Here is a 461,373-nt window from a genome sequence, read left to right on the forward strand (position 1 = left end):
AGACTCGAAATTTACAAAAAAAATTCCACTCTGATTGATTTGGAACTTCTTATTTAATTAAAATTATAGACAACAAAAAAACTCTCACGATGTGAGAGTTCGAATATCATTTACAAAAATGTATTAAGCAACAGCTACAGATTTATCTATAACAACTTGCCCTCTGTAGTACATTTTACCTTCATGCCAGTAAGCTCTGTGGTATAAGTGTGCTTCTCCAGTGATAGGACAAGTAGCGATTTGTGCTACAGTAGCTTTGTAATGTGTTCTTCTTTTATCTCTTCTTGTTTTGGAGATTTTTCTCTTAGGATGCGCCATTTTACTATATTATTTATCCGTTAATAGTTGCTTTAATTTGTCCCATCGCGGGTCAATATTTTCTTCTTCTTTATTTTCTTCTTTTATTTCTTTTACTGCAAGTTCATTCAGCTTAGTCAAAGCTTCCGTTTGTAAACTTCCGTCTTTTATGCCTGGATGAACACGTCTTAGAGGCACTGACAACACAATCATTTCATAAATATATTGTGCAATATCTATTTCAAATTCTCCGTGAGGTAAAATTAACAATTCCTCATTGTCATTATTAAATTCTTCACCAAAACGAACGATTAATTTCATCTTGCCTTTGATTGGCATATCAAAATCTTCGCTGGTAAGATCACAAGGTACATTTACAACGCCTTTATGCTTAAAACTCAACTCTAACAGCGTACTTTTCTTCTCTAAAACTACATTTACTTTGATATTTGAATTTTGATATTCATTATAATCAAAGATTTCAAAGAACGCATTACTGATTTGATACTCAAAATGATGTTTCCCTAGCTTTAATCCTATAAAAGGAATTAAATATTCTTTTGTGTTCTTCATTTCAACAACAATTTGCCCCTAAACTTCGGGAGTGCAAAGATATAAAATTATTGCAAAACTAATAATGTTATTCACTTTTTTTTGTTCACAACTGCTTTTCTTTTGTTTTCAATGGTTTCTCACTGATTTCGGCATATTGATTTCTTGAGTGATAAATGTCTAAAGCCAAATATACCGCCTCTTTAAAAGAGTTGAAATCCGCTATTCCCTTTCCTGCTATGTCGTAAGCAGTACCATGATCCGGCGAAGTTCTTATCTTATTTAAACCCGCAGTATAATTCACTCCTTTACCAAAAGACAATGTTTTAAAAGGAATCAGCCCTTGATCGTGATAAGTAGCTATAACAGCATCGTATTTCTCGTATTGGTTACTGCCAAAAAAACCATCCGCAGCAAAGGGCCCAAAAACCAAAGTTCCTTTGTCAAATATTTTTTTTAATGCAGGTTTCAGTATCAAGTCATCCTCACTACCAATAACTCCACCGTCACCACAATGTGGGTTCAATCCCAAAACTGCAATTTTAGGTTTATTTATGCTGAAATCTTGAATCAAAGACTGTTTTATGGTTTCAATTTTTTTCTTGATTAGCTCCTCCGTAAGATGAGATGCCACTTCACTTAAAGGAATATGATCCGTCAACAATCCTACTCTTAAATTATCCTGAACCATCAACATAACTGCATTCCCTTCTAATTCCTGATCTAAATAATCCGTATGCCCCGGAAACTTAAACTCCTCAGACTGGATATTATATTTATTTATAGGCGCCGTTACCAACACATCAACCAAGCCTTCTTTCAAAGCTTTAGTTGCAGCAACAAATGATTTTATCGCGTATTCTCCGGCTTTTGAATCATTTACACCCAGATTCAAATCCACACTTTCTCTCCAAAGATTCAAAACATTAATTTTCCCAGGGACAATTTGATCGAGTTTATCAATACCATGAAGCAAAGAAGTCGATTGAAAACTTTTTTTTACAAAAGACAACAACTTAACATTCGCAAAGATAACAGGAGTACACAACTCTAACATACGAGAATCCTCGAATGTTTTTAAAACAACCTCGCTTCCAATACCGTTTAAATCTCCAATAGAAATTCCTACGATTATATTTTCTGCTTTTTTCATCATGACATACCGTTATTTATTGCTAATTTTGAAGTGCAAATTTAGTAAAATAAAACAAGAAATGTTTACAGGAATCATAGAAACCCTTGGCACCATCCAAGAAATAAAAAAAGAGAACACTAACGTGCACATCACGATGAATTCATCGATTACCGGCGAACTTCAAATAGACCAAAGCGTTGCTCATAACGGAATATGCCTTACGGTTGTTGCCCTAAATGACACTTTTTACACAGTAACAGCGATAGACGAAACCATAAAAAAAACAAACCTATCCGACTGGAAAATTGGCGACAGCGTCAATCTGGAAAGAGCTATGAAACTAGGCGACCGACTTGACGGACACATCGTACAAGGACATGTGGACCAAATAGGCACCTGCATCACCGCCGAAGAAACTGACGGAAGCTGGCTTTACACTTTTGAATATGATGAAAACCTAAACAACATCACCATAGAAAAAGGATCCGTCACAGTAAATGGAGTTAGTTTGACAGTTGTAGACTCAAAAAAAAATCAGTTTAGTGTAGCTATTATCCCTTACACCCATGAACACACCAATTTCAACACTTTTGAAGTAGGCACAAGAATAAATCTGGAATTTGATGTCATAGGAAAATATGTTTCCCGATTGTACGCAAACAAATAAAAACTATATTCTCCGTTAAAAAATAAAAACCCCAATTAAATTGGGGTTTTTGTTTTTAATCCATTACTGTAAATGATATAAATTCCGAATAACAAAGCTATTATCATTACCATATATATATTTTCATCTAAAGACAAAGCAGGAGGAGGAGGAGGAGCAGGAGGAGGAGGAGGACCTCCCTTAGCAATTATGCTAAAAAAAAAGAGAATAAAACACAACGCATTTTTCTGAACTATTTTCATAATATCAAATATAAAAATCTATTTTTAAAAAACAAATCATCTTCAATCCTAATTCAACTAATGAGTGTCTCTTTTATAAAAGTACAATACAAACTAGTTCAAATAAAAATTTTATAAATAAAAAACCGCACTAAATTAGTGCGGTTTGTGGTCCCACCTGGGCTCGAACCAGGGACCACCTGATTATGAGTCAGGTGCTCTAACCAGCTGAGCTATAGGACCGGTTTAGAGTGTGCAATATTACCACTATTTTTCATTTGCTCCAAATATTTTTGACTTAGATTTGAATATAGTTCAATTATTAGCTTTATTAAAACAGAAACCAGCTGAATATTAGATTACTACCCATTTACCCATAATAAAATTATTTTATTTCCTGGCACAATTCAATCAAAACACCATTAGTGCTTTTTGGATGCAAAAATGCAACTAACTTATTATCAGCTCCTTTTTTTGGAGTTTCATTCAAGATTACAAATCCTTCGTTTTTCAAACGCGCTATTTCTGAAACAATATCTTCCACATCAAAAGCAATATGATGAATTCCCTCTCCCTTTTTTTCCAGAAACTTAGCAATTGGACTTTTTGGGTTAGTTGCCGCAAGAAGTTCAATCTTATTGGGTCCATTCAAAAAAAAAGAAGTTGTTACTCCTTCACTTTCTACCGCTTCAAATTTATATGCCGGAGCGCCAAAAAGTTTTTCGAAAACTAAATTCGATACTTCCAGGTCTTTAACAGCGATCCCTATGTGTTCTATTTTTCTCATTATATATGTTTTGAAAGCAACGCTACTTTGGTTTGAAAATTCAAATATCGCTACTAATTAATATTGTACTACTTACTGATGTAAAATTAAACATTAAAAATAAAAAAAGTAAGCAATTTAAAAAGTAAGGGGAATTAAATCACTCATAATAATTCATTAAAAAATTTCGATTGCATGAATTATAATTGTTATTTTGTAAATTCTAATTATGATTTGATATGTTGAAAAACAATTTAAAATATACCTTCTTTCTATTGCTTTTAATTACTGTTGGATGTGCAAAAAGAGGATCCATTACTGGCGGTTTGAAAGATACCATCGCCCCTGTTTTAAAGGCAAGTTTTCCGGAAAATTTTAGCAAAAACTTCAAAGGAAACGAAATCAAACTAGTTTTTGACGAGAACATTAAACTCAAAAATCTCAACAAACAGTTGATTATTTCACCCCCAATGAAAAACGAACCGTTGATTTTACCTACAACGGCAAGCAAAACGATTACAATAAAAATCAAAGACACGCTTCAACCCAACACAACCTACAGCTTTAATTTTGGCCAAAGCATCGCTGATAATAATGAAGGAAATCCATTCAATCAATTTAAATATGTGTTTTCTACGGGCAATTATATTGACTCTTTAAGCCTTGGAGGAACAGTAAAAAGCGCCTATGACAAAGAAGTTGAGTCATTCGTTTCAGTTATGCTTTATGACGTGAACGACACTTTTAAAGATTCAATAGTATATAATGAGAGCCCAAGATATGTAACAAACACATTAGATAGCTTGAAGACTTTTAGTTTTGAGAATTTAAAAGCCGGAAAATATCTACTTGTAGCCATGAAAGACTACAATAGCAATAACAAATACAATCCAAAAACAGACAAAATTGGGTTTAGCACAGACTTTATTACTATTCCGAATGATACGCTTTACGAGTTAGAATTATTCAAGGAGTCGCTTCCTTTCAAAACTTTTAAACCAAGCCAAGCATCTGGAAACAGACTGTTCGTGGGATACGAAGGCAATGTGAATTCAGCAGCTGCAAGTCCAAAAATAGTACTAAAAACCAACAATGACATCTTGTCTACGATTATTACTAAATTCCCAAAAAAGGATTCGTTACAAGTCTGGTACAAACCCATCAAAGTTGATTCGCTGAATTTGGCTGTAGCCAAAGACAAATACGAAGCGAACTTCAATTTTAAAATCAAAGACCAGAAAAAAGATACATTAAAGATTTCAGCAATCCAAACAGGCAACCTGAAATTCCGAGAGCGCTTTGCACTAGAAAGTTCGACTCCAATAATTCGCGTTGAAAATTCGAAAATAAGTGTGATCAACAATTCAAAAACCGCAGTGGTTTTTACATCAGAATACGATGAGTTTAATCAAAAATTGTATTTTGACTTCAAAAAGGAACCTTCGGAAAATTATACTTTTAAACTCTTACCCGGAGCGCTGACTGATTTTTTTGAACAAACAAATGACACTTTAACGTATAAATTAAGCACTAAGAGTACTGCTGAGTACGGGAATCTCACTGTGTCATTAGAAAACATCAAACAATTTCCTGTTATTGTTGAACTCACTAATACAAAAGGCGATGTTTTGACCACTGAATACACTGATAAAAACACCACCGTAGACTTTAATTTAATTGAACCTGCACTTTATACCTTGCGCGCTATTTATGACACCAACAAAAACAAGGAGTGGGATCCCGGAAATTATTTAGAAAAGCGTCAGGCAGAAGAAGTGATTTATTTTTCCAAAGAAATTGATGTTCGTGCTAATTGGGATGTAAATCAAATTTTTGATTTGAGCATTCCCTACACTCCAGAACCTAAAAAGACAACCGATACGAAAAATCAGAATTAGCTATTTTTTATTTCAAAACAATCTCTGTCGTTCAAAAAACCTAATTTTTGTCTGGTTTCCAGCATTTTTTCTTGGTCTAGCTGTACTGTAAAACAGCCTTCAGATTCTTCTGGTTTCAGAACATAATTCCCTAGAAAATCGACTGCTTGCGAGTGCCCAATGTACTCATAACCATTTGCATCAGCACCGATTCTGTTAACGCCAATGGCATAACTCATGTTTTCTATCGCTCGGGCTTTTAATAAAGCATCCCAAGCATTAGTTCTTATTTTTGGCCAACTTGCCACATAAATCAACAAGTCATAATCCTCACTATTTCTGGAAAAAGCAGGAAATCTCAAATCATAACAAATCAACGGACAAATTTTCCAACCCAAATAGTCTACAACTATTTTTTGATTCCCACTCGTATAAACTTTGTCCTCACCAGCCAAAGTGAATAAATGCCTTTTATCATAAAACTGAATTGCTCCGGAAGGAAACACAAATACTAATCTGTTGTAAAAATTTCCATTTTCTACAATAACTAAACTTCCTGTAATGGCGCATTTTCTAGCTTTCGCCAACACTTTAAGCCAAGTGATCGTTTTGCCTTCCACGGTTTCAGCCACGTGTTCGGGATTCATTGTAAAGCCGCTAGTAAACATTTCCGGTAAAACAATTAAATCAACATTTTCAGTAATTGAATTGATTCTTGCTTCAAAGTAATTGCGATTTGACTTTGGGTTTTCCCAAATTAAAGGAGCTTGGATCAGGGTGACTTGCATGATTTTATTTTTTATAAAAATAAGAAATATCACAATACCAGAAGTTCATTATATTAGCAAAAAACAATTTTATGAAAAAGATACTTCTTGTATGCGCACTGTTATGCTCTATTTTAATTTTTGGACAAGAGAAATCAGGAGCAAAACAATTTTGGGAAAACCTGCAAAAACAATGCGGAAAATCCTTTGAAGGAGAAGTCAAAGAAGGCGCTGCCAATGACACTTTTCGGGATAAAAAACTAGTAATGCACGTTCGCAACTGTGACGAAAATACGATTCGGATTCCATTTTTTGTAGGAGAGGACAAATCAAGAACTTGGGTATTAACATACAAAAATGACCGAATCCAATTGAAACACGATCACCGCCACGAAGACGGCTCCGAAGATAAGGTGACACAATACGGCGGAACAGCATCTAATTCTGGTTCAGCAACGCTTCAGTTTTTTCCAGCAGATCAACAAACCTGTAATTTACTTCCAAATGCTTCCGCAAATGTCTGGTGGATTACTTTAGACGAAACTTCTTTTACCTATAACTTAAGACGCATCGGTTCTGACCGACTGTTTACCGTAAAATTTGACTTGACAAAAACAGTAACAACACCTTCCGCACCTTGGGGCTGGAAAGATTAATTTAAGATTGATTATTTTGCACAAAAAAAACGCATTCAACTTTGACATTGAATGCGTTTTTTAATTATATACTTTGAATTTTTATCCTTTTAAACTTGCAGATAAATATTCTCTATTCATTCTGGCAATATTTTCAAGAGAAATTCCTTTTGGACATTCTACTTCACAAGCCCCAGTATTGGTACAGTTACCAAAACCTTCAGCATCCATTTGAGCAACCATGTTCAATACACGATCAGCAGCTTCTACTTTTCCTTGCGGTAATAAAGCGTATTGTGAGACCTTTGCAGACACAAAAAGCATTGCAGAAGAGTTTTTACAAGATGCTACACAAGCACCACAACCAATACAAGTTGCAGCATCAAAAGCTCTATCAGCATCATGTTTAGGAATAGGAATTGCGTTAGCATCAGTAGGTTTCCCTGAAGTATTGATGGATACAAATCCACCCGCGTGCTGGATTCTATCAAAAGCGCTTCTATCAACTACTAAATCCTTAATTACTGGAAAAGCCTTTGCTCTAAAAGGCTCAATGTAGATTGTATCACCATCTTTAAACATCCTCATGTGCAATTGACAAGTAGGAACCCCTCTATCTGGTCCATGTGCTTCTCCGTTGATGTACAAGGAACATGAACCACAAATTCCTTCGCGACAATCATGATCAAAAGACACAGGCAAATCTCCTTTATTTATTAAACCTTCGTTTAGAACGTCTAACATTTCAAGAAAAGACATATCCTCTTCAATTCCATCTAATGGATATTCAACGATTTCTCCTTTTGCTTTGGCGTTTTTCTGACGCCATATTTTTAATGTAAGTTTCATATTTTCTTTAGTTTGAAAGTCGCACTATAAAAAGTCGTTTCCATACGACTTTCGATACTGAACTAATTCCTATTTATAACTACGAGTTACTAGTTTAACATTGTCGTACACCAATGGTTCTTTATGAAGTACAGCCTCGCTTGGTTTACCCATGTATTCCCATGCTGCAACGTAAGCAAAGTTCTCATCATCACGTTGTGCTTCACCGTCCTCAGATTGGTATTCCTCACGGAAATGACCTCCACAAGATTCGTTTCGGTGCAAGGCATCTTTAGCAAACAATTCACCCAACTCCAAGAAGTCGGCCACACGACCCGCTTTGTCTAACTCTTGATTAAAACTGTTCGCATCACCAGGCACTTTTACATCTTTATAGAACTCTTCTCTTAACGCTGCAATTTCTACGATTGCTTCATTTAATCCTTTCGCGTTACGAGCCATACCAACTTTATTCCACATGATTTTTCCAAGTTTTTTGTGGAAATAATCAACAGAATGTGTTCCATTATTATTGATAAACTGATCAATACGAGCTTTTACATTTTTCTCTGCTTCAATAAATTCAGGTAAATCAGTAGAAATTTTTCCTGTCTTGATATCTGGAGCTAAATAATCTCCTATTGTGTAAGGCAATACAAAGTAACCATCAGCTAAACCTTGCATTAATGCAGAAGCTCCTAACCTATTTGCTCCATGATCAGAGAAATTTGATTCTCCAATAGAAAAACAACCAGGAATAGTCGTCTGTAAGTTATAATCTACCCAAGTTCCACCCATAGTATAGTGTACAGCAGGATAAATCATCATTGGTGTTGTGTACGGATTCTCATCAACGATTTTCTCGTACATTTGGAATAAATTTCCGTATTTATTAGCTACAAGTGCAGCACCTAATTTTGTTATTAATGCGGCATCATTAGCATCTAAACCTTTTACGTATGCTTGTTCTTTACCGTAACGTTCAATCGCTGCCGCAAAATCTAAGTACACTGCTTCACCAGTTTTGTTAACTCCAAAACCAGCATCACATCTCTCTTTAGCAGCTCGAGAAGCAATATCTCTAGGTACTAAGTTTCCAAAAGCTGGATAGCGACGCTCTAAATAATAATCTCTGTCTGCTTCAGCAATTTGTGTTGGTTTCAATTTTCCTTCACGAATAGATTTCGCATCCTCTAATTTTGCTGGAACCCAAATTCGTCCGTCATTACGCAAGGATTCGGACATCAATGTCAATTTAGATTGGTGATCTCCTGAAACTGGGATACAAGTAGGGTGAATTTGTGTATAACAAGGATTAGCAAAAAAAGCTCCTTTTTTATGTATTTTCCAAGCAGCAGTTGCGTTACTTCCCATAGCATAAGTTGATAGGAAAAATACATTTCCGTAACCTCCAGAGGCAATAACTACGGCATGCGCTGAGTGTCTTTCTATTTCTCCGGTCACTAAATCGCGAGCAATAATTCCTCTAGCTTTACCATCCACTACCACTAAATCTTGCATTTCGTGACGCGTGTACGATTTAATCTTTCCACGACCAATTTGACGGTTCATAGCAGAATAAGCACCTAGTAACAATTGTTGACCTGTTTGTCCTTTAGCGTAAAATGTTCTTGCGACTAAAGTTCCTCCAAATGACCTGTTGTCAAGAAGTCCACCATATTCACGTGCCAATGGAACACCTTGCATTACACACTGATCAATAATATTTACAGAAACTTCTGCAAGTCTATGTACGTTTGCTTCTCTAGAGCGGTAATCTCCCCCTTTTACAGTATCATAAAACAAACGGAAAGTTGAATCACCATCCCCTTGATAATTTTTCGCAGCATTAATCCCACCTTGTGCCGCAATTGAGTGAGCACGACGAGGAGAATCCTGAAAGCAAAATGTTTTTACGTTATATCCTAATTCAGCTAATGTTGCAGCAGCAGAACTACCTGCAAGACCCGTTCCAACAACGATAATATCAATATTACGTTTATTAGCTGGGTTTACTAAATTAATATGATCTTTATAATTTGTCCATTTGTCCGCTATTGGACCATTTGGAATTTTTGAATCTAATGCCATTTATAATTTAATATTAATGATTAAAATGATGAAATAATGCAATAAAAATGAAACCGAAAGGAACTACAATTGCAAAAGCATATCCTAATGTATGTAACGATCTTGAGTATTTATTATTGAACCCAACTGATTGAAAAGAAGAGTTGAAACCGTGCCATAAGTGCAAGGATAGCAATAAAAATGATACACAATAAATCCCTGTACGCACTGGACTAACAAATTTATGAGTCAACTCTGCAAAGTAACGAGTCTCGTTAAGCGGATTAACCTCTACATATTTATAAACCATTTCAGGAACCCAAAAATCATAAAAGTGTAGCAAAATGAAAGCCAGAACCACAGCCCCAGAAACAATCATATTACGTGATGCCCAAGATGAATTAGCCGCTCCATTGTTCTTAATGTAATTAATTGGTCTTGCACTTCTATTTTTAAAGTCCAAAACAAATCCCATTACGAAGTGAAAAATAACTCCCACAATAAGAATTGGCTGGATTACAAACTGAACCAATGGATTATTTCCCATAAAATGAGAAATAGAGTTAAAAGTATCAGGACTAAAAACCGAGGTACTGTTTATAAAAAAATGTTGTGCTAAAAATAAAATTAAGAAAAGTCCAGAAAGCGCCATAGCGACTTTTTTTGCTATCGATGACTTTAATAATGCAGATTTTGCCATAGTAATTTGTATGAATTAATTTAAAAATCATACAAAAATAGAGCAATTAGTAATGAACTACAACCTTTTCGTTATAATTTATAATGATTTTAAAGTGTTAAGACCTAAATCCCAATAATTTGCTATTAACCAGCACTTAAGACGCTAAAAGTCTGTTATTTAGTTAAACAAAAGCAAATAATCGCACAATTTTACCGCAGCTGCTATTTGCTATAATCCTCATAAATAGGGATTTAATTTATCATATCAATAATTTTGATTAGGTAATTTTTTTAAATTCCTAAAAGTTTAATAAACACTATTTTTAGAACCCTAAAAAAACTGTCATTAAACTCCTAAATTTTACTTTTATAAGAAAAAAAATTATAATGAAAACAGGAATTGACGCTATCTCTTTTGATGTTGCAAAAATACATTTACCCATAAATACTTTGGCAAAAGCCAGAAATATCGAACCCGAAAAACTAGAAAAAGGACTGGGCTTAATCAAAATGACATTGCCAGACATACATCAAGACACGGTAGTTTTTGGTGCCAATGCATTGACCAAATTAATTTCAGACCACAACATAAACCTCAATGAAATTACCCGAATTTATGTAGGAACCGAAAGCGCCATTGACAGCTCAAAGCCAATAAGTTCGTTCTTGATTGCATTGATGGAACAAAAATTTGGAGAAAACACGTTATCAGAATGTGATGTGGTTGATTTTACTTTTGCTTGTATTGGCGGAGTTGATGCCATGCAAAACTGTATTGATTTTATAACATTGAACCCAACAAAAAAAGCAATTGTTGTCACTACTGATTTTGCAAAATACGATTTAAACTCTACCGGAGAATACACACAAGGTGCTGGCGCTTTAGCAATGTTGATAACTTCAAATCCAAGAATTATTGCTTTCGAAAACAATTGGGCAACCAGTACAAAAGGAGTTTTTGACTTTTTTAAACCGTTTCGAACGATTTCGAAAACAGCAATTACAGGAAATACAACTAATGAACCGTGGTTTGAAAATTTAGAAAGTGAAGTTGAAATCCACAAAGACCAGCCGGTTTTTGACGGTCAATATTCGAATCAATGCTATATGGATCGAACGAGAGACGCTTATTTTTCATTCAAAAAATTAAAAAATACCACCGAAACCGTTTACGATTCCTGGAATAGTATTGTCATGCACTTACCTTATGCTTTTCAGGGACGCCGAATGTTATCTGAAATTTATGCTTTGGACGCATCCAATACAATTATTTCCGGTGATGAAGACACTTCGGAATACCAAAATAAACTGAAAGAAATCAGCAAATCAGAAGCCTATAAAGAATTTGTAAATGAAAAATTAATGCCTGCCGAAATCGCTTCTTCTTTAATTGGAAATCTATACACAGGTTCTATTTTCATGGGGTTACTTTCAACTTTGGCTCATTTTTACGATACCGAAAAAGAAATAAGCGGCAGTAAATTTGGCTTTCTGGCTTACGGAAGCGGCTCAAAATCAAAGGTTTTTGAAGGAACCATTCAACAAGACTGGAAATTAGCCATTGCTAACGTCAATCTTTTTGAAACAATAGAAAAAAGTTTCGAAATTGACTTTGAAACTTACAACAAACTGCACAAAAAGGAACAAAAAATCAGCGTTCGAACTCCAAAAACTGAATGGCTTTTGGATCGAATTGAAAATGAAATTCCTAATTTAATTGGTGCTCGTTATTACAAATGGGTGGATTAATTTTATACTTCTAAAAAAAGCACCGACAATTCATACTTGAACTTTCGGTGCTTTTTGATTTAATAGACAGCATTCCGTTAACTGAATTTTGCCATGTATTGCTGCACAATTAAATCCGTATTTTCGTTGCGCATTTTTTGCTCTAATTGTATTGGTGGCGAAGCGCGTTCCAAACAATTTTTAACGGCACAAGTTTCACAAGTAACCCCGACAATCTGTTTCTTAAGCGAATCATTCTCGATGAACTTAAATTTTTTCTTCATTCCCGGCGTAATCAAAATTCCTACCGATATACTGCGGATACAATCTACTTTAAACGGATCCGGTGTTGCGGATGAAAAAACAAGATATTCATTTTTGCTGTTTTCATAACTGGATATTTGCGCATCAAAAAAATGATTTTTATTCTGCTTCAATGATTGCTCGATTGTACGTATGGAAACCCATCTTCGGCAGTAATGCTCATTCATTTCATTAGCGTGCGGTTCCTGCTGGTTCGTGATATGCAATTCCTTTTTTATCTGATAGGTATCCGTTCCTATTTGATGCGACAATCTCAGAAAGAAAAGATTTTTCAATTGAAAATCTTTTGGTAAAATATTAGTCAACCTCTGATAAAACGATTCGGGCGAAACATTAAAACCGCTCATCAATGCAATCATTTCCTGTGGTTTTGGATCTGTTTTAGACAAAAATAAATTCAGTTCGTCTATCAATTTTTGTCTTGGAATAAGTAAGGCTCCTGCAAAATAAGAAGCATAAAAGTTATTTAGGACCTGGTCAAAATTATCAAACTTAATCCAACTGAACGTATACAATCTTTCGGAAATCTCAAGGTAATTATATGCAATTTCTTTAGCTAAGATAAACGCCTTTTGAGGTTCATCAATATCTAAGGAAAGAAGTAACGTCTTGCTTTTTGGAACAAAAATCGATCTCAAATCCCCTAATTGTTCTTGCTCCGAAAAAACGAGTTCTTTTATTGTATAACCATATTCTTCAATTAAAATCGCCGTGAGTTCTTCAATCGAAATTTTAGCTTCAATATTCACGTGAAACGCTTTGGAAAACTGCAACACTTTCTGCTCTAAATCTTCAAAATAGTTCGTGTGTGCTTCTTGGTACGAACGCAACGACGCCAAAAAGAAACTCTCTCTTGTCAAATTATAATGCTGTGCGATCTCAATAATCGTACTTATAAACGCATTGACTTTTGCAGGAGCATTGGCAATAATATCGATAAGATCGTTTTCCTGAATCCCAAAAATCTCCAGAGGTATCTCTTTTAGAATACCCGATTTTAGAATTTCTCCAATGGGCGCCAGATTATTATCCAGCTTCAAAGACACCATATTATCATAGGAAATATCGAGTTTTTCGGCTAACAGAATAATTTTATCCGTTTTTGGATACTTTTTCCCTTTTTCAATTTCGTTTAAATACGATTTTGAAAGGTCTGTGATTTTTGCCAAACCAAATAGTGACAGATTCTTATTGGTGCGAGCCTGCTTGAGTTTAAGCCCAAAAATTAACTTGATATAATCCTTTTCTATGTTCATATCTCAAAGATAAGCTAAAAAATATTTGCGCCAAAAAAAATATTTTTCATTTTTAGCGTACGTTCGCTTGTTTTGTAAAAAACTTTTCGTAACATTGTCATGTAAAACATATTAACCATGAAAGCAAATACCGAAACAACCGAAAAATCGTTGCAGTTTTCCAATGAAACGAAAGAGCATTATCCAGAAATTTTGACGGACAAGGCCATTAATTTTATTACCGAACTTCACGAGCGATTCAATGCCAAAAGACTTTTGTTATTAGACGAAAGAAAAAAACAACAGGATTTATTCGATCAAGGTGCCTTACCAACTTTTCCTGCTGAGACCAAAAGCATCAGAGAAAGTAATTGGAAAGCGGCGCAAACACCAGACGATTTATTAGATCGAAGAGTCGAAATAACCGGTCCAGTCGACAGAAAAATGGTCATTAATGCATTGAATTCGGGTGCAAAAACATTCATGGCTGATTTTGAAGACAGCACTTCTCCTACTTGGAGCAACTTAATGACGGGACAGCAAAACCTGAAAGATGCGATAAATAAAACCATTGCTCTTGAAGATATTATAAAGAATAAAAAATACAGTCTGAACGAAAAAACTGCAGTACTGCTTGTTCGTCCAAGAGGATTGCATTTGCCTGAAAAAAATATTTTGATTAACGGAGAACAAACTTCAGGATCACTAATTGACTTCGGATTATATGCTTTTCACAATCATAAGCAACTTATTGAAGATGGAACGGCACCGTATTTTTACATTCCAAAACTGGAACATTATCTGGAAGCCAGATGGTGGAATGAAGTTTTCGAATTTACGCAGGAATATTTAGGCGTAAAAAACGGAACATTCAAAGCCACGGTTTTAATCGAAACAATAACTGCCAGTTTTCAATTAGACGAAATCATTTTTGAACTGAAAGAGCATATTGTAGGCCTTAATTGCGGGCGATGGGATTACATTTTTTCTTATATAAAAAAATTAAGAAAAAACCCAGCTTTCATTGTTCCAAACAGAGATCAGGTGACGATGACTTCTCCATTTATGAGTGCGTATTCCCAATTAGTTATTCAACGATGCCACAAACGAAATATTCACGCAATTGGTGGAATGGCAGCGCAAATTCCGATAAAAAACAACGAAGAAGCTAATAAAATTGCTTTCGATAAAGTAATCGCCGACAAAGAACGGGAAGTAAAAAATGGTCATGACGGAACTTGGGTCGCACATCCGGATTTAGTTTCACTTGCCATGACAGTTTTTGATAAATACATGCCAACCAAAAATCAGATTCAGGTAAAAAGAGAGGACGTACACGTTACCGAAAGTGATTTGCTCGAAACTCCAAAAGGAACCATTACCGAGGAAGGTGTTCGAAAAAACATTAGTATTTCCGTTCTATACATCGCTTCATGGCTTAACGGACAAGGCGCCGCAGCGTTACACAATTTGATGGAAGATGCTGCTACTGCTGAGATTTCGAGATCGCAATTGTGGCAATGGTTACAAAACGAAGTCGTTTTGGACAATAAAAAAACATTAAATACAAATTATTATCATCGTATAGCGATGGAGGAATTTGAAAAAATCAGAAAGCTTGTTGGAGATGAAAATCATGAAAAACAAAAATACAGATTAGCGGAACAATTATTAGATATTCTAGTCGTGAACGACAATTTTATCGAATTTTTGACCATTCCTGGATACAAATACATTTAAACAATCAATTACAATCCCTATTAACAAACAACCAAAAAAAAAGAAAAATGAAAACTACAGAAACAAGAATTCAAGAATTAGTTACCGACTGGATTACAAACCCAAGATGGAATGGTATTGAGCGCCCCTATACTGCTGAAGAAGTTGTAAAATTGCAAGGTTCGTATCAAATAGAACATAGTGTTGCCAGAATTGGAGCGAATACTTTATGGAATAAACTAAATTCTCAAGATTTTGTAGCCGGACTTGGCGCGCTTACCGGAAACCAAGCCATTCAAGAAGTAGAGGCAGGATTAGATGCTATTTATTTGAGCGGTTGGCAAGTTGCCGCTGATGCAAATGTAGCCGGAGAAATGTATCCTGACCAATCTTTATATCCTGCTAACAGCGTTCCATTGGTAGTAAAACGAATCAATAATGCGCTTTTGAGAGCGGATCAAATACAAGTGGTTAACGGAACAGCTGACAAAAAAGAATACTTAGTTCCTATTGTGGCTGACGCCGAAGCTGGTTTTGGTGGAAACCTGAACGCTTTCGAATTAATGAAATCGATGATTGAAGCAGGAGCTGCCGGAGTTCACTTTGAAGACCAATTGAGTTCTGCTAAAAAATGTGGTCACTTAGGTGGAAAAGTTTTGGTTCCTACTCAAGAAGCCATCAACAAACTAATTGCGGCTCGTTTAGCAGCTGACGTAATGGGAACACCAACGTTGATTGTCGCTCGTACAGATGCAGATGCGGCCAACTTATTGACTAGCGATATTGACCCAAGAGATGCTAAATTCATCACTGGCGAAAAAACCGGAGAAGGTTTTTTCTATGTAAATTGTGGTGTGGAGCAAGGAATTGATAGAGGATTGAGTTACGCGCCTTATGCTGATTTAATCTGGATGGAAACCAGTAATCCGGATCTGGATTACGCAAGACAATTTGCTGAAGGAATTCACGCAAAATTCCCAGGAAAAATGTTGGCTTACAATTGTTCGCCTTCTTTCAACTGGGCTGCAAAATTATCCGTTGCTGAAATGGAAACGTTCAGAGAGGATCTTGCTGCAATGGGATACAAGTTCCAATTCATCACTTTAGCCGGATTCCACGCACTAAATACGAGTATGTTCGAATTGTCTAAAGCCTACAAAGAAAGAGGAATGGCAGGCTATTCTGAATTACAAGAAAGAGAATTTGCTTTGCAAAAACACGGTTTCAAAGCGGTAAAACACCAAGGTTTCGTAGGGACATCCTATTTTGATGCGGTACAAAATACCGTGACAATTGGAAAATCTTCTACAACTGCCATGAAAGATTCTACAGAAGTAGCTCAGTTTTAAACAAAATAGCAACCATAAAAAAATACGATTTCAGATGGAATCGTGTTTTTTGTTTTTAAAATAAAAAGACTTTCTATTTTGATTCTATAATTTCCAGATCAGTAACCACTTTCTCTTTTCCTTTTTGAATACTGATTTTATTGATTGAAATTGGAAGGTAATATTTCCCATTTTTGGCTTCTTCCAATTTTAGTTTTTTGTCTTTATTTTTCCAATTATCCGCTACCGTTTTAGTCATTGAAAGATCGTAAATGTGTTTATTCAATCCTTTTGACGCTTTCACTTTCTGAGAATAAACGACTTCTTTTAAACTGTTTTCAATTTGCAAAAGCACTTCTGAATCCCCATTCGAATAAAACCAAATCTCTGCTTTTGGTTCTGAAGCCTTAGCCCAAGAACTCCAACTGTTTCCCCATTCTCTTGATTTTTTTATCTTTATTAATTCGAAAACATGAAGACTTTTCGACACCACTTTATCGCTCAATTGTTGCACTTGCTCTAAATTGACTTTATAAATCGAGCGACCGTGAGTTCCCACCACTAAGTCTTTTACTTTCTTTTGAATCACTAAATCGTGAACGGCAACGTTCGGAATTCCGTTCGAAAAATCATCCCAAGTTGTTCCTTTATTTAACGAAACGTACAATCCGTTATCCGTTCCCAAATACAAAACATTCTCATTTATATTATCCTCCACAATCACATTCACAGGACTTGCAGGCAAATTACTGGCGATATTTTTCCAAGTTTGACCAAAATCATCCGACACATACAAATAGCTGGTGAAATCATCATTTCGATATCCGTTTAAAGTAGCATAGACTCTTTCTTTCTTATGTGCCGAAGCCACGACTCTGGAAACCCAGCGATTCTGAGGCAAATTTTCCGAAATTTTGTTCCAAGTCGCTCCGCCATCTTTCGAAACATGAATCAATCCATCATCACTTCCTGCGTAAAGTAATCCGAACTGTAAAGTACTTTCGCTGATCGTAGCGATGGTACCAAAAGCTACATTTCCTTCTTTCACTCCTTGCGTCAAATCAGGGGAAATTGCGGTCCAAGTTTGCCCTTGATTCATCGAACGGTGCAAGAAATTAGATCCCATGTATAAAATATCTTGGTTGTGCGAAGACAATAAAATAGGCGTCTGCCAATTGAATCGGAATGGTTTTTCGTCCTTTTTTGGCTTTGGTGAAACATACTCTCGCTTGTTAGTCGCACGATCAATTCTATAATAATTCCCAAATTGAAAACCCGTAAAAACAATGTTAGAATTTCTTTTGTCAATTTGAGTTTGCATTCCGTCGCCTCCCATCAAATTTTCGTACGGATATTTCCCGGTTTGGTACCATTCTGAGGAATATTTGTAAGTGCTTGGTCCAACCCAAACCCCATTATCCTGCATTCCGCCATAAATATTATACGGTTCTTGCTCATCTACATTCACTGCATAAAACTGACTTACAGAATGCGAATTACTTTTTACCCAATGCGCTCCATCATCATACGAAATGTTCAAACCACCGTCATTTCCATTAATTAAATGTCCGGATTTATTTGGATTCACCCAAACTACGTGATGATCTGCGTGAACATTCTCTTCGCTTATGGAGGTAAATGTTTTTCCGCCATCATTTGATTTGATAATCGGCACACCCGATAAATAAATTTTATTCACATCGTTTGGATCAACAGAGATGACACTGAAATAATAGCCATACGAATAAAAGAAATCATCAATAAAATCTTTGTGGGTCTTTGTCCAATTTTTTCCTCCATTACTTGATTTGTATACTTCAGCTCCAATAACTTCTGTTTCGGCTAAACTATTTATCGCATCCAAAACTACTTTTGCAGCTTCGTTAGGTTGCAAATAGCCGTTTTGAACCCAGTGTTTGATGTTTTCAGCTCTGTATTTTTCGGTCAATCCGTAATTCTTTAGAATAGAATTCAGACTTTTATTTGGTAATTTGAGGAATTCGTCTCCCGGCATAGAAAATGCAATTGGTAACGAATTGCTTTTTTTGGATTGCAACGGTCTTTTGAATTGGTTATCCAGAACAGCATATACATTATTATCATCATAAACCGCTAAACCAATTCTCCCAACGCCTTCGCCAATAGGAAATCCACTTTCAGCATCCGTAAAAAGTTTCCATGTCAATCCAGCATCTTCACTTTTATAAATTCCCGAGGCGGCGCCACTTCCAATAAAATCCCACGCTTTTCTGTCTTTGCTCCAAGAAGCCGCAAATTGAACCTTGAAATTTTTTGGAGAAACAGCCACATCTATAATCCCGGTTTCGTCATCGATATAAAGGGTTTTGCTCCACGTTTTCCCACCATCAGTCGTTTTATAAATCCCTCTTTCTTCATTTTTAGAATATAAATGACCCACTGCGCCCACAACAACTTCATCTGCATTGGATGGATTTATCAGGATTCTGCTGATGTGATGGCTGTCGTGCAATCCCATATTTTGCCAAGTCTTCCCTTTGTCTTCGGATTTCAAAATTCCAATTCCGGCGTAAGACGATCGGGACGAATTTACTTCGCCAGTTCCTACCCAAATCGTTCCTCGTTTCCAGTCTACCGCAATATCACCCACATTTTGCGTAGGTGCCGCATCCATAACCGGCGAAAAACTCATCCCATTATTATTCGTGTACCAAAGTCCGCCCGAAGCATATCCCACATAAAATTCGGTTGGATTTTGCGGATTTACATCCACATCCACCACTCTTCCGCTCATCACCGTTGGCCCCACATTTTCGAAAGCAACCTGCTGAAAAATCGATTGAATTTCCATTTGTTTTTTGGATTCCAATGATTGCTGAATTGCTTCGGCAGAAACTTGTCCCCAAGAGACACTTTGCACGATAAGGGCAGAAAAGAGTACTATTTTTTTCATGTAAAACTGATTTGAATTGGAAAATTAATCATAAAAATAGTTATCTGAAAATTTTATAGTGTAATTAACATCCGTTTCTTTCAAAGTTAGTATTTTTGAATATTCAATGTATAAAAACGAATTGTTATGAAATGAGCATAGAAAAAAATGGCATAAAAAACCAATTTTAGCTTTATGCGAATTCCATTTGACAAATAAAAAACAATAAAAATCAACAAATGAAATATCATCAAATTGACCGAGATTTATTTATAAAAAATAGAGAAAAATTCATGGCTCAGATGAAGCCGAAAAGCGTTGCCATCTTCAACTCTAATGATATTTATCCCGTTTCTGCCGATAGTACTTTGCCATTTGCACAACACCGCGATATCTTTTATCTAAGTGGAGTAGATCAGGAAGAAAGTATTTTATTGCTTTTCCCGGATGCGCCATACGAGCACCAAAGAGAAATGGTTTTCTTGAAAGAAACCAGCGAACATATTGCCATTTGGGAAGGTGAAAAACTGACTAAAGAGCGTGCTTTTGAAGTAACAGGAATCAGAACCGTGTATTGGTTACAGGAATTTGAGAAAGTATTATTCGAAATGATGACGCATGCTGAAACAATTTACATCAATACAAATGAGCATTACCGTGCCACTGTAGAAACTGAAACGCGTGAAGCCCGTTTTGTAAAATGGTGGAAAGAGAAATATCCGGCACATGCTGTTGCAAAAAGTAATCCGATATTGCAACGCCTTCGCTCCGTAAAAGAAACCGAAGAATTGGATTTAATCCAAAAAGCCTGTAATATTACGGAACTTGGTTTTAGAAGATTATTGTCTTTCGTGAAACCAAACGTTACCGAATACGAAATCGAAGCCGAGTTGATTCACGAATTCATTCGCAACCGTTCCAGAGGTTTTGCTTACACGCCAATTATCGCTTCCGGAAACAATGCCAATGTATTGCACTACATCGAAAACAATCAACAATGCAAAGCCGGTGATTTGATTTTACTGGATGTTGCGGCTGAATATGCGAATTATTCGAGTGACATGACGCGTACCATTCCAGTTTCAGGAAAATATACAAAAAGACAAAAAGAAGTATACAATGCCGTTTTACGTGTGAAAAATGAAGCGACAAAAATGCTGACTACAGGAACACTTTGGAAACAATATCATATCGAAGTGGGAAAATTAATGACTTCAGAACTGCTAGGTTTGGGTCTTATTGACAAAGCCGATGTACAAAATGAAAACCCGGAATGGCCCGCTTACAAAAAATATTTCATGCACGGAACTTCCCACCACATGGGATTGGACACGCACGATTACGGAATCTTGACCGAGCCAATGCAAGCCAATATGGTATTTACCGTAGAGCCTGGAATTTACATTCCTGCCGAAGGTTTCGGAATCCGTCTGGAGGACAACATCATCGTTCAAGAAAGCGGCGAACCGTTCAACATGATGCGCAACATCCCAATTGAAGTGGACGAAATCGAAGAGTTAATGAACAGTTAATTCCTTAAATACATACAACCAAATCGGTTTACAGCAATGTGAACCGATTTTTTTTTGGGCGCAACCCAGCTTCCGTAAACTCCAGCTGTGTCGGGCTATCCGCTATAAGTCCTCGTCTCTTCAAAAAAGACGAGACTGTGGGCTTTCCGCTACAAATGAAATTCACTGAACTCCTATAAAAATAAAAGTACGGTGAAGTAATCCCTTGCGCGCTTCAACGAGAAAATCTGTAATTCCAAAATTCATGGTAAAGCTGTAACTTTATAATCACCCTTCCGACATATTTAAAAAACTTAAAACACAGAAATCATGCAAGCACACGAAATAGACTACCACATTTACGGCGAGGAAATGCAATATGTGGAAATAGAACTGGACCCACAGGAAATTGTAATTGCCGAAGCGGGAAGTTTTATGATGATGGACAATAATATTCAAATGGAAACCATTTTTGGAGACGGTTCCGGACAGGAAAACGGATTGTTCGGTAAACTTTTAAGCGCCGGAAAAAGAGTTTTAACAGGCGAAAGCCTTTTTATGACAGCATTTATCAATCAAAACAATACCAAAAGCAAAGTTTCATTCGCATCGCCTTATCCCGGAAAAATTATCCCAATAGACTTGACACAATTTAACGGAAAATTCATTTGCCAGAAAGATGCTTTCCTCTGCGCTGCCAAAGGCGTTTCGGTGGGGATTGAATTCTCTAAAAAACTGGGCCGCGGACTGTTTGGTGGTGAAGGTTTCATCATGCAAAAAATAGAAGGCGATGGAATGGCGTTTGTACATACCGGCGGAACATTAGCCAAAAAAGAATTAGCAGCAGGCGAAATCCTAAAAGTCGATACGGGTTGTATTGTTGGTTTTACCAAAGACGTGGATTATGACATTGAATTTATTGGCGGCATCAAGAATTCTATTTTTGGTGGCGAAGGTTTATTTTACGCAACACTTCGCGGTCCGGGAACAGTTTATGTGCAGTCCTTGCCTTTTAGCAGACTGGCTGACAGAATCATCGCATCTGCACCAAGAGCTGGCGGAAACAGTCGTGACGAAGGAAGTTTATTAGGCGGATTAGGAAGTTTGCTCGATGGTGATAGAAGATTTTAAATTTCATAAACGGCTTTCAGAAATGGGAGCCGTTTTATTTAACCACATAAGTCATTTAAGCAAATGAAAGAATACTTACATGACCTTATATTTCTTAAATGGTTAAAAAAATAAAATGTTACTTTTGTAGACTAATTTTTCATTTTGAAACAAATTCTCTTTAAAAATACCAACATCTCCTATTCCGCTACCGGGAAAGGAACCGCTATTGTCTTACTTCATGGTTTCTTGGAAAACAAAGGCATGTGGGATTTTTATATTCCAGAATTTGCTAAAAAAAACCGCGTCATTACGATAGATTTATTAGGGCATGGCGAAACGGAATGTTTGAGTTACGTGCAAACGATGGAAGATAATGCCGATGCTGTTCACGCTGTTTTATCGGAATTGCGCATCCGAAAAGCCATTTTTGTCGGGCATTCTATGGGCGGTTATGTAGCTTTGGCTTTCGCCGAATTGTATCCCGACACGATAAAAGGATTGGTTTTACTAAACTCGACCTCAAGAGCCGACAGCGAGGAACGAAAAACAAATCGGGATCGAGCTATCAAAGCGGTAAAACAATCTTTTATGAACTTTGTTTCACTTTCTATTGCCAACTTATTCAGCGAATCCAACAGAGAACGACTTTCATCAGCAATTGAAAGCGTAAAAAAAGAAGCTTTAAAAACACCACTACAAGGAATTGTTGCGTCACTGGAAGGAATGAAAATACGACAAGATCGGGAAGTGTTGTTGCACCTTACGCCCTATCCAAAATTATTAATTCTGGGTGAAAAAGATCCTGTCCTGAATTACGAGGAAACCAAAGAACAAATTGAAAACACAACGGTAAAATTAGTCACTTTTCCGGACGGACACATGAGTCATATTGAAAACCAAGACAAGTTATTGATTGTATTGTTGGCTTTTTTCAAAAGCATCTAAATCATTCCTGATTTCAAATAGCCTTTTTCCACTAATTCGCTTTTGTCTTTCAAGTGGTGCATTTTCCCTTCTTTCATCAACGCTAGTTTTGTGGAGACTTTAATCACATTCTCATAGTTATGATCCGTGATAATAATGCCTTTTACACTGGACATTGTAGTGATTAATTCATTAATTTTTTCAATCATTATGGGTGACAAACCATTGTAAGGCTCGTCCAGTAAAACAAATTTTGACGCATTATTCAGGATTAATTTAATTTCTAAATACCGTAATTCTCCGCCGGATAAATGCTTTATTTTTTTATCTAACATCAATTGAATCATTTCATCAGTATAAAATTCCTGCAATTTATCTTTGGCTATAGACAATTGAATAGTCTTTTTTATCGAGAATGAATTTGGAATAAAATTATCTTGGCGCAAATAACTGATTTCATTTAGCAACTCGCTGGTCTTTGCTTTCACGACTCCATCGACCCGAACAAATTTAAAATCAGCAGCTACAATTCCAAAAATGATTTTCAATAAAGTAGATTTTCCGGAACCATTTCTTCCTAAAACGCCAATAATATCGGCGGTTTCGCATTTCAAATACACATCAGAAACTATGATTTTCCCATCATACTGTTTTTGAACACTGTCTACTTCTAAAACACTCTTTGTCATACGAATTTCAAAACTACATTAATGACTAAAATAAGCGCTAACGAAAAAACAAAATTCAGTAGAAAACCATACACAAACAATTGCATTTTTGAAATTCCATTATTGTAATAAAACAAATATTCATTTTTAGCATTCACTTCTTTTATCAAAAGGCTAATGAAGAAACCAAAAATAATAAGTACGTATTTGAAGGTTTCAAATCCTCCAAAAACCCATGCCAAAGCGCTTATTGACATGTTGATAGTCAAAGTGCTTTTGTAAAACTCAAAGATGTTGGCTAATTTTCTGATTGGGAGTTTTGTTTAAATTATTTTCTCTTCAAAAGGAATATTTTGATCTAAAATTTCGCTTAATAAAAGAACCATTTGCTCTAAATAGTTACTCAAAATTTCTTCATTTATAATCGAATTTACTTCTTTGTCTTCTTTAAAATTAAACGGAAGAAAACCTGCTTTTAAATTCTTGAAAGAGATAATTCCGGCTTCAATTGGCTTTCCTTTTGCTTCGTGTTCATACATGAAAGCATACGCCAAAACCTGAATGATTTTATCGCTTTTAATATCTTCGGTTAATCGGTTCCAGGATTTCAGAGAGACACTCGCTTTTTCAACTTTTCCGGTTTTGTAATCGATAATTCGAATGACTCCGTTGCGCTCTTCAATTCTGTCTACATTTCCTTTTATCAATACTGGAAACGGCAAATTCGGATGATTTAAAGTTCTTCCAAAAGTTTGTTCTAAAGCTATAATTTTTATCGCATCGCCGTTTTTAATACTTTCCAATTCCACTTTCAGAAAATTCGAAACATTACGTTTGGCCACTTCAAACGCCAATAAATTTCGACCTTTTTTTATTTCGCCTTCTTTATAAACTAATTTGAATTGTTTCAAAACCTCAGCGTCTATTTGTTTGAAACAATTTAGAATATCACTTTCTGAAATAAATTTACCAATGAATGGTTCGTATAAAACTTTTAGAGTTTCGTGGATAATAGTTCCCAAGGTATTCAAGGCAATATTTTCCTCGACTTCTTCGACTTCGCTGATTCGTAAAATCTTTTGGAAATAAAACTGAATCGGATTCCTAATATAACTCGTCAATGCCGATGGAGAAAACCCTTTTTCGGCAATTTCTTTTAATCGTACCATCACACTTTCCGATTTTGGAATTACCATCGGTTGATACGCTGTATCGGGTAAAACAGCATTATAAATTTCATGCGTAAGCGTATGATTTTTTTGCTTTTCGACCTCCAGTTGGGTTATAAAACGGCTTTTTTCACCCGCATCCAGACCTTCACTTTCGGTATTATACAGCAAGTAAATGTTTTTGGCGCGTTGCAACAAATGATAGAAATGATAGGTATAAATCGCATCTTTCTCTTTGAACGTCGGCAAACCCAGTTCGCGTTTCACATCATACGGAATAAAAGAATTTTGTGATTTTCCCGCCGGAAATTTCCCTTCATTCATCGAAGTGACAATAACGGTATCAAAATCCAAAACACGACTTTCTAAAACACCCATAATCTGCAATCCGTTCAACGGTTCACCTTCAAAAGAAACTTCAGCCAGATCAATTACTTGTTTGTAAATGGCATAAAGTGTTTCTATTTTATCGATATGCTCATGTTTCGAATAATAATTAATCAGTTTGTTAATGACTTTAAAAATAGCAAATACAAAAGACTTGGTGATTTTTTCTTCATCGCTATCGTTACTTAAATTTTCTTTTATGGTTTGTAATAATTTTGAAATGGTCTCTAATACGGGAATCGAACCCCTTTCCCATTTTTGGAATAATAAGACAAACAATTCACTCGGAATTAGATTCAATTCCATCAATTTATGATGCGTAATAAAAGTATAATTATTTTGATTGATGGTATGAACAAGCGCGCTGGTTTTTGCATACGGTTCCACCAAAGGATGCGTCAAAATATCCAATACATCTTTGTAATACAACACATAACTTTTGGCATTTCTGGATAATGCATTCGTATGCATTTTGAATAATTTGGCAATCAAAATCTGGGCTGGATTATTTTTGCTCGAATATCCCATTGTAATATTCAAAGCTCCAACGCTTGCGGGTAATGAATATAAAAGCGGGACTAAAAGATTTTCCTCACCTAGAACCACAGCAACTTTATCCAACTTGCCTTCAGTCCCGAGGCTTCGGGATTCATTGATGACATTCTCGATAATACTTCCGGCTATTTTGGCTTGACCAATAGTTTTTGGTGTTCCAATAACGTGAATGTTTTTAGACTCTGAAAAATCATTCACAATCCATTCAAACGGATGCTGCTTATAATGTTTCCAGCTTTCTTTGAAACGTCGCACAAACAGTCCTGCATCATGATATGGGTCATTTAGAAAGGTTTGGTCTACGTCCCAATAAATTTTGGCCTGATCAGAAGCGATAAGGTGCTGAATTATTTTTTCTTCGGCGGCATTTAACGCATTAAAACCAGCAAAGACAAATTGTTTGTCTTGCACCGAATTTGAAAAATGATTTAAGTTATTAACTGCTTCACGATAAATCAAGCCTTGATATCCAATTCCTTTGTTTAGCAAATGTGTATAAAGTGATTGATAATAATTGGGTAGTAATTTCCAAAAATCAATATATTTTTCTAATAATGCCGTTTTATTTTCAACCTCAATTCCCCATTTTTTGATGTCTTCAATATCTTTCAAATACGAAAGAACATGGGATGGCTCTAGTAAATATCTATCAATTTCATTAAAGTCCTGTAGCAGTGTTTTGGCCCAATTGGCAAATAATTCAAAAGATTGTTGGTGTGCTTTATCGGTAATAGACAAGTAGACTTCGTAGAATTCAAACAATAGTTCAATAGGATCTATAGTACGTATACCAGCTATGTTTTGAACAAAATCTTCAATACTTATAATTTCGGGAGAAAGTATGTTTGTTGTGACTTGATTTTTTAACGCTTCAATAAGGAATATTTTAGCTCGTTTGTTTGGTAAAACTACAATCGTATTGGAAAGATCGCTTAAATAATTTTCAATTAAAACTGTTGCTATTTTATCTAAAAAAGAAGTATTTGTCATTTTATAAAAATAAAAAAAACGCCCCGATAAATCGAGGCGTTTTCTAAAAATATTTTGGAAAAATTATTCTTTAATTAAAGAAACTTCAACTCTTCTGTTGTTAGCTTTTCCTTTAGCAGTTTTGTTAGAATCAATTGGTTTAGTTTCACCAAAACCAGTAGATCTCAATCTATCAGTAGTAATACCATTTTCAATTAAGTAATTTTTAACCGCTGCAGCTCTGTTTTCAGATAAAGTTTGGTTAAGTTCATTACTTCCATCGCTATCCGTGTGACCTTCAACCATGAATTTAGAATATGGGTATTCTTTCAAAATAGAAACCATTGATTGTAAAACTGGGAAAGTTTGTGGTTTAAAAGTAGATTTACCAGAGTTAAACAAGATAGTTTTACCATAATTGTTTAATTGTTTAATTGCTTCTTCAGTAATTTCTGGACAACCTTGGTTTGCAACAGTACCTTTAACTTCAGGACATTTGTCATCTTTGTCTAATACTCCGTCTCCGTCAGTATCTGGCCAAGGACAACCTGCATTTTCTTTAGGACCTGCAACAGAAGGACATTTGTCATCTTTATCTGCAACACCATCTCCGTCAGCATCTGGACAACCTTTCAATGCAGCTAAACCAGCAACTTCTGGACAAGCATCATCTTTATCAGCAATTCCATCTCCGTCAGTATCAGGACAACCATTCAATGCAGCTAAACCAGCAACCTCAGGACATGCATCAGCACTGTCTTGAATACCGTCACCGTCAGTGTCAGGACATCCGTTGAATTCTTTCAAACCAGCAACTTCTGGACAAGCATCATCTTTGTCATAAATTCCATCTCCATCTGTATCTTTTCCTCCAAATTTGAAGATAAGACCAGCTGAATGTTGAAAATGTGATGGAGCATCTGGAACACCAGCTGCATCTTCTCTATCACCAAAAGATTTCTTATATTTTGTAGCAAGTTCTAAACCAACATTTTCAGTGAACCAAAAAGTTAATCCAGCACCTGGATTTAAAGTTCCGTAGCTGCTATCACCAAAAAATGTATAACCTCCACCAACAGATAAAGACGGGTCAATCACTTTAGAATTAATCACGTTCATCAAACTATATTTGATAGTTGCATCAATACCATAGTACATTAAGTCTCCGGGATTAGAAACAACATATCCACGAGAATCATGACCAACAGCAGTTGGAGCAAATTTCACATATTTATCAATTTTGTTCACAGAACCAGAAAGTCCAAATGAGAAATTATCACCTACGTATTTCGATACACTAAGGTATGATACTGAAGGAAGGATATTCCAATTGTCTTTAACTGCAAATGGTTGAGAGAAATGACGATCAAGCCAATTATTTCCTCCACCTGCACTAGTTTTAGTGTCTACGGCATTAACTCCAAAAGAGATAGCCCAAGGATTATTACTGTCTTGTGCATGAGAGCTTAAGCCCATCACCATCATTACAGCAACAAAAAGTTTGTTAAGATGTTTCATACTTAATTTTTTTAATTACAATTTAGTTAATTATAAGCAAAAGTAGTACGTAAATTTTAAATTACAAAATAATATGTTAAAAAAAACCTACAAACATGATTAAAAGTGGGAATTATATAATATTCAGCGTTTTTCCAACTTCAGTAAAGGCTTTAATTGCCTTGTCTAAATGCTCTATAGAGTGGGCAGCAGACAGTTGTACTCTTATTCTTGCTTTATCTTTAGGTACCACTGGGAAAAAGAATCCAATAACATAAATTCCTCTCTTTAACAATTCATCAGCCATTGTTTGGGATAATTTTGCATCATAAAGCATAACAGGAACGATAGCTGAATCGCCATCTATGATATCAAAACCGGCTTTTTTCATCCCATCTTTGAAGTAATTAGTATTCCACTCCAATTTATCACGTAGAGTCGTATCCTTTTCTAATAATTCAAAAACTTTGATGGAAGCGCCAACGATTGCTGGAGCAAGAGAATTTGAGAATAAATACGGTCTGGAACGCTGACGTAATATTTCAATGATTTCTTTTTTGGCAGTGGTATAACCACCCATCGCACCTCCAAGTGCTTTCCCTAATGTTCCTGTTATAATATCGACTCTTCCCATCACGCCTTTTGCCTCGAGCGTTCCTTTTCCGGTTGCACCAATGAATCCGGCAGCATGGCATTCATCTACCATAACCATCGCGTCATATTTATCGGCTAAATCACAAATTTTATCCAAAGGAGCCACAACACCATCCATTGAGAAAACACCATCGGTAACAATTAATTTGAAACGAGTTCCAGCTTCAGTAGCTTTGATTAATTGTTGTTCCAAATCTTCCATATTGCTATTTTCATAACGATAACGAGCCGCCTTACACAAACGAACACCATCTATAATGGAAGCGTGATTCAAACTATCTGAAATTATCGCATCATTTTCTCCTAACAAGGGTTCGAAAACTCCACCATTAGCATCAAAAGCTGCCGCGTAAAGAATGGTATCTTCAGTACCATAAAATTCAGAAATTTTTCTTTCCAATGTTTTATGAATATCCTGAGTTCCGCATATAAAACGAACTGATGACATTCCGAAACCATGCGTATCCAAAGCATCTTTAGCAGCCTGAATCACTTCTGGGTGCGATGATAATCCAAGATAATTATTGGCACAAAAATTAAGAACAGTTTCTCCTGTAGAAATAGTGATTTCTGCTCCTTGAGGCGAAGTTATAATTCTTTCTTTTTTGAAAATTCCGTTATCTTCAATAGTTTGTAATTCTGCTTGAAGATATTCTTTTATTTTTCCGTACATTTCTTATGTTTTTAAAGTTCAATTTTGCGAATTATTCACTTTTTAGGCTACAAATTTACTACATCGATTTCTTTTCCGATGTAAATAAGTGCTTTTTTTGTCACTTTATAACCCATTAATTCAATTGCTGTTTGATAATTTTCTAATTGCTGTTGGTATTTCACATTATGTGTTCCTGTTTTATAATCTAGTAATAACACTTCTCTGTTTTTTGTCAAAACCATTCGGTCCGGCTTAATAGTTGTGCCCTCTTTCTGAATAATAGTTTGCTCATTCAAAACGTCATTTCCTTCAGCAAAACAAATTTCTAATTCACTGTGATTAACAATTTCCTGAATCGTTTTAAGAACTATTTCTTTTTGACCAAAAGTGATCAATCCGTTTTCAATAGACTTTGTAATTGCCAAATCAACATCATTTTTAGTTTTTACAAAAGATAAAATTTCATGAATAACATTCCCATATTCAATAGCTTCCTGCTGATGCGTTCCCCACATTAATGCTTCTCGTTGCGCAATTTTTATATTCTTTGGATTCAGAATTTCCGTTACCAAAGGAATCGTTTTTGAAGTATCGACGTGCTCTTTCCCAACAGATAATTTCATCGAATTACCAAATTCATATTCCAATTGATTTTCGTCAAACCCAACTTTGTTATCTAAATAATTAATAAAAAATGAACACATATTATTCTTTGGCAATTCCCCCTTACTGGATAAATTCATGTTCGAAATAACATATAATTGTTCTTCGGCACGCGTTAAAGCCACGTACAAAACATTGATGTTATCCAATAATTCTTCCTGTTTTTTTTGATTGTAAACCTCAGCAGCTTCCTCTCCAAAACCCTCTACCGCACTGCTATTATCAATTAAAACCTTTGGCAAACCAAAATCTTGTTCTGCAGCATTGAGCCATAGTTTATCTTTTGGCTTTCTGGTATAATCTTCTTCGGCAAAAGGAAAAATCACGACTGGAAATTCCAATCCTTTCGATTTATGAATCGTCATAATCCGAACAGCATTAGTTCCTTCCGGAGATGGAATACTAAATTTCTCCGCGTTTTTATCCCAGAAATTCAAGAAATCCGAAATCCCTGCCTGGTTGCGAATGTCGCGTTCTAAAACAATATCCAAAAAATATTGGACGTAGGCATTCCCCTCCCCAACCCTCCCCGAAGGGGAAGGAGCCGAAACTGGAGCAATAGAATCTAGAAAAATTTCTTGACTGACTAACTCCTTTTTTATCTCTTTTAAAACTTCTGGAATACTCTTTACTACTTGCTCATTGGTAAATCGAATGACTTTATAGCCTAATTTATTTAAAGTAATTGTTCTATAATTATCCAACTGAATTTGTTCTTCAGTAAAATGGTATTCACCATCCACTTCAACAACCAGTTTTTTGGACAGGCAAACAAAATCAACAATAAAATCATCTATCAAATGTTGTTGCCTAAATTTATAATCTTCTAGTGCTTTCGATTTAAGCTCCATCCAAAGAACTTTCTCAGCATGTGTGGGCTGCTTTCGCATTTCTTTTGCTTTTTCTATCAAAAGATGAGAATAATTACCGCCTGTCATGAACCCTAATTTATTTGATTCAATAAGACTATTTTTATCCCCACTACTAACTATTCCGTCACCCTTTCCTTTGGAGAGGGCTGGGGTGAGGAACTTTGCTATTATTGTCTCCACCGCTTCATACAATGATTTTTTTCGAATGTTTTGAAACGAAAGCGAAACATCAAAACTCATTAACCACTCTTCGAAATCAGCTTCTTGAAATAACGCCATTCCTTTAGCGATAAAATCATGAATCGGTAATTTATCCTGACTGTTTTGAGCTAAATATTGAAGAAAATTAGCTTTGGATTCCAAGTCGGAACTATTTTTCAAGTATTTCAGTAAATGAATAATTAATCGAACTTCGGTGGCGTTTTGAATCATCAAGGTTTCGGATGACAAAAGCGGAATTCCCTGCTCCGTTAAATAATTCGCAATCGCAATTCCTTGACTTCGTTTTCGAGTCAGAATCACAATGTCTTTGTATTGAAAGCCTTGTTTTAACGTTTTTTGAATCGTATTTAAGGTTGCCAAAACATACAAATCCGTTTTATCCAAAGTTTCTTCATCATCTTCCGAAGTTTCTACTCTTGGAATAAAAGAAATATTTACGTATCCACCGGTTTTGTCATTCGTTTTTTGATGACTATGATTTTCATACAGATCTTTATAATCCAAATGCTCAAATTCATTAGACAACAATTTAAAAAAATCATTATTGAATTCGATTATTTGCGAATAACTACGGTAATTTTTATCTAAATGCTCGAGTCTTTTGTCCGGATTATTGAATGGATTTTGGTCTTTACTTAATTCAATAAATTGTTCCGCTTTTCCGCCTCGCCATCTGTAAATAGATTGTTTTGGATCGCCCACAATCATCAAAGTTCCTTTTACACCAAAATCATCCTGACCCGAAAGCGCATTGTCAATCAGCGGAATCAGGTTCTGCCATTGCATTTCGGAAGTATCCTGAAATTCATCAATAAAAAAATGACGGTAGCGTTCGCCCAATCGTTCATATATAAAAGGAGCAGGTTGGTTTTGAATTTCCCGATGGATAATTGCATTAAATTCCGAGATGGAAAGTACATTTTGTTCTTCCTGAATTTTGGCTAATTCATTACTCACTGTATTCAGCAATGACAAAGGCGTAATATTTTTCAGGAACGCTTTATAGAAATTTATCTTTTCGAAAGTCGAATAAACTTTCGATAGAATTTGTAAAAATTCAGGAATAAGGTTTTCAATAATCGCACGATCTTTTGCCGTTTTATTAATTGCAATATCATCAAACTCATGAAACATTTTATTCTTAGGATTGAATTTCCCTTGCTGAATACTATTAATGTGATTTGGAAAAGTGCCTCTAGAAAAGGATTTGGTGTCAATCCCGTTTTTATCAATTAAGGTCAATGCTTCTTCAGCAAAAACAATAGTTTGCTTTTCTAAGTCTTTGCAGGCTTCGGAAAGTTTGGTTTTGATTTCGACAAACTCAGCGATAGATTTATCTTGAAAATGCGTGATTTCGTTTCTATTATTTTCGTTTAAAACCAAACGACCGGTTTCAAGAATTTCACGCGAAATATCCCAAGATTTATCATCATCGGTTTTTTCCATCGTGAAATCGATAAGCAGTTTTGTTAATGTTTCATCTTCACCTGCTTGCGCAATTATTGCATCGACGGCTTCAATCAATAAATTTTCGGTGTCTAATGTAACTTCAAAAGTCATAGGTAAATTCAAATCATGCGCGAAAGCCCGAATCACTTTGTGCGTGAATTTATCAATGGTCGAAATATCAAAAGCAGCATAATTATGAATAATATGCTTGATGATTTGCTGTGATTTAGTTTTGATTTGGATAATCGAAAGTCCTATTGGCTCTTCGCTCCATTCTTCAGGATTATTTTCTTTTCGTTTTCCGTTCACCAAATCCTGCATTAAATCCTGCGCTTTTGCACTTGGTTCATCCTTGGCAAATTCAGAAAGACTGCCTACGATTCGGCTTTTCATTTCGTGTACCGCCTTATTAGTAAACGTAATGGCGAGTATGTTGCGATAGGCATCATTTTTTGGCGCGACAAGGATGATTTTTAGGTATTCTTTGACAAGCGCATAGGTTTTTCCGGAGCCGGCCGATGCGTCGTATATGGAGAATGAAGGTCTTTGCATTACGTTTTTAGATTTCTGATTAACGATTTTAGATTTCTGATTTAGAATTAACGTTCTAATTTCCCAAATCCCTAGCCCTGATGGTAGCGGCATCCTTTCCTGCCGTCCCGAAGCTTCGGGATGGCGGGAAAGATATAGCGTACAGCAGGAAATAGCTTCTAAAAATACAAGTATTAATAGGTTACTTTTAAAATTTGCCCCGAAACTTCGGGATAAAACTTAAAAGTAGTATTTTTGCAGCATGGAAACAAATAGACAGAAAAAAATAGGTGGGGTTATCCAAAAAGATTTGGTTGATATTCTGCAAGGTGAAGTGAGAAAAAACGGATTGGCTAATTTAATCATTTCGGTATCCAAGGTTACTGTGACTACAGATTTATCAGTAGCTACAGTGCATTTAAGTGTTTTTCCTCAGGAAAAAGCAAAAGAGATTTTAGAGGCGGTTAAGTCCAATGCTAAAAATATTAAGCATGATTTATCACAACGTGTTCGTTTGCAATTAAGAAAAGTTCCAAATTTGGTTTTCTTTATTGACGACTCTTTAGATTACATTGAAAAAATTGACAATGCTTTAGCAAATAGAGATAATCCTATTGAAAACAGAGATCTTTTGGACAAACGCAGATTTCAATAAAATTTGAATTTCCCCCTTTACATAGCCAAACGCTACATTCTTAGCAACAGTAAAAACAATGCTATAAACATCATCAATCGTATTGCCAGTTTGGGAATTATTGTTGGCGCCATGGCTTTGTTTGTGGTTTTATCCGTTTTTAGCGGGTTGAAGGTTTTTAGTCTTTCATTTACTAATGACATTGATCCCGATTTAAAAATAAGCAGCACTTTAGGAAAATCCTTTTTGATTTCTCCAAGCAAGGAAAGCCAAATCAAGAAAATTGACGGCTTGGTTTCGTATACTAAAATTATTGAAGAGCGAGTTTTATTCACTTTTAACGGTAAACAGGAAGTTACGTACTTGAAAGGTGTAGATGTTAATTTTAGCAAAGTAAATGCTATCGAGAAAAAACTTTTCAACGGGCAGTGGCTGAAACCGGATACGTATCAAGTGGTGGTTGGTTATGGAATTTCTCAAAAATTCTCCATGGGATTATTGGATTTTAATAATCAGTTGGAAGTTTTGGTTCCAAAGCCAGGAAAAGGCGCTATCGAAAATCCGGAACAAGCTTTTAACAAAACCGATGTAATTCCTGTTGGGATTTACGCTATCAGCGACGACCTTGATTCGAAATATGTTTTTGCAGATCTAGGTTTAGCACAAGAATTATTGGAATACAAAACCAATCAGGTTTCCGGAATTGAAATCAAGACGAAAACTGATGCTGATGAAAGTGCCATTACAGATCAACTTCAAACCATTTTCAACAATAAAATCACCGTAAAAAACAGGGCTCAACTCAACGAATCGCTCTATAAAATGTTGAATACGGAGAATATTGCGGTATATTTAATCTTTACTTTAGTAATTGTTGTGGCGCTATTCAACTTGATTGGCGCACTGATAATGATGATTTTAGACAAAAAAGGGAACCTAAAAACCCTTTTTAATCTTGGAACTGAAATCAAGGATTTACGAAAAATATTCCTGCTTCAAGGCACTTTATTGAGTGTTTTTGGCGGAATTATTGGCTTGGCTCTAGGAATTATAATCGTATTGTTACAAGAATATTTTCAGTTGGTTATGATTACTCCTACACTGGCTTATCCTGTGATTTTCTCTCTCGAAAATGTTCTTATTGTTATGGGAACTATAGTCACGCTTGGCTTTGTTGCTTCCTTAATTGCGAGTAGTCGCGTGAGCAAGAAGTTGTTAGAGTAATTTTTTTAATTAAAAAGAATATTTACATTTACTTTTCTTAAAATCTAAATGCTATGATAGTTTCTGTCTAGTCCTTCTTTATTTCTAAAATAATTAGGACCACTTTATTTACTTTTAAGTTCAGCTAATAAGTCTGGACTGATTTCCTCATTAATCCTAATTAATCATGACAGAAACAACAGTAGAAAAAAACTTATTTTCTCGAATTTACACAACTTTAAAACAAGCCATCAAAGGAGATGAATCTTTTGATTATACCTCTGGAAGCATCAAAAAAGGGGTAATTCTTTTAGCCATTCCGATGGTATTGGAAATGCTCATGGAATCGGTTTTCGCTCTAGTCGATTTATATTTTGTTGGTCATTTAGAGCAAAGTAGCTATGCTATTCAAGCAGTTGGTTTAACCGAATCAGTAATCACGATTGTTTATTCTATTGCTATCGGAATTAGTATGGCCGCTACTGCGGTTGTTGCTCGTCGAATTGGCGAAAAAGATCCCGTCGCTGCTGCAAAAGCCGGAATGCAAGCCATCATTATTGCATTTGTTATCAATACAATAATCAGCATTTTGGGTTTCATTTACGCCAAAGATATTTTGTTATTTATGGGAGCCTCCGTTGATGCTGCTGAATATGGGCTAAACTTCACTCGAATTATGATGGGCGGAAGTTTATGTATCATGCTTTTATTTCTTATTAACGGAATATTCCGTGGCGCAGGAAACGCAGCCATTGCCATGAAAAGTCTTTGGTTGGCTAACATTTGTAATATTATTTTATGTCCCATATTAATTAATGGATTTGGACCCATTCCTGCTTTTGGATTAATGGGTGCCGCAATGGCAACAACTATAGGAAGAAGTATTGGTGTTTTCTACCAATTGTATCATTTATTTAATGGCAGAGGAGTTTTAAAAATCATACCTTCTTATTTTATTCCAAATTTGGAACAGATTAAAGCATTGGTAAAAATCGCTGCTCCTGGAGTATTGCAATTTGTTATTGCTTCCTGTAGTTGGATATTTTTGGCTCAATTGGTCGCCACAACCGGTGGAGATCACGGTTCGGCGGGATATCAAACGGCATTGCGCATCATGATGTTTTTTATTCTTCCTGCTTGGGGATTAAGCAATGCCGCAGCAACTTTAGTAGGTCAAAATTTAGGTGCTAAAAAAGTTGAACGTGCCGAAAAATCAGTTTTTACCACAGCAAAATACAATGTGATTTTTATGGCGACTATCACGGTTATTACCTTGGTTTTTTCAAGTTCCCTGATTTCATTTTTTACTAACGACCTGATTATTCAAAAGATTGCTGTTGAAGCATTACAAACCATGTGTTTGGGATATGTTTTTTACGGAATAGGGATGGTGTTAATTAATACATTCAATGGTGCCGGTGATACCTGGACTCCTACAATGATTAATTTTTTCGGATTCTGGTTGTTCCAAATTCCGTTGGCTTATTTATTATCCAAATATTATAAAATGGGACCAACTGGTGTTTTTATAGCGATTCCTATAGCCGAAACCGCAATTACTTTGGCAAGTATCGTTCTTTACAAAAGAGGAAAATGGAAACGTATTGAAGTATAATACAAAAGGCTTAACAAATTTGTTAAGCCTTTTGTGTTTTAAACAACCTCGTATCCCACGTACGCTTCTTCGATTTCATTTAGAGCGGCGAATAATTCTTCCGGTCGATCTAGTGTTACTAATTTTTGTTTGTGGGTTTTAAAGGAATGAATTCCTTTGAAATAATTCGTATAATGAGGACGCGTTTCCACAATTCCTAATCGTTCGCCTTTCCATTCCATGGCCCAAGTCAAGTGATTTCTGACAGCTTCTACTCTGTCTATAACCGTTGGTTTTGCTAAATGTTCTCCCGTTTTAAAGTAATGTTTGATTTCGTCAAAAATCCAAGGATAACCAATTGCAGCACGACCGATCATAATTCCGTCGATGCCGTATTCATTTTTATATTGTAATGCTTTTTCTGGAGAATCGATATCTCCATTACCGAAAATTGGCATTGTAATTCTTGGATTATTTTTTACTCGGGCAATATGTGACCAGTCGGAATGGCCCTTGTACATTTGAGCACGGGTTCTGGCGTGTATGCTCAAAGCGGCAACACCAATATCTTGTAAACGCTCTGCAACCTCATCAATATTAATGGAATTATCATCCCAACCCAAACGGGTTTTTACTGTTACAGGCAAATGCGTACTATCGATAACAGCCTGAGTCAAACGAATCATCAAATCAACATCTTTTAGAACTCCGGCTCCGGCTCCTTTGCAAACCACTTTTTTGACAGGACATCCAAAATTAATATCGATTATATCTGGGTTTACCGTGGAAACAATTTTTGAAGACAACGCCATAGCTTCTTCATCTCCGCCAAAAATCTGGATTCCTACGGGTCTCTCATAATCGAAAATATCTAATTTCATTCGGCTTTTGATAGCGTCACGAATTAAACCTTCGGATGAAATAAATTCAGAATACATCATATCGGCACCATGCATTTTGCACAATCTACGAAACGGCGGATCACTCACATCTTCCATGGGTGCAAGAAGTAAAGGGAAATCTGGTAATTCTATGTTGCCTATTTTTATCAAGGGAATTTTTTTTGCAAAAATACGTAAATGTTTGTAAGTCTAAAACATTTTCTTTTCGGTTAGGTATTTCCAATAGCGCTTGGGAACATGTTGAACGTGCAGCTTGGTATTTTTACGTTCTTTTATATTGGTATGATCAAAATATTCCCACCATAGTTTTTGATAATTGATTTCAGTATCTGAGAAAACTTGATTGTTTTTATCATCCAACGATTTGATGTCTAAATCCATCATCACAATTTCGGCATCATTCAAATCGTAATACACACCGTATTTGCGGCGTAAATCATAAATAATCCATTTTTGATCTTGGTAGCGATTTTTAAAATGTTTAATTATCAAAGTCAACACATCGAAATCAGGATCAATTTTAGCAAAATAAATACCGTCTTTCAATTGTTCAAACCGAATAAAAGCTTCCATTCTATGTTTTTCGCGACCAACATTTTTAGTAAGTTGAGAAATTTGCAAGACACTTTCATTCGAAAAATCCTTCATGATATTAATAGTAGGATTTTGAACCGCGTAATTAATTACATCGAAAATCACATCTTCGACAGCTGGTTTTTCGGAGAGAAAAGCCCAAATAATACAACGAACACCATCACTTCCAATTTGTGCATTGAGTTTTTTTATTACCCGATCTGATTTAGAAACATCAGTAGTGATCTCTATTTTTTCGGCGAATAAATTCTGCTGAAGATCGTCTTTTTTACTGATTTTAGGTTCTGGATATTTGTATTCATAAATTTCGAAAACTGCAGTCAATAAGCCTTCAAAAGTATTATCGTAAGAAAGTTGCGTCATTGAGTAATGATAATTGATTATCAAATGGTTTTTCAAACTTGGATTTCATGTCACCCAGAATAATTTCCTTTAAATTCAGGGCATTCAAGAATTTTAAATGGGTATTCTCATTGCTCACCGATATAAAATATTTGGCTCTGTTTACCGATACGCCAATTTTTTTTAGATGTTCCATTGTCAAGTTTTGGAATCGTCTTGCATATACAATTTTATGTGCCGATTTTACTCCGATTCCTGGAACACGCAAAATCATTTCTAGCGGAGCATTCTGGACAATTACCGGAAATTGCGTGATGTTTCGCAACGCCCAACCCATCTTAGGATCCACTTCTAAATCAAGAAACGGATTGTTTTTTTCCAGAATTTCATTGGCTTTAAAGCCGTAAAAACGCATGAGCCAATCGGCTTGATAGAGTCTGTTTTCGCGAACCAACGGCACCTGAGCGCCAATTGCCGGCAATCTAGCATCGTTAGAAACCGGAACATAACCGGAGTAATACACTCGTTTCAGATTAAAATTATTATAAAAATGATCCGCAACCTGAATGATTTGAAAATCGTTTTCCTGTGTTGCGCCTATAATTACTTGAGTACTTTGACCAGCTGGAGCAAATTTGGGTGTGCTTTTAAATTTTTTCTTTTCTTCCTTATATTGAATCAACTCATTTTTCACGAAACGCATCGGGTTTATCATGTCTTGATGGTTTTTATCTGGTGCCAATAGTTTTAGTCCAGATTCAGTAGGGATTTCAAGATTCATACTCAACCTATCCGCGCATAATCCGGCTTCGCGCATTAATTCATCACTCGCACCAGGAATACTTTTCAAGTGAATGTATCCGTTAAAATTGTGTTCTAACCGTAATTTTTTGGCCACACGTACCAAACGTTCCATGGTATAATCGGCATTTTTGAAAATTCCCGAACTTAAAAAAAGTCCTTCGATATAATTTCTTCGGTAAAAATTGATGGTCAAATCAACGACTTCGTCTACGGTAAAAGCAGCGCGCTGAATGTCATTACTTTTTCGAGTAACGCAATAGGCGCAATCGTAAATACAGAAATTTGTCAATAAAATTTTTAATAACGAAACACAACGCCCATCCTCTGTATACGTATGACAAATTCCCGAACTTGACGAATCACCAAGTCCTTTATTAGTGTTTTTTCGATTGCCGCCACTAGAAGAACATGACACATCATATTTTGCTGCGTCAGCGAGAATTTCTAATTTTTCTTTGATTTTATCGAAGTTCAAATTAAGTATATTTTAATTTTAAAGGAAGGCAAAGTTAGTTATAAAAACACTTGTTATAGTTTTATTTTGAGTTAATTAACACTCAAAAAAAAGTAATACTAAGTATAACAATCGATTATAAATTAATACTATTTTTACAAAAACACACAGATGCACTTTGACTTTGGATTTTATAGTTCCGTTTTACTTATTTCTTTTAGCCAAGGCATTATTTACAGTTGTCTATTACTTGCTAAAGCTATTAAAACCGAAAACAAATCGAATTATTGGCTGAGTCTTTTTATTTTTCTATGTAGTCTCTACATTGCACCTTGGCTTCTTGGTTTTGGTGGCTGGTATGACAATCAACCGTACCGGGATATTTTGTTTTACACACCGTTACAGCATCTCTTTTTTATTGGACCCGTAATCTTTTTTTACACGCAAAGTTTGTTGAATCCTTCTTTTAAATTTTCAAAAAAAGACATTGGTCATTTGCTTCCTGGATGTATCTATTTTATTTATATCATCTCTATTTTTATTTACGATAAGTTCATCTATGGTGATTACTACTTTTATAAAGACGGAATGGACAAGGATTTTGATACATTGTATCAAAAACTAGGTTTAGCCTCAATGATTATTTATTTTATTTTAAGTATTCGATACTATAATGTATACAAAAAACTAATGTTTCAGGTGGTAAGCTACGCTGATTCCATTTTGTTTAAATGGATAAAAACGTACTTGATTGCCTTTTTGGTAATGCTCGTTTTGCCAATTATTTTTGACATCATTGAATATATTTATCCAGAAATGAAATCTTACAAAGGTAGCTGGTGGTTTTATTTGTTCTTTTCGATTGTCATGTATTACGTTGCTGTCATGGGATATTCTAATCCTGTACTGTCGTCCATTCCGTATAAAATGTCATTATTTAATAAAAACCCTGTTCTTTTATTGGGTGAAAATCAACCCAACGAAACAGAAACGATTATTGATATTCAGCATGAAACTTTTAAAGAAACGATTTCGCCCGAAATCGAGCATTGGAAATCTAAAATTGAAACGCTGATTCAAGAACAAAAACTATATAAAAATCCTGAATTAACACTTACGGATTTAGCAAAAAAATTAGAAACCAACGCTTCAATAATTTCTAAAACCATCAATCAAGGTTTTCAAATGAACTTTAACGATTGCATCAACACTTACCGGATTGAAGCTGTAAAAAATAGTTTTGCAAATGGCGAACATAAAAAATCGACCTTACTAGGAATTGCTTTCGATTGTGGATTTAACTCCAAAGCAACTTTTAACCGCGCATTCAAAAAAAATACCGGAAAAACACCCAAAGAATATCTCTATTTTCTATAAAATACACCTATTTAACGATTTACACACTTTAAAAATGAGTATCAAATTATAATTTGAAGCGCTCATCAGTTTTTTATGCTCCAACTTTGCCCTGTTGTTAATTACTAACAGCATCAAAACCTAAAGCATAAATTATGAAAAAAATCTTCTTCGCAATCGTACTAATAATTACGTCGTTTGCAAATGCGCAACTAAAGGGTTCAGGAAAAATAGTTACAAAAACCTTCTATTACAAAAACTTTGACAAAGTCTATTTTGAAGATTTAGATGGAAAAATCGAAGTCGAAATTGGTAAACCTTGGAGTATTTTAATTACAATTGATGACAACCTGGAAAGTCTTTTACATCTATCGGAAAATGTTTCAGAGAATGAATTAAAAATTCAATTCAAAGGAAACAAAGACAATCAAATGTATGTTGAAAATACCAATTTGAAAATCAAAATTACAATGCCAGAAGCGAGTGTCATTAAAAATTCCGGAAACAGTAATTTGAGTGTTCAGAATATTTCAGGCCGTTACTTTAAACTGGAAAATACTGGAAACGGCGATAGCAATGTTAGCGGTACAATTGATGTTTTGGACATTATTAAAATTGGAAATGGCGATGTTGACGCTTCAAATCTTAACGTTAAAAAAGCTGAATTAAAAAGCACTGGAAACGGAGATTTAACTGTAAATGTTTCTGAAACGCTTTCAGCTAGATTAACCGGAAATGGCGATATCATAAATACAGGCAAAGCAAATTTTGATTCGGGCTCAAAAAAATCAGGCAATGGTGATTTAATTCTTAAACTCTAACAAATTCAAATCTAAAAAATATGAAACTACTCACTAGAATTACAAAACCTATACTATTACCAACTTGGTCACAAGATTTATTTTTAACAATTCCGCGAATTGTATGTGGATATTTACTCGCCTTCGATTTTGGAGCAGCAAAATTTGGAATGCCCTGGTCACCAATTGACAATAATTTAGGATTATTTGAAGTCGCTTTTTGGTTCCCTAATGATGTAGCGAGTTATGGAGGAATTTTTGCTATTGCTCCAGCGTTCTTTGCTTGGATGGGTGCCTTTGCAGAAGCAGTTGGCGGTATATTTTTACTACTGGGACTGCAAACAAGAGTAACATCATTCCTTATTATCTGCACGATGCTGGTTGCTATTTTCATGCAACAAATTAACAACGGATTATGGAATTGTCTTGCCGCAATGGGATTTCTTTGGGTAGCAATGTTCTATTTAATCCTTGGTTCAGGAAGATTTGGAATTGATTATTTATTATCTAAAAACAACACATAATATGAAAACTAAACTAGCAATAATAGCACTACTACTTTCTTTAATTTTGACCGGTTGCGTTCAAAAAACTTATCAAAAAACAGTTGTTTTTACATTGGATGCATCCGAAATAAAAAACATCAAAACTGCGGGTATAAAAGGGAATGACAAACCCTTATCATGGAGCAAAAACAGTGAAATGAAGGCCATTAAAAAAGACAGTCTATACCAGTTAACCATTACTTTTGAAACTGGTTATACGTTTACTGAAATAAAATTTATGGTAAATGACAGTTTAGAATTTGAAAACAAAGACAACCGAAGAGTTAATTTCTCCACAACAGACACTACTTTTTACAAAGCAAAATTCAATTATAAGCATACAAATCCTTAATTCTTAATTTTTCAAACACCACATAATTAAATCGAATTCAACTGTCAAACTTTTACCTTATATTTGCAAATTAAATGCGAGAGCATCAGTAAAATTGACAGATATAGAAAATGAAACACATAAGGAATTTTTGCATAATTGCACATATTGACCACGGAAAAAGTACGCTTGCTGACCGATTATTAGGCGCAACACAAACCGTTACTGCTCGTGAGGAAAAAGCGCAATTGCTAGACAATATGGACTTGGAGCGCGAACGTGGGATTACCATAAAAAGTCATGCGATTCAGATGGAATACACCTATAAAGGGCAAGAATATATTCTGAATTTGATTGATACTCCAGGACACGTCGATTTTTCGTATGAAGTTTCTCGTTCGATTGCAGCTTGCGAAGGTGCACTTTTGATTGTAGATGCTGCGCAAAGTATCCAAGCACAAACGATTTCGAATTTATATTTGGCTTTAGAAAATGATTTGGAAATAATTCCAGTTTTGAATAAAGTAGATTTACCAAGTGCCAATCCTGAGGAAGTAAGTGACGATATTATTGATTTACTTGGATGTAAATTAGAAGATATTATTCATGCTTCTGGTAAAACTGGTTTTGGTGTTGAAAATATATTGGCAGCAATTATCGAAAAAATTCCGCCTCCATCAGGAAATGTTGACGAGCCGTTACAAGCACTGATTTTTGACTCGCATTACAATCCGTTTCGAGGAATCGAAGTTATTTTTCGTGTGAAAAACGGGCAAATAAAAAAAGGTCAAAAGATTAAATTCATGGCTACCGGAAACGAATATTTTGCAGATGAAATTGGTACTTTGAAATTAAACCAGGTTCCAAAACAAGTCATTTCTGCAGGTGATGTTGGATATTTAATTTCTGGGATCAAAGAAGCAAAAGAAGTAAAAGTAGGTGATACGCTAACCGATGCTAAAAACCCTACCACCAATATAATTACTGGTTTTGAAGATGTGAAACCAATGGTTTTTGCAGGGATTTATCCTGTGGATACTGAAGATTATGAAGAGTTAAGAAACTCTATGGAAAAACTGCAGCTGAATGATGCTTCGCTGGTATTTTTGCCGGAAAGTTCAGCCGCTTTGGGATTTGGTTTCCGTTGTGGATTCTTAGGAATGTTGCACATGGAAATTATCCAAGAACGTTTGGAGAGAGAGTTCAACATGACTGTGATTACTACCGTTCCCAACGTTTCGTATTTGGCTTACACCAAAAAAGATCCCACAACACCGCTTATCGTAAATAATCCTTCGGACTTGCCAGAGCCATCTCGTTTAGACCATGTGGAAGAACCTTTTATAAAAGCAACAATCATTACCAAATCTGATTACGTTGGAAATGTAATGAGTTTGTGTATCGAAAAACGTGGATTGATTACCAATCAGACGTATTTGACTACCGAACGTGTTGAGTTGACTTTTGACATGCCTTTGGCAGAGATTGTATTTGACTTTTATGACCGTTTGAAAACCGTTTCTAAAGGATATGCTTCTTTTGATTACACGCCAATTGGGATGCGAACTTCTAATTTGGTTAAAGTAGATATCTTATTGAACGCTACCATTGTTGATGCTTTATCCTCTTTGATGCATGCCGATAATGCATATTCGATTGGTAAAAAAATGTGTGAGAAACTAAAAGAATTAATTCCACGTCAGCAATTTGACATTCCTGTTCAAGCTGCAATTGGTGTGAAAGTTATTTCGCGTGAAACGATAAAAGCATTACGTAAAGACGTTACCGCCAAATGTTATGGTGGAGATATTTCTCGTAAACGTAAATTATTGGAAAAACAGAAAAAAGGTAAAAAACGTATGAGACTGGTTGGAAATGTTGAAATTCCACAAGAAGCGTTTATGGCTGTTTTGAAGTTGAATGACTAGATTTTTTTAGAAGAAAGAATAAAGAGAATAGAATATAGAGAAAACCTGGCGATGTAAAAATTGTCAGGTTTTTTTGTTTCTATTTATTCTTCAACCATTCAAACAATCGTTTTGCATCTTCGAATTTAAACAATTGGGTTCCCTCATTCATGGTTGCTGCCGAACCGCAAGCGACTCCCCAACGAATTACTTCTTTCAGACTTTTATTTTGCGAAAGTGCCCAAACCATTCCGCCCACCATACTGTCTCCGGCACCTACTGTACTTTTTTTGGCGACATTGGGAGCGGGAACAAACTCATATGACTCTTTTGTAACCAACACCGCGCCTTGTGGACCGAGAGAAACAACTACGATTTCGGCGCCACCTTTAGCTATGATTTGTTTTGCGGCTTCATTTACTTCCTCCAGTTCCAATCGCTCTACGCCAATTAGTTTTGCAAGTTCACCAACATTTGGTTTGATCATATAAACACCCACTTCTAAGGCTTTTTTTAATGCTTCGCCTGAAGTATCCACAATTAATTTAGCATTTGACTTTTTTGCGATTTCTGCAATTTTTGAATAAAAATTATCAGATAAACCTTCATTCAAACTGCCACTGGCTACTAAGAATTTTGGTTTTAAAGCTACTATGGTTTCTAAAATTCTTTCACTTTCTTCTTCGGAAATTTTTCCACCGGTAAATCCAAAACGGTATTGAGAATTCGTATTGTCATCCACGGCAACAAAACTTTCTCTGGTCCAACTTTCAACGGCAATTCCTTCATAGGCAATTCCTTCTTTAGCAACCAATTCTTCCAGCATTTTACCTGTAGGCCCGCCAGATGTAAAAACTGCCAATGAAGTTCCGCCCAAACGGGAAATTGCCTTGGACACGTTGATTCCGCCTCCACCAGCATCAAACCTCGGTTCCTCACATCTAATTTTCTGTTCCGGAACCAAGCCTTTAAAATGGGTACTTTTATCCAAAGCCGAGTTAACTGTTATAGTAACGATATCAAATGATTCCATTGTTGATGATTTTAATTACTTAAAGATGCAAAAAAATGGCGAAAATTGATACAATTAGAGGCGAATATTTCTTTGTATATTTGCAATCTCAAAACAATAAAAAATAATGATCGAAGATAAAACCCCACAACGTACAAGTATTGCCCAATTAGGAGAATTTGGATTGATAGACCATTTAACAAAAAACTTTGAAATCAATCAACCTTCTACTCTAAAAGGGATTGGCGATGATGCTGCCGTTTTGGACTTCAAAGATAAAAAGGTCGTTATCTCTACGGATTTACTGATTGAAGGAGTACATTTTGATTTGGCTTACATGCCCTTAAAACATTTGGGCTATAAAGCAGTTGTAGTCAATGTTTCAGATATTTGTGCGATGAACGCCAAACCAACACAAATCACGGTTTCTGTTGCGGTTTCCAATCGGTTTCCACTGGAAGCGTTGGATGAATTATTTCAAGGAATTACGCATGCAGCCCGCGAATATAATGTCGATGTTATAGGTGGTGATACGACTTCTTCCCAAAAAGGATTAATTATCAGCATTACTGCCATTGGCGAAGCAGATGAAGAAGAAATTGTGTACAGAAACGGCGCCAAAGAAACTGATTTACTAGTGGTTACCGGTGATATTGGTGCTGCTTACATGGGATTACAAGTTTTGGAACGTGAAAAGCAAGTTTTTCAAGTTAATCCAAATTCACAACCGGATTTAGATGCATATACGTATTTAATCGAACGTCAATTGAAGCCGGAAGCACGTAAAGATGTTCGTACTTTATTACATGCTTTAGAAATAAAACCAACTTCAATGATTGATATATCGGATGGATTGTCATCTGAAATTATGCATTTGTGCAAACAGTCCAAAGTGGGTTGTAATTTATATGAGGATAAATTACCTATCGATCCAACATTTATTAATGTTTGTGAAGAATTCAATATCGACAGTACAACAGTTGCCATAAACGGAGGAGAAGATTACGAATTGCTTTTCACCATTGCCATGGAAGATTTTGAAAAAATCAAAGCAAATCCAAATTTCACAATTATTGGCCATATGACACAAGAAAGTGAAGGTATTCATTTGGTAACTCGTGCCAATACCAAAATTGCTTTAAAAGCACGTGGTTGGGATGCTCTAACTGAATAAAAATTCATTAAAAAACACAAAAAACGACACTTACTAGGTGTCGTTTTTTATTTAAGAAAATTTAGAAAAGCAATCCTTTATTTTTTGCCTCACGGACTAAGTCGATATCGCTACCGCCTTCTATCTTTAATAACTCTTTTAGGTTAAGTTTTCTTCTTTCAATTGCGACTAATGAAATCGGGATGTATTGCGTAATTTCGTTTAACTTAGTACCTTTTGATAAATGAAATAAAATTTGTTTATCAAATTGATCAATTTGTATCGTATTTTCTTCAGATTGATTCAGCATTTTCAAAACCGACTCACTGTAATATTTGTTGTTTTTTAAAACTTTATCGAATGCAAAAAGTAATTCATCAAACGTTAAATCATTTTTTATAACCAGCCCACTCGGATTTATAGTCTTTATAATGGTTTTTATATTTAATAGCTCCGTAAACATGGTTAACAAAATAATTTTGCAATTCGGCATATATTGCGATAATAATTTTGCTAAATCCTCCCCAGAATAAATGTTTTTTTCTGCATACGGCGGCATGCTAATATCCAAAAAAGCGATGTCAAATAGAGGCGTATCCGGATTAGTAATAATGTCATATGCGGATTGACAATCTTTAGCTTGATCAATACAAAAATGATATTGATCTGGATGGTACCGTGTTATTGCATTTTTATATCCTTCAATTATAAAAGGATGGTCATCAACAATCAATATGTTATTTTTGATTATGATGTCTGCAGTTGAATCAATTGTCATTTATTTGTAAGTGTTTATATTTATTCTAACGCAATTTTGACTGCAATAACTGTGCCTTCTCCCATTTTAGAATTTATTTCAACCGTACCGTTACATTCATGGGCTCTAGAACGGATGTTTTGTAAACCTATTCCTTTTTTTGATCTGTTCACATTAAAACCTATTCCATCATCGATAATTTCCAGAACAAGATTATTTTCGGCTTTCTTAAATTTTATGGTAATGGTATCTGCATTGGCATATTTATTAATATTTTGCAAACACTCCTGAATAATTCGATATAAATTAATTTTAGTCGAGTTACTCATTAAATCCCACTTAATAGCTGGATCAATACTTAGAATCAACTTAGATTCAAAGGTTTTCTTTTGGTCCTCAAATAAGTCGTTTAGAATGGCTACAAAGTTATTAATTAATTCTGATTTTTCCCTACTCAAATCATGGGAAATCTCACGTATGTCCTGTTCAATATTCTTTAATTCCAGCAGGTAATTATTTCTTTTTTCAACGGCGATGGTATCATCAAATTTATTTAGACTGTCCAGATTAATCCGCAAACCAAACATCCTACCTAAAACACCGTCATGCAATTCCTGGGCAACTCTTTTTTTCTCTTTAACTCTTCCGGTCTCAATAGTACTTTGCTGGGAAATCATTAAATTATAAATATCTTCATTGGCTTTTTGTTGCCTTTGTTTGTAAACAAGTACTTTATTCTTATTTTTTTGTGTCTTTACGATATACAGAAACAATCCAAACACTGTAAAAGAAAGTAAAGCATACAACAGATTCCTGTTTTTAGTCGTCAAATTGGAGTTTTTTTCCTTCACCTCTTCTGTTTCAAATTCGATACGGGAGAATTTATTCCCTATTTTTCGCTCTGATTTTTGAAGTTTTTCATTGACACTAATGTATTCTTTAGAATAAATCGCAGCATTTTGAGGCTCAATGATGGACAAATGCTTTAAAGATATTAAAATATTGCGATAATTATTTGTCTCTTGTGATAATGCCAATGCTTCTTTGGCATATTGACCTGCTTTTGGAATGTTTTTCACAGAAATAAAATACTCCGACAAGTTCAATTTACTTGCAATAATACCCGTTGTAAGTTGCAAATCATCTCTGATTTTTAATGATTTATAAAATAAATCAGGAAGACCCTCCATTTCATTAAGTTTAAACTCAGAGTAGGCTAAATTATCTACTAACATTGCATATAATGAAGGCTTATCCTTAAACACATTTTCCTGCTCTAATCCCTTTTGAAAATACTTTTTAGCCTGCTCGTAATTATCGTTTTTGAGATAAGCGTAACCAATATTATTATAAGAAGTCGCTTTCGGTTGATAAAAAGAAGCCGTCAACTCATCATCAATACTAGACAATGCTTTCTTATGATAGGTCATTGCATTATCAAAATCATCTAACTCATTGTATATCGCACCAAGAAGATTATAGGCATCGTATTGAATATTATTAGCCTTAATACTTTTTATTGCTGCCAAAGCTTTGAATACCATTATTTCACTTGCTAAAAAATCACTTTCTTTATACTGTAGATTGGCTTTATTTAAAATTATTCTCGCTTGATTAGTCTTGTCTTCTAATTCAAGATACATTTTCTCTGCTTTGTCATAATATAAAAAAGAACTATCCGATACTGCTTGAGAATCATAATAATCCGCTAAATAAGTATAGCCCTTTGCAAGACTAATAAAATCCTGTTTCTCTTCAGATTTTTTCAGCACCACAAACACTGTTTTTTTATACTCTTCAAATTTGTCTAAATTGTAATATCGATTAGCAATTTTAAATAAATTTACTCGATGCAACGAGTCATTTTCTTGACCTGCAACAATTTTTGATGCTTTTTTTATATATATCTCTCTCAACTGAGGAGACAAATCGAAATCATTTGCCAAAGAAAAATAAGAAGAGAGTGTGTCTTCTGAACCCTCATTAATAAAGGAAACTTTTTTCTTTTGGTTACAACCAAAAAAAAAGAGTACAACAACAAGTAATATAGATGAGATAAATTTCAATAGAGAGAATATAGTTCTTTCAAAAATAACAAAATAAAATTAGTCCCATAAAAAAAGGTTGCCAAATTTCTTTGGCAACCTTTTTAATATATTTAAAAAGTCTACTAATCCATTTTCTTGTTCCCACCTACAGATTGTGCCCCGTTAATCTCCAATTTTACATTTTCGATTTTAAAAACCTCTGCTTTATTGTCTTTTTTTGTTACTGAGGTGATTTCTTCATTTGAAGTAAAAGAAGTTAATACCATCACTAAAGAAAATAATCCGATTGTTACTATTGCTTTTTTCATAATTTGGGGATTTTATGTTTTTGTTGTTTTTACATTTGTTATGATGGTGATTATCACTGTATCATGATGTAAAACTACTTCGCATATCCCAAAAAACAACACCTAAAAAAGGGTTAGTGGTAGAACATATTCAATTGGTAGTGTACAGGTATCAAATTAGGGTAAACTGCATTATTTTAAATTTCTAGGTAATTTCCATTAGCAAAATCAGAAATAACTTGATCAACATTACCTTTGTACAATTTAGAAAAAGGCAATCTTGAATTGGTGTTTTTTATATAACAAACTGAGTTTCCATTGTGGATTCGAGAAATATAGTTTCGATTTACAATATAACTTTTATGAATCCTAATAAAAGGATAGGATAATACCGCTTCAAAATATTTTAGTGTTTTGAAAGCCGTTATCATTTCACCGTTATTCAAATGAATGTCTGTAGAATTATTATCTGCTTGGAAGAAACAAATGTCTTTAGCATCAATATACCTGTGATCTCCATAGGATTTGATACACAATCGTAAAGGATGTAATTCATTTGGCATTTTTTGTTCCGATGAAAATAGAGAATTACCAACATGTTTTGCTCGTTCGACAATCCCTATTTCTTCTTCCCTTTTTGATTTATTTAACCTCAACATCAATTTTATAATATCCGATTGAGTTACCGGCTTCAATAAGTACTCTTTCACTTCATATTGAAAAGAATCAAAAGCCAAATTCTTTTCTTGCGTAGTCACAATAATCTTGGGAAGTATCGTTAAATATTTGTGTAAAGTATCAATAAAACCAAGTGATAAATTAGAGTCCACATGTACTGGATCAATTTCAAGAAAAATTATTTCCGGTTTTTTTTCTAAAATAAGGTTTAAACCATCCACAGCATTTTGTACGGAGCCAATAAAGGAAAGTTCTGAAAAACCATCTGCAATTGCTTTAGTTTTCAAAATACTTTCTTGATCATCGTCAATAATAACGTACGAATAATTCATCTGGTTTTTTTCTGGAATAGATTATAGCCTACATTAAAATGAAATATACAATAGACTCAAATGTAATTAGTTTTCATTAAGGAAATTGTATCAACAAAAGTATGAAATAACAAGTAATAAAAATAGATTACTACTTTAAACCAAATTTTTAATCCTGTTATGAAAACTGTTAGCATTACAATTCCATAAATAAATAGTAAGAAGGAAATACAATCGAATGTTATGGAGCTCTATTATAACTAACTGTTTGCTAAAAGGCCTAAGGTTATCTTTTTTGCTACACATTAAAAATATTTGATTTGTTTTTTGACAAAAGGATTTATTAGTACTCTAAATTGTAGAACCCCTTTTAATAATTGGCTGAGTGATTGCTTTATTAGTCCTAACGAAATGTCAAATTATTATGCTAGCCACATTTCTAATAATCAATGAATACCTAAAATAATTGATGTACTAAGAATGCTTTTTTTACAAATTTATCTTACTTTTATCCAAAAAAAACAACCCTATGAAAAACCTTTTTGCCTTACTATGCTTAACTTCCTCTTTTTTGGGTTTTAGCCAAGAAAAAGAAACCACAAATTTCAAAAGAAATGAATTAAAAGGAAATGCTCTTTTTTTAGTACTAGGCGCAGTAGAAGTAACGTATGAACGTCTAATTAATGAGGATGCCGGAGTTGGAGTTTCTCTGTTCTTTGTGGCTGAAGATGAATTTGAAACTAATTTTAGCCTTACTCCATATTACAGAGCTTATTTTGGAAAAAAACCAGCAGCTGGATTTTTTGTAGAAGGCTTTGCGATGTTAAATTCATATGTAGATCACGGTTATACAACATACTATAACGATAATGGAACGACTGTAACTAATTTTGTAGCAGATGAAGTAGGAGCTGATTTTGCTCTTGGTTTTGGTCTTGGATCCAAATGGATTCATAGAAAAGGATTTGTCTTTGAAATCAATGCTGGAATAGGACGCAATTTATTTAGTGATAATAGCCCTGAGGTTGTTGGTCGAGGCGGAATAACTTTAGGTTACCGATTTTAAAAAAATAAAAAAGCTTCTCAATCGAGAAGCTTTTTTTTATATAAATCAAAAATAATTACATTTTCATCAACCAGTTTTTCATTGAAACCTCATTCTCGATAATGGATTTCAAGTCTGCAATAGCCACACGATCTTGTTTCATGGTGTCTCTATGACGAATTGTTACCGTTTGATCTTCTATTGTTTGATGATCAACAGTTATACAAAACGGAGTTCCTAATGCATCTTGTCTTCTATAACGTCTTCCTACCGCATCTTTTTCATCATACGCCACATTAAAATCCCAACGTAAATCGTCAATAATTTTATGTGCAATTTCCGGCAATCCATCTTTCTTTACCAATGGTAAAATGGCCGCTTTTGTTGGTGCTAGAACCGAAGGTAATTTTAGCACTGTTCTTGTGGAACCATCTTCTAATGTTTCTTCTTTTAATGAAGTCGCAAAAACTGCCAAAAACATTCTGTCTAATCCTACTGAAGTCTCCACAACATAAGGAACATAATTCTGGTTCAATTCAGCATCAAAATACTGTAATTTTCTACCCGAGAATTGTTCGTGCGCTTTCAAATCGAAATCAGTTCTCGAGTGAATTCCTTCTAATTCTTTGAATCCAAAAGGGAAATTAAACTCAATATCAGCCGCAGCATTCGCATAATGCGCTAATTTTTCGTGATCGTGGAAACGATAATTTTCTCTTCCTAAACCAAGAGATAAATGCCATTTCAAACGAGCTTCTTTCCAGAATTCATAATGCTTCATTTCTTCGCCTGGACGTACAAAAAATTGCATTTCCATTTGTTCAAACTCGCGCATGCGGAAAATAAATTGTCTCGCAACGATTTCATTTCTAAACGCTTTTCCGGTTTGGGCAATTCCAAAAGGAACTTTCATTCGTCCTGATTTTTGAACATTTAAGAAATTGACAAAAATACCTTGAGCGGTTTCTGGACGCAAATATAAATCCATTGCTGAATCAGCTGAAGCACCAAGTTTTGTTCCAAACATCAAGTTGAATTGACGCACTTCGGTCCAGTTTCTTGAACCTGATTCCGGACAAGCAATTTCTAGTTCTTCGATTAATGCTTTTACATCTTCCAAATCTTCGTTTCCAAGAGAACGAGCCATTCTTTCCAGAATTTCTCTTTCTTTAGATTTGTACTCCATTACACGAGCATTTGTTGTTACAAATTCCTGCTCATTGAAAGCATCACCAAAACGAGCACGTGCTTTTTCGATTTCTTTGATTGCTTTTTGATTTAGTTTTTCAGCATAATCTTCAATCAAAACATCAGCTCTATATCTTCTTTTTGAATCTTTGTTGTCTATCAATGGATCGTTAAAAGCGTCAACGTGGCCAGATGCTTTCCATGTGGTTGGGTGCATCAATATTGCCGCGTCAAGACCTACAATGTTATCGTTCATTTGAACCATTGCTTTCCACCAATATTCGCGTATGTTCTTCTTTAATTCTACTCCGTTTTGTGCATAATCATAGACTGCACTTAAACCATCGTATATTTCGCTTGACGGAAAAATAAATCCGTATTCTTTTGCGTGCGAAACTACATTCTTAAATAAATCTTCTTGTTTTGCCATAATAATGCAAAAATATAAAAAGTGAACTTAAAAAAAAGAAAATTGTTAAAGATTGAAGCATTGATTTGTCTATTTTTATAAATAAATCCTTGATTACATGTTTGAAAGCATTATAAATCTCTTTTTTCCAAAAGTCTGTTCCGGTTGCAGCTCTTTTTTATTGTCCAATGAAAATGTAATTTGCACGGTTTGCCGACACGAAATTCCGCTGACGAATCATCACTTGAATCCAGAAAATGATGCTTTCAAAAAGTTTTATGGACGAATTCCTGTAATGCATACTTCGGCCTTATTTTATTTTCATAAAAAGGGAATTGTACAGGAGCTCATTCATAATTTAAAATACAAAGGACATGAAGAAATAGGGGCAATTCTTGGCGAATGGTACGCTGAAGATTTAAAAACGATCGATTTATTACAATCTGTTGATGAAATTATTCCGGTTCCATTGCACCGAAGAAAACTAAAAGAAAGAGGATACAATCAAGTTACTGCTTTTGGAAAAGCACTTTCATCCGATTTAAATATCGATTATAATGGTTCTATTTTGGTTCGAAATGTGTACTCGAAAACACAATCTAAGAAAAATTTATTAGGCAGGACAGAAGGAATCGAAAGCACTTTTGATGTTTCCTTTACTGAAAAAGACCACAATAAACATTTCCTTTTAATAGATGACGTCATCACAACAGGATCAACACTGGAAGCTTGTTCCAGAGCATTACTGAAAATTCCTGGCGCAAAAATTAGCATTGTATGTATGGCAATGGCGCAATCATAATTTAGAAATTTTGGTTCTAAAACGGTTATTTAAAACAAAATGACCATTTAAAGCACAACCGTTTTTTAGCCCTGATTACTTCACCTAACTTTTATTCTCATAGGAGTTCAGTGAACTTCGTTTGAAGTGGAAATCCTTTTTATGAGCCTTTTAGACGAATAAAAAGATTACTTCACTATACTTTTATTTTAATTGGTGTTCAGTGAATTTCATTTGTAGCGGAAAGCAGGAAATAGCTCCTGAAAATAAGCCTGTTACAACTCCAAAGAGCACACTATCAATTAATTTAATGAAATTATAACGAAATAGAATTTCCGTTTCCAAAGTTTAATGTTTAAATTTGAATAAATATTTATAAATCATTAAACAATCATATTATGGCTTTTGAATTACCACAATTACCTTATGCGTATGACGCATTAGAACCTTATATTGATGCGCGCACGATGGAAATTCATCACACGAAACATCACAACGCTTACATTACCAACGTGAATGCTGCAATTGCAGGTACGGATATGGAAGGTAAGACCATCGAAAATATTTTGATTAATCTTGATATGAAAAACATGCCAGTTCGAAACAATGGCGGTGGTTTTTATAATCATAATTTGTTTTGGACGGTTATGACACCAGACGGTGGTGGACTTCCAACTGGAGATTTATTGGCTGCGATTGAAGCTTCTTTTGGAACTTTTGAAGAATTTAAAGCAAGTTTCAGCAAAGCTGGAGCAACACAATTTGGTTCTGGATGGGCTTGGCTCTGTGTTCATAAAGGTGGAAAATTGGAAGTTTGTGGTACTCCAAACCAAGACAATCCATTGATGCCTGGTGTAGGTTGTGGCGGAACTCCAATTTTAGCGATGGATGTTTGGGAACATGCTTACTATTTGCATTATCAAAACAGAAGACCCGATTATATTGAGGCTTTTTTCAATGTAATTAACTGGACTGAAGTTTCAAGAAGATTTGCTTTAGAGAAATAAAAACAGATTCAAGAGGAAAGAATAAAGACTTCAAAAATTACTGTTGTCTTTTTTCTTGTTTCTTTAATCTTAAAATAAAAGGCGCCGATTTCAAAATTTGAAATCGGCGCCTTTTATTTTATCATTTTCTTGACTTTATTCCAATAAAAAAGGTGGAATCTCTTCCACCCTTTTTGCCCCAAATCTACCATAAACTTAACCTACTAATATTATGGTGACTCAAAATTATAGTAGTTCTCCGTTGCTACCAAATAAATTAGATGAACAACTTAGAAAACCGATTAAAACCCCATCAGGCCAAATATTAATATGCTCTGGCGTCTTTTCCTTCATAAAAGTTCATGAATGCTCGGTTTACTACTCGGTTTCCTCCTGGCGTAGGATAGTCTCCAGTAAAATACCAATCTCCTAAATTCTTAGGACAAGCAATGTGTAAATCTTCTACAGTTTGGAAAATAATTTTCACTTCGGCTTTAATTTCTGGTGAACTCAACATTTCAGCAATTTTATCCGAAACCTCTTGTACTTCAAAAGGCGCATAAATTGCCGTAACATAATTTACCACTTCACTGTCCTTGAAATTTTCCTGCGCTTTACATTTCGCATACACTTCATCAACAATATGATACAAGTTTCTTTCTTTAAGTAATTCTAATGCTGCTTTGAAAGCCACTAAACCTTCCAGTTTAGCCATGTCAATTCCGTAACAATCCGGATAGCGTATTTGCGGTGCCGATGAAACGACAACAATTCGCTTTGGATTCAAACGATCCATCATTTTGATAATACTCATTTTTAAGGTTGTACCTCGAACAATACTGTCATCAATAATAACTAAATTATCCGTGGGTTTTATAACACCATATGTAACATCATATACGTGAGCAACTAAATCGTCACGACTACTATCTTCCGTAATAAAGGTTCTAAGTTTCGCATCTTTAATGGCTACTTTTTCCGTACGAATTTTTACTGCTAATAATTCTTGCAATGATTCCTTCGTTAATGTATTTCTGTTTTGCAGAATATAATTGTTCTTTCTTTGATTCAAGAAATCCTGTGCTGCTTCTACCAATCCGTAGAAAGAAGTTTCAGCCGTATTTGGAATATAAGAGAAAACTGTATTGTCTGTATCTTGATCAATTGATTTCAAAACAGCTGGAAGAATAAGTCTTCCCAATGTTTTTCTTTCTTGATATATTTCGGCATCGCTCCCTCTGGAGAAATAAATTCGTTCAAAAGAACAGGCTTTCTTAACCGTTGGCGGAAGAATTTCCTGCATAGAAACCGTTCCGTTTTTCTTGATGATTAATGCATTTCCTGGTTCAATTTCTTGAACTTTTTCAAAAGGAACATTGAAAACTGTTTGAATTACCGGTCTTTCTGAGGCCACTACCACTATTTCATCATCTTGATAAAAATAAGCGGGACGAATTCCTGCAGGATCTCTAAATACGAATGAATCACCATGTCCCAAAAGTCCTGCCATTGCATAACCGCCATCTAAATTTTTAGAAGCTCGGGTCAAAATTTTAGCTACATCCAATCGCTCTGCAATAACGGGTGAAGCCTCTCTCTTAGTCAATCCTTCATTTTTACACTCTTGGTACAAATCAGTTACTGCATCATCAAGAAAATGACCAATTTTTTCCATCACTGTTACCGTATCTGCCATTTCTTTTGGATGCTGACCCAGTTCCACTAAACTTTGAAAAAGCTCTTTAACATTCGTCATGTTAAAGTTTCCTGCCAAAATCAAGTTTCTGTGCATCCAGTTATTCTGACGTAAAAAAGGATGAACACTTTCGATGCTGTTTTTTCCAAAAGTTCCGTAACGAACGTGTCCCAAAAACAATTCACCTAAATAAGGAATTTTATGTTTTTGTAACGCCACATCATCTGCGTATTCCGGATGAGCGGCCATTTCCTCATTTATTCTGTCGTTTATTTGAGCAAAAACATCTTGGATTGGTTGCGCGTGATTGGAACGAACACGACTGATGTAGCGTTCTCCCGGTTCCACGTCTAATTTAATACTTGCAAAACCAGCACCATCTTGACCGCGATTGTGTTGCTTTTCCATTAAAAGATACATTTTTTGGATTCCGTAAAATGCCGTTCCGTATTTCTCTTTGTAAAATTCAAGCGGTTTAAGTAATCTAATTAAGGCTATACCACACTCGTGTTTTAAAGCATCGCTCATTGTAAGGTTGTTTGTGTTGTTGTGTTATTCTAAAATAATTTCAACTGAGTAAAAAATGATAAATCAGATGAATTTCCCTGCTAATTTTTGGTAACAAAAAAACCCCGTTTCCGAGGTTTCAATATATTATAATTCTATGTCAAATTGTGTCAGTGATTTGAATTGTTGTAATCTGGACACTACTTCTTTTTTCTCTAAATCAACCATTCTTTCGGTTCCAAATTTCTCCACACAAAAGGAAGCCAAATTCGATCCTTGAATAATTGCGTTCTTCATATTTTCGAATGAAATATTTTCGCTCTGCGTTAAATATCCTGCAAATCCTCCGGCAAAAGTATCTCCTGCTCCAGTTGGATCAAAAACTTCTTCAAGTGGTAAAGCTGGCGCAAAGAAAACTTCTTTATTATGAAAAATAAGTGCTCCGTGTTCCCCTTTTTTAATTACAACATATTTAGGTCCCATCGCTTGAATTTTTGCAGCCGCTTTCACTAAAGAATATTCTCCAGAAAGTTGTCTTGCTTCCTCATCATTGATGGTTATTACATCGACACGTTTTATTACATCCATCAATTCCGGCAACGCACAATCCATCCAAAAATTCATAGTATCTAATACTGTTAATTTAGGTTGAGTCTCCATTTGGTCCAAAACACTGCTTTGTACCAATGGATGTAAGTTTCCTAACATTACTATTTCGGCATTTTTATAGTCTTGAGGAACTTTTGGTTGAAAATCAGCCAAAACGTTTAATTGAGTATCCAGCGTATCTCTAGAATTCAAGTCATTGTGATAACGACCACTCCAAAAGAAAGTTTTCCCACCATTTACAACTTCAAGGCCAGAAATATCTATGTTTCTTGAGGTCAATAAATCTAAATATTCTTGTGGAAAATCGTCACCAACTACAGAAACTATAGCAGATTGTACATTAAAAAAAGAAGCGGATAGACCGATATAAGTTGCTGCACCACCTAAAATTTTGTCCGTTTTTCCAAATGGAGTTTCAATTGCGTCGAAAGCTACTGTTCCAACAATCAATAATTTATTCATTATATACGTTTCGAATTAAGGCGCAAAGATAGTTTATAAGTTGTAAAGTTGCAAAGGGTCTAAAGCGTAAAGTTTTGCCAATTTATTCCCTTGAATCACAACAACTTTGCTTCTTCTTTTTCATAGAAAGCATCGACAGAAAGTTTTTTTTGCATCGAAGCCATAACGGCTAATTCATCACACCTTTCGTTTTGAACATGATTATTATGCCCTTTGATCCATTTGAAATCTACTTTGTGTTTTCTGTAAACAATCAGAAAACGTTTCCACAAGTCGGAATTTTTCCTATCAATAAATCCTTTTTTTTCCCAACCTAAAACCCATTTTTTAACCACCGAATCAACTACATATTTAGAATCAGAAACCACTAAAACTCTAGTATTCGAATTTTTTAACTTTTCAAGGCCAACAATAACGGCCAGCAATTCCATTCTATTATTGGTAGTTCGGCGAAAACCTTCATAGAATTCTTTCTTATACGGTTTCCCTACCCATTCCATCACCACTCCGTAACCGCCATTTCCAGGATTCCCTTTGGCAGCACCATCAGTATATATATGTACGTCGTGTTCCATTTATGAATTAGGATTTTTGATTTAGGATTCCCTCAATTACTGTTGGGAAATATTTTTGTTCTAATTCATGTATTTTTGCAGCTACTTCTTCCGGTGTTTCATCACCCGCTAAAACAACATTTTGTTGAAAAATAATATTTCCTTCATCATAATTTTCATTTACAAAATGAATGGTAATTCCCGTTTCCTTTTCTCTATTGGCAACAATTGCATTGTGAATGTTCATCCCATACATTCCTTTTCCACCATACTTTGGCAACAATGCAGGATGAATATTTATGATCTTATCCGGATAGGCTGCAATGATATTTTCTGGAAATTTCAACAAAAAACCAGCTAAAACAATCAAATCAGGTTGAATTACGTTTATTTTTTGTAATACTTCACTTTCAAAAAGCTGTTCTTTTGAGAAAATCTGTGTTGGAACCCCATACTTTTTTGCTCTTTCAATTACTTTGGCATTTGGGTTGTTTGTGAATACCGCTACCACGGTTCCCAGTTTAGATTGTACAAAATACTTTATGATGTTCTCAGCATTAGTACCCGATCCAGAAGCAAAAAGCACAATTTTTTTCATAACCTAGCATGTTTTAATTGCACAAAAAAAGGAATAAAAATTGAAAATAAATAACATTGTCTCGGGTTTGTTAAAATAAATTTCATAAATTAGATGTCACATTTATTAACTAAATAGTTGTTTTAAAATAAAGTTTTTTATTTTTGCCAACAAATTAAATTCTAAAATTAAAGATTATGTCAGACATTGCATCAAGAGTAAAAGCGATTATCGTAGACAAATTAGGCGTTGACGAAAACGAAGTTGTAACAGAAGCAAGCTTCACTAATGATTTAGGAGCTGACTCATTAGACACTGTCGAGCTTATTATGGAATTCGAAAAAGAATTTGATATCCAAATTCCAGACGATCAAGCAGAAAACATCGCTACTGTAGGTCAAGCAATCTCTTACATCGAGGAAGCTAAAAAATAATAAAGTACACACCCGTTTGCATTTATGTAATCGGGTGTTATTATTTTTTTTAAAAATTAAATTCGAGATTGAATTTCAATCAAAAATATATTTATTGTAATACCCATGGCTCTTTTGTAATAGTAATACAGTAAAGAAAGCATGGGTTTTATTTGTTTAAAGATAACAAAAATAAAGAATTTATGGTATTAAGACGAGTTGTTGTAACAGGTTTAGGCGCTCTTACACCTATTGGAAATAACATTGAAGAATTTTGGAACGGACTTATAAACGGGGTTAGCGGTGCCGCTCCAATAACCTATTTTGATGCTTCAAAATTTAAGACGCAATTTGCCTGCGAATTGAAAAATTTTAATGCTGAAGATTTTTTAGACAGAAAAGAAGCCCGAAAAATGGACCGCTATGCGCAATATGCAATGGTTTCATCGGATGAAGCGGTGCTTGATGCTGGTTTTAATTTCGAAAAATTAGACAAAGACAGAGTTGGAGTTATTTGGGGGTCAGGAATTGGCGGATTAGAAACGTTTCAAATTGAAATGTTGAACTTTGCAGCCGGTGATGGCACACCAAAATTCAATCCTTTCTTTATACCAAAAATGATTTCGGATATTGCCGGTGGCCATATTTCTATAAAATACGGATTCAGAGGTCCGAACTTTACCACTGTTTCAGCTTGTGCCTCTTCCACAAATGCTATTATTGATGCTTTCAACTACATTCGATTAGGTCATGCGGATGCCATGGTCACTGGAGGATCTGAAGCAGCAGTAACAATAGCCGGAATGGGAGGTTTTAATGCTATGCACGCTTTATCTACCAGAAACGATGATCCTAAAACTGCTTCAAGACCAATGGATAAAGATCGCGATGGTTTTGTCTTAGGCGAAGGAGCCGGAGCATTAGTACTCGAAGAATACGAACATGCAATAGCACGTGGAGCAAAAATTTATTGTGAAGTAGGTGGTGGCGGAATGTCAGCTGATGCGTATCACATTACTGCACCACATCCTGAAGGATTAGGTGCTAAAAATGTAATGTTGAACTGTTTAAGAGATGCTGGTTTGCAAGCAACTGATGTTGATGGTGTAAATATGCACGGAACTTCAACACCATTGGGTGACATGGCGGAATCTAAGGCAATTTTACATGTTTTTGGCGAACATGCTTACACGATGAACTTAAATTCAACTAAATCCATGACGGGCCATTTACTTGGAGCAGCAGGAGCAGTCGAAACCATTTCTTCGATTCTTTCCCTGAAACATGGAATAGTACCTCCTACCATTAATCATTTTACAGATGATGAAAACATAGATTCTAAACTAAACTTTACATTTAATAAAGCTCAGAAAAGAGACATGAATGTTGTGATGAGTAATACTTTCGGTTTTGGAGGTCACAATGCTTGTGTATTGGTTAAAAAATTAGAAATCTAATTATATATGCGTATAATCAGAAAAATATTCTCAAAATCCCGTTCTACAGAAGACGGGATTTTTTTTGATTCTATTCAGAAAATCTTAGGATTTGCTCCCGTAAATCTTGATTTTTATAAAAAAGCATTTACCCATCGCTCCTCAAATCGCCTCGATATTTTAGGAAATCCAATCAATTACGAACGTTTAGAATTTTTGGGTGACGCTATGTTAAGCTCTGTTATTGCTGCTCATTTATTCAATAAAGCACCCGCAGGTGACGAAGGTTATTTGACTAAAATGCGCTCTAAAATTGTGAGCCGAGAACACTTGAACGAATTGGGAAAAGATCTAAATCTAGTCCAATACATTGAAAGCAAAGTGCCGCTGCAGCATTTTGGAGAAAACATTCATGGTAATATTTTTGAATCATTAGTCGGAGCAATTTACCTAGACCGAGGTTATGTGTATTGCGAAAAATTCATTCAAAAGAGAGTCATAGTTCCTTACGTAGACATTGCAAGACTGGAAGGAAAAGTAATCAGCTACAAAAGTCTGATTATAGAATGGTGTCAAAAAGAGAAAAAAATATTTCATTATGATATTTTTGAAGACAATGCCATTGACGGACAAAGGCTGTTTGGTGTAAAACTGAGCATCGATAATAAAGTAATTGCAAAAGCAAGAGCAACTTCTAAAAAGAAGGCAGAAGAAAAAGCATCCCAACGTGCTTATTTTGCATTTCAAGAAAAAATGGATAGGAAATAATCCCAATTTTAATAAAACTATATCGTTTTCGTTCATAAATTAACAAAAACAACACGTTTTGAGGGGCTTATACTTCACTAGAAATACTATATTTACATCTTATTTTTTCATGAAATGGCTATTCATAAACTGGATCTTGGCGAATTTGACGAAATAGATTACTATCTTATTGCAATTCATACTTCCTTAGAAGACTATCGATTGGCATTTTTTATTAATCAAAAGCTGCCTATAAACCTAAGTAAAAATGAGAATGAAATTCAAATAAATATAAAAGAAGGAGAGACTAATTTTTCCAGATTTTATTACAATGATATGGAAAGTGCCATTACCTGGAATTTAATTCAAAATAAAAACGAGGTTGTCCAATATAAAAAAGGAACTACTCAAAATCTATTTTTGGACGTAACAATGGAAGTGGCAACAAAAGTCTTTTTACTTCCTGAGTTTAAAAAAGTAGACTATTTTTTAAAAATAGAAAACAATGACGATGCTATGGATGTATCCAAAATTCAGCTCCTATTAAATACCATAGACAGCATATCAACTGTTTATATAGTAGATACAAATCAAATCAAATCTAAAAACAATTTAATTTTTTAATACAAATGCTTACAAACAAAAAAACTAAAATTGTAGCCACACTTGGGCCTGCATGTAGTACAAGAGAAATCATTAAAGACATGATTGACGCAGGCGTGAATGTGTTCCGAGTAAATTTTTCGCATGCTGATTACGAAGATGTAAAAGAAAAGATAAACATTATCCGAGGCTTAAACGAAGAGTTTGGCTACACCACAGCAATCCTTGGTGATTTACAAGGTCCTAAACTTCGTGTTGGAGTTATGGAAGAAGGTGTTGTAGTACAGGACGGTGACTTAATTACTTTCACAACTGCTGAAGACATCCTTGGAACTGCAAAGAAAGTATTCATGAAATATCAAAACTTTCCAAACGATGTAAATCCAGGAGAAAGAATTTTGCTTGATGATGGTAAACTAATTTTTGAAATCGTTGAGACGGATAAAAAATCAGAAGTTATAGCAAGAGTAATTCAAGGTGGTGAATTGAAATCTAAAAAAGGAGTTAATTTACCAAATACCAAAATATCTCTTCCAGCAATGACTGAGAAAGATATTGCAGATGCTATTTTTGCCATTGGACAAAATGTAGACTGGATTGCATTATCTTTTGTAAAAACACCAAGAGACTTGCAAGATTTACAGGAATTAATTGCAGAACATTCTGAATATAAAATTCCAATCATTGCCAAAATAGAAATGCCGGAAGCATTAGAAAATATCGACAAAATTGTTGCGTATTGTGATGCTTTAATGGTTGCTCGTGGAGATTTAGGAGTTGAACTTCCTGCTCATGAAGTACCTTTAGTTCAAAAAGAGTTGATTCGCAGAGCTAAAACAGCTCGTATTCCAGTAATTGTTGCTACGCAAATGATGGAAACAATGATTACTTCACTTACACCTACCCGTGCAGAAGTAAATGACGTTGCCAACTCCGTTATGGATGGTGCAGATGCAGTGATGCTTTCTGGAGAAACAGCTACCGGTAATTATCCGGTTCAGGTTATTCAAAAAATGACTCAAATCATTGAAGCTGTAGAAGATTCTCCGCTAATTCAAGTGCCACAAAACACACCTCAAATAAAAACAAAACGTTTTATCACCAAAACAATTTGTCATCACGCTGCGACAATGGCAAACGTTATCAAAGCGAAAGCAATTTGCACGTTGACAAATAGTGGTTACACTGCTTTCCAAATTTCAGCTTGGAGACCTAATGCACACATTTTAGTTTTTACATCTAACAAAAGAATCCTTACCCAACTTAATTTATTATGGGGCGTAAAATCTTTCATGTACACTAAAGATGTAAGTACAGATGATACTGTAACGGATATCAATGAAATTGTAAAAGAAAAAGGCTTTGTACAAAAAGGAGATTTCCTTATCAATTTAGCAGCTATGCCAATAAAAGATAAAGGAATGGTTAACACCTTGAGAGTATCTGAAATTGAATAGCAAATGCTATTGAAAATAATTTAAAAGTCTGTCTCGTTTGAAAAATGAGACAGATTTTTTGTTTTAAAGACATTTTAAGATTCATCAAAAAAATTAGGAATAATTACACGGTCTTCTATTAAATAAAATTTATATTTGGTAGAACAAAAAAATACAATAATTATGAGTTTTAATTCTAAAAATCCATTTTTAAATAACAAAACTTTTTCCACTGCAGTTTCAAAAAATGAGCAAGTGCATCAAGCTACGGTCATTGATTACAATCAAGAGATGACTTTATCAGGCACCATCAATAAAAGTTTAATCTTATTTTTGCTTCTTACCGCATCTGCAACTGTAATCTGGTGGTTGACTTTTAACGGAATTAATCCTTTGGTTCCTGCTATTGGCGGCGCTGTTGTTGGATTAGTTTTAGTGCTTATTGCTGCTTTTAAACCACAATATTCTCCCTATTTGGCACCCGGATATGCATTATTCGAAGGATTATTTATAGGTGGAATTTCAGCAATATTCGAAGCAATGTATCCTGGAATAGTAATTCAAGCTGTAGGTGCAACATTTGTGACTTTTATGGTTTGTCTGGGATTATATAAGTATAAAATTGTTAAAGTAACCGAACAATTCAAATCAGTGGTAGTCGCTGCAACTTTAGCTATTGCAACGTATTACCTTATCTCTTGGGTGTTTTCTATGTTTACGAGTTTTGTTCCCGTGCATTATGGAAACTCCTTGATGAGCATTGGAATTAGCATTTTTGTTATTGTGATTGCTGCCTTAAATCTGTTTTTAGATTTTGATCGAATAGAAAAAGGAGCTGAACAAAAAATGCCAAAATACATGGAATGGTATGGTGCTATGGGACTAATGATAACATTGGTTTGGTTGTATATAGAATTTTTAAGATTGCTTTCTAAATTAAATAGTAAAAGCTAATTCCATAAATTAGCATAAAAGAAAAAACCTTTCAGAACTTGAAAGGTTTTTTCTTTTATGCAGCTTTCTCAAAAGCGATGTAATGACTTAAATCACCTTTAGTATTAAAAACAGGATATCCTTTTATCAAACAAGCATATACTTCTCCGTTCTTTTTATAATTCATTACAACTTTCTCAAAAGGTTTATGATCTAATATGGCTAGTCGAATTTCGTTTGAAGTAATTTGATTTGTCGCTTCACCTTGAAACATTTTTGGACTTTTACCTAAAATCTCTGCTTCTACATACCCGTTCATTTTTACGATATTCTGGGATGCAAAAACAATCTTCAATTTAGCATCAGTAACAATTATCACTTCATCTTTGAGACTATTTTCTATATCCCAGTTATTCTGAGTCCATTTGTTTTGGGAAGCAATTGAATTTAGTTTCTTTAAATCCAGGAAAAAACTTTTTACAGCAGTCAAAAATTCATTGTGAAAATCCCAACAAAAAATTGGAGCTTTTCTTACACTCAAACCATTGTGATACACCGCAATAGCCTCTTCATATTGTCTAAAATTATTCATGATATTTCGATTTAAAAAACCAAATTTAATTTTATTTATAACGATAAAACAACAATTTTAAGACTTTAACCATTGTTGAACGGTCAAACAATTAATTAAAAGTCGAATTTTAACTGCACCACCACAAACTTTTTATCCTCAGTATTCAAATTATTCAATGAAATTCCGAGTAAACGCACAGAATCTTTCATGCGCTCCTGATACAACAACTCCTTTACAATTTCTAAAATTAGTACTTTATCAGAAATAAAATATGGCAATGTTTTACTCCTGGTTTGTTGTGAAAAATCACTATATTTTATTTTCAATGTCACTGTTTTACCAGCCACATTATACCTTTTTAATCTTTTCTCCAATGCAGTCGCAATAACTTCCAATTTCTCTATCATAAAAATTTCAGATGAAAGATTGATATCAAAAGTATGTTCTGCAGCAACTGATTTTGTGATTCGATCTGATTTCACTGCGCTATTATGAACGCCTCGCACCACATGATAATAAAAAACTCCTGACTTTCCAAAATGCTTCTCAAGAAACTCTACCGATTTACTTTTTAATTCCAGACCAGTAAAAATACCCAGTTGGTACATTTTTTCGGTGGTCACTTTTCCAACACCATGAAACTTCCGAATAGGCAATTCCTCCAAAAACGAGATTACTTCATCTGGATTTACCGTTTTTTGTCCATTAGGTTTGTTGTAATCGCTGGCAATTTTTGCCACAAACTTATTGACTGATATCCCTGCAGAAGCGGTCAAACCTACTTCGTCAAAAATGCGCTTCCTTATTTCTTGTGCCAATAACGTAGCACTTGGATTTCCTTTTTTATTAGTAGTAACATCTAAATAAGCTTCATCAAGCGATAAAGGCTCCACCAAATCCGTATACTCGTAAAATATCTTTTGAATTTTACTTGAAATTTCCTTGTAACGATCAAAACGTGGCTTGACGAAAATAAGTTCCGGACAATTTTTCTTAGCCATAACTCCACTTATAGCGCTTCTGACACCAAATTTCCTCGCCTCATAACTTGCCGCTGCCACCACACCGCGATTTTCCGATCCACCTACCGCAATAGGTTTCCCTCGCAACAATGGATTGTCCATTTGCTCTACCGATGCATAGAAAGCATCCATATCTACGTGTATAATTTTCCTATTTGGAATTAATTCCTGCATCTTAAACGAATTGGCACACCGTTCTTATTTCATATCTTCTACACACTAAGACTTTTTTGGTTCGTCCGATTGTAAATAATTTTCAACCACAACTGATTTACTTTTCTTTTCTGTGGGAAAAAAGAAACTAATGGGTCTTGATTTAAAATGATTCCAAATGGAAACCGTAACAAATCGCAATTCAAACAACGAAATAGCCCGCGAACGGAATGCAAGACCTAATGAAAGACTGAAACTTACCATAAAATTCACTAAACCTATGATTCCAATTCCAAAAATACCCCAGAATAACATGGAATCACTCACTTCATAATTTGCTCCATATAATGCTAGAGCCAAGTTTCCACTACCAAAAGTGATGTGTCGAATGTCGAGATTTAATCCCAGAAACAATCCCACTGAAGCTGTACTTCCCATAAATATTCCAAACCAAAAATTTGAAATAATACCTGCCCATCTTTTTTCATACAATTTAGCCAGTTTCACAGTTCTAGTTTTTCCAAAATTTCTTTTAAGGAAAGGATGTTCAGTAATCCTAAAATAAACCTGATTGTGCTTGTCTCTATTTGCAACGCTACCTGAAATAATTCCAGATAAAAATAGAAAAACTCCTGCAATAGCCGCATGAAAAATTGCTAATGAATGTATGGGACTCAAATCAATCAATAAAGATTCCCATTTAGTTGCAGCAATATTGTAATGTAAGAAATGATCAATCAACCAAATTCCGAGTAATGAAACAGGAAAAGCCATAATCACATTTCCAACAAACGCAATAAACTGTGAGCGAAAAACCCGAGCAAAAAGAATGGCAAAGGCTTTATATTTTTCAGCATCTTTCCCTTTTTTCAGAACTCCTTCCTCTAGCGCTTTAATCAATGCAGAAGCCGTCATCGCAGGTTGTTTTGTTGCCAAAGTAAATCCCAAAAGATAAATAGCTATAAAACCAATCGCGTAGTTCATACTATAAAGAAATGCATGTCCAAAAAAACTGGTGTCGGCCTTAGAGAGCAGAACCTTAATAATACATAATATCCCCACAATGAAACCACCACCTAATGCGGTTCTGAACATTTTAAAATACTCACTACGACTATCGGTGATATAATGTTCACCTGTTTTAGCTGTGTGTTGTGTAATTTCATAAGAAATCAATTGAGTGCTTTCACTAACAAATTTTCGAACATTATTTTTATAACAATTGAATTTTATCAACCGTAACGCCAATATAATTCCATTATATTTTTTGTCTTTTTCTTTGTCAACAATCAGCAACGAAATTAGAAATTTTAGCCGTTCTAATTGCTGTCTAATTTTAAGTAAATTCTGATTTACACGAAGTGAAATTCCGTATTTTGAACTGTTATGAAATGCTTTCTCGACAAAACCTTCGCACTGCTTATGCAAAACCAACAACTGCGCATACGATAAATCGTCCGATACAATATAATGTCTATCCGAACTTCTAATCCGTTCTTCAATTAGGAATAATTCCTTTTCAAAAGCTGAAAACGGACTCTCAAGATCATCAAATTCCGGTACCATTTTGATCACATCCGTCTCCATAGCACGCCCACTGATTCGTTGTGTGAGTAAATGCATAGCAGTTAATAATTCAGACAAAACAGAGGTAGGTTCCGTACTATCATAAATGGATTTAAACTTCAAAAGATCATATAATTCTTCCAACTGACTTAATGGAATTTTGTTAATCCAAATACCGTCATTCGCAAGATAAAAAACTTGATTGAGAATATATTCTAAAGTATCTTTTTGGGGTTGATACGGCAAAAATCTAGCGAAAATTCGTTTTTGGACTTCAAAAATAAAATCTACATCCTGAAGAATTGCAGCATCAGCAAGAATTTTATTAAACTTTCTATCCTTTAAAATATCTTTGAGATATATAGAAAACTGTTTGCGACACGAAAAATTCTCCTTCAAAAAAGTAATGATCTCTTCTAAATCTACCCTTTGTACATTTTTGATTTTCAAAGGTCGCACTAAACGAATTAATTCAACAAGAGGCTCTAGAGTATCATTTGTTTCGCGCCATGATTGTGCTTCACCAAAAAACTCAGTTAAAAGTCCAGCAATGGTTGGCTTTGGTGTTCCTTTGAAAAATGCCTTCATTAGTTACATTCAATTTTTGTAAAAATACAAATCGGAAAACAAACTACTGTAACTTATTGATAAAATTACGGCTTGTAAAACAGAATCAGTAATCAAAATCTAATAAAGTAAAAATTTTAATACCTTTGAATCTTAAGAGACTTCAAATTAAACCAGAAATCATAAACTGAAAACAATGTTTTATTTTAAAAGTAACACAAAAAGCTTCTTTTTTAAAACATAAAATTTCTATACCGGAATAAAAAAAAATCCCACAGCAGAATTGAAAAAAAAATTTCTGTACTTATTTATAAAAAATGATTGAAATAGAAAGAAAATTTTTGGTTAAAAACGATTCCTTTAAGAAAGAAGCTTTCGCAAGAAATCACATTGCGCAAGGGTATTTAAATTCTGCTCCAGAGCGCACTGTTCGGGTTCGTATAAAAGGTGAAAAAGGTTTTTTGACGATAAAAGGAGCCTCAAATGACAGCGGATTGTCCAGATTTGAATGGGAAACAGAAATCCCAGTCTCCGAAGCTGAATCACTATTGCTTTTATGCGAGAAAGGCGTTATCGATAAAACCCGCTTTGAAATAAAACAGGGCAATCATGTATTTGAAGTAGACGAGTTTTACAGCGATAATGAAGGTTTGATTATTGCAGAAATTGAACTAGATTCTGAAAACGACACCTTTGAAAAACCAGATTGGCTGGGAAAAGAAGTAACGGGTGACATCCGATATTACAATGCCTATTTAAGCAAAAACCCATTCAAAAATTGGTGATTTACTTGTCCATTACTTCAATGGTTACCAGCATTCCCCCACTTCCCTTATTTGAAGTAATATCCATAAAAGCCCGCTTGGTAAGATCAATTTCTCGGGATTTGACAAAAGGACCCCTATCCGTAATTTCTACAATTACCCATTTTCCATTTTTTTCATTAGTAACTCTTACTTTTGTTCCAAAAGGTAGTTTTTTGTGTGCTGCCGTATATTTATCATTATCAAATTTCCTACCGCTGGTAGTTTTTCTTCCATTAAATTTATCCGCATAATAGGATGCATGCGCCTCTTTCTTGAAAGGTTTGAAAACACCTAAAACGCTAACTAAAGAATCTAGTTTCTTTTCTTGGTTTAAAATAGAACTTTTATTTTTTTTAATGGAGTCTTTTTGGACAACCGCTTTTTGAACAACAGCTTTTTGAACCAAAGATCTCTGCTTATCAGAAGCTGCACTTTGACTGTTGACCGAATTGATAAAAATAATTAAAAGAAGTAAAGTAATTGATTTTTTCATATCTATTTTGTTTTAGTTAACTCTATTTTACAAAAACCATACCTAGAAAAAAAAAGCTCTATTTCTAGAGCTATTTTGGGTTTTACAACCACATATTCCAAGGGATTCTACTCAAAATAAGTACTAAACCTAAACCGTAAAAAATAGAAAAAGTTTTAAATTTTGATTCACTTGTTAATAATTTTTTATGCTTAGACCAACCAATTGTTATTAAAGCAATTGCAACAATATTGATCAACGGATGCTCTAAAGATGTTAACCGCAATGCTTTGTCAGCCATTTGTCCAAATGACGCGAATCCTAAAGGAGACACAAAGTATAAAATGATACCAACTAATAACTGGATGTGAATTGCAATTAAGGCGAACAATGCAATTTTTCGATCTTTTGAAGTGAAATCTTTTTTAGAAAACATTCCAATAAAGGAATTAACTACCGCAACCACTAATACTAAAAGTGCTAAATAAGCCCAACCAGAATGAAATTTTTGAATGAAATCGTACATAAATACTGTTTTTGTTTTAACAAATATAAGAAAAAAAGGTATAAAAAAAACCACGCATAAAAGCGTGGTTTTTTATTTTTATAATTTTAAAGTATTATTTACCAAAAATATATCTAAGTGTAAATTGTGCTTGCCAAACATCAAAAGTTGAAGCATTTTTCTGGAAAGTATCTTTTATTAAAACTCTACTTCCATCAGCCTCTACTTGAGTTGCTAATTGATAAAAAGGAACATTCCCTGTAGCTGTTCTGTAGTTCAAAACATTAGCATTTGTTACTCTTTGTGTAACACCCCAATCTTTATTGATGAAATTTGTAAAGTTCAAGATATCAGCTCTAAATTGGAAATTGTTCTTTTTACCAGCAATAGTAATATAAAAATCTTGAGTTGCTGATAAATCTAGTCTATGTAGCATAGGTAATACTCCACCATTTCTTTCAGCATATTGCCCTCTTCTTGTTGAAAGGTATTTATCCTGATTAATGTAAAGATCGTAAGCAGCTTGTTGTTGTGCTTCAGAATAAGTAGTTACTACATTAACATTGTTCACCCTATTTGTAACTGCCAATGGTTGAAAACGAATTTCGTTTCCACTGTTAGGAACATAAATTAAATCATTCCCATTAACTAAATCTCCATTCATATCACCACCGTAGGCATAAGAAAATGGCCCAGATTGTTCTCCAATATACCCTAAGTTGATAGAAGTCGCTGCTCCTACATTTTTACCGTATTCGATTTTGTATCCAATAATACCAACTAATCTATGAGGCGTGTTATTGTTAGACAATGCTAATGGTAAATTGTTATTACCATTTACAGATCTAGCACCTGTCCATGAACCAGAAGCGATAGAACCAGGAGATAATAAATCATTTGCACTTGAATGTGTATATGCGAAAGATCCCCAAAGACCTTTTTTGTATGGATACTCTAATTTAAAAGTTGTAGAGTAAAATGTTCCTCTGTCAGTATTTGTCAAAACAACTGCACTAGAAACATTATCATTTACACGAACACCTGCATCAGTACGAGCGTATCTTGGTCTGTTATCAGGACCACTAAAAGTTCCAACCGGTGCATCAAAATTAGCATTGTAATAATGTATTGCATTAATATTTCTTTGAAAGATTCCTTCTACAGTACCTACAAAACCAAATGGAAGTTTTTGATCAACTGCTATATTAGTTTTCCAAACTTGTGGGAATTTGAATTTTTTATCTGTAAATGCCAATTCAAATGTAGTAGGAAGCGTTGGAGTTTCAGGAATGAAATAATCATTAGGATTCGGAGTAAAACCATATCCACCTGCAGCTAATGGTGCTCCACTTACGTCTACAAAACCTGTAAGTACACCATTATTTCCAATAGCATTAGACAAATAAACTGAAGGTGCTCTACCTGTAAAAACACCACTACCTCCACGAAGTAATGTACTCGCATCACCTTTCAAGTCTAAGTTGAAACCAACTCTTGGTTCAAACAAATATTGAGTATCAGGCATGTCACCAGTATTAAATTTTTGTCCTTGTCCAAAAGTTAAAGCTGTAACTGCAGGATTTTCAAGAGCTGTATCAGCAAACCAAACTGCTGTTGCACGAAGTCCTACTGTTAATTTAAACCTGTCACTCAATTTCATTTCATCTTGAGTATACAAATCCAATTTATTTGACTTAAAGATCTGTAAAGGTTCTACAGCTCCCGGTAAAGCAGAATATCTAAATTGAAAACGTGCAGGAAGTGCCGTTGTTGATGGAATACCTCCTGTATTAGCAGATTGATTAGCCGCAGCATAAAAATCTGTCAATGAATTAAAGATATAAACACCGTTTGAGCCTGAGAAGAACAAGTTACTTGATTTAAAATACTCAAAGTTAGCTCCAAATAACAAAGAGTGTTTCCCAATAGTTTTAGTCAAATTATCTGTAAAGTGTAATGTAGAATACGAAAGTTTGTTTCCTTGAGTAAAAGGATCTAAACCTGCTGAAATATAAGTGTTTGCTCCATTCTTTATATCAATTGTTGGAAACAAACCACCACCTTGTAAGGCTCTATCTTCAATTTGTTTGTCGTAACCAGCGATAAAGTTGTTGTACCAAGAATTGCTTAATTTACTATTCAATTCTAAAACAGCTGATCTAGTATTATCTAAAATAACATAACCACTATTCTTGAAAGACATTGCAAGCGGACTTGTTCTTCTATTACCAAAACCTAATGAATTAGAGTTTGAAGTTAATTCATCCGAATTAGAGTCATGAAAAACGTAACGAGCTGTTAATTGATGATTGTCATTAATATTCCAGTCAAGTCTTGCAAGGAATTTTTTTGAAATTCTCTCCGCATCATAATTTTCCCAAGGACCAGTCGTATAATTGAACTTGTCTTGTAAAAAAGTAGAAAGCGTTTGCATTTCAGCAAAAGTAGGTGCAGAAACCTGAGCACTTGCTTGTGGAGAACCCGTAGATGTCCAAGTTGTAGCTGGGCTTATGTTCTCTAATGTTTCAAAATTTCCAAAGAAAAACAATTTATCTTTAATGATTGGCGCTCCTATTCTAGCTCCCCAAATTTTTTCTTCAAATTTTCCAGGAATAACTACTCTGTCTCCAGCTTTAGTTCCTATAAAATCTTTTTTATTGCTACGGAATGAATTATAAACCGATCCCTCAACTTCATTTGTTCCACTTTTAGTAACTGCATTTATTCCTGATCCTAAAAACCCTGACTGACGCACATCATAAGGAGCAATACTTACTTGTAATTGTTCGATAGCATCTAAAGAGATAGCTGTAGAACCAGTTCTTCCTCCTGCTTGTGAATCACTACCTAAACCAAAACCATTATTGAATACAGAACCATCAATAGTAAAGTTATTTAATCTTGAATCCTGTCCTCCAAAAGTACCATTACTACCTGCATTGGCATTGTACTTGGTGATTGAATTTATTGAACGTGCTCCAGTTACAGGAACAGCTGTGATTTCTCTGTTTGAAAACTGTTGAGAAGCTCCAGTTCTTCCTTTATTAAAATTCCCTTTCGATTTTGTAGAAACAATTACTTCATTCAAAGCATTTGATTCTTCTTCTACAACAATATTCACAGTCAAATTATTTCCTAAAGGAGCATTGATTTCTGTAATTTCTGTTGTTTTATAACCAACATAAGTTACTTTAACAGTGTAAGGACCACCTGGTCTAATTCCTTGAACAGCATACCCTCCATTATAATCTGTAGTTGAATAATATTTAGTCCCAGTTGGATTGTGTCGAACCTCAACTGAAGCACCTGGAAGGGTCTCTCCAGAATTTGATTTAACAGTACCAGACATAGCAGAACTAGTAACCTGCGAGTGTCCTACAGCTGATAAAAAAATAATCAAAATAAAAATAATTCTTTTCATTTTTGTTTCTTGTTTAGTTTAAAAATATTTGGCAAAAATATAACATTTTTACTTTAAAAAGTTAACACAACGTTAAGAATGGCGTTAATTATTAGCTCGACATTTCACTTAAAACATTTTTTGCCGTATTTTAAGTGAATAAAATAGTTTTCAATAGATATAAATGATTTTTATTGAATAATTCACATATAATTTTCAATAATCAACATTAAAAAAATTAATATATATTTAAAAAAACTATTATAACAGAGTCACTTACCCACAAAAAAACCCTGATTTAGGTTAAATCAAGGTTTTTGAGACTTTTAAACTACTAAAAAGAGGAGTAAAATCGAAATCTTATGAAAAATTCATAAAATTTTAAGTATTAATTTCAAAAATCAATACTACTTATTTAACAAAAAATGATTTAGCAAAAAAGTTGTGGAACTGTCATGACTATTAACCGTTTTTGTATTAATTTCATCCAAAATAGAGTTTGCTAATTGTTTTCCCAACTCAACTCCCCACTGATCAAAACTAAAAATATTCCAAATAACACCTTGCACAAAAATCTTATGCTCATACATAGCAATCAATGAACCTAACGTTTTTGGTGACAACTTTTGGATTAAAATAGTATTCGTTGGCTTATTCCCTGAGAAAACTTTAAATGGTAAAAGAAATTTAGCTTTTTCCTCTGAAACACCTTGTTTATCAAATTCGGCTTGAACTTGCTCTTCTGATTTTCCATGCATCAAAGCTTCTGTCTGAGCAAAAAAGTTAGACATCAATTTATCATGATGATCATTGTCTCCATATAAAGGAGTTATGAATCCAATAAAATCTGCAGGAATCAATTTTGTTCCCTGATGAATTAACTGAAAAAAAGCGTGTTGTGCATTCGTTCCTGGTTCTCCCCAAATAATAGTTCCCGTTTGATAATTTACTGGCTTCCCATCTCGTCCAACACTTTTACCATTACTTTCCATAGTTCCTTGTTGCAAGTAAGGCGCTAATTTTTGTAAATATTGTGTGTACGGAATCAAGGCTTCACTTTCAGCACCAAAAAAATTATTGTACCAGATACTCAATAATGCTAAGATAACGGGCATGTTTTTATCAAATTCTTCCGTCTTGAAATGCTCGTCCATTTCACTAGCTCCTTGTAGTAATTCATCAAAGTTGTCGTATCCAACAGCTAAACTTATCGTAAGTCCAACAGCACTCCACAAAGAGAATCTTCCGCCAACCCAATCCCACATTGGGAAAACATTGTCCGGGTTAATTCCAAACTCAGTTACTTTTTGAATATTAGTCGAAACTGCGACAAAATGTTTAGCAATATCTTCTTGTGTTGTGCCAAAGTCTTTTGACAAAAACCATTTTCTGATTGTTTCAGAATTAGTCAACGTTTCTTGTGTGGTGAATGTCTTGGAAACAATTACAAATAAAGTAGTTTCCGGATTTAGCTTTTTTATAATCTCATTAACATGATCACCGTCCACATTTGAAACAAAATGAACATTAAGATGATTTTTATAGAATTGCAACGCCTCAACTGCCATCGCGGGACCTAAATCAGAACCTCCAATACCAATATTAACTACATCCGTAAATGCTTTGCCGGTAAAACCTGTTCTTTCCCCAGAAGTAACCTCGTTCGTAAATGCTTTTATTTTATTTTTTACTTCATAAATTTCAGGAATCACATCAATTCCTTCCACTTTAACAACTGCAGACTGACTGGCACGTAATGCTGTATGAAGTACCGCTCTATTTTCTGTTTGATTAATTATTGCTCCTTCAAAATAATCAGCAATGGCGCTTTTAAGCCCAACTTCATCAGCCAATTCTAACAACAACTGAATCGTATCCGTATTGATAATGTTTTTAGAATAATCTATTAAAAAATCATTCCACTGTAAATTAAATGTGTTCGCTCTCGAAGGATCCAATTGAAATAATTCTTGCATCGAAGCTTTTTGCATTTCGTTGTAATGCAATTCAAGTTTCTTCCAAGCATTTGTTTCTGTTGGGTTTATAGTATTTAAAGCCATTATAAAGGATTTGTAGTATTGTTAAAATTGGGACAAAAATACTCAAATTTGTTTTAATGGAAAATGGGTTTTGATTTATATAACAATTTAGCCTTAAAACCATTGAATTGTGCTGTTGTGAAATACCATTAGGTAATTCCTTTTTATCAGCGTAACAATACTTTAAAAAATTGTCAGGTTACAAATTAGCAATACTATCTAACTCAAACTTCAAAGGCGTTATTTGTGCAAGAAAACGGCTTTTATTGCTTCCGGTCATAGGCTCGCCAGTAGGTAATTTTAGCCTTAGCGCATCCACTTGCTTTCCGTTTTTCCAGAAACGATAACATACATGCGGCCCTGTTGCGAGACCTGTACTTCCTACCAAACCAATAACTTGCCCTTGAGTAACACGCTGTCCGCGTCTCACTAAGATTTTTGACATGTGCAGGTATTGTGTAGAATAAGTTCCATTGTGTTTTACTTTTACAAAATTTCCGTTTCCGGCCGTAAAACCACTTTGCTCTACAACACCTCCAGCGGTTACAGTAATAGGAGTTCCGCGTGGCGCTGCATAATCCGTTCCTTTGTGCGCTTTCCATCGGTGTTGAACCGGATGAAAACGACTTGATGAAAACCGAGAAGATATTCTGCTGAATTTTATGGGCGATTTTAAAAAGAAATTTTTAAGTGTTTTTCCTTGCTCATCGTAGTATTCTATTTTATCTGAATTGGGATTTTGAGCAAAAGGAAATGCGTAAATAATTTTTCCTCGGTACTCAAAAAAAGAAGCTTCGAGTTCCTCCACTCCATCATAAACTGAGTCATTTATAAAGCGCTCTGTAAACGTTATTGCAAAACGATCGCCTTTTTTGAGTTTCATAAAATCAATAGAATAGGCGTAAATTTTAGCTATTTTACTAGCCAAAACACCTTCAATCTTGGCGTTGCCCAAAGTTTCGGATAATGATTCTTTTAAAACTCCACCAATAGTACGTCGCTTGATGGTAATGGGTTTTATCTTTTTATAAACAACAATTGCTGTATCTCGGAAATCAACTACGTAATAACTTAAATTATCCGGTTGATAAATAAAAACCTGTAATTCATGCTTCTTGTTTTTGGACCGAAGCATTGTAAAAGGCTTATTTATCCTGATACTTCTCACATTAAAGCTGTCTCTTACTTTTGCAATAATATCATATACTTGGCGATCTCCTATATTTTGTTCTTCTAATAAAGTTCCAAAAGTATCTCCCCTTTTTACAGTGTCATTAACTATATTAAAATCCGCAAGAACAAACCCAAATTCACTTTTTTTAGGAACAAGTTTTACTACTTTTTCGGGAACTATTTCCTCCGTTTTTTTACATGATACTAAAGAAAATAATGCTATTATGACTATAAATATTTTTTTCAAACTGTGTTTTTTAATTCAACTTACATTTCTACTCCCCAATTTTCTAATTCATGGCTACTCCACAATTCCGGGAAGAAAATTCTTCTTTGATATTTAGGATGCATGTATTTTTTCCAGTCACTTCCACCAGTAGCTTCGCCATCTCCTTTACCGCTTTGATCAATATATTTTTTTGCTGTATTCAAATGTTGCATTACCCAAGTAATATTCACCGTATGGTCATAATGACGCATCGCTTGAACTAATTCGGGATTTTTTTGATCTAATTCCGGCAGTTGCTTAAATTTTTGCCAAATATTTATGGTGTTGTATTCCTCCATGTGCGCTAGGAATTCCTTCTTGTATTTTTTTTCAAATTCCTCCAGTAAAAAAGATTTCTTTCCAGTATGATAATCTTTCCCCGCGGCTTGCCAATACAGATGTTCCAATGCAAATTCATACGGTGTATTTCTGTCTATTGTATCTCTATAACGGTGATCAATCAGGTTTATTAGATCAGTAGAAGAAAATTCTATTAGGCGGTATTGAGCGCTTTGAAAACCACTGGCAGGTGTCAGTGTATTTCTAAATTTCATATATTGGTCCACTTCCATTCCATCTCCCATAATACTGAAAGAGGTAGTCAACATATCAAAATAACGACTGATTCGCATTAATCGCTCCGTGAAAAAAACTGTATTAATGTTTTCACAATAGGAAATTTGTCTCATCTCCCAAAGTATCATTTTAAATATCAATTCGTTAACCTGATGATACATGATAAAAACCATTTCGTCAGGAAGCGTCGTTCTTTGAATTTGCAGATTCAACAAAGCATCTGTTTGAATATAATCCCAATATGTGATTGGTTTTGACCACAATAACCCTTCTAGCTGCGTCTCCGTTTTTTGATTTATTGCTTCATATTTAAGCTCAATTTCTTTTAAAATAGCTTCTGAATTGTCGTTATTGCTCATTATTTTTTTGTTTTAAAAGGATTTTTCAAACCTTTATACGCTTCTATATCTGCCTTTATTGATCCCACCGCCAAACTCGCTTTTATTCTAAGTGGTACTTTATTATCATCATCCGAAATCCAAACTGTAAGACTCTCCTGCTCTTTAAACACACGTCCTGATTGTACTAAAGGTCTAAAAATCATTGCTGGAACAACGCCAAATTTAGTGGTTATATTTTCTCTCCCCATAAACTTTAGCTTGAATTTAGTAGTTTCATCATCAAAAAACATGTCTATTGCCACTGATTCCCCAATTTTTAACTTATCAATATTAGGGTGATTCCTTAAATAATAAAATGTAGACAGAATATCCTGTGTGTTTTTTGGGACGTAAAGTGTTTTTTCAGTTTTATGTTTGTAATCCTTTACAACAACTTTATTAACAGACTGATTAAAAAAACCTTCTTGGTTTTTTGTATATCCGCCTTCGTCAATTTTTCGAACAAACTGGTATGGATTTCTAGTTTCCTTGTCAATATAACTTTCGTACAAGTCATCTACTTTGAAGAAAAAACGCGACATACCCGTGGTGTATCCTCTCCCAACGACGTGAAAAGTTTTTTTATTGTTGAACGTGGCATCTTTTACTTCTAATGTGGCATAACCTGCATTCACTATTCCGTAATGGATTCTGAATTTAAAATATTCTCCCACACCATAAGCGTCTTCCTGAGGAGAATTAAAGCTTACCGTTATAAGCAATACAAAGAATAAGATTAATTTTTTCATTACTTATTTTGTCAATTTATTGACTGTATTAGCAAAATTTGTTCCAAATATATCAAAACAAAAAAACTCAGTCAAATAATGACTGAGTTTTTATGCTATTAACTAACCAAAAAACTATAAACTATGAAATTTATATGAAATCAGGAAGGAAACCACCCCTTCCCTTTTTGCGAGTGCAAAGGTAGCTAACAAATTCAGTTATTCTTTCTAAAAATAAAGTTTAACACAACATTTGCAAAAAAATATGCTGTTCATCGGTTATTTTTTCATAATATGTAAAAATAACACGTTTCTATAGCGTTCCTCGCAATTGCTGTTCTCGCTCAATTGATTCAAATAGCGCTTTAAAGTTTCCCGCACCAAAGCCTTTAGCTCCCATTCTTTGAATAATTTCAAAAAACAAGGTTGGTCTGTCTTGTACTGGTTTAGTGAAAATTTGCAATAAATATCCTTCTTCATCGGCATCAACCATAATGGCGAGTTTCTCGATTTCGTTTAAATCTTCTTTCATCATTTTCATGTGATCGCCCAATCGCTCCGGAATTGCTTCATAATACGTATGCGGAGGAGCGGATAAGAATTCGATTCCTCTGGCTTTCAATTGCGATACCGTTTTGATAATATCTTCCGTTGCAATTGCGATATGCTGAATTCCAGGTCCGCCATAAAAGTCCAGATATTCCTCGATTTGTGATTTTTTCTTTCCTTCGGCAGGTTCGTTGATTGGAAATTTGATTCTTCCGTTTCCGTTTGACATTACTTTACTCATCAACGCCGAATATTCCGTATTGATTTGTTTGTCATCAAAAGAAAGGAAATTCACAAATCCCATTACTTCTTCATAGAACTTAACCCAAGTATTCATTTCGTTCCAACCCACATTTCCCACCATGTGGTCTATGTATTTTAATCCTGTTGGCTCCGGATTGTAATCCGATTTCCATTCTTTGTATCCTGGTAAGAAAACACCTTTGTAGTTTTTGCGTTCTACAAAAATATGAACGGTTTCTCCGTACGTGTAAATTCCGGAACGCACTACTTCTCCAAACTCATCTTTCTCTACGGTTGGCTCCATAAAAGAGCGCGCTCCACGTTTGATAGTTTCTTCGTAAGCACCAGTAGCATCTTCTACCCATAGAGCAGCTACTTTCACCCCGTCACCATGTTTTCTCAAATGTTCATGAATTGGAGAATCCTGTGTTAATGGCGTGGTCAATACAATGCGGATCTTATCTTGTTTCAGCACATACGATGTTCTGTCTCGTACTCCGGTTTCTAGTCCGGCATACGCCAAAGACTGGTAACCAAAAGCGGTTTTATAATAATGTGCAGATTGTTTTGCGTTTCCTACGTAGAATTCTACGTAATCGGTTCCTAGTAAAGGCAGGAAATCTTGTGCTCCTTCAAATATTTTTTCTAGCCCGTATTCTACTGATTTAAGTTCTTTTGACATGGTATTTATTTTTTGATTCGGTACTTCTAGTTTTAGAACACGGATGACGCGGATTAAACTGATGTACACGGATGTATTAATTTAAAATTATGTTGTTGTTTATTCTAAAGCCCTAGCCCTGATGGTCGAATTGCTCTCGCAATTACCTTTTCTGGTCTCGTTTTTTTAACGAGACCAGAAAAAGATAAAGCGTACAGCAGGAAATAGCTCCTTATTACTCTACCCAAGATTTATAGTACTGACCATCATCTAATCCCATCGCTTCTTCAGTTACCATTAAAGGGCGAAAGGTATCGACCATTACGGCTAATTCATGGGTTTCTGTATGACCTATACTGCGTTCCATGGCTCCCGGTGCGGGTCCGTGTGGAATGCCTTTTGGGTGTAATGTAATGTGACCTTGCTCGATATTATTACGGCTCATGAAATCGCCATCTACATAATACAAAACCTCATCACTATCAATATTACTGTGATTGTAAGGCGCTGGAATGGCTTTTGGGTGGTAATCGTACAGTCGCGGACAGAACGAACAAACGACGAATGTTGCCGTTTCGAAGGTTTGATGGACCGGTGGCGGCTGGTGTACGCGACCCGTTATAGGTTCAAAATTATGAATGCTGAATCCGTAAGGGAAATTATAACCGTCCCAACCCACAACATCAAAGGGATGCGTGGCGTAAACGACTTCATGCATCATTCCTTCTTTCTTGATTTTAATTAGAAAATCGCCTTTTTCATCGTGCGTTTCTAACTCGTTTGGCAAAATAAAATCACGCTCGCAAAACGGCGAATGTTCTAAATGTTGCCCTGATTCGTTTTTATAGCGTTTTGGTGTATAAAAAGGCGCAAATGATTCAACGTAAAACAATCTGTTTTCCGAAGTTTCAAAATCAATTTGGTAAATCATTCCGCGAGGAATAATTAAGTAATCGCCATATTCGAAAGGAATATTTCCCATCATGGTACGCAATTTTCCTTTTCCTTTATGGATGAAAATCATTTCATCGGCATCGGCATTTTTATAGAAATAGTTACGTAATGATTGCCTTGGCGCGGCTAATCCTATCGTACAATCTTTGTTGACCAACATAGCTTTGCGGCTGTCCAAAAAATCGTCTTCTGGTTTTAGCTCAAAGCCTTTCAGTAATAATGATTTGATGTTTTTTCCAATAGCAATTTTGGGCTCTACTGAATAGGATTTTAGAATTTCCTTGACTTGCGTAGGCCTGTGAACGTGATATAACAATGACGAATGACCGTGAAAACCTTCTGTTCCAAAGAGTTGTTCGTAATACAAACCACCCGTTGGTTTTTCGAATTGTGTGTGTCTTTTTTGAGGAAAACTCCCCAATTTATGGTATAAAGGCATGATTTTTTTGTTTAAAAGTGTAACAAATTAAAGTTGAGATTACTTTATAATGTGCTATGATAAATCAAAAAAAAGAATACTTACTCAGGATTTCTCTTGATAAGGAATTGAAGATACTCTAATAAACCTAGCCATTTTGTTTTCATTATAACAAATATCGGAATTATTATTGAAATAAATTATAATTAAAACAAAAACCCAATACTAAACCATGTAAATCCTTTGGGCTGTTCTGGAGACCAAGAATATTTTATTTCTATGGGTCCAATCACTGTTTCTAAACCATATCCAACGGCATAACCAGAATATTTCGGAATCGAAACCCAATCCACTGATTCAAAAATCCGATCTCCAATATTAGCAAAATTTGCTGAAAAATTGACGTGGTTTTTCTTCAAAAACTCATAATCTAGCGTTCCCGTTGATTTTATATAACTATTGGCTGCCACGCTCAAATAATCGTACCCGTATAAATATTTAAAATTATTCAACGGATTAAATCCATACCCTCCTAAAACAAAATTAAAAAAGGCAACACTTTCCTGACCAAAAGAAAATCCGGCATCGGTTTGAAATTTTACAGTGGCGTTTTTAAACAAAGTTGCTGCAACTCCAAAATCTCCTTTGGCAATGGAATACGGTTTGAAATCACCTGTATAATTGGACGACAATAAATACGATTGAACATCACCTGTGAAATACCATCCTTTTTTAGGGAAATATTTATTATCAAATGAATCGTATTTCATGTACCCAAAAAGACTAAAATAATTACTGTTGTCAATTATTGGGTCAACAGTAGCAAGTGTTTCTGATTTTATCTTTAAATATTTAAGTTCTACACCGCCGCCTATCAAGAATTTCTGAACAAATAAAGACTGGAAATACGCCTGATTTGTAATGTCCGTAAAGTCCACATTCAGAGAATTTATATCCGGATTATTGAGCGTTGTACTGCTTATTCCTTTGGCTACGTTTCTATTGAATTGGTTATAGTGTGATTTGAAACCAAAACTCAAATTGAATCCGTTTTCAATATAGTAATCAAGATTATACCTGATATTATCACCTAAAACAATATCAAATGAAGCTACATCATTTTTAAAAATTGCTTTTTTACGCGTCAAATTCACTAAAACACCACTTTTGAACAAATTATCATAGTGCAATCCAAATTTCAAATATGTTTTTGTCGGATTCTCTCTCAGATTAATATTCAAATCAACATCTTGCTTGTTTGCTTCCAATGAATACGAAATGGAGCTGAAATTTTTAGTTGCATTAATATTATTAATTCCCTTTAACAAATCATCATAACAGGTTTTTGCTCCAGGTTTAAATTTTAATTTCCCAACAACATACTCTTTAGTATAATTATCTAATTCGTTGCTGTTTATCGCTCTGATTTGCAGGCTGTCTGACCTTAACTCCATCTTTGGTTTGTGATATGGATCAGACATATCCACAATATTTTTCAATTGTTCATAAACAGCAAATGTTGCTTCTTCTCCTTTTCTTATAATTTCATCTCCCTTATCAAAAGAAACCACGCCGTATTGAGAAATGTCTGGTTTTATATAAATATCAGTGTTGGATATATTCTTCTTCATTCTTTCGATAGACTGAAGACTGGTTATTTGGACTAAAATTTTAGTTGCATCTTTAAGTTGTGTTCGATCCAATAATCCATCCTGAACATCAACACCTATTATGATATCAGCACCTAATTTCCGAACCTCTTCAATTGGGTAATTATTCACAACGCCACCATCTACCAAAATTTTCCCATCAATTTCCACAGGAGAAAACAAAGAAGGAAATGCTGAACTTGCAATCATGGCCTGCGCCAAATTCCCTTTATTCAACAGCACTTCTTCTCCGGTTTCAATATTAGTACCAATACATAAAAAAGGAATCGGAAGCTTATTGAAATCTTTGATATGCCTTACGTTTCTAGTAATCCTAGTCAATAAATTATAATTGTACATTCCTTTAGACAAGGCTTCGGGAATTCCAATTTTCATTTTATTAAATGGTAAAACCAGCGCATATAACTCGTCATTTCTTCTTTCGTAAAAATTTTTAGATGATCTGGGAATAAAATCGTTGATTAATTCACTGAAATTTGTCGATTGAAAAATAGAATCAATTTGAGTTGCATTATATCCAGAAGCGTAAAGGCCGCCAATAACCGCACCCATACTGGTTCCGCCAATGTAATCAATCTTGACACCAGCTTCCTCTAATACTTTCAAAACTCCAATATGAGCAAAACCTTTTGCACCACCACCACTTAAAACCAAACCTATTTTAGGTCTTTTTTGCTCTTGCGAAAACACGGTCAAACTGATAAAAACAATGAATAATAGTACGATTTTTTTCATAAGCAGCAATTTGTTCCGTAATAGAATCTGATGGTGTTAATTTTCTTTTGTTGCCTTGTAAAATTCGGTAATTTTTTTGGCTTTTGATACACCTATAACGTCCGAAATTTCTTTTTCTGTCGCTAATTTCAATCTTTTAACACTTTTGAAGTGTTGAATCAAAGTCAGCATTGTTTTTTCTCCAATGCCGGGAATGCTTTCTATCGAAGAATTCAGCGCTGCTTTACTCCTTTTGTCCCGGTGATGCGTAATCCCAAAACGGTGCGCTTCGTTTCGCAATTGCTGGATAATTTTCAGTGTTTCAGATTTTTTATCTAAATACAACGGAATAGAATCTCCCGGATAAAACAGCTCTTCCAGTCTTTTGGCAATACCAATTATGGCAATTTTTCCTCGAAGCCCTAATTCATCAATACTTTTCAGTGCCGATGATAATTGTCCTTTTCCACCATCAATAATGATTAAATTCGGCAACGGTTGATTTTCATCAAGCAATCGTTTGTATCTTCTGTAAACCACTTCGGTCATCGAAGCAAAATCATCGGGCCCTTCGACCGTTTTTATATTAAAATGGCGGTAATCTTTTTTGCTGGGTTTCCCATCTTTAAAAACCACACAAGCTGCCACAGGATTTGTTCCTTGAATATTTGAGTTATCAAAACATTCGATGTGTCTTGGCTCGACCGGCAATCGCAAATCTTTTTGCATTTGAGCCATAATTCGTTTCGTATGGCGATCCGGATCTACAATTTGCAATTGTTTGAGTTGTTCAATTCGGTAAAACTTAGCGTTTCGGATTGACAAATCCAAAATTTGCTTTTTATCGCCTAGTTGCGGAACGGTGATTTTTATATTCTCTCCCAAGTCCACATGAAACGGAACAATAACTTCTCTGGACAGCAAATGAAAACGCTCTCGCAGTTCAATAATCGCCAATTCTAATAACTCTTCATCCGTTTCGTCGAGTTTCTTTTTGATTTCCATCGTATGAGAACGAATAATCGAGCCGTGAGAAATTTGCAGGAAATTCACATACGCCGCGCTTTCATCTGAAACAATCGAAAACACATCAATATTGGTGATTTTTGGATTTACAATCGTGGATCGCGATTGGTAATTCTCTAAAATCTCAATTTTTTCCTTTATTTTTTGCGCTTCTTCAAAATGCATGTCAGCAGCTAAACTGGTCATAACACGTTTAAAATCTTTCATGCTCTCTTTGAAATTTCCTTTCAGGATTTCGCGAATAGCATCTACTTGTTTTTGGTAATTCTCCAAAGTTTCATAACCTTCACAAGGCCCCATACAATTACCAATATGATATTCAAGACAAACCTTAAATTTACCGCTTTCAATATTGCTTTTACTCAAATCAAAATTGCAAGTTCGTAGCGGATACAGTTCTTTGATCAGCTCTAAAATAGTACTTACGGTCTTAAAACTGGTGTAAGGACCAAAATATTCCGACCCATCTTTGACCATTCTGCGGGTTGCAAAAATGCGCGAAAAAGGTTCTTTCTTGATACACAACCACGGATAACTTTTATCATCCCGCAACAATACATTATAACGTGGCTGCAGGGTTTTTATAAGGTTATTTTCTAATAAAAGCGCATCGGTCTCCGTAGGGACAACAATGTGTTTTATTGTGACAATTTTCTTTACAAGCACATTGGTTTTAGCCGTATCATGAATTTTATTGAAATAAGAAGAAACTCGCTTTTTAAGATTTTTGGCTTTGCCCACATACAAAATTTTCCCTTCTTTGTCGTAATATTGGTATACGCCGGGATTATCAGGCAAGGTTTGGATTTGTAGGGCTAAAGTTGTTGGATTCATGTAACAAAGTTAATCTCAAAAATCCCCAAATACAAATCAATGTTCTTGAAATCTTACTGAGGAAAATTTTATCGGAATTTTAGTTTCTAATTCGTTATTATCCTTATTTTTATGCTTTCAAGAACCTATGATGAAAATTAATACCACACCTATTGTTCTTTTTGGCGAAAGCATAAATCCGGGCGAAAGCAAAACTATCAATGTCGAAATTGCGAGACTGCACACCACCACAAAACTGAACATCCCTATTATCGTGCGACGCTCCAAGTTTGAAGGTCCCGTTGTTCTTTTCTCGGCGGGAATTCATGGTGACGAAATCAATGGAGTCGAAATCGTACGCCAGCTCATTTACAAAAAAATAAACAAGCCAAAAAGAGGTACAATCATTTGTATTCCAATAATAAACGTATACGGATTCGTCAATAAATCACGAGAATTTCCAGACGGTCGGGATTTAAATCGCGTTTTTCCCGGAAGTAAAACCGGTTCTTTGGCCAGCCGATTTGCATTTCATATTTTAGCTGAAATCATGCCATTGGTAGAATATGCCGTCGATTTTCATGCCGGTGGAGCGAGTCGTTTCAACGCACCACAAATTAGAATAGCACATAATAATGCTGATTTAAAAATTCTTGCCGATGTTTTTAATGCACCTTTCACCTTATATTCCAGAAATATAATGGGCTCTTTTAGGAGTTCCAGTGAAAGAATGGATGTCAAAATGTTGCTTTTTGAAGGCGGAAAATCATTAGATATCAACAATGATATCGCCGAGGAAGGCATAAATGGAGCAAAGCGTCTGCTTAAACATCTTGATATGCTAGATTTAAAACATACTGCGGTACAACAAAAATCCAACACCATTTATATTGAAAAATCTGGCTGGATACGCGCCAAATGTTCCGGATTATTACATGATTACGATACTATTGGGAAATTTGTAAAAAAAGGAACTATTCTTGCCACCATAACGGATCCGTACGGAAAATTTGAAAGAAAAGTAAAAGCGCCAAACGATGGCTATATCATCAATGCCAATCATTCCCCAATTGTCTATGAAGGAGATGCTATTTATCATTTGTCGAATGCTCTTGGAGAAGAAGGAGAATAAAATATTTAAAATGAACAAAACTGCGTTACGACAAAAATACAAAGCCCTACGGAATTCACTTTCCGAAAATGAAGTGGAAGAAATGAGTTTGGCTGTAGCCAATAAAATACTGACAATTCCGCTTTGGAAAAAAACCTATTTTCATATTTTCCTTCCCATATCTGAACAAAAAGAAGTCAATACCGAGTTTATTCTTCACATATTATCCGGAAAAGACAAAGAAATTATTGTTTCCAAAGCTGATTTTGCAACCCGAAACATGACGCATTTCCTATTGACGGACAACACTAAAATCAAGAAAAATGAATACAACATTCCAGAACCTGTAGATGGTATTGAAGTTCCCTCAAATAAGATTGATGTAGTTTTTGTTCCGCTTTTGGCTTTCGATAAAAAAGGGCATCGCGTGGGTTACGGCAAAGGGTTTTACGATAAATTTTTATCGGAATGCAAACCGGATGTAATCAAAATTGGACTGTGTTTCTTCGAACCTGAAGAAGTTATTGAAGATGTTTTTGAAGGCGATATACAACTGGATTATTGCGTGACTCCGAATTCAATTCACTCGTTTTAATTTGGAATGCGTACTTTCGCAGCAAATACAATCCAAAATAATTTATGAGAACATTCAAAAATTCAAGATTTGCAGTAAGCGTTATGGTTATTTTATTCGCAGTTTCATTTTCAAATTGCAGCATTCAAACCGGAACCAGCAGATCTTCCTATAAAGCTAAAAAACTTCCTCCAGGACAAGCTAAAAAAATATATGGTGGAAAAAGTGCAAAACGATATGCACCGGGACACAACAAAAACTAATTATGCAAAAAGACCTGTTCAAATCATGAACAGGTCTTTTTTGTATGTTGCAAAAAACGTTGAATCTAATCGTGATGAAAGGCTTTTTTATTAAAGAAAATCAAAATTCCAACTCCGGTAGAAATCGCCATATCGGCAATGTTGAAAATTGCATTGAAAAAAGTAAATTCTTTTCCGCCCCAAATTGGCAACCAACTTGGTAGATTTCCATGCCAAAAAGGAAAATAAAACATATCCACTACTTTTCCGTGAAACCAAGTTCCATAAGGCTGATCTGAGAATAAAGTAGCTAATTGTTGTTGACTGTCGTCAAATATCACCCCATAAAAAACAGAATCAATAATATTTCCGAAAGCACCGGCCAAAATCAGTGAAATAGCAACAATCAAATAATTAGAACTGTGTTTTCTTTCTACAGAATCCCACAACCAATATCCAATTCCACCTACAGCAACCAATCTAAAAAGGGTTAGAAATAATTTTCCGTACGCACCCGGAATTTCAGTCCCCCAAGCCATTCCTTCATTTTCTATAAAAAGAATTTTGAACCATTTGAATACTTCAACTTCTTCGCCTAATATAAAATTAGTTTTAATGTATATTTTAGAAACTTGATCAACAAGCAATAAGATAAAAATAAGGAGATACGCTTTTCGTAATGACATTTTATAAATTTTAATGGCGCAAAAATAACAATTTAATCAAAAAAAACGCTCCATTAGGAGCGTTAAATATTACACAACAAGTAGTTTATCGTTGCAAATTCTTTGCCTCAATACTCATTGTTGCATGAGGAACGATTTTTAATCTTTCTTTCCCAATTAGTTTGCCTGTAACTTTACATACACCATAAGTTTTATTTTCTACACGGAAAAGTGCATTTTTCAAATCACGAATAAACTTTTCCTGACGTATTGCCAGTTGAGAATTCGCTTCTTTAGACATTGTTTCGCTTCCCTCTTCAAATGCTTTAAAGGTAGGCGAAGTATCATCAGTTCCGTTATTCAAATCATTCATGTACGCACTTTTTATCAGATCTAAATCAGCTTGTGCTTTTTGAATTTTGTTCAAGATTATTTCTTTGAACTCTGCTAAATCAGCGTCAGAGTACCTTGTTGCTTCATCTACCATTTTGTATTATTTTGAAATTAAAATCATTGTTTTTATATCGTCAAATTCAATTTCTGTTCCGTTTTCTAAATCATCTACAAAAACCAAATCACTGGTTAATGTTTCTGATTTTATATACGCTTCATTTTCAAGAATAGCCTCTTCTAAAATTCCGTTTCTCTTCAATTGAACTTTAATTTTATCAGTAACTTCAAATCCGGAATCTTTACGGATATTCTGAATTCTATTTACTAATTCTCTGGCAATTCCTTCTTGTTTTAATGCTGGTGAAATTGTAATATCCAGTGCAACCGTTATTCCGTTTGAGTTGGCTACCAACCAACCTTCAATATCCTGTGATGTAATTTCTACATCTTCTAAAGTTAAAATTACGTTATTTCCTGCAATAACAATATTCAGACTTCCTTCCTTGTCCAATTGGCTGATTTGTTCTTTTGAAAACCCTTGTATTTCCTTAGAAATCAATCCCATATCCTTCCCAAAACGGGGTCCGAGTGCCTTAAAATTAGGCTTAATTTGTTTCACCAAAACACCGGAAGCATCATCCAAAAGTACGATTTCTTTCACGTTAACCTCTGCTTTTATAAGGTCGGAAACAGCTTCAATTTCAGCCCTTTGATTGTCGTCAAGTACTGGAATCATTACCTTCTGCAAGGGTTGACGCACCTTTATCATTTCCTTTTTTCGGAGTGATAAAACCAATGATGAAATGGTTTGTGCTTTCTGCATTTTGCTCTCTAACATTTTATTAACATAGTTGTCAACCGAAATTGGAAACTCCGCCAAATGTACACTGTCATATTTTTCCGACTGTGTTGCTAAAGTTAAATCTCTGTAAAGTTTGTCCATAAAGAACGGAGCGATAGGCGCACCCAGTTTACTTATGGTCAACAAACAGGTATATAAAGTTTGATAAGCAGCGATTTTATCCTGCGCATATTCCCCTTTCCAGAAGCGTCTTCTGCACAAACGAACGTACCAGTTACTTAAGTTTTCCTGTACAAATTCTGAAATCGCTCGAGCTGCTTTCGTTGGCTCATAATCCGCATAAAAACCATCTACTTCTTTGATCAAAGTATTCAATTCTGACATGATCCATTGGTCAATTTCCGGTCTTTCGTTTAACGGAATCTCCGCTTCTTCAAATTTGAAACCATCAATATTAGCGTATAAACTAAAGAACGAATACGTGTTGTATAAAGTTCCAAAGAATTTACGGCGAACCTCAGCAATTCCTTCTAAGTCAAATTTCAAGTTGTCCCAAGGATTCGCATTCGATATCATATACCAACGCGTCGCATCTGGACCGTATTCTTTTAATGTTTCAAATGGATCTGCTGCATTTCCTAAACGTTTGGACATTTTTTGTCCGTTTTTGTCTAAAACCAATCCGTTTGAAACTACATTTTTATAAGCTACTTTGTCGAAAACTAATGTTCCAATGGCGTGCAACGTATAAAACCAACCACGAGTCTGATCCACTCCTTCTGCAATGAAATCCGCTGGAAAGTCTTTATTTTCGTCAATTTTATCTTTGTTTTCAAAAGGATAATGCCATTGCGCATACGGCATAGAACCGGAATCAAACCAAACGTCAATTAAGTCCGCTTCACGCGTCATTGGTTTGCCAGAAGCAGAAACCAACGTGATTTCATCGACTACATTTTTATGCAAATCAACTAAATCGTAATTTGATTCCGCCATATTTCCAATTTCGAAACCTTTGAAAGGATTTTCTTTTTGGAAACCTGCAGCGATAGATTTTTCAATTTCGTTGTATAATTCTTCAACAGAACCTATTAAGATTTCTTCTTGTTTGTCCTCGGTTCTCCAAATTGGTAACGGAATCCCCCAGAATCTTGAACGGGATAAATTCCAGTCATTGGCATTTTTCAACCAATTTCCAAAACGTCCTTCTCCAGTTGCTTTTGGCTTCCAGTTGATGGTTTCGTTCAAGTCAAACATTCTGTCTTTAACTTCAGAAATTTTTATAAACCAAGAATCCAAAGGATAATATAAAATTGGCTTGTCCGTTCTCCAGCAATGTGGATAACTGTGAACATACTTCTCTACTTTAAATGCTCTGTTTTCTTCTTTTAATCGGATGGCGATTTCAACGTCTACCGAACGTTCTGGTGCTTCACCTTCGTTATAATACTCATTTTTCACATATTTACCAGCATATTCTCCCACGTGCGAAGTGAATTTTCCTTGTAAATCTACTAACGGAACCGGAGTTCCATTTTCGTCAAGAACCAACATCGGCGGAATTTCAGGCGTAGCTTCTTTGGCTACTTTTGCATCATCAGCACCAAAAGTAGGCGATGTATGCACAATTCCTGTTCCATCTTCGGTAGTTACAAAATCTCCTGAAATTACTCTGAAAGCATTTTCAGCATTTTGATATGGAAGTACTAAAGGCATTAATTGTTCATAACGAATATCAACTAAATCAGCTCCTTTGCATTCCGCCAAAACCTGATATGGGATTTTCTTGTCGCCTTCTTTGAAATTTTCAAAATCAGCAAGTTCATTACTTTCAAAGAATCCTTTCCCGAATTGTTTTCCAACTAAATTCTTAGCCAAAATCAATGTTGCTGGACGGAACGTATATTGATTGAATGTTTTTACTAAAGCGTATTCGATTTTTGGACCTACAGTTAAAGCCGTATTACTTGGCAATGTCCAAGGTGTAGTAGTCCAAGCTAGAATAAAGATTTCGTCTAAATCCAACGCTTCTAACTTATAATGCAGTAAATTATTAGAACTGATGTAATCGTAAAACTTTGAGAACAACAACTCTTTGTGTGCATCAATTACTTTAAATTGTGCTACAACTGTTGTGTCAGTTACATCACGATAACTTCCCGGTTGGTTTACTTCATGAGACGATAATCCTGTTCCTGCTTTTGGAGAATACGGTTGGATTGTGTAGCCTTTGTACATCAAATCCTTGTTGTAAATTTGTTTCAAAATCCACCAAACCGTTTCCATATATTTGGATTTGTACGTCACATACGGATCTTCCATATCGACCCAATAACCCATTTTTTCAGTCAAATCATTCCATACATCCGTATAACGCATCACGGTTTTTTTACACGCTTCGTTATATTCTTCGATGGAAATGGTTTTTCCAATATCTTCTTTGGTGATTCCTAATTCTTTTTCGGTACCTAATTCCACAGGTAAACCGTGGGTGTCCCAGCCTGCTTTACGCTTTACTTGGAACCCTTTTTGAGTTTTATATCTGCAAAAAATATCTTTAATTGCACGCGCCATTACGTGGTGAATTCCCGGTAATCCATTTGCCGAAGGCGGCCCTTCAAAAAACACGAATGGTGGGTTTCCTTCACGAGTGGTTACGCTTTTCTCGAATATATTTTCTTTCTTCCAAAAATCCAGAACTTCTGACGCCACAGTTGGTAAGTCAAGTCCTTTGTATTCAGTAAATTTTGTGCTCATTTTATCCTTTTCTAAATCGAGGTGCGAAAGTAAGGAATTTTGAATAAAAGAAAGAAAAGATGAGAGAAAATAGACAAAATTGATTAGAGAATTCGATAAAAATCATAATAAGTCCGACAACATTCTATTTTAAGCAAAAACTTCTTTTGAAACGTTAAGCGATTTTGGCTTTTTGAATTTTAATTCCTACTGAATCTTGTAAAGTATAATTGTTTTTAATGACTTTGTATTCAATAGAATTTCTTAGGAATTTGAAGTATTTAACCCTTATTTGTCATCATCATCCAGCTCAAAAAAATCATTGACTGGTTTTCCAAACAACCTTGATAATTTTAACGCCAGAACTGTTGATGGCACAAAGCGATTGGTTTCAATTGAATTTATCGTTTGCCTGGAAACACCTATTCTTTCTGCTAATTCCTCTTGGGTAATATTCAAAATGGCGCGTTCTATTTTTAGTCTATTCTTCATTGTACGCTTTTTTTAACTTGCGGAAAGTAAGGATTTGAATAGTTAGTAAAAGTGCTAAAACAGCAACGTCCTTACTACCTTCTATTTTAGGCATTGATGACAAAATTGACTCAATGGTAAAGTGAATAAATGGTAATGTTAAATAGACTAATACTGTCACTATTACTGCATAATTATAGGATTGCATTCGGATTTTTCCAATTAACTCATCTTCTATTTTCTCTCTTGAAATTGAAATTATTAGTAATCCTATAACCGAACTCGACAAAGCGATTCTTTCAAATAATTCGTGGTATTTTACATCTAGCATATAGAGCTTAAGAGACGTAATAATTGATAAAACCGAAGCAATAAATAACACCAAACCGACAATTTTAAATTTATTAGGCAACTGGTAACCTGTAAACTTATTAATTTTTTCAATTTCTCCTTCTTGTTTTGCTTTTGGTTCCATAAAGTTAATTGGTTAAAGCTTACTTTCCATAAAGAAAAACAAACTTGATTTAAAGACAAATATACTTTACTTTTTAATACAAAATTAAATTATGAATAAATTTTTTTTGTCCTATGAAAAAACTTCTTTCAATACGTCTAATGATTTTGGTTTTTTAAAGCCATCCAAATGAAAACTGTAGTAATCAATCAGTATCTTCAAAACGATTTGCCTTTCGATGACATGGAATATTTTCTGATTGTTATCGAATTTCAAGTCAATCAGTTTTTTAAACAAATTACTTTCATGCTCCGTAAGTGAACTGACAGCATGAAAAGCCGTAAAAATACCTTCGTTCATTTCGAAAAAAGGCATGTCCATATCCGAAGTATCAGGATAAAAGCCCAAATATTTTGTAGTTTCTAATAATAGAATCAAATGAAAATTAGCAATTTCATCGTGATTATCGAGCCAATGCAAAGCGGTTTCCAGAAAGGTAAACAAATGCTCATTCGTTTCTTCTTCGTGAATAGAATGATGCAACATTTCTGAAATGAACATCACAATCGTACTCTTATAAATATCCGAATGAATCGAATGAAAAGGAGTTGCAATTTTTATCTCTTTGAAATTTTCTAAAGTCCCTTTATTTTTATGAACCGCTTCAATTTCGAGAATGGTCAACGGCTGAAAATAAGCGATTTTCTGATTCGCTTTTCGGCTCGAAAAAGCATCGCGAACGAAATACGATTTCAAACCATGCGACAACGTGAAGCATTTGACAATCAAGCTTTTTTCCTGAAATTTTAATGACGAAAGGACGATGGCTTTGGTTTTGACTTGCACAATTTTTTTGTTTAAAGTTTAAAGTTTAAAGTTTCAGATTGTAAATACAAACCAAACTCAAAACCAAAAACAAATTACCTTATTATCATTACTTTTTTAACTTTGGTTTCTACTCCGTCTTGTGCCGAAATAAAAATCATATATACACCGGAAGCAACTTTGTATTTTCCAAAAGCAGTCGTATCCCATTCTATTGTTCCGCCTTCAGAAGTGGTTTCATAAACTAAATTACCACCGATATCAGTAATTTTAACATTCGCTCTATCCAATAATCCGGCAATTTTTACGGTTCCCTGGTACTCCGGACGCACAGGATTTGGATACACGTAAGCATTGCTTAGATCATCATTGGCAGCAGTCGAAACTCCTTTGAAAGAAACCAAACCTTTGGCGGTAGCGATAAAAACTTCGCCCGTAACGCTATTGATATCGACGTCATTAACAACATTGCTGGGCAGCGGTGAATTATTTATTGTAAAATGATATTTGGTTTCTTGGCCGTTTGGCGACACCAAAAACAAACCGGAATCCGCCGTGCCAATCCATTTATTATTGGCACCATCGACAGCAATATCAGTGATAAATTGTTCAAACAATAATTCCTGCGCTAAGTTATCTTCTAAAATAATTATCGGATTTGCCGTCATTTGCTCCTCTGACTGAAAACTGCTGACATTGGGCAAAACCCGTAAACCTTTTGTAGTTCCTATCCACAATTGATTTCTGGTGTCTACCGCAACCACTCTCACATTTGAAATTGGCAAATTCCCGGTATCCGGTCCTGATGTTATTTTTTTGAATTTATTATTAGTTTCATTAAAACCAATCACTCCATCTTCACTGGTAGAAAGCCATTTGGTTCCATTTTTATCGATGGCCATTGTTCCAAAATTATTGTCAATAGCAGAATCTAAGATATTATCCATCGCATAACTTTGCCATTGACCACCCGGTTTCAATACTTTCAATCCGTTTTTTATACGACTGTTGGTAACCCAAAGATTTCCAGATTTGTCAAATGCCGATCCGTTAACCCGTATATCTACATAATCAGGACCCACAAAAGTCAAAGATTCTAAACCACTATTGGTTTGATTGTACAATATTTTAGGTTCGTCATTTTCTATTTTTAATAATCCCGAAAAAAAAGAACTTGCATAAACCTCGTTTTCATTGCTTGGATTAATTGCAATTCTGGTCATTGATTGTGCTCCCAAAACTTTCTCGTAGGGAATATTCAGCCATCCTTTCTCGTTAAATTTACTGATACCGTAACTGTCTAGCGGATATGGATTGTAACCAGCGGTATAATCTCCATAAACCCCCCAAAGAACATTTGGCGTAACCTGCAACGAAAATATATTGTTTCGTGCCGGACCGATAGGAGTACTATTTTCAAAGGTTACGGCCGAAGCAAGTGAAGTCGTAATTAATCCGTTTTCTTTTGTTCCAATTAAAACTGCATCTCCTATTATAGTCGCGCAGGTAAAACCCAGATTACTTTCCGGAATCTGATTCGTATTTATTTGGCGCACCAAAACCATTTGATTGCTGTAAATATAAATACTATTCAAAGTCGTTAGTATCAAATAATCTGTCGTTGCTCGCAGATCTACTGAACGCTGGGGAAGCTGAGTAAATCCTGTAAAAGAACTTGATGTGGTAGAAAGCTTTTGAACATTACCAAAACTATCCACAGCATACAAATCAGTCCCGAAAGCGGTTATTCCAGACCAGTTTCCAGCAGCAACCGTTGTCCATTGATTAAAATCGATACGGTTTTCATTAGCAATTGCAGCTCTTCTAATTCCATTATTGGTGGCGGCATAAATAAACCCATTAAAAACTGTGGTTTGATTCACAATAATTTCGGCTCCATTATCACCTATAAAATAGGTATCCCCAAAAAGCATGGTCGCTATATTAAATTGGACGATTCCAAAATCGCAAGAAACATAAGCAATACCTTCAAATTCCATGAAGTGATTGATTTTTTTTAAATTTGCGGGCAGTTGTTTATTGATGATATCGACCACATTCAATATGGTTCCATCTGCCTGATTAATTACCAATATCAGCCCGTTTTCGTATCCTAAAATTGTTTTGTTGAATGTTGTGCTGTGGTATAAAGATGAAATAGTTTGCCCTGAAAGTCCGTCAATAGTATTGGTGGTTTTGATTAGGTTTGTTGTTACGTTTTTAGAAAATAATGCGTTTTCTGACGCGGCAAAAACAGCGTTTGCAGCTTCAGAGACATCTTTAATTTCGTTGTAAGAGAAATAACCCTGCCATGACAAATCGCTTTGGGCAAAACCCATTTGTACACAAAGCAGAAGCAAAAAATATAAAACGCTCTTTTTCATTATTTGTATGACTATTGGTTTACAAATATAGAACAAACGGAAGTCTTAGCATTTTGTTACATAAAAAAAATGCCTTCGACCAATAACATCGGCAGAAGGCATTTTAAATTATAATTAACCTGATTTACACCACTCCTTGAGCCAGCATAGCATCAGCAACTTTAACAAATCCGGCAATGTTTGCTCCTTTTACGTAGTTCACATAACCTTCCTCGTCTGTACCATATTTTTTACATTGATTGTGAATTCCAACCATAATCTCCTTAAGTCTTGTATCTACTTCTTCACTTGTCCAGTTCAAACGAATAGAGTTTTGAGTCATCTCTAATCCTGACGCTGCTACACCACCAGCATTTGCTGCTTTTCCTGGCGCAAAAAGAACTTTAGCTTTCAAGAATTGTTTGATTGCTTCTAATGTACATGGCATATTTGCTGCTTCTGTTACACAAATAACACCGTTTGCAATTAATTTTTTAGCATCTTCCTCGTTCAACTCATTTTGAGTAGCACAAGGTATTGCCACATCAACTTTCACTTCCCAAACACTTTTCCCTCTGTGGAATTGAGCTTTTGGATATTTTTCTAAATAAGCTTCGGCTCTATTATCACCTCTTGCTCTCATTTCAAGCATGAAGTCAATTTTGTCTCCAGAAATTCCTTCTTCGTCATAAATATAACCATCAGGACCTGAAATAGTAACTACTTTTCCACCAAGATCATTTACTTTCAAAGCAACTCCCCAAGCAACATTACCAAATCCAGAAATAGAAACTGTTTTACCATTAATACTTTGACCAATAGTTTTCAACATCTGTTCCGCAAAATAAACTACTCCGTAACCCGTAGCTTCTGGTCTGATCAATGATCCTCCGTAAGCCAATCCTTTTCCAGTTAGGACTCCAGTAAATTCGTTTTTGATTCTTTTGTATTGACCAAATAAATAACCAATTTCTCTTGCACCAACACCAATATCTCCTGCAGGAACGTCTAATTGTGGCCCGATGTGTCTGCACAATTCAGTCATGAAAGACTGACAGAAACGCATTACTTCACCATCAGATTTTCCTTGTGGATCAAAATCAGATCCTCCTTTTCCTCCGCCCATTGGCAAAGTGGTTAAACTGTTTTTGAATACTTGTTCGAATGCTAAAAATTTAAGCACGGATAAATTTACAGTATGATGAAAACGGATTCCACCTTTGTAAGGTCCAATTGCTGAATTCATTTGAATTCTGAAACCTCTATTTACCTGAATTTCTCCTAAATCATCAACCCAAGGAACACGAAATATAATCGAACGCTCCGGTTCAGCTATTCGAAGAAGCAAATTTTTACCATCGTATTTTTTTTGCTCTGCAATAAATGGAATTACAGTTTCTGCAAATTCCCTAACAGCTTGAATAAATTCAGGTTCATTTGGATTCTTGGCTTCAACTTGAGCCATAAAATCATTTATTTTTAGTAACATAGATTATAAATAATTAATTAAGAAAACGATTTCGTTATAATTTACAAAGATACATTTTATAAAAATATTCGGACTCAGTTTTTTGAATTTATCAATAGAATTATCTTTTTATTATCCATTCACAAACAATTATGTTTAAGATAGACACTTTTAAACCTAAAGACTACCACTTTCGTAAGTAAATAAGAATTTGTCTGCTTATTTTTAATTTTAGTTTATTTAAAAAAATGAATGATGTTTTTATATATTTGTAAGGATTTGAAAATTTTATACCCTAATGATCAAACAAATAATACCACTTTTACTAATTTTTATTGGGTTTTCTAACAGTTCAAATGCACAATTCGACGGGTTTTCGCATGAGGTTGGAATCATTGCCGGGCCAATAGCTTTTCAGTCGGATTATGGTGAACGATATGATTTTTCTACAAATGCCGGAAACACTGGAATTGGGATTGGTCTTATTCATTACCTAAATTTTACTTATGATTCCGATTATAATTATACTTCGAGGACTTATTTTAATGACCACTTCAAACTTCGATCTGAACTATCTTACAATAAAACTAAATTAGAGCATTTTGGAGAATATGTTGAAGGAAAACCTTCGCTAGGAAAAGAGCAATTGAAAGCAATGACTGGGAGCACTGCAATAACTAATCTTGGCATGCAACTGGAATTTTCTCCGTGGAGCATTCGTGATTTCACAGCAAGAACAGGTAGCTTAGGTCCATTTATCAGTCTTGGCGGACAATTTAGCTATTACAATGCCGAAGCCTCCTCCACTTTGGGTCCGTTAGGAACTCCTTTGACAACGTTTCCAAAATATCTAACTCCAACAGACGGTCGTCCTTATGGATTTTCAACGGAGAGCGGTACCGTTTGGTCCGTTGTTTCCAGTGTAGGAACCCGTTATAAATTAACACCTATATCGGATTTAATGGTCGACTTAAGATTTCAATATTTCTTTTCGAACTGGGTAGATGGTTTAAATCCTAATCCGGAGATTTACAAAGAGAATAAAGCAAACGACTGGTTGGTTTGGTTTAATGTGGGCTATATTTATTACTTATAATAGTATTTAAACAATTGATATAAAAAGCAAAAGCTCCAATTTTAATCCGAAGTGTCGGGATAGTATTGAAGCTTTTTTTATTTAAGATATTCAGTTATGCCAATGCTTGTTTCAAATCTTCTATTAAATCTTCAGCATCTTCAATACCTACGCTTAATCGAACCAAATCATCTGTAATTCCAACTTCCTTGCGCTTGTCTTCCGGAATGGAAGCATGCGTCATCAGAGCAGGATGATTTGCTAATGACTCTACTCCGCCTAAAGATTCAGCCAGTGTGAAAACTTTTAATTTCTCCAGAAAGTCAATTGCATCTTCTTTTTTGCCCGAAACAAAAGTAAATGAAACCATTCCACCAAAACCACTCATTTGTTTTTTGGCAATTTCGTGATACGGATGGCTTGGTAATCCCGGATAATAAACCGTTTTCACTTTTGGATGACTGTTCAAAAACTCCACCACTTTTCCTCCATTTTCACAATGTCTTTCCACGCGCAAATGCAAGGTTTTAATTCCTCTCAGCACTAAGAAACTATCCATTGGTCCCAATGTTGCTCCTGTCGCAAATTGTTGAAAATGCAATTGTTCTCCCAACGCTTCATCTTTTACAATCAAAGCCCCGGCAATAACATCAGAATGGCCTCCCAAATATTTAGTCGCCGAATGCATAACAATATCAGCTCCTAAATCCAATGGTTTTTGCAAATAAGGAGTTGCAAAAGTATTATCAACCGCAAAAAGAATTTTCTTTTCTTTAGTGATTTTTGCGATTTCTTGAATATCGGCTAGTTTCATCAAAGGGTTTGTTGGTGTTTCTACCCAAACCAGTTTTGTATTTTCATTGATTAATGACTTAAATTTTTCGATGTCATTCATATCCACAAAATGGAATTTTATCCCGGAATCTTTATAAATACGGGTAAACATTCTGTAGGTTCCGCCGTATAAATCGTCCATCGCAATGATTTCATCCCCAGATTTAAAAGAACGCAAAACACAGTCTGTAGCCGCTAATCCTGACGAAAAAGCCAATCCTCTTGTTCCATTTTCAATACTTGCCAAAGCGTTTTCAAGCGCGCTTCGGGTAGGATTTGCAGCTCTACTGTATTCATAATCTGGATTTATAGGTTGCCCAGGACTCGTTTGTACAAAAGTTGAGGTTTGATATACCGGAGGCATAACTGCTCCTGTGCTTGGATCGTGGTGCTGTCCACCGTGAATGACTTTAGTATTGAATTTCATAAGTTGAATTTTTAATGCAAAATTGTTTCACAAATTTACCCTTTAATTTATTTTAACCAAGCCACAAGTTGATACCTTTGTATTTAATTAACAATTTTGAGATGAAACACTTTATTATTTACACTTTACTGCTTTTTTCGGCTGCGCAATGTTCCAATGAATTGGTTTTTGAAGAGGAATCTTTTCAGAAAAAAACAACAATGCCCTGCAAAGAAAATTGTCCATCTATTAGTGTGAAAATACCCGTTGCAAATGCCGTCCCGGTTGTAGCGGATAGCATTAATAAAAAAGTATTTTCAGTAATGAAAGAGATTATTTATTTTGGCGAAAAGCCTTATACAGCAACTGATTATAATGGTTTACTAGCTTCCTTTATTGATTCCTACGAGAAACTTCAGAAAGAATTTCCCAATGATAAATTTGGTTGGGAAGCTGACATTGAAGGAAATGTAAAATACCAATCCGATGCTGTATTGAATATTGAAATCAAACATTACACCTATACTGGTGGTGCTCACGGATACCAAGGATTGCGCTCCCTGCTTTTTGACCCAAACACCGGAAAATCAATCTCGAATGATGAATTATTCAATGATAAAGCAGCTTTTAAGGCTTTCGCCGAAAAAAAATTCAGGGCAAAATATAAAATCCCTTCAAACAAATCCATCAATGCAACCGGATTGATGTTTGAGAAAGAGAAATTCCAGTTACCCCAAAATATATTTTACACCGATAAAGGATTGTTGCTTTATTATAATTCCTACGAAGCTGCATCGTATGCTGACGGACCAAAAGAATTATTATTACCGTACACTGAAGTGAATGATTATTTGGCGGTTAAATAATAAATGGTCTTTAAAAAATGCTACATTTTTTAAAGACCAAATAGTGTTTTTTAACGATTCGCTAGCCCCGATAGAAGCGGATATCCTTTTCCTTTTTTCTTTAAAAAGGAAAAGATAGGAGCGAATAGCGGGATTAAGCTCCCAATATTTATAGGTATAAATCCTAAATAAACTTTCTAATACTCATCATAATCCCAATGTGAAGCCCTTCATGGAAATTACTGAAAGCCATGGCATCCTCGGCATTTCGTAAAACGTGATTGCCTGTTGATGTGGTATATTCCATGTAGTTTTTGAAAATTTGATAGTCATAATCCACTTTGGTTTGTTGTATAGTTTCAAACAATAACGATTTGATTTCGTCCACTTCGGCTTGAGTCACGATGTGTTCCGGCTTGGTTCCCTTTTTGTATTTCTCGACTAATTCATCAGAAACCATCATTGGCAAACCAGAAAGTTTGTAAACTAATAGTTGTTGTGAGACGATAATGTGACCGATGTTCCAAATCAAATTATTGCTAAATCCTTCCGGAATCGTGTTGAGTTGGTCCAGATTGTATCCCGATAGAAATTTTGAAACCATATTTCTGCTTGTAGTGCTGACGTCGAATAATTGATTCATTTTTTATTTTTTTGATAAAAATAATCATTTTCCGTGTCAAATGAATTTTCTTTGCACAAAGAAATCGCTATTTACATGGACATAATATACTATCTCGCTTCTTGCGACACCTGCAGAAAAATTATAAAATCATTACCGAAAGAACATGATTTTAAATTTCACGACATCAAACAAGATCCAATTACTGTTGCCGAATTAGAAAAAATGCGTGAGCTTTCCGGCAGTTACGAAGCACTTTTCAGCAAAAAAGCACAGTTGTACAAATCGATGGATTTAAAAAATAAATCTTTGACCGAAGACGATTACAAAAAGTACATTTTGGAACATTACACCTTTTTGAGTCGTCCCGTTTTTATTATAAAAGACAAAATTTATATTGGCAATACCCAACAAAATATGTTGCAGGTAATGAAAGCTTTGGTATAATGTCCAAAAGAAATCTTGCACTAATTGGCGCCACAATTGTTTCCATAATTTACGGTGTCACGTTTACCATCGCCAAAGACGTCATGCCGTTGTATATTGACGCCTATGGTTTCATCTTGTTACGCGTAGGCGGTTCGGTGCTATTGTTTTGGCTAGTTTGGCTTTTTATGCCAAAGGAAAAAATTGCATTCACTGATTTCCCTAGAATAATTGCGGCTGCTTTCTTTGGTGTGGCGTTTAATATGCTTACATTTTTCAAAGGATTAAGCCTTACTTCTCCTATTAGCGCAGCAGTAATTATGGTTTCGACACCCATGATTGTTTTGACGCTTTCAGCCATTATAATGAAGGAACGCATGCAAAAACGAATGGTTTTTGGGATTATCCTTGGTCTGATAGGAACTGCTTTTCTTATTCTGTACGGAAAATCCATTGGCAGTGCCACAAATGCCGGTTTGGGAAATTTTCTGGTTTTGGTCAACGCCATTTCCTATGGATTTTACCTGATTATCGTCAAGAAATTAATGGACAAATACAATGCCTTTACGTTTGTAAAATGGATTTATTTATTCGGTTTTATTATGGTTTTGCCTTTTGGCTGGCGCCAATTTCAAACTGTTGAATGGGCTTTAGTCCCCGTGGATATTTGCTGGAAAATAGGATTTGTCGTGATTTTTTCGACTTTCCTGACGTATTTGCTGAATTTGCTTTCGATGAAAGAATTAAAACCAACTACGGTAGCCGTTTTTATTTATTTACAACCGCTATTCGCCACTATTTTTGCGATAAGCCTGGGCAAAGACGAATTGAGTTTGGTGAAAATTGGTTCGGCAGTTTTGATATTTGTCGGCGTTTATTTGGTAACACAGAAAAAGAACAAGGATGAAAATTAGAGTAACATTACTATTAATTTCAGTTTTATTTCTTTTATCTTTTCAACAAAAAGACAAAAATCCTATTATAGGTATTTGGACTGATAAATCAACTGAAAATGCAACATTTGAAATAAAAGACAAAACAATTTATTATGTTGATGATTTTGCAACTTACAAATACACTTTTAATAATAATGTTATAAAAATCTACTATTCTGACTATACATTTACTGGGAAAGTTAGCTTTAAAAATGATATAATGTTCATAAAATATTCAAGTGGAGTTGTTACAAAATATGTAAGATTTAAAGAATAATTTTTTAAATTCCTGTGAAAAGCTGAAAAAATGACCGCTGACCACTTTTTTATTATCTTTGACCTCTTTTATACAACTATATGATACAATCAATGACAGGTTTTGGTAAAGCGACTTTGCAATTATCAACCAAAAAAATCACGGTCGAAGTAAAATCTTTAAACAGTAAAGGTTTGGATTTGAATGTGAGAATGCCTTCGCTGTACCGCGAAATGGAATTGGGTTTACGCAACCAAATTGCACTAAAACTGGAAAGAGGAAAAGTAGATTTTTCTATTTTTATCGAAAGTACCGCGGAACAAACTTCTACTAAAGTGAACGTGCCGATTGTAAAAGCATACATCAACCAATTGAGAGAAGTATATGCTGATGCTGATGAAACCGAACTAATGAAAATGGCAATTCGCATGCCGGACACCATGAAAATAGAACGCGATGAAATCGATGAAAACGACTGGGTACAAATCCAAACCGTTATCGAAGAAGCGTTGCAAAACATCCTGAATTTTAGAAAAGATGAAGGAATGTCTCTTGAAAAAGAATTTCAATTGCGAATTGGCAATATTCGTCAATACATGACCGAAGCTTTGGCACTTGATCCAGAACGCGTTCAGGCAATAAAAGACCGTTTACAAACTGCAATCTCAGAATTAAAAGTGAATGTAGATGAAAATCGTTTCGAGCAAGAATTGATTTATTATTTAGAGAAATTAGACATCACCGAAGAAAAAGTACGTTTGACGAATCACCTGGATTATTTCCTGGAAACCATCAACGGAACCGAAGCTAACGGTAGAAAATTAGGTTTCATCACCCAAGAAATGGGACGTGAAATCAATACGATGGGTTCTAAATCCAATCACGCACAAATGCAAAAATTAGTCGTTCAGATGAAAGACGAATTGGAAAAAATTAAAGAACAAGTATTAAACGTATTGTAATTATTAACCTGCAAAGTTATATAATTTTGCAGGTTTATTAATTTTACAACATACCTACAAGGTTTATAAAACCTTGCAGGAAAACATAAACAGATACTGAAATAAATTCAGCATAAAATGAGCACAGGAGGAAAATTAATCGTATTCTCAGCACCTTCGGGATCAGGGAAAACTACTATCGTTAGACATTTATTAAGCAAAGAAGATTTGAATCTTGAATTTTCTATTTCCGCAGCTTCCCGCGCACCAAGAGGCGAAGAAGTAAGTGGAAAAGATTATTATTTCATGTCTACCGAAGAATTTAAAAAACACATCAAAAACGAAGACTTTCTGGAATGGGAAGAAGTCTATCGCGATAATTTCTACGGAACGCTAAAAAGTGAAGTGGAACGTATTTGGGCCAAAGGAAAAAATGTGATTTTTGATATTGATGTATCCGGCGGATTGCGCATCAAACATAAATTCCCAGAAGAAACTTTAGCTGTTTTCGTGAAACCTCCAAGCGTGGATGAACTAAAAAGACGACTAAAGGAACGCTCTACCGAAAGTGATGACAAAATCAACATGCGTATCGCTAAAGCCTCTGTAGAACTGGCAACAGCACCACAATTTGATGTGATTATAAAAAACTACGATTTGCCTATAGCTCTTGAAGAAGCGTATCAATTGGTAAAGAATTATGTGAAAAAATAGTAATTAGTAAAAAGTTACTAGTAATTAGCTTAAAAATGGGTGAGATAAAATCATACAAAGATTTATTGATTTGGCAAAAAGGGATTAAAATAGTCTGTTTAGTTTATCAATTAGTAAAATCATTTCCTCAAGAAGAATTATATGCTCTATCAAGTCAGATAAAAAGAGCTTCAGTATCTATTCCTTCGAATATTGCTGAAGGCTATGGAAGAAATACGGATAAATCATTCAGCCATTTTTTAGATATTTCAAGAGGCTCATTATTTGAAATTGAAACTCAGTTACTAATTGCTAATGAACTTGGTTTTATAACAAGTAAGACTTTGTATACAGAAATCTTAAGTCAAATTGAGGAAGAATCCAAAATGATTAATGCTTTCTCAAAAACCCTCAAAAACTAATTACTTTTTACTAATCACTAGTCACTAAGTCAATGAAAATAGGTCTTTATTTTGGAACGTTTAATCCCATTCATGTTGGGCATCTCATCATTGCCAATCACATGGCGGAACATTCTGATTTAGACCAAATCTGGATGGTGGTTACGCCACACAATCCTTTGAAGAAAAAAAGTACTTTACTAGATGATTACCATAGACTGCAAATGGTGCATCTTGCCACCGAGGATTTTCCCAAAATAAAACCTTCGGATATTGAGTTCAAATTGTCCCAGCCAAATTATACCGTGAATACGTTAGTTCATTTAGAAGAAAAATATCCAAAATACGAGTTCTCATTAATCATGGGCGAAGACAATTTAAAATCTTTGCACAAATGGAAAAACTACGAAGTGATTCTCGAAAACCATGATATTTATGTTTATCCAAGACTCGAGACCAAAGGTTCTGCTGAAGAAGCAATTTCAACCGACTCGGACAATTTGGATTTAAAAATTTTACAAAAATTCGCGACAAAAATTCACATGATTGATGCTCCCGTTGTTGAGATATCGTCTACATTTATTCGGGACAATATCAAGAACGGGAAAAATGTGCAGCCGTTATTGGCTGCAAAAGTTTGGGAATACATTGATCACAATAATTTTTATAAAAAGTAACTATCCCAAAACCTTTTTCAATTCCAATTGAATATTTTCAAAAATCATACTCAAATTATCGTTTTTACCGGATAAGACGAAGACTTCTGTACTTGGCATTTGCTTACTGTTCCACAATAATTGGATTTTATTTTCTTCGATTAAACTTCTCGCATTGCAATCCCAAACAACCGCTATTCCGGTGTTTTGGGAAATTATTTCCAGCATTTCATATTCGGATGGAATGATATAATTAGGAATCATCGAAGGTCTTTTTTTATTAAAAACATGCAACCAAAATAATTTGATATGTGGAATTTGCGCATTGTGGCTGAACCATTTTTGGTCGTTTAACCACTGTTCCGTTGCAGAGAAATCCTTTGTTTTAATACTAGATTTCAGCTCGGAAGCATCGATACTGTTAGAACCTACAATCACTTGTTTAATTTCGCCAACCTTTTTCTGAATGGTGTCAAAAGTGTCATATTGTTTGGTGACGACTGCAAAATCAAGTTTTTTAGAATCAACCAATTCAAAAAGCGCATCATTTTCATGAAAGCTAAAATCGATAAAATCAAATTTGGAAACCAAAACGCTTCCCAAACTTCGCATCAGATGCTTTGAAATCCCAATGGAAATTAATCGATTGGCATTGAACGCTTTGGCACGAAAACCATTTTCCACATTTTCCAATCGGTCCAATGCTTCAATGATTAAATTATTGAGTAACTTAGCGTAATCCGTTGGTTCGACTCCTTTAGACTTTCGATTGAAAAGTTTATATCCTACATGGGCTTCCAACATGGACATTTGCTGACTAACAGCAGGTTGACTGATAAATAATTCTTTGGCAGCCAATGAAAAATTACCGTTTTTATAAACCGATTTAAACGTTCGATACCATTCTAGATTGACCATGATATAAATATATTTATCACAAACATAATTTAAATTATTTTTACTAATAACATATTCGCCTTAAATTTGTACAAATAAAATTAAAGATGAAAAAAATAGCATTATTTGCCATTATAGCATTAACCGCAAGTTGTATTACAGCAACTGCACAAAATAAAAAAGGTATGAAAAAAGTATTATTCGTTCTAACTAGTCATAGTGAATTAGGGAACACAGGAGAAAAAACAGGATTTTGGATTGAAGAATTTGCTGCTCCTTATTATGAGTTAGCAGATAAAGGTGTGTTCATTGATATTGCATCGCCCCTGGGAGGACAGCCACCAATAGACCCAAAAAGTTCAGATCCATCTTCAGCAACTGAAGACACTAAAAGATTTGATAAAGATACCGAGCTACAAGCTAAACTAAGTAAAACACACAAACTGGCTGATGTTAAACAAGCTGATTATGATGCTGTATTTTATCCTGGAGGTCATGGTCCATTGTGGGATTTGGCAACGGATTCAACTTCAAGTGCTTTAATTGAATCTTTTTACACGAATAATAAGCCTGTTGCGTTTGTATGTCATTCACCAGCAGTGTTGAAAAACGTAAAAGTAAATGGGGAATTTTTAGTTAAAGGTAAAAAAGTAACCGGATTTTCAAATACCGAAGAAGAAGCGGTGGGATTAACGAATGTAGTGCCATTTTTACTAGAAGATGCGTTGCAGGCTAATGGTGCAACTTATTCAAAAATTGGGGATTGGCAGCCGTATGCTGTAGAAGATGGTCTTTTGATTACTGGTCAAAATCCAGCTTCGTCGAAACTAGTTGCGGAAAAATTATTAAACCAATTGAATTCAAAAAAATAAGAAGATGTTAAATTTCGAATTATACAATCCTACCAATTTAGTTTTTGGAAAAGGACAAATTGAAAAACTATCCACGTTAGTGCCACAAGGAGCAAAAATCCTTTTGGCGTATGGCGGTGGAAGTATTTTCAAAAATGGAATTCACGAGCAGGTAATCAATAATCTAAAAGCGTTTGAAATCGTAGAATTTGCAGGAATTGAACCAAATCCACATTTTGAAACATTAATGAAAGCCGTTGCGATTATCAAGGAACAAAACATAGATTTTATCCTTGCCGTTGGTGGAGGTTCTGTAATCGATGGAGTAAAATTCATTTCTGCAGCTGTAAACTTTGACGGAAACCCTATTGATATTCTTCAAAAACGAGTATTAACTAAAGATGTATCTAAAATTATTCCTTTTGGAACTATATTGACTTTACCGGCAACAGGAAGTGAAATGAATTCTGGCGGAGTTGTCACTATTCAATCTACGCAGGAAAAATTATCCTTTGGTGGTAGCGCATTGTTTCCAAAATTTTCTATATGCGATCCAACCGTAATTGAATCTTTGCCAAAAAGACAATTGCAAAACGGAGTTGTAGATGCTTACACCCATGTTTTAGAACAATACTTAACGTATCCGCACGAAGGATATCTTCAAGATAGAATTGCCGAAGGTATTTTACAAACTTTGATTCAAGTAGGTCCAGAAGTTGTTGAAAATCCAAAAGATTACGCTTTAGCATCTAACTTTATGTGGAGTTGTACGATGGCGCTTAATGGATTAATCCAAAAAGGAGTTCCTTCGGATTGGGCAACACACATGATTGGGCACGAATTAACAGCTTTATATGGAATTGATCATGCCAGAACATTGGCAGTTGTGGGTCCAAATTTATACCGAGTAATGTTTGAAACCAAAAAAGGAAAATTGGCACAATACGGAAAACGTATTTTCAATTTAACTGGAACTGAGGATGAAATCGCAAACGAAGCCATCAACAAAACTGTTGAATTTTTCCACACGATGGGAATGGACACTAAATTATCTGATTATACCAAAGATTATGATAAAACAGCTGATTTTATAGTAGATCGTTTTAAAGAAAGAGGTTGGTTAGGGTTAGGCGAAAAACAAAATATCACTTTAGAAAAGGTGAAATCTATCGTCGAAATGAGTTATTAATTAAAATAACTTAATACCGATTACCTTGGTTTAAATAAAAAGGCGTTCTCATTTTTGGGAACGCCTTTTAAAATTCTAAAATATAACTAACTAATTCAATCCGCATTTTTTGTTAATTTTCTAAACAATAAACATTAATAACGAAAACAATATAATTATATTGTGTGTAAAATCAAAAATACATGTTTTAATTATAAAAAATTAAGATAACAACTCCATAAACCCAGACTAACAGTATGTTTCTGGACATAATTTAATTTGCTTAATTGATGGTTTTTTAAGTACTTTTGATTAAATACAATAAAAAAATGGCTGAAAATATAAAATTCGCAGTAATAGGTGGTGGAAGTTGGGCGACAGCGATAGCAAAAATGTTATGTGTAAATCTTACCGAGATTTCATGGTATATGCGTAATGAAGCTGCTATTGAACACATTAAAGCATACAAACACAATCCAAACTATTTGAGTTCTGTAGAATTCGACATCAATAAACTGAAACTTACTAGCGACATCAATGAAGCTGTTGCGTATGCAGATTACATAATTTTTGCTATTCCATCTGCTTTTTTGGATGGTGAATTAGCAAAATTGACCGTTTCTCTAAAAGATAAAATCATTTTCTCAGCAATTAAAGGTATTGTTCCAGAAACAAGCTTAATTGTAGGCGAACATTTCCATGTAAAATATGACATTCCTTATTACAATATTGGTGTGATTACTGGCCCTTGCCATGCAGAAGAGGTAGCAATGGAGCGTCTTTCTTACCTTACCATTGCGTGTGGCGATCCAGACAAAGCTAAAGCCGTAGCTAAAAATCTATCTGGAAATTACATCAAAACTAAAATTACAGACGACATTATTGGAACGGAATACGCAGCGATGCTAAAGAACATTTATGCAATTGCAGCAGGAATGGCTCATGGTCTTGGTTATGGCGATAATTTCCAATCAGTATTAATGAGTAACGGAATTCGTGAGATGAAGAAATTCATCAAAAAAGTCCACAAAATGAAAAGAAACATCAATGATTCTGCCTACTTAGGCGATTTATTGGTTACGGGTTATTCTATATTCTCCAGAAACAGAATGTTCGGAAATATGATTGGTAAAGGTTACACTGTGAAATCAGCAATGATGGAAATGAGTATGGTTGCCGAGGGATATTATGCCGCAAAAAGCGCTTATAAACTCAATCAGGCGTATGGTGCCAAAACGCCAATTATTGATGCTGTTTACAGTATTTTATACGAAGGTCAGGAAGCTAAAGCTGTTTTTAAAAAACTGACTGATAAACTGGATTAATTCAGCTTCAAATAACAACTAAACACAATCACTTCATGAGCGAAAGATGGAAATACCAGGTTAAAACTGGCGGGATTTGGGGTGTATTTATGACGGTTTTCAATGTATTGTTTGATATCAAAGAAATCCCTTTTTCGGAACAGGTTGCTACGCCAAATTTTTATATTCGCGCAGCCGCTTATATATTGGTCGGCATATTTGTTTTGGGCTATTTTACCTGGAAATCAAAAGTTAAACAACAAAACCCATAAATCCTTTTATAAGCGGAAAATGAAAATTTCAACTTAAATGTGGGTCGATTTGGGGATTTATGGCTTCTTTCATCACGACTCGATTTGACCTTTTCGAAATGTCTTTTGAAGATGCGTTTTTGTCCAAAAAGAATCTATCCCGAATGTTATTATTTGTTGCTGCAGGGATATTTGTGGTCAGCTATTTTAGTTGTAAGAAGAAAATAAAAAGAGAAAGTAATACTAGCTTATCTCACGATAACGCCGTCAACAAATAAAATTGGTACTTCTTCAACTTCCGTTTCATTTATGGAATTTGCTTTGAAAATAAACTTTTTATCGTATAATTTTCCATCCATGAAAAACGTAAGCATGAACTCATTGTTGAGCGCTAGAACACTTTTTTCAATCATTTCAACTTTCACCACAGAAACTGCAGGAACGGCAACAAAAGCGTGACGCAAAAGTGATGTTTTTTTCATTTCGCCATCGATTGTTCCAAAAGCTTTAGAAACCACCATAACACTTTCGATTAAGAAATCGCTATCATTGACTAAATAAGCGTACCAAACTTTTTCCATGAAATCGTCACTCCATTCTTGGACTGCCGCAAAAAATACGTTTTCTACTTCGGGTATGATGATGTCTTTTTTCATAAGTTATTCTTAATGTCAAAGATCATAAAGTCGAGGAAAATCTAAAACAGGAATTTCTTTCGTCTTTATGACTTTATAACTTTTGACTAAATTGAGGATTTGAATTGCTCCAAGAAACGAACGTCATTTTCATAGAACATACGAATGTCTCCGATTTGATACAGTAACATGGCAATTCTTTCGATTCCCATTCCGAACGCAAAACCAGTATATTCTTCCGGACTGATGTTACAGTTTTTTAATACATTAGGATCTACCATACCGCAACCACCAATTTCTAACCAACCGGTTCCTTTGGTAATACGATAATCAGTTTCGGTTTTTAAGCCCCAATAAATATCGATTTCAGCACTTGGCTCTGTAAACGGGAAATAAGACGGACGTAAACGGATTTTTGATTTTCCAAACATCTCTTTGGTGAAATACAAAAGCGTTTGCTTTAAGTCGGCAAAAGAAACGTCTTTATCAATGTACAATCCTTCCACTTGGTGGAAAATACAGTGTGAACGGGAGGAAACAGCCTCATTACGAAATACGCGTCCCGGAGAAATGGTACGGATTGGCGGTTTATTATTTTCCATATACCGCACTTGTACCGATGAAGTGTGTGTACGCAATAAAATATCAGGATTGGTCTGAATAAAAAACGTGTCTTGCATATCACGTGCAGGGTGGTATTCCGGTAAGTTCAATGCAGTGAAATTATGCCAGTCATCTTCAATTTCCGGACCTTCGGAAACATTGAAACCTATGGTAGAAAAGATATCTATAATTTGGTTTTTAACCAATGAAATAGGGTGACGAGAGCCAATAATCATTGGTTCCGCAGAACGGGTCAAATCCCCATAAAACCCTTTACTTTCTTCTTTACTTTCTAGAGCTTCCTGAATGGATTTTACTTTTTCTTCGGCAGAAGTTTTAAGCAGGTTTATTACCTGTCCGAATTCCTTTTTTTGGTCGTTAGGAACATTTTTAAATTCAGCGAAAAGCTCTTTCAAAAGTCCTTTGCTTCCTAAAAATTTAATTCGGAAAGTTTCTAATTCTGCTGTATTTTGCGTTGAAAAAGCCTGTGCTTCGCCAATATATTCTTTTATCTTATCTATCATTTTCATTCCGTAATTGAGAGTGCAAATTTAAGAAATTTGTTCCAAGTTTCACATTTAAAGTTTCAAGTTTGTTGTATTACATTTAAAACTAACAATGTTGTTTAAATTAGCTATTTTATTACCTCTCGTTCCAAGAAGTAATTCACTATTGCTTCTTTCATCAAAACCGATTGTTCTCCAGCTTTTAGCGGTGGTAATTCCTCTTTTACTTTATAATGTGGCCATCCGTCTTCATCAAAAAATTCGAATTCATAAAAACCATACGGCTCTAATAAACGGCAAATTGCGATGTGCATCAGGTTTAATTTTTCGTCTTTTTTAAACTCATTATGGACTTTTCCCAGTTCCTGCACCCCGATTAAATAAATAATGGCGTCTAAATCTAAATCTTCACCTTGCGAAAATTGCTTGGAAAGTATATTGACAAGCTGTTCCCAGCGTTCTTTAAGTTGTGTGTCTCTTGACATTTTTTTGAATTATGAATTATGAGTTATGAATTATGAAATCCTCGCTCATAAAAATTATTTTGGCAAAGATAAGAACTTGAAAATTGGCAATGGTAAAGAACAATTCATTTATATTTGCGTTTCTATTTTTTAATGAATTATCATGGGGTTTTTAGATATTATTTTAGGTGTACTACTTGCTTTTGCTTTTTATAAAGGATTGAAAAACGGACTTTTTGTGGAATTAGCGTCTTTGGTTTCGCTATTGGCGGGAATTTATTTTGCTGTAAAATTCTCTTCCTTTATCAGGGACATTTTAATGGGATATGTAAAATGGAATCCCAATACTATTCAAGTTGTTGCCTTTATACTGACGTTTATTGCTGTGGTTGTACTAGTAACAATTTTAGGAAAGTTCCTGACTGGAATTGCTGATTTTGCTTTTTTAGGCTGGTTGAATAAGCTGGGCGGCGGTTTTTTCCGAGTGCTCAAAACAGTTTTGATTATCAGTATTGTCTTTGCAGTTTTCGAAAAAATAAATTACAATAATATTTTAGCCAAAAAAGAAACTTTAGACCATTCTCTTTTTTACAATCCAATCCAAAAAACAGCGGGTTATATGTATCCGTCACTAAAGGAATGGTACAGTAGTTTGAAGAAAAAGTAAGCAAAATTTACCGTGAATATTATTATTTCACTTCCTTAATCGTACTAGTTTCAATCCATCCTTCGGTTCCATCAGTCAGTTGTATTTTTTTCCATTTTCCAATGGTTTCAAAAACAAACACTTTTGTTCCTTCATGCAATACTAATAATGGCTTACCACCATCTCTGGGTTCCGACTTCATATTCGTTCTTTCGGCAAAAATTATGGCTGGCTTTTCTGTATCAAAATGACTTTTCTCCATAATTGCAGCAGATAAAGTAATGACCATCAAAATAAATACTGCAAACATTCCAAAGAAGAAAATACGTTTAGAAAGTGTTCTTTGTGAAAAATAATATCCAATAAAAAACAATAAAAAAAACGTCGCCAGCCCTACAGAAATCCATCCCCAAGTATTGAAATGATAAATTCCGGTGAAATCCCGAAGTAACTTTCCAAAACCCACTTTTGGAATTACTTTAATCTCATCAATAGTTCTTTTTTGAGCGAATTTCAAGTTGTTTATGCTTTCCTTATCCTTTGGATTCAGCACCAATGCTTTTTCATAATAGTAAATCGAAGGCGCTACCTCATTCAATTTATAATACGCATTTCCCAAATTAAAATACAATTCCGAGGACTGTTTATTCTCTTTTAAAACACTTTCATAAGCTGTCACGGCTTCAGTGTACTTTCCTTTTGCATAGTAGGCATTCCCTTTTTCGAAGCCGTTTTGGGCAAAGAAAATCTGGGTTGAAAGTAATAATATGTATAGTATGTTTTTCATTATTATGTTTTTTTGCCATGAAGTCACAAAGGCGCAAAGTCTATTTACTCAAAAATTAATTTTATTAAGCAATTTGTTTTTCTAATTCAGAGATGATAAATACTGCTTTATCAAAATCCTGTTGTATCGTAACACTTGACGAAGGTGCATAACGCGCCACTTCACAATTTTCAGTTAGCGCAATAAAATCATTTACAGCTTCTGGTTTTGCATTTCGGGACAACAATAATTCCTGAATATTATCCTTGCTCATTTCTGAAGTTTCAATGTGTAATTTCGCTTTCAGGAAATTATGCATCGCTTTTTCCAGCGCAATGTAAAACAGTTCTTTGTTATTGATTTGTTTCTTAGCTTCTGATAAATATTTCTTGGCCAATTTGTTATTCATTCGGATTCTGTTTCCGGAAATATCACCATCCATAGCTTCTTTCTTCTTTTTGAATAACACAATTATTGGCACCAGTAAAAAAGGAAGCAATAACAATCCAATAAACAAATTCGACCCAAAGAAATCCTCATCGTCAATGGTAGCAAGATTGGTTTTTGACTTGATCGTTTTAAATTCCTCTACAGCTGCAATTTTATTCTTATTTCTACCTGTTGCAGTAGAATCAGCCGGTGTAGGACCATCCAAAACATTAATCATAATTTGCGGAGAACGCAGCGTTTTGTAGGTTCCGGAACTCAAATCAAAATAAGAAAACTGCATTGGTTTGACCGGATAATTCCCTCTATATTGCGGAATTATTGCGTAACTGTCCGAAGATTTTCCAGCCATTCCAGAAAGTGGTGTACTGATATCTTCGCTGTGAACGGCATCGTACATTTCCAGTGCATTTGGCACTACGGGCTTTGGCAAACTGAATAGTTTTAAATTTCCTTTTCCTGTTACACTTACAACCAGATCAAGGCTTTCTCCATGTTTCAAATTAGTCTTTGATGGAGTAACTTTAAAATCAAAATCTCCAACCGCACCGCTAAAATCATCTGGTTTTCCTGCCTCAGGTAATGGCTTAACGTTAATGGTTTTGGCTCCAGCCGAAACACGTTTAGTAGTTTCTGTAAGCATCATACGACCAAACATATCCCTACGATTGGTTGGTAATTGCACATCTACCGATAATGACAATGGCTCTATTTTAAGTCTGCCCGATTTTTGCGGATATAGCACTACTTTTTTCAGCACAATAAACCTGAAATTCTGGCCTTTAAAAATTCCTTCCTCGGCCACAGGTTGTTTGATCTCGATATTTTGGCTCCAAAAATCATTGTACTTAGGCTTACTTGATTCTCCAAGATTTGAAATTCCAATGTTACCAAAATACAATTTATAAACTACAGTAATGGGTTCGTTGATGTATGGATTTGTTTTAGAAACATCAGCAACCAGATACAGGTTTTCATCCCCAGACATTTGAGTATCGTTTGGATCTCTAGGCTGTTCTGTGGCAGCGGTCACAATGATTTTTACAGGTGCCGTTTTGTAAATTTGACCGTTGTACTCGATAGCCGCCGGTTTGATTATGAATGTCCCTTTTTGATTAGGTGTCAGAAAATAAGAATACGCTTTTTCAAAAGAGCTTCTTCCGTTTACCCACGATTGACTTACCTGCTGACTTGGTCCGGCTATAATTCGGAAACCATCAAAAGACGGCTGAACAAAATTATCACCATCTACATTCATCATAAAATCAATACGCAGTCTTTCATTCAAGCCCAGCGTAGTTTTGCTCACTCTGGCCTCAAACTGAACCTGAGCGCTGAGTGTGCTACAAACCAATAAAACAATCGCCGCTATATATTTTTTCATTTTCAAACTCTCTAATTGAATTACCAATCCTTCTCCGTTTTAACTGGTTTTCCTTTTACTTTTTGGGCATTCACTTTGTCCTGAATCTTCTTTTCTTCTTTATTTACGGCATCCAAAAGATTCTCTAAACGTTCCTTAGAAATTCCTCCCGGAGCAGGTTTTGGTTCTCCCTTATCGTTGGGTTTCGGGTCTTTATTTTGTTTGTCCTGATCGCCTTTATCGTCTTTTTTATCTTTTTCTTTATCGTCCTTTTTGTCTTTTTCGCCGTCTTTCTTGTCGTCCTTTTTATCGTCTTTCTTTTCCTGATCTTTCTTCTCGTCTTTTTTCTTATCGTCCTTCGGTGGATTATCTTTTAGCATTTTTTTGGCCAAAGCATAATTATATCGGGTTTCCTCATCAGTTGGATCATTGCGCAAGGCATTTTTATATGCTTCTACTGCTTGCGTATAATCTTTTTCATTCATGAATACATTCCCAAGATTATGAAAAGCACGGTGTTTCTGAGGTCTAGTTTTCGAATTTTTTAATGCTTTGGCGTAAGCAAACTTGGCTTCAGAAGATTGTTTTTGCTTGTAAATACTATTTCCAAGGTTAAAAGGCGCAGCTGCTTTATTAGGGAATTTTGAATCCGAAATTCGGTAATTAGCCTCCGCATCCACAAATTTATTATCCGCATAATCTTGGTTTCCTTTGGGCAAAATTCTATCTTTTTGTTGCGCATGCAATCCGGCTGTTCCGGAGAAAGCAACGATTAAAAAGGCAATTATGATAATTTTAAATCTTTTCATTTATTGTATCTATAAATCCAGAAGGCTTCAAAAACTTCTAGAAATAATTATTTATTCTCGTTAAATAAATCCAACTTTTTAACCCAACTTGTTTTTCTTTCCAATAGAAATACATCAACAAATAACAGCAAAAAGGCAAAACCCAAGAACCATTGAAATTGCGATTGAAAATCTGCCATTTCGGTCGCTTCAAACTCGGTTTTTTGAATATTATTCAAAGCATTCTTAACATATTCCAGTACTTCTTTAGTATTATTACCATTTACATAGCCTCCTTTTGTGGCTTTTGCAATGGCTGTCAGACTTTCCGGAACCAATTTTGTTATCACTACTTCGTTGTTATTGTCTTTCTTGAAACCTTCGACAATTCCATTTCTTTTTAATGGAATCGTACCTCCTTTTTCAGTTCCAACACCAATTGTAATAATTTTAATTCCAAGTTTATTTGCTTCTTCGGCGGCTTCATCAGCACCTTCGTTATGGTCTTCACCATCCGAAATCATAATCAATAGCTTACTCGTTTTTTTATCATCAAAATACGTTGACGATAATTTGATAGCCTCGTTGAATGATGTTCCTACGGAGGAAACCATATCAGTATTCATGCTTTGTAGAAACATTTTGGCTACGCTATAATCCGTAGTGATGGGTAATACTGGGAAAGCACTTCCTGCATAAGCCACAATTCCTATTCTATCGCTCCCCAATTGATTGATAATTTGCGAAACAATTTGCTTGCTTTTATCCAATCGGTTTGGCGCTACGTCTTCAGACAGCATACTTTTGGAGACATCAATAGCAAAAACAATGTCGATTCCTTCTCGTTTCACAGTTTCCATTTTGGTTCCAATCTTTGGATTTACCAAACCAAGAATGAGTCCAAGTAAAGCCAAAATCAAAACTGATACTTTCAAAACGGGTTTAAAAACGGAACTTTCCGGACTCAGTTTTTTTACCATTTCTAAATCGCCAAACTCGCGTTGTTTTTTTCTTTTCCAATATAAATTGAACAGAAAAACCAACACCACCAAGGGCAGTATAAAGAGAAGATATAAATATTTTTTTTCGTCTAATTCCATTTTTTTAATTTTAGTCGCAGTTTTCAGTCACAGTTTTCAGTTTGCGACTGTCATTATATAAAGCTTTTAAAAACCGTATTCCTTAATCCTACTTCTACCAATAATAAAAAACCGGCGAACCATATAAAAGGTCTGAATTTTTCATCATAATCATAGAATTTTAATTCTTCGATTTCAGTGGTTTCCAGTTTATTGATTGAAGCATAAATCTCGGCTAATTTGCTGTTGCTTGTAGCTCTGAAATATTTACCGTCTGTTTTTCTGGCAATATTTTTCATCAACTGCTCGTCAATTTCCACTTTCATCATTTGGAACAAAAACTTCCCATTTGGCGCGATAGCATAAGGAAACATGGCCATTCCATTAGTTCCAATTCCAACGGTATACACTTTGATTCCGTATTGTTTAGCAATATCAGATGCCGTTTCCGGCTCGATAAATCCAGCATTATTCACACCATCAGTCAAAAGAATAATCACCTTGCTTTTTGCCTGACTGTCTTTCAATCTATTCACAGCAGTCGCTAATCCCATTCCTATTCCGGTTCCGTCTTGTAAAACATTGTCGTATTTAATGCTGTTGATAGCATCCAGAATAACCGCTTTATCACTGGTTACCGGCGTTTTTGTGTACGCTTCAGAGGCATAAACCACAAGTCCAATCCTGTCATTTGGTCGTTCTTCAACAAAATCAGCGGCCACTCTTTTCAGGGCTTCCATTCTGTTCGGTTTCAAATCCTTGGCCAGCATACTTCCGGAAACGTCTATCGCCATGACGATATCAATCCCTTTTGTAGTTTTAGTTTTATTACTCACATCGACCGTTCTTGGCCTTGCCATGGCTACAATCAAAGAGCATAAAGCCAAAACCCGAAGCACATTCAACATCGGTTTTAACTTGGTCAAATACGATCCTGTTCCTTTAAATCCTTCTAACGAGCTTATTTTTAACGTGGCTGATTGATGGTTCTTTTTTCGCATGAACCAGACAATTACAACTGGAATCAGCAGAAACAACCAAAAAAATTCTGGGTTTAAAAATGTTATTTTGTCCATTATTTACTTGCTTGTTTTAATTCGACAGCATTCAAAACGCGTTCCGATATTTCGTTGCCATACTTATCTCCTTCTTCATGAAAAATTAAAATCTGTTGCAATCCGCCTTCTTGACTGAACAATATAGCTTCATAATACATTTTTGCAGTAGTCTTATTGTCACTATCAATTTGGGAGAACGTTCCGTAGGCTTTCAATCCTTTGACTCCTTCATTAGTTTCAAAATCTTCTTGTTTTACAATCATGTTTTGAGCTCCTTGCGCTTCAAGTGATTGCAGCGCGCCATCCATAGATTTTGCTAAATCAATTTGAGTTTCCGCTTTGAATTTTAGTGTAGACACCATCACATAAAAACGGTCTAAAAGACTTCCATAAGCAAAGGACTGCATTTCTTTGATCAAAGCCATTCCGTTTTTAGGGAGTGTTTTTGTCAAATCTACTCTCTTAAGCACTTTTGGTGTTTCAATGATAATTCCAGGATTTCCGTACTCACTTTTTACCCATTCACCTTCCAATAATTCTTTTGTGGGATGACCAATAATATTGTCTTTTACATAATCAAAACCTTTGGTAACAATGAAAAAAGTCGTGGTCGCTGCCAATAAAAAAACAACCGAAGCCACCGCAGTTACGATACGTTTGTTCCTTTGTTTGCGCAATTGAATTTGGATTTGTTTTTGTCTTTGCGCTTCATTCAACAACATGTCTTCCTCTACCGGAATTTCCACAGGAATTGAATTGTCTAATGTAAGAATTGCTTTTTGAATCTTATTTCGGTCTTCTGTGATTTCAAAATCCAATGGTTTTGACTTGGCAAATTTTACTAAATCGGCTTGTTTTAAAACACGCTCCAAATTTTCGATTATTTCCTGCGAAAGTGTCATTTTCTTTTTGACAGAAGCTGCTCTAAGTCCTTGAATCAATTCTGAAGTCGTACTTTCCATAGCCGGAATTTCAATTGCTTCTTCGATATAATTTCTTGCGATATCAGTCAATTCACTATAATAGGCTTTGACTTCTCCTTTTTGCCAAAGTTCCTTTTTCTCTAAAGTATCCAGCAAAGTAGTCGCTTTCTCGATTGGAGTTTTATAAATTTCTTCCTGTAGTTTCTTTTCTTGGCGTTTTTTAATAAACCAATAAATAAAAGCTCCAATACCTACAATCAAAGCAATAATCAACAGGTATTTCCACCAGTCTCCAATTGGGTTATCCGCTGGAGCAATGTCCTTGATGTCGAACATTTTTTGTTTCAAAGTATCCACTTGAACATTTGCCACTTCAACCAAAAGTGAATCCGTCAAAAACGGTTTGCTGTCAATAAAAATCTTGATACTTGGAACAACATATCTACCGGAATCAAATTGGGTTAAACCGTATTTTTTAATTAATTCATAACGGCCGTCCATTTTGACAGTATCAATAGGATACGACTGAATCACCTCTAAAGCTCCAAAGTTTTTCAATTTCGGAAAAATCACTTTAGACGAAGTATCAACAGTAGTTTTTATGGACAGTTTAAATTCCGCACCAATTTCATTTTTAGTAGTGTCAATACTTGTGACTACTTGCTTTTGTTGTGCAAAAACCGCAGTCGAAAGCAGCAATAGTAGTAGTAGGTATAATTGTTTTTTCATCTTTTATTATTGAACCTCTTTCGATTTTTGATTGAAGATTAACGATTTTTGATTTCAGATTTGACCCAGAAACTTCGATTCGTTTTTCATCAAAAATCTAAATTTATTTCAGATTTGTTTTAGCTGTTTTAATACTTGATACGAAAATAGAAATTAGCTCATTAGCCTCAGTTTTTGCAATAGTTAGATTTGTTAAATCGGACGTTAAACTTGATTTTTCAATAATTTTTAAACAAACAAAGCTTTCTCTTAACTCTTTTAAACAAATGCCCATTTTATGAATAAAATCTTTACTGCTTTCTGCACTTTGTGCCTCTCCATAATTTAAAGCAGGAGAAGTTCCAGATCTAATTATTTGCCCAGCAAGATGATTTCCAGCATAGTTTTTTTCAAATTTGCTTGCAACGATTATTATTGTTGCTGCAAAATCTATCAATCTATTTTCTAATTCTTGCTTGTTCACTTATTAAATTTATATTTTTATTTTACCAATCTAAAATCCATTTTCCACTTCTACAAAATCTGAAATCAAAAATCGTTAATCAAAAATCTGAAATCATCATCTCGATTTGAAATAACTTAATAATTTCGTCACATAACTTTCATCAACTCTTGTGTTTACAACACCGGACCCTGATTTGCTAAATGTTTCTTTAAAATAATTGACTTTGTCGCGGTACTGTTTTTCATAATTCATTCGCACTGCTTTAGAACCGGTATTTATCAATTCGACAGCTCCGGTTTCAGCATCAAGCATAGAAACCATACCTAAATCCGGCATTTTTTCTTCTCGAATGTCGTACACGCGAATCCCGGTTATATCGTGTTTTTTTGCAGCAATTTTTAATGTGTGCTCATAATCTTCCGACATGAAATCAGAAATCACAAACACAATCGCTTTCTTTTTTTGAGTTCCCGATAAAAATTTTAAGGCTTGAGCAATATCTGTTTTACGGCTTTTAGGCTGAAATTCTATTAATTCTCGAATGATTCGAAGTACGTGTGATCTTCCTTTTTTTGGCGGAATGTACAATTCGATTTCATCGGAAAACAAAATCAAACCTATTTTATCGTTGTTTTGAGTTGCTGAAAAAGCCATCGTTGCAGCGATCTCCGTAACAATATCTTTCTTGAATTGGTTTTTTGAACCAAAACTTTCTGAACCTGAAATATCGACCATTAACATCATGGTCAATTCACGTTCTTCTTCAAAAACCTTTACGTGCGCTTCGTTGTAACGTGCGGTTACATTCCAATCAATCGCACGAATATCGTCTCCATACTGGTATTGACGCACTTCACTGAACGTCATTCCACGTCCTTTAAAAGACGTATGATACTCTCCCGAAAAGATGTGATCGCTCAATCTTCGGGTTTTAATTTCTATTTTTCGGACTTTTTTTAAGAGGTCTTTTGTATCCATTTTTAATTTGTTTAAAGTTTAAAAGTTTAACGTTCCAAGTTCTTAATCCAACAACTTGAAACTTTAAACCTTAAACAAACTTTAAGGTACTTCTACTTCGTTTACGATTTTGTTGATGATGTCTACTGAAGTAATATTTTCGGCTTCCGCTTCATAAGTAACTCCAATTCTGTGACGCAATACATCATGAACTACCGCACGAACATCCTCTGGAATTACATAACCACGACGTTTGATAAAAGCGTAGCATTTTGCGGCAGTCGCCAAATTGATACTTCCACGTGGTGACGCTCCAAAACTGATTAATGGTTTTAAATCAGCCAATTTATATTTCTCTGGATAACGCGTGGCAAAAATGATATCAAGTATGTATTTTTCTATTTTTTCATCCATGTAAACCTCACGAACTGCTTCTTGAGCGCGTAAAATTTGTTCCACAGAAACTACAGCATTTACTTTTTCATAACTCCCTTTTAGATTTTGACGTATTACTAAACGTTCATCTTCCATTTTTGGATAATCAATAACCGTTTTCAACATGAAACGATCGACCTGAGCTTCAGGTAATTGATACGTTCCTTCTTGTTCAATTGGATTTTGAGTAGCCAAAACCAAAAATGGTCTGTCTAATTTGAAAGTAGTATCTCCAATAGTCACTTGCTTTTCCTGCATCGCTTCCAGTAATGCCGATTGCACTTTGGCAGGAGCACGGTTAATCTCATCGGCAAGGACGAAATTAGCGAAGATTGGTCCTTTTTTTATGGAGAATTCATTAGCCTTAATGTTGTAAATCATTGTTCCCACAACATCGGCTGGCAATAAATCCGGTGTAAATTGAATTCTGCTGAAAGATCCCTGAACGGCTTGCGAAAGGGTGTTTATCGCTAAAGTTTTTGCTAATCCTGGAACACCTTCCAATAAAATATGCCCTTGACCCAAAAGTCCAATTAACAAACGCTCCACCATGTGCTTTTGACCCACAATAACCTTGTTCATTTCCATTGTGAGAAGGTCTATAAATGCACTCTCTCTTTCGATTTTTTCATTGATTGCTCTGATGTCTAAAGTCGCCGTATTTTCTTCCATTTTATTATTTTTAAAACCTTGAATTTAATGCCTTCGTTTTGAAGGTGCAAATTGAATTTTTTTTTAGAAGTAAGATGTTAATAAATGGTTAAAACTTCAATAAAACCTCTAATTTTAAGGACTAATTGTGATACAATTTTTATATTTTTAAGAACTTTGAAAAATATACCTTGAATTACAAGATTTACGCATTTCAATAAAAAATAAAAACCATGAGCAAAACAAAATTATCACCCATTGTAGCGGGTGTAATGAATTGGGGAATTTGGGATAAAAATCTCAATACCAAAGAAATGGAAAACATGATTAATGTGTGTTTAGAAAACAAAATCAGCACCTTTGACCATGCCGATATATACGGAGATTACACCACCGAAACCGACTTTGGAAAAGCGTTCGCTTCCAGCAAAATTCCGAGAGAAAAATTACAATTGATTTCGAAGTGTGGTATCCAAATGGTAACCGGAAACCGAGACAATAAAATTAAACATTACGAGTATTCTAAAGAGTACATTATATGGTCCGTTGAGAATTCCTTAAAAAATTTACAGACGGATTATTTGGATGTTCTTTTACTCCACAGACCAAGTCCCTTGATGCAGGCGGATGAAATTGCCGAGGCGGTTCTAAAACTAAAATCAGACGGAAAAATTATCGATTTTGGACTTTCTAATTTTACGTCTTCACAAACAGAATTAATTAGTCAAAAAACAGAAGTTTTATACAATCAAGTGCAATTTTCGGCAACGAATTTCGAACCAATGGTGGACGGAAGTTTTGATTATATGCAAGCCAATAACATTCGACCTATGTCATGGAATCCGCTGGGATCTGTTTTTAGAAAAGATATTCCACAAACCAGACGATTGAAAAAATTACTGGCGACCTTGGTTTCAAAATACCATTTGGGGTCGGATTCAATTTTACTTTCATGGATTTTAAAACATCCGGCGCAAGTAATTCCTATCGCAGGAACCGTAAATGTGGCCCGAATTCAATCATTGATGAAAGCAGTAGAATTAGAATTAGACAAAGAAGATTGGTTTGCCATTTGGACCGAAAGCATGGGGAATGATGTAGCCTAGGAATAGTGTCCAGTTCAGTAACTTTAGAATCAAAAACAGAAAAAAAATCATGACTAAAACAGCCTTAGTGACCGGAGCAACCAGCGGAATTGGTAAAGCAACAGCACAAATATTAGCTAAAAACAACTATAAAATTATTCTTTGCGGACGCCGTGAAGACCGATTAGAGGCTCTTGAAAAAGAACTTTCGGATTTTACTGAAGTGCATACTTTGTCCTTTGATGTTCGCGACAAAAAAGCGGTTTTTGAAAGCATCAATTCCATCCCGGAAGCTTTTTCCACAATTGATGTTTTGATTAATAATGCCGGAAATGCACATGGTTTAGATCCCATTCAAAACGGGGATTTAGACGATTGGGACGCCATGATTGACATCAATGTCAAAGGTCTTTTGTATGTTTCGAAAGCAATTATCCCACAAATGATCGAACGAAAATCAGGTCACATTATCAACATTGGTTCCATAGCCGGAAAAGAAGTTTATCCAAACGGCAACGTGTATTGCGCTTCCAAACATGCCGTTGACGCCTTGAGCCAAGCCATGAGGATGGACTTGAATCCTTACGGAATTCGCGTGGGTGCCATTCATCCCGGTGCCGTAGAAACCGAATTCAGCGAAGTACGTTTTAAAGGCGATACGGAGAAAGCCGCTAATGTTTACAAAGGTTTTGAACCTTTACATCCAGAAGATATCGCTGATATTATTCACTTTGTAGTTTCCAGACCATACCATGTAAATATTGCCGATTTGTTAGTTTTGCCAACAGCGCAAGCCGCAGCTACTATTTTAAAAAGAGATATTTAAAATTGATTTTTAGATTGTTGGATTTATAGATTATTTAGAGAATCTATAAATCCAATTGTCTAAGAAATCTAAAAATCTAAGTGTATGATCAACAAACGCATTCTTATCAAAAACCTGCTTGCTCACAATGATGAGAGTAGTTTTTATGACAAAAAGCGCCAGTTGAATTTGCATACTCGGGAAGGAAAAGCAAAATTTTTAAAACACATTTGTGCACTGTCTAATTCGAATCCTACAAACAATTCCTATATCGTCGTGGGTGTTGAAGACCAAGACAATACTATCGTGGGCGATGATTTTTTTGACGACAGTCGGATTCAGAATTTAGTGAATGCCTATCTGGAGAATCCTCCGAAAATTCAGTATGAAAATGTGCCTTTCCCAAACTTGCCGAAAGATAAAGTTATCGGATTGGTGACAGTCAAGCCAAAAAGCAAAACTTCCCATTTCAAAAAAGGAATTCACACGATTCCTGCCAACAGTATTTTTATACGGCGAGGCAGTAACACGATGCCGGTTGAAGGCGAAATTGAAAAAAATTACCAGAATACGGAAACCGTAATTGGAATCGAAAATAACTCAAGAAACAGCATCGAATATACACTCGATGGCGTTATTGATTTCATGAATTTTCGCCACAAGGATATGGCGCCAAAGTATAAAGTATTCAAAGAATTATTTGTGATTTGCTGGGCTGGAATTGCCAAAAAATCTCGTGAGAAAACGTATTTATCACGCGTAGATATCGAATTGATAAACGAACAAATCAAGCTTTTTTACTCGGCTCAAGATGTGGTCGAAATTACTTTTGATGAAGATACTTTTACCATTATTGAATATGTTCCTTTGGGTTTAAATGATAAAACGAGTTATTATCCTTTAGAAAAACAGACGATTCATTTTCATGATAATGGCTATTATAAAATTGAAAGAGAGATGCTTTTTCAGCCGCCGGAATTCAACAAGAAAATGTTATTTCACATTTACAATGCCAATATTGCTTTACTGATAAAACTTCAAAAAGGGCTTTCGTTATCCGAAAGAGAGCATAAAGATTTAGAGAATTTACCTTCTACTTTTATGATTTGTTACCTCAACGGTTTCGAAGAAGCTAAGCAAAAACTGATTGATGCAAAAATACTGTTGAAACCTTTCAACCAAGTGTATTTATCATTTAAAGAAGCGCTGCGAATTTTGAGAAAGATGAAATATGATGTGCAGTAGCTATAATTTTATTATAGATTTCATTCTTTAAGAAAGCCCAATACATAAGCATTAATTTCTCTTTTTTGTCTTTTATTTCCTCTGTTATTCATGTCATTATGAATGGTGTTTGGGAGTTTAATAATTTTTATTCCAAACTTTTCTTGATCTGTAACAGTAGGTAAAACTCCTTCATCTGCAGGTTGGTCACTGGAGCGAAGCGAGTAAATTTTAGGCGTAGAAGTTCTGGGCAATTCCATTCTACGGTTGTCTAACGAAATTATTTTATCAACTAATTTTGGATATTTATGAGCAAAAAAAACCGTCATATCACCTCCATTGGAATGTCCAATTAGGTTTACATGCTTGAAATCCAATTCTGGTTTTATTTTTTTCAATTCATTCAGAACAAACAGGATATTCTCTACTCCTCTTTCCCAATTTGATCGTCGCACAATTTGGGGGATTCCCGTCAAAGGCAACAAATCATCCGTTGGTAATTCATGCTGAATACTGACTACATAATAGCCTTTGGATCCTAACTTTTCCGTTAAGTATGAATATGATTTATTTGCGAAAGGCTTATTTTCTCCATATCCATGACTGATTATTACCAATTGTTGATTTGAAATTTTATCATTTACAATTGGTAAACAAAACGCTACCGGAATTAATCTGTTTCTGGAAGAATCCAGCCAATTAGCGCTATCTGACTTGATTTCAAATTCTTGGTTATTGACTTTTTCAATAGTTACGTTTTTATTAGTCGCACAACTTAATAAAAGGAAAAAAACCAGTATTTGTAAGTAAATTTTAAGCATTCATCTGATTAAAAAGTAATTTTGAAACAAATTTAGTAGCTTTTTTATTAAATAAAAGCCATCAATTCTTTTAGAAATTGACAAATCATTTTAGCTAACAGCAATGATAACGTAATAAGTGTACTCATTTGAAAAAAGTTTAAGTTTTTTTGTAAAACTAATCCGAAAAATTAAATAAAACAATCACCTAAAACAGTGATATTTCAATTTCACGTTATAACACGAATTCTTTAATTTTTTTAAAAAAATAAACTAAAAAAGCTTGGTTCATCGCACTTTTACCTAATTTTATGACTTGAAAAATAGTATTCATTTTCTGCTATTTTTACATTAATAAAAAGAAAAACAGTACATGAGAACACTTGTTATAGGCGATATCCATGGTGGTTTGCGAGCGCTACACCAAATTATGGAAAGAGCCAAAGTTACTAAAAAAGATACCCTGATTTTTCTGGGAGATTACGTTGATGGCTGGAGCCAATCCCCTCAGGTACTTGATTTTATAATTGATTTACAAACCAAACAAAATTGTATTTGCATTCGCGGAAACCACGATGATTTACTGCTGGAATGGCTTGATGAAAGCAAAGACAATCTGTTGTGGTACAAACATGGCGGGGAAGCGACGGTTTTGGCCTACGAATCTGTTAGCGCAGAAACAAAGCAAAAACACATTGAATTCCTAAAATCATTGGCTAATTTTCATCTGGACGAGCAGCGTCGTTTGTATGTTCATGCTGGTTTTACCAATATGAATGGTGTCGATTTCGAATATTTTCCCGGCCTTTTTTATTGGGATAGAACCTTATGGGAAACCGCATTGGCATTAGACACAACAATGAAAATTGACCACCCGTTTTATCCAAAACGTTTTACTTTATACGAAGAAATCTACATTGGTCACACGCCCGTAACCCGAATAGGTGAAACCACGCCCGTACAAAAGGCAAATGTTTGGAACGTAGATACCGGAGCGGCTTTCAAAGGACCATTAACTATTATGGATGTTGACAGTAAGGAATTTTGGCAAAGCGAACCTTTGAACCAATTGTATTTTGATGAGAAGGGAAGAAATTAGATTTTATTGAATTACTTTTGCGCCACTAAAAAAAATAAGAGTATGAAATGAGCATAACCGAAAATTGGTCGCAAACACCAATGAAGCTATGCGAATTCTATATTCCATTAAAAAACAAATATTATCTTCATATGAAAAAGATTATTACATTACTATTGCTATTGACTGTTGGTTTGATTAATGCGCAGGCTTTCAAAGGAAAAGGCGACGTTAAATTTGATGTTGGAGCTAACCTTCAAAACGGAGGATCAGGAATTCGTGTTTCTTCTGATTTTGGTGTTGGAGAAAACATGTCATTCGGATTTGTCACTTCTTATTTGCTATCCGTTTCTAATGATGATTTAGGAAACAAACCTGATTTTGGAGATAGAGTAGATATTAAAGGACGATTCAATGCAAACTTGGGAAATGTTTTTGAATTAGATCCAAAAATGGATATTTACCCAGGATTGGATTTAGGTTTAAGAAATTTTGGTGCACATTTAGGTTTCCGTTATTTCTTTACAGAAGGTTTTGGTATATTCACCGAAGCTGGAATTCCAATTGCCAGTTACAAAACAAATCCAATAGGTTTTGATAAATTGAACAACCAATTCACGTTTAATATTGGTGCTTCTTTCAATTTGTAAAACACTTTTCACAACAATTCTCGAAGCAATTTGAAATAAAAAAAGGCAATTTGAACTATTCAAATTGCCTTTTTTAGTTTATTTTATTTTAGTCCTACAAATCAAATTTAATCCCTTGTGCCAAGGGTAGACTTGTTGTGTAATTAATGGTATTCGTTTGTCTTCTCATATATACTTTCCAAGCATCAGAACCTGATTCTCTTCCGCCACCAGTTTCTTTTTCACCACCAAAAGCACCTCCAATTTCTGCACCGGAAGTTCCTATGTTTACATTTGCAATTCCACAATCAGAACCTACAACGGATAGGAAAAGTTCTGCTTCACGCAAATTGTTTGTCATAATAGCAGATGATAGACCTTGTGCCACTCCGTTTTGAATTGCGATAGCATTCTCAACAGTTCCAGAATATTTCAATAAATATAAAACAGGTGCAAAGGTTTCGTGTTGCACGATTTCGAAAGAATTTTCAGCTTCTGCAATTGCTGGTTTTACGTAGCAACCACTTTCAAATCCTTCACCAGAAAGTACGCCACCTTCCACGAGGATTTTCCCGCCTTCGGCAACAACTTTCTCTAATGCTTTATTGTACATTTCCACAGCATGCTTATCAATTACAGGACCTACATGGTTATTTTCATCCAAAGGATTTCCAATACGTAATTGTTTGTAAGCTGATACAATTGCATCTTTAACTTTATCATAAATACTTTCGTGAATAATCAAACGACGTGTTGATGTACAACGTTGTCCTGCCGTTCCTACCGCACCAAAAACAGCACCAATAACTGTCATTTTAATATCAGCATCCGGAGTTACAATGATGGCGTTGTTTCCGCCTAATTCTAATAATGATTTTCCAAGACGACCTGCAACTGCTTGCGCAACAATTTTCCCCATACGAGTAGAACCCGTTGCAGAAATCAATGGCACACGCTTGTCGTTAGTCATCATTTCACCCACTTTGTAATCTCCATTTATCAAACAGGAAATTCCTTCCGGAAGGTTATTTTCTTTGATTACTTCGGCAATGATATTTTGACAGGCAATTCCACAAAGTGGTGTTTTTTCAGATGGTTTCCAAACACAAACATCGCCACAAATCCAGGCTAAAGCCGTGTTCCAAGCCCAAACGGCAACTGGAAAATTAAAGGCAGAAATAATTCCAACAACTCCCATTGGGTGGTATTGCTCATACATTCTGTGTCCCGGACGTTCGGAGTGCATTGTTAATCCGTGTAATTGACGCGACAATCCCACTGCAAAATCACAGATGTCTATCATTTCCTGAACTTCGCCATATCCTTCTTGCAATGATTTTCCCATTTCGTAGGAAACTAACTTGCCTAAAGCTTCTTTATTTTTACGTAATTTGTCACCAAACTGACGCACGATTTCACCACGTTGTGGCGCAGGCATCACTTTGAAAGTTTTAAAAGCTTCGGTAGCGGTTTGCATTACTTTTTCATAATCAGCAGCCGTAGTTGTTTTTACAGTACCGATAAGCTGACCGTCAACTGGTGAATAACTTTCAAGAATTTCCCCGTTTGAAAAATGGTTTATCCCGGTTGATGTTCCTTCATTTATGGCTTTTACACCCAATTGCGCCAATGCTTCCTTCATTCCGAATTGATCTGCTATTGTTATCATTGTAACTTTTTTATTAAAAATTGTTATATTTTTTTACAAATATATTGATTTAAGGTTAAATAGTAAACGTTACTACTTATATTTTCATTTTTTAGCCCTGATAGAAGCGGCATCCTTTATAGGTCTCGTTTTTTAAGAGACAAAGATACAGCGTATAGCAGGATGAGCTCCTGAAAATTATTTTTTGGCAACAAATCGAGGGTCAGTTTCCATTACAGTTCCGCATTTTTCGCAGGTTCTCAAGCGTTCCGAATTGTAGAAATGTTCGAAATGAGGCAAGAAATCTTTCTCGATATTATGCAGTTCAAAATAGACTTCGTGAAGCTTATGATTACAAGTATCGCAAAACCAAAGCAAGCCGTCTGTAAATCCTTGTCCGGCTCTTTTTCGTTCGATGACAAGCCCAATAGAACCTTCGGAACGAACTGGAGAATGCGGAATTTTTGCGGGATTAAGATACATATCACCGGGATGCAATTCCATTTCTTTGCGCTCGCCGTCTTCCTGAACAATCACTTTTATGGAGCCTTCAAGTTGGTAAAATAACTCTTCGGTTTCGTTGTAATGATAGTCTTTTCTAGCGTTTGGACCCGCAACAACCATAACGATATAATCACCGGATTCTGTATATAAGTTCTTGTTACCAACGGGCGGTTTGAGCAGATGACGGTTTTCGTCAATCCATTTATTGAGGTTGAAAGGTTTTGCTATTGCCATGATTTTTATTTTAATTGTAAAGTTATGAAATATTAAAACGTTATTTTTTTTCCTTAATCAAATAAATATAGACCGGAAAATGGTCGCTGAATCCTATTTCGGTGGTGGAATGCCGCAACGGATATCCTTTGTATTGTCCGCTATTTTGTATCAAGAATGACTTGTTGTAAATTCCTGCTTTCCAATATCGAAAGCTGGAATAATCCGTTTGCAGCAAGGTTTCGGAAACCATTATTTGGTCAAAAATATCCCAAGCATCCCGAAATGCGATGGTTCCAAATCCCCTTTTGGCCATTTCTTCGAATGGATTGTAAATTCCAAACGGAAGCACATCTGCCTTTTTTGCTTTGGCGCCAAGCCCAATTCTGACGCTTTTATTATACGGTCCGTCATTCAAATCACCCAACGTAATCACTTTTGCGTTTGGATTTATCCGTTGTAAAGAGTCTATTATTTTTCGGTTTAATGCGCCGGCGGCCTCGCGAAATGGACTAGATTTTTTCTCGCCGCCTGAGCGTGACGGCCAGTGATTGACGATTATATTGATTTCCTCACCATCGAGAAATCCCGTTACCAAAAGTTGATCTCGCGTATAAACCCGATAATTTTTGGTGCTTATTTGCAATTCATCATCTGTTTTTTCTTCAGAACTTACTTTGGAACTTTCATTCGTATTTCCGCTTTGTTTATAAATGTACAACGGAATATTGCTGTAACTTGTGGGCTGAAATTTCTTTTTCTGATACAACAGCGCCACATCGATTCCTCTTTTATCAGGCGAATCAAAATGGATGATTCCGTAATCTTTCTCGATTAATTTGGGTTGTTTGACTAAATCTTCCAAAACGCCTCTATTTTCTATCTCGCATCCGCCAATAAATGTAGGCGAATCGGTATTTTCAGCTGAACCTATTTCAGATAAAACGCGGGCTAAGTTCACTAATTTCTTTTCATATTTATCATACGTCCAGCGTTGCAAACCTGTTGGCGTCCATTCTTCATCAAAAGTATCCGGATCGTTTATGGTGTCAAAAAGGTTTTCGAAATTATAAAACGCAACGGTATGAATGACGTATTTTTTTTGTTGTGCAGTAGATTTTGCAAACGGAAAAAATAAAAAAAGAATAGGAATCCAGTGGGTAATTCTCATAAGTATTATTTATTTCCAGTTGTTAATTAGATTTTGTTTTTAAAATCAGCTTATTGTAAAAATAGTCATTTGAACCTGAACTTAAAATTATTTTCTAATTGTCTATCTTTGTTTTAATCATTTAAAAACCTTACCACTAGAATTTTTTCAGAAAAGCATTCCAGCATGAACAAATACCGATTAACTTTTTCTCCACGCCGTCCTATATTATATCAATTTCTATTGCTTATTTTTGTTTTACAATCTTTCAACAGCCAAGCCCAATATAACATGATTACACCGCCTAGTTTACAAAAAGGAGATACCGTAGCAATTTTGGCAACAGCCAGAAAAAATACAGATGACAACTTGAAACCCGCTATTGCTTTATTGAAAAGTTGGGGTTTGGAAGTAGTCATTGGAAGTACGATAGGTTTAGATAATGACCAATTAGCCGGAACCGACGAACAACGTGCCGCCGATTTTCAGCAGCAACTGGACAATCCAAACATCAAAGCCATCTGGTGTGTAAAAGGCGGATACGGAACTGTACGAATGATTGATTTATTAGATTTTACTGCGTTTAAAAAAAATCCGAAATGGATTGTTGGTTTCAGTGATGTGACTGTTTTACACAATCATTTGAATACAATGGGTTACAAATCCATTCACGGAATCATGCCGATAACGGCTCCCAGAGCAACTCCTCAAGCCATAGAAACCATGCGCATTGCGTTATTTGGCGAAAAATTGTCTTACGAAATAGATCCTTTTCTGATGAACAGACCCGGAAAAGCCACCGGAGAATTAGTGGGCGGAAATTTATCGATTCTATACAGTTTGTTCGGTTCCCCATCCGCGATTGATTGTACTGATAAAATATTGTTTATAGAAGATTTAGACGAATATTTGTACCATATTGACCGCATGATGATGAACTTGAAACGAAATGGCTGTTTGGAAAGTATCAAAGGAATTGTTGTGGGTTCGATGACAAAAATGAAAGACAATGACATTCCGTGGGGTAAAAATGCCATAGAAATTATCGAGGATGTTACCAAAAAATACAATATTCCCGTCTTGTACAATTTCCCTGCCGGACATATTCAAGACAATAGAGCATTGATTTTAGGAAATAATGTGACGATTAATGTCAATGAAAAATGCAGTACGCTGGTTTTTGAATAAAGACAATTCGATTTAAGATTGCAGAAGTTTAAAAACTTTACAACCTAAACTTAAAACAAATTTTTTGAATGGCGGAACACAACGAACTCGGAAAACTTGGAGAAGAAATGGCGGTCGAATTTCTACAAAAAGACGGCTACGCTATTTTAGAAACCAACTGGACATTCCAAAAAGCCGAAATAGACATTCTCGCCCAAAAAGAAAATACACTTGCCGTTATTGAAGTCAAAACACGTTCTTCATTAGAATTTGGCTTGCCTCAGGATTTTGTAAAACCAAAAAAAATTCAGCTACTTGTAAAGGCCGTGGACGCTTTTGTCAACGAAAGAAATTTAGATATTGAAGTCCGTTTTGACATAATAGCTATCCATAAAGAAGGGAAATCTTTTGTAATTGAGCACCTTATCGATGCTTTTTATCATTTTTAATTGATTTTTTGAATGTTATATTTGTAACAAATTGTTTTTTATTTATATTTGCGTCATATTTACACACTAACTACGCGTATAATAACAACCAACTAAAAAAAATTACATCATGAAAACTGTTTCTTCCATTGTAGAAAACTACATCAAAACAAAGCCTTTTTTACTAAATGCATTATCATTAGGTATCATCAATCTGACCTCATTATCCCGAAACATAATGACCGAATTAGAAAGTGAATTTGGCAAGGAAGTAAAACAAGGTGCAGTTGTTATGGCTTTAAAAAGACTAACAGAAGAACTGGATTTCAGGTTAAATCATAAGATTAACAAAGTCATCAAAAACATTGGGGAAATCACGGTTCGTTCTGCCTTGACGGATTATACTTTTGCTGCATCCGACACCGTTTTGAATAAACAAGCCGATTTAATTACAGATATCAATACGCTACCGGATATTTTTTACACTTCATCCAGAGGAGTGAACGAAACCAACATTGTGGTTAGCAACAGTATCAATCATTTAGTAGACAAGCATTTTGCTACTGAAAAACTTATTCAAAAACTAGATAACCTAGCTTCGATTACGGTAAAATTGCCCAAAGAAAACATTGTCGTTCCTGGAATTTACTATTTCATTTTTCAACGTTTGGCCTGGGAAGGAATTATCATAAACGAAGTAATTTCGACTTCTAATGAATTTACTATCTTAGTGAGTGAAGAACAAGTTGATGTTGCTTTTAAAGTGATTAAAGACTTGAAAAATTAGAAATCTCATATTCTATAATTTTAAAGCTTCCAGCCTACTAAGACTGGAAGCTTTTTTATTTATTCCCCACCCAATAGCTCCATCAATTCCAATGCTGTTCTGGTATTCTTCACATTGTCAAAAGTCAAGAGCAATCGCAATCCAGCTGGCGTTTGTTTTTCTTTCATTTTACAAATAGAACTGTGTTTTTGCACAAATTGTAACACATCCTGAAAACGTTTCGATTGGTAATAATCGGATTGTTGATCCGAGATAAAATAACCAATCATCTTGCCTTGCTTCATCACTAATTTTTCGATTCCAATTCGGGTTGCAATCCATTTGATTCGAATACTATTCATTAATGCTTTGGCTCGTGGCGGCATTGGTCCAAAACGGTCAATCAATTTATTTTGGAAAACAATCAATTCTTCTTCGTTTTTGACTGCGCCTAATTCATTATACAAACTCAATCGTTCAGAAACATTATTGATATATTCATCCGAAAACAACAACTCAAAATCAGTATCGATTTGCAGGTCTTTGACATATTCTTTAGTTTCCAAATTGTTTTCCTCCGGATATAAATCCTTGAATTCATTTTCTTTCAATTCGTCAATGGCTTCGTTCATGATTTTTTGGTACGTATCAAAACCGATTTCGTTGATGAAACCACTTTGTTCGCCACCTAATAAATCTCCGGCACCACGAATCTCTAAATCCTTCATCGCAATGTTGAATCCGCTTCCCAAGTCGCTGAATTGTTCCAAAGCCTGAATTCGTTTTCTGGCATCATCTGTCATGGCTGAATACGGTGGACAAATAAAATAACAAAACGCTTTCTTGTTGCTACGCCCTACTCTACCGCGCATTTGATGCAAATCAGACAATCCAAAATTATTCGCATTGTTGATAAAAATCGTATTTGCATTAGGAACGTCTAATCCGCTTTCGATAATTGTGGTTGCCACCAAAACATCAAATTCTCCATTCATGAAAGCCAACATCAATTCCTCGAGTTTTTTTCCATCCATTTGGCCGTGACCAATTCCAACTCTGGCATTTGGCACCAAACGCTGAATCATTCCGGCTACTTCCTTGATATTTTCTATTCGATTATTGATAAAGAAAACCTGTCCGTTACGCTGAATTTCATACGAAATCGCATCCCGAATAACCTCTTCACTAAAACCAACTACATTCGTTTCTATAGGATAACGATTGGGCGGAGGCGTTGTAATCACTGATAAATCACGCGCTGCCATTAGTGAAAACTGCAAGGTTCTCGGAATTGGCGTTGCCGTTAAAGTTAGCGTATCAACATTCGCGGCAATCGTTTTAAGTTTGTCTTTTACGTTGACACCAAATTTTTGCTCCTCATCCACAATCAATAGTCCAAGATCTTTAAAGACAACATTTTTGTTGACCAATTGATGGGTTCCAATCACAATATCAAGTTTCCCTTCGGCTAATAATTTTAAGGTTTCTGCTTTCTGTTTGGCGGTTCTAAAACGGTTTAAATACCCAACAGAAACCGGCATATCTTTCAATCGTTCTGTAAACGTTCTATAATGTTGGTAGGCCAAAATAGTTGTTGGAACTAAAATCGCAACTTGTTTGCTGTTATCCACAGCTTTGAAAGCTGCACGAATGGCAACTTCCGTTTTTCCAAAACCTACATCTCCACAAACCAAGCGATCCATCGGACGGTCGCTTTCCATATCGGCTTTTACCTCTGCCGTAGATTTGGTTTGGTCCGGCGTATCTTCGTAAATAAACGAGCTTTCCAGTTCGTTTTGTAAATAACTGTCCGGCGCAAACTGGAATCCTTTTTCGAGTCTTCTTTTGGCATACAATTGAATCAAATTGAATGCAATATGTTTGACCCGTGCCTTTGTTTTTTGTTTTAAAATCTTCCAGGCATTCGAACCCAATTTGTAAATTTTGGGTGGCGTTCCGTCTTTTCCGTTGTATTTTGAAATTTTGTGCAGCGAATGAATACTCACATACACAATATCATTATCGGCATAAACGAGCTTGATGGCCTCTTGTGTTTTGCCTTCGACTTGTATTTTTTGTAAACCTCCAAAACGTCCAATTCCGTGATCAATGTGCGTCACATAATCCCCAACCGAAAGTGTGGTCAGTTCTTTTAAGGTGATATTCTGCTTTTTCGAATAGCCGTTTTTAATATTGAATTTATGGTAGCGTTCAAAAATTTGATGATCGGTGTAACATGTTATTTGATTTTCTTCATCAATAAATCCTTGGTACAAAGGCAAAACAATGGTGTTGTATTGCTTGCGGATATTCTCTGAATTCGCCTCGTCCAAGGTTTCAAAAATATCATGAAATCGTTTTGCCTGAGCTTCATTCGAACAAAACAAATAGTTTTTGTAGCCGTTAAAATGATTTTCGTTCAGATTATTCAATAACAAATCAAATTGTTTGTTGAAAGACGGTTGTGGCTGAATGTGAAATTCGAATTTTTTAGTGGTTCTAAAAATAGCTTTCGAACTCAATTCCACAATCGAAAAATCCAACGCTCTTTTTATAAATGCTGCTTGATTCAAAAACAATTGTTCTGGCGTAGAACGTTTTATTTCCTGCGACAATTTTGCGAAAGCTTCTTCGGCTTTGCCAAATTGTTTATCCAATTGCAATAAAAAATCTTCGGTATTTTGAATGAAAATCACTGTTTTCTCCGAAATATAATCTAAGAAACTTTCTCGGTTTTCCTGAAAAACTTTGTTTTCCACATTTGGGATTATTGTAATCTTTTTTTGCGTTTCGATAGACAATTGCGTGGCAACATCAAACGTACGGATGCTCTCTACTTCATCTCCAAAAAACTCAATTCGGTACGGATTATCATTCGAAAACGAAAATACATCGACAATTCCTCCACGAACCGAAAATTCTCCGGGTTCCGTAATGAAATCGACTCTTTTGAATTCGTATTCGAACAAAACTTCATTGATAAAGTCGATGGAAATCTTATCCCCAACAGCAACTTTCAACGTGTTTTTGTCCAATTCTTTTCGGGTTACTACTTTCTCGAAAAGCGCTTCGGGATAGGTAACAATAATAGCCGGTTTCTTGCGGGAATTGATTCGGTTTAGCACTTCGGCGCGAAGCAAAACATTCGCGTTGTCCGTATCTTCTATTTCGTACGGGCGACGAAATGAACCGGGATAAAAGAGCACATCTTGCTCCCCAATCATCTGTTCCAAATCGTTCAAGTAATACGCCGCTTCTTCTTTATTGTTTAAAATAACTAAAAAAGGAAGCTCCGATTGTTTAAATACAGAACGAATTACAAACGAAACTGCAGAACCCAAAAGTCCCGAAAGCTGCATTTTTACTTGATTATTTTCTAATAACCGCGCAACTATTTGCTGGGTTTTTGGCGAATTATCGTAGGTGTTGTATAAGATTTTTTTACTCAACGCGTGGAATATTTGGGTCGATTATAGGTGTATTGGGAATGGCTCTAGAAGTATCCATCATTTTCAACAAATCAGATTCTCCTTCCTCAAGCGGAATTTTACTTTTCTCCACAATTTTGTCCATTTGTCTTTGTAGCGAGACTAATTCCAAGTTGATTTCTGAAACTAACAACGTCACTTTTTTATCAGGAATATTATCCAAATGAATGAATAAATCCAGCAATCTAACTTTAGTAATCAACGTGGAAATCCTGCTTTTTATTTGAGGTTTGTTGTATTCATAAGGAATATTGTCGTTCAAAGCCAGCACTTTTTTCGAAAGCGCTTTTGATTTTTGCTGAAAAGCTTCGATCCTTTTTTTAGGTTTTTGCGCTAATTCAGCCAAAAACATACGCCATTCATTCCAAGATGCAATGCTTTTTTCACCCGCTTCGGTTAATGGCTCATCATATAAAACCCAACCTTTCTGTATGTTTGCGAATATGACTTCTTTTTTTTGTTTCTCTTTTTTATTTTCCGCAATACGTTTTTGATCGTCATCTTTACAAGAGAACAAAACAAGAACCAGAGAGAACAAAACGGCTATTTTATATTTCATGTGCGTCAATTTATCATTTTTTAATGGATGAAAGTAATTCAAATACAGTTGTAATTTTTTAAAAAAGAAGTAATTATGACCCTTTAAAAATTTCCATTAATTTAGGTGCAAAGTTACAAAGTAAATTTACAATAATGAATTCCAGTATTGGAATAACAATCTAATATTGCCACACTGATTTTTCTATTAAAAAACATGATAAATTAAGAAATTCAACATATTTTTAGGTACTGTTTTAAGATTTTTACAATCATTTTCATCAAAGTTGTGTTATTTACGAAAACGTTATCTTTGTTTTTCAAAACAGACAAAAATGAGTACAAAAATATTGATTATTGGCGCTTGTGGCCAAATAGGAACAGAGCTTACCCAAAAGTTGCGAAAAATATATGGAACCGAAAATGTAATCGCTTCGGATATCAGAAAGTTAAATATTGATGTGGTGAATTCTGGTCCATTTGAAGTCGTGAACGCTTTGGATTTTAATCAAATTGAACATTTGGTAGAGGTACACCAAATCGACGAAGTGTATTTGATGGCTGCATTGTTATCAGCAACGGCGGAAAAAAATCCTGCATTTGCTTGGGACTTGAATATGAATTCGTTGTTTCACGTTTTGAATTTGGCGAAAGCCGGAAAAATAAAAAAAATATTCTGGCCTTCGAGTATTGCGGTTTTTGGACCAACAACTCCGAAAGAAAATACCCCGCAATACACGATTATGGAGCCTTCAACGGTGTACGGAATCAGCAAACAAGCGGGAGAAAGATGGTGTGAATACTACCATAATATTTTTGGTGTAGATGTAAGAAGCATCCGTTATCCAGGTTTAATCAGTTGGTCATCGCCTCCTGGTGGCGGGACTACGGATTATGCAGTAGACATTTTTCACAAAGCACTTTCGGACAAAAAATACGAATGTTTTTTATCCTCAGAAACTAAAATGCCGATGATGTATATGGACGATGCCATTGCTGCGACTATCCAAATTATGCAAGCGCCGGCTGACCAAATAAAAATTCATTCCTCGTATAATTTAGCTGCAATGAGCTTTACACCAACGGAGATTGCTGCCGAAATCAAAAAACACATTCCTGAATTTACCATCACTTATGAGCCGGATTTCCGTCAAAAAATAGCAGACAGTTGGCCAGCAAGTATTGATGACGCTGCAGCCAGAAAGGACTGGGGATGGAAACATGAATTTGATTTGGAAACGATGACAGTGGATATGTTGAAAAATTTGAGTGCCGAAAAAGTATAATACTTTTATTTATATAATATTCGGGTTTTAAAAAATTAGGGTGAAAATCTAGTTTTTTGAAACCCGATTTTTTTTAAAAATTATTTTTTTTAACTAAATTTGATAAAAACCTGAGCGCCATGAAACTAAAATCAAGTGAACCTTTTTGGTTGGTAAAAAACGGAATCATCAACTCGTATCCGTCATTAAGAGAAAATCTGGATACAGAAATTCTAATTGTAGGAGGCGGAATAACTGGCAGTCTTATAGCGCATCAATGTATTGCGGATGGTTACAAAACCGTACTGATCGATCGCAGAGAAATTGGTCATGGAAGCACATCGGCTACGACATCCATGTTACAATATGAAATTGACGTGCCTTTGCACCAACTTATTGATTTGATTGGCGAAAAAGCTGCCGTTGACAGTTATTGGGCATGCTATAAATCGATTGATGATTTGAAGAAAATAGTACAACAAGTAAAATCGGATTGTGGATTTAAGAAAAAAGAATCGCTTTATTTTGCCGCTTTAAAGAAAGATGTTGGTTGGCTAAAAAAAGAATTCGAAGCTCGAAAAAAGATTGGAATGCCTGTAAAATGGCTCGAAGCCGATGAAATTGATAAAAAATTTCATATCAAGCATTCGCATGGTGGAATCTTATCGGAACAAGGCGGCAGTATAGATGCTTTCCGATTAGCCCATGATATTCTAGCATACAATCATAAAAAAGGATTGCAGATTTTCGATAAAACCGACATCAAAAAAGTTACTTACAAACAAAATGGCGTCACCGTTCTAACGGAACATGGAACTACCATCACTGCAAAAAAAATAATTTACTGCAACGGTTTTGAAAGTACCGAAATCATTAAAGACAAATTTGTAAAATTACTTTCTACTTACGCCATCGTGGGAGAACGTTTTGAGGATGATCAATCATATCTTAACGACACTCTTTTTTGGAATACGGCAGAGCCTTACATGTATATGCGAACCACGGATGACAACCGATTGCTTATTGGCGGAGAAGATGAAGATTTTGTAGACGCTGCAAAAAGAGATTCACTACTCAACGAAAAGTCCGATAAATTGACTAAATATCTGAAGAAAATTCTACCTGATTATGATTTCAGAATGGATTTTGTTTGGGCGGGTACTTTTGGAGAGACCAAAGATGGCCTACCTTACATTGGAAAACATCCCAATTTTCCTAGCGCTTATTTTGTTTTGGGCTTTGGCGGAAACGGCATCACATTTTCAGTTATTGGAATGGAACTTGTTTCTGAAATGTTGAAAAATAAGAAACATACTTTAGAAGAATATTTTAAATTCAGAAGATAATTTCCTAACGCCAATATTTCGTTAAATAGCATAAAAAAAGCCCTTTTCAGGGCTTTAAAATATTACTTTAATTCGTAGGTATTGTTTTCCTTCTTGATATCAGCCATTAACCCACTTGGATCAATAGTTATTTTCTTGATGGAAGCTTTTGATTTAGCAATGTTGAATTCAAAAGTTGGGTACGCCCAAGCCCAATCACCCAAAACCGTTCTTTTTATAGCAGGATTCGGATTTTCTTTTTCAAAACTCATCATGCGCAACGGGATGTAGAAACTTTCTGTTGTTCCATCTGTGTACTCCACTAACAAATCAATTGGCATTGGCATTCTGCCTATTCTTCCTAAAGTAACCGTTGTTTTATCTGCATTTTCTTTTACATCATTGATTGCATAATCAATAGTATTTGTGGTTTGTGTCCAATCCGTCAAATACCAATCCAGATTTGCTCCCGTAATTCTTTCGGCAGATCTTTTGATATCATTTGGCGTAGGATGTTTGAATTTAAAATCGCTGTAATACTTTTTTAAAGTTTTCATCAGATTTTCTTTTCCTATCAAATACATCAATTGTGTCAGGAAAAGCTCTCCTTTACTATATGAAGAAATGCTGTACACTCTATTTTCGTCAAAACGATCCGCATGTGTTCCTTGTGGTAATTCTTTACCTGAATTTACCATTGAAAAATATCCAGCATACGCTCCTGTAAATGGGTTTTCTACTTTTTTATCGGCAATTTCATTCAGTCCAAAATCTTCCAGGAACGATGTAAATCCTTCATCCATCCATCCGTGTTTTGATTCATTGGAAGCCAATACATGCTGGAACCAAGAGTGCGCCATTTCGTGAGCGGTTACGCCTAATAATCCATCAAAACTTCCTTGTCCTAAAATCAACGTACACATGGCATATTCCATTCCGCCATCACCACCTTGAATTACAGAGTATTGTTTGTACGGATAATCGCCAACAGTTTTATTGTAAATCTCCATCAGTTGAACCGTTTTTGGCTGCAGATCTTTCCAGTTTTGTACAAATTTTGGATTGTTTTTGTACAAGAAATGGATATCAACTCCATTTGGGCCTTTTGCAATATCATGAATGTAATTCTTATCAGCAGCCCAAGTAAAATCATGAACCATTGGTGCATTAAAATGCCAAGTCAATGTTTTTGTTTTCTTTGGAACAGACACAACAATACCTTGATCTTGGTAACCGTGACCAATTTCGTTTTTGTTTTGTAAATAACCGGTACCACCTAAAACATAATCTTTATCAATAGTAATATTTACGTCAAAATTTCCCCAAACGCCATGAAATTCTCTAGCGATATACGGATCCGCATGCCAACCTTCAAAATCAAATTCGGCAAGTTTTGGATACCATTGCGCCATTGATAATTCTACGCCTTCGGCATTATTTCTTCCGGAACGACGAATCTGAATAGGAACCTGGCCATCAAAATCTAAGGTGAATGTAGTTTTGGAATTGGGTAATATTGGCTTAGCCAAAGTTACTTCAAGAATAGTCCCAATGTCTTTTGCATTAGCAACTGCTCCGTCTTGTTTGAAATTAGAAATTCGTAAGTAACCAATTTCATTTGGTTTCAAATTTTTAATGCGGCTTTCTTTGACTTCTTTATCACCAACTTTTACTTTGGTGACCATTCTGCCATCTGGATCTTTGATGCTTTGGATTCTTGCATCCATTTCGCTTCCAGGTTGAAAAGCATTATTAAACAAGTGATAATATACTTTTCTCAAAGTATCAGGAGAATTATTGGTGTAAACCAATTCTTGTTTTCCTTTGTATTGGTATGTTTTTACATCCATGGAAACATCCATTTTGTAATCGACATGCTGTTGCCAATATGAAGTGTTTTGGGCAAAAACAGTTCCGAAACTCAAAGTGACAAAAGAGAATAAAAGTAGTTTTTTCATATTTGATTTAAATAAAAATGGAAGGACAAATTGTCCTTCCATATAATGAATTGTTTAAATATTATTTAGACATTTTTTCAGCCATCAGTAAAGCGTTGTACGCATTTACTATTTTTCCTGATTTAGAAAGAGTAGTAAAAGAACGCGTATCATTTGCTTTTCCACCAACAATAACATCTGTTGAAATGGCAATTCCTGAATCCATCAAAATATGCTTCACTTGTTGAGCAGATAATTTCGGATAATACGAACGGATTAATGCAGCAACTCCGGCAGCATTTGGCGCAGCCATTGAAGTTCCTTGTAAATATTTATAAGTATTGTTTGGAGTTGTTGCGTAGATTTTTACTCCAGGAGCAAAAACGTCCACATTAATTTTTCCAATGTTAGAAAAACGAGCCACAACTTTATTTCCGTATTCAAAATTCAAAGCACCAATTGTGATTAAATTATCAGCAAACTCTGTTACTTTATCTTCAGAATCATTAGGAAAATTTTCAGCAAAGTCAATGTCTTTTGCATCATTACCAGCTGCGTGAACGATTAATACATCTTTTTTCTCAGCATATTTTATAGCATCATAAACCCATTGCTTGTGTGGAGAAAAACTTTTTCCAAAACTTCCGTTGATTACTTTGGCACCATTATCAACAGCGTAACGAATTCCAAGTGCAATATCTTTATCATACTCATCACCGTCTGGCACTGCACGAACGGTAAGAATCTGAACGTTGTTTGCAACACCATCTCCACCTAATACGTTGTTTCTGCTTTGAGCAACAATTCCGGCAACGTGCGTTCCATGAAGAATTTCGTTCTTGTCTGGCCCCATCACATTGTTGTTTCCGTACTTAGTATCGGTAATGTCATTTGGATTATCTCCTACCACTTTACGGTAATCTGTTTTCAGATTGTCTCCGTTTATAAGGGCAACCTGCTCTTCTAATTGTTTTTGAACAGCAACTTTTAGTTCCGCTATTGGCAATCCATAAGAAAGCATTTGTTGCATAGCCGCTTTACTTTTTTGTGTTGCCGGTTCTTGCGAAACAATTGCATTTACCTCTTCGATTGTATAAACAGGTTTGCCAAAATGTTTGACTAAAACAGCATCACCTGCAGCAATAGTTTCTAGCATTTGCTCTGAACGCGTTTTTCCAGCAGTCGCATCAGCCACTTTTTTATCATTTAATGCTTTCGCCGCTTGATATGTAGCGTCATCAACTAAAGTTTTATCTTTGATGATTCTTTCGTATTCCAAGTTTTCTTTAGTACTGTCTCCAAGAAAATTCCATCCGTGAATATCATCGATAAATCCGTTTTTGTCATCGTCAATTCCGTTTCCGGCAATTTCCTTCTTATTAGTCCAAAGTACGGATTTCAAATCCTCGTGTTCGATATCTACACCCGAATCAACAATCCCAACAATAACTGGAACGCCAGTTTTACCTTTTAATAATTCGGCGTAAGCCTTATCAACACTCATTCCAGGAATAGTATCGGTTACAATGTCTAAATGACTCCAACGCTTCAAATCGTTTTCAGTAATAGCCGATTTTTTTGTAATGTTCAAAGGGGCGCTTATGGCAACCAGTCCAGAATTAGTAGTATTTGAAACTTGTTTTGAAGCGCCACATCCTACCAATGCTAAAAGTGCAAAAGCAGAAATGTAAATGGGTTTAATGGTATTCATTGAAAATGTTTTTGTTGATTTTTAAATATTTGTCTAAAATAATTTTTTTTGTTATAAAAGGCGTTATGATTAACACTATGTTAAGATTTGTTCGCACGTAAAAACTTCTGACAAGCGAACGCCTTTCTCCGTTTTTTGTACGGTTATGATTTCATTGTGTGCGTCGTGTTCCAAGAACAAATAATAATTATTATCTGCCGCAGCATTCATGAATTTTTCTTTTTCTGGCATAGTTAATAAAGGCCTGGTATCATATCCCATTACATACGGAATAGGAATATGACCAGCTGTTGCCAATAAATCAGCGCAAAAAACGATTGTTTTGTCCTTATATTTAATGTGCGGAATCATTTGCTTTTCGGTGTGTCCATCAGCAAAGAAAATGCCAAAACCCAATTCCGATGTTGCGAGAAAATCACCTTCGGGTCTTTGAATGAAATTCAGCTGTCCGCTTTCCTGCATCGGCAAAATATTTTCGGATAAAAACGATGCTTTTTCTCTGGGATTTGGCTTTGTTGCCCATTCCCAGTGATTTTCATTAGACCAGAATTTAGCATTTTTAAAAGCCGGTTCGTATCCTGTTTTCTCTTTATTCCATTGTACGCTTCCACCACAATGGTCAAAATGCAAATGCGTCATAAAAACATCCGTAATATCATCGCGATGAAAACCATATTTAGCCAACGATTTATCCATGGAATGTGTTCCCCAAAGCGAATAATACCCAAAAAATTTCTCAGATTGCTTATTACCCATTCCCGTATCAATCAAAATCAATCGGTTGCCGTCTTCAATCAATAAACAGCGTGCCGCAATATCAATCAAATTGTTTTCATCGGCTGGATTGGTTTTGTTCCAAATGGTTTTTGGCACCACGCCAAACATTGCGCCGCCATCCAATTTAAAATTTCCGGTTTCAATGGGATATAGTTTCATGGTTTTTCTGTTTTTTGAGAGGTTTCAAAGTTAGGGAATTCAAATGCTTTTTAATGTTTCAAATAGCTTTTTTCTATTTTTACATTGGTTATAAAAATGTTATCAATTATGGAAAAAGATTTTTATGCACTATCTTTGTCCTTAATTTAGACAAAATCAATATAAGCTATGATAAAAGTTTCTGACACAGCAAGAAAAAAAATCATCGATTTAATGCAAGATGATGGTTTTGACGCTGCAATCGACTACGTGAGAGTGGGTGTAAAAAGCGGCGGATGTTCTGGATTGTCTTATGATTTAAAATTTGATAAAACAAAAAGCGACGACGATAAAATTTTTGTAGACAACGATATCACTATCGCTGTTGAAAAAAAATCTTTTCTGTACTTAGCCGGGACAATATTAGAATTCTCAGGAGGAATTAATGGTAAAGGGTTTGTTTTCAATAATCCAAATGCCAATAGAACATGTGGTTGTGGAGAGAGTTTCTCTCTTTAATATTTAGACATCAATAATAAAGTTTAATATTCAATTTTTGAATTTTTAAATCTTTAAATCTTTAAATCAGAATGAGCAAATATACAGAAGACGACTTAAAAATCGAACTCGAAACTAAAGAATACGAATACGGATTTTACACCGAATTAGAATCGGAAACGTTTCCTATTGGTTTAAATGAAGATATCGTTCGCGCTATTTCGCACAAAAAAGGAGAGCCACAATGGATGACCGATTGGCGTCTGGAGGCTTTTCGTGCTTGGGAGCAAATGACAGAGCCAGAATGGGCAAATGTGCATTACACTAAACCTGATTTTCAGGCGATTTCCTATTATTCAGCGCCAAAAGCGGTAGATCCCAATAAAACATTGGACGATGTAGATCCGGAACTTTTAGAAATGTACAAAAAGTTAGGTATCTCTGTCGATGAGCAAAAAATGATGAATAATGTTGCGATGGATATCGTGGTCGATTCAGTTTCAGTAGCGACTACATTCAAGAAAACATTAGGCGAAAAAGGAATTATCTTCATGAGTATTTCTGAAGCCATCAAAGAGCATCCAGAATTAGTTCGTAAATATTTAGGAACAGTTGTACCGCAAAAAGACAACTTTTATGCGGCGCTAAATTCGGCAGTTTTCTCTGATGGTTCGTTCTGTTATATTCCAAAAGGCGTTCGTTGCCCAATGGAACTTTCAACTTATTTCAGAATCAATCAGGCAGGAACGGGACAATTCGAAAGAACCTTATTAGTTGCTGACGAAGGCAGTTATGTTTCGTATTTAGAAGGTTGTACGGCTCCAAGTCGTGATGAAAATCAATTGCACGCTGCTGTAGTGGAACTAATCGCTTTGGACGATGCCGAAATCAAATATTCGACAGTACAAAACTGGTATCCTGGAAACAAAGAAGGAAAAGGTGGCGTTTTCAACTTTGTAACTAAAAGAGGAATCTGCGAGAAAAACGCAAAAATTTCATGGACACAAGTGGAAACAGGTTCAGCGATAACTTGGAAATATCCTTCTGTTATATTAAAAGGAGATAATTCAACAGGAGAATTTTATTCGATTGCGGTGACCAATAATTTCCAACAAGCCGATACGGGAACAAAAATGATCCATTTAGGTAAAAACACTAAATCGACCATTATTTCTAAAGGAATTTCTGCTGGAAGATCACAAAACAGTTACCGTGGTTTGGTCCGCATTTCACCAAACGCAGATAACGCGAGAAACTTTTCTCAATGTGATTCCTTATTAATGGGGAACAATTGTGGTGCGCATACTTTCCCTTACATCGAAAGTAAAAATCCATCGGCAAAAATAGAACATGAAGCTACGACAAGTAAAATTGGCGAAGACCAAGTTTTCTATTGCAACCAACGTGGAATTCCAACCGAAAAAGCTATTGCTTTAATCGTAAACGGTTTCAGTAAAGATGTATTGAATAAATTACCAATGGAATTCGCCGTAGAAGCACAAAAATTATTAGAAATTTCGTTAGAAGGAAGTGTAGGGTAATCTCTAATTGCAACACAAAACTTAATGAATCTTAATACCTTAATGGTTTAAAAATAGAAACATGTTATCAATAAAAAATTTACACGCCTCAATTGGGGACAAAGAAATATTAAAAGGGATTAACCTTGAAGTAAAAGCGGGAGAAATTCATGCGATTATGGGACCAAACGGTGCTGGGAAAAGTACTCTTGCGTCTATCATTGCAGGAAACGAAAACTACGAAGTAACTGCAGGTGAAATCTCTTTAGATGGTGAAGACCTATCCGAATTGGCACCAGAAGAAAGAGCACATAAAGGTGTTTTTCTTTCGTTCCAATATCCAGTTGAAATTCCGGGAGTTTCAGTTACCAACTTCATGAGAACTGCTATCAACGAAACACGTAAAGCAAACGGTCAGGAAGAAATGCCTGCAAATGAAATGCTAAAAGTGATTCGTGAAAAATCAGAATTATTAGAAATCGATCGTAAATTTTTGTCTCGTTCTCTAAACGAAGGTTTTTCTGGTGGAGAGAAAAAACGTAACGAAATTTTCCAAATGGCGATGTTAGAACCAAAATTGGCTATTCTTGATGAAACCGATTCTGGACTGGATATTGATGCGTTACGAATTGTTGCCAATGGTGTTAACAAACTAAAAAGCGACAAAAACGCCATCGTAGTAATCACACACTACCAACGTTTATTAGACTATATCGTTCCTGATTTCGTTCACGTATTATACAACGGAAAAATTGTAAAATCCGGTGGAAAAGAACTAGCACACGAACTGGAAGAAAAAGGATACGACTGGATTAAACAAGAACAAGAAGCTTAAAATTTTGTTTGAAGTTTAAAGTTTAAAGTTGCCTCGAGATAACTTTAAACTTTTAAACCTTAAACTTTAAACAATATAAAAATGGAATTAAAAGAAAAATTACTATCGTCTTTTATGGCTTTCGAAGAGCGTGTGGATGTTCACTCTGAACTTCATGACGTGAGAACCGCCGCCATAAAAAACTTTGAAAATAAAGGTTTCCCAACCAAAAAAGACGAAGCTTGGAAATATACTTCGCTAAATGCCATCTTAAAAAATGACTTTACCGTTTTTCCAAAACAAGAAAATGCAGTTGAATTCAACCATGTAAAAAAATACTTTTTACACGAAATAGACACCTATAAAGTAGTGTTTATTGATGGCGTTTTCAGTTCGCATTTATCGTCAACCACACACGAAGGAATTGATGTTTGCTTGATGTCATCGGCATTGACCAAACCAAAATACAAAATGGTTATTGATACTTATTTTAACCAAATTGCCAACAAAGACGAAAGTCTGACTTCCTTGAATACGGCTTTTGCTATTGAAGGAGCGTATATCAACATTCCGAAAAGTAAAGTGGCCGACAAACCTATTGAGATTATGTATTTCTCAACAGGAAATGAAGCAGCTCTTTTAGTTCAGCCGAGAAACTTAGTGATTGTTGGGGAGAATTCTCATGTTCAAATTATTGAGCGTCATCAAAGTTTAAACGAAAATCCGGTTTTAACGAATTCTGTTACCGAGATTTTTGCTCAAAAACGTGCTATCGTTGATTATTATAAAATTCAAAACGATACGCTTGAAGCGAATTTAATAGATAATACGTACGTTTCTCAACAAAAAGAAAGTCACGTTTCGGTTCATACCTTCTCTTTTGGAGGAAACTTAACGAGAAACAACTTGAACTTTTATCACTTTGGGGAACGATTGACAAGTACATTAAACGGAATCACGATTATTGGTGAAAAACAACACGTAGATCATTATACTTTAGTGAAACATGCGGCTCCAAATTGCGAAAGTTTCCAAGATTATAAAGGAATCTATTCTGATCGTTCTACGGGAGTTTTCAACGGAAAAGTCTATGTAGAAAAAGACGCTCAAAAAACAAATGCGTTCCAAAAAAGTAACAATATTTTATTGAGCGACAAAGCGACAATAAATGCAAAACCACAATTGGAGATCTTTGCCGATGACGTAAAATGTTCTCACGGTTGTACCGTTGGACAATTAGACGAAACCGCAATGTTCTACATGCAGCAACGCGGAATTCCTAAAAAAGAAGCCAAAGCGTTATTGATGTATGCGTTCTCGAATGCCGTTATTGAAAACATCAAAATACCAGAATTAAAACAACGCATCACCAAAATTATCGCTACAAAATTAGGCGTGAAATTGGGATTTGATTTGTAATCCAATTCAAGAAGTTAAATAGCAACCCTGTCAGAGTTTTGAACTCTGACAGGGTTTTTTAATATGACAAGGTTTTTTATTAATATGATTATTTCTTCACACTTTCAATAATCCCTTTCAACATTCCATTAAAATCAAAATTAGACTCTTCCTTCAAGCCCATTCGAACAATCACTAAATCAAGTGACGGAATAATCGCTACCATTTGCCCTTGAAAACCGCTGCAGTAGTACATATCTGTTGGAACATCGGGAAAATGTCCGCCGGCATTGAGCCAAAAGTGTCCGCCATATCTTCCGTTAGAAGTATTCGTAGGAGTTGCGGTATATTTTGCCCAACTTTCGTTGAAAATTTGTTCTCCATTCCAGTTTCCTTTGTGCAAATACAACAACCCAAATTTAGACCAATCTCTCGTTGTAGCCCAACCGTAGGATGAACCTACGTAATTCCCCACCATATCTGTTTCGATAACCATAGAATTCATTCCGATTTTATCTATTAAATCTGTATACCAAAAATCTAAATATTCTTGAGGTGTTTTGAACTGCTTGCGCAAAATCCCTGAAAGTAAATTCGTGGTTCCCGAAGAATAATTCCACCGCATATTGGGTTTAGATTCCGCCGGTTTTTCTAATTGTACGCGAGTCATATCTTCGGCTTGAAAAAGCATTTGAGTTGCATCACAAATTTTATCGTATTTCTCTTCCCACTCTAAACCGGAATTCATGTGCAGCAAATCATTTGTGGTGATAATTTTACGTTCATCATTTTGCCATTCCTTAATTGGCGCAGGATCATCAATATCAAATTTCCTTTGTTTCTCCAAAATTCCAAACATAGCGCTGGTAATGCTTTTGGTCATGGACCAGCCTAATATTCTACTGTTTTTATCAAAACCGGTATCATACTTTTCGGCTATGATTTTGTCCTTATAAATCACCAATAGGGAACGCGTTCTCTTTTTCAATTCTCCTTTTGCATCAAAAGCATTGGCGACAGCCGCATTCAATTTAGTATAATCAACATTAGCAAAAATGGTGTCTTTAGGTTCATTATTTCCATACGGAAAAGGTAAATTGTTATTCAATTTTGTTCTTTTGGGAACCAAATACGGTTTTGAAACATCAAAATCATCGTTGATTAAAGTCGCTCCCAAACCTTCACGGTAAATTGCTTTTCGTTCTTTCAAACCATAAACCGAAGCAACGGCAAACTTTCCGGCATCTTCAATTTTGTTTTTGGCCAAATCAATCATGTCAATATCATTGTCGCCTTTCTCAATCATTTCTTGCGAACGATTATCAATAAAATGACCCGAAGCGATACTTTTGGCTGAAAAGCCAGAAATTAAATCCAGTTTTGGATAAGTAGTGAACCCAACATAAAAGATTCCGATAAAAGAAGCAAAACCAACGAACTTGAATAATTTTTTCATAGAAAACTAATTTGAAGCAATTTAATAAAAAAGAACCACATTTTTGAACCAATACCGAATTGAGAAAATCAAGTTTTATTAACAAGTGTTTGCTAAAAATTAATTCCAATTTCACTACTTTTGTATTTAGAAAAATTCTAAATAATGAAAGGCTAATTTCAACTTAGTCTGTCAAAAAAATGTTGAATATTGGCAATCAATTTGACCCATAAAAACATTAAAAAAACAAGCCGACAAAATGTTAAACATTAATAAAATTAGAGCCGACTTCCCTATTCTTTCACAAAAAGTAAACGGAAAACCATTGGTTTATTTCGACAACGGAGCCACTTCGCAAAAACCACAAGTGGTGATTGATGCGATTTCAAAATATTATCAGGAAATCAACGCTAATATTCATCGTGGCGTTCACACGTTAAGTCAATTAGCAACTGATGCGTACGAGATTTCACGCGGTAAACTTCAAAGTCATATCAATGCAAAATTTGCCCATGAAGTACTTTTTACTTCGGGAACAACGCATGGAATCAATTTAGTTACTAATGGATTTGCTTCGATTTTGAAACCAGGTGATGAAGTTTTAGTTTCGGCATTGGAACACCACAGCAATATTGTGCCTTGGCAAATGTTGTGCGAGAAAACGGGAGCGACTTTGCGAGTTATCCCAATGAATCTTGATGGCGAATTGATTATGTCAGAGTATGACAAATTACTTTCGGATAAAACCAAAGTTGTTACCGTAAATCATATTTCGAATGCTCTTGGAACTGTCAATCCAATTAAATATATGATTGACAAAGCACATGAAGTTGGAGCGGCGATTTTGATTGACGGAGCGCAAGCTGTTCCACACTTGAAACCAGATGTTCAGGAATTGGATTGTGATTTTTATGTTTTTTCAGGACATAAAATATGTGGACCAACAGGAACCGGAATTTTATACGGAAAAGAAGCGTGGTTAAATAAATTACCGCCATATCAAGGTGGAGGCGAAATGATTAAGGAAGTGACTTTCGAGAAAACTACTTATGCTGAACTGCCCCATAAATTTGAAGCCGGAACACCAAATATTGCTGGAGGAATCGTTCTGGGAACTGCCGTTGATTATATGAATGAAGTTGGTTTTGACAACATTCAACAACAAGAAAAAGAATTACTGGAATACGGAACGAAACGATTATTGGAAATTGAAGGTTTAAAGATTTTTGGCACCGCCAAAGAAAAAACTTCCGTAATTTCGTTTAACATTGAAGGTATTCATCCGTACGATATTGGCACCATAATTGACAAATTAGGAATAGCAGTACGAACAGGCCATCATTGCGCCCAACCCATTATGAATTTCTTTAATATTCCGGGAACTATACGAGCATCATTTGCTTTTTATAATACCAAAGAAGAAATTGATGTTATGGTTGAAGCTATTAAAAAAGCGCAACTCATGTTGTCCTAAAAAAAATTAAAAATATCAACACATGAAAATTCTATCCTTACTATTTCTGACTATTTTTCTGGGCAACGGTTGCGATAGCGCCAAAGCTCAAGATATTGAAACCGCTGTTATTGAATACACAGCCAACACTAGAGGTTTTTATCAAAAAATAACAGTGAAAAATCAGATGCTGACGGTTTCAAAAGACAGAGACGGAAATGATAAACCGGTACCAACAAAAATTTCGGATGCCGACTGGAAAGAATTAGTGGATTTTTTTAAAAAGGTGGAATTGGATAGTTTATCCAAATTAAAAGCGCCAACCGAAAAACGTTTTTATGACGGTGCGGCTATTGCCAATTTGAAAATCACCTTCAAAGATAAAGCCTATGAAACGAATAGTTTTGATCATGGTTTTCCACCAAATGAAATTAAGAAATTAGTGAATGCGATAACTTCATTAGCTAAAGAATAAAACTGAAATAAATTCAGCATAGTATGAAAATTAAAGAGATACAAGAGGAAATTGTTGATGAGTTCTCCATGTTTGACGACTGGATGGAGCGTTATGAATACATCATCGAATTAGGAAAAAAACTTCCTTTGATAAAAGAAGAATTCAAAACCGAAAACAATCTGATTAAAGGCTGCCAGTCAAAAGTATGGTTGCAGGGGGAACAAACGGATGATAAAATTGTTTTCACTGCCGACAGTGACGCCATTTTGACCAAAGGTATTATTGCGATATTAATTCGGACTTTTTCCAATCAAAAAGCATCTGATATTCTCGAAGCCGACATGAATTTTATTGACGAAATAGGTTTGAAAGAACATTTATCACCAACGCGAGCTAACGGATTGGTATCGATGATAAAAAATATAAAAATGTATGCTTTGGCGTTCAATGCACAGAATTGATTTCAAACATATAAGTCATATCAGTTTTTTTAATTCAAATTAACATACACTAACTTTACCAACTTAAGCTGATGACTATAAACATAACGAGGAGTTATCTAAAAGATTTAGTGTATCAGGTTAATGGAGCAGCAATTGAAGTTCATAAAAGTATAGGTCCGGGTCTACTGGAATGTGTTTATCATCAATGCCTAAAAAAAGAATTAGAATTACGGAAAATAAATTATTCTTCTGAATTACTGGTCCCTTTAAAATATAAAGGACATGAATTAGAATCTAAATTGCGATGTGATTTATTTATAGAAAATGCTCTTGTTGTTGAATTAAAATCGGTAAGTGAAATAAACCCGATTTATGAAGCACAATTACTTACTTATATGAATTTATTAAATGCGCCAATTGGTTTATTGATTAATTTTAATGTGAAAAATATTTTCTACGAAGGTCAAAAAACAATGGTGAATGAATTATATAGGCGGCTTGAAGACTAAAAAAAATTAAACATATAAGTCATATAAGCAAATTAGATGAATGTTTTACTTTGAACAAAGAAACTTACATGACCTATATGTTTTAAAAATATTAAAAACTAAAATAAAACTTACACATACTTATATCTTCTTTAAAAAGAGAAACTTATATGACTTATGTGTTTAAAAAACAGACAAAATTATGACACAAGAAATAGACACCACTGAATTAGGAGAATCAATCGTAAAAATATTAAAGACCATTTACGATCCGGAGATTCCTGTAGATATTTACGAATTAGGATTGATTTATGACGTGATGGTTAATACAGATTATGAAGTGAAAATCCTGATGACACTTACCTCTCCAAACTGCCCGGTTGCAGAAAGTTTACCAAGAGAAGTGGAAGAAAAAGTAAAATCATTAGAGAATGTAAAAGATGCGGAAGTAGAAATTACTTTTGATCCGCCTTGGAGTAAAGATTTAATGAGCGAGGAAGCAAAATTAGAATTGGGAATGCTTTAAAATGGCGCGGACTCAACCCAAATCTTTAAACGATCAAAAAATTGGACTAAAATCTTCTTTTGATTCGCTTTTTTTTATACCCCGCTTTTTCAAAGAAATTTGGCGTACTAACAAAACGTTATTCTTGACATCAGCTTTTTGCAGAATCGTTGCGGCTTTGTTGCCCGTTGCAATTTTATGGGTTGGAAAACTCATTTTTGATGCCATCATACAAATTACAACACACGGCGAAAAGGATTATTCTGCGCTATGGCATTCTGTAGCAATAGAGTTTATACTCGTCGTGTTATCTGATTTGGTAGGTCGGGCAATTTCACTTACCGATGGAATTCTTGGAGATCAGTACAATATCAATAGTTCGATTAAAATTATCAAAAAGACTAATGAAATCGATATTAGTCTGCTAGAAAATTCTGAATTTTACGACAAGCTTGACCGAGCAAGAACGCAAACGGCAGGTCGTGTCGATTTAATGTCGAATGTTTTAGGTCAGGCGCAAACTACTATTTCTATCTTTTCGCTTGTAATAGGATTGATTTATTTTGAACCTTATTTAATTGTCTTATTAGTTTTAAGCATTTTTCCGTCTTTTATTAACGAAGTACGTTTCAGTCAACAACAATATTCGCTGGCTAGAAGCTGGACTTCCGAAAGAAGGGAATTGGATTACCTTAGATTTATTGGCGCTAATGATAAAACGGCAAAGGAAATTAAGCTTTTTGGATTAACTAGCTTTCTGGTCGAAAGATTTGAAACCCTTGCAACGCGCTATTTTAAATTAAATAAATCGCTCGTTGTAAAACGTTCCAGTTATGGGTTTTTATTTAATGTTTTAGGATCAATTAGTTATTATGCAGCATATGTTTTTATAATTTACAGAGTTCTTTCGGGCGGAATTACACTTGGTGAATTAACTTTTTTATCCGGGAGTTTCAATCGTTTAATGAGTAGTCTGCGAGATTTTTTTTCGAAATTTACTCGGATATCCGAAAGCTCTTTATATCTGAAAGATTATTTTGATTTTCTTGACATTCCGTCCGAAGATAAAAATGAAAAGGAGGTTCCGTTGCCAGAAAAAATCAAAATCGGATTTGAATTTAAAAACGTCTATTTTGCTTATCCGGAATCTGATAATCAAATAGTAAAAGACATTAGTTTTGTTATAAAAGCTGGAGAAAAAATAGCATTCGTTGGGCAGAATGGTGCTGGAAAAACAACACTTACTAAATTACTGCTTCGGTTTTACGAGCCAACATCGGGTGAAATTTTGCTTGACGGCATAAATATAAATCGATATAATAAGGCCAATTACCAGGAATATTTTGGAGTCCTTTTTCAGGATTTTTTCAAGTATGAATTTTCAGTGAAAGAAAATATCGCCATCGGCAAAATTGATGAAATTAATGATTACGAACGAATACAAAAAGCGGCTGAATTGAGTTTGGCCAACGAAGTTGTCTCTGAATTAAAGTATGGCTACGATCAACAACTAGGAAAACGATTTGCCAAAGGTCAGGAACTATCCGGAGGACAATGGCAAAAAATTGCATTGGCGCGGGCTTACATGAAAAACGCTGAGGTTATGATTCTAGACGAGCCCACATCGGCACTGGATGCCAAAGCTGAAAGCGAAGTTTTTGAACGATTTATAGGATTAATAAAAGATAAAACCAGTGTAATAATCTCTCATAGATTTAGCACTGTGAGACAGGCAGACCGTATTTTAGTCTTACAAGAAGGTAAGATCTTAGAATCAGGAACGCATAATGAGTTAATGGAAAATAAAAAATTATATGCCCAACTGTTCACACTGCAGGCTGAAGGCTATCTATAAAAAAATAGTATGGAAGATGAAATAATAAATAAAGTTGCGAATAGTGTTTTGGAAGTTTTCGATCTCGAAGATTATTATCCAAAGGGGATTCGTGCGCAAATTGACATTTCGCAATGGCTTTTGGAAGGTTTTTTATTGAAAGAAAAAGACTTTAGAGAGGAATTGAAAAATCACGATTGGTTACAATACCAAGATCAATATGTAGCTATTCATTGCAGTACCGATGCTATTGTTCCAGCGTGGGCTTCTATTTTGGTTGCCATTCAATTAGCGCCATTTGCCAAGAAAATCATCAATGGAACTTTAGAAGATTTAGACGCTTCACTCTATGAGGAATTATTGCCTAAAATTGACTATTCGGTTTATGAAAATAAGCCTGTTATTATAAAAGGATGCTCCAGAAAACCGGTTCCAATGCGGGCTTATGTACTTGCAGCACATTATTTACAACCTTTTGCCCGAAGTATTATGTATGGCGAGGCCTGCTCAGCTGTGCCGTTGTACAAAGCTTCAAAGAAAGGTTAATTTATTGTAATTTTTTTTTACTTTTATTGTAGCACTAAAAATATAAAGTCATGAAAAAAATAGCTATTTCTTTCGTATTTATTTTCACCATACTTTCTGTAACCGCCCAAGAAACAGCAACAGACACGATTAAGTATTGGACCAAAAAAGGAAACATCTCACTGCTTTTTAATCAATCGGCTTATAATAAGCAATGGCTGGGTGGTGGAACTTCGAATATTGCTGGGAATTTTGGACTGAATTATGACTTCAATTATAAAAAGGAAGATATCGTTTGGGATAACAAATTTATTTTAGCGTATGGTTTAACCAAAATAAAAGGAGACGAAAAAACCGCAAAAACAGACGATCGTTTGGAACTGAATTCCCTTTGGGGAAAGAAAGCCAAAGGACAGTGGTACTATTCGATGTTTTTTAATTTCAAGACTCAAATGGACACTGGATTAGACAAAAATGACGATAAAATATCGCATTTTTTCTCTCCGGCATATTTCCAGTTGGGACCAGGAATGCTGTGGAAAAAAAGCAATAATTTGAGTGTCAATTTTTCTCCAGCGACTGCAAAACTAGTTGTTGTTCACCCTCATTTTACTGAATTGGGGCCTTCTTTTGGAGTATTGCAAGGCGATTCTACTCGATTTGAGTTTGGAGCCAGTATTACGGCATACTATAAATTCAATATCATGACAAATGTATCTGTAGAAAACCGATTGAATTTATATTCCAATTATTTAGACAATCCTCAAAACGTTGATATCGATTACCAAATGAATGTCATCATGAAAATCAACAAATACTTGTCGGCTAACGTAGCTTTACAAGCCATTTATGATGACAATTCGATTCAAGCCGTTCAGGTTAGAGAAGTATTTGGATTAGGTGTTAATTACGGTTTTTAGGAAAATACTTTTTATAAAAAAGACCTTTAGAAATTTCTAAAGGTCTTTTTTTTTTGTTCTGTAGTGTCTCTGTACTCTGGTGCTCGTTTGCAACGAGTACCTACTTACTTGTGTGAACTAAATAAAGCGTTTGCAACGCGTTTAATATAAACAGATTACCATAAAGGTTCGACATTTACATTACAAAAAACAGTATTGTCTTCTTCATAATTTCTATAACTACTGTTTACATAATCTCTTTCATGAAAAACAATTTCGGCTTCAACAGGATTATAATGAATATAGTTTAGACGCTGTTCTATTTTTTCCAAAGTATCCAATATAGCGGGATGAAAACCATCTTGCCATACTTTATAATTTTTAGCTCTTCCTGATTTTTGAGCTTCAAAACTAAATTTCCGTAACAGCCATTCTCGCCTGCTCTCAGGGTGTTCTTTTATGGCTTCTATTAGTTTTTTCGATGTAAATTTTTTAAAATCCCGAATAACACCTTGTAATTCACCATCAAATGCTGTTACAATTAAATGAATATGACTAGTCATATATACATAAGCATGCACACTCAATCCTTTTTCCTTGATACAATAATTTAAAGATTCATCTAAAATAGTACAATAATTAGGTCGTACAAATAAATCTACCCAGTCTACAACTGTTATAGTAATAAAAGTAGGCACTGTACTATCGATAACTTTGTAATTCTCGGACATTTTTTTCAAATATTGATTTTAAGAAACGCTACTATAAAACAATCGTATACTCCTTTAAAGGAATTCCGGTTTTAGCGATCCGCGTTGCAAACGCTATAATTTGTTTCTTAATTTAAGTAGGTACTCGTTGCAAACGAGCACCAGAGAATATGGACAAACGAGCTCTAGTGGGGGACAAACGAGCGCTAGTGGTTTTAACGAAAACTTGATGCAAAACGATATTTCCAGTAAATTCCGCAATAGCCACACACGTGTGTCATATGCTATTTTTTTAGAGTTTAAATTCCAAATTATCAATAAAATAACTTTTCACTTTTGGAACATAATATTTAGTAATTTTTATTCTTCCTGTATCGTCAATTTTTCTTGAATAATTAAGTTCAACATTTAGTTTTACTTTGTTATTATGTTTTATATCACCTTGAAAAACGTGTTGTTTAAAACTTTCGTCTTGCATCTCAAAGTCAATTATTTGACTATTCAAAAAACCTTTCCATTTAAACTTACCTTGTTTTAAAGCAGATGATATTAAGTCTATTGTTTCTATTTGACCTTTGATATCAGGAATATTTTCGTCAAATAAAATGAATTGTTCAAATTCTCCTAATCTTAAAGTTTCTGGTTCAGAAGTTGTTTTGTAATTAAATTGTTTGTTTATAGTGATTTTTTTTATTCTTTTATATTGAGTTATTTTCTTGAAAAAATTTGAACGTCTCCAAAATATTTTATAATTCTTAATTAAAAATTCAATTATTTTATTTTTCAAATTTTCATCGATTTCAGTAATGTTTTTTATGCCAAGTTTATTTAATTCTGCTTTCTTTAGCTGATTGTCTAATTCGAGATTTTCAATTTGAAGTTGTGTTAGTTTTTTGTTTTGTACTGGAATTCGTGATACAATAAAAGTTAATATAGAAACTAATAAAGTTATCATTTCTTTATTTGCACCAATAAATTCCCAAACTTCTATAAAGCCTCCATTTTGTGGAGGTTTTGCTTCAATTAATATTTTTATTTCAAGATCTTGACTGACTTCTTCAAATAAATACAATAATTCTTTTTCACATTCATTTCTAACAATTGCATCAAATCCGTGTGAGTTATCAGAGAAAAAATAATGTAATTCAAATTGATTGTATTCTTCTTTCATAAGGTCTTTTTTTTAGTTTTGTTATAAAATATCTACCAACGTTTCGCTGCTTTGAGATGGCTGGAAGTGCGTAATCGCTCTATTTTCGGCTTAACGAAAACTTGATGCGAAACGGTAATTCCACTAAATTCCAGCTAGCTCAAAACAGCTGTTACAAGCAGTTATTATTTTTTATATTCCAAGTTGAAATTAACTTGAATCCATTATTGCGTAGTTTAAAATTTGTTAGTTTACATAATGCATATCGAAACGTCCTTCTCTTATTTTTACGATTTCCCCTTGTGGATTAATGGCATCGTACCAAAAAGTTCCTGATATTATTCGCTGTTGTGTGTTTAGTTTTGTTATTTTTAATTCGCCTGTAACTGTATTTGTAGTTTCAAAACTAATAGGCTGGCTAACGTTACTATAAATAGTGTATTCTCCAAAGTTTGAAATATAACTAACACCATTTTCCTTACTATCTATGAGACCATAAGTCATATTTTCGACTAATTGAGTTGGATTAGCTGCAATATTAATTACTTTATCAATATCAAAAGTTTTATTAACTATACTCAATCCCAAATGGTAACCATATTGATTTTGTTGGTAAAAACAACTTAAAATTGGACCGCCTAAACTTGTGCCTTTAGGCAAAAAGACTTCTCCATCTACCAAGCAACCCGCAGTATTGGCTCCAGTAGTTGTTGCTTGAGGTAATTGTTCAATGGGTGTTTTGTCTTCGTCTTTGTTGCAACAGCTTAAACTAAATGTAGTGAAAAGAATTAAAATTAAATTTTTCATATTCTTTGTTTTTTGAGTGTTAATTTTAAAATTAATTAAATAACCACGCCAAAGGCGAGGTTTTACTTTTTTTATTGTTTAGTTAAGCAATATATTATTCATTTCATTTCTATATTTTCTTTTAGCAGTATTTTTGAAATAATTGCTTGTAACTTGTATATAGGCGCTACAAAATAACGCATATACATCTCATTTTGGGTGGATAGGCGCTACTGCATAGCGTATTACTTTCAAATATACACTTTAATAATTATCTTACAAATCATCAATTGGACTTTTTATTTGTAAATTATCGTTATCGTTAATCCGCATGAAGGATGGCAGCAGAAATCCTCCCGATTTTTCTTCGGGAGATTATAGCGTCCCGAAGCCTCGGGATCCTGACGCAGCTGTAACGCAGAGAAAGCTGGGACATGCCCAAAAAAAATCCCTCTTGAAAATATCAAAAGGGATTCTGTTAGCGAACTAGCTCTGTTCTCGACTGCACTCGAACTGATAGCTATGTATTCTATAAATTGAAAATTATTCGTTTTCTTCTTCGTCTTTGTCTTCTTTCTCCACCGCGTCTTTATAATCCGGATATAAAAATTTATTGTACGGAAAACGGGTGATGTGAATTTGTCTTACGGCTTCGTAAACGCGTTCTCTGAATTCCTCAAAATTTTCTTTCTCGGTAGCCGAAATGAATAACGCATTTTGCTCTCCAACTCTGCTCATCCAAGTCGCTTTCCATTCTTCCAGCGTGTAATGTCTTGGCGTTTTCTCGGTCATTAAATCATCTTCATCAATAGTCAAATGCTTATACGCATCGATTTTGTTGAAAACCATAATAACGGGTTTGTCATTTGCCTTGATGTCCAATAACGTTTGGTTTACGGATGCAATATGATCTTCAAATTCCGGATGCGAAATATCAACTACGTGCAATAGCAAATCCGCTTCGCGAACCTCATCCAGCGTACTTTTGAAAGAATCAACCAGTTGTGTTGGCAATTTCCTGATGAATCCTACGGTATCCGAAAGCAGGAAAGGCAGGTTTTTGATAACTACTTTTCGAACGGTCGTATCCAAAGTTGCAAAAAGTTTGTTCTCTACAAAAACGTCACTTTTCCCAACGGCATTCATCAAAGTCGATTTCCCCACATTAGTATACCCAACCAAAGCCACGCGTACCATGGAACCGCGATTGCCTCTTTGCGTTCCCATTTGCTTGTCGATTGCTTTGATTTTATCTTTCAATAAAGCGATTCTATCTCGTACAATACGTCTGTCGGTTTCAATCTCTGTTTCTCCAGGTCCACGCATTCCAATTCCCCCTTTTTGACGTTCAAGGTGTGTCCACAATCCCGATAATCGAGGCAACATATAGATACATTGTGCTAATTCTACCTGCGTTCTTGCATACGAAGTTTCGGCACGTTGCGCAAAAATATCCAGGATAAGGTGCGTTCTGTCCAGAATTTTACATTCTGTAATGATTTTAGATATATTTTTTTGCTGTGAAGGCGATAATTCATCATCAAATACCAAAGTAGATATATCATTTTCTTTTACAAAAAGATGAATCTCTTCAATTTTTCCAGTTCCTACAAAAGTTTTAGGATTAGGACGTTCCATTTTTTGCGAAAAACGTTTCACCACTTGGCCTCCTGCGGTAAAAGTCAAAAACTCCAATTCGTCAAGATATTCGCGTAGTTTCTCTTCACTTTGGTTTTGAGTTACAATACCAACTATAGCCGTTTTTTCGAAATTTATTACTTCTTTTTCTAACATATTTTTGAATAAGTTACAAATTTAATGATTTGTAAGGGACTTATTGAGTTCTGGGTTTATAAAAAAACATAACGTGTGAATAATGATAGTATTTTGGTCGAACGACATATTAGACTGAAGAAAGATTTTTCCACGATTTAATCTTTACTTTTAAAAAAATTAGTCAATGTTCGGATAATTAGTGTCTAAAAGTTTATCGAAAAGAAATTAGCAAATTTGCGGTTATTTTAAAAACTCTTGCTTTTGCAAACCTTACTTTTGAAGTTCCATTGGATTTTTAATTATTTTTACAGCAATTTAATACCATTTGAATGAATCGCTTTTTGACAGTACTTATTGCATTCTTGCTTCCTGTTTTTCTTTTTGCCCAAAATAATTCTGAACAATTATTGCAGGAATTGGATCGAACAGTTGCTGATTACCAATTGTATTCAGATAAAAAAGAGATTCAAATCAACAAACTCAAAGAACTGCTGCTTTCTACTTCGTCCGATATTCAAAAATATGATGTTTACGGAAAGTTGTATGCGGAATATAAATCGTATCAATCCGATTCAGCGTTGATTTACGCTCGAAAGAGTTTTCAAATAGCCGAAAAACTAAATGACATTGAAAAGCTAAATCATGCCCGATTAAATCTAGCTTCCATCATGGGAACATTAGGAATGTACAAGGAAGCAACCGATATTCTTAATCGAATCAACATCAATACTTCACCCGAACTAAAAGGCTATTATTTCACCGTAAATAGCGTCGTTTATGGCTATATGTCTGATTATGCGGCTTCGCTTCAGGAAAAAAAGAAGTATATTGTTTTAACAAAAAAGTACCGTGATTCCTCTTTAAATTATTACAAACCGCAATCAAGCGCCTATATTATGTCGAAATCCAGTTCACTTCTTGATGCTGGAAAACACAAAGAAACACTGACTTTATTACTGAACTATTTCCCGAATATCGCTCACAACAGTGATGATCGAGCGGTTATTGCCTACATTATTTCACAGGCGTATCGCCAAAAAAAAGATGCTGAGCAGGAGAAAAATTGGTTGACTATTTCGGCTATTTCCGATTTGCAATTGGCCAAAAAAGAATACATTTCGTTGCGTTCCTTGGCTTTTCTAATGTATGAAAACGGGGATATTGACCGCGCTTACAAATACATAAAACGCTCGCTTGAAGATGCTCTTTTTTGTAATGCACGCTTACGAACCTACGAAATATCGAAGATGCTGCCTATTATCAACGAGGCGTATCAAAAACAAAATGAAACTAATCGATTTCAGTTGGTACTGTTTTTAATAAGTGCGAGTATCTTATCCGTGTTCTTGTTGGCGGTGCTTTTTTTACTTTTTAAGCAAATGAAAAAATTGTCTAAAGCTAAGCAGGATTTAAGTTTAGCAAACAGCAAGCTTTCGGAGTTGAATAGGGAACTAAATACTTTCAATGAAAAATTGAATGAGACGAATTATACGCTGACCGAAGCCAATCTTTTGAAAGAAATATACATTGGTCGTTACATGGATCAGTGTTCAGACTACATCGGAAAATTAGACGAATACCGCCGAAAACTGAATGTGATGGCAACAACAGGAAAAATGAATGACCTGATCAGTGCTGTAAAATCAAAACAATTTGTCGAAAATGAGCTTGCTGCATTTCTCACAAATTTCGACAAGACATTCCTGCAACTCTTTCCTAATTTCATACCAGAATTCAGCGCTTTATTGATTGATGAAGAAGCCATACAATTGAAGGAAGGTGAACTACTAAATACGGAACTACGAATCTTTGCACTGATTCGTTTGGGTATTAAGGACAGCGCAAAAATTTCGACTTTCCTTCGGTATTCGGTATCCACGATTTACAATTATCGTTCGCAACTCAAAAACAAAGCAGCAGGTCCACGAGAAGATTTTGAAGCTAAGGTAATGCGGATTGGAACCAATCTAAAATAGAAAAATGCTGTTTTTCAAGAAGGTCTTTGCGATTAAAACAATCTCAAAGACCATTTTTTTATTATAAATCCACCACTTTTTTTAAATACTAAATTTACATAATAAACAGTTATTCAGTATCTTGCATTTAAAAATTAGAAATTAAATCTACTTTTTTATGATGACAAAAATATGTAGTGTGTAAAGCGTTTACTTTTACCTTTTCGAAATCTGGAAAACTTTGGGTTTTTCAATAAATCGATTTCGTGAAAATCATAATCTATTAACAAACCTGAAAAATTAATTTATCAAATTCTATTTAAAAAATGAAACAATTTCTTTTTACAGCCCTAATGTGGCTCGCGTTTTTTAACCCTGCGCAATCGCAGCAGTTAAAATCACCAAATGGAAAATTTGTGATGGAGTTCTCCTTACAAAATGACGGAACTCCAAGTTACAGTTTAAATTACAAAAATAAAGCAGTTGTAAAACCAAGTAAATTGGGTCTAGAGTTAAAAAATGACAAAAAATCGTTGTTAAATGACTTTACTATTATTGACTCGAAAGCGACAACTTTTGATGAAAACTGGAAACCAGTTTGGGGAGAAGTAGCCTCCATTCGCAATCATTATAACGAATTAGCAGTAACCTTAAATCAAAAAGAAACCGAAAGACAGATTGTGATTCGTTTCCGTTTGTTTGACGATGGTCTAGGATTTCGTTATGAATTCCCTTCGCAAAAAAACCTTACTTATTTTGTAATCAAAGAAGAAAGAACACAGTTTGCCATGACAGGCGATCATACCGCATTTTGGATTCCTGGCGATTATGATACCCAAGAATATGATTACACTACCTCAAAATTATCAGAAATCAGAGGATTGGCTGAAAAAGCAAAAACTGCAAATGTTTCGCAAACTTCTTTTTCTTTGACAGGAGTTCAGACTTCGCTAATGCTAAAAACAGCGGACGGATTGTATATCAATTTACACGAAGCTGCATTAATCGATTATTCTTGCATGCATTTGAATCTGGATGATAAAACTATGGTTTTCGAATCTTGGTTGACACCAGATGCAAAAGGAGACAAAGGATATATGCAGGCTCCACATCATTCACCTTGGCGTACCATAATTGCTAGTGATGACGCAAGAGAAATTCTAGCTTCAAAAATGACATTGAACTTGAACGACCCTAACAAAATTGAAGATACATCATGGATAAAACCAGTTAAATACGTAGGTGTTTGGTGGGAAATGATCACCGGAAAAAGTTCTTGGGCGTACACGGATGAATTTCCTACGGTACAACTTGGCGTAACTGATTTTTCAAAAGCGAAGCCTAATGGAAAACATGGTGCCAATAACGCCAATGTGAAAAAATATATTGATTTTGCAGCGAAACACGGCTTCGATGCGGTTTTGGTCGAAGGCTGGAACGAAGGTTGGGAAGATTGGTTTGGTCATTCTAAAGATTATGTTTTTGATTTTCTGACTCCGTATCCGGATTTTGATGTCAAAGGATTGCATGAATATGCCAAATCAAAAGGCGTTAAAATGATGATGCACCATGAAACTTCGGGTTCAGTACGTAACTACGAACGCCACATGGATAAAGCGTATCAGTTTATGAAAGACAATGGATACGATGCTGTAAAAAGTGGTTATGTAGGTTCTATCATTGAAAATGGTGGAAATCATTACAACCAATTTATGAATAATCACTATCAATTCGCAATAGAGAAAGCTGCTGATTATAAAATTATGGTGAATGCTCACGAGGCAGTTCGTCCTACAGGAATTGCAAGAACCTACCCGAACCTAATTGGTAACGAAGCGGCAAGAGGAACCGAATATCAGTCTTTTGGCGGATCAAAACCAAATCATGTGACTGTGTTGCCTTTTACACGTTTAGTGGGCGGACCGATGGATTATACTCCTGGAATTTTTGAAATGGATTTGAGTAAAATGAACAAGGACAACAATTCCCATGTAAACAGTACGATTGCAAATCAACTGGCATTGTATGTAACGATGTACAGCCCACTGCAAATGGCAGCTGATACTCCAGAAAATTATGACCGCTTTCCAGATGCTTTTCAGTTTATCAAAGATGTAGCGGTAGATTGGTCGGACAGTAAATACCTTGAAGCAGAACCGGGTCAATATGTTACCGTTGCGCGTAAAGCAAAAGTGACTAACAATTGGTTCATCGGTAATGTCAATGGCGATACTTCTCGCACCTCAACAATCAAATTTGATTTCTTGGAAAAAGGAAAAAAATATGAAGCAACCATTTATGCTGATGCAAAAGATGCACATTATAAAACCAATCCACAAGCCTATACGATTCGTAAAATGACGGTAACCAACAAATCAAAACTAGCACAACTTAGTGCTCCGGGTGGAGGTTATGCGATAAGCATCGTTGAAATCAAAAAGTAACTAACTAAAAAAAGGCTGTCTAAATAGACAGCCTTTTTATTTTCTAAAAATTCATAAATTACATTATATCATAAAAAAATACTTAAAGAAAAACAGGATTTTACATTGACTTTCTATTATTCGTATAAATAATTAAACTCCGTTTTTACTATCCCATTTTCTTCTACAAGGGAACAGGATACCGGATAGTTTAAATTATTGTATTTGTATTTTCTGCTTTTACCAATAGCATTTACTGCAGTAGAGGCAAAACTTAATTCATTATTATTAGATATTGATTCAAAATCAAATTCATCTTCATGAAAAGAAACTAATGGCACAATCGTTTTATAATTTTGACCAAAAATGTTTTTTACTATTAATAAATCAGCAGAGTTTTTATCATCAAAAGTATAGTTCTTTATTGATTTGTCACCAATCAATCCTTTATGTCTGATAATATTGTCTTTGAAATACACATACTCTATTTTATTAACTATTTGTTGATTTCGATCCCTAGAAGAACGTCTGGATACAAGACCATTTTCAACAACATATTCAATATCTTCAATCAGGGTTTGATGACTGTTACTTTTTTTAGTTACTGCTTTTATTCTTGATCCTTCATAAGTTATCGTAACTGTTTTAGTGACCAGTTCTCCGCCTTCCTCGTATTTCTTGGTAAACTTTACCAATTGATCCTCTTTATTATAAGCGTAATTTACAACCTCTTTCCAGTTACTTCCTTGTCGTTCTTTTACTGTCATATCCAATAATTCTTTTGGATTATAAAAAAAACTTTGAATGACGTCAGACGTTTTAATGGACTGTAATTTTCCGTCCTTAAACAAAATGGTTTTATTTATAATCTCACCACTTTTTAAGTTTCGAAAATTAGTCTTTACAATATTAATTTGCTTTAAATTGACTGAATTTTCTGTAATTTGGCTTTGTGCCAAAAAAGGGAAGGAGATAATAAATAGGGCAATAAAGTAGGTTTTCATTCGGTATCTATATCTTTTTGGAATTGCCAAAATACAAAAACCAATCAAAGTATAAAATTTTTACTCCAAATATATTCTTCAATTTGAATACAATCCGTTTAGGTGTATCTATTATCAAAAAAACAGGAGCAATCTAAACAAATAGATAACTCCTGTTTCTGATAGGACAGACTTTAAAATTTTTAATGATAGCTGACCAATAAATCTTAATTTACTTTAATCAGTTTGACATCGAAAACAAGTACAGATCCTCCTGGAATCGGCCCGCTACCATTGCTTCCATACCCTAAATGAGAAGGAATTAAAAGAACCCCGTTTCCACCTTCTTTAAAATAAGGAATACCTTCTGTCCATCCTTTTATCACTTGGTTCAAACCAAAGGAAATTCCTTCTGGTTTACTTTGATCAAAAATATTTCCATTCGTAAAATATCCTTTGTATGCCACTGTAACATTAGATGAAGCTGTTGGTTGAGCGCCAGTTCCCGCTTCATTAATAACATAATACAAACCTGAATCGGTTTTTGTAGCAGTCAATTTATTTTTGGCAATGTAATCCACGATTTCTTTTTCGTTTTGCACCGTGTAATCAACAGGTTTAGATGATTCGTTATCTGATAAACAAGAAACAAATAATAAAGAAATTAGGGCTAATAAGGTAGATTTCATAATTTAATTTTAATGTTAAGGCTGCAAATATAGTAATTCAAGCAAAGCCTTTTATAAAAATCATTTATCACCAAAAACTTGAACATCATCTACTTGAAAAGCACCATCCAGAGCCAGATTTTTGCCGGAACCGGTATATTTAAAAGCAATATTGATTTTGCCTTTGTACGAAGATAAATCTGCGGCGCCACTTCCTATAAATTGATACCAAGGCGTGGCTTGTTTGGGTAAATTAACCACCAATGGAGTCCAAGTCGCAGCAGCAAAATTCAATCCGTCAAAATTACTGGAAACATAAACTTCAAGAGAATTTAATGGTGAATCGACATCTAAATGATGCTGAGCGCTTCTAAAAGTCAGGACTTCTTTCGTATGAACATCCATGTCAATTTTTGGCGAAATCAACCAAGCAATATTCGAAACGACTTTGGTTCCACTAATGGCAAACTCGGCATACCCGTTTCCGGAATACACTGTGCCTTTCCAGAAAAGCGTTCCTTTTTGGACCATGTTTGCCCAACCGGGAAGACTCAAATTCGACTTATCGACAACTTTTTCAAAATCTTCAGAGAAAAAAGGAACTGCTCTGATTCCGGTCATCACGACATCTTTTTCGGAACGGGGTAATAATTGGTAATCAGTTCCATATTTCGTCAAAATTCCTCTTACTTTTCCGCTTCCATTGGGAACTATTTTAGTTGCAAAATCAGAAAAACTACTCGTTCTAAAATACACTTGATTGCCTAATCTATCCATCAAACCCCAGTTCGTCGCACCCCCCACATTATTAGTTTCCTCAAAATAATGACGCCCTACTGCAGCAGCTGAAAACTGAACATCAGACAACTCAACCAATGTATTCAAATTAGAATCATTTAGCAGTTCCGACATGGTTAACGAGCGAACTAAAGCCTCCTCTTTGACATTCGTACACGACGCATTCAACACTTCTTTATACTCATTTTGCGAAAGCCGCCCTACTCCGCCTTCATTATAGGAATTCACAAAAATGCTTCCGATACGCATTCCGCCGAATGAAATATCCGTGTATTGGTCTTTCAACTTGATGTATACTTTATTGCCTAACCTGTAATCAATATACAAGTTTGTAGCATCCACGGGAACGCTAAATCCAATGGCTGGTGTAGTGGCTGTTGCCAAAGTCTGAAAGGAAATCGACTTGAAAAAATTCCCCGATTCATCGCTGGAAACTACATACGCCTCGATGACATCATCGTATTTGTATTGTGTTACAATGGCATTAGCAACCGCATGAACTTCGCTAACTGATTTATTTATAACTAAATCCGGCTGCGTACAAACTAGTTTTGGAGCCACAACCTCATCTGTCACGCAACTACCAAATGTGATTGTCAATAACAACAATGAAAACGGTTTGTAGAATTTTGATTTCATATACTTTAATTTATAGATTGATATAAAGATTCACGAAATACGTTCTGCCGTATCCGTAGAAATATTTTGGTCCAAAAGAAGGCGTACCACTGGAAATATCTTGATTAATTTGCCTGAAATTCGCATTTCGGGCTTGTTCGTATCCACCCGTTTTATAGGTAACATCAAGCACATTATTGATGCTGGCAAAAACGCCAACATTCTTTCCATAAATTCGCCATGACTTTCCACCCACGAGATTGAGCAACATTGTAGGATCAAATTCTTCTTGTTTTAAAAATACTGCGGCTCTTTCTTCCGTCGCCTCCGGAAAATTGAAACCGCTTGCGGGATTCTTATAAAATATTTCGGTTCTGGAAATGGGTGAAATATCAATATAATTGTTGGTGAGGTAGTTTACATTGGCGCTAATCCACCAATATTTAGGATCTCGATATTCAATTCCCACGGAGTATGCGCGTTGTGGCATTCCCGCTTGCTTGTAATTTTTGAGGGAAGCCGTTCCAAAATCAAAAACCGGACTGGTATTTTCTGGAGTTGCTTCGGCATCGTTTGTCAACGTCACCTTTGGATTACTGTCATACGTATATTCACCAAAAGCAGCTGAAAAAGTGGTTTTAAATGTTTGTGTCAATTGATATTCCAAACTAAATTCGACACCTATATTCTTCTTGTTCAATTTTGTTAATGTTTGGCTTACAAAAGCATCGGTGTTTAAATATCCTGAGCCATCATCAAAAATTCCTTCGGCATAAAAGAAGGAAATTTGAGTCGCATTTTTAATTAGGGAATAATAGGCTGTCAGTCGGGCTTTCAGTTTTGGAGACCGATAAACATAACTAGCGTCCAAACTGCTGATGTTCTCACTTTCGATTCCATCTACAATTGTATTATTCAATCGGGAATTTGCAAACGTATTTTTTAAAGAAGGTGCTTTAGTTAAATGTGCCGCATTGAAAGTCATCAACTGCTTACCGGAGATTTTCAAATTGAATCCGGCTTTGAAGCCAAAGTTTTCAAACGCAACTTTCTCACTTTTCCCGAAGGAATTGGTTTCATAGATTCCGTTTTTGTACAAACCTTCTCTTTGATAATTTGCGGTTGAAAAATTTTGAGCCAGATAAAAATCTACTTTGTTGTAGGTGAATTTGAATTGGGTAAACGCTTCTAAAGTATTGGCGAAATAATTATAGTTGTATCCGTATGTATCGCCAACGACTACTTGACGGTCTGGATTATTCAAATCAGATTGCGATTGATTTCCGCTATAAAAAGCATCAATATCTTCAAAATAAGAACCGCCAAGCAAATCCAACAATTTTTGTGAATTGTGCGATTTTAGTTTTTTGAAAGATGCTCCGGCATTCAAAAAAACATTTTCTGAGAGTTGCGCGCTCAGATTTGTTGTGGCCACCGCCGTTTCATCTTCCACTTGATCTTCATACAAAACGTACTTACTTTTTGTAGGTTCGTAGCCCGTAATTGTTCCATTAGCATCCAAAATTGGATTTTGATTGGCTTGGTACAATGCCGCCCAATCAATTTGAGGATTTGCTAAAAATGCCACTTTGCTTTTTTCCGCATTTTCATAATCTGGAGTGAATGCTCCCGAAAATTCTCCGTTGTCCGGTGCATAAAGCGAGCTGTAATAACTGGGCATTTTTCTGTAATACGTTGGGTCCGGACTATTCGCATTTTGATAATCGATGTTGCTGTTGGCAATTTTCCCAAATTGATACATCACACTCGAATTCAGGTTAATTTTATCATTGATTTTAAAATAGTGATTCAGCATCATCATGGGTTCTTCAATGGTTTTTATGCGGGCATTTCTTTTTTCACCGCCCTGAAAACCCCAATACGAATTGTATTTTACGTTTGTCAGCTGCGTAACTTCGGCGGTGTTTGGCGAATTTTTGGCTCTGGAATTCGGCGTGTAAAGCGCGGTCAAATTCAAGGAATGCTTCTCGCTCAACTTTTTTTCGAGACTTATAAAAAAGGAATTCGCATCATAACTTGTCCCTTCAAAATAGCCTTCCTGCGCCCAGCGCTTTCCTGCCGAAACTACAAAAGCCCAACCGCGGGAATTCATGCCGGAAGCATGCGTTGCCATGGTGCGCCAACTGTAATTGGTATTGGTTGATGAAAATGAGATTCGGGAACCAGGTCTGTAAATGGAAGCCCGCGTGTTAATTTCCTGTGTTCCTAAAATACCTCCAAATGTATAATCCGAAGGAGCGGTTCCCAGGGTGAATTCCTGATTGCGGAGTGCATCATTCAATCCGCCCCATTCGCCCCATTGTGGTCTTCCGTCATAAATTTTATTCATGGAAACGCCATTAATCATCATCGTGGAATGTTCGCTGTCTAATCCACGAACTCTAAAACGAGCTTGTCCCCAGTTGAAAGCAGCGGCTTGCAAGAAAGCATCCCTGGAAGATTGTAAAAGTCCGGAAGTACTTTCGGAACTGCTGTTGTCCTCGCCAAAATCGCTTTCGATAAGTGTGATGATGCTGTTTTGCTGTTCCGTGGATTGGTCTTCTTCTAAAGTTATGGTTCCCAAATCCAGCATTTGTCCTTCGGTAATTTCAACGGGATACAAGCCATCTTTGAAACCCTGACTGTGTACCAGAAGCAATATATTTCCTGTGGGAACTGAATCAAAATTAAAATTACCATCCTCTTTTGTGAGTTGCATTAAAGTCGTATTTTGAACACTGACGACGACAAAACCTAATGGATTTTGGGTTTTGGAATCCACGACTTTTCCAAAAAAACCCGTACTGTTTTGTGCAATACTACATCCAATATGAACCATAAAGAAGAATGCAACGTAAAATTTACTCATAGATTTAGATGATGAGGTTACAGTATAAAAAGCGGGAATTGTGATAATAAGTTCAACCGCTACAATGAATTGCAACGGTTGAACTAAAAACATTGAAAACGTAATCCGAAATGGGATAACGCTAAATAATTAAAAGTGAATTTTGGAAAAAGTGGTATAAACCTTAAAAACGATAATGCTGACTAAGTGGTATTTTGCATGCAGTATCAAATAAAAATAATCTATGAAAGAATTATAATGTTAAATGTATAAAAAAAATACTAACATATTGATTTTCAATGAAATTATTTTTAGTGAGTCCTTTTTTTGGGAAAGTTCTTAGATAATTAAAACGAATTCAGTAGCCCCGATGGCAGCAAGTATCCCACGCTTTTGGGCGTGGATACTGCGAACAGCGGGACAGTTTGTTTTTATGGAAACGAAATGTTGTGCTCCTAAAAATTTATAGTTATTCTATTGCTTTGATTCGGGACACCATTATGGCGATAAGAATCCCAAAAACGCCGATAAATGCGAATGAAAATCTAAGGCTTGACAGCTCCGCGATGTATCCGATGATTGGCGGACCCATGAGAAAACCCAGAAAACTGACGCTGGAAACCGTGGTTAAGGCTACGCTTGGCGATACATTTGGGGTTTTTCCGGCCACACTGTAAACTGTAGGAACTATGGTGGAAACTCCCAATCCAACAAACATAAACGCGATGGTTGCGGGAATGACAAATGGGAAGAATACTGCTGTAAAAAGTCCGGCTGATATCATGATTCCGCTGATTTGTAAGACGGTTTTTCGACCAAATTTACCTATCAGACCGTCTCCTAAGAATCTTCCGCCGGCCATCATAATCATAAAAGAAGTGTATCCCAAAATCACTAATGGTCCGGGCGCTTTGATGACATCTTTGAAATAAACACCGCTCCAGTCGAACATGACGCCTTCGCTTGCCATGCAACAAAACCCGATTATTCCCAACCAAATCAGCGCACTGTCCGGTTTTGAGAATAATTTTTTCTTTTCGGTTTGTACGGTTTCTTTGGCTTTTATTAAAAATTTATAGTTGAAAGCCATCATCAAAAATACGATTCCGGCCACAATGAGAAAGTGAATGTAAGGCGTTAACTCAAAAGCCAGCATTCCTAATCCTACTAATGCTCCCATGAATCCTGCAAAACTCCACATCCCATGAAAGGAGGACATTATAGTTTTTTTGAAAAGCACTTCGGTGTAAACGCCTTGTGTGTTTACAGCGATATTAGATAGATTTCCAAAGATTCCAAATACGAATAATCCCAACGACAATTGCCAAGCCGCAACAGCCAAACCTAAATTTGTCATGCTAAAAACATATAGTGAAAGGGCAAATATCAAAATTCTGTGGCTTCCAAAACGAGTGACTAATTTTCCAGAAAAAGGCATTACTACTAGTTGTCCTAATGGCAAAGCGAATAAAATACTTCCTAAATCTCCTTCGCTAAGGTTCAAAGTCGTTTTGATATCCGGTATTCGGCTGGCCCAAGTGGCAAAACACAGACCCATCCCAAAGTAGAACATGGAAACCGCCCAACGGATTCGGTTCAAATAAGAAACCTTGGCTTCTGTGTATGTTTTCTTGAGTTTGGCTTTCGTTTTTGACCTTCCTAAAAAGTTTAAATCTATCAAAGTGATTTATTTTAGTATTTAATGGGTCAAAATTACAAAAAGCAATCATTGGTTGTGTCAAAACAACACATTTAAGGAAAAATACAACGTTATTGTTTATAAAAAGTAAATATCGCGAATTCGCTAATTTTTAAAAAAGTATATAAATTAGCGAATTCGCGGTAGATTTTACAGGTCAATTACTTTTTTCTGGGCATTGCTTTGGATTGCAGCTTCAATAATTTGCATAACCTGAACACCTTCTTGAGCCGTCACCGGTTCTATAACGTCATTTATAATCGAATGATAAACTCCGTCAAAAAAGTCGTAGTAATTCCCTTGAAGTGTGGGGATAATTTCCTGAACAATTTCACCATTAATTTCAGTGTGCAAAAGTCCCCGTTTTTCAATGGATTCCGTTCCCCACGTTTCTAAATTTGGTTTATTTCCTAATTTCAATTCGTCTTCCTGAACATCACCACGCGGTTTCAGGAAAGAACCTTTCTTACCATGAATAACAAAGGCTGGAATCGCTTCCCGAACAAAAAATCCTGCTTTGAGTCGGACACGGAAAGTGGAGTAATACAATAAAATATCAATATAATCATCTACCAAAGAATGTTCTCGTGTGATGCGTATATCCGCAAAAACAGATTGTGGCAAACCAAACAAACACAAGGCTTGATCTATTAAATGCGGTCCCAAATCCTTCAGAATTCCAGCACCGGAATTAACGGTTTCTTTGTGTTGTTTCGGACTTAAAAGTGGATTGTAGCGGTCGAAATGGAATTCGGCTTCCACGATGTCACCTAATACTTTATCAGAAATAATTTTTTGGACGGTTTTGAAATCGCTGTCCCATCTTCTGTTTTGGAAAACGGCTAGTTTCAATCCTTTTTCTTTGGCCAAAGCCGCTAATTCCTGCGCTTGGGCAACCGTTGTGGTAAAAGCTTTTTCGACAATAGCATGTTTTCCTGCCAAAAGGACTTGTTTTGCATATTCATAATGCGTTTCCACCGGCGTATTTACGATAACTAAATCAACATCATCTTCCAACAACTCATCTATTGAAGCGTAACTTTTTACCGCAGGAAAATCTTGGTGGATTAATTTTTTGCTTCGCTCCCAAGAACCAAGAAGTTCAAATCCCGGATGAAAGTTTAAAAAAGGAGCATGAAATACTTTCCCGGACATGCCGTAGGAAAGTAAAGCTGTTTTTATTTTTTGCATGGTATTATTTTTCAAATTAGTGGCGTGTGTTTTTTAAACATATAAGCCACATAAGTTTTTAAAAATTAAATAAGTAGTGAAGTTTTTGTCATTTATTTTCTTTCAAAAATAGAGAATCATACTTTTTTTTTTAAACATAAAAGTCATGTAAGTTTTTAAAAAGTAAATAAGTCGTGAAGTTTTTGTCATTTATTTTCTTTCAAAAATAGAGACTAAAACCTATTTATTTAACATATAAGGCATATAAGTTCATATAAGAATTGGAATATTTTTATATAGTTGTTTTATAATTTTTAAAAGTAAAACTTACATGACTTATATGTTTCAAAATTTAAACAAATAAGTCATCTAAGAAATCTTAAAAAAAAACTTACATGACTTATATGTTTCAAAATCAAAATCTTACTTTTTGGCTCTTTCGTATTGTTTTGGCCATTCGATTTCCGCATTTAAATCATGGGCAAATGTCAATCCCAGACTCGGATTTCTAAGGGATTCTCTAGCAAATAACACTAAATCCGCTTTTCCTGAGGCGACAATTTCCTCGGCTTGAGCAGCTTCTGTAATCAAACCTACTGCTCCAGTCAGGATTCCAGTTTCATTTTTTATACTTTCCGCAAAAGGAACTTGATAATTTGGTCCCAACGGAATTTTTTGGTGTGACACTAATCCTCCCGAAGAAACATCTATTAAATCCACTCCTTTTTCTTTTAGTATTTTTGACAGCTTTACAGATTCTTCAGCATTCCATCCGCCTTCTGCCCAGTCTGTAGCAGAAATTCTAACAAATAAAGGCAGGTTTTCCGGCCATTCTGATTGAACTGCATCCACGACTTCGAGTGTTAAACGGATTCGGTTTTCGAAACTTCCACCATAAGCATCGGTTCTAAAATTAGACAAAGGCGAAAGAAACTGATGCAACAAATACCCGTGCGCCGCATGAATTTCCATTACCTGAAAACCGGCTTGTACGGCTCTTTTAGTGGCTGATTTAAAGTCGGAAATTACTTTTTGAATTCCCGCTTCGTCTAATGCAATAGGAGCGTTTTCAGTATGATGATACGCAACGGAACTTGGCGCCACGGTATCCCAGCCTCCTTGTGTTGCGTCTAGTTTTCGGCCTCCGTTCCAAGGTGATGCGGCACTTGCTTTTCTTCCGGCATGAGCCAATTGGATTCCGGGAACCGATTTCTGACCAATAATAAATTGATTAATCTGCTGCATTTTTTCGATTTGCTCGTCTTTCCAAAGTCCTAAATCTTCGGGAGAAATTCGGCCTTCGGGAGAAACTGAAGTTGCTTCCTGAATGATTAATCCTGCTCCACCGCTGGCGCGACTTCCAAGATGTACAAGATGCCAATCATTGGCAAAGCCATCTTGGGCCGAATATTGGCACATTGGTGAAATAGCAATTCTATTTTTTAGCGTGATGCTTTTTATTGTGAGTGGAGAAAATAATTTTGAAGACATATCTTTATTTTAAAAGTGAAAGAAACAAGAAATACTCATTTCAAAAAAGTAAAGTTAAGATTCACAACTCAAACTTAGAATTCAATTTACATTAATTAACAAACTTTTAAAATGGTATGGAACAATTATTGTAAAATAAACAAATAGAAAACCTTACTTTTGTGAGTTATAAAAGAACTAAAATTAAAAAATGGACATAGTTATCAAGCTTTCTCAATTTTTATTGAGCTTATCATTACTTATTATACTTCACGAATTAGGACATTTTATTCCTGCTAAACTGTTTAAAACCAGAGTCGAAAAATTCTACTTATTTTTTGACGTTAAATATTCCCTTATCAAAAAGAAAATTGGCGAAACCGAATATGGTATCGGTTGGTTGCCTTTGGGCGGATATGTAAAAATTTCCGGAATGATTGACGAAAGCATGGACAAAGAACAAATGGCTTTGCCTCCACAACCATGGGAATTTCGTTCTAAACCGGCTTGGCAACGTTTAATTATTATGTTCGGTGGTGTTACGGTGAATTTTATTTTGGCGTTTATCATTTATATCGGAATGGCATTTGCTTATGGTGATACTTATATTGCTAATGAAGATTTGAAAGACGGTTTGTTAGTAGAAAACAAAGCGATGCAAAAAGTGGGTTTCCAAACTGGAGATCATATAGTTTCTGTGGATGGTGAAAAAATAGTCAAATTTGACAATGATCTTACCATGAAAGTTATCATGGCAAAAAAAGTGCTTATTGTAAGAAATGGGACAGAACAAGCGATCAAAATGCCAAATGATTTTGTGGATCAATTATCAAAACATGAAAAAAGTGTGTTGCTGGATATCAGAATGCCATTTGTAGTGGGAGCTGTTACCCCTGGATCAAAAAACACTGCGCTGCAACCAAAAGATATTATTCTTGCATTGAACGGGCAACCGACAAAATATTTTGACCAAGCTAAAGTGGTTTTGGAAAGCAACAAAAACAAAACGATTGCAGCAACTATTTTAAGAGACGAGAAAGAAATAAAAGTACCTGTTATGGTTACTAATGATGGAAAATTAGGAATTGGTGTTGGACAATTAAGTATGGCGTTACTTGAAAAACTGGGCTATTACAAAGTAAGCAAACAGGAATTCAGCTTGATGGAATCTATTCCGGTTGGGATTACCAGAGGAAAAGATCAATTAGTAGGATACGGAAAACAATTGAAAATGATTTTCAGTCCAAGTACGGGTGCATATAAATCAGTGGGTGGTTTTAAGGCCATATTCGACATTTTTCCTAATACTTGGAGCTGGCAAGTTTTCTGGAACATCACCGCATTATTATCGATTATGCTTGGTGTAATGAACTTATTGCCTATTCCGGCACTTGATGGTGGACACGTAATGTTTTTATTGTATGAAATTATCAGCGGTAAAAAACCAAGTGACAAATTCCTAGAGAATGCGCAAATGGTTGGTTTCGTATTACTTATAACACTGTTACTATTTGCTAACGGAAATGACATTTACAAGGCAATTGTAGGGAAGTAAAAAAAATAAAAAAAAGTTTGATTTTTATTTGCACAAACCAAATGATAGCCTATCTTTGCACCGCTTTACAACTGAAACAAACATCACAATAAAGCAATTAAAAACGTTCATTCACACCAGAATAAAAATATACAGTTTCCTTCTTAGCTCAGTTGGTTAGAGCATCTGACTGTTAATCAGAGGGTCCTTGGTTCGAGCCCAAGAGAGGGAGCTAATTGCAGAAAGCCTTTACAGAGATGTAAAGGCTTTTTTGTTTTTACAGGTTAAACATAGGTCAAACAATTTCTTTTTCTTTTCTTTACCTATGTTAATTTTTTTTCTATCGAAATGAAAGATTTTATTTCCCTTGACTCCAATAACCCTTTAGAAGTTTTTCATTCTGTCTTATTTGAAGATGGGATTGAAATTATATTAGCCCAGCGTAAAACAGAGCCTACTGAAGACATCGTAGACGAAAACACATTCTTTAGTACAGCCTTAAGAAATGAAAGTAACAAACTCATTAGATTGATTTCTGACAAAGCTTCTGGCGAAGTAGAAGACTTTGAGAATTATATTTTGTCAATATTAGAAAAGCTTGAAGTATTTGGCAACAAAATAGCAAACTCAAAAGAGAGTAATTACTCTCCAATAATTAAATCGGAATACGAAAGAGTTCTAGATTTTGCAAAAACATCCTATCCAGAATACCTAGAGCTTAAGGAACTGGTTAAAAACACTCAACGATTCTTCAAATTAGGAAATGCTTTGTTTCCTTTTAAATTTTATGAAGATTTAATATTTCATAACGGAATAAAAAATATTCATGACTCATTTTATATCCAAACCATTTATACCAGAGATTATAAGTTCATTCAAGAACTAAACTCAGAATTCATCTATGAAGCATGGTTAAAAAAAGATGATTATGGTGATCAAATTCATATTGAGCAATACATGCTAAAGGTTTTGAAATTTAATAATAAACAAGCTTTTGAAACACTAAGTAACTCAATTATTAAAATGGAGGAAACTGAAGTTAAAAAGTTTCTTATTCTACAATTAAATATATTAAATTCTTTAGTAGAAAAATATGATGCAGATATGAGCAACGTCTATCCTGAAATAAGAGATGACCTTATTGGCATTATTTCTGACATTAATATCAAATACGCTCATTACCAATTAACTCATAAAGTTTTTAGAAAACTTACTAAAAATCCAGATAGAATATTTTCTTTTTTTCAGGTCAAAACAGAAATTACAACTTCTTTTTTTGAGAAACTTTATGATTTTGCAACAAGCTTATATTTAATAGATGGTGATGAAATTTCTGAAGAAATGTTTTTTGATGTGTTTACATCAGCTAATCCAGAACCTACAAGTAAAGTGATCTTTACTAAACCTAATTTAATAGTCGCTTCCTTTCTAAAAGAAATTGAACCGTTTTTTGAAAATTTTAATTCTGTTTCAATAGAGAAAAGTAAATTGTTTTTGAATAAACAAGGTAAACTTTTAAAAAGCAATGACCTATATGCTGCTTTATCTAGAAATAAAGATCCAAAAAACACAAACATAGTTGATATTCAAAACGAGGTTAACTTGTTAAAAAAACAGTATTTGAAATAACCTTACATTTTACCTTACACTTTAGCTTACACCCTCATTACACTTTTGAAATGAGGTTTTTTTTATGCGCGTAATTTGCTTCAATAATAACAGAGATATGCGCATATCCATAACCTAAACAGTAATGGAAAATATCCTAAAAAAATTAGAAAAATTAGAAGTCTTAATTGAAAGACAGTTCATTTTAAGTAAAGAGATTTTGTCTCTTGAAGAAGCGGCAGCGTATCTGCAATTATCAAAATCTTGTCTTTATAAAATGACAAGCAATAAGGAAATATGTTTTTATGTACCAGGAGGCAAAAAGATATATTTCTGCAGAACTGAGCTTGATAGTTGGGTTCTCAATAGTAAAGTAAGCTCAGTTAACGAGTGTGATTTAGAAGTAGAAAATTACTTGGGAAGAACTAAAAAATCTAGGTCATGATAGATTTTGTAAGGTTATACTATAGAGACAAATTTAGATTAGAAAAATCTGTCTTAACCCCAGGAAATTTTGCTACAGTTAATACAGTTATGGAATATTTTACAGGGGAAATTAAATATCCGTATACAACTAATGTCGGTTCAATGGATGTAGGTATTTCTAAAAATTCAGGATATGTAAAAAACTCATTGCATAAACTGCACAATTTCAACGCTACTGGAGATAAGCAAAATCATAACAACTTTAGTTATTCAACTATATGTGACACCATTGATTTTTTGTCAAAAAAAATAGTAGATGCAAATTCTACAAAACTGACTCAGTTAGAATTTGGGATTAACATTGCAATAGATAAATTGCCAGAAGTAGTTGTAAGACGTAATTTCTTAATGCATAAGCTAAAAGGAGGTTCTAATAATGATTATCGTGGCAAAGGAGAACTAAAACAGTTCTCTCACAATAATTACTTTATAAAGGTTTATGACAAAGGAAAACAGTTTGGATTAGATGAAAATATCTTGAGATTTGAAATCAAATTTATTAAAGCTAAAGAATTTCATGCTCTTGGGGTATATAATCTTGAAGACTTAAAATCCAAAGAAAACCTAAGAAAACTTTTTGTGTACTTACTTAAAAGATTTGACGAGTTAACAATAGTGGATGATTTTAATGAGACTACTATCGTAGAAAAAAATGACTATGATAAGTTGAGCAGATATACCAACCCAATATTTTGGACTGAGGAAATCAAAGGTAAGCATCAGCAAACCAAATCTAGACATAGAAAAGAATTTGAAAGACTTCTTGAAAAGAATGATCTGTTAAACACAAAGATTTATCTGCGAAAATTGCTAATCCAAAAATTCATTTACCTAATTAATCATTAATCCAGAATGTGACAAATTCTACACTTTGTATATAGGGAATTTGTCACATTACGAAAAAATAAAAAAATGGCAAGTATAAAAATATTATTAAGAGATAAAGCATCAAAAGAGGGATTATTTCCAATAGTTCTTAAAATCATAAAAGACAGAAAACCTAAAATGATTTCTTTAGGTATGGAATGCATAAAGAAAGATTGGGATGAAGCTAATGCACAATTTAAAAAAATTCATCCAAACTATGTCCAAAGAAACAGAGTACTTCTAAAGCTAAAAGAAAAAGCATTAAAAGTAATTGATGAATTCAATATTGAAGAAATTGACTTTACCCTTACCCAATTTGAAAACAAATTTAGAGGTAAAAAAGACAGTAATACATCTGTAAGAACATTTTGGGAAGATAAGATTGCTGATTTAAACAAAGCTGGAAGAACCGGAAATGCAAGAGCCTATTTAGACACTATGAATTCCTTCTACAAGTTTGCTAAAAACAATCAATTGAAATTTAGGGACATTTCTGTTGAAATGCTTGACAAATACGAAACCCATTTAAGAGCTACTGGAAGCAAAGATGGTGGAATAGGAGTAAGAATGAGAGAATTGAGAGCATTGTATAACGATGCAATTAAAAGAGGTATAGTAGATGAAAAGCACTATCCATTTAAAGCTTACAAAGTTTCCAAATTAAAAGGTTCCGGAATAAAAAAAGCTCTAACAAGAGCTGAAATTCGAAAAATTGAAGATTTAGACGATTTCAAGTATCCACATTTAGCAGAGTCAAAAAAACTATTCTTGTTTTCTTATTACACCTCTGGAATAAACTTCTTTGATATTATGAAGTTAAGATGGAGTAATGTACAAAATGGAAGAATTGTTTATACTCGCTCTAAAACAAAAGGTAATTTCAGTGTAAAAATTCTAGAACCTGTTAGAATCATTCTGGAAGAATACAAGCACATAAACACCAATACTGACTATGTATTTCCTATACTATTAAAGGAAGGCTTAACACCTATTCAAATTGAGAATAGAAAAGCTAAGACACTGAAGAAGTTTAATAGTGACTTAAAAAAAATTGCTGAAATACAGGAGATAGAAAGCACCGTTACAAGCTATGTTGCAAGACATAGTTACGCTACTAATCTTAAAGAATCTGGAGTTTCTATAGATATGATAAGCCAATCAATGGGACATCAAAATGTTGGGATAACGACTGCTTATTTAAAAGACTTTGACAACAACATTATTGATGATGCTAATGAAAAGCTATTACAAGAACCCTCACCTATTTATAATGCAGAAAATAAAGGCTTCTGCTTAGCAGACCTTATTTCACTTCAATCTTAAATAAGATAAATACAACCCTTTAAAATTATAAATCATGGAATTAAAAAAATCAGAAAGAAGTAAAGCCAAAATAAAAATGGCTTTACAGGCTCCATCAGGAGCAGGAAAGAGTTATAGTGCTTTATTATTAGCTCAAGGTTTAACCAATGGAAACCTATCTAAAGTTGCTGTTATAGATACAGAAGCGGGCTCAAGTAATCTTTATGCTCATATAGGTAGCTACAATGTTCTAAACCTAGAGTCTCCTCATTCTCCTGAAAGATATATTGAGGCAATAGACTTATGCATTAAGTCAGGGATGGAAGTAATAATTTTAGATAGTATTTCTCATTGTTGGGATTTTCTACTGGATTACCATGCTTCCCTTACAGGAAACTCATTCACAAATTGGAACAAGATAACTCCAAGACAAAAAGCATTTGTTGAAAAAATACTTCAAAGTGACATTCATATTATCTGTACCATGAGAGTTAAACAAGATTATGTCTTGAGTGAGAAAAACGGAAAAATGGTTCCCGAAAAAGTAGGGCTAAAAGCCATTCAAAGGGATGAGATCAGCTATGAATTTACAATTGTATTTGATATTGATTATAAACACTTTGCAACAGCATCAAAGGACAGGACAAATTTGTTTGAGGGCAAACCTCAGTTTGTTATTAATTCTAACACAGGAAAGAAAATATTGGACTGGTGCAACAGCAACATGACTAAGGGAGAGCTACAGGTTAAGGTGACTGAATGTAATAACCTGTCAGAGCTAACAATCCTTTTTAACAATAACCTAGAAATGGCTAAAACTATTGAACAAGAATTCATAGCCAAGAAAAAACTTTTACAAGAATTAACCGCAAATATCTCATCAAATGGAAATGGAACTCACTAAAATCAGAAATGAGGAGACTCTTTCACATTTACCTGGAGTCTTTAAACATATAACATCTCCAGGTTTAAGTGAAACTTCACAAATACTCACAGATACTTCTTTTCTTGAATCTAATTTAGAAAATAGAAGTACAAATTTGGGAGAAGATAAACAAGTTTTACATTTACCGGTAATCCTTGATGGTATAAAGGATCTAGGTTTACATGAATCTACAAATACTTTACAAAAATCACCTTTTATAGAGGCTAACACAGAGGAGGTTAGCCTTTTTCATTTAAAAGAAAAGTGTGTTATACCCGTCTTCACAAAGGACAACGAAATTACCTTAAGTCATCAGGAATTTATAGAAACTGCACTATCAGCTATTGGCAAGATATTCCCAAATGAAAACCTGGATACTCCTGAAATTAGGGTAAGTCACCAAATTAAGGGAAGAACTCCTGATGCATTGCATATTGCTGCCAAAGATTTGCAAGAGCATCAACGAACTTCATATTTTGAGAGAATGGCTTTTATTATAAGGATTCCAGGTATTACAGAAACTATAAATGGCAACAAGTTATCGCTTACAATAGGAGGTGTTAGAAGTTACAACCTAGAGAACCTGTATAACAAGAAGACTTATGAAAAATTCAAATTATTTATAGGTTTTCAAAATATGGTATGCTGTAATCTATGTGTTTCTACAGATGGTTTTCAGAGTGAGATTAGAGCAATGAGTTATATAGATCTAGAAGATAAAATACTTCAAGTGATACAAGGCTATAATGCAACTCAGCATTTAAACTCTATGAAAAACTTACTGAACAATTCACTTTCTGAGAGTCAATTTGCTCAAATTATTGGTAAAGCTAGGTTATATAATTACTTGCCAAAAAAGGAAAAGGCTCTAATCCCTGAGTTACTCTTGAATGATGGACATATTAATACCGTGGTTAAAGACTACTACCAAGATGAAAGCTTTTGTAGAAATGCTAATGGTAATATAAGTATGTGGGAGTTCTACAATCTGCTTACAGGAAGTAACAAGACTTCCTATGTTGACACTTTCCTTGAGAGAGGAGTGAATGCCTTCAATTTTTCCGAAGGTGTCTCAAAAGCACTAAGTAATAGTTCTACCAACTATTCTTGGTTTTTGAGTTAAATACGCCCCTTGTTTTAAACCATAAAACAAGGGGTTTTTTAAAATATTATTTTTGATTTGATTTTTTTTATAAAATATATAATTCAATTTGGTTATATTTACATTAGGTTTGCTTAAATAAATACTAATTTAAATCTTAAAAAGATGTCTACTACAAATATTTTAAAGGTAAGCAAAAATTTTCCTTATAAAGTTGAAGACGCGATATTAAAAATATTCAACATTCTTAATTTGAAAACTGAGAATGAATCTAATTTTGTTAGTCCAGAAATCTATAGGATTATGGATAATCCTGTGGATAAAGAAAACTTCAATAATGCAGTAGAATTTTTACAAAAGCATCGAGATATTAAAAACAAAGAAATTTTACTATCTGACAATAAACACGTAGTAATCTCAATTGAATAAATTTGAATTTTAATATAGCTCTTAACACGATTATATATATAATCGTTTTTTTATTTCCCGGTATTTTATTTAGAAAATTTTATTTTTCAGGAAAATTTGGCAATCAATTTGAGCAAGGAAATCTTTTAGAAAGATTTCTTTGGATACTTCTCTCAAGTGTCGTCTGTATGTTAACAGTAGGTTTACTTTTTTATTCAATTGAAGAATATTTTGATCTTCAACTCCTAAATAATATAAGTTTTGAAAAAATTATAGAGGTTTTTCAGTCTCTTTCACAAAATAAATTTCCTCAAGCATTCAGCACAAAAAATGACATGCATGATTTTGTGATTTTAATTCTAGCGATTTATGTGATTTCTGGTTTTTTGGGTTATTTGCTTTTTAGAACAATAAGAGTTTTTTCCCTAGATTCTTGGATTTCCATTTTAAAATTTAGTAATAATTGGGAATATTTAGCTCAAGCTTATAAAGCGAATGGTGTTTCTAAAAAATTTGGGGATGTTCATACCACTTATGTTGATGTACTAACTAAAAGCAATAATAAAGAAGAACTTTATAGAGGAATACTACATAATTTCGTTATAGATAAAGATAATAAACTAGAAAACATAATAATTTCAAATTGCTCAAAATTTATATCAATTGAAAATATAAAAGAAAACAAATCTAAAATTAAATCTATAGAGAAATCAATTAAGAAGGGTGAAAATGTTTACCATTTGCATAAGGACTTTAAAGATAAAAAGGTTTTTAAAAAGTCCATAGATGGTAATCTACTAGTACTATCAAATGAAAATATAATAAATTTAAATTTTACGTACATAAAAACATCAAACAATGTTAATAAATGGAAAACCTATTTTTTCTATTTTATTAATTTTTTTTACTACACCTTTTTACTTGGCTTGATAATAATACCTTTTTTAGAATTCCAAATATTCTTTCTTCAAACTATTCTTCAAAAAATAGTTTTCTCAATAACAAGTTTTTTGGTAAGTATTGTAATTTTAAATGCGATACGTGAATTATTATTTAAGAAAAACGTAAAAGAAATTGATTTTAAAGATATGTTTTTTACTGCGATTTTATTAGCCACTCCATATCTTTGGGTATTTGATATATTTAGTGCTTTAGGAACAATAATGTCATCAATAATAGTTCTCTTTATCTTCGCAGCATTTCAGAAGAAAACAATCAATATAAAGTAGAAACCTATTTCAAATTTTCTTTTTACAATTAGTGACAATCCCTTTAAAGCTTCCATCACATTTATTAGAATAATAGGTATATATATCTACCAGTTTTATATTTATTATCAGTTAGTTTTGCTGAAAAATACCATATCCAAACTTTATCTTCTAATGAGCTTATGTGCAATTAAACCACCAATTCCAAGGTTTATTTTAACTATCCGCGATTATGTATTTAACTCCAACCACTATTACATTGGTTTATTGATTGCATCTCAAATGCATTAAGTGGTAGTTCAAACTATTCTTAGTTTTTGAGTTAAGACTAGCCAACCTCTTTAGTTAGAGGTTGGCTTTTTAAGTAGATTAAAAGAGAAGAAAGAGTTAAATATTTTGTTATAGTAACAAATTTTCTTACCCTAAGATGAAAAAGTTGCGTGCTTGCTTCCATTTTTTTTTATAAAGTACTGCTTTTTCTGGAGCACCCTATATAATAACTTTAGATGAATATTATCTAGAATATATTTTATTGTTTATAGAAGAAATTACTGTAATTTTATGGTTGAGTGAAAAACAAAACAAATTAGATTTTAATTAAATTTCATTACGAATAATAGCCTTAAGAGAATCGCTTTTTTTTTAATATTTATATGTTTTATAACATTACCTTTTCATTGGATCCCATCTGAATCTATGGTAATTCCAAAAAAAAATCTTTCATTTAATAGAACAATTGTTACTAAGGATGATGTTCATGATATTGTAGACAAATATTATTTAGGTTCTCCAATAGAAAAAGTGGAAGTGGCGGGAGATCCGTTAACGGATGCACTTAAAGATAGATGGAAAGTTACTGTTTTCGAAAATAATGACGTTGAATTCCAACATTTAAAATAAATATCAGAAGTGTTAATGAAGGCACAGAATCGCAAAGCGCTATTTATTTATTCTTAATTTTTTTTAAAAAGCAATAATATTAACTTAAACATAAAAACATGGGATTTCTAGACGGACTAAGGTGGAAAAGCAACAATAAAAAAGTAAAAGTACAAGGATGGAAAGCTTGGAATGACAAGAGGTATAAACCAGGAAAAAATGATGTTAAAGGAGACGGAAGTGCTTTCTACGAGTTTGCTGCGGATGTAATTAATAGTTTTCTTAAAACCAGAAAGTAACAAAAAAGCCTGATTTATTCAGGTTTTTTTGTTCTTAATTTCAATATAAGTAATTTTCCCGGAATAAGTAATATTTGCAATATGATCATTTTTTATTTTCTGCCATTGTCTTTCACGTTTATCAATGCTGAACTTAAAAAACCATTCATAGAGTAGAATTTATTTTAAATGAAATGAGTATCCTGTTAAATCATCTTCGAAATACTCGCAAGCTAGAACTCCTTTTGTTCCAGGGAAAATATGTTTAGCATCTTTAGGAGACATTCTTAAGAATATATTACATGCTTGTAATTTACTGTAATCTCCATTTTTGAAGTCTTTAACGGCTGCGTCAAGTTTCTTTTTACTTATTGCATAGAAGCTAATCAATACATAAGGATCTCCACTGTTTTCCCATAGTAATGGTTTACGTGATTCTTTATCGAAATAATAAACTTCTCTTACTTCAACATTTTTATATCCAACGTTATTTTTTTCTATTACAGATTCACAGTATTTAGTCATTTTCTTCAACCAATATCTCTTAAATGCTAATTCTCTTTTGATGAAATTTTCCAATTATTTTTTTTAATTTAAGTTAAGTCTTGATTCTTGTTGCAGCAATTTATAAAACTAATAGCAACTTATCAACTTTTAGTTTACTATATATTTCATCGGCAGTTCTCTCACTACTTCTCAAACAATTATTCTCTAAAACACCAACAAAACCTAACTTACACTTCTTTTTTAATCCATCAAAGTGATAAACTCCAAACTTACTATCCTCTTGGTTTACTTTTGGATATAGCAACATACTCTTTTCTGCCTCCCAATGTAGGTTATAGGTAAACATTTGCTTTAAATCATCATCAGAAGGGCTTCTAGAATCCACTATTTTCCATTTAGTGTCTATGACAAATATTTCTTTTATATCAGAGGTTATAACTATATCAGGTCTAATGGTTTTGTGTTCCCAAAAACCTGTTTTATTTTGGAAATTAACACTATACCCATCTGGCTTATGTTTATGCAAAATTCTATAAATGTATTCTTCCCAAAGTTTATTCATGTCAAACAAAAGCGTGAGCATATTGTCATTTCCTGAATTCAAATTAGGAGAGTAATTTAGGATTAGCATTTTCGCTATATCTACAGCTTTATGATAAGGCAATGACTTTCTGTCTAAATTGATCTTATCAAAATGTTTTGCATTGATATTGATTTCTTTATAATCATAGAATTCAAATAACAACCTGTTTAGTTTATCTTTTAAATGATTGCTTACAAGTGAATCTAAAACCTTTAATCCTTTTAATAGTATATGATGAAGTAAATGTTCTTTGTCATAAATTTGGTGCTCACAATAAAAATATTCCTTATGAACTATGTTCTTTTGAATGTTCTGTGAAAACAACAATTTTCCTCTAAGAGCTAATTGATTGCTTTGAACTCTTCTATATTTTTTAATTAACCCTCTCTTTATTAAGCTTTCTACTTCATTTAAGTACATTTCAAAATATACTTCTAAAATTGAATTGTATCTTTTGCTTAAATTGGTTTCAGATACATTGTCAACTGTAATGTTTTTACAAATCCGAAGCATATTTAAAAGTACACCTTGCCACTTTTTCTTCTGTTCTTCTGAATTTGAATTATCATTGTCAGCTTTAGGTAATATCTCAATAGTTAGACCTCCTATCTGAATTACGCCTACATAACTATTAAACTGAACCCCTTTATGAATTACAGTATAATATTTACTCTGGTTCTTTTCATTGTATTTGGTTAAAGCATCAAAATGCCTTTCCTCAAAATCAGGGAATTTTACATCACCTAATCTCAATTTCTGATATTCAAAAACTTGTATAAAATTTTTATTACTCATAAATTGAAATGAAATGTTCTGCTCCTAAATTCATAGGGTTTTTAATCTCATAAACAAGCTTGTCAGTTAATAGACTTCTATCCTCATAATCATCAAACTTTGCAAAAATATCTGTCTTATCAGTATTAGTGTTTTTGATAAAATGTTCTCCTAAAACTAAACCTATTTTACCGAAATCTCCAAAGAAATATTCCTCTAATAAGGGAATGATTTTATCCTTAAAAACTAATTGCAGATCTTCAAAAGTCAAAATATTTATGAAAAAAGAATGCCCTATTTTGTGGTCTTTATCTATTAAAATTTCAATCCTTTTATTAATTTTTTCTAACATTTTAATCATATCTATCATACTGCCATCAATAGAAATAACACCATTTGTATTGTGTTCATCTTTTAATACATCTAAATTAGGTTGCATTTCTACAAATGAAAATCGTCTCCTTAAAGCTGTGTCTAATGATTCTACACTTCTATCAGCAGTATTCATTGTTCCAATGATATAAAGGTTATCCGGAACAGAAAACTTATCTCTGGAATATGGTAATTCAACTTCTAAAACTTCTGTATTTGGTTTTAGAATTCCTTTCCTTTTATCCTCTTCTATTAATGTTATAAGCTCTCCAAATATAGCAGAAATGTTACCCCTATTTATTTCATCTATAATTAATACATACTTCTGTTGCTGATTTTTAGAATGTTCTATAGAAAAATTATATTTTACTTTCAAATAATCAATTACACCATTAAAATAGCCTTCCCAACCATCAAACTTATCTTCTCCATTTAGTTGTTTAAGAATATTCTCCTTGGTTAACGTACCTTGTTTTAACTTATTAGCACCTGTATGAAGTGATAGGTTATTATTTCTGTTTAAAGAAATAGAAAATTTATATCCTTTAGGTGTCTCAAGTTCTAAGGTTTCAACTCCAATTAGTTCTTCTATTAATTTAGAATAACAATCTTCAAAATTATTAGCATTTTTTTCTTGAGCTGTTGAACACATTTCTTTAAAAATACCTTTCTTAATTTCATATTGGATATTAGATGAATCTATGTTGTCCATAACAGGTTTAATCCCCTCAACAAAGTCTTCATAACTAATACTTTGGTGAAAAGTGGTAAAATTAATCTGATTGTTTTCTTTCAGTTCATTATAAACTTTAGTAAGCTCTTCTCTATCTTTAATCTTGTTTCCTGTAATTATTTCAACAGCTAGTTCTTTTGTTTTAAATGTTTTTCCTGTTCCTGGAGCACCGTATAAAATTTGATTTAAAGGGAATTTCATTTTTGTTTTGTTTTCGGGATTAGTGTTAACAATTAATGACTTATTTGATATAGCTTTTCTAACTAACTCCCCAGCAGAGGCTTCAAACTGAATTAATCCATCAAATAGTTCATCAACTATATTTTCAGAATCAAGGTCGTATCTTTCTTTCAGCCTTATACTTCTAGATTTTTCCCATTTAAACCATTCAGAGTCATCTGGCAATTGAATATTTTTTTCAAAAAAATCATTTTCTGATTTATTTTTAGATTCAAAATGTATGTTTATAGTTAGGGTTTTAGTTTTAGGAATTTTATAAATTTCATAATGGGCATTTACATCATTAATATTGTCATTATCTAGTATCCAAACAAAATCAGGAGCGGTATCTCTAAATTTATAGTTTTCAATTGGAGAGTCTTCTAATAAAATTAAATCTTTTAATTCTTCTATAATCTCCTTAAATTTTAAAACATCATTAGCGTCAAAGTGAGATGCAACAGTATATATAAAATCTTGCACTAATAAATGTAAACTGTCATCTTGATAGTTGTTGCTTTCAGATGTGAAGATTCTATACTCTTCAATAAAACTTGCATCTTGTTTTATGAAATCCAGAACATCATTTGCAATACCTATAAATTTTACAAAATTTTCTTTCTCACCTGGCTTTATACTTGGAATGTTTAGTTTTTCACAAAATGCCTTAACCATTGAGTGTTTATATAAAAAATATTTTTCAGGATATTGTAAAGATAGATACAACCCAATTGCTCTTAAATCCTTGTGACTATGATAATTCAGTTTTTTGTTAGGTACAAACTTTTGTAATTCAGGTAGTTTTAAATTATAAAAATCAATAAATGCTTTGATCCTTTCAGTTAAGGGTAATTCTTCGTTGAATAAGGTATTGAAAATCTCAATAGTTTCGCTTCTAAATTTTTCAAACATCCAATTAGTATGTTCAATTGGAAAAAAATTACCACTTAGCCATAGGTTTTTAGAACCTTCAACTTCAAATGCTTTTTTAAACATTTCTGCTTTGTCTTCAACATTCCACTTCCATTTCTCATAGACTTGTTTAAGAACATTCCATTTGTATTTCTCCTGATGTTCTTTTGCTGGCTTTTTGAAATATTCTTTATATTTTACCCAATATTCTGAAAGCTTTTTTTTGTCTAATTCAGGTAAAATATCTTTTGGCTGGATTATAGAGTCTAACTTTTCAGGTTGCTCTTTTTTATATCTCAATAATGCATTCATGGCGTTTCTGTAGGTGCCACTAGAAATATCCCCAATCTCAGAGTATTTGCCCTCACGCCCATAATCAACAACAACATTCTCAAGATCATTAATATTTAAATCAAATAAATTAATATTGAGATCTTTAATCTCATTATAGTGTTTCTCTAAATATGGAATTGCGGTTTTATAATTATATGCAGTGCTAGTTGCTTTATTATCTTCTTCAACTAACCATTTCTCGAAGCTTTCTATATTCATAATTATTTCTAATTTTATGTACCTAACTCCAAGTTTTGTTTGGAAATTAGTTATCTGCTATTTTTTTAATGCTTTAATCCTAGATCTTTATAGAATAATTCCAATGTTTTTTTAAATAAATTTAATTTTTCAATTCTATTTGAAATAAAAAAAGGTTTTGTATTGTGCAAATAAATGTGAGCCATTTTGCCTTTTTTATGCCAATAAAATTTACAGCCTTTATACATAAACTCACATTGCTTTTTTACAAATAATTCAGATATTTCTTCAAGTTGAGTCTCAGAAAAATTGAATATTATTGTTACCCTGTAATCAATAGACACATCAATATTTGGGAAATAATTCTTGCACTGAGAATGATAAACATCATATATCATAAATGGTTCAAAAACTTTATCATCAAAAAAATCATTTAACTCTTTACAGTTTTGGACAATTTTTTCAAATGTAGGTTTCACATATGGATCTTCACTTCCTGTGTTATTAACAAATCTTATAGAATTCGGCATGATATTTAATTTTTTTTGAACTGTTTATAATTTCCTCTTTAGTAAACACATAATAATCAAATCCATACCCTATTTTTATCTCTAACTTTAAGCACTTTAATAAAATCACTTTTTAAAATAGTATTAGTTATTTCAATATAATCATTAACTAATTTAGTAATCTCAAATTTACCCTGAGGAAGAAAATCAAGATAATAAAATGATGAATGTGAAGTTAAGAGTTCAAAATCATATTTATAAAATAAGTTGAAATTTATCTCCTCAATCTTTTTTAAAATCATCTCGCAATCTGGTCTACTTTTTTTGATTTTAATGACATATTTGCAATCAATCATTACATCACAAAATGGTAATACATCCCCACAAAATAAATAAGTTGAACTCATTTTAATATTAGAATATGAAAAATAAGATGAGAATATTTGGTGTGATTTGTCAACTTCAAATTCACTTAATTCTATATCCTCTCTTAAGCTGCGGTGTTGTAACCTGACTAAATTGGTTTTTCCTGAGACTAAGTGTTTAGTGTTTATTTCTACAGGCGTGACTTTTTCCTCTTTTGATTTAACATTTACAATGTACTTATTTACATATTTAACTAATTCAGTTCTTTCTGCTTCGTTTTCAGTTTGATAAGCGATGTCAATTGAGTTTATATCAGAATAGTGTGTTATATTGAGAGAAGTTACTATTGCATAATTATCATTTATATAAACTTTTGCATGTAGGTCTTGAACTAATAAAGGCTGAATGTTTAACTGCCTTAAACTAAGTAAGTCATTATTTTTTGCATTTTTCCGAATAATGAAATTAATGTTAATACCTTTTTTTAAAGATTTTGATAAACATTTTTTCATTTTTTCCCAATTAGTCATTTCAACATAAGGAGAAACAATGATTAGGTTTTTTTCTGCATCATCTATTAAGGTCATTATTTTAGACGCTATTTCCAATGGGGGTATAAACTTCATATCTAACTATTTTCTACAATTGATATTTCCTCTTCACTTAACCCATACAAATCATACACCATCTTATCAATAGCTTTATCAGTTTCATCAATTGTGGCTTTTAACTCTAATGCTTTTTTTGATTCTTCTATAAAGTAATCTTCCCATTCTGCTTCTTGAGACAAAGACAGTTTTACTTTCTTTTTACCAAGTTCTTTGATGAAGTCTGAATAAGACAATAAGTACCAATCCTGTAGTTTCTTTGGCAAATCCTCTAACTCAAATTTCCTCTTAACGGTTCTTTGGAATTTTTGTAAAACCTCTTGAAAATGATTATTTTTATCAATTAAAAAATTTGAATTTTCTTCATATTTTGAAATATCTGCAGGGATTTTAATTGGTATTGTTTCAATATATGGTCTTCTAAAATCTAAATACCCCCCTTGCAGAGTAGATGCAATAGATTTTAAATAAAAATAAGTGAGCTTAGAGTTTAAAATTGGTAAAATATATTTCAACTCAGTAGAAATAAAAAAATTATTATCTGAAAGAGAATACTCTCCTGTAGAATCAAAATAGAAATTACATTGATTATTAATCCTTGGATATATTATTTTCGGTTTAAACAAAAATTCAGCATTTTTACTTCCATATCTACTTAAACACCACCAATTAAACCTACCTTCTTTTACCTCTGGTCTATTCGAAAGCAACTCTTTATTTTTAAGTAAATAATTTTTAATATTCTCTTCATATTCTAAATCATACTCCCATGGAATATAAAGTAAATACAAATCATCAAAAGAGAGATTATTTCTTTTAACTTCTTTACCAGTCACAATTTTTCTGATGAAAGATCTATTTTTTGCATTGATTAAATTATCCGCAGTATTTTTATTAATGATGAACACTTCATTTTTACCAGTTGAAACACCTCTAAAAATTTTGTTATTTACAATTTCTTTTAAAGTAGTTGAATTATTTTTTAATTTATCTAACAAATTACTATTACTACTATCTTGAAATTGCCAACTATCTTCCTGAAAAGAAGTATAATTTACCTTTACTGATTTCTGTTTTAATAAATTTAATGGGTCACTTGATGTTTCTTTTTTATTAATTTCTGAGTAAATAAAATAGTCCTTAGAATAATTTTTATTTTTATTTAAAACATAGATAATTGGATAGGTCGTAGCATCATCAAAAACGGGATAATCATCAAAATCAAAAAGTAATTCTAAGTTTGTATCCTGTTTAATAACATTTCTGATTTCTTTACCATAAGTTGCTTTTAAAAACTTGTTTGGAAGAATAAAAGAGAAAAGACCATTTTGATTTATTAACCTAATTCCTTTTTCGATAAAATAAGTATATAAATCTGCAACACTATTATAACATTTGTAGTTTTTTTCTAAATAAGGTTTAATGTCTTTGAATAATTCTTGTCTTACATAAGGTGGGTTCCCAATAATTACATCAAAACCTCCTTTTTCAAATATTTTAGGAAAGGCAACCTCCCAATTAAAAGCTTTGTCTCCTGCAACTTCAACATCTTCTATTAAAGAGTTACCACATTTAATATTGCTATTCAAATCATTTAGTTTTCTATTGGGTTGTGCAGTTCTTAACCATAAAGACAACTTAGCAATTTCTACACTTTCTTCATTTAAGTCAACTCCAAAAAGATTGTTTTCTAAAATGCTTTTCTCAACATCACTCAAAATCATTGCATCTCCAAACAACTTGGCCTGCAGTTCGTCAATGTACCTATGTTCAGTAATCAGGAAATCCAAAGCTTGGTTCAGGAAAGCTCCTGAGCCACAAGCTGGATCACAAATGGTAAGCTGCAATAACCAATCTCTATATTCACTAAGTTTATCTACAAGTATTTTTATAGTTTTCTTTTGGCGTTTTTTATCTGTAAAGTAGTCTTCTTCTATAATGTTAAGCTCTACTTTCTTTTCTGAACACAATTTCCCAACGGTATTGTCAACTATATATTTGGTAATGTATTTTGGGGTATAAAAAACTCCGTCTTTTTTTCTTCTAGTTTTTGTTTTATCAATTTCCTGTCCTTCAAGTTGGGCTTTTACTTCATCTAAATCATTGAGAGAATTTTCAAAAATATGTCCCAGAATATTTACATCTACTTCACTGGCAAAATCATAATTACTTAAATTTTCAGTGTATTTAAACAATATACCATCATCTATTTTTAGGGAGTTTAGTATTTCATCTTCCTTAAATAATCCACCATTATAAGCGAAAATTTGATACTCTTCTTTCTGCTGTATAGCAGTTTCATGAAATGCAGGTAAAGAAACTTTTGCTCCTGTATTTAGATCTTCAAAATATATTTTATACCTGTCATATAAAGAAACTTCAATACGCATTTGCCTTAATTGTTGCCACTCTTTATTAATCCTGAAGATTAAATTAGTAGGTAACAATTGTCTGTCTTCTGCAAAGAATACAAAAAGAAATCTATCTAACAGTTTTTGAGATTTTTGGAAGAGTTCTAAAGGTTCATATTGCGGATTTAATGCAACTAGATTTTGGTGTAACTCTCTCTTAAATAAAGAGTAATCCTTATATAGTTTTTTAGTGATTATATCTTCCTGACTTACAGATTCTTCTTTTATTCTTTTAGGAATATTTTTTTCTATATTATCATAAGCCAAGCACAAATAGAGTAGCTCAAATTCCTTCTGATTTAGTGTAAACAGATTAAATTCTATATGCTCAATAGCATTGTCAATGTAAAAACGAAGCTTTTCAAAATTAGAGGTAATTACATACACACAGTCTGGTTGATTATTTTTATAACCAAAAGCCTGAGATTCAATTTTCCCTAAATCAGTAGTGTTTGTTCCCTTTAATTCAATTACTGCTTTTACAGTATCATTTACTATAATAGCACCATCAGCTTTCTTGCTGTCTTTTACATTTTTATATTCTGTAGTAAGATTAAATTTTGTTTCTGAAGAGGATGCAGGTTTAGTATAGCCTAAGATTTTCACAAACAAATCTTCTAGAAATTCTCCTTGGTATTGCTCTTCTTTTAAACCTTTAATATCTTCTTGAACTTTGGGATTCAGAAAATGATTTCTAAACAAATTCCATTGATTTGCTAAATTGCTTTTATTCTGGGATTGAAGATATTTTGTGACTACTGAATTCTGAAATAAGGGCATAAAGTTCAAATATTAATTGTTTAAAAGTAATAAAAAAAAACCTACATATTTTTATAATTTTTTTTTAGATTTTTTGGGACTCAAATTTATCTTCGTTTAAACCACCCTGACAACACTCCCCCTCCTAACTAACCCCAACTCAATACCCCCACCCAGCACTAGCATATCAAAAATTTATTCCCGTAGATATAAGATACAAGTTGATAGCTGTATTTAAATCTACAGGTTTATGTGTTTGAATGCTAAAATGTTTAACTCAAAAAAAATCAAGAAAATGGTAAGAATTATTAACTACAAAAAAAGAGAAACAGAGGACGGGAAAGAATTCTTTGTACTCGAACTTCAAGGTGGAATTGAAATGGTTAAATCCAAAGAAACAGGTAAATTCTATGTTACAGCTAGAAAAGCTTCAATATCTTCAACTTTTGACGAACTGACTTGTCAGGCATTAATAGGAACTGAATTACCTGGAAAGGTGGAGAAAGTGGAATGTGAAGCTTATGAATACGTAATCAAAGATACTGGAGAGGTTATCACCTTAACCCATAGATTTGAATATGTTGAAGAAGAAAAAGCAACTACACCCAAAGTTGAAATGAGCAAATTGTCATTTAATGATGTTATGAAAGACAGGCAAGACGAAAACTCTTTTTCAAGCAATGGTCAATTGCAACATTAATTTCATCTAAAATATCCTCTATTCATGCAAACCTAGATGGTTAAAATGTATAGAGGATATTTAATTTATTTTCAAATTTTCTAAATACCCCTAAATTATGACAAATACCAATCCAATAAATGAATTAGCAGAGATACAGGTTTACTACTCTACACAAAATACTCAAAAAGAGAAGATTAATTCTGTGCAAACAGCTTACGAGTTCTTAATAAATTCTTGGGATCTAGGTACACTCGAACTTCAGGAAGAGTTCAAAGTTATTTTACTTAACAGAGCAAATGAAGCTTTGGGTATTTACTCTTTGTCCAAAGGTGGAATTACAGGAACTGTAGTAGATGTAAGATTATTATTTGCAGTAGCTCTCAAGTGTAATGCCTGTGGTATAATTGTCTCTCATAACCACCCATCTGGCAATACAAAACCAAGTGATGCTGATATTAGCTTAACAAAGAAAATTAAAAAATGTTCTGATTTACTTGATATTACTTTAATAGACCACTTAATCATTACTAAGAATATTTTTTATAGTTTTTCGAGTGAAGGAATGTTAACCTGAAAGAGTAAACTACTAAACACACACCTTAAAATAGCTAAATTTCCAATATTTACTTTTTTACCGATTACTATTAATAGCGTTTTCATTAATTTGCTGCTTAATACAACATTATTTTTTTAAATGGATAAGTTCAAAAAATATTTAAATTTCCCAAGAGAAGTAAGAATGCAATTCTTAAAAGATAGTATTGCAGAACTATATACATTTACAGATGATGATATTGAATTCTACAATGACAAATTAGATTTTAACATACTATCATACAATTCAAAAATTAAATGGAGTTATCCTCTATTGGAAAAATACAGAGACAAATGGGATTGGAATTCTATAGAACAGAATGACTTAATCACCAAAAAGTTTAATTTGGCTTTACTCTTTCCCGATAAGGTTACTTGTGAGTTATCTAAATGTACCTGTTTTAGAAATTTAGATTTTTGTGAAAACTTAGATTACAACTGCGAAAAGTTTGAAAAACCTGTAGCTATTGTTCCTCGGATAATAATCAAGGATCTATACGTTTACAGACTTATAGACTATTTGATTAGTATAAAAGGGATAAATGATAAGGCTCTATTAATGTTATATCTTCTTGATAAAGAACTAGAATTTGTGGGTAAAGATGATGATTAGAATTTAAAAAAATCAGCAATATTTACATTTAAAGCTTTAGCCACTACTTCCAATGTAGATAGCGTAGCATTGGCTCTACCTGCTTCTAATCTGGACATATTACTTTTTTCAAAGTTGCACCTAGCAGCCAAATCTTGTTGAGATATATTTTTCTCAACTCTAATTTCCTGAATACGCTTACCAACCTTTATTTGTAGTGACTCTTCCAAATTTTAATTATCTTTTACGATAAGTCAAAATTTGAACTATATTTGATTGTTCTGGTTATCATAAAAGACAACTAAGCGTTTATTTTACCACAATGAGGAAATCCGTAAGGGAATGATATAGAAAATAAATTACTTTGAAAAATCAATCTTATATAAAAATGAAAAGTCTATTATTAAGTACCGCCCTCTTCTTTGCCCATATCCTTGTAGCACAAGAAAGTAATACCATTAAATACGGGAACTTATTAGAGTTCCAAATTCCAGAAAAATACGAACTAAGAACAAATTCTAAAATAAATGAAGACAAAGACAAAATATTAAAGGAGTTAGATTTTAAAGGTTCTAAATCACAATATATTCTTCAACCTAAAGGAATGAATGATATATCTAACAAAATTAAATTGTATTCAAGGATATTAGTTAAAATTGAATACGGGAATTTTGACACCAATCAAAAAACTAGAGAATACTCTAAAGAATTTTTAGGCAAACTTGGCACATATTTTACGTCAACAATAGAAAAAATGCCAAATACACAAGTCCTGAAAACATCCTCAGTATCCAAAATAAATTTGAAAAACAAAAACTTTATTGATTTCGAATGCATCAGTAAAATAAACCAAGATCCTGAAATATTAGATAGAACATTGACCTTTATGGATAAAACTTATTTGATTCGTTTTACAATAAGCTACAGAGTTACTGAAGAGGAATATTGGAATAATGATATTCATGAATTTTTGAATAGTATAATTATAAAAGATAATGTAGTAAAAAAAGTATTGCCACAAAAACAACAAAATGTTCAAAAGAAAAAATTAACTCCCATGCAACTAAAAGTATTGCAAGATTCTAAAAACTATAATAATGATGCTTCAATAAGAAGTATGCAAGGCATTAAATAATTATTTAGGATTTTTTCAAATTTAAACACTTTGATTACCTCTTAGTGATGTCAAAAGTGATTTGTTTTGTAGCCACATAATCAAGTTTTTAGAATACATAAAATAATTAATCAATGATGGAATACTTATATTTGTTTTTAGCTTCAGTATCCTTAGTTGTACTAGTGTTCTTTTTACTAAATGCATTCTCTGATAAAATAAAACTTAAAACAGTTAATGTTATCTATGTGTACTTGTCTATTTGCTTTGGGCTGCCAATTCTTTATTTTGCATTAAACATAATATTTGCATTTTTAATGCTATGGTATTATTTCTTTGCAACAATCCTAATGTCTTTAGGTATTATGTCATTGCTAAAACCAAATTTGAAAACCTATAATAAAATTATCATTATAGTACTTATTGTAGTAACCCTGTATCTCTACTATGACTATAGGTCAATACTTGAAATTAAATTTGATGTTATATTAGATAATAAACGTATCTTTAATTCTAGTGAAAAATATTAAAAATATGAATTTATAGAAGTTGAGTTTAAGGCAAATTTTTATAATCATCATATTTATTCAGGTCAAACATAGGTTAAACATTTAAAATAAAAAGTGTGAAAAAATGCTAAAAAATGATAAATCATAGGCTAGCTAATAAGTTGTTTCACTACTATTTGTTAGTAAAAACTAAGAAATACAACGAATATGAGACTGACTGTTAATCAGAGGGTCCTTGGTTCGAGCCCAAGAGAGGGAGCTTTTTAAAAAGACTTTACAGCAATGTAAGGTCTTTTTTGTTTTAAGGCGGTAGTGAAAGTAATATAATTGGTAGGAAGTTATTAAACCAACTTTGCACATTCACGTTTACAAGAAATAAAAAAGAGGATTCAAAACAGTACGTTTTGAATCCTCTTTTTTTATTTCTTTCAGACTACTTAAGATAACTAAGGAATCAATCGGTCCGCGCGAAGCTGTTCAAACAAATCGTGAAAGGAATCTTCAGTACTTTGAAAAACAGGGAAACCAAGTTTGCGACTTTTAGACATATCCGTCATCACTTCTATCGGGCGTCCTAAATCAAGATCCGTATGCCAAGGAGAAGCCAGCTTGTTTAAATCAGACTCGTCAAGAGCATGTTTTGTAGCCATATTTTTCCAGACCGGAGCTTCTTGTATCATTTGTTCCTCAAGAGGATGAATCGTACCATCAAAACCTATTGCCTCTATCCCGAACGATTCCGCTAATTTGTTCCAAAGCCATTTCCAACGAAAAAAATCTCCATTGACCACGTTGAATGCTTCGTTACGAGCCGCAGCAGTAGTGGAAGCCCATATTAAATGTTCTGCCAAAACTCTGGCATCCGTAACATCCGAAAGTCCATTCCATTGTGCTGCTGAACCCGGCCACTGAAATGGCTTGCCTGTTTCTTTACAAATGCTGGCAAATACAGCGAGCGTCGTACCAAGATTCATTAAGTTGCCTACTGCTTTTCCTATAACCGTGTGCGGGCGGTGGATGCTCCATGTAAAACCATCTCGGGCTGCAGCAGCATAGACCTCATCTTCCTGAGCATAATAAAAATTCTCTAAATCAAGACGCGGCTGCTCTTCCCTAAGTGGAGTTTCGGGCAAAAATCCTTCTTTGGCGTAAGCCTCAAACGGTCCAAGATAATGTTTCAATCCTGTAACAAGTGCTACGTGTTGCACTGAATTTTTTGGAGATAATGCCTCGAGAAGGTTCCTTATCATCAAGCTATTTACCCGAATGTTTTCGGCTTCAGAATCCTGACGCATCCAAGTTGTAATGTAAATGTGAGTGGGAGAAATGTCTTTTAAAGCTGTTTTTAAATTCTGCAAATCCAAAAGATCTGCAGCAACAGGCTGAAGGTTCTCTATATCTTTTCGTGGATTTCTGGCTAACCCGAAAGTCGTCCACCCTTTAGCAATAAGTTTTTCTGCGAGATTGCTACCCGTTATTCCGGTTGCTCCAACAACTAGTGCTATATTTTCCATATTTCTGTTTTAAAATTTTATCAAGTACAAAATTCTAAAACATTCCATGGATTATAAAGGACATACGTCACAGATAATTTGTGACCTATATCACATCAATGCGATAAACGACTCAATGTTTCTCTTGAAATACCAAGATACGATGCTATTAAAGTTTTAGGAATGCGATGAATTAAATCCGGATATAATTGGATAAATTGAATGTATCGTTCTTCTGAATTTTTGCTCATCAACGATAAAATGCGGTTTTGAAGAGCAATATTTCCGGCCGTCATTTTTTGCAAAAAGAAGAATTCCATTTTGAGTAATGCTACACAGAGTTGATCTCTATTTTCCAGCGTAATATAATAGGTTTGCGCGTCTTCCAAGCAATCGATATTGAGTGTGGCGTTTTCTTCCTTATAAAATCCTTGATTGTCTGTAATCCACCAATCTTCCATTGCAAATTGCAAAATATGACTCTTTCCCGATTTGTCGATGTAAAATGATTTCAGCAGCCCTTTTACAACAAAATGAACATACGGAACAGGATTTTCCTGCTGAACAATATATTGATGTTTTTTATAGTTACCAACCGAAAAGTGAGACAGCACTAATCGAAATTCATCATCTGTTAATGGTACAATTTTCTCAATTTGTTGTCTTAAAATTTCTTCCATAGTTCCTTTGTTTAATGCCTGGATAAAAATACAATTAAAAAAGAACGATTAGGATTTATTGCCAATCTTGAATACAAAAATTAAAAATCATACGTAAAATACAAAGAAAACAACACGATGAGTTCAATGCCATTTTTAGAAAACTATTCTGTTTTTAGAAATATAAAGAAACGCTCTATCTCCAAATTATCTTGATTATTTTAGATTAGTACAGCTGCGAATCAACTACATTCAGGAGAATCCATTTTTTATCACTGTTGAGTTTAAAAGTACCAATATGTTCTTTATTCCATTCGTTCGGACCTATCAACGAAAGAAAGTTTACGCCTTCAGCATCTCTGTACAAATGATAGATTTCGCCAATAACGGGTTCAAATGAAAATTTAGCGCTGTATACTAATTCGTTCCATTCGTATTCTTGCATTAACTTTTCATATTGAAGCTTGAGTTCATTAAATTTATTCCCTAGCTCTTTATTCACATTATCAATCCCTCTGCTTTTCCAGGAAACCACATCGTCAACTCTAATTACGGGTGCTCCAACTCCAGTTGCGTAAGGCAAAACATTGGCATTATATCCTGCTTCGACTGTGTATACAACATTATCTGGTTTTTTATTTTCCATTTACTTTTTCTTTTAATTCAAGATAATTAATTTTCAAAAGGAGTAAATTAATACCTATTCTATATTATTTGTAATATTTCTATTGGTACAAAAATGTTTATTTAATCAACACTTTTCTATCTTAACCCTACTTCATAAACAAAACGCTTTTTACAATTTTATGTAGATATCAATTGAAAAAATATTTTTTGTTTAATAAAACAAGTGCAAAGTTAAACAATAATAGCAAATCACCAACATAATTAAGCTATGAGAGGCAATAATTAATGTGGTATTTAAACCATATTGGAATAACCTAAAAATAATTTTTCAATGTGTCGAAATAACACATTTATTTTTTACATTTGGAAACTATAAAATGCTATTACACTGATAAATAAACCATCATGAAATCAAAAATCTTCCTCCTCCCGTCTTTATTGTTACTAGCTGTATCATTGAAGGCACAATCCAAATGGACCGAAACCACTAAAGAATCTCATACTATTATACAAAATAAAGGAGGTCAAACATTAGGCTATTCGCCAAAATCAGGAATTAAAATCATACAAGTTGATGGTTTGGCTTTTAAAGATTTAAACAAAAACGGCAAGTTAGATATTTATGAAGATTGGAGAAAACCGGTAGTAGAACGTGCCAAAGATCTTGCCTCTAAAATGACAGTGGAACAAATGGCCGGATTAATGTTGTACAGCAGGCACCAAGCTATTCCAGCTCAAGAAGCAGGAATGTTTACTGGAACTTACAACGGAAAACCATTTTCAAAAAGTGGTGCAAAGTCATCTGATTTGTCTGACCAGCAAGTTGCATTTTTAACTAAAGACAATTTACGTCATGTGTTGATGACTTCTGTTGAAAGTCCAAAGGTTGCTGCTACTTGGAATAATAATATACAAGCTTTAGTTGAAGGTATAGGAATGGGAATTCCGTCTAACAACAGTTCTGATCCACGAAACGGTGCCAATAAAGATGCTGAATACAATGCGGGTTCTGGTGGCGCTATCTCACAATGGCCAGAAGAATTAGGACTAGCCGCTACTTTTGATGCTGCTATCACGGAACAATTTGGCGCAATTGCTGCCAAAGAATATAGAGCGATGGGAATCACCACAGCGCTATCACCACAAATTGATTTGGCAACAGAACCAAGATGGAATCGTTTTGTGGGTACTTTTGGCGAAGACCCAAAACTCGCAACTGATATGGCAAGAGCTTATGTAGACGGGTTTCAAACATCTCCAAAATCGATTAATGCGTATGAAGGATGGGGAAATCAAAGTGTCAATGCAATGATTAAACACTGGCCAAGTGGTGGTCCGGAAGAAGGAGGTCGTGATGGACATTTTGCGTATGGAAAATTTGCAGTATATCCGGGAAATAATTTCGAAACCCATTTGAAACCCTTTACTGAAGGCGCTTTTCAATTAAAGGGAGCTACTAAAAAAGCCTCCGCAGTGATGCCGTATTACACCATTTCGTATGGTCAGGATAAAAAATATGGGGAGAATGTAGGTAACGGATTCAGTAAATACATTATTACCGATTTATTACGAGACCAATACGGGTATGAAGGAGTGGTTTGTACCGATTGGTTGATTACTGCAGATGAAGGAGCTAAACCGGATGTTTTTTCGGGTAAATCTTGGGGTGTTGAAAAATTAAGTGTGGCCGAAAGACATTATAAAGTCCTAATGGCGGGAGTGGATCAATTTGGTGGCAATAATGACATTAATCCAGTACTTGAAGCATATCAAATGGGGATAAAAGAACACGGTGAACCATTCATGCGCAAGCGTTTTGAGCAATCAGCAGTTCGTTTGCTTTTGAATATATTCCGAGTAGGATTATTCGAAAATGCCTATTTAGATCCTAATGAGACCAAAGCTATTGTGGGAAAACCGGAGTTTATGAAAGCTGGATACGATGCGCAGTTGAAGTCGGTTGTGCTGATTAAAAACCAAAATAAAACGTTGCCAATTGCAAAAGGAAAGACGGTTTATATTCCAAAGAGAGTTACTCCGGCAGGAATCAACTTTTTTGGTCAGCCATCTCCTGAAAAAATTGAATATCCGGTTAATTTAGAGTTAATTAAAAAATATTATACCGTAACGGAAGATCCTGCTAAAGCGGATTTTGCGATTGTATTTATCAAAAGCCCGATAAGTGGCGGATACAGCAGAGCCGACAGAGAAGCCGGCGGAAATGGATATGTGCCAATCAGTTTGCAATTAAAAGATTATATCGCAGTCGATGCCAGAGCGCAAAGTATTGCAGCTGGAGACCCTGAAATTGACCCAACCATTACGAACCGTTCGTATTTGAATAAAACGTCAAAATCAAATTCATATCCAGATTTAAACACCATTCTGGAAACGAAGAAAGCGATGAATGGAAAGCCAGTTTTAGTTACTGTGAATATTTCTAATCCGATGGTTTTTGGAGAATTTGAAAAAGAGGTTGATGCCATCGTGGGAGAATTTGGCGTACAAGTAGAAGCTTTGCTAGATATTGTCTCTGGTAAAACAGAACCTTCCGGATTACTGCCTTTACAAATGCCGTTGAATATGTCAACCGTTGAAAAACAACTGGAAGACGTTCCTCACGACATGATTCCGTATAAGGATGCTGATGGAAATGTGTATGATTTTGGTTTTGGATTAAACTGGAAAGGGATAATCAAAGACGCCAGAACTGCCAACTACAGCGTTAAGAAATAAGTAAATTACAATTAAACCACCTTGAAATAGACTGCCCCCAAAAAGTTAGACACTATTTTGGGGGTTTTTTATGTCTAATTCTAAAATTATAATTTAAAATACGATTCTAAAAAGAAGGATTCCCTCCTTTCATTTTGTTAATTCTAAGTAAAAATAAATACTGAATTGAATATTTAAATCCTCTTTTACTACCTTTAAAAAAGATTTATGTCTTACAAAGACTCAAAAACCAAACTCATGAAAAAAATCACATTAGTTTCTCTTTCAATTATATCTCTTCTTTCTTTCAGTTGTGATGCTCAGGTAAAATCCAATGACATTCCTATTAAAGATGAAGTAAAAAACTATACACTCGAAACCGTGGCCTCCGATATTGCTATCCCTTGGGGTATGACTTGGTTGCCAGACGGCAGCATGTTAGTTACCGAAAAAAGTGGTATTCTGTATCACGTCAAAAACGGAGCAAAAACCGAAATAAAAAATGTTCCCAAAGTATATTCTCGTGGACAAGGCGGATTGCTAGACATCGTTTTACATCCTAATTATGCTAAAAATGGCTGGATTTATATGACTTTTGCTTCAGATGAAGGTGAAGGAAACGGCGGCAACACAAAACTCATTCGAGCCAAATTATTGGACGGAAGTCTCACACAAATCGAATCACTTTACAAAGCGACTCCGAACACTACAAAAGGACAGCATTTTGGCTCCCGAATTGTATTTGACAACGATGGCTATTTGTATTTTTCTGTTGGTGAACGTGGCGAACATTTTGTAAATCCACAAGACACTAAACGCGATGGCGGGAAAATATACCGATTAAATGATGATGGAAGTATTCCTAAAGACAATCCTTTTGTGGGTCAGACTGGCGCAAAAGAAGCGATTTATACCTACGGGAATCGCAATCCGCAAGGAATTGCAAAAAACCCATTAACAGGGGAAATTTGGGCACATGAACACGGACCTCAAGGTGGAGATGAAATCAATATCATAAAAAAAGGAGCTAATTATGGATGGCCAGTGGTTACCTATGGAATCGATTATGACGGAACAACAATTAGTAAAGAAAACGACAAACCAGGCATTGAAAAACCTATTTATTATTGGTTGCCGTCTATCGCACCAAGCGGAATGACTTTTGTAACCGGTGATAAATATCCCGACTGGAAAGGACATTTATTGGTAGGTTCTTTGAAATTCCAATACCTTGAATTGCTAAAGTTGAAAGGCAATGAAGTTATTGGCAGACAAAAAATTGCTACTGATATTGGTCGCGTACGTAATGTTGTGCAAGGCCCGGATGGCTATATTTATATGGGCGTTGAAGGAAAAGGAATCGTAAAAATTATACCGAACTAACTGATGTTGACAACGAAATTATTTTGGGGATTTGGTGTGTTTGTATTGGGAAGCTTCTCTTTCGAAAACCCATTTTCCGCAGACAACTATATTGACTTGAATACCGAAACCGCTGCTGTTTCAAAACTGCAGTCTCCTGGAAAAGAAATATATGCTGATTTTTGCATGCAATGTCATGGTGCAAATGGCAAAGGAGACACTAAGAACTTCCCTCCTCTTGATGGTTCTGACTGGTTAAAAACCAAAAGAAATCAAAGTATTGCTGCGGTAAAATTTGGACAAAGTGGCGAAATTGTTGTCAATAAAATAAAGTACAACAACATCATGCCTCCCATGGGACTTACGGATCAGGAAGTGGCTGATGTAATGAATTACATCATGACTTCTTGGAGCAATAAACAAACGAAAGTCGTTACCGAGAAAGAAGTCGCTGCCATAAAAAAATAAAATGTGGACTTAGGATTTCTATCTAAAAAACATACGCTACTGAAAAACCACCGTAATAATTGACTGGATTTCCCGGATAAAAATAACGCGGAGCAGCAGCGCCAAAACCAACTGCATTAGGCAAAATATTAGCCGCATATTTGGTGTCTAAAGCGTTATTAATTCCGGCATTCAGCTCTGTTTTCAAGATTTTAAGAATCGTAAAAACATAGGTCGTTTTTATATCAAGCAACGAATACCGCTCACTGTATTTTGTATTGGAATCGTTTAACGGAATTTTACCCATCGTTCGGAAAGACGTGTTTACACTAAATCCGTTTTTTGTGTTTAAATCTACTCCAAAATTAAATTGCTTTTCGGGAACACCAGTCAATTGGTTTCCCGAATAATCCGCGTCACCATCCAAGAATTCTTTGAATTTAAAGTTATTAACCGCTCCTGAAAAATAAGGTGTAATTTGAAAATGTGTTAGTTCCAAAAGTTTGTAATTAACCAAGAATTCAGAACCCGAATGTGAATTACTGCCTGCATTAATGCCTACAAATTGGTCATCGGCGGTGCGTCGTGCCACTAGTAAATTTTCAATTTGTGTGGTATAAAACGTTACTTCCGTGTATACTTTATTTTTAAGCCAGTTTCCTTTGAAACCCAATTCATAATTCCAACCTATTTCTGGTTTCAAATTGGTATTTATTTGACCTTCGGGGGTTAATGTTTCTGCAACTGAAGGAACCGAAAATCCTTTGCTGACGGACGTAAATATATTTTTCCCATTCCTTACTTTATAGGACAAACCAACTCTTGGCGACCAAACATTTCCAAAAGTAAATGGCTTTTTTTGACCACCAGAATTATTTTCGAAAACATCTTCTAACGAATATTTGGTTGTGTTTAATGCCACTCCAGTTTCCAAGTGCATCTTTTTGGAAATCCAAAGTTCCATTTGTAAAAAGTAGTTGCTATAATTTCGGTTTTGTTTGATGCCACTGAATTCATCACCTTGAATACTTCCCTGACCCGGTTTCGATTGGTACAAATTTTCAAAAAGGGAATACTCGTATTTTTCTGTTAATAACTCGGTGCCAAAACTTAGTTCAAACGGCAAAGAAAACAATTGGTCTTTATAATTTACATTGGAACGAAAACCCGCCGAACTTATATTTTCATCCAAAATATCAAACGGTCTGGGCTCATAAGCATCTTTAAAATTAGAAAAAACACTGGTTTGTATGGACCATTTTTTAGATAATTGATGATCGTATCCTAATCCTAACATGAATTTATCAAACGACTCAAAACCTTGTGCGGCTGCCCAAGTAGCGGCTGCCTTCTCTGGATTGTTTTTTAAATCCGTCTCATTGATAGAACTTGGGATATAAGCTTTCAATCGGGTGAACGTTCCCAAAAATGATAAATTACCTTTGGAACCAATTTTTTGTTTGCCGTGCAGGTTAAATGATTTTCTGTTATAGGAACTATTGGCTCTAAACCCATCGCTTTCTAAATCTGTATAACTGGTGAATACATTCGTTTTGGAATCACTGTATCCTGCGGAAATTCGGCTTTGCAACAACCCATAACTCCCTAAAGTGACTGTTGATTTCCCAAACGATTCCAGCAATGGAGTTTCTCTTGAAAACAGCTGAATCACACCACCCAAACCAGATCCAAAACTAGTGGAATTTGGTCCTTTTATGATTTCTATTTTTTCAATTGCTGCCAAATCAATATCGTCAATCGTAGTTTCACCTTCACCCGAAGTTAATGGAATCCCATCAAAATAGGCTTTTATCTTATTGGTTCCATACTGAGATCGCGCGCCAATGCCACGAATCGTTATCCTGTTGGTGTTCAAAGCACCTTGTTGCATGGTCACACCGGGAATTTTGTTTAGAACCGGAGTCAATATAATTCCGTCACTTTTATTGATGTCAGCAGTAGTAATCACTGAAACGGATGCCGCAACATTTTGAAGTATATTTTTGATTGGTGAACCTTTCAACGTGACTTCTGAAAGAGCAATGGTATCTTTTTTTACTTGGCAAAAAACAGCAGTTGCACAACATAGAAAAAGAAGAAAAGTAATGGGATTTTTGAACAATTGTTTGAGTATTTGAATGAATAAAAGCGTTTATAAAGTTAGCCTTTTCTTTTTATTTCCAAAAGTTATTCTGAAATTGTGACCAAAGCAAACTGTTTTTTTTAATTATAATCACGACCTTACAATTATATGAAATAGATTTCGTTTGAATATTGAATTAGAAGAAATTTGAAACTAGAACCCGTAAATTATGTAATAAATAGGCTTTGAAACACAATTCTAAATGACTTCTCGCTTCTAAAATACTTTATCTTTACATTAAAAAAATTAGAATTAATATATGAAAAAATCAGCTATTGCATTACTTGCACTTCCATTACTGCTTATGACCATTTCCTGTGAAAAAGGAAAAGCGGCAGATGGTGTAACCGCTACAGAAAAATCAGACACTGTAAAAACCGTCATTAAAGAAAAAACGCCTACTCTGACAATTGACACTGTTGATTTTAACAAAAGAATGATTGCCTTAAGCAACAATGACACTACCGGAAGATGGCCTGTAAAAGCGCCCTATCCTTTGCCGGGAGCGTTATTACCATACAATAGAATTATTGCGTATTACGGAAATTTATATTCCACTAGAATGGGGATTCTAGGCGAACTCCCTAGAAAAGAAATGCTGGCAAAACTGCAAGGCGAAGTAGCTAAATGGCAGGCAGCAGATTCTACTGTTAAAGCAATTCCTGCCTTGCATTACATTGCTGTTACTGCTCAAGGTGCTCCGGGGAAAAACAATATGCACCGCTTACGAATGCCTTTTAAACAAATTGACACTGTGATTAGCTGGGCAAAACCCATCAATGCATTAGTGTTTTTAGATATTCAAGTAGGTCACAGTACGGTTAAATCTGAAGTGGCGGAATTAGAAAAATATCTCTCTATGCCAAATGTACACCTTGGAATTGACCCTGAATTTTCGATGAAAAACGGAGAGCGTCCAGGTTCTAAAATTGGGCATTTTACGGCAGCGGATATTAACGACGCGATTACTATTTTGGCAGATATTGTGCGCAAAAATAAACTGACTCCAAAAGTGTTAGTAATACACCGTTTTACACAAGGAATGGTCAAAAATTATAAAGACATCAAAACCGTTCCCGAAGTTCAAATCGTTATGGATATGGATGGCTTTGGAAGTAAAGTATTAAAAAAAGATTCTTACGTAAGTTATATTTATAGAGAACCTGTACAATTTGCCGGTTTTAAATTATTCTATAAAAATGACAATAAAAACGACTGGAAAATGTACAGCCCAGAAGAATTAGTGAAATTTACTCCAAAACCTATTTACATTCAATACCAATAATTTACCATTGAATTCATGAAAAATATTTTTTATTCCGTTTTCGTTGGACTATTTTTAATGGTAAGCTGTAAATCTGAACCCCGTAAAATAGTTCCGGAAGTTCCGCTTGTTGTTACTCCCGCAAAAGTTGTAGCACCAAAAAAAGTAGCTGCTGATGCCGCAACCATTCTTTCGAAAAAAGAAGTTCCCATTTTATGTTATCATAATATTAAAGAATTGAAAGCGGGTGATGGTGAAATGACAAAAACATATACGGTTTCACCATCAAATTTTGCACAGCAAATGAAAGCCTTATCTGATGCCGGTTATCATAGTATTTTACCCAATCAATTGAACGACTATCTCGCATATGATGTACCGTTGCCTTCAAATCCAGTAATGATTACCTTTGATGATACGCGAGAAGAACAATTCAGCATTGGCGCAGCCGAGATGAAAAAATACGGTTTTAAAGGCGTGTTTTTCATCATGACTGTTTCTATTAACCGACCGGGATATATGAGCAAAGAGCAAATTAAAAGCTTATCTGACGACGGGCATGTGGTAGGTGCGCATACTTGGGATCATCATATGGTCACAAAATATGCTGGCGACGACTGGAATACACAATTAGTCAAACCAAAAGCAAAACTGGAAGATATTATAGGGAAACCGGTAACCGATTTTGCGTATCCGTTTGGTTTATGGAATACGGCTGCAATTCCTGAAATTAAGAAAAGTGGTTATGAAATGGCTTATATCTTGTCTACCAAAAGAGATCCTGTAGATCCATTATATACCATTAGGCGTATTATTGTTTCCGGAACTTGGTCTACTGAAGGGATGATGAAATCCATAAACTCTTCTTTTAATAAAACAGAATAGCAAATTAAAAAGCTTCTAATTTTGATTTTTTATCCAATAAAATCAATGCCACGAACTATTAATTAGCAATACAACAGATGAAAAGGTTTTTATGAAACCTTCGATGAGTTTAGTTCTAATGAGTTTATTAACTACAAATTACAGCCATAAAAAAAGCACTATCGTATTCCAAGGAATATAATAGTGCTTTTTCATTTATAATGTAACTTTCGTTATCTCGGAGACAACCAACCCTCAGGATTGTTATAAGTCGTATTCTGGAGGATTAGGAATTTAATGATCGTTTTTCCTGTTTCCCCATTGGTTCTTACTTTCCCCAAACTTTGCTTGATACTTACTTTATCCCCTTTACTTACATTTACTGAACTTAAATTCTGATATACTGTGAAGTAATCTCCATGTTGTATCATTACCGCTTTGTTTACGGGTGACAATACAATAACACTGGTTACTTCTCCGCCAAAAACGGCTCTGGCACTTGCGCCTTTATCAGTAGTAATTTCCACACCACTATTGTGTACGGTTATCGTATTAAATAAAGGATGCGTTTGGTTTCCGTATCCTAATGACACATATCCTTTTTCAACCGGATAAGGCAATCTTCCTCTGTTAGCTCTAAAATTATCTGCAATAATTTTTGATTCAGGCGTCAACTCAATTTTGGACGATGAAACGGCAGCTCTTGAAACAGGCGCACTTGGATTGGCTTTCGCTTTTTCTAAGGCCGCTTTTCTATTGGCTGCAGCAATTGCTTCCCGAATCAATTTATTGATTTGTCTGTCAATCGTTCTGTATTCCTGCTGTTTTTTCTTGATTTCTTGGGCTATCTTCTTTTTGTCTTTTTGGATAACGTTTACTAACTTCAATTGCTCCTTTTTCTCTTTTTCGAGTGATAAGCGCTCTTTTTCATTTTCAGCAATCAGTTTTTGTTTTGCTGTTTTTTGTACATTCAGTTTTTGATTGAAATCAGTAAGCTTATTAGACTTCGTTTTTATTTCTTCACCCTGCATTTTGCGGTAACCGGTATATTGTTTCATATACTGCGCTCTTTTGTACGCCTGTAAAAAATTTTCAGATGATAATAAAAACATCGCTCTACTTTCCGATGAACGACTTTTATACGATTTGACAATCATTTCGGCATAATCCTCCTTCAGTTCTGCCAATTCTTTCTTCAATTTATTAATCTGAACTTGATTAATATACATGTCATTACTCAGCAATTTGGTTTGCTTTTCAGTCGTGTTTATTAATTTTTCTTTAAGCTTTATTTTAGTGCTTTGAATGATTACTACATTGACAGCAGATTTTTCTTTTTTCTTTACAGATTGTAATAACTTTTCATTTTCTCTAATTTCTTTTTGAATTTGAGCTTTACGTTCTTCTAATTTTTCTTGTTGTGATTCCTGACTCCACAGTAATGAAGTCATACAGATAAAAATTAGGCTTAGGAGAAATTTTGGCATATCGGAAAAATATTTTTGCTAATTTACTTAATTATAATTCTTTTGTACCCATTTGGAACACTATAAGGAAAAGAAAGTTCTTCATTGAAAGTTACCGAGTTGTATTCCAGATTAATTTCGGTGTTTCCTTTCTTCTGAAACGTATTGATTAAAACGCTAGTAGGCAAAACAGCTTCATTATACACTTTGTTGTCAGCGTAAGCTACTTTGATCATTCGCTCTTCGGCAGTTTGCGTGATTTCTTGTTTTTGAACTAAAAATTTATCGGAATCCAAAAAGAATGATTTTTTTGTATTCTTATTCGATGTATCATCCAATCGATACGTTTGTTCCAATAACGTTTCCAAATATTTCCCTTTGGTCAAATCATCAATTGCCTGACCTAACAACATGTTCTGGATTTTATTGTAATCTAAATCCGTTCCTAACCATTGGCTTAAGCTACTGAAATCACCTTCAAAATATTTCCCGTTTATCTTTTCGTAATAGCTCACTGTTTTAGGAGTGATTAATGCTTTTGCCATTGTAATTCCCAGAAAACGAATGCTTACCAAAATCTGTTCATCTTTCTTGATTTTGATTTCAGCAGTAACATTTTGCGTTTGTTTATCATCGGCATAACGGGCACTTGACTTAATATATAATGTAGAAAATTCATTTTTATTGTTGTAATGATTTTCTATTATTTTTTTGGCCGACATTTTTTCTGCCGCTGCAACTGGCTGATTACTGGCCGAAACTGCAATGGCTTTCGATTTACAAGAAACCATAAAAACAGTAAGCAGTACTAGTATTGAAATTTTTTTGATCATTTTTTTTCTTTTAATAATTGATTGGCTTTAGCAAAAAACAAGTCTTTTTTCTTGAAATCTCCCAAACCATTATACGCTTCTCCAATTTGGATATTGAAATTTATTTCCAATTCCTTATTCTCCACTACATAATCCATGCCCATTTCTAAAAAATCCTTCGCTTTTTTAAATTGCTGCAGCTGATTGTTAGCCAAACCAACATAATAATAAAACTGAGGCTGCGTTGGAAAAGTCTCTACTAGTTCCAGAGCTTTCTTGGCTACCAGATCAAATTGTTTACGCTCAGTAAGCGCTTGAAGCAAAAGTAAATGCGTTTCAATAACATCGCCTACTCCATTACTAACGGATTTTTCATAATAAATAATGGCTTTTTCCCATTGTTTTTTAGCGTGAAAAAATTTTCCAATTTCTTTCGCAACATCAACCGATTTGTCATTTTCGAAATAACCAACGGCTTTTTCTAAATCAGGCGAATATTGCGGATTCTTATCAGAGAAAATCAAAAATTCATTTAGAATCCGATGTTTAATTTTTGAATCTATTTTGGCACTAGCCAAAACAATATTCATTGCTTTTATAGCTTTTGGTGCGTCATTTGAATCTAAATAATTCTTGAATAAACTCACTTGCGCCCACTCCGAATCTGGAATTGCTTTTTCTAGTTTTTTGACGGTTTCAAAAGCTTTTGTTTCTTCATTATTTTTCGAATACAAAAATATTAAACTGATATAATTAGACTCTTCTTGCGGGTTTTTAACAATCAATCCTTCCAGATTCGAAATTTCGTTGTTTTGAAACTTCCCTTCGGACAAGATTTGGCTTTTGTATAATTCCCTTCTATCTGTTTTTCCAATAGTTTCATTGAGTTCCTGAATTAACGCCAAAGCTTTCTCAAACTGATTGGTCCCCATATAAAGTGAGGTCAAATCTTCTTTGTATTTTGGATCAAATTCAATCAACTTATTGATAACGGCAATTCCCTGAGTGAAATTTTTAGTATCGTAACTCACATCATACATTCCGATCCAAAACCATTTGTTTTTAGGATCAATCTTAGTGGCGTTTTCAAAATAATTATAGGCGCTTTTATATTCTTTTAATGCTAAATAATTCTTTCCCAATTCATAGTAAACGCTTGCATCATTAGGTTTTAGTTTATTGGCTTTATCCAATGCTACTATCGCTTTATCATAATTTTCAATGCCTTTTTGAAGTAAGGATTCATAAAAAAGTTCCTGAAACTGATCGGTATCAAGCTTGATTTCTTCGGGCTCCGTTTGCGCCCACAGCAAGGCCGAATTGCATTGCAAAACGAGAAAAAAAATTATGAAAGCGCTTTTTTTCATGCTGTATTTTTAATCCTGAATCTTTATTATATAATACCACTTAACATTACAAATAATAACTTTCGTCGCATACTTGTTTAAACATATTAGTCATATAAGTTTTGAATTAATTCAAGTAAAACTAATAGTTCATTTAAGCGAAGCCACATAGCCTTACAAGACTCGTATGTTTAAAATTAAATACTTTTATTTTTGATTATAGCATTAAAGTAGTTGGACCTATTTAATGTCATACTAAAAAATGAGTGAAATATTTAATATATAAGTCATACAAGAATTAAACCTTAAATGACCTTATGATTGTTTAAGTTACATACGGCTAACACAATTGAAACTTAAACTTACATGACTTATATGGTAAAAAAAATGCAACATTGTTTTATTCTTATTGCTTAGTGCATTAATTGAATCCTTTTACTCCAATACCGAATAATCTCCAATACTAATACTAGTGAAATTTCCATCAAAACTAGCGTGATTCCCGATCATCGCATTGTCCAAATTCGCATTTTTAATATGAGAATGCGTTTGCACCAAACTGTTTTGTATCGTACTGTTTGAAACATGACATCCGTCTCCTAAAGATACATTAGGACCAACAGTTGCGTTTGTCAGAACTACATTTTTACCAATATAACAAGGCGGAATAATAGTCGAATTCTCTAATTTGACATCAAAATCCACCAAATGTTCCCCATCATTATGCAAGAATCCTAACATTCTAGAATTGGTTTCCACAGTTACATTCTTGTTGCCACAATCCATCCATTCGTCCACTTTACCGGGAACAAATTTCATGCCTTTGGCCATCATTTGTTTGATACCGTCATTTATCTGGTATTCGCCACCGTGGATAATATTGTTATCTAATACTAATTGCAGTTCATTTTTCAGCACGGCAACATCTTTAAAATAATAGATTCCAATTACGGCAAGATCGGATACAAAAGTTGCCGGTTTCTCTACTAATTCTACTATTTCATTCGCTTCATTCAGTTTTACAACACCAAAAGCTTCGGGTTCATCCACTTGTTTTACCCAAATCACGCTGTCGGCATTTTGGTCTAAATCGAAATCTGCACGAATTAACGTATCGGCATAAGCGATAACTGCTGGTCCGCTCAAAGAATCTTTAGCACACATAATGGCGTGACCGGTTCCTAAAGCTTCGTTTTGGTAATAAATAGTTCCTTTGGCGCCTAGTTTTTGCGCGATAGCAAGTAGTTCTTCTTCAACTTTTTTGCCAAATGTTTCATGAATAATAAAAGCTACTTCTTCAATATCTTGATTCAAAACACCGGCAATATCCTCTACCAAGCGATGAACGATTGGTTTTCCGGCGATAGGAATTAATGGTTTAGGAATGGTTAATGTATGTGGGCGAAGGCGTGAGCCACGGCCGGCCATTGGGACAATTATTTTCATGTTTTTTTTTATTGAAAGATTAAACGATCGAAAAATTTAAAAATTATCACAAATCTTTAAATTTTTCAATCTTTAAATTATTAAATTTATTTCACTCCAGTACTTCCAAAACCACCTTCTCCTCTGGAAGTTTCTGTCAGTTCCTGAACTTCAATCCACTCCGCACGTTCGTGTTTTGCGATGATGAGTTGGGCAATGCGTTCTCCGTTTTGGATCACGAAATCTTCATTGGATAAATTTACTAAAATAACTCCAATTTCGCCACGATAATCGGCATCTACTGTTCCGGGAGCATTCAGTACCGTAATTCCGTTTTTAGCCGCCAGACCGCTTCTTGGACGAACTTGCGCTTCGAAACCAATTGGCAATTCGATAAAAAGACCTGTTTTTACGATGGCTCTTTCCAGTGGTTTTAGTGTTATGGATTCCGATAAGTTGGCTCGTAAGTCCATTCCTGCCGAGGCTATGGTTTCATAGTTAGGCAAGGCATGTTGTGATTTATTGATGATGTTTATTGTCATTGTTTTTTATTTAAAAATAGGAATATAGGAGGGACAAGTTATGACTTGTACTTACATATTCTTTTTTACTGTTTTCGATTTTTTAGCCCTGATTGAAGCGGCATCCTTTTCTTTTTTTCTATAAAAAAGAAAAGATACAGCAAAAAGCAGGAAATAGCTCCTAAAAACTAGATTCTAATTCTTTTTTCGATTCAACATTTTGATTAATAATTCTTTTTCATTGTGGTATATAAAATACATAAACACCAGTAATAACGTGATTCCTACGTAATAATTCTCCCTGAAACCATAAAAAGAAACTGCCGAAAATCCTACTGAAATCAGTAAATACATAAGTATTTTATTGGTGTCATACGGAATAGGATAATACTTATTCCCAAAATAATAGGAGATGGTCATCATGCTTCCGTACGCTGCAATAGTGGCGATTGCCGAGCCGTAATAACTCATTGTTGGGATCAGCAAGTAATTTAACACCAGTGTAATTATGGCTCCCACGATAGAAATATAGGCACCAACATGGGTTTTATCTATTAGTTTGTACCAAACGGAAAGATTGGTGTAAATGCCTAAGAAAAAGTTGGCAAGAATAATCAGCGGTACTACTTTCATGGCTTCCCAATAGGACTCATCCCGAATCATAATGACTTTTAATACATCCGCAAAAACGATGACGGACAGTAATATAAAAGACCCAAAAATCACAAAATATTTGGTAATTGTAGCATACGTTTGTGGTGCGTTTTTATTATCCGAGTGACTAAAAAAGAAAGGCTCAATTCCTAGCGTATATGCCGTACGATACAAAACCATGAACAACCCAAGCTTGTAACAAGCGGAATACACTCCTACTTCGGCGGCGGCAATATCTGGTGGCAATAAATAGCCTAAAAGTATTTTGTCGAACTGTTCGTTGATGGCAAATGCAATTCCGGCAACCATAATTGGCATTCCGTACTGCATCATGCGTTTCCACAGCGAATAATCAAAATGCCATTTGAGTTTGAAATAATTGGGTGACAGCAGTATAAATGTCAGCAAGCTGGCAACAATATTGGACACAAAAATATAGCCTATTTGAAAATCTTCCAAGTATAAAGAACGTAAAATACTGTCAGGATTTGATTTTGCAATCGCGGGTAAATAACTCAAAAAGAAAAGGCTCAGAAACAAATTGACGGCTACATTTCCTATTTTGATTATGGCGTATTTTATGGGTTGCTGATTGACTCTTAATTTAGAAAATGGAATAATTACCAAGGCATCAAGCACTAAAATCCAAATAGTGTAACTAATGTATTGTTCGTCTATTTCAGCCCAACTGGATATAGTATTTCGGAATAATAAGGCTAAGAATAAGAACGCAATGGAAGTCCAAAAAATGGAAACGGACGTAGTTTCAACTACCGAATTCTTATTAGTTTCTTTGTTATAAAACCTGAAAAAAGCGGTTTCCATTCCGTAAGAAAGAATGACATTGAAGAAAATCATGCCGGCAAAAATGATGGAAACCTTCCCATATTCTGCTTTTGGAAGTAAATCCGTGTATAAGGGCACCAAAAAAAAACTGAACATTCGCGGCACAACCGTTGCTAATCCATAAATGGCGGTCTGTTTAAAAAGATTTTTATATAATCCCAAAATGGTGTTTTTATTAAAATTAAGGAAACAAAAATAACTAATTCTTTGGTTTAAACCGATGAAGTGAATGTTTGTTTTGAAAGAGAAAAATCAATTACAAAAGCTTTTCAATTGCAAAAAATTATCGCAAGGGTTTTTCTAGGACATTCGATATTTTATAAAAAAGGGTTTTACCGTTTTTCGTATATTCCAAAACTGCTTCATTGGATTTTAAATCAAATTTAGATTTATGAACGACCGGTGCTTTATTGCCATATTCTTTGGCAGGATTTTTATCCATAATCAAATCTTCTTTTTTAATACTTTGTAAAAATGAAGATTTAAAGTCTTTTGGTGTAATTTCCTGAACTAGAGATTCTTGATTGTGAAAGTAGATTTTTTCCAGTTTGATGTTTGCCGCAAGCGGTTTTTTGAATTCGATATAAAAATTGATCACGCTGCTTTCCGTACCTTTTTTGACTTTTTGGTAGAATACTGATTGTATTTCTTGAGGAAATTCCGTTTGAAGTTCGTGTTTCATAGCACAAAAAGTAAGGCTGATAGCAGTAATCAATACGAAACTAATTTTTTTATATCCTTTCATAACTTTAGATTTAACTTAATCCTTCTTCATTCAAAATCTTAAGAAAATGAAATCCTTTTGGTACATACCCTTGGTTGTAATAAAAGCGATGTGCGGTAAAGTTGCCGGTAAAAGCATCTAGCACAATCATGGTACAGCCCAGTTCTTTTGCTTTAGCATCAACATAATCCGTCATCATTTTGCCAATGCCTTTTTTACGATGCTCCGGATGCACAATAAAGTTGTCGATTTCCATATATTTACCAGACCATAGTTTAATACCTGACCACAATCCTGAGAGTCCAACACAAACCTCCTTTTCAAAAACGGCGATTTGTATGTAATTATGCAGAATCATTTCCGTAAGATAGGAATCGTATTTTTCTAAAGTAAAATTGCTATATAGATGTTGCATGACAGGATATTGCGACAGCATTTCTTGTTTTGTGGTGAGTTCTCTAATTTCTAAATTCATTCTTTAAGGAATTATTTTAAACTATAAAATTAAACAAAAAAAGAGCCAACAGGTGTTGGCTCTTAGAATATATTTTGAATCAATACTATATTACCCATTCAACGCTTCTGCTCCACCAACAATCTCCAAGATTTCGTTAGTAATAGCAGCTTGACGTGCTTTGTTGTATGTTAATTTCAATTGATTTCTCAATTCGGTTGCATTGTCAGTTGCTTTGTGCATCGCAGTCATACGCGCTCCGTGCTCTGAAGCAAATGAATCACGAATCCCTTTATACAACTGTGTTTTCAATGATTTTGGAATCAATGTTAACACAATTTCCTCTTTTGAAGGTTCAAAAATATAATCTCCAGGATTAACCGTAAGATCAGATTTTAGGGACGCTAAGGGCAAAAATTGTTCTGTTTGAATGATTTGTGTAGCTGCATTTTTAAATTGGTTGTAAATCAACTCAATTTTATCGTATTCACCGGCAACGAATTTCTCCATTAGTGAATCGGCAATTTTGGCCACATTATCAAAAGTCAAATCATCAAAAACAGTACTTTGATTGTCTACAACCGATAATGTTTTGCTTAAAACATCATTTCCTTTTTTACCAATAGCAAAAATATCAACTTGTTTCCCTGCGTAAAATTCAGCACGGCTTTTAGCTTCTTTGATTGCATTCGTATTAAAAGCACCTGCCAAACCTCTGTTAGAAGTTACTACAACAAGTAATACTTTCTTGATTTCGCGTTGTGTCGTATATTCACCACCAGCATCACCTTCGAGTGTAGCAGAAAGATTTTGCAATAATTCCGTTAATTTTTCGGCATAAGGGCGCATTGCTGTGATTGCATCTTGTGCTTTCTTTAGCTTTGCTGCAGAAACCATTTTCATTGCCGATGTAATTTGCATCGTCGATGAAACGGAAGTAATTCTATTACGGATTTCCTTTAAATTTGCCATTGTTTTGTAAGTATTAAGTAGTAATTTTTAAATAATAAGTAATAAAGAAAACCTTACTACTTACTACTTAAAATTTAAAACTTTTTTAGTTATATTTTGCTGATAATTCTTTTGCTACAGTTTCGATTACATCTGTAATTTCGTCTGTTAATTTTCCTGCTTTCAACGCATCAAGAGTAGCTCTGTGTTTGTTGTTTAAGAATTCCAAGAAATCTTTCTCAAATTCTCTTACTTTGTTCACAGGAACATTTCTCAATAAGTTTTTAGAACCAGCATAGATAATCGCAACTTGATCTTCAACAGTATATGGATCGTTTAAACCTTGTTTCAAGATTTCAACGTTTCTTTTTCCTTTTTCAATTACGTTTAAAGTAACTGCATCTAAATCAGAACCAAATTTAGCAAACGCTTCCAACTCACGGAATTGTGCTTGATCCAGTTTCAAAGTACCTGCTACTTTTTTCATTGATTTAATTTGTGCATTTCCTCCAACACGAGATACCGAAATACCTACGTTGATTGCCGGACGAACACCAGAGTTAAACAAATCTCCATCCAAGAAAATTTGACCATCTGTAATCGAAATTACGTTTGTTGGGATATATGCAGAAACGTCACCAGCTTGAGTTTCAATAATTGGTAAAGCAGTAAGAGAACCACCACCTTTTACAATTGATTTCAATGAATCTGGTAAATCATTCATATTTCTAGCAATTCCATCATCAGCAATTACTTTACAAGCACGTTCTAATAAACGACTGTGCAAGTAAAAAACATCTCCAGGATATGCTTCACGTCCCGGTGGTCTTCTTAATAAAAGAGAAACCTCACGGTATGCAACAGCTTGTTTAGATAAATCATCATAAACAATTAAAGCTGGACGACCTGAATCTCTAAAATATTCTCCAATTGCAGCACCTGCGAAAGGAGCATATACTTGCATTGGAGCTGGATCAGATGCGTTTGCAGCAACGATAACAGTATACGCCATTGCACCTTTTTCTTCTAACATTTTAGCAATTCCTGCTACAGTAGAAGCCTTTTGTCCAATAGCTACATAGATACAAAATACAGGTTTTCCTGCATCGTAAAATTCTTTTTGGTTTAAGATAGTATCGATACAAACAGTTGATTTACCTGTTTGACGGTCACCAATAACTAGCTCACGTTGTCCACGACCTACTGGAATCATTGCATCTACTGCTTTGATACCTGTTTGTAATGGTTCAGTAACGGGCTGACGGAAGATAACTCCAGGTGCTTTTCTTTCTAAAGGCATCTCGTATAAATCTCCACCGATTGGTCCTTTTCCATCAATTGGAAAACCAAGTGTGTTTACTACACGACCTACCATTTGTTCTCCCACTTTAAGAGAAGCAATACGTTGTGTTCTTTTTGCAGTTGAACCTTCTTTTATTCCTGTAGATGGTCCTAAAAGTACCACACCTACATTGTCTTCTTCAAGATTCAAAACAATAGCTTCTAATCCATTGTCAAATTCAACTAACTCTCCATATTGAACATTAGAAAGCCCGTAAATACGAGCAATACCATCTCCAACTTGAAGTACGGTTCCTACTTCTTCTAGTGTAGCACCAGATTCAAAACCTTCTACTTGCTTTCTTAATATTGCTGAAATTTCAGCAGGTTTAATTTCCGCCATAATAATTATTTTTACCTATTTTTTTATATTGATTTAGAATATAAATCAACTAAATCTTTTAAACCATTAACGTTACTGTAATCAATCTTTTCTATGTCGCTACTAGATATAGTTTCTCCTATATATTCTTTTAATTTGCTGTAAAACTTTTCTTCTTTACCTTTTTTAATCAAAATTTGAAAACCTTTCTCTTGAGCTGGTATTTTAATTACATATGAATTTGAAGGTATATCTTGATAAATACTCATCTTATCTGTAATTTGTACTTCTTTAAAATATTTCCATGAAGCTGTAGCTAGAGAAATTCCAGCCATGGCACCTAAATCAAGTGCAGAATTATCTTTTGGTGCAGCAACCTCTTCAACTTTTACCAATAAAGCTCTATACTTTGTCTCTGACTTATCATCATTAATGATACTAAAAAGTACATTCTCTTTTGCTTTATAATTGTAATATCTTAGATCACCTTTTTCGTTTTTGGCTAAAACTTTTAATATTTTTCCAACACCATCTAAATCAACCATTCCATTAGATGAACTGCTCATTACAATTTTTTCGAAATCAATTGAAAGTGTCCCTTCTAATTTCTCTCCTTTTGGATCAATTGCATACCCAATTTTATCATAAATATTAGATGAGTTTAATTTAGCGGCATCAAATTTAGCCATTTTATCAGCTTGTCTTGCTCCTAAAAGAACTTCCGCCTCCATCAAAGTCATATATTTTTGCCCATTCAAATAGGTTATATCAACTAATTCTTTTACAAAACTTTCAGAAGAAGCTAAATCCGCATTATTGATTTTTGCAGTTGGAACATAAGTAAAAGTTTTATCAGATTCAACTAATGCTACTACCATTTTACCGCCTCTCTCAACAGCTTGAACTAATACTCTACCACTCAATGATGCGATTTCAACATTTAAAACCGGAGTTGGCGATGCATTCTGTTTCATAGAAACATCATATTTTGCAACAACTCTTGACATAAATTCTTTGTTTTGTTCTGCACTATATTTCTCTGTAAAAGCATCTTTAGGTACTACTCCAGAAAAAATCAATTTGTCTTTACGAAAAACCTGATAGTTCATAGTAGCTAAGTCTTTCTCAATAACTTTAGCAGCTTCCTTCAATTTTTCAATCTCTGCTGAAATACTTGGACGTTCTTCAGCAAAAAAAGCATCCAGATTCTCCACACCGTTAGACGTTAAAATATTGTACTTTTTAGCAAGGATTTCTGCAACAGCTTTTTTATAATTCAATGTAAAAGACATTAGAGCAAAATCTACTTCTGTAGTTTTTGTACCATCCAGATTTGTAACAACTAACCAACTTTTAGAATTTTGGGCATCAATTTTATGTGTCTTCAAGGTTGCAATGATAGCATTGGCATTATTAATTGAAGTATATTTAAATTGCGTACCTGCTTTGTCCTTTTCAACTTTCGCTACTGCAACATTATCAAATAAAATCTGATCATCATCTTCTTTTATTTTCTGACCAAAAGAAAATAACGATGTACTTAAAATAAATAAAAATAGAATTTTTTTCATTGTTAGAATTTAGTTGATTAACTCTCTTTTTAATACTTGTAATCTATTGGCAACTGAAGCATTGTATTGCTTATCACCTATTCTCAAAATAAAACCTCCAATAATTGCAGGGTCTACTATATTTTCTAATGTTATTTTCTTATCTGAAAGCGTAGCAATTTTTGCTAAAACTTTAGCTTCTAAAATTGAATCCATAGGAACAGCTGTAGTCACTTGCGCTAACTCAATCCCATTTGCTAAGTCAGATAATTTACCATATTCAGTAGCAATTGCACCTAATATTTCGAATCTTTTGTTTTCAAATAACAAATGAAACAACCCTTGAGTTACGCCATTGATACCTGCAAAAATTTCTAACAATGCATTTTCTTTCACCGCAACTTTAATGGTAGGGTTCTGAATAAAAGTACTCAATTCTAAATTCCCATTAATAGTGGTAGCAATAGTTTTCATATCACTGCTTACTGCTTCGGCAACATTTTTTGAGTTTGCTAAGTCCAAAATTGCTTTTGCATAACGAATTGCTGCTCTTGTACTTGCCATAATTAGTTCAATTTAACGTCACCTAACATATTCTCAATCAATTTAGTTTGAGCTTCTTTGTTAGATAATTCATCTTTTAATACTTTCTCAGCGATACTCAATGACAATGAAGAAACTTGTGATTTCAATTCAGCCATAGCTGCATTTTTTTCTGCTAAGATAGCTGTTTTAGCTTGCTCAATCATTCTTGCGCCTTCTGCTTGTGCATCAGCTTTAGAATCAGCAATCATTTTTTCTCTCATTTCACGCGCTTCCTTTAATAAAGAGTCACGCTCTAATCTTGCTTCCTGAAGAATACGTTCGTTTTCTGCAGTAAGATTTTGCATTTCTCTACGAGCAGTTTCTGCTGAAGATAACGCTTCATTGATTGAATCTTCTCTACCTTTTACTGCGCCAAGAATTGGTTTCCAAGCAAATTTTCTTAAAAGGATGAAGAAAACTAAAAAGATAATAGAGGTCCAAAAAATTAAACTCTCCGGTGCTGTAAAATTCATATATTTATATTTAAAAGTTTGTTTTAGAAATAAAAACTCCCTGATACCAACCGTATCAGGAAGTTTTAAGCTTTAATTATGCGTTTGTGATCAACGCAACAACTACTGCGAAAAGTGCAACACCTTCAATAAGTGCAGCAGCAATAATCATAGCAGTCTGGATTTTTCCAGCAGCCTCAGGTTGACGAGCAATAGCGTCCATTGCAGAACCACCAATTTTTCCAATACCTAGACCTGCACCAATAACAGCTAATCCAGCTCCGATTCCAGCTAATACCATAATACTAAATTTAATATAGTTAATAATTAATAAAACACATTTTAATGATGATCATGCTCTTCTACAGCCTGACCAATAAACAATGCTGTCAACAACGTGAAGATATAAGCCTGCAACGCCGCAACCAACATTTCAAGTACACTCATGAACACTACGAAAGCTCCAGAAATAGGTGCAACGGCTACTGTTTTGAATATAAAAATCAATGAGACTAAACTCAAGATGATAATATGTCCTGCAGTAATGTTTGCGAATAAACGAATCATTAATGCAAAAGGTTTTGTCAACATTCCGATAATTTCTACAGGAATCATAATAGGATACAATGCTTTAGGAACTGGAGGCATAAAAATATGTTTCCAATAATCTTTGTTGGCACTGAAAGAAGTTACAATAAAAGTAATCAATGCTAATACAAATGTAAAGAAGATATTTCCGGTAAGGTTTGAACTGAAAGGGAAAAAAGGAATCAATCCAATAAGGTTGTTAATCCAGATAAAGAAAAATATAGTCAATAAATACGGCATGTATTTCGCGTATTTTTTTGTTCCAATATTAGGTATAGCAATTTCATCTCTAACGAATATTACTAATGGCTCTAGAAATCCAGCGATTCCTTTTGGCGCCAATTTATTTTTATTGTAAGAACGTGCAACTGCAAGAAACAAAAAGAACAATACAAGAGCTGACATCAACATCGAGAAAACATTCTTAGTGATTGAAAAATCAAGTGGTCTGGCGTCAAACGCGAAAGCACCGTTTTTTCTTTGGTCTTCTGTTAAGGTTTCAAATTTATCTGCGTAAAAGATAACCTCATTGAAACGAACTAATTTCTGACCGTTCACATCAATAATATGGTGTCCTTCATTATCATGGTGAAATTGTTCAGAAGAGAACATTTCCAATCCGTTGTTTGTCCACAATATCACAGGAAGATAAAACGTAATAGGATGACCATCATAATCCGCAATGTGGAATTCATGAGAATCTCCAATGTGATCATTAATCAATTCCGTGGCATTGAATTCTTTTTCAGCAGAATGACCTGTTTCTCCATGTGCTTCTGCAGCTGGAGCAGCGTTTTCAGTGTGATTTTGAAGACTATCCGCGGTTGGATTTGCGAAAGTAACCAACGGCATACACGCTAGAAAAGTAACTAACAGGAATTGAAGTGATTTTTTTGAAATTACCATTATTAATTGTGTATCTGATTTTACGTTTTTAAAATTTTTTGCAAAGGTACATATTTAATTCAAAATTGAAAATTATAATGATGATTTTAAAAAATGAATTTTACAATCGCATTGCATTATTTTCAAGCAACTTATCTTTTATTTATTAATCGTACCGAAAAAACTGTTTCAAAAAGCAAAAATAGGAAATAAGGGATGAAAAAAGCCGCAATATCCAAATTAGTTTCTCGACCTTCTGATTGAATCAATGGAAGCAAAAAAACAACAGCTGCCATCATTTTCACGAAAGTGGTTCCCAGAAAAGCAAAACCAGTGAAATCCGGAAAATTGGCATTTACAAACAGTAGCAATACATATATTAAAAGTGTGGTTCCAAACAAGAAAAGGTAAATACTCCATGTAGCATAAAAGAAATCATGATCTTGACTGAAGGCCGATGAACCATAATATTGAGCAAAAAATAAGAGTAGTGTGAAGGGCACTAAATACTTCAGAAACGAGAAAAAATTGATCATTCGTTATTATTATTAATATTTTTAACTTGGCGAATTACGTTATAAAGTGCTATAAAAACAGACAATAACGATAATATAATAGTGTAAAAAGAAGAGGATTCGTCTGAATATTTTTCATCCAGCCACATCCCAAAATAAGTAAATGCGAAAATGACAACTCCCATTTGGAACGGAATCCCCAAAAATACCAACCATTTATTGAAATTGTTTTTATTTGGAGTTTTACTGTCCATTATTCAAGTTTTGATTTTTAATATTTGTTTTCATCGTACAAGAAGCAGTGAAATCAGCACCTGGCTCCACCGATAATTTCCCTACAGACACTTCGCCATGAATGATGGCCTTCGCTTTTACATTAAGGACTTCTGTAACTTCAATTTTTCCTTCAAATTTTCCTTCGATATCCGCATTTTTGCATACAATATCACCAACGACACTTCCTGCCGGTCCAATGACAATTTTTCCTCCAGACTGAAAATTACCGATTAAATTTCCATCCAATCTAAAATCAGCTTGCGAAATGATATCGCCTTTTATGGTAGTCCCTTCCACGATTCGATTGGTTTTTCCCAAAAGATCAGTGTAGGATTTTTGTTTTTTATCAAACATAGTTATTATCTTTTTAGTGCTATATATGCGTCAAGGCTTTTCTTAATCTGGATTACTTTATAATTTTGATTAGAAACCACAATTGAGGTCTGATTACTTTCAAGGGACTTATCAGCTTGAATCTTTGCAACAATATTATTTGCAAAAGCTGCTGAATTTAAACCATGAATGGTAATAAAACTTTCTTTCTCATTATAAAAATCGTAAGAGTACGATAGCTCCTGAAAGTTATTTTCTTTAATAAACTTCTTTATTTTTTCTTCCAAAGCTTTTGTATCATTATCTTCCTTTTTACCTACTGTATATAGAATTTTCCAATTATTGGTTTCCACTGTATTAAATTCCATTTTCTCTAAAAAAGGAATTTGTTCGGTCAGAATAACTTGCGCATTTTTACCTTCTTCACTATTTGGATAATTATCCGCCACCACTTGCAATGCATTTTTGTAGGCGGTTACTCCTTTTAGTTTACCAATGGTATTTGCTTTAAGCAACTCAAATTTAGATACAATTTCCTCGCCTGAAAACTGATTTATCAAAGCGTCTGAATTTTCCAACACACTAACAAACTGTTCTTGCTGAAATGCTTTATACCATTTATTATAAACACTTTCCGGTGTTTCGTTTTGAGAAGTTCCGCTTGGATTTGTATTATTAATTATTTGTGCGTAGCGAGAATCCGGAAATTGCGTTGAGATCTTATTTTTTATCGCTGCTGCTTTATTTATATCGGTAATTTGATATAATTTATACAAATTATACATTGCCGGAAGAACCAGTTTTTCTTCAGGATTGTTGTTTAATAATTGTTCTAATTTAGCGATAGCCAAATCATTTTCCTTGAATTTTTCCTTGTAAATAATTCCCAATTGGTAATAGGCCAAATTACGTTCTTTGTTGATACTGTCCAATTCTATTTGGGCGGTTGGAAGTTGTTTCAGGTAATAATCAGTCGTGTATTGCTCCACTATTTTATTCGGGTTCGCTTCCGTTCCAACAGTTTGTTTATTTACACTCAAAGAATCGACTACAGTTGTATTTGCATTTGCCGATGCGATTCTCCAGTTGCCATTTAAAGTTCTTTCTCCCCAATTTTTTTTGAATTCTACTTTTCCAAAAGCAACCGTTGTAGGATTATAAAAATAGAAACTACCCGCTGCTGATTGAGAAGCTGCACTGGCAATAGTAGGCGGAGCCATGGGTGATTTTCGAACTGATTTTGTGGGATCTCGACCGGAAACAGGATCTATCGAACTAATCGAATTGTTCCTGTTCATGTTTTCCTGTTTGGCTTTATTTTTTTCGTCTAAAAGCCTTTTCGCCTCATCTTGTTCCTTTAATTTAGTAATGTATTTTTCATAATAAGCCGAACGATCTGTAGGATTCATCGCAACCACATTTAGAATACTGTCGTTTCTCTTAGCCAGCGCTTCATACAAAATTACCTCATCGAGGTTACTTCTTATTTTTTGGATTTTTACAAATTCTCTTGTTTTGTTATTCAGTTTAACCAAAGTACTGTCATAGTATTTTGCTGCCGCAGAATATTCCGTATTTCTAAAATACATGTTTCCTAAATTTCTATAATTTGACGCTACTAAATAGGTATCTTTTGAATTCGTTCGTAACGATGCATTGTAAAAATTCAAAGCTGTTTTCTGATTGTTTTGTTTGTCGTGAAATACCCCCATTTGATGAAAAATCAAATCTTTGTAGGGACGGTTTTCCCGGTCTTGAATCAATTTATTGAATGTTTTTACAAAGGAAACTGAATCTCCCAATTGATAATCAAACAACTCCGCTTTTTTAGCATGTGCTTGAATGACAAATCTACGCTCCGCTTTTCGGTTCATGTCAATCACGGATTGATAGGAAATAACAGCACTGTCCTTGTATCCCAATTCTTGATACAGTTGTCCCAAAACAAAACGGTAACGGGCTCTTTCCTGATTTACTTTGGTGAATTCGATGGCGAGTTTTATCTTAGCAACTGCACTGTCTTTCTCCTCCATGTTTAAAAAAGAAGCTGCCAAAAGTGCGTTTGCATCTGCAAAAACTTGTTTTTTTACGTCGTGATCTTCTAATAATTTACTGATGTTTTTTATGACCAAAGCATCATTTCCCAAACGCATGTTGGTTTTCTCTCGCCAAATTTTGGCTTCATAAATTCGGCTGCTGTTGGGGTATTTGTACAGAATATAATTGAACGCATCGAGCGCGGGAACAAATCGTTGGTCATAATATCTAGCTTTTCCAAGCATCAGATAGGCTTCATCAATTTGACTGTTTTTCTCTCTGCCGCCAATATTCATGGAATGTTTTTGGATGGCTTTGGTCGCTTTGGTTTCTGCTAATTCAAAATCAGTATTTTTAGGTTTTGAAGTGGAAGTGACATCTTCTAAGATTTGCATTTTTTCAACCGGCAAAAGTTGCCAGAAATCATCATCGCTGTTGGCATTTACCGCCAAAACTCCCTTATCCAAGCCTACTTGACCGTTGTATAAAATATTATATTTGGTGCTTAAAGCATGTGAATTCCTAGCCATAAAGGTGTCTTTTTTAGTAGAACAGGCTACCAAAAAAGCAAAAAATAATATGAAGGATAATGGTTTAAATATATTGATTTTCAATGGAAAACGTTTTTATCAATTAACTATTAAATATACTTTTTAGTATATGCACTGGTAAAAATACATTTCTTTTTGCTATCGTGAAAATTATGACATCATATTGTGGTAATCCGCCTGTGCGTAAGGGATGGAAACGGCATCCTTTATTTTCTTTCTTTAAGAAAATAAAGATATAGCGCACAGCCCGACCTGAAGTCTCGTCTTTTGGGACGAGACGCAGGGTTACGCCATAAGAAAACCGCTAATTAACAAATTGTATAAACGCATTGGAGTATACAATTCGCAAATTAGCGGTAAAATTTTGTCTGAGTCTGTTGCGTAAATTTTAAACCGCAAAAAACAGTTCTAATTCCTGTAAAGTCTCTTGAGAAGTTTGAATATCTTTGACCACTTCGCCTTTGTGCAGCGCGACAATCCTGTCACTTACCTCAACGGTGTGCAGCAAATCGTGGCTGGAAACCAGTACGGTTACTTCCGGATTATCAGCTAAATCCTTTATAATTTTTTTTAATCGGAATTGTGTGGTTGGGTCTAAATTAGCAAACGGTTCGTCCAGAATAATAACCTCCGGATTCCCGATTAAGGTAGCGATGATACCTACTTTTTTCTGGTTTCCTTTGGATAAATCGCGCAAATATTTCTTGTTTTTAAGGATTTCTCCATTGAAAAATTCTTCGTGTGTGGCCAATAAAGCATCGACATCGGCTTTGTTTTGTCCGCGTAAATCGCCAATGAAATAGAAATATTCTTCGGGCGTTAAGTAGCCAATTAAGAAACTCTCGTCCAAGAAAGAAGCGGTGAACGGCTTCCAGTTTTCACTGGTGTTTACCTGAATGTCATTGTTGATGATATTTCCCGTGGACGGCTGGATTAAATCCAATAATAGGCTGAAAAAAGTGGTTTTCCCAGCACCGTTATTGCCTACTAATCCAAAGCTTTCGCCTTTTTTTATTTCTAAAGAATCTATTTTTAATACGGTTGTTCCGTTGTATGTTTTCGAAAGGTTATTTACTTGTATCATTTTTGAAAAAGTTTATTCGGTTATTTGTTGATTTAGTTAATCGCTGGATTATCCTTTTTGTTTGTAAGCCGCAATGGTCGCGTATTTCTCTGATTTATAGATTTTTTCAATCACGGAAAATGCTTTCTCTTTGAATGCAAATCCAATCACTCCTGTACCTGCTACCAGCGCTAAGCCTACATTTGGATTTGCATATTTTGAACCCAGCCAATACAGTAAAACGGGCAAAGCCAACTGTGGAATAGAAATCAACATCGTTTTTATATTGAATGCTTTTTTGTCACCAAAAGCGCCTTTCCCGGAACTCAAATCGATTGGTGTTTTAGTATATGCTCCACCCAATAAAACCAAATGAGAATTGACTCCAATGTTATAAATCGCACCCACGACAATGGTTAAATAAACATGAACCCCTAAATAGAGATAGAATGACGCTATGGTTGTGGTTACAATTGTAGCAATTACCATCAGCCACCATTTAGAACTCAAATAGCCTTTGTACGGAATGTTTTGTGTCATCATCAACTGGTAATAAGCGCTGTCCCAACTCGGCACAAATTGTCCGAAAGTAATTAAGAATCCACCCGAAACTATAATCCCGCCCAAAATGTGCATTAAAGGATTATTATAAGCTTCAATACTACTAGTAAAGAAAAGAAGCCCATATAAAAGGAACATGACGCTCAATCCAACAGTGGTTTTAGATCGTTTGTTTCTTTTGATTAATTTGATGTCGTTTTTTAAGAAGGTTCCTATGGTTCCAAATTGGTTTAACCAAGTCAGCTCCTCCGTTTTGGCAACGTCGTGTTTGTTTGACAATCCCGCATCGAGGTATAAATTCTTTTTGAAATACTGAAAAGTAACATAATATATCGCGATTAAAGCTAATACTGGAATGGCAAAAGCCCAATACGTATTGAAAATAGCATTGAAAAATGGCGCTGTAATTTCCGTGATATTAAAGAGTCCGTAATAATGTAATCCTCCTAAAACAGCTGCGATTACTAAGAAAATGGCGAATAAATTATCCTTGTTATTGAGTAGAATATTCAGAAAATTGTTGATGAATAATAAAGAAAAAATGGCACTGTACCAAAGCACTACTGAAAGTACATCATAGCCTTCGATAATCAAAACAACACAAAACGGAATCAGGAAAAAAGCGTGCACCAAATTGAAGAAGGACAAAACGGTTTTTCCTAATGAGAAATGAACAATTGTCGATTTTTTTATGGGAAAAATTAACATCGGGCGGATGTTCATCACCGGGATTTTTTGCAACAGCAATCGGATAATTAAATCCATCAATACATAGTAAATCATGAATTGATTTACGGTAACAATTGGGTCCAGATTCATTTTCTTCAGAATATAAAAAGCTCCGACTCCTAATGCTAAGAAAATTAAAATGAAATAAACGGCGACAAAACCCATCAGGATTTTCAAAGCCAAATTAGTTGCGAAGGAAGCTGACCTAAAAAATGCTTTCCATTCGAGATAGAGGAATTTTTGAATCATAGTTTGGTTATTTTGGTTTTACTGTAGGTACATGAAAATAAGAAAACGTTACATCAAATATAAAAAAACACTTATTTTTAATCTCCATTTATTTGCCATTTCCTACTTTTGCAAAAAAAATATCATGTCATCCTTCCTGAAATTAATCATAAAAGAAGTAAAACGCGAAACCAAAGACGCTGTTTCCATACTTTTTAACGTACCTGAGGAATTAAAAGCGAATTATACTTTTGTTGCCGGTCAATATGTCAATCTAAAATTAACCTTAGACGGTGAAGAAATTCGTCGTGCGTATTCTATATGCTCAGCTCCTGACAGCGGGGAATTACGCATTGCTGTGAAAGCGGTCGCAAACGGTGCTTTCTCGCAATTTGCTAACACAAAACTCAAAGCGGGCGATGTTCTTGAAGTGGGAAAACCGGAAGGAAAATTCACTTTTGAACCGCAAGCGGACCGACAAAAAAACTACGCGGCTTTTGCTGCCGGTAGCGGAATCACACCCGTGATGTCTATCCTAAAAACAGTATTGAAAAACGAACCAAAGAGTTCTTTTGTATTGGTTTACGGAAACAAAACGCCAGAAGAAACCATCTTTCACCAAGAATTACACGATTTGCAATTGCAATATGTAGGACGCCTTTTTGTACATTACGTATACAGTCAAGCCAAAGTGGAACCTGCTTTGTTTGGGCGAATTGAAAAATCGACAGTGAATTTTGTTCTGAATAACAAACACAAGGAATTGGAATTTGATAAGTTCTATTTGTGTGGACCAGAAGAAATGATCAATATCGTTTCAGGAGTTTTAAAAGAACATAATGTAAAAGAATCTAATATTAAATTCGAATTATTTGCTTCTTCAACCAAAGAAAATAAAATAGAAAAATCGTTAGGCGGCCATTCAAAAATCACCATCATGGTGGATGACGAGGAAACAACTTTCGAAATGTCACAAAAACAAACCGTTCTTGATGCCGCTTTAAAACAAGGCATTGATGCTCCGTATTCGTGCCAAGGTGGAATCTGCAGCAGCTGTCTGGCTCGCGTTATCTCTGGAACTGCCGAAATGACTAAAAACTCCATCCTTACCGATAAAGAAATCGCCGATGGACTTATTCTTACTTGTCAGGCACATCCAACATCAGAGACTATTTATGTAGATTATGATGATGTTTAAGAGGTAAATATCTAATATCAAAATTCCAAATTCCAGCCTTAAATGTTGGAATTTGGAATTTTTAATATTTATAAAATCTGGTCATTCCATTTACAAAAAAGCATTCCACAAGAACATATTTTTTTGTCTTTTATTCTCTTCCTTGTCCTCTCCGTAGGTATACCAGTCCTTTGTTTTTTCTTCTATTAATGTTTTTAGTTCTTTAAAATCATAAGTTTTTTTAGCTGTAATAGGCTTAATTACAGCGCTATCTTTGATTTTTAAATCTATTTTAGTTGCTATATATGACGTATACAATCTAGGTATTGAAAGTCCTAAAATCATACCTGGTAAACCATTTATACTACATGGACCGCCAGTAATGGTTATGTCGTCTGTATAAAAAGCAAAAACATAAACATCATCAAATATTTTTCCAACCGCTTTTCGGCAATTATAGCCCGCTATTTCTCGGCGCTCGTTTGTGATTTTCCATTCAATGTTGGGAATACTATCTGCAATTACAAAATTAGTACCCACAATTTGTTTTTGTACGTTCATTTTTTGCGCTGTAAAATCAAAGAACCAGGTGTTTTCTTCGTCAGCTTCTTTCTCATGTTTTGGTATTCTTGTTTTTGGACTCCATCTGTCGAACTTATATACACTTTTATTATTTTCAAAAGTATAAGTGAAATACGATATTTTTAAGTCGGATAAGTTTTCCTTCATCATTTCATCCCAACTGTCATTGCTCATTGTTTTTTTGAGATTGGTGTTCACTTCATACTCAATTACAGCCTTATCTACAAATTGCTGTGCATAGGATCCTGTGGTAAAAACAAATAATGTGATGTAAAAATATATTGATTTCATTGGGTTGTATTTTAAATTAGTGGGGTGGTTTATTTTAAAAATATTGACGTTTTCGATGCTGAATTACAATTCCTATACGGGCTTCTTTATTTTTTTTCGATGCCGTTTTTATTTTTAAAATTCCATGTAAAACCTATCATAGCATAGCGTCGAAGTCTGTCATTTCGCTCTTCGCCAATTGTATTTTCATAAACAAATCTACTAATACCTATGTTTTGATTCAAAATGTCTCGCACCATTACATAAGCCGTAAACTCATCGTTCTTAAAGGTACGTTGGAACCTGGCATTCCACAATTGATTGGTAAGATTGGTTTGAAAATCAACCGTTTTTTGGCGAGAATATAAATTATAATCCGTTGATAATTTCCATTTTTCTCTAAAATAAACGGCAACGTCTAAACCTAGATTATTGGTATTAAATGATTTTACTTCATTGTTTTGAGAAGTACTGTTACGGCTGTTTGAGAAAGTATTACTTAGATTGATATCGTATTTCTTTTCTTTGGATTTATTCAAATAAACAGAAAAATTAGAACTTAAAATATTCGAGTTATTGATTTGCTTATTGATGCTATTGACCGATTTATTGTAATTTACTGAAGGACTAAGATTAACATACATGTTTATTTTTTTGACTTTAAACCCGTAACCCATGTACAAATTGGCTGAAAAATTACCGTTAGTATTTATAGGTGTTGTAATTGTTTTTGCGCTTTCTGGGTCAATATCTCTATTGAAAGAAATCAAATTTGATGTTGTTCTAAAAGAAATTCTTTGATAAAAATTCGTCTCGGTTAAAATGCTGTAACTATTATTAGAAACATTGATACTGTTTGTAAAAGATTGCTTTAAATCTGGATTTCCTACTAATTGGTTAAAAAAATCTTGATTGTTTCGTAACGGTTGTAATTGGTCAATAGTAGGCTGTTTTGTAGCACCTTGATAATTCACTCTCAAATTGCTGTTACTTTTGTACTTGTAAGAAAAATTTGCAGTTGGGAAAAAATTTGTAAAACTGCGATTGTATTCCTTATTTAAAGTTTGATCTTGTAAATTAAATGACGTGAAACCAAAACCACTACCAAAACTATAATTTATCTTTTTAGCATTATAACTTAATTTAATAACTGGTTTGTTTGTTGTTATGTTTTGCTTGAATTGGTTTGAAAGGGAATCGACCATAACATCATACTTGCCTGTCAGATCTGAAAAATCATAAGTCACAAAGTTGCTATTACCTGTATTGTGCGTAATTTGATAGGATAATTGCAAAGCCAGTTTCTTTCCTATAGGCTCTGTATAGGCCACATTCAAAGCAAGATTTTGATTGGTTTTATCCCCGATTTTATTTTGATCTACCTCATTACTAAAAGCAAAATCGCCTCCTTCATAACTCTCATTCGAAGATTTTAAAAAATTATTAGCATTTGTATTCAATGTACTCCAACTACTATTGATAGAAAGCGTTCTGCGTGGTTTTACAAATTTATGTTTAAACAAAGCACTCGCGGACAAGGATTCCTTATCTGATTTTGTGGTAAATAAACGTTCCTGTTTGTTCCTTAACAATCCATCGCTTCCAGTGGTATTTCCGGTCGTAAATTCATCACTTTCAGTATTGTAAAAATTAGTTTTAGTGGTAAATTTCAGGGTGTTTACAGAATCTATTTTCACATCATAAACCGTATTAAGCTTAAAATTATCTCTATTTACATGACTTGTAGTTGCTCTATTTTCATTCAATTGTGTATCGCCTACCTGAGTTTGCGTATTTCTGCTACTATTGTTTTGGTAGCTTTGTTTATTGTATTTGGGTGATAAATTTAAGGAATGTTTGTCGTTCCATTTATTGCTGTATTGCAATCCTGCATTGGTGTTTTTTATAAAACCATTTTGAGTGTCTACATAAGGTTCATCATCATTATCGCCGCCGGTCCATTCGTAATTTACATTTCCATCATCATCCATGCTCATACTCACATTCCCGTCTCCTCCTCCAAATTTGTCACTGTCCTGCCAACTTAATCCATCCTGACCCGTATTTCCATTTAATAAGAATGCCGAAAGCTTTCTTTTTCCTTTGAAACTACTCACCATGATATTGCTATTGTATCTGGAATCCGCATCGGTAACGGGTTGGTTTGCTCCATCAATTTTACCAAAATAACCTTTCTTTTTATCCTCTTTTAATCTCAGATTTATTGTTTTTTTAGAATCGCCATCATCTATTCCTGTAAACTCAGCTTGATCGCTTTTCTTATCAAAAACCTGTACTTCTTTTATAGCATCGGCACGTAAGTTTTTTACAGCCATTCCAGGATCATCCCCAAAAAATTCTTCGCCATCTACCAGTACTCTTTCTACTGTTTCGCCCATCGCTTTGATAGTTCCATTTTTATCTACTTGTATTCCCGGCAATTTTTTTAGTAATTCTTCAACATTGGCATTGGCATCAACTTTGAAATCACTTGCCCTATAACTAGTTGTATCACCTTTAATTTTGATAGATCCCGTTTTTATAATCACCTCTCGCAGCAACTCCATTTTGCTCATTAAAGCAATGGATACTAAGTCTTTATCAGTTGAAGTCACGGTAATTTCATCTAAATAATCCGCATATTGACTGTGTGAAGTCATTAATATGTAATTGCCTGGTTTTATATTATTAAGGATAAATTTCCCTTCTTTATCCGATCGGGTAAATTGGTATAAAACAGAGTCTATTGGAGTTAATAAAGCAACAACTGAATTGTGAATGGGGGGTTTTTCACTTCCAGCGGTCAAAACACCTGAAAGTTTATTTTTTTGCGAAAAAGCAGAAAAGGAGAAAATCAACAAAATTGCAATTGTTACCGTAATTTTTGACATAAATGATTTTATATTTTTGTTAATGGAACATTTCAAAGTATTTCCAAAAAGTTGAACTAGCAAATAAACATTTTTATTTAGTCTTTACTTTACGGTTTAAGCTGAACAGATCAGAATCAAAAATAGTATTTTTCTCACTACACAATTATGCGTTAATGTTATAAATGTGTTAAAATTCTCATTATATGAAAATTACTTTAAAAATAAAAAATGTATAATAAGTTCTAGATGTATAACCTACCGTTAAAGTGCCTTAAGAATTGCATCAACGGTAATCGTTCGCATGGCATCTTCATAACCAGCTACTTTTTTGTTCCCATAAACCGAAGTTGGTAGTTTAGGAAACTGATTTCTATCCGATACCAAAGCATTTTCCATTGGTTGATTAAAGGGAGAAAATCCCGCATAAGGGTGTGTCGCGCCCCAAAGCGTGATGACTTTTACACCAAGCATAGCTGCAATATGTGCGTTTCCGGAATCCATGGAAAGCATTACATCAAGATTACTAATGAGTTGTAATTCCTGGTGAAACTTAATTTTCCCCGCCATATTGATGACGTTTTCTTTATTAGCAGCAAGGAAATCCAGGATTTCGATTTCCTTTTTTCCTCCTCCAAAAAGTAAAATGGTATTGTTTGTATCCAAAGCCAAGTTATCTATTACTTGTTGCATTAAATCCAACGGATACACTTTAGAATCGTATTGCGCAAAAGGAGCTATACCTATCAGTTTTTGATGATTTGTTCCAATTATAGTTAAAATTTCCGGGCTCAAAACTGCTTTTTCAAGAAAAACTGCCTGCGATAAATCAACAGTAAAACCAAGTTGTTCAAATACTTTGGCATGTCTTTCAAACATCGTTGGCAATTGCTGGAACACTTTATTTTCAGGTTGGGTCAAGGCTTTTTTTTCTGCTCTTCCTTTATCAACCGAAGCTGTTTTTTTTCCGCTTAAAGCAAAAAGGTTTCGGATGATTTTAGAACGCAAAACGTTATGTAAATCGGTAAAAGCATCAATTTGTAAACCTTTTAAATCTTGGAACAAACGCAACAACCCCAGAAATCCTTTGTGCCGTTCTTTTTCATCGAAAGCAAAAAAAGAAAGATTCGGAATTCCTTCAAAAAAAGGTTTGAAAAACGGTCTGGAAATAACCGTGATTTTAACTTGTGGATGCTGTTTTACAAAAGCGCGTAAAACAGGAACCGTCATGGCGACATCTCCCATTGCTGAAAGTCTCATGACGGCTATATGTTGGATTTTTTTGGACAATTAATTAATGTTCAAAATATCTTTTACTTCTTGTTTTGGTACAAAACAGGATTCAAATCATCATCGTTGTACATTTTCATTTGTTTGTACACTTTCATGAATTTATCGCCGTTTTCAATGTCTGTTAATAAATCATCAATCGCCGTTGACAAGTCTGTTCTTTGTTCCAATAAAATATTTAACTTCGCCTGACATTTATCTCTATGCTCTTGTGAAGCCTCTGCACGATTAGCTTCTTCTTGCATGTGAAAAATTTTCAATGCTAAAATCGACAATCGGTCAAAAGCCCAAGCCGGACTTTCTGAATTAATTTTTGCGTGGTCTTTTACCACAACATGACTGTATTTTTGAAGAAAATAACTGTCAATATATTCCACCATATCCGTACGTTCCTGATTAGATGCATCGATTCTTCTTTTCAAAGTTAAAGCTGCAACAGGATCAATATTTGGATCACGGATAATATCCTCAAAATGCCATTGAACGGTGTCAATCCAGTTTTTGTGATACAACAAATGTTCAAATTTATCCTTCGGAAAAGGATTGTTTATAGGTTGATCAACATTATCAAATTGATGATAATCCTTGATACTTTGTTCGAATACGGAGTACGCTAGTTTTGAAAACATATCTTTATATATTAAAAGACAAAGATACTTTTTATACTTTTATACCATAAAAAAATAACTAGAAGTTTAATTACAAAAACACAACCATGCAAATTCATTATTTATCGGAAGGAAACAGTGTCCTAAATCATTTTTTGGGGCAGATACGAAATGTGAATGTTCACAATGACAGCATGCGTTTCCGAAGAAATATTGAACGTATTGGTGAAATAATGGCGTATGAATTAAGTAAAGAACTGCATTACGCGCCTATTGAAATCCAAACACCGTTAGGCATTAAAAATACGACTGAGATCAAAGATCAATTGGTTTTGTGTTCTATTCTGAGAGCCGGATTGCCATTGCATTTGGGTTTTCTAAATTATTTTGACAGCGCCGAAAATGGTTTTGTTTCTGCCTTTAGACATCATCCCAATAATGACGATTACTTTGATATTTTAGTGCAATACCAAGCTCTTGCTGATATCAACGGAAAAAATTTAGTGCTAGTTGATCCCATGCTTGCTACTGGTCAGTCCATAGTTGCGGTGTATAATAAATTAATGGAAAGAGGAACGCCAAAAGAAATACATATTGCCGTTGTGATTGCTGCCCCGGAAGGCATTGCGCATTTAGAAGAATACTTGCCTGAAAACTGTCATCTTTGGGTTGCTTCTTTAGATGAAAAGCTCAATGAACACAGTTACATTGTTCCTGGTTTGGGTGATGCAGGTGATTTAGCCTATGGTGAGAAACTATAATTGACTAAAAAAAGCAAAAAGGCTGCAGGCAATTAGCACAAAAAGTACCATTTCCTGTTTTAATTTAAGTTGTGGTACTTCGATATGACTAGTGGCCATCGTGGCCAAAGGCGCAAATGTAAACACTAATAAATCATTACTTTTATTAGCAGAAATTACATAAATAAGTACGCCGATAAAAAAAGAAGCAATGATTTTTTTGTATGAAGTATGTAACAATTGTGGTCGGCTTGACAATGTGGCAAACATAGAAATTACAAAAAATAAAGCTACGGTCGCGTAAATAGACAAAGCACCATTTTGATAACTATTTGTAAAATAATCAATGTTAAAATTTATTTTTACACTTTTCAGAATGTATTCAACAACATTTAAATTAAATACTGTTGCAAAAAGCATAAACATAATTATAGCTATAAAAAAAGCAATAAAAGGTAGTATCCAATTTCTATAATCTCTGGCAACGTGAAATATTATGGATATAAAAACCAATACAATAAAGATTATACTCCAAAAATGAAATAAAGAAGCCAGAAAAATCCATAATGAAGCATCAAATATTTTTTCTTTGGACGCTTTCAGCGATTGTAAAGAAATTAACCTTCGAAGCGCTAATAAAATAAAAAAATTAGAAATAATTAAATTTGTATTATCCAGTACCGAAGGAAAAAAAAGTAAAAATAAAAAGTAGAAAAGAATCGTATAACTACTGTCTTTACTAAGTGCATTTCTGCGGGCAATAAAGTCAATTAAGAAAACCGATGCCAACAAAATAATAAATGTTGTTGCTTTTTTAAAAATTAAAAAAGCAGAACTGAACCAAGATAAATCTTGAATTTGATACATTAAAAAGAAAACTAGCATTAAAATAACGACCAATGCAAAATTTAATGGTGTAGATTTTTTAAAAACACTTGTTATCATAAGGATATTTTATACTTTTGTGGTTGTAAATATAGTACTTGTTTAAAAAGGAAACTCTCCAAGTTCAAAAAAGATACTCTTTTTTAAGATTCCAAGTTCCTTAAGACAATTAATAAATTAATCTTATACATTATGAAATCATTTTTCGAAGGAATAGAATACTTATTTGTAAATATTTTATTTGCTCCTCTAGACTTTTTACGTTCATTAGAGCTGTCATCTTGGTTTGCGGCTAATACAATCAATTGGATTTTCATGATTATTTGCGCTTCGGCAATGGTATACTGGATTAAACAATTGAAAATTTTTGAAGACGCTGGAACTGAGAAGCAAGATACTACCGCTCACTCTTTCTTAAAATAAGAATTAAAAAAAAGTGAACGATAATTGGAAACTATTTTAAGTCGTTTCCAATATCTTTTCTAAAATACATCTTATCAAAATGTAGTTTATCTATGTTTTGGTAAGATTTTTTTATGGCCTCTTCGAAATCATTTCCATACGAAGTTACGGTTAAAACCCTTCCGCCATTAGAAACAACATTTCCATTTTCTAATTTTGTTCCTGCGTGAAAAACAATAGAATCCTCAATAGTTTCTAATCCTGAAATTACTTTTCCTTTTTCAAAATCTTCTGGATATCCCCCAGAAACAACCATAATGGTAGTCGCACTTCTTTCGTCAATTTCCAGATTGATTTCGTCCAGTTTTTCATTGGCTACAGCCAAAAATAATTCCACTAAATCCGTTTTCAATCTTGGTATAACCACTTCGGTTTCCGGATCACCCATTCTCACATTGTATTCAATTACGATTGGCTCGTTTTTCACATTAATCAATCCAATGAAAACAAATCCTTTGTACGGAATTCCGTCTTTTTGAAAACCATCAATTGTAGGTTTTACAATGCGTGTTTCAATTTTTTCCATCAAAACAGCATCAACATAAGGAACTGGAGAAACTGCTCCCATTCCGCCTGTATTTAAACCTGTATCACCTTCGCCAATACGTTTGTAATCTTTAGCCGTTGGCAATATTTTATAATTTTTTCCATCCGTAAGAACAAAACAGCTTAATTCTATTCCGTCCAGGAACTCTTCGATAACCACTTTAGAACTGGCGTCACCAAATTTTTGATGCACCAACATGTTTCTTAATTCTTCTTTGGCTTCTGCCAAATCCTGAATAATTAACACCCCTTTTCCTGCGGCTAAACCATCAGCTTTCAAAACATACGGCGGTTGCAATGTTTCCAGAAACTCACATCCTTTTTCTACTGTTTCAATAGTAAAACTATCGTAAGCAGCGGTTGGAATGTTATGTTTGATTAAAAATTCTTTAGCAAATTCTTTACTTCCTTCTAGTTGCGCACCCATTTTTGAAGGACCGATAACAGGAATATGACTTAATGCGGCATCGTTCAGAAAGAAATCATAAATCCCTTTTACTAAAGGATCTTCTGGTCCTACGACAACCATTGCTACTTTTTCCTGGATAACAAACGTTTTTATAGCTTCAAAATCAGTTGGACTGATAGCAACATTAGTAGCTATAGAAGCCGTTCCTGCATTTCCCGGAGCTACAAAAAGTGTGTCACAAAGCGGACTTTGAATCATTTTCCATGCAAAAGCATGTTCTCTTCCGCCCGAACCTAGTAGTAAAATTGTCATGTGTAGTTGTGTTTAGTTGTGGTGCAAAAATAATTGCTTTTGAACTTAAAAAATAATTAAATTTCAAAAAGTTGTTGGTTCTCCATCATTAGTTGTTGGTAAATATTATTTTTGATGGAATATACCTTTAAAATGTTTCGACTATTCGACTTATCGCTACAAATAAATGGCTTCCCAATGAAGGAAGCTAAAGCCGAATTGCGGAAAATTGTAGCCTTTTCTGAAAAAGAACATGAAGTTTTCGTTGAAAACAAAAAAGTGGAAATTGTCGATTTTCATTTGCAAAACAATCCTTTTTACAAAGATTTAGTCGGTATTACAACTTTTACAAACTGGGAAGATTTACCCGTTTTAAATAAGAAAAATTTACAAAAACCATTATTGGAAAGGCTTTCAGAAGGCTATTCCGCTAAAAACAGTTACGTCAATAAAACGTCTGGTTCCAGCGGGACTCCTTTTATTTTTGCCAAAGATAAATACTGTCATGCGTTGACTTGGGCTTCAAACATATTCCGTTTTGGTTGGTATGGGATCGATTTTAATACTTCCTACCAAGCGCGTTTTTATGGTATTCCAATGGATTTTATTGGAAACAAAAAAGAACGGTTAAAGGATTTTTTGAGCCATCGATTTCGGTTCTCTATTTTCGATTTGTCGGATGAAGTTTTAGAAGGTTTTTTGAATCATTTTCGAACTAAAAAATTCGATTACATCAATGGTTACACGAGTTCCATTGTTTTATTTGCTAAATTTTTACAAAAGAGAAACATCGTATTAACCACAATTTGTCCTACTTTGAAAGTATGTATGGTAACTTCTGAAATGCTTTTTGAAGAAGACAAACTACTTTTTGAAAAACAGTTTGGCATTCCTATTGTCAATGAATACGGCACTTCGGAATTGGATTTGATTGCTTTTCAAAATAAGGCAGGGGAATGGCAAGTCAATTCGGAAACGCTGTTTGTGGAAATTTTGGACGAAAATAATAAAGCAGTTCCAAATGGTACTTCTGGCCGAATCGTCATAACTTCTTTGTTCAATAAAGCACATCCGTTCATACGATATGACATTGGTGATATTGGAATTCTGGATGAAAAAAGCACGTTACAAAAACCGATTCTCAAAAAATTAATAGGCCGGACCAATGATGTTGCCATTTTACCCAGCGGGAAAAAATCACCTGGACTTACCTTTTATTATGTGACAAAAAGCATCATCGAAGACGACGGAAACGTGAAAGAATTTGTGATAAAACAAACCAAAATAGATACTTTTGAAATTGAATATGTGGGCGAAACCGAATTAAATTTGGCACAAATTGAAAAAATTGAAAAAGCGATAACACTTTATTTAGAAAATGATTTGGTGTTCATTTTCCATAAAAAAGAAAAATTAGAACGAAACAAAAGCGGAAAATTAAAACAATTTGTTTCATTTGTAAAATAACATTATGAAAATCACAATAGTTGCTGGTGCAAGACCCAATTTTATAAAAATCGCCCCCATTATCAAAGCGATAGAGAAAAAACAAGCCGAAGGTGCGAAAATATCCTATCGATTGGTGCATACTGGACAACATTATGACAAAAACCTCAGCGATACATTTTTTGAAGAATTAAATATTCCTGAGCCGAATGTAAATTTAGAGGTGAAAAGCGGCTCACAATCAGTACAAACTGCTGCAATAATGGTTGCTTTTGAACCAGAATTACTGCAAAATCCATGTGATTTAGTTTTGGTGGTTGGCGATGTCAACTCGACTATGGCCTGTGCGATTGTTGCAAAAAAATTAAATATCAAAGTAATTCATGTAGAGGCTGGTATACGCTCAGGTGATATGACAATGCCCGAGGAAATCAATCGAATTGTTACGGATAGTATAACCGATTATTTTTTTACAACCTCAATTTGGGCAGGAGAAAATTTATTGAAATATGGGGCAGATTCTTCTAATATTCATTTTATTGGAAATGTAATGATAGACACTTTGTATCAAAACCTAGATCGCATTTCAGCACCAATTTTTTGGAATGAATTCAGTTTAGAAACCAAGAATTACATCATTTTGACTTTACACCGTCCTTCGAATGTAGATGAAGAGCAATCATTGATTCAACTTTTGCAAGGAATTGATAAAATGGTTGGTGATAAAAAAGTGATTTTCACTATTCATCCGAGAACAAAAGCGATTTTAGGTGAAACTAATTTGAACTTAAAAAACATCGTATTTGTTGAACCACAAGGGTATTTGAATTTTATGTTTTTGATTAAAAACAGTTTTGCTGTCATTACAGATTCTGGTGGAATTTCAGAAGAAACTACGGTTTTAGGAATTCCCTGTTTTACCATGCGAAACAATACTGAAAGACCTGAAACGGAAACCATAGGCACGAATACTTTAGTTGGCACATCGATTTATAATCTAAATAAAATGTTTGGAGAATTTCTTCAAAATGGTCCTCGAAAAGCAGGAATTCCTGAACTTTGGGACGGTAACGCTTCTGAACGAATAATTGATATTTTACTTTCAAAAAAATAATGGAAGAAATCCTCATCATATCAAATTATTATCCGCCTGAGAAAGGTGCTGCTGCAAATAGAATCGAGCAGCTGGCTTTGAAATTATATCAAAATAATTATACAGTGTCTGTAATTTGTCCTTTAGGTAATTATCCCAAAGGCGAACTGTTTCCGGAATACAAAGGCAAGTTTTTTGTTACTGAAAATCTACAAAATATTCTTGTAAAACGTCTTTGGATTTATCCAAGCAACAGTAAAAATATAATCAAAAGACTGCTATCGGTTTTATCCTTTTCTTTGGGCTTATTTCTTTACTTATTGTTTCAAAAAACACCACAAAAAGTAGTGGTGCAATCCCCGCCGTTACTGCTTTCGTTTATTTCAGTTTTTGTTCTTTCACTGAAGCGAAAAAAAATTATTCTGAATGTTTCTGATTTATGGCCATTGGCTGCCATTGAATTAAATGCTTTAAAAGCCAATTCATTTTCACATCGTGTATCTTTATTTTTAGAACGTTTTATCTACAAAAAAGCAAGTTTAATTTTAGGCCAATCCAACGAAATTATTACTCATCTACAATCCATTTCCCCTGAAAAAAAATGTTTTTTATATCGCAATTTTCCGGACCATAAAACGGTTGAAATGGATTTGGAAACCCGAGAAAACGAACCTGTTAAAATATTCTATGCCGGTCTTTTTGGTGTGGCGCAAGGAGTCTTAGAAATGTGTCAAAAAATCAATTTAGAGGGCTTAAATATCGAGTTACACCTATTTGGTGATGGTGCTGAAAAAAAACAAATAGAAGCGCTGATTCATTCCAGAGCAGATAAGAAAGTTTTCTTTTATGGAATGTTAGAACGTAAAGCTTTACACGAAAAAATAAAATCGTTTGATATCACAATAGTTCCTTTGAAGAACAGAATTTATGGTTCTGTTCCTTCTAAAATTTTTGAGTATGGCGCATTGGGATTTCCAGTTTTATACTTTGGTGGTGGTGAAGGTGAAACCATAACTGAAAAGCATAATTTAGGCTGGGTAGCCAAAGTAGGAAACTATGATGATTTGAACGAGAAACTGCAAACCATTTCAAATATTCAAAAAGCAGAATTGGATTTAATGAAAAAACGAATTTTTAATGACGTTCAAACTTCGTTTAATCTTAATACACAAATAGAAGATTTAATTCGACAAAATGTTTTCTAGTAGGCTTTTTCTTCTCCTTTAAAAATATTGATAACCGTTTGGAAAATTATTTTTAAATCTAAAATTAAAGACCAATTTTCCATGTAGAAAATATCATATTTTACTCTGTTAATAATGTCCTCATCCGCCTCTACCTCGCCCCTAAAACCTTTTGTTTGCGCTAGTCCTGTTATGCCTGGTTTTATAAAATGGCGCACCATAAATTTATCTACTGTAAGTGCATACATTCTAGTATGACTTACCATATGGGGTCTAGGTCCTACAACAGACATTTCGCCCATTAAAACATTGAAAAATTGTGGCAATTCATCAATACTTGTTTTTCTTATAAAACGACCTATTGTAGTAACTCTATTATCGTTTTTTGATACTTGATTCAAGTGGGCTTCATCATTAAGTTCCATAGATCTAAACTTGTAACAAAAGAATTCTTTGTAATTTAGTCCATTTCTTTTTTGGATAAAAAATAAAGGCCCTTTTGACTCAAATTTGATAAATACAGCTAGTATGGGAGTTAACCATGAGAGCACTCCTAAAATAATTAGTAATGAAAAAACAATATCAAAAACGCGCTTAATCACCTTGTTTAAGGTGTCATCAAGTAAAATATTACGTAGTGATATTACAGGAATATAATTGTAATATTCAAAAGTAAAATTGTGAGAAAGAATTTGCTTTTCACTAGGAATAAACTTCAAAGTCTTTAAATTATTATCTGCAAAAAAAACAATCTCATTAATTTGGTTTTGATTTAAGTCACTCATAGAACAATACAATTCATCTATTTGATGCTCCAGTACATAATCAAAACTTTCCTCGAGGGCTCTAGATTTATTATTTTCTAATTCAAAAACACGCTCTAGTTTGTACCCATAATCTGGATTCTCTGTAAAAAATTGTTGTAAAGGATCCGTACTTTTTACATTGCCTATCAGAATTACTTTTCTAAAGTTTCCACCATATAATAACCTGTATTTTTTTAAAAAATAATAAATAGACAGTTTAACAATTAAAATAATTAATAAAGATAGCATAGTAAAATACCCAATACTTTGAAAACTTGAATTATAGGATTCATAAAACGCTAAGGCAAGACAAAAAAGAGTAAATAATGTGCCTTGTTTTAAGGCGCAGTTTAATATAGAAATAACTTTAGTATACCTGTAAACTTCATAAAAACCTAAGTTAGCAGCAATCACAAACCAGCTAATACTTATGAAAACAAAATAAAAAGGTGTTTTCACAGGAAAATCAGTCATATACAATAATAAGACATTGATTACTAACAAATCAATGGCAAATGAAAATGGACGAATATAACCAGAATATCTTCCTGTTTTTGTTTTCACAGTATTACAAATTAAAATGGCCTGTAATCATACTTGTATGGGTACGTTTTAAAAATACGAAATATTCTTTTAAGCCATTCTATTTGCGTGTAGAATGAAAGGATACCACATCTTTAAAAAATATATTTAGAAAAATCCTTGTGCTCCTCTTTGGACAGTTCTTCCTTAGATAAAGATTTAAAATATTCATACGTGATTTTCATTCCTTCGGCACGGCCAACTTTGGCTTCCCAACCTAGTAACTCTTTAGCTTTTGTGATATCTGGTTGTCGTTGTAATGGATCGTTTATTGGTAAAGGGTGATACACTACTTTTTGATTGGTTCCAGTAAGTTTGATGATTTCTTCTGCAAAATCCTTGATGGTTATTTCATCCGGGTTTCCGATGTTAACTGGATATACATAATCAGAGTGCAACAACCTAAAAATTCCCTCAACTTGGTCATCTACATAACAAAAAGATCGGGTTTGTGATCCATCTCCAAAAATAGTTAAGTCCTCACCTCGAATAGCTTGACCAATAAAAGCTGGAATAACGCGGCCATCATTGAGTCTCATTCTAGGTCCGTACGTATTAAAAATTCTAACAATCCTAGTTTCTACACCATGAAAAGTATGATAGGCCATAGTTATAGATTCTTGAAAACGTTTGGCTTCGTCATAAACGCCTCTTGGTCCGATGGTATTTACATTTCCATAATATTCCTCGGTTTGTGGATGAACCAATGGATCTCCATACACTTCAGAAGTTGATGCAATAAGGATTCTGGCTTTTTTAACCCTGGCTAAACCCAATAAATTATGGGTGCCAAGTGAGCCTACTTTAAGTGTTTGAATAGGAATTTTAAGATAATCAATAGGACTTGCTGGCGAAGCAAAATGTAAAATGTAGTCTAAATCCCCTGGGACATGCACGAACTTGGTGATGTCATGATGGTAAAATTCAAACTGCTCTAGTTTGAAAAGATGCTCAATGTTTTTTAAATCTCCCGTAATGAGATTGTCCATCCCAATAACATAGTAACCTTCTTTTATGAAACGGTCACAAAGATGTGATCCTAAAAATCCTGCGGCTCCGGTGATAAGTATTCTTTTCATTGCAATAAGTTCTGTTCTTTATTCTGATTTACCTTGTTTAACAGACAGTAAATAACAATAAAAAAAATTATTCCTCTTTGTCTACTCAAAAAGGATTCGGTCAAAAATAACACTATCATTGTTACCGAAAAAGCGATATGCACAAAATCTTTATTTCTAATTCCGTTTCTAATGGAGATAAACAACATACTAACCAGAATTAAAAAACCAAAAAAACCAAGTTCAGAAAACAGTTGAACATATTCATTGTGGAAATTATACACACCATAACTCTCATGTAAATGGTATTCTTTAACTTTTTCTTGAATTTTAGTTTGAGCTGCGTCTAACCCGAATCCCGTGAAAAAAATGCTTTCTTCTTGAAGCATTTCTATAAAAATCCTCGTTTGATAAACTCGAAAAGCAGCCCCTGGAAAAAAATCATTCTTCTGAAACTGGTCTTGGTTCCAAGCTTGTTTTAAACTAATGCTGTAGACAGAATTTTTAGTTGCCTCAGATCCTTCTTTTAAGGAGCCATCAACCAGTACCGTTTGAAACTCAATTATAAACCGGTCTCTAATGGGTTTTATTGATGCTATAAAAGTTGTTATAATCAAAAGAATGGCTACAAATATTACTGTTTTTATTTTTCTAGAAAACGCAGAAAAAAAGAAAAGATACACCACGACCAAAATAAAATCACAAATTATAATATTTTTTGAAGACAATAAAAACACAAAAACAACTAGAGTTAATAATGCTAATTGATCAGAAATTGTTTTGTTTTTTTGGACCAAAAAATAGAACATCCCAAAAGAGGCAAACCCCGAAACATAGATTGCATTGAGGCTAGCGGTAACCAATTCATGGTAAAAAAACACACTGGCATCTCCTGAATTTATAAATTTAAACACTGCTTTAGCTAAACAAAACAAGGCAAAAAATACCATTGAATAACTGAAAATTTTAAAAACCCGATTTTTGAGGTCTTGGTTTAAATTTGGTAAAAAACAAAAAGCAATGGGCATTAATAAAACCAATATTTCTTTTTGTAGTCCAGCGGTTGTGGTGCGCATGTCAATAGTCCATAATAAGGAAAGCATCATCAATACATAGAGGATTATGGGAAGTATTTCAACTTTTGAAATTGAAAAATTAGCTTTTTTAGCCTTAGAAAAACAAACCAGTAAAAAAATAATACAAGTCATGCTTCCGATGTTGTGTTTCAGCGGAAGCGTAATGAGCATTGCAGCTAAAAGATAAACCAAAACTGTTTGATTTTGCCACAATTCTTCAATTTTATTGAAGGCTTTTTTTGAATAAGGTAAGGTAAGATTCATTTATTTTGTTCCAATTAAATTCCTGAATTATCGTCCTAAAGTTATCTTGAACAATTTGTTCGTGACGGTTCTTATGGACTGTTTCTCTTAGTTTTTGAACCTCTTTAGCATTCGAAAAATAAAAAGCGTTCTCTTTTAAAATGGCTTGATTAAATTCATTTTTATGCGCCACAAGCAATGCTTTTGCAGCCATTGCCTCAAGCAAAGATGGATTAGTACCACCCACGGAATGACCATGAAAATAAAGCGATGAAAAAAACCTAAGATTATCTAAATGTTCTTTGTTATAAACTCCACCTATAAAACGTATTCTAGGATTGTCTTTAAACTTTTGTTTTAAATAATTACCAAAACTATTGTTGCTATTACCCACAACAACTATCGGTCTATCATTTTGTGAAGCAGCAACTCCTTCCAGAATCATTTCTATATTGTTTTCAGGTTCAAACCGAGCTATCAATAAGTCATAGGCATTACTATCTAAGTTGTAGGGTAAAAGCAACTCCTCATTTGGGTTCAAGAATGGTGCTGCGCCATACGCTATATATGAAGACTCTTTGTTGTACTTTTCTTTAAGATATTTTTGTATTCCTAGGGAATCTGCTATTAAAAAATCACTGCTTTTTACAGCTCTCTTCTCTGCAAATTGCAAAAATCTTTGGGTTTTATTAGAATATTTAGTTCTCTTCCACTCCAGCCCATCCATATTTGTAATAATAACAGCTTTTTTTGGCAAAAGAAAAGACCAAATGGAATTACTGGTGTACCCTAATTGCAGAATAATATCAAATTTTCTTTTCCTGGAGTCAAGAATACAATTCAAATCATAGAAAAACTGCCCTGCCGTACCTATTTTATGTTCTGGATTGTACTTGTGAATAATATGAGCTCCTTGAAACATTTTTCCTTTAAAAATGTGATCGTGAGTATTGTAAACATAAATTTCGTGATTTTGCTGGGCGAGATAAACTGCAAAAATTTCGGCAAATTGCTCAAAACCACCATAATTGTTAGGAATTCCTCTAGTACCGAGAATTGCAATTTTCATTTCATTATTTTTAATCAATTTCCAAAAATACTGATTTTAAAAGTTTTAAACACTCAAATACTGGAATTGAAGGTGAAAATTTAAATCTAATCTAATTAAATCGATATATTAATAGTTATTTTTGTTTAAAATTACCTTACAAAGCTGTTTATGATCAATTTTGAAAATTTAGAACATAATTTAGAGCAACTACGCTTAGCGTATCTAACCGCTAAACCGTTTCCGCACTTAATAATTGATCAATTTTGTGAAGAGGAAAAACTAATAAAAGCTTATGGTAGCATTCCAGAACTTCATAATAAAAGTCGGGATTATGCATTTGCAAATAATAAATTTGAAAAATCAAATTATAAAGTATTAAGCCCTGAATTGCATGAACTGTATGACGACTTATCCTCTGAAAGGTTCAATAAAATATTATCCTATATCACATCAAAATCCATTTTTGTTGATCCAAAAAATCACGGTGGAGGCTTGCATCAAGGAAAGAAAAACAGCTTTTTAGACATGCATCTGGACTTTAATTACCATCCCATTCACAACAACTGGTACCGTGAATTAAACCTGTTATTATACCTCAACAAAGACTGGAAAAAAGAGCACAAGGGTGAATTAAAAATAAAAGATCTAAGAACTGGAGAAGAAGCTGAGCTGGATGTTCCCTTTAATCGTTTTGTTATTCAGCAATGTGCACCTTACACGCTGCATGGATATGATTTAACAAATTTTCCTGAAGGGCATTTTAGAACATCAATTGCAACATATGCATATCAAAATCATATCTGCCAAATTGAAAAACAAAGAACAACCGACTGGTTTCCTAAAGATGATGCCTCCTTTTTAAAGAAACAATTTGCTAAGAATTATAATTTTTTAGTCAAAACAAAAAATAAATTATTTGGTAGTGGCACCGCAAAAAATCAATAAAATCTGGATTGATTTGTATGCTGTTTTAGGAGTTCATAAACAACTGTTGCAGTGTGTTCCCAGTTGTAAATTTCTTTAATGGAATGCGCCATTTTTTCAAATTCTGTGGTTGTATTGTTTTCAAGAATATAAAGCAATTTCTGATTGAATTCCTTCTGCTTGGAGGGATCAAAATAAAATTCCCTAAAAAAAATAAAATCAGACATAGCCGTTTTATCAGAACAGATTGTAGGGATTTTTGCTGCCACTGATTCTAATGGAGGAATACCAAACCCCTCAGCAAATGATGGATAAACAGATGCATTTGCTCCTCTTAATAGCAACAACATCGTTTGAAAATCAGTGTTTTTAATGGTTGTTATTTTATTTTTTACCTCAAGAGTTAATCCATCAAATATTTCCTGATACTCCGGATTAAAAATGCTTTCGTTACCTAAAAAAAGAAGTTGGTGTTTTTTATACAATTCCAAGTCTACAAAAGCTTTCAACACCATTTGATGATTTTTTCTGGGTTCCCACCGGCTTACATAAATTATGTAATCGTTCAATGAAAATTCATTTGCAACTCGAACTTTGACTTGCTCCTTAGTATAGGTTTCAAAAAAAGCACCGTCAACTGCATTTGGCGTTACTACATAATCTGAAAGTCCAAAATGTTGCTGTAATTTTTGTTTAGAATATTCAGATACCGTGAGTTTAATATCTGCCCATTTAGCGCTTTGTTGGTATAAAATGGTATTGATAAATCTACTAAAAAACGAAAAATATTTTGGAAAATCAATAAACAATACATCATGCGTTGTCACGATATATTTGCATCTTTTTATGGGTGACACCGTGTATTGAAAATGCGCAAAGTCAATTTTGTTTTTTTTAATAATATTAGGAATATCAATAAGAAGTCTCAAGTATTTATTTTGGAACTGGTATTGCACGTACGTCACGTTAGGGTGATTTCCAAAAATAGTTTGTAAGGATTTTGGATTATTGGAACCCAAAAAGAAATGTAGATCTTGATACTGCATCAATGCCGTGTAAAGACCTTGAATATACGTTCTAGTCCCTTGAAAACCGCTATCAAAAACATGACAGTCAACAAAGATGTTGGTTGTGTTTTTAATATTCATTTAAACTGCTTTTTTGACTTTTACACTCTCTTAACATGACTTCTCTTAATGCAATTAAAAATCCTATTATAATTGATTTGTTATCTAATTTTAAATACAAACCTAAAAAAACCCAATTAGATACGATCAAAAAAACACTGGAACCCAATAATAAATAATTTATAGCTTGTACGGCCTCAATATTAGATTTCTTTTGTCTGTACAAATGAATCAAGAAAACTAGTAGCAAAATAACTCCCAGTAGCCCCGATTTTAAGAAAACAGTCATGTACCCGTTATGAACAATCGGTATGTATTGAACGTACTCATTGTCATTTGTTAATATTTTTCGACCAATATTTAATGTTGACCCCAACCCTTCCCCAAACAATATTGCACGAGTACCCTTGTTTGAAACTTGTTTTACAGTAATAATATTTTCAAAAGACCGGTAATTATCATTAAAATCTTTCCAGTCATCCTTATTAATTCGTGTTTTAAAGGCCTCTTCGGGAGCAATTTTTATTTTGTATAAAAAAGCTTCAATCCCCTTGCCTTCTCGTTTTGGATTTAAGTAAACAATGGCTGTGTAGCCTACAATTGTGAATAAAAGTACAGACAAAATAACTTTTAAAGATTTGTGACTGTACACTAAATATCCTTTTAGACCCATATATAAAATGATAAACTGAATCAAATTCGTTCTGGCTAGATATAAAAAACTAGACAAACCTATCACAAGTAATAAAACCGTTCTTTGTTTCTTTGAAATTTCGATTTTTAAATTTTTATAAAAAATAAGGACAATTAAAACATAGATTTCATAATCACTAAAATAACCGCCCTGCTGCCTCAAAAAATTAACACTTAGCGTTCTAAATTGGATTATGGTGAAAAATAAGGTCACCAAATGTAGTATTGAAATAGCTAGACCTGTATAGATAAAAACCTTTAATGCTAACTTACTGCTAAACCTACAAAGCTGATAGCCCACTAGTAATCCTAAAATAGGTTTTATAAGGTATGTAAAGTCTCTAATAAATAAAAAAAGAGTCGTTTTACTAGAGAAGGTAGAGACAGTTGCAACTAAAAGTATAGCTAGGAAGATCGAGCAATATTTTACTATGGTAACAGAATATTTTCTTTTTATGGTAACCAATAAAGTTAAAAACCATACTGTAAAAGTAAGTTCATAGTTTGCAAACAACGAAACTCCTATGCATAATAAGAATAAAATTTGGTACGGGAAACTTTTATAAATTGTAAAATTCATCATTATTTTTTCAATCTAATTAGTGGTTTCAAAACAATACAATATAAAACAATCACTACTATTTCAATGAAAATCGTGGCTAAAAAAGCGCCTTGAAGTCCCACATTTTTAATAAATATAAAAAAAACAAGCATGCTAAAAACAGATGATCCAATGGTTATGTTTATATATTCTTTATTTTTATCCAAAGCAAAAAGCAATTGTTTTAAAGCAATGGAAACAGCCATAAACAATGGAATTATCAAACCTGTTTTAAAAAAAACATTCATCTGAACCAATTCATCTGAACCAATATTAAAAAACAATAAAATAGGCTTAGTACACACAAATGCAACAATTACTAACAATACCACTACCGCATAATTAAGACCGTAATACCGCAACCAATGTGTAATGCCATGTTTAAGATTTTTATGTATTTGCAAACAAACATCAGCATAAATAAAATTAAAGAACATTTGTAAATAAGTCCTAAAAATCATTACAATTTGATCTATAATTCTATACTGTCCTGCCATTACATTTCCTCCCAGATAACTAATAATCATTATGGGAAGATATTGATAAAAAGACAAAAATAACTGGGATATTGTTAAAGAAAACTCTTGCCTCAATAACACTAAAGCATCTTTAGAAACAGTAGAATAAAACCGTAAATTGTATTTTTTTATCAAATAAAGTAAGCCTATGCTGCTAGAGACAATTAATCCGAGACCCAAATAAGCGTTGACATACTTGTAATCGTCCTTAGTATTGATAAAAGTAAATACACCCACTACATAAATTAGTTTGGATACAATATTAATAAATGAAATCCATTTGTAATTTTCTAATCCTTGAAAAACCCAGGTAGGGTTAATAACTTGGCCCAATACATACGACAAACTAAAAAAGAAAACCATTTGTTCCTGGTTAAAAAAAGGAACAAACCAAATCAAAAAAAAAGCAGCAAAAAGTAAAATGACAAGCAAAAAAAATTTCATTACATAGATCGAAACTATTTTTTGATTGATAACTTCAAGGTTGTTTCTAGTAATTGCAATAGCTTTGGTCCCATTGATATAAGAACCATAATCTACCAAAACATTAAATATTAAAGCAAAGGAAAAACCAACGCCAATTTTTCCTAGCCCTTCTTTTTCGCAAATCGCTACCAAATAAGGCATGACCACAAGCGGACTAATCAAATTTACAATTTGACCAATTCCATAAATAGTACCGTTTTTAATTCTACTATTTTTCAATACCTGTAGACCTATTGATTTAAACAAGATGATGTGATTTATTACAAATATAATATATGGAGTGTAATTCTTGTTTCAAATTCATTTTTAAACCAAACCTACGCTTCATTAATCCAAAAAAAAGAGCCACAAACTGTGACTCCATATAACTTTAAAATCGGTTATTTAATAAGCAATTGAATCTGATCATAAAGTGCTTTTTCTGAATAAAATAATGGATCGTATCTTCCGTCTTCAGACTGAATATTTTGAACAACTGATTTGTTTTTTTCCAAAATTTTAACGCAATCATTTGGAATAAAATAGTCGAAGAACAAGGAGTCTTTAGCTTCAAAAATTTTGCTAAAATAATTCATTTTAAAGTTTTGAATACTGATCTCTTTTTGCTTCTCATTGGTTCCAAAATCAATTCTTATGTAATTTGGAATTACATCTTGGGGCAGGATAAAAACAATATCTTGGGGCTTATCACTAGCTTTTACAGCAACCCAAACCGAATTGTCTTCTTGATAAGGAGCTTCGTAGTCATCTTGACTATAATACATCTGAAAATTATCATCTTCCCTAACTGTGGCAGTCAAGGTGATTTTAAAGCTGTTTTTATTCGTTTCAACCTCAGCGGGATTTACTACTGTTTTGATCTCTTCTTTTTTACAAGAACTAAATACTATTGATAAAATCAAGCATGCAAAAAATATTTTTTTTTTCATTTTTTTAAAGTTTTTGGCATTGTTGCTTTTTAAAACCTTTACAAAATACCAGCTATTTAACTATTAATTTACTCTTTTAAATAATCCATTACCTCCATAAAAACACTATTTGCTTTCGTTTGCAATTAATGATTGCTTTTTATAAAATACTATGAAAGAATGGACTAAAACATAAAGTATAATAAATAATAATGGCAGTGCTATCTTTCTGTTTCCATGAAGCAAACCTGTTTTTTTTATGTTTGTCGTTGTGCTAATGTCTTTTATAATCTTATCACTTCCTAAGAGATTGATTTGGTGTATTCCTTGTTCTACAACCAATTGATCTTTTGTTTTAATAATATCATTGAGCTGAGTATTTTCATTGTAATACACTAACTTATCACTTTTTTGAGAAGCATTTGCAGCAGTTGAAAAAGAACCTAATACATTGTTTATTTGAGAGATAATTGTGTCATTTTGCTTCATTTTGACCTCAATATTCTTTAAACTTGCCACTTGAATTTTTTTATAATGATCGGATTCATTAAGAAAACGTAAAAGTGGCTCAGTCATTTCTTTATCAACAACTGCGCGATCTGTTACAAAAGAAATGGTGTGGTAAGAGTAGTTTTTACTAGTCACATTATCCTCAATAATTTTTTTGATATCGCCATTGTCTGCCATTAACTTGATTAACTCAAAATTTTCTGGTGTATTTCTAATAAAATTGTATACATCAGCAATGGGCTTGATTTGTATTTTATTTAAACGTTTGGGTCGCAAAATCCCAACAACATTTTTCAAGAATACAGTATCTCTTGATTTAATTTTTGATTCAATCAAATCAACTTTTGAGTACAAATAATCAACACTACCAAAATTAGGCTGAACAATAATTAAATTGTCATAACTTTTTTGTGTCTTGTCTAAATAAAAACCCAAACCAAATCCAACAAGAACCAGAACAGAAACTAGTATTGCATTGCGAATAAAAAACTGAATTCCTTTAAAAATTGAGGAGGCAATCCCATCAAAAAAACTTCCTATTTTTTTTGAAACGTGATTCAAATCAATTTCTTGATCCTCTTGGTTATTGGGTTGGTTAGTGTTCATCCTATCTTTTTATTTTACGTTGAAAATTTGTTCCAATATCTTAATCGTAATCAAATAGGTAGGTTTTACACCTGTTGTTCCCAATCCTCCTGAAGCTAATGTGCTTCCGGTTTCCAAAGGATTATCCGATGCATAATACGCATATCTAACCTTCACATCATGAGGAACACTTTTTCTGATTTTAGAAGCGGATTGAATCGCTTTTTGGTAATAAGAACCTTCCATTTCCAATCCTATAATTCCCCAAGTCGACTCATGGAAAAACTTCAATAAATCTCGGTTTTGCAGTGAAGTTCCCAAAACGGTAACCATTGGTCCGGCAAAAACAGCAATGTCATTTCCTTCAAACATATCAGCAGTCAATTCATTTTCGAAAAAATAATTATCCGCCGTTCCTTCATTGATGTGCGCATTTGGAATCATGATATCTCCTTTTCCACCTTCCAGAATTCCAGCTTTTCCCATGATAGAAACTGATTCCACATTCAATAAAATGTCTTTTTTAAACGGTTTCAACAGCTCATCAATGGTTTCATACGCTTGTTCTCCAAACGCATAATCCATAACAATCAATACTGGTTCTTTGTCACCGATATTTGCTTTAGGAAAAGATGTTTTTGCCCAATCAATTTTTGCGGTATCAAAAATCTGTACGTCGATATTTGTTCCTGATGTATCCGGCAACGAAATCATTCCGCATTTCAACGCAACTTCTTCCACTTGGTTTCGAACCGCATTGGCACCGGACTTACTCAATTCTTCATAAATAAAGAAATCAGATTTGTCTTTGAACTTGGTTTTCAAAACTTCCGTTGCAAAAATAGAATTCATCACACTGTGCATGTTCGCACTGATTACGTGAATTGGACGGTCTAAAAGTTGGTTTTCTTTCAAAACCTCCTTAATGTTAGTAGCCCAAATTTCGCCGTGGATATGGTGTCCCAATCGTTCTCTCAAAATAGGACTGAAAGTGATTGTTCGCTTATTATCATCTACAATTTCTTCGATGGCAAGTTTCCCCAACCAAAAGATAACATGCAAGAAACGATCTGGCGCAGCAGCTGAACCAAAAGCGTCATAAATATCCAATACTTCTTCAAATGTTCTTCCCAGAATATTGGCAGCGTGCGAAATAGCTTTCTCTTTTTCTACCAAAGTCAGTTTCTTCTTTTGAGAAACCGCTTGTTCCAGTTTGAACCAATCGCGGGAAACCTCACCAGCATCATCCAGTAAAACTCTGTTTCTAATTTTGTGTGATTCAATAAATATAAAGGTCAAATGCGTCAGAATATCATAAATATCCGAACGTCCTCTTGTAATCTCCACATTCATTTGCTCCTCATCGATACGGTAACAATTACGACGTCTTTTTGGCGGTACAATCGCCTGAAAATGCGATTTAGAATACCCTTCATCGGATGTTAAATTGATAAATCGACATTCTTCAATTCCTACCGGAAGACGTTCAATTACATATAAAAGTCCGTTCAATTCTACTTTTTCTTCAGCAATATTTCCATAAATTTCTGGTCGCAATGCTAATAATGCTTCGCGCAAGGTATCGCCTGAAATTCCCATAGGTTTGTAAAATCCCCTGTTAAAAAGGTGACGCATCGTGATGTACATTTTTTCAATTGCTGCCGATGATTCTTGCGCTCTGGAGCGAGATATATTTTTTGTTTCTTTCATTTTCTACTTATTTTCTAACCTTCAAAGGTAAGACATTTATTTACTTTTTAACAAATCCACTATATTTCTATCATTCGAAAGTCTAGGGATTTTATTTTGACCGCCCAGTTTTCCAATCGATTTCATATAGTCCTGAAAACCGTTTTTAACCACTTTGGTAACTACCACTTTTTGCAACACTTTGCCCACAATCAAATCATCATAATACATGTTTTGTTTTCGCATGGCATTGTCTAACGCTTCCGCAAAAGATACGCTGTCTTCCGGTTCGTTTTCAAATTCAATAAACCATTCGTGATACGGTAATCCTGCTGCGGGATTGATTTGCGGCGCCACCGTAAATTCATTGATTCGGATTGTAGTTCCAATAATTGCTTCCTGTAGCGCACTTTCCACTTCTTTCCCAATTACATGTTCTCCAAAAGCCGAAATATAATGCTTGATTCTTCCCGAGACAATTATTCGGTACGGTTTTAAACTGGTAAACTGAACCGTATCGCCAATATTATAGCCCCAAAGTCCCGCATTGGTAGAAATTATCAAAACATAATTCACTCCCAATTCCACTTCGCCAATCGTATATCGTTTTGGATTTTGACTATAAAATTCATCCGATTTTATAAATTCATAAAAAATTCCAGAGTTCAAAAGCAGTAACATTCCTTTTTCCTTTTGCGAATCCTGATATGCAAAAAATCCTTCCGAAGCCGGAAATAACTCAATACTATCTACTTTTCGTCCAATAAGATTTTCAAATTTGGCGCGATACGGTTCATAATTGACGCCGCCATAAATAAACAAATTGAAATTTTTGAAGATTTCTCCCACCGGCTTGCCTCCCTTTTGATGCAATTTTTCAAAATACATTTGCACCCAAGATGGAATCCCGGAAATTACAGCCATATTTTCGTTATAAGTTTCCTCGACAATCGCATTTACTTTGGTTTCCCAATCCTCGATACAGTTGGTCTCCCAAGAAGGCATTCTGTTTTTTTGAAGGTATTTTGGAACAAAATGCGCCACAATTCCAGACAATCGCCCTAATTTAACGCCATTTTTTTCTTCTAAAATGGGACTTCCTTGTAAGAAAATCATTTTCCCGTCAACAAAATCAGCTTTTCCAGTTTCATGAATATAATGCAGAATCGCATTGCGAGCAGCCTCAATATGATACGGCATCGATTCCTTAGTTAGCGGAATATATTTGGCTCCGGAAGTCGTTCCGGAAGTCTTGGCAAAATAGAGCGGTTTTCCTTTCCATAGGACGTTTTCCTCCCCTTTTACCACCTTATCCACATACGGTTTTAACGCTTCATAATCACGAACTGGAACTTGTTTGGCAAAATCCTTCTCATTTTTTATTTGGTCAAAATGATGGTCGATACCAAATTGTGTTTGCTTCGCATCTTTGATTAATTTTTGTAAAACCTTCTTTTGAGTTTCAACAGGATTATTGGCCCAAAGTTGTGTTTTCTTGTATATTTTTTGTGCAAATATTTTGGCTGCAATTGATTTTATTGACATTTTTATTTTTGTTCTTTAAAAGATAAAAGTCTGTTTTTTTACTCTTTTTTTGATTTTTTAGAAAGCGAATTTTTCTCTTCTTTTGCTACTTGTTCCCGCAATTCCAGTTCCTGTTTGGAGGGAGATAAATCAACTGGTGTACTAATTTCATCTGCTGCTTCCAATATCGAGTCTTTATTGAATTTTGCATATTCTAATTCTCCTGTCAACACTTTCTGAATAGATTTGATATACGCTTCATTTCTCTTCAAAGCTTTTGACAAAGAATCTGATTTTAAAGCCAGTTCCATGGCCTCTTTCTTTAATTTTGAAGAAGAATAGCCCGGTATAAATTCTCGTAAAGGAGTGAAAGCAATAATAAAAGTGGTAACAAATGTAATAATTATTGCTCCTAAAGTTGCTACCACAAAAACGTTCATTAAAGTAAGTTTCAACGAAAAAGTTTCTTCAAAAGTATCTTCGTTTAGTATGATTAAACGTCGTTTATTGAATAGTTTTTCTTTGATTTTTTTTCGTTTTTGTCTTTTCTTGGACATATAAATTGATTATTGAACAAATATAACAATTAATGTCGTTGCTTGTATTGCCTTGTTTTTCTTGATTATTGCAAACCACAATTAATTTTTAATAAATTTTTAACGCAGTTGAAACCAAATAAATGCGTCAAAATGAATTTCCGTAAACTAATTCTATATACCTTTGCTTTCAAGTTTATTACAAATTTGCTTCGGCAATAAATTATTCTATCATGGGAAGATTAGGTGTTACAGAAATCCTCGTTATATTAGCGATTGTTTTATTACTTTTTGGTGGTAAAAAAATCCCGGAACTTATGAAAGGTTTAGGAAGCGGAATCAAAGAATTCAAAAACGCAGCCAAAGACGGTCAGCCAGCTGATAAAAAAGAAGAAGAAACAAAATAAAAAAAAGGCTTTTCATAATTTGAAAAGCCTTTTTTTTGTTTAAATGATCATCGTCAACTGAATTCGTTTTCTATCTTCATCGACCTCAGTTACTTTGACCTGAACATGTTGGTGCAATTTCACTACTTCATTTACATCACTTACAAATCCTGCTTTGAGTTGTGAGATATGAACCAAGCCACTTTCTTTGACTCCAATATCCACAAAACAACCAAAATTGGTAATGTTATTGACAATTCCAGGCAAAACCATTCCTGTTTTTACATCTTTTATCGTTTTTACATTCGGGTCAAATTCAAATACTTGAGCTGATTTTCTAGGATCTAATCCTGGTTTTTCGAGCTCTTTGATAATGTCTTTCAATCCCAATAAACCTATTTCTGGAGTAATGTACTTTTCTGGCTGTATCAAAGCTGTTTTTTCTTTATTAGCAATCAAATCATGCACCGTCAATTTCAAGTCTTTTGCCATTTTCTCTACGATTCCATAGGCTTCAGGATGTACTGCTGAATTATCCAACGGGTTTTTAGCATTCGAAATTCGGATAAAAGCAACACCTTGTTGGTAGGCTTTTTCACCCAAACGAGAGACTTTTTTTAATTGTTTTCGATCTTGAAAAGGGCCATTTTCTGAGCGGTATTGAACTATGTTTTCAGCCAGCTTCTCTCCTATTCCGCTCACATAACTCAGTAAATGTTTACTCGCCGTATTAATGTTTATTCCAACTGAATTCACGCAACGAATTACTGTATTGTCTAATTCTTCTTTGAGTTTGGTTTGGTCTACATCGTGTTGGTATTGGCCTACGCCAATGGCTTTCGGGTCAATTTTTACCAACTCAGCCAAAGGATCACTCAATCGTCTTCCGATAGAAACCGAACCTCGAACCGTCACATCATAATTAGGGAATTCGTCTCTGGCAATTTTTGAAGCTGAATACACCGATGCTCCCGCTTCTGAAACGATAAAAACCTGAACCGGCTTATCAAAAGTGATTTTCTTGATAAAGAATTCGGTTTCTCTCGAAGCCGTTCCATTTCCGATGGAAATTGCATCAATTTTATAGGAATTGACCATCGAACGAATTTTTTTCATCGCCATCGCTTCCTCTTTTTGAGGCGCATGTGGATAAATGGTTTCGTTATACAATAAATCTCCTTTTTCGTCCAAACAAACAATTTTACATCCGCTTCTAAATCCTGGATCAATGGCCAGAATTCGTTTTTCACCCAAAGGCGGTGCTAACAATAATTGTCCCAAATTGTTCGCAAAAACCTGAATAGAATTGGCATCAGCCTTGGCTTTAGCCTCCTGCAAAGCTTCGTTTGAAATAGCTGGATTCAGCAATCTTTTATACGAATCTTCGATGGCTAATTGAACGTGTGGCGTGGTTTTATTTTGGCTTTTTAAAACTAATGCATCAATAATATCATACGCTTCATCGATATCAACTTCTACTTTAAACTTGATAAAGCCTTCATTTTCTGCGCGAAGCATCGCTAATAATCGATGGGAAGGTGCTTTAGTCAACGGTTCTGTCCAATCGAAATATTGACTGAATTTCTGCGCCGCTTCGTCGTCTTTCTTCGTTTTTACTACTTTAGTTGTAATCGTTGCTTTGCGTTCGTACAATCGTCGGAGTTGCTTTCGAACATAAATATTTTCATTAATCCATTCAGCAATAATATCTCTGGCGCCTTGCAATGCTGCATCTTCATTGATGATATTTTCGTTCAAATATTTTGTCGAAATAAAATCGACATCATCATTATTTTGCGCCATAATAATTTTGGCTAGCGGTTCCAATCCGTTTTCTCGGGCTGTATCAGCTTTAGTTTTTTTCTTCTTTTTAAAAGGCAGATAAAAATCCTCCAATTCCTGTAAATCGAAACTTTGCTGGATTTTTTTTTCTAATTCTGGGCTAAGTGCATTTTGTTCCTGAATCGATTTTAAAATCGCTTCTTTGCGTTTTACAATCACTTCGTATTCTTTTTGAAATTTGGCAATTTGCTCAATAAAAACTTCATCAAGATTACCCGTTTTATCTTTTCGATACCTAGAAATAAACGGAATTGTACAATCTTCCTGTAATAATTGAACGGTATTTTGAATGTTAATTGCTGCTGTAGCAACGCCTTTTGATATGAATTGTATATTAGTCATTATGTGTTAATTCTTTTATTAGGATTCTTTATTATTATCCTAAATAGGTATTTAAAATTCCGTTTCTTCTTGGTTGCTCTCTTCTAGATATATTGCATTTACTATTTTTAATTGAAGTTCTTCATCATAGTCATTTTCATAAAGAATCGATGTAATAATTTCTTGTAATAAATTTTTATCAATTCTATTATCAGCGACGTGAACTGCAATGTTTTCCATTTCTCTGATAAAGTAACTTACTTTGAAATCAAATCCATTTATCTCTAAAAAATAGGAAGTCAAAACAATAGATGTTCTTTTATTTCCATCTTCAAAGGCATGATTTTTATTTATCGAATAAAATAAATGACAAACTTTATTTTCAAATTCCGGATAATACCAATCATTTTTAATGTGTTCTAAAACACTGTCAACTAAACCAATATTTATGATTCCTTTTTTACCTCCACTATTTTCAATAATAAAATCTTGTTCTTTAACGGCATGTGTCATATCAAAATAAAAGTACTCCATAACTAGCGGTCTTTTAGTCTTTTGAACACATCAATATTTTCTTTTAATCTTTCCTCCAATGCTTGACTTTTCTCCCCTAAAAATTTATTGAAATCTTCTGTACTTACTGTACTTACATAATCTTTTAATTTTTCATGTAAAGCATCTCTAAAAGCCATATCTCTGCTTGCCATCAAGCTTCTTGCTTTTTCTCTTAATGGTTCATAAATTTTATTGGTTAGTTTTTCGAAATTAGAGAATACTTCATGGGCTTCTGATAAAGAGAATTGTTTTTTATTAAGCTCAAATTGATCTTTTAAAAATTCTGCAAAACCATTTTCATAACTTGATATTAAATCTAATACCTCAGAATACATTGTTGCTCTCACACTTTCTTTAGTTTTCAAATCAAGAACTTTACGATACTCTTTAGCGTTTTCTTTGAAAATACTTTTATATATTTTGTCCGTTAATTGCCCATATTTAAACTTATTGCTTGTAATACATAAATCAACCGCATTAGTAAATTCTTTTCTATAATTTATTTCTCTTATAGCGGCAGGGACAAATTCTTCTTCTCTTTGATTAATGAATTTGGTAGAACCTCCCAATTTTTTATTTAATACATCTATTACAACATTTAACATAAATGTTCTGACTTCTTTGGCCTTTTCTGAAGTTTGTAATAGCATACCTATGTTAAGTAAAGTTTTAAAAGTAAATACTGATAAACTTGTAGCTCTTTTTCCAACCAATTCATTGTCATTATCTGGCATTAACTGGCCGACATCAATGTCGGTCAGTTGATTTATGAAGTCTTTAAACATTTTGAGTTTAACCCCTCTAAAAATTTCATACCCTGCATCTTGTAACTCATGATTGTTATCTTGTAAAATACGTTCAATTGTTCTGGTATCAACTTCATAAAATTTAGCAACCTGATTGAGTGTAAATCTGTATTTATTCTCGAAATATATTCCCGTAAAACCTAATTGGTTATATATTTCTTTGATAGCCATATTGTTATTCAGTACATTTTTTCGGTCTATCTGTGAATTTGTTAAATCTTTCATTTCAAATATTTTAAATAATATCTCTTATTAATAAGCCATATGACAATAGCAATTTACTTCAACAATCCTCGTTTTTAACAAATTAGATTCTATTTCTTCTAAATTAGCATCATTATTTTGTTAGTTTTTATACATGCTAAAGTACTACCTTTGAGTCAAAACTCCTTATTTATGTCTTTTTTATTCTGGTATTTTCCACTTATTAATTTAGTTGCTTTTTCAATAATAGGAGTTGACAAACGGCTGGCCATTCAGCAAAAAAGGCGCATTTCTGAACGTAATTTATTGCTTACAAGTATTCTGGGCGGAACAATTGGTTCCGGGTTAGCCATGCTTTTCTTTAGACATAAAACCTCAAAAGAAAGCTTCCTTTTGAGGTTTTACGGAATTATAGTAATCCAAATTTTAATCCTTTTGGTACTTTTTTATTCTGGAATAATAGAGTACTAACAAGAAATTTTATCTACTCTATTTTGGTGTCTTCCACCTTCAAATTCAGTGTTTAAAAATACTTCTACCATTTCTACTGCTTGTGGAATCGAAGTAAAACGAGCAGGAATACTAATAATGTTCGCATCATTATGCTGACGTGCCAAAACTGCAATTTCTTTCATCCAGCATAAAGCCGCACGAACTTTAGATTGTTTATTCGCCGTCATTGAAATTCCGTTTCCGCTTCCGCAAATAATAATTCCAAAATCAGCTTTTCCTTCAGAAACATCTGTGGCAACAGGACGTCCAAAATCAGGATAATCCACGCTTCCTGCTGAATCGGTTCCGTAATTCGTTACTTCATGTCCTTTTGCTTGCAGCATTTCAACAATTGCTTTTTTGTAATCCGGTCCTGCGTGATCGTTTCCTATGGAGATTTTCATATTATATGTATTAAGTTGTGTGCTGCAAATTTAAATAAAGTAATCTATTCTGATGAATTAATTAAGGCTTCTTTATTTGATAATTTCAATTCAAATGCCTCATCAAAACTACATACAAGAATTCATATTGTAACTATCAGATTATGATTTATTTAGCAGTTATCAACAATTCTTTTAAATGTATAATTAGCTGTAAATCAGTGAAAAATTTATATTATAAATGTTAAAAATTTGCATTGTTAATAGCAAAACGCAATTGCTTGATATTCAGTTAACTTTAAATTAACACACTATGTTCATAACTTTGGATAGAAAATAAGAACTATTTTTTGGTTGTATCGAAAAAAAAAGTAATCCAAAACCCAGTTTTTAAATCCTAATTTAGTTTGATGAATTTTTAGAATAGTTATCAATATTAAAAAGTAGGTTATCAACAAAAAACGGTAGTGTGAGTTATTTACAAAACCAATAGTTTTTCTGTTATCAACCATTGTTAATTAAAATCTAAAAACACTTTAAAACTAATACTTTATCCTAAAATAAGTATGTTGATAACTCCCAATAACATCCTAAAACTTGATTTCAATGCATTTTAAAATAAATTTATTGCCACTATTAACAAGCTATAATAACAACCAAGAAAGATTTTAAATTTAAATTTTCTTTTTGTTTATTTAAATATATGTTGACAACTTTCAAAAAATTCAAACTCAAAAAATTGATTTTAGATTGATTTCAGTTTCAAACAATTTTCAATTTGTTGTTCAAGTTGTCTAACAGTTCCTGAACTTTTTCAAAATCGTTGAAATGAATTTTGAGTTTGATTCCACCGTAGGCGAAACTGCCAAAAGGATCGATGGAAACCAATGTTTCGTTTTCAAAAAAATAGTTAATCTCTTCCTGCTCCAGCAAATGCTTTATAACTACAATTTCATGGGAATAATTGAAAATTGCAATGGTTTGAAATTCTTCCATTTTTGATACTTTTTATAAAGATACAACTATTCTGTAAAGTTATATTTTCTTTAAAACTGTGCACTCTGTACTGATAACAGTTTAGTATTTTGTAATTTTAGACTTTTAAGAACAGATTTATGAGTAAAAGATTAAGAAAGCCGATAAAAAAAGGGAAAGATTTCTCTGAAAAAATTATAAAAATATTATCGCAAAGTGCTAATAAAGCATTCAACTACAAACAAATAGGAGCAAAGCTAGAGCTTGACGATACCGAAAGCAGAAATCAAATTATCAAAGATTTGAAGATTCTGGCTTCGCAAAATAAAATTATAGAGTCAGAACCAGGTAAATACTTAGTGAAAGCTGAAAGTAAAGAGTATTACGAAGGTAAGATAGACATGACAGGACGTAAAACAGCTTATTTTGTTTGTCCTGATATGGAAGAAGATGTCTTTATTCCTACAAATAACCTAAACCACGCTTTAGACAAAGATATTGTCAAGGTTTATGTTTACAATCGTAGAAAAGGAAAAAGACCAGAAGGTGAAGTAATTGAAGTCCTTGAAAGACATAAAACTGATTTTGTTGGTGTTATTGACATTCAAGCTAATTTTGCTTTTGTTTCTACAGCAAATCCAAAAATGTACACTGATATTTTTATTCCAAAGGATAAAATAGGCGAGGCGGAGCAGGGTGATGTAGTTTTGGTTCATATCGAAGATTGGCCAGCCAGAGCTGATAGTCCTTTTGGTTCTGTAATAAAAGTTTTAGGGAAACCAGGAGAGCACGATACAGAAATTCATGCAATTCTTGCTGAATACGGTTTGCCATCAGAATTTCCTATTGAAGTGGAAACGTTTGCACAAAAAATTGATACTTCGATAGAAGAAGATGAAATTGCCAAACGTCGCGACATGCGAGATACGTTGACTTTTACCATTGATCCAAAAGATGCGAAGGATTTTGATGATGCACTTTCATTCAAAAAACTAGAAAATGGTAATTACGAAATTGGTATTCACATTGCCGATGTTTCGCATTATCTTCAAGAAGGAACAATCCTGGATGATGAAGCGTATCAAAGAGCAACTTCGGTTTATTTAGTGGATAGAGTAGTGCCAATGTTGCCCGAAGTTTTATCCAATTTTGCGTGTTCATTACGTCCAAATGAAGAAAAATATACGTTTTCGGCCATATTCGAAATAACTGAAACATCTCAAGTAGTGAATCAATGGTTTGGAAGAACAGTAATTTATTCTGATCAGCGTTTTGCTTACGAAGAAGCGCAATATATCATAGAAACCAAAGATGATGTGATTCCAGAAGAAATTTCGATTACAGGAAGTTCCTATCAAGTTTCAGCAGCAATTGTTGCTGCGACGCTAAAAATGGATGAATTAGCTAAAATTCTTAGAAAAAGAAGAATGGCTGAAGGAGCGATTTCTTTTGATAAAGTAGAAGTGAAGTTCAATTTAGATGAAGCCGGCGAACCTCAAGGCGTTTATTTTAAAGTTTCGAAAGATGCTAATCATCTGATTGAAGAATTCATGCTTTTGGCCAATAGAAAAGTAGCGGAGTACATTGGAAAACAAAAAAAGACGTTCATTTATAGAATTCACGATGAGCCAAATGAGGATAAACTTTTTGCGATGCAAGCTGTTATTGCCAAGTTCGGACATAAAATTGATTTTAAACAAGGTTCTATTTCACAAGCTTTGAATAAATTAATGGAAGATGTAAATGGTAAAAAAGAACAGAATTTAATTGATACGCTTGCGATTAGAAGTATGAGTAAAGCCAAATATTCTACGGATAACATAGGACATTACGGTTTAGCTTTTGATTATTATTCGCATTTTACCTCACCAATTCGTCGTTATCCCGATGTAATGGTGCATCGATTGTTGCAGCATTATCTGGATGGAGGAAAATCTGTTGATGAAGAAACATATGAAACAAAATGTTTGCATTCGTCAACAATGGAAGGTTTGGCAACCAATGCAGAACGTGATTCTATCAAATATATGCAGGTAAAATACATGCAAGATCATCAGGATGAGGAATTTTTGGGAGTTATTTCTGGTGTGACAGAGTGGGGAATTTATGTTGAAATCATCGAGAATAAATGTGAAGGAATGTGTAGAATCAGAGATATAAAAGATGATTATTACACTTTTGACGAAAAACAATATGCACTAACCGGCGCAACTTCTGGTAAATTATTACAATTAGGAGACGAAATTTACGTTAAAGTAAAAAATGCCGATTTAGTTAAAAAACAACTGGATTTTAATTTTTTAAGAAGAATTGAAGAACCTTTAAAATAAAAAAAAAATGAAAAGATTAGTGATTATTGCTTTTGTATTTTTAAGTCAATTTACAAACTCTCAAGTAACCAGAAACTTAGGAGATTTTGATGAAGTTAAAGTTTTTGATAAAATCAATGTCAAATTAATTGAAGCTTCAGAAAACAAAATTGTAGTAACCGGAGCACGCGCTGACGAAGTGGAAACGGTTAATAAAAATGGAGAATTAAAAATCAGAATGCCATTTCCTCAATTATTATCCGGAGATGATATTATTGTTAAACTATATTTTAAAAACCTGGAAAGCATTGCAGTCAGTGAGGGAAGTTATGTTTCAAGCGAAAAAGATTTCAAACAAACAAGCTTAGATTTGAATGCAAAATCTGGAGGAGAAATAAAATTAGAAATAGATGTTGACAAAGTAAACATCAAAGCGAATGCCGGTGGAATAGTTACTTTATCAGGAAAAGCGAAAAATCAAGATGTTGTAATTACCTCGGGCGGAATTTTAAATGCTAAGGATTTAGAGACTTCACAAACTACAATAAGCGTTGCTGCTGGCGGAAAATCTGAAATTCATGCTTCTACATTAGTTGATGCAAAAGTTCGTGCTGGTGGCTCTATATTTATCTACGGTAAACCTAAACAAATTAACAAGGAAGTATTCATTGGCGGTACGATTTTAGAAAAAAATTAGTACTTTGGTTTAGATTTTAGCGTAATAAATTTAAATTTTTAATGATAAACGACATTTTAGCTGGTATTCCGTGGGGAATTTTCTTGAGTTTTATGATTGGTCCTGTTTTTTTTATTTTACTGGAAACAAGTATTATAAAAGGATTTAGAGCGGCTTTAGTATTTGATTTAGGAGTTATTTTAGGGGATATTGTTTTTATTGGAATTGCATATTTAGGAAGTTACCGATTGATTCAAAGTTTAAAAGATCAACCGGCTCTTTTTATTTTCGGTGGAGTATTAATGTTAGCTTATGGTATAATTTCTTTCATACAGTTAAAAAAAGAACAGAAAATCAATACGGACATTATCGACAAGGAAATTGTCAAAAAAAACTATATAAGCCTTTTCATAAAAGGTTTTTTGTTGAATATTATCAATATTGGTGTATTGGGTTTTTGGCTGGCAATCATTATTTCTGTTGGACCAAAACTAGAAATGCAAACACCTAGAATGATTACTTTTTTTATTGCAGTTATTGGAACTTATTTGTTTGTAGATTGTATCAAAATTCTTTTAGCGAAGCAATTAAAAACAAAACTAACACCAGTAAATATTCTAAAAATTAAAAAAGGAATCAGTATTGTAATGATGGTTTTTGGGATGGTTTTAATCACTCAAGGTTGGTTCCCAGAAGAAAAAGAAATGGTAAAAAAAGCATTTGAAAAGATTGAATAAATCTAGTTTTTAATTTTTATAAAATAGAAAAGGCCTTGACTCTAAATTAATTAGATTCAGGGCTTTTTTTATTTAAACATGTAAGTCATTTAAGTTTTTTAAACCATTAAGAATTTAATCTAATTAAGACTTAACACTTAATTTTCCCTGAAAATTAGACATAAAAAAAACCTCCAAATTGCTTTTAAGGTTTTAGAATATTATCCGGATTTTAACCATAACTTTATTTAATTTTTCTTAAAAATTTGACATAAAAAAAAGAGACACATTTCTGTATCTCTTTAAGAGGCATCTCCCGAAGCTTTGGGACGGATTCGAACTCTAACTTTATTTAATTTTTTCTAAAAATTAGACATAAAAAAAACCTCCAAATTGCTTTAAGGTTTTAGAATATTATCCGGATTTGAACCATAACTTTATTTAATTTTTCCTAAAAATTTGACATAAAAAAAACCTCCAAATTACTTTGAAGGTTTTAGAGGCATCGTCCGGATTCGAACCGGAGTAGGAGCTTTTGCAGAGCCCAGCCTAGCCACTCGGCCACGACGCCATAATTGAATGGATGGCAAAAGTACTCAAAAAGTTTAGAGTTTAAAAGTTTAAAGTTTAAAAGTTTTAAAAAATATTTTTAATCTAACTTCTATATTCTTCTAATTCAATAGTAACTGCTTCAACATCACCGCCAATAGGAGGATTTAGTTTAGAAACCGCTACAATAATTCTGGATATTTCAGGAATTTCTTCAAATATTCTCGTCAAAATGCGGTGTGCCACATGTTCTAATAAGTCAGAACGAATCGCCATTTCTTCTACAACTATACTATTTAAGAGCACATAATCAACAGTATCTTTCAAATTATCAGAAATACTGGATTTTCTCAAATCAGTTTTCACCTCTAAGTTTACCGTATAGTCTGATCCTATTTTTCCTTCCTCGATTAAACAACCATGGTAGGAGTACGTTCTAATATTTTTAAGTTTTATGATTCCCATTATTTTATTTTTTGTTTAAAGTGTAAAGTTTAAAGCGGAATTACTAACTTTTCATAGGTTTCTATGGAAACATTAAACATTAAACCTTAAACTTTTTTACCTTTGCTAAAATAAAACAAAAAAATGTCAACTGAAGAAAAATCACTCCATTTTATAGAACAAATCATTGAAGACAGTTTATCAAACGGTTTTCCTCAAGATAAATTACGTTTCCGTTTTCCACCAGAACCGAATGGTTATTTGCATATTGGCCACGCCAAATCAATTTGTTTGAATTTTGGATTAGGTTTAAAGTACAATGCGCCAGTTAATTTGCGTTTTGACGATACAAACCCTGCCAAAGAAGAGCAAGAATATGTAGATGCAATCAAAGAAGATTTGCAATGGTTGGGTTTCAATTGGGCCGAAGAACGCTATGCTTCTGATTACTTCCAGCAATTATACGGTTGGGCTGTAAAAATGATTAAAAACGGTAAAGCGTACATTGATAGTCAATCGTCAGAAAATATGGCATCTCAAAAAGGTACGCCTACGCAACCGGGAGTGGATGGACCTTACAGAAACCGTTCGGTTGAAGAAAATTTGACTTTGTTTGAAGGAATGAAAAACGGTGATTTCCCAGAAGGAAGCCATGTTTTGCGTGCAAAAATTGATATGACTTCAACTAATATGTTGATGCGTGATCCATTAATGTACCGTATTTTGCACCGTCATCATCATAGAACCGGAGACGATTGGAAAATATATCCCATGTATGATTTTGCACATGGAGAAAGTGATTATATAGAGCAAATTTCACATTCTATTTGTACGTTAGAATTTGTAATGCACAGAGAATTATACAACTGGTTTTTGGACCAAATTTATGATGACTCAAAAGTAAAACCACATCAATATGAATTCGCGCGTTTGAACTTGAATTACACCGTAATGAGCAAGCGAAAACTGTTGCAATTAGTACAGGAAAATATAGTAAATGGTTGGGATGATCCCAGAATGCCGACGATTTCAGGATTGAGAAGAAGAGGGTACACAGCGAATTCTATTCGTAAATTTTGTGATATTATTGGTGTTGCCAAAAGAGAAAATATAATTGATTTTTCACTTTTGGAATTTTGCTTGCGCGAAGATTTGAATAAAACGGCTCCTAGAGTAATGGCTGTTTTAGATCCAATAAAATTGGTAATCACTAATTATCCGGAAGATAAAGAAGAATGGTTAGAAGCCGAAAATAATCAGGAAGACGAAAGCGCAGGATTTAGAAAAGTTCCTTTTTCTAGAGAATTATTTATTGAAAGAGAAGACTTTTTAGAAGATGCTCCGGCTAAATTTTTTCGATTGAGTTTAGGAAGAGAAGTACGTCTAAAAAATGCTTATATCATTAAAGGAGAAAGTGTTATAAAAGATGCTGCTGGGAATATTACAGAGATTCATGTAACGTATGATGAATACAGCAGAAGCGGAAGTGGGAGTGAAGCTAGTCAACGTAAAGTGGCCGGAACCTTGCATTGGGTTTCGATACAACATGCTTTAGAAGCTGAAGTTCGTCTCTACGATCGTTTGTTTATTGATGAAGCGCCAGACAGTCATAAAGAGAAAAATTTCTTAGAATTTATGAATCCTAGTTCGTTACAAATTGTAAAAGGATTTGTAGAACCAAGTTTGGCAACGGTTCAATCTGGAGAGAAATTCCAGTTTCAGCGTTTGGGTTATTTCAATGTGGATAAAGATACGGCTGAAGGCAAAATTGTCTTTAATAAAACTGTTGGATTGAAAGATGCTTGGGAAGAAAAAGGTAAAAAAGAAGAAAATTTATTGATGAATACGCAAAAAGAAATCAATAAATATGTAAAAGAAAAAGATGAAAACAGTGCCAATTTAATCTTGAAAAGCGTTGTTGATAATATAAAAAGTATTGATAATTACAGTTTAATTATCCAAACTATTGTCAAAAGTATTAAAAATGATAATAACTCGTTGTTATTTTCTAATTTGATTTTGCATCATTCTGATAAAGTACAGGTAAAAGATATCGAAGAAGAAGCTTTGACAAAATTATATACGATGTCATTGAAAAGTCAAATGGCAGCCGTTCGAATTTTAGCAATTGAAAATTTGCAAAATGATTTGAGTAATTTCAATCTTTTTGAAGCACAACTTTCAGAATTAAAAACGAACGAGAAAAACGAAAAAGTGCTACAATTATTAAATGATCTTAAAATATAAGATTCTTTTTTTAAATAGATTTTATCAATTAAAAGCTCTCTTCTTAGAGAGCTTTTCTTATTATTGTAATTTCTTATAAATATACTTTTTTTAATATTTTTTTTCAATCGAAAACGACGTCCATAAATTGATTTTAAGAGGGATTTTTAAAACGAACGACAATCAATATAGAATTTAAATAAACGTTGAACAGTTCGCTTTTATTTGCTTTTTGTCTTGTAAAATTACACTTTAACGAGTTGTTAACGGGTTGTTGTTAATAAATCCGTATCTTTATGAAGCAAACTTTTAAAATTTAGAATTATGTCGAATAATACAGGGAATACATTATTAGCTGTTTTAGCAGGAGTAGCAATTGGGGCTGGATTAGGAATTTTATATGCACCGGATAAAGGATCAAAAACCAGAGGTAAATTAAAAGATGGTTTTGATGATGCTAAAAATGATCTTCAAAATAAGTTTGATACGGTATCTTCACAGTTAAATGATAAATTGACAACTGCTAAATTTGACTTGGAAGATTCTTATGAAGATTTAGTTTCAAACATGAGTCATAAAACGGAAGAAGTTATTTCTTTTTTAGAAGATAAATTAGCGGAGTTAAAAAGACAGAACGCTAAATTTCAAAAATAATTTTTTTTGATTATCTAAACATTTAAAATAAAATTATGGCTTTTGAGGAATTAAAAGAAAATACGGAGGATATTCAAGAACAAATACAAGGGTATATCCAGAGTAATGTGGCTTATTATAAATTATGGGGTTTCAAAGTAGCAATGAAATCTACGACCATGATTCTTAAGTTTGCATTGATTTTTTTGTGTTTTAGTATGGTTTTATTGTTTTGTTCAATAGCAGGAGCAATGGCAATTGGTAAATATTTAGATAGTTATCCATTGGGATTTTTAATAATTGGAGGAATATATCTTTTGATAACCAGTCTATTATTTTTAATAAAAGATAAAATTGTAGAAGGACCAATATTAGAGAAATTTTCTGAAATATTTTTTAACGACTAAATTATGGAAACAAAAAAATATTCTTCATACGCTCAAATTGATAGAGAACTTGAAATTTTTAAGATTGAAAAAGAACTCAGTTATCAAAAATTGGTTTTTGGAGTAAAGAAAACTAAAGAAAGCTTTACACCTCAAAATATTGTAAGCGATTTAATAGGATCGTATAGTTCTGTAATTCCTTATGGAGCAATCGTTTCAACAGCAGCACCATTCATACTTAATAAAGCAATACCGTTTATAAAAAATTGGTTTGCAAAAAGAAAAAGAGGCGTTTAAGCCTCTTTTTTTATGATTTAAGTAGTTATTCTTCTGTTTCCGGTGTTTCTGGAGCTTCCGGTCTTTCAGGTATTTCTATGTCTTTTTCTCTTCTGGAAGTTCCTTTTCCATTTCTCTTTTTCATCAATTCACCCACTTGATTGGAAGCACTGAACGAAGCAATCATATTGTTGAGCATATCACTTCCAGCTTGCGGAGAATTAGGCAATAAAATTAGATTTGAATTTGCATCAGCACCAATAGCTTGCAGCGTATCATAATGCTGGGTTACTACAATCAATGCTGAAGCTTCCTGAGAATTAATTCCAACTCTGTTCAAAACATCTACACTTTCTACTAAACCTTTTGCAATTTCTCTTCTTTGGTTCGCAATTCCTTGTCCTTGTAAACGCTTGCTTTCTGCTTCTGCTTCCGCTTTGGCTACAATTCGAATTCTGGATGCTTCAGCTTCAAATTCAGCAACAGTTTTTTCTCTGTCGGCAGCATTTATTCTGTTCATCGCATTTTTTACTTGAATATCAGGATCGATATCCGTTACTAAAGTATTGATTATTGTGTAACCATAAGTAGTCATGGCTTCGTTCAATTCTCTTTTTACAGCAATGGCAATATCGTCTTTTCTTTCAAATACATCGTCCAGTTTTAGTTTTGGAACTTCAGCACGAACGACATCAAATACATAAGAAGTGATTTGATCGTGTGGATATTCCAGTTTATAAAAAGCGTCATAAACGGTTTCTTTGATAACCATAAACTGAACTGAAACTTTTAGCTTCACAAAAACGTTGTCTTTTGTTTTTGTTTCAATGATAACATCTAATTGTTGAATTTTTAGATTCACACGTCCTGCAATTCTGTCAATTAATGGAATTTTCAAATGTAAACCAGATTGTCTGATACTTAAAAATTTTCCGAAACGCTCTACAACAACAGCTGTTTGCTGTTTGACCGTAAAAAAAGAAGAAAGTAAAATGAAAAACCCAAAAACCAGTAGGATAATTAAAGCAATGTTCATAATGTTTTTATTTTTAGTTAAAAATTATCTCACAATTTACAAATTAAAATGTTTAGTTACTTCGTATTACTTTTTTTAATAGATAAATTTTAGGTGACATAAAAGGAAAGGCATCTAATTTATAAGTCTTAAATTATGAATTAGATACCTTTCGTTAAATAATTTTTTTGTGAGGTTACAAAGTAGCTATTGCTTTTTGAATTCTCTTAATCGTTTCGACTTTTCCAATTACTTCAACAATATCAAATAGGTGAGGACCTTTCAGTGCGCCAACCAAACTCAAACGAAATGGTTGCATTACTTTTCCCATTCCAATTTCGTTTTTCGTCATCCAGTCTTTGACAATAGTTTCAATATTCATAGATGTGAAATCGGTGATTTCTTCTACTACAGAAATTAATTCTTGCATTAATGCCGGAGTTTCTACTTTCCAATTTTTGCTTGCTTTTTCATCATACGAAGTTGGAGCGACAAAGAAAAAATCACTCATTTCCCAAAATTCAGAAACAAAATGCGCGCGTTCTTTGATCAAAGAAACCACTTTTGTTAAGACACTTTCATTAACAGAAAACCCTTTTTCTACCAAAATAGGAGCATAGGCTTTCGCCAAAGTTGCATCTTCTTGCTTGATTAAATATTGGTGATTAAACCATTTGTTTTTTTCCGGATCAAATTTAGCTCCGGATTTATGAACTCTGTTCAAGTCAAATGCTGCCACTAATTCTTCCAGCGTGAATAATTCTTTATCCGTTCCGTCATTCCAACCTAATAAGGCTAAAAAGTTGATTACGGCTTCCGGGAAAAATCCTTTTTCTCTGTAACCTGATGAAACGCCTTCTGCGGTTTTCCAATCCAATGGAAATACAGGAAATCCCATCTTGTCACCGTCACGTTTGGATAATTTTCCGTTACCAATAGGTTTCATAATCAATGGTAAATGTGCAAATTCCGGTGCATCCCAACCAAATGCTCGGTACAATAAAACGTGTAAAGGCATTGATGGTAACCATTCTTCACCACGAATTACGTGTGATGTTTCCATTAAATGATCATCCACAATATTAGCCAAATGATACGTTGGCATTCCGTCACTCTTGAACAATACCTTATCATCTAAAAGATTCGTTTCAAACTTTACATCACCACGAATAATGTCATGCAAATGAAGCGTTTCATTCACCGGAGTTTTAAAACGGATGACATAATGTTCTCCAGCAGCAATTCTTTTAGCAGTTTCATCTGCAGAAATCACTAACGAAGTGTCCAGTTTTTCTCTGTTGGTATGATTGTAAATAAATGTTTTTCCTTGTTCTTCTTCTAATTTTCGTGCTGCATCCAAAGCTTCTGCTGTATCAAAAGCATAATAGGCATTTCCGGAATTGATTAATTCAGCAGCATATTGTTGGTACAAATCTTTTCTTTCGCTTTGACGGTATGGACCAAATTTTTCATTTTTACCAATAGTCTCATCTGGCGCAATTCCTAACCATTCCAGTGCTTCGATGATATATTCTTCGGCACCCGGAACAAAACGATTTTGATCCGTATCTTCAATCCTCAGGAAGAAAACACCATTGTTTTTTTTGGCAAACAAATAATTGAATAATGCGGTACGAACTCCGCCAATATGTAAAGGTCCAGTTGGACTTGGTGCAAAACGCACCCGAACTTGTTTAAACATTGCTGTAAATTTTTTGCGAAGATACAAATTCGATTTCTCTTGTTATTATCTGAAAATGAGATAATGTAAGATTAATGAGTTTGATGATTTTTAACATTTCTTTATTCATATAAATTGTTACTTTTATTGGTTACAAAAACATAGCATAAATTTTGGAAACTCAGCAATTTATTTATCAAAAATTAGAAGCTTTCATCAGAAAGTTTTACACCAACGAATTGATACGGGGAACTATTCTCTTTATCGGTTTAGGATTGTTGTATTTCCTATTTACGCTTTTTGTTGAATATTTTCTTTGGCTTAAGCCTATGGGAAGAACCATTTTATTTTGGACTTTTGTTGGAGTAGAAGTGTATTTGTTGTTTCGTTTTATTTTGTTTCCAATTTTTAAATTATTCAAACTTCAAAGAGGAATCGATTACAATCAGGCTTCGGCAATTATTGGAAATCATTTTACGGAAGATAGTGACAAACTTACTAACTTTTTACAATTATCAAATCCGAACGAACATCAAATCAAATCGGAATTATTAGCTGCCTCGATTGAACAAAAAGCCTATGCGCTGCAACCAATCCCTTTTGGGAACGCCATAAACTATAATGTTAACAGGAAATATTTTCCTTTAGCTTTAATTCCAATATCGTTATTTGCTTTCTTTTACTTCTCCGGAAACAGCAATATGATTTCTCAAAGTTTGAATAGAGTAGTGCACTTCAATTCGACTTTTTTGCCACCTGCTCCATTTAAATTTGTAGTTCTTAATTCGAATTTACAAACTGAACAAGGAAAGGATTTTATACTTCGCATTAAAACAGAAGGAAAAATAGTTCCTGAGAATGCGATGATTTTTATTGATGATGAAAGTTATTTTATGGAATCGACTAAAGCAGGAGAGTTTCAATTTAAGATGGCAAAGCCTTCAGAAAATATTTTGTTCCACGTGGAGGGAAATGCTATTTCTTCTCCAGATTATGAATTGAAAGTGATAACTGTTCCATCGATTGCTAATTTTGAAATGCAGTTGAACTATCCTTCGTATTTGAATAAAAAATCAGAAACTATCAAAGGAACAGGAAATGCTGTTATTCCCGAAGGAACACGTGTGACTTGGAAAATGAACACACAAGCCACACAAAATGTAGTGTGGATGGATGGAATCTCGAAAGCTACTTTTTCGAAAACAGAAAATACCTTTGTTTTATCAAAAAATATAGTTCAAAACACAGATTATCAAATTCTTACTTCAAATGAGAAGATAAAAAACTACGAAAAACTCAATTATCAGCTTACTATTGTCAAAGATCAGTTCCCAACAATCAATGTAAACAATGCACCGGACAGTTTGAGGGTGGCTAAGAACTATGTTTTAGGTCAAATCTCTGATGATAATGGTTTGTCTAAACTTCAGATTGTTTATTACGAAAGAGAGAAGCCACAAACTGCTAAACGTGGAACAATTGCTATTAAGAAAAGTGCTTTTGATCAATTCGTGTTTTCGTTTCCAAGTAATCTTCCGGTAGAGCAAGGTGTATCTTATGATTATTATTTTGAAGTTTTTGATAATGATGCGTTGCATAATTTCAAAAGTACGAAGTCTTCTGTTTTCTCGAATCGTGTTTTGACAGATGAAGAAAAAGAAGATCAAATTTTGCAGCAGCAAAATGACAACATCAATAGTTTAGAGAAGTCTTTAAAAAACCAGGATAAGCAAATTTCTGAAATGGAGAAGTTGCAAAAAACCGGAAAAGAAAAAGAAAATCTGGATTTCAAAGATCAGCAAAAAGTAAATGATTTCATCAAACTTCAAATGAAACAGGATGAGATGATGAAGGAATTTACTAAAAAAATGAACGATAATTTGGAGCAATTCAAAACCGATAAGAAGGATGAAATGAAAGAGGAACTTCAAAAACGAATGGACAAAGCGGAAAAGGAATTGGAAAAAAACCAGAAACTTTTAGATGAATTGAAAGAACTAAACGATAAAATTCAGAATGAAGAGTTGTTGACTAAGTTGGATAAATTCAAACAAAACAGTAAAAACCAAACTAAGAATTTAGAACAATTAGTAGAGTTGACAAAGAGGTTTTATGTAGAAAAGAAAGCGGAACAATTAGGAGACAAATTGGACAAGCTTTCTGAGAAGCAAGATAAGTTGTCTAATGATGAAAAGGAAAACAAACTAGATAAGCAAGAAGATATTAATACTGAGTTCGACAAAATCCAAGAAGATTTAAATGATTTGGATAAAGAAAACAAGGAATTAAAATCACCTTTGGATTTACCTAAAGACGATGCTAAAGAGAAAAGTATTGATGAAGATTTAAAGAAAGCCTCTGAGGAATTGAAGAAGGACAAAAAAGATAAAGCTAAGCCAAATCAAAAAAGCGCATCTAAAAAGATGAATGAGATGGCGCAAAAAATGGAGCAAACTTTGGAGCAAGGTGAGATGGAACAGCTGGAGGAAGATGTTGCCATGTTAAGACAAATCTTGGACAACCTATTAGCATTTTCTTTATCCCAAGAAGACTTGATGAACCAATTTAAAAAGCATAAATCAGGATTTCCGGCGTTCAATAAAAACATCAAAGTCCAACAGGATTTAAAACAACAGTTCAAGCATGTTGATGATAGTTTGTTTGCGATGTCGTTGCGCAATCCTAAAATTGCGGAGGATATTACTAAAGAAATTGGCAATGTAGTTTACAATGTAGATAAGTCTTTGTCTATTTTAACAGATGCCCAAGTTCCAAAAGGTTTGTCGCATCAACAATATACCATTTCTGCGGCTAACAAATTAGCAGATTTCCTAAGTGATATGCTTAACAATATGCAAATGCAAATGTCAGGAATGGGGTCTGGTAAACCTAAACCAGGTCAAGGACAAGGAATGCAATTGCCTGATATTATTAGAAAGCAAGAAGGTCTTGGCGAGAAAATGAAAGACGGAATGGAGAAAGGCGAGAAGCCTGGTGAAGGTCAAAAGGGACAAAATGGCAAGCAAGGTAAGCCAAGTGAATCAGGTCAAGACGGTGAGGGTGGTGAAGGCGATGCACAGGCTATTATGGAAATTTATAAAGGGCAAAAACAATTACGTGAAGCATTGCAAAACGAATTGAACAAACAAGGATTGGGTGGAAATGGACAAAGCGCTTTGGAACAAATGAAGCAAATTGAAAAGCAATTGTTGAACAACGGTTTTAAGAACGAAACACTTCAAAAGATTTTAAATGTAAAACAGGAATTGTTGAAATTGAATTCTGCCATTCAGCAACAAGGAGAGGAAAATAAACGCCAATCTGAAACTAATAAAAAGGAATTTAATAATCAATCTAATGCGCTGCCAGCTGCTTTATTAGATTATTTAAATAGCATAGAAATATTAAATAGACAATCCTTACCTTTGCGCTCGAATTTTAATCAAAAGGTTCAAGAATATTTTAATAAAAAATGATCAATTTTAATTACGAAACCGACTTTAATTTAGACAACGAAGAAGCTACAGCTACTTGGTTGGGAAATGTTATTACCTCGGAAAACAAGAAGGAAGGAGAGATAAATTATATCTTTTGTGATGATGAGTATTTGCATAAAATTAATGTGGAGTATCTCGATCACGATACGTTAACGGACATTATCAGCTTTGATTATTCTATGGGTAATGAACTGCATGGAGATATTTTTGTTTCTATCGAAAGAGTAAAAGACAATGCTACTGACTTTAATGTTTCTTTTGAAGACGAATTAAAGCGAGTATTGGTTCACGGTATTTTACATTACTGCGGTTACAAGGATAAAGGTGAAGCCAATGAGCTTTTAATGCGCTCTAAAGAGGATGAAAAAATAGCTATGTTTCACGTGGAACAATAGTGTTGTTTTTGTTTTTAAACCCAAAGTGTTTCACGTGGAACATTTAATATTGATTTTAAAAACAAGTTTGTAATGTTTCACGTGGAACAAAATATAGATTTCAAAATTACAATCCTGAACAAGGATTAAATTATAAAAGAAGATGTTTCTAAATGAATATGATGTAATCGTTGTGGGTGCAGGGCATGCAGGTTCAGAAGCTGCTGCCGCTGCCGCAAATCTGGGTTCAAAAACCTTATTGGTAACAATGAGTTTGCAGAATATTGCCCAGATGTCATGCAACCCAGCGATGGGCGGAATTGCCAAAGGACAAATTGTGCGTGAGATTGATGCGCTTGGAGGATACTCGGGAATTGTTTCGGACAGAACTGCAATCCAGTTCAAGATGCTAAATAAATCCAAAGGTCCTGCCATGTGGTCGCCGCGTGTTCAAAGTGACCGTATGCGTTTTGCTGAGGAGTGGAGAATGATGTTGGAAGGAACTCCAAATCTTGATTTTTATCAAGAAATGGTTAAAGGTTTGATTATTGAAAACGGAAAAATAAAAGGAATCCGAACTTCGCTTGGAGTGGAGATTCGTTCTAAATCGGTTGTGTTGACCAATGGAACTTTCCTGAATGGTTTGATTCATATTGGCGAAAAACAATTTGGCGGAGGAAGAGCAGGTGAGAGTGCTGCACATGGAATCACAGAAGATTTAGTTGCTGCCGGTTTTGAATCGGGTCGAATGAAAACGGGAACGCCTCCAAGAGTAGATGGACGTTCGTTAGATTACTCGAAAATGAATGAAGAAAAAGGAGATGCTAAACCGGATAAGTTCTCTTATTCGGATGTTACTTCTCCGTTGGTTCATCAGCGGTCTTGTCACATGACGTATACTTCTCTAGATGTTCACGATATTTTAAGAGAAGGTTTTGATCGTTCGCCAATGTTTAACGGAAGAATAAAAAGTCTAGGGCCAAGATATTGCCCTTCGATTGAAGATAAAATTAATCGTTTTGCTGATAAAGAAAGACACCAATTATTTGTGGAGCCAGAAGGATGGAATACGTGTGAGGTTTATGTAAACGGATTTTCTACATCGCTTCCTGAAGATATTCAATTTAAAGCGTTGAGTTCTGTTGCGGGATTTGAGAAAGTGAAATTCTTTCGTCCGGGCTATGCAATCGAATATGATTATTTCCCGCCGACACAATTGAAACATACTTTGGAAACAAAATTAATTGAAGGTTTGTATTTCGCAGGACAAATAAACGGAACTACCGGATATGAAGAAGCTGCTTCTCAAGGATTGATGGCTGGAATAAATGCGCATTTAAAAGTACATGAAAAAGCGCCGTTAATTTTAAAAAGAGACGAAGCGTATATTGGAGTTTTGATTGATGATTTAATTACGAAAGGAACGGAAGAACCATATAGAATGTTTACGTCTCGTGCAGAATACAGAACGTTGTTGCGTCAGGATAATGCCGATTTCAGATTGACGCCGATGTCACATGAAATAGGTTTGGCTTCAGAAGCGCGTTTGCGCAGAATGGAACACAAATTAAATGAATCTGAAAAAATGGTGGCTTTCTTCAAAGAAACGAGTGTATCGGTTGCAGAAGCAAATCCTATTTTGCAATCAAAAGCAACAGCATTGATTACGCAAGGGGATAAAATGTTCAAAGTATTCTCTCGTCCGCAAATTGATTTAGAAGACATCATGAAATTCGATAAGGTTGCAACTTATGTTGCAGAGAATGATTTGGACCAAGAAATTTTAGAGCAAGCAGAAATTCAAGTGAAGTATTCTGGTTATATCGAAAAAGAAAGAAACAATGCTGATAAATTGCTTCGATTGGAAGATGTGAAAATCCCTGAGAATTTTGACTATGAAAAAATCAAGTCCATGTCTATTGAGGCAAAACAAAAATTAAGTAAGATTCGTCCTGTAACTATTTCTCAAGCATCAAGAATCAGTGGCGTTTCGCCAAGTGATGTTTCGGTGTTGTTGATTTACATGGGACGATAAGATTTAAGATTGCAGATATTGGATTAACGATTTTTGATTTAAATCTGGAATCAGAAATCGTTAATCTTTATTCTTAAATCAATTTGTTCCACGTGAAACTACGTTGTGAAGCCTTGATATAATTGAAGAATCACAAAAATAAATAATTTAGCCCTGAAAGCATCCTTTGGTGTTTTCAGGGTTTAGTTTAAAATTAAAATATAAAAGCACTATTAATTAATGGACATTTCAAAACAACAGCCTTTTTTAACCGTTAAAGATTATTCTGTTTCTCAGGAAATTTTCGATTTGTATCATGATGATAAATTGGACATGCTGATTACGACACCGCAACCCAGTTTAGAAAATTTAGGAAAGTATTACGAAAGTGTGGATTATATTTCGCACACGGATAGCAAAAGGTCTTTATTTGAAAAAGCATATCATTTTGTAAAAACCATTGCGCTTAAAAATAAATTGAATTTAATCAATTCGTTGCAGCCAAATAAAGGAAGCATTTTAGACATTGGTGCCGGAACAGGAGATTTTTTATCTGTGGCCAAAGAAAACGGTTGGCATACGATAGGAGTGGAGCCAAGTGAAAAAGCAAAAGCGATTGCAAAAAAGAAAGGTGTTTCATTTGTTAGCGAAACCAGCGAATTAGAAAATCATTCTTTTGATGTGATTTCGATGTGGCATGTCTTGGAACACGTTCCAAATTTGGAAAACCAAATCAAAGAATTGAAACGATTACTAAAACCAAACGGAACTTTAATTATTGCTGTTCCAAATTTCAAATCTTTCGACGCAAAACATTACGGAAAGTTTTGGGCCGCTTATGATGTGCCAATTCATTTTTGGCATTTTTCTAAAACAGCAATAAAAATTCTTTTCGAAAAAGAAGAAATGAAATTGGTAAAAGTACTTCCTATGAAATTTGACTCTTTTTACGTGAGCTTACTTTCTGAAAAATACAAAACCGGTAAAATGAATTATGCAAAAGCGTTTTTCATCGGTTTGCAGTCGAATTGGAAAGCGAAGAAGAATTTCGAGTATTCTTCACACATTTACATCTTGAAAAACAAGTAAAAATCATTTTAAGCGTATTTAAGCGCATTTTTTGGCTAAATCGAGTGTTATTATTAGATTTTAAAACTAATTCTCTTAATTAAAAGATATGAAGCCTTTTTTTAATAGTCATAAATTATACATTCATTAATCATAATAATAAAATCCTATATCATAAAAAAGTAGCATTTTTTAAACTTTATGTCAATGCTATCTATTTTTTTATATTTTTGTCACCAATACTCAAAACTAGAAATTTATCAAAATGAAAAAAGCATTATTAATTATCGCGTTATCAATTTCAATTGTTGCTTGTAACAAACCAGCCGAAGCAGCTAAAGAAGTAAAAACAGCTTACGTAGACACTTCTGAATTAATGAAAGAATATACAGAGGCAAAAGACCTTGAAGCAAAATATAAAACAAAAGCAGAAGAAAAAGGAAGACAACTAGAAGCTGAAATTAATCGTTTCAAACAAGAAGCTGCAAGTTTTCAAACTCAAGCACAAGCAAACGGTCAAGCATGGGCACAACAAAAAGGTGCTGAATTACAAAAGAAAGAACAACAATTAAGTTACGCACAACAAGCATTGTCTCAGGAATTGCAAGTGGAGAGTGGAAAAGAAATGGATTCTTTAGTAAGCGGCGTGAAAAAATTCATCAAAGCATACGGTAAAGAAAAAGGATATGCGTACATCTACGGTACAGGTGACGCGGCTTCAATTCTATATGCTGAAGATAAATTTGATATCACAAAAGAAATTATCAAAGCCTTGAACGACAAATACAAAGCACCTGCTAAAACGGAAGAAAAAGCAGAAGTTAAAAAATAATTTTTTTATATTAATTCAAAAAATTGCCTTCGTCTAGCTTTAGATTGAAGGCATTTTTTTTGAAGCTATTTCCCGCCATCCGCTGTAAACGTAGTTCACTGAACTCCAATTAAAATGAAAGTATAGTGAAGTAATCTCTCGTTTATCAAGTGTATTTCTAACCCACAAAAGGAGCTTCCGTTGGTCGCTCCTTTCCGGCCAGGAAAAAATCACTTTCTAAATTTCGAGGATTTCCGCTACTATCGTGGCTAAAAAATATTGGAATTACTAACATAAATGTTTTCCAATATTAAAATAGTATTCGTAATTTTCAATACTTTAGCTTTATATATACACGCCTAATGCAAACCATTTCAGAAGCCGCCGCTTACACCTTACGATTCATCAATCAAACGCATCGATCTGTTTTTCTTACCGGGAAAGCAGGAACGGGAAAAACCACCCTTTTACGGGAAATTATCCAAACCACGCACAAGAACACAGTTGTTGTGGCTCCAACAGGAATTGCCGCGCTAAATGCTGGCGGTGTTACCATTCATTCGATGTTTCAGTTGCCGTTTGGAGGATTTATTCCGGATAATTCATCACCTCAATTTTCCGAAAGCACCAAATTTGAAACCAAAGCTACTTTGCGCAGGCATTTCAAAATGAGCGGTTTGAAGAAATCAGTGATTCGTAATATGGAGTTGTTGATTATAGATGAAGTCAGTATGCTTCGTGCGGATTTATTGGACGCTATGGATTATATGATGCAAACGGTACGCAAGAAAAGTACTGCTTTTGGTGGTGTCCAAGTCTTGTATATTGGAGATTTGTTGCAGTTGCCACCTGTAATTCGGGATGAAGAATGGAGAACGCTGAAAACCTATTATAAAGGAAAATTCTTTTTCCATTCACACGTTGTGCAGCAACATCCGCCTTTATACATTGAATTGTCTAAGATTTTTCGCCAGACTGATGATACGTTTATTTCTGTTTTGAATAATCTGCGCAACAACCAGATTTCCCAGCAAGATATTCAAACGTTAAACCAATACGTAAAACCTGATTTTGATTTAAAAGCAAACAAAGGCTATATCACATTAACCACGCACAACAACAAAGCCGATTCGATGAATGCGCAGGCATTGGAGGACTTAGAAGGAAAGTTAGTGGTTTATAAACCTGATATAACAGGAGATTTTCCGGACAAGATATTCCCCGTGGAACAACAACTACAGTTGAAAGTGGGTGCTCAAATTATGTTTGTAAAAAATGATTTATCATTTGATAAGCATTATTTCAACGGAAAAATGGGCGTTATCAAATTGCTTTCGAATCAGGAAATCCTGGTTCATTTTCCCGAAGAAAACAAAACCATAGAAGTCGAAAAATACGAATGGCAAAACATTCGCTACAAAGTAGACGAAACCACGAAGGAAATTGAAGAAGAGGTTTTAGGCACTTTTGTGCATTATCCCATCAAATTGGCGTGGGCAATTACAGTTCATAAAAGCCAGGGATTGACATTTGATAAAGCTGCGCTCGATGTTTCGCAAGTTTTTCTTCCTGGACAAGCTTATGTCGCATTATCTCGTTTACGCTCATTAGAAGGGCTTATTTTGCTTTCTCCGCTGCGCATGAACGGCATTTCAAATGATCAGGATGTGATGGATTATTCGTTGAACAAAGCTTCGGATTCTTTTTTAGAGAATGCCTTGCATTTTGAAACCAAAAATTTCATCCATAACTATCTGATAAACACGTTCGATTGGAATGATTTGGCTCAGGAATGGCGCAATCATAAATTCAGTTATAACGAAAAATCAGAAATATCGGAGAAATCCAAACATGCGGTTTGGGCCAAAAAACAAACGGAAGTCATCGAACAGCTTTTGGATCCATCCAAAAAATTCATTTCACAATTGAATAAGCTTTTTGGTCAGGAAACAGTCGATTTGAATCATGTATCGGAACGCATTCAAGCCGCTTTCAGTTATTTCCTAAAGCCAATGGACGATTTGGTTTTTGAAATCCTTTGGAAAATCGAGGAAGTAAAGCGCATAAAAAAAGTAAAAGCATTTTATGATGAATTAATAGTACTGGAAGAGTTGCAAACCAAAGCCGTTTTGCGCTTAATGAAGGCCAAATTATTGATTGAAACAGTTGTTGCAGGAGAAACCATTTCGAAAGAGAAATTGACGTCTTCAGACATAAAAAATTACATCATCCGAAAAACGGAAGCCATACAAAATCAGTTCAAGGAATTAAATATTACGCTGATTGAAGACGATAGGGATGTGGAGCGCTATACTGCGAAAAAATCCAAAATTGCAGTGCCTAAAAAATCAACAGTTCAGGAAACCTACGATTTGTGGGTAGAAAAGAAATCAATTGAAGATATTGCTACAATCAGAGTGTTGACGAAACAAACGATTTACTCCCATTTTGTGAAGTTGATACAAACCAAAGCGGTATCTATTTCGGAAGTTTTACCGGAACATAAAATGCAGGATTTAGCAACTGCTTTTGCCGGATATAAAGAAGAATCACTGAATACTATGATGGAAAAACACGGTCATAAATTCTCTTGGGAAGAAGCGAGAATGTACAAAGCAAGTTTAAATTAAAAACAACAAAGTGCTAAAACTAAAAAACCCTATTCGATAAGAATAGGGTTTTGGTTTTTATAGTGATTGAATCAGTATCCAAGCTTCGGGATTGTGTTTTTCATTGATTTCTTTTTTTGCTTTTTCTGCTTCAGCAAACGTGGCATAACTGCCATACAAAACTGGAAAAAAACCGTTTTTATTGGGAGCGATCCGTTTGGCATCATATCCTAAGCGATTTAAAATTCGCAACGTTTTGTTGGCATTTTTCTCTTCTCGGTACACTCCAGCCATAATGTGATACGGCATTTTCATTTCCTTATTGGATTTTACAGAGAGTGTTACTGCAGGAACCGGGCTTTCGATAAAGAAAGTAGCTTCCTGAATTTTATTTTGAACTTGTTTTTGAACAGCAGTTTCAACAAGGATTGTTTCTGAGGCAATTTGGTTTTGATACATTGGATAACCCACACTGCCTACAATTCCTAATCCTAATACAAAAATAGCAGCGTATTTTAAATATGGATTTACGGTTCTGGTTTGTTCAGGAACCATTGTGATGGTTGCTATTTCTTCAATTGCTTCCACTTCTTTTTCGAAGATTTCTCTTTTTACAAGTGGTGAAACAAAAGGAGCTAATCCAAAAGAACTGGTTAAATAATTCGTTTGGTCGTACGGAGTGAAAACAATGTTTTTATCTGCGTTCAAACGAAGATCACCAACATTCTTTATAGAAATAAGTTTGTTTTCTTCAAATGCTTTTTTCCAATTAAATACCTCGTATTGAATTTTACTTACGGCATATTCATATGAAGTTTTCTCTGCTAAAGCGATATGATTGGCTAATAAACCATCATTATTTTTCAAATTTGCATTGAAAGCAATCATTTTTTTGGGAGGAGAAAATGAATTTGTACTTTCGTTTAGTTTAGCCGATTGGGTTTCGGTTAAAAAAGCTCCGAAACCAGGAACGGTAACACATTGATAACGGTATAATAGCTGCGCGATGTATAGTTCGATTTTCATACTTACAAAGTTATACAACCAAAATAGTTATCAAAATTTTATTCACAATTTTTATTAACAATCCGCATAAAAATTTATACATTTCACTCTCAAATAATTAGCATGAAATAGACATGTTTAATCGTTATACAAACATAAATAAAGATTTTTTTTAAACTGGCGTATTCCATATTCCAATAAAAACAAGTATTATCTACATATGAAAGAGCAGGATTTATTTTATTTATTGGCATTGCAAAGAATAGAAGGCGTGGGCGACATAATGGCCAAAAAACTGCTGACTCATTTTGGAACTGCGGAAGCGGTTTTTAATACTAAAGCATCCCAACTTGCTGCTATTGATGGAGTAGGGTCTGTTTTGCTGAAAAATTTGAGAGACAAATCTGTTTTCGAAAAAGCAACTCAGGAACTGGAATTTATAAAAGCGAATGAAATCAATGCGGTTTATTTTCAGGACGAAGACTATCCGGAACGATTGAAACATTGTATTGATGGACCACTTTTATTATTCACTTCGGGAAATATCAATTTAAAAAATAGAAGAATAATCAGCATTGTTGGAACGCGCCAAATTACCTCGTACGGAACTGAATTTTGCAGAAAACTGATCGAAGATTTGGCTCCGTTAGATCCTATAATTGTAAGTGGTTTTGCTTATGGTGTCGATATTGTCGCACATCAACTGGCAATGGAACATAATTTACAGACGATAGGTGTGGTGGCGCATGGTTTGAACCAAATTTATCCGAAAACCCATAAAAAATTTGTGTCAAAAGTTGAGGAAAACGGTGGTTTCATGACCGAGTTTTGGAGTTCTTCGAATCCAGATAAAGAAAATTTCGTAAAAAGAAACCGAATCGTTGCTGGAATGTCTGAAGCGACCATCGTAATTGAGTCAGCAGATAGAGGCGGATCGTTAATCACAGCGAACATGGCGAATGACTACAATCGTGATGTTTTCGCGGTTCCAGGACGTGTTACGGATAAATACAGTCAGGGCTGCAACAACCTGATAAAAACCCAAAAAGCAAACCTCTTGACCAGTGCTGCGGATTTGATTTATATCTTGAATTGGGATATTCAGAAGGAATCCAAACCCGTACAGAAACAATTGTTTGTAAGCTTAGATGATGACGAACAAAAAGTATACGATTACCTCCTTAAAACCGGAAAAGAACTGATGGATATTATTGCTTTGCGCTGTGATTTCCCTATTTATAAAATCTCAGGAATGCTGTTGAATATGGAATTGAAAGGCGTGATACGACCTTTGCCGGGGAAATTGTTTGAGGCGATATAATTGAAATGTTATCAATAATATTGCCTAAAGAATATTAAGAATAACTAAAAAATCAAAATTACTAAATATTTTAAATAAACTTATTAACAAAAGCCCATTGTTTATTAATAAATAATTGTTAATATTGTGAAATTATTAATATATTTTAATAGTTTTTGATTGATTATGTAAAATTAAAATTGTTTTAAATGAATATAAAATTTATTCCCCTTTCACTATTTTTTTTTATTTCTTTTGAAATATTTAGCCAAGTAGCTGTGCCTTTTTCGGTGCGTCGTCAAATATATGTTAAAGGTGATATGACAATGATTGCCAATAACATAGTTAATAGACAAGAATTTTTGAACAGCCCAAATACTCCCTACAATAAAATAGATTCAAAAACAAAATTAAATGATGAGTTTGATATGCAGTATATTGACATTGATACTGATAAAACAACATTTTCATCTAGCAGTGCAAAATTAATTTTAGATAAACCAGAGCAAAAAAAAATACTTTATGCTGGATTATACTGGTCAGCAACTTATACAACCAAAAGTTCTAAAAGAACTGGAATTAATATTTTTACAGCAAGCGATACCACAAGAGAATCTTTTGATAAAATCAAGATTAAGTTACCTAATGAAAATCAATATAATGAAATTCATGGAAATTTAATTTTTGATGGAGTGAAGGATTCTAATTTTAGTGAAAGCGCGCCTTATGCGATGTATGCTGATATTACAGATTTAGTAAAAAAATCAAGTTCGCCACTGGGAACGTACACCGTTGCAAATATTAGATCAACGGTTGGTGTGGTAAGTGGAGGTGTTTCTGCAGGGTGGTCAATATTTTTTATATACGAAGATACAAGCATGTCGGGTAAATTTATTGCCACTTATGACGGGTTTGCAGGGGTGACAAAAACGCCAGTTGATATTAATTTTTCAGGATTTCAAACCTTAGCCGTTGGTAAGATAAACGCTAAAGTTGCCTGTGCCGCATTAGAGGGGGATTTTAACCTAGGAGGCGATCAGCTTTCCTTTAAATCTGAAAATGCATTAGATTTTTCTAAATTATCGGATACAAATAGAGATAATGTGAATATTTTTAATAGTTCAATTACGTTAGATAATAATATTTTTTCTGATAGAATTCCTAATAGTAATAATACATTGGGCTATGATTCTTTTATTATGTCCATTCAAAACCCAAATAATTCTATTATTGAGAATAATTCAAATGGAGCGACTCTAAACTTTAAAACATTCGGAGACCGTTATTTTGTTTTCTTTAATGCTTTTATTGTTGAAGTTACTCCTCCTATTGAGGTTAATTCTCCTGAAGAGTTAAAACAACATAAAGAATTTTATGTTGAAGCAAATCAAAAAACGCATCATGTAGAATTAAATTTGAGCAAAAAAGAAGTTGCAGTTGTTCAAGAATCAACCGTTGCTGAAACAGTAAATGTAGCTCCAAAAAATGATTTTGTCAAAAGCGAAAATAGTGCTGAAGTTAAAATTTCGTCAAAAAACGCAAACAACAATTTAAGCTATAAAAGGGCTTCATTCAATAAAGATTATTATTTAGTAGCTGGTGTATTTCAAGTACCTTCTAACGCTACTAAATTTATGAAAAAATTAAAAGCTAAAGGAGTTCAATCCTATTCCTTTGTTAATCCAAAGAATAACCTTAGGTATGTTTATATTAGTAAAAATAAAACTTATAAATCAGCCTTTAATTTATATGCTAGTAAAGTGAACGGAAAATATAAACAAGAAATTTGGATTTTAGGCGTTAAAAAACAGACTAATAGTTCTTTAGTTGAAATATAAGCTTAATATCCTCTTAATCGTATAAATAATATTGTTTTACATAAAATCTCTTTAATAAAAGCGCGTTTTTATTAAAGAGATTTTGTATTTATATGAAAAATTAAAGAATTTCAAATCCTAATTTCTCTCTCACTCTTGCTAGAACTCCATTGGCAATAGCAGTAGCTTTTTCGGCACCTTTTTTTAGTAAAGCATCCACTTCAGGTAGATTATTGATGTAGTAATTGTATTTCTCTCTTTCAGTTTTGAAAGTTTCACAAATCAACTCAAACAACGCTTGTTTGGCGTGGCCGTAACCGTAATTTCCACCAAGGTAATTGGTTTTCATAGCCATGATTTGTTCTTCATTGGCTAGTAAAGCATAAATAGCAAAAGCATTACAAGTATCTGGATTTTTAGGATCTTCCAGTGGCGTGCTGTCGGTTTCAATACTCATGACTTGTTTGCGCAACGCTTTGTCATCCAAGAATATATTGATAATATTATTGGCTGATTTACTCATTTTTCCACCGTTGGTTCCTGGAATCAACATGCTGTCTTCCTGAATTTTGGCTTCGGGAAGTACAAAAGTTTCTCCCATTTGGTGATTGAAACGCGAGGCTACATCACGAGTAATTTCAACATGTTGCAATTGGTCTTTCCCTACGGGAACTAACTCTGCATCGTATAATAAAATATCGGCAGCCATCAGCATCGGATACGTAAACAAACCGGCATTGACATCTTCCAGTCTATCGGCTTTGTCTTTGAAAGAATGCGCTAATGTCAGGCGTTGAAAAGGGAAAAAACAACTCAAATACCAGGATAATTCCGCTGTTTGTGGTACGTCTGATTGTCTGTAGAAAACTACTTTATCCACATTCAAACCACAAGCAAGCCAAGCTGCAGCGGTACTGTAGGTATTGGTTCGTAAGGTTTCACCGTTTTTTATTTGCGTTATCGAATGCAAATCGGCAATGAAAAGAAACGATTCGTTTTCCGGTTTATTTGATAATGCTATTGCGGGAATGATTGCGCCAAGTAAGTTTCCTAAATGCGGTGTTCCGGTACTTTGAACGCCTGTAAGTATTTTTGCCATTATTTCTTTTTTCTTAAGCGCAAAGTTCGCAAAGTTTTTTATTTTTTACCGCAAAATCGTAAATTTTAAAAATGAACTTCTGTAAATCGTATCTCTTCTTTATTTTCATCATATAAGTCGTTTAAGTCTTTAATATGGTGATGGTTAAAAGAGCAGTTTATAATTGGCCAGTAAATAAAAACTTAGATGACTCACATGTTAAAAAAGTAAGAATTTTTTTTGAGCATCATAACATCTGATTTCTTACTTTTGAACCTATGAGAGGATTGAAAATTATTTTTTGGGTACTGTGGCGCATTTGGTTCTATATTTTGATGGCAATTCCTATATTGGTGATGTTTCCTTTTCTGGTGTTGTCTATTTTGACGGAAAGCGGTTATCCTTATTTTTTTAAGATGGCTCGTATTTGGGCAAAATTCATTCTTTTTGGGATGGGATTTTATTATAAAATAGACAAAAGCCAAGAAATGGAATACAAAAAAAGTTACATGATTGTTGCCAATCACACTTCTATGGCTGATATTATGCTGATGCTTGCCCTTACCAGAAATCCGTTTGTTTTTGTGGGTAAAAAAGAACTATCAAAAATTCCTTTATTCGGTTTTTTCTATAAAAGAACATGTATTTTAGTGGACAGAAGCTCTTCAAAGAGCAGAATGGAAGTTTTTAACCGCGCTCAAAAAAGAATCAATCAAGGATTAAGCATTTGTATTTTCCCTGAGGGTGGTGTTCCGGATGATGAATCGGTGCTGTTGGATACTTTCAAAGACGGTGCTTTTCGATTGGCGATAGAACATGAAATTCCTATTGTCCCTATTACTTTTGCCGATAATAAAAAAAGATTCTCCTATACTTTTTTTAGCGGAAGCCCAGGAATTATGCGTGTCAAAATGCATTCTCACATAGAGACTTCAGGAAAAAAAGGTGTTGATCGCAAGGAAGTTCGCGAAGAGGTTCGTGAAATAATATACAATCAACTTATAGCTTTTGATGCTGATGTCATTAAAAACTGTAACTGATTCCAGAATATAACCCAACGAAGATGGGTTTGAAGTTACCTGAATTGCTTGAAAACGTGTTTATCTGGTATTTCAGCATTGGTTCAAAATTTATTTTAAATGATTTCATGATTTGGTATTGAAAACCAACGCCAACATTAGTGCTGAAATTAATTTGATTCAAATTACGTGCCTCTCCTAATGTAATTTTAGTTTCAGAGGAAACTAGCGAAATTTTATTCTGGTTAAGAAATAATGTACTTACCCCGCCTATAAGGTTAATTCCAAATTTTTTATCCAAAACAGCGTAGGAAACTTCAAGTGGAACTTCATAGTACCCCATTTTTTGATTGATAGTTCCTGTAGTTGTTTTTTGTAAGTTGATTTCAAATAGGGACAACATATTCAAATTCGATTCGTTTTTTATCTCTATTAACGAAGTTGACGTATATTTAATATTCGCCAGGTTATTGTTTGCCAGTCCTGTCGAGTACATTACGTTATTCGTATTATATCCCAGCGAGAGCTTGTTAATTCCGCTTCGTAAGGTCACTTTTTTAGAAACAGCATAATTTACCCCAACACCAAAACTTAAGCTGTTATCGGCCGTTTTTTGATTTTCTGAAAATTTTGGGTCAATAGCGGAACCTCCTGAATTCGAATTCAAATATACAGCAGCAACATTTGGAGTAATTTGCCACCTGTTTTTTGAACTAAGAACAACAACTTCTTCTTTTCCTTCTTTTTTCTTTTTGAGGATTTCTTCTAATTCGTTTGGCGATTCAACTGTATTTAATGACTGTTCTTTAGCATCTGTCGCAGCAATTTTAGTGTTTTCAGTCTCGTTTAAACGTTTTTTTTCCAAGGTACGATTTGATGCATTATTCGTTTCAGCGATAATCACTTTAGTCGAAAGTTCCGTGCTGTTTGTTGTTTCTTGTTTTACCGAAGGATGATTTTTTTGTAAATAAACAACAGTATTAGCTTGAGTTTTCTTCTTATTCGAATGGATCTCAGGTTGATTTTTGGATGTAGATTCTTTTCCATCTTTTTGTTCCGTTTTAGTACTGTTCACAACAACTGAACTAGCATTTTTAATTTCTAATGGGTTACTTTTATTTTCAATAATAGATTCCCTACTTTCTGTAGAACTTTTTAAAATTTCTGGCGATACAACAATACCGTTTTGACTATCTGGATTGTTATTCAAAAGACTGTTCAAAGCAAATATACCCAATAGGAAAGCCGCTGCAATTCCTGGGAATTTTATCCAAAAAGGAATAACTTTTCGCTCTTTCTTCTCTTTTTTTAATTCAGTTTGGATATTTCCCCAAACTTGTTCATTGGGAGACATTTCAAAATCTTTGAATCGTTCTTGAAAAAACCGGTCTATATTTTTTTTATGGTTCATTTTGCAAATGACTTTATTTCGATTCTGGTATATGCTTCTATTTTCTCTTTTAATATCATCCGAGCTCTGGCAAGATTTGATTTTGTTGTTCCTGTACTAATGGTAAGCATTTCTGCTATTTCTTTGTGGGAATAATCATCAAGAACATAGAGATTAAAAACCAATCGGTATTGATTGGGTAATTCTTGAATAATTTGCATCAAATAGTCAATAGAAATATTCTCGTCTTCAATTTCGACTTCTTCCTCAGGAATATTGTCATTTATAATCTCCATGAACCGAATTCCTTTGTACTTCTGAAGCGCATTATTGATCATTATTCTTTTGGCCCAGCCTTCGAAAGACCCTTTACCGCTAAACTGTTCGATTTTTTTGAAGATGATTAAAAATCCATCCTGTAAGTTGTCTTGGGCATCCGCATAATTACTGGAATACTTTAAACATACCCCAAAAAACTTTTTAGAAAACAACTGGTACAATTGTTCCTGAGCTTTAGGGTAATTTCTTTTACAGTCCGCAATTATTTGGTCTAATCCCACAGATTTTATACTATTCGTTAGTTGACTACAGGAACTTCCACTTCCTCAAAAAGGTTTTTTCCATCAGTATCTTTTCCTTTGTAAAATTTAAAAATATAGGAACCGGTATTGGTTACATAAAAGTTAAAAGAAACCTCGGATGGTGCTGGAATTTGTTGTGTACACACTTGATTAGTATTCACTGCCGTTTGAATTCCTATGGTTCTTATATTTAAATTTTTATCATAGTATATCCCTTGGAAAAAATGGCATTCGGAAGGTCTTGTATACTTTACTTTTATCTCATAGGTGTTTCCCAATATGAATTTTTCGGGTAACGTATAGCTATCTACAGGCAACACTTCAAAGCTATAAGAATCTTGATTATCATTATCAATTGAACATCCGGTCAAGGTTGTTATGAGCAGAATAAAAAGCGCAATTTTTTTCATTTCTTAATTTTTTAAATTTAAACAATTCAGCTTCTTAATTGAATTCTAAGCTGTTTTCTAAAAGATAAAAATTTCAACAAAAGGTTGCGTGTAAAAATGAAAAAACCCGTCTGACTTTTTAGGTACGAGACGGGTTTTAGTATTTATGCTTCTGCTAGTTCTTTTATTCTAGCTTTTATTTTCACTTCAAGTTCATCAGCGAGTTCTGGATTGTCTTTGATTAAAGACTTAACAGCATCACGACCTTGTCCTAATTTGGTTTCACCATAACTGAACCAAGATCCTGCTTTTTTGATGATTTCAAATTCAACGGCAAGATCTAAAATCTCTCCTGTTTTTGAAATTCCTTCACCATACATGATGTCAAATTCAGCGATTTTAAATGGCGGAGCCACTTTGTTTTTTACCACTTTTACTTTGGTTCTGTTTCCAAGGACGTTGTCACCATCTTTAATTTGTGTAGAACGACGGATATCTAAACGTACCGAAGCGTAAAATTTCAATGCATTTCCACCCGTAGTAGTTTCTGGATTTCCGAACATTACTCCAATTTTCTCTCTCAATTGATTGATAAAGAAAACGGTACAATGCGTTTTGCTGATCGTTCCTGTCAATTTACGCAGTGCTTGAGACATCAAACGGGCGTGTAACCCCATTTTAGAATCTCCCATTTCACCTTCAATTTCACTTTTTGGCGTCAACGCAGCAACCGAGTCAATTACAACAATGTCAATTGCTCCGGAACGAATTAAGTTCTCAGCAATTTCTAAAGCTTGTTCTCCGTTGTCTGGTTGTGAGATGATTAAGTTTTCGATATCTACCCCTAATTTCTCAGCGTAATTTCTATCGAAAGCGTGTTCTGCATCAATAAAAGCAGCAATTCCACCTGCTTTTTGAGCTTCAGCAATAGCGTGAAGTGTCAACGTGGTTTTTCCAGAAGATTCCGGACCATATATTTCAATAATTCTACCTCTTGGATAACCGCCAACTCCTAATGCCAAATCGATTCCTAAAGACCCGGAAGAAATGGTTTCTACTTCCTCAATGGCTTTGTCGCCCATTTTCATTACTGTCCCTTTTCCGTAGGTTTTGTCTAATTTGTCAAGCGTTAGTTGCAGCGCTTTTAATTTGGATTCTTTCTCTGTACTCATCTTCTCTTTTACCTTTTCTTTCATCTATTTGTATTATTTTATAACGGTAAGAAACTGACAGGATGACTAATTATCCTATAAATTTCATTTGTAAACTGAACATTTGTTTTGTAAAAATACTTCTTTTTTTAATTAAATATTTCTCTTTCAAGAATATTTTAAATCTATTTTGAATTTAAAATTACAAGTCAATTATGGGTATTAAGTGAACAACGCTTTTAATTCGGTTGCGTCATGCGGATTCATTTTTCCGGCTAAAACTAAACTCAACTGTTTGCGTCGCAATGCAGCTTCAAAACGTTGTTTTTCCAATTCGGTTTCCGGTAGAATTTGGGGTACTTCAACGGGTCTTCCGGTATCATCCACTGCTACAAAAGTGTAAATTGCTTCATTGGCTTTGGTTTTGTTACCAGATTCTCGGTCTTCGACCCAAATGTCAATGTATATTTCCATCGAACTCTTGAAAGCTCTGGAAACTTTAGCCTCAACAGTCACTACACTTCCTAGTGGAATGGCTCTGTTGAACGCCACGTGATTTACGGATGCAGTCACCACAATTCTTCGGGAATGTCTTCTTGCCGCAATACTTGCTGCGCGATCCATACGGGCTAATAGTTCTCCTCCAAAAAGATTGTTCAAAGGATTGGTCTCGCTTGGCAAAACTAAATCGGTTAATGTTGTCAGGGATTCTGAAGGATGTTTTGGAGTCATTTTTTTTATATAAAAAGAGAATTGTTGTTATTCAAAATAGTAAGTTGCAATATTAATTTAACCAATAAACGGCCAATATTGCTGGGATAAAATAGATGACAATTGTTCTGGCGCCATCATAATCTTTGGCCAATCGCTGTCCAAAAAGCAACATCAATAACGTGATACACGAGAAAACGGCTCCGTAGAAACCAAATATTCTTCCGTTGTTCACAAATAATTCGATACAACCCACCACACATAAAATCCCGGAAATTAATTCCAAAATAAGAATGTTTAGTAAGGCCAATGGCACTTGGTTTTTTAGTGGTGTTTTGGCAAAATGGCCTTTTAACCAGTCTACATTGTCTTTCCAATAAAACAGTTTGTCGTAACCGGACTGCAGGAAAGTGATGGCCAGGAAAATTAAAATTAAGATAGAAGTAATGTTGTTCATGTTTTTATTTTTTATGAATTAATCGGGTTAGTTTTATGGATAGATCGGTGAGAATAATTTTGGCATTTCCGTTGCGTTCTATATGATACATGGCTTCAGAAAGTTCTTTGAAAATATCGTTGATATTATTACCATTTACGAAAGGCGCAAAATTCTCCAGTTTGAACTTTTCTACTTGCGGTTCCATGTAAACTAAACTTGGCGTTTGGTAATTCAGCAGCAATGCCTGACGAAACATGTCGATGCAAAAATGTAAAAATTTCTTCTGAGTTTCTCTTCCTAAAGCGGCAATTTGCTCGCTCCATTGAATCAAATCCTGAATAGCTGCTGCGTTTCCTTTTGCTCTAAAAGCAGCCCGAACCCAATCAACAAACCATTTTTCAAAAAAAACGGATTCGCTGTCCGGTTGTAGTAACTGCAATGCTTTGTTGAAATTTCCTTGTGCCTGATGCGCTATTTTTACAGCGGTTTTAGATTCTATATTTTCTTTTGAAACCAAAGCTTCCGAGATTACTTTTTCGCTCAATCCATTAAAATGTAATACTTGGCATCGGGAACGAATGGTTTGAATAATATCTTCTTCGTTTTCTGAAATCAAGATAAAAACAGTTCTGTCCGTAGGTTCTTCCAATAATTTCAGCAGTTTATTAGATGCGGCGATATTCAACTTATCGGCCATCCAAATGATCATTATTTTGTATCCGCCTTCATAAGATTTCAAAGCTAAGGATTTCAAGATTTCCTGAGCATCATCAACCCTGATTTCGCCTTGTTTATTTTTCACACCCAGCATTTGGTACCAATCAAACAAACTTCCGTACGGATTATGTTCTAAAAACTGGCGCCATTCCGTGATAAAATCAATGCTTTTTGGTTTCGTTTTTACTTCATCGGTGTTGACCGTAGGATAAATAAAATGCAAATCCGGATGCGAAGTTTTCTGGAATTTGATGTTGCACGCTTCATTTGAACCGGTGTTTTCGGCGTTTTGATTGCTGCAGATAATGTATTGTGCATAAGCAATCGCCATAGGTAAGGTACCGCTTCCTTCGGGACCAACAAATAATTGTGCATGTGGAATTCGGCCCAAATCAGCACTTTTTGTCAAATGACTTTTGATGTGTTCTTGTCCTAAAATTTCTGAAAATTGCATGAAGCAAAGATAGCAGAAAATGGTTTAGTCTAAAATTTTAGCAGGCAAAGTTTATGTCCAATAGTTTTGTAAAGAAATGTAATTGTCCGTTTGGTTCACCGTGTTTTTTTCGGCTCATATTTCTTAACAACAGATTTATCATTAGTATTTGTCTTACTAAAATAATTCTTTAATACATTAAAATTAGGAGTCAGCAATGATTATTTTAAACATAATTAATGATAAATGTTGTTTTTTAATAAATTTTTATGTTTTTATTAAACTATATTTTAGCTTAAAATGGTATCTAAAAGTTGTGAATTCAAAATATTTGTATATTTTTGAGTTTTATTAATAATTTTATAATAAAGCTATGAAAGGAAAAATTATTTTCTTCAGTCTGTTTTTTTTGTTAGTAGCGGGAAGTGTATCAGCTCAAAACAAAAATTTACCAAAAAGTATCATTAGTACTACTGCGTCTATAAGACAATATTATGATCAAAAAGAATTGAATGGGATGCAAAAGGGGGAGCTACTTGAATTATATATAGAGCGTATCAAGGTTCTAGTTAAAATTTTACCGTATGTTGCACTTGCTACAAAACCAGGAATAACAATGGCAGATTTAGGAATTCCAGACGATGCTGAACATAGAAAGTCCTTAGATTTACAGTCTGAAAGTACTTCAAATTTTCTTACAACGACAGTAGACTTTCAAAGGAAGATGATGCCCTATTCGGATAAAAGTAACTTAATAGCATCAATTTTATTTTATCAAAATACATTGAAAGAACTTCATGTATTTAATGAGCTTTAATATCCTTATTAGAGAAATTTTTGTTTGTTCTATGTATTGTTTTAAGGCAACACATTTCAAAATCATGTAGATTTTAATCTACATGATTTTGAAGTTAAAGGATATTTGGTTTTTTTAATCCTAATTTAGTTACATAGTGATATGTTACGAATTATTTATAACTTATTTCAATGAAAAACATAACCAAAATAATATTGATCCTTCTTTTAGTAGTTTGTAATGTTAATGCGCAACAAGAAAAAGGCATATTTGGTTCGAGTAACTGGCTAAATAACTGGACCGAATTCAAACCTAATACTATTGATTATGGCGATGCAAATCAAATATTAGCCGGAAGCATCTCAGTGAACACAAAGCTATTGAAAAGAAATATTTATGTTTTACAAGGAGATGTTTATGTTACTAACAATGCAGTTTTAACAATTGAACCCGGGACAAAAATAATAGGTGACTTTGAATCAAAGGGCGCTTTAATTATTACAAAGGGAGCTACACTAATCGCGGATGGTTTAGAGACAGATCCAATTGTATTTACTTCAAATACAAGTTCTAAAAAAGCAGGTGATTGGGGAGGGATTATTATATTAGGTGATGCTCCCATTAATAAATTTGGAAACTACTCTTCATTAAATTTAGAGCTTGACCCTAACTTTAACAACTATGGTGGAACTAATTCTATTAGTTCTTCTGGTATTATTAGATATGTTCGAATAGAATTTGCCGGAAAAAGAATTAAAGGAGGTAATAATTTTAGTGGATTATTATTAGCCGGTTTAGGTTCTAAAACGATTGTCGAAAACGTAATGGTCAGTTATTGTGGAGGAAATTCTTTTGATATTTTTGGCGGAGAACTTAACATGAGTAAAATGGTTTCTCTTAGATCAAAAAAAGATGACTTTAAGTTCACTCAAGGTGCACAATGTAGAATTGATAATTCATTAGCAATTAGATCTTCTTATGTTTCTAGTGATTCTGACTCGAGATGTGTTGAGGTTTTGGGTTATGAAAGAAAAGAAGAAACTGATTTTTCGAAAAAATTAACTGTTGTCACGGCTACAAACCTAACAATGGTTAATGATAGTGAAAATTTGAAAGCAGATATTCAAGCAGGATTAATAAAATCAGCAGTCTATGTTGGAGAAAATGCATCCCTTATATTTAAGAAAAGCGTGATATCGGGGTTTAACCCTGCAGTTTTATTGGATAATAAAATTGAAATTAATGATAAGAATTTGAAGAAATTGCAATTCGAAGCTATGTATTTCAATAATTGTAATGGGAATATATTCACGGAATACAATACCAATAACGAAGACTTAGAAAATTGGTATGGTCAAAGTGTATTTTTTAATGTGTATTCTAAAGGAAATAACTCAGAGACATTCATCGATTTTTCAAACGACAAAAAACCGGATTACCGTTTACAATTATCAAAAATTACTGCATCTAAATAAAAACTACCGGTGTACATCGGACAATTTTAAGACCAAAACAGACAAAAAATTAATTATGAAATGTAGCTTTACTACCATTTTAAATAAATATAATATTGTTTTTTTATTACTGTTCTTACCGGCAATTTTTTATTTATATGCACAAGTAACTATTAATAAACCAGCTATTGGTTTTACTCAAGTATGTGCGAATTCTGATTTTAATAAATTCGAAGTTAGTTTTTCCTTTAGCCCCTCGGGTTCTTTAGATCCCTCCAATCAGTTTATTTTAGAACTTTCGGATGCTTCAGGTACTTTCGCTGTACCATTCACTCTTAGTGCCACAGAAAAACCATTAACAGCAACACCTACTTCAAGGACATTTATTTTTTCAGTTCCTACCAGTATTGGAGGAGAAAGTTATAAAATAAGAGTTAGGAGTACTTCACCAGCTTCAATTAGCCCAGTGTCAAATGTTTTTGCAGCGTATTATAAAATTCAAGACTCACAATTTTCTATTAATAATTTCAATTCAACGGCCACTTACTGTACTGGTGGCTCGTATTTATTAACGATAGATAATCCTGGAACGGGAACCAATGACTCTCCTTTAAAATATCCTTCACTTACCTATAAATGGTTTAAAGAGCCTAGCTTAGTTCCTATAGCTACTACAGCAAGTTTAACGGTGAACCAGCCAGGGCGCTATTATGTAGAGACTAATTATGGTACTTGTACTTCAGATTCTTATTCAAACAGAGTAACTGTAGGAGAAGCATTAGGTGCATCTGCAATAATAACCTCTAGTAAAGGTAATCCTTTCTGTCCTTCGGATGGTCCAACAACACTTAGCACACAAGCGGGAAACTCCTATCAGTGGTTTAATAATGATGTTGCAATTTCAGGGGCAACAAGTCAACAATATCAAACTAGCACAGCAGGAAAATATTCGGTAAAAGTTGATTTTGGAGGCTGTTCCTCAACTGCTTCCATAAACTTACAAGATGTACCCTTTACTGGTTCTTTGAATGTATCGAGTACAACAATAATAAATGAAGGAGATACTAAAACCATCATTGCCACCACAGATGCTAGCAATCCTAAATTTGAATGGTTCTTTAATAACACCTTAATTTCAGCAGCAGTTTCAAATACTTTAGATGTTACTGAGCAAGGAGCTTATTCTCTTACTATTACACAAACTACGGGATGTATATCCAAAAAAGAATTACCTTTTGTAATAAACTTTCCTTTTGTTGATCCAAACATTACTAAGATTCCAAATCTAATCAGTCCCAACAATGATGGAATCAATGACACTTGGATCTTGCCACAAGAGTATGTAAGTGGGACAAATACCGAAATATTATTGTTAAATTCAAGAGGGGAAATAGCCTTACAAACAAATAATTATCAAAATAATTGGCCGGAAAATGCGCTTGATTTTAAATCAGTTAACCCAATTTATTATTACATAATTACTACGCAAGACAATAAAGTAAAAAAAGGTTCTATAACGGTAGTCAAGTAACATGAAAAATATCTTTTTAAGCGTTGTGTTTTTTTTCTGTTTGCTTCAAGTACTTCATTCTCAAGAAGTTGGAGTGACTTCGTTTAATATTCCAGTAAGAAATTCCCTCAAATTCAACAAGTTCCTTTTAAATCCAGCTTTTAGTTTTGCCAGAGAACAAAATTCGTATATCAGTATTTTCAACAAACGAGAATGGGTACAATTTGAAGATGCCCCACAAACGTATTTAATTAGTTATTCCGGTCGATTTAGAGAAAATCAAGGGATTTCATTAGGACTTTTTCAACAGAATTATGGAGTGTTGACTACTTTTGGAGGAATTGCAAATTTTGCACAAAATGTGTATTTGGACCAAGACAGCAACTTGACTTTTGGAGTTAATTTAGGTTTTTATAAAAGTGGTATCAACACTGGAAAAGTAGTAACAAATTATCCTGATCCTTCGCTGGAAACAATACCCTCAAACTCTTTAATTACTCTAAGTCCTGGTATAAATTATGGGACTGCTTTTTTTGATTTTGGTTTAGCCATCAAGAATGCCGTATTGTATAATCTTCAAACTTCCCAAATGGTCCAAGATGACCCGGAACGGAGTATTCAAGCACATGTAATGTATACCGGTTTTGTAGACACTTATGGTTTTTTTGATAAAAGTAAGTTTTCTGGACTAGTAAGAGCTGAAAGTAAAAAAGATCAAACAATTGTTTCCGGACTAATGATGTTCAGTATTCCTAAAGGGATTTGGGTACAAGCCGGTTATAACAGTTTCCATGGCGTTTCAGCAGGTTTAGGACTCAACCTAACTTCTAGAATAGCGTTAGAATATAATTACGAAAAAACAGTAGGGAGTTTTACACAGTTTGGACCCTCCCATGAAATAGTCTTGGCTTATAAATTTAAGGGAGATTATAATGATGATGATGAAGAAGAAGGAGCTATCATACCTGCAATAGAAACTCGAAAAGTCGCTCCCCCAAAAGCAGTTGTTCAAGCCAAACCTAAATCGACTGCTGAGATTCAAAAAGAAAATGAAATTAAAGCAGCCAAAGAAAAAGTACTTGCCGATGCAAAGGCGACTTCCGATGCCATTGCACAAACCAGATTAGAGAGTGCGGCTAAGTCAAAAGCACTATTGGAAGCCAATCGATTAAAAAGAGAGAAAATTGCTGCAGATGCTGCCGCCAAAGCAAAAGCTATAGCTGATGCCAAAATAACTACTGCTCCTAAACCAGTGGTGCCAAAAACACAACCAGTAACCGCAACGGATGCAAAAACAAAATTAGCTACTGACGCTAAGGCGAAAGCTGACGCGGTTGCCAAAGCAAAATTAGCTGCTGATGCCAAAACGAAACTAGATGCAGAAAGGGCTAAATTGGCCGCCGATGCTAAAGCAAAATTAGCCGCCGATACCAAAGCAAAACTAGATGCAGAAAAGGCTAAACTTGCCGCTGATGCTAAAGCGAAAGCTGACGCCGATGCAAAATTAGCTGCTGATGCCAAAGCAAAACTAGATGCAGAAACTGCTAGACTTGCTGCTGATACTAAAGCGAAAGCTGACGCCGATGCCAAAGCAAAATTAGCTGCCGATGCTAAAGCGAAACAAGATGCAGAAAGGGCTAGACTTGCTGCTGATGCTAAAGCTAAAGCTGACGCCGATGCGAAATTAGCTGCTGATGCCAAAGCAAAACTAGATGCAGAAACTGCTAGACTTGCTGCTGATACCAAAGCGAAAGCTGATGCCGATGCCAAAGCAAAATTAGCTGCCGATACTAAAGCGAAACAAGATGCAGAAACTGCTAAATTGGCCGCTGATACTAAAGCGAAAGCTGACGCCGATGCGAAATTAGCTACCGATGCTAAAGCAAAACTAGATGCAGAAACTGCTAGACTTGCTGCTGATACTAAAGCTAAAGCTGACAACGATGCGAAATTAGCCACTGATGCCAAAGCCAAACTAGATGCAGAAATGGCTAAATTGGCCGCTGATACTAAAGCGAAAACTGACGCCGATGCCAAAGCAAAATTAGCTGCTGATGCCAAAGCCAAAGCTGACGTCGATGCTAAATTAGCCGCTGATGCTAAAGTAAAACTAGATGCAGAAACTGCTAAACTTGCCGCCGATGCCAAAGCCAAAGCTGACGCCGATGCGAAATTAGCTACCGATGCTAAAGCAAAACTAGATGCAGAAACTGCTAAACTTGCCGCTGATGCTAAAGCGAAAGCTGACAACGATGTAAAAGTAAAATTAGCTGCCGATGCCAAAGCCAAAGCTGACGCCGATGCTAAATTAGCCGCTGATGCTAAAGCAAAAGCTGACGCTGATGCGAAATTAGCTGCTGATGCCAAAGCGAAATTAGATGCAGAAACTGCTAAATTGGCCGCTGATGCTAAAGCCAAATCTGATGCCGATGCGAGATTAGCTGCCGATGCAAAAGCCAAAGCAAAACCGAAGGATGAGAATGCAAAAACGATGGATAATGTAGCTGAAACATTAGATAATGCCAGAAAGACACAGCTACAATTATTAAATCAGTTGAATGAAAAAGTGAATCAAAAAGAAAAAGAACTGAAAGACTTAAAAACGGAAAATGATTTAAGTGATAAAGGAATTGCAAGTGCTCCAAAAGAATTTAAGAGTGTTTCCGCTGAAAATAGCGCATTGGAATCTTTAAAATCAGAAATTGACCAGGTTAATAAAAGCCAAAATCAATTGCTGAGCACGTTTAAAAACTTATACGAAGAGCGTATTAAAAAAGTACCAAACAAAGAGGATGCACTCACACAAAGCTATTTGAAAACGATAGACATGTTGAAAGCGGAACAACTAAAAGCGGAACAATCCAATACTAATTTAATTACGTCATTAGAGAAAATTAAAATTGAAACGGAAATAGAGAAGAAACGTCGAATAAAACGTGCCAACTTTGAAAATGAGGACAGCAGGTATCAGAAAGATCAAGAGACGTTGAAACGTATTAAAGAAACAACAAAAGTTAGCACAACAAAACTTAAACCAGAAGATTTTGATTATGGTAATGAGCAGATGAATATGCAAATTATTAAGAACATTAAAAACGTAGAAACTGGATATTATTTAGTGCTTGCAGTTCATGCTGACGTTGCCAAAAGAGATTCTTTTGTTACCAAAACAGTAGCTTCGGGAGAGCCAAAAATTAATTTTTTCTACGATGTTAAATCAACGAATTATTTCATCTATTCGGATAAATTCGACAATTTACAAGAAGCAACTAGAACACTGGAATCCCGTGGTAGTAAGCCTTATAACGGAAAAATGGTTCTGGTGCGCGTAGAGAATTAACAACAAAATAGAACGTTTAGGCCTTTAATACGGCATATAGGAATAAAAGCAATATCAAATAATGTGTTATCATAAATTATGAATTGGGTCTGGTACTATTCTAAACTTGTTTTAGGATAGTATTTGCCATTAAAGATGATTCCGCAATTTCTAATTAGAAAGGGAATGAAGGAGTGTTACGTTTAATTAAATAGCAATAATAAAAATTTTTAAATACCATATAATTTGCTTGGAAGAAATTCCCTTTTTTTGAATGAGAATCAAGCAAGTACCCAAATAAACTAATACCATGAAAAAAACTACTTTTTTAAAAAGAGTATCTTTAGTTAATACTGCGATTATTTTCATAAAATCATTTTTATTGTCCCGAAAGGATGCAACACCTCACATTGCAAATGCTAAGAAGGTTCAAAGAGGATTTGCTTTGCAACTAATTTTATTGTTTGCCTTTTCAATTTTAATTGGGCAAACATCGTATGGGCAGATAAAAACGCCTTTTGCACCAAGATTAACGGGGGGCAATATTAAGGTAAAGGGTGATGTTTTATTAATTGGTAATAGTATAATCGGAGGAACCACAACATTACCAATATTTAGTCCGGCAGGAGATCCAAATGGCACTATAACAAATCAAACTGTTTTAACTGCTCAGGCAAATGCAGATTATGATGGAGCAGCGAGTAATAACGCATCGAACGTTGAATATATAGATATTGATGCTGATAACAGCACTTTTAGTTCAAGTTCGGCTAACTTATTAATTAACAATAGCTGTAAAAAAATTGTTTTTGCGGGATTGTATTGGACTTCTATTTATCCTAATGATAGAGGTACAGATGCTACAAAAGATTTTGTTGGGACACAAAGGAAAAATGATTGGAATCAAGTAAAATTTAAGGTTCCTGGTGGGGCTTATGTTGATTTAGTAGCAGATAATTCTGCGGATCCAGTAGGGGATGAAGATCAAATTATTTACGATGGATATGACCCCGTAAATATCAACAATTCATTCAAAGATTCTCCAATTATTTGTTATAAAAATGTAACAAGCCTGCTTTCTAATTTAACAAATGCCGACGGGACTTATGTTGTTGCAAACCTTAGAGCTACTCTAGGCAGAAGAAACGGTGGTGGAGCAGGTGGATGGACATTGGTTGTTATCTATGAAAGCCCAACTATGCCAAGTAAATTTATTTCTGTTTTTGATGGTTATGCTGGTGTTCAAAGCACCGTTACATTAAATATACCGGTATCAGGTTTCAAAACTTTACCAGCCCCTTTTCCTGTAAATGCAAGAATTGGTGTAGCTGCACTTGAAGGTGATTTGGGAATCAAAAACGATAGTTTTCAGTTTCGCTCGGGTCCACCGCCACCAGCAAATCCTGCTGCTTTATTTACAAAAGTTTCTAATACATTAAATCCAAGTGGCCCTAATTATCCAACGGACGGAAATGATAATTTTTTTAATTCCACAATAACTTTTCTAAACAATCATGTCACCAATAGGGTCCCGAAAAGTAAAAATACAATTGGTTATGATATTGATGTTTTAGATATTCCAAATGCATTAAATGCAGTAATTCCCAATGGTGAAACACAAGGTACCTTGCGACTTACCACTACAGGAGATGGCTACGGAGCCTTTCTTACGACTTTTGCTGTTGACATTATTGAGCCCGCTATTTTACTGACTAAAGAAGTAAAAGATGAAGCAGGTCTAGATGCAAGTAATAAAGACGTTATTCTTGGAGAAGCATTAAACTATATTATCGGTTTTGAAAATCAAGGGAACGATGATGCGACAGGTTTTACAATAAAAGATATTTTACCTAAAAATATTGTTTTTAATTATCCAACGGATATTGATTTAGCATCTTTACCTACTGGCGTTACGCATTCTTATAATGCAACCACCAGAACAATAATTTTTAACATTCCGGATAATTTAGTAAAAAAGAATTTAACTCCGGGACCACCCTTTGTAAGATACGAAATACGATTAAAAGTTAAAGTAGTTCCTACCTGTAATGATCTAAGTGATGCCTGTGAAAATATTATCCAAAACACAGCTTACGCTACTTATAGAGGAATCACAAATCCTACTCAAATTACAGATGATCCAAGCCTTTCCTCCTTTACAGCATGTAATCTAGGCAGTCCGCAAGCGACAAATTTTTTGGTGGGTGTAAAAGATTGTAAGTTTACTAAAAATGAAGTTTTATGTGGAGCCAGTGCTACTATCTCAGCTTCAGATGGATATGCTAGTTACAGTTGGACTGGTCCTTTCGGTTTTACCGCAACTGGACAAACAGTTACGGTGACTCAACCAGGTGTTTATAAAATTTTTGGTGTAGGGAACAAACCATGCACGGATTACAATGAAGAAATCACTGTAGCTACTTTTGGAGGAACTACAACCAATCCAGTAAGTGCTTATGCTGACAACAAAGAACCCGATGGAAGTATTGTGGTTTGTCCCAATAATGGAAAAGAATTACCAAAAATATTTCTTTGTGGTTTAAATGATTCTCAATTAATTAATACGGGTATCACAGGCGCCACGAGTATAGTTTGGGAAACAACCACTTGCGCAACTCCTGTAGGACTATCTGATTTGTGTGCAAATGAAGCCCTGAGCTGTTCATGGACTTCGGCAGGACCAAATGGACAATCGTTCTTAGCCAATACAGCAGGTCAGTTTAGAGTAACCATAAATTATGCAGGAGGTTGTTTTAACAGGTACTATTTTAACGTATATCAAAATGTTTTAAACCCAACTGTAGACAAAAGGGATATTGTATGCACCACTCCTGGAAAAATCACGGTTAATAATGTTCCATCATCAGGATATGAATACAGTATCAATGGAACTAATTATCAGTCTTCAAATACATTTAATATTACAACTCAAAACACCTATACTGTTTATGTGAGACAAGTTGGTATAGCAACTAATCCTTGCGTTTTCACAGTAAAAGATGTTTCGATAAGAGCCAGAAACTTTACATTGACGGCAAACGCATCCCAGCCACTTTGTTTTGGTGACAAAGGAAATATTCTTGTAGTTGCAAATGACGTAGAACCACAGTATACGTTCAATATCTATGCAACGGGCGGTACAACACCTATCAATACTTCAGGATTACAGTTGGGAAATCAATTTACTTTTTTTAACTTGAGTTCAGGTATATATGATGTAGAGGCAATTACCCAAGATGGCTGTTCTAGAAAACAACAAATAACAATAGATACACTTACCCCGTTGACAGCACAAGCTGCAGTAACGAAATCATTAACATGTACTGATGGTGAAATAACGGTTACTCCTCAGGGTGGAACATCTCCTTACAATTATTCAGTAAATGGAGCGCCATTTGTTACCAGTGAGATCATTGCAGTAACAGCACCCGGCGGTTCTTATAGTATTAGGGTAGTAGATAAAAATAACTGTCTTTATACCATTCCAACACTTACAGTAAATCCTATCCCGAAACCCGTTTACAATACAACCAGTACCAATATAAATTGTTACGGATCTAACTCGGGAGAAATCAAATTTAATGTGACCAATGCCAATGGCTACACCTTGGCGTATAGTATTGATAATGGAGCAACACCGTATGTGACCAATGGGACGTTTTCTAGCTTAGCCCCAGGCACCTATAAACCAATTTTAAAATATACTTTAAGCGGAGTAGATTGTTTCGAGACCCAACCTGATATTATTATTACCGAACCTGCAGCAGCTGTTACCGCCTCAATGGGGGTATCTGAATTAGCTGGCTGTGGTCCTTTGCGCGAAGGCAAAGTACGTATCACCAATCCGCAAGGAGGTGTCGCGCCTTACCAATATAATTTTGGTAATCCAGCGAATCCGTCCGATTGGACTACGGTTAATGATGCATTTAAAGCACCAGGAACGTATACGCTATATGTAAGAGATTTGAATAAGTGTGTTTTCAGTGCCCAAGTAATTGTAGATCCAGAACCAGTAGCGCCAGAAATCAAGGTAGATACGCCTGTAGATTTCAATTGCGATGGTACTGCAACCAGCACAGTGACCATCAACAATCCTGGAGGTACATCCTATACGTATGATTATTACTTAGACGGGACAAAAAACACAAATGTACCCAGTAATGTTTTCATAAACGTTACACCTGGTACACATGCAGTCCGAGTAGAATATAAGGTGGGAACTGTACCTACTTTCAGTAATTTATTAAAAGAGGATTTTGGTGTTGGTGAGGATGTAACCTCTCCAGGAATGAATAGTGCGTATTGTTTTGAAAGACAAGTTACTGCTACCCAATGTAGGTCAAGTATACAAATTAATGATGGGGATTACTCTGTAACAGCTCGAATTGTCTCTCCTTTTACACCTTGGGTAGCTGCTAGAGATCATACTTCTAATGCAACTGTTGCAAAAGGGAGATTTCTTGCCGTTAACATTGGTGGATTCGCAGGAGCCGATGGTGTGCTGTACAGTAAACCAATCAAAGATATTATACAAAACCAACCCGTTTCGGTATCAGTTTATGCTATGAACTTATTAGAATTAGTGAATAGTCAGGAAGATCCAGAATTGCTTTTTCAATTGGTGAATGGAGCAGGTGTTGTAATTGCTTCTCAGTCTACTAATAAGATTCCAAAAACAGTTAAAAAAACAAATCCAGACTGGATTAATTATTCTTTGACACTTAATCCATTAAATAACACCAATTTAAATTTTGTTATACGTTCAAAAAGTATTGCAACTAGCGGAAACGATGTTGTTATTGATGATATCAATGTTTTTCAACTTCCAAAATCATGTATTACAACCAAAGATTTCACGGTAGTAGTTCCAACGGGAAAAGCATTTACTGCACAAATTGCAGGCAGCAAAAATGTAACGTGTAACGGTTTAACTAATGGTGAAATCACTATTAGCGCTACTAATATTGATGCAACGAAAGGATTTCAATATTCTATTGATAACGGAACGAATTGGAGTGCTGCTTTATTTACGTCACCAGTAACGATCTCCAATTTGGCAGGAGCGTTGTATAAAGTAATCGTTCGTCCTGTAGGTTCTTCAGTAGCATCTTGTAGTAAACCGTTTGATGTTACTATTTCAACTCCTACTGCAGTAACAGCTAATGCCTCGATCACAACACTTGCTACTTGTACTACCGGAGCTACTATCACCGCAGTTGGCGGAGGTGGAACACCTGCGTATCAGTATGCGTTGTATCAATCAGATGGAACAACAGTAGTTACCGGTTTCAATAACAATGCTAATTTCACTAATGTACCGGCAGGAAGTTATACTGTTTTTGTTCGTGATGCTAATGGTTGTACAAATCCTGTTGGAGTTGTGGTAAATGTAACAGCTCCACCGGCATTGACGGCGACTTTAGCTACTACAACTGATTATTGCTACACGACCGCTAATCCAGCAACTCTAGATGTAACCGTTACCGGTGGGACTGGACCGTTTACTTATAAACTAGATGGAAATGCAGCTATTAGTTCCGCTTTGACTTCATACTCCTTTGCCAATGTAACACCTGGCACACATACCATTTTGGTAACCGACAGCAACAATTGTACATCTACTATTTCTAATGTCGTTATTGCCCCACAAATTGCTTTCAATGTAATTTTAATCAATGATTTAACTTGTTTAGTTGATGCTACTATTGATACTCCAGTGGTTACTAATGGCAATGGAGGACCATATACCTATATTGTTGCTCATAATGGTGGTGCTGCAACTGCCGCTACATTCCCTTATACTGCAACTACTCACGGTACGTATGTGTTTACTGTAACGGATAGCAAAGGCTGTACGGCTAACAGTAATATTATTACCGTAACGGCAAAAACCACTCCAGTGGCTAGCCCAAGCAGAACAGATATTACTTGTAACAATGCCAACGACGGAACCATTACTGTAACGGCTTCGGCTGGTTTCACAAGTGCCTATACCTATGCCATTAGATTAAGTACTGATGCCACTTATGGTACTCCTCAAACCACGAATAAATTTACTGGTTTGGCTGCAGGAGTGTATTATGTTATAGTAATTGATAGTAAAGGGTGTCCTTCCGCAGAAGTTCAAGTTTCGATTGTGAATCCTACAGCTTTAATAGTTTCAGCTTCGGCGACAACTTTTTCTTGTAGTGCTACTAATACTAAACAAACCGCAACGGTAACTATTGATGTACCTACAACGGGAACTACTCCATATAAATACAGTTTTAATGGAGGTAGTTTTACTAACACCAATACACTTATCGTAAACGATAATGGATCCGATCAAACCATCAATTACGCAGTAAGAGATGGTAGTAATTGTGTTACTACAGGTAGTATAATTTTGGATAAACTGAACCCACCAACGATAACTACAATCGCTCATACTGACATTTACTGTTTTCCAGTTTTAAGACAAACGTCTGAAGTAACGGTAACAACTGCAAATGGTGCATTACCTTTAACATATGTGATTATCTCAGGACCAGAAATTAATACTTCAGGTGCAACTACTGGAATCTTTACAGGATTAACTGCTGGTACTTATGTGTTTAAAGTTACGGATGACAATGGTTGTTTTGCGATCAAATCTCATAACGTACCAGCACTAACCCCAATTGCAGTTACTGCGACTAAATTGACCGATGTGGATTGTTTTGGAATCCCTACTGGTTCTGCACGATTTACCGTTTCAAATTCTAGTGGAGGTCCAGGAAGTTATACAGTGGTAACTTCTCCTGTCATTCCGCCAGCTCAAATCGCAATTGTGAATGATGTTTATACTATTACGGGTCTTGCAGACGGAAATTATAATTTTAGTGTTACTGATAATACAACAGGTTGTACCGATTTTAAATCTGTTACTATTTCACAACCAACAGCGGCTTTAGGATTAAGTTTAGTGTCGAATAAAAATGCGAATTGTAATGTAGCTAAGGCTAGAGTGGAAGTTTTGGCTAATAACGGAACACCAAGTTATACGTATGCTTTCATGCAGGATGGTGTAGCCCCATCTGCAGCTAATTATACTGCTAGTGCAATTGCTAACTTGAATCCAGCAACTAACTTGAATTGGGATGTTTGGGTAAAAGATAGTAAAGGATGTACCGTAAAATTAGATGTAGTTATTGCTACTGATCCAACACCAACCATTACTGCTTCAGCCACAGGACAGTGTTTAGGAGTAGGGACTTTTACTATTACAGCGAATAACACAACTCCATTAGCAGGAATTGTAACGCCTATTACCTACAGTTTAAACGGAGGTGCATTTCAAGCAGGGACTAGTTTTACCATTACAGCATCAGGTTCTTATACCATCAGAATGAAAGATGGAAACGGTTGTATTGTCTCAAGCAATACCGTTGTGGTAGCCCCACAATTAACCTTGAATGCGGTTTTAAACAAAGACATTACGTGTGTTATAGGTGATGAACCAGCAAAAATTACTGTAACTCCAAGCGGAGGATCAGGGTCATTTACTTATGCTATTACAACACCTGCATCAGAAACATCAAATGTAACTGGAGCAACTACAGGTGTATTTACCACAAGTGTTCCTGGTAATTATACCTTTACCGTGACTGATACTGCTACAGGTTGTACCTATACAACTACAACGGCTATTGCGGTAACCGCAAAAGTTGATCCAGATATAACTAGTGTAACTCAAACAGCAACTATTAATTGTAACGGTGACGATACTGGAGCGATCAAAGCTATTTATAACTCATCACTTGGTTTGGCTCCTTTCCAATTCAGTATTGATGGAACTACTTTCCAAAATTCGGATACGTTTACTGGACTTTCAGCGGGTACTTATACGGTAACGATTAGAGACGCAAAAGGTTGTACTGATACGGGATCGATTACTATTACGGAGCCAACTCCAATGGTAATTGTAAAAACTGTAGTACCTATACAATGTAACCCAGGTTTTCCCGGAACATCCAAAGGCTCTATTATTATTGATATGATTACAGATGGCGTAAGTACAGTTGGTGGTTCAGGTGGAACTGCACCCTATACGTATTATGTAACAGGAATTAATGGATATAATGAATCTGAGCCTAATCCAGGTAATATTTCCTCAACATTTGATATTGTTGATTTTGGATTGTATCAAATTAGAGTTGTGGATGCTAATGGATGTACTGTTATTGAAAATGATGTAAAAGTTGCATCTGATCCAAAAGATTTAGATATTGTTATCAATACAACAGCTGATTGTACCCTTGGAGGTACGGCTAATATCGCAGTACTTGGTTCATTGGTTAGTTCAGGACCTTTCCATTTTAATATTTACAGAGGCCCAGGTCAAGTATTCACAGCTGATGGTACTGATGGATGGCAAGGTGAAAACCCTGCCGGAACAAAAGGAACTATTTTCACAGGATTACTTCCAGGCGTAACCTATACATTTATTGTATATGATGCAGCCACTTTATGTTATTACTATGAAACAGCTGCAACAGCTGTTCCAACAAATACTCTGCTTACGGTTACTAATGTTCTAGGCAATAACATCAGGTGTACAGGTGATACCAACGGAAGTGTAAATTTTGATATTAATAACACCTATACATCTTCTGTAAATGTATCTTATCAAATATATGAAGCCTTTACAAATATATTAATCACAGGTGCAAACGGTACAGGTACAATTGCTGCCGGTGGAACATTATTAATCACTGATTTTGGAGTTTCATTACTTCCTGTTGGAAGCTATTATATTCTAGTTCGAGAAACTGCTGGACCAAATGTAGGTTGTAGTATAGCGTCTATTAATTTTAATATTTTGGAGTCACCAGTAATACTTACTGTTACTGGAACAATTATAAAAAATTCTAACTGTACAGATAATGGTATTATTACAGCACTAGCTGAAAATGGTACAGGGCCTTACACCTATCAAGTAACTGCATCGGCTGTTCCACCATTAGCTACAGACACTAACTGGGTTTCAGGTAACACGTTTAATAGACCAGGTTCATTAACAGGTATAACGTATTATGTGTATGCTAAAGATGCGTATGGCTGTATTCAATCCGATGATGTTATCTTACTACAAGATGCGCCACCAACAATTGCACTTCCAGCGACTATTTGTTATAATGGTACACCATTTACTATAGATTTATCTACGGTATCTTCAGCTACTATTTTACCTGCAACTTATAAAGTAGTACCAAGTACTAGTTCAGGTACTATAGCCTACCAAAATGGAGCAATTTTTACGTTCAATGCTGCAGATACTTATAGATTGTTCATCAAAGATGGTAATGGTTGTGAGGCTTTTGTAGATTATGTTGTACGTCCTCAGTTGCAACTTTCTCCTTCTTTGGATAAAGCATTAGATTGTAACTTGCCTACACCAAATGCAGCTGTTAAGGTTGAAGCGTTAGGCGGAGCAGGAGCGGGTAGTTATACCTATACCATTACTGCTGGTTCAGTTGGTAATACGACAGGTGCAACTACTGGAATTTTTACCGGTTTAGATGCAGGAAATTATACTTTTGAAGTAAATGATGGTGCGTGTACCGCAACTGCAACATTTACTATTGATCCGTTAGTTCCAATTGCTCCTACAGCAACAGTTAACATTCCTCTATGTGTTGGTGACAGCGCCAATGTGGAGATAAATGCTACTGGAGGAACAGGCAATTATGAGTACAAAAAAGGTTTGGCAGGGGTTTATTCTTCTTCAAATATTTTTACACAAACAGCCTTAGAAGGTGCGGTTACCTATTATGTAAAAGACACTAACGATTGTGAATTTACAGTTGATGCTTCTGTAGTAGATCCAACTGCACTTGGAGTTCCTACAATTGCGGTTACTCCATTGACTTGTGGAACTGGAAACATACCAAATGGAGCAGCGATTATTGTTACTGCATCTGGCGGAGCAGGAGGATTTGAATATAGTTTTGATAATGGAGCTATTTATTCCTTTAGCAACAGTATTACCAATGTAATTGCTGGCACTTATGAAATAATCGTAAAAGATGCTAATGGTTGTGAATCGGCTATGCAGTCTATAGTTATTGCCCCATTAGATCCACCAACAAATATGGATATTGCAGGCACTCCAATTTATTGTGTGCCGCAAGGTTTAGGAGATGTAACAAGTACGGTAACAATTAGTAACCCGCAAAATGGTGTTGCTCCATTTACGTATCAAATTATTTCGCCTATAGCAGCTATTATAGACAATGGTAATGATCCTGCATTCACTGGATTAGCGCCTGACACTTACGTATTCCAAATAACCGATGCTAACGGTTGTACCTATCAAGAGTCGTTTACGGTTGATCCAGTTACAAACATCACGGTGGCGGCCTCGGCTACTACGGATGTGACTTGTTTTAATGCAGGTAATGGTTCGGCTACTTTTGATGTGGCTAATTTTGGAGGTACTTTCTCAACGTCAATTAATCCAACTGTTTCGTTCACACAGATTGCAAATCAAGTTTCTCTTTCTAATTTAGTACCCAATACATACACGATTACAGTAACGGATGATATTACTGGTTGTCAGCAATCAGCTGATGTTACCATTAGTCAACCTGTACTTGCTTTAGATTTTACAGCTACTGCAACGAATATTAATTGTAATAATGATGAAGCTACGATTACAGTTCTAGCTACAGGAGGAACACCAACGTATAAATATGCGGTGCTTCAAAGTCCTTCTTCAGCACCGGCGTCAACTGCTTTTGGATTAAGTAATTTACTTACCGTAGATACAAACAGTGGAGCCAATATGGTCTGGGATGTGTATGTGATGGATGCGAATGGTTGTTCAATTGATAAACCACAAACTATTAATTTAGATTTAAATCCATCAAACATTACCGTTGCACCATTCAGCGAATGTCCAGATCCAATAAATGGAACGTATACATTTACGATCAATGCTCCAACAGGAGTTGGTCTATTTGAATATAGCATTGGTGGTGGTTTCCAATCGAGTCCAACTTTTGTAGTCAACGCTCCAGGCAGTTATGATGTAACTGTGAAAGATGCTAACGGTTGTCCAACAACAGTACCAGCATTAGTGGTGATTCGTCAACCACTTATTTTAACGCCAACGGTTACTACACCAGTTTCTTGTGCAACGAATGACGGGGAAGTGTCAGTTAGTAGTACTGGTGGTTCAGGAAATTATATGTATAAAATTGATGGAGGTGCATTTGCTTTAGTAACTTCGTTCTCTAATTTGGCCTCTGGTCCTCATAGGATTACTGTTCGTGACACTACTACATTGTGTGAAGTTTATGTCGATATTGATTTACAAGTAGCGACGCTTATCACCGGTTTTGATTTAGCTTCAACCCCAGTAACTTGTAACGGAGGATTTGATGGTACGATTACAGCTACTATGGATACTCCAACACTAGGCGTAAATGATAATCCAGTTTATACGTATACATTAACAGGAACGTCAATTACAGGAGCACCTGTAAATTTGGGACCACAACCTTCACCTTTATTCAGTGGATTGGAAGCTTCTGACAGCGTTGGATATACTGTAGTAGTAATTTCTGCAAGAGATTGTGATGATACTAAAACCATTGTTGTTACTCAGCCAGATCCAATTCTAGTACCAGCTATAGTTCCAGTACAGTTCGGTTGTACAACAGACAATACAGGGAACTTAGCTACCATTACGGTAACAGGAGTAACAGGAGGTTCAAATATATATTTGAATTATGAGTTTATCAAAGTTGGAACAACAACAAATACACAAGTTCAATTTGGTGCCAGCAATGTGTACACTGAAGCCGACTTAACCGGAGGTTCTTATATCGTGAATGTATATGATGATAAAGGATGTATTGGTACTACTACAGCTGCAATTACAATTGATCCTTATATTGCTTTAGACAAAGTAAATGTGGTGATAGACCAAGCAATAACGTGTAATAACCTTGAGGATATTACGGTTTCGGTTAACTCAATTGGTGGTACACCTGCCAACTTGCAGTTTACGGTTCAGGATGTGATCTATGATACGGCTACAGGTACGATTCCTACTTACGGTTCTTTTTATACTGATGATCAGATAGTGACGATTCCTAGTGCTAATTTTGTTGATTTGCCAGTAGGAAATTATATAATCACGGTTAAAAATTTAGATACCAATTGTGAAATCATCGGTGTACACTATGTAAACGAACCAAATACTTTCGACCTTACCATTGATACCGTTGTGGATGTGACTTGTTTCTCTGATACTAACGGAAGTGTGAATGTCACTTTTGTAGATCGTTTGATTACAACGGCTCCGGTTAACGGAGATGATGCAGGAGCATTTACGTATACTTTACAAGATGCTTTAGGAAATGCATTTCCTGGAGGAACTTCAACAAATGCTGGACCAATCACTATTTCAGGTTTGGCTGCAGGGACTTACACCATAACGGCAACGTTATCGCAGTCGCCTTCTTGTACGGTGTCTAAAAACTTTACGATTACAGGTCCTACAGAAGCACTGGATATTACGGAAACCCATACCGAAATTACGTGTGTTACCGGTAATAACGACGGAACAATTTCAGTAACGGCTGCTGGCGGATGGCCAGGTGCGTATGCATATGAATTAGTGGCACCAACTGCTGCGCAAAACGTACAGTATTCAGCTCAAACACAGTTTACAGGTTTGACAGCAGGAACCTACACGATAAATGTAAGAGACAGTAAAGGTTGTGTGGATTTTGTAACGGTTACGTTGGCAAATCCTACTCCAATTGTTGCCACTGCAACGCCTAGTACAACATTGGTAAGTTGTTTTGGTGATACGAGCGCTACGATTACTGCGGGAATACCTACAGGTGGATCAGGCAATTATTTATACAGTTTAGTAACTACTTACAATAACGGTACAGTAACTACTGATGGTCCGCAAGTATCTAATACATTTACAAATTTAGGCGCAGGAAGTTATCAGGTACAAGTATCTGATTCTTGGACTTGTTCTGCATTATCAGCTGCTATCTTCATTACTGAGCCTGCAAAAGTAACAGCAAGCTTAGCATTGGCCACAGCCATTTCATGCGATGTAGATGCTACACTTACGTTAACTGCTTCAGGAGGAACTGCACCATATGAGTACAGCACAACTTCAACCTTTGGAACGGTTATAGCGATGACAGGTAATACTGCTACATTCTCTGTGCCGGTAGGAACCTACAATTATTACATTAGAGATATCAATGGATGTGAAAGTTTTATATCAAATGACATCACGATTGATACAGTTCCTGCTTTAGTGATTGATGTAAATATTCAAAATGCAGTCATCAACTGTAAAGGAGATGATTCAGGAGTCATTGTTGCTACGGCGCAAGGTGGTTTAGGCAATTATGTTTACACATTATTAGATGGCGCAGGTAACGCATTGTCATTTACACCGGTGCAAACTTCTCCAGGGAATTTCACAAATCTTCCGGCAGGATCGTATCTGGTAAATGTAGTCAGTATGGATTGTGAGGCACGAACTGTAGTTCCAGTGGTCATCACAGAACCGGATTTCCCTCTTACAGAAAGTCATGCAGTGACTAATATTACTTGTGCAGGTGAAGGCGACGGAAAAATTGTGATAACGGCTTCTGGTGGAACAGGAATTATAAAATATGCCATTTCACCGGATTTAAACCAGTTTTTTGAGTCTAATGTTTTTGATAATTTAAAACCGGGTAGCTATGATTATATTGTTCAGGATGAGAACGGTTGCTATATATACACAACTGGAGTAATTATTACTGAGCCAAATTCTATTATCGTGACTACCATTCCGGGTACAGAGATTCCGGAAGTATGCGCGGGTGATGCTGATGGTGCATTTAGTATCAATATTACAGGAGGAAGCGCTCCTTACAGCGTAAGTCTTGATGATGTAAACGGAACATACACTCTGGGAATCGTTGGTCAAACGCAATTTGATTTTGCTAATCTATCAGGAAGTGAGCATATTGTTTATGTTCGTGATACTAATAATTGTACCTCGGAACATACCGTGATTTTAGGAGAAGCGGTGACATTAAACCCAAAGGCGACTGTAAATTACGATTGTGTTAATAATAGTGCCAGCAACTCCGTAACAGTTACGGTAGATGCCAGTAACTTGCCAGCGGATCTAGATTATGCATTAGATGGATCAACAACGTTCCAAGCCAGTAATGTGTTTACTAATTTAATGGCAGGACGACACACGATAGACGTAAGACATACTAACGGATGTATCAAACAAGTTGTATTTGACGTTTTACAAGTAGATCCATTAACATTGACCCTTGCGGATGGTGGCTTAAACGAAATTGTAGCTACTGCCACAGGTGGTGGTGGAAATTACCAATACACGTTAGACGGAGAATCGTACGGTAATAAAAGTAACTTTATTATTTACAAATCTGGAGATTATACAGTAACTGTTACAGATGTAAATGGATGTACGGCAACGGCTACCCGATATTTTGAGTTTATTGATATCAAAATTCCAAATGTATTTACACCAAATGGAGATGGTAATAATGATACTTGGGCACCTACCAATACGATTAACTATAAGGATTTAGTATATGATGTATTTGACAGATACGGTAGAAAATTAGGTTCTTACAGAGAAGGTCAATTTTGGGACGGTAAATACAATGGTACCGAATTACCTTCAGGGGATTACTGGTACGTCATTAAAATCAGAGATGTGAAAGATGCACGTGAATTTGTTGGACATTTCACATTGTACAGATAATGGTAAACGGAAGGGCTTATGTTATCTCAAAATAAAATTATTAAAATGAAAAAAATTATAGTATCATTTTTTCTCTTGACTGTAGCTTCGAGTTACAGTCAGGAGCTAAATTTGCCCGTTTTTACACAATACTTAGCGGACAATCCTTTTGTTATTTCACCCACATTTGCCGGGATAGGAGATAACCTTAGAATCAGAGCTAACGGATTGACCCAATGGGTAGGTATCAAAGACGCTCCGAACAATCAGTCTGTCTACGCAGATTTTAGGATTGCAGATCAATCTGGAGTAGGTGTATCGCTCTACAATGATAAAAATGGGAATACCAGACAAACCGGTGCCAAGGCTTCATTTGCCCATCACATCATTCTGGATTATTATTCTAAACAATACTTATCTTTTGGTATTTCATACAATATCAATAATTTTAAGATTGATGTAAATGCACTCGATCCTATAGATTTCGATCCTGCAATTACTAATAACAGGTTTATTTCGAATAATAACTTTGATGTTGGACTACTCTACAGAAACAAAAGTTTTTATTTAAGTTTCAATGCCAGTAATATTTTAGATAAAGACATTGACAATTTTAGCGGTATAGAACCTAGTCTTTTGAGAAACTATCAGGTGTATTCCGGATATGTTTTTAGAAACAGCGGTAATAATAGAGCAGAGATTGAACCATCAGTTTACTATCAATTGTTTGCCAGTGACAGACGTTCCAGTACCGATATCAATATTAAGTACCGAAAATATAATCGTTATGATGATTACTACTGGGGTGGAATATCGTATCGATTTTTGAATGATCAAATAGGAAAGCCACTAAATGTAGGGCCAATGGTTGGTTTTAAGAAGTCTAATTTCTATTTTGGGTATTCCTATCAGGTGACTCTTAACGAGCTTTCGGCATACAATTCAGGAACACATGTGGTTACGATAGGATTGGATTTTCTTCAGGGAATCAGTGACTGTCCTTGTACTCAAAGTCCGGTTCACGACTAAGAACCTTCTTTTTTAAGAATATATCCGATACGTTTTTCCAGCGTGTCGGATTTTTTGTTTAAAACCGTTTAACATCCGTATACCATTAATTTGTAATGATTTTTTTTGAAATCGAGCGCAGTCGAGAGGTCATAATAGTTCTCGACTGCGGGAACTGATAATGGAATACTTTACAACTCATGAAAGACATAAAGTACAAAGCAACTTATTCTCTTTGTTTTGCATTTTAAATTCCTTAAAAAGCCTTTAAATGAGTTTTTGAAGCGTTTTTTGATACTCTGGGTGCATTAAAGATATTTATAAAATCGAATGTAGCTTTTTATAATTTACATCGTTTTCGTTGCTGAAAATTGATTTTATATGGTTTTCTCTAATTTAATACTACTTAAAAAGTTCTATATTTGTTACTCTTTCAAAAAAAACAAACTAAAAAATAGACTGATGAAAACGTTAAGTGATTTCAATTTTGCAAATAAAAAAGCCATAATTCGTGTTGATTTTAATGTGCCTTTGGACGAAAATTTCAATGTAACGGATGCTACTCGTATCGAAGCGGCAAAACCTACTATTGACGCCATTCTTGCTCAAGGCGGAAGTGTGATTTTGATGTCGCATTTAGGCCGACCAAAAGGAGTGGAAGAAAAATATTCTTTGAAACACATACTAAAAACAACTTCAGAAGTTCTTGGTGTACCTGTTCAATTTGTTTCTGATTGCGTTGGTCCAGATGCTAAAGCAGCTGCTGAAAAATTGGAGGCTGGGCAAGTTTTATTATTGGAAAATTTACGTTTTCATGGCGAAGAAGAAGCGGGTGATGTTGCTTTTGCAAAAGAATTAGCGTCACTTGGTGATATTTATGTAAACGATGCTTTTGGAACAGCACACAGAGCGCATGCTTCAACTACAATTATTGCACAGTTTTTCCCAACGGAGAAATGTTTTGGATTGTTATTGGCCAAAGAAATTGAAAGCTTGAACAAAGTTTTGAAAAACAGTGAAAAACCGGTAACAGCAGTTCTTGGTGGATCTAAAGTGTCTTCTAAAATAACCGTTATCGAGAATATTCTGGATAAAGTTGACCACATGATTATTGGTGGAGGAATGACCTTTACGTTTGTGAAAGCATTAGGCGGTAAAATTGGCGATTCTATCTGTGAAGATGACAAGCAAGAATTAGCTTTGGAAATTTTGCGTTTGGCTAAAGAAAAAGGGGTTCAAATTCATATTCCTGTTGATGTTGTAGCGGCAAATGCATTTTCAAATGATGCCGAAACAAAAATCGTTGATGTAAAAGAAATTCCTGACGGTTGGCAAGGTTTGGATGCAGGTCCAAAATCATTGGAAAACTTCAAAAAAGTAATCATGGAATCTAAAACGATTCTTTGGAACGGACCATTAGGTGTTTTTGAAATGGAAAATTTTGCCAACGGAACCATTGCTTTGGGTAACTTTATTGCAGAATCTACTGCAAATGGAGCGTTCTCTCTTGTTGGTGGAGGTGATTCAGTAGCGGCAGTAAAACAATTTGGATTGGAAGATAAAGTTAGCTACGTTTCTACCGGTGGAGGAGCGATGCTGGAAATGCTGGAAGGTAGAACTTTGCCTGGAATTGCAGCTATTTTAGACTAAAACTTGTATTGAAAAATCATTATAAACCGTTTTATTGGTACTAATTAAAAAGCAAAAAAACGGAATCAGGATTAAAAAGAAAACCTTAGCGATAGTACTTATTGCTGAGGTTTTTTTGTGAAATTTCAGAATTTGATTTTTTAAAGTGGTTTTGCCTTTCAAAACAACGAAAATTATTCGCAAATGAATCAAAGATTGCATTTTTAACAATATTTATAGAAATTTTTAGTTTAAACCTATTAAGTTTGTAAAAACAAGCTTTGTAATCATTTGTAATATAGGTCTTTGATCGTAAAAATATGAATATAAAAAATACCACATTATCACTTTTGCTGCTGTTATCGTCGCAATTGTTTGCTCAAGAAAGTTTTGAAAATAAAGAAATTTCAAGATTCGAAACAAAATTATCCTACTTAGATTCCATCAAAAAAACGTTCGTAAAAGACGATTTATCCGCTTGCGTAGATAGTTTGTGGATGAAGGAATTGACTAATTTAGATTTGTACAACACCATTTCGGATGATATTAAAAATGTTAATATCGATGAGAAAATTGAGTACGAATTATCAACCGAACTTCTCAAAGAAAGATTGGCTGCAATGGATGCGAAATCGCCTTTCAATATTGAATACAATCAAGGATTAGAAAACATCATCAAATCATTTTTGAAGAATCGAAAAAAATCTTTTGAACGTTTAATGGCGGTTTCAGAGTATTATTTTCCTGTTTTTGAAGAGGCTTTAGCCAAACAAAATGTCCCATTGGAAATAAAATATTTAGCTATAGTAGAATCCGCTTTAAATCCTAAAGCAGTCTCTAAAATGGGGGCAACCGGATTGTGGCAATTTATGTATCAAACCGGAAAACAATATGGATTAAAGATTGATTCCTATGTGGATGAACGCAGTGATCCTTTGAAAGCCAGTGAAGCAGCTGCCCAATACATGACTAATATGTATCGAATATTTGGTGACTGGGATTTGGTTTTGGCCTCCTATAATTCAGGCCCTGGGAATGTTTCAAAAGCAATCAGACGCTCCGGCGGTCAGCAAAATTATTGGAACATCAGAAAAAATCTTCCTAAAGAAACACAGGGATATGTTCCGGCTTTCCTAGCAACGATGTACATTTATGAATACCATAAAGAACACGGTATTGTTCCTAATAGAGCAGCAATCAAACATTTTGCCACGGACACCATAATGATTAAGAAGCAAATGACTTTCAAGCAAATATCTGATTTGTTGGATGTTCCCGTAGTTCAATTGCAAGTTTTAAATCCATCGTATAAACTGAATGTGATTCCGTTTTATCACGACCAAAATCATTATTTGAGATTACCTCAAGAAAAAATTGCTGTTTTTGCGTCTAATGAAGATCAAATTTATGCGTATACACAATATGAATTGGACCAACGCGAAAGACCCTTTCAAGTATCAAAAGCAATAGTAGAAAAGGATACTTCCAGTTATACGATTCAGCGCACAATACAGCCTAAAGCTTCTTATTATAAAGTAAAACGAGGCGACAATTTATCGGCTGTAGCCAATAAATACGATGTTTCTATTTCCGAAATCAAGAAATGGAACAACCTGAAAAGTAATACTCTTGCTTATGGAAAAAGCCTGAAAATTATAACAAGCCAGAGTGTTGCTCGATCAATCAAGGAAGAACCGAAGGTTGATGCCGTAGTCTCAAAAAACAAGTCTTTATTGGCTTCTGAATCAAAAAGCGGTAAAGAAGAAAAAATAAATACTAATTCAGGACCATTAACAACGGATTCCGCTACACTTTATGTGGTTCAAAAAGGAGACAACTTGGGAAGTATTGCTGAAAAATACGAAGTGACGGTTGCCGAAATTCAAGAATGGAATGGACTTTCAAATGATACGGTACACTACGGAACGTCATTACAAATTGCCAAAACTGTGTTGGATTCTAAGAAAGAGCTGACTTTAAATCCGGAAAGAAAAGACATTGAATATGTGGTTTTGAAGGGAGATAATTTAGGCAATATTGCTAGTAAATTCGGGGCTTCAGTCGTTGATTTGAAACAATGGAATAATTTACCTGACAACACGATTACTATTGGTAAAACATTAATTGTTGCCAAAGATGAACTTGCGATTGTCACGGATAAAGCAACCGTTAATTCCTTCAAGAGTAAATCAAATGCAAGTTCAGCAGCTAAAAAATTCAGCGCTGATTATTATGTTAAAAAAGGAGACTCTTTGTTTAGTATCGCAAAAAAGCACCCTGGTGTAACCATTTCCGACTTAAAAAAATGGAATGGTATTCGCAGTGAAGATATTAAACCCGGAATGAAGTTAAAAATTAACGGATAATAGAAGAAACTTCTATAAATTTGGGTTTTATTTTATAATTGAATTATAATGAAAAAAGCCCATTTTTTATTTCTTTTCGTTGCGCTACTATTGTTTTCCTGTAAAAAAGAAAATGATCATTTACCGCGTAAAACGACCGGTAAAATCAACACTATTTCGGTAATTATTGATGATCAGTTGTGGAATGGAGATATTGGGGACAGCATCCGAAACAAATTTGCATCGCCAGTGATAGGTTTGCCTCAAGAAGAACCTTTATTCAACATCAATCAATATCCAGTCAAGCTTTTAGAAGGATTTATGACGGATACCAGAGCGATTATTGTGGTCAAAAAAGCGGAAGAAAACAAGTTCGAAATCCGAAAAAATCAATACGCATCACCTCAAAACGTATTTCATATATCGGGTAAAACAGCAACAGATATTATCGATTGCATCGAAAAAAATGCTCCCCAAATGATTCAGATAATCAAAGAATCTGAAATAGCCGAAAGTCAAAGAATAAACAGGCAGTCATTAATAGATCCTAAAGTAATTGAAAATAAATTCCATGTTTCATTACAAATTCCGTCCGGTTACGCTTATGTGCTTCAAAAAAGCAATTTTATGTGGCTAAAGAAGGAACTCATCGGCGGAAATACCAGCCTTTTAATTTATCAGGTTCCCTTAAACACAATAAAAAAAGAGGCTGATTTAATTTCCGGTATTATCAAAATGCGCGATTCCATTGGGAAATTATACATTAGCGGAAAGGAACCGGAGACGAATATGATTACTGAAGAGGCGTATGCACCGTACCTTTTTAAGATTAATCTGGATGGGAAAGAAACCTTTGAAACTAAGGGAACCTGGCAGTTGAACAATGATTTTATGTCTGGACCTTTCATCAATTATGCTATCATAGATGCCGATTATAACCGAATTTTAGTTTTAGAAGGATTTTGTTACGCGCCTTCAAAAGACAAACGAGATTTGATGCATGAATTGGAATCCATTATAAAATCAGTTGTTGTTGCAAAAAGGTAATCTTAAATTTCTTTTATTTGCATTCTAAAAAACATACAAAAGGCATGGCAATACAATGGAAAATAAAGGCGTTTGACGCACTTTCTGTTCACGAATTATACGATTTACTGCGTTTGAGAAGCGAGATTTTCGTGGTGGAACAAAACTGTGTTTACCTCGATCTTGATGGAAAGGACAAAGTGGCTTTGCATCTTATTGGAGAATTTGAAGGTAAAATTGTCGCACATTCCAGACTTTTCAAGCCGGGAATCAGTTTTGACAATGCCTCAATTGGCCGAGTAACGGTTGATGCAAATTACCGAGACAGAAAATGGGGGCATGACTTAATGCGGGAATCAATTGCCGGAATTGCACATCATTTTGGCGAAAGCGAAATCACTATAGGAGCACAGTTGTATCTGAAAAAATTCTATGAAAGCCATGGTTTCGTGCAAACGAGTGAAATGTATCTGGAAGACGATATTCCACATATTGAGATGCAACGCAATTAATTTACATTTTCAAAATTGTTTTATAGTCTGCGTTATTCAAAATACTTACTGATCTCTTAATTTCAGAGTTGTTTTTGGTGTAATAGTGAAACAATCCTTCCTGATATTGATAGCGTTTGATGATTTCATCGACCATTAGGTTTTTGATTTCTTTTTGGTTTTTGTCCAATAAAGTATTTTCACTTTTCTGCAGTGCGGCTAACAATTGTTGGTATTCTGCCTGAATTGATTCATCCAGTTTTTCTTTTTTGGCTACAGCCAAAGTGTTTTTCAATGCCAGTTCCGTTTCCGTGTCAAACGAGAATTTTTGCACTTTCAAGGACTGTTTGAAATCTAAATAATCTGTATCCGATATAACCGGAATCTTATTTCCTAAATTCGGATTTTTATAATAATACGCCGTGGCATAGTTGAATATCCCGTCGTTGCGAAGCAAAGCATTCGTAATTGGACTAGATTTTGTTTCTTCCATTTCCACATCCGGCTGAATTCCTCCACCATCATAAACGGTTCTTCCTTTTCTAGTTTTAAAAGCATTGAAATTCTTCTCTTCTGTTTTTATTGCCATTCCATTTTTGTCTTTTCGAGAGTAATCCAAAGCTTGAATGCATCTTCCAGACGGCGTGTAATAACGGGAAATAGTTACTTTTAGCTGCGTTCCAAACGTTAAGTCTACCGGTCTTTGCACGAGTCCTTTTCCAAAACTGCGGCTTCCCACCACCACAGCGCGATCTAAATCCTGAAGTGCGCCAGCGACGATTTCTGATGCCGAAGCACTACGGCCGTTAACAAGAATAATCAAAGGAATTTCAGTATCTACAGGATCTTTGGTTGTTTTGTAGGTGCTGTTGTGTTTCTCTATTTTTGATTTTGTAGTAACGATAATCTCATTTTTTGGAACAAATAAATTACAAACATTTACGGCTTCATTCAAAAGTCCGCCCGGATTATCTCGTACATCTAGTATAATGCGTTCCGCACCTTCTTTTTTGAGTTGTTCCAAAGCTTCTTTGGTTTCCAAGGATGCTTTTTTGTTAAAATGTGACAATACGATGTAACCCGTTTTGTCGTCTATTTTTGCGAAAAAGGGAACTGATTTGATTTCGACTTCGTCCAGAATAATCTGTGTTGTATTTACTTTTCCCTGACGAATGTATTTGACGTCAATTTTCGTGTTTTTAGTACCTTTAAAAAGCTGAGAAGCTTCATCTTTAAAATCATACAAAAGTACATCGCCCACCTGAATAATTTCATCTCCGGCCTTTAAACCTGCTTTGTCGGCAGGAAAATCTTTATAAGGTTCCTTGACGATTAATTTGTCTTCTTTCCGAGTCAGTAAAGCGCCTATTCCGGTATATTCCCCGGTGTTGTTTATTTTGAATCGCACCACATCCTGCTCGTTAAAATACACGGTGTAAGGGTCTAAATTAGCCAACATTCCTTTAATGGCTTTGTCCATTAGTTCACCAGGATTGGTTTCATCGACATAATTGCGATTCAGTTCCTTGAAAAGTGTGGTGAATATCTCGATTTGCTTGGCGATTTCGAAAAAATCATCTTTGAAACTGGTTCCAATAAACAGAAATGCCGAAGCGACAACGGGAATTATGAATTTTTTTTTGAAGAAGTTCATAGGTTTAATTAACTAATTTTGAAGTCACTAAAATAACAATAAATCACCAAATAATGATGTATAGCGGAATCTAAAGATAACTTTGTTCAATTTATAATCGGTCAAATATTTAAATTTCAGAATTAGAATCGCTTTCTGATGCTGGTTTTTTAATGTTTTGAGCAATAAACTTCTCAAACAACTGAATGGTTTTAGTATTAATTTCCTCGTATGTCAAGCGGTCTTTAGTTTGGTAAAAAAACATAAAGGAATATGGTTGGTCCAGATTGTCAATCAAAAGGTGTTTGTTCAGGCGATAGGTTTCGCGCAGTACCCGTTTGAAATAATTGCGGTCTACGGCTTTCTTAAAATTCTTTTTGGAAACAGAAACACCCATTTTTATTTTTTCACTTTCGTTCAAAGAACCGGCTTTATAAACCAATCGCAACGGATATTTAGATACTGATTTCCCTTCGGTAAACAATAATCCAATGGTGATTTTACTTTTTAGCTTTTCGTTTTTTGGGTAAGTGAAGTTCATTTTAATAGAAAAAATTCTTAGATTTTGACTGGCAAAGTTACGATTAAACGTTGAGCCTGTATATTGTTTCGGATTTAAATACCGCTAAAAATATATTTCTTACTTTTACGGCAAATTTTTAAAGCATGCAAAAACTGATTTCGTATCCCATTTCCGTAATTTATTATTTATGTTTCGGTCTTACTTTGGTTATTTTTCACCCGATACAATGGGTTTGCTTCCATGTTTTTGGCTATCAAGCCCATAAAATAAGTGTCGATTATTTGAATTTTTTCTTATTGAGATGCACGAATCTTTTGGGGACAACATATAAATTTGAAAACAGAGAAAGCATTCCAAAAAATGTTCCTTTAATTTTTGTGTCCAATCATCAAAGTATGTATGATATTATTGCGATGATTTGGTTTTTCCGCCGTTTTCATTGTAAATTTGTCAGTAAAATAGAATTAGGAAAAGGAATCCCAAGTGTGTCTTTTAATTTACGTCACGGAGGTTCTGTTCTTATTGATCGAAAAGATCCCAAACAAGCCATTCCGGCCATCAAAGGTTTAGGAGAATATATTGAAAAACACAATCGTTCGGCAGTTATTTTTCCGGAAGGAACACGAAGCAAGACGGGAAAACCAAAAGAGTTCTCGCAAACTGGTCTTAAAATTTTATGCAAGAACGCACCTTCGGCATATGTGGTTCCAGTAAGTATAAACAACTCTTGGAAAATAGTTAAATACGGTTTTTTCCCATTAGGTTTAGGAAATCGCCTTACCTTTGTAGTACATAAACCTTTAGCGGTTAAGGATTATGATTTTGCTGATTTAATGGAAAAAACAGAAACAGCAGTAGTTCAAGGAATAAAAATTTAATTTATATATAATGTCAATAAAAAACATTCGATTAGAAGTAATGCAGTTTTTGGAAAAAAACGTAGACAGCTTTGTCGATCAGTATCTAATTCCAGTGGAGAAAATATGGCAACCAACTGATTTTTTGCCTAATTCCCAAAGCGATACTTTTTTTGATGAGGTCAAAGAATTACGTGAAATTGCAAAAGAATTACCGTATGATTTCTGGGTAACGTTAGTAGGAGATACCATCACTGAGGAAGCTTTACCAACCTACGAATCCTGGTTAATGGACGTAGAAGGAATTGATAACGTAGAAAGAAATGGATGGTCTAAATGGATTAGACAATGGACTGGTGAGGAAAATCGTCACGGTGATTTACTGAACAAGTATTTGTATTTATCGGGTCGTGTAAACATGCGCGAAGTAGAAATGACAACGCAGCACCTTATCAACGACGGTTTTGATATTGGAACCGGAAGAGATCCATACAAAAACTTTGTGTACACTAGTTTTCAAGAATTAGCGACATACGTTTCACACAACAGGGTAGCGCAAATGGCGAAGAAATATGGGGATAACAAGTTATCTAAAATGTGTAAAATGATTGCTGGTGACGAAATGCGCCATCATCATGCGTACAGCGAATTTGTAAACCGAATTTTCCAGATTGATCCAAGTGAAATGATGCTTGCGTTCCAATACATGATGAAAGCAAAAATCGTTATGCCGGCACATTTCTTGAGAGAATCCGGTGAAAAAATTAGCACTGCTTTCGAACAGTTTTCTGATTCGGCACAACGAATTGGGGTTTATACTGCAGCTGATTATGTGGATATTATGCAAAAATTAATTGACAAATGGGAAATTGATAAGATTTCCGGTTTGACAGATGAAGCAGAAAAAGCCCGTGATTATTTGATGAAATTACCGGGTAGAATGGCGAAAATATCTGAAAGATTAGTCATTCCACAAGAATCACATATCTTCAAATGGGTTGAGCCAGCTTTAGTACGATAGATTTTTGAGTTCTAAATAAAGAATTGAAATGTTGGATTTTGAAGTTGGAAAACTTTGAAATTCAACATTTTTTTTAAAATATAATAAACAATGATAAACCCTGATTTAATAGACAAAACGATTCTTTTTGTAAAAGAAAAATTAGAAAATGCCGAAGGCGGACACGACTGGTTCCATATCGAAAGAGTTTTTAAAAATGCTCTTCTAATTTCAAAAAATGAAGTTTGTAACAGTGGAATAGTTCAATTAGGTGCTTTGCTTCATGATATTGCCGACAGTAAGTTTCACGACGGCGATGAAACCGTTGGCCCAAGAATTGCCCGAGAATTTTTAGAATCAGAAAATGTTGATGAGGAGATTATCACTCATGTGGTGAATATCATTGAAAACATCTCCTACAAAGGCGGTAATTTCGAAAAGAAATTCTCCTCCATAGAATTAGATGTGGTTCAGGACGCAGACCGTTTAGATGCGATTGGTGCCATTGGAATTGCCAGAACATTCAATTATGGCGGATTTAAAAATAGAGTTCTATACGACCCTAATATCGCTCCAAATTCCAGTATGACAAAGGAAGAATACAAAAAGAATGATTCTCCAACGCTTAATCATTTTTACGAAAAGTTATTACTCTTAAAAGATAAGATGAATACCCAAACCGGAAAACAAATTGCACAAGAAAGACACCGTTACATGGAAGGATTTTTGGTGCAATTTTATGCGGAATGGGAAGGGGAGAAATAAGCAGGTGATAGGAATGTAGTATCTTTTTTTAATTTTCGATTTCGGGAATACTTATAATACGTTGATTATTATGTAATTTAGCAAATAGTGTAAGGCCTAATTTTATCTGTAAAATAGGTCTTTTTACTTTTTTATAATTTTTAAAAAAACGCAATATTACATAGTGATTTTATAAAAAGAGATTTTTATACTTATTTTTTTTTGGTTGTGGTATAGTAAAATAGTAGTCGCCTAATTTATTAAATACTTCCGCTGTAAATCGTTTATTTTTAAATTAGTTAACAGATATCGTCGAATGGTTGCTTGTTAAAGAGGGATGGTTTTAAAAAAAGCGATTAGTGTTAAGTTCAGATATGTTTTATTTTATAAATACCATTGCATCAGGAACTTTTCCGGTTCCAATTGTGCTGACAACGGTAAAAGTTTTCATATCAATTACTTCAATTTTATTAGCATTGGAATTTGCTACAAAAGCATATAAGCCATTTGGGTGCATTAAAATATTTTCTGGGCGAGGGGTATGATATAATATTCTTTCAAGGATGGTTGTTTTGCCATGGATCTGAATAGTTTTAATTTTCTTTTTTGATTTTTGACTAAAAATAGAAATAGTTCCATCATTAGTATTACATACTAAACAGTATTTTCCATCAATTGAAAATTTAAGTTTTAAAGGTTCGCCACCTGTCATTAAGGTATTTGTAACTTCATAATTTGAAGTATTTATAATAGTAATTGAATTATCTTTTGTATTTGTAACCCAAACTTCTGAACCATCGGGAGTAATATCAAGACTTTCGGTTCCCAATCCACAAGGGATAATTTTAATAACTTTATTTTTATTAAGCTCAATAACACTAACCGAATTTGATTTTTTGTTTGTTACATATGCTATTGCTTTATTAGGGTGGAGAACTACGAGATTACTCATTTTTTGTTTAGTTCGTATTTGCTTCTCAATAGTATCGTTTTCAATATCTAATATTGATAAATTATTATTACTGTAATCAATAATAATCACTTTATTGGGTTCGGTAAAAGATACAATACCGTTTGATCTTGTGTTTCCTTTTAAATGTATTGTTTTTTCAATTATGTTAGTTTTTGTATTTATAACTTTAATAACATTCCCATCGGTGTTAATTGTTCCATAATTTGTAACTACAATTTTATTTTGCCCTGCTAATGTAGCTGCTTGATGTGATTCTATATCAATAGGAATTTCTGCTATTTCTTTACCGTTATATAAATCAAAAACCTTAATATCTCTACTAATTTTACTAACGATGTATAATTTACCAGTAGTTTTAATAGTATAAGAAGGTATTCTAACAAAATATCTCGTTGCTGCTATTACCAGAAACAGCATCAATAAACCAAACAATAATAATCTTATTTTTTTCATGAATAATTAACTAGACAGATGTTGTTTAATGAGTAAGGTATGTGTAAGCTTCTCTGTGCCGAAGTGATAGTATACTAAAATATAAATAATTTAACTTGCTCTTTTGGAGCGTTCCCAATTAACCGATTGGGATTTTTTTATGTATCTGAAAAAGCCTAATACCACAGATAAATTCATTATAAAAAAGTAATATGGTACAAACAGAATTTTTACGCTAGTCTCTCTATTCTCCAAAAACCAACCTAATAATGCTGCCGCATAAAATATAAGTTGTGACCAAAACAGTATTGAAAATAAACCTAAAGATAAAAACCCTTCATTAGCTGCTAAAATTGTTAAAACTGGTATTAATAATATGAGACATAATGGTGTTATACTCCAACGTAAAACTCGATGAGAAATATACTGAAATGAAAGCGTTCCATATTTAAAAAAATTTAATAATGAACGCAGTCTTACGATAGATTGAATGCCTCCAGCAGAGATTCTAATTTTTCGCTTAAACTCTTCTTTTACATTAGCTGAGGCTGTTTCTATAGCATAGGCTTCAGGATCATATTGAATGGTGTAGCCTTCTTGAGCGACTCGTAACGATATAATAAAGTCGTCAAGTATAGTGTCTTTTTCAACAGGACGATATAATTCCGTTCTAATTGCAAAAAGTTCTCCAGCAGCTCCAACAACAGAATATAGTTCAGCATCCCATTTTTTTAGGGCCGATTCATATTTCCAATAGATTCCTTCGCCTGCCCCAGCAGCCACGTCACTTTCTTTATCAATAATTCGTTTTTCGCCAGAAACACATCCAACTTTATCGATACTAAATAGATTAACAATACGTCTTATAGATTGTTTTCCAAGGTATGTGTTCGCATCACTAAAAATTACAATTGGTGTTTTTACAAATGCCATACCTCTATTCATAGCACCAATTTTGCCATTTCTTTCCGGTACATGGTGTACTGTCGTATTAGGATACCCTTTTAGTAGGTCTGGTGTTCCATCATCTGAACCGTCTGTAACCCAGATAATATTTAATTTTTCTTTAGGATACTCCAGTTCGAAGGAGTTTTTCATTTTTGCGGCTACATAGTCCTTTTCATTATAGGCTGTGATAAATAACGTTACATCTGGTTCATAAGTTAGATCTATTTTTGTCTTAGTACCAATATTAAAAAACCGTTTTATTTTAATGATTGTAAACAAAAGAATACCGTATCCTACATAGGTATAGATTATTATGAATAATAATATCCAAAATATAATTTTTAATGCAATCATAGTTTTTTTATTTTTATGGTTTTAATTTGAGTTTTTGCTTTTCACTTTGCTTGATTTTTCAATAATGTCGCTAAACGCTATCGCTCTGCTCTCCCACGAATTAAGTTTGGCAAATTCAATTCGTTCATTAATTAGTTCGTTTGTATCGTTTTTTAATTCATTTTCAATAGATCCTTTAAAAAGTTCCTTGGTTTCGGCAGTTTTTACTATCGATTTAAAATCACTTAAATTCGCAAAAGCTGTCATAACCACAGGGACACCAACCGCTAAATATTCATTAATTTTTAATGGATAGATATTTTTGTTCACTTCATTCATTTTATAAGGAATGATTCCCAAATCATATTTGGCCAGTAATTGAGGGACTTCATGTGCTTGTACTGATTTAAAAAATGCTACATTTTTATATTGAGACAAACGGTCTTGAATGTCATGGTTTAATAAATATCCTGTAAACTCAAAGAGTACATGAGGTAATTCTTTGATGGCATATTCCATAATAGCGATATCAAATCGAAAATCTAAGGTTCCAATGTATCCTACCTTTTTTACAGTTGCGATACTTGAAACCGCGTTTTTTGAATGAGGTGCAAATAACTTAAAATCAACTCCATTTTTAACTACAAAACTGTTAGGGTTCAGTTTTTTCTTTTCAGAATTTAGATAATCGGAAGTAGTTATAATGCAATCTACTTCTTTGCAAAATTGTTTTTCAATGTTGTAAATTCTTGAATTATGCCTCTGTGTATCCATACCATCATAACAGTAGTAAATAGTTAAAAATTCATTTAAGTTATTAATCATGGGTAGGCCGTACATGGGATTATAGGCCGTAATAATTATGGGGTTATCTAATTTTAACTTCTTAATCGTTTGACGGAGTTGGTTTTTATAAATAAATGTATTGATTCTAAATACTTTTCTAAAAACAGATTCGTTCCCAATAAAGTCAACTGGCAATACAGGTGGCATTACTAAATGTTTTACAATGGCTCCGGTATCTGTTTTCTCGTCTTTTATTCTTTTTTTAAAGCCCAGCATTCGAGACACTTGTGCTTTTTGTTTTCCTAGAACTGAAAAGATAACATCTTTGACAGTAAAAGGATATTCTACAAAAACAATTGTATTCTTTTCTGCTAAAAGTGACAACAATTGAACTGTAGACTTGGTGAATTCGCCATGCCAAGTGGTTTGTGATATACAAATGATGTTTTTCCCTTCAATCATGATTTATTATTTTTTAGAATGTTCAGCATGAATTAATTCATATAGCTTGAGATACTCTTTTGCCATATTTCTCCAAGAAAATTGTTTACTTCTTTCTAAGCCTTTATCGCAAAGTGATTTTCTATACCCATCATTATTTAAAATTTCAATAAGGCCTTGGGTAATCTCTTCAGGATGTAATGGGTTTATAATGTGGGCTGCATCAGCTGCAATCTCAGGCATTGATGAGGTGTTTGATGTAATGACGGGAACATTACAAGACATCGCTTCCAGCATAGGAATTCCAAAACTTTCCCTTAGCGAAGGATATAAAAAAACATCGCATTGCGAATATATAGCGGGTAAATCGGTATTGGTGACGTATCCTGTTAATACGATATGACTAATAAGAGCGGTGTCATCAATCTCAACTAATAATTTATTCAGTTCTATTTTATCATAATCAAGCATAACCAATTTGTGGTTGGATTTTGTTTGCTTTAAAAAGTCTGAAAATGCTTTTAACGTTCCTTTTGTATTTTTTTTAGGGTCTGTATTTCCAAGAAAAAAGAAATAATTATCGGGTAATTTATATTTTTCTTTGATTCGTTTTAGCTCTTGAGTGTCCGTAACGGGCTTGAAATGTTCGCTTACACCATTGTAAATGGCGTCAAGTTTACCATCACCTTTGATTTTGAAGAATTCACCAATACGGTTTTTCTCAAAATGAGATACTGTAATTACTTTTTCACTGTTTTTTACGACGCGTGGTACAACTAATTTTCTATATATATTTCCAAATTTTTGATACGTACTTGCACTACTTTTTAAAATGGTTAAATAGCTGCTTTCCATGTAAATGATATCATGTAAAATAGTTATTAATGGTGTTTTTAAAAAAAAAGGTGCTGTATTACTGGTACAATGCAAGATGTCACAACCATATTTTAGTGCGGCCTGTGGTAATGCTAATTGTTCCCAAATAGGATATGGGCTGCCTTTTAATTCAATGATTTTAAAGTTAGCCGTTTCTTTAAGGGCTAATCGATCTTCATCTGGTTTTACAAAAATGTAATATTCATTTTCATGGTCTAAATCTTGGAGGTTCTTTATTAGCTCTAAAGCAACCATATCCATACCATGTTTCTTTTTTCGAAAAAGTCTTTGTCCTTCAATACCTATTTTCATAATATTATTTTTTTATCGGTTGATTTAAAAAATGACTCATAAGACTATTTTTAATTTTAGGATATATTATGACTTCTATTAGATATGAAAACGTAAACATCAAAATAATGTAGAGTACATATTCTAAGATCTTATTATTTAGAAAATTTAAATAAGTTGCTTCTATAACTAGGTAATGGTGAGATATATAGACAACATAGGAGAAGGGTGCTAAATACTTAAATATTCCGAACACCGCATTAAAACCAAACCAATTGAAATTGTTCCAAATAATAGCACCAAGTATTGCCAAGAAGGCAAAAACAAAATTTCTTAATTCAATAAAAGGATAAGCCACCAAAGGGTAGTCGTACACCTTAGTATATCCAAAGTTTAGGTAGAAATTGATTCCTAAAAGCCCTATTATTGTTAGTAGAAGGTAAGTCTGCATTGCAATTGTTTTAAAGCTGTAAACACCTCTTTTTAGATAAATTTCTGCGAATTGGACACCTACCCACCAAATAGCAAAATACATTAGTATCCTGTTCAAGAAAAAGGGGTAAATAAGATAGGATATGGTAGCTATAATAGTAATCATTGTAACCCAAGAATTAATTTTAGCGGGTGCTATTTTTTTAGCTAAAACGATAAAAGTCATGTAAAACCACCACTCATAGGACAAGGACCAAAGCACACCATTTCCCATATAAACCGCAGAAATAACATTTGGCTTTAGCGAAATGACATCTTGGAGCATAAAAATATTGCCTAAAAGAGTACTCCAATCTGGATCAGCCAAGCCACTTTCTTTATAACTTTTTATACCATAGGCCAATAAGAATATAAAAAAGAGTGGGATATAAATTCTTAAAAGACGTTTTAAAAAATAATTTTTAAATGATTTATCTGTTGATTTTTCCCATGAATACTTGATAACAAAACCACTTAAGATAAAAAACATAATGACTGCCTCTGAACCAAAGCGAAAAAGAAGTCCAATATTTAGACCTAAAAGAAATATTTTTTGAGGGAGCAGATGAAAAAGCACTACATAGAGTGCGCAAAAGCCACGAAGGGACTCTAATTTTTCTATCTCTTTATTTTTCATTCTTTATTTTTCATTCTTTATTTTTGAGGCTTTTCTATGAAATTATTTTGAATTTATCTCTTCTGAATTCGATGTATGTTGCGTATGAATGAATGTTTTATTGGCTCCTTTTATTTTAAGGAGAGACAATAACATCATCAACATTCCTTTTGGTAAACGAGCTAAAGCATTCAATGTTTTTAAATTATAAAATGATTTTGGCACCGAAAATACAAAAGACAATACACAGGCTACAGCTAATAAGACCCAATAATTGGTTAGAGGTACCGGATTATCCAAAAAGTAATTCGTTAATATAAAACAGAAGCTACAAAGCATAACAGCACCTAATAATAATATTCTGGGCGGTTGGATAAATTGGATAGCCTTGTCAAAATAATCGATATTGCCTTTAAGGATTAAATTTTTAAAGGCACTTACAATATCTTTCTTGAAATAATGCAATTGTGCAGAAAGCCATCTGCGGCGTTGGTTGCCAAACACCTCCGATTTTTGAATTTTTTCATCATAAACAAGAGCGTCATCGAGGTAAACGATCTTACGGCCTTCTTTTAGCATTTTTAATTCGATCTCTTTATCAAAGCCTCCAACTGCAGTTACAGTAGACATAAGTGTTTTGAAATAATTGTATCTAAAAGCCATTCCAGAGCCAATTATTGCTGATGAAAGCCCTAATACTCTGTGTCCTTTTCTGAAAATATTATTATTTATTTCTTCGCTAATAGCATCGAGTACTGCCCAAGAGTTATTGGTGTTTTTTGCAGTTCTATGACCTTGAACCGCAATAATATCATATTCGAAAGCGGCATTAATTTTCTTTAAAAAATCAGTTTCCATCACATTATCTGCATCCAAAACTACAGCAATATCATACTCTCTCTCAAGAGTAGCCATGGCTTTATTTAAAGCTTTTGATTTGGTGCTTTTGTCAAAACTCACCTCAATTAATTGTATCGGCAGGGTTTTTAGGGTGTTTAACGTTTCTTGTTGGAAAGAATCGGCAATGATAACAACATCATATCGATCTGAAGGATAGTCTTGTTGTAAAGCTATATTTGCCACATCAAGAATTACTCCATCTTCTTTGTATCCAGGAATAAGCACAGCAATTTTTTTTATATTCCCATTATCAACATATTTTTTTTGTTTATAAAGTAAACTTGCTATTGAAAATACTAAAATATATAAAGTCGCTAAACCGAGAAGGGTTAATATAATAATTTGTATAATGTTTAATACTAGCATAATATATATTTATTAGTAATGGGGTAATGCCTAAGATTGATTAAATTCTATCTTAAATTTCTTATTTTGTTTCTAATCTTTAACGCGTATTCTCTTAAAAAGGGTAGGTGTTTTCCACTTTTTAGATTGTACATAAAAGACTCTGATTCGAAAATCATTTCAAAATTAGCGGTACACAATACGGGTTTTTTTGATATTCTATTAATCTCAATGGCTTGAATTAATTCACTTTCTATAAACAAAACATAAGGTTTAGACAGATAGGCTTTCGCTTTATGATCGCCATGATTATTGGCACGTTGTCTAGCCTCCATATTTGGTAAATCAAGCATTACCAAATCATTATATTTGATGTTGTTCGCTTCTAACCAAATTTCTGTTTCTTTCCTATATTTTTCTAAACGAGAGGTAACAATAGTTCCTATTTTACTTCCTGGAATAAATAGAGGTGGTGCATTTAATATGAAATCAGTGTACTTTTCTCCGTCATCATTTTGTTCTGGTAACGGGTCTGGGCACAGCACGCCATCTATATCAAAACAAGCTTTCTCCAAGGTGGTATGATTGAGTATATTCCACTGAAAATACCTTGGTAAGGGCACTATTTCAAAATAATAGTCTACCATTTTTTCCTTACCAGGAATCACATAGATTGCGCAATATTTTATATCAAATTTATCTTCCAGATGCTTTAGCGTTTCTTTAACCTCTATCATGGCAGAACCAGAAGCGATGCTGTCATCGACTACCAACACTTTTTTATGTTCGCCAGAATCAAAAAACTGACTTCTGGCTCCCGCTTTGTAGATGTGCCCATTCAAAAACGAATCGATATCAGTATAAGGCCTGTTGAGGTATAAGGATAATAAATTAGCAGGTAACATTCCGCTTCTTGGTACACCAACAATTAGATCAAAATCACGAGGAATTATACTTAATTTTTGAAGTATGATATCATTTAAATTTTTTATATTTCTGTAATTCATAGTTTTCGGTTTAAGAGTGCTTAGTCAGTTTTAGCAGTTTGTTTGTGTTATGATTCGTTCAATAGGTTTTGATTTAACTCATTTTCCTTTTCAAGTACTTCAGTATTTAAAATTATAGCCATAGTTGCATAAATTAAAAGCGCAGTTGGCATTTGCCCCAAAACGGCATTTCCATAGGAGGCTACCATGATTCCGGCCATTCCTGCTATTAGTGCTGATATTTTATATTTTAAAATGGGATCTTTTATCTTAAACATAACAATGAGACTCGCTTTGATCATTACATAAAAGAGGATTCCTAAATGAAGTAATAAGCCCACAATTCCTTCTTCTACCCAAATCAAAACGTACCAGCTATCAGTCGCGACATTAGAAAGGAAAGCATTCGGCAAATATTTTTGCGCTTTTGTACCTCCATGACCAATTCCTCCTCCAAATGGCCTTGATGATAAGTAGCTTTTAAGTATTTTTTGGTTATCAATCCGTACTTGTAAGGAGGCATCATTAGGATCAAAAGCCGTTCGCATCCTTCGTACTTGCGCATTTCCTTGGGCGATGGTGGTGTATTTAAAGAAAACAAAAAGAAGCATTAAAAATGTTACCCCTATGATAATCACCTTTATGTTTTTACTTAACACAAAATAGGTCATAAATCCAACTATAGGTACACTTAGAGCACCTCTAGTACCAGAGATAACCATACCATAGATTCCTAAAAGTCCAACAAAAATGAAAAAGAACTTAGATAGTGATTTGCTTTGAGACATAGCATATATCAAAAACACAACACCACTATAGCCTTGATTAGCTCCAAATTGTCCTGCATCGCTATAAAATGAAAATACTCTTAATTTTCCAAAGAGTATATGTGTTTTGTAACTTCCTTCGTTTAGCCATTCTTGTTCTGCGAAATCAACGCCCATCGTCATTTGCATAATTCCTTTAAGCGTACCTAGGATGGAAAAAAAAGCCCAGACATATAAAAATGCTTCTAGCTTTTTGTTTGTGTCTATAAACAGCAGCGTTAGGGGAACAAAAAGTAAAGGGTAGAAAGCAATACCTCGCCCTGAAATCCATGCTTGTATGCTTCTGGCTTCTGGATTAATGATTTCAAAAAGGGAATATCCAAACCATAGAATACAGAGGAATGTAATATCCTTTTTTGCAGGAGTCCAGTTTATCTTCTCCTTGAACTTATTCATGAATAGTGCAATGTAGGTCAAAACAAGTATCCCGTCTATTCCAAACCCTAGCGGAAGCCCTTTTATATATCTTCCAATGCCTAATAGGAGAAAATTTAAAGCGATGGCAGTATAAAAACCAATTATTGGATAACAGAATAAATAATATAAAAATACAGATCCAATTAGTAGTGCAAGCACTAAAATAATCCCTAAGATCCCAAGCTTGACTACGAGCAGTCCAACGATTGAAAGCAAAGCAAAAAGCAACAGTAAATACCCAGGTTTGGATAAATTCATTGATCCTGAATAGTTTTCAAAGGGATTTATGTTATTGTGCGCACTCATTGCTTATTAGTGTTTTTCTATTTTGACACAACTTTCGTATCGATTATGTGTCAGTTTATTAAATAGTGAGATATAAAATACTACACCTTTGGTGAAAATTGCTTTGTATGATAAGGATAACTCCTTATCGAGAAAGTACATGCCCATCCAAATTCCAAGAATAGTGAAAATGATGGAGGCTATGGCTACTAGAATTAAAGATTTAAATATAAATATAGCGACTAAATCTCCAATTACATTTGCCAGTACCATAACAAAAACTTTAATGGCATTAATTTTAGGTTTATTAATACTGTCTAAACCAACGCCTGTCATCCTGTCTATAGGCAGTAATAATCCATAGATGGAAAAAACTCTAACAATAGCAACAACATTAAACCCTGTTATTGGATCCGTTTTTAAATATTGGTGACCACTTATGACAATTACAAAGAATTCAGCAAATACAAATGTGACTAAACTTATCCCCACAAAAAGATACGTTAAAGCCCCTGAATAGGTATAAAATAAGCTTTTTACTTCATCAATTTGATGGTGTAAACTAGCTTTTGACATCTTAGGAAAAGCCGTAGCAACAAAACTACGCAAAGGGATTTGTTGCAACTCAGTAAGCTTTAAAGGAATGCTGTAAAGAGCAACAGCGGCGCTACCCAAAGGACTTAAACTGATAATTAGCGTATCTACACTTCGTAATAAATTGGTTCCTATAAGAGTAAAGGTGGTGTATTTGCCAAAATGCAATAAAGTTTTATTCGTTTCTATACTAGCTTTATTAATAAGAAGTATACCATCCCAATCTAACATAAAACTTACTATGGATGTACCCGAATTTACGATAAGTAAGCCTATAACTAACTGGTTTAGGCTTAAATTTAAAATCAAAAAATGGACTAATATTATTAAAAAGAAGCACCCGCTATTTACTGCTTTCAACGCTAAAATTTGCATATACTTTCTATCGGCTTGAAGTACAACTAATGCAATATTCCAAGGAAGATTTAAAAAGGCTAGTAAAGGATACCAGGTGAAAAACATATTATATCCCGAATTTTGAATTGCCTCAGGAAATAATAATTTACAAACGATCAATAGTACCGCTACTAAAAGGGTTGCGCCTAAGCTTATTAGAGCGTTAGAACCTATAAGTTTAACTCTCGATGCAGCATCAGCTCCAGAAAGATACCGAATTAAACCAGTATTAGTAATGCCAAATCGAAACATTTCAACAAACGATCCGGCGGCCATAAACAAAACCCACTCACCAAATACTTCCAATGATAAGCTTCTGGCAAGCAAAGCAAATCCACCAATGCCTAAAATAGCAATCACAACATTTCCTGATAATGAGAGGAAATTGTCTTCTTTCACTATTTTTTTGAGTGTTTTCATTTATAGCTTGATTAAATTTGGTTTTTAGAGAAAAATTGAAATTTGAACATCGATTTTAATTTTTTTCTAAACTGGCTTCGTTTCTTAGGTAGATCTCCTAAAACCGATTCAATTTCATTGATATTAACTCCGTTAACGATAACATTAATTTTTGATGCAGAAGTAGCTAATAAGTTATTCATGGCTGATTGATCAGCATCTGACCATACTCTATTAGAACGACATACCAAAATACCTAAATCTGCATGTGTCATTAAATCTGCTGGATAATTATTATATATTATAGCGGGCAACTCAATGATGGCAAAATCTGGAGTATAATTAAGTGAAATGTCGTTTTGTTTAAGTAGGTCTAAATAGGTTTTTGCTTCATAAAATTGATTGTTTATTTTATAAGCAAAGTATTCTGAAGTATCGAGATAACTGGAAACTTCAGCTAAAAAAGGATTATTAGTATCTATTCGTGGATCAGCATACCCTAAAATTTTATTGATAAATGGATATTTTCTTTTCTGATTAATAGTCTCCTGTTTATTATCATAATTTAGCAATACTACTTTTTTACCTTCTTGCTTCAATGTTCTGGCAATATTGCCAGCTAAAACGGTCTTGCCTTCCATTTTTTGCGTACTAAAGACAACAATAGTTTTTACATTTTTATCAGAGGTATTTGTGCCAAAATATTGCAGTATATTTTGAGTAATTATCTCAATCAGTCTTTTTTGTATAAAAGCTAGGTTGATATTTCCTGCGTCTAATACCATTTTAGGGATCATTCCTAATGATTTTAGTCCTATTTGCTTGCTTGCTCTACTCGCATTTTTTATTGTGTCATCAAAATACTCCATTAACAAAATGACACCTAAAGTTAAAATTCCACCTACAAATGCCGCCGCAATAATTAGGATGCCTCTTTTAGTAGGATTGGGAGATAAGGGATAAAATGGCGGATCAATAGATTTTATGTTCGAAGACATCTCATTGTCTTGCAATTTTAGTTTTGCTAAATTTAAGCCATGAAGCAATTCTAAATAGCCTTGCTCTGAAACTGAAATTTCACGTTCTAATCGTTTAATCGTGGCGCCTGCTGGAGCATAAGTAGCATATTGTTCTTGAAAATCTTTATTTTGTTTGTCCATTACCTTTATTTTGGCCTTAAGGTTTTCAGACTCAACAACACTATTCATCCAGTCGGGAAGCACTTTAGTTAATGGAACGCCATCAACTGAATTTTGATAACTATAGATTTCATCAACACTTGTTTTAATCTCACTATTTAAAGATTCTCTTTGTTTTTGTAAGGAATTGATTTTAGCTATTAGTGTTTCATTAACATTAGAATCTAGACTGGCCTCGTTAAATGCAATTTGATAATTAATTTCTCCTAATAATTTCTTTTTTTCAAGAATTTTGAACGTTTTATTTTGAATGTATTCTTGTACATTTAGTTTTTCTTCAATTCTTTTTGTAGATGCGTCTGTTCCGGCTAGTTGTGCTTGCTTATTTTTATAATCAACCTCCATATCTTCCTTTACTACTGCAACCGCCTTACTTTGTTCATAATAGTTGATTATATTATTGGATTTGTTGAATTCAAGAAGCTTATCTTCAGCAATCTTTAAATTACTATTAGCTTGACGTAATTGTTCTTCAAAATATTTAACTACAGCATCAGATCTGTTTTCTTTTATATTTTTATAATTCTTAATACAGATTCCATTGTAAATTTCAAGCGTTTGTTGGCAAATACCCGGGTCATCAACGGTATAGCTGATTTTAACTAAATCGCTGCTATTGATACGAGCGGCTTGTATGCTTGATAATGCCTTTAGTGAATAGTGCTTGTCATCTTCATAATTGAGCAATTCATAAATATAATTATCGTTGCTACTTTTCATTAAAGTTAATAACTGTTTGACTGTTTTCTCGTAGTTGTATCGGTTTATTTCAGGAGGTAGAGAATTATAGACAGCCACAGTATCAGTTTGCAAGCCTTTAGTATTGGATCCCTTTGCAATGTAGTTGTAAATGTCCTTCGGAACTTTTAATCTTAACTCATCAAACAATTTTTTTGAAATATACTTTGGATTGGCTTCTGGTAACATGAGGTGGGTAGCCAATAAGCGTACCGCTACTTCTTCTTGAGTTTCTCTTGAATTAATAATATTGATTAAATTATCAAAAGCAATATTGGTGGCAAAATAATTGAATGTTTTATCCATTTCAATACTAGAACCTGTAGCGAGTCCTGTATATAACACTGTTTGAGATGAATATTCAAAATTTGGTCTTATGGTAAGAACCAACACTAATATAGCTAGGAAGAAGGGTACAATAATTAAAATCGCCAAATGCCTTAATATCAATCTTATAAAATCAATTATTTTCATATTTTTATTTTGAGCTTATTGGTAAAATGTAAAGCCAGCCATGTCTTCTAGAAGTTTCTTCACTGTTATAAATTCAGATTTGGCAAACTCATAATCTACTTCTACATTAGCGGCGATGCTGGTGATTCTCACATATTCTGCCACAGGGACTGTACCATTGCGAAATTCTTTTTCAACCATTTGCATGTTTACTCTTCCGTCTCCTAAAGTTTTAGATTTGATTTTAAGAATTTTTTGTTTTAAAAGTAAATCTTGGTACATCTTTATAACGGTTTGTCTTATCTCATCCTCTTGTGCTTGTGCCATACTTCTCGCTGCATCAAGCTCAATTTTGGCTAGACCTACTTGGTGTTTTCTATTGATAACATCAAAAACGGGAAATTTAAGATATAAGCCCACCGTATAATTAAACTGTGAAGTGTTTGTTAAAACGGTGGTAGAACCGGTCGCATCCGAATTGGTTGAAAAATTATTTAGATTTCCGTATTTCGATTCAGCTTGAATTCCAAAATTTCGGGTCCAATAAATACGTTCTGATGCTAAAGTTGATTCTTTGACACCAATATTTTGATTTCTAAATTTTAGCATCGCGTTGCGATTAACAACCGAGTCTATAATCACTTTTAGAGAAGGCATTTGAGTTTCTTCTAGATTATCATTTTCTAATGATTGTGCTTTTGTAACGTTGACCGAAAACACCGTTAGGGTCAGCATTAAGAGTAGTGGTACTATGTGTTTCATGTTATAATAGAAGTAAACCTTTATTTTATACTGACCCTTTTTGAAGCAATGCTGGAATAGTACGTAAAATAAGTTTGATATCGTACCAAAACGAATAATTGTCTCCCTTAAAATGATCGGCATATTCATTGTCAAGTCGCATTCTTTCTTCTTCGGACATGTTTCCTCCCTTTCCTCGTAATTCAACCTGCCACAAACCAGTGATGCCAGGGGGTGCTAAAAATCTTTTTGATATTTCATCCCCGGTTATTAACTCTGCCTCATATACAGGTAGCGGTCTGTTGCCCACAATAGACATATCACCTTTTAAGACATTGATCAATTGTGGTAATTCATCGATACTGGTATTTCTAATGAATTTTCCAACTTTTGTAACGCGTGGGTCATCAACGATTTTAACAAAAGTTGAATTGCTTTTTGCCAATTCTTGCTTTTGAATATTAAACCAATAATCGCAAATGACGTGGGTGTCAATATACATTAATGGGGAACATGATTCACCTTCTAGCAATGTACTACATTTTGGACATGGTTTTTCTAATGGATTATTTGTCGAAATTGTTTCTTCTTTTTTGTATTGGTTTTTTTCTTGCGCTAATTTTTTTAACAATTCGTCTGAACCGGTCCGCATTGATCTAAGTTTATAAAAATCAAATGTTTTGCGACCGACTCTTTTTGAAATGTAATACACTTTTCCTTTTGATTCTAATCTTATAGCTAATATCACTACCAACAAAAATGGGGATGCAAATAAAAGTACCGATGATGCAACAAAAATATCAAAAATACGTTTAGATAGAGGCATTTTGTACGCTTCTTCAGGGGCTTTTTGAGGTATACTAACCGTTGAATTTTTTTTATTCATACAAAGAAATTCTACCCTGCTTAAAATATCTTGTGGTGGAGTTACTGAAGTTACATAAAAGTCATCAATTTGTTTTTTAAATGCTAACTTGTAAAGATCAACATTGAATTCTTTTGACAAAAGAATAAAAGGGATATTGTCAAATTCCTTATTTTTCCGTATCCAATCAAAAAGAAACATTCCATTATTTCCAGGTAAATTATAATCACAAATAATGGCATCAGGATACTTTCGAGTTTTGAGGTAATTAGCTACTTTTACACTACTTTCTACAGTAATTTTACACCATTTATTGCTTTGCTCTGCAGCAGCAAAATATTCTGGAGTGGTTCCAATGTATGAAATAGTAAAAATTGAATTCATAATAACGAGGTCTTTAATTTAGGTTTTATGTTAGCTAAAAAAGCCATTACCATTCTAAGGTATAGTGAATAGGATAGAGGTTTTTCTTGACTAGTTCATCTAATTCCTCCGGATTAAAAGGTTTTGTAAGATAGTCTTGAGCACCTAATTTATAACACTTAATTCGTTCCTTACTTTCTGATTTTCCTGAAAGCATGATGCATGGTGTGTGCTTTGTAAATCCACGCTGGCGAAGTTTTATTAAGAATTCGTAGCCATCCATATTTGACATTTGAATATCGCTAATAATTAGATCGGGAATGTTGCTGTCAAGCCATAGGAGAGCTTCTAATCCATCGTTCATTGCCACTACTTCATAACTCTTAGAAAGGAAGTTTTCTAACAAAAGGCAAATACTTACTTCATCATCTAAAACTAATATTTTTTTCTTCATAATTTCTTTCTTCAGCATTAAAAATTATTACTTGCTTTCTCTTTAAATTAAATGGTTGATTTGAAAAAGGCTATAGTTTTTATTAGACCTTCATCAAGATTTACCTTTGGAGACCAGTCCAGTTCTTTTTTTGCTAAAGAAATATCGGGTTGCCTTTGCATAGGATCGTCTGATGGAAGGGGTTGATAAATAATTTTTGATGTGGATCCTGTTAATCCTATTATTTTTTGAGCTAGTTCAAGAATCGTAAATTCATTTGGATTTCCAACATTTACAGGTCCAGTAAAACTATCTTTTGAATTCATAAGCCTTATCATTCCTTCAATTAAGTCATCAACATACTGAAAGCTTCTTGTTTGATTACCTTGTCCGTAAATAGTTATATCTTGATTTTGTAAAGCTTGAACAATAAAATTCGAAACTACGCGCCCATCGTTAGGATGCATTTTTGGTCCGTAAGTATTGAATATTCTTATGATTTTTATTTTAACGTTGTTCTGTTTATGGTAATTTATAAATAAGGTCTCTGCTGAACGTTTTCCTTCATCATAACAAGCTCGTTCTCCTATTGGATTAACGTGCCCCCAATAGGATTCTGGCTGCGGATGAACGAGTGGGTCTCCATAAACCTCGCTGGTAGATGCCTGTAATATTTTAGCATTTACACGTTTCGCAAGCCCTAACATATTAATGGCTCCCATTACAGAAGTCTTCATTGTTTTAATGGCGTTATACTGATAATGTATGGGAGAAGCAGGACAGGCTAAATTGTAAATTTCATCAGTTTCAATAAAGAAAGGCGTAGTGACATCATGACGGATGAGTTCAAAATAAGGATTCTCTAGCAGGTGTATTACGTTTTCTTTTTGTCCAGTAAAAAAATTATCTAAACAATACACCTCATTACCTTCATTTAATAAACGCTCACATAAATGAGAACCGACAAAACCAGCACCTCCAGTTACAAGTATTTTTTTACGAGACATAGTTAAGATTTTAATTTTACACTTTCTCTTAATGTATCTATACCAATACAGAAATAATCAAAACCACTTTCTTTCATTTCTTCTCTATCATAAATATTACGGCCATCAAAAATTGCAGGCGTACTAAGTAATTTTTGAACAATTTTTAAATTGGGAAATTTAAATTCGGGCCATTCTGTAAGTATCGCTAAACAGTCTGCATCAATAAGTGTTTCGTATTGATCTTCACAATATGAAATAGTGTCCCCAAAGTGATGTTTAGCTTCGTTAATGGCAACTGGGTCGTACGCTTTGACTATTGCGCCAGCTTCTAATAGATTTTTTACTATGTATAAGGAAGGAGCTTCACGCATATCATCTGTTTGTGGTTTAAAAGAAAGACCCCAAAGTGCAATAGTTTTTCCTTTGACATCTGCTTTAAAATATTTCATAATTTTATTAAAAAGCACTAATTTTTGGTCATTATTAACAGCTTCCACCGCCTTGAGTACGCGTAATTCATAATTGTGTTCACTTGCTGTTTTAATTAATGCCTGAACATCTTTTGGAAAACAAGAACCACCATAGCCAATACCTGGATATATAAATTTATGTCCAATGCGCGAGTCTGAACCAATGCCTTTTCTTACTTTATTTATGTCTGCTCCTACAATTTCACAAAGATTTGCTATGTCATTTATAAAACTAATTTTTGCAGCAAGCATGGCGTTTGCTGCGTACTTTGTCATTTCTGCGGAAATAATATCCATAAAAATTACTGGATGACCATTAAGTGTAAAGGGCTTGTATAAACTCTTCATCAAATCTTCTGCACGTTCACTTTCCAATCCTACTACAATTCTATCCGGTTTAAGAAAGTCATCAATAGCAGCTCCTTCTTTTAAAAATTCAGGATTAGAGGCTACGTCAAATGGTATTTTTACATTTCTTTTATCCAGCTCTTCTTGCAATGCCTGTTTTACTTTTTGAGAGGTACCTACAGGAACCGTGCTTTTTGTAACTACTAATAAGTAATCATTTATGTACTTTCCACAATTTCTAGCAACTGCAAGAACATATTTTAAGTCCGCACTACCATCTTCATCTGGTGGAGTCCCTACGGAAATAAATAAAACTTCAGCTTCTTTTAAGGCTGCTTCAATATTAGTTGTAAAACTTAATCTTCCCTTTTTCATGTTTCGGGTGATCATGTCTTCTAATCCTGGTTCATAAATAGGTATAATACCTTTATTTAAGTTATCTATTTTATTACTATCTATGTCTACACACGTAACATCAATACCCACCTCGGAAAAGCATGCTCCAGTTACAAGTCCTACGTATCCGCTACCAACAATTACAATTTTCATATTATTTTAGATTTTAATAGGTTATCAGTGCTCATCAACTTCAAAAATTTAAATTAAGATATAATTTAAATCGTTAAAACTAAAAGTTTGGTTTTATAAAAGTAATAGAATAAATTATTATTCGTTATTTACTTTCAAATCTAATATAAAAAACAATATAAAAAGAATAAAAAAATCGTTTAAGAGTAAAAAAAATCGTTTAAATACATTTATAGTCCTAATTAAATTTTTGAGATTTTGATTTAGATGAAATAGGAAGACTATTTAAATAGTTTTTTAATTAATTTATCGGCGTAACTATTTAGACTTTCTAGTCTTATTTTTTGTGAATTATTAATTAATAGAAGTCTTATCTTCTTAAATTTTGATATTTTAGAAGTGAAACGGGAATTATGCGGAAGCACTTAAAAAAAATATTTTTATCTAATTTGTTTTCTAAGCTAAATGGATAGGTTGAGTAGTATTTTAAAAATAAAATAAATAAGATTTTTATTTTGTAATAAATAACCTAAATTTAATTTTAACATATTAAATTGTTGAGGTTCGTATGATACTCAACTTTATTGGCATTAACATAATTCATGAGGCAATACAGACTCAATTTATGTCTATTAAATTTTACATCATCCTATTTTTATAATTCTTTTAAAAAACGATTTATGGTATTCAATATTTCAGTAAAATCTTCGTGAAGAATACTATTATCGTTAATTAAATTTAATTCGTGCTGAGATGCTAATCCATAACTTTGTTCAAGTCCTAAAAGGCTAATTTTGTGTTTAATCTTATGAACATTGTTAGCAGCTTGATCTAATTTATTTAAAATGATATTATTTAAATAAAGATTTTTTTCTTCAGGGAACTCGGTTATTATAATTTTTAATATTTTTTCTTCAAAGGCTTTGTCTCCTGCGGTTAAGCTGTTAAGGTAAGTAAAATTAGGTTCTTCCATAAATTTATAATGTAGGTTAAATAAAATGTTTTTCTTGGAAACGATTTAAATTTGATCTAATTGTTTTCCCGATTAAATTAGTTTTTTTGTGATTGCGCAATGTCTTACTATACTATAAGAATTATAACTGTGAAGTTTTCAAAAAATTTATGTCGACAAAATGTTTAATAGGGTTCTTTGCTATGTCGTACCATTATTTACTGACGTAATAAAGATTTAGTTCTAGGAGTATTATTTTAGATAAATGATGTTTGCCTATATTTATATTTAAAAATGGCTCATCGTCACTACCAATTGGAATTTCGTTTTTTATTACTTTTTTCGTCTTTTACTTTTAATGTTATTGCAAATTTTAAAGTTACTTTGGATCGGTTACGCTAATTTTATTTCTTAATTTCATTTAAAATCCGAGATAAATATAGCTGTTTTTAAAGATTAAACAATTGAAAAAGAGTATATCCTTATTTTATTGACTTTATGAAAACAGATATTTATAAAAACAGAGTGTTAAGGGTTCAACAAAATGTCTTGTTTTTTAAATCCCTTTTGCTTTCATTTCAAGAATCACATCCGAAGCGTTTTTAAAAGTGGGCGCTTGCTCAATAATGGTTCCTACTCTTTTTTTATTGAGTTTAAAAGTGATATCATTCTCTGTCGTGAATAGCAAAGCGGTCAGAAACGGGTTATTCATATATGGAGCCAATACAATAAAAGCTTCGTCAAGTGTATGAAAACTTTCTACTTCTTCAGTTTTGTAACGCGCCGTAACCGAAAGACTAAATACGTCGTTCTCCAGTAAAACGGGACGCACATAAATATTTTTCAATTCGGTATCACCAATGGTTTTGGCAAGCGTAAGTTTAGCGTAGGTATGGTTTTCGATGCTTTCTTTTACCTTTTCCCAGAAAAGTTCAAATACAGGTTGGAAGGACATATGTTGATTTTTAGATGATGTGTTATATTCCGAAACGGGTTTGCAAAAATAAGTGTTGTAAATCAAACAATCCGTTTTTGAAGAAAGATTATTTTAAAGGATAATGACTTATAAACTAAAAAGAGAACCAATGTGGCTCTCTTTCGTTATTATTTTCCAGTAAATACTGCTTTTCTTTTCTCTAAGAAAGCTGTTGTTCCTTCTTTGAAATCTTCTGTTCCAAAGCATTTTCCGAAGGCTTTAATTTCTGCTTCATACCCATTTTTTCCTTCTTTGAAATTAGCATTGACAGCTTTTATGGCTTTACCAATAGCATACGGAGAGTTCTTGATTATTTTATTGGCAACACTCACACAGTAGTCTAAAAGTTCGGCTTCTGGAACTACGTGATTCACTAATCCGGTTCTGTATGCATCTTGTGCCGTTACCATATTGGCTGTCATAATCATTTCCATAGCGCGTCCTTTTCCTATCAATTGTGGCAAACGTTGTGTTCCTCCGTAACCTGGAATTACGCCCAATGAAACTTCAGGCAATCCCATTTTAGCATTTTCGGAAGCGACTCTGAAATGACAGGCCATCGCTAATTCTAGTCCGCCACCCAATGCAAAACCATTGACTGCGGCAATTACTGGAGTTTTTAAATTTTCTATGAAATCAAATAATTTTTCTTGCCCTTCTGCTGCTAATTGCGTTCCTTCTTCAATCGAGAAATGAGCAAATTCTGAAATATCAGCACCGGCTACAAACGCTTTTTCACCGCTTCCCGTTAAAATAATAACACGAATTTCATCATTTTTTCCTAAGTTTTTAAACGCTTTGTTCAAATCAGAAATCGTCGCAACATTCAGCGCATTTAGTTTTGTAGGACGATTGATGGTAATCGTAGCAATGTTATTTTCGGTTGTAATTAAAAGATTTTCGTAGTTCATAATTGTAATTTTAAGAGTTAATTATTGGAAGTGAAACCGTAAAAGTAGTTCCTTTTCCAAATTCAGTTTCAAAGGTAATCGTTCCTTTATAATTTTCGATTATGTTTTTTATTATTCCAAGGCCCAGACCCATTCCGCTGCTTTTGGTGGTAAATTTAGGTTCGAATATGCGGTCAATATCTTTAGGCTGAATCCCAATTCCGTTGTCAGAAACGGTTATTAATACATTGTTTATTTCTTTTTTGATACGAACTACAACGGATTTATGTTCTTGTTGTTCTGGAATGGACTGAATGGCATTTTTAGCCAGATTAGTGATAATCCGTATGAGTTGCGTTCTGTCAATTTTTGAAATAATCTCAGGAGAATCACTTTGGAATTCAATGTAATCCTCGTTGAAAATATCCATGGCCAGCTCTACAACTGCCACAACATTCAAGGTTTCATTTTGTTGTGCCGGCATCGATGCAAAGTTTGAAAAAGCCGAAGCCACCGCACTCATGGTGTCAATTTGTTGAATCAACGTTTCCGAGTAGTCGTTCATTTTCTGTTTTACATTGGGATCAGTCGGGTCAAATTTTCGCTGAAAACTCTGAACCGTTAAACGCATTGGCGTAAGCGGATTCTTGATCTCATGCGCCACTTGTTTCGCCATTTCGCGCCAAGCTTCTTCGCGTTCACTTTGTGCTAATTTGATGGCGCTTTTTTCCAGTTCATCCACCATGCCGTTGTACGCTTTTATCAAAAGATTTATTTCCTTACTGTTGGCTTCTAAAACAATTTTCTCGTTTTTTTGGTTCAAACTCGTTTCACTCAGCTTATCTGAAATGGTCTTTAATGATTTTGTAATGTACGACGACAGGAAATAGGCAAGGGCAAAAGCCATAAGAAGCATGAATGTGTACACTTGCCCAAGACGAATCAAGAAACTTTTGAGCTCGTTTTCATAATAGCCGTCATCTTCTACATAAGGCAAGTTTAAGATTCCTAGTGGTTTAAACTTGTCATCTTTAATTTGGCTGAAAGCAGAACGGTTCTTTTTGCCATCGATTGTTTTGATGTCCACGTATCTTTTTTCGATAGAGGAACGAACCAGCTTTAAAATATATTTTGGAATTGGAGGCGCTACTTTATCAACAGAAAAGGATTCCTTGGAGGATTTCAACAACTTTCCATCCAAACTGTAAATGTTGATTTCGATGTTGTGAATGTGGGCTAATTCGTGAATTTTATCTTTAAAAATCAAGTCCAGATTACCCGAGGTCAGCGGATAAGTCGTTGTTGAAAGGATGAAGTTAATGTGTTGTTTTACTGCATTTTCATTGCGGACCAGACGTTCTTGGTGGTATTCTTTGGCTTCGTTTTTAAATTGGATAATAGAAATCGAAGCCAATATCACAGAAGCCATTAATATCAATACGATCATCGAAAGGAAAATCCTGATTCGTAACGAAAGCATTGCTATTTTGAAGCTTTTGAACATGTTTTTTAGTTTACAGTCTCAGTTTCAGTCTCGGTTGGAAACTGCAAATAAAACTATTTTTTTTCTCTAATTCTTTTGTAAAATTTAAACCCAAGCATTATCAAAATGGAAAAGAGAAAGATTCCAATTACACCATAAATCCAATTGACCGCATTTTTTAAAATTACTAAAAAAACCACTGCAAAAAGGATAATTGTTGCGCCTTCGTTCCACAATCTCATGAAATTTGTAGTGTATTTTATCTCGTCATTTTGTAATTGCTTGAATATTTGTTGGCATTTGGCATGGTATAAATACAATGCAAATACGAAGCCAAGTTTTACGTGCATCCATGGCATTTTTAACCACGCTTGCCCTAAATCCGTGAAAAATAACATCCAAAAAGCGAAAATACTCGCTAAAACTGCTGACGGCCAAGTGATAATGTACCAAAGACGGTAAGTCATTATTTTGTATTGTTTTTGAAGAATTTCTTTCTCTGGCGAAGGCTTGTCTGCTGCTTCTATTTGGTAAACGAATAAGCGCACAATGTAAAATAATCCTGCAAACCATGTGATTACAAAGATGAGGTGTAAGGATTTAAGGTAATTATAGTATTCCATCGTTAGTTTGAATGAGTTTTGTGTTCATTTCTTTTTTTAGAAAATAGCCAGTTAAAATCGTTGATAAAACATCCGCGATTGGGAATGCAATCCATACGCCAAAAATACCTAAAAAATTTGGTAGAATCAGCACTAACGGAATCAGGAAAAATCCTTGTTTGCTTAGCGTCAAAAGCAAAGCTTTTTTTGCTTTTCCTGCTGCTTGAAAATAAGCTGCACCAATGAGTTGAACAGCAATAATTGGCGAAGCCGCAAAAACCCAGCGCAACGCTTCCGGAGTTTGGTCAATTACGAGTGGATCAGTCGTAAAAACGGCAACAATAGGTTTGGCAAAAATTAGAATAACCACAAAAATCAGCGAGGCTAAAATGGCAGCATATTTTATTGAAAGCAGTACACTTTCTTTCACTCTTGAATAATTTCCCGCACCATAATTGAATCCTGCAATTGGCAAAAATCCCTGTGTAATTCCCAGAATTGGAAACAAGGCAAACATCAGCATTCGGCTTATAATTCCATAAATCGCAACGGAATGTTCGCCACCGTAGGTATATAAAGTATGGTTCAGTATGATGGATAAAATGCTCACGACGCCTTGTCTCGAAAACGTGACGAAACTCAGCTCAGAAATTTCTTTGACAATGGGCATTTTAAATTTAAAATGCTTCATTTTTAATTGCAGTTCGCTTTTGAAAACAAAAAACCAAAGCACAAACAAGAAACAGGTAAAATAAGATATGGCTGTAGCCAAAGCAGCGCCAAACATTCCTAAATCTAAGTATTTAATAAAAAGTATATCCAGTGCAATATTGACAAATGCAGGAATAATCATGGCGACCATTGCGAACTTGGCTTTGCCTTCTGCACGGATTACGTTATTTCCCATCATGCAAAGTGCCAAAAACGGAACACTTATAATTATCGGAATAAAAAATTCTTTAGCGGGTTTCACAATAGCGCCTTTAGCACCAAAAAGCATTAGCATTTCATCACTAAAAAAAAGACCAAAAACCACAAAAACTGATGCTAATAAAAAAGTCATCATGATTTGATTGCCAAAGGTATGCAATGCTTTTTCCTTGTGATTGGCTCCCAATGCTCTGGAAAGTACGGAACCTCCGCCCACACCAATTGCCATTCCCAAAGAAGAAATCAAAAAGGTGATGGGCAAAACTACAGTTACCGCCGCAATGGCTAAAGAACCAATCCATTGACCCACAAAGATGGTGTCAATTAAAATATTAACCGACATGAATAAAATCCCAATAGAAGACGGGACTGCTTGTTTTATCAAGAGTTTTTTGATGTCCTGAGTTCCTAACTCATCGGCGGTAACAGCCATTTAAGCATTAGTTTTTTCGGAATTAACTTCTTTTTTGATGGATGAAGAGGCGTTCGACCAATTTGAAATCCAGTTGCTCACGGTTTTACACCAGTCATCACCGTCATTCAAACATGGAATTGCTTTGAAGTTTTCTCCTCCGTGAACTTTAAATTCATGATTGGCTTCCATGGCAATTTCTTCCAAAGTTTCCAAACAATCCGATACAAAAGCAGGCGTTACAACAGCAAGATTTTTAATTCCCTTTTCAGGCATTTTGTTCACTTCTACATCCGTGTATGGTGTTAGCCATTTATCTCCTGCCAAGCGCGATTGAAAAGTCTGGCTGTATTTTCCTTCTGGGATACCCAGTAATTTTACCACTTGTTTGGTCGTTTCGTAACATTGGTGACGGTAACAAAATTCATGTGCCGGCGAAGGCGTGTTGCAACAAGAGCCGTCAATTTTGCAATGTGATTTGGTGATATCTGTCTTGCGAATGTGACGCTCCGGAATTCCGTGGTAGGAGAATAATAAATGATCGTAATCATAACCTTCTAAATGTCCTTTGATTGAATCAGCAAGGTTTTGTAAATAATCAGGTTTGTTATAAAAAGCAGGAACAATCGTAAATTTCATTTCTGGGAAATATTTTTGACGGTGTTCTTCAGCTAATTCTAATATTGTGGTCGTAGACGCCATTGCATGTTGCGGATACAAAGGGAAAAGCAGCACTTCGTTCACGCCTTTGTCATGTAGTTCTTGTAAACCAGATAATAACGACGGATTTCCGTAACGCATAGCTAAGGAAACGGGAACGTCAACTAGCTTTTGTACTTTTTCGTGCATTCTTTTGGAAATAACAACCAATGGAGAACCTTCGTCCCACCATATTTTTGCGTAAGCGGCAGCTGATTTTTTAGGTCTTGTTTGTAGAATTATTCCACGAACTAATAATGCTCGCAACAAAAACGGAACGTCAATTACGTATTTGTCCATTAAAAATTCATCTAAATATGGTTTTACATCTTTAGCAGTTGGACTTTCCGGAGAACCTAAATTAACTAATAATACACCTTTCATGTTGTCTTTTTTTGTTGGTACAAAAGTAATTAAACTTACTTTTTTATAAATTGTGATTAACTATTTTTTATTTATTGTTTAATATAAGAAATCAATTGTTTACGGCATATTTGGGTTGATTGACATCAAATATTTTTTGGGCGTAGTGGCAAATTTCTTTTTGAATGCCGCTATGAAATGACTTCCTGTGCTGTACCCAATTTTCAATCCTACTTCATTTACGTTATAGGAACCGCTGTCGAGCAATTTTCGGGCGAAATCCATTTTGTAGTCAAATAGAAACCCATAAACCGTATCGCCATAAATTTGTTTGAAACCCATTTTTAGTTTCTTTAAATTCAAACCTATTTCATCTGCTAATTCCTGTAATCCTGGCGGTTCGGCCATGTTTGCAATGATGATTTCTTTGGCTTTTTTGATTTTTATTACATTGTCCTCGTCTATTAAAAACGGACATTGTTCTGCGTTTGGATCTTCGGTTCTATTGAAATATAGGCTCAATAATTCGTATCCTTTTCCTTTGTAATACAGGTTTTTTATCGACGGATGCAAGCTGTAATGGAATAGTTGCGATAAAACAATTGCCATCGATGGACTTATATTTCCTTCGTTATAATATTTTTTATCTTTATTATCAGCACTTAAAAAAGTAATATAATCCGCTTCTGTCGAAAATAAAGCATGAAACTTCTTAATAGATATAATCACAGATATCACCCAGGAATTTGGGGCTAATTCCAGATTTAATGGCAATTCCTTTTGTGGGTTGTATAAAAGCAATGATTTTTCCTCTTTCAATTCCAAAGCATAATTCCCTTGATTGAAGATAAACTTCGCATTTCCTTTTAATCCAAAATGAAACTGAATCAATCCACTGCTCACTTCACGCTGGGCTTGAAAGGCAATGGTACTGTCATTCTGAAAGCGAATGAGCGTAAAGTCATCTTCAATTTTTATAATTTCCTGAGAACCCATAGCGATGTTTTTTTAATATGAAAATCATAATTATCAAACCTTTTTATTTAGAACAACTCTAAATAGTTTAATTCAAACGACTTGATTTCACTACAAAAATAGATTTTTTTACCGTAAAATAAGCCATTAGAATTAAAAAATCACTAAGCGATACAAAAAGAACTTCTAGCGTTACTTTTATAAAAACTATAATGATAATTTTGTTCCACTTTCTTGAAAAGTGCAAATATGGAAAACAATAACACATCAAAGCATCACTATTTTTACGCAGTTGGATTGAGCTATAAAAAAGCAGATGCTGAGATTAGAGGTAAGTTTAGTTTAGACGCTGCTGCAAAAACGCGTTTGCTGGAACAAGCTAAGAATGAAGGAATAGAGAGTTTAATAGTCACTTCTACCTGCAACCGTACTGAAATTTACGGTTATGCGGAACATCCCTTTCAATTAATCAAATTAATTTGCGAGAATAGTCAAGGCTCTGTTGAAGCGTTTCAAAAGGTAGGTTTTGTCTATAAGAATCAGGAAGCCATCAGCCACATGTTTCGTGTAGGAACTGGTTTAGACAGTCAGATTCTGGGTGATTTTGAAATTATCGCACAAATAAGAAATTCCTTTTCACAGTCAAAATCGTTGGGTTTAGCCAATGCTTTTATGGAAAGATTAGTGAATGCAGTTATCCAAGCTAGTAAAAAAATAAAAACAGATACAGAAATTAGTTCTGGCGCTACTTCGGTTTCTTTTGCCGCAGTTCGCTATATTATCAACAATGTGCAAGACATTGGAAACAAAAACATCCTCTTGTTTGGTACCGGAAAAATTGGTAGAAATACGTGTGAAAATTTAGTAAAACATACTAAAAACGAACATATTACGCTAATCAACAGAACCAAAGAGAAAGCAGAGAAATTAGCCGGAAAGTTAAATTTAATCGTAAAAGATTATTCTGAACTGCATTTGGAACTACAAAAAGCAGATGTTGTTGTGGTAGCGACCGGTGCACAAAACCCTACTATTGACAAAGCGATTCTGAATTTGAAAAAACCAATGTTGATTTTGGATTTATCGATTCCGAAAAACGTGGATGAAAATGTGGAAGAAATTGATGGTGTTACCTTGATTCACATGGATTATTTGTCACAACTAACAGACGAAACTTTAGAAAATAGAAAAAAACACATTCCTGCTGCTGAGGCGATCATCGAAGAAATTAAAGAGGAGTTTATAACTTGGACCAAAGGCAGAAAATTTGCACCGACAATCAATGCTTTGAAAGCAAAATTGAATGCGATAAAAACATCTGAATTAGATTTCCAAAGTAGAAAGATTTCAAATTTCAATGAAGAGCAAGCGGAGATTATCAGCAACAGAATTATCCAAAAAATAACGACTCATTTCGCTAATCATTTGAAAGATGATGATACTATGGTAGATGAAAGTATTGAATGGATTGAGAAAGTTTTCAAAATAGGAGCGACTACAAGATAATGAGCAAAACAATACGAATAGGAACTCGCGATAGCGAACTCGCGCTTTGGCAAGCCCATACCGTCGAAAAAAAACTAAATGATTTAGGCTATAAAACCGAAATTTTAGCGGTAAAATCACAAGGAGATATCATCCTTGACAAACCACTTTACGAATTAGGAATCACAGGAATTTTTACTAAAACGCTTGATATCGCCATGATAAATGGCGATGTTGATATTGCGGTGCATTCCATGAAAGATGTTCCTACGGCTTTGCCAATAGGAATTGTTCAGGCGGCTGTTCTGGAAAGAGCGAATACGTTGGATATTTTGGTACACAAAGGAAACCTTGATTTTCTTAATGGCGAAGGAACAATTGCCACAGGAAGTTTGCGTCGTCAAGCACAATGGCTGAACAAATATCCCAATCACAAAGTAGTGGATTTGCGTGGAAACGTAAATACGAGAATGAAGAAATTGCAGGAAAGCGATTGGAACGGAGCGGTTTTCGCGGCAGCAGGATTAGAGAGAATCAACTTGAAACCTTCTAATTATATCGATTTGGATTGGATGATTCCAGCGCCGGCTCAAGGTGCTATGGTTGTTGTTGCAATGGCAAATGATGAATTTTGCAGACAAGCGCTAAACGAACTTAACGATATTGATACCGAAGTATGTACACATATCGAAAGACAGTTTTTAAAAACACTCGAAGGCGGTTGTACGGCACCAATAGGCGCTTTAGCAGTTTTTGTAGAAGATGATATTTTGTTTAAAGGCGTTCTGTTTTCTATCGATGGAAAGCAAAAAATCGAAATTGAAAAAACCGTTCCGATGCAAGAATGGAAGAAATTAGGCTTTTATTGTGCCAAAGAAATTTTAGAAAATGGCGGAGCAGAATTGATGACAGCAATTAAAATTAATTTGAAAAAATAATGAGCCAAACAAGCATTTTATCCACCAAAACATTGTCGGCAGAACAAAGGCAATTATTTATTGATGCTAATTTTGATCTTTTAGAACAAGATTTCATCGAAATCAAAAACAACCTTTTTGAATTGAAAACAATCAACAATAACTTGATTTTTAGTAGCCAAAATGCTGTTTTAAGTTTGATAGAACAAAACGGTTGGGAAGTTTTAAAGACGAAACCTGTTTTTTGCGTAGGTATTAAAACCAAGGAGTTACTGGAGTCGCATGGCTTTACAGTCGATGTTTATTTGGATTACGCATCTGAATTAGCTGAAATAATCACTTTGATTTACAATAAGGAAAGCTATACTTTTTTGAGCGGAAATTTGCGTAAAGAAACGTTGCCAGAAGCATTAAAAAGCGCAGGAATAACTTTTAATGAAATCGAGGTGTATCAAACAGCGCTTGCGCCTTTTAAAATATCAGACCAGGAAAATTTTGACGGAATTTTATTTTTTAGTCCATCTGGTGTTGAAAGTTATTTGACAAACAATAAAATCAAGAATGAAGTTTGTTTTTGCATAGGCACTACTACTGCATCAGCATTAGAAACAAAGAAAATTAAAAACATAGTAATTGCCGAAACACCAACTATCGAAGAGGTGATTGAGGAAGTTATTGCATATTATAAAACGGAAAGCATCTAGCAATCTGCTAAAATTAAAATACATGATTAAGAACGACCTATTTTTAAGAGCACTAAAAGGAGAAACTGTACAACGTCCACCAGTTTGGATGATGCGTCAAGCGGGAAGATATTTGCCGGAATTCATCGCTTTGCGTGATAAATATGATTTTTTCACGCGTTGTCAAACACCGGAATTAGCTGCTGAAATCACGGTACAACCAATAAGAAGAATTGCTCCGGATGCTGCGATTTTGTTTTCGGATATTTTGGTAATTCCTCAAGCAATGGGAATCGAAGTAGAGATGAAACCTAATTTTGGTCCGTATTTACCAAATCCAATTCGTACAATTCAAGATGTGGAGAAAGTCATCGTTCCAGATGTTCATGAAACATTAGGTTACGTTTTTGACGCTATCAAATTGACCAAAGAAATGTTGAATGATGAGGTGCCGTTAATTGGTTTCGCAGGTTCGCCTTGGACAATTATGTGTTATGCAGTGGAAGGGAAAGGTTCTAAAAGTTTTGATATGGCCAAGGGATTTTGTTTCCAACATCCAGAAGCAGCGCACGTTTTATTGCAAAAAATCACAGATACAACTATTTTATACCTAAAAGAAAAAGTAAAAGCGGGAGTAAATGCCGTTCAAATTTTTGACTCTTGGGGCGGAATGTTATCTCCAGTGGATTATCAAGAATTCTCTTGGAAATACATCAACCAAATCATTGAAGCTTTGGCAGATGATGCACCGGTAATTGTTTTTGGAAAAGGATGTTGGTTCGCATTAGGCGAAATGGGGAAAAGTAGAGCATCAGCATTAGGTGTTGACTGGACTTGTTCTCCAAGAAATGCAAGATACTTGTCTGGTGGAAACATCACGTTACAAGGAAATTTTGATCCTTCCAGATTGTTGTCTCCAATTCCGGTGATTAAGAAAATGGTACACGAAATGATCGATGAATTCGGAAAAGATAAATACATCGTGAATTTAGGTCACGGAATTTTACCAAATATTCCTGTGGATCACGCGAAAGCGTTTATTGATGCAGTGAAGGAATACAATCAGTAATATTTATTTTACTGTATTTCCTGCAAGGTTTTTTTTGAACCTTGTAGGTGTTTTTTAAAATTTTGCTGACATGGTTTATACCTACAAGGTTAAAAAACCTTGCAGGATCAACTTAAAATGTATAATATGAAATTAGAAGTTTTAGAAAAAGATTGCTATTATCATATTTACAATAAAGGAATTAATGGTGCTCCTATTTTCGAAAATGATGAAAACAAAATTTTCTTTTTAAAACAACTTTCAAAATATTTATTGGGTAAAATCTCAATATTTGGATATTGCTTAATGGATAATCATTTTCATTTAATTATCCGATTAAATGAAGATGAGAAAATAGTGACACAGGCATTTTCTAATTTTTTTAATTCTTATGCTAAAGCTTTTAATAAACATATAGACAGAACCGGAAGCTTATTTGAAAAACATTTTAAGAGGATAAAGCTAAACGATGAAAATTATTTGAAACAATTGATACTATATGTGCATTTGAATCCGAAGCATCATTTAGATTTAAAATTTCAGGATTATAAGTATTCTTCCTATCAAGCTTTTATTTCCATTAAAGAAACAAAAATAGAGAAAGAAGAAGTGTTGAAGCTGTTTGGAGGTATAGAAAATTTCGTTTTTTGTCACAATCAAAAAAATTATTTTTTAACTGAAAAACACACATTTGAGTAATATTGTTTCAATCTTGTAAGGTTTTTTTAACCTTACAGCTAAGTTAGATTAGGAATATCATCACTAGTTATACCTACAAGGTTTTGGAAACCTTGCAGGAAAGCAAGATGTTTACGTTTGAAATATTTAATAAGTTAGTTGCTGCAAAGCAAATTTATAATGAAAAATCAATTTTACACCTACATACAAAACCTTCAAGACCAAATCTGTAAAGGATTGGAAGCTGTTGAAGGTCAAGCCAAATTCCGAGAAGACCTTTGGGAACGTCCGGAAGGCGGAGGCGGAAGAACCCGCGTGATAGAAAACGGAAAGGTTTTCGAAAAAGGCGGAGTTAATATTTCGGCAGTTCACGGGAAATTGCCCGAAGCCATGCAGAAAATGTTCAATGTAGGCGAAGCTGATTTTTTTGCCTGTGGATTGAGTTTGGTATTACATCCGAAAAATCCAATGACACCAACCGTTCATGCCAATTGGCGTTATTTCGAAATGTACGATGAGAACGGAAATGTAATCCAGCAATGGTTTGGAGGCGGACAGGATTTAACCCCATATTATCTGTTTGAAGAAGATGCAATTCATTTTCATCAAACTTGTAAAACCGCTTGCGACAAACATAATCCGGAGTTTTATCCAAAATATAAGAAACAATGTGATGCCTATTTCTGGAACGTTCACCGCAATGAAGCACGAGGAATTGGTGGATTGTTTTTCGATTATTGCAAAGCAACAGATGACATGAGTATGCAAAATTGGTACAACTTTGTAACCGAAGTTGGAAATAGTTTCCTGCAAGCTTATGTTCCCATTGTTGAAAAACGAAAAAACTTACCGTATACTCCAGAACAAAGAACGTGGCAGGAAATCCGTCGCGGTCGTTATGTCGAGTTTAATTTGGTTCATGACAAAGGCACTTTATTTGGTCTAAAAACTAACGGAAGAATCGAAAGTATCCTGATGAGTTTACCACCACATGTGCAATGGGTATACGACCATCACGCTGAACCTGGAAGCGAAGAAGAAAAATTAGTAAACGTATTAGAAACCCCAAAAAGTTGGATTGCAGATTGATGATTAACGATTTTTGATTTCAGATTTTCTGTCATCAACATTTCTTTTCAAATCATAAATCAGCAATCGCTAATCTAAAATCTAAAATCATATGTTCCCATTACACAGAGGCAGAAGATTAAGAACGAATGAATCTATCCGTAGTTTAGTTCGTGAAACCAGTTTGAGTCCAGCGGATTTCATGTTTCCTATGTTTATTGCTGAAGGTGAAAACTACAAAGTAGAAATCCCTTCCATGCCAGGAATATTTCGTCGTTCGATAGATTTAACGGTAGAAGAAGTGAAAGAAATATTTGCATTGGGAATTCGTGCGGTGAATATTTATGTAAAAGTAAGTGAGAATTTAAAAGATAACGAAGGAAATGAAGCTTGGAATCCAAACGGATTAATGCAAAATGCCATTCGTGCCATCAAAGCCGCTTGTCCGGAAATGATTGTAATGCCTGACGTAGCTTTGGATCCCTATTCTATTTATGGACATGACGGAATCATTGCAAACGGTGATGTAGAAAACGATTCGACGAACGCAGCCTTAGTAAAAATGGCCGTTTCTCACGCGCAAGCCGGTGCCGACTTTGTAGCGCCAAGTGATATGATGGACGGGCGCGTATTGCGTTTGCGTGAAGGTCTTGATGCTGCAGGTTTTCATAACGTAGGAATCATGAGTTATTCAGCAAAATATGCTTCTGCATTTTACGGACCATTCCGTGATGCATTAGACAGCGCTCCTGTTGACGCCACTGAAATTCCAAAAGATAAAAAAACTTACCAAATGGATTATGCCAATCGCATCGAAGCTATCAAAGAAGCGTTGTGGGACGTGGAAGAAGGCGCTGATATGGTTATGGTAAAACCAGGGATTGCCTATTTAGACATCGTTCGCGAAGTTAAAAACGCGGTAAATGTTCCAGTAACGGTTTACCACGTTTCGGGTGAATATGCAATGATCAAAGCCGCTGCCGAAAGAGGTTGGTTGGATCATGATCAGATAATGATGGAACAATTAATGTGTATCAAACGCGCCGGAGCCAGTTTGATTTCGACTTATTTTGCCAAAGAAGCCGCAATACTTTTAAACAAATAAACATGAAAAAATGTTTAATAATAGCGGTTTTACTGCTTTCCAATAGCATTTTTGCACAAGTTGAGGTAGTTGCTACTTTCATCGAGAAATGGGATAATTCCAAAGATTATTTAATAGCCGTTGCAGTAGCTATGCCGGAGGATAAATATGATTACAAGCCTGCTGAACGTGAAATGTCATTTAGAGAACAATTATTTCACATACAAGACAACATGAATTGGTTGGGTACAACACATTTTTCGGAAGAGAAATATGTGAAAAAAGAAGTGGTAAAAGGACTTTCAAAAGCGAAAATGATCCAAGAAATAAAAGCCTCTTTTGATAAAGCAAAAGCATTTGTACAAAAAACCAATGATGCTGAATTATCCCAAAAAGTAGATTTTTTTGCTGGTCCAAAATCAAAATTGCAAATACTCAACTTGATGCAAGATCATGTTACCCATCACAGAGCACAAATTTTAGTATATTTGAATTTGAATCAAATTCAGCCGCCCAAATATATTGGTTGGTAATTTTTAGTGATTTAGATTCTTAAAATTAAAAAGAATATTATGAGAAAGACGTTGTTTTTATTTGCCGTTTTAGCCTTTGCTTCTTGTAAAAAAGAAGAAGTCAAAAAAGAACCTTTATACCCAACCACTACCGAAGAAGTTGCCCAAACTCCAGAGGAATTAGGAGAGGAAATTTTTAAAGGAAAAGGAAATTGTGTTGCCTGTCATCAAGTAGACAAGAAAGTGATAGGGCCAAGTCTGCAGGACATTGCTAAGATTTACAAAGATAAAAATGCAAGTATCGTAACGTTTTTAAAAGGCGAAGGTGAACCTATTGTTGACCCAAGCCAGTATGAAGTGATGAAAACAAACTTCGCGGTTACGAAAGCGATGTCTGATGATGAATTGAAAGCTTTAGAAGCTTACGTATATTCAAATTTGAAATAATTTACACTGAACTTGTTTCAGTATCAGGAGCTAATCCCGCTATTCGCTGTATTCCCGATAAATAAAAACTACGGCTAAAAAGCCTTATTTTTCTAAATCGGGAGATGTCGCTGCTATCGGGGCTAAAATACAAGAACCATTCGTCTTTGCGAGTGGTTTTTTTATGTTCAAAACGTTCTGATTTTTATTTCTTATTGAACTTTTTTACTTCTTTAGGAACAATGTGGTTAATTTTTTTATCTTTAAAATATGGAAACAGCTTACATCAAAACGCCTTTAGGAATTGCCACAATCATTGGGGATGAAAATGGAATATCCGTAATTTCAGTTTCGGATAAAGGAGAAATTTCAACTGCAATTCCTGCTGTTTTGAAAGAAGCCGTAACGCAACTTAATGATTATTTCGAAGGAAAACGAACTGATTTTGACTTTACACTCAATCCAAAAGGAACTGAATTCCAACAAAAAGTCTGGCAAGGATTGCTCGAAATTCCATTTGGGAAAACCTGTAGTTATATGGATTTATCTAAAAAACTGGGCGATGTCAAAGCCATTCGAGCAGTTGCTTCTGCTAATGGGAAAAACCCGCTTTGGATTGTTGTTCCTTGTCACAGAGTCATTGGAACAGATGGTTCATTGACCGGTTATGCAGGTGGATTATGGCGAAAGAAATGGTTATTAGAACATGAGAATCCAACGAACCAACAAAGTCTATTTTAAAAACAGACTTCTTAGATTTTTAGAAGGTTAGACACATTAGATTTCTTTGATTGTTAGAAATTTAGATTGTCTCAGATTCAAAAAAATCGATCAATTTTACTAATTTAGGTTTTGTATTTAATCTAAGAAGTCAAAAAATCTAACAAATCTAGCTGATGATAGAAAAAATAAACCTCAATAATATCCTGTTTCTCGACATAGAAACTGTTCCGGAAGCCGAAGATTTCAATGCATTAGATGCTGAAATGAAAGACCTTTGGGAGCATAAAACCCAATACCAGCGCAAAGACGAATACACGCCGGAGGATTTTTATGATCGTGCGGGAATTTGGGCCGAGTTTGGTAAAATCGTTTGTATTTCGGTAGGTTATTTTACCATCAAAGGCGATATTCGGAATTTTAGAGTGACTTCTTTCTTTGGAGAAGAAAAGAAAATATTGTTGGATTTCAATAATCTCCTGAACAATCATTTCAATCAGCCGCAACATGTTTTGTGTGGTCATAATGCTAAGGAATTTGATATTCCGTTCCTCGCCCGACGAATGATTATCAATCAAATCGCCATTCCGAACAAGCTGAACTTATTTGGAAAAAAACCATGGGAAATCCCACATTTGGATACGTTGGAATTGTGGAAATTTGGCGATTACAAACATTTTACTTCCTTAAAGTTAATGTGTAAAGTACTTGGAATCCCTTCGCCTAAAGGCGATATCGACGGCAGTCAAGTAGGACATGTTTTTTATGTAGACAAGGATATTGATAGAATAGTAACCTATTGCGAGAAAGATACCATTGCCGTGGCACAAATTTTCCTGAGATTACGCAGGGAAGAATTGTTAATTGAGGACGAGATTATTCACGTGTAAGCATTATATCATTGTTATTGCAATTGATATTGATTTATTACATTTACAAAAATTATAAATTATGGTATTGAGTAGATTCTGGTTGGTTATTTTTATTTCAGCAATTGTATTTGTAGTGTTTGGTTTGTTTTCTGGAGACAGTTATACCATTGACCACGTTTTGAACGGAAAGAAAGATGATCCAATTCTGGTTTCGGAGAGATTTGCCGAAGAACTTCCTGCTTTTATAAAAGACAGCATTAAGAAAGCACCAGAAAAAACCATGATTATTAATCGTGATACACTAAATGCGGATACAACTTATGTTTTTAAAAACAAAACCGTAAAAATTTACAGTGGTGTTCAAAAATCAGATGGTTTATTGCCAACGTGTAAAAGTACTTTACTGGATTTAGTCCTTCCACTGATGGCTTATTTGGCTTTTTTCTGTGGATTGATGGAGTTGTTAATTATTTCCGGAGCCTCTGGAAAATTGGCGAAAGCATTAAGCCCTGTTTTTGTAAAAGTGTTTCCAAGTATTCCGAAAAACCATCCGTCTATTTCATACATGACCTTGAATTTTGCCGCTAATTTCTTAGGATTAGATTCTGCCGCAACTCCTTTTGGTCTTAAAGCCATGGAGAGTTTGCAAGAAATAAATCCAGAGAAAGACAAAGCCAGTGATGCGCAAATTATGTTTATGTGTTTGCATGCTTCAGGACTTACTTTAATCGCTACGTCTATTATAGGATATCGCGCTGCGGCAAATGCCAGCAATCCAGCGGATGTGATGTTGCCATGTATTATCACTTCTTTTATTGGTACTATAGCCGCCTTTTTAATTGTAGGAATCAAACAAAGAATCAATTTCAAAAGTGCTTCTCTGGTTATTGTATTGATGGTTTTAATAGCTGCTATTGTTGGTTTGTTGATGTATGTCAATCATTTGGATTTAATTGGAAAAAACTATTTTACTTCTAATCTTTCGGCTTTAATATTAATCGGAATCATTGCTTTTACATTGATCTTTTCTTTTATTCATGAGAAAAAATTTACTGAAGCATCTACTACAGTTTTTGAAAGCTTTGTAGTGGGAGCCAATAATGGTGTGAAAACGGGAGTGACTATTTTTCCTTATGTTTTGGGAATGCTGGTTGCTATTTCTTTATTTAGAAACAGTGGTTTATTTGAAATTATTAGCAATTGGATCGCTTTCATTTTTTCTAATATGGGAGTAAGTAAGGAAATCACGGATGCTTTACCGGTTGCGTTACTTCGTCCTTTTAGTTCTGCCGGATCAAGAGGGTTTTTGATTGACTCGATGAATACTTTTGGAGCGGATTCCTTAACGGCAAGATTGAGCAGTATTTTTCAATGTAGTGCCGAAAGTACTTTTTATGTGATAGCCGTTTATTTTGGTTCTGTAAATATTAAAAACACACGTTATGCACTAGGAACCATGCTTGTCGTAGATTTAATCTGTGTGATTACTGCGATTTTTGTGGCGACTTGGTTTTTTTAACATATTAGCTTGTGCTAATAATGATTAATGAAGTGCAATTTTCTAAGCTTTATGTTACTTCAGTCAATGATTCATTATTTTGGCATGAATATGTCAATAATTAAAGGAGAGGAATAAAATAAATTTTAGACCTATTAAGCTTTTTTTTAAATTTTTGAATCCCATAAATTTTTGGGATGGACATTTTCAAAGGGAACGAATAATTATTTTGATGAAAAGAAGTAAAATTGTAATACCCCGTTTGTTTGAGATGAATTTCAGGTCTTTCAAGTTATTTTAGCTTGTTTGTAAAAGAGATTTATCATTTAACTTTAAGTGGTTTATCAAAAAAATGCCTCCAATTAGTATCTAACTTTTGGAGGCATTACTTTTAAAAACATTTTGTTATTACTATAAATGAGAATTATTTTTTAAGGAATTTTTTAGTTACTGTTTTTTCCTCATCCTTTACTTCAAAAATATATACTCCAGATTTAAAATTAGAAACATTAATCTCATTTTCTGTAAGATTTCCAGTTTTTATTTCTTGTCCAATCATGTTGTAAATTCTGTAAGTTGCCTTATTTGTAACATTCATTGAAACATTTAATACGCTTTCTACCGGGTTTGGATATAAATTTAATGATAGAACATCATTATCAATACTTAGTGCGGTTGTTTCAATAGTTGAAGATGCCGTGATATTGACGTTATAATCTTCAACTTGACCATAACTTAGAGTTTCGCAGGAAGTTGGAATTCCGTTATATTTCATAGAGACTCTCATTCTTGTTAGTCCCAATGCCGCAGTAGCAGGAATAGTTATTGTACCCGTTGCTGGTGTCACTTTCGATGCTGCTTTTGAAAACACCAATTCTCCAGCATCTGTAAATAATCCGTTTTTGTTGTAATCTATCCACACAGCATAACCTTCAGAATAAACTGTTGATGTCCAGGATGGTGTAATCGTGATAGCTTGTGAAGAACCTCTAGACAAATTTGTAGAAAGCGAAGTGAAATTTTCGTATCCCGCCGTACCAGTTGAGGTGTTGTTTATAGTTCCTAAAACTAGTTTGGCAATTTTTTCACCAGAAGTGTTATTGCTTGTGGAATTACAGTAAGTTATTGTGGATGCACTGGTTGTTACAGCAACGGCATTACTTGCAACAGATAAGTTTCCGGCAGCATCTTTTGCTTTTACGGTGAAAGTATAAGCAGTGCTGGCCGATAATCCTGTTGCAGAATAAGTTAATCCTGTTACGGTTGTCACCAAAGTTGCTCCGTTATAAATTGAATATCCGGTAACGGCAACATTATCTGTAGCAGCAGTCCATGATAAATTTGTAGAAGATGAAGTTGTTGCTGCAGCTGTTAAGTTAGCCGGTGCTGTTGGTGCAACTGTATCGGTGGAGCCGGAATAAGCGGCCCCAACACCTACTGCGTAAAATGCATTTGTAGTGGCAATTACTTCGGCAGAACCTGCTCCATAGAGCTCTATTGCTGATTGAATTCCAAATGTTCTTGCATTCGCAAAAGTGGAGTTGGCCGATAGGTAAACGCTTTCTAGTCTGTAAGCAATTTTTGCTGCTTTATCGATAGTAATTCCGATAACATTGTATGAACTTCCAATGTCATTTGTTCCTGTTTTCCCAACAGATAAAATATAAAACCAATGGTTTAAAACACCGCTATTGGTATGAACACCACAATAATCATTTGTTTGAGTTGGTGTGCCACAATTAATGACTTTCCAGTTTGTTCCTCCATAGGTGTCAGGTTGACCTTCTAATTTTGGATTACTCATCGAACGCAAAGCTGTTTTACCAGATCTTCTTTCAATATCCTCACCAATTAACCAGGTAGATTTTGCAGGTGCTGCAAAATATTCAACACAAGCTCCCCAAATATCAGAAAACCCTTCGTTCATGGCTCCTGATTCTCTCTGATAGGCCAGATTTGCTGTTTTTTCACATACTGCATGTCCTATTTCATGTGCTGCTACGTCCAGAGAAGTTAGAATGTCAAAGTACGTTCCGCTTCCGTCACCATACGTCATTACACTTCCATTCCAGTATGCATTGTCATATGCATTATCAAAGTGAACATAACTTTTTATGATGGCGCCAGCATTGTCATAACTGTTTCTGGCATGTTTGGCTGAAAAGTAGTCGTATGTTTTTTCTGCACCCCAATGCGCATCAAGAGCACCGTTATCTTTGTTTGTATTGTCAAATTCAGCTGCAGTCCAGTTATTATCAACATCTGTAAAGTTAACCGCTGCTGTGTAGCTGGTTCCTTTTTTCATGTTGAAAGTGTTTATTCCGTTACCACGCGTATTGTCAGATAGAATATAAGACGAACCGCTCAATGCCGTTTGAATGGTTTGTGCGCTGCTATAACGAGTTGCTGCATTTGCGGCAACAAATAGTGACTTTTCTATTCTTCCATCTGATTTTTCAGCAAGGTTATGGTTTCCATGGCTGTATTCGCCTAAGTGCTTTATGGTTGCATTATAGAATACTATTTCTCCAGTTAAAGCGTCAACATATACATCACCTCGACTTACCGGATTAGTGGCGTAAATGTCAAATTTATAGACTAATCGAATGTCGTTGTTTTTTTTGCTAGACTTGTCGTCATCCATCATTGGAAGTAAAACCAATTCACCAGCAGGTTTTGTGTAATCAATAGCAGCCGCTTCTAATGGTTTTTCCCAAAGATATTCTTTTGCTCCAATTTGAGAAATTGCTTTAGTAAGAGCTTGTTCATAGGTCAGACCTGGATTGGTGTTAACGTCTTCCAGTTGGTAAAACTCTCCATTCATCGATTCTAATTTTGACTTTTTCGAATGCAATGAATACGTTGAAAATTCTACTTTTAATCCTTTATGGAATAGTTGAAATTTTTCATGCAGAAAACCCAAGTCGTCTGTTTCAGTTTTAACTTTTGAAAAATTTGAATTTTCTTTCAGTCCTAATTGCTCTTTTAGTACTTTTTGAGAATCTGAAGTCTTGTAGATAGACTTTTCGCTAAAAAGGATTAAAGTAGGTTCTCCTTTTTCATCTGTGATTTTCTGCTTTACATTTTTGTCAATTTCTTGGGCATTTGTTTCCAATGCGAGAAAAGAAACGGAAGCGAAGAGCACAATCTTTCCGAGTAATTTTGTTTTCATGTGGTATAGTTTTGGTTAATTTCAGATTGTAAAATTATTTATTTATTGGAGTTTAATTTTACGGTTTTACCACACTTTTTTTAAAAATGTTCATTTTTTTTGTTAAAATAGATTACTATATTCTTTCTTATTATTAAAATAAACAAAAAAAGGCAACTCTTTTGAGTTGCCTTTACTATTGATATATGATTTTTAATCAATAACCATCTCCGGAATCTCGCCTTCAATAATTAAATCAGCTTCAGTAGAAGCGATGATATGTTCAACGGTTACACCTGGAGCACGTTCCAATAATTTGAAACCTTGCGGTGTTATTTCTAAAACGGCTAATTCTGTTACTACTTTTTTAACGCAACCCACGCCGGTCAATGGTAGCGTACATTTTTTAAGTATCTTAGATTCTCCGGCTTTGTTAACGTGCATCATGGCTACAATAATATTCTCGGCAGAAGCCACTAAGTCCATTGCGCCTCCCATTCCTTTTACCATTTTACCAGGGATTTTCCAGTTGGCAATATCACCGTTTTCGGCAACTTCCATCGCGCCAAGGATTGTTAAGTCAACATGTTGTCCGCGAATCATTCCAAAACTGAATGCCGAGTCAAAGAAACTTGCTCCGGGCAAAGTGGTGATGGTTTGTTTTCCTGCGTTGATTAAATCAGCATCTTCATCGCCTTCAAAAGGGAATGGACCCATACCGAGAATTCCGTTTTCGCTCTGAAATTCAACGTCAATTCCTTCTGGAATATAATTAGCTACTAATGTTGGAATTCCGATTCCGAGATTCACATAATAGTTGTGTTTTAACTCTTTCGCAATACGTTTTGCAATTTGATTTTTATCTAAAGCCATTTCTTAATGTATCAATTTATGAATGTAACAATATATCAATTTTGAAAATTGTTACTTATTATTTTTACTAGTGCTTAGGATTTTGTAAACTATTAATCCTAATTCATTAATTTGAATTTTTAAGCTTTCATCAAAAGGATATGAGGATGCTTTTTCACAAAGCAAAAGCCAGTATTTTGTTTCCTCTAGTTCTTTGGCTGCAATCTTAATTTTATGAATAAAATCCGCTCTGCTTTCGGCATTTTGTGCTTCATGAATATTAGCGCCTATACTTGTTCCTGACTTTAATAGTTGATTAGCAATAATAAATTTGCGTTTATTTTCTAATATTTCACAAAAAGCTATAATATCTAATGCAAAATCAATGGATTTAGTGACAACAATATTCTCTTTATCCATTTTTTATTAATTGTTATATTGGAAAATTGCTAAATTGTTTAATTTTTTGCACGAACCGTTCTTTGTTCAATTCTTTTCTCATATTTCACACCTTGAAAAATTCTATTTACAAGTATTCCGGGAATATGAATTTCGTTTGGATCTAAACTTCCTGCAGGCAATAATTCTTCTACTTCGGCGATGGTTATTTTTGCTGCTCCGGCCATGCAAGGGTTGAAGTTTCTTGCAGTTCCTTTGAAAACTAGGTTTCCGGCTTCGTCACCTTTCCATGCTTTTACGATGGCAAAATCAGCGTTAAAAGCGTGTTCCATAACATGCATTTTTCCATTGAATTCGCGGACTTCTTTCCCTTCGGCTACTTCAGTGCCGTAACCGGCTGGAGTGAAAAAAGCGGGAATTCCTGCTTGTGCCGCACGACAACGTTCTGCTAAAGTTCCTTGAGGAATAAGATCCACTTCGAGTTCTCCTGAAAGCATTTGGCGTTCAAATTCGGCATTTTCGCCTACATAAGAAGAAATCATTTTTTTGATTTGGCGCTTTTGCAAAAGCAGTCCAAGACCAAAATCATCAACACCTGCATTGTTTGAAATACACGTTAAATTCGTAGTTTCTTTATTTACTAATTCAGCGATGGAATTTTCTGGAATACCACATAATCCGAAACCGCCAAGCATAATAGTCATCCCGTTTTCAATTCCTTGAAGGGCTTCCTGAACGTTATTTACTTTTTTGTTAATCATAAAAATGAGTTGCTATTTGTCGAATTTTATTTAAAGAAGAAGTAAGTCTGTTTGTAATACTATGAACAACAGAATTTGAATTTGAGAACCAAAGCCCTAGCCCAGATAAAAGCGACATCCTTTCTGGTCCTGATTTTTTCAGGATCAGAAAGATATAGCGGTTAGCTGGATTAGCTCCAGATGAAAATTTTACAACTCAAACTCTTCGGTATCTTGCTCTACGGCTGTCGTGTCTATTACCTTTTTAGGAACGTAACAGTCTACTTTTATAGAAAGATTTGCTGGTCTTTCAAAGCCTTCCTTAGAAACTTTAAGGGCTGGATCAGCATAACACAATTTCATGAAATAACCCCAAACCGGTAAAGCGGCTGTGGCTCCCTGACCATAAGTAATGCTTTTGAAACGGGCTGAACGATCCTCGCAACCTACCCAAACTCCAGTTACCAGATTAGGAACCATTCCCATAAACCAACCATCAGATTGGTTTTGAGTAGTACCTGTTTTTCCCGCAATAGGATTTTTAAATGAATACGGATAACCCGTCCAGCGGTTGTCACCGTTACCGCCACCAGTAGTACGCAAGCGGTCTCCAGAACCACCTTCGGTTACACCTTCCAGTAATTTGATGACTGCATAAGCAATGTCTTTATTTAAAACATCGTGCGATTCAGGTATTGGTTCGTAGATGATAACACCACTTTTATCTTCAATTTTAGATATAAATTGAGGTTTCATATAAACACCTTGATTGGCAAAAGTACTGTAGGCTGCAACCATATCTTCAACGGTTATTTCTACAGCTCCTAACGCAATGGAAGGTTGGTTTACAATTTCGGATTTTACGCCTAATTTATGGGTTAAATCGATTACGGCTTCCGGTCCAACTTTATCAATTAATTTTGCAGATATTGTATTTATGGAATTTGCCAAACCTCTTTTCAAGGTAACCATTCCTCTGTATTTGTTGTCTGAATTTCTAGGTTCCCAATCTTCGGTAACATGATGGCGTCCTTTTCTGATTACGAATGGTCCGTCAATAATAGAGTCACATGGAGACATATTCAATTGCTCAATAGCAGTTGCGTAAACAAATGGTTTGAAAGTCGAACCTACTTGTCTGGCACCTTGCCCTACGTGATCGTATTGAAAATATTTGTAGTTGATACCACCAACCCAAGCTTTTATATTACCGGTTTGTGGTTCCATTGCCATTAAACCAGATTGTAAAAAGTGTTTGTAATACCGAATAGAATCCAACGGTGTCATGATGGTATCTTTTTCTCCTTTCCAAGAAAAGACGGTCATTTTTGCTTTTTCGCTGAACGATTTTATAATTTCTTCCTCGCTTTTATCCATTGATTTCATTACAGCCCATCGGTTAGATGATTTCATTGCCTGATTCAGAATGCGTTGTGTTTCTACAGAAGAAATATTGACAAAAGGAGCGTTTTTATTATCCTTAGATTGACTAAAAAACTCTTCTTGAAGGTTTGCCATGTGGGCAGTAACTGCTTCTTCAGCGTGCAATTGCATTCTGGAATCAATCGTGGTATAAATTTTTAGACCGTCTTTATAAATATCATAATCAGAACCGTCCGGTTTTTTATTTTCTTCAGCCCATTTTTTCATGTAATCACGTAGATATTCTCTGAAATACGTAGCCGTTCCGTCTTTATGTGTTTCTAATTTGAAATTTAATTTAATTGGTAAACTTTGCAATCTTTCTTTCTCTTCTTTTGAAATGATTTTCCCTTTTTCCATTTGCAAAAGCACGACGTTTCTACGGTTTTTTACACCTTGCGGGTTCCTGATAGGATTGTATAAACCGGAATTTTTAAACATTCCCACTAATATTGCCGATTCGCTGATAGTTAAATCCTTTGGTTCTTTGGAGAAATAAGTTTTTGCCGCTGAACTTACGCCAACAGAATTATTTCCAAAATCATATACGTTACAATACATTGCAATGATTTCATTTTTAGTGTATTGTCTTTCTAATCGAATGGCAATAATCCATTCTTTTATTTTTTGTACAATTCTAAAAGGCAGGAATTTAGACCCTTCTCCGTGGAATAATTGCTTGGCCAATTGTTGTGTCAAAGTACTCGCTCCACCGCTTGTTCCTAAACTGGAAATGGCTCTTAAAGTTCCTCTGCCGTCAATACCAGAATGCTCATAAAAACGAGCGTCTTCAGTAGCAATTAAAGCTTGAACTAAATTTTTAGGTAAATCGGAATACTTTAATTGAGATCTGTTTTTTTCAAAATACTTACCCAAAACTACTCCGTCAGCCGAAATAATTTCGGTAGCTAAATTAGAATCAGGATTTTCTAAGTCTTCAAAGGAGGGCATTGAACCGAAGATTCCCCAGGAAGCAAATAAGAAAAACAAACCGATGCCTCCCAAGCCTATAAAGAAGATTTTCCAAAATTTCCTTTGATAATGTGCAACATCTTTGACATTACCTTTTGCTTGATTATTATTTTTTTTGATAGCCATAATACTATTTTATTCTTTTTTTTCTATTCTAAAACCTACCTCTGTAATTCCATCTAAAGCTGTTACACCCGGAATTTTACCGTTTTCTCTAACCGCTTGTTTGATATGGACTTTGTATTTTGATTTGAATCTTACATTTTCTTTGTAAAAGAGCTTGCTTTCTTTTAAATCTGAGAAACCATTTCCTAAAAGTGTTCCGTCCGTTTCGGCCATTTGGTATTCAAGGGTGTCCACTTTTGTAAAACCATTTGGTAATTCTAATGCCACAATTAAAAACAGATTATTGAACTGATAATTGTTATTGGCTCTCAAATTCACAAATAGATTATATCGTTTTGTGGAATCTAATTCTGGTAAATTAAACGTTACAATACTGTCTTTGTGCCACGCACTACCAACTGATTTATATTCATCAAAAACCCTTTTTTTATCACATGAAATAAAAAGGGTTACAACCAAAAGCAGTAAAGCGCTATTTTTTATCCACATTTTTAGTAATAATTATTGGTTTTCTCGGCTCTGCAGGTTTTTTATCAGCAGGAGCTTGGCGGTTATTGTTTGCAGGTTTGTTGTTGTTATTGTTTGCAAGTTTATTGTTATTTGCAGGCTTATTATTGTTAGCCACAATTACATTTTCTCCCGCAGGTTTGCGTTTTTTGTTTGGTTTTTTCTTTGCCTTGGGTTGGTCAAAACGTGTTAGACTTTCTTGCCCCATAGCATTATTGAAGTTTTTCTCAGGCTCAACAATTAACTCAATAGCATAATCTTCTAACGAAGAAACTTTATTTTTTAGTTTGTTTTCAGCAACAATTTCTTTGACCTGATCAATTTTCAATACATGCCAATTTGCGAAGTTATTGGTATAAGCAAACCACATTAAACCTTTGAAAATATCTTGTTTCTGGCAAATAGCATCTCCTTTTTCGGTAACTAATTTTGTTTCGAAATCAGGGAAATGTTTCAAAGCATCCATGTACGTATCCAACTCATAGTTCAAGCAGCATTTTAACTTTCCGCATTGTCCAGCCAGTTTTTGCGGGTTCAAAGACAGTTGTTGGTAACGTGCCGCAGAGGTGTTTACACTTCTAAAATCCGTCAGCCAAGTAGAACAACACAATTCTCTTCCGCAAGAACCAATTCCGCCTAAACGAGCTGCTTCCTGACGGAAACCTACTTGTTTCATCTCAATTCGAGTACTGAATTCTTTAGCGAAATCTTTTATTAAGGCACGAAAGTCAATACGGTCATTTGCTGTGTAATAAAACGTAGCTTTAGATCCATCACCTTGAAATTCAATATCCGAAATTTTCATTTCCAGTTTTTGAGCAATCGCCAGTTCACGTGCGCGAACCTTCATCGGTTCTTCACGATCTCTTGCTGCGGACCAAATATCAATATCTTTTTGGGATGCTTTTCTATATATTTTCGGAATTTCATTGCTTGCAGGATTGGCTCCTTTTTTCTTCATTTGAATTTTAACTAATTCTCCTGTCAAAGTAACAATTCCAATATCATGACCCGGAGAAGCAACAGTAGCAACGATGTCGCCCATGCTTAACGTTAATTTCTCTGTATTGCGGTAAAACTCTTTTCTTCCGTTCTTGAAACGTACTTCAACACAGTCAAAAGGGGCGTCGCCATTAGGCAAACTCATATTAGAAAGCCAATCGAAAACCGTTAATTTATTGCAGCTATCGGTGCCGCAAGTCCCATTATTTTTACAACCCTTAGGTGCGCCACCATCAGAAGTTGAACAACTTGTACATGCCATAATCTTATATGTAGTGTTGCGACTAGCACAACTTAAGTTCTTAAAACGTTTAATGTGTAAAGATAGTATTTTTTAATTTTACAGAACAACGCCTATTTGTGTCAATAAATCATAAATTTTTAATAAAAAAACCCACTACAAATCAAATTGTAATGGGTTGGATATAAATCTATATTTAATTAAAAGCTTAAGTTTCTTTCACCGAAATTATTTTCACCGGACAGGCTTTTGCTGCCAATTCGCAACTTTCAACAATGGAGTGGTCGTGTGATTTTAAAGTAAAAAAACCTTTGGCATTTTGCGAATGAATCAAAACTGATTTTCCGTCTTTCTTAGACATTTGAAATTGAACCGGCGCCATTTCAACGCAATAATTACATCCAATACATTTATCTCTTTGTAAAGTAACAATAACCATTAGGCTTCCACAATTTTATATAATTTGTCCGACATCCGGATTCTGAAAGGTAATTTTAAAGTACAATCATCGCCTTTGGTGGCTTTGTCAGCCGTAACATCATTGACAAACATTTCGTCGATAATCATTTCCTGCGCTCCGGTGCTTGGTCCTGTTACCAGAATTTTATCTCCAATTTTGATGTCGTACGCTTCAATTTTGAATTGACCAATGTTGGCTTTCGGGAAATAATGGGTTCCTTTTCCCACATAGACTTTCTTCTGTGTTGCCATCGATCCGGAAACATCACTCCATTCTCCCAATTCTTGTCCGAGATAATAACCGGACCAAAAACCGCGATTGTAAACTGTATTTAGCTCTTCTATCCAATCCACTACTTTTTCTTTAGAAAACGAACCTTCATAATAACTGTCAATCGCTTCCCGATACGTTTTGATCACGGTGGCAACATATTCAGGAGCACGGCCACGGCCTTCAATTTTCAACACCTGAATACCGGAATCAATGACTTGGTCCAGAAAATCTAAAGTGCATAAATCTTTTGGAGACATTAAATATTCGTTATCGACTTCGATTTCAAAACCAGTTTCCTGGTCAATTACCGTGTATTTTTTGCGGCAATTTTGTTTGCACGCACCACGATTTGCCGAGGAATTATTAGAATGTAAACTCAAATAGCATTTTCCTGAAACTGCCATACACAAAGCGCCATGACCAAAGATTTCAATCTCCACTAAGTTTCCGTTTGGACCTTTAATTTGTTCTTTTTCGATTTGAGCGGTGATGCTTTTTACTTGGCGTAAACTCAATTCCCGACTTAAAACCATCGTGTCTGCAAATAAACTGTAGAATTTTATGGTTTCAATGTTGGTCACATTCAGTTGAGTCGAAATATGGACTTCCATCCCAATGCCTCTAGCCATAGCGATAACCGCTTGATCAGAAGCGATAACTGCAGTGATATTCGCTTCTTTGGCTTTGTTTAATAGTGTTTTTACGACGGATAAATCGTGGTCGTAAATTATGGTGTTCAAGGTCAAATAACTTCGAACATTTTTAGTTTCGCAACGTTTGGCAATTTCCGGTAAATCGTCCATGGTGAAATTCACGGTGGCTCTAGCGCGCATGTTCAATTGCTCTACGCCAAAGTAAATAGAATCTGCACCATTATCTAATCCGGCTTGAAGCGACTCAAAGTTCCCGGCGGGAGCCATAAGTTCTATTTTGTTATTCGAGGTCATGATAAATTAGTCTAAAACTTTATATAATTTATCAGATAGTCGAATTCGGAATGGCAATTTGAAGGTACAAGTATCTCCAGAAACTGCTTTTTCTTGTGCTAAATCGTTCACCAGCATTTGTTCGATTACTACTTTTTGTTCTCCGGTTGTGGAACCTTTGATTAGAATCGTATCGCCAATTTTGATTTCGTTTTCTTCAATTAGAAATTGACCAATACTTGGTTTTGGAAAAAAATGCGTTCCTTTTCCGATATAGACTTTCTTAACTTTTGGTTCTTTTTTAACGGCAGTCCCGGCGCTTCGGGATGGTTTTTCAGCAACAAAAACACTATGCGTTTCTTCGTTGTTTTTGAAAGTCAAAACGTCTGATTTTCCTTTTTTGAAAATCTTATTTCCGTTTTTAATTCCTCTGCGAATGGCTTTTTGCTCTTCTTCCGGCAAGTGAATCACGCTCACACATTCTGTTGAACAGCAACCTTCCATTTTTTCCTTGCATGAGTCACATTGGATAAAAAGCAAATGACAACCTTCATTCACGCAATTCGTATGCACGTCACAAGGTTCCCCACATTGATGGCATTGCGAAACAATATCGTCTGTGATTCTTTCGCCCAAGCGGTGATCAAATACGAAGTTTTTTCCAATGAATTTACTTTCTAATCCTTCAGCTTTTACTTGGCGCGTGTATTCAATAATTCCGCCTTCCAGTTGGTATACGTTTTCAAAACCTTTGTGTTTGAAATAAGCGCTGGCTTTCTCACAACGGATTCCTCCGGTGCAATACATCAATAGTTTTTTGTCTTGTTTGTGTTCAGCAAGTTGTTCTTCTATGATTGGTAAACTTTCACGAAAAGTATCAACATCTGGTTTTATAGCTTTGGTAAAATGTCCAATTTCACTTTCGTAATGATTTCGCATATCGACCACAATCGTATTTGGATCTTCTAGAAGTTCATTGAATTCCTTGGCTTTTAAGTGAATTCCAATATTGGTCACATCAAAAGTTTCGTCAACCAAACCATCCGCCACAATCTTGTCGCGTACTTTTACCGTCAGTTTCAGGAACGAGTGATCGTCTTGTTCTACGGCTATATTCAATCGGATTCCTTTCATGAAATCATAGACTTCAATAGAATCTTTGAACGCATAGAAATTATCAGCAGGCAATGATAGCTGGGCGTTGATTCCCTCACTGGCTACATAAATTCGACCCAAAACTTCAAGTGAGTTCCACGCCAGAAATAATTCGTTACGAAATTGTGTTGGATTTGAGATTTGCGCATAAGCATAGAAAGACAGCGTAAGACGTTGTTTTCCGGCATCATCAATCATGATGGCTCTTTCCTCTGCGCTTAATGTGTTATACAGTTGCATGCTATAAACAGTTTTAAGTTGAGAAATATATTTTTTGCAAAAGTATGGAAAAAGGTTCAGAGGAGCAAAGTTTTGAAGGAAGTAAGGTTCGTAATCATTACAATAGACGCTTAATTTTCCTTAATCCCTTAATGGTTTCATTTTCTTGGAGCTTTTCCAGCTTTCCGCTATATCTCTTGTTGCAGCGATAGCGGAAACAAGAGGATGCCGCTGCAATCTGGGCTAGGGTAGTTGCGGTAAATAGAAGGTATTAGTTCTCTAAAATCGTATTTACTGCTTAGAGACACACGAAAGGATTCGTTCGGGAGCAGGGAGAAATAGTTTTTCTTAACAATTGATTATTTATTTAGCACTTTATTCGTAGTTATCTCTACGGATTTGATTGCGCCTACCGGAGATATTTTTACATTTTTATTTCCTTTTTCCACATAAAAATAATTAGAACTGTTTGAGCCAATTAAATATATTTCTTTAGTTTGACCATCGCCAAAAGTTATTTCATAATCATACTTCAATTCATTGTTAGAAATTTTACTCGCAACTTTGCTTCCGCTTCCTAGCCCTAATCCTAAAAAAAAGCACAACAAACCAAATGCAAACATTGAGATAAAATACTTACCAAAATATGCTCTTACTTCCTCTTCAGTTATATCTGATAGAGGTTTTTTGGAACCAATTTTTTTCTTTAACCAATCCTTATTGAAGTTTTTGGAAATTAGAAAACTTGCTGAGTATAATACAAGAATAAAAATAGTAAAACCCAAAAGAATTATAGGTGTCGAAGTTAAGTCAGCAATTGGACTAATTAAGACATCCATGATATTAGAATATTTCAAGATATTTATTCCTACTTGATAATAATAAATACTTTCTTTTATTATCCCAAGAGCAACTAAGAATATGTATCCAAATGGTAGTGTTTTTTGTATAATTTCGCTGAGTTTCATTAGTGTTTTTTATGGTATTGCAGTTATTTAAATAGAATGGTGTAAGTTATTTAAATCAAATATATACAAATTATCGAATTGATTTTATTTGTTTTTCTGTAATAATTAGCCCAGATAGTCCCGAAGCTTCGGGAGAAATCCTTTTTTATCCGCTTTTTTAGCGGGAAAAAAGATTGAAACGAATAGCTGGAAGTGGCTCCAAATAAAAAAACCACGCCGAGACGTGGTTTTAAATTTTATGCTTTGGGATGTATTAGCAATATTCGTTGAAAGCGTCTTTCAAGTTCTCAGCAATTAATTCTGCTGGGCGACCTTCAATGTGGTGACGCTCTAGCATGTGTACTAATTCTCCATTTTTGAACAAAGCCATACTTGGCGATGATGGAGGAAAAGGGAACATGTGTTGTCTTGCAGCATCAACTGCGTCTTTGTCAACTCCTGCAAAAACAGTGATTAAATGGTCTGGTTTTTTAGCGCCATCTAAACTCATTTTTGCTCCTGGACGTGCGTTTCTAGCAGCACAACCACAAACCGAATTCACAACTACAAGTGTTGTTCCTTCTAATTTCATTGCGTTTTCTACTGCTTCAGCACTATGTAAATCTTGAAAACCTGCAGCTGTTAATTCCGCTTGCATTGGTTTTACCATTTCTTCTGGATACATATCTTTTTATTTTAAATCAATATTAATTTTGAGTTGCAAAGTTACAAAGTTTACAATCAAGAATAGAAGTTCAATTATAAAGTTTTGTTATAGTTTGATTGTTATTTCATTGCTTTTAAAGCCACGTGAAAAATAGCTTTTATAAATAGCATTTTTGGACATTTTAAAATCACTTGAATATCTTCGTATAAAGTAGTTTCCTCGTCCAGAAATTTAAAAATCAAGGTTGGATTTCCTTTTTTGAACATCGAAGAAAAAATGTGGGAACCCAATTCGTTTTTTCGGTCCAAAATGTCTAACAAAAGTAAATCGTAAAACCAGAATTTTGTCTTTCTATGAAATTTTGTGAAGTCAGTTTCCCTTTGCAGAAAGGCAACCAATTCACTTGATTTTTTATCGGAATTTTTGAAAGTATAACCCGTACTGGCTTTTGTCCAACCGCCGGAAGTTCCTATATTGAGTACGTTTTTAGTATTTGCTTTCCAAAAAGGATAACACGTCATAGGAATACTGCCTTGCTCTTTTTCGACGATTTCATAGTTCGTAATCCCAAGGTTTTTGAGGTACTTTTTGATTTCGTTTTCGTATTCTTCCTTTTTTAAATGCTGGTGCGAAAACAAGGTGTATTCCAGTAAAGCTTCGGTTTTTGATGTGGGTAACACATACATAAAACGGGTGTTTCCTTTTTGTTCCACCGAAAAATCCATGAAAGTAGCTTGTTCTTGATTGAAAATAGGCTTTTCGCTTTTGATAAACCAACCAATAAAATGCTGTTGTAAAAGGGGGTATTTTGTCTGGCTTTCTGCTTTGTATTTGTTGTAAATGCTATTGAAAAGTTTGGAACAGGAAAAACTCTCTTTTTCAGTTTGTACCAGAATTATAGTTTCAGATTCTTCGATTTCTAAGACTTTTTCATTTATAAAAGTGATATTTTCTTGTTTCGAAAGCAAGTCAAATACCTGGTTGTAAAAATCCAGTCCTTTGACCATATTGTAGTGATACGGTTGCAAGTCTAAATCCCTGCGAAAATCTTCATTGGCAAACAAAGCCGAATCCCATTTCTTGGAAATAGATTGTTCCCAAACCGAATCGGTTGTTTTCCAAAAACACCAGGTTCTGTCGTTGGTTTTTTTAGTGTTTTCATCCAATAACAAAATACTCTTGTCCTTAAATTTACCGGATTGTACCAATTTATATACGGTCATCAAAGCCGATAATCCAGCGCCGGTAAAAATATAATCGTAGTGTTTCATTTGAGAATTTGACATTTCCCCAAAAATAGACAATTTTATTCTTTTAGTTTGGCTAAAATCAGCTTTAATTCTTTTGGTTTTAAGTACCCGCTGTGCTGAAAAATAATCTCGTTTCCACTGTTCAAAACACACAAAACAGGAAAGTTCAATTGCTTATTTATTGTTCCGAGTGCGATTGCCAGTTCATGTGTTCCGAAGTTGTTTCCTGTGGGTTTGAATTGAAAAGTGGTTTTATTGAAAACTACCGTTCGTTTTTCTTCGGCATTGAAATCAACAAAATAAAAAGTGTTGTTAAGCTCCATGATGATTTCCTCATTTTTGAAAGTGGTGTTTTTCATCGCATGACAAAATTGGCACCAATCGGTTTGAATGAAAACAATCGTTTTTCTCTTTTCGATTGTTTGTATACTGTCTATTTGTTCGAAGGAAACCGAATGCAACTGCGCAAATCCAGCCGGAATCGCACAGCATAATAACAATAGTAAATAAAGATTCTTTTTCATTATTTTAAAGTATAGCGAAGGCCGAAAAAGCTTCTGATTCCTTGGTTCGGCCCATAGACATAAGTCGTGTCAAACGTTAATCCATAAGGGTTTTCGGGTGTTGCTAACACTTGACCGTTTGTATCATAAGTTACATTTTTTTCAAAAGGATCATTGGTTCTTGCAATCAAAAATGGATTGTTTTGTTTAGGCAAAAAGTTCAGTAGGTTTTTAATTCCGGCATAGAATTCAAAGTTTTTCAAACCAGAATACGTGAATTGGATGTTTTGCAAACTGTACCAAGGCGATTCCGCAGCGCGAGGATCTAAAGCACTTAAAAGAGGCAATTGCATCGGACTGTATACATTTCCAGTATAGTCTACATTCAAATCAATTGCTTGAATTTTATACGAAACACTCCAGGTTGCCGTAAATTTTTCGGTTAGAAAAGGTGTTTCTTTTCGGCCATTTTCAACGTTTTTGTTGTCAAGAAAAGAAGCGCCTGTGATAATCTTTAATCCATTTGGAAAATTGAAATCAATATTGGTACTGATTCCTTGGTTTATCGCATAACCATTGATGTTGTCATAAATAATTTGGTTGGGATTCGTATCGTAGTCCGACACAATTTTATTACTGAATCGCGTATGGAAAAAGGAAGTTTCAATTCCAATAAAAGTTCCGTTGTCGAGATTTATCTTCTTGATATAAATCAAATTGGCATTTATGGATTGTTCCGGTTTCAGGTTATTGGCAATTACAATTTCACGAGCGCCAGTCAAAGCAGCATGGTCTTCGGTAAATAGATTGACTACTCTAAAACCCGTTCCTGCATTCAAACGTATGATATTATTGTCGTTCAATTTCCATTTATAAGCAATTCTTGGTGTTAAGATGCTTCCGTGAAACGAGTTGTAATCATAACGCATTCCCAGTAATAGCTTGTGTTTTTCTGTAAACGTGATTTCGTCTTGAACAAAAATTCCCGGTAACCAGGTCTTTTCCGGGTTGTTGTCCCCCAGTTTTGAAGTTGCCGGTGTATTGTCATCGTAATAATTATAACGGGTGGCAATTCCGGTAAGTAAATCATGGTTTCCTATTTTTTTGTCCCAAGTCAATTGTAGAAAACCAATCTTTTGATTCGCAATATAACTCGTCGTGCCGTATCGGCTGTCTTGAAAATGTACATTTCCTGAAAAGGAAAGCATCAGTTTTTCCTGAAATGGCAATTGGTAACTTCCAATCAATTCCGCTCGTTTGGTATAAATGCTTTCGCCATAGATTTCGTCACCGCCACGGTGTTTTTTCTCCCAACGCACATCGCCGCCAAAACGGTCTTCATAAACGCCCCGCGCCGCAATGGTGAACAATCGATTTTCTTTTCTGTCGAAAGTCCATTTTTGAAAAAGGGAAACTCTGTCCGAAAGGGAAACATCGGTAAAACCGTCGTTATCGTTGTCAATTTTTTGATTGTAGCTGAAATAATTTAAACCTAAAATTGCCGTGGCTTTCTTCCCAACATTGAGCTTTACTCCTAAATCAACATTGGTTTCCAACCAAGAAGTAGAAAACACATCAGCAGAGAATAGGGGAGCGTTTATCGGATTTTTGGTAATGATATTGATCAAACCGCCCACGGCTTCACTGCCGTATAAAGAAGAAGCGGGACCTTTTACAATTTCTATTCGTTCCACCAGTGAATTTGGAATTCCGGATAATCCATACACCGTAGATAAACTGCTCACGATGGGCATTCCGTCGATTAAAACCAAAGTATACGGACCTTCCAACCCATTAATGTGGATGTCGCCCGTGTTGCAAACCCCACAATTCAGTTGCGGTCGTACGCCATTTACATTTTGTAAGGCTTCATAAATACTGGCCGTTGGGTTTTTCTTGAAGAATATTGGAGAATAAACTTCTACTGGAACGGCGCTTTCTAATCTTTTTACCGCCTTCAATGTTCCCGAAACCACGACTTCGTTAAGTTGGTTTTCGGTATTTGAAAGTTCAAAATCCAGAATGTTGTTTTCATTACTTTTGACGGTTATGTTCTTTTTTAAAGTTTGAAAACCTTCTGCAACAATTTGTATTTTATAATTTCCCTCAGCAATATTCTCGATGCTGTATTTTCCTAAACTATCCGTTTGGGTGGCGTATTTTGTTCCAATTAAAAAAATATGAGCCTTCAAAACTCCTTTTTTTTCTGATGAAACAAATCCCGAAAGACTCGTTTTTTCTTGGCTGTAGCCAAAGTGAAACATCAGAAAAATAAATAACACACATAATTTTTTCATTATACTTAAATTAAATTTAGACAAAACTAAAAATTATTATTTGATTTATGTAAAATAATTTTGGTTTATGATTAAAAAAAAGCGGTTCATCATGACAATGAACCACTTGATTACCCAATAATTAACCAAAACGATCAGGATTTATAACTATTATATTTTATTTAAAACGGCTATTTCTTTGTCGTTTTGATATGCTCTAGCAATAGGAAAAGCATCTTTGCTGGAGAAAAAACCATCTTGCAAATCCATAATTTCATCGGCGGTGCAAAGGCAATTTTCTAGTTGTTTCCGAATCAAATTTTCCTCCATTTGCAGGCCTATGAATACGATTTCGTTTAAGCGGTCCCCAAAATTAGCGGTCCATCGTTCCTCAATAATGTCTTGGTTTTCGACAAAATTGTTAAAAGTCATGCGTTCTCCCAGCGACATGCTGGCCCACCATACGCCTGCGCCTTCAGCCTTCATAGATCCTCCGGCCTGACTCCAGTTGATGGCTTGCTCCGGTCTGGAAGCAATCCAGCAAAGTCCTTTACTTCTGATGATGTTTTGGGGAAAATACTTTGTCAGGAATTGCCAAAAACGTTGTGGGTGCAAGGGGCGTTCGTCTCGAAAAACAAAAGATGAAATTCCATATTCTTCGGTTTCAGGCGTATGAATTCCTTCGAGTTCCTGCATCCATCCGGCTGATGATTCGGCTTCTTCGTAGTTGAATAATCCGGTGTTTAAAATGGCGCTTGGTGGTACTTTTCCTAGAACGGAAGTGATTAGTGTTGCAACAGGATTTAATTTTTGAATGGAGGCTTTTAGAATTTCCAGTTCTTTTTGGGTAACCAAATCGGTTTTGTTCAGAATAATAACGTTGGCAAACTCTACTTGATCGACCAGCAGGTTTACAATTGTTCGATTATCGTTTTCAATATCTGATGCTTTTCGGTCTTGAAGGGTTTGGGCTGAGCCAAAATCTTTAAAGAAATTAAAGGCATCGACCACGGTGACCATTGTATCAATAAAACTAAATTGAGATAAATCAATGTTTTCCTCTTCATTTACAAATGAAAAAGTTTGCGCTACCGGAATCGGTTCGCTGATTCCGGAGCTTTCAATCAGCAGATAATCAAAACGGTTTTCTTTGGCTAATTTCTCAACCTCAATCATTAAATCTTCCCGCAGCGTGCAGCAAATACAGCCGTTGCTCATTTCGATTAACCGCTCTTCAGTGCGAGACAATGTGTTTTCTGCTTTTACTAAATTGGCATCAATGTTAACCTCACTCATATCGTTTACGATTACAGCTACTTTTAAACCTTCTTTATTGTGTAGGATATGATTGAGCAAAGTAGTTTTTCCGGCTCCTAAGAAACCGGATAAAACGGTTACGGGTAATTTTTTCATTAGTGCGTGTTTTTATGATTGCTGTAGTTTATCAAATGCCCGAGAATCATTCCAATGCCACCAACGATTAATAAATTAGTATGATAATCCAAAAAAATATCAATAAACGCACTCAGGAGGATTAGGGTGATTGAAGTTAAAAGCAATACTACAACGATTAAACTTGCTTTCTTTATAATGTTTAAAACCGCCCATAATCCAACAGTAGCAAAAGCTAAATCGATATACGGATTGTGAGACAGTCCTAAAGGGAGTATTGACAGTAAAGGGAAAATTAAACAATGGAGCAAGCATAATCCGGCACTCGAAATCCCTAAAATATCCATTTTTAATGATGTAGTTTTCTTCATTTTCTTTTATATTTGCTTAATGCAATTGTGTTGCAAATATAGAAATATAATTTATAACGCAACAATGTTGCGTTTAATTTTATTTGATTATGAAAACAACTCGAAATACAACCGCCAAAACAACCATTTTAGAAATTATAAAAAATTCTGAAGTTGCTTTATCGCATACTGAAATTCAGGCGTTAAGCCAAAATGTTTGTGATCGAGTTACGATTTATAGGGTTTTAGATCGCTTGGTTGCTGAGGATGTGATTCATAAAACAGTAAATTTAGACGGAACCATCAAGTATGCGAGTTGCCATCACCTGCATGATGATGTTATACACACCCATAATCACATTCATTTTAGTTGCGAGAAATGTCACTTGGTTACATGCCTTGAAAATGTAGAACCAACCTTTAAATTGCCACCCAACTACTCAGTAAGAGAAGTCAATTTTACGCTTTCCGGATTGTGTCCTAACTGTTTATAGTTTGCTAATTTATTTTAGACTTGGCTAAAAATATATTTTTGGTATTCTTTTTTGTTTATATTTGTTGTTGTAATTGGTTTCCAATCACTCTTTTCTGCATGATATGTTATGTGGAAAAAATATTCAAAAAAACAGAACATGACCTTTTCAGAAGAAAATTATCTCAAGACCATTTACCACCTTACTTCCGTTTCGGATGCAGATATTAGCACTAATGCTATTGCTGAAAAAATGGAAACCAAAGCATCATCCGTTACCGATATGCTCAAGAAACTCTCCGAAAAAGACTTAGTCAATTACGTAAAATATCAAGGCGTTTCCCTTACTGACAAAGGAAAATTAGCGGCGAAGATGATTGTTAGAAAACACCGACTTTGGGAATGTTTTCTGGTAGAGAAACTAGATTTTTCTTGGGATGAGGTACACGATATTGCGGAACAATTGGAACACATCAAATCCGAAAAACTGATCAATAAATTGGATGATTTTTTGGGAAATCCTACCGAAGATCCACATGGAGATCCTATTCCGGATGCTAATGGACGAATTATAAAAGTTGAAAAGCAACTGCTTTCTGAATTCGAGAAAAACCAAATCGGGATTTGTGTCGGTGTTAAAGATACATCTTCTGATTTTTTAAAATATTTAGACAAACAGGAAATTGCTTTGGGTTCCCAAATTGAAATTATCGAAAAGGAAAGTTTTGATTCCTCTTTCAGAATTCGGGTTGGAACCAAAGAAATAACCATTTCAAATAAAATAGCCAGTAATTTATATATCAAATAATTATGTTTCAATCTATAGTAGATTATTTCACGAGTATCGACCCAATATTAGCCGCTTTGTATGCGAGTTTGTTTACTTGGTTCCTAACGGCTTTAGGGGCTTCGTTTGTTTTTATGTTTAAAACCATGAATCGGACGGTTCTTGACGGAATGCTCGGGTTTACGGGAGGTGTTATGGTTGCGGCCAGTTTTTGGAGTTTATTGGCTCCAGCCATAGAGATGACGGGCGGGGAAGGATTTGCAAAAGTGATTCCTGCAGCTTTTGGTTTTTTCCTTGGTGCGCTTTTCATTTTCGGAATTGATAAAGTGTTGCCGCATTTGCACATCAATTTTAAAGTTACCGAAGGAATCAAATCGCCTTGGCAACGCACCACATTATTGGTTTCGGCAATTACACTACACAATATTCCGGAAGGATTGGCGGTTGGAGTTCTGTTTGGTGGTGTTGCTGCTGGTATTCCGGAAGCTTCCATCGCGGGCGCTGTTACGTTAGCAATTGGTATTGGAATTCAGAATTTTCCGGAAGGAATCGCTGTTGCCATGCCGTTGCGCAGAATGGGAATGAGCCGATGGAAAAGTTTTATGTACGGACAATCTTCTGCATTAGTTGAGCCGGTTGCCGCTGTTTTAGGCGCTTTTGCAGTCACATTTTTCACTCCAATTTTACCATACGCTTTGGCTTTTGCCGCAGGCGCGATGATTTTTGTGGTGGTCGAAGAAGTAATTCCGGAAACACAACAGGATAAAAATACGGATATTGCCACGCTCGGTTTCGTTGGAGGATTTATTGTGATGATGGTCTTGGATGTGGCTTTAAGTTAGGAACTTAGTGTTTTTAAAAGAATATAGTAATCTTGTAAACATAATGTATGAAAAAGTCAATTCTATTCCTTTTTATGATGATCAGCAGTGTAGCTTTGGCGCAAAGCCCAGAATCACAAAAAGTTAAATACACAACTATAAAGCAGAAAGTCTGTCCCAATCAAAAAGGATTTCAATTGGTTTTAAAAGCAATTGTTTCTGATTCTCGTTGCCCTGAAGGTGTGACTTGTATTTGGGCGGGAGAAGCTAGTGCTGTTGTTTCGGTGTACAAAGATTCAAAATGGATTGAAGATACGACTTTGGTGTTTTCGATGAAAAACGAAGAAGACAATAAAAAGTGGTTCTCTAAATATCTGCCTGAAAAACAAAAGAAGATAAAAAACATTGGTGTGGTGCCGTATCCAAAAGAAGGAAGCAAGATTGATCCGGAAGAGTATTACCTGAAAATTGGTTACTTAAAACAAGATTAGCTACAACCACAATCACCGCTGCCACAGTTTTTATCGGATTTTTTCTTTTTGAAAAAGAATTTTTTAATCAAAAAAGCCAGTGCTATTCCGAGTGCTAAAAAAGCTAAAATTTCTTGAATATCCATATTGTAAATATAAGAAAAAGCAACCCGTAAAGGTTGCTTTTTTGCGTTAAACTAAAGACAAAGTTTTACAACTGCGCCATGATTCCAAAGTAAATTCTAAAGTTTTACTTCAGATTAAGAAACAGCTTTCTACATCTATTTAAAATTTGGCTCCCACCGAAATGTAAAATGTTCTTCCTTCACTTGGTAAGATACCTGGTCCTGGATATCCGGAAGCACGTCTTGTAGCGTAAGCATCGTCAAGAACATTATTTATTCCTGCTCGAATGTTGTATTTTTCTAAGAATTTATACTCTGATGAAAAGTCAAATACATTGTATTTATCTAGCAATCCTGTAACTCCATTGGCAGAAGGTGTTGTAGTATTGTTCGCATCTGTAAATATTTTTCCTGTTAAGCGGTATTGCAGGGTAGTTGATATGTTGTTTTTTCCCCATGAAAGACCAAAGTTATGAATGTAACGCGGAGCATTTTCTACTCTTTTTCCGTCAAGGTTTGAGCTTGTAATAACTGTATTTGGGGTAGATCCTGCTGTTGTAAAAGTCTCAAAATCGGTGTAGCGACTATCAATAAAACTCATCGATGCAAAAAAGTCTACATTCCCTATTTGCTTATCAACTTCTAGAAAACGTGTAATATTGATGTTAAAAAAGCTCTCGATCCCCTTGTTTACTGTAGTTCCTAAATTTGTTCTGTATAAAAAAGTCCCTTGTGATGGATCATTATTTGTAAACTGTCTCACTCCACCAATACGATTGTTGTATTCAAGGTAAAATAAACCAATGTCAAAATTGATGTAATTGTTTATATTTCCTCTATATCCTAAATCAGCATTATATCCGCTTGCATCCTTTAAGTTTGGATCAATCACATCAGTAACTGCAGGTGGTGTCAAATCAGAGAAAAGTATCGGTCTGTAGGCCTGAGATACATTAGCATACACATTTGTGCTTGCAAATTTATATTCTAAACCTAATCCAAATAAAGCTTTGTTTCGTACGATAGGATCGGCGTCAAAATTTACAGTAACTCCATTGTTTACTGCAAATAAGCCTGCACCACTAGAGGTTATATGTTCAAAACGCACACCTGGTGTTGCACTAAATTTTTCCGTAATTCTAAACTGATTTTCAGCAAAAAAAGCAATGTTTTCAGTTTTGAATTTTATGTTTCTAGGGTAATCATTACTTACAGATAAGTCAAAATCACTTCCTGTGGTACCATTTCCGCTTTGTTTACGAATAGTTGTTGCTTGGTAAGCACGTGCTCCAAAAGCCAAGTTGTGTGAGGTTGAACCCAATTTATATTTTAAAATATTTCTATTTTCTGCCCCAAAGTTTTTGTAAAAATCTCGATCTACTCGTCGGTTTGCATAGTTATCCGTTGTTGGGTTTATGGCGTCTGGAACGTTTGGAGTGGCAGTAAACCCAACGCTATTGCGCTCTCCAATAAGACCAAATAATTTGGTGTTGGACGTTAAATTTTCATTGATCTTGGTGTCTAATTGAATCGAGAAAACGTTCCAAGGTGTTCCAAACCAATTTCGATTGCGCGAGGATTGCTGTGGGTCTTGTTCATATTGCACATCCGTCAAACCTCCTGATTGTTTCATCTCGTAATCCATATTGGTATACTCTGCAGAGATTTTTGTGTTTGTATTAAAACGATACTCTAAGAAAGCATGCGTATTACGGACGGTATATTCTCCGTTTTGTCTCCATCCATCAGCACTTCTGGAATGGTTGTATACATAATATGAAAAGTTTTTTAGTGTTCCACCTATTGCGTTGTATGAACTCATTAATCCATAACTACCTACGCTGTTTTGGGTTTCAAACGTAAATTTTTTCTTTGTCTCTCTTTTTAATACATAGTTTAACATTCCTCCAAATTGAGGTCCAAATTGTAGTGAAGCTCCTCCGCGTATCAATTCGATCGTTTCTACTGCCTCAAGTGGTGGATTGTAGTATGCTTCTGGATACCCAAAAACGTCTGATGAAATATCATAACCATTTTGTCTTGTATTCAATTCCCAACTTCTGTTGGGACTCAACCCTCTTACACCTACATTTATTTGTATCCCTGACCCTTCGTTTTCCCAAATATTCACTCCAGGAACTCTAGAAAAAGTTTCGCGAGAATTATTTGTAGTGAAGTTTCCGTTAATATTTGAAAGTTTTAGAACCTCGTTTTTTTTACCAGAAAACAAGACGTTCTCTCTTACTTCAGGCATTCTTTCTGGACTTTGAATTTTTGTTGTGATAATCACAGGCAATAAAGTCTTGACAGTGTCATTTAAATTTTTATCAATTTCTTGTGCAAATAAGGTTGTCGTAAGAAAGAATATTCCAAGCGAAAAGGCATTTTTCATTTATCTTTATTTAGATTAAATCTAGAATGCAAAGGTAAAATCGAAATCTTATTTAGACAAATTAAAAATAAAAAAATTGTAAAATTTAACGTTTGTTGATTTAATAAACGACGTTTTATTTCAAGATTTGGTATGCAATTAAAGCTACAACATAAGCAAATCCAGACATGAAGATCAATTGTCCTGCTGGCCATTTCCAGGAATTGGTTTCTTTTTTAGTAACCGCTAACGTACTGGCGCATTGCATGGCAAAAGCATAAAACAACAGTAATGATATTCCAGAGGCAAAGTTGAAAATCTTTTCTCCGGTAACGGGATTGATTTCGGCAGCCATTTTGTTTTTGATGGTAACTTCATTATCGCTTCCTCCAACGCTGTAAATCGTAGCTAATGTTCCGACAAAAACTTCTCTGGCAGCAAAAGAACTGATAATGGCAATTCCAATTTTCCAGTCGTAACCCAATGGTGAAATGGCAGGTTCAATGGCTTTTCCCATGATTCCAATATAGGAGTTTTCCAGTTTTTGCGATGCGACAGCATTTTCAAATTCGGTTTCTGGCAACGGATTGTTTATCGTATTCTCAATGACAATTTTTTCGGCATTATTGAATTTTTCTCCGGGTCCGTAAGAAGCTAAGAACCATAAAACGATAGAAATAGCCAGAATGATTTTTCCGGCTCCAAAAATAAAAGCCTTTGTTTTTTCGATCACATTGATTCCCACATTCTTGAAAAGCGGTAATTTATAATTAGGCATTTCTACTACAAAGTATGTTTTTCCTTTGATTTTAAGAATTTTATTCAAAATGTAAGCGGAGAAAATAGCCATTCCAAAACCTAAAAGGTACAACAACATCAAAGTCATTCCTTGCATGTTCAGAAATCCAAAAACACGATTGTCCGGAATTACAAGTGCAATAATGATAGCGTAAACAGGTAATCTGGCAGAACATGTTGTGAATGGAGTTACCAAAATCGTAATTAATCTTTCTTTCCAGTTTTCGATATTTCGGGTAGCCATAATTGCCGGAATCGCACAAGCGGTACCAGAAATAAGTGGCACCACACTTTTGCCCGATAAACCAAATTTACGCATGATTTTGTCCATCAGGAAAACCACTCGGCTCATATATCCGCTTTCTTCCAGTATCGAAATAAACATAAACAGGAAGGCAATTTGGGGTATAAAAATCAAAATTCCGCCAATTCCCGGGATGATTCCCTGCGAAATTAAATTGGTTAAAACTCCGGCTGGCAGTTCTTCGGCAGCATGTGTGCTCAAAGACGCAAAAGAAGCATCGATGAAGTCCATTGGAATTTTAGACCATTCAAAAATAGATTGGAAAATAACAAACAAAATCAAAAAGAAAATGACATATCCCCAAACTTTATGAGTTAGCACGCGGTCGAGTTTGCTACGGTAGTCTCTTGCAACTGAGGAATCAATTTTTAGTCCCACTTTCAAAACATCATTGATGAATTGGTAGCGTTTTATAGTTTCTTTTTGTTGCAGACGTTTTAAATCTGAGTGCGATTTTGTGAACGAGCTTCGGACTTCATTACGTTCTAAATTCAGGAAATTTACGTCTTGAGTAATCACCAACCATAATTTATAAAGCAATTGATTGGGGAATGCTTTGCGCAAACTGTTGAAATATTCCGGATCAATTACAGAGGCATTCAGGCAAGGTTCACTTGAAATAGTTCGGTAGCTGACAATCAACTTTTTCAACTCATCAATTCCATACCCTTTTCTGGAACTGATTAATGCAATTTTAGTTTTTAAGTGCTCTTCAAGATACGGAATATCCAGCGTAATCCCTTTAAATTTCATTCTGTCAGCCATATTGATGACCAATATAGTTGGAATTTCTAAATCTTTTATTTGGGTAAAAAGAAGTAAGTTTCGTTTTAAATTTTCCACATCGGTAACAACAAGGGCTACGTCAGGATATAATTTATCGTTTTTGTTTAGCAATAATTCAATGACTACATTTTCATCAATGGAACTGGCATTCAGGCTGTATGTTCCGGGTAAATCCAGAATATTTGCCTTTATATTATTGGGTAATTTGCAGAAACCAATTTTTTTTTCAACGGTAATTCCGGGATAATTCCCCACTTGTTGGTTCAAACCCGTAAGCTGATTGAAAACAGAAGTTTTACCCACATTTGGATTCCCGATCAAAGCGACATTGATGTTTTGTTTGCTTACCATAAGTTGGTTTTTATAATGTCAACCTCAATTTCTTTTGCAGTTTCCACCCGAATTGCAACATGTGAACCATTAATATTCAAATATAAAGGATCTCCAAAAGGAGCAATTTGAAGTAATTCAACCATATTGCCGGGCAAGCAACCCATTTCCAATAATTTTAATGGAACGGTGTCGATGTCAAAGTCTTTTATGATGGCTTTTTCGCCTTTTTTGAGAGAATGTATCGTTGTTTGCAAACCTTATTTAGATTGAATTAAGATTGCAAAAATACACATTTTAATACAAACACAAATGATAATTATCACATTTATACGGTAATTAAAACAAATCAATCCAACAGATAATACAGCGAATATCTTTATAAAAACTGGGGTTCGTTTAAATGCTTCTTATTCGTTACTCAAAAAAGTGATGTCTTCAATTAATCGTTTCATGTCCTCTTTGTTGGTGCCGTCATAAAAGCCACGAACTCTTTTTTTGGTGTCGACCAAAACAAAATTTTCGGTGTGAACCATGTCATAAAGTTCACTTGGTTTTCCAAGTTTCACGGCCAAATAGGATTTTCTGGCCATTGTATAAATTTCTTTTTTATCTCCCGTCACTAAGTTCCATTTGTTATCATCAACATGGTGTTTTTTTGCGTAAGCTTTTAAAACAGGAACGCTGTCTGTTTCCGGAAAAACAGTGTGAGAGAGTAATTTTACCTTTGGATTATTGGCGAAAGCTTTTTGGATATCGGATAAGTTGGTGGTCATTTTTGGACAAATGGAACCGCAAGTGGTAAAGAAAAAATCAGCCACATATATTTTGCCTTCGTAATCTTTTTGGGTGATGGTTTTTCCGTTTTGGTTGATGAATGAAAAATCAGCAATCGTATGGTATTTGCTTTTATACTGAACCGTGCTATCCACTAATTCCGGATTTACATCTGCGGGATTAAAAATGGGAAGTGTTTTTTTTGGCTTTAAAGCCGAATAAAATAAAGATAAAATGATTGCCGAAAGAACAATGAAAACCCCAAAAAAGAGACGGTATTTTTTAAAAAACTCTGACATAGTGCTATTTTGATGCAAAAATACGAAAACGAGATTTGTTTTTAATTCAAATTAACACAATACTCACGTCAAACGCATTATAATTAAAGTTTAAACCACATAGAAACATAGTGTTTATTCCTGTAAAAATAAATTTTGAAGGAGATAAGAGTTTACAATAGAAAAAAGCATTGGCTTTTTTTCTATGTCACCTAAATTTCGAATGTTCGGAACAGATTTAAATCAAAAATTAAATTCTATGTTTCTATGTGGTTCAATTTTTAATGCGTTTGACCTAACACAATACTTAGTTTAGATAGATTCCTTCGAAATATAAGGATATGAAATTAATGCCTTTTATGATTAAACCTTTTAGAAGTTTTTGCGTCAAATAAAGATGTATTCGTAAATAATAGATTTTAACTAAAAATCAAATTATTTATTAATAGCTTTGTTAAACTAACTAATAACTAAAAAAAATGAAGAAAAACAGCAATAAGCAATTGCTTTTTGTGATTCCCGCAATTATGGGCTTTGCGGTGAGTCAAGCGCAAACCGCTCCTGCAGCTAAGGAACCGGGAATCAATGTGAATTACATGGATAAAAACGTGAAACCAAGTAATGATTTCTTTCGCTATGTGAATGGAACTTGGTTGAACAATACGGAGATTCCAGCTGACAGAACCCGTTGGGGTAGTTTTGACGAATTGCGTCAAAGAACAGATGCTGATGCTTTGGCAATTTTAAAAGACGCCACAACAAACCCAATCTATAAATCGAATACAGATCAAGGAAAAGCGATTAATCTTTATAAATCTATTCTTGATACTGTAGGAAGAAACAAGTTAGGAATAGCGCCTTTGAAACCGTACTTGAAAAAAATTGATGCGGTTAAAAATGCCAAAGATTTAGAGGCTTTATTGATTGAAATGGAACCTATCGGTGGTATTGGATTCATGGGTGCTGGTGTAGGAACTGATGCAAAAAACAGTAGTAGAAACGTGATTAACTTAGGCCCTGGAGGTGTAGGTTTGCCAGACAGAGATTATTATGTTTCTGAAGATGCCGATTCTAAAGAGAAACGTGCTAAATATGTTTTACACGTTGCCAAAATGTTGCAGTACTTGGGCGATAAGCCTGCTGTTGCAAAAGCTAATGCTGATAAAATCCTGGCTCTTGAAATTGCCATGTCTAAACCAAGATTAGACAGAGTAGAACGCAGAGACCGTCGTAAGTCCTACAACCCAATGACATTGGCTGAATTGAGTAAATTGACTCCATCCATCAACTGGAATAATTATTTCACAAAAATTGGATTGACAAAAGTGGATACCGTAATCGTATCACAACCTAAATACATGACCGCTCTAGAAACTATTTTCAAACAAAATAAAGTGGAAGATTGGAAAGCATACATGCGTTGGAGTTTGTTGAACAGAGCTTCAAGCCAATTGTCTACTGAAATTGAAAACGCAAACTTTGAGTTTTACGGAAAAACGTTAACAGGTGCTGTAAGCCAGAGACCACGTGACGAAAGAGCACTTCAAACAATCAATGGAACTGTTGGAGAAGCGTTAGGAAAATTATATGTTGAGAAAAAATTTCCGGCTGAAGCCAAAGTAAAAGCGGAGAAAATGATTAAAAACATCTTCTTGGCTTTCGAAAACAGAATCAACAATTTATCTTGGATGTCTGCAGAAACAAAAGTAAGCGCGCTTGCTAAATTGCATAAATCAAGAATTAAAATTGGATATCCTGACAAATGGAAAGACTATTCAGCCTTGACGATTAAAAGTCCGGAAGAAGGTGGGACCTATTTTGAAAACTCAAAAAACATGGCGAAATGGCGTTTTGAGGAAAACTTAGCCGAGTTGAATAAACCAGTGGATAAAGAAAAATGGGGAATGTCACCACAAACGGTAAATGCCTATTACAATCCTTCAAATAACGAAATTGTATTCCCGGCAGCGATTTTGCAACCGCCTTTTTATAATTATCAAGCGGATGAAGCGGTAAATTATGGTGGAATCGGTGGGGTTATCGGTCACGAAATTTCACATGGTTTTGATGATTCAGGTTCCCGTTATAATGCTGATGGAAACCTAGTAGACTGGTGGACGGCTGAAGATTTGAAACAATTCTCTGCTTTAACTGGTGCACTTGCGGCTCAATACAGCGCTTTGGAACCAATTCCAGGAACTTTTGTAGATGGTAAGTTTACATTGGGAGAGAACATTGGAGATTTAGGTGGAGTAAATGCCGCTTATGATGGTTTACAATTGTATTTAAAAGAAAATGGAAATCCGGGATTAATTGACGGATATACTCCAGAACAACGTTTCTTTATTTCTTGGTCGACGATCTGGCGTTCAAAAATGCGTGATGAAGCCTTGAAAAACCAAGTGAAAACAGACCCGCATTCTCCAGGAATGTACCGTGCTTATGTTCCTTTGCAAAACATAGATACGTTCTATAAAGCATTTGATATTCAAGCAACTGACGGCATGTATATTGCACCTGAAAAACGTGTGAGAATCTGGTAATCATTTTAAAAAAAAACTAAAAATATCCCATTCGTTCAGTCGAATGGGATATTTTTTTTACAATCTAAAGACTAAATTGTTTTGGAAAAAGATTCTTTAAACAAATCCTATTTCTTTGGCTTTCCTAATAATAGCGTCGTCGCTTCCTTTTTCTACACCAAAATATATTTTTATTTTTGCTTTTCTTTTTTCAATAGCACTCAAGCTCAAGTTCAATAGCTCAGGTATATTTACCGTTTTGGTGTTTTGACTGATAAGAATTATAATCTGTCTGTCAATAGTATCTAAAAACATTTCTTTGGTTGAAAAATCTTCAATTGTTTTTTTTACTCTTTCACTCTTATATATTTCTCCAGCAATAATTTTATTACAAATAATACTGATTGAACTAAAATCAAGATCTGATTTTTCAATCAAACCTTCTGGATTTATATCATGTATAATGCTATTTAATCTTATAATGTTGCAATAACCTGTGATAAAAATAATTTTAGTTTTAGGATGTCTTACTCGAATTAATTTTGCTAAATCTTCTCCATTTTCTATGTTTTTTTCGGGGTATTCAGGCATGCTTAAATCTAGTATTACTAAATCGATGCGTACATCTGGACCATTATCAAAAATGAATTTATAGGCATTTTCTAGCGAATTAGCAGATGTAATTCGTGTGCTTATTTCTAAATCTGTTAAAGCCATTTTGTAACAGTCAGTTATCATAATGTGGTCATCTACCAATAAAATTTCTAGAGACATATAATTTGATTTAGGGGGCTAAAATTTGGTGCTATCTATTTGTAAAAATGAATTTTAGTTTTTTATTTGTTGCTATCAGTTCTGAGAGAATTGTCTCATTTTCGTGTTTTTCTCAATGAATAATTCACTAAGTACAATCCAAACAATGTAACGCTTCCGCCTATTGCAATGGCTGCATTAAGCACTTCGCCAAAAATAACAGCACCCAGAAGCACAGCAATAATGGGATTAATATAGGAATAAACACTGCTAATTTCAGCAGGAAGATTTTGAAGTGCATAGATAAAGGCGATGAAAGTAAGGATGGAACCAAAAACAACTAAATACCCAATAGACCACCACGAAATCGCAGGTATTTCACTTAAACTTACAGATATTCCAGTTGCGCCGGTATAGGCAAAAACTAAAATACTGGACAAGAACATTTGTATTCCTAAGCTAAAATAAGGATTAAAAGTTGCCGCTTTCTTCTTCGTGTACAACGTTCCAAAAGCCCATGTCAATGTAGAAATTATGGAAATAATTATTCCGAATCTGAAATTTGGAATCAAAAAATCACTCAAATGGTCGTAAAAAATAACGCAAACGCCACTAAAACTGATAATCAAACCCGTAACTGATAATCTGGACAATCGTTCGCCTCTGAAAAAAGTAATGATCACAATCCATAAAGGGACGCACGCGCCAATTATTGCTCCTAAACCACTACTAATATACTTTACTCCCCAAGTGCTTAATCCGTTGCTTAGAACAAAATTAAGAATGCTTAGAATGATAATTGTTTTCCATTGTTTTCCCTTAGGCCAAGGCGCTTTTTTATATAAAAAATAGGAAATATAAAGGAATCCTCCCAAAAATTGCCTGATAGCGACAAGCTGTAAAGCAGGCATGTGTTTTACGCCTTCTTTTGAAGCAATCCAAGTGGTTCCCCAAAAAAAACTGACCCAGCACAATGCCAAAATAGGTAATCCAATGGCGCTAACTTTCGACGAAACAGCATTCTTAATTTTAGTTCTCACGTTACAAATTTGGTTTCGTAAAAGTATACTTTAAAACGTTTTCAATACGAGCACTTAAAATTATTTTTCCACCAGAATTTTGTTCAGAATTAAACTTTGGTAAAGCCAAATTCAAATCCATAGCCTTTTGAGTATAGTATAGTTCTCGCGAAGGATGTGATGGAGCCACCGCATTGAAGGTTTCATTCCAATAATCCGCTTCAATAATTTTTAGAATTATTCCAATACAATCGTCTTGATGAATTAAGTTAATGGGTGCATCAGGATTGTCTAAATTCTCACGGCCAGCTAAGAATTTTATTGGATGACGGTCTTCGCCAATTAAGCCGCCAAAACGTAAAATCGTTGTTTTGAAATGGCTGTTGTTTTGCAAAAGCTGTTCGGTTTCCAGTAATTGTTTGCCGCTTTCCGTATCCGGTTTTGGGATTGTTTCTTCAGTAACAAAAATCTCGTCGTCATTATAAACCGATGTTGAGCTAATGAAAAGCACTTTTTCGACAGATGATTTTTCTATAAACGGAATTACATTTCTAATTTTGGAAACAAAATTTTCGGTCCCCGAGCCGCGAAGTTTTGGAGGAACATCGATAATCAGAATTTTAGAATTTTCCAGAAATTCAGTTAGGTTTCCAGTGGTTTTATTTTCTGAAAGCGCAATTAAGAAAGGTGTAATTTCTGCATTTTTTAATATTGCTATTTTCTCATCAGAAGTTGTCGAACCTTTCACGGAAAATCCTTTTGAAAGTAAGGCTTTCGCCAAAGGAAAACCCAACCAACCGCAACCTAGAATACTAATTTTTGTCATTTTTTGAAAAATTAATTGACTTTCAAACTGTCTTTAGCAACTGTTAAACTATCTTTTACAATAGGATTTGTTACAGCAGTATCAAAAGTATTCACAACAACCGGACTCACTTTTATTTTTTGTCTAATGACCACTGCATCGTTCAGAACAAACGGGGTTGGCATCATCCAGTTTTCTCTTTTTGTGATTTTAAATAATGGGTTTGACAACAAATCAAATGAACTTTCTAACAGTTCCATATCTAAAACTGTTGAAACATTCATGCTGAACTGCATTTCTAAAGGTGCATTTCCTACCACATAATAACTCAATATCTTTTTGCCTTTTCGCTGATAAAGTGAATTTTTTTGGCCTAATGTTGTCACGCCATTAGCTTTGAAATTGTGAAGAGCCATTTTTTCATTGGCAAAAATATCATAGCGATTAACATTTCGATTTGGGGAAATTTTTATTTTCAAATACCGTTGATTGCCTACGATTCGGTCTTCCAGAAATTCAATACTTGGTTTCTGAAGGTATTTTTTAGGTGCATTCGCCGCGTACGTAAAACCAGAATTGTATTTGCTGAACAAAGGAATTTCGTTCAAATTGGTTGCGTTTTTCGGGTTTTCACCCAAATAGCCTTTGGTCCAGGAATCAAGATTGGTGTCATACGTTGCCCAACTTGCTTGATCCGTATCGGCATTGTAGATATACAATAAACTGTTTGATTTTGCTTTGCCAGCTTCGTAACCGGATTCGGAGTGTGCTTTCGCAAAAAAGCCAATGGAAAGCAAAAGTAGCAGTATGGACCAGATTCCCTTTTTGGCGAAAGCCCCAAAAACCGGCAATAATAGGCCAAAAGTTAGCACCGTAAGGATAGCACTTCCAAACAGGACTTTCAATCCTAAACCTATTGGGAACATTTGGATAAAAGGTGCTATGATCATCAAAGCGGGAATGCTTAAAAAAAGATTTAAAATTTTATTTGATTTTTGAGTTACAATGAAAACACCAAAAATAATCAGACCAAAGTATACTGGAATAATCAAAAATCCGGCTCCTTGTAAACTAAAAGCAAGAGCTCCATTAATCACAATCCAAATAAATAATGGTGCTACAAAATGATTGATAGTTACTTTTCGTTCTGAAAACAAATGATAAAACAGCATGCTTATCGCCAAAGCCAAAAGCACAAAAGCGGCAATATAAGCATGTCCGTTATAGGTAAATCCGTTGAGCAAATCATTGTATTGTGGATACAGTTTTAGCAATGCTTTCCAACCAAAAAAAGAAATTAATCCAGTAACAATCAGCGAACCAAAAAACGGAATAAATCCTCTTGTAATTTCTCGGAATGATAAAATCCTCTTGGCTTTTCCTAAAAATAATAAGAAAATAAAGAGTGCTAATGCTATTATCACCATTAGTAAAACCCAACTGAAAGGATAACTTATAAAGGTGTAGGGAATGGTAAAATAGACGTAATCTTCACCGGCTTGTGTTGTGTTTAAATCTGTGTTTGAGAAATATTTTAGCAACGGCATCAAATAAGAACCTTGATGTGCTAATGTGTTTTTGTTTAAATGATGGATGTCATCTTGGGAAGTGTGATAGTTAAAATGGTCATCTATAAAAGCAAAATTATAACCTTGAATGTTGCCTTGTTCCCTGAAAACGGTCAAATCAGTGTCGTTGGGTAACATTTTATAGATGCTGTACATTAAGGAATTAGAAACTGGAAAAGTCGCTTTTGCGGAAGCGAACTCTTTTACTAATCCCGCATTTCCTTTGTTGGTTTCCATCAACATATAGCTGGGACCGGATGAGCCGCGTGCTTCAAAATTTAAAACTAAGCCGATTTCTTTAGCCCACTGATGTTGGGTTACAAAAAGTGCAGCACCATTCAGTCCTAATTCCTCAGCATCTGAAAACAGAATAATAATATCGTTTTTATGCGGCGTTTTATTGTATAAAAAAGCACGGACACTTTCCAATATTGTTGCTACACCAGAACCCGCATCGCTGGCACCCGGAGAGTAGGAGTGAGGTGCACTGTCATAATGGGAAAGCAATAACAATGCTTTGGAACTATTGGAACCTTTTATTCGGGTCAAGATATTTTTGGACTGAACTAGATTTCCCCAATCGCTGAGCGTATACCCTTCCTGAATAGAAGTTTGTAATCCTAACTTATTTAGCTCCTTTACGAGATAATTTGCAACTACTTCATGATTTGCAGAACCTACAAAATGAGGTTGTTTCGAAATTGCTTCTACTTGGTTTAAGGCTCTTTTAGTTGAAAAATCAGAAAGAGAACCTTCATCATCCGAAGTCCATTGCGGCATCATCGTAATATAAATTATCCCCAGAATTGTTAGGATGAATAAGCCGGCAAAAATTGAAAAATAATCTTTTTTCATGATAGGTTATATAGATTTGGGGATTTGCGTTATTAAATGTCTTTTTTGACCAACATATAAAAATCATTTTCTAAAACCATATAGCCTTGGTCGTAGAGGAAATAGTAGGTGTTTCCTGTTTTAGTCTGGAGGATATTGGTAAAAAATTCAAAATCAAAACCTTTACTTAACAATTTTGCTCGTGTGGCTTTTGATTTCCCGTCGGTGTTTAGCTCAGATAGAATGCGGTAATTTTTACGCAACTTGTTGTTGATGTTGCGCATAAAATTAGTACTGTCCTTGTTGATTTTATTGTTGAAAGCGTTACGACAACCGTCGCTGCAAAACTTTTTGTCTTCCCGGCCCACAATCTTTTCTCCACACTCTAAGCAGGTTTTGTTCATGGATTTATTTTTTTGATGTCGTATAAGTCAGTTCTGCGGTCTTTTAGAATTCGAACACTTCCATGCTCGTGAAGTTCTTTCAGTAAGTCTAAATCTACATCGACTATCAGTGTCATTTCCGTATTTGGAGTTGCTTCGGCTTTAATTCCGTTACTTGGAAAAGCAAAATCAGAAGGTGTAAACACTGCTGATTGTGCATATTGAATATCCATGTTGTTCACCTTTGGAAGATTACCTACACAACCAGCAATGGCTACGTAGCACTCGTTTTCTATCGCTCTAGCTTGTGCGCAGTGTTTGACTCGGGTATACGCATTTTGAGTATCTGTTAAGAAAGGAACAAATAAAATGTTCATTCCTTCATCTGCCATTAATCTGGAAAGTTCTGGAAATTCAACATCATAACAAATCATGATGCCAATTTTTCCGCAATCGGTGTCAAATGTCTTAATTTGTGAGCCGCCCGTCATTCCCCAATGCTGAACTTCGTTTGGAGTAACATGAATTTTGGCATACATCTCAGAAGTTCCGTCTCTTTTGCAGAGAAAACCAACATTGTATAAGGTGCCGTTTTCTAAATACGGCATGCTTCCTGTAATGATATTGATATTGTAAGAAATAGCTAGCTCCTGGAAACGTTTGTGGATAGGTTCCGTATGTTTTGCTAACTCTCGTATGGCTTCGGCCTCAGATAAATGGTTGTAATCTGCCATCAAGGGAGCGGTGAATAGTTCCGGAAATAAAGCAAAATCACTGCCGTATCCTGAAACAACATCAACAAAAAATTCGCATTGTTCGAATAAAGCTTCCAGATTATTCAATTGACGCATTTGCCATTGAACGAGACCTAATCGTATGACACTTTTTGCGAGGTTTATTAGTTTGGGACTTTCATCGTAATAAATATTATTCCATTCCAGTAAAACGGCAAATTCTTTGGAATCTGAATCGCCTTCCAAATAGTTTTTCATTACCCGAATTACGTGAAAATCATTACTCAACTGAAAAGAAAGCACAGGGTCATGCAACTCTTTTCTTTTTACTTTTTCGATGTAATTTTTTGGAGTCAATGTTTCTGCATGTTGTCCATAATTAGGAATTCTTCCTGCAAAAACAATAGCTTTCAAATTCAATTGTTCACACAATTCTTTTCTTGCGTCGTACAATCGTCTTCCAAGGCGCAGTCCTCTATAATTTGGATGAATAAAAACATCTATTCCGTATAACACATCTCCTTTTGGGTTGTGGGTAGAGAAGGTATATTTTCCGGTTATGTCAGAGTAATTGTGGTTTTTGTCTACTAAACTTTCGTCAACAATTAGAGACAAAGCAGAGCCAACTACTTTTCCATCTACCAAAATTACCAGTTGACCTTCTGGAAAAATGCTTAATAATTTTTCAATATGATGTTCTCTCCAGTAGGAACCTACCATTTCCGGATACGATTCTACCATTGAGTTTTTTAACTCTTTATAGTCATCAAATTTCAGATTTCGTAACTCTACTTTGTTAATTTTGGCCTGCATAAAAATTTTATTTTTATCAAATATAACGATTTTTTCCCATTTACAAACGCTTACAAATAGTTACAACCGAAAGTAAATAGTTAGTAACCGAATAGTTTTTGATTGTCATCGCATCTTTGCAGTGTTGATTTGAAATAGCAATTCAACAAAACATATACTAACATTTAAATATTATACGCCATGAGTACATTAAGAAACAAAGTACAGTTAATCGGACACGTTGGGAATGATCCAGAAATCAAATCATTTGACGGTGGGAAAAAACTAGCCAATTTCACATTAGCAACAAATGAAAGTTACAAAAACGACAAAGGAGAAAAAGTAGAAGAAACCCAATGGCATAAATTGGTGGCTTGGGGAAAAACTGCTGAAATCATTGAAAAGTATGTTACCAAAGGAAAGGAAGTTGCAATTGAAGGAAAACTGACACATAGAAGTTATGATGATAAAAACGGAGAAAAGCGGTATATCACGGAAGTAGTGGTAAACGAAATAATGCTTTTAGGAAAGTAAAAATAGTTTCTAATTGTTAAGTCCCGGTTTGCAGTATAATTAAACTGCAAACCGGGACTTTTTTTTAAACAAAAATTGGATGCCTTTATTGGTTCATCAATTCTTGGAAACAATCCACAAATTGTCCGAGATGAAAACCATCCATTAATCCGTGATGCACATGTACAGACATTGCAATGGTTCTTTTTCCATTGTCAGCAATTTTCATTTTTCCAAACGAAATCTTCGGACAGCTATCTGGAAAAGTATAACTTCTGGCATGCGATAATGAGGTGAAGTCGAGCCACGGAATCGCCGAAAAGTGAATGACATTGTCGTCATTAAATGTTCGGGTAAAAAGTCCGGTTGTGGACTGAATACGTTCAATTTCATTTGAAGTATTTGTTGCAAAAACAGTAAAATCTGGATTGTATTCAATCAAAGAAAAACCAAATGTACCATCTTCCCGACCAATAGTTGCCGAGGCATTTACTTGGTCACAAATATATATTTGGTCATCAGAAATTCGATAGCGAAACGATTCAATCGTATTCACTGCTACTAATGTTTTATGTAAATAATAACTAAAAAAAGAAGCGTTCAGTGTTTTTGCATTTGCGTAAGCTTTGGTACAATCTATATCTACGGTCGCACCAAAGAATGGTTCTTCAAATTGTCTGAAAAAATGGAAATGTTCTTTTCTAGGCCAATTTTCTATATCTAAAAGGGTTTTCAAAATGCGTAATTTTATTTGTTTTTCAAAAGTACTGCTAATCTTCTTAATCAGAAATTCATTCTTGAGGAACTTTTATTTTTATTGATTTCTGAAAAATGTTTTTCGACGGGATAAGAAGGCATAAAAAAACCCTAAAAGAAATTTCCTTTAGGGTTTTTGAGAATATTAAGGGAGAATTATTTTACTCTGAAAGTAACTCTTCTAACTAATTTTCTTGCTGCATCTGAATCTTTTTCAACTGAAGAATCTTCACCTGCTGCAACTACATTTAATCTTGAAGCGTCAACGTTAGCTTTCACTAATACATTTTTAACGCTGTTTGCTCTAGCAGTAGACAATTTATCATTGTATTCTGATCTTCCTAATTCGTCAGCATGACCAATAATATCAACTGAAGCAGTAGGATTATTTCTTAAATACGTTAAGATAAAATCAGTACCTTCAGTAGAAACATTTGTTGGAGTTGATTTGTTGAAATCAAAATAAGTAGCAACATAACCACCATTGATTAAGTTTCTAATCAATTCATTGTTACTTAAGATAGCAGATTTATCAGTATTACTTCCGTAAGTTTTCAATAAATAACTTTCTAATTCGTCAGGAACATTATTGTTGTTTAAATCAATTGATTTTCCTTTAGTATCAACCATTACACCAGAAATAGTGTTTGGTTCTTGATCTAAATAATCAGCAACGCCATCTTTATCAGTATCTAACATTGAAGTTTCGATATCAGCGATTTGTTTTTTCATCGCATCGATTTCGTTTCCATTATCAATTACCCAGTCAGCATGTTTTTCGTTTTTACCTAAGTAAACAGTTACACCTACAGTACCATTAAAAAGAATTCCAGAAAAACCTCTTGCACCAGGAGTACTTGCAGCATCAAAAGCAGCATCTTGAGATGCATTTAAGATTGTTGTAAAATCTCCAGTTAAAGCAATTCTGTTAGATAATTTAATTTGACCAGTTACACCCGCCATGAAATTACCCATTCTGTCTTTCAAAGCAGAATTTTGATCTTCTAGTTGAGCTAAACCAAAACCAGCATGACCTAATAAACCTAGTGTGTTTGTCCAAGTTTCAAAATTCATGATTCTTCCTAAGTTAGCCACAGCTTGAATGTCTGCTCTGTAATATTTAGTGTCAAAATCAACTGAATTGTTTTTTCCTTCAAAACTGTTGTAACCAAAATCCGCTTTCAAACCGAATTTATTATTAAACATGTATCTTACTCCTAGATCAGCCACATAAGGACTTGGTGTAGATGTAAAGTAACCAGCAGTCATAGGTCTTTGTGTTTTGTTAACACCACCTGCTAATTCAATAGACCATTTGTTATAGTCGTTTTCTGTGGTTTTTTCAGTCTCAGTTTGAGCACTTAAAGTTGTCATTGCAGAAGCAAAAACTAACGTAAGTATGATTTTTTTCATCATTATTTTTTTTAAAATTTTATGCAAAAGTACAACATAATCAAGGATATGAAAACTTAAACCGTTAATTATGTAAGAATTAGTTTTAATTCTATAAATTAGCTGCGAATCAATGCTATTGGCAACATTTAGCAATTTATTTTATAGATTGTATAAAAATATTAACGTTAAAATTGTGGTTATTTCATTGTTAATACTAGCGATATTAATTAAAGAGGTTAGAAATAGGCTTTAATATTTTAGTTTTTGTAGCACTTCAGTGATTTTTTCAAAAGCGCTGAAGTTTTCGTGCTCTACTTTATGATCAATCTTTTCGTGTGCCCAAGTCGTATGAAACGGAATATGAACGGCATGTCCGCCAATTGCTAAAACGGGTAAAACATCCGATTTTAATGAATTACCAATCATAAAAAATTCGGAAGGTTGTATTTCCAATCGTTTTATTAAATCAGAATAATCAATTTCCTGTTTGTCTGACATCACTTCGATATGGTGAAAATAATGACCTAAACCTGAATTGTGTAATTTACGTCGCTGGTCTAATAAATCGCCTTTGGTGGCAACCACTAATTTGTATTTTCCATGTAAAGCTTCTAAAGTTTCTTCGACACCTTCCAGTAAAACAATAGGTTTCTCCAGCAATTCTTTCCCGTATTGAATGATTTTTTCGATGATTTCTATAGGAAGAGTATTGTTCGAAATAGTCATAGCCGCTTCAATCATCGATAGAATGTAGCCTTTGATTCCGTAACCGTATAATTTTAAATTATCGATTTCGACTTTAAAAAGTTCTTTAGAAATTCCCTGATGTGACAAATAATCTTCCATTAAACCACAGAATTTCTTCTCGGTTTCATCAAAATACGTTTCGTTAATCCATAAGGTATCATCGGCGTCAAAAGCAATTACTTTAAGTTCCATTTTTATTTTATTTTGATAATAATTGAGGTTTTTATTTTAACCTTTTACTGTTTTTGAAAAATTTTTTTCATTGAAATTGTTTTTGAATAAAAGGTAATTCGGATTCCCAAAAGTAAAATAATTCCTCCGATAATCATTTGCAGTGTAATTATTTCATCTAAAAATAACCAAGCTAAAATAGCAGTCAAAACGGCTTGACCGAGCAAACTCAAAGATACTCTTGTAGCTCGCATGTGTTGTGTGGCATAACTGAGCGATAACCATGCTAAAAGTTGGCAAACTACTGCCTGGATCAACAAGACCAGCCAACCAGCATCAGAAAATCCGGAAAAAGGTTCTTCTAGTATTAAGCAGAGAATTCCTAAATATAGACTTGAAGAGATTAGGCTGATGGTCATAAATGAAAGCACGTCTACTTTAGAAAGCACTTTTTTACTGATTAATAAGTAAATGGCATATAAAATACCCGATAACACGGCTAACAGGAATGCAGTGTCAAAATTAAGTTCGATGAAAAACTGAAAACCAACCAGCATAATCATTCCGAATAATGAGATTAGAGTTCCAATCCAAAAATTAGTGGCGGGTTTTGTTTTTAAAAATAAAAATGAACCAATGCCCACCCAAAGCGGTGATAAATTAGTAAGCAGTGAAGCCTGAGTAGCGCTAGATTCTTGAATGGCAATATTCCAAACGGCAACATCTGAGGCAAATAAAATTCCGCAAATTATAGCAGGAATTAATACTTTGAAAGTTGGAAGCTTGAATTTTTTTGTAATAATGACATACGGCAATAGCAAGGTTACTGCAATTGCCATTCTATAAAAAGCCGAAATTAGTCCGGGAGTTAACCGAAGTTTAATTAATATTGGAAAAATCGAAATGCAGAGTATCCCAACAATTAAAGCTAATTGCGGTTTTTTTATTTTCATTTTATAATTTTCTTAATTGATTGTCTCTCCATTTGCAACACCATCGGTATCTGGATTTACAAAAACCAGTTTCCCTTCAGCATTGGTAGTCATCAAAATCATTCCTTGACTTTCTACGCCACGAAGGTTTCTTGGAGCCAAATTCACTAAAACAGTAACTTTTTTACCAATAATATCTTCTGGTTTAAAACTTTCGGCAATACCAGAAACTATGGTGCGAACATCAATTCCGGTATCTACTTTCAAAATCAAAAGCTTGTTGGCTTTCGGCATTTTTTCGGCTTCCAGTATTGTTCCTACGCGAATATCCATTTTGGCAAAATCCTCAAATTGAATCGCTTCTTTCTGTGGCTCAGCTACTTTATTCTCCGCTTTATTGGCAGTTTTGGTCGCTTCCAGTTTGTCTATTTGTTTTTGGATTTCCTCGTCTTCAATTTTAGCAAACAATAATTCTGCTTCACCAATTTGGTGTCCAGCCGGAATCAAATCAGAATTTTGAGCAATAGTATTCCAGTTCAACGGACTTTCTATTTTTAGAATTCTTGATAATTTTTTTGCTGTAAACGGTAAGAATGGTTCGCAAAGTGAACTCAACGCAGCAGCAATTTGCAACGCCACATACATTTGCGTTTGCACGCGTTCTGGATTGTCTTTGATTACTTTCCAAGGCTCTTCGTCAGCCAAATATTTATTTCCTAAACGAGCCACATTCATCAATTCGCTCAATGCTTCGCGAAATCTGTAACGCTCTACGGAACTTGAAATCACAGCTGGATAGGCTTTCAATTCGGTTAAAGTCGCTTCGTCCACTTCTGAAAGTTCGTTCGGTTGTGGTACAATTCCGTTGTAATATTTATTGGTTAAAACCACGACACGATTAATGAAATTCCCGTAAATCGCTACTAATTCATTGTTATTTCTCGCCTGAAAATCTTTCCAGGTAAAATCATTATCCTTCGTTTCCGGTGCATTCGATGTCAACGCATAACGCAAAACATCTTGCTGATTCGGAAACTCTTCTAAATATTCGTGCAGCCAAACCGCCCAGTTTTTAGACGTAGACAATTTATTTCCTTCTAAGTTCAAGAACTCATTTGCAGGAACATTGTCCGGCAAAATATAACTTCCTTCGGCTTTCAACATCGCAGGGAAAATGATGCAATGGAAAACAATATTGTCTTTCCCAATGAAGTGAACTAGTTTCGTGTCCTGATCTTTCCAATACGGTTCCCAATCTTTTCCTTCGCGCAAGGCCCATTCTTTGGTGGAAGAAATGTAGCCAATCGGCGCATCAAACCACACGTATAATTTTTTTCCTTCGGCACCTTCAACAGGTACATCAATACCCCAATCCAAGTCACGAGTTACCGCACGAGGCTCTAATCCGCCATCAATCCACGATTTTACTTGTCCGTAAACATTCGGTTTCCAGTCGTTTTTATGTCCAACGAGAATCCATTCTTTCAAGAAATCTTCATAACGGTCCAAAGGCAAAAACCAGTGTTTTGTTGATTTCATGATTGGAGTTTCTCCGGTGATTGTCGATTTTGGATTAATCAAATCCGTAGCATTCAGCGTTGAACCACATTTTTCACATTGATCACCGTAAGCTTCTTCGTTGCCGCATTTTGGGCAAGTTCCCACCACAAAACGATCTGCGAGGAACTGATCTGCTTTTGCATCATACAATTGTTCCGTCACTTCCTCAATAAAATCCCCTTGTTCATACAGTTTTCTGAAAAATTCCGAAGCCGTATCATGATGAATTTTAGCTGAAGTTCTGGAATAATTATCAAACGAAATTCCAAAATCAGAGAACGATTTACGAATGATTCCATCATATTTATCGATTACTTCCTGTGGCGTAATGCCTTCTTTTTTGGCTTTCATCGAAATCGCCACGCCGTGTTCGTCACTTCCGCAAACAAACAAAACGTCTCTTCCCTGCAATCTTAAATATCTGGAATAAATGTCCGAAGGCACATAAACACCCGCCAAATGACCAATGTGAATCGGTCCGTTCGTATACGGCAATGCCGCTGTAATCGTATATCTTTTTGGATTCTGTATCATGATTCAATTTTATTGAGTGCAAAAATAAGCATTCCAATTTTTATTTGAAGCTATTTCCCGCTATACGTTACAATCTTATTGTTTTTAAAGAAAAAACAATAAGGATTTTCACTGCTATCGGGGCTAGGGAATCCTACATTATAACAATATTTCATTTCAAAATTAGTACTATTGGGTGTTTTGTAAGATTAATTTTTATATTTGAAAAAAGTTGTTTGGCAGGCTGTCTGCTTTAATAAAGACTTAAAATAATATCTGCCAAAATGAGTAAAACTACATTTAATAATATAACGAGAAGCGCAATTTGGACAGCATATAGAAGTAATTGTTTTTATTGCAGTCAATCATTAGATTGGGGAGATTTACATATTGATCATATTATCCCTGAATCTCTTTTACAAAAAGATGAAGAATTTGAAAAAATCAAAGAAGACTTTGGTTTAGAGAAAAATTTCAATTTAAATGAACTATATAATTTGGTGCCATCGCACAGTAAATGTAATCATAGAAAAAGTGATAATCTTTTTTCAAAGGCAACAACACTGTTTTACCTTTCAATTACTCATGAAGCAGAATTAAAAATTAAGGTTGAAATTGAAAAGTTAAAAAGAAATAAAAACAAAGGTCTAATTCTATCAAAATTACAATCTGCGCTTTCTTTAAATACTGTTAGTGAAAAAGATATAAAAAAAATCTTAATTGAAGCTGAAAAACAAAATTGGAATATTAAAGAAATTAAATTACCATTTGGGATAGAGTTCATAGATAAAATTTATGATATTTTTTATCTTGATACCGATTTTTCAACATTATTAGATAATAAATTATTAATGCAAAATGATGAAAACTCCTTAGAGTTAGTAAATTATAGTAATGAAAAAATAAATGTTTCTACTCTAAATGAATGGAAAAAAGCGTTAAATGAAGGGTTTTATCCTTATTCAACATATGCAATAAAATCAGCTTCAACATTTACATTCTTTGAAGAGTTAATCGAAGCTTTAAAGAAAGCGAAAATGCCAAAAGTGTCATTTATTAGTGAGCCCTGGTTAGAAATAGATATGTTAGATCATTTATCACCTAGCATTCTTATGGATGTTGAGAGAGAATTGTCACAATATATTCAAAATAGACTATCTATTGGAGATTTAGTTAGACAAGGTGTCGTTAAAATTAACAATCCCTATCCTTATAAAATATCTTTGGAGTTTGGAGGTTTTGAAACTTCATTTATTGAACAATTTAGAGCTGATTTTAATGACGATGGTATTGAAGATATATTTGTCAGAGGTTGGACAAGAGCAGTTGGAGGAACTATGGGATTTGGGTTCACTTCAATTTTAACTAAATTATCAGAAAAGCATTTAATTGAATAAGATAATATGAGTAAAAGGTATGTAGTTAAATTGTATAACCCATCTTTACGAAGTCTCTTGATTTTATACTTCTTCATTGAAAAATCTACTTTTTTATATCTTTGCAAAACAAACTAAAGAAGATTGTAATCATGGCAAAAGGACCCGAAAAAAACACTAAAAATAAGGCTTTACATACCAAACTGCTAAATCGGAAAAAGGCTAAACTTCAGGAGGAAAAAAAAGAAAAAGCAGCACGTTTAAAAGCTTTGGTTACAAAAATGAATCAGAATAAGATTAGTAACGAATCTGATATCAGTTAAATGTTGTCATTTATTAATCTCTATTCTATTTGACATGAGCGATGGCGAATTGCGAAAGTAAATCCGTGGATAAAAATGACTTTGCAATTCTTCCCTGTTTCACACTAAATTTGCAGTAGATCTTCAAAATACAATTCGAAGCCTATTTACAATCCATTCACATAATTTTGAGCAGAAAAAATGAAATCGTATCCAGAACACTTACAAATCGTCAATACTTTTCATGAACTTGGAGAAACCATTGCTGCTGCCCAATTTTTAATTGAAGAATATGGTTTAGAAAACGCCAATTTCAAAGGGTTTGAATTAAGAGAAAAAGCCAAACCAGAATTTATCCTGATGACCACTGAAGGCGCTCTCGGCGAACCTCAAATCATCCGCATCCCTGAAAACACTTTTGAATATCCACTCCATTTAATGCTCAATTTGCTGATGCATGAAATGATTCACGTGAGTCAAAAAACAAAAGAAAACTTGGTTGAAGATAAAAATGAAAGGGAATGGCAAGCGTATTTTGAAATGCTTTTTCATGTAAAATTTCCTCAAGTTCCTGAACTTCCAGATTTTCACAAACGCTTCTTTGCAAAAAAAGCGTTGGAGTATTACAATAGAATGGGCGAAGGTTCTGAACTCCAATTAAAATACGCCAATCAAAAACTGGAAACAGACAATTTGTTGTCATTTCTGGAGGCAAAAATACAATAGCTCTTTTCTTGTTTCCAAGATTCTACTGATGTGTTTCTTATTTTAAATAAAAAACAATAAATCAAGAAAGAGATTCATTATTTTTCGTAACTTTATGTTTAACAATGTCTTACGAAAATAAAATGAAATCCTCTCACCAAACTATGACTCATTTATACGAACACTTAGGCAAAGTGTTCTATTCTATTGCGGCTATAGACAAAACCATTCGTAAAGAAGAAATCGAGAAACTGAAACAAATCATAAAAACGGAATGGCTTCCGCTGGAAAATAGTTCAAATGAATTTGGGGATGATGCTGCTTATGAAATCGAAATCGTTTTTGACTGGCTTGTTGCCAATGAATGGGAATTGGAACAAGTCATGCCCGACTTTAAAATTTTCAGGGAAGAACATCTACACTTATTCACTCCAGAAATTAATGCCCTAATTCTAAAAACTGCTAACGCCATAGCTTCTTCATTCTCAGGAAAAAATAAATCGGAACACGTTTTAATAAGTCAACTAAGCGCGATTCTATTGCAATAAAACAGGAAAAAACAATCTACTTTAACTTAAAAAGCAAAGACATGAAAAGACAAACTGGCATTTGGATAGATTCCTCAAAAGCAATAATTGTTGCTCTTGATGGTGAAACAGAAAAAATTACCGAAATAGATTCCGAGGTTGAAAATAGTGTACATCATAATGACGAAGGTAATAAAGGAACTTTCTCAGGAGTTCATCATGGCAATAGCGACAAAAAATTTGAGAACAGAAAAGAACAAGAACTGGATTATTTTATAAAATCTGTTCTTTCGTATGTGAAAAAATCAGATGAACTTATTGTTTTTGGCCCGGCGCAAACCAAAACAAAACTGGAACAAAAATTAATGAAAGATCATTTAATTGAACCCGGAAAACTAAAAGCCGTAGAAACCGCAGACAAAATGACGTTAAATCAAATTGTGGAGAAAGTGCGTAGGTTCTACAATCCTTATGAATACAAAGAACCAAAGCCAAAAAGCTAATTGACCACAACAAAACAATTTAGAAACTACAGCACTATTTAAGTTGTAGTTTTTTTATGTTTATATTCGAACGAAATTATATTATTCATCAAAATTCTAAAGAAAACTATAAAAAACTTTCCTTTGGTATTTTTTTGCTTTTCTTTATACACGAGATTCTAAACTCCATTTATTTTAGATTTTATCAAGTATCCAAATCATTTATGAGAACCGGAAAACAAAAAATAATCCTTGCTGTGAAAATACTTTTTGTATTATTTGCCATCATGATTATTGCTTTTTACATATTTCGTGATGCCGTTTTACAACAAACCATCGCTAAGGTATCACATGAAATGGAGGTGGATTACAACAGCACTTTTTCAATAAAAAAAGCGTCTTTTGACGGATTATCGGGCTTGAATCTTACCGAAATAATTCTGGTTCCAAAAAATGCAGACACTCTTTTTAAAATTCAAAAACTAAAAACCAGTGTCAATTTATGGAAATTAATCACCGGCGACTTGCAACTTGGAACTCTAGAAATGCAAAATGGTTTTGTCCAGTTAGTAAAAAAAGGAAAGTCGGGAAATTATGATGCATTTCTAAAAAAAGACAATCAAACAGAAATACGCGACGAGAAAAGAAATTACGCTCAGTTTGCCTACAGAATAATCTCAAAAGCGCTGAATTTAGTCCCAACGGATATGATTCTAGACAATCTTTCTTTCCGACTCGATGATAACGGAAAAAAGGCAACCATCAATTTCCAAAAACTGCGATTGGTCAATAAACAGCTCGAAACTTCGATAAAAGTTCAAACCAATACGATTTCACAACGATGGAAAATTAAAGGATTTGCCGATCCAAGAAACAAAAAAGTCGATATTCGTTTCGTAAATATTGATACCGGCGCCATCCAAATGCCATATTTAGACGAGCGTTTCAACCTGAAGTCAAGCTTTGACTCGATTCGATTGAACATTCAAAACATTGATAAAGACGGTGATGAACTGCATATTGATGGATTTATAGCTATTGCCAATTTAAAAATCAATCATCCAAAAATTGCCAGTAAAGATGTACTACTAAAAAGTGCCAAATTTGATTACCGATTCTTATTGGGTTCTGATTTTATTTCGATAGACAGCAGCTCAACGGTTCAATTGAATAAAATTAAATTTCACCCTTACTTGGCGTACGAAAATGAAAAAGACACGATTTATAAACTAAAAGTAACTATTCCAAAAATGAAAGCACAGGATTTTATCACTTCGCTTCCTGATGGTTTATTTACGCACTTTCAGGGAATGGAAGCCACAGGTACTTTCGACTACAAACTGGATTTTGCTTTTAACCAAAACAAAACCAATCAGCTGGTTTTTGACAGTAAATTGAAGAAAGAAAATCTAAAAATTACAAAATACGGCGAAGCGAATCTGAATAAACTCAATGGAGAATTTGTATATCGTGCACTTATCAAAAATGTATTGCAGCGACCGGTTTTAGTTGGTTCAGCCAATCCAAATTATACGCCTTTAGACCAAATTTCACCGTATTTAAGAAAGTCGGTTTTAACAACAGAAGATCCTTCTTTCTTTTCGCACCGTGGTTTTATCAGCGAAGCATTCAAACAATCCATCGTGAAAAACATCAGAACCAAAAAGTTCTCCCGTGGTGCTAGTACCATCAGCATGCAATTAGTAAAAAATGCTTTTCTAAGTCGGGAGAAAACCGTATCCCGTAAACTAGAGGAAATATTATTGGTTTACATTCTGGAAAATAACCGGATTGTAAGCAAGGAACGCATGCTCGAAGTGTATTTTAATATTATCGAATGGGGTCCAAATGTATATGGAATTGGTGAAGCAAGTCAGTTTTATTTCCAAAAAACACCTTTAGAATTATCGCTCAACGAATGCTTGTATCTCGCCCGAATTATTCCAAGTCCTAAGAAATTCATGTATCAGTTTAACGATCAGGGAATGTTGAAAGATTTTGCTGTAAAACAAGAATCGTTCTTGACCAATATCATGTTTCGAAGAGGACTTTTGACTCCTGAAGACACTATTTACAAGTCATTACCCATACTGATTTCAGGACCTGCAAAATCTTTTATCAAATTCAAAGTACAAGATTCAACGCTAATAAAAGTAGATTCTTTATCAATTGAAGAGGAATTTGATCTTTAATAATTGGGAATTATAAATAGAAATTGTCATTCCTACAAAGGAGGAATCTCACATAGTGGGATTCCTCCTTTGTAGGAATGACAAAAAATGGATTTTTATTTACGGTGCCGGATCTGGAATCACGGCTTGTACTTCATCAATCGCTTTTAGAATTTCATCCGAAAGTGTAACTTGAATCGTATCAATATTTTCTTTTAATTGTTCCAATGTTGTTGCGCCAATAATTGTGCTAGTTACAAACGGCTGTTGTGCAATAAATGCCAAAGACAATTCCGTTAAAGTCAGTCCGTTTTTTTTTGCTATCTCCTGATACAATCGTGTAGCTTCAGTACTTTGTGCGCTGTTGTATCGAGAATACTGCGGAAACAATTTGATTCTGGCATTTGGATGCGCTTCACCAGTTAGGAATTTTCCAGACAAAACCCCAAAAGCCATCGGCGAATACGCCAATAAACCTACATTTTCTCTCAGGCAAACTTCAGCAGAACCGTTTTCAAAAAGTCTGTTTAACAATGAATATGGGTTTTGAATCGTTTTTACTCTTGGCAAATTATTGTATTTACTCTCTTCCAGAAAACGCATGATTCCCCAAGGATTTTCATTTGAAAGTCCAATATGTTTGATTTTTCCTTCTTTGACAAAACCGTCTAATGTTTCAAGAACATTATGAATGTTATCTTCCCAATCATCATCCTGTACTTTGAAACCGCGTTGTCCAAAATAATTGGTTTTGCGTTCTGGCCAATGCAATTGGTACAAATCGATATAATCTGTTTGTAAGCGCTGTAAACTATTATCCAATGCAAACTTGATACTGGCTGGTGAGAAATCTAACTTTTCTCTCATGTAGCCAAAATTTGGATTAGGTCCGGCAATTTTGGATGCCAAAACTACTTCTTCTCTTTTTCCTGTTTTTTTGAACCAAGTCCCAAGAATTTTCTCGGTACTTCCGTAGGTTTCCTCGCGCCCGGGAACCGAATACATTTCGGCAGTATCAAAGAAATTAACCCCATTTTCTAAAGCATAATCCATTTGGGCATGACCATCAGCTTCGGTGTTTTGCTCTCCAAAAGTCATCGTTCCAAGGCAAATCTTGCTGACTTTTACATCAGTATTCGGTAAAGTTGTGTATTTCATAATTAAGAAAGTTGCTTTGTATTTTTAGTAAACAAAGATAAAATTAGTTTGTCGTTAGCATTTGCTGTTAACAGAAAATTGAGAAACGTTTATTTAGAACTAAACCGAATATTTAAAAAAATAAACCGCTAATTTGCGAATTTAAAATCCTTCGATCAAAAGATAAAATTAGCGAATTTGCGGTAAAAGAAAAAAGGTCCAAAGCATACACTCTGAACCTTTCTCGATTTGAAACTTTAATTGTTTTTTAATTTATCTCATTCAGCATTTCGGCAATTTCGTCTAATCTTGGCGTTAATATGATTTCGATTCTACGGTTTTTAGCTTTCCCATCTGCAGTTGAATTGCTAGTTAATGGCGAAAATTCTCCTCTTCCTGCCGCAGTAAGATTTTGCTTATTGATTTTTTTGTTCTCACTCAAAATAGCAACTATTGCTGTCGCTCTTTTGGTTGATAAATCCCAGTTATCCGCAATTGGACCTGAAGCTGTAAACGCATCATCATCCGTATGACCTTCTATAAGCACCGAAATATCTGGGTTGTCACCCAATACCTTTGCTAATTCTACAACTGCTTTTTTCCCTTCGGAACCTACAGCCCAACTTCCCGAATTGAAAAGTAGTTTGTTCTCCATAGAAACATACACTTTCCCGTTTTTTTGTTCTACCGTCAACCCTTTTCCTTCAAAACTGTTCAAGGCTTTAGACAAGGTTTCTTTTAGTTTTTTCATACTAGCTTCTTTGGCAGCAATCAAATCTTCCAATTCTTGCAGACGTTGTGCGCTTTTGCTTAATCGGTCTTGTTCTAAAGCCAATGCTTTTCCTTTTTCGTCTAATTGCTCCAGCAAATCACGATTTTTCTTCATGTTGCTTTGCAAAGCATCACCGCTATTTTTTTCTAAAGCGGCGTACGAATCCTGCAAGACTTTAAATTTATTTTGCGCTGCGGCGTAATCTGCTTTCAATTTATCCAATTCCGCTTTGGATTTACTCAAATCATTTTTCAAACCGTCGCGGTCTAATTCTAATTGGTTTTTAGCTTTTAGCAAATCAGCATTTTCATCTGCTAAACTTCGGTTTTCTTTTTTGGAATCGGCATATTTACTTTCTAAATCATTGTATATTTTCTTGGACACGCAAGAAGTTGAAAGCGCCAATACTAATAATCCTATGGAAACTCTTTTAATCATTTGGTTGGTATTTATGTTGTTTCTAATGTTGTTTTGAACCCAAAAATTTAAATTGTAGTCAAATACTCTAGCGCCGATAAAAGGAAAAATCCTTTTCTAATTTTGTTTAACGAGAGAAAAAAATGTAATCTCGTCTTTAGGATGAGAGGTGAAACAGCACCTGAAAACGTTATTCTATTTCCACTAAAATTGGGCAATGATCTGAATGCACGGCATCTGATAAAATAACGGCTCTTTTCAATTTATGTTTTAAAGAATCGCTGACTAAATTGTAATCGATTCGCCAACCCTTGTTGTTCCCTCTTGCTCCGGCGCGGTAGCTCCACCATGTATATTGGTGAGGCTCACTGTTGAAATGGCGAAAACTATCCACAAATCCGGACTTCATAAATCCGTCAAGCCAAGTTCTTTCCTGTGGTAAAAAACCGGAGACATTTTTGTTTCGGATGGGATCATGAATGTCGATTGCCTCGTGGCAAATGTTGTAATCCCCGCAGATAATCAGGTTTGGCGTTTCTTTTTTGAGTTCGTCAATATAATTCTGAAAATCGTCCATGAACGTGAATTTATGGTCTAAACGATCAATATTTGTGCCTGATGGCAGGTACAAACTCATCACTGAAAATCCATCAAAATCGGCTCGAAGATTTCTTCCTTCGAAATCCATGTGGTGAATTCCGGTTCCGTGAACGACATTGTTAGGTTTAATTTTAGAGAGAATCGCCACGCCGCTGTACCCTTTTTTGGTTGCTGAATAATAATATTGGTAGGGATAACCCGCTTTTGCAATATCATCGACAGGGATTTGATCTTCGGTTGCTTTAATTTCCTGAAGACAAATAATATCGGGATTTGCGTGTTGCAACCAGTCGATAAATCCTTTTGAAATGGCTGCTCTGATTCCGTTTACGTTGTATGAAATTATTCTCATGAAAAATTATTTTGAATCTCTTCCGAAAAATTATTTTTTGCCTGCGATTCTCAGGAACCCACTTTTTTATTTTATCGGAAAAAATTATATTGGTTGAATGTGGGTTTCAAATGTAACAAAAAAGTAGAAGTTTGATGGAGAAAAATAGAGAAAATGGAGTTTTTTGCTATCTTTGTTTCTTGCTCTAAAAAAACAAAAAATACATGGGTTTAGTAACCGCGAAAGAAGTTGCAAAAGCAATAAATGCAGACAAGTACGGGGTTCTGGGAACTTTTTCCGGATGGATGCTGATGAAGGTGCTAAAAATATCGACGTTAAACAAAGTATACGATAGAAATAAACATTTAACAGAAGTTGATTTCCTGAATGGTATACTTGATGATTTACAAATAAAATTCGAAATTCCAGAAGAGGATTTAAAACGTTTACCAAAAGAAGGCGCTTATATCACCATTTCGAATCATCCATTGGGAGGAATTGATGGGGTTTTGCTATTGAAATTGATGCTGGAAAGAGAACCAAATTTCAAGATCATCGCCAATTTTCTTTTGCACCGTATTGAGCCGCTCAAGAAGTACATTATGCCGGTAAATCCTTTTGAAAATCATAAGGACGCAAAATCAAGCGTAGTGGGAATTAAAGAAACACTGCGCCATTTAAGTGACGGTAAACCTTTAGGAATGTTTCCTGCCGGGGAAGTTTCTACGTACAAAGATGGTAAATTAATGGTGGATAAACCTTGGGAAGAAGGCGCTATTAAAGTAATCAGAAAAGCCCAAGTCCCTGTGGTTCCTATTTATTTTCATGCAAAAAACAGTCGGTTATTTTATTTGCTTTCTAAAATAAGCGGGACTTTTAGAACAGCAAAATTACCTTCGGAAGTATTTAGCCAGAAACGACGCGTGATTAAAGTGCGCATTGGAAAACCAATTTCAGTTAGCGAACAAAACGAGCACAACACTTTAGAGGAGTACTCTGAGTTTCTAAGGAAAAAAACGTACATGTTGGCCAATCCTTTCGAGAAAGAAATTCCTTTTTTGCCAACGCCTACTTTAAAAATTGCTAAAAGCCCAAAAACTATTGTAACTGCTGCCAGTCAAGACAAAATGACTAAAGAAGTAGATGCTTTGCGAATTACGGATTGTCGCCTTTTACAAAGTAAAAATTACGAAGTTTTTCTCGCAGAAGCAAAGAAGATACCAAATATCCTACATGAAATAGGACGCCTCAGAGAAATAACTTTTAGAGAAGTGGGCGAGGGAACAAATGAATCCATTGATTTAGACAAGCACGATCAATATTACCATCACCTGTTTTTATGGGACAATGAAGCCAATAAAATTGCTGGTGCGTACCGAATGGGATTGGGTTCAGAAATTTATCCAAAATACGGTATAAATGGTTTTTACCTCAACGACTTGTTCCGATTTGAGCCTGAATTACATGATATGATGCATAAATCCATAGAAATGGGTCGTGCTTTTATCATCAAAGAATACCAACAGAAGCCAATGCCTCTTTTCCTGCTTTGGAAAGGTATTATGCACACCACATTGCGTTATCCAGAACATAAATTTTTATTGGGTGGCGTAAGTATCAGCAATCAATTTTCAGATTTTTCTAAATCGCTGATGATTGAATTCATGAAGTCCAATTATTATGATCCTTATATTGCGCAATACATTCACCCTAAGAAAGCGTATAAAGTAAAACTAAAAGATGCCGATAAGGATTTCATTTTTGATGAAGCCGAATCTGATTTGAATAAGTTTGATAAAATTATAGATGAACTGGAGCCAGGAAGTTTGCGTTTGCCTGTTTTGATTAAAAAATACATCAAACAGAATGCAAAAGTGGTAGCATTCAATGTAGATCCGCTTTTTAATAACGCCGTTGACGGATTGATGTACATTCGAATTGCTGATATTCCAGAAAGCACCATGAAACCTGTAATGGAAGAGTTTCAGAAAGAACTGGAACGAAAATTAGCAGATAAAGAAGATTAATTTCTAAATTATTTGAAATAGTCACCTCGGATTTTACAAATTTGAACAAAACTATTTCGTGACAGTCTTGGCAAAAAAATAGATACAATAAAAAATCCCGATACAATCGGGATTTTTTATGTTTTAGAACCAAGCTTTTTTACCAACTTGATACGTTTGGTAAAACTCTTCGTCAGATTTTGTTAAATATATTATACCCTCAATAAGTCCCAATATACTTGTTACTACTCCACATGTAAAAAGGCTAATTACCAACCATATTATCCCTTCTGTTGTATAACCCAACAGGAATTTATGAATCCCTAGAGCTCCTAAAAGAATAGCAAGTAATCCTGCTGCAATTTTTTTATTATCTGGTTGAACAGGCCTCGGATTGTTCCATTCTTCGTGTTTTAAATTTTCCATTGGTTGATTGTTATTGGTTTGTTTTTAAGTTACTAAAAAAATTATTGAAATGCTTTATCGATTGGTTCCCAAAGTTCTATTTTATTTCCTTCGTTATCCAGAACCCATCCAAATTTTCCATACTCATAAGTCTGCACATCACCCACAATTGTTACACCTTCATCAGATAATTTTTTTAACAAATCTTGTAAATCATGTACTCGGAAATTTTGCATGAACTGTTTTTCGCTTGGCGCAAAATAAGTCGTGTCCTCCGCAAATGGCGACCATTGGGTAGAACAGTCATTTCCGTCTTTATCTTTCCACCAAAAAGTAGAACCATAATCATCCGTTTTTAAACCCAAATGTTTTCCGTACCAAGCTACCAATTCTTTAAGGTTTTTTGATTTAAAAAAGAAACCGCCAATCCCGGTAACGCGTTGCTCCGGCGCTTCAACTTTGGCTTAAGCAAAATACTTTGCTTTTATTTTATCAACGATTACTTGTGCCAATCGCTCATGGCTTTCGAATGTCCAACCGGCAATATGCGGTGTCAAAATCACATTCTTTGCTTTCAATAAATATTGAAAAGCTTCCGGTGTGTGTTTGTCTTTAAAAAGCGTTTCGAAAGACAATTTCTCATATTCCAGAACATCCAATCCAGCTCCGAGAATTTTCCCGGATTGCATTGCCGTAACCAAATCGGCAGTGACAATATTCTTGCCGCGAGACGTATTGATAATCCAAAAAGGTTTGGTAAATCCATTGATGAAATCACTGTCAACCATTTTATCCGTTTCGGGAGTCCACGGAATATGCAAACTTATTACATCTACTTTTTGCTGAAATTCATGTAAAGAAACCTGTTTTGCATTAGCGTCACCCACATTTTCCTGAATATCGTAACAAAGCACTTCCACATCAAAGCCACGCAATTTTTTGGCAAATGATTTCCCCATGTTTCCGTAACCGATAATCCCAACTGTTTTTCCGTCCAGTTCATGACCGCGGTTGCTTTCACGATTCCAGTGTCCCGCTCGTATCTCGCTATCAGCTTCGTTCAATTTATTAAAAAGGGATAAAATCATCCCTAAAGTATGTTCGGCAACTGCGTTCCTATTTCCTTCGGGAGCAGCTATGAGCGTAATGTTTTTGGATGCCGCATAATCGCAATCAATACTTTCTAGTCCGGCTCCAACACGCGCAATGAATTGCAGATTAGCGGCTTTGTCTAAAAATTCTTTGTCAATCTTGAAGCGGCTTCGAATCACAATTCCTTGGTAATCTTGAATTTTGGCTTCGATTTCTTCTTTAGAAGAGGAAAAATCACTGTGATTTATAAACCCGGAATGTTGCAACTGATCCCAAAGTACAGGATGATTGCTATCTATGTGAAGGATTTTGATGTCCATAATTGTTCGGTTTTTGATCTTTCAAATTAACAAAAAAATTACGGTTTATTGATTTATTGGAGGAAATTAAGTCGTAAAATCGTAAATTAGCGATTAATAAATTTTTATTATAAATCTTATGTTTTGTAATAAAAGAAAGCAAAAAAATGAAATTAACAAAAACCTTCAAAGCTTTTTTTGAAAGCGAAAAATCAGGTGGACTCCTATTACTATTAGTTACCATAGTTTCCATGCTATTGGCTAATTCATCTTTTCAAACCGAATATATTGCTTTTTGGGGAACTGAAATCGGAAACCATTCCATTACTCACTGGATTAATGACGGCTTAATGGCTATTTTCTTTCTACTCATTGGTTTAGAATTAGAACGCGAAATGTATCAAGGAGAATTATCCAGTATAAAAAACGCGGCATTGCCTATTTTTGGTGCCTTTGGAGGAATGATTGTTCCGGCAGGCATCTTTTTATTATTAAATTTTGGAACCATCACACAAAATGGAGCCGGAATTCCAATGGCGACAGATATTGCTTTTGCTATTGGTATTTTGTCCCTTTTAGGAAATCGTGTTCCTACATCGCTTAAAGTATTTTTGACTGCGCTTGCCGTAATTGATGATTTAGGCGCTATTATGGTTATTGCCATATTTTATACAGACACTATTGCTTATCTGAATTTGCTAATTGCTTTTGCCATTATGGGTGGTTTGTTTATCCTGAACCGAAGAAAAGTGCACAGTCTTATTCCTTATTTAATTGGTGGTGCAGCAATGTGGTATTTCATGCTAAATTCAGGAGTTCACGCTACTATAACCGGAGTATTATTAGCCTTTGTAATTCCATTTGGTGACGGAGGCAAGAAGACATCTTCCTATCGATTACAGCATTTTTTACATTATCCGGTCGCGTTTTTTATACTTCCGTTATTTGCCATAGCCAATACCTGTATTGCCATAAACTCCGATTGGCATGAAGGATTGAACCACCCCAACACGATTGGAATTATGTTAGGTCTTGTGGTAGGAAAGCCATTAGGAATTTGGTTGTTTTCATTCCTTGCAGTGAGTTTAGGAATTGGTACGCTACCAAGAGATCTAAAATGGAGCACTATTCTAGGCGCAGGAATGCTGGGAGGAATAGGATTTACGATGTCTATTTTTATCACATTGCTTGCCTTCAAAAACGACGGAGAAGAAGTCATTACTTATTCGAAAATTGCGATTTTGGTTGCTTCCTTTATAGCGGGAACTATCGGTTTCTTATGGTTAAAATTTAATTTGAAACCCGCTAAAGCAAAAAAACAATCCAAGAAAGTTTAGCTTCAATCTATTTCATAAAAAAGCTTCGTTTAAGAGATTAAACGAAGCTTTTTATGTTAGTTCAAATTTTATTTAAAAACTAAATCCATTATATGGATTGTGTCTTTCTGTTTACTTCCTAGCCCAATAATCCACTACGGTAACTTTATCCGGTGCCGGACTCAAAACAGCCACAAAAGCTTTGTGATCCGGATGAATCAAATACGCATCTCGATCCGCTTCACTGCTAAATGTTAGGGTAAAACAATGCGTCAAACCATTATTCAAGTTTTCAGGACTGTTGTTAATTCCCCATTCATACGCTTTGATTAATTTAATTTTATGTTCTAAATTTCCAAAAGCAGTGACCACTTTGTCAATTTCTGCTGTATCGGTTCCGGGTTTCCAACCAAACATCACGACATGCCTTAGCACTTGTTTTTGTTTGTCTTTTTGGGCATTTACGGTATAACTTGAAATTAAAATAAATGCAAAAAGGAGTAGTTTCTTCATGATAGTTTTTTTTAAATATAAGATTTATTTGATTGTGTAAACAAATATCAATATTTGCGAAGCTTAAGTAAAAAAAATTGCGCAAAGTCAGAGACATTTGCGCAACTTATATCATGAATATTTTACGGAACTAGAGACTTATCCTTTGATTTGTTTCAAGGACGTTTTGATTCCACGTATTAATGACGAACTGAATCCGTGCATTTCCATTTCGTTCAATCCCGCAATCGTGCAGCCTTGTGGTGTGGTCACACGGTCAATTAATTGTTCCGGGTGCACTTTTTCTTCTAGTAACATTTCGGCAGCGCCTTTTACGGTTTGTGCTGAAATTGCCAAAGCGGTCTGCCAATCGAATCCTATTTCTATTCCGGCTTGCATCGAAGCGCGAATGTATCGCAATGCAAAAGCAGTTCCGCTAGCTGCAAGAACAGTTGCAGCATCCATCAGTTTTTCGTCAATAATAGGAGCGGTTCCCAAACTCTGAAAAAGAGCAACTACATGTTGTGCCTTCTCTTTGTCTTTTTCGTGAAACGCAATACAAGTGGCTGATGCGCCAAATTGTGCCGCAATATTGGGCATGATTCGGATCGCACTATTAGCCGTTCCGATTTTGTTTTGTAAATTTTCAATCGATAATCCACTCACGGCCGAAGCGATGATTTTATTGGAAATTTCAGGCAGGATTTCGGCTAAAACGGTATCTACTTGGTATGGTTTTATGGTTAAGATAATGACATCGGCTTCCTGAATCTGATGAATGTTATTTGTAGAAACCGTAGTACCCAGTTTTTCAAGATATAATATGCTGGACGTATTTCTCCGGGTTATAGTTACTTGATTTTCTGGTGAAAATTTTGATAATCCTAATGCGATAGAAACACCTAAGTTTCCGCCGCCAATGATGTGTACTTTCATGCTGGTTGTGGTTTTTCCTCTCCCCTCCCGAAGCTTCGGGACCTCTCCAAAAGAGAAGGAGCTGTAAGGGAAAAGTGTTGGTTGTGTAGTTATAGTTGTATTAGTTTGTTGTTGAATTCCCTCTCAATATTCTATTATCTTTCTTCTTTATTCTATTCTCTTTGTTCTCTTCTCTCTCTTAAAACCCCAGAATCAATTTTGCTATCGAAAAATAAATCAGAATTCCGCAAATATCATTGCTCGTTGTGATGAACGGTCCGGTAGCCAAAGCGGGGTCAATACCAAATTTATCCAGCAATAACGGAACAAAAGTTCCTATTAATGAAGCAATAATAATCACCGACATCAATGCTATAGTAACAATAACCCCAATGATCAATTCGACATTTAATAAAAAATGACTTCCTAAAAATAATATCGTAGCCAAAATCAGTCCGTTTAATAAACTTAGTGACACTTCTTTGACCAATCTATTAAATAAGGATCCGCTCAAGGTATTGTTTGCCAAACCCTGTACAATAATTGCAGAGGATTGCACCCCAACATTTCCTGCCATTGCAGCAATAAGCGGTGTGAAAAAGAATAAGTTTCCGTGCAGAAGCATTGCTCCTTCAAATAATCCGAGCACTTTTACGGAGATAAAACCACCCAAAAGAGCCAAAACTAGCCAAGGCAGCCGTGCTTTTGTATGTTCAAATATACTGTCATCCGCTTCAACGTCTTGCGAGATACCTGCTGCCAACTGGTAATCCTCATCGGCTTCATCCTTGATTACATCCACAATGTCATCAATAGTTATTCGACCTACTAATCGTCCCATTTCATCTACGACAGGAATAGCTTCTAAATCGTATTTTTGCATGATTCGGGCCACCTCAACATCTTCTGTGTCTACTTTTACGGAGTTCAATTTCCGAATGTAAACATCACTAACTGGTGTTCTGGAAGAAGTGGTCAATAAATCCTTGAGTGACAAGCGACCTTTCAATCGATCTTCATCATCTACAACATAAATCGAATGGACTCTGGAAATATTTTCGGCCTGAATGCGCATTTCTTTTACACAAGTCAGGACATTCCAATTTTCATTGACCTTAACCAATTCCTTGTGCATGATTCCTCCTGCGGTATCTTCATCATACCGCAACAAGTCAACAATATCTTTAGCGTGCTCAACATCCTGAAGTTCGGATATTACTTCGGCCTTTAAATCTTTCGAAAGCTCCGCAATAATATCGGCGGCATCATTGGTTTCCAGCTCGTCTAATTCTTCCGCAATCTCTTTTGGCGAAAGCCTGCTTAATATATTTTCCCGCAAATCATCTTCCAGTTCCAGAAGGATTTCGGCGGTTTTTTCACTGTCTAAAACTTTAAAAATATAGGTTGCTTCATTAAAATCAAGCTCATCAAGAATTTCAGCAATATCAGCATGGTGCATGTCATTCAATAATACTTCCAGTTGCTGGTCGTTTTTATTTTGAATGAGTTGCTCTAATTCTTGTATTAATTCTTTGCTGATTTTAAACTCCATCGGCTTCTATTTTTTGGGTGAGTGCTATAAACTGTTCTACATTTAACTGTTCTGGTCGAAGATTAAAAATTTCATCTTCTCTCAAACTATCCGACAAATTTAAGGTTTTCAAACTGTTTCGTAACGTTTTGCGTCGTTGTTGAAAAGCCGTTTTCACTACGGTAAAAAACAATTTTTCGCCGCAAGGCAAACTGTAATCTTTCTTCCTGCGCAAACGTAAAACTCCTGATTTTACCTTTGGAGGCGGAATAAATACATTTTCATCTACCGTGAATAAATATTCGGCATCATAAAAAGCCTGAACTAAAACCGATAGAATTCCATACGCCTTTGTTCCCTTTTTTTCACAAATACGTTGCGCTACTTCTTTCTGGAACATCCCCGCAAATTCCGGAATCTGATCGCGGTATTCCAAAGTTCTAAACACAATTTGAGTTGAAATATTATACGGGAAATTACCAATTATAGCAAATTGTTTTCCTTCAAAAGTTTCATTAATATCATACCTCAAAAAATCTTTAGAAATGATTCTATCTTTTAATTTTGGATAATTTTCATCTAAATACGTCACTGATTCGGTATCGATTTCAATAACGTAGGTATTCACCGGTTTATCCAACAAATATTTTGTCAAAACTCCCATTCCCGGACCTATCTCTAATACATCATCATATCCTTCTAAGTTTAACGTGTCAGCAATGTCTTTTGCAATGCTTTCGTCTTTTAAGAAGTGCTGTCCGAGGTGTTTTTTGGCTTTTACTTTTTCCATGTTTTTTGTTTTGCCACGAAGGCACTGAGGCACAAAGCGTAGTTATATTTTTTATAATTGGAGAGCACAAATTGTGACTTCAAGATTTATTATTTCCCAACTGAACTCTCGCAACTGAATATGATTGCTTCGTTCCTAGCATTGGCTCTAATAATCGGCAATCAGCTCTAATTCCGTTCTAAACGCCAGCATTTTATCTCCAAATAATTTTGATCCTTCTTCGCGAAAACCTGGTGCATCTTCCTGGTAATATTTCTCCAAAGTTTCTTTGCTGTCCGTTGTGTATTGAACCGAATACGTTACGCCGCCCATTTCCTCTTCAATTAAAACCCGCACCATTCTTGCAGACGAGAATTTTCCCGTTGCTAAAATTTCAGGAATGTGTTTGTGTTGCATCCAGATCATCCATTGATCGTGAACGCTTTCGTGTATGTTTGTGGTAACGTTGTATAATATCATTTTTTTTGATTGTTAGATTATTAGATTATTAGACTTTTCAAAAAATCCAAGAATCTAAGTAATCAGTTTTTATAAATTAGTGTCTCCTCGCAACTGCCTGAATTTCTTTCTTGCTTCTACAAAATAAATACTGTCCTGATGATTGAACAATACCTTTTCATATAATGGTTTTGCTTTTTCAGGCAGCAACTGCTTGTTATATATTTCTGCCGAAAAATACAACGCTTCATCTATATAAATTCCGTCGCTGTGGTGATCTATAATCATTTGGTATTGGCTTAAAGCCAAAGCAAAATCGCCTTTCTTTTCGTATATTTTCCCTAATCGCAATAAGGTCACAGCCTCTATTTGCTTCGCCTGTTCGAGCATAGCTCTCGAGCCCTGTCCTTTACTATTTTTTAAAATAGACTGAAACTGCGCAATAGCTTCCTGATTCCTGTTTTGATACAACAGATAATCTCCTTTGGCAAACTGTTTCAAAGCTGTTTGTGTCGAATCAGCTGCAGTGTTGTCGTTTATCAACAGAAAATATTCCAATGCATCATTGGCAATCAACTGCGTATTGGCTGATTTCAATTCCTTGAATTGTTTCAATGCCCATGCAAAATCAGTTTTGAAATAACTCGTTTTTGCGGCTTTCAAACTGGCTTCATGCGCAATTACATCATTCTTTAAATCCAATTCTATCTGTGAATAATAGATCAAGGCTTGATTGAATTTTTCTTCGAAAAGCAGAATATCTGCCAGTTCCATTTTGGTATTGGCCACCTGATAATCATTCAATTGCAATTCCAGCGCTCTCTTGACTATTGCCTTTCCTTCTTCTGGTTTTTTCAAATTAAATGCCGTGAAATGCGCCTGAATCAGCTGCAAAGATAAGGTAAAAGGACTTATTTCAAATTGTTTCAGCAAACCGTCTAATTCTGCACTGATGGCTACAAAGTCATTTTCGGATGCTTTTTCAATTTTCATGGTTATCAAATACGAATTCGCTTGAATCAGTAATTCTAAATCTTGTGTATTTTCCAATACAAATCCCAAAATTTCTTTAGCTGCTTCAGCATTATCTTCATCAATGGCGAGTTGTCCTAAATTCACGATAGTAGTAAGTGATTCTGGATTGCGTTTGTAAATGGCTTTCTCCTGAATAAATGCTTTTTCGAACTCTTTTTGCTGCACATAAAACCAACTCAAATAATGATTCCAAAAAACATCTTGGTTTTTTTGGGTTCTAATAATTAATGCTTTGCGCAACAGCTCATTGAAATTCGCATCGCCTTCATCAACCATAAAACGAACCAGCTGATTTTGGATTCTGATAGAGTTTTGAGGATTCGCAAACGCTTCATCCAGAAAAGTGGAAATCATCATTTCCATATTAGACAATTGACCGTAAAGCAATCCTATTTGATAATTGAAATTGAAATTCGGTTCTAATGCCGAAGCGGTTTGGTAGGATTTCAGCGCGTATTCGAGGAGTACTTTTCGCTCAAAAGAATTTGATATCCCGTAGACATCATTCGGATTTTTTTTGATCCGGTCTAAAGCCTGTTCGTAGTATATCTTGGCTTTGGCATCATTTTTTTGCAACTGAAAATTATACCCTAATTCCACCAGAAGATTTCCTTGATTGTGTTTTTCAAGTCGTTGCTGAAGGGCTTTTTCGGCACTTTCAAACTGTTGCAATTGCTGAGAACAATCTATTATTCTTAAAAAATATTGGGAGTTCAACGGAATCTCTTTCAGCAATTCTTCATAGCTGATTTTTGCTTTTTCAAAATCACCTTTGTCATAATAGTATTGCGCTAATTGTTCGTTTTGCGAAAAACAAACCAATGAAAAAAACAGGGTAATATGTAGAAAGAGTTTTTTCATTGTTACATGCAATTTGTTTTGTCAAACATCAATTTTTTTTAAACATATAAGTCATATAAGAATTGCATTGCTCTAAATTTAAAACTTTGCAAAAACTGACATGACTTATATGTTAAAATTTTTAGTTTATAATATCAAATCCGCAATACGCTCGTAAAACCTCAGGAATTACAATTCCTTCCGGAGTTTGGTAATTTTCTAAAATTCCTGCCAAAACTCTTGGCAAAGCCAATGAACTTCCGTTCAAGGTGTGTGCCAATTGGTTTTTTCCGTCTTTGTCTTTGAAACGCAATTTCAAACGATTTGCTTGAAAAGTCTCAAAATTAGAAACCGAACTAATTTCTAACCAACGATCTTGCGCGGTAGAAAATACTTCGAAATCATATGTCAAAGCCGATGTGAATCCCATATCGCCACCACAAAGACGTAATATTCTGTATGGTAATTTCAATTCTTGTAAAATACTTTTCACGTGTTCTACCATTCCGTCCAATGCTTCGTATGATTTATCCGGATGTTCTACACGAACGATTTCTACTTTGTCAAATTGATGCAAACGGTTCAATCCACGTACATGCGCACCATAAGAACCCGCCTCACGACGGAAACAAGGCGTGTAAGCCGTAGTTAAAATTGGTAATTCATTTTCGTTTAAGATCACGTCACGAAACAAATTCGTTACTGGAACCTCAGCCGTTGGAATTAAGTACAAATCGTCGGTTTTATCATGGTACATTTGCCCTTCTTTGTCTGGCAATTGTCCCGTTCCATAAGCAGATGCTTCGTTTACCATGTGTGGCACTTGAACTTCATTATAACCGGCAGCGGTATTTTTGTCCAAGAAATAATTGATCAAGGCACGTTGTAATCGCGCTCCCTTTCCTTTATAAACCGGAAATCCTGCGCCAGTGATTTTTACTCCAAGTTCAAAATCAATGATGTCGTATTTTTTCACCAATTCCCAATGCGGTTGTGCTCCTTCGTGCAAAACTGGAATTTCACCTTCCTCAAAAACGTTTAGGTTTTCCTCTGGCGTTTTTCCAACAGGAACAATATCAGCTGGAAGATTAGGTAATGTATATAATTTTTCCAAAAGTTCAGCGGCAAGTGCATCAGCCGTTTCCGCTAAAGCTTTGCTTTTCTCTTTGTTTAAAACAGTTTTTTCTTTTAGAATGGCGGCTTTAGATTTCTCACCTGCTTTCATTAATTCACCAATGTCTTTGGATAATTTATTAGATTCGGATAAAATATTGTCTAGCTCCACTTGCGTAGCGCGACGTTTTTCATCCAGTTGTACCACTTCTTCAACAACACTTGTAGCATCGATGTTTCTCTTTGCCAAAGCGGTGATTACTTTTTCTTGATTCTCTCTAATAAATGCGATTTGTAACATAGCTTGATTTTTTTAACGCTAACTTTTATAATAATGGAAGCAAATTTAAGGAAATGTTTGGGACTTATAAGACAAAGTTTTGAGGAAAAGGAGAATATCCTAATTCAAATGCATTGGGCTTTTTTTAAACATATAGAATCATAGAAAAATTAGGACTGTGAAGAATTTGATAGCATTTCATTTTCACATAGCTATGCATTATAGCTAAAATGAAATGCCTTTTTAATAAACTCAAAACTATGTTTCTATGTGTTTAAAAAATAAATCTGCTATTCTCTTTTAATCTCATGACCCACAAATTCTTCTAAGGACGCAAACATGTCGTCTACAGAAAGGACTTCAAAATCGGGATGGGTTTTTAAAAAAGTAGCATTCAAAGTAACCAGATTTTCTTCAATTTCGAAAAAAGTGTCGTTGTTGAGCAAATCTCTGATAGGATTTACTCCTTCCAATTTCCCTTTCAAGAATTTATTGAGCTTTACACTGCTCATTAATTTTACTTTTTTGGATTGTTGCTGAAACAATTCCAAATGCTTTTCAGCACCAATCAATGCCAAACCTTCTTCTATTAATTCGTTCAGTTCTTTATCCCAGCCCGAATTGTAAACAAATTGAGCAAAATTCCCTTCGGTATATTGTGAGGTATAATAATCTAAATAATAACTCATTATAGCATCTTCGTGAATCAAATCATCGTTTACACCTTCTTCACGCATTAAGTTGATTACCGAAATATTAGAGTGAATCACATCTTGGAGATTTTCACTGTTCATTGCTGTTTCTGAAATAATTATTCTACCGAATTCCATTTGTTTTGTATTTGAGTATGTGTTGCAAATTTCGGGTAAATAAAAACAGAAATCAAATACAATTCAATTTATATGCTATGAGATTCGTTCCTATTTTTTTCTAGTTCATTTTTGAAACCAAAGTTTTCAAACGTGCTGCTTTTTCTTTTTTATCTTTTTGAAGTTTCGCTTTTTTTAGATTGAGCAATTTGGTATGCAACGCTTTTTTTTGATATTTTTTTCAGGTCCTTTGGGCATAATTTATTGTGTCATTGCAAGTCAGCTATAAATTTTTAAAGCCAGTGGTAATAAAATTTACCGTGTCCATCGATTGTATTTCTGCTAATAAAACAAGCAATAATCCAAGCTATAATTGCTGTTTTATGCGCCTACTAGCCTAATCTTTAGTGACAGTAGATTTATGGAAAGGCTAAAATATTTTTGGTTATTCCTGCTTGAATCATCCAAACAGTTCACTCGCCACATCTTCAATTTTGGCAACTAATCGAATTTTTATTCCAGTATTTTTCAACGCAATTTTATTGTATTTGGATACAAAAATGGTCGAAAAACCTAACTTTTCTGCTTCCTGAATGCGTTGGTCCACGCGGTTTACCGGACGTATTTCTCCTGAAAGTCCCACTTCGCCTGCAAAACAAAAATCTTTATTGACTGCAATGTCTTCATTCGAAGATAAAATGGCGGCAACAACAGCTAAATCTATCGCTGGATCATCTACTGAAATTCCTCCGGTTACATTTAGGAAAACGTCTTTGGCGCCAAGCCTAAAACCGGCTCTTTTCTCTAAAACGGCCAGAATCATATTGAGTCTTTTGGCATTATAACCTGTAGTGCTTCGCTGCGGTGTTCCATAGACTGCGGTGCTTACCAATGCTTGGATTTCAATCATCAACGGGCGCATGCCTTCTAATGTTGAGGCAATTGCGGTTCCGGATAATTCTTCATCTTTATGCGAAATTAATATTTCGGATGGATTAGAAACTTCGCGCAAACCATTGCCGAGCATTTCATAAATACCAATTTCGGCAGTGGAACCAAAACGATTTTTTAACGAACGTAAAATTCGGTACACGTGATTTCTGTCTCCTTCAAATTGTAAAACGGTGTCGACCATGTGTTCCAGGATTTTTGGTCCTGCAATGTTTCCGTCTTTGGTAATATGACCAATCAGAATCACGGGAATATTGGTTTCTTTGGCAAATTTGATCAATTCGGCTGTGGTTTCTCTAATTTGAGAAATACTTCCTGGAGTGGATTCAATATAATCCGTGTGCAAGGTTTGAATGGAATCGATAATCACGATTTCCGGCTCGATGGCTTCAATTTGCTTGAAGATATTTTGGGTTTTGGTTTCGGTAAGAATATAGCAATTGTCTCCGCTGGGGGTGATTCTTTCGGCACGCATTTTTATTTGTTTCTGGCTTTCTTCACCCGAAACATATAAAGTTTTATACGGTAACTTTAGAGAGATTTGCAGTAGTAGCGTACTTTTTCCAATGCCGGGTTCGCCACCTAAAAGAATTAAAGAGCCGGGAACGATTCCGCCGCCCAACACGCGATTTAATTCACTGTCAGTAGTGTCCATTCGGATTTCCTGAGCCGAATCAATTTCGTTTATTCGTAACGGTTTTGGTGCTTTACTGCTGGAAGTAGTTTCGCTTTTCCAAGCTGTTTTTTCTGGTTTTTGGATGATTTCTTCGGCAATAGTATTCCATTCTTTACAGGAATTACATTGTCCTTGCCATTTTGCATATTGTGCGCCACAGTTTTGGCAAAAAAAAGTTGTTTTTACTTTTGACATTATTTTTTTGGTGTTTGACTGATCATATCATCATATTTCTCCATCATCATATTTTTTGTAAGGTCGCCAATTTCTTCTAATTGAGAAGCATTTTGATATAGTTTTGCTGCTTTTTTCATGTCACCCATTTTTTCATACATTAAACCTAATTCATAATCGGCAAGCATTGATTTTGGATAATTTTTATTAGCAATTTCCGCTAATTTATCCAATTCTGAATACGCTTTGTTTTTAAGAATTGCAGCTTCAATGGCTTTGAAATCATTGACGCGAATGGGCATTTTTAAGCTTAAATTTTTATTTAACACTTCGTATTTGTTAGTTAGGTAATCCACATAGCCGGATTGAAGGACAGCAATTTTCTCTAAATATTCAGTAGAAGAAATGGGTTTGTATGTGTCGAAAAAGTGGTACAAAGCATTTGGAATCGAATACAAAACCAGTGAATAATGAGAAGCTCCAGCGAAATTATCAAACTTGTAATTCAGTAACGGATTGGTGACCTGTTTTATATTAGTGTCTAGTTGCTTGATTGATGTTTGAAGTTTTTTTACATCGCCATCACCATTTGACTGATAATAAAAAATAGGTTGTTTGAGTTTTGAAAGTTGCTCCGGAATACGGTTTTCCATATCAGGCGCAAGTTCTGGACTTAATGAAATATAGGCATTGAAAATAGGATTGTCTTTGTACAGAAAAAAGTTCAAAAAACCAGCAGTAGTGTCATGACCGGCAATAATGCGGAAAGGAGCAACAGGATATTTCTTTTCTATGTAGGGCAATAACTCCGCTCCAATGAATTCGAAAAATTTCGCACCTTTTCCAGAAGGAACGCCATCAGCTTCGTCATAATTGCAGTCGTCATATCGTTCGTTGTTCTTGTTTTGACTGATGCCAACGATAATGGTTTCCGGTAAGTCATCCCAAAAGGCACCGTAATTTAAAGCGCCGTAAAAAGGATCAAAAAGGTAGTCTCCATCCAATAAAACGAGAATTGGATATTTTTTATTTGGATTTTTTTCAAAGGAAGGTGGGAGTCCAATTGTAATTTCTCTGCTTTCGCCAAGCACTTGAGAATCAAAAGCAATCACAGTTTTTTGTGAAAATACGGAAACAGAAAATAGTAATAAGAGTATTAGTTTTTTCATGAATTGGTTTGGTTTAGAAAGTATAGAATACTCCATATAAGAGCAAGCAATATAAACATTATTACTTTATATTTGAAAATGGATACCGGAAAATGTTAAGATTGCGCTTTGATATCAAGGGAGGAATCAGCGTTTAAAAAATTAGCCACTGATTCTGTGATTTTAAAATGCAAAATCAGAGAATCAGCAGCTAGAAAATGTTTGTTAGTTTAATTCGAACAGAAATTAAGTCAACGAATTGTCGTTTTCATTTGGGAAAATAACCCACGGTTTGAAGGTTTTAGCTTCCTCAAATTCTAGGGTTGCGTAGGATATGATGATGATGATGTCGTCTTTTTGAACTTTTCTTGCTGCAGGACCGTTGAGTGTAATGGTTCCTGAATTTTTTTCGCCTTTTATGGCATAAGTTTCAAAACGTTCTCCATTGTTGATGTTTACAATGGAAACTTTTTCGCCTTCAATAATATTTGAAGCTTCTAACAATGATTCATCAATAGTTATGGATCCGATATAATTTAAATCGGCCCCGGTTACCTTAACGCGGTGAATTTTTGATTTTAATACTTGAATTTGCATGCTACAAAAGTAAATTAATTTAGTGAAATGGTGTCAATTAAACGTATATTGTTGACTAATACGGCTATGAAAGCGCGGTATTTTTTATTTTTATTTTTTCGACTGCACGATAAAAGCGTGGCTTCATCAGCAATGGTGAAATATTCTAAAGTAAAATGAGGATTGTTATCGAATGATTTTTGAACCCATTCTGAAATTTTAGCGGTGCTATTTTTCGAAAATTGCTCTTTTACGGAGCTAAGAATTTTGTAGATAATAGATGCTTCGTCTCTTTCCTGCTCGGATAAACGCTCATTTCTGGAGCTCATGGCAAGATCATTAGCTTCTCTATAAATAGGACAGCCAATGACATTTACTTTTAAATGATTTTTAGCCACCATTTTTTTTACGATTTGTAATTGTTGAAAATCTTTCTCGCCAAAATAAGCATTAGTGGGTTCAATAATCTCAAAAAGTCGTTTTACAATCGTACCCACACCATTAAAATGTCCGGGTCTGAATTTACCTTCCATTTGGTTTTCTAATCCGTCGAAATCGAACGGTTCCGAAACCGGTTTTCCGTCATAAATATCTTCAACCGTTGGTGCATATAGGATAATGTTTGGATTCAGATTGGTGAGTTTCTTTACATCCTCCTCTAGTGTTCTAGGATATTTTGCCAAGTCTTCCGGATTGTTGAATTGAGTAGGATTTACAAAAATACTGACAACGGTGGTGTCGTTTTCCAGCAATGATTTCTGCATTAAAGCCAGGTGACCTTGATGTAACGCACCCATAGTTGGAACAAATCCAATAGTGGAATGGATGGTTTTTATAGGTTTTAAATAGTCCATTAAAGATGCTTTTCCGTAGAAAATATGCATGGCAGTATTATTAAAATTAATTGCAAACTTACTATTTTAGTTAATAACTGCATAAATTTTTGTAATTTTGCATGGTTTTTATTGCCAATAAATTAAGTAAATTACAATATGAAAGATAAGAGGATATTATACGTATCATCTGAAGTGGTGCCGTATCTCGCTGAAAACGAGGTCTCTTTAATGTCTTATGACGTTCCGAAAATGATTAATGATCAAGGCGGACAGATAAGAATTTTTATGCCAAGGTATGGAAATATTAACGAGAGAAGACACCAATTGCACGAGGTAATTAGACTTTCGGGGATGAATTTGGTAGTAAATGACTTGGATATGCCATTAATTATAAAAGTGGCTTCTATTCCAAAAGAGAGAATACAAGTTTACTTTATTGATAATGATGAATATTTCAAAAGGAAAGCCACTTTTGCCGATGAAGAAGGTGTGATGTATCCTGATAATGATGAACGTGCCATTTTCTTTGCAAAAGGAGTTGTGGAAACTGTAAAAAAACTCAACTGGGTTCCTGATATTATTCATGTTCATGGATGGATGGCTGCAATGTTGCCTATTTACATGAAACATTTTTATAAAAATGAAGCTTTATTTTCGGAAACAAAAATTGTTACTTCAGTCTACAGTCAGTCTTTTGAAGGGACTTTGAACGAAGAAATGATCAATAAAGTGAAATTTGACGGAGTTCCGGATGATGCGATAGCAGATCTTGAGGTTCCTAACTACGAAAATATCATCAAGGCAAGTGTCAAACATTCTGATGCTGTGATTATTGCTTCAGAAAACCTCTCTCCAAGTTTAACAAAATTTATAGAATCTTCAGGAAAACCTTTTTTACCTTTCGCACCGAAAGACGCATTCGCGGAAGCGTATACTAATTTCTATATAAACGAGGTTCTGTAAATTAAACTTTTTTAATAAATATGTACAATAATTCTTTTTTTAAGAAAATTCTTCTAGTAGTAAGTGTTGTTTTTTTATATTCTTGTGATAAAGATTATAATGAAATTGGTGGAGATTTAATAGGTGATAATAATTTTGATCTTAATAAGCAGACTTATAGTGTATTGGGTTATAACCAAAAAACAGGGTCAATACAATCCAATAATCTTGAAGTAAATCCGTTGGGGATCTACAGCAGTACAAATTTTGGTGAAACAACAGCAAATTTCAATACTCAGTTAACTTTATCTGCGCTAATTACCTCAGTAAGTACAAATTTATTTGTGGAAAGTGTTGTTCTTACAGTTCCTTATTACACGGATGTAACGCAATTAAAAGTTAATTCTGATGGAACTCGCGTATATGTTTTAGATTCCATCTACGGACCGGAAAAAGCTAAAATGAAATTAAGTGTTTATGAATCTGGTTATTTTATGAGAGACGCAGATCCTGTTGGAGGATTTCAACAAGCTCAAAAATATTTCACTGATCAAGATGCTGATTTCAATAATCTAAAGGTTGCAGATCGTTTGAATAATAGTTCTAACAAAGCTGAAAATGATGAATTTTTCTTTGATTCGGCTGAGCATCCTGTAGTCGCTACCGATACAGTAACAGGTGTTAAAACGACAACGTATACAGCGCCGGGAATGCAATTAAATTTGAATAAAGATTATTTTAAAACAAGAATCCTTGACGCAGTTAATTCAGGTAAATTAGCCTCGAATGATGTTTTTAAAAATTACTTCAGAGGACTTTATTTTAAAATGGAGAAATCAGGAAGTAGCGCTGGAAATTTAGCAATGTTGAATTTTAAAGCTGGTAAAATAACCATCACATATAAGGAGGATTTAGCCTCAACAACTGGTGGCGCTACAACTAGAGTTAAAAAGACAATAGTTCTTAATATGACAGGTAATACTGTTAGTTTGTTGAAAAATGATTATAGTGTTAATGGAAGTGCTTATGATGCCTTAGCAAATACCGGAAACCAAACCGAAGGGGATGATAAATTATTCTTAAAAGGCGGTGAAGGTTCTATAGCGGTTTTGGATCTTTTTGATAAAAAAGATTTGAAAGGGTATGATGCTAATGGTGTTTTAACTGGTCCGAATGGGATTTCAGATGAGTTGGATGATTTAAGAAATCCTGTTGATGGCAAAAAATTATTGGTGAATGAAGCTAATTTGGTTTTTCATATTGATGCTGCTGCAATGGCTACTAGTTATGAACCACAAAGAATCTATTTGTATGATTTTAAGAACAGCCGACCTATAACAGATTATTACTTAGATGTAACATCAAGTAGTGTTGATGCAAAGAAATCAAAAGGATTTTTTGATGGTATGATAAAAAAAGACGCCACTAGTAAAAAGGGATTGACTTATAAAATCAGAATCACCAATCATATCCGGAATCTGATCAATAATAAAGATTCAACTAATGTTAAATTAGGTCTTGTGGTTACAGAAGATATTGGGGTAATTACATCTTACAAAGTAAAAACTCCAAATGCGAATATTAGTCAAGCGCCTAAAGCTTCGGTTATGAATCCGTTAGGGACGGTTTTACACAGCGGAAAATCTACAGTAGCCGAGGCGAAAAGATTAAAACTTGAAATTTATTATACAAAACCTAATTAAACAAAGACTATGTGTGGAATTGTTGGATATATTGGATATAGAGAAGCTTATCCTATTGTAATTAAAGGATTAAAAAGACTCGAATATAGAGGCTATGATAGTGCTGGTGTCATGTTATTTGATGGTGAAAACCTAAAGGTTTCTAAAACAAAAGGAAAAGTTTCTGATCTTGAGGAAAGAGCTTCAAAAGAGATTACAACTAATGGTAGTATTGGAATAGGACATACACGTTGGGCTACGCACGGTGTTCCAAATGATGTGAATTCGCACCCACATATTTCTAATTCAGGAGATTTAGCAATTGTACACAACGGAATTATTGAAAATTATGCTCCTTTAAAAGCAGAGTTGATCAAAAGAGGATATATTTTTCATTCGGATACAGATACCGAAGTGCTGATTAATCTTATTGAAGAAGTACAGAAAAAAGATAATTTAAAATTAGGAAAAGCAGTTCAGGTGGCTTTGAATCAAGTAGTAGGAGCGTATGCGATTGCTGTTTTTGATAAAAAAACACCAAATGAAATTGTTGCTGCTCGTTTAGGAAGCCCATTAGCAATAGGTGTTGGTGAAGGAGAGTTTTTTATAGCTTCAGATGCATCTCCATTTATTGAATATACTTCAAATGCTATTTACTTGGAAGATGGTGAAATGGCTAATATTAGACTGCATAAACAAATGAAGGTTCGTAAAATTAAAGATGATTCTTTAGTTAATCCTACTATTCAGGAACTTCAAATGAATTTGGAGCAAATTGAAAAAGGAGGTTACGATCATTTTATGCTTAAAGAAATTTATGAGCAACCTAGCGTTATCAAAGATACCTATCGTGGAAGACTTCATGCAAATGAAGGTTTAATTCAAATGGCAGGTGTTGAGGATAATTTAGAAAAGTTCTTAAATGCTGAAAGAATTATAATTGTTGCTTGTGGTACCTCATGGCATGCAGGTTTAGTAGCTGAATATATTTTTGAGGAATTTGCAAGAATCCCTGTTGAAGTAGAATATGCTTCTGAATTTAGATATAGAAATCCAATTATAAACAGTAAAGATATTGTTATTGCAATTTCTCAATCAGGAGAAACAGCTGATACAATGGCTGCGATAAAATTGGCTAAAGAAAGTGGCGCATTTGTTTTTGGAGTTTGCAACGTAGTAGGTTCTTCTATTTCAAGAGAAACTCATGCTGGTGCTTACACTCATGCAGGGCCTGAAATAGGAGTTGCATCAACAAAAGCATTTACAACTCAAATAACTGTTTTGACAATGATTGCGTTGCGTTTGGCTAAAGCCAAAGGAACTTTGTCAAACTCTCTTTTTCATACTTATTTGCAAGAATTAGTAATTATTCCTGAAAAAGTAAAAGAGGCTTTAGAAACAAATGACAGAGCAAAAGAAATTGCTGCAGTTTTCAAAGATGCACCTAACTGTTTGTATTTGGGAAGAGGATATAATTTCCCAGTGGCTCTTGAGGGTGCTTTGAAATTAAAAGAGATTTCCTATATTCATGCCGAAGGATATCCTGCAGCAGAAATGAAACACGGACCAATCGCATTAATTGATGAGCACATGCCTGTGGTTGTGATTGCACCAAAACAAGGGCATTACGATAAAATTGTAAGTAATATTCAAGAAATAAAATCTAGAAGTGGAAAAATTATAGCGGTAGTAACCAAGGGAGATACGCAAGTGCGCGAATTGGCTGACTACGTTATCGAAATTCCAGAAACTTCGGATGCATTATCACCGTTGATCACAACTATACCATTGCAACTGTTGTCATATCATATTGCTGTTATGCGCGGATGCAATGTAGATCAGCCTCGTAATCTTGCAAAATCAGTGACAGTAGAATAATTAGTAGTTAACTGCTTTATAAGTACAAAGCCTCGGAAGTTTTCTTTCGAGGCTTTTTTTGTGCGTCAAATTATCATTTTTATCAGATGCTTTTAAAGTCTCCAAAAGTGAAAAAAATTATAAATTTGGGTACTTTTATCACTTTTATCAAATATCTAAAAATTAATAATTATTTTGTGATTAATGCATTTTTTATATGCATGCATAATGATATTCTGTTTTTTCAACACAAAATTTAACATTAAATAATTAATTATAAATACGAAATAAGCGCAAATGGGGCAAATTAACTGATGAATGTGAAATTTATTTGGGACTTTTTTATTAATATCAAAAATATTTGTACTTTGGCTTCATAAACCAACAAATTATAACCCAATGAGAGTGTATTTACTTTTTTTGTCATTGTTTTTTTGTAGCCTAACTTTCGCTCAAAATTCAATTTCAGGTATTGTTACAGACAGTAACAACCAACCTATTCCTGGAGCCAACATTAAGATTGTTGGAGACTCTTCGGGTACGATAACCGATTTTGACGGTTCATTTACGTTACAATCTTCTAAAAAGCCACCTTTTGTTATTGAGGTTTCAAGTGTCGGGTTTACATCTCAAAAAATTTCAGTTTCTTCGGCTAGTCAAAAAATTGCAGTAAAGTTATTGGATGAAGAGAATAAACTAGATGAAATCGTAGTTTCTGCTTCAAGAACGCCAGAGCGCGTATTAGAGTCGCCAGTTACTATTGAAAGAATGGGTATTGCTGAAATTAAAAAAACAGCCTCACCTTCTTTTTATGATGGATTAGAAAACATGAAAGAAGTTCAAATGAATACTTCTAGTATGTCGTTTAAATCGATCAACACACGTGGTTTTGCAACTGTGGCGAATACTCGTTTTATGCAATTAGTAGACGGTATGGATAACTCTTCGCCATTATTAAACTTTGTATTAGGAAACTTAATAGGTGTCTCTGAAATTGATGTTCAGTCAGTAGAGTTGTTACCAGGAGCTTCTTCTGCTTTGTATGGTGCTAACGCTTTTAACGGAATTTTGTTTATGACAAGTAAAAGTCCATTTACTAGTGAAGGTATTAGAGCGTATGCTAAGTTTGGTCAAACCAGCCAAAAAGCAGCTGGAACAAATGATTATGTAGATTATGGAGTTCGTATGGCCAAAGCATTCAACAAATACATTGCAGGTAAAGCTAATTTTGCTTACATGAGAGGTACTGAATGGCATGCTGTGAATTATGATGATAAAACGATAGCGGGTAGAGATAGAACTCATTATGGATATGACGGAATCAATGTTTATGGTGACGAAGTGGCAACAGTTATTGGGGCGCCTACTTTACCTAGCGATAAAGTTTCAAGAACAGGTTATAATGAGGTGGACTTAACTGATAATAAAGTTTCAAACACAAAAATTGACCTGTCATTACATATTCGCCCTTTCGGTGACGAAAGACTAGAAGTAATTGTTCAAAGTAAATTTGGTTACGGTAATACAGTATATCAAGGTGCAAACCGTTATTATTTGAATAACTTTTTTATGCAACAGCATAAATTAGAATTTAAAGGAAAGAATTTCTTTTTGAGAGGATATACAACTACAGAGGATGGAGGTCAATCTTATGACATGTTGTTTACGGGGATCAATATAAATCGTAAATGGAAGTCAGATGTACAATGGTTTACAGATTATGGTACGACATATGCGCAATCAACATTAGTAGGTGGTATGTTGCCAGCAGATGCGCACAGAGCAGCTAGAGCAAAAGCAGATACTGGAAGATTTTTACCAGGAACTCCTGAGTTCAAAAACGCGTTTAGCCAAGTTACAAATGAAGCAAGTATTCTGACTGGTTCTAAGTTGGTTGACAATTCAAGAATTTATCACTCTGATGCCAATTATAATTTTAAAGATTTGATCAAATTTGCTGAAATTCAAGTTGGAGGTTCTTACAGAGAATATCAGCTGAATTCATTTGGTCGTATTTATACAGATGCTGCTGGTCCTATCAAATATAATGAATACGGAGCATACACACAGGTGATGAAAAAAATGATGGATGATCGTTTGAAGTTAACAGCTTCACTTCGTTATGACAAAGCGCAAAACTTTGATGGGAATTATTCTCCTAGAGTTTCTGCTGTTTATTCTGCAGGACAAGCGAAAAATCATAATTTCAGAGGATCTTTTCAAACTGGTTTTAGAAACCCGTCTACACAAGATCAATACATTGGATTTAACGTTGGAAGTGCGATTCTGTTAGGGTCAGCACCTGATAACTTGACTCGATTTGTAGAGACTTTGCCAATAAATGGAACAGTAGGTCAAGGTTTTGCTGGTGGAAGTACAGTAACAATTAATGGGACAAATGCTTATAACAATTCATATACAGCTACTTCTGCAGCAGCATTTGCGGCAGCAGGAAATCCAGCTTTGTTGCAAAAAACTAACGTTGGTTTAGTTAAGCCAGAAGAAGTGAAAGCAATTGAATTAGGATATCGTTCGTTTATCAATAGAACTTCGGTAGATTTAAATGGTTATTATAATGTATATAACAATTTTATTGGAAATTTAAATGTAGTAACTCCTTTGTATGGAACTGCTGTTGATGGTGGCGGACTGACAAGTGTAGCGGGTCAACAAGCGATACATGCACTTGCAAACGGAAATACCAGAGTTTTTCAATTGTACACAAATACTGCTTTAGAAATAGAATCATTAGGTTTCGGTATAGGATTGTCTAGAAAAGTATACAAAGATTTTGAAATAGGTGCAAACTATAATTATGCTGAATTTAAATTTGACCAATCTAAAGATCCTAGTTTTGAGGCTGGTTTTAATACGCCAAAACACCGTGTAAAAGCATCTATTGGTAACGAAAAATTGTTTCCTAATTTTGGATTTAATGTGAGTGGTAGATGGAACAGTGAGTATTTGTGGCAGTCTTCTTTTGCTGATGGTACCATTGAGGCGGCAACAGTTATAGATGCACAATTAAATTATAACTTCCCTTCTTTGAAATCAACTTTAAAAATAGGTGCTTCAAATATTGGAGGTAAAGAATATGGTCAAGTATTAGGAGCTGGTCTAATTGGTCAACAATATTTTGCTTCTTGGACAATCAACCCGTAATACTTTATTAAAACTAAAATCAAAGAACAATGATAAAAAATTTCAAATGGCTACTATTTGCTTCATTGGCATTTGTAGCGTGTAATAATGAAGATGAAGTAATAGCTGACGCTAACTCATCTGATGGGCAGCCTTTAACTGCGGGATTGGCAGTAGTAACAAAATATGTAGCATTAGGAGATTCTTATGCCGCGGGTTTTAGTGACAATGCCTTGTTTATTGAAGGGCAAAAAGGTTCATATGCAAATATTATAGGACAGCAATTTGCATTAACGGGTGGAGGAGAATTTAAGACGCCTTTAATGGCTGACAATGTTGGTGGTTTATTATTTGGTGGAAATGTAATTTTAAACCAGCGCTTATTTTTTAATGGTGTTGCGCCTGCTCTAGTTACAGGAAGACCATCAACAGAAGTTACTACAAAACTAGCAGGTCCATTCAGTAATCTAGGTGTTCCAGGTGCAAAAAGTTATCATTTAGTTGCGCAGGGTTATGGAAATGTGGCTGGAGTAGCTACAGGTCAGGCGAATCCGTATTTTGCGAGATTTGCAACATCGGCTACAACATCTGTAGTAGCTGATGCTGTTGCTCAAGATCCTACTTTTTTCTCTTTATGGATAGGTGGAAATGATGTATTAGGTTATGCTACTTCAGGAGGTTCAGGTAGAAATCAAACGGGTAATATGAATGCTGCGACTTATGCAAGCAATGATATTACAGATCCTGCGGTGTTTGCTGGTGCTTACAACAGTATCGTTAATGCAATGACGGCCAAAGGTGCTAAAGGTGTTGTGGCAAATTTACCTTATGTAACTGCTTTGCCATATTTTACAACTGTTCCATTTAATCCATTGACTGCATCAGTCTTAGGTCGTGGAAATGTTGCTGTAGGGACTGCTACTATACAAGGTTTGAATGCACAGTTATACGGTCCTTTGAAACAAGCTTTAACGGCATTTGGTGCGGGATCGAGAATAGAATTATTGTCTACAACTGCGTCAAACCCATTATTAATTCTTGATGAGAGTTTACCTAATCTATCTGCGCAATTAACTGCTGCGTTTACGCCTACTTTAGGAGCTCCAACGGCAGCTTTTTATGGTCAAGTTTTTGGTCAAGCAAGACAAGCTACAAAAGAAGATCTTGTAGTGCTTACTGCTCAAACTGTTATTGCATCAGCACCTGCAGGAGTTCCTGCGCCATTGAATGTTTTTGGTGTAACATATCCAATGCAGGATGTACATGTATTAACTAAAGCTGAAGTGGCTGAAGTGAAAGTTGCTACAGATGCTTACAATGCTACTATAAAATCTGTTGCGGATGCAAAAGGTTTGGCATTTGTCGAGTTGAAAGGAGTAACGGATCAGTTAGCAAACGGAGGTATAATCTACAATAACTACAAAGTTACTTCAGCGTTTGTGACGGGTGGAATGTTCTCTTTAGATGGAGTGCATCCAAGTCCAAGAGGGTATGCTATCATAGCTAATTTGTTTACTGGCGCTATTAATGCAAAGTTTGGAGCTAATTTCAAAAATAAAGATGTAAGCTTGTATCGAATACTGTATCCAGCTACTTTATAAGATTTAAAAGTAAATAATGACGAATAACCATCTGCTTATGCAGGTGGTTATTTTTTTGAGGATATTGTTGTTATTGGATTGTTTTAAAGCCTTTTCTTCGGTAGGAAGTAAAAATATCCATTTTTTATAAAAAATAATTGATTTTATATTTTAAAAAATTATCTTTGCACACTGAAAAAAGCATTTAATCGATACGTTTCGATTGGAACTATTTCATAAACCTAAATAGCTATTTAATAAATACATAAGTAATGTCGAAAGTAATAGGAAAAGTTGCCCAGATCATTGGACCAGTAGTTGATGTAGTTTTCAACGGTAAGGATGTTGAACTTCCAAAAATTTATGATTCATTAGAAATCACAAAAAAAGACGGTACTTTGTTAGTGCTTGAAGTACAATCTCACATTGGTGAAAATACAGTACGTACCATTTCGATGGACTCAACAGATGGTTTGAGTAGAGGTTATGAAGTAGTTGGAACAGGAAATCCTATCCAAATGCCAATTGGTGCCGATGTTTACGGACGTTTGTTTAACGTAATTGGAGATGCCATTGATGGTTTACCGGAATTGCCAAAAACAGGTGAAAACGGAATGTCAATTCACAGAGCAGCTCCAAAATTCGAAGATTTATCTACATCTTCTGAAGTTTTATTCACAGGTATTAAAGTAATCGATTTAATTGAGCCTTACTCAAAAGGGGGTAAAATTGGATTGTTTGGTGGTGCTGGAGTTGGTAAAACAGTATTGATTCAGGAGTTAATTAACAATATTGCAAAAGGTCACGGTGGACTTTCTGTATTCGCAGGAGTAGGAGAAAGAACGCGTGAAGGGAATGACTTACTTCGTGAGATGTTAGAGTCAGGAATTATAAAATACGGGGATGAATTCATGCACTCTATGGAAAACGGAGGATGGGATTTATCTAAAGTAGATTTACCAGGAATGAGAGAGTCTAAAGCTACTTTCGTTTTCGGTCAAATGAATGAGCCTCCAGGAGCTCGTGCTCGTGTAGCACTTTCTGGATTGTCTATCGCTGAATATTTCCGTGATGGAGCAGGAACTGATCAAGGGAAAGATGTATTGTTCTTCGTGGATAATATCTTCCGTTTTACACAAGCAGGTTCTGAGGTTTCGGCTCTTTTAGGTCGTATGCCATCTGCGGTAGGATACCAACCAACATTAGCAACTGAAATGGGAGCTATGCAAGAACGTATCACATCTACAAACAAAGGTTCTATTACATCTGTACAAGCGGTTTACGTTCCTGCGGATGATTTAACGGATCCGGCTCCGGCTACAACTTTTGCTCACCTTGATGCTACTACTGTATTGTCTCGTAAAATTGCTGAGTTAGGTATTTATCCTGCGGTGGATCCATTGGATTCAACTTCAAGAATCCTTACTCCTCAAATCTTAGGTGATGAGCATTATGACTGTGCACAAAGAGTGAAAGAGATTTTACAAAAATACAAACAATTACAAGATATCATCGCAATCCTTGGTATGGAAGAATTATCAGAAGATGATAAATTAGCCGTTTCAAGAGCGCGTCGTGTACAACGTTTCTTATCTCAACCTTTCCACGTTGCTGAGCAATTTACAGGGTTAAAAGGAGTTTTAGTTGATATCAAAGATACTATCAAAGGATTTAATATGATTATTGACGGTGAATTAGATCACTTGCCTGAATCAGCTTTTAACCTTAAAGGTACAATTGAAGAAGCTATCGAAGCTGGAGAAAAAATGTTAGCGGAAGCTTAAAATAAGTTTAAAAGTTTAAAGTTTAAGGTTCACTCGTAACTTTAAACTTTTAAACTTTAAACTTTAAACTAAAAAGAATTATGTTATTAGAAATAGTTTCACCAGAAGCAAAATTGTTTTCAGCAGAAGTAACTTCGGTAACACTGCCAGGAGTTGATGGAAGCTTCCAAATTTTGAATAACCACGCGCCAATTGTTTCTATTTTAGAAAAAGGTGTAGTAAAAATTACAGCATCAAACTTTGCTTTTGCAAAAGAAGTGGCGAGTAAATTCACGAAGTTGGATGCTCAAAATTATACACTTGCTATCAATTCAGGAACAATTGAAATGAAAGACAATAAAGTTATTGTTTTAGTTGACTAAAGTAATTTCGATTATATAAATGAAAGCCTTGCAATTTGCGGGGTTTTTTTATGTCCAGTCCCAAAGGATGATATTCCACTCGATTCCATCTTCCTCATATATACAGATGACTTTAAAGCCAATGGATTCATGAGCCTTCATGGAACGAGGATTTGTAGTTGCAATTTCGGTTACGAGATACTCATATTTGTGTTGTAATTCTTCTTTATAAAACTGATAGAGATTACGGAATATTCCCTGTTTTCTATAGTTTTTATTTACGCATATTTGCCCCATAACAACATAGGTTTTGTCTTTTGGTACTAATTCATCGATTCTTTCAAACATGGGAATTAGAACTTCAATTTCGTTTTTAAAGCTTGAAAGCATTACTAATGCAAAACCTACTAAAATATCATTGTCTTTGGCGATAATATGTGCGCAAGCGGAATTCATTTGTTTTAATAATGCAACGGAGTGTTGCACGGTTACAAATCCTTCTTGAAGTTTTTCTTCAGAGCTTATATTCTGAGAGTTATTTTGTAATTGCAGGGTTCTGATTTGTTCCAGTTCGTCTATAGTGGACGCTCTTTTATAATGTATAGTTTTCATATGATTATATTAATCACGGATTAATGAATGGTATAGCACTAACTGTCTTATAAAATTAGGAAATCTTTGATTGGTTGAAATGCATTTAGATTTTATTTTTTATTTAATTTCAAATTCATTTTGGCATAATACTTTTCATTATATTTTGATGCAATTACAAGTGCTCCAGAAATCAGGATGAGATTTTTGATAATGTATTGTCCAGCCAAAGTAGGACAGTAAGGAAAAGCATCAAAACAGATGGTTTTTAGAATAAAAATAGGGAAAAATGTAGCTGCCATATGCATTAACAACAATACAATGGTATAAGGAATGAGCCGTTTTATAAGTAAACCAAGACCTATAAGTACTTCACAAATACCAAGAATTGGAATGAATATTTCAGGTTCAAACCAATAAACGGTCTGTTCTACTAATTCGCCGGCGGGACTCATACCGAAAATTTTTAATCCACCAAACCAAATGTAAACAACACCGAGAGAAATACGCATGATATTGATGCTGTGTTTCTCCATCTTGTGACTAAATCTAAAATATAAGTCTTCAAATAGTATTTTCATAGTATAGTAGTTTTAGTTTTTATAAAAAAGCCTAACAGGTTTCCAACGTCTGTTAGGCTTGAGCTGATAAATAATTTTTAAAACAAACCATTAAAACAAATTATCAACTTAATTATTTTATGTTATTCGGCACCATCAATAAGAGCTCTTGCTACAGCAAAACCACCTACTTTTTCGCCTAGTTCAAGTCCTTTTTCACAATCGCTTCTGTAGTGAATGCATCCAAACATTCTAGAATCCGAAGCTTCTTTTGCCATAGCTACAAAACTTTGTGCTTTTACAGGAACTAGATGAGATAAAACGACACTAGCCGCACCGCTGAAGGTGGAGTGTCCTGATACATAGGAAGGGAAATTAGGAGTTCCTGTCAATGTTTTTATAGACGGATCTACTTGTGAAGGTCTTGGGTTAAAGTACGTGTATTTAGCATCCCAACAGCTGATAGCCGCGTCCATCATAGCAATATTTAATAGAGCAAGATTTCTTGCCCATCGTACTTCACTATAATTGAGTGCTACAAATGTCTCTGAGGCAATTGCATTCCAGTGTCCGGGTGGCGTATAAGTTCCTACACCATCAGCCCAAAAAGTAACGATTTGCATGTTCTTTCTGGTGGCATTTTGTCCATATCTTTTTACTTCAGCTAATTCTTTTGCAAACTGCTCTGATTTTGTAGAAGGCGGTGGAACTGGGCGACTTGCAACAACCATTTCTGGAGTCATTAAAAATGATTTTACTTTTCCAAATAATGGTAACATTGGAGGTCTTGCAGGTACATCTAATGATTTCCAAGGGGTTTCTCCAGTTGCAGCAGTTTGACTTTCCAGTTGAGTCCAAAGCGCTTGATTGCCTATAGCCGCTCCAGTTCCATCAGAAGCTGCTCTGGCGATAAATTTGCCTGCAATTTTTCTGCCTAAAATAATTCCAGCATCAACATCACTTCGAACATTGGCACCACTGATAATGCGATATAATTTTTGTTCCTCTGCTTTTTCTTGTATGTAAGCAATTTCTGTTGGGAATAATAACTTTAATAATTCAACTGTAACTCCTGCTAGAACTGCATCTTCAGACGGATAAGAAGGTAAGGTGCTTTTTGGAATTAAAACCGGTAAAGTAGCATCAACCGTAAAAGGTGCAGCTCTGTTGTACAGTTTTTTATAATGCCAAGTTGCAATCATCGCATCGTATTGCGCCGCACTTACATAAGCATAAGCTCTGGCTGCGTATGGAGGATTTGAAAAAGGAAATTCAGGATTCGCAAATGGACTTGCCGCAGATGGTGCAGGATATGTTCCGTCTTCATTTTGATATGGCGGACGATTGTGTCTAGCCACTAATGTTCGCATGATTTCATTCCAACGTAAAACACCTCCGGCACTCCAGTATTTTATTATTTTTTTCTGTTCCGGCGTTACACTTGCCTGATAACTTTTTATTTCGTTAATTTCTCTTGTAAATGCAGCTGCGGTAGTTGCTATTGGTGCGTCTAAAGAGAATTCATCCGGGGCAGTCAATAGAAATGTTTTCCAAGTTCCGGCTAAATCATCTGTATTAGCCGGATTTAATTGAGGAAATTGTTCGTTGCGTTCTGTTAACTCGTCACTACAAGAATAGTTCAACGTAAGAAACAAAACCAAAATACTGTTATAGGCTATTTTTTGTATTTTATTTTTCATTTTCTTGTACTGTTTTTTTTAAGTTAAGGATATAAAATAAACCACCATAAAAGGTGTTTGATTGTCCAACATTTCTGCCTTGTGTAACAAAATTGCATCCTCCAATAATAGATAATGCGGGTATTTTTCTGAGCGTGTATTTAGTATTTACTCCTACTTTTAATGCATTCATAGTATTGCTTGGAAAGGGCATGTTGTTTTTTGTAATGTCAAATCCTCCAGATTGCGTAACCCAGTTATCAAGTACTGCTTCGGCGATTAATCTATTGGAACGATAGCCTATTCTGTAGTTTACCGAAATAGCGTCTGGCATATCCACTTCATTGGTGTAATGTATTTCGTCTGTATAATAGGAATCTCTGTCAATGGTTATATTGGCTCTTTTTACATACGCTCCAGATAGCGTGGTGAAAAAACGACCTCTTTGATAATCACCCATCAATCGTAAAGATGCAGTCTTACTTCTTAGACCAAGGCTTAAGGGTAAATAATCTGCTGAATAATCAGAAACTGGAGCCGAAAGTCCTCCCAAAACATATAAAGAGTAGGTGGCTTTTCCAATTGTTTTTTCGAAAGGCATGTATTTTATCGTTAACGATAGATCTTGCAATCCTTTTTGACCTTCCATTGTTCCGGCAGAAGCTTTTGTTTCTACGTAAGGAAGACTGAAAATGATATTCAAATTATCAGAAACACCATAGTTTCCATTTAAGGTAATTGATTTTGTAGAAACAGTACCCAGATTAAGATTTTCTCTTTTAAAGGTTCCTTCCCAATATTCGTCCCAGCTGCTATGTTGGTATACAGCTCCAAAACAAAAATTGTTTTTGCTCATCATAATTCCATCAATCTCTGTTTGAGCATTTATAAATAAAGGTGCCAACAGCAGGCAACTCAGATAAAATTTTTTCATTAATAAATGATTTTTGGTTAATGGTTTGGTGTTTTATTGTTTAAAAATATATTGTTTTTATTTTGCTACTGCTACTAATTTTAAAATCTGGTTGATATACCAATGTTAATGGTATAATCAGCAAATGCCGCGTCACCCTGAACATGAGTTCCTGTTGTTACAGAATTTTCTTTATCGGTCACACTTTGCGTACGGTTACGAACCACTGCAAACGGTATCGATGCAAACAAGACTACTTTTTTATACTCATAGTTTACGGAAGGTTCTACAGACCAGATATAACCTGGACGACGGAAATCTCCACTTCCGCCTACAAGATCATTTACCGGAATCCCTTCTAATCGTGCGCCTGCGGCTAGAGACAATCCTTTTATTTGATTTACTGAATAATTAAAACCCGCTCTAAACATATATTGATCTGGCACACTCATAATCGCTTCGTTAGCAAGTCGTGATGCTAATGTTTCTCTATAGGTACGTGTGCCGTTTTGTTCACGTGGATTTATTAAGTAATAGAAATTACCGTAAACTCCAAAGTTTTCTATGAAGTTGTAAAAGGTGTTTACTTCAAATGTAAATCCGGTACCGCCGTCTCCTAACTGGATGGATTGATCTACCGGACGCAATTCTTTTGATCCATTTGGACCTACATTGTAATAATAATCTTTGTAGTTGTAATCACCGGTTGGTAATTTTATCCCTAATCCTAGTTGTATGTTTCCTTTTGTACTTTTTGCTGGATCTAACATCCATCTATAAGCTGCAAATCTAATATCGCCAATACCAAAGGAGCTTGTAGAGTTACGTTCTCTTTTTACGTAAGTACCATTTACCAATCCATGTTCGTACAATGAAGAACGAACATTATTTGAAATAGGAAGATCGACCATAACAGACCAGCGGTTGTTTAATATTCTGGTCAATGAAAGATTGAAAACTGAAGTGTAATTGATAACTTCTGTTTTTTGAACTAACCTGTCTTTGTTTTCCTCAGTTCCAGAAAAGTGTCTGAATGATCTAAAATAACGACCGCTGCTGGCGAATTGCCATCCTGAAACAGTAGTGCTGTCAGCATGAATCGACATGCAACTTGTCGCATTACCTTTGATAGCGACACATCCTTGTGCTGATATATTTTGGGTGTTAAAAGCAATTGTAAGAAATAGGATAAAAATACAAACGGATTGTATAACGGATAAATTTTTCAAGTTTTGGTTTTTTATAATGGTTAATTGTATAAAGCAGGTTAACATCAACTTCTTCCTAAAAGAAGGTCGGTGTTAAAAATAATAATGGTTGTTTGATTGTTAGTGTCGCTTAAAAACAAGATTTACTGTTGGCTTTTGCCAAAAAATTTCTTTGGATTTACAAGGCGAAATGGATAGATTAATGGTTGTCTTTGAAATAAAGAACTGTTTTATAAATCCATTTTGAATTTGTAAATTAATCTAATTCATGATTCTGAAAGCTAGTTATACAAAATATAGCAGAATAGAAATTCAAAATAGGCCTATGAAATCATTCACAAAAAATGAATTCTAAAATACAAAAGGCTATTTTGTATTTATAAAGGGCATAATTTCTAACGAAAGGGTTTGATAAATGTATAGATTTAGCTAAAAAGCAATCATGATTATCTTGACTTTACAAATGCCAGATAAAAGCGAGTGATTCCACTAAAATGAAAGAAGATTTAAACGAAATCGGGTGGTGAATACGATAAAGAAAGGTATCCGGAATCTAGCGCCTGGTTTGGCATAATGATAGATTTAGTTGAATGTAGGATTGCTTTTGGAGAAAAATCTACGCAATAAGCATTACTGGGAATATAATCTTGAAGAAAAGACTTCATGAGTTTTTTAACTGGAGACTCTTTAGATGAAGATCCGTTGAATAATTGATTGTCAACAATATCTTTTAAATCCTGACTTATTGCATCTTGATGTGAATTGCGCAGGTAATATAGACTTAGTATGTTGTTTTGAATTCTTTTCTTGAAAATATGATAACTCTTATTATTAATAACCACATCTTCATCCACATACTCAAAATCAGTGTCTTCGATAAAGGAGTATAATGTTGCATTCAATTTGATCACTTGAAACTCTGAGTCATGGTTTTTTTTCATAGAAGATACCCACGCTTGCTCTTCTTGATAAGCAAACATAAGATAGTATCCCATCGCGTTATAGAACAACGTTACTATTAAAAAAAGTGATGCAATTCGTTTCATATTTGTCGAAAGTAGAAAACTATTTCATAGGTTAATATCTTCAATATTAATTTTAAGATTTTTTTAACATAATTTTATGAAGTTTCTAAATCGAAACCGTTTTCGGAAAAAATTATAAGTATTTTTTTAATTGCTTTAATTCAAATGTTAATTTGTAATAGAATTGTTTTTTTTGGTGAGCAAGTTGAATATCGTTTTGAAGAAATGACTTTTATTTAT

397 protein-coding genes and 3 tRNA genes are annotated in these 461,373 nt (G+C 34.6%); 161 read left to right on the plus strand and 239 right to left on the minus strand.

Annotated features, from left to right (window positions below):
- Window positions 1-123: 123 nt before the first annotated feature.
- From rpmF to pdxA, 3 genes are all read right to left on the minus strand, one after another.
- Window positions 124-318, minus strand: a complete 195-nt coding sequence (rpmF, locus tag DR871_RS03035) for a 50S ribosomal protein L32 (protein ID WP_007137315.1) — start codon at window positions 316-318, stop codon at window positions 124-126.
- A 9-nt stretch (window positions 319-327) separates the two neighbouring features.
- Window positions 328-870 carry a YceD family protein gene (locus DR871_RS03040; protein ID WP_113634148.1) on the minus strand — a complete coding sequence of 181 codons (543 nt, stop codon included), beginning with the start codon at window positions 868-870 and terminating at the stop codon, window positions 328-330.
- A gap of 85 nt (window positions 871-955) precedes the next feature.
- The gene (gene pdxA, locus DR871_RS03045; protein ID WP_113664914.1) at window positions 956-2,005 is read right to left on the minus strand and encodes a 4-hydroxythreonine-4-phosphate dehydrogenase PdxA; all 1,050 of its coding nucleotides are present in this window, start codon (window positions 2,003-2,005) and stop codon (window positions 956-958) included.
- 58 nt (window positions 2,006-2,063) lie between these two features.
- On the opposite strand from pdxA, the gene DR871_RS03050 reads away from it, so the two are divergent.
- On the plus strand, window positions 2,064-2,651 hold the full coding sequence (locus tag DR871_RS03050; protein ID WP_113665462.1) for a riboflavin synthase: 588 nt from the start codon (window positions 2,064-2,066) through the stop codon (window positions 2,649-2,651).
- 35 nt (window positions 2,652-2,686) lie between these two features.
- On the opposite strand, the gene DR871_RS03055 is transcribed toward DR871_RS03050, so the two are convergent.
- The 3 genes from DR871_RS03055 to mce form a co-directional block, all read right to left on the minus strand.
- Entirely contained in the window at window positions 2,687-2,893 is a 207-nt protein-coding gene (locus DR871_RS03055) for a hypothetical protein (protein ID WP_113664913.1), read from the minus strand.
- A 148-nt stretch (window positions 2,894-3,041) separates the two neighbouring features.
- Window positions 3,042-3,115, minus strand: a tRNA-Ile gene (locus tag DR871_RS03060).
- 142 nt (window positions 3,116-3,257) lie between these two features.
- Entirely contained in the window at window positions 3,258-3,659 is a 402-nt protein-coding gene (mce, locus tag DR871_RS03065) for a methylmalonyl-CoA epimerase (protein WP_113664912.1), read from the minus strand.
- A gap of 218 nt (window positions 3,660-3,877) precedes the next feature.
- Between mce and DR871_RS03070 the strand changes: the two genes are divergently transcribed.
- The gene (locus tag DR871_RS03070) at window positions 3,878-5,536 is read left to right on the plus strand and encodes an Ig-like domain-containing protein (RefSeq protein ID WP_113664911.1); all 1,659 of its coding nucleotides are present in this window, start codon (window positions 3,878-3,880) and stop codon (window positions 5,534-5,536) included.
- Here DR871_RS03070 and DR871_RS03075 read toward each other — a convergent pair.
- Entirely contained in the window at window positions 5,533-6,303 is a 771-nt protein-coding gene (locus tag DR871_RS03075) for an amidohydrolase (protein WP_113664910.1), read from the minus strand. The genes DR871_RS03070 and DR871_RS03075 overlap by 4 nt on opposite strands.
- 71 nt (window positions 6,304-6,374) lie before the next feature.
- Here DR871_RS03075 and DR871_RS03080 point away from each other — a divergent pair, with 71 nt between their 5' ends.
- Window positions 6,375-6,938 carry a hypothetical protein gene (locus DR871_RS03080; RefSeq protein WP_113664909.1) on the plus strand — a complete coding sequence of 188 codons (564 nt, stop codon included), beginning with the start codon at window positions 6,375-6,377 and terminating at the stop codon, window positions 6,936-6,938.
- An 81-nt stretch (window positions 6,939-7,019) separates the two neighbouring features.
- On the opposite strand, the gene DR871_RS03085 is transcribed toward DR871_RS03080, so the two are convergent.
- From DR871_RS03085 to DR871_RS03095, 3 genes are all read right to left on the minus strand, one after another.
- Window positions 7,020-7,766: a succinate dehydrogenase/fumarate reductase iron-sulfur subunit gene (locus DR871_RS03085; RefSeq protein WP_113664908.1), complete on the minus strand. Its 747-nt coding sequence runs from the start codon at window positions 7,764-7,766 to the stop codon at window positions 7,020-7,022.
- 69 nt (window positions 7,767-7,835) lie between these two features.
- Window positions 7,836-9,836 (minus strand): fumarate reductase/succinate dehydrogenase flavoprotein subunit, encoded by a 2,001-nt coding sequence (locus DR871_RS03090; protein WP_113664907.1) that lies wholly within the window; start codon window positions 9,834-9,836, stop codon window positions 7,836-7,838.
- Between the two features lie 13 nt (window positions 9,837-9,849).
- Window positions 9,850-10,515 carry a succinate dehydrogenase cytochrome b subunit gene (locus DR871_RS03095; RefSeq protein WP_113664906.1) on the minus strand — a complete coding sequence of 222 codons (666 nt, stop codon included), beginning with the start codon at window positions 10,513-10,515 and terminating at the stop codon, window positions 9,850-9,852.
- Window positions 10,516-10,883: 368 nt separating this feature from the next.
- Here DR871_RS03095 and DR871_RS03100 point away from each other — a divergent pair, with 368 nt between their 5' ends.
- Window positions 10,884-12,245 carry a hydroxymethylglutaryl-CoA synthase family protein gene (locus DR871_RS03100; RefSeq protein ID WP_113664905.1) on the plus strand — a complete coding sequence of 454 codons (1,362 nt, stop codon included), beginning with the start codon at window positions 10,884-10,886 and terminating at the stop codon, window positions 12,243-12,245.
- A 77-nt stretch (window positions 12,246-12,322) separates the two neighbouring features.
- Here DR871_RS03100 and DR871_RS03105 read toward each other — a convergent pair whose 3' ends face one another.
- Window positions 12,323-13,804 (minus strand): helix-turn-helix domain-containing protein, encoded by a 1,482-nt coding sequence (locus tag DR871_RS03105; protein WP_113664904.1) that lies wholly within the window; start codon window positions 13,802-13,804, stop codon window positions 12,323-12,325.
- 117 nt (window positions 13,805-13,921) lie between these two features.
- Between DR871_RS03105 and aceB the strand changes: the two genes are divergently transcribed.
- Window positions 13,922-15,523 carry a malate synthase A gene (gene aceB, locus DR871_RS03110; RefSeq protein WP_113664903.1) on the plus strand — a complete coding sequence of 534 codons (1,602 nt, stop codon included), beginning with the start codon at window positions 13,922-13,924 and terminating at the stop codon, window positions 15,521-15,523.
- 47 nt (window positions 15,524-15,570) lie between these two features.
- Window positions 15,571-16,851: an isocitrate lyase gene (aceA, locus tag DR871_RS03115; protein ID WP_113664902.1), complete on the plus strand. Its 1,281-nt coding sequence runs from the start codon at window positions 15,571-15,573 to the stop codon at window positions 16,849-16,851.
- A 73-nt stretch (window positions 16,852-16,924) separates the two neighbouring features.
- On the opposite strand, the gene DR871_RS03120 is transcribed toward aceA, so the two are convergent.
- Entirely contained in the window at window positions 16,925-19,762 is a 2,838-nt protein-coding gene (locus DR871_RS03120) for a WD40/YVTN/BNR-like repeat-containing protein (RefSeq protein WP_113664901.1), read from the minus strand.
- Between the two features lie 218 nt (window positions 19,763-19,980).
- On the opposite strand from DR871_RS03120, the gene DR871_RS03125 reads away from it, so the two are divergent.
- From DR871_RS03125 to DR871_RS03135, 3 genes are all read left to right on the plus strand, one after another.
- Entirely contained in the window at window positions 19,981-21,273 is a 1,293-nt protein-coding gene (locus DR871_RS03125) for an aminopeptidase P family protein (protein ID WP_113664900.1), read from the plus strand.
- 309 nt (window positions 21,274-21,582) lie between these two features.
- Complete coding sequence (locus DR871_RS03130; RefSeq protein ID WP_113664899.1) at window positions 21,583-22,383, plus strand: TIGR00266 family protein; 801 nt, start codon at window positions 21,583-21,585, stop codon at window positions 22,381-22,383.
- A gap of 144 nt (window positions 22,384-22,527) precedes the next feature.
- Window positions 22,528-23,310: an alpha/beta fold hydrolase gene (locus tag DR871_RS03135; protein ID WP_113664898.1), complete on the plus strand. Its 783-nt coding sequence runs from the start codon at window positions 22,528-22,530 to the stop codon at window positions 23,308-23,310.
- On the opposite strand, the gene DR871_RS03140 is transcribed toward DR871_RS03135, so the two are convergent.
- From DR871_RS03140 to DR871_RS03165, 6 genes are all read right to left on the minus strand, one after another.
- A complete protein-coding gene (locus DR871_RS03140) occupies window positions 23,307-23,978 on the minus strand; it encodes an ATP-binding cassette domain-containing protein (RefSeq protein ID WP_113664897.1) in 672 nt (223 codons plus the stop codon). The two genes, DR871_RS03135 and DR871_RS03140, sit on opposite strands and share 4 nt — an antisense overlap.
- A complete protein-coding gene (locus tag DR871_RS03145; RefSeq protein WP_165355300.1) occupies window positions 23,975-24,226 on the minus strand; it encodes a hypothetical protein in 252 nt (83 codons plus the stop codon). The genes DR871_RS03140 and DR871_RS03145 overlap by 4 nt, the downstream gene beginning before the upstream one ends.
- Before the next feature lie 54 nt (window positions 24,227-24,280).
- Complete coding sequence (locus tag DR871_RS03150; protein ID WP_113664895.1) at window positions 24,281-27,058, minus strand: PD-(D/E)XK nuclease family protein; 2,778 nt, start codon at window positions 27,056-27,058, stop codon at window positions 24,281-24,283.
- A gap of 63 nt (window positions 27,059-27,121) precedes the next feature.
- Entirely contained in the window at window positions 27,122-28,555 is a 1,434-nt protein-coding gene (locus tag DR871_RS03155; protein WP_113664894.1) for an OmpA family protein, read from the minus strand.
- 112 nt (window positions 28,556-28,667) lie between these two features.
- A complete protein-coding gene (kbl, locus tag DR871_RS03160; RefSeq protein ID WP_113664893.1) occupies window positions 28,668-29,861 on the minus strand; it encodes a glycine C-acetyltransferase in 1,194 nt (397 codons plus the stop codon).
- Between the two features lie 47 nt (window positions 29,862-29,908).
- Entirely contained in the window at window positions 29,909-33,601 is a 3,693-nt protein-coding gene (locus DR871_RS03165; protein WP_113665461.1) for a UvrD-helicase domain-containing protein, read from the minus strand.
- Window positions 33,602-33,842: 241 nt separating this feature from the next.
- Here DR871_RS03165 and rbfA point away from each other — a divergent pair, with 241 nt between their 5' ends.
- The 3 genes from rbfA (at window position 33,843) to DR871_RS03180 (ending at window position 37,032) form a co-directional block, all read left to right on the plus strand.
- The gene (gene rbfA / locus DR871_RS03170) at window positions 33,843-34,235 is read left to right on the plus strand and encodes a 30S ribosome-binding factor RbfA (RefSeq protein WP_091166278.1); all 393 of its coding nucleotides are present in this window, start codon (window positions 33,843-33,845) and stop codon (window positions 34,233-34,235) included.
- A 3-nt stretch (window positions 34,236-34,238) separates the two neighbouring features.
- Window positions 34,239-35,438 carry an ABC transporter permease gene (locus DR871_RS03175; RefSeq protein ID WP_113664892.1) on the plus strand — a complete coding sequence of 400 codons (1,200 nt, stop codon included), beginning with the start codon at window positions 34,239-34,241 and terminating at the stop codon, window positions 35,436-35,438.
- Between the two features lie 166 nt (window positions 35,439-35,604).
- A complete protein-coding gene (locus DR871_RS03180) occupies window positions 35,605-37,032 on the plus strand; it encodes an MATE family efflux transporter (protein ID WP_113664891.1) in 1,428 nt (475 codons plus the stop codon).
- A 38-nt stretch (window positions 37,033-37,070) separates the two neighbouring features.
- Here DR871_RS03180 and dusB read toward each other — a convergent pair whose 3' ends face one another.
- From dusB to DR871_RS03195, 3 genes are read right to left on the minus strand one after another with little or no spacing between them, the layout of a single operon-like run.
- Window positions 37,071-38,063 (minus strand): tRNA dihydrouridine synthase DusB, encoded by a 993-nt coding sequence (dusB, locus tag DR871_RS03185; protein ID WP_113664890.1) that lies wholly within the window; start codon window positions 38,061-38,063, stop codon window positions 37,071-37,073.
- Between the two features lie 39 nt (window positions 38,064-38,102).
- Window positions 38,103-38,870, minus strand: a complete 768-nt coding sequence (locus DR871_RS03190) for a TIGR03915 family putative DNA repair protein (protein ID WP_113664889.1) — start codon at window positions 38,868-38,870, stop codon at window positions 38,103-38,105.
- On the minus strand, window positions 38,848-40,128 hold the full coding sequence (locus DR871_RS03195) for a putative DNA modification/repair radical SAM protein (RefSeq protein ID WP_113664888.1): 1,281 nt from the start codon (window positions 40,126-40,128) through the stop codon (window positions 38,848-38,850). Before DR871_RS03195 ends, DR871_RS03190 begins: the two co-directional genes overlap by 23 nt.
- Window positions 40,129-40,278: 150 nt before the next feature.
- On the opposite strand from DR871_RS03195, the gene DR871_RS03200 reads away from it, so the two are divergent.
- The 5 genes from DR871_RS03200 to lepA all read left to right on the plus strand — a co-directional run bounded on the left by DR871_RS03200 (window position 40,279) and on the right by lepA (window position 45,067).
- A complete protein-coding gene (locus DR871_RS03200; protein WP_113664887.1) occupies window positions 40,279-41,484 on the plus strand; it encodes a helix-turn-helix domain-containing protein in 1,206 nt (401 codons plus the stop codon).
- A gap of 134 nt (window positions 41,485-41,618) precedes the next feature.
- Window positions 41,619-42,284: a GIN domain-containing protein gene (locus DR871_RS03205; RefSeq protein ID WP_113664886.1), complete on the plus strand. Its 666-nt coding sequence runs from the start codon at window positions 41,619-41,621 to the stop codon at window positions 42,282-42,284.
- A 20-nt stretch (window positions 42,285-42,304) separates the two neighbouring features.
- Entirely contained in the window at window positions 42,305-42,787 is a 483-nt protein-coding gene (locus DR871_RS03210; protein WP_113664885.1) for a DoxX family protein, read from the plus strand.
- A 1-nt stretch (window position 42,788) separates the two neighbouring features.
- On the plus strand, window positions 42,789-43,160 hold the full coding sequence (locus tag DR871_RS03215; RefSeq protein WP_113664884.1) for a hypothetical protein: 372 nt from the start codon (window positions 42,789-42,791) through the stop codon (window positions 43,158-43,160).
- Between the two features lie 110 nt (window positions 43,161-43,270).
- Window positions 43,271-45,067 carry a translation elongation factor 4 gene (gene lepA / locus DR871_RS03220; RefSeq protein WP_091166283.1) on the plus strand — a complete coding sequence of 599 codons (1,797 nt, stop codon included), beginning with the start codon at window positions 43,271-43,273 and terminating at the stop codon, window positions 45,065-45,067.
- A gap of 79 nt (window positions 45,068-45,146) precedes the next feature.
- On the opposite strand, the gene DR871_RS03225 is transcribed toward lepA, so the two are convergent.
- Window positions 45,147-46,079 carry a 1-phosphofructokinase family hexose kinase gene (locus tag DR871_RS03225; protein WP_113664883.1) on the minus strand — a complete coding sequence of 311 codons (933 nt, stop codon included), beginning with the start codon at window positions 46,077-46,079 and terminating at the stop codon, window positions 45,147-45,149.
- 106 nt (window positions 46,080-46,185) lie between these two features.
- Between DR871_RS03225 and thiL the strand changes: the two genes are divergently transcribed.
- On the plus strand, window positions 46,186-47,232 hold the full coding sequence (gene thiL, locus DR871_RS03230) for a thiamine-phosphate kinase (RefSeq protein ID WP_113664882.1): 1,047 nt from the start codon (window positions 46,186-46,188) through the stop codon (window positions 47,230-47,232).
- 61 nt (window positions 47,233-47,293) lie between these two features.
- Here the strand turns inward: thiL and DR871_RS03235 are convergent, their stop codons facing one another.
- From DR871_RS03235 to DR871_RS03250, 4 genes are all read right to left on the minus strand, one after another.
- Entirely contained in the window at window positions 47,294-47,989 is a 696-nt protein-coding gene (locus tag DR871_RS03235) for a response regulator (RefSeq protein ID WP_113664881.1), read from the minus strand.
- Window positions 47,990-48,009: 20 nt separating this feature from the next.
- Window positions 48,010-50,034, minus strand: a complete 2,025-nt coding sequence (locus DR871_RS03240; protein WP_113664880.1) for a tetratricopeptide repeat-containing sensor histidine kinase — start codon at window positions 50,032-50,034, stop codon at window positions 48,010-48,012.
- A 104-nt stretch (window positions 50,035-50,138) separates the two neighbouring features.
- Entirely contained in the window at window positions 50,139-50,324 is a 186-nt protein-coding gene (locus tag DR871_RS03245) for a hypothetical protein (protein WP_113664879.1), read from the minus strand.
- Window positions 50,325-50,500: 176 nt separating this feature from the next.
- Window positions 50,501-51,313: a LytR/AlgR family response regulator transcription factor gene (locus DR871_RS03250; protein WP_113664878.1), complete on the minus strand. Its 813-nt coding sequence runs from the start codon at window positions 51,311-51,313 to the stop codon at window positions 50,501-50,503.
- 508 nt (window positions 51,314-51,821) lie between these two features.
- Between DR871_RS03250 and DR871_RS03255 the strand changes: the two genes are divergently transcribed.
- Window positions 51,822-52,358, plus strand: coding sequence for a DUF3575 domain-containing protein (locus tag DR871_RS03255; protein WP_113664877.1), 537 nt, complete (start codon window positions 51,822-51,824; stop codon window positions 52,356-52,358).
- A 55-nt stretch (window positions 52,359-52,413) separates the two neighbouring features.
- Here DR871_RS03255 and DR871_RS03260 read toward each other — a convergent pair whose 3' ends face one another.
- Window positions 52,414-53,955, minus strand: coding sequence for a glycine--tRNA ligase (locus tag DR871_RS03260; RefSeq protein ID WP_113664876.1), 1,542 nt, complete (start codon window positions 53,953-53,955; stop codon window positions 52,414-52,416).
- 97 nt (window positions 53,956-54,052) lie between these two features.
- Between DR871_RS03260 and DR871_RS03265 the strand changes: the two genes are divergently transcribed.
- Window positions 54,053-54,736 carry a ComF family protein gene (locus DR871_RS03265; RefSeq protein WP_113664875.1) on the plus strand — a complete coding sequence of 228 codons (684 nt, stop codon included), beginning with the start codon at window positions 54,053-54,055 and terminating at the stop codon, window positions 54,734-54,736.
- Window positions 54,737-55,113: 377 nt separating this feature from the next.
- Window positions 55,114-55,722 carry a superoxide dismutase gene (locus DR871_RS03270; protein ID WP_113664874.1) on the plus strand — a complete coding sequence of 203 codons (609 nt, stop codon included), beginning with the start codon at window positions 55,114-55,116 and terminating at the stop codon, window positions 55,720-55,722.
- Window positions 55,723-56,026: 304 nt separating this feature from the next.
- Here DR871_RS03270 and DR871_RS03275 read toward each other — a convergent pair whose 3' ends face one another.
- The 4 genes from DR871_RS03275 to purN all read right to left on the minus strand — a co-directional run bounded on the left by DR871_RS03275 (window position 56,027) and on the right by purN (window position 60,127).
- Window positions 56,027-57,925 (minus strand): amidophosphoribosyltransferase, encoded by a 1,899-nt coding sequence (locus DR871_RS03275; protein WP_113664873.1) that lies wholly within the window; start codon window positions 57,923-57,925, stop codon window positions 56,027-56,029.
- Between the two features lie 126 nt (window positions 57,926-58,051).
- The gene (locus DR871_RS03280) at window positions 58,052-58,975 is read right to left on the minus strand and encodes a PfkB family carbohydrate kinase (RefSeq protein WP_113664872.1); all 924 of its coding nucleotides are present in this window, start codon (window positions 58,973-58,975) and stop codon (window positions 58,052-58,054) included.
- Window positions 58,976-59,070: 95 nt separating this feature from the next.
- Window positions 59,071-59,550, minus strand: coding sequence for a ribonuclease HI (gene rnhA / locus DR871_RS03285; protein WP_113664871.1), 480 nt, complete (start codon window positions 59,548-59,550; stop codon window positions 59,071-59,073).
- A 7-nt stretch (window positions 59,551-59,557) separates the two neighbouring features.
- Window positions 59,558-60,127: a phosphoribosylglycinamide formyltransferase gene (gene purN / locus DR871_RS03290; RefSeq protein ID WP_113664870.1), complete on the minus strand. Its 570-nt coding sequence runs from the start codon at window positions 60,125-60,127 to the stop codon at window positions 59,558-59,560.
- Between the two features lie 176 nt (window positions 60,128-60,303).
- Here purN and DR871_RS03295 point away from each other — a divergent pair, with 176 nt between their 5' ends.
- From DR871_RS03295 to DR871_RS03320, 6 genes are all read left to right on the plus strand, one after another.
- On the plus strand, window positions 60,304-60,540 hold the full coding sequence (locus DR871_RS03295; protein WP_007137004.1) for an acyl carrier protein: 237 nt from the start codon (window positions 60,304-60,306) through the stop codon (window positions 60,538-60,540).
- 182 nt (window positions 60,541-60,722) lie between these two features.
- Entirely contained in the window at window positions 60,723-61,976 is a 1,254-nt protein-coding gene (gene fabF / locus DR871_RS03300; RefSeq protein ID WP_113665460.1) for a beta-ketoacyl-ACP synthase II, read from the plus strand.
- Window positions 61,977-61,982: 6 nt separating this feature from the next.
- Window positions 61,983-62,723 (plus strand): ribonuclease III family protein, encoded by a 741-nt coding sequence (locus tag DR871_RS03305; protein ID WP_113634187.1) that lies wholly within the window; start codon window positions 61,983-61,985, stop codon window positions 62,721-62,723.
- Window positions 62,724-62,837: 114 nt separating this feature from the next.
- Window positions 62,838-63,326: an IPExxxVDY family protein gene (locus DR871_RS03310; RefSeq protein WP_113664869.1), complete on the plus strand. Its 489-nt coding sequence runs from the start codon at window positions 62,838-62,840 to the stop codon at window positions 63,324-63,326.
- 5 nt (window positions 63,327-63,331) lie between these two features.
- Window positions 63,332-64,762, plus strand: a complete 1,431-nt coding sequence (gene pyk, locus DR871_RS03315) for a pyruvate kinase (protein ID WP_113664868.1) — start codon at window positions 63,332-63,334, stop codon at window positions 64,760-64,762.
- 162 nt (window positions 64,763-64,924) lie between these two features.
- A complete protein-coding gene (locus DR871_RS03320; protein WP_113664867.1) occupies window positions 64,925-65,695 on the plus strand; it encodes a Bax inhibitor-1/YccA family protein in 771 nt (256 codons plus the stop codon).
- A 55-nt stretch (window positions 65,696-65,750) separates the two neighbouring features.
- Here DR871_RS03320 and DR871_RS03325 read toward each other — a convergent pair whose 3' ends face one another.
- The 3 genes from DR871_RS03325 to DR871_RS03335 form a co-directional block, all read right to left on the minus strand.
- Entirely contained in the window at window positions 65,751-66,266 is a 516-nt protein-coding gene (locus DR871_RS03325) for a PAS domain-containing protein (protein WP_113664866.1), read from the minus strand.
- A gap of 95 nt (window positions 66,267-66,361) precedes the next feature.
- On the minus strand, window positions 66,362-67,444 hold the full coding sequence (gene dinB / locus DR871_RS03330) for a DNA polymerase IV (RefSeq protein ID WP_113664865.1): 1,083 nt from the start codon (window positions 67,442-67,444) through the stop codon (window positions 66,362-66,364).
- 45 nt (window positions 67,445-67,489) lie between these two features.
- On the minus strand, window positions 67,490-69,577 hold the full coding sequence (locus tag DR871_RS03335; protein WP_113664864.1) for a recombinase: 2,088 nt from the start codon (window positions 69,575-69,577) through the stop codon (window positions 67,490-67,492).
- Between the two features lie 296 nt (window positions 69,578-69,873).
- Between DR871_RS03335 and DR871_RS03340 the strand changes: the two genes are divergently transcribed.
- Window positions 69,874-70,341, plus strand: a complete 468-nt coding sequence (locus DR871_RS03340; protein ID WP_113664863.1) for a CYTH domain-containing protein — start codon at window positions 69,874-69,876, stop codon at window positions 70,339-70,341.
- Window position 70,342: 1 nt separating this feature from the next.
- On the opposite strand, the gene DR871_RS03345 is transcribed toward DR871_RS03340, so the two are convergent.
- The 11 genes from DR871_RS03345 to uvrC form a co-directional block, all read right to left on the minus strand.
- Window positions 70,343-70,855 (minus strand): septal ring lytic transglycosylase RlpA family protein, encoded by a 513-nt coding sequence (locus DR871_RS03345; RefSeq protein ID WP_113664862.1) that lies wholly within the window; start codon window positions 70,853-70,855, stop codon window positions 70,343-70,345.
- Window positions 70,856-70,937: 82 nt separating this feature from the next.
- Complete coding sequence (locus tag DR871_RS03350; RefSeq protein WP_113664861.1) at window positions 70,938-71,360, minus strand: hypothetical protein; 423 nt, start codon at window positions 71,358-71,360, stop codon at window positions 70,938-70,940.
- Between the two features lie 94 nt (window positions 71,361-71,454).
- Complete coding sequence (locus DR871_RS03355) at window positions 71,455-74,760, minus strand: TonB-dependent receptor (RefSeq protein ID WP_113664860.1); 3,306 nt, start codon at window positions 74,758-74,760, stop codon at window positions 71,455-71,457.
- A 386-nt stretch (window positions 74,761-75,146) separates the two neighbouring features.
- Window positions 75,147-76,799: a glucose-6-phosphate isomerase gene (gene pgi / locus DR871_RS03360; protein WP_113664859.1), complete on the minus strand. Its 1,653-nt coding sequence runs from the start codon at window positions 76,797-76,799 to the stop codon at window positions 75,147-75,149.
- Window positions 76,800-76,977: 178 nt separating this feature from the next.
- Window positions 76,978-78,198: a M23 family metallopeptidase gene (locus tag DR871_RS03365; RefSeq protein WP_113664858.1), complete on the minus strand. Its 1,221-nt coding sequence runs from the start codon at window positions 78,196-78,198 to the stop codon at window positions 76,978-76,980.
- A gap of 20 nt (window positions 78,199-78,218) precedes the next feature.
- Window positions 78,219-79,154 (minus strand): tryptophan 2,3-dioxygenase family protein, encoded by a 936-nt coding sequence (locus tag DR871_RS03370; protein WP_113664857.1) that lies wholly within the window; start codon window positions 79,152-79,154, stop codon window positions 78,219-78,221.
- Entirely contained in the window at window positions 79,154-79,924 is a 771-nt protein-coding gene (locus DR871_RS03375; protein ID WP_113664856.1) for a DUF3108 domain-containing protein, read from the minus strand. Before DR871_RS03375 ends, DR871_RS03370 begins: the two co-directional genes overlap by 1 nt.
- 292 nt (window positions 79,925-80,216) lie before the next feature.
- Window positions 80,217-81,377: a 4-hydroxyphenylpyruvate dioxygenase gene (gene hppD, locus DR871_RS03380; protein ID WP_113665459.1), complete on the minus strand. Its 1,161-nt coding sequence runs from the start codon at window positions 81,375-81,377 to the stop codon at window positions 80,217-80,219.
- A 214-nt stretch (window positions 81,378-81,591) separates the two neighbouring features.
- Window positions 81,592-82,749 (minus strand): homogentisate 1,2-dioxygenase, encoded by a 1,158-nt coding sequence (locus tag DR871_RS03385; RefSeq protein WP_113664855.1) that lies wholly within the window; start codon window positions 82,747-82,749, stop codon window positions 81,592-81,594.
- Window positions 82,750-82,934: 185 nt separating this feature from the next.
- Window positions 82,935-85,133: a patatin-like phospholipase family protein gene (locus DR871_RS03390; RefSeq protein ID WP_113664854.1), complete on the minus strand. Its 2,199-nt coding sequence runs from the start codon at window positions 85,131-85,133 to the stop codon at window positions 82,935-82,937.
- Window positions 85,134-85,169: 36 nt separating this feature from the next.
- Entirely contained in the window at window positions 85,170-86,972 is a 1,803-nt protein-coding gene (gene uvrC / locus DR871_RS03395) for an excinuclease ABC subunit UvrC (RefSeq protein ID WP_113664853.1), read from the minus strand.
- Between the two features lie 130 nt (window positions 86,973-87,102).
- Here uvrC and DR871_RS03400 point away from each other — a divergent pair, with 130 nt between their 5' ends.
- From DR871_RS03400 to DR871_RS03410, 3 genes are read left to right on the plus strand one after another with little or no spacing between them, the layout of a single operon-like run.
- The gene (locus DR871_RS03400; protein WP_113664852.1) at window positions 87,103-88,083 is read left to right on the plus strand and encodes a succinylglutamate desuccinylase/aspartoacylase family protein; all 981 of its coding nucleotides are present in this window, start codon (window positions 87,103-87,105) and stop codon (window positions 88,081-88,083) included.
- A 10-nt stretch (window positions 88,084-88,093) separates the two neighbouring features.
- A complete protein-coding gene (locus DR871_RS03405) occupies window positions 88,094-88,657 on the plus strand; it encodes a 5-formyltetrahydrofolate cyclo-ligase (protein WP_113665458.1) in 564 nt (187 codons plus the stop codon).
- A gap of 44 nt (window positions 88,658-88,701) precedes the next feature.
- On the plus strand, window positions 88,702-88,899 hold the full coding sequence (locus DR871_RS03410) for a hypothetical protein (RefSeq protein WP_091166339.1): 198 nt from the start codon (window positions 88,702-88,704) through the stop codon (window positions 88,897-88,899).
- Window positions 88,900-88,964: 65 nt separating this feature from the next.
- Here DR871_RS03410 and DR871_RS03415 read toward each other — a convergent pair whose 3' ends face one another.
- The 8 genes from DR871_RS03415 to gdhA form a co-directional block, all read right to left on the minus strand.
- Window positions 88,965-89,564 (minus strand): lipoprotein signal peptidase, encoded by a 600-nt coding sequence (locus tag DR871_RS03415; protein WP_113664851.1) that lies wholly within the window; start codon window positions 89,562-89,564, stop codon window positions 88,965-88,967.
- An 85-nt stretch (window positions 89,565-89,649) separates the two neighbouring features.
- Window positions 89,650-90,030 carry a TraR/DksA family transcriptional regulator gene (locus tag DR871_RS03420; RefSeq protein ID WP_073209154.1) on the minus strand — a complete coding sequence of 127 codons (381 nt, stop codon included), beginning with the start codon at window positions 90,028-90,030 and terminating at the stop codon, window positions 89,650-89,652.
- A 6-nt stretch (window positions 90,031-90,036) separates the two neighbouring features.
- Window positions 90,037-93,495, minus strand: coding sequence for an isoleucine--tRNA ligase (gene ileS, locus DR871_RS03425; RefSeq protein ID WP_113664850.1), 3,459 nt, complete (start codon window positions 93,493-93,495; stop codon window positions 90,037-90,039).
- Between the two features lie 267 nt (window positions 93,496-93,762).
- The gene (locus tag DR871_RS03430; protein ID WP_113664849.1) at window positions 93,763-93,966 is read right to left on the minus strand and encodes a helix-turn-helix transcriptional regulator; all 204 of its coding nucleotides are present in this window, start codon (window positions 93,964-93,966) and stop codon (window positions 93,763-93,765) included.
- Entirely contained in the window at window positions 93,956-94,420 is a 465-nt protein-coding gene (locus DR871_RS03435) for a hypothetical protein (protein ID WP_113664848.1), read from the minus strand. The genes DR871_RS03430 and DR871_RS03435 overlap by 11 nt, the downstream gene beginning before the upstream one ends.
- Before the next feature lie 111 nt (window positions 94,421-94,531).
- The gene (gene recO / locus DR871_RS03440) at window positions 94,532-95,245 is read right to left on the minus strand and encodes a DNA repair protein RecO (RefSeq protein WP_113664847.1); all 714 of its coding nucleotides are present in this window, start codon (window positions 95,243-95,245) and stop codon (window positions 94,532-94,534) included.
- A 74-nt stretch (window positions 95,246-95,319) separates the two neighbouring features.
- On the minus strand, window positions 95,320-97,608 hold the full coding sequence (gene porZ / locus DR871_RS03445; RefSeq protein ID WP_113664846.1) for a type IX secretion system anionic LPS delivery protein PorZ: 2,289 nt from the start codon (window positions 97,606-97,608) through the stop codon (window positions 95,320-95,322).
- Between the two features lie 124 nt (window positions 97,609-97,732).
- Window positions 97,733-99,076, minus strand: a complete 1,344-nt coding sequence (gdhA, locus tag DR871_RS03450; RefSeq protein WP_113664845.1) for an NADP-specific glutamate dehydrogenase — start codon at window positions 99,074-99,076, stop codon at window positions 97,733-97,735.
- Between the two features lie 277 nt (window positions 99,077-99,353).
- Between gdhA and DR871_RS03455 the strand changes: the two genes are divergently transcribed.
- Window positions 99,354-100,151 (plus strand): THC0290_0291 family protein, encoded by a 798-nt coding sequence (locus tag DR871_RS03455; RefSeq protein WP_113664844.1) that lies wholly within the window; start codon window positions 99,354-99,356, stop codon window positions 100,149-100,151.
- 94 nt (window positions 100,152-100,245) lie between these two features.
- On the opposite strand, the gene DR871_RS03460 is transcribed toward DR871_RS03455, so the two are convergent.
- Entirely contained in the window at window positions 100,246-101,391 is a 1,146-nt protein-coding gene (locus DR871_RS03460) for a cystathionine gamma-synthase (protein WP_113664843.1), read from the minus strand.
- A 101-nt stretch (window positions 101,392-101,492) separates the two neighbouring features.
- On the opposite strand from DR871_RS03460, the gene DR871_RS03465 reads away from it, so the two are divergent.
- A complete protein-coding gene (locus DR871_RS03465; protein WP_113664842.1) occupies window positions 101,493-102,236 on the plus strand; it encodes a DUF3298 and DUF4163 domain-containing protein in 744 nt (247 codons plus the stop codon).
- 163 nt (window positions 102,237-102,399) lie between these two features.
- On the opposite strand, the gene DR871_RS03470 is transcribed toward DR871_RS03465, so the two are convergent.
- Window positions 102,400-102,858 (minus strand): DinB family protein, encoded by a 459-nt coding sequence (locus DR871_RS03470; protein ID WP_113664841.1) that lies wholly within the window; start codon window positions 102,856-102,858, stop codon window positions 102,400-102,402.
- Between the two features lie 75 nt (window positions 102,859-102,933).
- On the opposite strand from DR871_RS03470, the gene DR871_RS03475 reads away from it, so the two are divergent.
- The 7 genes from DR871_RS03475 (at window position 102,934) to nadD (ending at window position 107,166) form a co-directional block, all read left to right on the plus strand.
- Entirely contained in the window at window positions 102,934-103,284 is a 351-nt protein-coding gene (locus DR871_RS03475; protein WP_091166548.1) for an arsenate reductase family protein, read from the plus strand.
- Window positions 103,284-104,177: a DMT family transporter gene (locus tag DR871_RS03480; RefSeq protein ID WP_113664840.1), complete on the plus strand. Its 894-nt coding sequence runs from the start codon at window positions 103,284-103,286 to the stop codon at window positions 104,175-104,177. Before DR871_RS03475 ends, DR871_RS03480 begins: the two co-directional genes overlap by 1 nt.
- Window positions 104,167-104,475, plus strand: coding sequence for a hypothetical protein (locus tag DR871_RS03485; protein WP_113664839.1), 309 nt, complete (start codon window positions 104,167-104,169; stop codon window positions 104,473-104,475). Before DR871_RS03480 ends, DR871_RS03485 begins: the two co-directional genes overlap by 11 nt.
- Window positions 104,476-104,555: 80 nt before the next feature.
- Window positions 104,556-105,416 (plus strand): YicC/YloC family endoribonuclease, encoded by an 861-nt coding sequence (locus DR871_RS03490; RefSeq protein ID WP_113664838.1) that lies wholly within the window; start codon window positions 104,556-104,558, stop codon window positions 105,414-105,416.
- A 117-nt stretch (window positions 105,417-105,533) separates the two neighbouring features.
- A complete protein-coding gene (gene gmk / locus DR871_RS03495; protein ID WP_113664837.1) occupies window positions 105,534-106,109 on the plus strand; it encodes a guanylate kinase in 576 nt (191 codons plus the stop codon).
- Between the two features lie 35 nt (window positions 106,110-106,144).
- Window positions 106,145-106,510, plus strand: a complete 366-nt coding sequence (locus DR871_RS03500) for a four helix bundle protein (RefSeq protein ID WP_113664836.1) — start codon at window positions 106,145-106,147, stop codon at window positions 106,508-106,510.
- A 32-nt stretch (window positions 106,511-106,542) separates the two neighbouring features.
- A complete protein-coding gene (nadD, locus tag DR871_RS03505) occupies window positions 106,543-107,166 on the plus strand; it encodes a nicotinate (nicotinamide) nucleotide adenylyltransferase (protein WP_113664835.1) in 624 nt (207 codons plus the stop codon).
- Here nadD and DR871_RS03510 read toward each other — a convergent pair whose 3' ends face one another.
- On the minus strand, window positions 107,167-108,063 hold the full coding sequence (locus DR871_RS03510; RefSeq protein WP_113664834.1) for a LysR family transcriptional regulator: 897 nt from the start codon (window positions 108,061-108,063) through the stop codon (window positions 107,167-107,169).
- A gap of 86 nt (window positions 108,064-108,149) precedes the next feature.
- Between DR871_RS03510 and DR871_RS03515 the strand changes: the two genes are divergently transcribed.
- The 4 genes from DR871_RS03515 (at window position 108,150) to DR871_RS03530 (ending at window position 111,637) form a co-directional block, all read left to right on the plus strand.
- Window positions 108,150-108,914 carry a type 1 glutamine amidotransferase domain-containing protein gene (locus DR871_RS03515; RefSeq protein WP_165355301.1) on the plus strand — a complete coding sequence of 255 codons (765 nt, stop codon included), beginning with the start codon at window positions 108,150-108,152 and terminating at the stop codon, window positions 108,912-108,914.
- A 4-nt stretch (window positions 108,915-108,918) separates the two neighbouring features.
- Window positions 108,919-110,082, plus strand: a complete 1,164-nt coding sequence (locus tag DR871_RS03520; RefSeq protein WP_113664833.1) for an iron-containing alcohol dehydrogenase — start codon at window positions 108,919-108,921, stop codon at window positions 110,080-110,082.
- Window positions 110,083-110,390: 308 nt separating this feature from the next.
- The gene (locus tag DR871_RS03525; protein WP_113664832.1) at window positions 110,391-111,386 is read left to right on the plus strand and encodes an NAD(P)H-dependent glycerol-3-phosphate dehydrogenase; all 996 of its coding nucleotides are present in this window, start codon (window positions 110,391-110,393) and stop codon (window positions 111,384-111,386) included.
- 35 nt (window positions 111,387-111,421) lie between these two features.
- Window positions 111,422-111,637, plus strand: coding sequence for a hypothetical protein (locus tag DR871_RS03530; RefSeq protein WP_113664831.1), 216 nt, complete (start codon window positions 111,422-111,424; stop codon window positions 111,635-111,637).
- A gap of 227 nt (window positions 111,638-111,864) precedes the next feature.
- On the opposite strand, the gene DR871_RS03535 is transcribed toward DR871_RS03530, so the two are convergent.
- From DR871_RS03535 to DR871_RS03545, 3 genes are all read right to left on the minus strand, one after another.
- Window positions 111,865-112,272, minus strand: a complete 408-nt coding sequence (locus tag DR871_RS03535; RefSeq protein WP_113664830.1) for a hypothetical protein — start codon at window positions 112,270-112,272, stop codon at window positions 111,865-111,867.
- Window positions 112,273-112,358: 86 nt separating this feature from the next.
- Complete coding sequence (gene pheS / locus DR871_RS03540; RefSeq protein ID WP_091166551.1) at window positions 112,359-113,378, minus strand: phenylalanine--tRNA ligase subunit alpha; 1,020 nt, start codon at window positions 113,376-113,378, stop codon at window positions 112,359-112,361.
- Window positions 113,379-113,488: 110 nt separating this feature from the next.
- Window positions 113,489-113,845, minus strand: coding sequence for a hypothetical protein (locus DR871_RS03545; protein WP_113664829.1), 357 nt, complete (start codon window positions 113,843-113,845; stop codon window positions 113,489-113,491).
- 142 nt (window positions 113,846-113,987) lie between these two features.
- Between DR871_RS03545 and DR871_RS03550 the strand changes: the two genes are divergently transcribed.
- Window positions 113,988-114,491, plus strand: a complete 504-nt coding sequence (locus DR871_RS03550; protein ID WP_113664828.1) for a CvpA family protein — start codon at window positions 113,988-113,990, stop codon at window positions 114,489-114,491.
- 22 nt (window positions 114,492-114,513) lie between these two features.
- Here the strand turns inward: DR871_RS03550 and DR871_RS03555 are convergent, their stop codons facing one another.
- The 9 genes from DR871_RS03555 to DR871_RS03595 all read right to left on the minus strand — a co-directional run bounded on the left by DR871_RS03555 (window position 114,514) and on the right by DR871_RS03595 (window position 124,132).
- Complete coding sequence (locus DR871_RS03555) at window positions 114,514-115,257, minus strand: tetratricopeptide repeat protein (protein WP_113664827.1); 744 nt, start codon at window positions 115,255-115,257, stop codon at window positions 114,514-114,516.
- Window positions 115,258-115,321: 64 nt separating this feature from the next.
- Window positions 115,322-117,067: a BatD family protein gene (locus tag DR871_RS03560; protein ID WP_113664826.1), complete on the minus strand. Its 1,746-nt coding sequence runs from the start codon at window positions 117,065-117,067 to the stop codon at window positions 115,322-115,324.
- A gap of 20 nt (window positions 117,068-117,087) precedes the next feature.
- A complete protein-coding gene (locus DR871_RS03565; protein WP_091166362.1) occupies window positions 117,088-117,855 on the minus strand; it encodes a tetratricopeptide repeat protein in 768 nt (255 codons plus the stop codon).
- A gap of 47 nt (window positions 117,856-117,902) precedes the next feature.
- Complete coding sequence (locus DR871_RS03570) at window positions 117,903-118,934, minus strand: VWA domain-containing protein (protein ID WP_113664825.1); 1,032 nt, start codon at window positions 118,932-118,934, stop codon at window positions 117,903-117,905.
- Between the two features lie 53 nt (window positions 118,935-118,987).
- Entirely contained in the window at window positions 118,988-119,989 is a 1,002-nt protein-coding gene (locus tag DR871_RS03575) for a vWA domain-containing protein (protein WP_113664824.1), read from the minus strand.
- Window positions 119,989-121,623 carry a hypothetical protein gene (locus DR871_RS03580; RefSeq protein ID WP_113664823.1) on the minus strand — a complete coding sequence of 545 codons (1,635 nt, stop codon included), beginning with the start codon at window positions 121,621-121,623 and terminating at the stop codon, window positions 119,989-119,991. Before DR871_RS03580 ends, DR871_RS03575 begins: the two co-directional genes overlap by 1 nt.
- A 103-nt stretch (window positions 121,624-121,726) precedes the next feature.
- Complete coding sequence (locus DR871_RS03585; RefSeq protein ID WP_113636313.1) at window positions 121,727-122,086, minus strand: four helix bundle protein; 360 nt, start codon at window positions 122,084-122,086, stop codon at window positions 121,727-121,729.
- A 96-nt stretch (window positions 122,087-122,182) separates the two neighbouring features.
- Window positions 122,183-123,046 carry a DUF58 domain-containing protein gene (locus tag DR871_RS03590; protein ID WP_113636311.1) on the minus strand — a complete coding sequence of 288 codons (864 nt, stop codon included), beginning with the start codon at window positions 123,044-123,046 and terminating at the stop codon, window positions 122,183-122,185.
- A gap of 81 nt (window positions 123,047-123,127) precedes the next feature.
- Window positions 123,128-124,132, minus strand: a complete 1,005-nt coding sequence (locus tag DR871_RS03595) for an AAA family ATPase (protein WP_091166367.1) — start codon at window positions 124,130-124,132, stop codon at window positions 123,128-123,130.
- A 212-nt stretch (window positions 124,133-124,344) separates the two neighbouring features.
- Here DR871_RS03595 and DR871_RS03600 point away from each other — a divergent pair, with 212 nt between their 5' ends.
- The 3 genes from DR871_RS03600 to DR871_RS03610 all read left to right on the plus strand — a co-directional run bounded on the left by DR871_RS03600 (window position 124,345) and on the right by DR871_RS03610 (window position 127,246).
- Window positions 124,345-125,217 (plus strand): aldo/keto reductase, encoded by an 873-nt coding sequence (locus DR871_RS03600; protein WP_113664822.1) that lies wholly within the window; start codon window positions 124,345-124,347, stop codon window positions 125,215-125,217.
- Window positions 125,218-125,266: 49 nt separating this feature from the next.
- A complete protein-coding gene (locus tag DR871_RS03605; RefSeq protein ID WP_113664821.1) occupies window positions 125,267-126,022 on the plus strand; it encodes an SDR family NAD(P)-dependent oxidoreductase in 756 nt (251 codons plus the stop codon).
- Window positions 126,023-126,106: 84 nt separating this feature from the next.
- On the plus strand, window positions 126,107-127,246 hold the full coding sequence (locus DR871_RS03610) for an ATP-binding protein (RefSeq protein ID WP_113664820.1): 1,140 nt from the start codon (window positions 126,107-126,109) through the stop codon (window positions 127,244-127,246).
- Window positions 127,247-127,266: 20 nt separating this feature from the next.
- Here the strand turns inward: DR871_RS03610 and DR871_RS03615 are convergent, their stop codons facing one another.
- The gene (locus DR871_RS03615) at window positions 127,267-128,046 is read right to left on the minus strand and encodes an alpha/beta fold hydrolase (protein WP_113664819.1); all 780 of its coding nucleotides are present in this window, start codon (window positions 128,044-128,046) and stop codon (window positions 127,267-127,269) included.
- Window positions 128,047-128,398: 352 nt separating this feature from the next.
- Between DR871_RS03615 and DR871_RS03620 the strand changes: the two genes are divergently transcribed.
- Both DR871_RS03620 and DR871_RS03625 read left to right on the plus strand, forming a co-directional pair.
- Window positions 128,399-129,124: a metallophosphoesterase family protein gene (locus tag DR871_RS03620; RefSeq protein WP_113664818.1), complete on the plus strand. Its 726-nt coding sequence runs from the start codon at window positions 128,399-128,401 to the stop codon at window positions 129,122-129,124.
- A gap of 131 nt (window positions 129,125-129,255) precedes the next feature.
- The gene (locus tag DR871_RS03625) at window positions 129,256-129,753 is read left to right on the plus strand and encodes a DUF6646 family protein (protein WP_113665456.1); all 498 of its coding nucleotides are present in this window, start codon (window positions 129,256-129,258) and stop codon (window positions 129,751-129,753) included.
- A 94-nt stretch (window positions 129,754-129,847) separates the two neighbouring features.
- On the opposite strand, the gene amaB is transcribed toward DR871_RS03625, so the two are convergent.
- From amaB to DR871_RS03640, 3 genes are all read right to left on the minus strand, one after another.
- Window positions 129,848-131,401, minus strand: coding sequence for an L-piperidine-6-carboxylate dehydrogenase (gene amaB, locus DR871_RS03630; RefSeq protein ID WP_113664817.1), 1,554 nt, complete (start codon window positions 131,399-131,401; stop codon window positions 129,848-129,850).
- A gap of 177 nt (window positions 131,402-131,578) precedes the next feature.
- Complete coding sequence (locus DR871_RS03635; RefSeq protein ID WP_113664816.1) at window positions 131,579-132,118, minus strand: 3-hydroxyanthranilate 3,4-dioxygenase; 540 nt, start codon at window positions 132,116-132,118, stop codon at window positions 131,579-131,581.
- A gap of 40 nt (window positions 132,119-132,158) precedes the next feature.
- Window positions 132,159-133,268 (minus strand): endonuclease/exonuclease/phosphatase family protein, encoded by a 1,110-nt coding sequence (locus DR871_RS03640; RefSeq protein ID WP_113664815.1) that lies wholly within the window; start codon window positions 133,266-133,268, stop codon window positions 132,159-132,161.
- Between the two features lie 270 nt (window positions 133,269-133,538).
- Between DR871_RS03640 and DR871_RS03645 the strand changes: the two genes are divergently transcribed.
- From DR871_RS03645 to DR871_RS03655, 3 genes are all read left to right on the plus strand, one after another.
- Window positions 133,539-134,435, plus strand: coding sequence for a S66 peptidase family protein (locus DR871_RS03645; protein ID WP_165355311.1), 897 nt, complete (start codon window positions 133,539-133,541; stop codon window positions 134,433-134,435).
- Between the two features lie 68 nt (window positions 134,436-134,503).
- Window positions 134,504-134,863: a YraN family protein gene (locus DR871_RS03650; RefSeq protein ID WP_113664813.1), complete on the plus strand. Its 360-nt coding sequence runs from the start codon at window positions 134,504-134,506 to the stop codon at window positions 134,861-134,863.
- Window positions 134,864-134,972: 109 nt separating this feature from the next.
- Window positions 134,973-135,629 (plus strand): aspartate kinase, encoded by a 657-nt coding sequence (locus DR871_RS03655; protein ID WP_073354429.1) that lies wholly within the window; start codon window positions 134,973-134,975, stop codon window positions 135,627-135,629.
- Between the two features lie 59 nt (window positions 135,630-135,688).
- Here the strand turns inward: DR871_RS03655 and mfd are convergent, their stop codons facing one another.
- Both mfd and DR871_RS03665 read right to left on the minus strand, forming a co-directional pair.
- A complete protein-coding gene (gene mfd, locus DR871_RS03660; RefSeq protein ID WP_113664812.1) occupies window positions 135,689-139,057 on the minus strand; it encodes a transcription-repair coupling factor in 3,369 nt (1,122 codons plus the stop codon).
- Window positions 139,050-139,655 (minus strand): hypothetical protein, encoded by a 606-nt coding sequence (locus tag DR871_RS03665; protein WP_113665455.1) that lies wholly within the window; start codon window positions 139,653-139,655, stop codon window positions 139,050-139,052. Before DR871_RS03665 ends, mfd begins: the two co-directional genes overlap by 8 nt.
- A 313-nt stretch (window positions 139,656-139,968) precedes the next feature.
- Between DR871_RS03665 and DR871_RS03670 the strand changes: the two genes are divergently transcribed.
- Window positions 139,969-140,919 carry an L-threonine 3-dehydrogenase gene (locus tag DR871_RS03670; RefSeq protein ID WP_113664811.1) on the plus strand — a complete coding sequence of 317 codons (951 nt, stop codon included), beginning with the start codon at window positions 139,969-139,971 and terminating at the stop codon, window positions 140,917-140,919.
- Window positions 140,920-141,038: 119 nt separating this feature from the next.
- The gene (locus DR871_RS03675; protein ID WP_113664810.1) at window positions 141,039-142,244 is read left to right on the plus strand and encodes an NAD(P)/FAD-dependent oxidoreductase; all 1,206 of its coding nucleotides are present in this window, start codon (window positions 141,039-141,041) and stop codon (window positions 142,242-142,244) included.
- Between the two features lie 62 nt (window positions 142,245-142,306).
- Here DR871_RS03675 and DR871_RS03680 read toward each other — a convergent pair whose 3' ends face one another.
- The 3 genes from DR871_RS03680 to DR871_RS03690 form a co-directional block, all read right to left on the minus strand.
- The gene (locus DR871_RS03680; protein ID WP_113665454.1) at window positions 142,307-144,181 is read right to left on the minus strand and encodes a M1 family metallopeptidase; all 1,875 of its coding nucleotides are present in this window, start codon (window positions 144,179-144,181) and stop codon (window positions 142,307-142,309) included.
- Between the two features lie 61 nt (window positions 144,182-144,242).
- Window positions 144,243-145,871: a S8 family peptidase gene (locus tag DR871_RS03685; RefSeq protein WP_113664809.1), complete on the minus strand. Its 1,629-nt coding sequence runs from the start codon at window positions 145,869-145,871 to the stop codon at window positions 144,243-144,245.
- A gap of 75 nt (window positions 145,872-145,946) precedes the next feature.
- Window positions 145,947-146,807, minus strand: a complete 861-nt coding sequence (locus DR871_RS03690; RefSeq protein WP_113664808.1) for an MBL fold metallo-hydrolase — start codon at window positions 146,805-146,807, stop codon at window positions 145,947-145,949.
- Window positions 146,808-146,975: 168 nt separating this feature from the next.
- Here DR871_RS03690 and DR871_RS03695 point away from each other — a divergent pair, with 168 nt between their 5' ends.
- The 4 genes from DR871_RS03695 to sufD all read left to right on the plus strand — a co-directional run bounded on the left by DR871_RS03695 (window position 146,976) and on the right by sufD (window position 151,037).
- A complete protein-coding gene (locus DR871_RS03695) occupies window positions 146,976-147,305 on the plus strand; it encodes a HesB/IscA family protein (protein WP_113636269.1) in 330 nt (109 codons plus the stop codon).
- A gap of 71 nt (window positions 147,306-147,376) precedes the next feature.
- A complete protein-coding gene (gene sufB, locus DR871_RS03700) occupies window positions 147,377-148,825 on the plus strand; it encodes a Fe-S cluster assembly protein SufB (RefSeq protein ID WP_113664807.1) in 1,449 nt (482 codons plus the stop codon).
- Between the two features lie 61 nt (window positions 148,826-148,886).
- Window positions 148,887-149,639, plus strand: a complete 753-nt coding sequence (sufC, locus tag DR871_RS03705) for a Fe-S cluster assembly ATPase SufC (RefSeq protein ID WP_113664806.1) — start codon at window positions 148,887-148,889, stop codon at window positions 149,637-149,639.
- 81 nt (window positions 149,640-149,720) lie between these two features.
- A complete protein-coding gene (gene sufD / locus DR871_RS03710) occupies window positions 149,721-151,037 on the plus strand; it encodes a Fe-S cluster assembly protein SufD (RefSeq protein WP_113664805.1) in 1,317 nt (438 codons plus the stop codon).
- Between the two features lie 88 nt (window positions 151,038-151,125).
- On the opposite strand, the gene DR871_RS03715 is transcribed toward sufD, so the two are convergent.
- Complete coding sequence (locus tag DR871_RS03715; RefSeq protein ID WP_113664804.1) at window positions 151,126-152,472, minus strand: serine hydrolase domain-containing protein; 1,347 nt, start codon at window positions 152,470-152,472, stop codon at window positions 151,126-151,128.
- Window positions 152,473-152,710: 238 nt separating this feature from the next.
- On the opposite strand from DR871_RS03715, the gene DR871_RS03720 reads away from it, so the two are divergent.
- The 8 genes from DR871_RS03720 (at window position 152,711) to DR871_RS03755 (ending at window position 159,076) form a co-directional block, all read left to right on the plus strand.
- Window positions 152,711-153,925 carry an aminotransferase class V-fold PLP-dependent enzyme gene (locus DR871_RS03720; RefSeq protein WP_113664803.1) on the plus strand — a complete coding sequence of 405 codons (1,215 nt, stop codon included), beginning with the start codon at window positions 152,711-152,713 and terminating at the stop codon, window positions 153,923-153,925.
- 22 nt (window positions 153,926-153,947) lie between these two features.
- Window positions 153,948-154,379, plus strand: coding sequence for a hypothetical protein (locus DR871_RS03725; RefSeq protein ID WP_113664802.1), 432 nt, complete (start codon window positions 153,948-153,950; stop codon window positions 154,377-154,379).
- Window positions 154,380-154,402: 23 nt separating this feature from the next.
- Window positions 154,403-154,822 carry a SufE family protein gene (locus DR871_RS03730; protein ID WP_113664801.1) on the plus strand — a complete coding sequence of 140 codons (420 nt, stop codon included), beginning with the start codon at window positions 154,403-154,405 and terminating at the stop codon, window positions 154,820-154,822.
- A gap of 71 nt (window positions 154,823-154,893) precedes the next feature.
- Window positions 154,894-155,313 (plus strand): GxxExxY protein, encoded by a 420-nt coding sequence (locus tag DR871_RS03735; RefSeq protein WP_207209793.1) that lies wholly within the window; start codon window positions 154,894-154,896, stop codon window positions 155,311-155,313.
- Between the two features lie 181 nt (window positions 155,314-155,494).
- Window positions 155,495-155,818: an SUF system Fe-S cluster assembly protein gene (locus tag DR871_RS03740; protein WP_113636249.1), complete on the plus strand. Its 324-nt coding sequence runs from the start codon at window positions 155,495-155,497 to the stop codon at window positions 155,816-155,818.
- A 1-nt stretch (window position 155,819) separates the two neighbouring features.
- Window positions 155,820-157,652, plus strand: coding sequence for an ABC transporter ATP-binding protein (locus tag DR871_RS03745; RefSeq protein ID WP_113664800.1), 1,833 nt, complete (start codon window positions 155,820-155,822; stop codon window positions 157,650-157,652).
- 9 nt (window positions 157,653-157,661) lie between these two features.
- On the plus strand, window positions 157,662-158,177 hold the full coding sequence (locus DR871_RS03750; protein ID WP_113664799.1) for a DUF2480 family protein: 516 nt from the start codon (window positions 157,662-157,664) through the stop codon (window positions 158,175-158,177).
- A gap of 50 nt (window positions 158,178-158,227) precedes the next feature.
- Window positions 158,228-159,076, plus strand: a complete 849-nt coding sequence (locus DR871_RS03755; RefSeq protein ID WP_113664798.1) for a DUF3078 domain-containing protein — start codon at window positions 158,228-158,230, stop codon at window positions 159,074-159,076.
- 155 nt (window positions 159,077-159,231) lie between these two features.
- Here DR871_RS03755 and DR871_RS03760 read toward each other — a convergent pair whose 3' ends face one another.
- The 4 genes from DR871_RS03760 to hflX all read right to left on the minus strand — a co-directional run bounded on the left by DR871_RS03760 (window position 159,232) and on the right by hflX (window position 163,495).
- Complete coding sequence (locus tag DR871_RS03760) at window positions 159,232-159,786, minus strand: REP-associated tyrosine transposase (protein WP_113664797.1); 555 nt, start codon at window positions 159,784-159,786, stop codon at window positions 159,232-159,234.
- Window positions 159,787-160,057: 271 nt separating this feature from the next.
- A complete protein-coding gene (locus DR871_RS03765) occupies window positions 160,058-160,936 on the minus strand; it encodes a hypothetical protein (protein WP_113664796.1) in 879 nt (292 codons plus the stop codon).
- Between the two features lie 225 nt (window positions 160,937-161,161).
- Complete coding sequence (locus DR871_RS03770) at window positions 161,162-161,722, minus strand: DUF6252 family protein (protein WP_113664795.1); 561 nt, start codon at window positions 161,720-161,722, stop codon at window positions 161,162-161,164.
- 522 nt (window positions 161,723-162,244) lie between these two features.
- Entirely contained in the window at window positions 162,245-163,495 is a 1,251-nt protein-coding gene (gene hflX / locus DR871_RS03775) for a GTPase HflX (protein ID WP_091258583.1), read from the minus strand.
- Window positions 163,496-163,806: 311 nt separating this feature from the next.
- On the opposite strand from hflX, the gene DR871_RS03780 reads away from it, so the two are divergent.
- Both DR871_RS03780 and DR871_RS03785 read left to right on the plus strand, forming a co-directional pair.
- Window positions 163,807-165,453 (plus strand): DUF6377 domain-containing protein, encoded by a 1,647-nt coding sequence (locus tag DR871_RS03780; RefSeq protein ID WP_113664794.1) that lies wholly within the window; start codon window positions 163,807-163,809, stop codon window positions 165,451-165,453.
- A gap of 305 nt (window positions 165,454-165,758) precedes the next feature.
- Window positions 165,759-167,876: a glycoside hydrolase family 97 protein gene (locus DR871_RS03785; RefSeq protein WP_113664793.1), complete on the plus strand. Its 2,118-nt coding sequence runs from the start codon at window positions 165,759-165,761 to the stop codon at window positions 167,874-167,876.
- A gap of 116 nt (window positions 167,877-167,992) precedes the next feature.
- On the opposite strand, the gene DR871_RS03790 is transcribed toward DR871_RS03785, so the two are convergent.
- The 7 genes from DR871_RS03790 to DR871_RS03820 all read right to left on the minus strand — a co-directional run bounded on the left by DR871_RS03790 (window position 167,993) and on the right by DR871_RS03820 (window position 178,130).
- A complete protein-coding gene (locus tag DR871_RS03790) occupies window positions 167,993-168,859 on the minus strand; it encodes a hypothetical protein (protein WP_113664792.1) in 867 nt (288 codons plus the stop codon).
- A gap of 206 nt (window positions 168,860-169,065) precedes the next feature.
- Complete coding sequence (locus tag DR871_RS03795) at window positions 169,066-169,527, minus strand: FKBP-type peptidyl-prolyl cis-trans isomerase (protein WP_113664791.1); 462 nt, start codon at window positions 169,525-169,527, stop codon at window positions 169,066-169,068.
- A gap of 60 nt (window positions 169,528-169,587) precedes the next feature.
- Complete coding sequence (locus DR871_RS03800) at window positions 169,588-170,943, minus strand: DUF5689 domain-containing protein (protein ID WP_113664790.1); 1,356 nt, start codon at window positions 170,941-170,943, stop codon at window positions 169,588-169,590.
- Window positions 170,944-170,953: 10 nt separating this feature from the next.
- Window positions 170,954-173,791, minus strand: coding sequence for a carboxypeptidase-like regulatory domain-containing protein (locus DR871_RS03805; protein ID WP_113665452.1), 2,838 nt, complete (start codon window positions 173,789-173,791; stop codon window positions 170,954-170,956).
- A 448-nt stretch (window positions 173,792-174,239) separates the two neighbouring features.
- Window positions 174,240-175,451: an MFS transporter gene (locus DR871_RS03810; protein ID WP_113664789.1), complete on the minus strand. Its 1,212-nt coding sequence runs from the start codon at window positions 175,449-175,451 to the stop codon at window positions 174,240-174,242.
- 168 nt (window positions 175,452-175,619) lie between these two features.
- Window positions 175,620-176,660 (minus strand): Gfo/Idh/MocA family oxidoreductase, encoded by a 1,041-nt coding sequence (locus DR871_RS03815; RefSeq protein WP_113664788.1) that lies wholly within the window; start codon window positions 176,658-176,660, stop codon window positions 175,620-175,622.
- Between the two features lie 402 nt (window positions 176,661-177,062).
- Entirely contained in the window at window positions 177,063-178,130 is a 1,068-nt protein-coding gene (locus tag DR871_RS03820; protein WP_113664787.1) for an NADH:flavin oxidoreductase/NADH oxidase, read from the minus strand.
- A 190-nt stretch (window positions 178,131-178,320) separates the two neighbouring features.
- On the opposite strand from DR871_RS03820, the gene rseP reads away from it, so the two are divergent.
- The 12 genes from rseP (at window position 178,321) to DR871_RS03880 (ending at window position 188,727) form a co-directional block, all read left to right on the plus strand.
- Entirely contained in the window at window positions 178,321-179,664 is a 1,344-nt protein-coding gene (gene rseP / locus DR871_RS03825) for an RIP metalloprotease RseP (RefSeq protein ID WP_113664786.1), read from the plus strand.
- A gap of 137 nt (window positions 179,665-179,801) precedes the next feature.
- Window positions 179,802-179,875: transfer RNA gene (locus DR871_RS03830), tRNA-Asn, on the plus strand.
- A gap of 116 nt (window positions 179,876-179,991) precedes the next feature.
- Window positions 179,992-181,272, plus strand: a complete 1,281-nt coding sequence (locus tag DR871_RS03835) for a hypothetical protein (RefSeq protein WP_113664785.1) — start codon at window positions 179,992-179,994, stop codon at window positions 181,270-181,272.
- Between the two features lie 124 nt (window positions 181,273-181,396).
- Window positions 181,397-181,696 carry a helix-turn-helix domain-containing protein gene (locus DR871_RS03840; protein ID WP_113664784.1) on the plus strand — a complete coding sequence of 100 codons (300 nt, stop codon included), beginning with the start codon at window positions 181,397-181,399 and terminating at the stop codon, window positions 181,694-181,696.
- Window positions 181,693-182,583 (plus strand): hypothetical protein, encoded by an 891-nt coding sequence (locus DR871_RS03845; RefSeq protein WP_113664783.1) that lies wholly within the window; start codon window positions 181,693-181,695, stop codon window positions 182,581-182,583. Before DR871_RS03840 ends, DR871_RS03845 begins: the two co-directional genes overlap by 4 nt.
- Window positions 182,584-182,649: 66 nt before the next feature.
- Window positions 182,650-183,927 carry a site-specific integrase gene (locus tag DR871_RS03850; protein WP_113664782.1) on the plus strand — a complete coding sequence of 426 codons (1,278 nt, stop codon included), beginning with the start codon at window positions 182,650-182,652 and terminating at the stop codon, window positions 183,925-183,927.
- A gap of 34 nt (window positions 183,928-183,961) precedes the next feature.
- The gene (locus DR871_RS03855) at window positions 183,962-184,810 is read left to right on the plus strand and encodes an AAA family ATPase (RefSeq protein WP_113664781.1); all 849 of its coding nucleotides are present in this window, start codon (window positions 183,962-183,964) and stop codon (window positions 184,808-184,810) included.
- Window positions 184,791-185,954 (plus strand): DUF3871 family protein, encoded by a 1,164-nt coding sequence (locus tag DR871_RS03860; RefSeq protein ID WP_242497069.1) that lies wholly within the window; start codon window positions 184,791-184,793, stop codon window positions 185,952-185,954. Before DR871_RS03855 ends, DR871_RS03860 begins: the two co-directional genes overlap by 20 nt.
- Window positions 185,955-186,098: 144 nt before the next feature.
- Window positions 186,099-186,362: a hypothetical protein gene (locus DR871_RS03865; protein WP_113664780.1), complete on the plus strand. Its 264-nt coding sequence runs from the start codon at window positions 186,099-186,101 to the stop codon at window positions 186,360-186,362.
- A 2-nt stretch (window positions 186,363-186,364) separates the two neighbouring features.
- Complete coding sequence (locus tag DR871_RS03870) at window positions 186,365-187,570, plus strand: hypothetical protein (protein WP_113664779.1); 1,206 nt, start codon at window positions 186,365-186,367, stop codon at window positions 187,568-187,570.
- Window positions 187,571-188,245: 675 nt separating this feature from the next.
- Window positions 188,246-188,449: a hypothetical protein gene (locus DR871_RS03875; RefSeq protein ID WP_113664778.1), complete on the plus strand. Its 204-nt coding sequence runs from the start codon at window positions 188,246-188,248 to the stop codon at window positions 188,447-188,449.
- Window positions 188,450-188,547: 98 nt separating this feature from the next.
- Complete coding sequence (locus DR871_RS03880; RefSeq protein WP_113664777.1) at window positions 188,548-188,727, plus strand: hypothetical protein; 180 nt, start codon at window positions 188,548-188,550, stop codon at window positions 188,725-188,727.
- 159 nt (window positions 188,728-188,886) lie between these two features.
- On the opposite strand, the gene DR871_RS03885 is transcribed toward DR871_RS03880, so the two are convergent.
- The 6 genes from DR871_RS03885 to DR871_RS03910 form a co-directional block, all read right to left on the minus strand.
- Window positions 188,887-189,285: a hypothetical protein gene (locus DR871_RS03885; RefSeq protein ID WP_129752520.1), complete on the minus strand. Its 399-nt coding sequence runs from the start codon at window positions 189,283-189,285 to the stop codon at window positions 188,887-188,889.
- 46 nt (window positions 189,286-189,331) lie between these two features.
- Entirely contained in the window at window positions 189,332-190,591 is a 1,260-nt protein-coding gene (locus tag DR871_RS03890) for an McrC family protein (RefSeq protein WP_113664775.1), read from the minus strand.
- Window positions 190,584-193,358: an AAA family ATPase gene (locus tag DR871_RS03895; RefSeq protein ID WP_113664774.1), complete on the minus strand. Its 2,775-nt coding sequence runs from the start codon at window positions 193,356-193,358 to the stop codon at window positions 190,584-190,586. Before DR871_RS03895 ends, DR871_RS03890 begins: the two co-directional genes overlap by 8 nt.
- A 65-nt stretch (window positions 193,359-193,423) precedes the next feature.
- Window positions 193,424-193,867: a hypothetical protein gene (locus DR871_RS03900; RefSeq protein WP_113664773.1), complete on the minus strand. Its 444-nt coding sequence runs from the start codon at window positions 193,865-193,867 to the stop codon at window positions 193,424-193,426.
- 56 nt (window positions 193,868-193,923) lie between these two features.
- Window positions 193,924-194,799 carry a phospholipase D-like domain-containing protein gene (locus tag DR871_RS03905; RefSeq protein ID WP_129752521.1) on the minus strand — a complete coding sequence of 292 codons (876 nt, stop codon included), beginning with the start codon at window positions 194,797-194,799 and terminating at the stop codon, window positions 193,924-193,926.
- Window positions 194,800-194,840: 41 nt separating this feature from the next.
- A complete protein-coding gene (locus tag DR871_RS03910) occupies window positions 194,841-198,011 on the minus strand; it encodes an Eco57I restriction-modification methylase domain-containing protein (protein ID WP_113664771.1) in 3,171 nt (1,056 codons plus the stop codon).
- 274 nt (window positions 198,012-198,285) lie between these two features.
- Here DR871_RS03910 and DR871_RS03915 point away from each other — a divergent pair, with 274 nt between their 5' ends.
- From DR871_RS03915 to DR871_RS03925, 3 genes are all read left to right on the plus strand, one after another.
- Complete coding sequence (locus tag DR871_RS03915; RefSeq protein ID WP_113665450.1) at window positions 198,286-198,690, plus strand: hypothetical protein; 405 nt, start codon at window positions 198,286-198,288, stop codon at window positions 198,688-198,690.
- A 97-nt stretch (window positions 198,691-198,787) separates the two neighbouring features.
- Window positions 198,788-199,246 (plus strand): JAB domain-containing protein, encoded by a 459-nt coding sequence (locus DR871_RS03920; RefSeq protein ID WP_113664770.1) that lies wholly within the window; start codon window positions 198,788-198,790, stop codon window positions 199,244-199,246.
- A gap of 120 nt (window positions 199,247-199,366) precedes the next feature.
- On the plus strand, window positions 199,367-199,879 hold the full coding sequence (locus tag DR871_RS03925) for a hypothetical protein (RefSeq protein WP_113664769.1): 513 nt from the start codon (window positions 199,367-199,369) through the stop codon (window positions 199,877-199,879).
- Here DR871_RS03925 and DR871_RS03930 read toward each other — a convergent pair.
- The gene (locus DR871_RS03930; RefSeq protein WP_113664768.1) at window positions 199,876-200,088 is read right to left on the minus strand and encodes a helix-turn-helix domain-containing protein; all 213 of its coding nucleotides are present in this window, start codon (window positions 200,086-200,088) and stop codon (window positions 199,876-199,878) included. The genes DR871_RS03925 and DR871_RS03930 overlap by 4 nt on opposite strands.
- A 134-nt stretch (window positions 200,089-200,222) precedes the next feature.
- Here DR871_RS03930 and DR871_RS03935 point away from each other — a divergent pair, with 134 nt between their 5' ends.
- Window positions 200,223-200,993: a hypothetical protein gene (locus DR871_RS03935; protein WP_129752522.1), complete on the plus strand. Its 771-nt coding sequence runs from the start codon at window positions 200,223-200,225 to the stop codon at window positions 200,991-200,993.
- 934 nt (window positions 200,994-201,927) lie between these two features.
- Here the strand turns inward: DR871_RS03935 and DR871_RS03940 are convergent.
- The 3 genes from DR871_RS03940 to DR871_RS03950 all read right to left on the minus strand — a co-directional run bounded on the left by DR871_RS03940 (window position 201,928) and on the right by DR871_RS03950 (window position 204,279).
- A complete protein-coding gene (locus DR871_RS03940) occupies window positions 201,928-202,995 on the minus strand; it encodes an SDR family oxidoreductase (protein ID WP_113664765.1) in 1,068 nt (355 codons plus the stop codon).
- Between the two features lie 95 nt (window positions 202,996-203,090).
- Window positions 203,091-203,654: a Crp/Fnr family transcriptional regulator gene (locus DR871_RS03945; RefSeq protein WP_113664764.1), complete on the minus strand. Its 564-nt coding sequence runs from the start codon at window positions 203,652-203,654 to the stop codon at window positions 203,091-203,093.
- A gap of 205 nt (window positions 203,655-203,859) precedes the next feature.
- Entirely contained in the window at window positions 203,860-204,279 is a 420-nt protein-coding gene (locus DR871_RS03950) for a DUF2452 domain-containing protein (protein ID WP_113664763.1), read from the minus strand.
- Between the two features lie 386 nt (window positions 204,280-204,665).
- Between DR871_RS03950 and DR871_RS03955 the strand changes: the two genes are divergently transcribed.
- From DR871_RS03955 to DR871_RS03965, 3 genes are all read left to right on the plus strand, one after another.
- Window positions 204,666-206,996: a glycoside hydrolase family 3 protein gene (locus tag DR871_RS03955; RefSeq protein WP_113664762.1), complete on the plus strand. Its 2,331-nt coding sequence runs from the start codon at window positions 204,666-204,668 to the stop codon at window positions 206,994-206,996.
- A 237-nt stretch (window positions 206,997-207,233) separates the two neighbouring features.
- Window positions 207,234-208,358 carry a PQQ-dependent sugar dehydrogenase gene (locus tag DR871_RS03960; protein WP_113665449.1) on the plus strand — a complete coding sequence of 375 codons (1,125 nt, stop codon included), beginning with the start codon at window positions 207,234-207,236 and terminating at the stop codon, window positions 208,356-208,358.
- Window positions 208,359-208,361: 3 nt separating this feature from the next.
- Window positions 208,362-208,805, plus strand: a complete 444-nt coding sequence (locus DR871_RS03965; RefSeq protein ID WP_113664761.1) for a c-type cytochrome — start codon at window positions 208,362-208,364, stop codon at window positions 208,803-208,805.
- Window positions 208,806-208,827: 22 nt separating this feature from the next.
- Here DR871_RS03965 and DR871_RS03970 read toward each other — a convergent pair whose 3' ends face one another.
- A complete protein-coding gene (locus DR871_RS03970) occupies window positions 208,828-210,906 on the minus strand; it encodes a TonB-dependent receptor family protein (RefSeq protein WP_113664760.1) in 2,079 nt (692 codons plus the stop codon).
- 280 nt (window positions 210,907-211,186) lie between these two features.
- Between DR871_RS03970 and DR871_RS03975 the strand changes: the two genes are divergently transcribed.
- Window positions 211,187-212,212, plus strand: coding sequence for a hypothetical protein (locus DR871_RS03975; protein ID WP_113664759.1), 1,026 nt, complete (start codon window positions 211,187-211,189; stop codon window positions 212,210-212,212).
- Between the two features lie 15 nt (window positions 212,213-212,227).
- Window positions 212,228-213,076 carry a polysaccharide deacetylase family protein gene (locus DR871_RS03980; protein ID WP_113664758.1) on the plus strand — a complete coding sequence of 283 codons (849 nt, stop codon included), beginning with the start codon at window positions 212,228-212,230 and terminating at the stop codon, window positions 213,074-213,076.
- Between the two features lie 212 nt (window positions 213,077-213,288).
- Here DR871_RS03980 and DR871_RS03985 read toward each other — a convergent pair whose 3' ends face one another.
- The 21 genes from DR871_RS03985 to DR871_RS04085 form a co-directional block, all read right to left on the minus strand.
- Window positions 213,289-214,506 carry a murein hydrolase activator EnvC family protein gene (locus tag DR871_RS03985; RefSeq protein WP_241258500.1) on the minus strand — a complete coding sequence of 406 codons (1,218 nt, stop codon included), beginning with the start codon at window positions 214,504-214,506 and terminating at the stop codon, window positions 213,289-213,291.
- A gap of 59 nt (window positions 214,507-214,565) precedes the next feature.
- Window positions 214,566-215,354, minus strand: coding sequence for a DUF4292 domain-containing protein (locus DR871_RS03990; RefSeq protein ID WP_113664756.1), 789 nt, complete (start codon window positions 215,352-215,354; stop codon window positions 214,566-214,568).
- The gene (locus DR871_RS03995) at window positions 215,351-216,700 is read right to left on the minus strand and encodes a tetratricopeptide repeat protein (RefSeq protein WP_113664755.1); all 1,350 of its coding nucleotides are present in this window, start codon (window positions 216,698-216,700) and stop codon (window positions 215,351-215,353) included. Before DR871_RS03995 ends, DR871_RS03990 begins: the two co-directional genes overlap by 4 nt.
- A 414-nt stretch (window positions 216,701-217,114) precedes the next feature.
- Entirely contained in the window at window positions 217,115-218,125 is a 1,011-nt protein-coding gene (locus DR871_RS04000) for a sugar phosphate nucleotidyltransferase (protein ID WP_113664754.1), read from the minus strand.
- Window positions 218,126-218,211: 86 nt separating this feature from the next.
- Entirely contained in the window at window positions 218,212-218,646 is a 435-nt protein-coding gene (dut, locus tag DR871_RS04005; RefSeq protein ID WP_113664753.1) for a dUTP diphosphatase, read from the minus strand.
- Window positions 218,647-218,820: 174 nt separating this feature from the next.
- Window positions 218,821-220,287, minus strand: coding sequence for a lipopolysaccharide biosynthesis protein (locus tag DR871_RS04010; RefSeq protein ID WP_113664752.1), 1,467 nt, complete (start codon window positions 220,285-220,287; stop codon window positions 218,821-218,823).
- A 121-nt stretch (window positions 220,288-220,408) separates the two neighbouring features.
- Window positions 220,409-220,870: a hypothetical protein gene (locus DR871_RS04015; RefSeq protein WP_113664751.1), complete on the minus strand. Its 462-nt coding sequence runs from the start codon at window positions 220,868-220,870 to the stop codon at window positions 220,409-220,411.
- A 10-nt stretch (window positions 220,871-220,880) separates the two neighbouring features.
- Complete coding sequence (locus tag DR871_RS04020; protein WP_113664750.1) at window positions 220,881-221,324, minus strand: GNAT family N-acetyltransferase; 444 nt, start codon at window positions 221,322-221,324, stop codon at window positions 220,881-220,883.
- Window positions 221,325-221,414: 90 nt separating this feature from the next.
- Window positions 221,415-222,275 carry an ATP synthase F1 subunit gamma gene (gene atpG, locus DR871_RS04025; protein ID WP_113664749.1) on the minus strand — a complete coding sequence of 287 codons (861 nt, stop codon included), beginning with the start codon at window positions 222,273-222,275 and terminating at the stop codon, window positions 221,415-221,417.
- Between the two features lie 85 nt (window positions 222,276-222,360).
- Entirely contained in the window at window positions 222,361-223,938 is a 1,578-nt protein-coding gene (gene atpA, locus DR871_RS04030; protein ID WP_113664748.1) for a F0F1 ATP synthase subunit alpha, read from the minus strand.
- 23 nt (window positions 223,939-223,961) lie between these two features.
- Complete coding sequence (locus tag DR871_RS04035) at window positions 223,962-225,488, minus strand: hypothetical protein (protein WP_113664747.1); 1,527 nt, start codon at window positions 225,486-225,488, stop codon at window positions 223,962-223,964.
- A 9-nt stretch (window positions 225,489-225,497) separates the two neighbouring features.
- The gene (atpH, locus tag DR871_RS04040) at window positions 225,498-226,031 is read right to left on the minus strand and encodes an ATP synthase F1 subunit delta (protein ID WP_113664746.1); all 534 of its coding nucleotides are present in this window, start codon (window positions 226,029-226,031) and stop codon (window positions 225,498-225,500) included.
- 2 nt (window positions 226,032-226,033) lie between these two features.
- On the minus strand, window positions 226,034-226,525 hold the full coding sequence (locus tag DR871_RS04045; protein ID WP_113664745.1) for a F0F1 ATP synthase subunit B: 492 nt from the start codon (window positions 226,523-226,525) through the stop codon (window positions 226,034-226,036).
- Window positions 226,526-226,601: 76 nt separating this feature from the next.
- Window positions 226,602-226,805, minus strand: coding sequence for an ATP synthase F0 subunit C (atpE, locus tag DR871_RS04050; RefSeq protein WP_039113322.1), 204 nt, complete (start codon window positions 226,803-226,805; stop codon window positions 226,602-226,604).
- Window positions 226,806-226,846: 41 nt separating this feature from the next.
- The gene (atpB, locus tag DR871_RS04055) at window positions 226,847-227,998 is read right to left on the minus strand and encodes a F0F1 ATP synthase subunit A (protein WP_113664744.1); all 1,152 of its coding nucleotides are present in this window, start codon (window positions 227,996-227,998) and stop codon (window positions 226,847-226,849) included.
- 131 nt (window positions 227,999-228,129) lie between these two features.
- On the minus strand, window positions 228,130-228,513 hold the full coding sequence (locus tag DR871_RS04060; RefSeq protein ID WP_113664743.1) for a hypothetical protein: 384 nt from the start codon (window positions 228,511-228,513) through the stop codon (window positions 228,130-228,132).
- The gene (locus DR871_RS04065; protein ID WP_113664742.1) at window positions 228,510-228,746 is read right to left on the minus strand and encodes an AtpZ/AtpI family protein; all 237 of its coding nucleotides are present in this window, start codon (window positions 228,744-228,746) and stop codon (window positions 228,510-228,512) included. The genes DR871_RS04060 and DR871_RS04065 overlap by 4 nt, the downstream gene beginning before the upstream one ends.
- The gene (locus DR871_RS04070; protein ID WP_113664741.1) at window positions 228,736-229,122 is read right to left on the minus strand and encodes a bactofilin family protein; all 387 of its coding nucleotides are present in this window, start codon (window positions 229,120-229,122) and stop codon (window positions 228,736-228,738) included. The genes DR871_RS04065 and DR871_RS04070 overlap by 11 nt, the downstream gene beginning before the upstream one ends.
- Window positions 229,123-229,127: 5 nt before the next feature.
- Window positions 229,128-231,752, minus strand: coding sequence for a type IX secretion system periplasmic lipoprotein PorW/SprE (gene porW / locus DR871_RS04075; protein ID WP_165355302.1), 2,625 nt, complete (start codon window positions 231,750-231,752; stop codon window positions 229,128-229,130).
- Window positions 231,753-232,077: 325 nt separating this feature from the next.
- Window positions 232,078-232,773 carry an ABC transporter ATP-binding protein gene (locus DR871_RS04080; protein ID WP_113664739.1) on the minus strand — a complete coding sequence of 232 codons (696 nt, stop codon included), beginning with the start codon at window positions 232,771-232,773 and terminating at the stop codon, window positions 232,078-232,080.
- A gap of 48 nt (window positions 232,774-232,821) precedes the next feature.
- Window positions 232,822-234,291, minus strand: coding sequence for a DUF5687 family protein (locus DR871_RS04085; protein ID WP_113664738.1), 1,470 nt, complete (start codon window positions 234,289-234,291; stop codon window positions 232,822-232,824).
- Between the two features lie 124 nt (window positions 234,292-234,415).
- Between DR871_RS04085 and DR871_RS04090 the strand changes: the two genes are divergently transcribed.
- Complete coding sequence (locus DR871_RS04090) at window positions 234,416-235,468, plus strand: ferredoxin--NADP reductase (RefSeq protein WP_113665448.1); 1,053 nt, start codon at window positions 234,416-234,418, stop codon at window positions 235,466-235,468.
- A gap of 90 nt (window positions 235,469-235,558) precedes the next feature.
- Here DR871_RS04090 and DR871_RS04095 read toward each other — a convergent pair whose 3' ends face one another.
- From DR871_RS04095 to DR871_RS04110, 4 genes are all read right to left on the minus strand, one after another.
- On the minus strand, window positions 235,559-236,320 hold the full coding sequence (locus DR871_RS04095) for a GLPGLI family protein (RefSeq protein ID WP_113664737.1): 762 nt from the start codon (window positions 236,318-236,320) through the stop codon (window positions 235,559-235,561).
- Window positions 236,321-236,406: 86 nt separating this feature from the next.
- Window positions 236,407-239,190, minus strand: a complete 2,784-nt coding sequence (locus DR871_RS04100) for an outer membrane beta-barrel family protein (RefSeq protein ID WP_113664736.1) — start codon at window positions 239,188-239,190, stop codon at window positions 236,407-236,409.
- A 243-nt stretch (window positions 239,191-239,433) separates the two neighbouring features.
- The gene (locus DR871_RS04105; protein ID WP_113665447.1) at window positions 239,434-240,429 is read right to left on the minus strand and encodes a glycosyltransferase family 9 protein; all 996 of its coding nucleotides are present in this window, start codon (window positions 240,427-240,429) and stop codon (window positions 239,434-239,436) included.
- 53 nt (window positions 240,430-240,482) lie between these two features.
- The gene (locus DR871_RS04110) at window positions 240,483-241,088 is read right to left on the minus strand and encodes a DUF4254 domain-containing protein (protein ID WP_113664735.1); all 606 of its coding nucleotides are present in this window, start codon (window positions 241,086-241,088) and stop codon (window positions 240,483-240,485) included.
- A gap of 86 nt (window positions 241,089-241,174) precedes the next feature.
- Here DR871_RS04110 and upp point away from each other — a divergent pair, with 86 nt between their 5' ends.
- The gene (gene upp / locus DR871_RS04115) at window positions 241,175-241,828 is read left to right on the plus strand and encodes a uracil phosphoribosyltransferase (RefSeq protein WP_113664734.1); all 654 of its coding nucleotides are present in this window, start codon (window positions 241,175-241,177) and stop codon (window positions 241,826-241,828) included.
- Here the strand turns inward: upp and DR871_RS04120 are convergent.
- Window positions 241,823-242,752, minus strand: a complete 930-nt coding sequence (locus tag DR871_RS04120) for a DUF6427 family protein (RefSeq protein WP_113664733.1) — start codon at window positions 242,750-242,752, stop codon at window positions 241,823-241,825. The genes upp and DR871_RS04120 overlap by 6 nt on opposite strands.
- A 132-nt stretch (window positions 242,753-242,884) precedes the next feature.
- On the opposite strand from DR871_RS04120, the gene DR871_RS04125 reads away from it, so the two are divergent.
- Entirely contained in the window at window positions 242,885-243,115 is a 231-nt protein-coding gene (locus DR871_RS04125; RefSeq protein WP_113664732.1) for a DUF6341 family protein, read from the plus strand.
- Window positions 243,116-243,146: 31 nt separating this feature from the next.
- Here DR871_RS04125 and purD read toward each other — a convergent pair whose 3' ends face one another.
- Complete coding sequence (gene purD, locus DR871_RS04130) at window positions 243,147-244,421, minus strand: phosphoribosylamine--glycine ligase (protein ID WP_113664731.1); 1,275 nt, start codon at window positions 244,419-244,421, stop codon at window positions 243,147-243,149.
- A 132-nt stretch (window positions 244,422-244,553) separates the two neighbouring features.
- Between purD and DR871_RS04135 the strand changes: the two genes are divergently transcribed.
- Genes DR871_RS04135 through DR871_RS04145 form a run of 3 tightly spaced genes read left to right on the plus strand, consistent with a single transcriptional unit; the run spans window position 244,554 to window position 248,144 of the window.
- Complete coding sequence (locus DR871_RS04135) at window positions 244,554-245,867, plus strand: phenylacetate--CoA ligase family protein (protein ID WP_113664730.1); 1,314 nt, start codon at window positions 244,554-244,556, stop codon at window positions 245,865-245,867.
- A gap of 4 nt (window positions 245,868-245,871) precedes the next feature.
- Window positions 245,872-246,960, plus strand: coding sequence for a non-hydrolyzing UDP-N-acetylglucosamine 2-epimerase (gene wecB, locus DR871_RS04140; RefSeq protein ID WP_207209794.1), 1,089 nt, complete (start codon window positions 245,872-245,874; stop codon window positions 246,958-246,960).
- Complete coding sequence (locus tag DR871_RS04145) at window positions 246,960-248,144, plus strand: glycosyltransferase family 4 protein (RefSeq protein WP_113664728.1); 1,185 nt, start codon at window positions 246,960-246,962, stop codon at window positions 248,142-248,144. Before wecB ends, DR871_RS04145 begins: the two co-directional genes overlap by 1 nt.
- Here the strand turns inward: DR871_RS04145 and DR871_RS04150 are convergent.
- From DR871_RS04150 to DR871_RS04165, 4 genes are all read right to left on the minus strand, one after another.
- A complete protein-coding gene (locus DR871_RS04150; protein WP_113664727.1) occupies window positions 248,141-249,493 on the minus strand; it encodes an exopolysaccharide biosynthesis polyprenyl glycosylphosphotransferase in 1,353 nt (450 codons plus the stop codon). The genes DR871_RS04145 and DR871_RS04150 overlap by 4 nt on opposite strands.
- A gap of 113 nt (window positions 249,494-249,606) precedes the next feature.
- Window positions 249,607-250,590, minus strand: a complete 984-nt coding sequence (locus DR871_RS04155; protein WP_113664726.1) for a UDP-glucuronic acid decarboxylase family protein — start codon at window positions 250,588-250,590, stop codon at window positions 249,607-249,609.
- Window positions 250,587-251,909 carry an O-antigen ligase family protein gene (locus tag DR871_RS04160; protein ID WP_113664725.1) on the minus strand — a complete coding sequence of 441 codons (1,323 nt, stop codon included), beginning with the start codon at window positions 251,907-251,909 and terminating at the stop codon, window positions 250,587-250,589. The genes DR871_RS04155 and DR871_RS04160 overlap by 4 nt, the downstream gene beginning before the upstream one ends.
- Entirely contained in the window at window positions 251,869-252,957 is a 1,089-nt protein-coding gene (locus DR871_RS04165) for a DUF1972 domain-containing protein (protein ID WP_113664724.1), read from the minus strand. The genes DR871_RS04160 and DR871_RS04165 overlap by 41 nt, the downstream gene beginning before the upstream one ends.
- 150 nt (window positions 252,958-253,107) lie before the next feature.
- Here DR871_RS04165 and DR871_RS04170 point away from each other — a divergent pair, with 150 nt between their 5' ends.
- Window positions 253,108-253,884, plus strand: coding sequence for a 2OG-Fe(II) oxygenase (locus tag DR871_RS04170; protein ID WP_113664723.1), 777 nt, complete (start codon window positions 253,108-253,110; stop codon window positions 253,882-253,884).
- On the opposite strand, the gene DR871_RS04175 is transcribed toward DR871_RS04170, so the two are convergent.
- The 8 genes from DR871_RS04175 to DR871_RS04210 form a co-directional block, all read right to left on the minus strand.
- Window positions 253,878-255,011 (minus strand): glycosyltransferase family 4 protein, encoded by a 1,134-nt coding sequence (locus DR871_RS04175; RefSeq protein ID WP_113664722.1) that lies wholly within the window; start codon window positions 255,009-255,011, stop codon window positions 253,878-253,880. The genes DR871_RS04170 and DR871_RS04175 overlap by 7 nt on opposite strands.
- Window positions 255,001-256,266 (minus strand): hypothetical protein, encoded by a 1,266-nt coding sequence (locus DR871_RS04180; protein WP_165355303.1) that lies wholly within the window; start codon window positions 256,264-256,266, stop codon window positions 255,001-255,003. Before DR871_RS04180 ends, DR871_RS04175 begins: the two co-directional genes overlap by 11 nt.
- A complete protein-coding gene (locus DR871_RS04185) occupies window positions 256,266-257,534 on the minus strand; it encodes an oligosaccharide flippase family protein (RefSeq protein WP_113664720.1) in 1,269 nt (422 codons plus the stop codon). Before DR871_RS04185 ends, DR871_RS04180 begins: the two co-directional genes overlap by 1 nt.
- 134 nt (window positions 257,535-257,668) lie before the next feature.
- A complete protein-coding gene (locus DR871_RS04190; RefSeq protein ID WP_113664719.1) occupies window positions 257,669-258,217 on the minus strand; it encodes a hypothetical protein in 549 nt (182 codons plus the stop codon).
- A gap of 105 nt (window positions 258,218-258,322) precedes the next feature.
- Window positions 258,323-259,312, minus strand: a complete 990-nt coding sequence (locus DR871_RS04195; protein ID WP_113664718.1) for a hypothetical protein — start codon at window positions 259,310-259,312, stop codon at window positions 258,323-258,325.
- A 9-nt stretch (window positions 259,313-259,321) separates the two neighbouring features.
- A complete protein-coding gene (locus DR871_RS04200; protein WP_113664717.1) occupies window positions 259,322-261,001 on the minus strand; it encodes a DUF6909 family protein in 1,680 nt (559 codons plus the stop codon).
- Window positions 261,002-261,037: 36 nt separating this feature from the next.
- A complete protein-coding gene (locus DR871_RS04205) occupies window positions 261,038-262,525 on the minus strand; it encodes a GH3 family domain-containing protein (protein WP_113664716.1) in 1,488 nt (495 codons plus the stop codon).
- Window positions 262,526-262,563: 38 nt separating this feature from the next.
- Window positions 262,564-263,061, minus strand: a complete 498-nt coding sequence (locus DR871_RS04210; protein ID WP_113664715.1) for a peptidase — start codon at window positions 263,059-263,061, stop codon at window positions 262,564-262,566.
- 212 nt (window positions 263,062-263,273) lie between these two features.
- Between DR871_RS04210 and tatA the strand changes: the two genes are divergently transcribed.
- A complete protein-coding gene (gene tatA / locus DR871_RS04215) occupies window positions 263,274-263,447 on the plus strand; it encodes a twin-arginine translocase TatA/TatE family subunit (RefSeq protein ID WP_066075957.1) in 174 nt (57 codons plus the stop codon).
- A 39-nt stretch (window positions 263,448-263,486) separates the two neighbouring features.
- Here tatA and DR871_RS04220 read toward each other — a convergent pair whose 3' ends face one another.
- From DR871_RS04220 to DR871_RS04230, 3 genes are read right to left on the minus strand one after another with little or no spacing between them, the layout of a single operon-like run.
- A complete protein-coding gene (locus DR871_RS04220; RefSeq protein ID WP_113664714.1) occupies window positions 263,487-265,610 on the minus strand; it encodes a Tex family protein in 2,124 nt (707 codons plus the stop codon).
- A gap of 51 nt (window positions 265,611-265,661) precedes the next feature.
- Entirely contained in the window at window positions 265,662-266,123 is a 462-nt protein-coding gene (locus tag DR871_RS04225; protein WP_113664713.1) for a type II toxin-antitoxin system death-on-curing family toxin, read from the minus strand.
- A 2-nt stretch (window positions 266,124-266,125) separates the two neighbouring features.
- On the minus strand, window positions 266,126-267,175 hold the full coding sequence (locus DR871_RS04230) for a DNA-binding protein (RefSeq protein ID WP_113664712.1): 1,050 nt from the start codon (window positions 267,173-267,175) through the stop codon (window positions 266,126-266,128).
- Window positions 267,176-267,346: 171 nt separating this feature from the next.
- Here DR871_RS04230 and DR871_RS04235 point away from each other — a divergent pair, with 171 nt between their 5' ends.
- Window positions 267,347-267,625, plus strand: a complete 279-nt coding sequence (locus DR871_RS04235; protein ID WP_113664711.1) for a DUF1294 domain-containing protein — start codon at window positions 267,347-267,349, stop codon at window positions 267,623-267,625.
- Here DR871_RS04235 and rpiB read toward each other — a convergent pair.
- Both rpiB and DR871_RS04245 read right to left on the minus strand, forming a co-directional pair.
- Window positions 267,622-268,050 (minus strand): ribose 5-phosphate isomerase B, encoded by a 429-nt coding sequence (gene rpiB, locus DR871_RS04240; RefSeq protein WP_113664710.1) that lies wholly within the window; start codon window positions 268,048-268,050, stop codon window positions 267,622-267,624. The two genes, DR871_RS04235 and rpiB, sit on opposite strands and share 4 nt — an antisense overlap.
- Before the next feature lie 741 nt (window positions 268,051-268,791).
- Window positions 268,792-269,025, minus strand: coding sequence for a DUF2007 domain-containing protein (locus tag DR871_RS04245; RefSeq protein WP_113635759.1), 234 nt, complete (start codon window positions 269,023-269,025; stop codon window positions 268,792-268,794).
- A gap of 119 nt (window positions 269,026-269,144) precedes the next feature.
- Here DR871_RS04245 and rnr point away from each other — a divergent pair, with 119 nt between their 5' ends.
- From rnr to DR871_RS04260, 3 genes are read left to right on the plus strand one after another with little or no spacing between them, the layout of a single operon-like run.
- Window positions 269,145-271,334, plus strand: a complete 2,190-nt coding sequence (gene rnr, locus DR871_RS04250; RefSeq protein WP_113664708.1) for a ribonuclease R — start codon at window positions 269,145-269,147, stop codon at window positions 271,332-271,334.
- Between the two features lie 7 nt (window positions 271,335-271,341).
- Window positions 271,342-272,010: a head GIN domain-containing protein gene (locus DR871_RS04255; RefSeq protein ID WP_113664707.1), complete on the plus strand. Its 669-nt coding sequence runs from the start codon at window positions 271,342-271,344 to the stop codon at window positions 272,008-272,010.
- A gap of 41 nt (window positions 272,011-272,051) precedes the next feature.
- The gene (locus tag DR871_RS04260; RefSeq protein WP_113664706.1) at window positions 272,052-272,726 is read left to right on the plus strand and encodes a LysE family translocator; all 675 of its coding nucleotides are present in this window, start codon (window positions 272,052-272,054) and stop codon (window positions 272,724-272,726) included.
- A 479-nt stretch (window positions 272,727-273,205) separates the two neighbouring features.
- Here DR871_RS04260 and DR871_RS04265 read toward each other — a convergent pair.
- Both DR871_RS04265 and folB read right to left on the minus strand, forming a co-directional pair.
- Window positions 273,206-273,276 (minus strand) — tRNA-Cys (locus tag DR871_RS04265).
- Between the two features lie 83 nt (window positions 273,277-273,359).
- Window positions 273,360-273,719 carry a dihydroneopterin aldolase gene (folB, locus tag DR871_RS04270; protein ID WP_113664705.1) on the minus strand — a complete coding sequence of 120 codons (360 nt, stop codon included), beginning with the start codon at window positions 273,717-273,719 and terminating at the stop codon, window positions 273,360-273,362.
- Between the two features lie 123 nt (window positions 273,720-273,842).
- Here folB and DR871_RS04275 point away from each other — a divergent pair, with 123 nt between their 5' ends.
- The 4 genes from DR871_RS04275 (at window position 273,843) to DR871_RS04290 (ending at window position 277,240) form a co-directional block, all read left to right on the plus strand.
- The gene (locus DR871_RS04275; RefSeq protein ID WP_113664704.1) at window positions 273,843-275,945 is read left to right on the plus strand and encodes a glutamine--tRNA ligase/YqeY domain fusion protein; all 2,103 of its coding nucleotides are present in this window, start codon (window positions 273,843-273,845) and stop codon (window positions 275,943-275,945) included.
- Between the two features lie 303 nt (window positions 275,946-276,248).
- A complete protein-coding gene (locus tag DR871_RS04280) occupies window positions 276,249-276,578 on the plus strand; it encodes a YtxH domain-containing protein (RefSeq protein WP_113664703.1) in 330 nt (109 codons plus the stop codon).
- A gap of 35 nt (window positions 276,579-276,613) precedes the next feature.
- The gene (locus DR871_RS04285) at window positions 276,614-276,964 is read left to right on the plus strand and encodes a phage holin family protein (RefSeq protein ID WP_113664702.1); all 351 of its coding nucleotides are present in this window, start codon (window positions 276,614-276,616) and stop codon (window positions 276,962-276,964) included.
- Window positions 276,965-276,967: 3 nt separating this feature from the next.
- The gene (locus DR871_RS04290; RefSeq protein ID WP_113664701.1) at window positions 276,968-277,240 is read left to right on the plus strand and encodes a DUF6327 family protein; all 273 of its coding nucleotides are present in this window, start codon (window positions 276,968-276,970) and stop codon (window positions 277,238-277,240) included.
- A 25-nt stretch (window positions 277,241-277,265) separates the two neighbouring features.
- On the opposite strand, the gene DR871_RS04295 is transcribed toward DR871_RS04290, so the two are convergent.
- On the minus strand, window positions 277,266-278,255 hold the full coding sequence (locus DR871_RS04295) for an SPFH domain-containing protein (RefSeq protein ID WP_113664700.1): 990 nt from the start codon (window positions 278,253-278,255) through the stop codon (window positions 277,266-277,268).
- Window positions 278,256-278,430: 175 nt separating this feature from the next.
- Window positions 278,431-279,936 (minus strand): glutamate--tRNA ligase, encoded by a 1,506-nt coding sequence (gene gltX, locus DR871_RS04300; RefSeq protein WP_113664699.1) that lies wholly within the window; start codon window positions 279,934-279,936, stop codon window positions 278,431-278,433.
- Window positions 279,937-280,088: 152 nt separating this feature from the next.
- Here gltX and DR871_RS04305 point away from each other — a divergent pair, with 152 nt between their 5' ends.
- The 6 genes from DR871_RS04305 (at window position 280,089) to DR871_RS04330 (ending at window position 290,309) form a co-directional block, all read left to right on the plus strand.
- Window positions 280,089-283,391, plus strand: coding sequence for a hypothetical protein (locus tag DR871_RS04305; protein ID WP_113664698.1), 3,303 nt, complete (start codon window positions 280,089-280,091; stop codon window positions 283,389-283,391).
- Window positions 283,388-283,807 carry an rRNA maturation RNase YbeY gene (ybeY, locus tag DR871_RS04310; RefSeq protein WP_113664697.1) on the plus strand — a complete coding sequence of 140 codons (420 nt, stop codon included), beginning with the start codon at window positions 283,388-283,390 and terminating at the stop codon, window positions 283,805-283,807. Before DR871_RS04305 ends, ybeY begins: the two co-directional genes overlap by 4 nt.
- Window positions 283,808-283,949: 142 nt before the next feature.
- On the plus strand, window positions 283,950-285,821 hold the full coding sequence (gene mnmG / locus DR871_RS04315) for a tRNA uridine-5-carboxymethylaminomethyl(34) synthesis enzyme MnmG (RefSeq protein ID WP_113664696.1): 1,872 nt from the start codon (window positions 283,950-283,952) through the stop codon (window positions 285,819-285,821).
- Between the two features lie 219 nt (window positions 285,822-286,040).
- Window positions 286,041-286,889 carry a class I SAM-dependent methyltransferase gene (locus DR871_RS04320; protein ID WP_113664695.1) on the plus strand — a complete coding sequence of 283 codons (849 nt, stop codon included), beginning with the start codon at window positions 286,041-286,043 and terminating at the stop codon, window positions 286,887-286,889.
- Between the two features lie 244 nt (window positions 286,890-287,133).
- The gene (locus tag DR871_RS04325; protein ID WP_113664694.1) at window positions 287,134-287,700 is read left to right on the plus strand and encodes an OmpH family outer membrane protein; all 567 of its coding nucleotides are present in this window, start codon (window positions 287,134-287,136) and stop codon (window positions 287,698-287,700) included.
- A gap of 341 nt (window positions 287,701-288,041) precedes the next feature.
- Complete coding sequence (locus DR871_RS04330; protein WP_113664693.1) at window positions 288,042-290,309, plus strand: helix-turn-helix domain-containing protein; 2,268 nt, start codon at window positions 288,042-288,044, stop codon at window positions 290,307-290,309.
- A gap of 57 nt (window positions 290,310-290,366) precedes the next feature.
- On the opposite strand, the gene DR871_RS04335 is transcribed toward DR871_RS04330, so the two are convergent.
- Entirely contained in the window at window positions 290,367-291,314 is a 948-nt protein-coding gene (locus DR871_RS04335; protein WP_113664692.1) for an HU domain-containing protein, read from the minus strand.
- Between the two features lie 199 nt (window positions 291,315-291,513).
- Here DR871_RS04335 and dprA point away from each other — a divergent pair, with 199 nt between their 5' ends.
- Together dprA and DR871_RS04345 are read left to right on the plus strand one after the other, a co-directional pair.
- Window positions 291,514-292,614 (plus strand): DNA-processing protein DprA, encoded by a 1,101-nt coding sequence (dprA, locus tag DR871_RS04340; RefSeq protein WP_113664691.1) that lies wholly within the window; start codon window positions 291,514-291,516, stop codon window positions 292,612-292,614.
- Window positions 292,615-292,802: 188 nt separating this feature from the next.
- Entirely contained in the window at window positions 292,803-294,431 is a 1,629-nt protein-coding gene (locus tag DR871_RS04345; protein WP_113664690.1) for a hypothetical protein, read from the plus strand.
- 100 nt (window positions 294,432-294,531) lie between these two features.
- On the opposite strand, the gene trpS is transcribed toward DR871_RS04345, so the two are convergent.
- Window positions 294,532-295,509, minus strand: coding sequence for a tryptophan--tRNA ligase (trpS, locus tag DR871_RS04350; RefSeq protein WP_113664689.1), 978 nt, complete (start codon window positions 295,507-295,509; stop codon window positions 294,532-294,534).
- A 257-nt stretch (window positions 295,510-295,766) separates the two neighbouring features.
- On the opposite strand from trpS, the gene DR871_RS04355 reads away from it, so the two are divergent.
- Window positions 295,767-296,528: a lysophospholipid acyltransferase family protein gene (locus DR871_RS04355; protein WP_113664688.1), complete on the plus strand. Its 762-nt coding sequence runs from the start codon at window positions 295,767-295,769 to the stop codon at window positions 296,526-296,528.
- Here the strand turns inward: DR871_RS04355 and DR871_RS04360 are convergent.
- From DR871_RS04360 to DR871_RS04390, 7 genes are all read right to left on the minus strand, one after another.
- Window positions 296,512-297,918 (minus strand): hypothetical protein, encoded by a 1,407-nt coding sequence (locus DR871_RS04360; RefSeq protein ID WP_113664687.1) that lies wholly within the window; start codon window positions 297,916-297,918, stop codon window positions 296,512-296,514. The genes DR871_RS04355 and DR871_RS04360 overlap by 17 nt on opposite strands.
- On the minus strand, window positions 297,915-298,457 hold the full coding sequence (locus DR871_RS04365) for an RNA polymerase sigma factor (RefSeq protein WP_113664686.1): 543 nt from the start codon (window positions 298,455-298,457) through the stop codon (window positions 297,915-297,917). The genes DR871_RS04360 and DR871_RS04365 overlap by 4 nt, the downstream gene beginning before the upstream one ends.
- Before the next feature lie 17 nt (window positions 298,458-298,474).
- Entirely contained in the window at window positions 298,475-298,888 is a 414-nt protein-coding gene (locus DR871_RS04370; RefSeq protein ID WP_113664685.1) for a lipoprotein, read from the minus strand.
- A gap of 143 nt (window positions 298,889-299,031) precedes the next feature.
- The gene (gene recA, locus DR871_RS04375; RefSeq protein WP_113636065.1) at window positions 299,032-300,039 is read right to left on the minus strand and encodes a recombinase RecA; all 1,008 of its coding nucleotides are present in this window, start codon (window positions 300,037-300,039) and stop codon (window positions 299,032-299,034) included.
- A gap of 201 nt (window positions 300,040-300,240) precedes the next feature.
- Window positions 300,241-300,750 carry an acyl-CoA thioesterase gene (locus DR871_RS04380; protein WP_113664684.1) on the minus strand — a complete coding sequence of 170 codons (510 nt, stop codon included), beginning with the start codon at window positions 300,748-300,750 and terminating at the stop codon, window positions 300,241-300,243.
- A gap of 52 nt (window positions 300,751-300,802) precedes the next feature.
- Complete coding sequence (locus DR871_RS04385) at window positions 300,803-301,186, minus strand: DoxX family membrane protein (protein WP_113635803.1); 384 nt, start codon at window positions 301,184-301,186, stop codon at window positions 300,803-300,805.
- Between the two features lie 4 nt (window positions 301,187-301,190).
- Window positions 301,191-302,339, minus strand: a complete 1,149-nt coding sequence (locus tag DR871_RS04390) for a DNA polymerase III subunit (protein ID WP_113664683.1) — start codon at window positions 302,337-302,339, stop codon at window positions 301,191-301,193.
- A 352-nt stretch (window positions 302,340-302,691) separates the two neighbouring features.
- Between DR871_RS04390 and DR871_RS04395 the strand changes: the two genes are divergently transcribed.
- The 10 genes from DR871_RS04395 to DR871_RS04440 all read left to right on the plus strand — a co-directional run bounded on the left by DR871_RS04395 (window position 302,692) and on the right by DR871_RS04440 (window position 330,690).
- Window positions 302,692-303,135 (plus strand): hypothetical protein, encoded by a 444-nt coding sequence (locus tag DR871_RS04395; RefSeq protein ID WP_113664682.1) that lies wholly within the window; start codon window positions 302,692-302,694, stop codon window positions 303,133-303,135.
- Between the two features lie 170 nt (window positions 303,136-303,305).
- Complete coding sequence (locus DR871_RS04400) at window positions 303,306-304,589, plus strand: hypothetical protein (protein WP_113664681.1); 1,284 nt, start codon at window positions 303,306-303,308, stop codon at window positions 304,587-304,589.
- Window positions 304,590-304,644: 55 nt separating this feature from the next.
- Window positions 304,645-306,099: a T9SS type B sorting domain-containing protein gene (locus DR871_RS04405; RefSeq protein WP_113664680.1), complete on the plus strand. Its 1,455-nt coding sequence runs from the start codon at window positions 304,645-304,647 to the stop codon at window positions 306,097-306,099.
- A gap of 1 nt (window position 306,100) precedes the next feature.
- Complete coding sequence (locus DR871_RS04410) at window positions 306,101-309,418, plus strand: PorP/SprF family type IX secretion system membrane protein (protein WP_113664679.1); 3,318 nt, start codon at window positions 306,101-306,103, stop codon at window positions 309,416-309,418.
- 289 nt (window positions 309,419-309,707) lie between these two features.
- On the plus strand, window positions 309,708-324,191 hold the full coding sequence (locus DR871_RS04415) for a T9SS type B sorting domain-containing protein (RefSeq protein ID WP_113664678.1): 14,484 nt from the start codon (window positions 309,708-309,710) through the stop codon (window positions 324,189-324,191).
- Between the two features lie 45 nt (window positions 324,192-324,236).
- Window positions 324,237-325,199 carry a PorP/SprF family type IX secretion system membrane protein gene (locus DR871_RS04420; RefSeq protein WP_113665446.1) on the plus strand — a complete coding sequence of 321 codons (963 nt, stop codon included), beginning with the start codon at window positions 324,237-324,239 and terminating at the stop codon, window positions 325,197-325,199.
- A 441-nt stretch (window positions 325,200-325,640) separates the two neighbouring features.
- Window positions 325,641-326,828, plus strand: coding sequence for a phosphoglycerate kinase (locus DR871_RS04425; RefSeq protein WP_113665445.1), 1,188 nt, complete (start codon window positions 325,641-325,643; stop codon window positions 326,826-326,828).
- Window positions 326,829-327,127: 299 nt separating this feature from the next.
- Complete coding sequence (locus DR871_RS04430; RefSeq protein WP_113664676.1) at window positions 327,128-329,173, plus strand: LysM peptidoglycan-binding domain-containing protein; 2,046 nt, start codon at window positions 327,128-327,130, stop codon at window positions 329,171-329,173.
- A 48-nt stretch (window positions 329,174-329,221) separates the two neighbouring features.
- The gene (locus DR871_RS04435; RefSeq protein WP_113664675.1) at window positions 329,222-330,199 is read left to right on the plus strand and encodes a DUF4837 family protein; all 978 of its coding nucleotides are present in this window, start codon (window positions 329,222-329,224) and stop codon (window positions 330,197-330,199) included.
- Window positions 330,200-330,243: 44 nt separating this feature from the next.
- A complete protein-coding gene (locus DR871_RS04440; RefSeq protein ID WP_113664674.1) occupies window positions 330,244-330,690 on the plus strand; it encodes a GNAT family N-acetyltransferase in 447 nt (148 codons plus the stop codon).
- Window position 330,691: 1 nt separating this feature from the next.
- Here the strand turns inward: DR871_RS04440 and DR871_RS04445 are convergent, their stop codons facing one another.
- Both DR871_RS04445 and rnpA read right to left on the minus strand, forming a co-directional pair.
- A complete protein-coding gene (locus DR871_RS04445; RefSeq protein ID WP_113664673.1) occupies window positions 330,692-332,323 on the minus strand; it encodes a S41 family peptidase in 1,632 nt (543 codons plus the stop codon).
- 109 nt (window positions 332,324-332,432) lie between these two features.
- Entirely contained in the window at window positions 332,433-332,843 is a 411-nt protein-coding gene (rnpA, locus tag DR871_RS04450) for a ribonuclease P protein component (protein WP_113664672.1), read from the minus strand.
- Window positions 332,844-332,968: 125 nt separating this feature from the next.
- Between rnpA and DR871_RS04455 the strand changes: the two genes are divergently transcribed.
- From DR871_RS04455 to DR871_RS04465, 3 genes are all read left to right on the plus strand, one after another.
- Window positions 332,969-333,703, plus strand: a complete 735-nt coding sequence (locus DR871_RS04455) for a lysophospholipid acyltransferase family protein (RefSeq protein ID WP_113664671.1) — start codon at window positions 332,969-332,971, stop codon at window positions 333,701-333,703.
- A gap of 10 nt (window positions 333,704-333,713) precedes the next feature.
- Entirely contained in the window at window positions 333,714-334,703 is a 990-nt protein-coding gene (locus DR871_RS04460; protein WP_113664670.1) for an acyl-ACP desaturase, read from the plus strand.
- A gap of 90 nt (window positions 334,704-334,793) precedes the next feature.
- Window positions 334,794-335,447, plus strand: a complete 654-nt coding sequence (locus DR871_RS04465) for an HD domain-containing protein (protein ID WP_113664669.1) — start codon at window positions 334,794-334,796, stop codon at window positions 335,445-335,447.
- Between the two features lie 358 nt (window positions 335,448-335,805).
- On the opposite strand, the gene DR871_RS04470 is transcribed toward DR871_RS04465, so the two are convergent.
- The 23 genes from DR871_RS04470 to DR871_RS04580 form a co-directional block, all read right to left on the minus strand.
- The gene (locus DR871_RS04470; RefSeq protein ID WP_113664668.1) at window positions 335,806-336,852 is read right to left on the minus strand and encodes a beta-propeller fold lactonase family protein; all 1,047 of its coding nucleotides are present in this window, start codon (window positions 336,850-336,852) and stop codon (window positions 335,806-335,808) included.
- Window positions 336,853-336,942: 90 nt separating this feature from the next.
- On the minus strand, window positions 336,943-338,133 hold the full coding sequence (locus DR871_RS04475) for a glycosyltransferase family 2 protein (protein WP_113664667.1): 1,191 nt from the start codon (window positions 338,131-338,133) through the stop codon (window positions 336,943-336,945).
- Window positions 338,134-338,154: 21 nt separating this feature from the next.
- Window positions 338,155-339,360, minus strand: coding sequence for a glycosyltransferase (locus DR871_RS04480; RefSeq protein WP_113664666.1), 1,206 nt, complete (start codon window positions 339,358-339,360; stop codon window positions 338,155-338,157).
- Window positions 339,361-339,366: 6 nt separating this feature from the next.
- Window positions 339,367-340,527 (minus strand): glycosyltransferase family 4 protein, encoded by a 1,161-nt coding sequence (locus DR871_RS04485; protein WP_113664665.1) that lies wholly within the window; start codon window positions 340,525-340,527, stop codon window positions 339,367-339,369.
- A gap of 4 nt (window positions 340,528-340,531) precedes the next feature.
- Window positions 340,532-341,614 carry an acyltransferase family protein gene (locus DR871_RS04490; protein WP_113664664.1) on the minus strand — a complete coding sequence of 361 codons (1,083 nt, stop codon included), beginning with the start codon at window positions 341,612-341,614 and terminating at the stop codon, window positions 340,532-340,534.
- Window positions 341,615-341,656: 42 nt separating this feature from the next.
- Complete coding sequence (locus DR871_RS04495; RefSeq protein ID WP_113664663.1) at window positions 341,657-342,859, minus strand: glycosyltransferase; 1,203 nt, start codon at window positions 342,857-342,859, stop codon at window positions 341,657-341,659.
- A 47-nt stretch (window positions 342,860-342,906) separates the two neighbouring features.
- Window positions 342,907-343,845, minus strand: a complete 939-nt coding sequence (locus DR871_RS04500; protein ID WP_113664662.1) for a phosphoribosyltransferase — start codon at window positions 343,843-343,845, stop codon at window positions 342,907-342,909.
- 47 nt (window positions 343,846-343,892) lie between these two features.
- The gene (locus DR871_RS04505) at window positions 343,893-345,374 is read right to left on the minus strand and encodes an O-antigen ligase family protein (protein WP_165355304.1); all 1,482 of its coding nucleotides are present in this window, start codon (window positions 345,372-345,374) and stop codon (window positions 343,893-343,895) included.
- A 6-nt stretch (window positions 345,375-345,380) separates the two neighbouring features.
- Complete coding sequence (locus DR871_RS04510; protein ID WP_113664660.1) at window positions 345,381-346,763, minus strand: lipopolysaccharide biosynthesis protein; 1,383 nt, start codon at window positions 346,761-346,763, stop codon at window positions 345,381-345,383.
- A gap of 11 nt (window positions 346,764-346,774) precedes the next feature.
- Window positions 346,775-349,153, minus strand: coding sequence for an exopolysaccharide transport family protein (locus DR871_RS04515; protein ID WP_113664659.1), 2,379 nt, complete (start codon window positions 349,151-349,153; stop codon window positions 346,775-346,777).
- A gap of 15 nt (window positions 349,154-349,168) precedes the next feature.
- A complete protein-coding gene (locus tag DR871_RS04520; protein WP_165355305.1) occupies window positions 349,169-349,894 on the minus strand; it encodes a TolC family protein in 726 nt (241 codons plus the stop codon).
- 25 nt (window positions 349,895-349,919) lie between these two features.
- Window positions 349,920-351,122 carry a sugar transferase gene (locus DR871_RS16640; protein WP_113664657.1) on the minus strand — a complete coding sequence of 401 codons (1,203 nt, stop codon included), beginning with the start codon at window positions 351,120-351,122 and terminating at the stop codon, window positions 349,920-349,922.
- 46 nt (window positions 351,123-351,168) lie between these two features.
- The gene (locus DR871_RS04530) at window positions 351,169-351,573 is read right to left on the minus strand and encodes a response regulator (RefSeq protein WP_242497070.1); all 405 of its coding nucleotides are present in this window, start codon (window positions 351,571-351,573) and stop codon (window positions 351,169-351,171) included.
- 29 nt (window positions 351,574-351,602) lie between these two features.
- A complete protein-coding gene (locus DR871_RS04535; protein WP_113664656.1) occupies window positions 351,603-352,541 on the minus strand; it encodes a UDP-glucuronic acid decarboxylase family protein in 939 nt (312 codons plus the stop codon).
- A gap of 2 nt (window positions 352,542-352,543) precedes the next feature.
- The gene (locus DR871_RS04540; protein ID WP_113664655.1) at window positions 352,544-353,890 is read right to left on the minus strand and encodes a UDP-glucose dehydrogenase family protein; all 1,347 of its coding nucleotides are present in this window, start codon (window positions 353,888-353,890) and stop codon (window positions 352,544-352,546) included.
- A gap of 634 nt (window positions 353,891-354,524) precedes the next feature.
- Window positions 354,525-354,842 (minus strand): Hpt domain-containing protein, encoded by a 318-nt coding sequence (locus DR871_RS04545; protein ID WP_113664654.1) that lies wholly within the window; start codon window positions 354,840-354,842, stop codon window positions 354,525-354,527.
- A gap of 535 nt (window positions 354,843-355,377) precedes the next feature.
- Entirely contained in the window at window positions 355,378-355,776 is a 399-nt protein-coding gene (locus DR871_RS04550) for a hypothetical protein (RefSeq protein ID WP_113664653.1), read from the minus strand.
- 149 nt (window positions 355,777-355,925) lie between these two features.
- Window positions 355,926-356,708: an enoyl-CoA hydratase/isomerase family protein gene (locus tag DR871_RS04555; protein ID WP_113664652.1), complete on the minus strand. Its 783-nt coding sequence runs from the start codon at window positions 356,706-356,708 to the stop codon at window positions 355,926-355,928.
- A 10-nt stretch (window positions 356,709-356,718) separates the two neighbouring features.
- Window positions 356,719-358,191, minus strand: coding sequence for a sensor histidine kinase (locus DR871_RS04560; protein ID WP_394345626.1), 1,473 nt, complete (start codon window positions 358,189-358,191; stop codon window positions 356,719-356,721).
- Between the two features lie 53 nt (window positions 358,192-358,244).
- A complete protein-coding gene (locus DR871_RS04565; protein WP_113664650.1) occupies window positions 358,245-358,793 on the minus strand; it encodes a CopD family protein in 549 nt (182 codons plus the stop codon).
- The gene (locus DR871_RS04570) at window positions 358,780-360,135 is read right to left on the minus strand and encodes an MATE family efflux transporter (RefSeq protein ID WP_113664649.1); all 1,356 of its coding nucleotides are present in this window, start codon (window positions 360,133-360,135) and stop codon (window positions 358,780-358,782) included. The genes DR871_RS04565 and DR871_RS04570 overlap by 14 nt, the downstream gene beginning before the upstream one ends.
- The gene (gene hemH, locus DR871_RS04575) at window positions 360,136-361,197 is read right to left on the minus strand and encodes a ferrochelatase (protein WP_113664648.1); all 1,062 of its coding nucleotides are present in this window, start codon (window positions 361,195-361,197) and stop codon (window positions 360,136-360,138) included. It lies immediately after the preceding gene.
- Window positions 361,198-361,296: 99 nt separating this feature from the next.
- Complete coding sequence (locus DR871_RS04580; protein WP_113664647.1) at window positions 361,297-362,172, minus strand: helix-turn-helix domain-containing protein; 876 nt, start codon at window positions 362,170-362,172, stop codon at window positions 361,297-361,299.
- 228 nt (window positions 362,173-362,400) lie between these two features.
- Here DR871_RS04580 and hemA point away from each other — a divergent pair, with 228 nt between their 5' ends.
- The 12 genes from hemA (at window position 362,401) to DR871_RS04640 (ending at window position 373,163) form a co-directional block, all read left to right on the plus strand.
- Entirely contained in the window at window positions 362,401-363,657 is a 1,257-nt protein-coding gene (gene hemA / locus DR871_RS04585; RefSeq protein WP_113664646.1) for a glutamyl-tRNA reductase, read from the plus strand.
- Window positions 363,654-364,574, plus strand: a complete 921-nt coding sequence (hemC, locus tag DR871_RS04590; RefSeq protein ID WP_113664645.1) for a hydroxymethylbilane synthase — start codon at window positions 363,654-363,656, stop codon at window positions 364,572-364,574. The genes hemA and hemC overlap by 4 nt, the downstream gene beginning before the upstream one ends.
- Entirely contained in the window at window positions 364,574-365,257 is a 684-nt protein-coding gene (locus DR871_RS04595) for a uroporphyrinogen-III synthase (RefSeq protein ID WP_113664644.1), read from the plus strand. Before hemC ends, DR871_RS04595 begins: the two co-directional genes overlap by 1 nt.
- A 22-nt stretch (window positions 365,258-365,279) precedes the next feature.
- Complete coding sequence (gene hemE / locus DR871_RS04600) at window positions 365,280-366,305, plus strand: uroporphyrinogen decarboxylase (protein ID WP_113635844.1); 1,026 nt, start codon at window positions 365,280-365,282, stop codon at window positions 366,303-366,305.
- Between the two features lie 126 nt (window positions 366,306-366,431).
- Complete coding sequence (locus DR871_RS04605) at window positions 366,432-366,983, plus strand: transposase (RefSeq protein WP_113665443.1); 552 nt, start codon at window positions 366,432-366,434, stop codon at window positions 366,981-366,983.
- A 159-nt stretch (window positions 366,984-367,142) separates the two neighbouring features.
- Window positions 367,143-368,051 (plus strand): oxygen-dependent coproporphyrinogen oxidase, encoded by a 909-nt coding sequence (hemF, locus tag DR871_RS04610; RefSeq protein WP_113664643.1) that lies wholly within the window; start codon window positions 367,143-367,145, stop codon window positions 368,049-368,051.
- Between the two features lie 91 nt (window positions 368,052-368,142).
- A complete protein-coding gene (gene hemB, locus DR871_RS04615; protein ID WP_113664642.1) occupies window positions 368,143-369,135 on the plus strand; it encodes a porphobilinogen synthase in 993 nt (330 codons plus the stop codon).
- 2 nt (window positions 369,136-369,137) lie between these two features.
- Window positions 369,138-369,647 carry a DinB family protein gene (locus tag DR871_RS04620; RefSeq protein WP_113664641.1) on the plus strand — a complete coding sequence of 170 codons (510 nt, stop codon included), beginning with the start codon at window positions 369,138-369,140 and terminating at the stop codon, window positions 369,645-369,647.
- 39 nt (window positions 369,648-369,686) lie between these two features.
- The gene (locus tag DR871_RS04625) at window positions 369,687-370,073 is read left to right on the plus strand and encodes a c-type cytochrome (protein WP_113664640.1); all 387 of its coding nucleotides are present in this window, start codon (window positions 369,687-369,689) and stop codon (window positions 370,071-370,073) included.
- A 249-nt stretch (window positions 370,074-370,322) separates the two neighbouring features.
- Entirely contained in the window at window positions 370,323-370,793 is a 471-nt protein-coding gene (locus DR871_RS04630; RefSeq protein WP_113664639.1) for a methylated-DNA--[protein]-cysteine S-methyltransferase, read from the plus strand.
- A gap of 155 nt (window positions 370,794-370,948) precedes the next feature.
- On the plus strand, window positions 370,949-371,662 hold the full coding sequence (locus DR871_RS04635) for a 3'-5' exonuclease (RefSeq protein WP_099713896.1): 714 nt from the start codon (window positions 370,949-370,951) through the stop codon (window positions 371,660-371,662).
- Window positions 371,663-371,723: 61 nt separating this feature from the next.
- A complete protein-coding gene (locus tag DR871_RS04640; RefSeq protein ID WP_113664638.1) occupies window positions 371,724-373,163 on the plus strand; it encodes a nucleoside recognition domain-containing protein in 1,440 nt (479 codons plus the stop codon).
- A gap of 403 nt (window positions 373,164-373,566) precedes the next feature.
- Here DR871_RS04640 and DR871_RS04645 read toward each other — a convergent pair whose 3' ends face one another.
- From DR871_RS04645 to DR871_RS04725, 17 genes are all read right to left on the minus strand, one after another.
- The gene (locus DR871_RS04645; protein ID WP_113664637.1) at window positions 373,567-376,314 is read right to left on the minus strand and encodes a M4 family metallopeptidase; all 2,748 of its coding nucleotides are present in this window, start codon (window positions 376,312-376,314) and stop codon (window positions 373,567-373,569) included.
- A gap of 192 nt (window positions 376,315-376,506) precedes the next feature.
- Entirely contained in the window at window positions 376,507-377,166 is a 660-nt protein-coding gene (locus DR871_RS04650) for a CoA transferase subunit B (protein ID WP_113664636.1), read from the minus strand.
- A gap of 51 nt (window positions 377,167-377,217) precedes the next feature.
- The gene (locus tag DR871_RS04655; protein ID WP_113664635.1) at window positions 377,218-377,565 is read right to left on the minus strand and encodes a four helix bundle protein; all 348 of its coding nucleotides are present in this window, start codon (window positions 377,563-377,565) and stop codon (window positions 377,218-377,220) included.
- A 38-nt stretch (window positions 377,566-377,603) separates the two neighbouring features.
- The gene (locus DR871_RS04660; protein WP_113664634.1) at window positions 377,604-378,305 is read right to left on the minus strand and encodes a CoA transferase subunit A; all 702 of its coding nucleotides are present in this window, start codon (window positions 378,303-378,305) and stop codon (window positions 377,604-377,606) included.
- A gap of 189 nt (window positions 378,306-378,494) precedes the next feature.
- Window positions 378,495-380,804, minus strand: coding sequence for a penicillin-binding protein 1A (locus DR871_RS04665; RefSeq protein WP_113664633.1), 2,310 nt, complete (start codon window positions 380,802-380,804; stop codon window positions 378,495-378,497).
- Window positions 380,805-380,813: 9 nt separating this feature from the next.
- Window positions 380,814-381,293: a gliding motility lipoprotein GldH gene (locus tag DR871_RS04670; RefSeq protein WP_113664632.1), complete on the minus strand. Its 480-nt coding sequence runs from the start codon at window positions 381,291-381,293 to the stop codon at window positions 380,814-380,816.
- Window positions 381,277-382,575, minus strand: coding sequence for a PSP1 domain-containing protein (locus DR871_RS04675; protein ID WP_113664631.1), 1,299 nt, complete (start codon window positions 382,573-382,575; stop codon window positions 381,277-381,279). Before DR871_RS04675 ends, DR871_RS04670 begins: the two co-directional genes overlap by 17 nt.
- A 187-nt stretch (window positions 382,576-382,762) precedes the next feature.
- Entirely contained in the window at window positions 382,763-382,993 is a 231-nt protein-coding gene (locus DR871_RS04680) for a ferredoxin (protein ID WP_113664630.1), read from the minus strand.
- On the minus strand, window positions 382,993-384,234 hold the full coding sequence (locus DR871_RS04685) for a peptidase U32 family protein (protein ID WP_113664629.1): 1,242 nt from the start codon (window positions 384,232-384,234) through the stop codon (window positions 382,993-382,995). The genes DR871_RS04680 and DR871_RS04685 overlap by 1 nt, the downstream gene beginning before the upstream one ends.
- A gap of 6 nt (window positions 384,235-384,240) precedes the next feature.
- Window positions 384,241-385,608 (minus strand): oxygen-dependent tRNA uridine(34) hydroxylase TrhO, encoded by a 1,368-nt coding sequence (gene trhO / locus DR871_RS04690; protein ID WP_113664628.1) that lies wholly within the window; start codon window positions 385,606-385,608, stop codon window positions 384,241-384,243.
- Between the two features lie 338 nt (window positions 385,609-385,946).
- A complete protein-coding gene (locus tag DR871_RS04695; RefSeq protein WP_113664627.1) occupies window positions 385,947-386,555 on the minus strand; it encodes a hypothetical protein in 609 nt (202 codons plus the stop codon).
- A gap of 253 nt (window positions 386,556-386,808) precedes the next feature.
- The gene (locus tag DR871_RS04700) at window positions 386,809-387,219 is read right to left on the minus strand and encodes a BrxA/BrxB family bacilliredoxin (protein WP_091172289.1); all 411 of its coding nucleotides are present in this window, start codon (window positions 387,217-387,219) and stop codon (window positions 386,809-386,811) included.
- A gap of 101 nt (window positions 387,220-387,320) precedes the next feature.
- Entirely contained in the window at window positions 387,321-388,472 is a 1,152-nt protein-coding gene (locus DR871_RS04705) for a lycopene cyclase family protein (RefSeq protein WP_113665442.1), read from the minus strand.
- 35 nt (window positions 388,473-388,507) lie between these two features.
- Window positions 388,508-388,975 (minus strand): thioredoxin family protein, encoded by a 468-nt coding sequence (locus DR871_RS04710; RefSeq protein ID WP_113664626.1) that lies wholly within the window; start codon window positions 388,973-388,975, stop codon window positions 388,508-388,510.
- On the minus strand, window positions 388,975-391,251 hold the full coding sequence (locus tag DR871_RS04715; protein WP_113664625.1) for a TonB-dependent receptor: 2,277 nt from the start codon (window positions 391,249-391,251) through the stop codon (window positions 388,975-388,977). Before DR871_RS04715 ends, DR871_RS04710 begins: the two co-directional genes overlap by 1 nt.
- A 150-nt stretch (window positions 391,252-391,401) precedes the next feature.
- The gene (locus DR871_RS04720; protein WP_113664624.1) at window positions 391,402-392,643 is read right to left on the minus strand and encodes a GTP-binding protein; all 1,242 of its coding nucleotides are present in this window, start codon (window positions 392,641-392,643) and stop codon (window positions 391,402-391,404) included.
- The gene (locus DR871_RS04725) at window positions 392,643-392,993 is read right to left on the minus strand and encodes a MerC family mercury resistance protein (RefSeq protein ID WP_113664623.1); all 351 of its coding nucleotides are present in this window, start codon (window positions 392,991-392,993) and stop codon (window positions 392,643-392,645) included. The genes DR871_RS04720 and DR871_RS04725 overlap by 1 nt, the downstream gene beginning before the upstream one ends.
- 89 nt (window positions 392,994-393,082) lie before the next feature.
- Here DR871_RS04725 and DR871_RS04730 point away from each other — a divergent pair, with 89 nt between their 5' ends.
- The 4 genes from DR871_RS04730 to DR871_RS04745 all read left to right on the plus strand — a co-directional run bounded on the left by DR871_RS04730 (window position 393,083) and on the right by DR871_RS04745 (window position 395,543).
- Window positions 393,083-393,466 carry a Fur family transcriptional regulator gene (locus DR871_RS04730; protein ID WP_113664622.1) on the plus strand — a complete coding sequence of 128 codons (384 nt, stop codon included), beginning with the start codon at window positions 393,083-393,085 and terminating at the stop codon, window positions 393,464-393,466.
- A gap of 138 nt (window positions 393,467-393,604) precedes the next feature.
- The gene (locus DR871_RS04735; protein ID WP_113665441.1) at window positions 393,605-394,252 is read left to right on the plus strand and encodes a metal-dependent transcriptional regulator; all 648 of its coding nucleotides are present in this window, start codon (window positions 393,605-393,607) and stop codon (window positions 394,250-394,252) included.
- 2 nt (window positions 394,253-394,254) lie between these two features.
- Window positions 394,255-395,073, plus strand: a complete 819-nt coding sequence (locus DR871_RS04740; protein ID WP_091172296.1) for a ZIP family metal transporter — start codon at window positions 394,255-394,257, stop codon at window positions 395,071-395,073.
- A gap of 47 nt (window positions 395,074-395,120) precedes the next feature.
- Entirely contained in the window at window positions 395,121-395,543 is a 423-nt protein-coding gene (locus DR871_RS04745; RefSeq protein WP_129752524.1) for a hypothetical protein, read from the plus strand.
- On the opposite strand, the gene DR871_RS04750 is transcribed toward DR871_RS04745, so the two are convergent.
- The 5 genes from DR871_RS04750 to DR871_RS04770 form a co-directional block, all read right to left on the minus strand.
- The gene (locus DR871_RS04750) at window positions 395,540-395,668 is read right to left on the minus strand and encodes a FeoB-associated Cys-rich membrane protein (RefSeq protein ID WP_113664620.1); all 129 of its coding nucleotides are present in this window, start codon (window positions 395,666-395,668) and stop codon (window positions 395,540-395,542) included. The genes DR871_RS04745 and DR871_RS04750 overlap by 4 nt on opposite strands.
- Before the next feature lie 139 nt (window positions 395,669-395,807).
- A complete protein-coding gene (locus DR871_RS04755; RefSeq protein ID WP_113664619.1) occupies window positions 395,808-398,039 on the minus strand; it encodes a TonB-dependent receptor family protein in 2,232 nt (743 codons plus the stop codon).
- 115 nt (window positions 398,040-398,154) lie between these two features.
- Window positions 398,155-400,257 carry a ferrous iron transport protein B gene (gene feoB, locus DR871_RS04760; protein ID WP_113664618.1) on the minus strand — a complete coding sequence of 701 codons (2,103 nt, stop codon included), beginning with the start codon at window positions 400,255-400,257 and terminating at the stop codon, window positions 398,155-398,157.
- A complete protein-coding gene (locus DR871_RS04765) occupies window positions 400,251-400,493 on the minus strand; it encodes a FeoA family protein (protein ID WP_091172304.1) in 243 nt (80 codons plus the stop codon). Before DR871_RS04765 ends, feoB begins: the two co-directional genes overlap by 7 nt.
- A 153-nt stretch (window positions 400,494-400,646) precedes the next feature.
- Window positions 400,647-401,312, minus strand: a complete 666-nt coding sequence (locus DR871_RS04770; RefSeq protein WP_113664617.1) for an SCO family protein — start codon at window positions 401,310-401,312, stop codon at window positions 400,647-400,649.
- Between the two features lie 458 nt (window positions 401,313-401,770).
- On the opposite strand from DR871_RS04770, the gene DR871_RS04775 reads away from it, so the two are divergent.
- A complete protein-coding gene (locus DR871_RS04775) occupies window positions 401,771-403,834 on the plus strand; it encodes a M13 family metallopeptidase (RefSeq protein ID WP_113664616.1) in 2,064 nt (687 codons plus the stop codon).
- A gap of 96 nt (window positions 403,835-403,930) precedes the next feature.
- Here the strand turns inward: DR871_RS04775 and DR871_RS04780 are convergent, their stop codons facing one another.
- The 6 genes from DR871_RS04780 to DR871_RS04805 form a co-directional block, all read right to left on the minus strand.
- On the minus strand, window positions 403,931-404,587 hold the full coding sequence (locus tag DR871_RS04780) for a response regulator (RefSeq protein WP_113664615.1): 657 nt from the start codon (window positions 404,585-404,587) through the stop codon (window positions 403,931-403,933).
- A gap of 95 nt (window positions 404,588-404,682) precedes the next feature.
- Window positions 404,683-405,606, minus strand: coding sequence for a DMT family transporter (locus DR871_RS04785; RefSeq protein ID WP_113664614.1), 924 nt, complete (start codon window positions 405,604-405,606; stop codon window positions 404,683-404,685).
- A 1-nt stretch (window position 405,607) separates the two neighbouring features.
- Entirely contained in the window at window positions 405,608-406,411 is an 804-nt protein-coding gene (locus tag DR871_RS04790) for an SDR family oxidoreductase (RefSeq protein ID WP_113664613.1), read from the minus strand.
- Between the two features lie 11 nt (window positions 406,412-406,422).
- Window positions 406,423-408,741 (minus strand): M28 family peptidase, encoded by a 2,319-nt coding sequence (locus DR871_RS04795; RefSeq protein ID WP_113665440.1) that lies wholly within the window; start codon window positions 408,739-408,741, stop codon window positions 406,423-406,425.
- 104 nt (window positions 408,742-408,845) lie between these two features.
- Complete coding sequence (locus DR871_RS04800; protein ID WP_113635944.1) at window positions 408,846-409,196, minus strand: hypothetical protein; 351 nt, start codon at window positions 409,194-409,196, stop codon at window positions 408,846-408,848.
- The gene (locus DR871_RS04805; RefSeq protein ID WP_113664612.1) at window positions 409,193-410,722 is read right to left on the minus strand and encodes a bifunctional GNAT family N-acetyltransferase/carbon-nitrogen hydrolase family protein; all 1,530 of its coding nucleotides are present in this window, start codon (window positions 410,720-410,722) and stop codon (window positions 409,193-409,195) included. Before DR871_RS04805 ends, DR871_RS04800 begins: the two co-directional genes overlap by 4 nt.
- Window positions 410,723-410,902: 180 nt before the next feature.
- On the opposite strand from DR871_RS04805, the gene DR871_RS04810 reads away from it, so the two are divergent.
- The gene (locus tag DR871_RS04810; RefSeq protein WP_113664611.1) at window positions 410,903-411,235 is read left to right on the plus strand and encodes a single-stranded DNA-binding protein; all 333 of its coding nucleotides are present in this window, start codon (window positions 410,903-410,905) and stop codon (window positions 411,233-411,235) included.
- A gap of 85 nt (window positions 411,236-411,320) precedes the next feature.
- Here the strand turns inward: DR871_RS04810 and DR871_RS04815 are convergent, their stop codons facing one another.
- The 5 genes from DR871_RS04815 to metG all read right to left on the minus strand — a co-directional run bounded on the left by DR871_RS04815 (window position 411,321) and on the right by metG (window position 417,309).
- The gene (locus DR871_RS04815) at window positions 411,321-411,950 is read right to left on the minus strand and encodes a chloramphenicol acetyltransferase (RefSeq protein ID WP_113664610.1); all 630 of its coding nucleotides are present in this window, start codon (window positions 411,948-411,950) and stop codon (window positions 411,321-411,323) included.
- A gap of 176 nt (window positions 411,951-412,126) precedes the next feature.
- Window positions 412,127-413,383: an OmpA family protein gene (locus DR871_RS04820; RefSeq protein WP_113665439.1), complete on the minus strand. Its 1,257-nt coding sequence runs from the start codon at window positions 413,381-413,383 to the stop codon at window positions 412,127-412,129.
- Between the two features lie 231 nt (window positions 413,384-413,614).
- Window positions 413,615-414,304: an HAD family hydrolase gene (locus DR871_RS04825; protein ID WP_113664609.1), complete on the minus strand. Its 690-nt coding sequence runs from the start codon at window positions 414,302-414,304 to the stop codon at window positions 413,615-413,617.
- 44 nt (window positions 414,305-414,348) lie between these two features.
- On the minus strand, window positions 414,349-415,236 hold the full coding sequence (locus DR871_RS04830) for a DMT family transporter (RefSeq protein ID WP_113664608.1): 888 nt from the start codon (window positions 415,234-415,236) through the stop codon (window positions 414,349-414,351).
- Window positions 415,237-415,248: 12 nt separating this feature from the next.
- On the minus strand, window positions 415,249-417,309 hold the full coding sequence (gene metG, locus DR871_RS04835) for a methionine--tRNA ligase (RefSeq protein ID WP_113664607.1): 2,061 nt from the start codon (window positions 417,307-417,309) through the stop codon (window positions 415,249-415,251).
- A 263-nt stretch (window positions 417,310-417,572) separates the two neighbouring features.
- Between metG and DR871_RS04840 the strand changes: the two genes are divergently transcribed.
- From DR871_RS04840 to DR871_RS04860, 6 genes are all read left to right on the plus strand, one after another.
- Window positions 417,573-418,685, plus strand: coding sequence for an HNH endonuclease (locus DR871_RS04840; protein WP_113664606.1), 1,113 nt, complete (start codon window positions 417,573-417,575; stop codon window positions 418,683-418,685).
- Between the two features lie 131 nt (window positions 418,686-418,816).
- Window positions 418,817-418,987 (plus strand): hypothetical protein, encoded by a 171-nt coding sequence (locus DR871_RS16395; RefSeq protein WP_165355306.1) that lies wholly within the window; start codon window positions 418,817-418,819, stop codon window positions 418,985-418,987.
- 180 nt (window positions 418,988-419,167) lie between these two features.
- Window positions 419,168-419,692 (plus strand): hypothetical protein, encoded by a 525-nt coding sequence (locus DR871_RS04845; RefSeq protein ID WP_113664605.1) that lies wholly within the window; start codon window positions 419,168-419,170, stop codon window positions 419,690-419,692.
- Between the two features lie 143 nt (window positions 419,693-419,835).
- On the plus strand, window positions 419,836-420,219 hold the full coding sequence (locus DR871_RS04850) for a hypothetical protein (protein ID WP_113665438.1): 384 nt from the start codon (window positions 419,836-419,838) through the stop codon (window positions 420,217-420,219).
- A gap of 41 nt (window positions 420,220-420,260) precedes the next feature.
- Window positions 420,261-420,701 (plus strand): hypothetical protein, encoded by a 441-nt coding sequence (locus DR871_RS04855; protein ID WP_113664604.1) that lies wholly within the window; start codon window positions 420,261-420,263, stop codon window positions 420,699-420,701.
- Window positions 420,702-420,904: 203 nt separating this feature from the next.
- Entirely contained in the window at window positions 420,905-422,872 is a 1,968-nt protein-coding gene (locus DR871_RS04860; protein WP_113664603.1) for a transglycosylase domain-containing protein, read from the plus strand.
- 99 nt (window positions 422,873-422,971) lie between these two features.
- Here the strand turns inward: DR871_RS04860 and DR871_RS04865 are convergent, their stop codons facing one another.
- The 3 genes from DR871_RS04865 to DR871_RS04875 all read right to left on the minus strand — a co-directional run bounded on the left by DR871_RS04865 (window position 422,972) and on the right by DR871_RS04875 (window position 426,129).
- Window positions 422,972-424,009 carry an aldo/keto reductase gene (locus DR871_RS04865; RefSeq protein WP_113664602.1) on the minus strand — a complete coding sequence of 346 codons (1,038 nt, stop codon included), beginning with the start codon at window positions 424,007-424,009 and terminating at the stop codon, window positions 422,972-422,974.
- 247 nt (window positions 424,010-424,256) lie between these two features.
- Entirely contained in the window at window positions 424,257-425,198 is a 942-nt protein-coding gene (locus DR871_RS04870; protein WP_113664601.1) for an OmpA/MotB family protein, read from the minus strand.
- Between the two features lie 169 nt (window positions 425,199-425,367).
- Window positions 425,368-426,129 carry an exodeoxyribonuclease III gene (locus DR871_RS04875; protein ID WP_113664600.1) on the minus strand — a complete coding sequence of 254 codons (762 nt, stop codon included), beginning with the start codon at window positions 426,127-426,129 and terminating at the stop codon, window positions 425,368-425,370.
- Between the two features lie 203 nt (window positions 426,130-426,332).
- Between DR871_RS04875 and DR871_RS04880 the strand changes: the two genes are divergently transcribed.
- Window positions 426,333-428,135, plus strand: coding sequence for a GNAT family N-acyltransferase (locus tag DR871_RS04880; RefSeq protein WP_113664599.1), 1,803 nt, complete (start codon window positions 426,333-426,335; stop codon window positions 428,133-428,135).
- A gap of 123 nt (window positions 428,136-428,258) precedes the next feature.
- Here the strand turns inward: DR871_RS04880 and DR871_RS04885 are convergent, their stop codons facing one another.
- The 3 genes from DR871_RS04885 to DR871_RS04895 are packed head-to-tail and all read right to left on the minus strand — an operon-like array spanning window position 428,259 to window position 429,931.
- Window positions 428,259-428,540, minus strand: a complete 282-nt coding sequence (locus DR871_RS04885) for a TM2 domain-containing protein (protein WP_113664598.1) — start codon at window positions 428,538-428,540, stop codon at window positions 428,259-428,261.
- Window positions 428,541-428,581: 41 nt separating this feature from the next.
- On the minus strand, window positions 428,582-428,947 hold the full coding sequence (locus DR871_RS04890) for a VOC family protein (protein WP_113664597.1): 366 nt from the start codon (window positions 428,945-428,947) through the stop codon (window positions 428,582-428,584).
- 36 nt (window positions 428,948-428,983) lie between these two features.
- Complete coding sequence (locus DR871_RS04895) at window positions 428,984-429,931, minus strand: 2-hydroxyacid dehydrogenase (RefSeq protein ID WP_113664596.1); 948 nt, start codon at window positions 429,929-429,931, stop codon at window positions 428,984-428,986.
- 146 nt (window positions 429,932-430,077) lie between these two features.
- Between DR871_RS04895 and nhaA the strand changes: the two genes are divergently transcribed.
- Complete coding sequence (gene nhaA / locus DR871_RS04900; protein WP_113664595.1) at window positions 430,078-431,247, plus strand: Na+/H+ antiporter NhaA; 1,170 nt, start codon at window positions 430,078-430,080, stop codon at window positions 431,245-431,247.
- Window positions 431,248-431,358: 111 nt separating this feature from the next.
- On the opposite strand, the gene DR871_RS04905 is transcribed toward nhaA, so the two are convergent.
- From DR871_RS04905 to panC, 12 genes are all read right to left on the minus strand, one after another.
- A complete protein-coding gene (locus DR871_RS04905; RefSeq protein WP_113664594.1) occupies window positions 431,359-431,739 on the minus strand; it encodes a Dabb family protein in 381 nt (126 codons plus the stop codon).
- A gap of 138 nt (window positions 431,740-431,877) precedes the next feature.
- Window positions 431,878-432,654, minus strand: a complete 777-nt coding sequence (gene proC / locus DR871_RS04910; protein ID WP_113664593.1) for a pyrroline-5-carboxylate reductase — start codon at window positions 432,652-432,654, stop codon at window positions 431,878-431,880.
- Between the two features lie 178 nt (window positions 432,655-432,832).
- Window positions 432,833-434,185: a magnesium transporter gene (gene mgtE / locus DR871_RS04915; RefSeq protein ID WP_113664592.1), complete on the minus strand. Its 1,353-nt coding sequence runs from the start codon at window positions 434,183-434,185 to the stop codon at window positions 432,833-432,835.
- Window positions 434,175-434,954, minus strand: a complete 780-nt coding sequence (gene rsmA / locus DR871_RS04920; RefSeq protein ID WP_113664591.1) for a 16S rRNA (adenine(1518)-N(6)/adenine(1519)-N(6))-dimethyltransferase RsmA — start codon at window positions 434,952-434,954, stop codon at window positions 434,175-434,177. The genes mgtE and rsmA overlap by 11 nt, the downstream gene beginning before the upstream one ends.
- Window positions 434,955-435,101: 147 nt before the next feature.
- Entirely contained in the window at window positions 435,102-435,413 is a 312-nt protein-coding gene (locus DR871_RS04925) for a DUF4286 family protein (protein ID WP_113664590.1), read from the minus strand.
- A 69-nt stretch (window positions 435,414-435,482) separates the two neighbouring features.
- Window positions 435,483-437,288 carry a tetratricopeptide repeat protein gene (locus DR871_RS04930; protein ID WP_113664589.1) on the minus strand — a complete coding sequence of 602 codons (1,806 nt, stop codon included), beginning with the start codon at window positions 437,286-437,288 and terminating at the stop codon, window positions 435,483-435,485.
- A gap of 121 nt (window positions 437,289-437,409) precedes the next feature.
- Window positions 437,410-438,681 (minus strand): serine--tRNA ligase, encoded by a 1,272-nt coding sequence (gene serS / locus DR871_RS04935; protein ID WP_113664588.1) that lies wholly within the window; start codon window positions 438,679-438,681, stop codon window positions 437,410-437,412.
- Between the two features lie 269 nt (window positions 438,682-438,950).
- The gene (locus DR871_RS04940; RefSeq protein WP_113664587.1) at window positions 438,951-439,490 is read right to left on the minus strand and encodes a DMP19 family protein; all 540 of its coding nucleotides are present in this window, start codon (window positions 439,488-439,490) and stop codon (window positions 438,951-438,953) included.
- A gap of 439 nt (window positions 439,491-439,929) precedes the next feature.
- Window positions 439,930-441,291, minus strand: a complete 1,362-nt coding sequence (gene radA / locus DR871_RS04945) for a DNA repair protein RadA (RefSeq protein ID WP_113664586.1) — start codon at window positions 441,289-441,291, stop codon at window positions 439,930-439,932.
- Window positions 441,291-442,439: an alpha/beta hydrolase-fold protein gene (locus DR871_RS04950; RefSeq protein WP_113665437.1), complete on the minus strand. Its 1,149-nt coding sequence runs from the start codon at window positions 442,437-442,439 to the stop codon at window positions 441,291-441,293. Before DR871_RS04950 ends, radA begins: the two co-directional genes overlap by 1 nt.
- Before the next feature lie 225 nt (window positions 442,440-442,664).
- Complete coding sequence (gene panD, locus DR871_RS04955) at window positions 442,665-443,015, minus strand: aspartate 1-decarboxylase (protein ID WP_113636013.1); 351 nt, start codon at window positions 443,013-443,015, stop codon at window positions 442,665-442,667.
- A 14-nt stretch (window positions 443,016-443,029) separates the two neighbouring features.
- On the minus strand, window positions 443,030-443,878 hold the full coding sequence (panC, locus tag DR871_RS04960; RefSeq protein WP_113664585.1) for a pantoate--beta-alanine ligase: 849 nt from the start codon (window positions 443,876-443,878) through the stop codon (window positions 443,030-443,032).
- A 108-nt stretch (window positions 443,879-443,986) separates the two neighbouring features.
- Here panC and DR871_RS04965 point away from each other — a divergent pair, with 108 nt between their 5' ends.
- From DR871_RS04965 to DR871_RS04995, 7 genes are all read left to right on the plus strand, one after another.
- On the plus strand, window positions 443,987-444,793 hold the full coding sequence (locus DR871_RS04965) for a glycogen/starch synthase (RefSeq protein ID WP_113664584.1): 807 nt from the start codon (window positions 443,987-443,989) through the stop codon (window positions 444,791-444,793).
- Window positions 444,794-444,813: 20 nt separating this feature from the next.
- Entirely contained in the window at window positions 444,814-446,475 is a 1,662-nt protein-coding gene (locus DR871_RS04970) for a DUF4270 domain-containing protein (protein WP_113664583.1), read from the plus strand.
- Window positions 446,476-446,484: 9 nt separating this feature from the next.
- Window positions 446,485-448,332: a glutamine--fructose-6-phosphate transaminase (isomerizing) gene (gene glmS / locus DR871_RS04975; protein WP_113664582.1), complete on the plus strand. Its 1,848-nt coding sequence runs from the start codon at window positions 446,485-446,487 to the stop codon at window positions 448,330-448,332.
- A gap of 378 nt (window positions 448,333-448,710) precedes the next feature.
- Window positions 448,711-451,473 carry a TonB-dependent receptor domain-containing protein gene (locus DR871_RS04980; RefSeq protein ID WP_113664581.1) on the plus strand — a complete coding sequence of 921 codons (2,763 nt, stop codon included), beginning with the start codon at window positions 448,711-448,713 and terminating at the stop codon, window positions 451,471-451,473.
- Between the two features lie 29 nt (window positions 451,474-451,502).
- A complete protein-coding gene (locus DR871_RS04985) occupies window positions 451,503-453,053 on the plus strand; it encodes an SGNH/GDSL hydrolase family protein (protein WP_113664580.1) in 1,551 nt (516 codons plus the stop codon).
- Between the two features lie 251 nt (window positions 453,054-453,304).
- The gene (atpD, locus tag DR871_RS04990) at window positions 453,305-454,816 is read left to right on the plus strand and encodes a F0F1 ATP synthase subunit beta (RefSeq protein WP_113636027.1); all 1,512 of its coding nucleotides are present in this window, start codon (window positions 453,305-453,307) and stop codon (window positions 454,814-454,816) included.
- An 80-nt stretch (window positions 454,817-454,896) separates the two neighbouring features.
- Window positions 454,897-455,178: a FoF1 ATP synthase subunit delta/epsilon gene (locus tag DR871_RS04995; RefSeq protein ID WP_091172385.1), complete on the plus strand. Its 282-nt coding sequence runs from the start codon at window positions 454,897-454,899 to the stop codon at window positions 455,176-455,178.
- A 48-nt stretch (window positions 455,179-455,226) separates the two neighbouring features.
- On the opposite strand, the gene DR871_RS05000 is transcribed toward DR871_RS04995, so the two are convergent.
- The 6 genes from DR871_RS05000 to DR871_RS05025 form a co-directional block, all read right to left on the minus strand.
- Window positions 455,227-455,769, minus strand: coding sequence for a GNAT family N-acetyltransferase (locus DR871_RS05000; protein ID WP_113664579.1), 543 nt, complete (start codon window positions 455,767-455,769; stop codon window positions 455,227-455,229).
- 92 nt (window positions 455,770-455,861) lie between these two features.
- Window positions 455,862-456,329 (minus strand): DoxX family membrane protein, encoded by a 468-nt coding sequence (locus DR871_RS05005; RefSeq protein WP_113664578.1) that lies wholly within the window; start codon window positions 456,327-456,329, stop codon window positions 455,862-455,864.
- A 122-nt stretch (window positions 456,330-456,451) separates the two neighbouring features.
- Window positions 456,452-458,008 (minus strand): vanadium-dependent haloperoxidase, encoded by a 1,557-nt coding sequence (locus DR871_RS05010; RefSeq protein WP_113664577.1) that lies wholly within the window; start codon window positions 458,006-458,008, stop codon window positions 456,452-456,454.
- Window positions 457,998-458,921, minus strand: a complete 924-nt coding sequence (locus DR871_RS05015) for a transporter (protein ID WP_113664576.1) — start codon at window positions 458,919-458,921, stop codon at window positions 457,998-458,000. Before DR871_RS05015 ends, DR871_RS05010 begins: the two co-directional genes overlap by 11 nt.
- Window positions 458,922-459,001: 80 nt before the next feature.
- Entirely contained in the window at window positions 459,002-460,129 is a 1,128-nt protein-coding gene (locus tag DR871_RS05020) for a hypothetical protein (RefSeq protein WP_113665436.1), read from the minus strand.
- 485 nt (window positions 460,130-460,614) lie between these two features.
- A complete protein-coding gene (locus DR871_RS05025; protein WP_113664575.1) occupies window positions 460,615-461,103 on the minus strand; it encodes a hypothetical protein in 489 nt (162 codons plus the stop codon).
- Window positions 461,104-461,373: the final 270 nt, after the last annotated feature.

The organism is Flavobacterium petrolei, assembly GCF_003314435.2.
In the GTDB taxonomy this organism is placed as follows: domain Bacteria; phylum Bacteroidota; class Bacteroidia; order Flavobacteriales; family Flavobacteriaceae; genus Flavobacterium; species Flavobacterium petrolei.

Excerpts from the sequence above, each read along its gene's own strand:
- DR871_RS04845 (WP_113664605.1), top strand. The coding sequence starts at position 419,168 with ATGAAATCGTATCCAGAACACTTACAAATCGTCAATACTTTTCATGAA.
- DR871_RS04930 (WP_113664589.1), bottom strand. The coding sequence starts at position 437,288 with ATGAAAAAACTCTTTCTACATATTACCCTGTTTTTTTCATTGGTTTGT.
- DR871_RS04650 (WP_113664636.1), bottom strand. The coding sequence starts at position 377,166 with ATGGCTTTAGATAAAAATCAAATTGCAAAACGTATTGCGAAAGAGTTA.
- DR871_RS03645 (WP_165355311.1), top strand. The coding sequence starts at position 133,539 with ATGATTACACCGCCTAGTTTACAAAAAGGAGATACCGTAGCAATTTTG.
- atpG (WP_113664749.1), bottom strand. The coding sequence starts at position 222,275 with ATGGCAAATTTAAAGGAAATCCGTAATAGAATTACTTCCGTTTCATCG.
- DR871_RS03715 (WP_113664804.1), bottom strand. The coding sequence starts at position 152,472 with ATGAAAAAATTATTCAAGTTCGTTGGTTTTGCTTCTTTTATCGGAATC.
- DR871_RS03770 (WP_113664795.1), bottom strand. The coding sequence starts at position 161,722 with ATGAAAAATTTAATTTTAATTCTTTTCACTACATTTAGTTTAAGCTGT.
- DR871_RS04085 (WP_113664738.1), bottom strand. The coding sequence starts at position 234,291 with ATGATTCAAAAATTCCTCTATCTCGAATGGAAAGCATTTTTTAGGTCA.
- DR871_RS03695 (WP_113636269.1), top strand. The coding sequence starts at position 146,976 with ATGATAAAAGTTTCTGACACAGCAAGAAAAAAAATCATCGATTTAATG.
- mgtE (WP_113664592.1), bottom strand. The coding sequence starts at position 434,185 with ATGGAGTTTAAAATCAGCAAAGAATTAATACAAGAATTAGAGCAACTC.
- DR871_RS03200 (WP_113664887.1), top strand. The coding sequence starts at position 40,279 with ATGCACTTTGACTTTGGATTTTATAGTTCCGTTTTACTTATTTCTTTT.
- radA (WP_113664586.1), bottom strand. The coding sequence starts at position 441,291 with ATGTCAAAAGTAAAAACAACTTTTTTTTGCCAAAACTGTGGCGCACAA.
- DR871_RS04555 (WP_113664652.1), bottom strand. The coding sequence starts at position 356,708 with ATGAACTACGAAAATCTTTTAATTACAACCGAAAATAACATTGCTACG.
- DR871_RS03215 (WP_113664884.1), top strand. The coding sequence starts at position 42,789 with ATGAAAACTAAACTAGCAATAATAGCACTACTACTTTCTTTAATTTTG.
- DR871_RS03430 (WP_113664849.1), bottom strand. The coding sequence starts at position 93,966 with ATGAAGAATAGACTAAAAATAGAACGCGCCATTTTGAATATTACCCAA.
- DR871_RS03100 (WP_113664905.1), top strand. The coding sequence starts at position 10,884 with ATGAAAACAGGAATTGACGCTATCTCTTTTGATGTTGCAAAAATACAT.
- pyk (WP_113664868.1), top strand. The coding sequence starts at position 63,332 with ATGCTTACAAACAAAAAAACTAAAATTGTAGCCACACTTGGGCCTGCA.
- DR871_RS04095 (WP_113664737.1), bottom strand. The coding sequence starts at position 236,320 with ATGAAATCAATATATTTTTACATCACATTATTTGTTTTTACCACAGGA.
- rnr (WP_113664708.1), top strand. The coding sequence starts at position 269,145 with ATGAGTAAAAGATTAAGAAAGCCGATAAAAAAAGGGAAAGATTTCTCT.
- DR871_RS03345 (WP_113664862.1), bottom strand. The coding sequence starts at position 70,855 with ATGAAAAAATCAATTACTTTACTTCTTTTAATTATTTTTATCAATTCG.
- DR871_RS03155 (WP_113664894.1), bottom strand. The coding sequence starts at position 28,555 with ATGAAACATCTTAACAAACTTTTTGTTGCTGTAATGATGGTGATGGGC.
- DR871_RS03670 (WP_113664811.1), top strand. The coding sequence starts at position 139,969 with ATGAGTACAAAAATATTGATTATTGGCGCTTGTGGCCAAATAGGAACA.
- DR871_RS03310 (WP_113664869.1), top strand. The coding sequence starts at position 62,838 with ATGGCTATTCATAAACTGGATCTTGGCGAATTTGACGAAATAGATTAC.
- DR871_RS04620 (WP_113664641.1), top strand. The coding sequence starts at position 369,138 with ATGAAAAAATGTTTAATAATAGCGGTTTTACTGCTTTCCAATAGCATT.
- atpB (WP_113664744.1), bottom strand. The coding sequence starts at position 227,998 with ATGGTAATTTCAAAAAAATCACTTCAATTCCTGTTAGTTACTTTTCTA.
- hemB (WP_113664642.1), top strand. The coding sequence starts at position 368,143 with ATGTTCCCATTACACAGAGGCAGAAGATTAAGAACGAATGAATCTATC.
- DR871_RS03920 (WP_113664770.1), top strand. The coding sequence starts at position 198,788 with ATGACAAATACCAATCCAATAAATGAATTAGCAGAGATACAGGTTTAC.
- nhaA (WP_113664595.1), top strand. The coding sequence starts at position 430,078 with ATGAAATTAACAAAAACCTTCAAAGCTTTTTTTGAAAGCGAAAAATCA.
- DR871_RS04485 (WP_113664665.1), bottom strand. The coding sequence starts at position 340,527 with ATGAAAATAGGTATTGAAGGACAAAGACTTTTTCGAAAAAAGAAACAT.
- DR871_RS04565 (WP_113664650.1), bottom strand. The coding sequence starts at position 358,793 with ATGGAATACTATAATTACCTTAAATCCTTACACCTCATCTTTGTAATC.
- DR871_RS04635 (WP_099713896.1), top strand. The coding sequence starts at position 370,949 with ATGATAGAAAAAATAAACCTCAATAATATCCTGTTTCTCGACATAGAA.
- DR871_RS04465 (WP_113664669.1), top strand. The coding sequence starts at position 334,794 with ATGATAAACCCTGATTTAATAGACAAAACGATTCTTTTTGTAAAAGAA.
- DR871_RS04200 (WP_113664717.1), bottom strand. The coding sequence starts at position 261,001 with ATGAAAGAAACAAAAAATATATCTCGCTCCAGAGCGCAAGAATCATCG.
- DR871_RS03980 (WP_113664758.1), top strand. The coding sequence starts at position 212,228 with ATGAAAAATATTTTTTATTCCGTTTTCGTTGGACTATTTTTAATGGTA.
- DR871_RS04870 (WP_113664601.1), bottom strand. The coding sequence starts at position 425,198 with ATGATTAAAAGAGTTTCCATAGGATTATTAGTATTGGCGCTTTCAACT.
- gdhA (WP_113664845.1), bottom strand. The coding sequence starts at position 99,076 with ATGTTACTAAAAATAAATGATTTTATGGCTCAAGTTGAAGCCAAGAAT.
- DR871_RS04455 (WP_113664671.1), top strand. The coding sequence starts at position 332,969 with ATGCAAAAACTGATTTCGTATCCCATTTCCGTAATTTATTATTTATGT.
- DR871_RS03800 (WP_113664790.1), bottom strand. The coding sequence starts at position 170,943 with ATGAAATCAAAATTCTACAAACCGTTTTCATTGTTGTTATTGACAATC.
- DR871_RS04705 (WP_113665442.1), bottom strand. The coding sequence starts at position 388,472 with ATGAAACACTACGATTATATTTTTACCGGCGCTGGATTATCGGCTTTG.
- rseP (WP_113664786.1), top strand. The coding sequence starts at position 178,321 with ATGGACATAGTTATCAAGCTTTCTCAATTTTTATTGAGCTTATCATTA.
- DR871_RS03755 (WP_113664798.1), top strand. The coding sequence starts at position 158,228 with ATGAAAAAAATAGCTATTTCTTTCGTATTTATTTTCACCATACTTTCT.
- DR871_RS04860 (WP_113664603.1), top strand. The coding sequence starts at position 420,905 with ATGAGAACCGGAAAACAAAAAATAATCCTTGCTGTGAAAATACTTTTT.
- DR871_RS03520 (WP_113664833.1), top strand. The coding sequence starts at position 108,919 with ATGTTAAATTTCGAATTATACAATCCTACCAATTTAGTTTTTGGAAAA.
- DR871_RS04740 (WP_091172296.1), top strand. The coding sequence starts at position 394,255 with ATGTTTCAATCTATAGTAGATTATTTCACGAGTATCGACCCAATATTA.
- feoB (WP_113664618.1), bottom strand. The coding sequence starts at position 400,257 with ATGGTAAGCAAACAAAACATCAATGTCGCTTTGATCGGGAATCCAAAT.
- DR871_RS04325 (WP_113664694.1), top strand. The coding sequence starts at position 287,134 with ATGAAAAAAGCATTATTAATTATCGCGTTATCAATTTCAATTGTTGCT.
- DR871_RS03780 (WP_113664794.1), top strand. The coding sequence starts at position 163,807 with ATGAATCGCTTTTTGACAGTACTTATTGCATTCTTGCTTCCTGTTTTT.
- DR871_RS03475 (WP_091166548.1), top strand. The coding sequence starts at position 102,934 with ATGGACATAATATACTATCTCGCTTCTTGCGACACCTGCAGAAAAATT.
- DR871_RS04710 (WP_113664626.1), bottom strand. The coding sequence starts at position 388,975 with ATGAAAAAGAATCTTTATTTACTATTGTTATTATGCTGTGCGATTCCG.
- DR871_RS04530 (WP_242497070.1), bottom strand. The coding sequence starts at position 351,573 with ATGCTGAAGAAAGAAATTATGAAGAAAAAAATATTAGTTTTAGATGAT.
- DR871_RS04480 (WP_113664666.1), bottom strand. The coding sequence starts at position 339,360 with ATGATTGAAGGGAAAAACATCATTTGTATATCACAAACCACTTGGCAT.
- DR871_RS04770 (WP_113664617.1), bottom strand. The coding sequence starts at position 401,312 with ATGTCAGAGTTTTTTAAAAAATACCGTCTCTTTTTTGGGGTTTTCATT.
- DR871_RS04515 (WP_113664659.1), bottom strand. The coding sequence starts at position 349,153 with ATGAAAATAATTGATTTTATAAGATTGATATTAAGGCATTTGGCGATT.
- hemE (WP_113635844.1), top strand. The coding sequence starts at position 365,280 with ATGATTAAGAACGACCTATTTTTAAGAGCACTAAAAGGAGAAACTGTA.
- fabF (WP_113665460.1), top strand. The coding sequence starts at position 60,723 with ATGGTATTAAGACGAGTTGTTGTAACAGGTTTAGGCGCTCTTACACCT.
- DR871_RS03845 (WP_113664783.1), top strand. The coding sequence starts at position 181,693 with ATGATAGATTTTGTAAGGTTATACTATAGAGACAAATTTAGATTAGAA.
- DR871_RS03465 (WP_113664842.1), top strand. The coding sequence starts at position 101,493 with ATGAAACACTTTATTATTTACACTTTACTGCTTTTTTCGGCTGCGCAA.
- pheS (WP_091166551.1), bottom strand. The coding sequence starts at position 113,378 with ATGATAGATAAGATAAAAGAATATATTGGCGAAGCACAGGCTTTTTCA.
- DR871_RS03955 (WP_113664762.1), top strand. The coding sequence starts at position 204,666 with ATGAAATCAAAAATCTTCCTCCTCCCGTCTTTATTGTTACTAGCTGTA.
- DR871_RS04670 (WP_113664632.1), bottom strand. The coding sequence starts at position 381,293 with ATGTGGATAAAAAATAGCGCTTTACTGCTTTTGGTTGTAACCCTTTTT.
- DR871_RS03615 (WP_113664819.1), bottom strand. The coding sequence starts at position 128,046 with ATGCTTAAAATTTACTTACAAATACTGGTTTTTTTCCTTTTATTAAGT.
- DR871_RS04475 (WP_113664667.1), bottom strand. The coding sequence starts at position 338,133 with ATGATTGCATTAAAAATTATATTTTGGATATTATTATTCATAATAATC.
- DR871_RS03900 (WP_113664773.1), bottom strand. The coding sequence starts at position 193,867 with ATGCCGAATTCTATAAGATTTGTTAATAACACAGGAAGTGAAGATCCA.
- DR871_RS04680 (WP_113664630.1), bottom strand. The coding sequence starts at position 382,993 with ATGGTTATTGTTACTTTACAAAGAGATAAATGTATTGGATGTAATTAT.
- DR871_RS04880 (WP_113664599.1), top strand. The coding sequence starts at position 426,333 with ATGGGTTTAGTAACCGCGAAAGAAGTTGCAAAAGCAATAAATGCAGAC.
- DR871_RS05005 (WP_113664578.1), bottom strand. The coding sequence starts at position 456,329 with ATGAAAATACTATTTGAAGACTTATATTTTAGATTTAGTCACAAGATG.
- upp (WP_113664734.1), top strand. The coding sequence starts at position 241,175 with ATGCAAATTCATTATTTATCGGAAGGAAACAGTGTCCTAAATCATTTT.
- dut (WP_113664753.1), bottom strand. The coding sequence starts at position 218,646 with ATGACAATAAACATCATCAATAAATCACAACATGCCTTGCCTAACTAT.
- DR871_RS04855 (WP_113664604.1), top strand. The coding sequence starts at position 420,261 with ATGAAAAGACAAACTGGCATTTGGATAGATTCCTCAAAAGCAATAATT.
- thiL (WP_113664882.1), top strand. The coding sequence starts at position 46,186 with ATGATCGAAGATAAAACCCCACAACGTACAAGTATTGCCCAATTAGGA.
- DR871_RS04290 (WP_113664701.1), top strand. The coding sequence starts at position 276,968 with ATGGAAACAAAAAAATATTCTTCATACGCTCAAATTGATAGAGAACTT.
- DR871_RS04205 (WP_113664716.1), bottom strand. The coding sequence starts at position 262,525 with ATGTCAATAAAATCAATTGCAGCCAAAATATTTGCACAAAAAATATAC.
- DR871_RS04790 (WP_113664613.1), bottom strand. The coding sequence starts at position 406,411 with ATGACAAAAATTAGTATTCTAGGTTGCGGTTGGTTGGGTTTTCCTTTG.
- DR871_RS04540 (WP_113664655.1), bottom strand. The coding sequence starts at position 353,890 with ATGAAAATTGTAATTGTTGGTAGCGGATACGTAGGACTTGTAACTGGA.
- DR871_RS04750 (WP_113664620.1), bottom strand. The coding sequence starts at position 395,668 with ATGGATATTCAAGAAATTTTAGCTTTTTTAGCACTCGGAATAGCACTG.
- DR871_RS04965 (WP_113664584.1), top strand. The coding sequence starts at position 443,987 with ATGAAAGATAAGAGGATATTATACGTATCATCTGAAGTGGTGCCGTAT.
- DR871_RS03635 (WP_113664816.1), bottom strand. The coding sequence starts at position 132,118 with ATGGCAATAGCAAAACCTTTCAACCTCAATAAATGGATTGACGAAAAC.
- DR871_RS03335 (WP_113664864.1), bottom strand. The coding sequence starts at position 69,577 with ATGAAGGCATTTTTCAAAGGAACACCAAAGCCAACCATTGCTGGACTT.
- DR871_RS04605 (WP_113665443.1), top strand. The coding sequence starts at position 366,432 with ATGAAATTAGAAGTTTTAGAAAAAGATTGCTATTATCATATTTACAAT.
- hemA (WP_113664646.1), top strand. The coding sequence starts at position 362,401 with ATGGAAAACAATAACACATCAAAGCATCACTATTTTTACGCAGTTGGA.
- DR871_RS04805 (WP_113664612.1), bottom strand. The coding sequence starts at position 410,722 with ATGCAGGCCAAAATTAACAAAGTAGAGTTACGAAATCTGAAATTTGAT.
- DR871_RS03055 (WP_113664913.1), bottom strand. The coding sequence starts at position 2,893 with ATGAAAATAGTTCAGAAAAATGCGTTGTGTTTTATTCTCTTTTTTTTT.
- DR871_RS03560 (WP_113664826.1), bottom strand. The coding sequence starts at position 117,067 with ATGAAAAAATATATAGCGGCGATTGTTTTATTGGTTTGTAGCACACTC.
- DR871_RS04180 (WP_165355303.1), bottom strand. The coding sequence starts at position 256,266 with ATGATGAATTTTACAATTTATAAAAGTTTCCCGTACCAAATTTTATTC.
- panD (WP_113636013.1), bottom strand. The coding sequence starts at position 443,015 with ATGCAAATTCAAGTATTAAAATCAAAAATTCACCGCGTTAAGGTAACC.
- DR871_RS03470 (WP_113664841.1), bottom strand. The coding sequence starts at position 102,858 with ATGAATCAATTATTCGACGTCAGCACTACAAGCAGAAATATGGTTTCA.
- DR871_RS03570 (WP_113664825.1), bottom strand. The coding sequence starts at position 118,934 with ATGGAATTAGACGAAAAAAAATATTTATATCTTCTCTTTATACTGCCC.
- DR871_RS04505 (WP_165355304.1), bottom strand. The coding sequence starts at position 345,374 with ATGAGTGCGCACAATAACATAAATCCCTTTGAAAACTATTCAGGATCA.
- DR871_RS04165 (WP_113664724.1), bottom strand. The coding sequence starts at position 252,957 with ATGAAAATTGCAATTCTCGGTACTAGAGGAATTCCTAACAATTATGGT.
- DR871_RS03165 (WP_113665461.1), bottom strand. The coding sequence starts at position 33,601 with ATGCAAAGACCTTCATTCTCCATATACGACGCATCGGCCGGCTCCGGA.
- DR871_RS16395 (WP_165355306.1), top strand. The coding sequence starts at position 418,817 with ATGGCAAAAGGACCCGAAAAAAACACTAAAAATAAGGCTTTACATACC.
- DR871_RS03745 (WP_113664800.1), top strand. The coding sequence starts at position 155,820 with ATGGCGCGGACTCAACCCAAATCTTTAAACGATCAAAAAATTGGACTA.
- DR871_RS03400 (WP_113664852.1), top strand. The coding sequence starts at position 87,103 with ATGAAAATTAATACCACACCTATTGTTCTTTTTGGCGAAAGCATAAAT.
- gltX (WP_113664699.1), bottom strand. The coding sequence starts at position 279,936 with ATGTTTAAACAAGTTCGGGTGCGTTTTGCACCAAGTCCAACTGGACCT.
- trpS (WP_113664689.1), bottom strand. The coding sequence starts at position 295,509 with ATGGCAAAAATACTTACAGGCGTTCAAAGTACCGGAACACCGCATTTA.
- DR871_RS03070 (WP_113664911.1), top strand. The coding sequence starts at position 3,878 with ATGTTGAAAAACAATTTAAAATATACCTTCTTTCTATTGCTTTTAATT.
- DR871_RS04230 (WP_113664712.1), bottom strand. The coding sequence starts at position 267,175 with ATGAAAGATTTAACAAATTCACAGATAGACCGAAAAAATGTACTGAAT.
- DR871_RS04245 (WP_113635759.1), bottom strand. The coding sequence starts at position 269,025 with ATGGAAGAATTTCAAACCATTGCAATTTTCAATTATTCCCATGAAATT.
- metG (WP_113664607.1), bottom strand. The coding sequence starts at position 417,309 with ATGATACAGAATCCAAAAAGATATACGATTACAGCGGCATTGCCGTAT.
- DR871_RS03105 (WP_113664904.1), bottom strand. The coding sequence starts at position 13,804 with ATGAACATAGAAAAGGATTATATCAAGTTAATTTTTGGGCTTAAACTC.
- DR871_RS04720 (WP_113664624.1), bottom strand. The coding sequence starts at position 392,643 with ATGAAAAAATTACCCGTAACCGTTTTATCCGGTTTCTTAGGAGCCGGA.
- DR871_RS03295 (WP_007137004.1), top strand. The coding sequence starts at position 60,304 with ATGTCAGACATTGCATCAAGAGTAAAAGCGATTATCGTAGACAAATTA.
- DR871_RS03835 (WP_113664785.1), top strand. The coding sequence starts at position 179,992 with ATGAAAGATTTTATTTCCCTTGACTCCAATAACCCTTTAGAAGTTTTT.
- DR871_RS03040 (WP_113634148.1), bottom strand. The coding sequence starts at position 870 with ATGAAGAACACAAAAGAATATTTAATTCCTTTTATAGGATTAAAGCTA.
- DR871_RS04370 (WP_113664685.1), bottom strand. The coding sequence starts at position 298,888 with ATGAAAAAAATTGCGCTTTTTATTCTGCTCATAACAACCTTGACCGGA.
- pgi (WP_113664859.1), bottom strand. The coding sequence starts at position 76,799 with ATGGCTTTAAATACTATAAACCCAACAGAAACAAATGCTTGGAAGAAA.
- DR871_RS03510 (WP_113664834.1), bottom strand. The coding sequence starts at position 108,063 with ATGGTCAATCTAGAATGGTATCGAACGTTTAAATCGGTTTATAAAAAC.
- DR871_RS03960 (WP_113665449.1), top strand. The coding sequence starts at position 207,234 with ATGAAAAAAATCACATTAGTTTCTCTTTCAATTATATCTCTTCTTTCT.
- DR871_RS03260 (WP_113664876.1), bottom strand. The coding sequence starts at position 53,955 with ATGGCAAAACAAGAAGATTTATTTAAGAATGTAGTTTCGCACGCAAAA.
- DR871_RS03205 (WP_113664886.1), top strand. The coding sequence starts at position 41,619 with ATGAAAAAAATCTTCTTCGCAATCGTACTAATAATTACGTCGTTTGCA.
- DR871_RS03945 (WP_113664764.1), bottom strand. The coding sequence starts at position 203,654 with ATGGAAGAAATTTTAAGACAACAAATTGAGAAAATTGTACCATTAACA.
- DR871_RS04415 (WP_113664678.1), top strand. The coding sequence starts at position 309,708 with ATGAAAAAAACTACTTTTTTAAAAAGAGTATCTTTAGTTAATACTGCG.
- DR871_RS03085 (WP_113664908.1), bottom strand. The coding sequence starts at position 7,766 with ATGAAACTTACATTAAAAATATGGCGTCAGAAAAACGCCAAAGCAAAA.
- DR871_RS03950 (WP_113664763.1), bottom strand. The coding sequence starts at position 204,279 with ATGGAAAATAAAAAACCAGATAATGTTGTATACACAGTCGAAGCAGGA.
- DR871_RS04995 (WP_091172385.1), top strand. The coding sequence starts at position 454,897 with ATGTTATTAGAAATAGTTTCACCAGAAGCAAAATTGTTTTCAGCAGAA.
- DR871_RS03280 (WP_113664872.1), bottom strand. The coding sequence starts at position 58,975 with ATGAATAAATTATTGATTGTTGGAACAGTAGCTTTCGACGCAATTGAA.
- DR871_RS03610 (WP_113664820.1), top strand. The coding sequence starts at position 126,107 with ATGATCAACAAACGCATTCTTATCAAAAACCTGCTTGCTCACAATGAT.
- DR871_RS04135 (WP_113664730.1), top strand. The coding sequence starts at position 244,554 with ATGTTTCGACTATTCGACTTATCGCTACAAATAAATGGCTTCCCAATG.
- rsmA (WP_113664591.1), bottom strand. The coding sequence starts at position 434,954 with ATGGAAAAAGTAAAAGCCAAAAAACACCTCGGACAGCACTTCTTAAAA.
- DR871_RS03575 (WP_113664824.1), bottom strand. The coding sequence starts at position 119,989 with ATGGACAAAATAACATTTTTAAACCCAGAATTTTTTTGGTTGTTTCTG.
- DR871_RS04460 (WP_113664670.1), top strand. The coding sequence starts at position 333,714 with ATGTCAATAAAAAACATTCGATTAGAAGTAATGCAGTTTTTGGAAAAA.
- DR871_RS04100 (WP_113664736.1), bottom strand. The coding sequence starts at position 239,190 with ATGTCAAAAATTACGGTAACAATTGCAATTTTGTTGATTTTCTCCTTT.
- DR871_RS04735 (WP_113665441.1), top strand. The coding sequence starts at position 393,605 with ATGACCTTTTCAGAAGAAAATTATCTCAAGACCATTTACCACCTTACT.
- DR871_RS04225 (WP_113664713.1), bottom strand. The coding sequence starts at position 266,123 with ATGGAGTACTTTTATTTTGATATGACACATGCCGTTAAAGAACAAGAT.
- DR871_RS03325 (WP_113664866.1), bottom strand. The coding sequence starts at position 66,266 with ATGAATAATTTTAGACAATATGAAGAGGCTATTGCGGTGTATCACAAT.
- DR871_RS04420 (WP_113665446.1), top strand. The coding sequence starts at position 324,237 with ATGAAAAAAATTATAGTATCATTTTTTCTCTTGACTGTAGCTTCGAGT.
- DR871_RS03985 (WP_241258500.1), bottom strand. The coding sequence starts at position 214,506 with ATGACTTCATTACTGTGGAGTCAGGAATCACAACAAGAAAAATTAGAA.
- DR871_RS04630 (WP_113664639.1), top strand. The coding sequence starts at position 370,323 with ATGGAAACAGCTTACATCAAAACGCCTTTAGGAATTGCCACAATCATT.
- DR871_RS04985 (WP_113664580.1), top strand. The coding sequence starts at position 451,503 with ATGATAAAAAATTTCAAATGGCTACTATTTGCTTCATTGGCATTTGTA.
- DR871_RS03865 (WP_113664780.1), top strand. The coding sequence starts at position 186,099 with ATGTCTACTACAAATATTTTAAAGGTAAGCAAAAATTTTCCTTATAAA.
- DR871_RS03965 (WP_113664761.1), top strand. The coding sequence starts at position 208,362 with ATGTTGACAACGAAATTATTTTGGGGATTTGGTGTGTTTGTATTGGGA.
- hemF (WP_113664643.1), top strand. The coding sequence starts at position 367,143 with ATGAAAAATCAATTTTACACCTACATACAAAACCTTCAAGACCAAATC.
- DR871_RS03245 (WP_113664879.1), bottom strand. The coding sequence starts at position 50,324 with ATGAAAAAAGCAATAGTAACAATCGGATTATTTTCTTTAGTGATGGTA.
- DR871_RS03355 (WP_113664860.1), bottom strand. The coding sequence starts at position 74,760 with ATGAAAAGAATTATTTTTATTTTGATTATTTTTTTATCAGCTGTAGGA.
- aceA (WP_113664902.1), top strand. The coding sequence starts at position 15,571 with ATGAAAACTACAGAAACAAGAATTCAAGAATTAGTTACCGACTGGATT.
- DR871_RS04865 (WP_113664602.1), bottom strand. The coding sequence starts at position 424,009 with ATGAAATACACAACTTTACCGAATACTGATGTAAAAGTCAGCAAGATT.
- DR871_RS04745 (WP_129752524.1), top strand. The coding sequence starts at position 395,121 with ATGAAAAAGTCAATTCTATTCCTTTTTATGATGATCAGCAGTGTAGCT.
- DR871_RS04090 (WP_113665448.1), top strand. The coding sequence starts at position 234,416 with ATGTCATCCTTCCTGAAATTAATCATAAAAGAAGTAAAACGCGAAACC.
- DR871_RS03685 (WP_113664809.1), bottom strand. The coding sequence starts at position 145,871 with ATGAATACCATTAAACCCATTTACATTTCTGCTTTTGCACTTTTAGCA.
- DR871_RS04625 (WP_113664640.1), top strand. The coding sequence starts at position 369,687 with ATGAGAAAGACGTTGTTTTTATTTGCCGTTTTAGCCTTTGCTTCTTGT.
- DR871_RS04755 (WP_113664619.1), bottom strand. The coding sequence starts at position 398,039 with ATGAAAAATGCCTTTTCGCTTGGAATATTCTTTCTTACGACAACCTTA.
- DR871_RS03525 (WP_113664832.1), top strand. The coding sequence starts at position 110,391 with ATGGCTGAAAATATAAAATTCGCAGTAATAGGTGGTGGAAGTTGGGCG.
- DR871_RS04000 (WP_113664754.1), bottom strand. The coding sequence starts at position 218,125 with ATGAAAATAATTGTCCCAATGGCCGGCCGTGGCTCACGCCTTCGCCCA.
- DR871_RS03905 (WP_129752521.1), bottom strand. The coding sequence starts at position 194,799 with ATGACCTTAATAGATGATGCAGAAAAAAACCTAATCATTGTTTCTCCT.
- DR871_RS03740 (WP_113636249.1), top strand. The coding sequence starts at position 155,495 with ATGACACAAGAAATAGACACCACTGAATTAGGAGAATCAATCGTAAAA.
- DR871_RS03735 (WP_207209793.1), top strand. The coding sequence starts at position 154,894 with ATGACTATAAACATAACGAGGAGTTATCTAAAAGATTTAGTGTATCAG.
- DR871_RS04675 (WP_113664631.1), bottom strand. The coding sequence starts at position 382,575 with ATGGCATGTACAAGTTGTTCAACTTCTGATGGTGGCGCACCTAAGGGT.
- atpH (WP_113664746.1), bottom strand. The coding sequence starts at position 226,031 with ATGGCAAGTACAAGAGCAGCAATTCGTTATGCAAAAGCAATTTTGGAC.
- DR871_RS04645 (WP_113664637.1), bottom strand. The coding sequence starts at position 376,314 with ATGAAAACAAAATTACTCGGAAAGATTGTGCTCTTCGCTTCCGTTTCT.
- DR871_RS03275 (WP_113664873.1), bottom strand. The coding sequence starts at position 57,925 with ATGAGCGATGCTTTAAAACACGAGTGTGGTATAGCCTTAATTAGATTA.
- DR871_RS03235 (WP_113664881.1), bottom strand. The coding sequence starts at position 47,989 with ATGACAATTGATTCAACTGCAGACATCATAATCAAAAATAACATATTG.
- DR871_RS03625 (WP_113665456.1), top strand. The coding sequence starts at position 129,256 with ATGAAAAAGATTATTACATTACTATTGCTATTGACTGTTGGTTTGATT.
- DR871_RS03595 (WP_091166367.1), bottom strand. The coding sequence starts at position 124,132 with ATGGAAGAAAATACGGCGACTTTAGACATCAGAGCAATCAATGAAAAA.
- DR871_RS04410 (WP_113664679.1), top strand. The coding sequence starts at position 306,101 with ATGAAAAATATCTTTTTAAGCGTTGTGTTTTTTTTCTGTTTGCTTCAA.
- DR871_RS04380 (WP_113664684.1), bottom strand. The coding sequence starts at position 300,750 with ATGACTCCAAAACATCCTTCAGAATCCCTGACAACATTAACCGATTTA.
- DR871_RS04905 (WP_113664594.1), bottom strand. The coding sequence starts at position 431,739 with ATGAAGAAACTACTCCTTTTTGCATTTATTTTAATTTCAAGTTATACC.
- rbfA (WP_091166278.1), top strand. The coding sequence starts at position 33,843 with ATGGAAACAAATAGACAGAAAAAAATAGGTGGGGTTATCCAAAAAGAT.
- rpmF (WP_007137315.1), bottom strand. The coding sequence starts at position 318 with ATGGCGCATCCTAAGAGAAAAATCTCCAAAACAAGAAGAGATAAAAGA.
- DR871_RS03855 (WP_113664781.1), top strand. The coding sequence starts at position 183,962 with ATGGAATTAAAAAAATCAGAAAGAAGTAAAGCCAAAATAAAAATGGCT.
- DR871_RS04695 (WP_113664627.1), bottom strand. The coding sequence starts at position 386,555 with ATGAAACTCAGCGAAATTATACAAAAAACACTACCATTTGGATACATA.
- ileS (WP_113664850.1), bottom strand. The coding sequence starts at position 93,495 with ATGAGCACAAAATTTACTGAATACAAAGGACTTGACTTACCAACTGTG.
- DR871_RS04685 (WP_113664629.1), bottom strand. The coding sequence starts at position 384,234 with ATGACCTCGAATAACAAAATAGAACTTATGGCTCCCGCCGGGAACTTT.
- DR871_RS04595 (WP_113664644.1), top strand. The coding sequence starts at position 364,574 with ATGAGCCAAACAAGCATTTTATCCACCAAAACATTGTCGGCAGAACAA.
- DR871_RS04235 (WP_113664711.1), top strand. The coding sequence starts at position 267,347 with ATGTCTTTTTTATTCTGGTATTTTCCACTTATTAATTTAGTTGCTTTT.
- DR871_RS03255 (WP_113664877.1), top strand. The coding sequence starts at position 51,822 with ATGAAAAACCTTTTTGCCTTACTATGCTTAACTTCCTCTTTTTTGGGT.
- hemH (WP_113664648.1), bottom strand. The coding sequence starts at position 361,197 with ATGAAAGGTGTATTATTAGTTAATTTAGGTTCTCCGGAAAGTCCAACT.
- sufB (WP_113664807.1), top strand. The coding sequence starts at position 147,377 with ATGAGCAAATATACAGAAGACGACTTAAAAATCGAACTCGAAACTAAA.
- DR871_RS04795 (WP_113665440.1), bottom strand. The coding sequence starts at position 408,741 with ATGATGCCGCAATGGACTTCGGATGATGAAGGTTCTCTTTCTGATTTT.
- DR871_RS04725 (WP_113664623.1), bottom strand. The coding sequence starts at position 392,993 with ATGAAGAAAACTACATCATTAAAAATGGATATTTTAGGGATTTCGAGT.
- DR871_RS04110 (WP_113664735.1), bottom strand. The coding sequence starts at position 241,088 with ATGTTTTCAAAACTAGCGTACTCCGTATTCGAACAAAGTATCAAGGAT.
- DR871_RS04800 (WP_113635944.1), bottom strand. The coding sequence starts at position 409,196 with ATGAACAAAACCTGCTTAGAGTGTGGAGAAAAGATTGTGGGCCGGGAA.
- DR871_RS04700 (WP_091172289.1), bottom strand. The coding sequence starts at position 387,219 with ATGTATCCAGAAGAAATGGTAAAACCAATGCAAGCGGAATTAACAGCT.
- atpA (WP_113664748.1), bottom strand. The coding sequence starts at position 223,938 with ATGGCGGAAATTAAACCTGCTGAAATTTCAGCAATATTAAGAAAGCAA.
- DR871_RS03480 (WP_113664840.1), top strand. The coding sequence starts at position 103,284 with ATGTCCAAAAGAAATCTTGCACTAATTGGCGCCACAATTGTTTCCATA.
- DR871_RS04545 (WP_113664654.1), bottom strand. The coding sequence starts at position 354,842 with ATGGAAGAACCTAATTTTACTTACCTTAACAGCTTAACCGCAGGAGAC.
- DR871_RS03675 (WP_113664810.1), top strand. The coding sequence starts at position 141,039 with ATGAAACTAAAATCAAGTGAACCTTTTTGGTTGGTAAAAAACGGAATC.
- DR871_RS03880 (WP_113664777.1), top strand. The coding sequence starts at position 188,548 with ATGGGATTTCTAGACGGACTAAGGTGGAAAAGCAACAATAAAAAAGTA.
- dinB (WP_113664865.1), bottom strand. The coding sequence starts at position 67,444 with ATGCAGGAATTAATTCCAAATAGGAAAATTATACACGTAGATATGGAT.
- DR871_RS03370 (WP_113664857.1), bottom strand. The coding sequence starts at position 79,154 with ATGAGCAATAACGACAATTCAGAAGCTATTTTAAAAGAAATTGAGCTT.
- DR871_RS03305 (WP_113634187.1), top strand. The coding sequence starts at position 61,983 with ATGCGTATAATCAGAAAAATATTCTCAAAATCCCGTTCTACAGAAGAC.
- DR871_RS04390 (WP_113664683.1), bottom strand. The coding sequence starts at position 302,339 with ATGCAATTTTCAGAAATTTTAGGACAAGAACACATCAAAAGTCATTTG.
- DR871_RS04260 (WP_113664706.1), top strand. The coding sequence starts at position 272,052 with ATGATAAACGACATTTTAGCTGGTATTCCGTGGGGAATTTTCTTGAGT.
- DR871_RS04500 (WP_113664662.1), bottom strand. The coding sequence starts at position 343,845 with ATGAATTACAGAAATATAAAAAATTTAAATGATATCATACTTCAAAAA.
- hflX (WP_091258583.1), bottom strand. The coding sequence starts at position 163,495 with ATGTTAGAAAAAGAAGTAATAAATTTCGAAAAAACGGCTATAGTTGGT.
- DR871_RS03515 (WP_165355301.1), top strand. The coding sequence starts at position 108,150 with ATGAAAAAAATAGCATTATTTGCCATTATAGCATTAACCGCAAGTTGT.
- DR871_RS03640 (WP_113664815.1), bottom strand. The coding sequence starts at position 133,268 with ATGAGAATTACCCACTGGATTCCTATTCTTTTTTTATTTTTTCCGTTT.
- DR871_RS04490 (WP_113664664.1), bottom strand. The coding sequence starts at position 341,614 with ATGAAAAATAAAGAGATAGAAAAATTAGAGTCCCTTCGTGGCTTTTGC.
- DR871_RS03535 (WP_113664830.1), bottom strand. The coding sequence starts at position 112,272 with ATGAAAAAAGACATCATCATACCCGAAGTAGAAAACGTATTTTTTGCG.
- DR871_RS04715 (WP_113664625.1), bottom strand. The coding sequence starts at position 391,251 with ATGAAAAAATTATGTGTGTTATTTATTTTTCTGATGTTTCACTTTGGC.
- DR871_RS04430 (WP_113664676.1), top strand. The coding sequence starts at position 327,128 with ATGAATATAAAAAATACCACATTATCACTTTTGCTGCTGTTATCGTCG.
- DR871_RS04220 (WP_113664714.1), bottom strand. The coding sequence starts at position 265,610 with ATGACTAATATACAATTCATATCAAAAGGCGTTGCTACAGCAGCAATT.
- rnpA (WP_113664672.1), bottom strand. The coding sequence starts at position 332,843 with ATGAACTTCACTTACCCAAAAAACGAAAAGCTAAAAAGTAAAATCACC.
- DR871_RS03095 (WP_113664906.1), bottom strand. The coding sequence starts at position 10,515 with ATGGCAAAATCTGCATTATTAAAGTCATCGATAGCAAAAAAAGTCGCT.
- DR871_RS04280 (WP_113664703.1), top strand. The coding sequence starts at position 276,249 with ATGTCGAATAATACAGGGAATACATTATTAGCTGTTTTAGCAGGAGTA.
- DR871_RS03460 (WP_113664843.1), bottom strand. The coding sequence starts at position 101,391 with ATGAAATTCAATACTAAAGTCATTCACGGTGGACAGCACCACGATCCA.
- DR871_RS04895 (WP_113664596.1), bottom strand. The coding sequence starts at position 429,931 with ATGGACATCAAAATCCTTCACATAGATAGCAATCATCCTGTACTTTGG.
- DR871_RS04730 (WP_113664622.1), top strand. The coding sequence starts at position 393,083 with ATGAAAACAACTCGAAATACAACCGCCAAAACAACCATTTTAGAAATT.
- DR871_RS03455 (WP_113664844.1), top strand. The coding sequence starts at position 99,354 with ATGATCAAACAAATAATACCACTTTTACTAATTTTTATTGGGTTTTCT.
- DR871_RS03975 (WP_113664759.1), top strand. The coding sequence starts at position 211,187 with ATGAAAAAATCAGCTATTGCATTACTTGCACTTCCATTACTGCTTATG.
- DR871_RS04360 (WP_113664687.1), bottom strand. The coding sequence starts at position 297,918 with ATGAACCATAAAAAAAATATAGACCGGTTTTTTCAAGAACGATTCAAA.
- DR871_RS03655 (WP_073354429.1), top strand. The coding sequence starts at position 134,973 with ATGAAAACTGTTTCTTCCATTGTAGAAAACTACATCAAAACAAAGCCT.
- DR871_RS04405 (WP_113664680.1), top strand. The coding sequence starts at position 304,645 with ATGAAATGTAGCTTTACTACCATTTTAAATAAATATAATATTGTTTTT.
- DR871_RS03990 (WP_113664756.1), bottom strand. The coding sequence starts at position 215,354 with ATGATCAAAAAAATTTCAATACTAGTACTGCTTACTGTTTTTATGGTT.
- DR871_RS04640 (WP_113664638.1), top strand. The coding sequence starts at position 371,724 with ATGGTATTGAGTAGATTCTGGTTGGTTATTTTTATTTCAGCAATTGTA.
- DR871_RS03860 (WP_242497069.1), top strand. The coding sequence starts at position 184,791 with ATGGAAATGGAACTCACTAAAATCAGAAATGAGGAGACTCTTTCACAT.
- DR871_RS03415 (WP_113664851.1), bottom strand. The coding sequence starts at position 89,564 with ATGTCATTACGAAAAGCGTATCTCCTTATTTTTATCTTATTGCTTGTT.
- DR871_RS04665 (WP_113664633.1), bottom strand. The coding sequence starts at position 380,804 with ATGGCTATCAAAAAAAATAATAATCAAGCAAAAGGTAATGTCAAAGAT.
- uvrC (WP_113664853.1), bottom strand. The coding sequence starts at position 86,972 with ATGAATCCAACAACTTTAGCCCTACAAATCCAAACCTTGCCTGATAAT.
- DR871_RS03375 (WP_113664856.1), bottom strand. The coding sequence starts at position 79,924 with ATGAAAAAATTAATCTTATTCTTTGTATTGCTTATAACGGTAAGCTTT.
- DR871_RS04660 (WP_113664634.1), bottom strand. The coding sequence starts at position 378,305 with ATGATTAACAAAAAAGTAAATAACGTTCAGGAAGCCCTTCAAGGAATT.
- gmk (WP_113664837.1), top strand. The coding sequence starts at position 105,534 with ATGAGCACAGGAGGAAAATTAATCGTATTCTCAGCACCTTCGGGATCA.
- DR871_RS04780 (WP_113664615.1), bottom strand. The coding sequence starts at position 404,587 with ATGTCTCTAGAAATTTTATTGGTAGATGACCACATTATGATAACTGAC.
- DR871_RS05015 (WP_113664576.1), bottom strand. The coding sequence starts at position 458,921 with ATGAAAAAATTTTATCTGAGTTGCCTGCTGTTGGCACCTTTATTTATA.
- atpE (WP_039113322.1), bottom strand. The coding sequence starts at position 226,805 with ATGGTATTAGCTGGAATCGGAGCTGGATTAGCTGTTATTGGTGCAGGT.
- DR871_RS04825 (WP_113664609.1), bottom strand. The coding sequence starts at position 414,304 with ATGGAACTTAAAGTAATTGCTTTTGACGCCGATGATACCTTATGGATT.
- serS (WP_113664588.1), bottom strand. The coding sequence starts at position 438,681 with ATGTTACAAATCGCATTTATTAGAGAGAATCAAGAAAAAGTAATCACC.
- DR871_RS04020 (WP_113664750.1), bottom strand. The coding sequence starts at position 221,324 with ATGAATTTAGAAATTAGAGAACTCACCACAAAACAAGAAATGCTGTCG.
- DR871_RS03875 (WP_113664778.1), top strand. The coding sequence starts at position 188,246 with ATGGTAATTCCAAAAAAAAATCTTTCATTTAATAGAACAATTGTTACT.
- DR871_RS03915 (WP_113665450.1), top strand. The coding sequence starts at position 198,286 with ATGGTAAGAATTATTAACTACAAAAAAAGAGAAACAGAGGACGGGAAA.
- pdxA (WP_113664914.1), bottom strand. The coding sequence starts at position 2,005 with ATGATGAAAAAAGCAGAAAATATAATCGTAGGAATTTCTATTGGAGAT.
- DR871_RS03565 (WP_091166362.1), bottom strand. The coding sequence starts at position 117,855 with ATGAAAAGATTTAAAATTATCATAATTGCCTTTTTAATCGTTGCTTTC.
- DR871_RS03850 (WP_113664782.1), top strand. The coding sequence starts at position 182,650 with ATGGCAAGTATAAAAATATTATTAAGAGATAAAGCATCAAAAGAGGGA.
- DR871_RS04255 (WP_113664707.1), top strand. The coding sequence starts at position 271,342 with ATGAAAAGATTAGTGATTATTGCTTTTGTATTTTTAAGTCAATTTACA.
- DR871_RS03435 (WP_113664848.1), bottom strand. The coding sequence starts at position 94,420 with ATGGAACCAAAAGCAAAACAAGAAGGAGAAATTGAAAAAATTAATAAG.
- ybeY (WP_113664697.1), top strand. The coding sequence starts at position 283,388 with ATGATCAATTTTAATTACGAAACCGACTTTAATTTAGACAACGAAGAA.
- DR871_RS04435 (WP_113664675.1), top strand. The coding sequence starts at position 329,222 with ATGAAAAAAGCCCATTTTTTATTTCTTTTCGTTGCGCTACTATTGTTT.
- DR871_RS04580 (WP_113664647.1), bottom strand. The coding sequence starts at position 362,172 with ATGGGTTCTCAGGAAATTATAAAAATTGAAGATGACTTTACGCTCATT.
- DR871_RS03620 (WP_113664818.1), top strand. The coding sequence starts at position 128,399 with ATGAGAACACTTGTTATAGGCGATATCCATGGTGGTTTGCGAGCGCTA.
- aceB (WP_113664903.1), top strand. The coding sequence starts at position 13,922 with ATGAAAGCAAATACCGAAACAACCGAAAAATCGTTGCAGTTTTCCAAT.
- DR871_RS04120 (WP_113664733.1), bottom strand. The coding sequence starts at position 242,752 with ATGATAACAAGTGTTTTTAAAAAATCTACACCATTAAATTTTGCATTG.
- DR871_RS04175 (WP_113664722.1), bottom strand. The coding sequence starts at position 255,011 with ATGAATATTAAAAACACAACCAACATCTTTGTTGACTGTCATGTTTTT.
- DR871_RS04400 (WP_113664681.1), top strand. The coding sequence starts at position 303,306 with ATGAAAAACATAACCAAAATAATATTGATCCTTCTTTTAGTAGTTTGT.
- DR871_RS04210 (WP_113664715.1), bottom strand. The coding sequence starts at position 263,061 with ATGTCCAAGAAAAGACAAAAACGAAAAAAAATCAAAGAAAAACTATTC.
- DR871_RS03490 (WP_113664838.1), top strand. The coding sequence starts at position 104,556 with ATGATACAATCAATGACAGGTTTTGGTAAAGCGACTTTGCAATTATCA.
- DR871_RS03765 (WP_113664796.1), bottom strand. The coding sequence starts at position 160,936 with ATGAAAGAAGAATACAATCAATTTGAATTACATTATTTTTTCTCTGAT.
- DR871_RS04495 (WP_113664663.1), bottom strand. The coding sequence starts at position 342,859 with ATGCTAGTATTAAACATTATACAAATTATTATATTAACCCTTCTCGGT.
- hppD (WP_113665459.1), bottom strand. The coding sequence starts at position 81,377 with ATGTCAAAAGAACTTAAATCAGTAGAATACGGGCTAGAAAAAATATTT.
- DR871_RS04850 (WP_113665438.1), top strand. The coding sequence starts at position 419,836 with ATGACTCATTTATACGAACACTTAGGCAAAGTGTTCTATTCTATTGCG.
- DR871_RS04295 (WP_113664700.1), bottom strand. The coding sequence starts at position 278,255 with ATGAACATTGCTTTAATTATCCTACTGGTTTTTGGGTTTTTCATTTTA.
- porZ (WP_113664846.1), bottom strand. The coding sequence starts at position 97,608 with ATGAAAAAGAGCGTTTTATATTTTTTGCTTCTGCTTTGTGTACAAATG.
- DR871_RS04170 (WP_113664723.1), top strand. The coding sequence starts at position 253,108 with ATGATCAATTTTGAAAATTTAGAACATAATTTAGAGCAACTACGCTTA.
- DR871_RS04940 (WP_113664587.1), bottom strand. The coding sequence starts at position 439,490 with ATGGAATTCGGTAGAATAATTATTTCAGAAACAGCAATGAACAGTGAA.
- DR871_RS04285 (WP_113664702.1), top strand. The coding sequence starts at position 276,614 with ATGGCTTTTGAGGAATTAAAAGAAAATACGGAGGATATTCAAGAACAA.
- DR871_RS05010 (WP_113664577.1), bottom strand. The coding sequence starts at position 458,008 with ATGAAAAATAAAATACAAAAAATAGCCTATAACAGTATTTTGGTTTTG.
- DR871_RS03550 (WP_113664828.1), top strand. The coding sequence starts at position 113,988 with ATGGGGTTTTTAGATATTATTTTAGGTGTACTACTTGCTTTTGCTTTT.
- DR871_RS03760 (WP_113664797.1), bottom strand. The coding sequence starts at position 159,786 with ATGTCCGAGAATTACAAAGTTATCGATAGTACAGTGCCTACTTTTATT.
- mce (WP_113664912.1), bottom strand. The coding sequence starts at position 3,659 with ATGAGAAAAATAGAACACATAGGGATCGCTGTTAAAGACCTGGAAGTA.
- DR871_RS03410 (WP_091166339.1), top strand. The coding sequence starts at position 88,702 with ATGAGAACATTCAAAAATTCAAGATTTGCAGTAAGCGTTATGGTTATT.
- DR871_RS04145 (WP_113664728.1), top strand. The coding sequence starts at position 246,960 with ATGGAAGAAATCCTCATCATATCAAATTATTATCCGCCTGAGAAAGGT.
- DR871_RS03665 (WP_113665455.1), bottom strand. The coding sequence starts at position 139,655 with ATGAAATATAAAATAGCCGTTTTGTTCTCTCTGGTTCTTGTTTTGTTC.
- DR871_RS03795 (WP_113664791.1), bottom strand. The coding sequence starts at position 169,527 with ATGAAATCTACCTTATTAGCCCTAATTTCTTTATTATTTGTTTCTTGT.
- DR871_RS03590 (WP_113636311.1), bottom strand. The coding sequence starts at position 123,046 with ATGGATACAAAAGACCTCTTAAAAAAAGTCCGAAAAATAGAAATTAAA.
- DR871_RS04195 (WP_113664718.1), bottom strand. The coding sequence starts at position 259,312 with ATGAACACTAACCAACCCAATAACCAAGAGGATCAAGAAATTGATTTG.
- DR871_RS03190 (WP_113664889.1), bottom strand. The coding sequence starts at position 38,870 with ATGACGCAACTTTCTTACGATAATACTTTTGAAGGCTTATTGACTGCA.
- DR871_RS04925 (WP_113664590.1), bottom strand. The coding sequence starts at position 435,413 with ATGATATTATACAACGTTACCACAAACATACACGAAAGCGTTCACGAT.
- DR871_RS04570 (WP_113664649.1), bottom strand. The coding sequence starts at position 360,135 with ATGGCTGTTACCGCCGATGAGTTAGGAACTCAGGACATCAAAAAACTC.
- DR871_RS04550 (WP_113664653.1), bottom strand. The coding sequence starts at position 355,776 with ATGTCCTTCCAACCTGTATTTGAACTTTTCTGGGAAAAGGTAAAAGAA.
- folB (WP_113664705.1), bottom strand. The coding sequence starts at position 273,719 with ATGGGAATCATAAAACTTAAAAATATTAGAACGTACTCCTACCATGGT.
- DR871_RS04980 (WP_113664581.1), top strand. The coding sequence starts at position 448,711 with ATGAGAGTGTATTTACTTTTTTTGTCATTGTTTTTTTGTAGCCTAACT.
- DR871_RS04840 (WP_113664606.1), top strand. The coding sequence starts at position 417,573 with ATGAGTAAAACTACATTTAATAATATAACGAGAAGCGCAATTTGGACA.
- DR871_RS03500 (WP_113664836.1), top strand. The coding sequence starts at position 106,145 with ATGGGTGAGATAAAATCATACAAAGATTTATTGATTTGGCAAAAAGGG.
- DR871_RS03650 (WP_113664813.1), top strand. The coding sequence starts at position 134,504 with ATGGCGGAACACAACGAACTCGGAAAACTTGGAGAAGAAATGGCGGTC.
- DR871_RS04125 (WP_113664732.1), top strand. The coding sequence starts at position 242,885 with ATGAAATCATTTTTCGAAGGAATAGAATACTTATTTGTAAATATTTTA.
- DR871_RS03750 (WP_113664799.1), top strand. The coding sequence starts at position 157,662 with ATGGAAGATGAAATAATAAATAAAGTTGCGAATAGTGTTTTGGAAGTT.
- DR871_RS03680 (WP_113665454.1), bottom strand. The coding sequence starts at position 144,181 with ATGAAAAAACTACTTTTATTCTCTTTTGTCACTTTGAGTTTCGGAACT.
- DR871_RS03390 (WP_113664854.1), bottom strand. The coding sequence starts at position 85,133 with ATGAAAAAAATCGTACTATTATTCATTGTTTTTATCAGTTTGACCGTG.
- kbl (WP_113664893.1), bottom strand. The coding sequence starts at position 29,861 with ATGTACGGAAAAATAAAAGAATATCTTCAAGCAGAATTACAAACTATT.
- DR871_RS04355 (WP_113664688.1), top strand. The coding sequence starts at position 295,767 with ATGAGAGGATTGAAAATTATTTTTTGGGTACTGTGGCGCATTTGGTTC.
- DR871_RS03805 (WP_113665452.1), bottom strand. The coding sequence starts at position 173,791 with ATGAGTAAATTTTACGTTGCATTCTTCTTTATGGTTCATATTGGATGT.
- glmS (WP_113664582.1), top strand. The coding sequence starts at position 446,485 with ATGTGTGGAATTGTTGGATATATTGGATATAGAGAAGCTTATCCTATT.
- DR871_RS03210 (WP_113664885.1), top strand. The coding sequence starts at position 42,305 with ATGAAACTACTCACTAGAATTACAAAACCTATACTATTACCAACTTGG.
- DR871_RS04510 (WP_113664660.1), bottom strand. The coding sequence starts at position 346,763 with ATGAAAACACTCAAAAAAATAGTGAAAGAAGACAATTTCCTCTCATTA.
- DR871_RS04875 (WP_113664600.1), bottom strand. The coding sequence starts at position 426,129 with ATGAGAATAATTTCATACAACGTAAACGGAATCAGAGCAGCCATTTCA.
- DR871_RS04970 (WP_113664583.1), top strand. The coding sequence starts at position 444,814 with ATGTACAATAATTCTTTTTTTAAGAAAATTCTTCTAGTAGTAAGTGTT.
- DR871_RS03530 (WP_113664831.1), top strand. The coding sequence starts at position 111,422 with ATGAGCGAAAGATGGAAATACCAGGTTAAAACTGGCGGGATTTGGGGT.
- amaB (WP_113664817.1), bottom strand. The coding sequence starts at position 131,401 with ATGATAACAATAGCAGATCAATTCGGAATGAAGGAAGCATTGGCGCAA.
- DR871_RS03555 (WP_113664827.1), bottom strand. The coding sequence starts at position 115,257 with ATGAAAAACATACTATACATATTATTACTTTCAACCCAGATTTTCTTT.
- DR871_RS04160 (WP_113664725.1), bottom strand. The coding sequence starts at position 251,909 with ATGAATCTTACCTTACCTTATTCAAAAAAAGCCTTCAATAAAATTGAA.
- DR871_RS03890 (WP_113664775.1), bottom strand. The coding sequence starts at position 190,591 with ATGAGTAATAAAAATTTTATACAAGTTTTTGAATATCAGAAATTGAGA.
- DR871_RS03270 (WP_113664874.1), top strand. The coding sequence starts at position 55,114 with ATGGCTTTTGAATTACCACAATTACCTTATGCGTATGACGCATTAGAA.
- DR871_RS04445 (WP_113664673.1), bottom strand. The coding sequence starts at position 332,323 with ATGAACTTCTTCAAAAAAAAATTCATAATTCCCGTTGTCGCTTCGGCA.
- DR871_RS04950 (WP_113665437.1), bottom strand. The coding sequence starts at position 442,439 with ATGAAAAAACTAATACTCTTATTACTATTTTCTGTTTCCGTATTTTCA.
- DR871_RS03730 (WP_113664801.1), top strand. The coding sequence starts at position 154,403 with ATGAAAATTAAAGAGATACAAGAGGAAATTGTTGATGAGTTCTCCATG.
- DR871_RS03340 (WP_113664863.1), top strand. The coding sequence starts at position 69,874 with ATGATTGAAATAGAAAGAAAATTTTTGGTTAAAAACGATTCCTTTAAG.
- DR871_RS03815 (WP_113664788.1), bottom strand. The coding sequence starts at position 176,660 with ATGCAAAAAATAAAAACAGCTTTACTTTCCTACGGCATGTCCGGGAAA.
- wecB (WP_207209794.1), top strand. The coding sequence starts at position 245,872 with ATGAAAATCACAATAGTTGCTGGTGCAAGACCCAATTTTATAAAAATC.
- atpD (WP_113636027.1), top strand. The coding sequence starts at position 453,305 with ATGTCGAAAGTAATAGGAAAAGTTGCCCAGATCATTGGACCAGTAGTT.
- DR871_RS04535 (WP_113664656.1), bottom strand. The coding sequence starts at position 352,541 with ATGTCTCGTAAAAAAATACTTGTAACTGGAGGTGCTGGTTTTGTCGGT.
- DR871_RS03600 (WP_113664822.1), top strand. The coding sequence starts at position 124,345 with ATGAGCAAAACAAAATTATCACCCATTGTAGCGGGTGTAATGAATTGG.
- DR871_RS03250 (WP_113664878.1), bottom strand. The coding sequence starts at position 51,313 with ATGAATTATTCGTACGTTATTATTGACGATGATCAAGAAAGTATTTTG.
- DR871_RS03820 (WP_113664787.1), bottom strand. The coding sequence starts at position 178,130 with ATGTCTTCAAAATTATTTTCTCCACTCACAATAAAAAGCATCACGCTA.
- DR871_RS04440 (WP_113664674.1), top strand. The coding sequence starts at position 330,244 with ATGGCAATACAATGGAAAATAAAGGCGTTTGACGCACTTTCTGTTCAC.
- trhO (WP_113664628.1), bottom strand. The coding sequence starts at position 385,608 with ATGCAACTGTATAACACATTAAGCGCAGAGGAAAGAGCCATCATGATT.
- sufC (WP_113664806.1), top strand. The coding sequence starts at position 148,887 with ATGTTATCAATAAAAAATTTACACGCCTCAATTGGGGACAAAGAAATA.
- DR871_RS04520 (WP_165355305.1), bottom strand. The coding sequence starts at position 349,894 with ATGAAACACATAGTACCACTACTCTTAATGCTGACCCTAACGGTGTTT.
- DR871_RS04060 (WP_113664743.1), bottom strand. The coding sequence starts at position 228,513 with ATGATCAATTTTTTCTCGTTTCTGAAGTATTTAGTGCCCTTCACACTA.
- DR871_RS04345 (WP_113664690.1), top strand. The coding sequence starts at position 292,803 with ATGAATATAAAATTTATTCCCCTTTCACTATTTTTTTTTATTTCTTTT.
- dprA (WP_113664691.1), top strand. The coding sequence starts at position 291,514 with ATGAAAGAGCAGGATTTATTTTATTTATTGGCATTGCAAAGAATAGAA.
- rpiB (WP_113664710.1), bottom strand. The coding sequence starts at position 268,050 with ATGAAAATCTCCATAGGAAACGATCACGCAGGACCGGATTACAAAAAA.
- DR871_RS03150 (WP_113664895.1), bottom strand. The coding sequence starts at position 27,058 with ATGACAAATACTTCTTTTTTAGATAAAATAGCAACAGTTTTAATTGAA.
- purD (WP_113664731.1), bottom strand. The coding sequence starts at position 244,421 with ATGACAATTTTACTACTAGGTTCGGGCGGAAGAGAACATGCTTTTGCA.
- lepA (WP_091166283.1), top strand. The coding sequence starts at position 43,271 with ATGAAACACATAAGGAATTTTTGCATAATTGCACATATTGACCACGGA.
- DR871_RS16640 (WP_113664657.1), bottom strand. The coding sequence starts at position 351,122 with ATGAATTCAATTTTTACTATTTCATACATTGGAACCACTCCAGAATAT.
- DR871_RS03420 (WP_073209154.1), bottom strand. The coding sequence starts at position 90,030 with ATGGTAGATGAAGCAACAAGGTACTCTGACGCTGATTTAGCAGAGTTC.
- DR871_RS03925 (WP_113664769.1), top strand. The coding sequence starts at position 199,367 with ATGGATAAGTTCAAAAAATATTTAAATTTCCCAAGAGAAGTAAGAATG.
- DR871_RS03840 (WP_113664784.1), top strand. The coding sequence starts at position 181,397 with ATGGAAAATATCCTAAAAAAATTAGAAAAATTAGAAGTCTTAATTGAA.
- proC (WP_113664593.1), bottom strand. The coding sequence starts at position 432,654 with ATGAAAGTACACATCATTGGCGGCGGAAACTTAGGTGTTTCTATCGCA.
- DR871_RS04080 (WP_113664739.1), bottom strand. The coding sequence starts at position 232,773 with ATGATACAAGTAAATAACCTTTCGAAAACATACAACGGAACAACCGTA.
- DR871_RS03485 (WP_113664839.1), top strand. The coding sequence starts at position 104,167 with ATGAAAATTAGAGTAACATTACTATTAATTTCAGTTTTATTTCTTTTA.
- DR871_RS03995 (WP_113664755.1), bottom strand. The coding sequence starts at position 216,700 with ATGAAAAAAAGCGCTTTCATAATTTTTTTTCTCGTTTTGCAATGCAAT.
- DR871_RS03405 (WP_113665458.1), top strand. The coding sequence starts at position 88,094 with ATGAACAAAACTGCGTTACGACAAAAATACAAAGCCCTACGGAATTCA.
- DR871_RS04830 (WP_113664608.1), bottom strand. The coding sequence starts at position 415,236 with ATGAAAATAAAAAAACCGCAATTAGCTTTAATTGTTGGGATACTCTGC.
- purN (WP_113664870.1), bottom strand. The coding sequence starts at position 60,127 with ATGAAAAAAATTGTGCTTTTTGCTTCTGGATCGGGTACTAATGCTGAG.
- rnhA (WP_113664871.1), bottom strand. The coding sequence starts at position 59,550 with ATGGAACACGACGTACATATATATACTGATGGTGCTGCCAAAGGGAAT.
- sufD (WP_113664805.1), top strand. The coding sequence starts at position 149,721 with ATGGAATTAAAAGAAAAATTACTATCGTCTTTTATGGCTTTCGAAGAG.
- DR871_RS03080 (WP_113664909.1), top strand. The coding sequence starts at position 6,375 with ATGAAAAAGATACTTCTTGTATGCGCACTGTTATGCTCTATTTTAATT.
- DR871_RS03785 (WP_113664793.1), top strand. The coding sequence starts at position 165,759 with ATGAAACAATTTCTTTTTACAGCCCTAATGTGGCTCGCGTTTTTTAAC.
- DR871_RS03320 (WP_113664867.1), top strand. The coding sequence starts at position 64,925 with ATGAGTTTTAATTCTAAAAATCCATTTTTAAATAACAAAACTTTTTCC.
- DR871_RS03265 (WP_113664875.1), top strand. The coding sequence starts at position 54,053 with ATGTTTGAAAGCATTATAAATCTCTTTTTTCCAAAAGTCTGTTCCGGT.
- DR871_RS03075 (WP_113664910.1), bottom strand. The coding sequence starts at position 6,303 with ATGCAAGTCACCCTGATCCAAGCTCCTTTAATTTGGGAAAACCCAAAG.
- DR871_RS04320 (WP_113664695.1), top strand. The coding sequence starts at position 286,041 with ATGGACATTTCAAAACAACAGCCTTTTTTAACCGTTAAAGATTATTCT.
- tatA (WP_066075957.1), top strand. The coding sequence starts at position 263,274 with ATGGGAAGATTAGGTGTTACAGAAATCCTCGTTATATTAGCGATTGTT.
- DR871_RS03690 (WP_113664808.1), bottom strand. The coding sequence starts at position 146,807 with ATGAAACTATATCCCATTGAAACCGGAAATTTTAAATTGGATGGCGGC.
- DR871_RS04105 (WP_113665447.1), bottom strand. The coding sequence starts at position 240,429 with ATGAGACTTTCAGCAATGGGAGATGTCGCCATGACGGTTCCTGTTTTA.
- DR871_RS04330 (WP_113664693.1), top strand. The coding sequence starts at position 288,042 with ATGCAAACCATTTCAGAAGCCGCCGCTTACACCTTACGATTCATCAAT.
- DR871_RS03225 (WP_113664883.1), bottom strand. The coding sequence starts at position 46,079 with ATGGAATCATTTGATATCGTTACTATAACAGTTAACTCGGCTTTGGAT.
- nadD (WP_113664835.1), top strand. The coding sequence starts at position 106,543 with ATGAAAATAGGTCTTTATTTTGGAACGTTTAATCCCATTCATGTTGGG.
- DR871_RS03180 (WP_113664891.1), top strand. The coding sequence starts at position 35,605 with ATGACAGAAACAACAGTAGAAAAAAACTTATTTTCTCGAATTTACACA.
- panC (WP_113664585.1), bottom strand. The coding sequence starts at position 443,878 with ATGCATATTTTCTACGGAAAAGCATCTTTAATGGACTATTTAAAACCT.
- DR871_RS03350 (WP_113664861.1), bottom strand. The coding sequence starts at position 71,360 with ATGTACGATTTCATTCAAAAATTTCATTCTGGTTGGGCTTATTTAGCA.
- recA (WP_113636065.1), bottom strand. The coding sequence starts at position 300,039 with ATGAGTACAGAGAAAGAATCCAAATTAAAAGCGCTGCAACTAACGCTT.
- DR871_RS04275 (WP_113664704.1), top strand. The coding sequence starts at position 273,843 with ATGTCAACTGAAGAAAAATCACTCCATTTTATAGAACAAATCATTGAA.
- DR871_RS04385 (WP_113635803.1), bottom strand. The coding sequence starts at position 301,186 with ATGAACAACATTACTTCTATCTTAATTTTAATTTTCCTGGCCATCACT.
- DR871_RS04065 (WP_113664742.1), bottom strand. The coding sequence starts at position 228,746 with ATGGACAGTAAAACTCCAAATAAAAACAATTTCAATAAATGGTTGGTA.
- DR871_RS03790 (WP_113664792.1), bottom strand. The coding sequence starts at position 168,859 with ATGAAAACCTACTTTATTGCCCTATTTATTATCTCCTTCCCTTTTTTG.
- DR871_RS03130 (WP_113664899.1), top strand. The coding sequence starts at position 21,583 with ATGCAAGCACACGAAATAGACTACCACATTTACGGCGAGGAAATGCAA.
- DR871_RS04155 (WP_113664726.1), bottom strand. The coding sequence starts at position 250,590 with ATGAAAAGAATACTTATCACCGGAGCCGCAGGATTTTTAGGATCACAT.
- DR871_RS03140 (WP_113664897.1), bottom strand. The coding sequence starts at position 23,978 with ATGACAAAGAGTGTTTTAGAAGTAGACAGTGTTCAAAAACAGTATGAT.
- DR871_RS03910 (WP_113664771.1), bottom strand. The coding sequence starts at position 198,011 with ATGCCCTTATTTCAGAATTCAGTAGTCACAAAATATCTTCAATCCCAG.
- DR871_RS04560 (WP_394345626.1), bottom strand. The coding sequence starts at position 358,191 with ATGTTCAAAAGCTTCAAAATAGCAATGCTTTCGTTACGAATCAGGATT.
- DR871_RS04395 (WP_113664682.1), top strand. The coding sequence starts at position 302,692 with ATGAAAGGAAAAATTATTTTCTTCAGTCTGTTTTTTTTGTTAGTAGCG.
- DR871_RS04015 (WP_113664751.1), bottom strand. The coding sequence starts at position 220,870 with ATGAAAGGATATAAAAAAATTAGTTTCGTATTGATTACTGCTATCAGC.
- DR871_RS03385 (WP_113664855.1), bottom strand. The coding sequence starts at position 82,749 with ATGCCTTTATACCATAAATTGGGGAGTTTTCCTCAAAAAAGACACACA.
- DR871_RS04190 (WP_113664719.1), bottom strand. The coding sequence starts at position 258,217 with ATGAAAAAAAAAATATTTTTTGCATGCTTGATTTTATCAATAGTATTT.
- DR871_RS04470 (WP_113664668.1), bottom strand. The coding sequence starts at position 336,852 with ATGAAAAAAATAAGATTATTATTGTTTGGTTTATTGATGCTGTTTCTG.
- DR871_RS04810 (WP_113664611.1), top strand. The coding sequence starts at position 410,903 with ATGAGTACATTAAGAAACAAAGTACAGTTAATCGGACACGTTGGGAAT.
- DR871_RS03725 (WP_113664802.1), top strand. The coding sequence starts at position 153,948 with ATGAAAATTCTATCCTTACTATTTCTGACTATTTTTCTGGGCAACGGT.
- DR871_RS04425 (WP_113665445.1), top strand. The coding sequence starts at position 325,641 with ATGAAAACGTTAAGTGATTTCAATTTTGCAAATAAAAAAGCCATAATT.
- DR871_RS04655 (WP_113664635.1), bottom strand. The coding sequence starts at position 377,565 with ATGGATAAAGAGAATATTGTTGTCACTAAATCCATTGATTTTGCATTA.
- DR871_RS03580 (WP_113664823.1), bottom strand. The coding sequence starts at position 121,623 with ATGAAAAAACAATTATACCTACTACTACTATTGCTGCTTTCGACTGCG.
- DR871_RS03125 (WP_113664900.1), top strand. The coding sequence starts at position 19,981 with ATGAAATATCATCAAATTGACCGAGATTTATTTATAAAAAATAGAGAA.
- DR871_RS04045 (WP_113664745.1), bottom strand. The coding sequence starts at position 226,525 with ATGAATTTTACAGCACCGGAGAGTTTAATTTTTTGGACCTCTATTATC.
- DR871_RS04335 (WP_113664692.1), bottom strand. The coding sequence starts at position 291,314 with ATGAAAATCGAACTATACATCGCGCAGCTATTATACCGTTATCAATGT.
- DR871_RS05000 (WP_113664579.1), bottom strand. The coding sequence starts at position 455,769 with ATGAAAACTATACATTATAAAAGAGCGTCCACTATAGACGAACTGGAA.
- DR871_RS03940 (WP_113664765.1), bottom strand. The coding sequence starts at position 202,995 with ATGGAAAATATAGCACTAGTTGTTGGAGCAACCGGAATAACGGGTAGC.
- DR871_RS03120 (WP_113664901.1), bottom strand. The coding sequence starts at position 19,762 with ATGAAAAAAATAGTACTCTTTTCTGCCCTTATCGTGCAAAGTGTCTCT.
- DR871_RS03090 (WP_113664907.1), bottom strand. The coding sequence starts at position 9,836 with ATGGCATTAGATTCAAAAATTCCAAATGGTCCAATAGCGGACAAATGG.
- DR871_RS03050 (WP_113665462.1), top strand. The coding sequence starts at position 2,064 with ATGTTTACAGGAATCATAGAAACCCTTGGCACCATCCAAGAAATAAAA.
- DR871_RS04775 (WP_113664616.1), top strand. The coding sequence starts at position 401,771 with ATGAAGAAAAACAGCAATAAGCAATTGCTTTTTGTGATTCCCGCAATT.
- DR871_RS05025 (WP_113664575.1), bottom strand. The coding sequence starts at position 461,103 with ATGGGATACTATCTTATGTTTGCTTATCAAGAAGAGCAAGCGTGGGTA.
- DR871_RS03895 (WP_113664774.1), bottom strand. The coding sequence starts at position 193,358 with ATGAATATAGAAAGCTTCGAGAAATGGTTAGTTGAAGAAGATAATAAA.
- DR871_RS04035 (WP_113664747.1), bottom strand. The coding sequence starts at position 225,488 with ATGAAAAAAATTCTATTTTTATTTATTTTAAGTACATCGTTATTTTCT.
- DR871_RS04820 (WP_113665439.1), bottom strand. The coding sequence starts at position 413,383 with ATGAAAAAAATCATACTTACGTTAGTTTTTGCTTCTGCAATGACAACT.
- DR871_RS04070 (WP_113664741.1), bottom strand. The coding sequence starts at position 229,122 with ATGTTTGATAAAAAACAAAAATCCTACACTGATCTTTTGGGAAAAACC.
- mnmG (WP_113664696.1), top strand. The coding sequence starts at position 283,950 with ATGTTTCTAAATGAATATGATGTAATCGTTGTGGGTGCAGGGCATGCA.
- DR871_RS04885 (WP_113664598.1), bottom strand. The coding sequence starts at position 428,540 with ATGGAAAATTTAAAACACGAAGAATGGAACAATCCGAGGCCTGTTCAA.
- DR871_RS03720 (WP_113664803.1), top strand. The coding sequence starts at position 152,711 with ATGTTAAACATTAATAAAATTAGAGCCGACTTCCCTATTCTTTCACAA.
- DR871_RS03605 (WP_113664821.1), top strand. The coding sequence starts at position 125,267 with ATGACTAAAACAGCCTTAGTGACCGGAGCAACCAGCGGAATTGGTAAA.
- DR871_RS03545 (WP_113664829.1), bottom strand. The coding sequence starts at position 113,845 with ATGTCAAGAGACACACAACTTAAAGAACGCTGGGAACAGCTTGTCAAT.